Raw genomic sequence first — 461,373 nt, forward strand, 5'->3', positions numbered from 1 at the left:
GTTCTGCTTTATGTGCGCCGTGTCTTAAAAGAGCCAGAGGACGACGTAATTGGGTTGGTGCGTGAGATGGACGCAGGTGAGTCGGCAAAATTTTTCAAAGCCTACTCTGGACTGACCACTGATCCGCGGAGGCTCGAAGATCTTCGACGGATCACGTCTGACACTACGCTGGCTCGATTTCGCAGCCCATTTTTCTACGGCCTAATCACTTTTGAACGGGATTATGTAGGACTGGAGCGTTATGTGGAGGAGCATTTGCGCAACTTGCGCGAGAAGCCCCGCACGCTGCTGAAATATCTTGCCATCTGCACCATTTACTCAAACAGCGGCATACCTGAGGCGGTATGCAAGCTCCTTCGAAATTATCCCGCAGACGCGAAACTTGCACTCGAAGAACTTTTGGGTGAGGGCCCTGCCCGATTAGTGACGGCGCGCGCAGGTCAATGGCGTTTGCAACATCAAGTAATTGCCGAGGAGGTTCTCTCGCGCATAACCGGGGGGGGGTATTGGCGCGTCGATCTTGTGGACATGGCGACTGACTTCATTCGAGAGCTCCGCGCTTGCACGGATGCTCAGTCCGAGCAAGTGAACGAGCTCCTGCGAGAGGTCTTTACGGATCGTCAAGGTGGAGGTTCGACCGATGCAGATGATCGTGGAGACTTCGCTCCCCTAGTTGTTGAGGTAATAGATAGCTACGGCAGCCCAGAGCCTGGAAAGGTCATCCTCAAAATGTTGACGGACGAGTATCCGCACAATCCACATTTCTGGAATCACTTGGGACGCTTCCAAGTCTACAAAGTCGGAAGTCATTTCGACTTCGCTGAGTCCTGCTTGCAAACGGCGGTTGGTCTTTCTCCGCATGATCGCATTCACCATAATACCCTTGGGGTAGTGCGTCGTGCTCGTGCTCGGGAGGTTATCGATCGCATGAAGTCTGCTCAACCGAGCGAGTTGCTCGAAGCCGTGCGTCCACATTATGAAGGTGCGGCAGACGCATTTGCCGAAGCACGTAAGCTAGGCCCCGAAGACCCTTACGGCTACATCTGCCATCTACAAATGATCGTCCGCGTTGCGCATGCGGTAAAACGTGCGCTTGGAATTGACAATGTGGCGCAGATCGGTGGCGAACATGTAAAGATCGCCGATTGGTTGGCCGAGCAACTCTCTCTTGCCGAGAATCTCCTCAACGATGCGCGCCGACTTTACGGAGTGCTTGACCGCAATCGCGATTTCCTGAACGAGTGCGCTGCTGACTTGAGCAAACTTTACGGCGATCTCGATTCCGTCATTCTGATTTGGGAAGTGTCAGAAAGTAGCGGACGGAGCAGTAATCGCAGCCGACGCGCGTTGGCCAATGCCTTTTTTGCACGTGGCAAGCGCCAATGGCGTCAGCTTTCGCAAGCCGAGATCCGTCGAATCTCCACGCTTATGCGTGTGAACCTGCGTGAAAGCTCGCGGCTTGAGGAAGATTACCGCCTTTGGTTTGAAGCCTCGATACAACTACCGGAGTTCGATTTTGACTGGGCCATAACGAATCTCAGCGCATGGTCGCATCGCTACAGTTCGTGGCGTCCGCACTACTATCTTTACATTCTGTTTTTTCAGCGCTGGTTTGCAGCAAAATCGAACTCGCTCACTGAGATGGAAAGCGCCCTTGATCAGTGCAAAAATCTCGTCATTGGCCGCAAAACCAATTCCGAGCAATGGATGGCCGTCACTCCTATAGGCTGTCCATTGATTTCCAGCCTGGACCTGGGCGGGTGGGATCGAACGCGAGACTTCTGGCCGCACGAACAATACCTGCGCAGAGTTAACGGCATCATCACAAGGATCGATGGCCCACAGGCGGGAAAGATTCAAATTGACGGTGAGGTCGATGTCTTCTTCGTGCCGGGTGCAAAGCGCAAGGATGCTGATGGCAAGTCATCAAGCGGGGGGCGATACGTATTCGAGCGCAACCAAGACGAGGAAACCATGGTAAATTTTTATCTTGGCTTCTCTCCGAGCGGGCTGCGAGGTTGGATGGTGCAGCCCGGCCATATCAGCGAAGGAGGTCGCGCCGGCGGTTTTGTCGATGCCGAGATATATCGCTCTATTCAACTGGCTGAGGAAGCGGTGCCAGCGGCGATTGCAAAAAGTCGGTTGGAACACCTCCAGCTACAGACGGTCATGCGGTTTACCGATGATCTTATTAAAGCCCGCGCGGACCTTGGTGTTGATCTTACGTTAACGGAGCTTCAAGACAGAATCGAGGCCGCATTTGGGATCGACGGGCTCTTTGGACAAAAGCGGGCGGATCTATCCGACTTTGCCAACGTTCTACTGAATACGGGCGAGTATGAATTGATAGAATCCGGTGAGGAAACCATTGTGCGGCCTAAGGGGGACAGTGAATCGGCATCCGATGCGCCCCCCCCATTCTATTTGTCGGGCGTGAGGCAGCTAGGCATTGTAACCAGATATACGCGCAGCAAACGCGCTGGATCAATTCGGAGCGCCGCAGGCGTGGTTTACTCCTTTACGGCGAAGAATGTGGAAGGTCCCAGCCGACCCATTTTGCAGTTCCAAGATCCCGAACGACGTGTAGTGGAATTTTCTGAGGGATCAACGACCCTGGATGCCGTTGCTGTGCGCTTTTTGGCTCCGGAACTGACTTTGTACAGTGGTAAGTCAATAGACCCCACAGAACTACGTCCCCTTGTAGAAGAAACAATTTCACGTCTAGTGCGGAAAGCTGCCGACAAATCCGAACCGATTCGATTGCGCGACCTGCAGAGCGATCTAGAGCGAGAATTCCCTGGCTCAATATGGCTCTTTAAGCGTCTCGGGCACGAAAGCTTCAGCGCTCTCCTCAAGACTTTGCCTGACATACGGATTAACAAGCAATCCCCTGAGTGGGTCGTCGTCCTTGCTAAGGAGCCTGTCTTTGGACGCTTACCTTCCTCGGTCTCCCCACCACTGTCGACTGCTCAACCGAAGCTCAACGTGTCGGCATCTGGAGGGGGGCTCGGAAATGACATGGCTACTAACAACCAGCGACCCCGAGTTCGAATTGACTCACCGCAGCCCTCAAAACCGCAGCCGATAAAAGCTGTTCTAGATGCAAATTCATCGCCATCTTCACCAGCCGACCGAATAGCAACGCCTACTAAGAATTCGACCCCATCACGCCCCGCTGTAGTCAAAGTTTCAGTTTCCGAAGCCCAGAGTATCATTCGCCAGACTGCTGCGGAATTCGCTAGGCAAGGCAAACAGACCGTCTCTATCTTCGAATTTGGTGACTTATGTTCTCGGTTGCTTAGACACAAAACGGCACTACCTAAAAAATTGAAAATTATTCTAAAAGATATGCCTGAATTCGTTGTTAGTGGAGACTCGGCAAATTTATTAATTCAGATCCCTCGGTTGCCGCAGTGACTATTTCGGCTCACGCAAAACAAAAGTGAGATCTAATGGAATCTATTTTTGGAGGGGAACGTCTTTCGTTCGCCTCATTCATGAGGCACGAACCCCTTAGAGCGCGAGGTAGCCAGCAACGCCCTCGATTCCGTATCCACCTGCCGGATTGCTTGGCCCGTCGAGGGCAGAGGTGCATCACTACGCCACCACTCACCTCCGACTAAACAGCCCATACTTCGGACTGAACACATACGCCGCCACAAAGAACACCCCCAGCACCACGATGATCGTCGCGCTCACGCTCCACCCCAGCGGGTACGACAGAAAGAACGCCGCCACCGACCCCACCGCGCCGATCACCCCGCCGCCCCAGAACAGCGCACGGGCATTGTTCGTCAGCAGATAAACCGTCGCCGCCGGGGCCACCATCAGCCCCACGCTCAGAATGCAGCCCACCGCCTGCAGCGATGAGATTAAGACCAGGATCGTCACCGCAAACGTCGCATAATTCAGGAGCCTCACCGGCACCCCCAGGCTCGCCGCAATGTTCGGCTCAAACAGATAGATGAGCAGCGGCCGTTGCAGCGCCGTCAGCGTGATCACCGCAATCGCGCTGATCCCAAACGCGATCCACAAGTCCGAGTCCGCCATGCCCACGATGCTCCCAAATAGCCACTCATCCAGCTTCTGCCGCATGTCCAGGTTCTTCAAAATCAGCACCCCGCCTGCAAACGCCGTCGTGTACAGCACCCCCATCGCCGTGTCCTGATCCAGCCGCGACGTCCGCGAAAGAAAGATCGACCCCAGCCCCACAATCAGCGCCGCAAAGATCGCCCCCGCCAGCGCGCTCCACTGCGACAGCCCGATGATCAGCACCGCCAGCGCAATCCCCGGCAGCAGCGAGTGCGACAGCGTCCCAATCTTCAGCGCATCCTTCCGCAGCACCACAAACGCACTCACAAACCCGTTCGCAAACCCAATCATCAAGCACGCCATCAGCGTCCGCTTGGCAATCGGTTCAGCAAGGAAATCAGCAAAGGTGGACATGGAGAAAAGGCTCTTCAGCTCTCAGGTTTTATCTTTCAGCTTTCAGTTTTGATCTTTCCGTTCGCCGCCTCCCCGCTCTCATACGCGCTCGCAATATTCCCCGGCGTAAACACCTCCTTCACCGGCCCAAACGCCACCTGCTGCCGTTTGATGATCAGCACATCATCAAAGATGTTCGCCACCGTCTGCAGATCATGATGGCTCGCGATTAAGAGCCGACCCTCCGCCGTCAGCTCCTTGAACAACCGGCTCAGATTATCCTGCGCCGGTTTATCAAGGCCCGTGAACGGCTCATCCAGCAGCAGCACATGCGCCTCCTGCGCCAGCGCCCGGGCGATGAACGCCCGCTGCTGCTGCCCGCCTGAAAGCGCGCTGATCTGCCGGTCCTGCAAATCGCACAGGTCCATGCTCACCAGCGCCCGCTCCACAATCTCTGAATCATGCTTCGAATACTGCCTCCACCATCCCAGGTTCGGGTAGCGCCCCATCTCCACCAGCCCGCGCACCGTGATCGGAAAATTCCAGTCCACATCACCACGCTGCGGCAGATACGCGATCTCATGGCTGCTCCGCGTCAGCGGCTTCCCACGCCACAGGATCTTGCCCTTGTCCGCGCGGATCAGCCCCGCCAGCGACTTCAAGAGCGTGCTCTTCCCCGCGCCATTCGGACCAATGAGCGCCATGCTCCGCCCGCACTCCGTCGCAAACTGGATCTTCTCCAGCGCCCGCACCTCCTGATACTGCACACTCAGGTCCACCACCTCCAGCCGATGGTGCTGCGTATGCGCGCACCCTCCACCCCAGCAGACGTGCTCCTTGGTGTGAGTAGGGGAATGGGAAACAGCCGCGCTCATGTCATTTCCATTCAAACGTGATCACCTCATCCAAACTCGCCGCAGACGACCACCGCGTCTCGCTCCGCGTCGCCAGTCCATCCGGCTCCAACTCCACCGTCACCGCCGTATCCGGTGTCCCCTCCGGCCACGTCGCCTTCACAAACACATCCACCCCATCCTTCGTCGAGGGCAGGGGAGCATCCACCTCCATCGGCGACTCCTCCACACTCGAGATCACCTCCTTCTCACCGATCTTCACACTCAGCGTCACCGGCCGGTGCGCATACCGCACCCTCACCAGCCCCTTCACACTTTTCTCTTCCACCATCTTCTTCAGCTCCGCAGCCTTCACAGGCGTCGTCGTCCCCGTCAGAATGCTCAGCGGAATCGCCAGCACCACAAACGCGAGCACGAGTAGGAAAATCTGAATAGGCGGAAAACCTCTCATGACATCAAGAACGGTTAAAAACGCCCCCGGCTGCTGCGCAGAATCTCTTTAACCACAGAGGATGCAGAGAGGCACAGAGATCCGAATCTCAAATTCTGAACCTCTGTGCCTCTCTGTGTCCTCTGTGGTGAATTCATGACTGAGTGCAGACTTGTTTCAAAGAATCGCGACACAACTCACTTCGCAGGAGCAGCAGCCGGTGCCAGCGCCGCCACAATCGACCTCACATTGTGCGCCAGCATCGTCTCAAACGTGTGAGCCACTTTCGCCGTGCCATCCGCGATCAGCGGCTCCCCAATCTTCACCCCCGTGCTCCGCGCGATCTCCGCCAGCACCTTCGGGTTCGCCTGATCCTCCGGAAAGATCGCCTTGATCCCATGCTCACGGATCTCCTCGATCGTCTCCGCCACATGCTTCGATGACGCATCATCACTCCGCCCGATGCCCAGCAGCGAGATCGGCTCAAAGCCATACTCCTTGCAGAAATACCCAAACGCCCCATGCGCCGTCACCAGCAGCCGGTCCTTCTTCCCAATCTTCGCGATCTCCTTCTGCGCCCAAGATTTGAGCTCTCCAAACCTCTTGCTCGCTGCCTTCGCCCCCGCCGCATACGCACTCGCATTCGCCGGATCAATCGCGCTCAGCTCATCCGCCACCACACGCGCCGCCCGCTTCATGTTCTCAGCACTATGCCACCAGTGCGGATCCTCTGCCCCATGGTGATGATGATCATGCTCGTCCCCATCCTTCTCCGCATGCTCATGATGATGCTCCTCAAACGGGATCGAAGGAATCTTCGCTCCCACCTCCACCAGCTTCACATCCGCCCCCAGGCTGTCACGCAGCTTGTCCAGAAAGCTCTCCAGTCCCTTGCCTGAAGCCAGCAGCAGCTTCGTCCCACGCATCTCCGCCAGATCCTTCGGAGCCGGCTCAAAATGGTGAATGTCCGCCCCGGGCTTCAAGATCTCCACCACTTCCACATTTGCCCCGCCCACCTGCCGCGCCAGATCCGCCAGGATGGGGTGCAGCGTCGCCACTTTGGTGGCGGCCAGGCCCGGCAGTGCTGCGGCGAGAAACCCAAAAGTCAAAAAGAGCTGCTTCATGAAAAGAAGCTAGGTCACAAAAATCAAAAATACAAATGATTTGCAATTGCAATCAACTTGCATATAAAGCCTTCATTCATGCAATCCATTTGCACTATGCCAACTCGCATCCGCCTCCCACTGCTTCTGGCCCTCATTCCCGGTGCCCTTTTTGCTGAATCCGACACAAGAATCCAGCAGGCCAAAACCGCCGAAAGCCACATCGAGGACATCCCTCTCGATGAAATGGTCATCACAGCCCCCCTGGACCGCCCCCTCTTCCAGCAGGCCCAGGCAGCCTCCATCCTCAATGGCCAAAACCTGACCCTCGCCCTCGAACCCACCCTGGGCCAGACCCTCGCCCGCATGCCCGGCGTCAGCAGCTCCTACTTCGGCCCTGCCTCCAGCCGCCCCATCATCCGCGGCCTCGATGGCGATCGCGTTCGCATCCTCCAAAACGGCCTCAACACCATCGACGCCTCCGCCACCAGCGTCGATCACGCCGTCAGCTTCGACACCTCCAACCTCAAGTCCGTCGAAGTCGTGCGCGGTCCCGCCACACTGATGTATGGCTCCAATGCCATCGGTGGTGTCGTCAACTCCATCGACGGCCGCATCGTCGATGAAAAGCTCGATGGCACCATCCGTGGTGCGCTCAATGAACGCTTCACTTCGGTGGACAACGGCTATCTCTCCAGCGCGATGATCGAAGGCGGCTACAAAGGCCTCGCCTTCCACGTCGAGGCCTTCACCCGTGCTGCTGAGGACTTTCGCATTCCCGGCAATGCTCGCACCACCGCAGAACAGACCACAAATCCGCTTCCACCTGGAGAGACGGAAACGCGCAAGATCATCCCTAACAGCAACCTTCGCTCCGAAGGCATCACCAGCGGCCTCAGCTATGTGTGGGACAAAGGCTTCTTCGGCTTCGCATGGACGGAGTTTCACACCAATTATGGCTCTCCTGCCGAAGAGCATGTCGTCATCGACATGCACCAGCAGCGCCTTGATGTGCGCGGTGCTTTCTACAAGCCGTTCAAGCTGATCAAGGAGATCAATTACAAGATTGCCACCTCAAGATACCAGCACACCGAGTTCGACAGCGGCACGCCTTCCACCCTCTTCAAGAACAACGGCTACGACGCCCGTGTGGAGGTGAAGCATGAAAAGATCGCCGGGATGGAAGGCGTGGTCGGCTATCAGTCAGATCGCAGCGAGTTCAGCACCTCAGGCGATGAAGCCTTTCTGCCACCCACCATCACACAGGCGGATGCCGTCTTTCTATACGAGGACATCAAACGCGGCCCAGTAAGCTTCCAGTTTGGCGGGCGCTATGATCACATCTCAGTGGAGTCGCTCAACAGCGCCGCCTTTGGTCCGGCGCTGGCACGGACGTTTGACAATCTCAGCAGCTCGGTGGGCATCGTCTTCACTCCGAATGATGAATACGCCGTGGCATTCACCATCAATCGTGCGGAGCGTGCACCGACCTACCAGGAGCTGTTTGCCAACGGCACTCATGCCGCCACAGGGGCGTTTGAAATCGGCGATCCCAACTTGCAGCAGGAAAAGTCCCTCGGGTTTGACCTCAATCTCAGGAAACGTGTTGGCTGGGTGACCGGCAGTGTCGGCGGGTATTACAATCGATACACCAACTTCATCGGCCAGTTTCCGACCGGCGTCGTGCATGTGGTTGGCGGGGAGAGTTACAATGAGCTGGTCTATCAGGCCACGAACGCCGAGTTCATCGGCTCCGAACTGGAGGCCACCTTCCACCTGCTGCATCCCATCACGTCGGATCCTGCGGCAAACCAAAACAACCTTCATCTGCAGTTGCGTGCGGATGTGGTGCGTGCACGAGACACCAAAACGGGACAGTCCCTGCCACGCATCCCGCCCTTTCATCTGTCCAGCACGCTGATGATGGAGCACGGTCCATTCGGAGCCCGACTCGAAGGCATCTATGCGGCGCCGCAGAGTCAGCTGGCGATGAATGAATCCAGAACAGACAGCTACTTTCTGGTCAATCTGACGCTGACCTACCGGATTGTGCAGGGGCCTGCCACGATGGATTTTTATGTCAAAGGGATGAACCTGACGAATGAAGACGCGCGTGAGCATACATCAGTCCTCAAGAACCGGGTACCACTGCCAGGACGTGGCATCGTGGCTGGTCTTAAGCTGACGTTTTGAGGGGGATAGGTGTATCAGAGGCTTTCATCTTCAAAGTCTGGTTATCAAAAATGACACTCCAAATGGAGTTTTTTTCCAAATGTAAGATAATTTTCATAATAATCGGTTGCTGCTAAAGCTATATTGAGTATAATTTAGGTATTCAGTACACTTTGAAGCGATGGAAGCAGCCAACTCGAATTCCAAGATCTTAAGCTCTGGTGCCATGTTCCATGCACTTGAAGCGAGGCGTGCGTGGCGGGAGAATGAGCAGCTATCTCCTCACTTTTGGGTGCTCGTGAGCATTTTGGGAGACTTGGTGATGGCTGTTTTGGCGGCTTATGCGGCGTTCTGGCTGCGCTTTCACACGATCATCCGTGAGTTCGGCAACTTCGATGTCATGTCGTTTCGCCAGTATGGAGGCCATATGGCCTTGGGAAGTTTGTCACTGGTCCTGGCGCTGGGCTGGCAGGGGATTTACCACAAAAACGTGCTTCTGCGCAGCCGCTGGGTGTCATCCAAGATCGCCAAGGGGGTGCTGCTCTGGACGGCCGGGTTCCTGGCCATTACGCTCGCCTTGAAGCTGGAGCCCAGCATCTCTCGTGTGTATGTGATGCTTAATGGAGCCACCGCCCTGCTGCTGCTGCTGGGCTGGCGCGCGGTTTTCATCTCATTCCTGCAGGCACCGGGCCGCATTGAAGCTTTGCAGCAGCGCACTTTGTTTGTGGGCTGGAATGCCGAGGCTGTGGCCCTGTGGAAGACCATGAAAAGAGACCAGACAGGCTCGTTTGACATCATGGGCTGGGTGAGAACTGGAAGCGCTGAGGACGGAAGCCCGGTGGACGAGGTTGTGCCTTGCCTGGGAGATCTTCATGAGGTGGAGCATCTGGTCACCACACATGCGGTGGACATGATCGTCGTCGCGGATCTGCATGGCCCGCGCGAGCAGATGATCTCCCTGGCCAATTTGTGTGAGCGTGAAATGATTCAGTTCAAGGTGATCCCCTCCTATTTCCGGGTTTTTGTTTCGGGGCTCACTCTCGAAACAATCGCCGGCACCCCGGTGCTGGGGGTCACACGTCTGCCTCTGGACGACACGTTGAATGTCATGACCAAGCGCATGGTGGATGTCATAGGAGCCACGGTCGGGCTTGTACTGAGCGCTCCGATCATCGCGCTGTTCAGCGCTCTGGTCTGGCTGGAATCACGAGGTTCCGTGTTTTACCACCAGCGTCGCTGGGGTTTCAACGGAGTGCCCTTCAACATCATCAAGATCCGTTCCATGAAGCTGAATGCAGAGGCTGCCAAGGGGGCGCAGTGGTGTGTCAAAGACGATCCGCGCCGTCTCAAGGTGGGAACCTTCATGCGCAAGTGGAACATCGATGAGCTGCCTCAGTTTTGGAATGTGCTCAAGGGGGAGATGAGCCTGGTCGGTCCACGTCCTGAGCGCCCTGAGCTCATCGCCGGCTTCAAACACCAAATCCCGCATTACAACGCGCGTCACCACTCCAAACCTGGAATGACCGGCTGGGCGCAGGTCAATGGACTGCGTGGGGATACCGATCTGGGAGAGCGCATTCAGTGCGATCTCTGGTACCTGGAAAACTGGAGCCTGTGGCTGGATTTCCAGATCATGATGCTGACCTTCTTCAAGAGAGACAACGCCTACTGAGGAGTCAGCGGGGATTGGGAGAAAGTGTGCGGAATCGGGTTTCGGCTTGTCCTCATCTTCCACTGTCTTTAGGCTCCGTTGAGTCATCTTCACATGCCGCTGTTCACGGTTTTTACCCCTACCTTCAATCGCGCGCACACGCTGCAGCGTGTGTTTGACAGCCTGCAGGCGCAGACCTGCCGTGATTTCGAGTGGCTGGTGATCGACGACGGTTCCACGGACAACACCCCCGAGCTGATAGAACGTTATCAAAACGAGGCCGACTTTCCTGTGCATTACCTGTGGCTGCCTCACCGTGGAGCGCACCATTTGCACAATCTGGCACTGCAGCAAGCCCAGGGCCAGCTCTCCATCAAGCTGGACTCCGACGATGGCTGCGTTCCGGAGGCGCTGGCGCGCCTGAAGCATCACTGGGAGAGTATTCCTGAAAACATGCGTGACAGGTTTTCGGGAGTCACAGGTCTTTGCCGTGATCAGAACGGGCGTCTCGTTGGCTCACTCTTTCCCTCAGATCCGTTGGACTGTTCGGCTGCGGAGCTTGAGTACCGTCACAAGGTGAGAGGGGAAAAGTGGGGTTTTTTGCGGTTGGATGTGCTCCGCCAGTTTCCCTATCCCGAGGACGTCCCTGGCAACTTTATTCCCGAGTCCTACATCTGGTGCCAGGTGTCGCGGCACTACCTGACGCGACATGTTAACGAGGAACTGCGCATCTACTGGACCGATGCCCCCTCGCTGGTGCACGGGCCTTCCAATCCGCGCACGAATGCCGAAGGTCACCGGCTCATGTTCAAGATGGTGCTCGACTTGGAAAGCGGCTGGTTCTTCACCGCGCCGCTGCGTCTGCTGCGGGCGGCGGTGCAGTACAGCCGGTTTTCGTTTCTGAGCGGTGCTGGCGTTTTTGCCCAGTTTCGTGCCTTGAGATCTTTGGGCGGGCGGCTGCTCTGGCTGGCAGCGGTGCCAGCGGGGGCGCTCCTCTGGTGGCGCGACTGCGCGCGGTTTCCGCAGAAGTGAGGCGTTTCAGTGCCGGGTGAAGGTGCATGGACCAGGCTTGCACCCGGCGTCGATCAAATGCTCAACACTCTGCCGCTGCTGGCTGATCGAGCACTTTTTGGAGCAGCGCACCCGGCACAAAAAATGGCGGGGTGCCTCGGAACGAGCCAGTTAATGGAGGTGGTAAGACTAACGCCGCACCAGAGCCGGTTCGGGATATTCAAACGTTTTGCCTTCGTAGTTGCGAATGACGACGCGTTGCTCGTCGCGGACCAGAACGTAGTCGGGATTGAGGGGGACTTTGCCGCCGCCGCCGGGGGCGTCGATGACGAACTGGGGAATGGCGTAGCCGGTGGTGTGGCCGCGCAGCTGTTCGATGATGTCGATGCCGTCCGCGACGCTGGTGCGCAGGTGGGAGCTGCCCTGGATCAGATCGCACTGATACAGGTAGTACGGGCGCACGCGGCACATGAGGAGCTTGTGCACGAGGGATTTCATCACCTCGGCGTTGTCGTTGACGCCGCGGAGGAGGACGCTTTGGTTGCCGAGGGGGACGCCGTGGTTGGCCAGCATGGCCAGGCCGTCGCGCACTTCGGTGGTGAGCTCGCGGGGATGGTTGGTGTGGATGCTCAGCCACAGGGGGTGATGCTTTTGCAGCATCTTGCAGAGCTCCGGGGTGATGCGCTGCGGCACGAAGATGGGGACGCGGCTGCCGATGCGGACGAATTCGATGTGCTTGATGGAGCGCAGGCGGGTGAGCAGGGCATCGAGCTTGGCGTCAGAGAAGAGCAGGGGGTCGCCGCCGGAGAGCAGGACATCCCGCACTTCCGTGTGGCGTTCGAGGTAGCGGAAGGCGGCCTCAAATTCGGTGTGCAGTTCCTGCTCACCCACACCGGAGACGACACGGCTGCGGGTGCAGTAGCGGCAGTAGCTGGCGCAGCGGTCGGTGACGAGAAAGAGCACGCGGTCCGGGTAGCGGTGGACGAGTCCGGGGACGGGCATGTGGCTGTCTTCGCCGCAGGGGTCGCTCATTTCATCCGGGTCTTCCCAGGTTTCCTCGATGCGCGGAATCACCTGGCGGCGGATCGGGCAGCCGGGATCTTCGGCGTCGATGAGGTTGAAATAATGCGGCGTGATGGCCATGGCCAGCTTGTTGCCGGAGAGCAGCACGCCTGCGCGCTCCTCTTCTGTGAGCGTCAGGTGCTCTTCAAGCTGTTTGAGCGTGGTGATCCGATTCTTGAGCTGCCAGGTGGCGCTGTTCCAGTCGGTGGTGGAGACGTTCTTGGCGGACCAAAAACCTGGAGCCGAGGAGCGAAACTCCTTCTCAGGCAGCGGGGGGGTGTCGTGCATGTACTGCGGGATCTATGGGCGCGGAGGTTAGGCGCGGATGGGTTGGAATGTCAAACGTCCCCTGAGACAGTTTGGGTGCATTCCTTGCCGCTGGCCTGGCCCGGCCCCAAACCCCGACCGAGGGGGCGCAGCTATTTATCGCGGGAATCCACGTTCTGGGCCTGGCGGCTCAGCCGAGGTGCGAAGCCACGATGTAGATGCACAGAATCAGGGCTGTGAACAGGAACAGATGACTGGGGTGTAATTTCATGGGTGACCGGTTTTCCTTAAGCAGCGTGTGTGCCATGGTGAGGAGACCTGCTGCTTTCCACGATGCGCGGGGCGACCGGGACGGGGACGGACAAAGGCTGGCAACGCCTGCTGCAAAGGTGTTTGCCGCGAGCCGACAACTCGGCCACACTTGGCGTGATGCCCGACATCGTACTTGCCACGCTGAATGCCAAATATATCCACAGCTCTTTTGGGCTGCGCTACCTGATGGCAAACCTGGGTGATTTGCGTGGGCGGGCCTGCATTGCCGAATTCCAGATCAACCAGGCGCCGCTGGAAATCGTGGAGGCGGTGCTGGCTCTGGAACCGCGGATTGTGGGCTTCGGGGTGTACATCTGGAACGTCGTGGAAACCACGGAGGTGCTGGAAATGCTGCGGCTGCTGAGGCCGGATATCCGTGTCGTGCTTGGCGGCCCAGAGGTGTCGTATGAATGGGAGGGGCAACCCATCGTGGCGCTGGCGGACCATGTGATCACCGGCGAGGCGGATCTGAAATTTGCCGAGGTCTGCGGTGTGCTGCTGGGGGAGGATGTGGCGGCGCAGAAGGCGCTGCCGAAAGTGATGCCTGCCGGACTGCCGGTGCTGGAGCGTGTGGTTCTGCCGTATGATTTCTACACGGAGCCGGATCTGGCGAACCGCATTCTCTACGTGGAGGCTTCCCGCGGGTGCCCTTTTACCTGTGAGTTCTGCCTGTCGTCGCTGGATGTGCCGGTGAGGGCGTTTGCGCTGGAGGCGTTTCTGGGGGCCATGCAGGGGCTGCTGGACCGTGGCGCTTTGACGTTCAAGTTTGTGGACCGGACCTTCAACCTGCACCTGCCAACGAGCATGGCGATCCTGCGCTTCTTTCTGGACCGCTGGCGCGAGGGGATGTTTCTGCACTTTGAGATGGTGCCGGACCGCCTGCCTGAGCAGCTGCGGGATATCATCCGTGAGTTTCCTGCGGGCGCGGTGCAGTTTGAGGTGGGCATTCAAACCTTTGATGAGGCGACCTCCAAGAACATCAGCCGGCGGCAGAACCTGACACGGCTGGAGGACAACCTGCGGTTTCTGCGGGAACAGACCGGCATCCATGTGCATGCGGATCTCATCGTCGGTCTGCCGGGGGAGGATGTGGCGAGTTTTGGGCGCGGGTTTGACCGGCTGGTGAAAATGGGGCCGCAGGAGATCCAGGTGGGCATTCTGAAGCGGCTGCGCGGCACGCCGATCGTGAGGCATGACGAGGAGTTTCAGATGAAGTACTCGCCGGTGCCTCCCTATGAGATGCTGGAGAACCGGGACATTCCTTTTCTGGAGATGCAGCGAATGCGGCGCTTTGCCCGCTACTGGGACCTGGTGGCGAACAGCGGCAACTTTAGCGCCACGCTGGCGCTGCTGTGGCAGCAAGGCGCTTCACCTTTTCAAGAGTTCATGGCCTTTGCAGACAGCCTGTATGCCAGGCTGCGACGCACGCACCAGATCGCGCTGCCGGTGCTGGCTCAGGCGCTGTTTGACTACCTGACAGGCACCTGCGGCGTGCCGGCCGACACAGCGGCGGCCACGATGATGAAGGACTGGAACCGTGTGCCTGGCCGCGAGGGCCTGCGGCTGAGCGGGGCCCAGACGGCGGAGCGTGAAGCGCCGAAGCGCAGCACAGCGGGGAGCCGGCAGGCGCGGCATGTGGTGGCATGACTGGGGGGCAAACGATGAGCCAAGCCTCCACCATGTGCGTACTGCCGCAGGACTACCCGCGCATCCGGGTGGTGGGAAGCTTTGAAGAACTGGTCATGACGCCGATGAGTGATGGCGTCAACGCCCTGTGCTGGCCGCGTGAGCTGCGGGGAAATTTTGGCGAGATCGTGGAGAAGCTGGCGGTGGAGAGGGGGATCACGAGCATCGATGAAGCGCGGCTGCGGGCGCTGGACCTCAGCGGGGCGGGGCAGGTGGCGCGGGAGGTGCTGCTGCAGGACCAGGAGCTGCTGCGTGAGCGGGGGCTGCAACCCAGCCTGGACTGCATCAACGGCTACGTGAACGAGATCGAGTCTGACCTGCTGCGCACGGATGTGCAGTCCTGGCATGCGGACAGCGCGACAGTGGAGGCGGACACGTTCCTGTGCACTTATTTCGGGGCTGCCTCCGAGGGGCTGCCGAATGAGGAGGTGGTGCGGCGGGTGGATGTGCCGGAGTTTCGTGCAGAGCTGCTTAGACTCTACGGAGGCAGAGATGATGAGGGGTTCTGCGAGTTTCTGAACGAGCACTACCTGGACTTGCATTATGCGACGAAGCCCCATGCCAGGCCGTTTTCGTTCGGCCTGGGGCATCTCTGGCGAATAGCCATCGAATATCCCGGATGTCCGGTGCCGCCGTGCGTTCACCGGGCGCCAGCGACGCTGCCAAGGCAGCCGCCGCGCCTTTTGCTGATCAGCTGAAGGTCGGAGAGGGTATTGCACCGAGCGGACAGTGGAGCTAGTCTGGCAGCTGACTGACCATGCTAAACCTGCTCCGAGAAATGCTGCACTCGCCAGTGCTGGACATCGTCCAGCGGCTGAAGCATTCCACCGGCATGACGGTGACGGAGCTGTGTACGGCGATGAAAATGAGCTACATGGGGGTGAAGCAGCACTGTGTGGAGCTTGAAAAGGCCGGGTTTTTGGACACGTGGCGGCGGCCCAAGGCTGCCGGCAGGCCTGAAAAATTGTACCGGCTCACGCCCAAGGCGGATGCTCTTTTTGCCGGCGGCGTGCCGGATCTGACGATGGATGTGCTCACGACGGCGGAGCGGGTCTATGGGGAAAGCGCACCGCCGAAGCTGCTGTACACCTATTTCCAGTCCAAGGGGGAGGCCTGGGCTGCCAAACTGGCCAAAGCGACGACACTGGAGGAACGTGCCCGCCTGCTGGCGCGTCTGAGGAGCGGAGATGGCTGCATGAGCGCCGTCGAGACGGATGCGCATGGGCGTCTGGTACTGGTGGAGCACCACCGGCCGCTGCGTGAACTGGCGGCGCGTTACGCCATCGTGGATGAGCTGGAGTGCGAACTGATCGAGCGTCTCATAGGCTGCGAGGTGCGTCGTTCGGTGGAAGAAGTGTCGGGTCTGGTGCGTGTTACTTTTCTAATCAAGACAACAGCGCATACAGAATGACTTCAGGGAACGCAGGCAGGACAATGGCATGGATCAAGGCAGTGGCGGCAGCAGGCACCGGGCTGCTGGCATCTTGTGGAAGCAGCATCGCTCCGCTGAGGCCGGCCTGGCAGCAGGATCCCAACCTTTTTCACCAGGGCTTTCCAGCCTACCAGGCCCAGACAGCGACGACACCGCACATGGTGGCACGAGTGGTTTACGCGGAGCCTGAGCATGTGCGGCACATGGTGGAACGCCAGGACGATGTGCCGGAGACACAGCGCGGACTTGCGCGCATGGGGGATGGAACGGTGGACCTCGGCGTGCAGGACGCGGCCTCCGGCAAGTGGCTGGTGTCCCACCTCTGCGGTGGCATCCTTTTTGTGGAGGGGCTGCCCAGCCAGGCCTACCGCATCGTGCTGAAAAACCGGACGCCAATGCCGCTGGAGCTGGGTGCGGGAGTCGATGGCAAGGATGTGAAGACGGGGAAGGCGGCAACTCTCGGGCGTGGAGGCCTGCGGGTGGAGCCGCGTGGCACGATCGTCCTGGACCATGCAGCCCATGGGCCGCTGCTGTTCAAAAAGGTGGAGGGAGATGCGGCGCTGTTTGACACCAGCGCGCAAGGGATGCCGGGTGTGATCCAGCTGGCGGTGTTTCTCGCCTCTGATGCGCCGAGCATCGGGCCTGAAAAACTACGGGCCAGCCAGATAGCCCCCTTTGGCTTGTTCCCTGTGGGCAGGCCGGAGCAGTACCGCTAGGACCGGGTTTGTTTTGCCTCCCTTGCGGGCATTGTTCCCATGCGAGCTGTGCGCTGATGAGGACTCCCTGCTTGTGAGTTTGGGCGCCTTGGGTAGTTTGGCGGGTTCATGCTTCGTTTTCTGCGCAGTCTCATGCTCTTCCTTGCCGCCAGTTTCCTGCTGGCGGGGGGAGTGTATTTGAACACGGCGGCTTTTCATGAGAGCTGGCATGGCTTTGTCACCCGAGAACTGGCGCAGCATGGGGTGCATCTGAATTTCCAGCGCCTGACGGTGAATCCGTTTGGCGGGCTGGTGGCGCGTGGGGTGAAGGTGTTCAATGACGCGAGCAAGCAGCACATCGTGGCTTCAGTGGACCGTTTGAATCTGGATGTTGATTTTGGAAGCCTGATCGAGGGAAGGGTCAAGATCGACGGAATGGAGCTGCTGCATGCCAGCATGGCGCTGCCGGTGGACCCGGAAAGGCCCGAACTGACGGTGATCGAGCTCAAGGACCTGAGCGCACGTGCCCTGCTGGAAGAGAGGCAGCTGGACATCCGGCATGCGGAGGGGCTGCTGTCTGACGGACTGCGCATCATGATCAGCGGTGTGCTGGACCTGCCGGAGCCCAAGTCCGACCAGCCGGGCGCCAGTGCCCAGGACCGGCTGATCGCGATACGCGAGCACCGGGTGCAGATTCAGCATGGTCTGGACTGGCTGGCGCGATTTCATGCGCCGCATGTGCCGATGCTGAGTGTGAAGGTCTCCGGTGCGCTGGACCGGCCACAAGAGCTGAAGGCAGAGCTGCTGTTTCAAGCGGATGGACTGGCGTTTGAGGATTATGTCTGGAAGGAGCTGGTGGCGGAGGCGGAGTATGATGGCGGGTTTATTGATCTGAAGAGGCTGCACCTGGTGGACCACCTGGGTGCGCTGGAAGCCACGGCGACCTGGCGCATCGGTGCGGAGCATCTGCGCTTCCGGCTGACGTCCAGCGCCGACCTGCCAGGGCTGGCGAGGGCGTTTTTCAACAATGAGCAGATGCGCGAGGTGGTGTTTTACGAGGCGCCACAGCTGGCGCTGGAGGGCAGCATCTTCCTGAACAAGCCCGGGGAGGGTGACTTCCTGCCCGCCGAAGTGACGGGCAGGCTGGACTGCGGGCGGTTTGGCAGCCGGGGGGAAGTTTTCAATTCACTCAGCCTGTCTTTGGGGGCGACACGTGATGGCATCTTTGTGCGTGATGCGCTGCTGAAGCACAAGACGGGCTCCCTGGCTCTGGATGTGATGCAGCACCGCACCCTGGGCTTTAAGTACAACCTGGCGCTGCGCATGGACCCGAATGCGTTTCTGCCGTTTGTGCTGCTGCCGAAGACGCGGGAGATCATCCAGCGCTTTGTCTTTGACGAGTCTTCACACATCGACGTGCAGGTGTCGTGCGCCGGGCCTTCGGTGAACCGCATTCGCGAGTGCCCGACTTCAGGTCATGGGGTGCTGCGGCATTTTCGCTACAAGGATGTGCCTTTTGAGTCTGCGGAGATGGACCTGGCCTTTTTGGGGGACTTTCAGAACTATGCCAATGTGCAGGTGCAGCGCCCTGACGGGCCGGCGGAGGCGGAGCTGGTGTTTGTGAACGATGATGACGACGAGAAGTGGCTGAGGCTCGTCAATGTGCGTGCGACTGCGGATGCAGCGGGCATCGTGAGGGCGTTTGCTCCGAAGGTGGCGGATCAGATCGCGCTCTACCGCTTCTCCCCGGGCACGGATGTGACGGCCAATGGCACGATCGGCTACAAGGGCAACCCGCAGCTTAACAACTACAAGGTGAACTTCAAAAACCCTGTGGGAGGGGCGCATTACGTGCTGTGGAACGAGGATTACCCGATCAACGCGCCCGCCGGCGAAGTGCACATCGTGGGAAGCATGCTGAACTTCGATTTTGGCGGGCGGCTGTTTGGCGATACGCTGCATGCCAAAGGAGCGGTGAATCTGGCGCCGGGAGTGAAGGGGTATGATGTGGAGGTGCGGGCCGGACGCTTTCCGTACGATGTGTTTGGCCGCAAGCTGCCCTTTGAGGAGGTGCGTGCAGATGTGCGCAACCGGGAGGGGATCTCCAGGATCAACATCGCGGCGGACGTGCTCGGCGGCGGCATGACATTGAAGGGCAGCCTGAACGACAACCGCGAGCCGAACACCTATGAGGGAGAGCTGCGGATGAACGCCCTGAGCTTTCAGCGGTTTGCACAGGTGTACTCCCCGGGAAATGAAAGCGTGGGAGACATCAGCGGGCATTTCAAATTCACGGGACGGATGAACGACTGGAAGGCGCTGAAGGGGGGCGGTGCGCTGATCATCGTCAATGGAAACCTGCTGGCCCTGCCGGTGCTCGGGCCGCTGACGCCGATCATCGGGGCGTTCCTGCCTTCGCCCATCAAAGGGTACAATGTGGCCAAAAAAGCGGACTGCACCTTTGAGGTGGCGGATGGCTTCATTGTGACGGAGAACATTGAAGCGGAGTCCAGCGCCTTCCGGATCGTGAGCCGTGGGAATGTGGACTTCATCCGGGACGACATCGATTTCAATGCGGAGGTGCGGATGCGGGGTCTGGGCATCCTGCTGTTTCCCGTGACTCAGCTGCTGGCCTACAAGGGCTCTGGCACACTGCAGGACACCCACTGGTCACCGCGGATCTTTGGCGGCGGGAACAAGGACGAGCGCAAGCCGCCGACAGAGAAAGAGCTGAAGGAGGCGCAGCGGATAGGCGGGAGCCCGGCCAGGCCGAAGGCTGCCACGCAGCCGCCGAAACAGCGGGCGCTGTTTGGAAATTGAGTGCGCCTCAGGATGGCCTGTGGCAGTAAAGCGTATGAAAGTGGAACGACTCAAATACGTCATCTGGGCGGCGGACATGAACCGCGCGGTGAATTTTTATGCCAGCGTCTTTGGAGGCACGGTCCTCAAGCAGAACGACATCATCAGCGAGGTGGAGATCTGCGGCGGCGTCATCGGCATCCATGGTGGCGGGGAAGGGGCGCGGACCTGGACCGGGCTGAGCTTTCAGGTGCCGGATGTGATCGAGGGCGCGCGGGAGATCGTGGCCGCTGGAGGTGTGCTCACACGGGAACCCGAGCCCGAAAACGGTGAGCCGCCGCACCTGGCCATGTGCGTGGACACGGAGGGGAATGAGATCATGCTGACGCGGAAGCGCGTGCGGTGAGGCTGGCAAAAGATCAATGCCCCCACGGGTCAGCCTAGGGCTGAAGCGATGGGTGCATGGACGGAGAAATGAACGCGTTTGGGGCCTGGTGAAATGATTCTGGCCTGGATTTGGCCTTTGATGACTTTTATTTGCTGAGAACGGGGGTGGAGATACGGGGCTGGGGCTTGCCCAGGCGTCCAAACGCGTTGCATTTGGCTGCTTTTTGGGCCATCCATCTCCCCCCGCCCATGACCCCCAAGATCGACCCTGCCCTGCACCGTGACAAGAAACCGGACTGGATTCGTGTAACGCTGCCGCGTGACCCGAAGTTTTGGAGCACGAAGGGGCTGATCACGGATCTGAAGCTGCACACCGTGTGCGAAGAGGCGCAGTGCCCGAACCGCTGGGAGTGCTGGAGTCAGGGCTCGGCGACGTTTATGATCGCCGGAGACCGTTGCACGCGTGCCTGTGGTTTTTGCGCGGTGAAGACGGCCAAGCCTTTTGCGCTGGAAGCAGACGAGCCGCAGAGAGTGGCGGAAGCGACGAAGCGGATGGGGCTGAACCACATCGTGATCACCGCTGTGGCGCGTGATGATATGAAAGATGGCGGGGCGGATCACTTTGCCCGGACGATTGAAGCGGTGCGCGAAGCGGTGCCGACGATCACGATCGAGATTTTGGTGCCGGACTTCAACGGCAAGGATGATGCGCTGGAAGTGGTGATGAAAGCGAAGCCGCATATTTTCAACCACAACCTGGAAACGGTGGAGCGCCTGACGCCGCTGGTGCGCAGCCGTGCGATGTATCACCGCAGCCTTCACGTGCTGAAGCGCGCCAAGGCGATGGCGGCCGAGCTGGGCTCCAAATGCGCTACCAAGAGCGGCCTCATGCTGGGCCTGGGCGAGACTGAAACCGAGCTTTTCCAGGCGATGGATGATCTGCTGGAGCACGACGTCACGGTGCTGACCCTGGGCCAGTACCTGCGCCCTTCCGCGCAGCACCTGCCGGTGATCGAGTACATCCACCCGGACACGTTTGAGAACTACAAGCAGATCGCGCTGAAAAAGGGCTTCCGCCATGTGGCGAGCGCGCCGCTGGTGCGCAGCTCGTACCATGCGTCGGATTTCAAGCCTGAGCTGGATCTGGAGTAGGCTTACTTGCGGAAGCCGCCAGCCATGCGGTTCCAGAAATTGGCGAGTGAGACGACGAAGCCCAGCGCTACGATCTCCTCATCTGAGAACAGGGTGGTGAGGCACGCGTATTCTTGAGCATCATCATGCACGGTGGCCTTGTAGGTCAGGGCTTCGGCCCAGGCGAGTGCGGCCTGTTCTCGAGGTGTGAACAACGCTGATGACCGCCACTCCGCGAGCTGTTCGATGCGTGCCTGAGCCTCCCCGAGCTTTTGAGCCTCGCCTTGGTGCAGCTGGATGCAGTAGGTGCAGCCGTTGATCTGTGAGACTCGGAGCTCGACCAGTGCCCGCAGGCTGTGATCGATGGCGGTGTGCGCCAGGTCACGGGTCAGCTGCCGAAAGCGTGATGTGAGCTCCGGCTCGATCTTGGCGTAATCAATTCTCATGAGGGATGGTGTGCGGGGATGGTTTAAAGAGTGCCTGTTTCCAGCTGCTCCAAGTAAATAAATTCGGGGGCTTGGACGCCTGCTTCAGCTCGAATTTGAACAAGCTTGGGAGATTCGAAGAACTGTTTGGCGTCGGCGATGGAGGTCCAGGCGGAGAAGTGAACGATTTTGTTTGGGCTGTACTGATAGCGAAGGACCTGATAGGCGCGCTCGCCCGCTGCTCTGCGAATGCCTGCAGCACGGTCGAAGATGTTTTTCCAAGCCGGATAGTCGGCGACTTCATGAATGATGAGGACGTGGTGCATGTGAGGTGGGCGTGGAGTGAGGGGTAGGGGAGGTTTGAGTCTTGTGGAAATGCTATCAATGCATCAGATTGATGTTCTAAGCGCATGAATAGACCCTCCCTTTACGAGTTGGAATGCTTTGTCGCAGTTGCCGAGAATCTGAGTTTTTCCAAGGCTGCGAGGAGGCTGAATTTATCCCAGCCTGCCCTGTCCAGGCAGATCCAGGCTTTGGAGTCGAAGCTCAGCGGCCGACTGCTGGAGCGCAATACGCGGAGGGTTGCCCTGACACAGGCAGGCAAGCTGTGCGTGGAAGAGGCGAAAAAAGTGCTGACACAGCTCGACCAGGCCACGGAGAGCATCCGCCGTGTGGGCGCAGGAGAACCCATGCGGCTGCGGCTAGCCTTTGTGGGGGCTCTGCTGGATGATGGTCTGGCGAGGCTGCTGCAGATGTTTCGCGTCAGCCGGCCCGACTGCCAGATACAGCTGATGGACATGGCTCCGGCAGAGCAGCTGGTCGCCTTGGAGCGCGGGGAGATTGATGGCGCATTCATCGGTGCGGCACCGGCCAGGGTTTCCCGGCACATCAAGACCGTGATCTGGAAACAAGAGCGGCTGCAGGTGGTTTTGCCGGAGCAGCATGCCCTGGTCAGAAAGCTGATGCTGAAGCTGGCCCAGTTGGAGAACGAGAGCTGGGTGATGGTCTCCGCGAGAGCCGCCCCAGGGTTCAGGGAGCATGTGAGCGCGCTATGTCAGCGTGCCAGAATTCAGGCCAAAGTGGTGCAGGAGTCGGACCGGGTCGCGGCCGTGCTCACGATGGTCGCCGCCGGGCAGGGGATCAGCATGCTGCCTGCGTCCTTGTCCCGCTGGCTGAGCTGCGGAGTCGTGTTCAGGGACATTGACGAGACGAAAGCAGTGCTGGCTCATGCCTTTGCATTCAGGAGCGGAGACCGGGGGCGCGAACTGCTGGAGTTTGTGCAAATGCTTGGCTCACAAAGCGCTGAAACGGGGCAAATCATGCGGTGAGCTTTCATTAGTCCGCACCTAATGAAACGTGTGAGATGCGAAAGCGGGTTGCGTGCGCGGCATTCCGCGTTCTGTTCGCTCAACCCCAACCTACCACCATGTCCATTCGCCCCCCTGCCGAAGCCTACGAAAAAGTTCCGACTGTCATTTTCCCAGACTCCGCCAAGGCGGCCAAAACGCTGGCACAGGAAGTGAAGCAGCTGATCGAAACGAAGAACAAGGCAGGCAAACCGGCGGTGCTGGGGATGGCAACAGGGTCAACGCCAGTGCCGTTTTACCGTGAACTGATCCGTCTGCACAAAGAGGAAGGGCTGAGCTTTAAAAACGTCATCACCTTCAACCTCGATGAGTATTACGGGCTCAGCTCCGACCATCCTGAAAGTTACTCCATGTTCATGGCGGAGCAGCTGTTTGACCACATCGACATCCCGAAGGCGAACATCAATCTGCCCAGCGGCACGGTGCCGGGAGACCAGGTCTTCAACCACTGCCGCCAATATGAGGAGAAGATCGAGGCGAGCGGAGGCATTGACCTGCAGATTCTTGGCATCGGCCGGACAGGGCACATTGGATTCAACGAGCCCGGCTCCAGCCGCGACTCGTTGACCCGCCGGATCACGCTGGACCGTGTGACGCGGCAGGATGCGGCGAGCGACTTCCGCGGGGAGCAGAATGTGCCGCACTTTGCGATCACCATGGGTGTGGGCACAATTTTGAGGGCCAAGAAGCTGGTTCTGATGGCGTGGGGGGAAAACAAGGCTGTCATGGTGGCCAAAGCTGTCGAAGGGCCGATGACGGAAGTTATTTCGGCCTCCTTCCTGCAGGATCACCCCGATGCACGATTTTTCATCGACCACGGGGCCTCGCGCGAACTGACCCGCGTCAAGCTGCCTTGGCTCGTCGGTCCGGCGTCCTGGACCCCGCGCGAGACCCGGCGTGCGATGGTCTGGCAGGCATTCAAGATCAAGCGGCCGATCCTGAAGCTAGTGGACGAGCACTACAATGAGAACGGTCTTTCAGACCTGCTCTCCGAACAGGGGCCAGCCTACCAGCTCAACATTCGCATCTTTAACCAGCTGCAGCACACGATCACCGGCTGGCCCGGCGGCAAGCCTGATGAGGACGACACCTACCGGCCTGAGCGTGCGCGGCCCTACCCGAAGCGCTGCCTGGTGTTCAGCCCAGAGCCGCAGGACGCCATCACTGGCATGGGTGGCACGATCGACCGACTGGTGGAACAGGGTCACGATGTGCGGCTGATTGCACTGACTTCCGGCAGTCTGCGTGTGCCAGACAGTGAGGCGGATAAATTTGCGGAGACACTGCTGGAACTGGCCTCCAATGCAACGAACCCCACCACGTGGGAGCCTCAGGTGGCCTATGCCAGGGAGGCACTGGGACTGCTGGAGGCCAAGGGCGAGTTTGGCGAAGATCCGCCGCTGCTGAGGCAGCTCAAGGGGCTGATTTTGCGCGGTGAACTGCGTGACGCCGCCCACACCGTGGGGCTGGCGAATGACCGCGTGACCTTTGTGGACCTGCCTTTCTATGAAAATGGCCGCTACCGCCGCTTCAAGAGCACCGAGGAGGACCACAAGGTGCTGGTGCGTCTGCTGCAGGAGCACAAGCCGCATCAAATTTATATCACCGGCGACGCTGCCGACCCTTCCAGTGTGGCGGGCATCTGCTTCCGCCTGCTTGTGGCTGCCCTGCAGTCGTGCGGAGGCGAGGACTTTGCGGGTTCCTGCAGTGTGTGGCTGTACCGTGGCAAGGAGCGCCCGCTGGAGCCGCATGAGATCGACATGGCGATTCCGATGAGCCCCCTGCAGATTGAGCGCAAGGCCAATGCTCTGTCACGCTACGGAGCCCTGTCTTCCCTGGAAAAGGAGGCTCCGGAGACCAACCGTGAAAATGCGCGGCTGTATGATGCCCTGGGCCTGGCAGAGTATGAGGCCATTGAGACCTTCCAGCGCTGGCGCCGGGTCTAGGACCGGGTGTCAGTCAGCTACCGCGTGCCTGGCATCGCGGTAGCTGCATTTTCCCAGGCGGCGAAGCTCATCGCAGTGAGCTTCAATGCGCATGCTCTTCATGCTGGGCTGGAAGCCCAGCCGACGGGTGATGCAGTCATGGAGGAGAGCGGTGTGGTCGTCCTCAAATTCCACCACCCGATCGCAGTCGAGGCAGATCAGGTGATTGTGCTGGGGCTTGTCGAGAAAATTGGGGTCGTAGTAAGTCTGGTCACGTCCCAGATCTACTTCACGAAGCAGCCCGCACTCGACCAGCAGGGTGAGAGTACGATAGACGGTGGCACGGGATACGGTGCTGTCGAGCTTGCGTGCTTTTTCCAGCAGTTCCTCTGCTTTGAAGTGTTCGTCGGTGGCGAAGGCTGCCTCGACGATGACATCCCGCTGCTTGGTACGGCGCAACCCCTGGCTGGCCAGATGGGTTTCCAAGCGTTTAGTGATACGTTCATCCATGTCAGGGAGAGGGTAGCCATGGCGAAGGATCGTGCAAGGCAGCGCTTTTTCTGAATACGGTGGTTGAGATTGGTTAATTTAGAAGGCGGGAGTGATAAAATATCGTATAAAGTGAATGAGTGGAAATTGTTAACTTGTTGTTTTACAATGAGTTAAATTGCAAAAAAGAGGGGGTGAGCAGGGCTAAAAGCAGACCCAAAAGAGATAGGGATATGGCGGTAGCGTTCAAATTAATTTAAAATAATTATGGATTTTATTGTTAATATTGATAAAATTCATCGGACTGCCTGATTCCAAGCATGCCTTTACCATTTTCATTCTCCACCCAACGCCAAAGCTCCGAGGTCGCAAGGCCCGCAGAGCCCATCGCCGTGGCCATTGCGGAGAAGCTGATGAGCTTTGCCCCGGGTTTTGTCAGCACTGAGCCTATGCCAGTCGGCACGGGAAGCCCGTTTGCGCTGCCGGAGCAGGGGGCCATGGTCTGGGCAGCCCAGATGCAGCCAAGTTTATCTCCTTCAAATGTGGCGCATGCGCCCTACGCACCGGGGATGGAGGCCAGTAGGTCGGCAGAGCTGTTTGCGACAAAGGCTGTACCTGCGCCTGCACCTCTGCAGCCTGCCGCGCCAGCGGGCGCTGTGGCGCATGATCTGCCGGCCCAGATCGAGCAGCTTCGCAACGACATCTTCGGCATCGCCATGAATACAAGCGCCTTGAATGACCGGCTTGACCGAATGGAGCAACGTCTTCCCCAGACAGGGCAGCAGGCGCAGGCCAGCCTCGTTGCACTGCGTGGTGAGATTGAGGCGTGGCTGGAAAACCACCTCAGCGCGGCCGTCGAGCACTGCATGCAACAGATCCTCAGCCGCATGCAATCTGCTCCCAATCGTGCTGTTAATTGACCGTTATTGCCCTATTATTCGTTCTCACCTTCTATGAATTCCCTGAGACTCCGCATCCTGTTTCCCCTCTGGCTGTTCGGCTTCCTGCCGGCCATGGGGGCCACTCGCATCATGGGACAGCCGCTCGAGTGGTTCTTCGGGATCAACGGGGTGCTCCTTGGCGGTGGCGTCTTTCTGGCCGCCTATCTGGTGGCCGGCTGGCTGCTGAAGCCGACAACGGCTGTCATGAAGGGCACCACGGCGGTGCTGCGCGGGGTGCCCCCAGATGCGCAGTCCGCAGAATGGCTGCCGGCTGATTTCTGGAAGCTGCGCTGTGACATCAACATGATCTTTGCCAAGCAGCGTCAGGCGCTGAACGCGGCCGAACAGCATGCCTGCCAGACGGCACAGAGACTGCTTAATGCGGAGCGTCTGCTGCGTGAGGCATTCACGGCTCTGCAGGGCCTGTTTGCCGCGAGTGACGAGGGTGTGCTGGTGGTGGACGCCCAGGGGGCGATCATCGCATCGAACTCGAAGCTGGATGATTTTCTCGGGAAGCCTGTGGAGGAGATCGCCGGACGTGACTCAAAGCGCATTCTCAGCGCCTTGATCGACCGATTTGAAGAGAAGGCTGTGATCACGGCCTGGATCGAAAAGACCTCAGCGAGTCTCGAAGGCCAGGCTGAAACGCCGCCGCTGGTCTCCCATGACAACCGTGTTTTCTCCCTGCGCTCCAGCCCGATGCGGACGGATGCCGGCGAGGTGATCGGACGTATCTGGATCGTCAAAGACCGCTCTGAGATGCGCGTGCTGGAGAACCAGCTGCGCGAATCGCAGAAAATGGGAACGATCGGGCAGCTTGCCGGCGGCATCGCCCATGACTTCAACAATCTGCTCACGGCCATTCGTGGCAACCTGACGCTGGCAGAGCTGACGCCTGCCTCCAACCAGGCCGGAGTGCGTGACAAGCTGCAAAACGCCAACCACGCGACCACGCGGGCGGCCGAGCTCGTCAAATCCCTTCTTGGCTATTCGCGCCGCAGCACCGGTGCGGCGGTGCGCAAGGCCATGAATCTGAAGCGCCTTCTGGCGGATGTGCAGAACCTGCTGAAGCACAGCATCGATCCGCGTGTGACCATTCAGATGCGTGGAGGCATGGACGCCTCGTATGCCACCGGTGACGCCACGCAGATCGAGCAGGTGATGCTCAATCTCTGCCTCAACGCACGGGATGCGCTGCCTGCGGACAAGGGGGTGATCGAAATCGCTGTCGAGAACGTGACCCACCGCAAGCCGTCGAAAGCGGCGGAAAACAACGAGACGGCCGAATTTGTGATGCTCGTGGTGCGTGACAACGGCCACGGGATTTCCGAAGAGCACCGCCAGCGCATCTTTGAGCCCTTCTTTACGACAAAGTCAGGAAGCAAGGGAACAGGGCTGGGACTTTCCACCGCCCAGGACATTGTGCGTGAGCACGGGGGATGGATCGAATTTGACAGCGAGCTGGGACGGGGCAGCGAATTCCGAGTGTTCCTTCCAAGGCTGCTCAATCCTGAACAGGTCGAGGAGGAGTCGCCGATCGACAACGGTCCTGCCATCAATGCCCCGGTGGGCAGCCAGACCACCATCCTGGTGGTGGACGATGAGGCTCCGGTGCGCTCCATCGCGATGAACATGCTGGGTTTCCTTGGCTATCGAGTCCTGGAGGCCAGCGACGGCCAGCAGGCGCTGGACATCCTTCTACGCACCCAGGAGAAGGTGGACGCCGTCCTGCTGGACATCTACATGCCCAAGCTTTCCGGCCGTGACACGTTTAAAGAGCTGCGCGCCGTGGGCAATGATGTGCCTGTCGTGGTGTGCAGTGGTTTTGTCATTGATCCTGATGAGTTTACCATCCTCAGCCAGGGCCGGACGCCGCCTGTGGACATCATGCTCAAGCCTTACTCTCTGGACGGACTGAGCAAGGCGCTGGCGAAAGCGGTGCAGAAGCCGCAGACGGATGCCCGGGCGTTTGAGCTGAGCGACAACCGTGCGCCGCAGCAGCCAACGATGCTTGTTTCCTGAGACCCAATCTGGTGAAAACCGTCTTCCGGCGGTCATCTTTCCCCTTTTCGATTGCCGCAAAGGCGCTACCATCCGCGCCCCATGATCAAAGTCGGCCTCGTCTCCCTCGGTTGCGCGAAAAATCTTATCGACTCGGAAATCATGATCGGCCACCTCCAGCAGGCGGGCATGGTCATGACGCCTGAGCCGGACCTCGCGGATGTGCTCATCGTAAACACCTGCTCGTTCATCGACATGGCCAAGAAGGAGAGCGTGGGCGCGGTGCATGATGCGGTGGACCAGCGTGCAGGCTCGAAGAAGCGGGCGCGGCAGAAGATCATTGTGGCCGGCTGCCTTTCGCAGCGCTTTTCGCAGGAGCTTCCCGGCCTGATGCCGGAGGTGGATGCCTTCATTGGCCTCGATCAAATCACCGAGGTGGCCCCCATCATTCAGAAGCTTGTGGGGACCAAGGAGCACGAGCAGGAAAACTTGGTGACCCGTCAGCCGCAGTACATCCCAGATTATGACACGCCGCGCTTCCGGCTGACGCCGCAGCACATGGCGTACATCAAGATTGCCGAAGGCTGCAATCATCCCTGCTCATTCTGCATCATTCCGCGCATCCGTGGCCGCCACCGCAGCCGCACACAGGAAAGCATTGTGAAGGAGGCGAGACAGCTCATCGCCAGCGGTGTGAAGGAGATCAACCTTATCTCCCAGGACACGACCTATTTCGGCATGGACAAGTGGACGGAAGAGCGCCCGAAGCCACGCAGCGGGGTGGACTCCACCAAGGGCGAGTCCCTTTCCTCTCTCATCCGCGAGCTGAACCAGATCGAAGGTGATTTTTGGATCCGCCTGCTCTACACGCATCCCGCGCACTGGAGTGACGATCTCATTCAGGCCATCGCCGAGAGCCCCAAGGTGGCGCGATACATCGACATGCCGCTGCAGCACATCAGCGACCGCATGCTGAGCCTCATGAAACGCGAGACGGACGGCGCCTACATCCGCGACCTGATCAAGCGCATCCGTGCTGGCATTCCGGGCATCGCCATCCGCACCACGTTCATTGTCGGCTTTCCGGGTGAGACGGAGGCAGACTTCAACGAGCTGCTGAAGTTCATCGAGGACACCAAGTTTGAGCGTGCCGGGGTCTTCAACTACTCCCGTGAGGAGGATACGCGTGCAGCGAAGATGGAGGACCAGATCCACCACATGACCCGCAAGGCCCGCTGGAACGAGGCGATGCGTGCCATTCAGCGCAGCATCGAGGGCTTTAACACGACGCAGGTCGGCCGCAAAATGCGCGTGCTTGTGGAGGAGCCCGGAGTGGCGCGCAGCGAAATGGACGCCCCCGACATCGACACCACGGTGTTTGTGAACAAGAAGCTGCCGGTGGGCAGCTTTGCGGATGTCACGGTGAAGGAGTGGCGCGGGTATGATCTGGTGGCGGCGTGAGTGACGGCCAAGTCACTCTGCGGCCTTGGGCCGGAAACGTTCGGCGACGCGGTCCACACCACCGCGTGGCCCTTGAACGGGCTTAAACCCGGCTGAGGCGTCCCATCTGGTTTTTTCCGGGTAGGGATAGAGCGGCATGTCGATTTCAGTTCTGCCGTCGTTGACCCGTTGTGCACTGAGAGCGTGAGGTGCTTCGCCTTTTTCGCGCCAGTGCATGACCAGGCCGAGCATGTCGGGCAGTTTGTTGATTCCAGGGCCGGGGCCATGGCTCATGCCGGGGACGATGTAGAGTTTGCAAAATGACGCGGTTTTTTCAAGGGAGCCGAAGTGCTCGATGACGCGCTCGTAGTAGTCGAGCGTGGCGTGGTAAGGGACGCAGGAGTCGGAGGAGCCGGAGATCATGATGAGCTTTCCACCGCGTTTTTCGAAGGGGCTCAGGTCTGCATTTTCAGCGTTGAGATAGGGGCCGAGTGCTGCGGTGTAGGTGTCGATGTCCTTGCCGAAGTCGAGGCTGTAGAGGTCTTTGTCCTTGCCGAAGACCCATTGGAAAAGATAGAGGTGCCCGTGGGCGATTTTGAAGGAACTGCCGAGGGGGATGCCGTCGAAGATGCGCTCGCCGGTGATCGTGTGTTTGGGGCCGCCGAAGAGTTTCCGCAGCGCTTCGGCGTGCTTCTCCGTCAGCGTCGGGTCCTTCTTCTGGGCAATGGCGATGACGGCTTCGATGTCGTAATCGTTGCAGCGAGGATCGGAGACCATTTTGCCTGCGGTCTGGGGGATCTCGCGGGAAGCCATGTATTTATTGCCTGCGGCTATGATGTTCTCCTCCTGCGCGGGGGTGAATGGGCAGTCATGGAAAATCTGCTCGTTCCAGAGGAAGTAAGCATGCAGAGGGGTGCGGCAGTGGGCGGGGACGTTGGCCACGATGCCGTCATAATCTTCGGGATAGCGCTGGGCCTCCTGGAGTGCCTGCTGGCCGCCGGTCGAGCCGCCGGTCGAGCCGCCGCTGAAGTAGGAGTACTCGGGGGCGCGGCCATAGTAAGACTGGATGACCTCCTTGGCCAGCGTGGTCATGAGATGGGTGGCGCGATAGCCGAAGTCCTTCCACACATCCGGTTTGCCGATGCCGGAATCAGAATTTGGGGCGGTGCCCATGTCTGTGGTGGCCACTGCGAAGCCGCGAGCCATCGGCCCTGCGAGGCTTCCTGAATTGATGCGCCCTGCTGCGCCGCCGTTTCCCAGGCCGATGAAGCGGCGGTTCCACTGTGCTGCTTCAGGGAGCCAGATTTCCACATGGATGCTGGAGTCTGAAGCAGGTGTAAGGTTGGCTTTCACCACGACATGCGGCGGCACTCGTGTGCCTGTGCTGGCGCTGCTTTCTTCTACGAGAGTGATTTTTCCGGCTTTGATCGGAAGCTTTTCAAGCGCTGCGAGCTTTTCGGCCGGGGCTGCCGTTGCTGTGATGACGGCGAATGCCCTGAGGAAACCAAGGGTGCAAAGCAGGCTGAAGGTCCTGGAGGTGTGGTGTTTCATGGCGCAGGGCATTGAGTGCGGCCGCTGGCTGCACAGGCATGCGCTGGAGGGTGATGAAACACCCCGTGTCTTGCAACCGATGAATGGTGTTTTCGTGCGAACGAAGCTGCTGGCTTATCTCCTTCTGGAGGTGCGTTTGCGTGCTTTGGCCTGGGAACGGAGGGTCTCGTTGATTTCTTCCTGAGTCATAACAATGGCATGACGCACGGTGACTCCGTCCAGCTCTGCGACTGCTGACGCGGGGGCTGGTGGTGCTGGGACTTGCTGGGCAGAAGGGGGGGGCTGCCCGGTGGCTGACACCCTGGCGGCGGGCGCGGGCGCTTCTGCGGTGACTGGCGGCGCGGGGGGGATGATGGTGGCGGCCACTTCTTTTGGGGGCGAGCTTGGCTGAGCAGGCGTGGCATTCCCGGAGGTGGTAAGTATGGCACGACGTATGACGGGTGCATCCTCGGGTGGGGGAGCCATGCGCGGTGCAACTTCTGGCGCAGCGAGCTGAGGCTCCGGAGCGCTGGCAACCATCGTCCTCGGGGTGGCGGCTGCTTCTGGTGTGGCTGGCGCAGGGGGAGGGGGCGACTCTTTCGGGAGGGCTGGCGCTGAAACGTTTGCTGCCAAGGCCTGGGGGGGCTGGGGCGGAGCAGGGGCGGGCTCAAGGGCCAGCACAGGGGTTTTGTGAATGACGGGCTGTGGCTGGGAGGGCGGATGGGCCGGAGGCTTGGAGAGAGCGGGGGCCATTTCTTCGGAAATGGGGGCCGGTGTTTGAGCGGGAGGCTGTGAAGAACTCACAAACAGCCCTGAGGTGGACTCTGTGAAATCTCCAAAGATCATCCATGCCAGCGCTCCCAGGAGGACTGCCGTGGCCGCCAATGCGAGCCAAGGGAATCTGAACCGAGGCGGGGAAGGGCGATGGAAATCGAGCGATTGAAGGTCGTGGCTGACCGGGGCCAGAAGAAGAGTCTTTCTGGGGTGATCCACCGGAGCCTCTTCTGAGGGCCTGTCTTCTTCAAAATCAGAGACAAAACCTCCGCTTTCCGTTTCCTGCTGGGCGAGCGGGGGCTGTGCGGCCAGGGGATCTTCCAGGCGGTCCATCTCGGCACTGGCTGTGGTCAGAAGATGGGAGAGCTTTTCGGTAAAGTCAGGAGGAGAGGGAACGGGGCTGCTGCTCAGCGCCCGCTGCAGGGAGTCGAGCACGAATCCGGCTGCCGTCTCGGGCATGCTGCTGGGGAGTTTGGCTATCTCCCGCATCTGCCCTTCACCTGTGAGAAGATAGGCGGCCAGGCAGATGAAGGCACGATGACGCTCCTCGCGAGCGGCGATGACAGTGAGTTCCTCGCCGATGGGAGTGGCCCACGGGCCAAGATCGATGAGTCGGGGCTTGCACAAACTGCGCATGGTCTTGTGCAGGCGAAGCTTCACCACAAATTTGGGCCAGGCGTCCAGCCGCTTGAGGTGCAGGCGCTCGAGGTCGCGAGGCAGGACGGGACCGTCATAGCCGACGCAGAGCTGGATGTTGGAAGGATCCAAGTCAACCCGATGAACCCCGGTTTCCAAAGCCTGCTCCAGCCCGGAATGGATCTGCCTGAGCAGCGTGACGACTTCTCCGGGGTTGAGCGTGCCGCGTTTGGCCATCAAGGCGCTGAGAGACATGCCCGGCTCGCGGACCTCTGAGAGAAATGCCCAGTCGGGGCCCTTCCAGAGGTTGAGCATGTGCAGAAGGTTGATCTGCTTTGAGGGGTCCTGCCGCCAGACCTGGGGCGGCAGGGCCATGAAGTCAGGCTGATTGACGATCCTTTCTGGCGGAAGCAAGTGCAGGGTGACTGACTGGTCAGCAGACACGTTGACCGCCGGAAGAGTGAAGGCATGGCGGCCTGAGAGCTCGGGATTTTGGATCCGGAAACTTTCTCCGAACAGGTTTTTGAGGGGGATGTCTCCAAGGAGCAAAGTCTGGAGGTGGGAGATGGGCAGGGTGGAGATATCTGCCACCAGCAGCATCTTGGGATTTCGGGCCTGCACCAAGGTGGCGTAGGAACACATGGCCTCGCGGATCTCATCGCGCAGACTCTTGAGGGTGATTGACACGTCCGCTGGCCGGGTGGTCAGGACCGATTTGATGACAAAACGCAGGTTGGCCGGGAGTTCGGCGATCGTGCTGAAATCTTCCGGATTTCCACTGGAGTAGGGCTGCCCGGTGAGCAGCAGGAAGAGCAACCGGCAAGTCTCACCTACAAGCCTGGAAACGCCCAGGGCGGAGGCAGGGGGCGCTGGTTGAGAGAGCCCGTAGTCAAACAGGCGGAGCTGCAAGTATTCCTCCTCCTGTGAGGTGACGAGCACCCGCTCCACGCAAAGGGTGGAGTGCAGGTGCAGGCTTGCATCGATTTTGACGAGGTCCTGGAGGAGATGCTTGACCAAGGCGAGGGAGGTCACGACCGGCAAAGCACCACGCCTGCGGACATACTCCTGGACAAATTCACCGTCATTGAGGCCGGTGACATAGTAGGCCAGTCCGTCATCCATGCCGACGTCGAGAATCCGCATGAAGGACTGGCCGCGCAGGCCTGAGGCTGCGCGAAGATTTTCGCATGTGCGGGACTGCTGGTCTGCATCGACGATTTCGGGCTTTGCCGCCGCATGATCGATGTTTGTTTGGGTCTCGTGGAAACGGTGGAGAGCACTGACGAGGGTGCGCCTGCGTGGCCGCTGCCGCTTTGAGCTTTGCCTGTCAGATTTGAAGCGGCGCCCGCCAAGACGAGAGCTGCTCCAGCCTGGGGGGAACTGCCAGCGCGGGGGCTTGACCAAGCGTCTGATGGTGGCGGTCTGGCTAGGGGGGGCGGCTTGAGCAGTCTGGCCGGTGAAGATGTGGAGTTCCACCAAGCGGCAGTTTCGCTGATCAAAGGCCAGCATGACGACTTCATCCTGAGCACGCGGCAACTTGATCGGCGAGCCATTGCGGTGGCTTGCCAATGAGAGGGAACCAAAAAGTTGAGGCCCTTCATTCATAGCTCTGACGTGTCCGTATGGAAAATGCAGTGGGTATTTATTTCGCGCGAGGCGTATTATCGAATATGATCTTTGCGACTCAACGATGCAATGGAAAATATAAATTATTATTCTGGGTTTAGAAAAATGTATTTAGTTTAGTTAATCTTGGTTAAGAATAAGTCTGAAAAAGGTGGGGCTGACTTGCTTGCTTGCTCTCGCGGGCTCTCGTGGCCATGCTGCAGGCATGACACGCAGCATTCTCGCCATCGGCGCCCATTATGATGACTGTCCTTTCGGCATCCCTGGCACTCTGCTGAGGGCTGTGCAAAAGCATCAGCGAGTGGTCATTCTCAGTTTGATTGGTGATTACACCAACTGGCCGCCGGTCAGAGGGCGGGAGCAGGGACTGATGGAGCTTTCGAAGCAACTGGCTGCTGAGAGAGGCATGGAGATGCGCTTTCTGCCCTACAAGAGCCTTGGCTTCGAGCCGACACTCGAGACAAAGCGTGCCGTGGCTGAAGTGGTGGCTGACGTGAAACCTGACACGGCCTTCATGCTGTGGCCGCGAGACCGGCACCCGGACCATGAGGCTGCCAGCGCGATCTGCCATGCGGCCTTGTACCAGCCGGCGAGGCTGCTCGGGCGGGATGAGGTGAAATCGCCTTCACGGGTGTACTGGTATGACAACGGTCCGGGGCACACGATCGGCTTTGAGCCGGACACCTATGTGGACGTCTCCACGGAGTGGCCTGTTGCGAGCGAATGGCTTGGCAGGCTGATGGCGTACGTGCGCAATGAGGCGTATGATCCGACGAAAACGGACGCCGCCATGGAGACGAAGAGTGTGCTGGCCCGCTATCGGGGGCTGGCCTGCGGAGCCAAGTATGCGGAAGCCTTTAAGAGTGTGCGCCCTGTGGTGAATGCTGAATTTTGAAACTCAGCTTACCATCTCATGGGTGGTACCCCCGGTAGGATTCGAACCTACGACAAATTGATTAAGAGTCAACTGCTCTACCAACTGAGCTACGGAGGCATGTTTGAAACCAAACAGCGTTGGAGGGAGGAGAGTCTTAATCATGTCCGGGCTTCGCGCAAGTGAGTTTTTGCCTCAACAGACACTTTCGGGCCGGCAAGTGATTCAATGCAGGGGAGAGATGCGGATTTTGTGGAACTCGGTTTTGCCTTTGGAGGACCAGTCGCCAGCTCGAAACTGGAGCACATTGAGGTCGCTCTCGATCTTTGGCCCGTCGCAGAAATGGCTGCCGTCGATTAGGAGTTCGGTTTTGTCCGTCGTGGCTTTGAGGGTGATGTGATAGAGTTTGCTGTGTTCGTAGTCGAACAGCTTTTCCCCCTTGGGCTGAGGGTACAGGCCGAAGGTTGGCTTGCCGGCTTCATTGGCAAACTTGACCTTGCCCATGAGCAGCCGCGGGCGGTTGCCGTTGAGCACATTGATGTCGAAGTCGATCTGGAAGGGCGGCTTGCGGCTGAGCTCATAAAGCATGGTGCTGTCGCCGCTGCCTGTGAGCACATCGGCGGTGCGAGTCCATTCGCCGGCCTGTGGCAGCCATTTGAACGCATTGCCGGGGGCCAGGAGCTCTTCAGTCTGGGGGGCAGGATTGGGCTCCAACTCCGCGAGGATGAACGCTTCCACCTGGCTCTGCTCGGCAGAGCCCAGCAGTTTGAGTGCCTTGGCCTTCCACTTATTCTGGGTCGTGAGCAGACGAGCAGCCTGACTCGCATGGTAACCGCGCAGGAGCGCGGACAGTGCGACCTCGTCTGCGGCTGGGACTGGCATGTCAGCCGCCTGCACCCGGGTGTCCTGCTTCAGTAGCCCTGCGAAAGCCATGATCTTGCCGGCTTCAGCGGTCTTGCGTTCCCGGCGCAGCTCGTCGGCCAGTTGCCCGGCCTCCAGAAGGCTGGCTGCATTGAGGTCCCTGAGTGAATCGCGGCAATCTTTGGCAAAGCCTGAGCGCAGTGCCTCCAGGCTGCCAGCATTGATCTCTTTTTCCGTGGCAGCTGGCGGATCGAGCTTCCGAATGGCAAGATGGCGGATGTGAGTTTCGGAATTGTCCCGGAACATCTGGGAGCAGAAACCGATGACCGAGTCTTCCCGCATTTCAAATGCATTGCCTGCCTCGTCAGTGACTCTACGATCCACCGCGATGTCCCGGTGGTCCAGACGGTAGGTGATGGCACCTGCGTGGCAAATGATGTGGAAACGGTGAACTTGACCGTTTGCAGGGAGCCTGATCTGAGGAGCATCCGACAGGTAGGCCCGCCGTAGCAGGGTGGCCGCATCTTCACTGCTGGAGTGCCCCCACTGGTTGCAGCCCACCCAGTCTTCATGGTTGAACGTGCTGTGGTAGCCGATCATGATGCTGAGCCCTTGAGTGCCAGGAGCATTCTTGATCTGGTACAAGCCAGAAAGTTCGAAACTGGAGCCAACCCGCCCGTTGTGCAGCAGGTAGGCGGCACCGTCATGTCCGGTGTTGACGAGGGTGCCTGTTGGCAGGCCTTTCCAGAAACCGCTGCGGTGATACCAGCCGCTGAGATCTGGCGTGGCAGGCAGGGGCACCCACTGGCCGGAGGCAAAGGCTTTTTCAAATTTGCAGGCGGCGATGCGCTGCAGCAGCAGAGCCGGAGGCTCGCCCTGGAAGCGGGAGGCGATGTCCTGAAAACTTTGCAGTGCCTCGTCAAGTTTTCCGAGTTGGTAGTTTTCTTCGGCTACCTCCCATTCAGCGTTCAAACCGAAGGCGAAGACTGCAGACTGGCCGCGCACGTCGGTTTCATTTGCCTGCAGGCTCAACCACCGCCGGGTCTGCCTGGGAAATGGGACGGGCACCTGCTGAAAGGTTTCATAGGCCGTTTCATAATCCGAGGCCTTCCATGCCATGAGCCCCAGATCGGCCAGGCGCCATGGATGCTCCCAAAGGCGATAGACCTGCTGAGATGTGGCAAGGCTGCGGAGGGAGGCTGTCATGACCTCGCGAAGCGGCGACCTTGACAGCAGACTTCGTGAGTCCTGGGAGTCTTCTTCGAGATATTCGAGGGTCTTGCGCAACGCCTTTGCGACTCCGGTGTCATGGCGTTCTGTGAGTGCACAGGCGCAGTAGAAGGCCTTCATCTTCTCCAGGCTGCCACCCCAGCGTGGGCGCAAGGCCCACAGATAGTTTTCATAAGCGGAATAGTCGTCGAACTCAGCGGAGGTCGCGCGGTCAAACCAGAGCCTGAGGGAATCCTCAGGCCTGCCGTGACCGCATTTCACAATGTCAATCATGCTGGCAGCGGCGGGAGCGCGATCTGGGTGCAGCTCCCAGGCCATGAGAAAGTGTGCGCGTGCCTTGATCTGGTGTTCTTCAAACTTTCTGCCGTTTTCCTCGCTCACTGTGCTGACGTAACCGCCGCCGCGGTAATCCCAGGCGATGTGATTCTGAATCCGGCCATGGAGCATTTCGCGAAGCCATGGGGTGAAATGGGAAGTGGTGCAGAGCTGCGCCAGCTCGGCAGAGCAGTCTTTGGACTGAACGCCACCCATGGCGTGACCAAGATCATCATACAGCAGTTCATCATCCTGCGGGCCATACACCGCCTGGTCAGGCGCGCTTTTCATGAGCTCCTTGAAAAGCGCCAGATTGATTCTGGAGATGGTCTCCTGGGAACTGTAGCGCTGGATGGCGATGTCCCTGAGCTCTGCCTGGATGTATGATGGAAGCACAGAAGGGTAGTCCCGGATCATCCTGTGACGGGAGGCTTTGGAGAGGTGATCCCGCGCCTCATGGGTGCCTTCACGAAATTCCCAGACGGCCGCAGCGGTGAGCCATAGTATCAGCGGATCGTCCACATGATTCCTGATGAGCGCCGTCCCCTCTTGGGCCAGCACCTCCCAAGGACGGCTGTGATCGACGTCAGGATGACCGGCTTTGATCATCAGCGCCTGTTTGGCAAAACTGCGTGCGGCGTCAGCGTACTGCGGCCATTTCTCCAGATGCTTTTCAAAGGCAGGCATGAGAACGCGCTGCATCCAGGCAAAGCGTGGGCGTGCCCGGTCTGTTTCAAAGCGTGTGCCGGGCTTGATTTCGATGGGGGCGAAATCCTGTCCAGCCATGAACTCACGCGCAGCCTTGCGCCAGTCGGTTTCTGCGGCGGTGGCGTGTGACAGGAGCAGCAGCGGCCAGAGCAGCGCATGAATCATCTTCATGGCTGAAATGACACCAAGAATCCTGATGTGTGTCCAGTGTGATTTTTTTTCAGCAGGACTTAAGCGGCAGGCTTATAAGTGGGCATGCGCTGTTTAGCATTCATGTTTTTGTTTTCATGGGCGTCTGGCCTTCTGGCGGATCTGCCTGTGCATGTTTCCCTGGCTGGCGGGCAGGGACCGTACACGATCAAGCAATGGAAGAGCGACTGGCCGGGGTGTGAGTTTGAGGGCGGCATTGCCCAGGGGCGGGTGGCGGTGGTCGAAAGCGATGCCTTGAAATGGCTGCGTGTGAACTTTGCCGTGGGGAAGATCGGGCCTGAACAAGGTGGGGCCGGATGGCGCATGCCCCTGGGAAAACATGAGGCAGCAGAGCTGAGCTACACGATGCGCTTCAGCAAGGGCTTTGACTTTGTGAAAGGTGGCAAGCTGCCGGGATTGTGCGGTGGGCCGGACAATGTGAGCGGCGGTCGCCGGGCAACAGGGGTGAATGGATTTTCGGCAAGGCTGATGTGGCGCAAAGAGGGACGAGGCGAAGCCTACGTGTACCACAAAAATCAAAAGGGTGACTATGGCGACAGCTTCGCCTTTCCTGCGGACTTTCGTTTTCCCACGGAGGTGCCTGTCAAAGTGAGGATCGCAGTGACTATGAACGCGGTGGGAAAGCGCGACGGTGTGCTAAGGGTGTGGATTGATGGCAGGCCTGTGGTGGAACGCACTGACATGGAATGGCGCACGGTGGACAGCTTTGGGGTGGATGGGCTGTACTTTGAAACCTTTCACGGCGGTGGCGACTCCACATGGGCACCAACACACGACTGCTGGGCGGAGTTCACGGAGATGAAGGTGACGCGGTGAGATGGGGCGCGTGAGTCCGCTCTGGCTCAGCGGTCATTTCACCGGGAGCAGCTGCACTGCATCGGCTCCGACAATGCCGTCGGTGTCCTTGTTGCTGATGGTGATGACGGCAAGCTGGTCTGCGCTGAATGTGAAGGTGCCGAGGCTGACAAAGAGACCGTCGATGGCGGGGGCTTTGCGTTGATTCACGATCACGGTATCCGTACCGCCAGCATGCTCGATGCGCACGGGGACGTTGCTGGCGCGATTGGTGGCTGAGGCGTAGGACATGCGCACTTCGTATCTTCCGCTGGTCGGAATCTTGAGCCGGTAGGTCAGGCTTTTTTCTCCTTTGTCGCTGTTGGCATCGTGCAGGCTGGAACCATCAACGGGGCTGCCGAAGGTGCTGCCGGTCCAGTGTCCGGTCTGCTCGGCCTCCTGCTCGCTCATGACGATGCCCGGCAGCTTGGCGGAGCGGATCATTTTGGCCATGGTGGCGAGTTCGAGCACGGCCTTCTGCTCCAGCAGCTTCTTCTGCAAGGCGGGCACGTCGATCTTCTGCACGGGGGTGTTTGCTTTGAGCGCCATCACAGCGGCGAGACCTGAGGCATGGCCCAGGGCCATGTACACGGGCTCCATGCGCAGTGAGCAGCAGGCGATGTGGCTGGCGGAGAGGCAGACGGGGACGAGCAGGTTTTCGCACTCGGCGATCTTGGGCGTCAGGCTGCGGTAGGGGATCTGATAGGGCAGGGCTGGTGTGTCTTGAAAGCTGCCTTCATCACGCACGGTGCCATCCTCGGCGAGGATGCGCTGCACGATGTGGCAGTCGATGAGGAAGGAGCCCATGCCGATGGAGTCATTTTTGAAAATATCGGTCTGCAGATCTTTCTGAGTCATGACGTAGTCGCCGATCATGCGGCGGCCTTCACGGACATAGAGGGCGTAGGGCCAGTGGGCGTTGTCGGTGAACTCATCTTTGCAAAGCCCCCAGGTGTTGGCTTGGTCGCGGAGGCTCTGCGGCACGCGCTCATCGTGGCAGAGGAACCAGAGCATGCCCTGGATGAAATCGGTGTGGTCCTGCCAGATGCGTGCGCGGGTGGCGGCATCGCCATCAGGGTAATCGAAGTTTGCGCCCGGATAGTCGGTGGAAAAGAGCCCCTGGGCATTGAGGTCGTATTTGCCGTTGGCGGTTTTGCCGAGATGGAACAGGCGGCCAAAGCGGATGCCGGGGAATGCCTTGATCAGGCGCAGGAGCAGTTCGTACTTGGTGGCATCGTAGCTGGCGGGCTTGGGGAAGGGGATCTTGATGTCCTCCCGCTGAGTGACGCAGATGCGGAAGTTGTAGCTCTGCGTGCGGTTGTCAGCACTGCCGGGGGCGAGCTTGGGATCTGGGAAGACGCCGTAGATGGGCTTTCTCTGTGCATCCAGGCCGGAGATGCTCACGGGGGTGCCGTGGATGTAGCTCGGGCCTTTGCCGCCGATGCTGGGGCAGTCGCTCTCCATCACCTCAACGGTCCGCGGGCGGATGGGCATGGGGTGGTAGCCTGCGAGTGGCTCGCCGTATTGTGCGGTGCTTTCGCGGCCGACGATGTAGCTCACTTTGGCTGCTGCCATGAGATCGCCCTCATAGCTGGCGTCGATGAACTCCTTGCCATGGTAGGTGGCGCCGTCGCTGGTGGTCAGGCTGGTGATGCGTGCGCCGTCTTTGGAGACCGACTTGAGCGCCTGGGCTGTGACAACCTTGACGCCTGCTTCTTTGAGCATGGCCTGGAAGGCGGCCATGTTGGCGCCCGGTTCCGCATACCACATGGGTGTGTCGGGTTTCAGGGCGGCGGCCCGGGCGAAGTATTCACGGGGAAAGCCGCCGATGGTTTCCTGCTTGCCCACGTCCGTGCTTGTCAGGCCACCGGTGACCATGCCGCCGATCCATTGGGTGGGCTCGATCACCACCACGGATGCGCCCTCTCGTGCTGCGGTGATTCCCGCGCCCAGTCCTGACGGCGTGCCGCCGTAGATCACGAGATCAAAATCTGCTGCGCAGATGGAGGAAGTGAGGCCGAGAAGAAGTAACAGACGGTGAAAAAGCATGAGGCGAAAAAAGAGCAGGCGGCAGCGCCATGCATCTCTTTTCGCCTCGTCTTGTCAACCGGCTCCCTTATTTCTTGGCGAAGGCTTCATAAGCCTCGGCGACCTTGCCTTCCTTCTCATCGCCCTTGTGGAAGTAGAAGAGGTGGTGCAGCAGGGTGTATTCACCTTTTTTCAGCTCATAGGCGCCATCGGGGGCGTTTTTGTCCAGGGCTTTGGTGCCGAAGGGATTGGCGGTGAAGAGGCCGTAGTCACGCACGTGCCAAGGGGTGGGGAAGCGGAAGCTGGAGGGATGGTTGAACATGGCGACGCCGAGCTTCTCTCCGCCCACGGTGCCGTAGTAGTCGCACCACTTGGCGCGCTTGCCCCAGGCCTCCACGTCGGTGATGCCTTCGCTGTTGATGATGTGGCCGCTGCCCTTTTTGTTTTTCTCGATATTGACCGCCATTTCGGTGGGCACGCGGATGCTGAGACCGGCGTCCTTTTTGTCCTCAAAATTCACCGGGCCCTCGGTGGCCAGAAGAACCTGCTTGAGCTCGATGCTCCGGGTGCCTTCGCCGGCGGTGAAGATCATGGTGCGCTCTTCTTCCAGGTACTTTTTGCCGCTAGGGTCGAGGTAGTCGATGATGGAGACGAGCACGGCGGAGTCGGGCTTGGCTTCCAGTGTCTTGAATTCGCGGTGTTTCTCGCTGCCCAGTGATTTGACGCGCTCGGCGGTCTTGGCGGAGTCGCCAAAGGTGGCGCGCTCGGCCCAGGACTCGATGCCATTGATGCCTTCATGGCCAAAGCAAATGCCGCGATGGTGCGGGTGATCGTGCTGCTCGCCCTCGATCGTTATCATCGGATAGTTGCGGGTCATCTGCTTGCCGGTGGGGCCAAAGACCGGGGCGAGGTAGGGCTTGTTGGCCTGGTCCACGACGTATTCGGCAAAGACCTGTCCGTCCACCTTCACGATGGCACCGCCTGTGGCGGTCTTTTCGACAGAGAACTGGGCGGCGCTGGCGAGCGACGTGAGAAGGAAGGAGGCGAGGAGGAGTTTCATGGTGGTGGGAATGAACGTGGGGGAGATTGGAATGCTTTCGGCGGAGATCAATCCCAGCCGCGGAAGAATTCCAAGGCGGTGCGGGTGGTGTCTGCCGCCACTGTTTCGACGGACTCTCCGCGCAGGCCTGCGACAGCGCGGGCGGTGTCTGCCACGTAGGCGGGCTCGCAGCGTTTGCCGCGGTGAGGCATGGGCGCGAGGTAGGGGGCGTCGGTTTCGAGCATGTATTGCCCGGAGGGAACGGCGCGTGCGGTGTCGGCCATGAAGCCGGGGTTTTTAAAGCTGACGATGCCGGTGAAGGAGATGAGGTGGCCGCGATCGAGCAGCGGCTGCGCCTGCTCAAAGGTGCCGGTGAAGCAGTGGAAGACTCCGCGCAGCCGATCGCTAAACGGCAGCACGAGTGCGGTGAGGTCCTCCCAGCTTTCGCGGTTGTGCAGGATTACATTCAGCCGCAGTTCCGCTGCGAGTTCGAGCTGGGCTGTGAGCACACGGGCCTGGTGGGCTTTCCAGTCTGCGAGGGCAAAGCCCTCGGGCGGGGCGTGGAAGTAGTCGAGACCGATCTCGCCGATGGCGCAGACTTTGGGATGTTGGGCCAGAGTTCTGAGCTCTTCGACCCAGGCATCTCCGCTGACCGTGTCTGCATCGCAGGGATGGATGCCGACAGCCACACGCACGTCGGGTTCGTTTTCGGCCAGGGCGAGCAGCTTGCCGGCGTTTTTGAGATCCGTGGCGGGAGCCACCATGCGCGAGACGCTGGCGGCGCGTGCGCGCTCCAGAACAGCGGGAAGGTCGCCGTCGAACTGTCTGCTGCCAAGGTGGGTGTGCGTGTCGAAAAACATGGTCAGCGCCTTCGCATTTTGGGGGCGGGTGTCAAGCCTCGTGAATTACTCCTTTCCCTAGCGGCTTTGTTCGTGATACACCACGCCCATGCTCCTCCGCCGACTGCACCTGGTTTTGCTTTGTCTGCCAGCTTTTCTCCGTGCCGCGCCGGAGGATTATTTTGGCATCCGCGTCGTCGATGAACATACCGGGCGCGGGGTGCCGCTGGTCACATTGGAGACGACGAACCACATCGCGCTGACGACGGACAGCGCAGGGTGGATCGCCTTCAATGAGCCCGGGCTGATGAACCGGGCGGTGTATTTCAGTGTGCGGGGACCAGGATACACGATGCCCAAAGATGGCTTTGGCTTCACGGGCGTGCGATTGAAGCCTGTGGCTGGAAAGTCTGAGGAAGTGAAGGTGCTGAGAACCAACATCGCCGAGCGCCTGTGCCGACTGACGGGGCAGGGCATCTACCGGGACAGTGTGCTGCTGGGGCATGAGCCGCCGCTGCCCAGCCCCAATCTCTCCGCAGACGTCATGGGCCTGGACTCTGTGCAGGTGGTGCCATGGAAGGGACGCTACTTCTGGATCTTTGGCGACACGCTGCGGCCCAACTACCCGCTGGGAAATTACCACTCCACGGCTGCGTGGAGCGATGCGCCGGACAAGGGCGGGCTGGAGCCCGAGCAAGGCATCCGCTTTGAATACATCACCGATGGAAACGGGGCGGTGGCGAAGATGCTGCCAGTGGAGGAGCCGGGGGCCGTGTGGATCTTTGGCATGCACAGCGTGATGGACACGCAGGGCAAGGAGCATCTCATGGCCCACTACTCGCGCTGGAAAGACCTGGGCAAAAGGCTGGAGCACGGGCTGGCAGAGATGAATGAGGCGAGCGGGCGCTTCCGGTGTATCGCGGCGCTGGGGGATGAGTTTGAGTGGCAGCATCCGCAGAGCAATGCCGTGAGGGTGAAGGGGGAAGAAGGAGAATGGATTTACTTCTCCACACCTTTCTGCCGCACACGGGTGAAGGCGGACTATGATTCCGTGCAGAACACCTCAGCGTATGAGGCGCTGGCTTGGTCCGCTGAGCAGGGTGATTATGTCTGGCAGAAGGCGCTGGCACCCACGACGCAGAAAGACGAGGAGAAACTCATCGCAGAAAAGAAGATGCCTGCAGAAAAGGCACGCATGCAGGTGGTGGATGCACAGACGGGAAAACCGGTGCGGCTGCATGCGGGCAGCGTGCAATGGAACAAGCACCGGGAGCGCTGGGTCATGATCGCCGTGCAGCAGGAGGGCGGAGACTCCTATCTCGGCGAAGTGTGGTATGCGGAGGCCAGGCAGATCGACGGCCCCTGGCGCAAGGCGGTGAAAATAGCGACACACCCGAAGTACAGCTTCTACAATCCGAGCCATCATGCGTTCTTTGATCAGCAGGATGGCCGCTTCATTTATTTCCAGGGTACCTATGCGGAGACGTTCTCAGGCAATCCTGTGGCGACGCCGCGGTACGACTACAATCAGATTCTATACCGGCTTGATCTGGACGATGCGCGGCTCAAGGCGGCGTGGGTGGAGTAGCAGGAGTGGCGCAGGCTTGCGGAATTCGCGTTATCAAGGAATGCGCTCGCCGTGGATTTTTACTCCGGGTGAGCCTCGTGTGCACACTCCATCGAAGGTGTTGTCATCGGTCAGTCTGATCTCCCAGTCCCAGGTGTGGGTGAGAAGGTATTTTCCGGCCTTGTAGCTGAAGGTGCCCGTGTCTTTCCAGTAGTTATAGGTGTAGTCCTTGTTGAAGGTCATTTCCATCTTGAGGTCGTTGCTCTGAGTGGTGTTCCATTTGCCCACGATCTTGAGAGGCCCGTTTGGAAGCGGCTTGAGCCGGTCCTGCCTGGCTTTGACGACTTGGGCATCTTCAATTCTGCCTTCCTTGGTCAACTTAGCGATCAGCGGATCTAGCACCCTGGAGTAGGCATCTTTCAGTGGCTGCAGCCTGCGCTCTTTTTCCTGAGACAGCTTGCTCACTGCGGCGCGGTAGCTGCTGCGCAGCTTCTTCAGGCTATCCTGAGTGCCGGCGTCATCCGTTGCTGGCACGGACTTCGTTGCGGTGACTGACTCGACCTCTGCCTTGTAGGCGAGCGCTTCATCCAGCTTGCCTGACTTCTGTGCAGACGCGCGCGTGTTTTCGATGGTGGCCAGATACTTCGCCCTCAGGTCAGCCACCGCATTTTCATAGGGCTGGATCACTTGCGCATTTGATTTGGCGTCATAGTCAGCCTGCAGAGGGGCCAGTTCCGGCACCATCTTTTCCTGTGCTTGGGTGCTGATGAACGCAGCCGCAGATGACAGAAACAGGATGAGTGCACGAATTGATTTCATGTGGAAGTGACTTGTGGAAGTGAGCGGCTTACTTTGCGGTATAGTCTTATTGATTGCGAGATTTTTTAAGGGGGCGGCGGTTGGATCGGATCAAACGTTTGAAAAACAGGCTTTTCCTCTAGCGCCTCATTTTGATGCTTGTCGTAGCGTGACGAAATCGGCACCACGTGCGGGCTTCAAGTGGCGTGCGTCTTCGCCATGCATGGCGGCATGGATTTTCCACGGAGCATGGAGTGGCTGGCGCATGTCGGCAGATTTGGCCTGGGCATGCTGACATGGCTGGGGCAGCTGACAGCGCTGATGGGAGAGCTGGGCGTCGGGCTGCGCAGCGGTGTGTGGAGGCTCAGGCTGGTGGCACAGCAGATCGTTGCCATTGGCTATGGCTCGCAGCTGGTGGTGGTGGTCACGGGAGCTTTCACAGGCGCGGTGTTTGCCTTCCAGTCGTATGCGAAGTTCAAGGAGTTTGGCATCGAGACGACCGTGGGTGCCATTGTCTCTGTGGCGCTCTGCCGCGAGCTGGGGCCGGTGCTGGCAGGATTGATGGTGGCCGGGCGTGTGGGGGCTGCGATGGCGGCGGACATCGGCACGATGAAAGTGACCGAGCAGATCGACGCGCTGCGCGTGATGGGAGTGCACCCTGTGGACTACCTGGTGCTGCCACGCTTTCTGGCCATGTGCATCTCCATGCCGCTGCTGGTGGCGGAGAGCATCTCTTTCGGGCTCATGGCCTCCTATGGGCTCATTGTGTATGGCTTTGATGTGCCGGGCAGCTGGTTCTGGCGGCATGTGGTGGAACATACCGAGGTCATGGATGTGGGCATCGGCATGATCAAAGGCCTGGTCTTTGGCGTCATCATCACGCTGATCAGCTGTCACCAAGGACTGGGGGCGGAAAATGGCGCGGTGGGTGTCGGTCTGGGGACCACACGGGCGGTGGTTTATTCATCCTTGGCGATTCTGATCTCGAATTTCTTTCTGACCATCGCGCTGAATTACGTTTCGCCCATGGGGTCAGGGACTTGAGGATTGGACCGGGAGCCTGCTCAAGGCTTCGAGTCCGCAGCTTCCTGCGTTTTGATCCACTGGATGCCTTGTGGAATGCCTGCATTCAGCATGGAGTCGTAGTGATCGCCTGTGGGCACTTCGACATGTTTGACTGTCTTGCCTGTCTTTTGCAGTCGTTCAACATAGGCATTGATGCTGGCAGGTGGGATCTTGGAATCATCCAGCGCATTGAAGAGCAGGACCGGGCAGTGAATTTGCTCCGCATTCCGAAAGGGTGAGTTTTCTTCCACAAATTTGCGAAATCCGGGGACGCCGGTGTCGAGTTGAGAGATCACTTTGTCACCGTAGCGTTGCTCCAGATCGGTGGCTGGTGCATAGGCGATGCAGCCGCGTATGGAAGGTAGTTTTTGAGCGAGATTCAATGCCACGACACCGGCGGAGCTGTGACCGACGGCATAGACTGGAGAGCCGCTGAGAAAGGGATGTTTTTCTTTGGCCAGTTGCAGCGCCGCAGAGGCGTCTTTGAGGCCGCCCTGACTTTGAATGAAAGAGGTGATTGATTTGACGACACCTGCATCGGTCACTGGATCATCAGGCCATGGGCCACTCAGACTGTAGGCCACGACGGCAAACCCAGCCTTCACATAGGGCAGATGCTCGGGTACATCGCCATCTCCCAGATCCATGCCATGAAACATGCGCGTGCCGGCCGCTGCGATCAGGATACAGGGAATGGGGGCTTCCTTTACGGTGGAGGAATGATAGACCCACACCTGATTGCCGTTTTCTGTGATCTTATACTCCTTCCGAATGATGTCCGCAGGAATAATAGACCCGGTTTCAGATGCCGATATTAATGATGTAAGGAGAAAAGCGGACAGTCCGGACAAAATAAGTTTCATGCCATCTGAGGCTAATTGGCTGGCAGAGAGGATACAATGTCAAAAATGGGGAAGATGCTTCTGCCTTGCTCTTTTCAGCCCGTCCCGATAGCCTCGCCCGGAAATTCAACCAACCAACCCAACCATCCCATGTCTGCTAATCTCGCTGAACTGCTCGGTACGATGATATTGGTGCTCCTCGGCGACGGCGTCGTCGCCAATGTGGTGCTCAAGCAAACTAAAGGTAATAATGCCGGCTGGATTGTGATTACTGCAGGTTGGGCATTTGCCGTGGCGATAGCGGTTTACTGCGTGAACTCCATCAGCGGCGCACATTTGAATCCCGCCGTGACTCTTGGGCTGGCGGCAATCGGCAAATTTAGCTGGGCACTGGTCCCTGGTTATATCTTTGCGCAGATGGTGGGTGGCTTCCTGGGCGGCATTCTCGTCTGGCTGGCCTACCTGCCGCACTGGCCAGCCACCCAGTCCCAGGGGGACAAGCTGGCGGTCTTCAGCACCGGCCCTGCGATCCGTCATACGGTTGGAAATGTGATCTGCGAAGTGATTGGCACCGCCATGCTGATGCTCGGCATCCTGGCCATCCTTTCCCCAGCCAATCTGGTGCCGAATTCCGGCTTCGACAAAGGCCTGGCTCCTGCGCTTGTCGGCCTGCTGGTGGGCTCCATCGGCCTCTCGCTGGGTGGCCCTACGGGATACTCTCTCAATCCCGCACGCGACCTCGGCCCGCGGATCGCCCACTTTGTGCTGCCTATTCCCGGCAAAGGCGGCTCCGACTGGGGCTATGCTTGGATTCCCGTGGTAGGGCCGATCATTGGTGGGGTGGTGGGTGCCTTGGTTTACAAGGCGCTGTGGGCGGCTGCGTGACGGCCTGCAAGGAGTTTGAGACGAAATCGAAGCTTTCAGCCCCAGGCTGAAAGCAAAGAAACCCTCAGCATCTTCGAGATGCTTTGCTGGGTTCTGGGCGTTTTTATTTCAGAATGCCTGCGCATTAATAAATCACTTCGGCGTGTGCGGCACGAGAACGTCGGGTGACTCATTTGCCTGGCGTGTGCGCTTGGCCGTTTCACGAGCAAATTGCTCCTGGGAGCGGCGTGCCTTGGCGGCGGTGATGTTGGGCAGGTGCCATGTGCCGTCGGCTTTAAGAACTCGTCCGCGGGCGGTGTCGGCAAAGTGCACCTCCAGGATGTGCTGCAGGCGTTTGCGAGCTTCCTTGTCTTCGACAGGGGTGAGGAGCTCGACGCGCTTGGAGAGGTTCCGGTTCATGAAGTCCGCGCTGGCGATGAAGACGGCGGGCTTGCCCCCCTGGCGGAACCAGAAGATGCGGGCGTGTTCGAGATAGCGGTCGATGATGCTGACGACGCTGATGTTTTCACTGATGCCCTTGATGCCGGGGCGCAGGCAGCAGATGCCGCGCACATTGAGGCGGATCTTCACGCCAGCCTGGGAGGCTTCGTAGAGCGCCGTGATCATCTGGCGGTCTTCGAGGGCGTTCATCTTGAGCATGATCTCTGCGGCTTCGCCCTGGCGGGCACGCTCAGTCTCGCTGCGGATCATGGAGAGCAGTCTCTCGCGCAGGCCGTAGGGAGCCATGCTGAGCTTGCTGAAATGAACGAAGCGCGAGCGACCGGTGACGGTGTTGAAGAATGCGGAGGCGTCCGCGCCGTAATCGGCACGGCATGTGAGCAGGCTTATGTCGGTGTAGAGCTTTGAGGTGGCCTCGTTGTAGTTGCCGGTGCCGAAGTGCATGTAGCGGGTCATGTGGCCGGATTCGCGGCGCATGACGAGGCAGACCTTGGCGTGTGTCTTCAGGCCCGCGACACCGTAGATGATCTGTGCGCCTGCATTGATGAGTTCGGCGGCACGCTCGAGGTTGCGGGCTTCATCGAAGCGGGCCTTGAGTTCGACGAGCACGGTGACATGCTTGCCTGCCTGAGCGGCGCGGATGAGCGCGGAGATGATGCGGCTGTTCTTGGCGGTGCGGTAGAGGATCTGCTTGATGGCGATGACGTTTGGATCGGCGGCGGCCTCTTCCACGAGAGCCAGGACGGGGTCGAAGCTCTCATAGGGATGATGCAGCAGGATGTCTCCGCGTTTGATCGCGTCGAAGATGCTTTCGCCCGGGGTGATGGCGGTGGTGGGGAGGCTGTCCCAAGGGTCGACCTTGAGCTCTTCAAAACCGGAGATGCCGGCGATCTGAAAGTAGGCGCGGAGATCGAGCTCTCCGGGAATGTCGTAAATCTGCGCTGAGCGTGCACCGCAGAGATCGCGGATGATGCGGGTGTGCTCACGCGAGGCGCCGGTTTCGATTTCGATGCGGATGGCGGGGCTTTTGAGGCGTTTTTCGAGCACCTGCTCCATTTCGCTGGCGAGGTCGAAGGCGCTCTCGTCGTCGACGGTGATGTCCGTGTTGCGGCTGACGCGGAAGCGTGCAGGTGAGGAGACTTTTTCCGCCGGGAAAAACTCGCCAATGAACAGGGTGACGACATCCTCAAGGTTCACGTAGAGGTGCTGGCCGCCCTCAGGATCAGGGACGATGACATGCCTTGGCAGATTGGCTGGCAGAGGCAGGAGCACATGGCGCTTCTCCGACTGCCCGTTGTCTCCGCCGGTGACGGTGCAAAGAAGAACGATGCTGAGTGCGGGGATGGCTGCGCGTGCGCCGGAGTCATCCACGACCACCGGGGACAGCACAGGGAAGATGTGCTCGTCAAAATACTCGCGCAGCAGGGTGCGCTGGGCGGGGGAGAGATCGGTGTTCAGGAGGCGACGGATGCCTTTTTCCTTCATCAGCGGCACAAGCTGCTGCTGCAGGATGTCATACTGGCGCGCCACGAAGGCGGCAGCCTGCTGGTGCACCTGCTCCCATTGCTGGGTGGGGGTGAGGCCGGCATTGTCTCGCATGCGCAGTCCCTGCTCGCGCAAAAACTGCAGGCCGCCGATGCGGACCATGAAAAACTCATCGAGGTTTGAGGCGGTGATGGCAAGAAACTTGACCCGTTCAAGCACGGGCAGGTCCGTGCGCGCGACCTCGTCGAGGACGCGGGAATTGAATGAGAGCCAGCTTAGCTCACGGTTGATGAAATGTTCCTCGGTCAGTCGCAGCTGCGGCAGTGCGGGTGGGGTCTCAGGATTTGGCGAGGATGATGTCATAACCGTAAATTTCGCGGAAGAGGTCGCATTTCATGTCGATGGCGATCTGCTCGACCGTGGTGTCATCCGCCCCCTGGGTCAGCACGTTCAGCCGTGTGCCTTCGGGGCGGAGCTGGATGGATTTGATGCGCTGCGCATGGCTGCGGTCCAGGGCGTCTGCGAGGCGAAGCAGCGCAGCGAGCTTGAGGACGATCATGCGCTCTTCGCGTGAGAGATCGGAGAAGTGGGGGTGATTGGGCTCGGGATTGTAGCGGCGATGATAGCGTGCGAGCAGTGCGACCATGACGCGGTCATGCGAACTGAGACCGAAAATCTCGGTGTGCATGAGAATGTAGAGGCTGTGCTTGTGATGCTCGCGCGGGCTGATGAACATGCCGACCTCGTGGAGCGTGGCGGCGATGCGGAGGACAAGCTCGTACTTGGCGTCTAGTCCATGCAGGTGCTGCAGCTCACGGAAGAGCTGGCGGCAAAAGCCGGCGACGTGGTCGGCGTGCTTGCGGTCGGTTTTGTAGCGCATTCCGATCTCGCAGGCGGCCTGCATGACCTCCTCCTGGAAAATGGCGGTGCGGGAGCCGGAGGTCATGAGGTCGAGCATGAGCTCGAGCTGGAAGTCGCCTTCAGGCACCCAGAGAGAGTCGTCGCCGAAACGGCGTGCGAGCGCCAGATTGGTCTGCAGGGCGGGGATGATGCCTTCGCCGCCCGTGTAGTGGACGTGCAGCTCGCGAACGAGCTCGTCAGGACTCAGGCGGGCCAGCTTGTCGGTGAGGCGTGCGAGATCATCCTCCAGCACGCGATGGGCGCCGTGGCGTGCTTTGCCGAGGCGAGGGGCCACGCTTTGGATTTCTGCGCCAATGGCGACATGATGGTCGATTTTTGCATCGGAATAATCCTGAGCCAGGTGATCCACGACACCGCGGATGTGCTCCTCCAGATGGACCATCTGCTGGCGTGCCTCGTCATCCGGTGTGGAGACAGCCTCGCGTGCGCGGAAGATGCCGAGGCGGTAGTTGCTGTAGGCGGCGAGGCGACCCTGCTGGAAATAGATGGCGCGGGTGTTTCCCGGGCCGATGTGCGAGACGAAGGTGTTTCCCCGGGCAAGAAGAGGGTTCTTCAGGAGCATGCGCTGCGCGATCTGATAGACGAGGCGAGTCATGTTGCCGTCGTCGATGAGGCTTGGGGCCACCCCGCTGTGAACCTGCAGACGGTTCAGGAAAATCTCGTGATTGACGGCCTCCGCGAGGATGTTGGAAGTGAAGAGCCGCAGCTGCGAAGACGGGATGCCGTATTCGCGCATGGTCTGGAGGTAATCGCGGAGAATGGCCGCAGCCTGGTCGACAGTGTTACGTGAGATGCTGCGGGCGCGGAAAATGTCGCGCGCGACGGGCAGCGGCCGGTCCAGGCTTTCGATGCGGGTGAACTGGCCGTTGTCATCCTTCCTGCCGATGACGAGCGAGACGGAAGCTGCGCCAACGTAAATAACGGCATGCTCTGGCGGCGGTTTGAGCGAGGCAGGTTGAGTCACGTCACTCATGAAATGGATCTGTGATGAAGCATGCAGTCATGGTTATTTTGCGGTGCTTCGCATCCAGGCCACCGCACCGACGGTCACGGCCTGGCCGCCGAGCTTGGCAAGCGAGTATTTGACGCCACGGGCAAGCTCCGGGATGGCGTAGTGCTCGACCTCCTCCTTGAGCAGGTTCATGTAGAGGTCCGGCAGTTCCTCGACGAGGCCGCCACCGAGGGTGATGCGATCTGGAGCGAGGAGATTGACAACGGTGGCAACGCCCATCCCAAGGTAGCGGATGGAGTTGCGGAACATGATCATGGCGGCATCTTCACCGCTGCGGAAGGCGTTTGCGAGCGCTTTGCTGCGGATGTTGCGGAGGGAGCCCTCGGTCTTTTTGTCGAGGTCGGGAAGCTGGCCGCGATAACAGGCCAGGCCGGCCTGTGAAGCAAGGGCGAGACGGCTGGTGAGGTCTTCGAGCGTGACGGTGCCAAACACCGGGCTGCCGATGTGTGTGCCGGGCAGCAGCAGATTGCCGAGCTCCATGGCGGATATGGAGCGGCCCATGACAATCTGGCCGTTGTAGACGAATCCCGCACCCACGCCGGTGCCTGGAAAGACGCCCAGCAGGGAGCGGGCGCCTTTGCCTGCGCCAAGCACATACTCGCCGTAGGTTCCGGCATCGACATCGTTGAGCACGGCAATCGGGCATTTGAACTGGTTCTGCAGCAGCTTGCGCAGCGCCATGTTCGTCCAGCCCAGGTTGGGGGCAAAAATGAGAATGCCCTTGTCAGGATTGACCAGGCCAGGGCAGCCAATGCCGATGCCCTGCAGGCCTTTGGGGTCCACGCCGGCTTCTGCGATGGCCTCATGGATGGCCTTGATGATCTTGTTGCGTCCTTTGGCCGCGCCGTCGGAGCCGTTGGTGGATTTGCGAGCGGAGCCGAGAACGTTGTAATTCGCATCGAGCACGGAGGCCATCATCTTTGTGCCGCCGAGATCAAAGCCGATCCAGAAGGGCACATTGCGCAATTGTTTGGACGGCTTCTTGGGCGCAGATTTGGTTTTCGCTTTGTTTGCGGGCATGGCGTGGGAAGGACTCCGTCAAGACACACGGGCTTCCGCGTACGGGCAAGTGACAATGTGTGCCGCCAGCCTGTTACTTTGCCCAATGTCTTGAAGCAAATTTCAGGTACTGCGTCCAGTCATAGTCGGTGACGTCGTGCTTGCCGGTGCGGTTGTGGTAGCCGATGAAATCGCCCACAGGGGTGTCGATGGCGGGTTGTGCGTCCACGACGACCCCTTGTTTGCCAAAGAGGGCGTAAACCGGGCTGGCATGCCTGCCGGAGAGGAACTCGCCCTTTTGGTCCGCCCAGTGGTCTTCGGCAGCGCTGGCGATGTAAATGGGACGTGGTGCGGCCAGGGCTATGAGCATGTGCATATCCACTGGGCATGAGGCGGCATTGCCGGCATAGCGCGCGTAGTTTGGGGTGAACCAGTGCGGGAAGGCCTTGGTGATGATGGCGGTGGTTTCGCCATAGTCGCGTCGCATGAGGGCTGCACCGCCTTCGCCGGAGTCGTTGGAGATGACGATGCCGAACCGCTCATCCTGCGCACCTGCCCAGAGGGAGGTCTTGCCCAGGCGTGAATGGCCGATGACGGCGAGATGCTTGCCGTCGATCTGTGGGTCGGTCTGCAGATAGTCGGCGATGCGGCTGAGGCCCCAGGACCACGCGCCAATGGCACCCCATTCACCTTCTTTCCAGACGGTGTCAGCACCGTCCTTGCTCGCGGCTGCACGCAGCCCCTCTTTCCAGCCATCTGCGTGGTCAGGTTCAATATCGCCGTAGTAGGCGGTGGCGACTGCAAAGCCCTGCTTGAGGATCATCTGGAGAGGCCAGCGGCTGCTTTCCGTGCCTCGGGTGGCTTCCGTGGCGCGATGATCGACGATGTGCTTCTCCTTGCTTTCGCGCATCCAGCGGGTGCTGAGCGGTACATCGGGTTCGGTGCTCACGGCATGATTGCCGCCAAAGCTGAGGCCGACGAAGCAGGGTGCAGATTTGACCGCATTCGGCGTGTAGAGCATCACATCCATGCCGGGCCATGCAGGGCGGGAGGGCAGCGAGATGTGGATAAATTTGCGTGTCGCGAGGCCGCCCAGCGCGTCTGCTTTGGTCGCGGTGACTTCAAATTTGGGGGAGCCAACATCGGAGGGTGTTTTGCCATAGACGTGGTCTTCAAAAAGCTGGAGAATCTCGGCGCGGCGCTTGCCTTTCCAGTCGTCGGCGGTGGTCAGTTTCAAGTCGGGCAGAGGGGCGTTGCCGACTTTGGCTTCGTCATAGTTGACGCCTGGGCGGGGAGTCTGTGCCAGGGCTGAGGCAGCGAGCAGAAGAAAGAGTGGGGTGCGCATGATTGGGTGACAATGAACGTGTCGAGGCGACCGAATTGTGCGTGCCTTTGCCGTTCGGGAGCTGTTTGATTGCGGGAATTTATGAATTCCTACCCTGAGCCTCCACCACAGCCTGGATCGAAGCCTGAGCCCACCGTGAGCCACCCGAAGCCGGGGGCGGTGCTGGCTTTGTGTGCGATCATCGCATGCGTGGTGTTTGTGGTGCGCATGCAGTCTGCCCACAGGGCTGGGGGCGGAGAAGAGGTGCGCCCGAACCGCGTTCTGGAGCTGATGGCACGCTATGCGGTGGGCGTGAAAGAACTGCTGCAACTCTCCGGGAATGGCGGGAGATCTGCCGGGGCGGGGGCTTCTGCCGGGGCATCGCAGGCCATGCTTGTTGAAGTGAAAAAGCTCTGCCGCTCGTCTGAGGATGAGCTGCGACGGGTTATTTTGGAAGGCTGGCTTGGAGATGCCTGGCCTGACGAAGCCGCTCTGGATGCGCTGGCTGCCAGGAACGAGGGGTTGCGGGAGGATGTGAGGACGCTGCGCCAGCTCAGGGCGCTGCGCGGAAAGGTGGCGGACGAGGCGTGGGAAAAACTGCATGGAAGGCATGGCTGGCTGGCTGATCTGGCGCGCGCGCAGGCAGCAGGAGACGGCGTGGCCATGAAAAACGTGGCGCAGGCAGGGCTGAAGACGGCTGTGTTTCTGATGTGTGCCAGCTTTGTCGGGCTTGTGGCGGTGGTGGGAGGAATGGGGGTGCTGCTGCTGGCTTTTGTGCGCTGGCGTGACGGCAAACTCAGTGTGACGCTGGCCATGCGCAGCCAGGCGGAGGGCGGTGTCCTGCTGGAGGGGTTTGCGATTTTTTTGGCGCTGTTTTTGTTTCCTGCGTGGCTGCTGCGCCGGTTTTCGATGCCGCTGCCAGGCTGGGCGGCTTACGGGCCTGCAGTGGTCGCCCTGGCCGTGGGCATGATGTGGCCGCTTTGGCGTGGCATGCAGCGCTCTCAGTGGCGTGAAGCGCTGGGGCTGCACCGCGGACATGGGCTGTGGCGGGAGATGGGCGCGGGAGTGCTGGGCTGGCTGGCTTCGCTGCCCATGCTGGTCCTGGGAATGGTCGCTGCCTCGTGGATCATGAAACTCACGGGGGAGTTTCCCACTCACCCGATTGTGGATGCCTTTGCCGGCAGCGGGTGGATGAGGCTAGGCGCTATTTTGCTGGCTGTGGTGTGGGCTCCGGTCTCAGAGGAAATCATGTTCCGGGGGCTGCTGTTTCCCGCGTTGTCCGCATGGCTGCGCTGGCTGATGGGGGTAGTGCTGAGTGCCTTTGTCTTTGCTGTGATCCATCCGCAGGGCTGGGCAGGGGTGCCGGCAATCATGATGCTGGCGGGCTCCTTTTCTCTGCTGCGCCTGTGGCGGCGGAGCCTGATAGCGCCCATGACGGCACACGCGTTGAACAATGGCGTGATGTGTGTGGCGATGCTGCTGCTATGGTGAGAAAAAGCCGGGGGTGGCGAGGCAAGGCAGGACTGCGCAGGCACAAAAAAACCGGGCTGATTTCTCAGCCCGGTTTTGGAGTTAACAGGGGTTTTACCAGCCTGCTGAATTAGTGCTCGTAGCCAGACTCACCGTGTTCGGCGAGGTCAAGGCCCAGGCTTTCCACTTCAGGCTCAGGACGAAGACCGACAACGATCTTGACGATGATGGTGATGACCAGCGTGGCGGCGATGCTCCAGGCGATCGTCAGGCCAGCGGCTTTCAGCTGGTTCATCAGGAGGCCGTCCTTGAGGCCGGCGACAACGGAGTTGGCTTTCTCATCAGCAAACACACCCGTGAGGATGGCACCCATCGTTCCGCCAACGCCATGCACACCGAAGGTGTCCAGAGCGTCGTCGTAACCGAGAAGGTTCTTCAGGTAGGCGACAGCAAGGAAGGGGACGATGCCAGCAGCCACACCCATGATCATGGCGGAGTTGGCTGTGACGAAGCCTGCGGCAGGGGTGATCACCACCAAGCCAGCCACGATGCCGGAGCAGAAGCCGAGGACGGAAGGCTTGCCTTTGAGGATCCACTCAGTGACGGCCCAGACAAAGCCAGCGGTGGCGGCGGCGAGTGTGGTGGTCATGAACGCGTTTGAAGCGATGCCATCAGCACCCAGGGCGGAACCCGCATTGAAGCCATACCAGCCGACCCAGAGCATGCCGGTGCCGACTGCGCAAAGAACCATGCTGTGCGGAGCCATCGGCTCCTTGCCAAAACCTTTGCGTCTGCCAAGCAGAAGGCAGAGCACCAAGGCGCTCCAGCCAGAGGTCATGTGAACGACCGTGCCGCCTGCGAAGTCGATGGCCTTGATCGTTGCGCCCGGGTTAAGCGGGCCGCACATGAAACCAGTCGTGCTCCACACCATGTGGGCGAAGGGGAAGTAAACGGCGAACATCCAGAGGGTCACGAAAACCAGCACTGCGATGAACTTCATGCGCTCGGCGATGGCGCCGATGATGAGAGCGGGGGTGATGATGGCGAAGCTCAGCTGGAACATGGCCCACATGGCGTCAGAGATCCACCAGTAGCCTGCACCGGAGGCGTAGGGAGACACGCCTTCGAGCATTTTCATGGAGAAGTCACCGATGAAGGCATTGCCAGCACCGAAGGAGAGGCTGTAACCACAGGCCCACCAGAGAATGGTGACCAGACCGGCGATGCCCATGCACTGGGCAATGACGGAGAGGACGTTCTTTTTGCGGACCAGGCCGCCGTAGAACAGGAAGAGGCCGGGGAGGGTCATGAAAATGACCAGTGCGGTGCTGGTCATCTGCCAGGCATTGTGGCCGGGGCCAGGGCCTGCGATATTGGACTTCCACGTTGTGTCACCATCTTTGCCAGCCTGCCCGTTGGTCACGTACTTTTCGAGGTCGAAAACACGTTGCTCAAGGGTGGGGGCGGCAGGCTCAGCAGCAGCTGCGGGAGCCGGAGCCGCTGCTGGAGCGGCGGCCGGGGCTGGGGCGGCAGCAGGTGCCGGTTCAGCAGTCTGACCTCGGGCTTCGCCGGGGTTGAATGCGAGTGTGGTGAGGGCAACTACCGCAGCAATTGCCATGCTGCGCCAGGTTCGAGTGTGGTTGAGTTTCAGCATAAGTCAGGATGTGGAATTTAGCTCCAATCCCATCTCAAGCATGGCCCGTGCCAACTCCGTTTTGTTTTCCTGGCAAAGCTATTTCAAATCTGCCCGGTGCGTAGCTCCAGGCCGGTCTCGAAAATAAAAAAAGCGGGTGGAGAACCACCCGCTCTGAAGGAGAACGCTGACTGCAACCGGCCGGTTTACTTGGCGAAGGGGCTGAGGACGATCTTTTTGAAGTCTTCAGCCAGCTTGGAGATGGCATCCTTGGGGCCCGTGAGCTTCACAAAGATGTTGGACTCCCCGGCGGGAACAATGGCGGCGATGAGCGTGTAGTTCTCACGCGGGGTCTTCGCACCCATGGGAGGCCCGTCGTTGTAAGTGCCGGTGGCGGTCACCAGGGTGATCTTTTTGTCTCCGGCGGCAAGCTCTTCACGCTTTGATTCAGGAGTGCCCTGAAACTGGCCCAGCCAGCGTTTCACATTGGCTTCAATGTCGCCACCGCCACCAGGGCCGGGAAAGCTGTAAAACACAGCTTCAACGGGCTTTTCGGCACCTTCGACTTTGGCCGAGAGCGTCCCTGCGCGGAACATGCCGGTGCTCTGGATTTCAGCCCATGGGGTGGCAAACTTGAAGGCAAGGCCGTTGACTTCGAGCTTGCCCTCTTCGCCACGGACGGCGGAAGTGAGCGAAAGCAAGGCGATGAGCGCGGGGATGAGGAGGTGCTTCATGAGGTGGTGGGGTGGAGAGATTGCATACTACTTGGTGACGTGCATCACGCCACGCATGAGGAGCCAGTGGCCAGGGAAGGTGCACATGTAGGGGTAGTCACCCGGCTCTGCTGGCGCGGTGAATTCGATCGTCTCGCTCTGGTTCGGCTGGACGAGCTTGGTGTTGATGACGATGTCTGCCTTGGCTGCCTCAGGGATGTAGCTTTTGGCCATGCCCTGGGGGTCTGCCAGCATGGCGTTGGCAAGCTGGCCAACGGCGTCGAGCTTGCCGGGCTTGAGCAGAAGAAAGTTGTGCGGCTGGGGGGCGATGCTGCCAGTGTTGTTGAGCGTGAGCTTCACCTTCTGTCCTGCAGTGACGCTGAGTTCGGTCTTGTCGTACCCCAGCGGATTTTTGGCGTCCGGCTTGAGCTCGATGGTGGCGACGCCGGCATCCTGGGCGAGGCTGGAGAGTCCGAAGGTGGCGATGGAGAGGAGAAGGAGATGATGGATCTTCATTTTTTTGTAGGGGGATATTTTGCGGGGGGGAAGCTTAATCGGGCCTTGGCGTTCCGCAATTTCAACTAATTTTCTTGGCGTGCCAAAGTCCGGAAGGTGCAGTCTGGCACGAAAGTTTCTTGCCCTGGCTGGCGTAGTCACAATGTATATCCCCTCAATATCATGAACGAGTTCCGTGAAACCTCCCTCGCCGCCCACTCGCTCAGCCGCCGCCAGATTTTGCGGGGGCTGGGAACGATGATCTCGCTGCCGTTTCTGGAATCGTTTGGAGCACGCGCCTTTGCTGCGACGAAGCCAGCGGCCAAGCCAATTCGTGCCGCATGGATGTACATTCCCAACGGGGTGAACGTGGAGCAGTGGATGCCGACGGGGGAAGGGACCAGCTATGAACTCTCGCCTTCTTTGAAGCAGATCGAGAAGCATCGCGATGACTTTATGGTGGTCTCCGGCCTGATGCAGGACTTTGCCCGCAGCCATGGCAATGGCGGCGGTGATCACGCGCGGGCGACGGCGACTTTCCTCACCGGCTGCATGCCCAAAAAGACGGCAGGCGCAGACATTCATCTGGGCATTTCTGTGGATCAGATCGCAGCACAAAAGATCGGCCATCTTACCCGGCTGCCCTCTCTGGAACTGAGCACGGATGGGCAGCGCAGCTCGGGCAAGTGTGACTCCGGCTACTCCTGCGCCTACCAGTTTAACCTGGCATGGAAGAATGAGACCATGCCGATGGCTCCTGAAATGGACCCCCGGCTTGTGTTTGAGCGCATGTTTGGCCTGGGTGCCACGGCTGGCAAAGGGCCGGAGGCCGCGCGGGCCAAGCGGATGCAGAAAAGCATTCTCGACACGGTTTTGGACGAAGCCAAGAGCCTGCAGGGCAAGGTGAACGCCGGCGACCGGCGCAAGCTCGACGAATACTTCTCTTCGGTGCGCGACATTGAACTGCGCATTGAGCGCGCAGAGAAGTTCTCTTCGCAGATGCCGGATGTGAAAATCCCTGAAGGTATTCCGGATTCCTACGAAGAGCACATCCACATCATGTTTGACCTGATGGTGCTGGCCTTCCAGACCGACACGACGCGGCTTTCGACCTTCATGCTCGCGCATGATGGCAGCAACCGCAGCTTTCCCGAGCTCGGTGTGCCGGACGCGCATCATTCGCTTTCGCATCACCAGAGCGACCCGCAAAAACTGGCCAAGATCGCCAAGATCGACCAGTTCTACCTGCGGCAGTTCGGCTACTTCCTCGACAAGATGAAATCGATCAAGGAGGGGGACAGCACGCTTTTGGACAACTCGATGATCGTGTTTGGCGGCGGCATTGGTGACGGCAACCGTCATAATCACGACAACCTGCCGATCCTGCTGGCCGGGCGTGCGGGAGGAACCCTGACGCCGGGCAAGCGTGTGCTGCTGCCAGGCGAGACACCGATGACGAACCTGTACCTCTCCATGCTGGACCGCCTGGGTGTGCCTGCTGAAAAGGTGGGAGACAGCACGGGCAAGCTGGAAGTCAGCTAAGGGCTCCGATCTCTTGCTCCGGAAGTCATCTTTCAGCGGCCCCCGGGAATGACGGGACGCTTGATCGTGTCAGGCAGATCTGGCGAAGATTTGCGGATGCCAGGAGGTGGCATGTTGTTGTTTGAAGAAGGGGCACCTGATCTACCGCGGCTTCCGTTTTTGGAAATGCCCGGTGGGAATTCTTCTGCCTGTGCCGTTTTTGGGGCAGGCGCGCTGGCTTTGGGCGCCATGGGCAGCGAATACCAGTGCATCTGAGGCACGGCGCTGAGTTCCACCCACTGCTGTGAGCCCAGCTTTTTCCATTCCAGCTCCACCACCGCCCATACGTGGGTTTCCCAGGGCAGCCGGGTGCGCAGTTCCTCGGCAAGCGCAGAATCCTTGTCAATAAACACGGATGCCTCGAAGGAGTTGGGAGGGGCGGGCATGACGCGGAAGGCATCTTTGCGGTCCAGGTTGGGCACGCCGTCCTCAAAGAAATGACGGCGGATGATGCCGACGTGGAAGCATGCTTTGCCTGGCATGTAGGCCTGGAAGAATTTTTCCAGCATGCGGTCTTTGAATTCCACAAAGGCGACCCAGTCCACTTTGAACCCGTCTTCTTTCTCTTCGAGCATGACAGGGACGGAAAACTCCCATGTTTTGTTTTCCAGGCTGAAGATGCAGTGCTTGCCGGAACCCAGCTCGGGGTTGGGGTCCATACGGACAAACTGAATGCGGTCCACCAGGATGGGGCCGTCTGGCGCATGTGCGTAGTAGCGCTCCATGTGGGGCTTCATCAGATCAGCACCCAAGGTGTGCTTGAGCCGTTCTTCGAGTGATTTAGAGAGGAGGAATTTTTTAAGCGCCTCGGCTGCCGGGCGTGACTCGGCAGTGATGCCCTCCTCCTCGATGGTGTGAGACTGTGACAGGCTGGATGGGGACGCTGCCGGAGCCCCTGCCGTCCCACCATTCATGACTGGCTTTGCAGGCACTTCCAACAGCGGGCCTGCCGCAGGGGCTGTGGGGGGCATGGGAGCGGTGCTCGTTGCCGTGGGCGGTGTGGCTGGCTGAGGGACTGCAACCTGCTGGGCAGGGGTGGCCGACTCCACTTTGGAGGGGGCCGGTTCCTGAGGATCAAATCCGACAGTGATGGGGGCCGTCTTGTCCCGGGCTTCTGGTGCTGCTGGAGAGGGGGCCGAAGGCTTTTCAGGTGCTGCGTTGCCGCCTGCAAGCTTGGCAGGGCTGCTCGGATTGGAGCTGATGAAGGGCCTGTCAGAAATGCCAGAATCGTCCTTGGAGGCTTCTTCGGCCGCATCATGGCTGATGAGGCCTGGGATCAAATCCGGCAGGTAATCCTTCAAAAGAAAGCCGACAAGTCCAAGGAACCCGAGGAGAAAGATGGCTGCGAAGGCAAGCCTGATGAAATTGGTCCCACGTGGCGCCCTCAGGCTGGAGATGCTGCGTCCAGGCGGCACCGCTGCCACGTGCGCAGCAGGTGAGGCGTCGTTTCCAGGGGGGACGCCCAGATTGAGCGGTGGCAACCCTACAGGATGCAGAGGCTGTGTGACTGGAGAAGATGGGGCAGGGGACACATCTCTGCCTAGGAGAGAGGTTCCTTGCAGGCTGTTTAGCGCTCCGGGCATGGAGCCCGAGCCACCCATGTTTGGCAGAGCTGGCGAGCCGGGAATGAAGCGCGACTGATTGGGGAGGCCCGTCCCTTGAAGTCCCGATGCGCCATCCGGAGAAGACATGGGTGCTGCTCCTTGCGGAGACGACCAAGGCATCTGGCTGGCAGGAGCGCCGAGCGTGCTGCTGAGAGGGGGCTGACCTGGGGCGCGCTTGGGCGGCAGACCGGTATTCAGACCCGGCTGGGGCATTCCCATGCCCTGCATCTCTCCCATGATTGGAGATTGGGGAGCTGGAGGCCAGGCTGGTGCAGGGGCTGGAGGTGGTGACCACTGTTGCACCGGAACTTCAGCGACCGCCGGTGCGGGTGATGTGATTGTCTGACCGCAGCTTGGACACGGACCAGTGACGCCTGCCATTTGCGCAGGGACAGTCAGGTTCGTGCGGCAGAAACCGCATTGGAACTGGATCGTGTCCTGATTCATCACATCACTTTATTATGGTCAATTTCACTAATTATCATTCAAGGATTGGTTTTGACAAATTGAAGTTGGAAAACTCTCTGAGTTCTTGGAACTTGGGCGGCGCTGAAATTTAGGAGTAGCGTATCATTCCGCCTCCGCCGCCTGTAAACGCGCCACCCAGTCGAGGGACTGTTTCAGGTTCTGCGAGCATCCAGACGCGGCGCTGTCTCTTGAGATGCAGACGGTGAAGAATCTGGCGTTTGGTGAAGATGCCGAGTCCTAAGAGCAGCAATCCTGCCGAGAGCCATAGCATGACGGTGGCGATGCTAACAGGAGCGGGGGCTGCCGGCTCTTTTGACTGAGGGCTGAACTCGGCCAGTGCCGGCCCGGTGCCCGGCTTGTCTGCAGCTTCAGTGCCCAGAGCTTTCTGCAGCCAGAACAGCCGGGTCGAAAGATGAATGGTGTAACGTCTCAACTGGTCGTGCTCATCACTCGTCTGCAGCGCCTCTTGCAGACATGCCTGGATTGTTTCGGTGAGAAACTCACTGGAGATCTGATTGTGTATGGACCTGCTGACAAACAAACGGGTCCGCCAAGGTTCCCCCAGGGGATAGATTACCAGGCAGGCATCTGAATTGAGCAAGCTTCCAGAAGCGAATTTGTCCACTTCGGCCCCCTCCGGTAGCTTCTGGTCACGCCCTGTGATCACAACGTGCAGCTTGATGCGTGCATCCTGGGCATGGAATCCGAGCAGGCGCATCATGTCATGGTTCTGGATTTCAGGGATGAGCTGATCCGGATCAATGAGGTACTCCTTGGGCAGGCTCTTTTCGCATGCAGAAAGAAACTCGGGGGTGACATCCTTGAGCGAAGCCAAGGGAGTGGGCAGCTGCCCCCGGCTGGGCTGGCTCTGCCGCTGCTGGCTGAGGATCGCCTCGGGCAGGAAAAGCCGCATGTCTTCCACCTGGAGGCGGGGGGAGATGCCGCTTTCTTTTTTGCTAAAGAAGTGATCGAGCCGCGGGCCGCTGGCCAGAGGCGTGTTGATAAGGTCGTTGATGTCTGAGACGGCTTCACCGCTTTGGGGGGGAGCCCCTGGGCTGCCAACGCCTGGAAGATTGCTGCGGAATTTCCTTAGGTCTTGCTCACTCCAGCGTGGTAGCGGCAAGATCTTTTCCTCATTCTGTTCTCCGGTCTGTGAAACCTCTGCAGATGCATCGCCTGAGCCTAAGGCGCATAGAAACAGCAAGATGAGAATAGGCCTTGAGCCTAGCAAAAGCGCGCCCGCCGTTGATTTTGAGGTGGGCGTGATCATGCTTTAGAATTGGGGAATTCACCTATCGGCCGAGTGGCTGACCGGTGCCCGCTACGCAGGGGCTGGAGGCCGATGTCGGCTATGGTGTCAGCCGAAACCGTGGCATCGGGCTGCCACTGCATGTAACGGGCGTGCTTGCGGAGCACTTCGCCTATGCGGCTGCAGGAGGCTTCAATGGCCAGGCTGAAAGCGCCTTTGCGCAGATGGTCGCCGATGGTTTGCATCATGCGACCGATGATTTTGGTGCTGAAAAACTGCTCGATAGCATATCCGAGGGTGATGCTTGCAGTCTGAGCTGAGGGATCCACCACAAGCACGGTGCCAAAATCGTTGCGACGGCTGACCGAGTGAGTGTTAAAAGCTCCTTGGTTCAGCAGCCAGAAGCCGAGTTCTGCCACGTTCAAGTTGCTGGGCAAAGAGCCTAAGTAAATGGCAAAAAACGCTTGTGGAAAACTGCGTTCGAAATCATCCAAAATGATTTCGAGATGCCGGGTGTCCTCAAGTCGAAGGCAGTGGGCCGCATCGGTGATGCGCTCTAGCCTAACCCATTGATTTCCAAGGTAACTATGCAGCAATGTCGCGGAAAAACCGCAGGCCGAACAGGAGTTCTGCTCGGCGCGAACGCTAGCTTGGCAGCGCGGACATTTCATTGTTATAGAATATATGGAATATACAACTAATCAAGCTCTATTTCATCGCTCCTGACACAGAAAAAATGTTTACACCGGGTGGCCTTTGTGGTGTAACTGTGAGTTGACTCAATAATTAAAGAACGAACGCTGATTTTCTATGGCTTTAAATCCTCGGAATCGACGTTCAATTTTCCATCCTCTGATCATGAAGCTCGCCCCCACCATCGTCATTCTCGGCAGTCTGCTGGCTGCCGGTTCTATCCAGGCCAAATGGTCGCGAATTCCCATCATCAAAGAAAAGCCTGTTAACACGATCAGCGGTCCTGCCAGCAACGCCTCTCTCGACAGTTCGTCGGGCTTTGGTCACGTCGATTCGATTCTTTCCAGTGACATCACATCGTCTTCCACGGTTTCAGCCGGGAAAAGCTTTGTGCTCGTCAATCTGGGCAAGCCGGTGCTGATTTCCTCATCCTCCTTCGTGAATGATGGCATCGAAGGCCGTGCGGTTCTTTCTGCTAGCGCAGACAAGAACGGCTGGGCTGTTCTTGAGGAGAAAGTCTTTTCGGCCGCCGACCGCACGGTGGAGTTCAAATTTGCCGGGATGCAGGCGAAATACGTCAAGCTTGAGCTGGCGCTCTCCAAAGGCGGGATGATCCGCTTCCTGCAGTTCTTTGGCGCAGCCACAGACAAAGGGTATGCCGTGAAGCAGTCCGCTGATGGCAAGGGTGGCAAGCCGGCGGACCTTATCAACGGCCTGGGCGGTGCGCGTGTCGTTTATGCCGCGCCCAAGCCGGCCAACGGTCTCGACACCGCCATCACCTACAACAAGTTTGCCTTCCCTGAGTCTGATGAAAAATACCGCACCATCATCTATGACTTCGGTCAGCTGCGTATTTTGAATGAGTTTGCCTCGGTCCACTCTCCCCGTCCGGTGCGCTTTGAAGTGTTTGCCTTCGACAACCTTCCGGAAAAAGAAGACTGGCGTGGACGCATGGCCTTTGACCCGAGCGATTTTGGCAACATTTCACCCGTGGCTGTGGCCGAAGACACCCGGGGCACAGGCTCGCTGAAAGCCAAACCCGCCAAAGCTGTCAAAACCCGCTACCTTGCGCTGCGCTGGGAGCCTGAGTTCAACCCGCCGGACTTCCAGTGCACAGGATCGGCTGAAGGTAACATCATCAACATTGTCACCACGAACACGGTGGTTGTGACCAACGCTGACGGCACCAAAACGGTCGTGACTGTGACTGTGGGAGACGCTCACGGAGCCGGTGCTGCCACCAGCGACGTAACACCTGAAAATGCCGGCCAGATGGTGGCACAGGGCAGCGCACAGAGCGGAGACACCACTGTGGTCACAACGGCGACCTACCCTCCAGGCGTGGATCCCCTCAATCCTGGAAACGTCCAGCCGATAAGCTCTTCCACAACAACTGGCACCTCGACCGTGACGGTGACAACGCAGTCTGATGGCACCGTGGTGACCACCAGTTCCTCCAAAACGACTGATGGTAACGGAAACACGACGACCACGACGATCACTGAGACCAAGGACTCCAGCGGCAATACAACGACCACGGTGAACCAGTCCACGCAAGACTCCAACGGCAATACCACCACCAATGTTGACGCAACCAACACTGGTTCAGGAGGCAACAACAGCCAGACCAGCACGCAGGGCACCAGCGGAGATGGCAATCTGGCAGGTGGCAGCTCTCCTTCACCTGGTGGTAACGGGTCGATCACCTCCAACGTGACCAACACCATTTCTACAGCGGCTACGTCGCCTTAAACAGGGCGGTAACTCATCTTTAACCCGCGCTGGCTTGCTGCTGGCGCGGGTTTTTTTATTTCTGCAGGTGGCTCGCTGGAAAAGAGCCTTTGTCCTGCTGAGGGAATGTGTCAGGCCTTCGCAGCACACTGCGGGCACAGGCCGTAGAACTCCAGCTCGTGATAGAGCTTCTGGAAGCCGGATTCCTTTTCAATCTGCTTTTCCAAGGCTTCCACCGGGCAGGCGATGTCCAGACGCTGAATGCGGCCGCATTGGGTGCAGATGAGGTAGTCGTCATGCCGCCCCGGCTGCAGGAGGGTGTAATACGCGCTGCGGTCATGCAGCCCCAGCCGACGTATGAGGCTGAGTTCCTCGAGTTTGACCAGTACACGGTAAACCGTTGCCTTGTCGGCCCCGCTGGTGAGATCGGGGGACTCTGCGATGTCCGCAAGGGACAGGGGCTGATGCGAGTGGACAAGGATGGAGAGAACGTTCTCCAAAGCTTTGGTTCGTCGCAGCCCGGCTTCACGTGCGCGCTCCATCATTTTGGCGGCCAGTTCGCGCGCTGAGTCTGCATCATGATGCTGGCAGGTGGCGGAGTGGTGGTGGTGGAGCATCGTGTTTCAGAGAAAGAAATTCTAGGGGGGAGACATCGTCTGCTTTTTCTGCTGAAACAACCATTCATGCAGATCCGCACGTGGATAGACGATGCCTGTGATGCCGTGCCCTGCTCCCGCGAGTTCGGTGTATTTCATTCGTTCGCCGCCCGCCTGCCTGACAGCCTCCACTATGGCGCGCGAGCGTTCGACGGGGACCATGTCGTCCTTGTCGCCATGGAACACCCAAAAGGGTATGGGCTTGAGGATTTCGGCGTTTTTGACATCGCCACCGCCACAAAGCGGCACGCAGGCGGCAAAGACCTGCGGGTATTTCGCCGCAATGCCAAAAGTGCCAAAGCCGCCCATGGAAGAGCCTGTGAGATAGAGGCGGTCTGAGTCAATGGGGAGGTGATCAGTGAGATCGGCAATGAGGGCGAGCAGATTGTCCGCCACCTGATTCTTCCAGCCGATTTCGGCAGAAGGGCATTGCGGAGCCAGCAGAAAGCAGGGCTGCTTGGACTGGTTCTCCTCGTTGGTCCAGATCTTTGGTGCGCCTCCGAGCTGAGACTCGTTGTCGCTGCCGCTCTGGCCGGAGCCATGCAGCCAGATGACGAGCGGGTAACGCTGGGTGCCGTCCAGCTTGGGGGTGCCCCAGATCTGGTAGTTCAGCCCCTGCTTGGAAACGCCTTTCACAAACTGCCCGGTGATCTTCTCTGCATAGGCTCCTTCCTTCAGCCCGGCATCCCGGCGTTTCTCGCGAAGCAGGCCACGGATGTAGTCCTGATCTTCCTTGGAGAGCTTGTCCAGCGCCAGCCGGTACTGGTTGAAGTCGGTGCTGCGGCGTATTTTGACCTCCTTGTCGGAAAATTCGACGAGGTTGCCCATGAACTTCGATTTCCCGTCGCTAGAGGTCCACTGCCGCGGAGGATCCGCGGCCTGTGCTGAGGAGAGCAACAGGCCGACGGCGAGAGATCGGAGGAGCATGTTCATGCCGGATGCTAAGCCGCACGGGTCTGCGACGGCAAGCACTTTGCATGAGGCTGGGATCAGGGGGTGATGCGCGCGCCGGCTTTTTTCATTTCCTCGACAAGCTTCTTTGAGGCTTCGTCGATGGCATTTCCCTCGATGAATATCTGGCAGTACGGCGCCCACTCACGCGGGCCGTCGTTGTCTTTTTTCCACATGCGCTGCAGCGGCGAGAGGTCGGTGATCTGGTTGTTTTCGAGAAAGAGGAACTGCAGTTCCGTCAGCGGTTCCAGGGGGGAGATGTCCTTCACCCCGTTTCCTTTCAGGGAAAGCATGGAAAGCCACTTCATGCCACCGATGCCGGCGATGCTCGTCAGCTGGTTGCCTTCGAGATAGAGAGTCCACACCTTGGGCAGCTTGAAGAGCGGCGTGGCGTCCTTGATCTGGTTGTTGGCGAGGTAAAGGGAGGTGAGCGACTGAATGCCGCCGAGCGCGGAGACGTCCGTCACCTTGTTGCCGGTCAGCTCGATGTATTGCAGCGCGTTGCAGGCCGCGAGCGGCGTGATGTCGCTGATCTGGTTGTTGGAGACATCCAGGAACTGCAGGCGCTCCAGACCTTTGAGCGGCGCGAGATTTGAGATCTGATTCTCCGGCAGTGTGAGGGATGCCAGGGATTTGCACTTTTCGAGGCCAGTCAGGTCCTTGATGCCTGCCTTTTTGCCTTCGATGATCGAGACCGTCGCCACATCTTCCGCAGTGATCACTTCCTGATTGTCGCGCTTGGCAAACACTTGCTTCCGCACGGCAGCCTCCAGGGCCTTGTCTGGGAAAATGGCCACCGGCTTCGGTGGTGTGGGCTTGGCTGCGGCGGCCGGGGCTGCAGGTGGGGTAGGTTTGGCGGGAGGAGCGGCCGGTTTGGCTGGTGCAGGCGCGGGCTTTTCAGGAGCCGCTGCTGGCTTGGCCGGAGCGGGGGTAGGGGGCGTGGGTTTGGCTGGTGCTGCGGCGGGCTTTGCCGCGGGCGTCGCAGGTGCTGGCTTGGCAGGAGCAGCGGCTGGTGCAGGCGTGGCTTCGGTCTTGGATGGCGTTGCTGCTGCTGCAGGAGCCGGAGCGGCGGCGGGTTTGGCATCTTGGGCTTGAAGACTCAGGGCAACAAAAAGCGCAGGGAGGACGAGTCGAAGTTTCATGGCGTGGGAAAGGTTAAGGGCATGATACGTAGAACGCAGGTTGCATGTTCAGCAAAAATCGCCTCTCTCTTGCTGTCATGGTCAACGTTATTGTCATCCTTGAGATCGATCCGCTGAAGATCGATGAATTTCTTGAAGTCATCCTCGAAAACGCCGCCGCTTCGCGCTTGGAGCCTGGCTGCATCCGTTTTGAGGTCAGCCGGGACAATGAACAGTCCAATCTCTTTGCCCTGAGCGAGAGCTACGTGGATCAGGCTGCTTTTGACCAGCACTACACCACGCCGCATGTGGCCAAGTGGCGCGCCAAGGGACCTGGGTTTGTGCTCAAGCGCTGGGCGGTCAAAGGTCCGGTCTATTGAGCTGAAAGCACCGGTTGTTTGCATCGGGCTTTGCTGCTGCATATTTGGCGTCACAGATGCCATGTGTGAGGCTAGCACTGCGCGATGAAACGCCTTGTTATCCTTTGTTGCCTAAGCCTGGCAGGTCTCGCCGCCTATGCTCACAAGACCGATCTGGAGCACCCTTATGAAGCTGTGGCGGGTTACGGGTACTTCATGCAGTACGTCAAACCCGTGCTGGAAACCCACTGTCTGGCGTGCCATCGCGGCAGTCATCCTCCTGCGGGACTGTCACTGGTGCAGCGCAGCGGGGTTTATGCGCCGCGCAGGCATGGGAGAGCTTTTGTGGTCCCGGGAAACCCCAATGCCAGCAGGCTGCTGACTGCGGTGGCAGAGGGCGGCAGTCACCCAGGGGCCAGCCCCATGCTCTCTGCAGCAGAGGTGGATATTCTCTACGAGTGGATCGAGGACGGCGCTTACTGGCCGGACAATCCGTCAGGCTTTTTGCAGCCGTGGGAGTTTGTACCACCGCGCAAAAAGGGGCTGCTGGCGACTGAGAAAGCTGCGGCACTTTACTTGATGCCGATGACCATCGAGTCCGGGCCCACGAGGTGCTCCACGCGGCAGTTGGTGAAACCGGCCTCCTGCATCCAGCTGATGCAGTCTGCTCCGGTGTAGTCAAAGCCGCCTGGGGTTTCGATGAGCATGTTCAGGCTCATGAGCAGGCCGAAGGCGTTCTCCTTGCGGGCGTCGTCGATGATGGAGTCATACACCACCACAGCTCCGCCCACGGGCAGTGCGGCGTAGGCTTTGTTCAGCAGCATGAGCTTGGTGTCCAGATTCCAGTCGTGCAGGATGTGGCCAAAGAGCAGCACATCCGCCTGCGGCAGTTCATCGGTGAAGAAGCTGCCTCCGGCAAACTTCACTCGCTCAGCCAGACCATTGGCGGCGATGTAGTCTTCAAAGATGGGTGCGACTTCAGGAAGATCAAAGCCGATGCCCTGAAGGTGAGGATTTGCCAGAGTGATCTGCGTGACGAGGTCTCCCTGCGCGGTGCCGATGTCTGCGCAGCTCTGGTATTTCGCCCAGGGGAACTTCTGTGCGATGGCCATGTTGGCACCGCGGCTCACGCCAGACATGGCGCGCAGGAATTCCTTCAGCTTTGCCGGGTCTGCGTAGAGGGTGGCAAAGGGGTCGTGCCCGCCTTTGGATTCGTTTTGAGATTCACCGGTGCGCACTGCCTCAGTCAGGCTGCCCCAGAAGGGATAGAGGCGGTGGTTTGCCATCTCCAAAATGCCGCCAATGTAGGAGGGCTTGGCCTTGTCCAGAAAGAGGTCGGTTTCCGGAGTGTTGCGGTAGATGCCATCATCGCCACGTTGCAGAAACTTCAGCGCCACCAGCGCATCGAGGAAATCGCGAGCACCACGCGGGTGCAGCCCCATGCGGCCCTGCAGCGTGCCGAGATCGCCGGGGTGCTTGGCCAGTTCGGTGAAGATCTCCATCTCCACGGCGCTGAGAAGAGTCTTGGAGGCCCAGAAGGCGAGGCCGGTCTGCAGGATGTGGTCAGGGGTCAGGCTCATGGGCGGGAGTTTGTCGCAGTCACGAATGGCTGCAACTGATACACTGCTTCATTCTTGCCTGCTGCCGAACTTACTGCCCCACAGCGCGCTTGAGTGCATGCTGGGCCTTGTTGTACTCAGTCACGGCCAGCACGCGGCTCTGGCGTGCACGGGTCAGCTCCTCGCGCGCGAGCAGGTATTCCAGCACCACGCCCACCTGGCTGGCCTGGCGCTCCTTGGCCAGCTTGGTCATCTCTTCGGCGGCGTCCACGGCTTCGTCATTGATCTTGATCTGATCGTTGGAGGACTGCACGCGGGTGGCGGCTTCGACGACTTCACGGCCGATCGCTGCCTTGACCTGGCTCGTCTGCAGTGCGGCGCTTTCCTCGCGTGCGTCTGCCAGCTTCTGCCGCTGGCGGTCAAACAAGCCACCGGGGCCGATCTTCCAGCCGAGGCCAAGGTAGTAGTCCTGCTGGCTGCCGAAGTTGCCCCACTGGTTGCCCACATTGGGGCCGCCACCGAGTCCGCCTGCAGTGTAGCCCGCCTGCACGGTGGGGATGAGTGGCGCCACACGAGCGCGGTCTTTCTCCGCATCCATGGAGCTGTGAATGGCAGATGCAGCCTGCACCTCCGGGCGCTTCTGCTGTGCCTGCGAGATCATGGAGGCCACGCCTTTACCGGCCATCATTTTGACGGGCACGAGATCGGACTTGGCCGGACGCAACGTGGCATCGGGAGTGAGACGGAGGATTTCGGCGAGCTTGGCCATGGCGAGATCCCGCTGCTCCTGGCCCTGGCGGATGGCCAGCTTGGCACGGCTGACCTGGGACTTCACGCGCAGCAAGTCGGCGCGGAAGGCGGTGCCTGCGGTGACGGCTCCTTCGAGCTGCTTGCCGTAGTCTTCGGTGATCACCAGATCCTCGGCGATGATGGTCAGCATGGCCTCAGTGGCCAGCAGGTCGTAGTAGCGTTCCACCGACTGCGTCACGATGTCGATCCGTGCCTTCTCAGCGAGATGTTGCGCGGCCAGAGCACGCTGCTTGGCGGCGAGTGCGGAGTAGTAGATGTCTCCCGGCGACCAATCGATCACCACGCCCGTGCCCACATTGTAGGACTGCTTGTTCACGTTGTACACATTGCCCAGAATGTCCTGCAGTCGGCCCTCATGTTCACGATATCCGGCACCAATGCTGAGAGCTGGCCAGAAGCGCTGCCAGGCCTGCTTTGACTCTGCCAAGGCCTCATCGTGCTTAGCACGCGCGAGCTGGATCTCGTCGTTGTTGGCACCTGCGAGACGCATGACGGTGCGGAGATCGACGAATGCGGGAGCGGGTTCGGCGGCGTGAAGTGTGGAGGCCGCAAAAAAGGCCAGGGCCAGATGACGAACAATTGAAAACATGGCGTGGGAGGAATGAAGTTTGAGTTTCGTCATTTCACCGTGACCGGCTGCTTGTCCGTCACCAGCGTGGTGCCGGGCAGGAGGATCACGTCGTCAGCTTTGAGGTCGGGGATTTCCACATTCGTGCCGTCGTTGAAGCCTGGCTTTACGGCGGTCTTGATGGCTTTGCCGTCGATGTGTTTGAAGACGAAGGCATTGGTCTTTTCCATCACCAGTCCGGCCACGGGGATGAGGGTGGCCTTGTCGTGTTTCTCCACGGCGATCTTGGCCATGGCGTACATGCCGGGGCGGAGTTTGAGATCGGCGTTTTTCAGGTCGGCCTCGGCTAGCATGGTGCGGGTGGCGGGATCGAGTGCGTAGGCGATGCGGGAGATGCTGGCCTCCACGGGCGTGGGGCCGCTGGCGTCGATCTGGGCTTTGACGGGCTTGCCCACAGCCACGAGCGAGGTCTCCATTTCGGTGACGGGGATCTGCAGACGCAGCGTGCTGGCATCGACGATCTCCACGATCTTGCTGGTGTTTGCGGTGACGAGTGCTCCTGCGTCCACATGACGTGCGGTGACGATGCCATCAAAGGGTGCTTTGATCTCGGCAAAGGCGAGCAGTGTGGTGATGCGCTCCATGCCTGCCTTGGCGATGGCCAGCTTGGCCTCCAGTTCATCGACTGTTTGCGGCAGCACCAGATCGGGCGATTTGGCGCGGGCCTCGTGCATGCGCTTTACCTCGATGCTGGCGGCGTTGACTTCAGCCTTGGATTTGGCGAGATCGGCCTGGAGTTCTGGCACCTCGATCCGTGCAATGACCTGGCCGGATTTGACGGCATCGCCTTTGTCCACGCTGATGGCGGAGATGTAGCCTGTGACCTTGGCGTGAAGCATCACCTGCTGCCAAGGCGCAAGCGTGGCGGGCAGGGAAACCCAGCGGTGGATGGTGCCGGTGGAAGGCTTCGCGGCAGGAAGGTCGAGGCCGGATGCGGCGGAAGCGAGGAGTATGAGGAAGATCAGGAGACGCATGGGGGATTGGATGGTGGGGCGCAAGATGGGTGATGGCTGGGCACAAAGAGTAGAGGGGTTGTCGTCACTCCACCGAGCGGCGAATGGATCAGGGGCGGGAGAGGTCTGGAGCGCCGTCGCCGTTTAGTTGGCGGGAGTGGCGGATGAAGCGGAGGGATTTGGAGGGAAGAATAATGTGGATGTCCTTCAGCCGGTACTGGTGGTGGATGTAGCTGATCTCGTTCTTGGTGGAGATGACGAGGGTGTTACCAAAGCGGCTGGCGGCGAAGTCCATGCCCCAAGCTGCGGCGGGTGTCTCGCGCCAGTGCGGATCTGCGGGGTGGTAGCCAGCGGCACCGCCGGCGGGACGGGCAGAAATTTTGATTACTGGGGTGGCGGTTGTGACTTCGCTGACCGTGGCTGTGGCCTCGGCGGCTTCGCCAGCACGGAGTATAACACGTTTGATGCCTTGGGCGTCAAATTCGACGATACCTCGCGTTGGGTGGCGGGCTTCGACGGGCTGTGGCTGAGTGCATGCGCCAAGAAAGAGCGGGAGCAGCGGCAAGCTGAGGAGGATATGGCGGACAGGATGGCTGCTCATGGTAGGTTATGAGATGCGGTTGGCTGGCTGGAGCTTGATGTGGTGATTCAAGATTCGAGAGGTTCCAGTGAGGCGGGTTTGGCAGTCTTGGATGCGAGCAGTGCGTAAACGGCAGGCAGCACCAGCAGCGTGGCCACGGTGGCGAGGGCGAGGCCGCCGATGGTGGCGACGGCGAGCGGGCTGGTCTGGGAGCGCGCGAGAGCCATTGGGATCATGCCCGCGATCATAGCGAGAGTGGTCATGAGGATGGGGCGCAGGCGTGAGGTGGCGCCCTCCAGCGCGGCGTCGCGCTTGCTCATGCCGCCAAGCTGCGCGCGGTGCGCGAAGGTGACGAGCAGGATGGCATTCGCCACAGCCACACCCACGGACATGATGGCTCCCATGAAGCTCTGCAGATTGAGCGTGGTGCCGGTGAACATGAGGGCGAGCACCACCCCGAGCAGAGCGGCTGGAATGGTGGTGAGCACGATGAAGGCGAGGCGCACGCTTTGGAAGCTGGCCACGAGCAGCAGGAGGATGGTGATGATGGCCATGAGGAGGCCGGTTTGCAGGCCGCTCTGCAGCTCCTTCAGCGGCTGCACCTGACCGCGCAGCACCACGCTGACTCCGGCGGGTGCAGGATTGGCGACGATGATTTTTTCCACCTCTTTCGCGATGCTGCCGAGAGGGCGGCCCTGAAGATTGGCGGTGATGGAAATAGATCGCGCCATGTTGTAGCGGTCATACTGGCCGATGACGCTGCCTTCGGTGACTTTGGCGATGTTTCGCAGCGGCACCGGAGGACGGTTCTGCGCGGTCACGGGCACATTGCGCAGGTCTTCGAGGCTTTTCATCAGCGGCTGCGGCACCTGCACCTGCAGGGAGTAGCTGACGCCGGTCTTGGTATCTGCCCAGAAGTTCGGCACTGTGAAGCGGCTGCTGGTGGTGGCGGCCACGAGGCTGCGGGTGGCATCGCTCATTTTCACACCGAGCAGTCCGGCGCGCTCGCGGTCGATGTGTACATCGACACTGGGGTAGTCGAGCGTCTGGCTGAACTGCACGTCCCGCAGGTCCTTGAGTTCGGCGAGCTTGGTCTTGAGCAGCTCGGCATGCGCACGGCTGGCGGCGAAATCCTTGCCGCTCACCGCCACTTCGATGGGGGTGGGAGAGCCGAGTGCCATCACACGGGAGACGATGTCAGCAGGCTCAAAGGAGAACTGCACCTGCGGGAACTCGGCGGCGAGGCGGGCGCGCAGTTTCTCGCGCAGCGGCGCCACGGCCACGCCACTGCCTTCCTTGAGCTGGATTTGCAGGATGGCTTCCTCGGGGCCGCTGTTCCACTGATGGATGAGATTCACAGGATAGTTCGGCGCATGCACACCCACGAGGCCCATGCTGATGGCGACTTTGTCGGGGCCAGTTTCTTCACCGACGATGGCGAGCGTGCGCAGGGCGATCTGTTCGGTGGTTTCGAGGCGCGTGGCCGTGGGCGCACGCAGGCGGAGCTGGAGCTGCCCGGCATCGATCTGCGGAAAGATCTCCGTGCCGAGGAACGGCAGCAGGATGCTGATGGCAAACACCACGCCGACGAGATAAGCGGGCACGAGGATGTGGCGAAGGGCGATGGAGGGCTTGAAAAGCAGCGCGATCTTCCGGCTTGCGGCAGCCAGAGCCACCGGGACGGTTTCGCTGCGGCTCGTTGCCTCACGATGCCACCAGATGTTCAGCACGGGCACCAGCGTGCTGGAGAGCAGGTAGGAGGCGATCATGCTGAAGCCCACGGCGAGGGACAGAGGCAGGAAGAGCGCCTTGGCCGCGCCGGTCATGAAGAAGCTGGGCACAAACACCGCCAGCACGCAAAGCATGGAAAGCGAGCGCGGGCCGATGGTTTCCTCCGAGGCGTCCAAGACCAGCCGCGCCAGCGAGCGACCACCGCCCATTTTGAGATGGCGGTGGATGTTTTCGATTTCCACCGTGGCCTCATCAACCAAGATGCCGACGGCAAGTGCGAGGCCGCCGAGGGTCATGAGATTGATGGTGTAGCCGCCGATCCACAGCGCGAGCATGGCAGCGGCGATGGCGATGGGGATGTTCAGCACCACGATGAAGGCGCTGCGCAGATCCCGCAGGAAGATGAGAACCATGAGGCCGGTGAGGGCTGCGCCGAGGATGCCTTCTTTGACCAGGTCGCGGATGGCACGGATGATCCAGGGGCTCTGATCAAACTCGAAGGTCACGTTGATGTCCTCGGGGCAGGCGGCTTTGAATTTGGGCAGATTCTGCTTCACCAGCTCCACGACGCTGAGGGTGGAGGCATCGCTGCGCTTGGTCACGGGCATGTACACAGTGCGCTTACCGTTCACGATGGCGATGCTGTAAAGCATGTCGCTGCCGTCGCTGACTTCGCCGAGGTCGCGCACATACACCGCGCCCTGATCAGTGACCTTGACCGGCACGGCGGCGAGATCCTGGATGTTCTTCACCACCGCGTTTGTGGGCACGATGGGGAAGCTGTTGGGCAGGGAGAGATTGCCGCTGGGGCTGATGGTGTTGGCCGCCGTCATGGCTGCGACCACATCATCGGGAGACAGACCGTATGCGCGCAGGCGGTCGGGCTTCACATTGATGAGGATGGTGCGCGCGCTGCCGCCGAAGGGTGGCGGGGCGGAGACGCCGGGCAGCGTGGCAAAGAGCGGACGCACCATGTTCAGCGCGGCGTCCTGCATCTGGCCCACGGTGCGCGCGGGGTTCTCGGTGGAGAAGACGAGATTGCCCACCGGGACGCTGCCTGCATCAAAGCGTGTGACGAAGGCGCCCGGAGTGCCCGGCGGCATGAAGGAGCGCGCGCGGTTCACATAGGCGATGGTTTCCGAGAGCGCGGCGGACATGTCCGTGCCGGGATGAAACTGCAGCTTCATGATCGAAGCACCTTGGATGTTCTTGGACTCCACGTGCTCGATCCCCGCGATGTAGAGGAAGTGGTACTCGTAGTAGTAGGTCAGGTAGCCCTCCATCTGCAGCGGGTCCATGCCGCCATAGGGCTGCGCCACGTAGATGGTGGGGATGCCCAGCGTGGGGAAGACATCTCGCGCCATCTTTTCCTTGGCCTGCCAGGCGCCAAGAAGGATCGCCACGACGGCGACGATGACGGTCCACGGATGGCGGAGTGCTAGTCGGGGAAGGGACATGCGGGAAAATGACGAAAGGCTGAAGGGGGGGCTGGAAACTGGCCGGGAGGGCAGGTTCTATCAGGCAACAGAACTGTCAAACTAGCCGGTTATTGCACTCGGAGGCAATCCCATAGGTTGGTTTTATCAGGAGCATATCCGATACGATCTGTCTTGCGGGGGCAGCATGAACGCAGGAAGTTCAGGGCATGGGTCACTCTGAAAATCATCGGGCGCATCGCATCGGCTGGCTGCGAGCCGCAGTTCTCGGGGCCAATGACGGCATTGTTTCCACGGCGAGTTTGATCGTGGGTGTTGCGGCGGCTGAGTCGAGCCAGAGCAATGTGCTGGTCGCTGGCATCGCTGGACTGGTCGCCGGGGCGATGTCGATGGCGGCGGGTGAGTACGTGTCTGTCAGCTCCCAGTCAGATACAGAGCAGGCCGACATCGTGCGCGAGCGCCAGGAACTGGCCGAAGATGACGAGAAAGAGCACTCCGAGCTGGCGGAGATCTATGTGAGCCGTGGTCTTGAGCCGGAACTGGCCAAACAGGTGGCGGTCCAGTTGATGAAGAAGGATGCACTCGGCGCGCATGCCCGCGATGAACTGGGTATTTCTGACACGCTGATCGCACGGCCGGTGCAGGCGGCGCTCGCCTCGGCGGCGTCCTTTGCCGTGGGCGCCGCGCTGCCGTTGCTCCTGGTCGTGCTGGTGCCTGCATCCGTGCTTTTATGGACGGTGTCGTTGAGTTCGCTGCTGTTCCTGGCCTTGCTGGGGGCGCTGGCGGCTCGTGCGGGTGGTTCGCCAGTATTGAAGTCCGCCTGGCGTGTCACATTCTGGGGAGCTTTAGCGATGGGGCTGACGGCGGGCGTGGGGAAATTGTTTGGGGCGGTTGTTTGATCAGCGATTCTACCGTCAGGCGAAAGCGACTTGTTTGGCGAGGCCCAAGAGCGCACAGGCACCGATGACGGGCATAAGCCCGGCTTTGAAGCGCTGCATGGCGATGAAGGCCGCGATGGCAAGAACTGCAGTGAAGGTGTCAAAACCGCCGCTCGCTGGCCATAGCGCGTGGGTGGTGAATTTGACGCCGAGATTGAGAATGACTCCGACCACGGCCGCCGTGATGGCGGTGAGCGCGGCGCTGAGGCGGGGCTGCTCGCCGAGTTTCTCAATGTGCGGCGCCCCAAGGAAGATGAAGAGGAAGCATGGCAGGAAAGTGACCCAGGTGGTGATGAGCGCGCCGACCGTGGCGCCCGCGAGGGGTGTCAGTGCGCCAGGGTGCTGCCAGCCGCCGACAAAGCCCACAAACTGCAGGACCATGATCAGCGGTCCGGGCGTGGTCTCGGCGAGCGCGAGACCGCTCATCATCTGCGGGTGTGAAAGCCAGCCATGGATTTCCACCGTTTGCTGGGCCACATAAGGCAGCACGGCATACGCGCCGCCAAAGGTCACGAGGGCTGCCTTGCTGAAGAACAGTCCCTGCTGTGCCTGCGTGCTGCCCCAACCGAGCCATGCTGCGATGGCAAAGACCGGCAACCACCACAGCGAGAGGCACAGCACGGTGATGGTCAAGGTGCGCGCCCAGGTGGCCCTGGGGGCAGGCGGCAGTGCGAGCGCTGGTGCGTGCCCTTTTGCCGCCCCGTGGCCTTTGCCGGCAGGGAACTGCTTTGGCAAAAGCCGGTTTCCCACATAACCGAGCCATCCCGCGCCGAGAATGATGAGGACAAAGGAAATCTGGAAGAAATAGATGGCGACAAAACTCAGCGTGGCCAAGCCCCAGAGAACAGGGCTTTTGAGCGCCTTTTTGCCGATGCGCAGCACGGCCTCTGCCACCACGGCGATGACAGCTCCGAGCAGGCCGTGGAAAATAGCTGCGAGCCACGGAAGATGCCCGCCCGCCATGTAGAGCCAGCTCAGGCCAAAGAGGATGAAGACGGACGGCAGCACAAACAGCGCTCCTGCGGCGATGCCTCCCTTTGCGCCATGCAAGCGCCAGCCGAGATAGGTGGCGAGCTGCTGTGCCTCCGGACCGGGCAGCAGCATGCAGAAATTCAGCGCATGCAGGAAATGGGAGTCACCGATCCAGCGGCGCTTTTCGACCAGCTCCTTGTGCATGATGGCGATCTGACCGGCCGGACCGCCGAAGCTGATGCAGCCGAGCTTGAGCCAGTAGCGAAGGGCCGTGGCAAAGCTGGGCATGGTGGGCGGCGTTTCGTCGTGACTCATTGGAGCCTCAATGCCAGAGGGCGCAGCGTTGATCAATGGGGATAAGACTCAGCGCGGCGGCCCCTTGGAGTCAGAGAAGCACGTTGTTTTCGGGCTGCAGCTTGGGAGGCAGATTTTCCTCGCCCAGTATCTCGCGGACATCGATTTCGATGTTGCGGCAGATGGTGGAGATGGGGGTGTCATTGATGGCGTTGTCGAACGGGTTTTCGCTGAACTCGCCGGTCTGCTCCATGGTGTAAAAGACCCAGGAAATAAGGATCGAGAAGGGAATGGTGAGCCAGACACCGGGCCCGCCCATAATGGCACTAAGATCCTTCAGCAGGCCAAAGGGAAGCAGCAGGATGAAGATGTGCACAAAGATGCGGCTGAAGATGTTGTACTGACGGAAGAGCGGGGTCGTCTTGATGCGTTCGCAGCCGCCCTGGAGATTGTGAAATTCGGTGACGAGGCGCATGAGCTCGATGTGCTCAAAGGGATCGAGCGCCCCCTCGCGCTTCATCCGGGCCAGGTGCTCGGCATGGACCTTGAGCAGCATGCAGGCGGGATTGTTGAGGCTCTTGAGGCGGTCAAAGTAGATCATTTTGTCGTGCTCCCCGAGCACGCGCTTGAGCCCTTTTTCAAATTCCTCCAGTTCGTGGCGCTCGCCGGCGAAGGTCTTGTGCAGGTTCTCCTTGCTGGTGGCCCACGGGATGGTGCGGCGCAGCTGAAGACGGAGGATGTTGATGAAGGCGAGGTGGCGGTAGGCGGCCTCACGCACCTCATCGGAGTCGGCGGGAAGGCTGGCCTTCAGGTGGGCGACAAAGCTGCGTGAGGCATTGGTGATGCCACCCCACAGGCGGCGGGCCTCCCACAGGCGGTCAAAGGCCTGGTTGTTTTTGAAGCCGACGAAGAATGCCACGGCGGTGCCGATGGTGCCGATGGGCAGGAAGGGAATGGCGATCCAGCGCAGTCCGGCGAAGCGGTAGAGCACAACCGCGATGGTGCTGATGAGCAAAGACTCGATGAAATTCCGACGTGCGAAGTGCCAGAGATGGATCAAACGAAAGTCTTTGCCGACGTACATGGTGCGCTGTTGCGGTTGGGGAGATGAGGATTTGGGAGGCCGAAGAAAAGCATGCTGCATGCCAGCCCGGACTTCGGCGAACGAGGCTGTCTATATGGGCCAAACGTGCCCTGCGCGATCCATTTTTTCCGCCTGTGGCGGGGAGGAAGCCGACGTCGGGCATGGACGGCAGCCCTTCATTTTGCCAGAGGCTCCTGAGCATCGGGCCAGAGCATGCATGCGCCTGCGTCCAGCCTTGTCCCCGGAGTAAAAGACGGCTGGCGCAAACTACCTCAAATAGATGAACTCATTGCTCATCATCAGGGCTTGGCAGAGGAGCGTCCAGGCTTCCAGTTCGCGTTTGGTGGAGTCCTGCTGGGTGGAGTTTAGGGAGGCGTCGGCGGCGGTGAGGTAGTTTTCGGCGCGGCGGAGGTCTTCGGCGGTGGCTTCGCGGGCAAAGGCAAGGCGGTAGGCGGCGCGCAGGCGGGCCTCCTTTTCGGGGGAGACCTTGAATACACGCGCGGCGAAGTCGCGTGCGGCATCGGTGACGAGGTCGCTGTTCATCAGGAGCAGTGCCTGAGGCGAGACGACGGAGCTGTGGCGCAGGCCGGTGCTGGTGGCTGGATCCGGATAGTCAAACTGCTGGAAGAGATCGTAGAGATTGTTGCGGATGATGGGCATGTACAGCGCACGGCGCGTGCTGCCGTAGGTGGTCAGATCCTTGGAGGTGTGGTTGAAGACAAACTCGCGATTGCGGCGCGGGATGGTCTTGCCGCCCATGGTGGTGTCCAGACTGCCGGCCACCTGCAGCAGGGCATCGCGGATTTCCTCGGCCTCCAGACGGCGCACGGGGAAATGGTGCAGCAGCAGGTTTTCAGGATCGGCCGCATCTCCCTGTGCGGTGGAGAGCGAGCTCTGCTGGTAGGTCTGAGAGCTCATGATGAGACGGTGCATGTCTTTCATGCTCCAGCCGCTGGTGGTGAACCAGCGGGCCAGCCAGTCGAGCAGGGCAGGGTGTGTGGGTTGCTGGCCGAGCAGGCCAAAGTTGTCTGTGGTCGGCACGATGCCCTGGCGGAAGTGCCAGGACCAGATGCGGTTGGCGATGACACGGGAGGTCAGCGGATGATCTGGGCGGGCCAGCCAGCGTGCCAGCTCCAGCCGGCCGCTTTGATTCGTGGGAAACTGCGGCGTGGTCTTGAGCGCCGTCTGCACCACCTGAATGACGCCGCGCTGCACGGGCTTGCCCAGCGCGAGGTGGTTGCCACGGATGTGGATGGGCAGCTCCTTGAGGATCTTGGGGGCTTCAGACACCGCGATGGCGGTGGGCAGGTCGGGGAGATTGCTCTCCGTGGTCATCATGGTGTCCTTCAGGGAGCGGACCTTTTCGGCCACGTCTTTGGGGAAGAGGATCATGGGCTCCGGTGGCAGCGCGAGGAAACCGGCGGGTGCATCCAGCGCAGCGCGTGCCTGATGCAGCAGGGAGTCCGCATAGGTGTCTGCGGTTTCCGCTTTTCCTTTTGCCTTGGCAGGCGCGGCGGGTGTGACTTTTTCTGCTGCTGTGAAGATGGCGCTGTAGTAGCCGCGCAGTGTCTCCACGCTGCCGGACTTCAGCGCGTCCTGCCAGGGCTTGAAAAAGGGGAGGTTCTCATTCGCGGCGAGATACACGCGGCAGTTTAGCAGGATGTGCGGGCGCAGGCCGTTGGCCTTGGCCACGGGCTCCACCTGGCTCATGACGGGAGTTTCGGGCAGCTTCGCGGCCGCCATGAGGTAATCGACCGCACGTGCTCGCACCTCCTTGCGCAGAGCGGCGATGGCATCTCCCTCGGCCTTGGAAACGGCGGCGCGCTGGTTTTTGAGGATGCGCTCGGTGGATTTTACCTCGGCAAAATCTTCCAGCGATCCCATCGGTGCCTCGTAGGCCGTGCTCAGCGCGCCGATGCGGTCCACGCTGAAGCTCTGCGTGCTCTTGAAAATGGCGGCCAGTGCGTAGTAGTCGGACTGGGGGATGGGGTCAAACTTGTGGTCGTGGCAGCGCACGCACCCGAGAGTGAGGCCCATGAAGGCGCGGCCCATGACGTCGATCTGCTCGTCCACCACGTCCATGGTCAGCTTTTCCTTGTCCGGCTCTGCCAGCACCTTGGCACCCAGGTTCAGGAAGGCGGTGGCTGTGACGTGTTCCTTGCGCGCGGCGAGGTCCTTGGCCTCCAGCAGATCTCCGGCGATCTGCTCGGTCAGGAATTGGTCGAAGGGCTTGTCCGCATTGATGGACTGCACCACGTAGTCGCGGTACCGCCAGGCGGTGCCGAGGGCGATGTTTTCGTCGAGCCCGTTCGAGTCGGAGTAGCGGGCTACATCCAGCCAGTGGCGGCCCCATTTTTCACCATACTGCGGCGAGCGCAGCAGGCGGTCTACCACCTTGGCAAAGGCGTCAGGGGATTTGTCTGCAAGAAAGGCGTCCACTTCCTGCGGCGTGGGCGGCAGGCCGGTGAGGTCAAAGGTGGCACGGCGGATGAGCGTGCGCTTGTCGGCCTGCGGGGCCAGCTTGAGTCCTTTTTCCGCGAGTTTTTCGCCGATAAAAGCGTCGATAGGATTGGCGGCTCCCGTCTTGGGAATGGCTGGGGTGGCGATGGGGCGGAAGGCCCAGTGCTTGGAGCCTTCCTTGAGATCGATGACACGGGGTGCGCTCTGTTTTCCGGAGATAACGGCATTGCGCGGATCTGGCGCGCCCATTTTCACCCACTCCTCCAGCGCCTTGACCTCCGCCGCAGGCATGGCCCCCTTGGGAGGCATCTGCAGATCCTGGTTTTTGTAGCGGATGGACTCGATGATGTGGCTCTTGTCGGGATCGCCTGCCACGATGGCCGGACCGCTGTCGCCGCCTTTGAGAATGGCGTCTCGTGAGTCGATCAGGAGGCCACCCTTGCTCTTGCCCGCCTCGACAGAGTGACATTCGTAGCAGCGCTGGACGAGGATGGGACGGATGGTCTTTTCAAAGAACGCGATTTTGGCATCCTCCGCGGGCGCGGCAGCTGCGGCGCTGGCTGCATGCAGCGTCGTGACTAGGGCGATGGAAAAAGCGGCCTTCATAAGACAGCAAAACTACGGCCATAAAGCAGGGCTTCTTGCTGCGGAGGTGAGTTTGACTAGGCTGTAGGAATGTCCCCCGTCCTCCAGACCCTCTCCGAACTCGTCCGCATCAACAGCATCAACAGCTCCTACGAGGGCGGCCCCGGCGAGGCGGAGGCGGCGACGTATGTGCGGCGCTTCTTTGAGCAGCGCGGCATCGAGGTGTGGGAGCAGGAGGTGTTTCCAGGCAGAAACAATGTCATCGCCCGCATCCCCGGCCGTGACTCCACGCGGCGCATCGTCTTTGAGGCGCACATGGACACCGTCTCCATCAAGGGCATGACGATTGATCCTTTTGATCCCGTGGTGCGTGATGGCAAGATGCATGGCCGTGGCTCCGTGGACGACAAAGCCGGGCTGGCCGCCATGATGCATGCCGTGGCGGACATTCACGCCAGCGGCGAGCTGCCGCCCTGCGAGGTGTGGATGGCTGCCGTGGTGGATGAGGAGTATTCTTTTCGTGGGGTGGTGAAGCTCTGCGAGGGCCTGCAGGCCGCTGCCGCCGTGGTGGCGGAGCCGACGGAATTCCGCTGCGTGATCGCGAGCAAGGGGGTGCTGCGCTGGCGCATCAAGACGAAGGGAAAGGCTGCGCACAGCTCCAAGCCGCATCTGGGTGTCAATGCCATCACGGCGATGGCGCGTGTGGTGCTGGCGCTGAATGAGGATCATGCGCGCATGCAGCCTGCGGCGCATCCGCTGCTGGGGCCTGGAACCTGCAATGTGGGCGTGATCCACGGCGGCGTGCAGGTGAACTTTGTGCCGGATGAAGCCGTGATCGAGATCGACCGCCGCCTGCTGCCTGGTGAAGAAGTGCCGCAGGTGCTGGCGCACTACCAGGTGCTGCTGGATGCTCTTATGAAGCAGCATCCGGACGTCGTGGCGGAGATGGAGGCTCCGATGCTGCAGGACTGGGCCTTTCAGACGGATGCAGGCGAGCCGCTGGTGCAGCTGGCGCGCACGCTGCTGGGAGAGATGCAGCGGAATGACGAGGTCTGCGGCGTGCCCTTTGGCAGCGATGCCAGCAAGTTTTCACGCATGGGCATCCCGACGATTTTGTTTGGACCGGGCAGCATTGATCAGGCGCATGCGGCGGTGGAGTACGTGGAGTGCGCCGAGGTGGAGAAGGCGCTGGCGTTTTACACGGAGATCGCGCGGCGGTTTGTGTGAGGGAGGGCGGGATATGGAGATATTCATTGCGGTTCTCCGGGTAAATGTGGTTTGCTATTGGAGTGCAAGTTGTGAGGAAAATGCCTCTCTCCGTTCAACTCGTGCTTAGTGATCCAAACCAGTAGAATCATGAAAGTTGCGCTAATCATTTTAATCGTGCTGGTCTTCACGATGAATTCGTGGGCTGCAGACAGATCGAAGGATCTGGCCTCAGAGCTTTCGGCTGCCTGGGAGTCCGTGACTGTCTCCATGATGATTGATCAGGGATGCGTGGCTCCGGAGTGGCGCGGAGTGCGCGTTCGGTCGGACAAAGGTGTATTGACTGTCTCGACATGGAAAGATGCTGGCAAAGGCGGAGCCAATGACAAGACCGAGGGGCCCGTGCGGCCTGTGGCGTCTTTCACGAGAGAGAAGCTCTGTGCAGCCATTTTGAGGCATTATCAGACTGCGGTTGCGTCTGAAGATACTCAAGAGTACCTGGCGTCTCTTTCCACGCAGGAGGAGCGGGAAAAGGAGATGTCCCGAATTTTTAAGACGACGGGGCATCCCATCGGTGGTTTTGGCGCCATAGGTATCGACATCCGTATTGTCCGGGATGGGCGTGTGATTCATTTCTCGGACAGCTATGGGGAGATCGGTGCAGACGCTTTTGGAAGGTGGCTCGAGGAAATCATCTCTCAGGCAAAGTAAGGCTCGCGAGCCGCGTATTAGTCGAAGTGTTGCCCTGCTAATGGTTTGCGCCCTCCGGAGCTAAGTCGTAAACCGCTCTCACTGAGCTACGGGGTTTTCTCAGACTATTAGGCAGCCGGGGGTTGGCGTGAGCGTTGATCGACGGACAAGAGTGTCCATCGTACTCCAGGCTTCACGAAAATGACTTCCGCAGATGACTCGGCAGGATTCCCAGCGCTTCGCGGTACTTGGCCACGGTGCGGCGAGCGACTTTGATGCCCTGGCCGTCGAGGAGTTTGGCGAGCTTGTCGTCGCTGAGGGGCTTGTGCTTGGGCTCGTTTTTGATGAGATCGGCGATGGCGTTTTTGACACTGGTGTTGCTGAGGTCGTCGCCGGATTCGGTCTTCACTCCGTGGGAGAAGAAGAACTTCATGTCGAACACGCCATGGGGCGTGGCGATGTATTTGCCGGCGATGGCGCGGCTCACAGTCGTCTCATGCACGCCCACTTCATCGGCCACGGTGGCCATGTTGAGAGGGCGGAGGAAATTGGTGCCCTTTTCCAGGAACTCGCGCTGGTATTTGAGGATCTGCGTGGCGATGCGGTGGATCGTCTGCTGGCGCTGATGGATGGAGCGGATGAGGAACTTGCCGCTGCGGATCTTGTCGCGCACGTAGTTGCGCACTTCGCCGTTGTTGCTGGGCTGGGAGAGGAGGTCTTTGTACGTGTTGCTGATGCGCAGGTGCGGCAGGTCGTCGTTGGTCATCACGGCGACCCATTCGCCACCCTGGCGCTCCACGACGACGTCGGGGGTGACGTAGTTGTTGGACGAAACCGAGAAGCGCTGCGCAGGGCGCGGGTCGAGCGTGCTGATAAAATCTGCCGCGCGGGAGATTTGCTCGAGCGGCACGCCCAGCTTGCGGGCCAGGATGGGGTAGCGCTTGTTGGCGAGGTCGTCGATGTACTGGTCCACCAGACGCCAGGCGAGGCTCTGTTTTTTGCCGAGACGCTCGAGTTGGACGAGCAGGCACTCGCGCAGGTCCTCGGAGCCTACGCCCACGGGGTCAAAGCTCTGCAGCAGCTTCTTGGCGGCTTGCAGGGAGTCGATGGGTATGGCGTGCTGGAGGCTGAGGTCGTCGATGCGGGTGTTGAGAAAACCGCGGTCGTCGAGATTGCCGATGAGGAACTCCACCTGCTCTGCCACGGCGGGCTTGGCGTCGGAGGTGTGGAGCTGGGAGAGCAAGTGCTCCTGCAGCGTGGTCTGCGCCACGATGGAGTCCATGAGGAACTGCCAGCGTTCCTGGTCGTCGCTGCGGCGGGTGGCGGTCTGCTGGCGGCTCTGCTGCCAGTACTCGCGCCATTCGTCGTCCATCTGCGTCAGCGCGTCGATGTCGCTGTCGTCCACACTGCGGTCATCGGGATCGTCAGGGATGGCGTCCTGGATGGAGGTTTCAGGCGCTTCGAGCTCCAGCACAGGGTTGATCTCGATCTCCTGCTGAATGATCTGCCGGAGCTCCAGAGTGGGAGCCTGCAGGATCTGCAGGCTCTGTTGCATCTGAGGCCCGATGGCGAGCTTTTGTGTCTGTAACTGCTGGAGTCCGTGGTCGGCCATGAATGGTTGGAAGACAGCCAAGCGCCATCCAAGAGGATTAGCAAGCAAACATCAGGCCATCACGTTATTTATTTTCAAATTTGGCAAAAGAGCTGCCGCTGGCATAAAAACAGAAATCCCGGTGGTTACCGGGATTTCTTAGTGTGATCTGGAAATAATCTGAAAGCCTCAAGGTACCTCAAAGACCTTTTGAGTGGTGGGGTCAAGGGCGAGCGAGCCGCTCTCGAGTCCTGTGATGTCGAGTTCTTTATATGGCGGGTAGGGGCTGATCACGCGGCCAGGCTTGGTGGTTTTTTTGCCCTTGAGGAATGAGCCTGAGGAGCTTGCGCCGGAGTTGGAGGTGGTGGTGGGGAATTCTTTGGGCGCGGACTCGGAGCGGCGCGTGGTAGGCGCGGGGGCTTCGGGTTTGGTCTCCTTTTTCGGAGTGGCTGTCACGGGGGAGGTGGGCGTTTTGGTCGCAGGCGGAGAGTCGCTCACCCTGGGCGGGGTGTATTTGGGGGGCTGGGCAGAGGGCGACTTGCCCTGCGGACTTGGCGCAGGCGTTTTGCTTTTGCTGCCGGAAGTGGGCGCTGTTTGCTGCTGCTGCGGAGGGTAGCTGTAGTTTGGCTGGGCTGGCTGTTGCTGCTGCCTTTGCTGCTGCCTTTGCTGGGGGGGGTATTGGTAATTTGGCTGCTGAGGGGCGTAACCCGCGCCCGGCATCGGGTAGCCCTGTGGGGACTGCTGCGGGTAAACCGGGGCCGATTGCGGGCGTGGGGTGGAGTCCAGGCTGTAGCTGCCGCCGTTCTGGCCATAGCCCGGGGCGGGATAATCGTAGCCGGTGGGGTCCTGCCCGTAAAAGAGGCGACGCGCCATCTCGCTCATGCGGCGGCCAAACTTGGGCAGGAATTGCAGGGGGCTCTCATACTGCGGCTGTGCCTGCTGCGGGTAGCCATAGCCTGGAGGCTGCTGCTGGTAACCCTGGGGCGCCTGCTGATAGCCGGAAGGTGGTGCGTACTGCTGTGGATATCCACCCTGAGGCTGAGGATAGCCCTGCGGCTGCGGATAATAGCGCTGCTGCTGTGCCATGGCCGTCGATGCAAAGACGATGGCGGCGCACCAACCCAGTCCGAATGGGCTGAAAAGCCTACCGCGAGTGGTTTGAGAATTCATAATGATTAATAGTTCTTAACTTTCTGAGAACTTCAAGCCGCAATTTCCAGCCATCTGCCTCAGCAACAGGGTTACTGAGTAGATAGACGAATGCGGCTGAAGTTTGTTCAGCTGCATTGCCATTGTTTTCAAATTTGCCGGGACTTCACCCAAGGGACACGAAATCAGATTTTCGCGCTACGCCATGGGTGCAGCGCTTTACTCCGCCAGACGGGCGTCGATGTCCTTGTCCAGCCAGGCCCACATGGAGGCGAGACCGGCGGACACTTTGGCCTTGGCGGCGGCGAGCTCCTCGGCGCTGAGGCTCTGGCCTGCGGCGGGCACGCTGCGGCCAAACATGTAGTACTTGATCTTCGGCTCGGTGCCGGAGGGGCGCACGGCAAAGCTGCGACCGTCGGCCAGGTCCACAAAGAGCATCTTCTCCTTGAGCACCACATCGCCTTCTTCGTCCTTGATCTCGTCCTTGCGGAAGTCGCGCACGTTGACGACTGCGGAGCCATCCACCTCCTTGGGCGGATTGCTGCCGTAGCTGTCCGCCAGCTTGGCGATCTGCGCGGCGCCGGTGGCACCTTCAAAGACCTTGCTCTCATTGCGCTCCAGGAAGTAGCCCACCTCGGAGTACACCTGGTCCAGCAGGCCTGCTACGGTGAGGCCCAGGCTGGCGGCGTAGGCGGCCAGCTCGGCAAACATGACCACGGCACCGTTGCCGTCCTTGTCGCGGCTGAAGTCATCGCCCATGTAGCCGTAGCTTTCCTCGCCGCCGAAGATGAGGAACTTGCTGTGCTGCAGACGTGCGGCGCGGCTTTCCACGTTGTTCAGATCGCGGTAGCGAGCCTGGATGTCCGCCGGCAGGGCAGCCTCGTACTTGGCCAGCTTGGAGCTGATCCACTTGAAACCGGTGAGGGTGTTCACGCAGCCCACGCCAAACTTCGCCGCGATGGCGTCTTGCAGCGGACTGGTGACAAAGGTCTTGAGCAGCACGGCGCGGCCCTTGTTGGCCGGGGTGAGAATGCCCAGCTCAAACATCGTCTTGGTGCGGTACCAGGCCATGAGAGAGCCCACCTGGTTTCCGGTGAGGAGGACCATCTCGCCCTTGGAGTCACGCACGCCCACGCCCATGCGGTCGCAGTCAGGGTCGGTGCCGATGATGATGTCCGCGCCCTCTTTGTTGGCCAGATCCACGGCCATCTTCAAGGCGGAGGCATTCTCCGGATTCGGAGACTTCACGGTGGGGAAGCGGCCGTCGCGCACGTCCTGCTCCGGTACGGTGAGGAAATTGAAACCGAGTTTTTTCAACAGCACGGGCACCAGCACGCCGCCGGTGCCATGCAGCGCGGTGAAGACGATCTTGAGCTTCTTGGCCTCCTCCTTTTTCAGCAGCTCGGGCTGCAGCATCATCGTTTCCACACGGGCGAGGTACTGCTGGTCCATCTCGTCTCCCAGCAGGATCAGCCTGCCCTGTTCGGCAGCTGGCAGGGCGGTGTAGCCTTCGTCTTTGATGGCGTTCACCTCTTTGATGATGCCGGTGGCGTGAGGCTCCACGATGCCGGCGCCGTCGTTGAAGTTCACCTTGTAGCCGTTGTCGTGCGGCGGGTTGTGGGAGGCGGTCAGCATCACGCCCGCATCTGCACGGAGCTGGCGCACGGCGAATGACATCTCCGGCGTGGCACGGCAGCTGTCGAAAAGATAGACGTCAGCGCCTGTGTCCGTGGCGATCTTGGCGCAAAACTTGGCAAACTCTGCGGAGAAGTGGCGCGTGTCGTGCGCGAAGACGATGCTGGGCCTTCCGCCCAGCTTGGCATTGGCGCGGTAGTTTTTGATGTATGTCACCAGCCCGCGGGTGGCGCGGCTGACGTTGTAAAAATTCATGGCGTTCGTGCCCACGCAGGGATGGTCCGGACGCTGGTCTGCAGGGGCGGCTCCGAGCTCGGCCTTGGTGACGATCTTGCCGATCGTGCGCCCGCGCAGGCCGCCGGTGCCAAACTTCAGCGCCTGGAAGAAGCGGTCGTTCAACTCCGCCCACTGGCCGGCCGAGGCGAGCTCCTCAATGCTGGAACGATAGACCGGATTGTCGCTGGCAGCGAGCAAAGCATTGATGTTGTCGAGGCTGGCAGGCAGGAGTTGCCCGGAAGTGACGGCGGCTTGGAGTTGATCGGCAAGGGACATAGGTGAAAAGTCAATCTGTAGCGGACCTTTAAGGAATCAAACGGCAAAGCGCTCAGCGGGAGATGAGGAATGGCTTATCGTTTCCGGGCTGTGGGGGCGCCTGTCCGGCATGGGCGGGCTTTACAAAAGCTGTGACGGATTTGCACTCGCCAAATCAAACGACGCTCATTAATATCGGCACTGTTCCGAGCCAACGCACAACACAACCCTCCTACCTTCTTACGATCATGGGCCTGATGGATTACCTCAAAGGACAGTTTTTGGAAATCATCCAGTGGAATGATGATTCACGTGACACGCTCTCCTGGCGCTTTCCTGACGAGGACAAGGAAATCAAGCGTGGTGCGCAGCTCATCGTGCGCGAGTCGCAGGTGGCGCAGTTTGTTTATCTTGGCGAGTTCGGCGACACCTTCGGCCCCGGAAAGCACACGCTGAGCACGGAGAACATCCCCATCCTCTCCACACTCAAGGGCTGGAAGTACGGTTTTGAGTCTCCCTTCAAGGCGGACATTTATTACGTCACCACACGTCTCTTCACGGGGAACAAGTGGGGCACCAGTAACCCTATCATGATGCGGGATGCGGATTTCGGCATCGTGCGTGTGCGCGCCTTTGGCACCTTTGACTTCAAGATTACCGACCCCAAGCTCTTCCTCAAAGAGGTGGCCGGTACGGACAATCAGTTCCGTCTGGATGAGTTTGCCGACACGATGCGCAGCCGCATCGTCAGTGTGTTTACGGACGCGCTGGCCAGCGCCAAGGTGCCGGTGCTGGACCTTGCCACCCGCTACTCGGAGCTGGGAGAAGCGCTGCTTCCCATCATCAATCCCAACACGCAGGGCAAGTATGGCATCGAGATCACCAGCTTCATCCTCGAAAACGCCAGCGTGCCGCCGGAAGTGGAGGCCGCCATCGACAAGCGCAGCAGCATGGGTGCCATCGGCAACCTGAATGACTACGTGAAATTTCAGATGGCCGAAGGAATGGCCAAAGGCGGTGGCGGCCCTGCCGGATCCGCCGCCGAGATCGCGATGGGTTTTGGCATGGCCAACCAGATGATGGCCCAGGGAGCCTTCAACATGGCCTCCGGCGCCGCAGCACCGGCTGGCACTGCTGCTCCAGCACCCGCCGCCGCGCCTGCCGCCGACATCCTCACCCCCGCGCAGGTGGCGCAGACCCTCGGTGTGACCGAGGCGGACGTGATCTCCAGCATCGAGTCCGGCGACATCAAGGCGAAGAAGATCGGCACGCAGTACCGCATCACCAAGGCGGCGCTGGACGAGTTTCTGGCGCATTGAGCAGTTCTGCCCGCATCGCTTGGTTTGCACGAACCCTCTCCCATGAAAACATGGTTGCTTTCAGTTTGTGCTTTCCTGCTCACCGCAGTTCCTGTGCTTTTTGCCCAGCATCGGCTGGCGTACGATGGATTCGACTCCATCGAGAGCATGCAGCGCAGAGTGCGGGACGTTATTGAGGTGGATCGCATGCCTCTCTTTGACAACGCGCCATTTCTAAAACTGCGAAAGGGGGACAAGCTGGTCAAAGCCAAGGAAGAGGTCCATCAGTACGACAAACCGCGTCCGGACCCTGACAGGATTAATTATTACCTGTTCTCGGGTGGCAGTTATTACCAGCTTTGGACGGAGGAGAAGGATGGAAAGGTGCTCTTGTCCGCGCCCTTTTATGCCGCTGACAGCTGTCTGCTTTTCGATTGGGAACTGACCATGGCCAATGCCAAGGCGCTGCGGCAACTGCTGCCCCGCAGCTATGCCAGATCACTCTCAATTGCCGACTTCGACGCGGTGGCGGCTGTTGTCCGAGGGCGGTTTCCCGAGGTTATGGAAAAAACAGATGGCGGAGTACGTCCCGAATTGCATGAAGACCGGATTCGCAGCATTCCCGGGCATGCGTTTGCCGAGTTTCATGGACTGGCCTTCGATGGTTTCTCCAACTGCTTTTATCAGTATTCGGTGAAGATCGGCCCGGAGGTGTGCTCCATCGATGAGAGGACGCTGTTGCAAGGTCCCGGGCACATTGAGAGGCATGAATTTGAACGCGTCATGATTGATGGGCCAAACGGGAACCCTGGAGCGGATGTCGATCCTGCAGTCGCTAAAATCAAGAAAGCCGAGTACGACAAGATGCTTCAGTTTCGGAAGCTTGTGGAGGATACCCTGAGTGCAAGATCTTCGTTACGATAAAGCGTCCAGCCTCTAGAGACTGTCCTGGGAGAAACGAGGCTGTTGGGAAAAAGAGTGTGGCAACCGGCTGTGGGGGATTGTGCAGCCGAAGCGAGTGCTTGCAAACTTTGGGTGACAGCTTCTGGTATCTTTGGCAGCCGGGGTGTCTTCACACTCTCTCAGAGAAAGGCGGGTTTTCGCCACATCCGTCCTGCTGGGCTAGTGCTCACCACGGGCCGTACTGCTGTAACTGCAGCGGGGCGGTGCGGATGAGGAAGTAGCCGTGGAAGGGCTGGATGGTGGCGGCGGGGGCGGGGGTGGTCTGCGGGGTCCAGGCGGGCGGGGTGGTGGTGCCGTCGAGGTAGTAGCCGGTGTAGTCGGTGGCGCCGGGGGTGGGGTCGCCGTCCCAGAGGCGGAGGCGGTCGGCGGTGTCGGGGCTGAGGCCGGAGGAGAGGCCGCTGACGGGGGCAGGGGTGGCCACGGGCCAGCCAGGGGCGATGAGCTGGGTGCCGGCAACAAGCGGTATGGCGAGGCTGGTCTGGCGGACTTCGCCGGTAAACATGAGGACATTGCCTGAGCCACGGATCTGCACCATGGCGGCCTCGTGGGCGGAGAAGGGGCGGGCGTTCATGCTGAGGACGTCGCTGAGCCAGTAACCGTTGCTGTTGGTGAGAGTGGTGTAGTTTCCGGCGGCGGGGTCAAAGAAGAGGACACGGTCTTCGCTGCTGAATGCGCCAGATGGGAGCAATTCGCCGAGGGTGTGATGCTGGCGGATGCTGATGCGCGCCCCGGCGAGGCCGCCGAGGTTCTGACCGCCCTGCAGGGCGACTGTGTTGCCGGAGCTGCTGGTGGCGTCGATCTCGAAGCGCTGTCCGGCCAGCGGGCCGTCGATGGCTTCAAGGTAGAACGAGCCGGCGGGCAGGGTGATGATGGCTGGCAGCATGACCTCGCCGCCACTAACGGAGACGGCGCGGCCGTTGAAGAAGGCAGCATTGAGCAGCGGCATGCTGAAGGTGCGTGAGCCAGTGGCGAAGTTCTGGCGGCTCCAGCCCTGGATGGCGGAGGTGACGGTGGCTTCGGAGATGCCATCACGGTTGGCGTCGAGATCGATACGGAGACGGACGTAGCCAGCGTCGATGCCTTTGAAAACGAGGAGTTTTTCGAGGTTTGAGTAGGAGCGGGTGAGGGTGCCGTCTGCGTTGATGGTGGTGGTGGCCGCCATGGAGAGCTTCTTCCAGGCGGAGGCATCGGCGGCTTTGCTCAGGTCTGTCAGCGTTTCGAGGCTGATGATGAGGTCGTCATGGGTGGCGGTGGGCACCGTCAGCTGGGCCACGAGGCTGCCGGTGGCGGCGTCGTGAGTGAGGGCGAAGCGGTTGGGCTGGAGCGGGCTGGCGGGATCTGTGCCAAGGGCGTACTCCATGAGGTTGGCGCTGCCGTCTTCGTCAGGGTCTGCGGTAGCACCGCCGATGTCGCTGCCCTGGCTCCAGGTGGCGAAGGTGCTGGCTCCGGGGAGCACGCTGGCGGTGAAGCCGCCGGTGACAATGTAGCGGCGGATGGCCGTGCTGGCGGCAAAGCCGGTGCCGGCAGGGGCGACGATGCCGAGGTCGCGGGTGAGGTCGACCCGGGCGTCCATGTCGTCATCGGTGGAGCCTTCAGCGCCGGATTCGGCCGCTCCCACAGGGCAGAAGCCGGGGCGGAGGGTGAAGATGGCTGTGCGGGCGCCATTGACGGCGGGGCTGCTGTTGAAAATGAGATCCTGGCCGACGTCGTCATCTCCGGCGACCACGGAAGACATGGGCAGGAGTCCTTCCAAGGGGGAGCCTGTGGTGAACTGAGAGGCGGGGATGTAAAGGAAGTAGGTTCCGGGGTTGAGTCCTTCGAGGTAGTAGCGGCCTTTGCAACTGCAGCCCGAGGTGCCGACGCTGACGGGGTCATCCACCCCGGGAGTGGCACCCTGGGCGTAGAGTTCGACATAGATGTTGCCGAGGCTTTCACCTTCGTTGCGGCGGCCGTCACCGTTGATGTCGAGGAAGATGAAGTTGCCGACGGCGACGCTGGACCAGAGGCCAAAGTCCACGGTGAGGTTGGTGTCTGCATCGCTGTCTCCATCCGTGGTGGATTCTGCGCCACCTGCGAGATTGATGACCGGGCTGAAGAGAGGTGTGCCGGAGCCGCCGGGCTGAGCGCCGTCGTTGTTGTTATCCACGTTGTCGTCAGAGGTGGAGGCGGTGCCGCCAGTGAAGAGGTAATCCGCAGGTGGCGTGACCTTGACGTAGTAATTGCCTGCGGGCAGGGAACTGAAGAGGTAGGCGCCGGTGGAGGTGGTGACGAAGTCGCTGCCGACTTGCGTGTCCGCCGCGGTGCCGCTGCCACCGATGGCGTTGTCATCTCCGGTGGAGAAGAGCTGGACGGTGGCTCCTGCCACGCCGGGCTCGCTGCTTTCCTTGAGGCCGTTGTTGTTGGAGTCCTCGTAAACAAGATTTCCGACAGAGAGTGTGCGCACCTGCAGGGTGAGGCTGAAGGACTGTGAACAGGCGTTGGCGTCAGTGACGCGGATCGTGACGGGGAAGGAGCCTTTGGCGGTAGGCGTGCCGCTGAGGGTGCCGGAGGGGGAGATGAGGACGCCGCCTGGCAGGTCACCGCTCTGGAGCGCGTAAGTGTAGGGGGCGGTGCCGCCGGAGGCGGTGAGAGCTTGTGTGTAAGAGGCACCAAGATAGGCGACGGGGAGTGCGGCGCTGGACGGGGCGAGGGCCAGGGTGGGGCACACGGGGGAGAGTGTGTAGGCGGCGGTGCCGGAGCAGCCGTCTGCAGCAGTCACCTTGACGGTGAAGGTGGCGGAAGCGGTGCCGGTGGTTGTGCCACTGATCGTGCCGCTGCTGCTGAGCGTGAGGCCGGTGGGCAGGGAACCGCTGGCGAGGGTGAAGGTGTAGGGGGAAACGCCGCCTGCGGGCGTGATGCTCTGAGAGTAGGCGGTGCCGACGACAGGAGCCGCCAGCGAGGAAGGAGACTGGGTGATGACCGGGCAGATCTTGATGGCGATGACCGAGCTGCCCTGGCAGCCGTTGGCATCCGTGGTGCGAATGGTGACGTTAACGCCTGCGCCATTGGAGGTGGCTGGCGTGCCGCTGATGACACCGCTGGTGGAGTTCAGGGTGAGGCCAGCAGGCAGGCTGCCGCCGGTGACCGTCCAAGAGGTGTAAGGAGCGATGCCGCCAGCGCCGGAGAGCGTCTGCGAGTAGGCCGTGCCGGCCGTGCCACTGGCGAGGGTTGCCGGGGTGATGGTGACAACGGGGCAGGCCGGTGTGACGGTGTATGTGGTGCTGCCTGTGCAGGCATTGGAGTCCGTGGCGCGCACGGTGAAAGTAGAGGCGGAAGTGCTGGTGGGTGTGCCGGAGATGACGCCCGTGGCGGGGTTCAAGCTCAGGCCCGCAGGCAGGCTGCCGCTGCTGATGGACCAGGTGATGGTGCCGATGCCGCCGCTGGAGGCGAGGGGCTGCGAGTAGGCGGTGTTGACGGTGCCGTTTGGCAGAGTGGCCGGAGTGACGGTGATGACGGGGCAGGCTGGAGCCATCGTGTAGCTGCGCGTGCCGGTGCAACCATTGGCGTCTGTGGCTGTGATCGTGAAGGTGGCAGAAGCCGTGGTGGTGGGGGTGCCTGTGAGCGCACCAGCGGAGCTGAGCGTGAGCCCTGCGGGCAGTGTGCCGGCGGAGACCGCAAAGGCATAGGGGGCAACGCCGCCAGAGCCGCTGATGGTCTGCGTGTAGCTGGTGCCAGCGGTGCTGGTGGGAAGGGTGGCCGGGCTGAGAGCGACGACCGGGCAGACCTTGAGCGAAATGACTGCGGAGACCTGGCAGCCACGTGCGTCCGTGGTGCGCACGGTCACGCTGACGGCAGGTCCGGTGGAGGCGGTTGGAGTGCCGGAGATGATGCCGGTGCTGGCATTGAGGGAGAGACCTGCTGGCAGCGTGCCGCTGGTGACCGTCCAGCTGCTGTAAGGTGCGGTGCCGCCGCTGCCGGCGAGCGTCTGGGAGTAGATGGAGCCCACCGTGCCGGTGACGGCTGTGGTGGGGGAAATGGCCATGGCCGGGCAGACTGGGGTGAGTGTGCAGCTCTGCGTGCCGGAGCAGCCGTTGGCGTCTGTGGCTTTGACTGTGAAGGTGGCGCTGTTAGGGCTGTCTGGCGTGCCACTCAGCACCCCGGCGCTGCTCAGGCTGGCCCAGGAGGGCAGCGCACCGCTGGCGATGGAGAAGGTGTAGGAGCCTGCGCCACCGGAGGCCGTGAAGGTCTGAGAGTAGGCGGTGCTCACGGTCGGTGTGGCTGGTGTGGCGGGGGCCAGCGTGATGACGGGGCAGACCTGAAGTGTGATGGCCTGTGTGCCCTGGCAGCCATTGGCATCTGTGGTGCGGATGGAGACGCTGACGCCAGTGCCGTTGGCAGCGGTGGGTGTGCCGGAGATGATGCCTGTGCCAGGATTGAGGGATAGGCCTGCGGGCAGTGTGCCGCTGGTGACTGTCCAACTGCCGTAAGGTGCGGTGCCGCCGGTGGCGGTGAGCGTCTGTGAGTAGGGGCTGCCCACCGTGCTCTGCGGAGGTGTGGCTGGCGCGATGGCAATGGCCGGGCAGTTCGGGGCGAGCGTGTAGCTTGCGGTGCCGGAGCAGCCGTTGGCATCCGTGGCGCGCACGGCGAATGTGGCGGGTGTGCCGCTGGTGGGGGTGCCTGTGATCACGCCGGCGGTGCTCAGCGTGGCCCAGGCGGGCAGGGAGCCGCTGGCGAGAGTGAAGCTGTAAGGCGAGGCTCCGCTGGAGGCGCTGAGGGACTGGGAATACGCGACGCCGATGACCGGTGTGGTCAGCGTGGCGGGAGAAAGCGTGATGGCCGGGCAGATTTGCAGCGTGACGGAGCGCGTGCCCTGGCAGCCATAGGTGTCATTCACACGCACCGTGATCGTGGTGGCAGGGCTGGCGGTGGCGGTGGGCGTACCGGAGATGACGCCGGTGGCGGAGTCGAGGGAAAGGCCTGCGGGAAGTGTGCCGCTGGTGACCGTCCAGCTGCTGTATGGCGCGGTGCCGCCGGCGGCGGTTAGCGTCTGCGAGTATGCGGTGCCCACTGTGCCCTGGGCAAGTGCCGACGGCGTGATGGTGACTGCCGGGCAGGCGGGGGTGAGCGTGTAGCTCAGCGTGCCTGTGCAGCCGTTTGCGTCTGTGGCACGCACGGAGAATGTGGCGGAAGCGGTGCTGGTGGGCGTGCCGCTGAGAACTCCTGAGGAACTCAGCGTGGCCCATGAAGGAAGCGTGCCGCTGGCAAGCGAGAAGGTGTATGGTGTTGCGCCGCCGGAGCCTGCCAGCGTCTGCGAGTAAGCTGTGCCCACCACTGGAGCCGGAAGCGTGGCCGGAGTGAGTGTGATGACGGGGCAGACCGTCATGGTGACAGTGCGGGTGGCCGTGCAACCGTTGGCGTCAGTGGCGCGGAAGGTGACGCTGACGCCGGCGCCGTTGCCAGTGGTCGGTGTGCCGGAGATCAGACCGGCGCTGATGCCGCTGGTGGTGTTGAGCGTCAGCCCTGCCGGCAGTGTGCCACTGGCGACGGTGAAGGTGTAGGGGGCTGTGCCGCCGCTGGCACTGAGCGTCTGCGAGTAGGCCGTGCCGACAGTGCCGCTGGGCAGGGTGACCGGATTGACGGTGATGGCCGGACACACTGGCGTGACGGTGTAGCTGCGCGTGCCTGTGCAGCCATAGGAGTCTGTGGCGACGATGCTGAAGGTGACGGCACTGCTGCTGGTAGGCGTGCCGGAGAGAACACCCCCACTGCTGAGGGCAAGCCCTGCGGGAAGCGTGCCGGTGCCGACGCTGTAAGTGTAAGGGGCCAGGCCACCCGTGGCGGTGACCGTCTGCGATGTCGCGGTGCCGACCGTCGGTGTGGTGAGCGTGGTGGGTGAAACTGAGATGGGAAGGCAGGTGATGGTGACGAGGCTGTCCTCCACTTCACCGGTGCCGCTGGCGCCGACGGAGGTGGGGCTCTGGGTGCTGGTGAGGCGGAAGCGTGCACCGCGCTGCCCAGGCACTGCGCCGACGGGCACGATGAAGTTCACAGCCTGCGCTGCGCCGTTGGTGCCGGTGGCGATGACTGTGTTCGTGGCGATCTGCTCACCTGCGTCGGCGAAGGAACCGTTGTTGTTGAAGTCGATCCAGGCGTTGAGGTAGCCGGGGGCTCCAGTGTTGTTGGTCACGACCACGGTGGCGCTGCCTGCGGTGCCGGGAGTCTGGCTGGGCAGGGTGACGCCGTCTTCGTCATCGCTTCCGGTGATGTCGTCACCTGTGGCGCTGGCGTTGAGCGTGGAGACGTATTCCGTGTCTGCAAGCGCGCCCATGCGGAGGTTGGAGCTGGCGAGGCTTGAGGCATCCGCAGCGCCGCTCCAGTCGCCGAAGTCGGTGGTCGGCACAGCGATGGAGGTGACGTAGTCTTCGACTTCGCCGCTGCCAGCGGTGCCGGTGATGCCGGGGGATGAGACGCTGGTGAGACGTACGCGCACGCCCAAGTTGGAGCCTGTCACGGCGCCTGCCGGGACGGTGATATTGAGATTCTGCGTGCTGTTGGTGATGCCTGAGGGGATGCTGACATCCGTGGCGATCTGCTCGCCTGCATCGCTGAGCACGCCGTTGTTGTTGAAGTCGATCCAGACGTTGAGATAGGCGGCGGAGCCAGAGGTGTTTGTGACAATGACCGGGATGGTGGCGGGAGCACCGGCGGTGAGGCTGGGCAGGGTGACGCCGTCTTCGTCATCGCTGCCTGTCGTATCGTCGCCTGTGGCGGACGCATTGAGGGTGGAGACGTATTCAGTGTCCACCAGGGCTCCGAGCCGAAGCGTGCTGTCGGCCGTTGAGGCTGCATCGCCAATGCCGCTCCAGTCCCCGTAGTCAAGCGGCGGGCTGATGATGGACACGACGTAATCTTCCACCTCGCCGGTGCCGGCTGCGCCGGTGGAGCCGGGGGATGAGACGCTGGTGAGACGCACGCGCACGCCCAAGTTGGAGCCTGTCACGGCACCTGCCGGGACGGTGATGTTGAGATTCTGCGTGCTGTTGGTCAGGCCGCTGGCGATGCTGACATCCGTGGCGATCTGCTCGCCTGCGTCTGTGAGCACGCCGTTGTTGTTGTAGTCGATCCAGACGTTGAGATAGGCGGCGGAGCCAGAGGTGTTTGTGACAACGACCGGGATGGTGGCGGGAGCACCGGCGGTGAGGCTGGGCAGGGTGACGCCATCTTCATCATCGCTGCCGGTGAGGTCGTCACCTGTGGCTGTGGTGTCTGTGGTGGCGCTGAATTCGGTGTCCACGAGGGCGCCGAGGCGCAGCTTGGCATTCGCCGTGCTCGAAGCCCCGGCAAAGCGGCTGAAGTCCCCGAAGTCGGTCGTCGGCACGGCAATGTTCACGACATAGTCTTCGACCTCACCATTGCCGCCGCCCGTGCCGGTAGAGCCTGGCGTGCTGGTGGCGGTGAGGCGGAAACGTGCGCCGAGATTGGTTCCAGTGACCGCGCTGGCAGGCACGATGACACTTTGATTGAGAGTCGCATTCGTCTGCCCGCTGGTGATGCTCACGTTGCTGGCGACCTGCTCGCCTGCGTCGGCAAAGGAGCCGTTGTTGTTGAAGTCAAACCAGGCGTTCAGGTAGGCTGTCGAGCCGCTGGTGTTGGTCACGGTGACCGGAACCTGATAGGTGCCGCCTGCCGTCATGGCTGGCAGAGCCACACCGTCTTCGTCTGCGAGATTGGTGGTGTCGTCTCCGGTGGCGGTGGCGTTTTTCGTGGAGCTGAACTCGGCATCTGTGAGCGCGCCAAGGCGGAGGCTGGAGACGACGGTGTTGGAGGCGTCGGCGATGCCGCTCCAGTCACCGTAGTCGGTGGTGGGGCCGACGATGCTGACGACATAATCCTCCACTTCACCCGAACCCGATGAAGTGCCGGTGGAGCCTGGGGAGGAGACTGATGTCAGGCGCACGCGCACTCCGACGGGTGTGCCGGCCACGGCATTGAGAGGCACGTTGATGTTAAGTTTTCTGGTGGCGTTGGAGGTGCCTGTGGCGATGGCGGTGTTGGTGGCGATCTGCTCGCCGGAGTCTGTCAGCAGACCGTTGTTGTTGTAGTCGATCCACGCATTGAGGTAGGCGGATGAGCCGGTGGTGTTGGAGACGACCACAGGGATGGTGGCAGAGGAGCCGGCGGTGAGGGTGGGAATGGTCACGCCATCCTCGTCATCGCTGCCGGTGATGTCATCACCCGTGGCGGTGGCGTTATTGTTGGCGGCGAATTCAGCATCGACCAGAGCACCGATCCTCAGCTTGCTGTTTGCGGTGCTGGCAGCGTTGCCAATGCCGCTGTTGTCACCAAAGTCGAGCGTGGGTGCCGCGATGCTGACCACATAGTCTTCGATTTCACCGATGGCGGCGTTGGCCCCGGTGGGACCAGGCGATGTCGGGGCGGAGAGGCGGAAGCGGGCACCGACATTCGTGCCTGTCACTGCGGCCAGAGGCACGGTGAAGGTGATGTTGAAGGAGGTGTCGCTGCTGCCATCCGGTATGTTGAGATTGGTGGCGATCTGCTCGCCGGCGGCCAGAGTGCCGTTGTTGTCGAAGTCGATCCAGGCGTTGAGGTAGCCCATGGCTCCGCTGGAGTTGGTGGCTACGACTGGGACGGTCAGTGTCTGGCCTGCGGTCATGGAGGGCAGGGTGACACCATCTTCGTCGTTGATGCCGGTGATGTCGTCACCGGTGGCGGTCGAGTTGCGTGTGGAGGTGTACTCGGCATCGACGCTGGCGCCCATGCGCAGGCTGGGGCTCACGCCCTGGGAGGCGTCTGCAAAGCTGCTGAAGTCGCCAAAGTCGGTGGTGGGAGCGGTGATGGTGACCACATAGTCTTCGATTTCGCCGGTGCCGACATTGCCGCTGGTGGCCGGCGAAGAGGTGGAGGTGAGCAGCACACGGACCCCGAGCGGTACACCCGTGAGCGTGGTGGCGGGGATGGTGGTGCTGAGGTTGACCGTGCTGTTGCTGGTGCCCGTGGTGATGGCGGTGTTGGTGGCGATCTGCTCCCCGGTATCTGCGAGCGAGCCGTTGCCGTTGTAATCGATCCAGGCGTTCAGATAGGCCGAGGAGCCTGTCGTGTTGGTGACGATGATCGGGATGGTGGCCGGAGCACCGGCGATCATGGAGGGAAGGGTGACTCCGTCTTCATCGTCCGCACCGGTGATGTCGTCGCCGGTGGCGGTGGCATTGGTGGTGGCGCTGTATTCCGTGTCTGTCAGAGCTCCCAGGCGCAGCCTGCTGTTGGTGGTGCCGCTGATGACGCTGAAGAGGGAGTAGTCGCCAAAGTCGGTGGTCGGCTGGGCGATGCTGACCACGTAGTCTTCCACTTCGCCGACGCCGCCGGAGCCGGTGGAACCTGGAGAGATGTCATTGGAGATACGCACGCGGACCCCGAGACTGGTGCCGGTGACAGCGGCAGCGGGGACGTTTGTGATGATGTTGTAGGTGCTGTTTGTGGCCCCGTTTACCACCGCGGTGTTGGTGGCGATCTGCTCGCCAGAATCGGTGAAGACGCCGTTGTTGTTGAAGTCGATCCAGGCGTTCAGGTAGGCGGGGGAGCCGGTGCTGTTGGTGGCGACAACGGAGACGGTGGCCGGAGCGCCGGCCGTCATGGAAGGCAGGGTGACTCCGTCTTCGTCATCCACTCCGTTCAGGTCGTCACCCGTGGCGGTGGCGTCGGTGGTGGCGGCGTACTCGGTGTCAACGAGGGCGCCAAGGCGGAGGTTGGTGCTGGCGGTATTGGAGACGCTGGGGGCGCCGCTGAAGTCACCGAAATCCGTGAGAGGAGCGAGAATGACGACGGTGTGGTCCTCCACTTCGCCGATGCCGACGCCGCCGGTGGAGCCCGGTGTCTGGACGTTGGTGAGGCGGAAGCGTGCGCCGATGAGAGCTGCGGCGGTGACGGCATTGGTCGGTACGTTGAAGTTCAGAGTGACCGTGCCGCCGCTGGTGCCGGTGATGACGTTGACATTGGTGGCGATCTGCTCGCCCGCGTCTGTGAGGACACCGTTGTTGTTGAAGTCGATCCAGGCGTTCAGATAGGCCGTGGAGCCGGTCAGATTGGTCACGGTGACCGGCAGGGACATGGGCTGCCCGGCGGTCATGGAGGGGAAGGTCACGCTGTCTTCGTCGTCGGTGCCTGTGGTGTCATCTCCCTGCGCGCTGGAGTCCTTGGTGGCGCTGCCTTCCAGATCCTGCAGGGCGCCGAGCCTTAGGCTGGAACTGCCCGTGCTGTAGGCGTCGGCAAAAAGAGAGAAGTCGCCATAGTCGGTGGTGGGTGCGACGATGGTGGTCACATAGTCCTCCACTTCACCGTTGCCGCTGGCGCCGGTCGGGCCGGGAGAGGAGGTGGAGGTGAGGCGCACGCGCACGCCAGCACTGCCGAGAGCTGCGCTGGCCGGAGCGGTGAAGGAAACGGTGCGGTTGGAATTGGAGGTGCCGGTGACGATGAGCGTGTTGGTGGCGATCTGCTCGCCAGCGTCTGAGAGCGAGCCGTTTTGATTGAAGTCGATCCAGGCATTGAGGAAGACTGTCGCGCCGCTGGTGTTGGTGACATTGACCGTGATCGAACTGGCTCCGCCCTGGGTGATGGTGGCAGGCAGGGTGACGCCGTCTTCGTCATCGCTGCCGGTGTTGTCATCGCCTGTGGCGGCGGTGTTGGTGGTGGCGGAGGCTTCCACATCGGTGAGCGCACCGATGCGCAGGGTGGAGTTCATCCGGCTGCTGGCATTGGCAAAAAGGCTGTAGTCACCGTAGTCGGAGTCTGGCGCAGGAGTGACGGTGTAGGAAAGCGAGCCGGTGCAGCCATTGGCATCCGTGGCGGTGACGGTGAAAGTGGAGGCAGTGGTGCTGGTCGGCGTGCCTGAGAGCACTCCGCCGGAGCTGAGCGTCAGTCCTGCGGGCAGAGAGCCGCTGCCCAGAGTGTAGGTGTAGGGGCTGGCGCCGCCGGAGGTGGTGATGGTCTGTGAATACGAGGTGTTGATCGTGCCGTTTGGCAGGCTGGCTGGGGTGAGCGTCAGCACGGGGCAGACCTGCAGGGTGACGGCCTGGGAGCCGGTGCAGCCATTCGCATCTGTGACGCGGATGGTGACGCTGGTGCCTGCGCCATTGGAGGTCGTGGGAGTGCCGGAGATGACGCCGGTGCTGGCATTGAGAGAGAGGCCTGCTGGCAGCGTGCCGCTGGTGACTGTCCACGAACCGTAAGGGGACAGGCCGCCGCTGGCGCTCATGGCCTGTGAGTAGGCCGTGCCCATGGTGGCACGTGCAGGGGTGACAGGGGCAACTGAGATGAGCGGGCAGGAGGGGGCAAGGGTGTAGGAGCGAGATCCCTGGCAGCCGTTTGCGTCTGTGGCGGTGATGGTGAACGTGCTGCTGCTGGTGGTGGTAGGCGTGCCGCTGAGAATGCCCGCGCTGCTCAGACTCAGGCCGGCGGGCAGCGTGCCGGTGCTGACGGTGAAGGTGTAGGCCGCCGCGCCGCCAGAAGCGGTGAGGGTCTGTGTGTAGGCACTGTTCACCGTGGGTGCGGTGAGTGTGGTGGGACTGACGGTGACCACCGGGCAGATCTTCAGCGTGACGGCCTGCGAGCCCTGGCAGCCGTTGGCGTCTGTGGTGCGCACGGTGAAGGATGCGCCGGCCCCATTGCTGGTGGTGGGAGTGCCGGAGATGACACCAGTGCTGGCATTGAGAGCGAGGCCGGCAGGCAGCGAGCCGCTGATGACCGTCCAAGAGCCATAGGGGGAGGAACCACCGCCGGCGCTCAGAGTCTGGGAGTAGGAGATGCCGACGGTGCCTGCGGTGAGCGCTGCCGGTGTGATGGTGAGAGAAGGGCAGGTCATCACCACGGAGTAGGTCTTGGACCCGGCGCAGCCGTTGGCGTCCGTGGCGCTGAGAGTGAAGCTGAAGGTGCCGGCCACATTGGGCGTGCCGCTGAGGACACCGGTGGTGGCATTCAGCGTGACACCTGAGGGCAGCGTGCCCGAGCTGAGCGCGTAGGTGTAAGGTGCGGTGCCGCCGGAGGCCGAGATGGTCTGCGAATACGCACTGCTGAGCGTGCCGCCGGGCAGTGTTGCCGGTGTGATGGAGACCGTCGGGCAGGTGGTGGTGGTGAGGTAATCTTCGACTTCACCATTGGTCGCAACGCCAAAGGCTCCGAGAGAGCCTGCGGTGCTGAGGCGCACGCGCAGGCCGACCTGCGCGAGGGCCGCATTGCCCGGCACGGTGCCGGTGACATTGACGCTCTGCTGTGAAGCGCCGGAGCTGACGGAAACGGAGCTGAGGGCTTCGGAGGGGTCCAGGAAGTCGCCGTCATTGTTCCAGTCGATGAAGGCAAAGACATTGGCGCTGGTTCCGGTGTTGTTGAACACAGAGACGGGGATGCTGAAGCTCTGGCCGCGAGCGAAGGCCGGCAGCGTGGTGATGGCGTCTTCGTCATCGGTGCCGCTGAGATCGTCGCCCGTGGCTGAGGAGTCGGGCTGGCCGTCGGATTCGATGTCAAGTGTGGCGCCGAGCCGCAGGTTGCTGTTGCGGTAATGGGATGGGCCGCTGTCGCTGTTGGTCGTCTGATAGTTGGCTGTGCCGGTGCCGATGCCTGTGTCTGGAAGATCACCCCAGTCACGGTTTCCTGAAATGACAAAGGTGAACTGCCTGGTGGCGGTGGCGGTGGCTGCGACGGTGGGAATGAACTGCACATCGTCGATGGCCATGCCGTCCAGGCCGTATGAGAAAACCATGCTGGAGGTCTGGGGCACGAAAGGCACGTCCAGCGTGGCCCAGTTGTCGAAGTTGGCGGCGTTGGCTGCGGGGAAGTTTACGTTTGCAGGGCCAAACAGGCTTGCGGCCGAGGCATTGTAGCCGGCGACCCACAGCGCATTGCTGTAGAATGGCGGCTGGGCTTCTGCCGTGGCCGGATTGGCAAAGGCACCGCGCATGGCATAGCGGACGCGCAGGGTGTAGGGGCGGCCCACAGTGAAGCCACTGACCGTGTGTGAGGCCCAGGAGTCCACAAACGGAGAGGCAAGGTACTGCAAGCCCGCCGGGGTCTGGCCCAGCAGCGAGTTGCTGGCATTGCTGTCATTGACGCCGTAGAGCTGCACTGCGGTGGTGGTGCCGGAGAGGGCGCTGTTGCCCAGTGTCCAGCCGGTAACGCTGGTGCGTGGCGTGAAGGTGATGGCGCTCCAGGCGTCCGTCTCTACGGAGCCGTTGGTCACGCTGACACTGGCGGGAGTGACGAGGGCGTCATCCACCGCGATGGTGACGACGTAGGTGCCGGGGGATGAGGGGGTGCCGGAGAGCACGCCGGTGCTGCTGTTGAGCGTCATGCCCGTGGGGAGCACGCCGGTGCTGACACGCCAGTTTTGATAGGGGCTGCTGCCGCCGGTAGCGGCAAGTGTGGTGGAGGTGTAGGCCGTGCCTTCCGTGCCGTTGGGCAGCGATGAGGTGGTGATACTCATGGCGGTGGTGACGCTGAGCTGGATGGTGGTGAAGCCCTGGCAGCCGCGGGCGTCCGTGGCGCGCACGGTGATGGCGCTGGTGCCCGTGGTGGAGGTGGTGCCGGAGATGACGCCCGCACTGCTCATGCTGAGGCCGGAGGGCAGGGTGCCCTGGGTGATGGCATAGGTGTAAGGCGCGGTGCCGCCGGTGGCGCTCAAGGTGGTGCTGTAGGCCACGCCGGAACTCACTGCGGGGACGGTAAGCGGGGTGATGCCGATGGCGGGGCAGGGGCGCAGGCCGAAGTCGATGGTGTATTCATCGCTGCCGAGATTGGAGGTGCCGGGCTCGGTGGCGGTGGCAAGTGTGAAGGGCATGCTGAAGACGGCAGCACCGACTCCGGCGAGCACAGCGTCCGAACTGCTGGTGAAGGAGCCGGCGGTCTGGACGCCGTTGCTGTCGTTATCGATGCCGTTGTCGATGAGCACGAAGCTGGTGCTGGCGAGCGGGAAGTCGAGATTGAGGCTGTAGGTGGTCGTGCCGGTGCCGTACTTGCTGGCGAAGACGGATTTGTTTGGCGGCGTGATCTTGAGGTAATAGACCCCTGTGGGAAGTTCGGTGAACTGATAGGCGCCAGTCCAGTCTGTGCGCGCTGTCAGGGTGGAGAAGCCGGATGCAATGGTGCCGTAGGTGCCGCTGGTGAGCATGCCACCGGAGCTGAGCACGGAGGCGTTGCCGCTGGTCACGGGTTGGTCATCGGCCGAGTTGACGCGGCCGTCCGCGCCTGCGCTCCAGATTTCCACCGGCACATTGGGGATGCCGCGTTCACCGGAATCCTTGAGCCCGTTGTTGTTCTCATCGAGGAAGACGAGATTGCCCACGCTCATGCCGCCAGAGCCGACACTGATGGTGTAGCTTTGAGTGGCGGTGCAGCCGTTGGCATCTGTAGCTCTGGCGGTGAAGACATACGCACCGCTGGCGCTGGCCACAGTGCCGCTGATGCCACCTGAGCTGCTCAAGGTCAGCCCTCCTGGCAGGGCGCCGCTGGAGACAGTCCATGTGTATGGAGCGGTGCCGTTGCTCGCGCTCAAGGTCTGACTGTAGGCGGAGTACTGGTTCGTGGCCGGCAGAGTCGCCGGAGTGATGGTCAGCGTGGGGCAGGCCCCTGTGGCCATGTAATCCTCCACTTCACCGTTGCTGGTGGTGCCGGTGGAGGCCAGGGTGGTGGCGGTGGCAAGACGGAAGCGTGCGCCGAAGGTGCCGATCACCGCCGTGCCGGGTGTGGTTCCGGTGATGTTGACGGTCTGCTGACTGGCTGATGAGCTGACTGCGACGGCGGTGAGGGCTTCTCCTGCGTCGGCGAAGTCACCGTCGTTGTTCCAGTCCATGAAGCCGAAGATGCGAGCGGTGCTGCCGGTGTTGTTAAAGACGGAGACAGGAATTGTGTATGGCTGGCCGCGGTTGAAAACCGGCATGCTGCTGATGCCGTCTTCATCTGCGCCGTCACCTGTTGCTGTGGCATTGGGCTGGCCGTCGGCCTCTGCATCCACGGTGGCGCCCAGGCGCAGCGTGGCGGAGGTGGCGGTATGGGAGGGGCCGCTGTCGCTGGTGAGGGTCTGGTAGTTGCCCGTGCCGGTGCCAGTGCCCGTGTCTGGCAGGTCACCATAGTCAAGCGTGTAGGCATTGACTGTGATGGCATAGTCCTCGACTTCGCCCTGAAGCGCCGAGCTGCCGCTGAAGGAGGGAGCCGTGCTGCCTTCGTTGACGATGATGCGCAGGTATTTGGTGCCGCCGGTGATGCCTGCGGGCGGGCTGAGCGTGGCGGTGATGGTGTTCGTCCCGGTGACAAGGCTGGAGGTGCTCAGCGAGACGGCTTCATTGGTGTCGAGGACATCATTGTCCCCATTCCAGTCCGCGAAGACGGCGATCCTGCCAGACGTCACCGGGCTGGTGAGTGTGACCGGGATTGTCAGCGTGCTGCTGGTGCCGATTTGCAGCGTGGGCATGGTCAGGTCTTCGTCATCGGTGCCGGTGGTGTCATCTGCCGTCGCGTTGCCAGAGGCTGGATTGCTGGTTTCCACGTCGGTGGCATTGGTGCCGATCTTGATCGATGTGCTGGCCACGCGAGAGGCTGAGGCAAAGCTGGGGTAGTCCCCGAAGTCCGCCGTGGATGCGTTCACAGTGACGAGGTAGTCCTCAACCTCACCCGTGCCGACGATGCCGTTGGAGGCGGGGATCGTCGTGCTGGCAAGGCGGACGCGGAGGCCGAGACTGGCCCCGAGCACTGCGGAGCTGGGAACGGTAAAGCTGAAGCTGAAGCTGCCATTGCTGGTGCCGTTGGGCACGCTGATCTCAGGGCCGAGCTCCTCATTGGCGGTCAGGTTGCCGTCGTTGTTCCAGTCTATCCAAGCCTTGAGGAAGCCGGCTGAGCCGAAGGCGTTTGTGGCGCTGATGGTGAGCGTTGCTGGCAGGTTCTGTGTGAGCGTGGGCAGCGTGGCCACCCCGTCCTCGTCGGCGCCGTCTCCGGTGGCGGTGCTGTTGGGCTGGCCGTTGCCTTCGGCATCGACGGTGGCACCGAGGCGCAACGAGCTGTTGGCGATGTGAGCAGGGCCGTTGTCGTTGGTGAGCGTCTGGTAGTTGCTGGCGGAAGTGCCGATTACGGAGTCGGGCAGATCTCCGTAATCCATGGTCGGCGAGGTAACGGTGATGGCATAGTCTTCGACTTCGCCCTTGAGACTGGAAGAGCCGTTGAAGGCTGGCGCAGCAGTGCCTTCGACGACAATAATGCGGATGAATTTGGTGCCGGTGCTGGTGCCGATGGGCGGGCTGAAAGTGGCGATGACGGTGTTGCTGCCGCCGATGAGGCCGGAACTGTTAAGAGCGACAGTCTCGTTGGCGTCCAGAGCATCTCCGTCTCCATTCCAGTCCGCCCAGACGCCGATGCGGCCAAGCATGACACTGCCGCTGAGAGTTATCGGGATGCTCATCGTCTGGTCGCCGCCGGAAACCACGGAAGGGATGACGAGATCTTCGTCATCGGTGCCGGTGGTGTCGTCTGCGTTGGCCGTGCCGGTGGTGGGATTGAGCGCTTCCGCATCGGTGGCGGCGGTGCCGACGAAGATCTCCGTACTCGCGATCTGGGAGGCGGCGGCGAAGGCGGGGTTGTCTCCAAAATCCGTCACTGCAGGAAGAATGTTGACGAGGTGATCCTCCACTTCTCCGTTGCCCGCATTTCCCGTGGAGCCCGGGGTGCTGACGGAGGTCAGGCGGACGCGGAGGCCGACCGTTCCGAGGACGGCAGTCGCGGGAGTGGTGAAGTTGATGTTGCGGCTGGTGCCGTTGGTGCCATTGGCGATGAGAATGTTGCTTGCGATCTGCTCCCCAGGGTCGGTGAGAACGCCGTTGCCATTGAAGTCCACCCAAGCGTGAAGGAAGGCGGAGCCACCGCTCAGGTTGGTGACAGTCACGGTCAGGGTGCTGGATGATCCCTGGTAAGCAGCGGGCACCTGGACTCCATCTTCGTCGTCCAAGCCTGTGAGGTCGTCTCCGGTCGCGTTTGCATTGGTGTTGGCGGAGTATTCCGAGTCTGTCAGGGGTCCGATGAAAAGATTGGAAACCAGGGCGCTGCCGGCAGAAGCAAAGGAGGCGTAGTCGCCGTAGTCCATGGCTGTCAGGAGTCCGAAGTCGATGGTGTTCTCCGTGTTGCCACCGCCTGAGGACATGCTGCCAGGCTCGGTGTTTTGGGCCAGCGTCACCACAGGGCTGTACACCGTCGTGCCCCGGCCTCCTGGCTGGGAGCCGTTGTTGTCACCGTCGTTTCCGTCATCACCTGCGACCGTGCTGCTGACCACGGAGTAGAGCGTGGAAGGGGTGACAGTGACAAAGTATTTCCCGGCTGCGAGTCCGGTGAAGCTGTAGGCTCCTGTGCCATCGGTGGTGGTGGTGGCAAGCAGGGTGTCCGCTGCGGTGCCCGAACCGCCAATGGCATTGTCCGAACCGGGAGCCCAAAGCCGAGCCGTAACGCCACCGATGCCGCTTTCGCCTGCATCCTGGGTGCCGCTGTTGTTGGAGTCATTCCAGACGAGGTCGCCAATGGAGAGAGTCTGGGAGATGCCAAAAGTGGCGTTGACGATGCCCGAGCTGCCGACGGTGACTGAGAGCCTGCCATCGACCGTGCCGTCACTCCCAGCCCCTGAACCGAGAAACTCACCCGCATTGAGCCAGCCCGTGGGCATGGCTGCGGCGGGTGCAGTAGAGCCCAGGCTGCCGTAGGAGGTGCTGAGCACGACGCGGTAGGAGGTGTTGGCCGAGGCACCGCCGAGGATGAACGTGCCGTCGCTTTTGACAGGGAAAGAGTCCACGAGATTGCCAGAGGTGTCGACCAGCATGGCGTAAAGGGTGCCGCTGGCATTGGTCCCGGTGCCGCTGATGATGCCGTCGGAAAGACCGTTGGGATCGTTGTACACAATGCCTTTAACCCCCAGGGATGTCACGGAGGAGGAAATGCCTTCGGACAAGTCAGTGTAGGAGGCGGTGGGCAGCGGACCCACTTTGACCGCCTTGGGCGAAGTGGTGTCATAACTGTCGATGCGATAAATGTTTGTGCCGGCGGAGCCAAGCGCATAGAGGCGTGAAACTCCACCCACGCCAGCGATCTGCACCGAGCTGTTGCTGGAGTAGGGGATCTGTGAGTCAACGCTTGCAGTCTTGGCTGCCGGTCCCGACGCGTTCATGCCATCGTCGATGAACTGGTTGAACAGTGTGTTGGCGTTGCTGATCACCGTGGAGGTGACGAGCAGGCCGTCCTGCGGGCGGATGACGAAGTCGCCACCATTGAAGGTCTGGGAAAGGTGGAAAAAGTTGGTGTAGTCGTTGAAAGCAGGGGAGGTGAGCCCCAGGCCGGTCGAGTTCAGATGCCAGACTGCCACGTTGTTGCTGAGCTGGCCGCCAGCATAGTATTCACCGTTATAGAACGCAGCGCGGGGGAAGGCGCCGGAGCTTGCCGAGCCTGAGACGGGGCTGCCGGTGTTGAGGGGGACGTTTGTCCGCGCTGAGTTTGTGACGAGCTGGTAGCTCCAGGTTTTGCTCACGTTGTCATAGGCGGCCGTGTACAAGCTGAAATTGTAGCCGCTGGAGCCGGTGGAGGTTGCGGCCCAGTAGAAGCGCCGGTTCAGCCAGTCGAGCGCCAGTCCGTTCATCATCGCGTCTGTTGCTCCGGTGTTGAAACCCGGAGAGGCTGCATTGAGGTCGAGAATGCCCGGATTGACTGAGACCGTGGGGGTGGAGGAGTTGGGGTTGTAAACCGAGATTTCGTCCAGGTAGAAGCGGGTGCCCACGGCACGGATCGTATAAAAGTAGTCACGGAAGTTGGAGGACGGGACCACGATGGTGGTGGTGTAGTCCTCCACTTCACCGTAACCGGAGGCGCCTGTGGGTCCCGGTGAGGCCGCGGAGGTCAGCCTAAAGCGTGCCCCCACGGTGCCGGTGGTGGCGTTGCTCGGGACATCAAAGTAGTAGGTCTGGTAGCCACTGGTGGTGCCGTCATCGACCACGGCGTCTGCGATGACCTGCTCTCCGGAATCTGCGACCGAGCCATTGTTGTTGAAGTCCACCCAGCCGTTGAGGTAGGCAGGTGCGCCCGTGGTGTTGTTGAGTTTGACGGTCACCGCGACGCCTGCCTGCCCTTGGACGAGGATGGCCTGGAGTGTCACTCCGTCTTCGTCATTGATGTTGGTGATGTCGTCACCCGTGGCCGCTAGATTGGTCACCGGCGTGTATTCGGTGTCCTCCAGGTCTCCCATGGTCAGGTCGCTGGAGTTGTAGCTGCTGGCATCTGCAAAGCGTGAATAGTCGCCATGGTCGGAGGCGGGCAGGACGGTGATCGCGTAGTCCTCCACCTCGCCTGTGCCGGAGATTCCGGAGCTGCCCGGGGTGGCGGTGGAGGTCAGCCTGAAGCGGGCGCCGATCACACCCGTGGAGGCGGAGCTTGGCACGGTGAAGGTGTAGGTGCGGCTGCCGCCGCTCGTTCCGGTGCTGACCAAATCATTGAGCACGATCTGCTCACCGCTGTCGGTGAGGATGCCATTGTTGTTAAAGTCGATCCAGCCGTTGAGATAGGCGTCCGCTCCGGTGGTGTTGGTGACGTTGACTGTCACGGTCACGCCTGGCTGCCCCTGGATAACGGAGGCTGGCAGGGTCACGCCGTCTTCGTCGTCGCTGCCATTGGTGTCGTCTCCCGTGGCTGCCGCATTGGCGAGATTGGAGTTTTCACCGTCCACCAGCGCTCCCATACGTAGGGAGGTTGAAAGGGTGCTGCCTGCGATGTCAAAGGCGGAGTCGTCGCCGAAGTCGGTGGGGGGGAGGATGTTGACTGCGTAGTCTTCGACTTCACCGTTGCCGCTGGCTCCGGTGGCGCCGGGGCTGCTGGTGGAGGTCAGACGCACACGCACTCCTGTGATGCCTGCCGTGGCGCCGGCCGGAACGGTGAAGCTCACCGTACGGTTGGAGTTGGAGGTGCCGGTGGCGATGATTGTGTTGGTGGCGATCTGCTCGCCGCTGTCTGTCAGCACTCCGTTGTTGTTGTAGTCGATCCAGGCGTTCAGGTAAGCCGTGGCCCCTGTCGTGTTGGTGAGGTTCACCGTGATTGAATTCGACGTGCCCTGCGCCAAATAAGCCGGCAGTGTGACGCCGTCTTCATCAGCGAGGTCGGTGATGTTGTCACCGGTGGCGGTGGCATTCGTGGTGGGTGCGGATTCGGCGTCTGTCAGCGCGCCGAGCCTGAGAGTGGAAACCAAGGCGCTGCTGGCGCTTCCGAATCCTGCATAGTCACCGAAATCCGTGGGCGAGGCCGGAGTTAGAGTGTAGGCGCGCGAAGCGGAGCAGCCATTGATGTCCGTCACTGCAATGGTGAAGGATGCCGCAGCGGTCGAGGTGGCACGCCCTGAAATGACACCCGCAGCGGTGTCCAGCGAGAGCCCGGCCGGCAGTGAGCCACTGTTGATGGAGTATGCATAAGGCGCTGTGCCGCCCGTGATGCTGAAGGTCTGGCTGTAGGCGGAGTACGCCATGCAGGAGGAGAGTGTGGGCGGGCTCAAGGTGACGGCTGAACAGGCCAGCAGGCTGTAGGACTGGGTGTTGCTGTAGCCATAATTGTCCGTGGCGCGAAGGGTGAAGTTAGAATTTGAGGCGCTGGTGGGCGTGCCGCTGATCAATCCGGTGCTGGCATTCAGTGTGAGGCCCGCGGGCAGGGAGCCTGAGGCAAGGCTCCAGGTATAGGTGGGGGATGAGCGCACGACGCTGAGTCCGTCAGGGGCCCCGATGAGCTTGAAGGCGGAGCTGAAAGTGCTCAGCGTGCCGGGGGCAGCGAAGAGCTCGATGGCTTCGCCGCCTGCAAGTTCGAAAAACACAAGCTCTATGACGTGGGTTCCTGCCGTCAGTGTCACGGTGCCGAATTTGTCGGTGGTCGCGTGCTGTGTGTCGTCATTGATGACAGTCGTGCCGTCGATTTTGACGCGCGCACCATCGTCAGAGTTTGTGGCAAAGGTCCATGCGCCGGCGGTCGGAATCGTGATGATGCCCGTGGCTTTCAGGGCGAAATTGTCGCCCGGTCCAGCGGGAAAGTCGGTGTCTGTGTAGTGGCCGCCGCCGGCGCCGCTGCTGTTGTAGGAGATCGTGGATGCCGAGCCGGTCCAGTTGCTAGTACGGTTGGTGCCTGCGAGCACGGCGTCCGCAGCGGCGAGAGTGCCGACTGAAGAGGAGGAGAAAGCCTGCTGGACGTCAAAGCCAGACTCCTGCGCCGTGACCACCTGAGAGTAGGGGGTGCCGACGGTCGGCGGAAGGAGCGTTGTGGGGGTGATGAAAATGCCGTTCACAATCTGCAGCAGCAGCGTTGCAGAGCCCTGGCAGCCTGCGCCGTCTGTGGCGGTGAATGTGAGGTTGACCCCGTCGGCATTGCCGGTGGTAGGCGTGCCTGAAATCTCCCCTGTTGAAGTGTTCAAAGAGAGGCCTGCCGGCATGGTGCCGGAGGTCAGCGCCCAGCTGTAGCTACCGGTGCCACCCGTGGCGGCCAAAGTCTGAGAATAGGGCCTGCCCACCGCGCCGCCAGACAGTGAGGAGGTGCTGAGAGTGATGGTCGGGCAGACAATGGTGGTGATGTAGTCTTCGACCTCACCGTTGCCCTTCAGGCCGATAGGGCCTGGAGAGCTGGTGGATGTCAGGCGCACGCGGACACCCGCCGTGCCCATGGAGGCCGTGGCGGGAACCGTGAAGGTCACGGTTCTGTTGGAATTGGATGTGCCGGTGGCGATCGTTGTGTTGGTGGCGATCTGCTCACCAGCGTCGGTGAGCACGCCGTTGCGGTTGTAGTCGATCCAGGCGTTGAGGTACACCGTGGCTCCGCTGCTGTTGGTGACGTTGACGGTGATGCTACCGGAAGTGCCTGTCACCAAGCTGGCGGGCACCGTCACGCCATCTTCATCGTCGCTGCCGGTGACGTCGTCACCGGTGGCGGTGGTGTTTGCGGTGATGGCCGTTTCACTGTCTGTGGTGGGGCCGATCCTGATGCTGCTGACGGTGGTGCTGCTGGCACTGCCGAAAAGGGAGTAGTCGCTGAAGTCGGTCGCGGCATTGGCCGCCGTGAAAGCGGCAAACAAAACACCCCACATTGAAACGAAGAAACGTGCCGGCGAAAAGCGGCCCGTTGGTTCGAATAATCGTGATGCGTTTTCCCTCATGGGGTGTCTTCAGATCAGAGCAGGGGGGCGGGTCAGGCGCGGCGTGTGCGACGTGTCAGATGTGCGGCTGCTGCCGCCAGCAACAGGAGGGCAGAGCCCGGTTCTGGAACCACGGCGGTCTGCAGGCTGAATACACCCGGTGTCGTGGAGTAGGTCCCGGGGCCCTGGACCCCATTGGCACCGCCAATGATGGCGGAGTTGGCGTCGGTCAGCTGCCAGACGAAGGAACCGCTGGTGTTTGATGGGTCTGGAATGATCCAGTCATCAGCCTGATCGCCAACAGGTGAGCCGTCGGTTACCAGCGCCCATTCACTGCTGGGCACGATGCTTTTTGAATTGTAAGCCCAGAGGTAAACCGTGTCTCCCATGGTGAAGGTGTCTCCAGGGTTTGCGTCGCTGGAGCTCGATGTGCCGTCAGGGTTGAGATCGACGGTGGCGACGAAAAACTGCCCGTCCGGGATGGGCAGAGGATTCCAGCCGTTGCTGTCCGGAGCAAAGACGCGGTCAATGACATGCCAGTTGGCCTCCCACTGGTCAACGTTCTGGTAGGTGGGGGTGAAGCCGCCAGTAAACGTCCCAATTTCAAAGGAATAAGTCTCATCCAGGATGTCGCCGGCGCTATTGAAGAGATTGTCGTTGAAATTGCTGCCCCAGAAGACCGTGCTGGCCTGAGCACCTTGGATCCACGCCAGTGCCAGAGAGAGGCAGAGGAGTCTGGGTAGTGAAGAGGTCTTTTTCATCGGGGGCTTTTGGCTGTTGGCGGCGGGAAAAAAATCGGAGGAACGAGTGCGGTGGGAGGCTTCCGGACAGGGATGTAATTGAGTTTTAAGTCCTTATATATCACATGTATTATAATTATAATAACAACAATGCCAGTAAACAAGTCTGAATTCAAATTTATTTGGAAAGCTTGACTTTTTACCCTTTTATTAGTCATGCTCTTCCACGGTGCGGGGTATCTGCTGGCAGGCCACGATCCCAGCCTGGGCGCTTTGGGGCCGAATGACCGGCGGCCCTGTCCTGCGGTCCCAAGCCTGTTCTGTCCTTAAGTGCAGAATCTCATGGCGTTGGTCCATGTCGCGGCTAATGGAGCCGATGAAGTTGGAACAAGGTCAGATTTGGAAGCAGGGAGAGAATTACATCCGCATTGTGGAATGGGCGCGTCTGTCCATCGAGTACAAGGTCATGAAGGACCCCATCTCCAAGGTGGGAACGATGCACAAAGCCACCAAGAAGGAATTTTGCCGCCTCCTCAAAGGTGCCGTGCTGCTGAAGCCGGAGGATCTGCCTTCCGCAGAGGCACCAGCCGAGGAGGAGGAAGAATTCTCCGCCGAGCTTGAAAAGGCCATCAGCCAGAGCATTGCAGCGGACCTCCGCTGCATCCTCGATGAAGCCAATGACGGTGATAGCGATTTGGTGCTGGAAGCTCACGCCCGCCTCAAGGACGTTGTCAGCACCACCGATCTCCCACTGCTGTTGGATGCGCTGAAGTCGCCTGACAATAATTTCTGGTCCCGGGAACTCATCGGCGAACTGGTGGCGAAAACGGGCGGCTCAGACTGTCTGGCAGATCTGCTCGAAGCTCTTGCCGCAGGAGTTGCCGAAGGCCATGACAACGATGGCCTGCAGAGCAGCCTCATTATGCTGGCCAAGGGCGAGCCGGTAGAATGCCGTCGGAAGCTGAGCGAAATGCTGGCCGGGCCAAATTTTAAAAATCAAGAGGCTGCAGAGTGGCTCCTGACATTCATCCCATAACCTTCACACCGTCTCAAAGAACATCGTCAACTCGTGCCGGTTGTACGTCAGGTGCGTCTGCGCAAAGAGGCGCAGACCGGCAGAAATGGACATGCCGACGATGAGGCGGAAGAGCTCGTTGGGCTCCTCCAGGGAATCCACGCGAGGCAATTTGAGCGTGAAAACGACGAGGCCTCCCTTCTTTAGAAACCGGGAAAGGCGGATGACCTGCTCGATGGATTCCTCCGGCGGTCCGTTCATATCACACAGCAGCGCGTCATAAGTGGTGCCTGCGCGTGGCTGAAAGGTGGCTACGTCCTCGAGGAAAAACCTCAGGCCGGGGCGGCCGTCGAGACGTTTGTCGAGCGGGGCACGATCAATCGCCGTCACGCGCTGATTGCGGGCGAGCAGTTCCGACGTCATGCCGCCGGGGCAGGCCCCCAGCTCGATCCAGTGAGATCCCTCCTGCATCGGTGGGCGGTAAAGGAGCAGGAAATGCAGAGCCTCCGCGATTTTGGCGCCCGCGCGGCTGATGGTGTCCGGTGAATCCTGGTCGATGTATTTGCTGCCACCGGCATAGAGGCCGTTTGAGGCGCGAGGGCTCTGCATACCGCAAAACAGTCCCTCTTTGCCGACGAGACAAAACAGGGTCTCCGCCTCCGGGGACTGCTCCTCCACGGTCGCGGCGGGCAGCTTGGGGAACAGCTGGAGGACCCGTCCGCGGAGGTTGGACGCCAGTCCTTTGTAATATTTGTCCGGAGAGGTGGGCTGCAGCGTACCGATGAAGATTCCCTGGGGATTGCGGCTGCCGAATTTTTTGAGCAGTGTCTGCGCGGCCTTTTCGATGAAACCGTCCATCTTTTGAGGATTGCAGGGCCAGGTATGCTCCATGGGCAGATTCCAGCGCGCAAACTTCGCTGCTTCAGACTGACGGACAGCCGCCGGATTTGCTGTCTTGATCAGATAATAGTCGAGCCCCAGCCGGGTGCTGGAGAGTGCCCCCATCTGGCGCAGAATGGGAGATGAAATCCCTGAGAAAATTTCAGGGATGCGCACCAGCCACGGGTGCTGGTCCTGGGAGGCGGTGTTCGTTGCGCGGTCGGTCATGCATGAGTGCACTCGTCCTGCATTGAGCTGTCTGCAAGCGGAGGCGTGCTGCCAGGGGGCGGCCGTGGGCTCAGCCAATGCCGCTGGTGCGGCGTGTGACCCATTCGACGGCGGCACGGACGAGTTCGGGTGCGGTGCTGATGCCAAGCTTGGTTTTGATGTGGGAACGATGGGCCTCGATGGTTTTGACGCTCAGGCGCAGATCATGGGCGATCATGCTGGTGCCCCGTCCCTGGCCGAGGAGCTCGAAGATCTCCAGCTCGCGGTCGCTGAGCTTTTCCACGGAGCTTTTGCCGCTGTTGTCCCGCCCAGCCACAAAGCTGTTGAGCATGAGAAGGTTTGCCGCGGTACTGAGGTAGAGCTCTCCGCGGAGCACCTGCCTGATGGCGGTCACCACCTGATCTGGTGGTGCCTGTTTCATCAAATAGCCGCGCGCTCCGGCGCGGAGGGCACGCTCTGCATAAAGGGATTCATCGTGCATGGAGAGCACAAGCACCGGCAGGTGAGGCCTGAGGGCTTTGAGTGATTTTACCAGCTCGATGCCGTTGATGTCCTTCAGAGAGATGTCGGCGATGACAAGCTCAAACTCATGACGCTCCACCAGGCCCATGGCCTGCGCGGCGGTCTCTGCCTCGCCGCAGATCACGATGTCCTTTTCATGCTCGAGGAGCATCGCGATGCCTTTGCGAAAAATGGGGTGGTCATCCACGATGAGGATGCGCTGCTGGCCGGGAGTGCTTTTCATCGCTCGTTCTGAGGGTGGAGATTCGGAAGGAATGACAACTGAGAATGGGATGCAGCAGGCATGCGCAGGAGGCAGGTCATCCTGGTGCCGTGTGTTTTACGTTTCCCGATGGCGAAATCTGCGCCGATCACATCCGCGCGGTATTTCATCAGCCGCAGGCCCATGCCGTCGCCCGCGTGAATGACCTCTGGCAGACCGCAGCCGTCATCGGCCACGCTGAGAGAGAGCAGGCCCTGCCGTAGCCTGAGGCTAAGTGTGATGGAGCGTGCCCCCGAGTGCTTCAGTGCATTTGTCACCGCCTCCTGGGCGATGCGGTAGAGGTGCAGAGCCACGTCATTGTCCGTGATGGGCACCATCTGCTCGCAGCGCAGGCGGCAGGAGATGCTGCCGCTGCTGCGTGCCGCGAGCTCATGCAGGGCGGAAACGAGGCCCTCTGCATCCATGACCACAGGGTGCAGCCCTTTGGCGATGTTGCGGGACTGCTCGACGGACTGGTGGATGAGATCTGCCAGCCGGGCGGCCTCGGCAGCGGGGCCGGCGAGTGCCTGCGCCTCCAGGGTTTTCGTCAGTGACCGCGCCATGAAAGCCAGCCCCGAAAGAGACTGGCAGAGTCCGTCGTGCAGATCCTGGCCGAGGCGGCGCTGCTCCTGCTCGGAGATGTCCAGCAGTGCGTTTTCGAGCCTGTTTCTCTCATCCATCTGAGCCCTGAGCTCCGCGGTGCGTTCCGCCACCCGCCTTTCCAGCTCTTTCTGCGTCTGACGCTGCTCGGTGATGTCCGTCGCCACGCCGAGCACCTTGTCACAGATGCCAGCGTCATTGAACAAGGGGACCTTTCCGGTGCTGAACCAGCGCACCTGCCCGTCTGCCTGGGTGATCTCCTCCTCAGGAATCCGGAGCGTGGTGCCGCTGGACATGACCTCTTGGTCGATCTGTTTGAAATGGGCGATCTGGTCCGATGTGCGGTGAAAGTCTGCGTCCGTCCTGCCAACGAGCTTTTCCACGGTGGTGCTGCAGCTGTGCGCGAGTGCGGCGTTGCCCAGCAGGAACCTCCCCTGGCTGTCCTTCACGAAGATCATGCTCGGGGTGGCGTCTATGACCTGGCGTAGAAAAACACGCTCACGATGCAGCTCGTCCTCAATCTGGCGGCGGTCAGTGATGTCGTTGATGGAAGCAAGCCAGCCTGTTGTCTGGCCGAGTATGTTGGTGTCTGGCACATAGATCACGTGGACTGTGCGGCGGCCAGAGCGCGGGTAGGGCATCACCTCTTCATACTCGACGCGGCGGCCACTCAGCACGCGGGTGATTTTGGGGCGGATGATACGAAAAGCCTTTTTTCCAAGGACGTCGATGATCGGTCTGCCGATGATTTCCTCAGGCTCCAGCCCGAGCATGTCTGCATAGGCGCGATTGACGAAGGTGTACCGCAGGTCGCGGCTGCACTGGATCAGCATCACCGGAGTGTTGTCAGTGATCATCCGGAGCTGCATTTCCTTGGCTCGTACGGCGGCCTCGGCAGCTTTGCGGTCGGTGATGTCCACGCAGCTGCCGATGTAGCCGATGAACTGCCGGCCGGGATCTTGCAGAGGGACGCCTTTGTCGAGCAGCCAGCGGTACTCCCCGTCGTGACGACGGAGGCGGTAGGTCATTTCAAAAGGCATGCGCTCGTCAAAAGAAGCCGCGCAGATGGCGAGACAGCGTTCAAGATCCTCAGGATGGACACCCTCCTCCCAGCCGTCGCCGATCTCCTGCTGGGCGGTTCTTCCTGTGAAGTCCAGCCAGGGCCGGTTGAACCAAGTGCGTTTTTTGCGGGGATCACTCACCCATACGAGCACCGGGGCATGGTCCATGAGCATGCGGAAGCGCAGATCGGTGGTGGTGAGAGCGCCTTCTTTGGCTTTGTGACTGCGCTTGTCCTTGGCGGGCAATGTCCCGGAAACGGGCTTGCGACCACGGCCTGCAATGCCATTCCGTTTTTTTACCCGGGTGGAGCCTGCCGAATCAGACGGCCTGGAGGTGGGGCGCGGCATGAAGCAACCTACTGACTCAGGATTCCGGCTTCAATCTGAATCGTCCGTGGCCGGGGCAGCCTGCCGGATGCATGGGAGAGGCGGGGCAGGTGTGCCTTGAGCACTTGCTCCAAGCGCTCAGTCTCGGGGTTGTCCTCCATCAGCATCGTCCAGTGGCGTTCAAAGCCGCACCAGCGGCAGCAGATTTGCAGGCGCACTCCCGGCCTGGCATGGGAGCTGATCCTGACACCGTGCTGAAACGACCAGTGCCGTATTTGCTCCGCGTGCAATGTGCCCAGGCCGGAAATGCGCAGTCTGCCCTGCGCATAGCAGATGCTGCGAGGCGCCGCCAGGCAGGTGAACAGCGCCAGCCTGGCCATGGAGATGATAAACCAACCGGACAGCAGGCCGCAGAGCCAGCGCTCTGGCGATACGTACTCACCGCCTGCGGCGCGCGCGACCAAGACCAGCAAGAGCATGCAGGTGAGCAGAGCCGAGGTCTGGTTGAACTTTCCGTGCAGGTGGCGTGTCAGGTGCTCATACCGTGCACGGTGAAAACGCAGGGGCTCTTCGATCCAGAGACTTGCCGTGTCTGCGCCGGTCCGGCATGCCCGTCTGCGCCGTGCCAGGTGGGTTACTGCCGTTTGTTTAGACAGGCCATGCCCGGCCCTGCCGGAGCGGAGGACTCCGGCCTGCGGGCTGCTGTCACGTGAGATTTTGTTCATGGAGGCCTCCAGTCAACCTTGCCCCTGGCTCATTCGTTGATGCCGCAGTGATGCCAGTGATGGGCAGATCGGGAGGCCAGGCGCACGCTGCCGGTGAGCTTCATGACTTTCTTTGCTATCTCCTCACTCGAAAGCCGGCCTCCATACGGCGGCTGCTGAGCATGGGAAGTGTCAGCGGAGTGCACACCCAAAGAGATGTGAAGACTGGCCGGAGTGACGTCCATTTTTTGGATGGTGCAGGAATCATTCATGACCAGCCTTTCATTGCGAGTGTGTTTTCGCTTTCCATGACACAGCAGGAGAGGGTTTCCATCTCCTGCTCCCAAAACTCCTCGAGCCGGTCAGATTCGGCGGGCACGAATGCCTGCCCCTGGGCGGCGTAGATGGCCAGCAGCTCTTTTTCTGCCCGGAGCCAGTGCTCCGGGCGCAGGTGCGAACAGCCTTCCGTCTTCCATTTTTTGAAAGCGAGCAGGGCTATTTCTTTGTCGGAAGGGTGCGAACCTGGACTGCAGGTCTCACCGGGGGGGGTATATACAGCAGCATTCATGGTGTGGAGATTGAAGGTGTGATGAAATGCAGTGTGGCACGTCGGTTTCACTCTGAACGGTCAAGTTTTCCCCGCAATTGGCACCGCCCTGCTCGTGATATCAGGGAAACCCTGACGGATTTGTCGTGGTGCTGTGGGCTGCTTTTTCAAAGCTTCCGAACGCGCAAACTTCAATTGGAGAATGGTTTAATCCTTTGCCAAATGCATTCCCTTTCTACTCTCCGCGCCCCGCATGTCCGTCAAACTCCGCCTCAATACCGCCACCGCCACCAAAGTCGTCCTCGCCAAGATCGGCAATCCCCTGCGTGAGGAGCCGCTGCAAACCTCCCGCGAGGTGTTTCAAGTCGCCGAAGGAGATCAGGAAGCGCTCACAGCGCTCTTCCTGAAGCCTTTCAAGGCCTGCATCGCCCACCGCTTCACCCACCATGCCTCATTGCAGCAGCACGAGGTGAACAACTGCGCCAAGGCCATCTTTGAAGATGAGGAAAAGCTGCTCGCCAAGGGGGTTGAGATCGCGCAGCGCCTGTATGCCAAGTCCAACCACCCGAACATCAAAGCAGGGGACCTCTGCATCAGCCTGCTCAAGGAGGTCCACATCGAGGGAGAGCTCGTCAGCGGTCTCTGCATCCTGAAAAGCGACAGCGTGGTGCCCTTCCTGACCATCACGCCGCGCAATGGAGACCTGCAGCTGAGCACCGAGCACGGCATCAATCCCGATAAGATCGACAAAGGCTGCCTCATCCTGAACTACTGGGCGGAAAAAGGCTATTACGTGCTGACCTTTGACCGCAGCGGCGGAGACACCCGCTTCTGGGTGCGCGAATTTCTTGGCGTGGAAGCTGTGCCTGACGCGGCCTTCCTCACCAACGCCTACGCCAAGATGGCTGTCTCCTTCCTGGAGGAGCAGCAGCCTGCCGATGATGACAGCCCGCCCTGGGAAACCGCCACCGCCGCCAAGGACGCGCTCGACTACTTTGAAGATCGCGAGAAGTTTGATCTGGAGGAGTTCGGCCAGACTGTGCTGAAGTCTCCTGAAGTCATCGCCAAGTTTGACGAGCACCGGGCTCGTATTGAGGAGGAGCAGGGGCAGCCGCTGGAGAAGACTTTTGAGATCTCCAAGAAAGACCTCACGAAGGCCAAGAAGCGAATCGCCGCCGTCCTCAAGCTGGACACCGGGGTGGAAATCCACATCAAGCCTGCCGCCAGCGAAACCGATCCGCAGCTGGAGCGTGGTTTTGATGACAACAAGGGCATGAAGTACGTGAAGGTGTACTACAACAGGGACCTGAGCGCATCCTGAGCCGTTTTGCAGATGAATCCACAGCCTGATCCTTCATCCCCACAGCGTCTCTGGAAGATGGGCCGGGTCGTGCTCCAGCGAGAAACGGCTCATCGAGGCGGGAAGACAGTCATCGTCATCAAGGACTTTGCCACGCACCTGCCGGTGTCGGTGATTGAGACCATCGCCAAGCGTGTGCGCTCTGCCTGCGGCTGCGGTGGAACTGTGCGTGACAAGCGCATCGAAATCCAGGGGGATCAGGCGGCCAAGGTGCGTGCAGTGCTGGAGGCTGAAGGGTTTGAGGTGCGGGGGGTGAAGTAGCCGGGTCATTTTTGCAGCGCCCCATGCAAGACGGAGAGCAGGGAACTCTCGCCTGGGGCATCCGAGTTCAGCGACCAGATCATCACACCGCCGAGGCCCTGGTCCAGCACCAGCCTGGCTTTGGCTTGCATGGTGGGGATGCCGTTGTGCCAAATCGTGTCGCCGACCTGATCATCGGTGACGGCCTTGGGGTATTGCCTGATGAGATCTGCATAGCGGTACTCCTGCTGGCGGAAGGCTTTGCCAAAGCCCCAGCCGTAGAAAGGGACGCCGAGCACGAGCTTGGCCTTTGGCAGGCCACGCCGGAGCCAGTAGTCCACGCTGCCCTGTGCAAACTCCAGCGATGAATGCGGGCCGGGCCTGTCCGGCTGCCAGGGGCCGGTGGCGTCATAGGCCATGACATTGATGAAATCGAAGCACGCCAGCGCAGCGTCGGGCACGTCTTTGCCGCCGTAGCCTTTCGAGAGCGCGGCGGTGAGAAACTTGCCCTTTGGCTTCAAAGCCGCAGAGAGCTCCTGAATGAAGGGGGCGTAGTCGCGATTGATAGCGGGCCCTTCGAGATCGACATCAAGGCCGTCGAGATCATGCGTGCTGACGTAGGCTGCGAGCTGGGCGATGAAGCCTTTGCGCTTCGTGGTGCTGATCAGGTCAAACCAAGCCTTGCGCCGGGATGCGTCCTCCGAAGCGGAGCCTCCGCCAAGGGAGACGAGGACTTTCACGCCGTGTGCGTGAGCCTGGCGGATGAGAGATTCGTTGTCAGGCTGGAAGGAAAGCGCCCCGTCCGCATCGGCTGGGTTTTCGAAGGCAATGTTGATGTGCGTGAGCTTCGCGAAGTCGATCTGCGGCACGAAGGTTTTGAGGCCGATCCAGTTGGGCGCATAAGCCACGATGCGGGGCTGCGCCTGCAAGGAGACTGCGGCCAGCAGCATGGTGGCGATGAGGCGGAGGATTTTCATGCTCTTACAATCGGCTGCTTTTTCGTTGGGGAGCTGAGGAGGAGCTCCGTGTCAGGCTGCGCAGTTCCTCCATGAGCACCCTGACCGCCCTGCTTTGAAAGCGGCCGGCATTCCACAGCATGGCGACGGTGCGTGCGGGCTTCTCCCCGGCAAAAGACCGGTACACGCGCCTGTCGCTGGTGTCGATTTTTCGCGCCATTTCGGGCACGATCGAAATGCCGTGGTCCAGTGCCACGAGCTCCTGCACGGTGGCCAGCTGGCTGGTGCGCTCCACCGTCACCGGCTGCACGGACTTTCTGCGGCAGAAGGAGGAGATGTTTTCCGCGAGGCAGTGCGCCTCGTTCAACGTGACAAAGGGGAAGCTCTCCAGGGCCTCGATCTTCACACTTTTGGCAGTGGCCAGAGGATGCGCTACAGGTGCCACCAGCAGCAGCTCTTCCTCAAACAGCGGCTCCACCTCCAGATGCCGCGCGATCACCGGCTGGGCCAGTATGGCGAGGTCGATCTCTCCGTGGCTGCAGCGCCGGATGAGATTGTCAGTGGTGTCTTCCTGCACGATCACCAGGATGTCGGGATGCCTGCGGGCAAAGTGGCTCAGAAGGCCGGGAAGGAAGTAAGGGGCGATGGTGGGGATGGCCCCCAGCCGGATGCGCCCGCGACGGCCCGCCTCTGAAAGCTCCGAGATGGTGTCCTCCATGAGCTGGAGAATCTTTCTGGCACGCTCCAGCAGCAGTTCGCCAAGGTCCGTCAGCACGACCTCGCGCGGCTTGCGTTCAAAGAGGGGGGCGCCGAGCTGATCCTCCAGTTTTTGGATGGCGCGGCTCAGCGCGGACTGTGAAAGGTGCAGCTCATCGGCAGCGCGGGTGAAGTTTTTGGTGCGAGCGAGAGCCACGAATTGTTCCAGCAGGTGGAGGTTCAGATCGCTTCTCATGGGCCAGCCTAGCTATGTGTGTGGTGCATCGCAAGCATTCAGATAATGCATTGGATGCATTTGAGGCGGGCATCCATCATTTGGGCGTTACGACTTCTCAACGTTCGAAACCTTGAACCTGAACCCAACCACCAAGCCATGAAAACACTGCAACACAAGGCCCTGGCGGCTGCGCTGATGCTGACGCCAGTCATGCCGACCACGGCCCAGGAAAAAACAACCCAACCCACCCCAGATATGAACCAATGCCCCGTCATGGGTGCCGCCGCAGGCCCCAACCGCACCACCGCCGCAGGAGCCATGTCCAACGGAGACTGGTGGCCGAACCAGCTCAATCTCAAAATGCTGCACCAGAACTCGCCCCGGGGAAATCCCATGGGCGCGGGCTTCAGCTATGCGGAGGAGTTCAAGAAGCTTGATCTGGCTGCCTTGAAGAAGGAACTCAAGGAGGTGATCACCACCTCGCAGAAGCGGTGGCCGGCGGACTACGGCACCTACGGTCCGCTCTTCATCCGCATGGCCTGGCACAGCGCGGGCACCTACCGCGTGAGCGACGGCCGGGGTGGCGCAGGCTATGGCACGCAGCGCTTTGCGCCACTCAACAGCTGGCCGGACAACGCCAACCTGGACAAGGCGCGCCGCCTTCTCTGGCCCATCAAGCAGAAGTATGGCGAGAAAATCTCCTGGGCCGATCTGATGGTGCTCGCGGGCAATGTCTCGCTCGAATCGATGGGATTCAAGACGATGGGATTCGCCGGCGGACGTGAAGATGTGTGGGAACCGCAGGAAGACATCTACTGGGGGCCTGAAAGCAAGTGGCTGGGAGACGCACGCTACAAGGGCGAGCGCGAACTGGAAAAGCCCCTGGCTGCTGTCCAGATGGGCCTGATCTACGTCAATCCCGAAGGCCCCAACGGGAAGCCTGATCCTATCGCTGCAGCGAAAGACATTCGCGAGACCTTTGCGCGCATGGCCATGAATGACGAGGAAACCGTGGCCTTGATTGCGGGAGGTCACACTTTTGGCAAAGCACACGGTGCCGCGAGTGCTGACAATGTGGGTCCGGAGCCAGAGGGCGCACCTCTCGAAGAGCAGGGCCTCGGCTGGAAGAACAAACACGGCAAAGGCAACGCCGGAGACACCATCACCAGCGGTCTGGAGGGCGCCTGGACCTCCACGCCCATGGCGTGGTCCCATGGTTACTTCACCAACCTCTTTGCCTACGAGTGGGAGCTGACGAAGAGCCCGGCGGGAGCGCAGCAGTGGAAGCCTAAAAAAGGCGCGGGTGCCGGCACGGTGCCGGATGCGCACGACGCCGCCAAACGCCACGCGCCGATGATGTTCACCACTGACATCGCGCTGCGGGAAGACCCGGCGTATGAGAAAATCTCCAGGCGCTTTCTGGAGCATCCGGATGAGTTTGCCGCCGCTTTTGCCAAAGCCTGGTATAAGCTGACTCATCGCGACATGGGCCCTGTGTCCCGTCTGCTGGGCTCCGAGGTGGCGCCACCGCAGCTGTGGCAGGACCCCGTGCCCAAAGTGGACCATGAACTCATCGGTGCGCAGGACATCGTCCGTCTCAAGGCAGACATCCTGGGCTCAGGCCTGACCACCGGCCAGCTTGTCTCCACGGCGTGGGCTTCCGCAGCCACCTTCCGTGGCAGTGACAAGCGTGGTGGTGCCAATGGGGCGCGCATCCGCCTGGCTCCGCAGAAAGACTGGGCTGTGAACCAGCCGGAGCAGCTGCAGAAGGTGCTGGCTGTGCTGGAAAAGATCCAGAAGGACTTCAATGCGGAGCAGAAAGGTGGCAAAAAAGTGTCTCTTGCAGACCTCATCGTGCTCGGCGGATGTGCGGCTGTGGAAGATGCGGCGAAGAAAAGCGGTCATGAGGTGCAGGTGCCCTTCACCCCTGGCCGCACCGACGCCACCCAGGAGATGACGGACGCTGCGTCCTTTGCCGTGCTGGAGCCCAGGCAGGACGGCTTCCGCAACTACCTCGGCCACGAGCTTGACCGTCCCGCACCGGAGACGCTGCTGGACCGTGCGCAGCTTCTCACGCTTTCGGCTCCTGAGATGACGGTGCTGGTGGGTGGCATGCGCGTGCTCGGGACCAATGTCGGGTTTCCTGACCTCGGTGTCTTCACCCAACGGCGTGGAGAGCTCACCAACGACTTCTTTGTGAACCTGCTGAGCATGGGCACGGAGTGGAGCAAGTCGAAGATGTGCGAGCACTTTTACGAAGGCCGTGACCGCGAGAGCGGCGAGGTGAAATGGACGGCCACGTCGGTGGATCTTGTCTTTGGCTCCAACTCCCAGCTTCGCGCCATCGCAGAGGTGTATGCGGGCGCTGATGCCGGAGAGAAGTTCGTCAAAGACTTCGTCGCCGCATGGACCAAGGTCATGGAGCTGGACCGCTTTGATCTCCATCGCTGAACAGCAGCTGATTCCCCACCCCAAAACCGCACCCGCTTCGGCTCATCGCAGCCGGGGCGGGTTTTTTGTTTGAAACATGCGGTCAGTCTGCATGACCCGAGGCAGGAAGCAGGTCTGCGTGCGGTGCCTGCGAGTTCAGCGCCCCAGATGCACGCGGGTGTCGTATTCGAAACAGACCTGCCCTGCCACCTGGTGTGCGTCGTAGATGCGGCGCAACTCGGCCAGCATCTCCGCATGGTGCGGCTGGTGCGGTCCAGGTGCGTAGGAGCTGGAGAGCAGGCGGCCTTTGAGCCCTTCAAAGTCGAAGCGCTGTCCATTGGCAAAAGTATGCGTGACGTATGGGCCGCTGAAGAAAGCAGCGAGTGCTGCGGCGTTCACGTTCTCATGGCGGATGGTGGTGTAGTCCGTGCCAAAGGTGAGAAGCAGCTGCTCAAAAGCTTGGAGGAAAGGGGTGGAGCCGAGTTTGCGCTCGTTCCAGATGAGGGCGATGTGGCCAGCTGGTTTGAGGATGCGCGTGAACTCCGCGCGTGTCTCAGATGAGTTGAACCAATGAAAAGCCTGTGCGGCCACGATGAGATCGATGCTGTGGTCCGGCAATGTGGTGGCCTGGGCACTGGCATTCACGCTGTGAAAGCGGGGGGCATGTGACAGCAGCCGCTCTGCTGCGGCGCGCATGTCCCCATTGGGCTCCACCGCATGCACGCTGAATCCGGCTTTCAGGAAAAGCCCGGCGGAAATGCCAGTGCCGGAACCGATGTCGGCGATGACAGACTGAGGTGAGAGCCCGGCCTCGCGCTGCAGCAGCGGGATGATCTCCTGCGGGTAGCCGGGGCGGTAGCGCACGTAGTTTTCCACACGGTCGGAAAAGCGCTGCTCAGGAGCGGGTGACGGGGCTGGCATGCGGCCAAGGTGGCAGAGACCGGGTGGGAAAACAAGTTGCCAGCCCCCCTGTGGCTGCTAACGCTCAGCGCACTAACTACTATGATCGTCGCACCCAAAATCCGTGGATTCATCTGCACCACCGCCCACCCCACCGGCTGTGCCAAACATGTCGCTGAACAGATCGCCGTCGTGAAATCGCGCGGCCCCATCGCCAACGGGCCCAAGAAGGTGCTCGTGGTGGGTTCATCGACCGGCTACGGCCTGTCCTCCCGCATCGCGGCGGCCTTTGGCTCCGGTGCCGCCACCATGGGTGTGTTCTTTGAAAAGCCCGGCGAGGCCGAGCGCTGCGGCACCGCAGGCTGGTACAACTCCGCCGCTTTTGAGACCGAAGCCAAGGCTGCCGGCCTCTATGCCCGCTCCTTCAACGGCGACGCCTTCTCCGATGCCATGAAGGACACCGTCATCGAGGCCATCAAGGCAGATCTCGGCCAGGTGGACTGCGTCATTTACAGCCTCGCGTCTCCGCGCCGAACGCACCCGAAGACTGGCGAGGTCTTCAAGTCCGTGCTCAAGCCCATCGGCTCCGCTTCCTACACCAACAAGAACCTCAACACCGGCAACGGCGTGGTCAATGAAGTGACCATCGAGCCCGCGAACGAAGACGAGATCGCGCAAACCGTGGCCGTCATGGGCGGTGAAGACTGGGAGATGTGGATCGACGCGCTTCAGAGCGCCGGTGTTCTCGCCGAAGGCGTGCAGACTGTGGCCTACAGCTACATCGGGCCGGAAGTGACCTGGCCCATCTACAAGAACGGCACCATCGGCCGTGCCAAGGAGGACCTCGAGCGCGTGCAGCGCGTGCTGGACGGCAAGCTTGCCTCCCTGAAGGGCAAGGCCTGGGTCTCCGTGAACAAGGCGCTGGTCACCCAGGCCAGCTCCGCGATCCCTGTGGTGCCTCTGTACATCTCCCTGCTCTACAAGGCGATGAAGGCCGAAGGCACACATGAGGACTGCATCGAGCAGATGGACCGCCTTTTCCGCGAGCGCCTCTACAACGGCAATCCGCAGCCGGACGAAGCCGGACGCATCCGCGTGGACGACTGGGAAATGAAGCCTGCGCTACAGGAGCTCGTGGGCAAACGCTGGGCCGAGGTGAACACGGAAAATCTGGCGCAGCTGGGCGACTTTGAAGGCTACCAGACCAGCTTCCTGCGTCTCTTTGGCTTTGGCCTGGAAGGCGTGGACTACAACGCCGAGGTGGACGTCAGCATTGGAGTGCCATCACTGGCGTAAGCGGCGTCGATGCAGAACCAAGTCAGAGGAGGGATCAACGGTGATCCCTCCGTGACTTTTTAACTAAGCGAGAATCCAGATGATCCTCGTCGGAGTGGTCACTGGCCTTTCGCCAGATCCAGAAACACAATGCTCGAAGGATTGCCGACGGCTGCGTAGTGGCCGGTAAAGGCAAGGACGCCGGTTTTCCGGTTCACACGGAAGATCGCCACATTATCGCCACGTTGGTTGAGGCTGTAGAAGAATTCGCCGGTGGGGTCGAAGTTGAAGCTGCGCGGGTAGTTGCCGCGCGTCCACTCTTCGCCAACCAAGGTCAGCGTGCCGTCTTTCCCGATGGCAAAAATGCCGATGCTGTCGTGCAGGCGGTTTCCGACGTAAACGAAGCGGCCGTCGGGGGAAACAAGGATCTCCGAGCAGAAATTGCTGCCTGCAAATCCGGGCGGCAGGCTGGAGATGGTCTGGCGGGAGGAGAGGCGGCCTTTCTCAGTGTCATAGTCAAACAGCACCACGGTGGAGCCCTCTTCCTGCAGCGAGTAGAGCCAGCGGCTGTTGGGATGAAACGCGAAGTGACGCGGCCCGTCGCCCGGAGGCAGGGTGACATGGGGAGGATCGTTCGGTGTGAGCGTGCCTTTTTGGTCGTCAAACTTCCATACCAAGATCTGGTCCAGCCCGAGATCCACGGACAGAACGTAACGGCCCGAGGCATCGGCCTGGATCATGTGGGAGTGTGTGCCATCATGCCCGCTGAAGGCAAAGCTGCCCGGAGGCGCGTTGGTGGCTTTCTTTGGGCCGATGGTGCCAGAGTCCTGCTTGAAATCGGTGGCTTCGCCCAGGCTGCCATCGGGTTTGACGGGCAACACCGCGCATGAGCCGCCGAAGTAATTTGCCACCAGCAGAAAGCGGCCTGAGGGATGCAGGCTGATGTAGGTCGGGCCCTTGCCGCCGGAGCTGACGGTGTTCATCAACGTGAGCTGTCCGTCCTTGGGATTGATGGCAAAGGCGCTGACAGAGCCTGCCTCGTGACTGCCGTTTGCGTCGGTTTCGTTGGTGGAATACAGCACCGTCCGGGCGGCGTTGAAGGTCAGGCAGTTCGGGCTGCTGCCTGACTTGTACAGGCCGCATGGGGTCATGGCGCCTGTGCTGCGGTTAACTTCAAAGAGGTGGATGCCCTGGCCGTTTCCCGGCGGAAGGTCCACCTGCGTGGCCTTCATGTTTTGCAGCGGCGAGGTGAAGGTGCCCACGTAGGCGATCAGGGGTGCCTGGTCTTTGGCCTGCACTGAAAGGGCCGCACCTGCGGCGAGGGCGGTGCTGAGAAAGGAGCGACGTGAAAGGGAGGAAGCGGGTGTTTGCATGAAGATGGGGAAGGGGAGGGATCAGGGCAGCATGGGCAGGATGACTTTGGAGGCATGATTGGAGTCATGCCAGATGGTATTGATGGCAGACACACCGGGCTCAGTGATAAAATGGCTGATGGGTGCGCCGGTCTGCGGATTGGGTTCATAGTAGGGCGCGCCGGTGCTGGCAATGGTAACGCGGATGCGGTGCCCTTTGTTGAAGATGATGCTGACCCAGCCGATGTCCCATGAGAGCTTGGTCACCTCTCCTGGAACGAGCAGCTTCTGGTGGTCAAAGCCTTCGTGATAGCGGGCACGCAGCGGGTAATCCACCAGCAGGATGGAGCGGCCGTCGGGATACAAATCCGTCACGCGCAGGAAGAAGTCGGTATCTTTGGCGGTGGAGGAAACGAAGACCTCACCTTTGATGCGGCCGGTGACCTCCAGCGGCTGGCTCAGCACCTCGGTCGTCCAGGTGCGCACCTCGGCCTGCTCTTCAAAGCCGCGCGCATCTTTGGCCCCGGGAAATCCGGCATAGGGCAGGCTCATGGGATGAACGGGATCGCTTAGATACGAGGTGCTGGCCTTGGCGGCAGAGGGCCTGGCGGGGGCCAGCTTGCCATCGGGCTGCAGGAACCAGTCAGCGGCTTTGCTGGCGGGTGGGAAGTCTTTGGCCTCGCGCCACACATTGCCGGGGGCGCCTTCTTCACCGGTCGCGCCCATCACGTAGTATTTCACGGGCGTGTCCTTCTCGATGCCGTTGTTTTCGCCTTTGAGATAGTGATTGAACCACTTGGTCATGTGCGCATACACATCAAAGAAGGCGTTCTCCGGAAACACCAGCTCGCCGATCTTGTTCGACTTCGGGTAGCCACCGTGCAGCCAGGGGCCGATGATGAGCTGCTGCTGGCCGCGCGAATTCGGGCCGCCGTGCTGATTGCGCCCGATGAAGCTGGCCACGCTGCCCTGGCACATGAAGTCAAACCAGCTGCCAATGGTGAAGCAGGGGTAGTTCATTTTGTCGAAATGCAGCGAGGCATCCTCGTCCTTCCAGAAATCGTCATAGTCCGGGTGCTGGTCCCATTCGCGCAGCATGGCTTCGTTGTCCTTGATGTCGCGTGCCACGGAGCCTCCTTTGATGAAACGCTGTGGCTTGGTGGCACCGCCAATGCGGTAGCCCTCCTGGTAGAGGCTCAGGCCGGTGTCTGTCATGTACTGCGCCACAAGATGCGGTGGCTGAGTCACTGCCAGATAGTTTTGCGCGTAGCCCGCCTGGGAGCCGCCATAGGTGCCGATCTTGCCTGTGCACCAGGGCTGAGCCGCCAGCCACTCGCACACGTCATAGCCGTCGCGCAGCGGTCCCCATTGCAGGCCGCGGTAGCCACGATAGACGCCCTCGCTCTCATGCGTGCCGCGGTAGTTCACCAGGGCGATGACAAAGCCGCCCTCGGCAAACTTGGCCGCTGCCTTGCGCGATCCGGCGCTGGAGATGTCCGCGTAACGCTGCTCGAAGATGGCGGGGAACTTGCCTTCTCCGGGCGGGAAGAACACATAAGCGGAGAGCTTCTTGCCGTCGCGCATGGGTATCATGATGTGCTCTTCACGGACGGGGCCGAAGTCGAGCTTGGTGGGGGAGGCTGCGTGCAGGGAGGCGCAGGCGGTCAGGAGAACAAATAGAGCGTGGCGCATCAAGTCACTACGGGCTCTGTGCACAGCACGTTTCAACCGGCTTCAAAGTGGTGGAAGCTCGGTGCATGCCGCCAAGTATGCCAGACAACATAGGACACGAGCCTATGGTGAAAGACATGAAATGGGCAGGACACCCCATTGCATGCTGGCACATGGGCTGCATGTTTGGCTGAAGACAAGGAACAAAGAACACGATGACCACGCTGAGCTTGGACCTTCAACCGACAACGGACGCTGATCCGACGTCTGCAAACCTGGGCGTGGTCGTCGCGGTGAGGGGCAGTGTGGTGGATGTGCGTTTTGATCGTCATCTGCCGTCCATTCACACCATGCTGCAGGCAGGAGCCGCGGGTGAGATAGTCATCGAGGTGCTGGCGCAGCGTGATGCACGGCATGTGCGCGGCATCGCATTGACGCCCACACAGGGGCTCGCACGCGGCATGCGGGTGGAGGACACCGGCGGCCCATTGAAAGCTCCGGTGGGCAGAGCCCTGCTTTCGCGCATGTTTGATGTGTTTGGCAATGTGATCGACCGGCAGGGACCGCTGACAGGTGCGAAGTGGCGCTCAGTGCACCGTGCGCCGCCTGCTTTGGTGAGGCGCTCCACAAAATCCGAGATCTTCGAGACGGGCATCAAGGTGATCGATGTTCTGGTGCCTCTGGAGCGCGGTGGCAAGGCGGGGCTCTTTGGCGGTGCCGGTGTGGGCAAGACGGTGCTGCTCACTGAAATGATCCACAACATGGTCGGTCATCAGGACGGGGTGAGCATCTTCTGCGGCATCGGCGAGCGCTGCCGTGAAGGCGAGGAGCTGTACCGCGACATGAAAGATGCCGGCGTGCTGCCCAACATGGTGATGGTCTTTGGCCAGATGAACGAGCCGCCGGGCAGCCGCTTCCGGGTGGGACATGCGGCGCTGACGATGGCCGAGTATTTCCGGGATGACGAGCGGCGGGACGTGCTGCTGCTGATGGACAATGTTTTCCGTTTCATCCAGGCGGGCATGGAAGTTTCAGGCCTGATGGGGCAGATGCCTGCGCGTCTTGGCTACCAGCCCACCATGGGCACGGAGCTGTCAGGGCTCGAGGAGCGCATTGCCAACACGGACACGGGGGCCATTACCTCGATCCAGGCAGTGTATGTCCCTGCGGATGATTTCACCGATCCGGCGGCGGTTCACACTTTTTCACATCTTTCTGCTTCGGTCGTGCTCTCCCGAAAGCGGGCCAGCGAAGGGTTGTTTCCGGCCATCGATCCGCTGCAGTCGAGCTCCAAGATGGCAACGCCAGGCATCGTGGGGGAGCGGCACTACCATCTCGCTCAGGAGATCCGGCGCACGCTCGCCCAATACGCGGACCTCAAAGACATCATCGCCATGCTGGGCCTGGAGCAGCTCTCGCCTGAGGACCGCAATGTGGTGGCGCGTGCGCGTCGGCTGGAGCGCTTTCTCACGCAGCCGTTTTTCACCACCGAGCAGTTCACCGGCCATGCGGGCAAGCTGGTCAGCCTTGCGGACGCGCTGGACGGCTGCGAGCGCATCTTGAACGACGAATTCAAAGACTGTCCCGAGAGCGCGCTCTACATGATCGGGACGATCGACGAGGCGAAGGAGAAATGGAAAACTCAACAGGAGGCGAAGCCCGGCAACGAGGTATGAACCTGAAGGTCCTGCTGCCGTTCCAGATTTTCGCCGTCAGAAGCGGTGTGAAGCGCATCGTGGCTGAGACGCGGGAGGGGTCATTTGGGCTGCTGCCACAGCGGCAGGACTGTGTGACAGCCCTGTGCCCCGGCATCCTGGTCTATGAGACAGAGGCGGAGGGGGAGGTTTACATGGCGGTGGATGAGGGAGTGCTGGTGAAGACCGGGCCTGATGTGCTCGTGTCCGTGCATCGTGCCATGGCAGGAAGCAGCCTGGCGAAGCTGCGCGAATCAGTGGAGCAGGAGTTTCTGGAACTGGATGAGGAAGAGCGCAGCGCCCGCTCCGTGATGGCGAAATTAGAAACCGGATTTCTGCGGCGATTTGCCAATTTCAAGCATGCGTAAGCTGCCGCCATCCCCTGAAGCGAAAGGCGAATCCACCCTGGCCGAGCAGGTCGGGGCGAAGGCGACGCGCAAGCTCAGGGCGCGACGCCACTCTGTCTCGCCCGTATGGTTTGGGCTTGGCATGATGGGGCTGGTGGGCTGGTCTGTCGTGGTGCCCACACTGCTCGGAGCTGCTCTGGGCCTCTGGCTGGACAAGCACCACCCTGGAGAGCATTCCTGGACGCTTGCGCTGCTGGTTGCCGGGCTGGTGCTGGGCTGTGCGAATGCCTGGCACTGGATCGACAAAGAGGACAAGGCGATGGGCGAGGAACAAAAAAACAAGGAGGAAAAACATGATGAGTAACCCGCTGCCCCTGGCGCTCTGCGTTGCGGCAGGGGTGCTGCTAGGTTTGATCTTTTACGGAGGCCTCTGGTGGACCGTCCGTCGAGGGCTCAGCTCACCCAGGCCAGCGCGGCTGTTTCTGTGCAGCGCCTTGCTGCGCATGGGGCTTGTGATGGCGGGGTTCTACTTTGTCTCAAACGGCCAGTCGCAGCGCCTGGTGGCCTGTCTGGCGGGTTTCATCATAGCACGTCTGGCCGTGACCTGGCTGACACGCGGAAAACAAAAGGAGGATCATCATGCGCCTGAGTCCTGATGAAATGATTTTCTGGCAGCATGGCTGGTTCAAGCTGAACGGGACCATTGTCTTCACCTGGGGCATCATGCTGCTGCTGGCCGTGGGGGCGCGGCTCATCACACGCCGTCTCACCACGGAGCATGAGCGCTCACGCTGGCAGAACCTGCTGGAGATTGTCGTCACGGCGATGCAGCAGCAGATCAAGGACGTGGGGTTGCCGCAGCCGGAGAAATTCATCGGCTTTCTTGGCACCTTGTTCCTGTTTGTAGCCACGGCTGCGCTTTGCACGGTCATTCCAGGGTATGAACCGCCAACGGGGTCGCTCTCCACCACGGCTGCACTGGCGGTGTGCGTGCTTATTGCGGTGCCGCTGTATGGCATCTCAGACCAAGGGCTGAGAGGCTATTTCAAATCCTACATGGAGCCGACGGTGGTCATGCTGCCGTTCAACATCATCAGCGAGGTGTCGCGTACCCTGGCGCTCGCTGTGCGCCTGTTTGGCAACATGATGAGCGGTGCGATGATCCTGGCCATTTTGCTGACGATCACCCCCTTTCTGTTTCCCATTTTGATGATCCTGCTTGGGCTGCTCACGGGCATGGTGCAGGCCTACATCTTCAGCATTCTCGCCGCCGTGTACATTGCGGCGGCCATCAGCACTCATGAATTGAAAGCATCTGCCAAAACTTAACCTCCGAACCTACCATGGATGACACCACCCTCATAGCCGTAGCCTCCATCATCACCGCAGGGCTCACCACCAGCTTTGGCTGCATGGGGCCGGCCTTTGCCGAAGGCAGGTCCGTTGCCACGGCGCTGACCTCGCTCGCACAGCAGCCGGACGCCTCTGCGACCATCACGCGCACCTTGTTTGTCGGCCTCGCCATGATCGAGTCCACGGCCATCTACTGCTTTGTGGTCTCGATGATCCTGATCTTCGCCAATCCGTTCTGGAATCATTTCATCACGCAAACCGTCGCCAAGTAACATCATGCTCATAGACTGGTTCACCGTCGGTGCGCAGACACTGAACTTCCTCATCCTGGTGTGGCTGATGAAGCGCTACCTTTACCAGCCTGTGCTCCAAGCCATTGATGCGCGGGAGAAGCGCATCGCCGCGCAGATCGCGGATGCGGCCGCGAAGGAGGCTGCGGCAAACCAGGAGAAGGAGGAGTTTCAGCGCAAGAATGCGGAGTTTGAGCTGCGGCGTGCGGACATGATGGGCAGGGCGGCTTATGACGCTAAGGCGGAGCACCGGCGGTTGCTCGAGGAAGCACGCCGCGCTGCAGATGCCCTCAGCGTCCGTCAGGGCGAACTGCTGCGTAGTGAGGCTAAAACGCTGCATGAATCCATAGCCCGAAGAACTCAGGAGGAGGTGTTTGCCATTGCCAGAAAGACACTGACGGATCTTGCCGGAGTGAGCCTCGAGGAGCGGATGACGGCGGTGCTGTCCGAGCGTCTGCTGGCGATGGATGATGCGGAGCGGCGCAGGCTGGCAGAAGCCATGGAAAAAACCGAGGAGCCTGCGCTCATCCGCAGCGCATTCGAGCTTCCTTCAGAGCAGCGCCGTATCCTGCAACAGGCCGTCAATGCGGCCTTCCCTGCCTGCAAGTCTCTGCGGTTTGAAGCCGCGCCGGAGATTGTCAGCGGCATTGAGCTCAGTGCAGGCGGGCAGAAAGTCGCATGGAGCATTGCCGACTATCTGGCCAGCCTGGAGAAAGGTGTGGATGAAATTCTGGCGAAGGCTGCAGTGTCCGCCAAAGACTCTGAGAAGACCCCTGTATGAATGCGGTGCCTGAAAATTTGAGCGGTGTTTTTGACCACGTGTTCACGTGCATGTGCCGGGCGCGTGAATCTCTGGCTCCGCGGCTTTCGCTGCACGAGGTGGGCACCATCACGAATGTCTCCACCGGCATCGCCAAAGTTTCAGGACTGCCCGGCGTTGGCTTTGATGAGTTGCTCGAATTTTCCGGCGGTGTCTCGGGCATTGCCTTCAATCTGGATGAGGACGAAGTCGGCGTGGTCCTGCTCGGTGATTACGCGGATCTTCGCGCGGGTGATGAAGTGCGGAGGACCGGACGTGTCATGGACGTGGCCGTTGGCGAAGGGTTGCTCGGCCGTGTCATTGATCCACTCGGGAAGCCACTGGATGGTCTGGGCACAGTGGCTGGCAGCGCACGTCTTCCCGTGGAACGCCCGGCCGTTCCCATCATGGAGCGTGCGCCAGTCACTGTTCCGCTGCAGACGGGACTCAAGGTGGTCGATGCTCTGATTCCCATCGGCCGCGGGCAGCGTGAGCTTATTGTGGGAGACCGCCAGACTGGGAAGACGGCCATCGCTCTGGACACCATCCTGAACCAGCGAGGCAAGGATGTGCTGTGCGTTTACTGTGCTATCGGACAGCGTGCTTCCGCCGTGGCGAAAGGCATCGCAGTTCTGCGTGAGCACGGGGCCATGGAGTACACCGTTGTCGTGGTGGCCGAGGGCAGTGATCCTTCGGGGCTTGCCTTCGTCGCTCCCTATGCTGCCACGAGCATCGCCGAGCACTTCATGGAGCAGGGAAGGGACGTGCTGATCGTCTATGACGACCTCACGCAGCATGCGCGTGCTTACCGTGAGCTTTCGCTGCTGCTGCGCAGGCCGCCAGGACGTGAGGCCTTTCCTGGGGACATCTTTTACATTCATTCGCGCCTGCTGGAGCGCGCCACCCATTTGTGTGAAGAACGCGGTGGTGGCTCGCTCACTGCGCTGCCCATCATCGAGACCGAGGCTCAGAACATCTCTGCGTACATTCCGACCAATCTGATCTCCATCACAGATGGACAGATTTACCTCTCCCCCTCGTTGTTCGAGCTGGGTGTGCTGCCGGCGGTGGATGTGGGCAAATCTGTGTCACGTGTCGGTGGCAAGGCCCAGCGTGCCACCTACCGAGCCGTGGCCGGAGATCTGAAGCTGGCCTACGCACAGTTTGAAGAGCTTGAGACCTTCGCGCGGTTTGGTGCGCGACTGGATGCAGCCACACGCAAGACGATCGAGCACGGACGGCGCATCCGTGCTTGTTTGAAGCAGGCTGAAAGCGCGCCGGTGCCGGTGCCCGCGCAAATCGTCGTGCTTCTGGCCCTGACGGCGGGTTTGTTTGACGAAGTGGCTTTGGAGAAAATGACGGAGGCCCAGCTCGCGGTGCAGGCCGCGGCTGAAGGTATTCCTGCCCAGATCGCTGCCCTGTTCGAAAGCGACCGCAAGCTTCTCGATGCAGAGCGCGAAATAATCATCGGCATTGCCCGTGAGGCGCTGAAGCCCTTCCTGCCAGAACAAAAGAACCAACCCGTCAGCCAGGCATGAGTGACACGACTGCCAGCCTGCAGCGCCAGATCAGCAGTGCGCGTGAGCTGCAGTCCGTCGTGCGCACCATGAAGGCGCTGGCTGCGTCGAGCATCGGCCAGTATGAGCAGTCGGTGAAAGCGCTGGCAGACTACTGGCGCACGGTTGAGCTGGGACTCAGCGTCTGCCTGCGTCAGGGAGAGCGCTCTCCTGAGAGCCGGCGTTCAAACCAGGGCGGCGCTATCGGCGCCATCGTGTTCGGTTCAGATCAGGGGCTGGTGGGGCAGTTCAATGACATCATTGCCGACTATGCCATCCGGACGCTTGCTTCGCTGCCAGGCAGGCCGCAGGTCTGGGCGGTGGGAGAGAGAGTTCACGCCAGACTCTCTGACGCAGGGCTCGCCATGGCAGGCCGTTTTGCCGTGCCCAACTCCGTCCAAGCTATCACACCTCTCATTGCGCAGATTCAGATCCAAAGCGAGGCACGAATGACCTTTGGCGGGAATGAGCAGGTGTATCTTTTTCACAACCATCCGCAGTCTGGCGCGCTGTACGAACCCGTGAGCCAGCGCCTGCTGCCGCTGGATGAAGTCTGGCAGAAGGAACTGACGAAGGTGCCATGGCCCACGCAGATCCTGCCGGAAGTGCTCAACGAGCTGCCTGCGACGCTGCGCTCACTCATTCGCGAGTACCTTTTCATCTCACTTTTTCGGGCCTGTGCCGAATCTCTGGCCAGTGAAAATGCGAGCCGTCTGGCCGCGATGCAGCGAGCAGAAAAGAACATCGACGAACTGCTGGAGCACCTCCATGGCAGCTACCACCGTCTGCGCCAGAGCTCGATCGACGAGGAGCTGTTTGACGTCGTCTCGGGTTATGAAGCCCTGGGGAAAAAGCGGTAGAAGCGTGCGAACTCAGCTGGCGCCGATGCCGCGAATCACAGCGGGCAGAGTCTGCGCGAGGATTTGCAGATCAAGCCAGAAGGACCAGTTGTCGATGTACTTCAGATCCAGAGCCACCCACTCCTCGAAGTTTTTGATGCCGTTGCGGCCCGTCACCTGCCAGAGGCATGTCAGGCCAGGTTTCACGCTGAGGCGGCGGCGCTGCGCATGCTTCTCGATGCGCTGGATTTCATACACGGGCAGCGGGCGCGGACCCACGAGGCTCATCTCCCCGCGCAGCACATTGATGAGCTGCGGAAGTTCATCGATGCTGGTGCGGCGCAGCCAGCGGCCAAAGGCGAAGATGCGCGGGTCATTGGTGATCTTGAAGACGGGGCCGTCCATCTCATTGTGCGCCTCCAGTTCCTGGCGTTTTGCCTCTGCACCCTGGTGCATGGTGCGGAATTTCCACATGATGAAGGGTTTGCCATAGAGGCCTGCGCGCTCCTGCCTGAAGAAGACCGGCCCGCGGGAATTGAAGCGAATGCCGAGAACAGCCACCAGCCACAGCGGCAATGATAAAAGGAGCAGAATGAGCGCCCCGACACGGTCCACGATGGCCTTGAACAGCAGCTCCCACGAGGCCTGTGGCGTGGAGTGAAAGACCAGCATGAGGCGCCCTCCGAGCACGTCAAAGGTCGGACGTGCGATGGCTGTCTGGAAAAAGTCCGCCGCGATCCAGGCCTCCACGCCTTCCGTTTCGCAGGCCTGCACCGCTTCTTCTATCTTGCTGAAGTGCACATGCTGAGCGGCAAAAAGCACACGGCTGATGGAGTGCGCATGCAGGGCTGCGACAAGATCGGAAATCGGGCTCTGCATGATGTCAATCTGTCCGACGACCTCGATCTCGGCACGTTGCTCGGAGGTCATGTTGGCCAGAAAGGCCGCCAGATCTGCCTGCGCGCCAGCGATGATGACGCGCTCGCGGCCTTTGCCTGAAGCCATCTGCCTGCGCAGGATTTCACGCTGCCAGGCCTCGCGCAGCAGCAGTGAGAGGGCTCCGAGCGCCACAGAAAAAACGACCACAGCACGGCTCTCGACGGACCACTTGAAGAAGACGATGCAGAAGGCAATGAACATGCCGATGATGACCAGGGCCTCAGCCAGCTGGCGTATAGAGCGCCCGGGTGTTTTGTTGTAGATGTTGGAATAAAACCCGCGTGCCTCCAGAACGATGGGCGTGAAAGGGGCTACGACCGCAACGACCCAGTAAAACTTCTCCATGGGCGGAATCTGCACGGCATCGGGAAAGAAGACTGGCACCAAGTCTGCACGCAAAAAATGACCGAACCACAGGCAGAACGCCAGCAGTGCGCTGTCCAGCAGTTCAGTCAGCTGCAAATTGATTTCTTGCTTCCGGCCCAGCATAATGAGGAGTAAGATGCTAAATCTTGTTCACATTTATTAAAATTATATTCCGCCTAGCCAATGGCTCAACTTGTTTCCTCTAAAAACCTGCTTTTCTCCTCCCGGCCACTTGCGGTTGGAGTTGTGTCCGATTCAGCAGCTTTCACGCACTTCACCTCGATCGACAACGCTGCGCGGGCGAATTTGTGTGATGTGGCGGAACTCCGTCTGGACCAGCTGCAAATGCCTGCGGAGGAACTGCGAGCTGCACTGGCAGGCAACAGCCTGCCGCTGCTGCTCACGGCGCGGCATCCGGCGGAGGGCGGACAGGCACCGGAGGATGCGGCGGCGCGGGCGGCAATGCTCGAGCCTTTGCTGGATATCGCAACGCTGATCGACCTCGAGCTTCGCAGTGCTACGCAGATGCAGGGTACGATCCAAAAAGCGCGGGCGGCAGGTGTGCCGGTGGTCGGCTCATTCCATGACTTTCAGGCTACGCCGGCGGATGAAGTGCTGAACGGGGCGGTGAATTTTGCGCAGCAGGCGGGGTTGGATGCGGTGAAGATCGCCACGTATCTGAACACGCAGGAGGATCTGATCCGTCTCATGAAGCTGGCGGGGCAGACCCACCGGCTGCGGGTTTCTGTGATGGGCATGGGGCCGTGGGGGCGTGTTTCACGGCTGGTGCTGGCTAAATGTGGCAGCCTGTTGAATTACGGCTTTATTGGTGCTTCGAATGCTCCAGGACAGTGGCCAGTCGCCCGCCTGAAAGAACTCCTCGCTGAACTCTGAAATGATCTCCCCCCGCCAGTCCCGCCCTCTCCGCCATGCCGTCCTGTCCGGTCTCCTCTGCCTTTCCATTTCGGGCTGCGGAGACCCCAAGCGTGAGCAGCAGCTGCAATGGCGTGAGGAGGAGGTGGAGGCGAAGGCCGCTGCGATTGCGAAACGGGAGCATGAATTTGCCGCCGAGAAGCAGATGATCGCGCAGGCGAAGGCGGATGTCGCCGCGCGGGAGGCTGCGGTCGCGCAGCTGAAGCATCGGCTGGAAACTCAGCTTGCCGAGGAGATTGAGAGAACGAAGAAAGTCCGCCGTGAGATCGAGATCAAAAATCTCCGGGGCTCCATTCCGCAGATCACCGCCGGGCGCTGCATCGTCATCGATCCTGAAAACGATGATGTGCTGTTTGAAAAGAGCCCGGATCTGCGTGGCGCCATCGCCAGCACGACGAAAATCATGACCGGCCTGCTCATTGTGGAGGCGGGAGATCTGGACAAAGTCGTCACCATTGAGCTGGCGGACACGCAGTGCGCCCCGGTGCGCATCGGCCTCAAGGTGGGGGAGACGTACACCCGCCGTCAGCTTTTGACAGCGATGCTGGTGAAGAGCTCCAACGATATCGCGCAAGCGCTCGCGCGGGACAATGCAGGCAGCGTGGCCGCCTTTGCCAAAAAAATGGACGCCCGTGCACAGGCGCTTGGCCTGAAGAACACGCATTTTGTCAATCCCCACGGGCTGCCATCACTCACCGACGAGGATCCTTACTCCACGGCGCGTGATCTGGCGATGATCGCCAAGGCGGCTGACAAGCTGCCTGATATCCGGGCGATTGTGAAGCTGCAGAGCTTTAAATTCACCAAGCCCGACGGCAAATCCATTGATCTGGCCAACACCAACCGCGTGCTGCGCTCCGCCAGCTACTGCGACGGCATGAAAACGGGCTACACCGAAGCTGCAGGCTACTGCCTGGTGGCCACCGGGGAGCGCAACGGCCGCCGCCGCATTGTGGTGATACTCAACGACAGCCACGAAGGTGTCTGGCGTGATGCCCAGGCACTGCTCGACTGGGCGCTAAAGGCGTGAAATAACATTCGCGGCTTGCGAGTTTCATGGCTTCCCGGCATCATCGCCGCCACTGACCATGAAACTCCGCACCCTCTTGCTCGCCTCCCTCTGTGTCGCCGCCACCAGCTTTGCTGAAACGGCCAAGAATCTTGCCATCGACCCCAAGCCACGTGAGGGCGGATGGATGAAGCGCCATGAAAGCTTCAACGCCATTTCCAAAAAGGGAGAGGCGCAGCTGGTGTTTCTGGGCGACTCGATCACACAGGGCTGGGAAAAAAATGGCAAGGAGGTCTGGGAGAAAACCTGGGCACCGCTGAAAGCGGCGAATTTTGGCATTGGCGGCGACCGCACCGAGCATGTGATCTGGCGGCTGCAGAACGGGAACTTTGACGGCATCAAGCCCCGGCTTGTGGTGCTCATGATCGGCACCAACAACACCGGGCATCAGGGCCGCCCTGCCGCCGAACATGGCGGTGTGGTCTATGCCAGCAGCGCCGAGCAGACCGCCGAGGGCGTGAAGATGATCCTCGACATTCTGGGCAAAAAACTGCCGGAGACAAAGGTGCTGGTGCTGGGCATCTTTCCACGCGGAGCCACCAAGGAAGATGCGATGAGAAAACAGAACGTCGCCACGAACAACCTCATCTCCGGCTTCGCCGACGGTAAACGTGTCTTCTACATGGACATCGGCAACACCTTCCTGCAGCCCGACGGCACGCTGCCCAAGGAGATCATGCCCGACCTGCTCCACCTCAGCGCCCAGGGCTACCAGATGTGGGCCGACGCCATCGAAGGCAAGGTCAAGGAACTCATGAAGTAGTTCGGAGCAAGGCTGCCAGTTTCATCATTATCCAACCATGAAAATCATTCTCCTTCCTCTTCTGCTCTGCGCGACGGCGTCGTTCGCTCAGCTGGCGGATCAAGCAACACCGGCCGACAAGGTCAAGATCGCCAAAGGATTCAAAGTGGAGCTGCTCTACTCCGTGCCGAAGGAGCAGGAAGGCTCCTGGGTGTCCATGACTCAGGATGACAAAGGTCGCCTGATTTGCAGCGACCAGTATGGCGCGCTGTATCGCATCACGCCTCCTGCGCTCAGGGGCAGCCCGGGTGAGACGAAGGTGGAAAAGCTCAGCGTGGACTTCGGGCACTGCCAGGGGCTGCTGTATCATGCAGGGGCGCTGTATGGTGTGGTGAACGATGAGGCCTACCAAGGGCGAGGCCTGTACCGCTGCAAGGACACGAATGGCGATGACCAGTTCGACAAGGTGGAGATGCTGCGCTCCTTCCCCGGCAAGGCGGGTGAGCACGGACCGCATGGCGTCATTGCCTCGCCGGATGGTCAAAGCCTGTACGTGATGTGCGGCAATCAGACGCCCGAGCCGAGCTGCGAGACCAGCCGCGTGCCGCGCCACTGGTCGGAAGACCAGCTCTACCCCATGCTGCTGGGGCGTGGCTTCATGCGTGATGTGCTGGCTCCCGGTGGTTGGATGGCGAAGACCGACCTTGATGGCAAGAAGTGGGAGCTGGTGAACACCGGCACCCGCAACACCTACGACATCGCCATGAACCGCAGTGGAGACATCTTCGGCTTTGACGCGGACATGGAGTGGGACACCGGCATGCCATGGTACCGCCCCACCCGTGTGTGCTTCATGCAGAGCGGTGGTGAGTTTGGCTGGCGCACTTGCAGCAAGAAATGGCCTGTGCGCTGGGAGGACAGCCTGCCGCCGGTGGTGGACATCGGCCCAGGTTCGCCCACGGGTGTGGCCTTTGGCTATGGAGCTAAGTTTCCTGCCAAGTATCAGGAGGCGCTTTACATTTGCGACTGGAGCTATGGCAAAATGTATGCCGTGCATCTTTCGCCGAACGGCGGAGGTTATACGGGCGTGACTGAGGAGTTCATGAGTGCTTCGCCGCTGCCGCTGACAGACATTGAAGTCTCGAAAAAAGACGGGGCGATGTATGTGAGCGTTGGCGGGCGCAAGGTGCAGTCGGGACTTTATCGGGTGACTTATGTGGGTGGAGACAGCGGAAAGAATGATGCCGCTGCTGAAAGTGACAATGCAACGGCGAAGGCACGTCAGGAGTTGGAAAGCTATCATGCCAGACAGGATGCCAAAGCTGTGGAGGCCGCCTGGCCGCACCTTGGCTCTCCGGACCGCAATCTGCGCTTTGCCGCCCGTATTGCGCTGGAGCACCAGCCCATCGCCTCATGGAAGGACAAGGCGCTGAACGAATCCAATCCACGTGCCGCACTGACGGCGCTCATGGCACTGGCCCGCAGCAGCGGTGGAGACAAGGCGCTGCAGCCGCAAATCATTGCCGCACTGAACAAGATTGACTTCAAGGCGCTTAAAGGCCTGGATCGTGTGACGCTGATCCGTGACTACATGCTGGCCTTCACGCGCATGGGAGAGCCGGATGCAGCGGGCAAGGAAGAGCTGATCAAGCATCTTGCGCCGCTGTTCCCCACGAATGATCCAGCCCTGAACCGTGATCTGTGCGAGGTGCTGGTCTATCTGGGAGACTCAGGCATCGTGGCCAAGGCTGAGCCGCTGGTGAATGGCTCGCCCACCCAGGAGGAGCAGATCGACTACGCCCGCATTCTTCGATTTGCCAAGTCTGGCTGGACGAAGGAGCTGCGCGCAGATTACTTCCGCTGGTTCCTGCGGGCTGCGAACTACAAAGGCGGGGCGTCGTTTGACCTCTTCATCGGTGAGATCAAGCAGAACGCGTTGTCCACGATGACGGAGGAGGAAAAGCTGGCCATCAAGGACGTGCTGGATGCGAAGCCGGAGGCCAAGGCGCCGAGCTTCTCGGTAAAGCCGATGCAGTTTGTCAAAGCCTGGACTTTGGATGAGCTTAGCAAGTCGCTGGGGGTTGGCCTGGAGGGCAACCGTAACTTTGCCAATGGGCGCAACATGTTTGGTGCGGCGACCTGCTTTGCCTGCCACCGTTTTAACAACGAGGGCGGTGCTGTGGGACCTGACCTGACCAGTGTGGCCGGCAAGTACAGCCCGAGAGACCTGCTGGAGCATATCCTGGAGCCCAGCAAGGAGATCAGCGACCAGTATGGCAGCACTGTTTTCACCATGCAGGATGGCAGCAAGGTGATCGGACGCATCGCCAACATGAAGGAGAACAACATGATGGTCTGCACCAACATGATGGACCCCAACAACTTCACCAATGTGGATGCCCGTAAAGTTGTGAAAACGGAAGAGAGCAAAATCAGCATGATGCCACCGGGACTGCTGTTCATGCTCAAGGAGGATGATATCCTTGACCTTATGGCCTATCTGCTGAGCAAGGGGAATCCAGAGGACCCGATGTTTACGAAATAACTTCCGGCTCCGCTAACTTCAGCCAATAAACAGGCCCCAGTTCTTGCGAACTGGGGCCTTTGTTTTGAGAGAGTTAAGCTGGAATTACTTGGCTTTCTTTTCTGCCGGAGGGCCTTCGCCCTTCTGCTTGGCCCAGCGCTTGCGCTGAGCGTCAGCGATCTTCTTGCGCGCTGCGGCGGACATCACCCGCTTCTTTTTGCCGGGCTTGCCTGCCGCCGAAGGGGACTCGGTGGAGGGACTTGCCAGCAGCTCCGCCAGCTCCTGCTGCATGGTTTCAATTTTTTCCTGGAGGACAGCGGCGCGGCGAAGTTGAGAAGATGACAGAATCATTTGTTTTATTTATCGGGGTACAAATACGTGTTTATGAAAAACTTAGTTTAAAGTCAAGTTTAGAAGTTAGCGTTATATACCCTTATATGACCTAGAGAGCCTTGTCGTAAATGCTTTGAAATACCTCGGTGGAATTTGGGTCTATGATAGTTATACCTTTCTGATCAAACCGTGCGGTGACCGTGGCACCTTTGCCTTCCTGCATGTATTTCCAGTTGAGATCCCGAACTCGGGCGGCGGCGTCCACAATAGCGCAGGTGATGCGGGCTTCTTCAGCCGTTGGGTAGAGAGCCGCCACGGCATCCCGTGACTCATTGGCAAACTTGACCCGGCAGATAGCCACAAGACCAACTGTCAGACTATCGACTCCATAACCGATGTAACCTTTGCTGCCATCTGGGCGAGATACTTCACGGGTGAAGTGATTATTGCTCGTGCGTGAGCCGCCTCCTTGGTTCCACCAGCGGAAACCGCGATATTGCTGGTCACTTTCGACTTTGCCGTCCGCGCCGACTATTTCGTGACCTTGGTTTACCGGACCTTCGAAGTCGGCAGGGGTAACCCAATTATTGTGGAAGTTAATCGACATACCGTTGTCGAAATCAACGCGGACCTGGACTGCGTCGAAAGCATTGATGCCATCGCGAACCAGACGTTTTTTCTGGCCCACGGCAGTTAGTGAAACCGGCTTGCTGTGGTAATAGCTCCAGATCAGGTCTGTCCAATGGGGGCCGACGTAGCTGAAGGGGTCGCTGCTTTCCACCCACTTGAAGGTGCTGGTGCTGACTTCGAGCGGTTCCTCAAGATAGGCGGTGCCATAGAGCGGTGCGCCGATGCGGTTCTGAATGTCATCGCGTATGCGCAGGTGATCGGGGTCGTAGCGCTTGTGCATGTCCACGGCGACAATGAGATTCCTGGCTTTGGCCGCGGCAATGATTTCATCTGATTCCTGGATCGACAGGCACATGGGCTTCTCGGTCAGGACATGCACCCCTTTGGCCAGCGCAGCGAGAATCGGCTGCGTATGAAGATGATCCGGGGTGGCGACGGCCATCACATCGAGGTCTGGAAAGGCCGCCAGGATGTCATCCCACGGGGCATCGCCATGGAAGGCGCGAGGTTCGTGGCCGGTGAGCTCCTTGAAGGCCGCCGCAGCTTTGAGTGCTGACTTTTCGCTGCGGGTGGCGACGGCGACGAGATCAAATTTCACTCCGGCGAGTTCGCGCGAATATTTGTCGAGGCCGACACGTGCCAGCTGGCCTGCGATGCCGAAGCGCTGCAGGTCCGCATATGCGCGTGCGTGAACATCTCCGCCGAACATGCCGGCGCCAACGAGAGCGATTTTGATAGTGGATTCCATGGTGGGGCTCATGGAACGCGAAGTCAGGCGGCATGCAACACGGCATGCTGGTACATGAGTGCCGGTTTCCCATGCTTTGGTGAGCGAGCCAAAAGCAGCCGTCGGACAGACGGCGCGGACATAAAAAAGCGCGGGAGTCTTGCGACTCCCGCGCGGGATGATTCCTTGGTCAAAGGGCCTGCTTATTCAGCAGCGGCTTCTTTCTTCTTTGGAGCGGCCTTCTTTTTTGCCGGGGCTTTTTTCTTCGGAGCAGCGGCTTCTTCAGTGGCCACGGGTTCGGCGGCAGCTTCTGGCGCGGGTGCGGCAGCAGCCTTGGGCACGTAGGCGTCCACCCACTCGATGTAGGCCATCGGAGCGGAGTCGCTACGGCGCTGGCCGAGCTTGGTGATGCGGGTGTAGCCACCGACGCGGTCCTTGGAGGCCACGGCGATCTCTTCGAAGAGCTTCTTCACCATGTCTTTGTGACGAAGGGAGGAGAGAGCGGTGCGGCGTGCGTGGAGGGTGCCGCGCTTGCCGAGGGTGACGAGCTTCTCAGCGTAGGGGCGGAGAGCCTTGGCCTTGGCGAGTGTGGTGCGAATCCGGCGGTGCTCGATGAGGGAGCAGGTGAGATTCATGAGCAGCGCGTCGCGGTGATCCTGTTTGCGCTGAAGTTTGACGATTTTTCTTCCGTGTTTCATGTCCTAAATGCTAACTAAATGTGTCTTCTGTTTACCTTTGATTGATTACTCGTCTTCGTCGTCGGCGTCTGGCAGATGGCTGTCCACCAGCTTGCTGAAGTCGAGGGAGTCGGCTTCTTCATCGTCGTCGCCGATCATGCTGCTGCGGGCAAGGAGGGAGACACCGCCGGGGGTGGCCTCAAGCAGCGCTGGATCGAACTTCATGCCGAGAGAGAGACCAAGCTCTGCGAGCTTTTCCTTGATCTCGGTGAGGGACTTCTTGCCGAAGTTGCGGTAACGAAGCATTTCGCCTTCGGTCTTCATGGCCAGCTGGCCGACGCTGGTGATGTTGGCGTTGTTGAGGCAGTTGGCGGCGCGGACGGAGAGCTCGATTTCGTTGACGCTCATGTTCAGGAGCTTGCGCAGCTCGCTGTTTTCCTCGCTCTGGGCTTCCGGTGCGGCTTCGAACTCGATGGCCTTGTCGTCGTAGTTGACGAAGACATCGAGGTGGTGGCGAAGGATGGCGGCGGACTGGAGGAGGGCGTCCTGCGGGGTGATGCGGCCGTCTGTCCAGATGTCGAGCACCAGCTTGTCGTAGTCCGTGTTCTGGCCGACGCGGGTGTTTTCCACGGCGTACTTCACGCGGGTGACGGGGCTGTAGATGGAGTCGATCGGGATGACGCCGATGGGGGTGTCAACGCGCTTGTTTTCCTCCCAGGTGGAGAAGCCACGGCCGACGCGCACTTCGAATTCGCATTCGAACTTGGTCTTGCGGTCCAGCGTGCAGATGACGAGGTCCTTGTTGATGACTTCGTAGTGGTTGTCTTCCTTGATGTCGCCAGCGGTGACGGCACCTTCCTTGTCGGCAATGATCGAAAGAAGGCGGGGCTCCTTGGCGTCGCTGTGATGCTTGAAGCGTACCTTCTTCAGGTTCAGAATGATCTGAACGACGTCTTCGAGCACACCCGGGAGGGTGGTAAACTCGTGCTCAGCACCGCGGATTTTCACGGAAGTGATGGAGGCTCCTTCAAGGGAGGAGAGGAGGACACGGCGGAGGGAGTTCCCGATCGTATGACCATAACCTTTGTCGAAAGGTTCGGCAGTGAACTGGGCGTAGGTTTCGGTGGCCGTGGCCTCGTTTTTCACAAGGCGGCTGGGCATCTCGAATCGAGCAAGACGTACTGACATAGGATTTGTGTTAACACTAACGGCCGGGTTACCTCCGGGCGAGAACCCTGCACATCTCGAAGAGAGGCAGGCGCGGAGACCAACGGCGAATAAATGACGACTCGCAGGGGGCGTGGAGTATGGAAGCCGGTCTTTGGAATGCAACCGGGAATTTCAGGGGGGGCGTGAGCGTGAGATGGCCCTGAAACTCAAGGGATCTTAACTATTGTTGAGGCAGTTTGAACTCCAGCCGTTCCTGCCCCCGGAGCACGACGGCGGGGATTTTTTCCCCCGGGAGGTGGTGCTGCAGCAGGTGGCCGATGAGGGCGCTTTCGGTGAGGCGCTGCTTCTGGTCCCCGACCTGGATGATGATGTCGTCCTTCTTGAAGCCTTCCTTTTTGGCGGCAGAATGGGGGCCGTACTCGCCCACATGGAAGACGCGCATGGCCATCTGGGATTTGTCCAGGCCCAGGGTGGTGCGTTCCTCATCGGGAACGTCATCCATTTTCATGCCGCCAAAGGCCATGGCCCGCATGGGCCAGGTGCCGACGCGCTTGCCGATGTCTGACTTCAAACGCCAGCCTGCGGGCAGATCGAGGGTGACGGCGGTTTCCTTTCCGCTCCGCACGATGGTGGCTGGGAGGGAACCCGAGTCGGGGGAGCGATGGAGCGCCCAGCTGACGTCGGCGATGGAGACGAGGGGCTGGCCGGCGAGGTGGGTGAAGATGTCGCCGGCCTGGATTCCGGCAGCATTGGCGGCGGAGCCGTCTGCCACGGCCTCGACTTTGGCAATTTCATCTGTGGCGAGGGTGATGCCGAGTGTCTCGATGGATGGCTGCGGGTAGATCCATTCGACGGGCACCGGCTGGTTTTGACTGCGGTGGTAGGCCCGGAAGGCGTCGCCGATCATGTGGCAGTGGACGCAGCTGGCCACGACCTTGCCGCTCCAGTCGAGCTTGCTCTGGTATTTGCCCGCGAGTGCGGGAAACTCGATGGGCGTCTGGTAGGGTGTGGGGCCGCCCTGCTTGCCGCTGAGGACGGCCCGGTTGGCGGGATAGCCCTTGTGGATGGCCAGCCCGGCCTCGAGCGCCTTGCTGAAGCTGGCGGTGGTTTTGTTCAGCGGGTCCTTTTGATGTGTCCAGGAGCCAAAGCGGCCGTAGATGGTGCCGTCGCCGTTGAAGAGGATGGCCGAAAAGGAGAGGTCGTAGTCAAACTGGAAACGGGAGAGGTCGAGTGCGTTGGCGTTGATGATGCGGACGCAGACGAACTGATCGAGCAGGGGAGCGAGCTCCCGCTCCTCGAGAACGCTGGCGTCTATGCCGGCGCAGGACATGCAGGGGAGGCAGCGGAGCACTACGAGCAGCGGTTTGCCGGTGGCCTTGGCCAGGCGGAAGCCGCTGTCGATGTCGTTCCAGTTCCAGCGGGGATCGTTTTCCAGGCGGGCTTTGTCCCCACGCACCGCACCTTCGCGGTCTTTGACAGTGGCAGCTGGGGCCCAGACGGCAAGGGCTGCAAGCAGGGTGGCGATGAGCGGGAGGGGCTGCATGGAGGCATTCTGCCAAGAGGGCAGGGGCAATGACAAGCCGGGAATTATTTTCGCGCGGTTTTTGGAATGGACAGGCTTCGGTTTCCTCCGGTAAATCGAGCCTGCTTCCACCCACGCGTTCTTCCCATGCCTGAAGTCACCGCCATTTCCAAGTTTGCCTGTCCTGCCTGTGGTGCCGAGGCAGTCTGGACGCCAGCCAAGCATGCGCTGGTCTGCCCGTACTGCGGCACAGTCTCTCCGGCGGAGCTGAACAACGATGGCTCGCTGGTGGAGGAGAATGACCTTGTGGCCATGCTCCGTGCCATTCCTGACGACCAGCGGGGCTGGGCGGCAGTGCGCAAGACGGTGAAGTGCCAGAGCTGCCAGGCCATCTCTGTTTTTGATGAAAAGAGGGTGGCTCAGAACTGTGACTTCTGCGGATCTCCGGCGATCATCTCCATGGATGACGTCGGCGCCCCGATCCGGCCCGGCAGCCAGCTGCCGTTCAAGATTTCCGAGAGCCAGGTGCGTGAAGACATACGCCGCTGGTATGGCAGCCACTTCTGGGCGCCGAATGCGCTAGGTCAGAAGGCCATGACTGACACGCTGCATGGCATGTACCTGCCCTACTGGACGTTTGATGCCCATGCCGAGTGTCCCTGGGAGGCGGAGGCTGGCTACTACTACTACACCACTGACAGCAAAGGCAACCGCACGAGGCACACACGCTGGGAGTATGCCTCCGGCCATGTCAGCAGCGACTTTGACGATGTGCTGGTGCCGGCCTCCAAAGGCGTGCATGCGGCATTGCTCGAAAAGCTGCAGCCGTTTCCCACCACCACGAATCTGCTGCCGTATGATCCGGGCTATCTTTCCGGCTGGGTGGTGGAGCAGTACCAGATCGATCTCGTCCAGGCGGCGCAGGATTCGAGAGGGCGGATGGACAGCATGCTGCGCAGCCAGTGCACGGCGCAGATTCCGGGGGACACAAGCCGCAATCTGCGGATCTCTCCGGACTACAGCGGGCAGACATTCAAGCATGTGCTGCTGCCGGTATGGCTGCTGACCTACACCTATGGCACCAGGACTTACCAGGTCGCCGTCAACGGTGCCACGGGCAAGATTGGGGGCGAGTATCCGCTGAGCTGGGTGAAGATCACGATTGCGGTCGTGATCGCCTTGATCATTCTCGCCATCTTTATGTCATCTCAGAACTGACGCTGTGTGACTCTTCGCTTTCGAGAACTGCCCATCGCCATCGCGCTGCTCGCGATTTGTGCGTTTTTTGCCATCAAGGATCCGGCGTTTCTGGGCGCACGAAATTTGTCGATGCTCGTCACGGAGCTGTCCATCACGGCGACGCTGGCGATGGGCATGCTGCTCATTCTGCTGCCCGGGCACATTGATCTCTCGGCGGGGAGCGGTGTGGGGCTGCTGGGCGGTGTCGCAAGCGTGCTGGTGTTTCATTGCCACCTGCCGGCGCCAGCGGCTTTGGGAGTGGGATTTTTATGCGGTGTTTTGATCTGGATGGCGATGGGGGCCTTTATTGTGTGTGAGCGCATGCCCTCCTTTATCGTCACGCTGGGAGCGCTGCTGATTTTCAAAGGCCTGTTTTGGCGAGTCATCGACAACGCCACTGTCCCGGTGGCCCCGGGAGGGCAGAGCAATCTGTACTCTCAGCTGACGACCTTTTACCTGCCGCAGGGACTGGGCTGGGGACTGGCTGCGGGGCTTGTGCTGGCGCTGGTCTTGACCACGCTGAGTGCGCGCAAACGCCGTCTGGCGCATGGTTTTTCCGCGGACAGCCGGGAGATGGTGTTTCTGCGCCTGTTCACCGCCGCGCAGGCCATTGTGCTGTTTGTGCTCGTCACAGGCCAGTTTCGTGGCATCCCGCTCCCTTCGCTCATCCTCGGCGCCGTCACGCTGGTGGTGTATGGCGTGACGCAGCACACGGCGCTGGGCAGGCACCTTTATGCCATCGGCGGCAGCAGCGAGGCGGCGATGGTCTCCGGAGTGCCGATGAAGCGCAGCGTGATCGCCGCCTACAGCGGAATGGGGGCCATCGTGGCGATTGTGGGTTTCATGCAGACCTCGTATGTTGGCTCATCGACGACGACCACGGGGGATCTGATGGAGCTGGACGCCGTGGCTGCCTGTGTGATCGGCGGGGTCAGCCTGCGAGGTGGCCGGGGCAATGTGCTGGGGGTGCTGCTGGGGGCCCTCATCATTGCCTGCCTGCTGAACGGCATGGTGCTGACTTCGGTGCAAAATCACAACAAGTACATCGCGCGCGGGGTGGTGCTGATCCTGGCTGTCTGGATGGATATGAGGCTGAGCCGGAGGCAGTGACGGAAGCATTCGACATTCTGGTTTCGTCATTCATTTTCTCCCATGTCCACCGCCAAAAGCCTCCTCAAGCAGCACCTGCAGCAGCGCCAGCTGCAGGGGAAGACGCACATCGCGCTGCGTCCGGGGACGATGGACCGGCTGACCGGGGCCGTCCGTGAGCCTGCGCTGAGAGAGGTGCAAAAGCCTGAGCCGATGAAACCGCTGGCCGCAGCGCCTGCGGCGGCGCCTCTCGCACGCATCCTGAGCGAGCCGCCGCCGGCAGAAACGAAGAAGGCGGGGCTGCTGGAAGTGGGGGGCTCCACCATTGAGGAAAAGCTCGCCGCACTGCGTGCCATGGCCGAGACATGGGAGCCCGCGCTCTCCATGGCCAGCCTGCGCAAGACCATGGTCTTTGCCGTGGGCAATCCGCAGGCCTCCCTGATGTTTGTAGGCGAAGCGCCCGGAGCCGAAGAGGAAAAGCTGCGCGAGCCTTTTGTGGGCCCGGCCGGGCAGAAGCTCACAGCCATCATCAAGGCCATGGGGCTGGACCGTCCGCAGGTGTACATCAGCAACATCTGCAAATTCCGCCCGGCCATGGACAACCAAGGCAGCGGCAACCGCAAACCCACGCCTGAGGAGATGCGTGCGTGCCTGCCCTTCGTTCTGACAGAGATCAGTCTTATCGCGCCCAAAGTCATTGTGGCCCTGGGGGCCACGGCTGCGGAAGGTCTGGGAATCCCTGGCAGCGTCGGTGGCCTGCGCGGGAAGTTTCACAGCACCCAGGGCATACCCACCATGGTCACCTACCATCCCTCCTACCTGCTGCGTGAAGAGAAGATGGGGGATGGCATCCGTGCCAAGCGCCAGGTGTGGGAGGACATGCTCAAGGTCATGGAAAAGCTGGAACTGCCCATCAGCGCCAAGCAGCGCGGGTACTTTCAGGCGAAATAATCCGCCTTACATCCTATGAACAAAAACCTAGTGCTGCTGCTGCTGGCCTCGGGGATGTTCTTTGCGCTGGTGTGGCTGAACTGGCAGCCTGCCAGACCCAAGCCCTCCGTGGTGGCTGAAAAGCCGGCTCCCGTAAAGCCTGCTGCTCCTCCTGAGGCGAGTACGGAAACGGTTTCCAAGGAGGGAGAGCCGCAGCCCAAGCATTACCGACCAAGACAGGTGTCTGAAGCCGTGCGGCGCAAGGTGGACGACTTCATCCGCCGCTACAAGGACGCTTCTCCCGAGGAACTGAACAAGAGCATGGAGCTGGCACCGCTGATGAAGCGCTTTGAGCAGGTGATGAACACGCCCGAATTTCTGAATGAGATGGAAAAGCGCATCGAGGCGATCAAAGCCGCGAGAGGTCAGGAGCACGGCATGCTGACCATCGGCACTGGCAAAAAACTCGATGAACCGGAAAGCCGAGCCATGCTGGAGGCGATGTTTTCTGACGATGCAGACCTGCTGCAGGAATACCTCCTCAACAAGCTCGATGGTGCTATCTTTGAATTTGCCTTTGATCCCACCCTGGAAAACGCAGGCAACGGCGTAAAGGTGCAAGGCGCACCGCCGCCAGCGCCCCCGGCCGGCAAGCTGCCGGATTGAGGGCTTGTCTTTCGCCGACGGTCTGGGTTTAAATCCGGCACATGAAGGCTAGAGCACTCTCCCGCCGTGATTTGTTCAAGCTCGGTACTGCAGGCGCTGCAGTGCTGACACATGCCGAGGCGCAGGCCGCGGGCAAGAAGGCGGGGCCGGTGTGCGAGGAGGGCGGCTGCTGCATCACTCCCTCAGGGGATTTTTACAATGTGGAACGCGGCAATCCGCTGCCATACAAGCTGCCCATCGAGAAGCAGCGGGAAATCGGCATGGTGCGTGAGACCTGGCGGCTTGAGGTCATCGCGGATGCAGCTAGCAATGCGAAGATCGAACGGCCCATGCTGCGCAGCGACGGCACGGCGCTGACATTTGAAAGATTGATGGAGATCGCGAAGACAAAGGCGGTCAGTTATTTGAAAGTGATCACCTGCAACAACCTCGCCGATCCTCTTGGGCATGGCCTGTGGGAGGGAGTGCCGCTGCGGGACGTGCTGTGGGAGTGCGGACCGGTGGAGAACCTGCGTCATGTCTGGTACCACGGCCACCACAACGAGGACCCGAAGCAGATCTTCAAATGCTACCTGCCGATGAACCGCGTGTTTGAAGATCCGCCGGGAGAGCTGCCGGTGATGCTCTGCTACAAGCTCAATGGCGAATTTCTCACCGGCGAGCGCGGCGGTCCGGTGCGGATGATTGTGCCGGAGGCCTACGGCTTCAAATCGGTGAAATGGCTGCAGCGCATTGGTTTTACCAACGCGCACCAGTCTGACGACACGTATGCGAACGGCAACAATGACATCAACTCGTGGCTTAAGACTTTCGCGCGTTTTGGCGACCTGCCAAACAAGCTAAGCGTGAAGGATGAACTAACGCTGCATGGCAATGCGCAGGTGGGCATCTCAGGACTCAGGCAAGTGCAGTACTGGCTGCGGAATGTGAATGAGCCGCTGCCTGCGAACGATCCGCTCTTCACCCGGGCGCCGTGGCAGGAGGCGCAGATCGTGCCCTTTGATGGCAGCGGCATTGCGGGTTTCAAAGGCGCCCCCTTGCATCCGGTCCAGTTTGATTCCGCCACAAGGCTGCCGCGCCAGTGGCCGCTGCGGCACACGCTGTGCCGCTGGACGACGAAGCTGGCGAAGCTTGCGCCTGGCAAGTATGAGCTGCGCTGCCGGACGATCGATGAAAACGGCCATGCGCAGCCGATGCCGCGTCCGTTTCCGAAGTCCGGGAAAAACAACATCCAAAAGGCCCTGCTGGAAGTGGTGGCGTGACGCCGCATGATTTTAAGTGTGACAACAATGAAGGTGGTTCCCGGCCCGGATGATGCTTTACTAGGCTGCCATGAGCTCATCCGCTGTTCCCTGGAAAGTCCTGTCGTCCCATGTCGGTGTCGGAATCCTCACTCCGGGCTGGACGCTTGATGTGGTGTACCCGGACTTTGCGGAGCCGAGGGAGTTTGTTCTGGATGTCGTGTTCGACTCATCGTTTTCGAGCATCCCCGTCGTCCATCTGGGGCTTACTGGATTCGACATGGACCGGCGGGAGAGCTCGAGGCTGACGCTGAAGGCGCAAAACATCACGGAATCTGGCTTTCAGGCGGTCATCTCCACCTGGGATGCGTCGCGTGTATTTTCCGTGGAGTTCAACTGGCTGGCCATCGGGGCCTGATCACGGCTTGCGAAAGCACCAGGAGCGGTAGGAGAGCTCGCCTGACTTCAGCGCTTCATAGACGCGTGCCCCGGGCACTCCGGCAAAGTCACGCCCGAGCGAGTGCAGCGGTGCAGGGAGGCAGCGGGAGACGAGCGCGGCGCTGTGGGCGGCGTTGTGCTCCATGCCGCGCAGCACCTCATGGCTGATGTCGCGGGTTTGCACGATCTCGAGCGGTGCCTGTGAGAGGGCCTGCTCCCAGTCTGCCCATTGATCGCGGAAGCGGAAGTCGGCGTAGAGGAAATGACCGTGTGTTTTCAGCACGCGGGCGACACTGGCCAAAAAGCCTGGGAAATCGGGGTAACAGTGCGAGGCCTCGACATTGATCACCGCATCAAACGTCTGAGGCGGGTAGGGCAATGATTGAGCATCTCCTTGCACAAAGCGGAGCCCGCTGACCTGATGGCGCTTTTTGCAGAAGGCGATGCCGGTGGGATTGAGATCCAGCCCCGTGTAGCTGGCGGGATGCAGTGTGCGCGTGAGCCAGGAGGCGCCGCCTCCGTGGCCGCAGCTCACCTCCAGCACGTCTTTGCCCTGCAGATCCACCTGCGTAGCCACGTGGTGGTAGAGCTGGATGCAGGCGCGGTTGGGTTCGTCAGCGGGGTCAAGCTGCAGGCCCACAGGCGGGTCGGCCTCGAAGGCGTAATTCAAAAACAGCACGTCCTCATTGCGCAGCCGACGGGTGAGAAAGGGGTACCACAGCTGCCAGATGGCTTTGCGGACGGGGCCGATGGAGAAGAGACGTTCGAGCAGGGACATGGAAGTGCGGAGCGTGGGGGGTGATGATGGCAGATGCAACTTGCCAGTTGGCATTCGTTGTGCGGGAATAAAGTCGCCGCCGCCGCCTCACATTGGCACTGCATGTCCTGCCCGTCATGAAAGACAGCCCTCAAATTTCATCCAGCGAGGTCACGCCTGAGGAGACCTTTCTGAACCGGCGCTTCTTCATGAAGTCCGCCATCTGGGCGGGTTCCACGTTGGCCACAGCAGGTCTGTATCGCGCCTTCAGCCCACGGCCCGAGGTGGCGAACACGGGCTCCGCCATCGCCACGGTGGCAGAGCCTGCTTTGCAGACGGCTCTGGCGGCAGATGAGAAGGTGAACTCCTTCACCGATATTGCGGGCTACAACAACTACTACGAGTTTTCGACTGACAAATCCGCCGTGGCTGCGAAGGCCAAAGACTTCGTGACTGATCCGTGGAGCGTGCAGGTGGGCGGGCTGGTGCAGAAGCCGCGCACCTTTGATCTGGCGGACCTGCTGAAGTTTGAATCTGTGGAGCGCATCTACCGCTTCCGATGTGTGGAGGGCTGGTCGATGGTCATACCCTGGGTGGGGTTTCCGCTGTCCAAGCTGCTGAACCAGGTGGGGCCGCTGAGCGCTGCGACGCATGTGGCGTTTGAGACTTACTATGACATCAAGCAGATGCCGGACTCGCGCCATGCAGGCATTGATCTGCCCTATGTGGAGGGTCTGAGACTGGACGAGGCGATGCACCCGCTGACGCTGCTGGCCACAGGGCTGTATGGCAAGACGCTGCCGAATCAGAACGGCGCGCCGGTGCGGCTGGTGGTGCCGTGGAAGTATGGATTCAAGAGCATCAAGTCGGTGGTGAAGATCACGCTGATGGACCGCGAGCCGCCCACCACCTGGAGTCTCGCGAATCCGGGGGAGTACGGCTTCTACTCGAATGTGAACCCGAAGGTGGACCATCCGCGCTGGTCGCAGGCGCATGAGCGGCGCATCGGCGAAATGGGATCGAGGCCCACGCTGATGTTCAACGGCTATGCGGAGCAGGTGGCGCATATGTATGCGGGCATGGACCTCAGCGTGGATTTCTAGACCCGTCATGAATTTCAGCGCAGACACCCGTTTTCACCGGCAGCTTTTCTTTTTCAACGGGCTGCTGCCTGCGCTGCTCATCCTGATCGATGGCTGGCGCGGCAGGCTTGGGGTGAATCCTGCGGAATTCATCACCAGAACCACGGGGGTGCTAACGCTGGTCTTTCTAATGCTGACGCTGCTGGTGACTCCGCTGCGCAAAATTTGCGGCTGGAGCTGGCTGCTGAAACAGCGCCGCCTGCTGGGCCTGTATGCCTTCTTTTATGGCCTCGCGCATCTGCTGACCTACCTGGCCTATGACCGGGACTGGCAGCTGCAAACCGTGGTGGGAGATGTGTACAAGCGGCCCTTCATTGCGCTGGGCATGTTCAGCTTTCTGCTGATGGTGCCGCTCGCGGTGACTTCAACCAATGCCATGATCAAGCGGCTGGGCGGGCAGCGCTGGGCTCAGCTCCACCGCCTGACCTATTACATCACCATCGGCGGCGTGCTGCACTACTGGGCCATTGTGAAGTCGGATGTGACTTATCCGCTCTTCTTCGCTGCGGTGCTTGCGCTGCTGCTGGGGTATCGCGTGGTAGAGGGCATGAAAAAAGCGCGGGGTGCCTCAGCACCGCGCGCTTCGTAAAATTCGCAGGAACAGCCTGATTACTTTTTCTTGGCAGGGGCAGCGTTCCAGACCTTGATGTCATCAAACCAGCCGCTCTGGCCGGCGACGCCGAGCTCGATCTTGGACTTCGTTTCATGGCCGATGCCGGGGGACTTGAGGAAGGCCACGGCCTTGCCGTCGATGCTGACACGCATTTCATCGCCGACGGTTTCCACCACCACGGTGTATTCCTTGTTCTGCTCCAGCTTCACGGGGAAGGTGGCACTCTTGCCGGCCATGAGCTTGTTCACTTCGTCCTTCTTGGCGGGGTCTTTGCGGAGCTCCTTGATGATCAGGTTCTGGCTGCCTTCGCGCTCATCCATGATGGTCACCTTGTCGAGGCGGATCTGGGCACGGCAGAGGTGGCCGTAATGGGCGGCGGTGTATTTGCGGTCGTCGAACTCCACATCCATCATGGTGCAGCCGTCGAAGCGCATCTTCACCTCGATCACGGTGTCCTTGGTGGGGACTTCCAGGCCGTAGACGGCGGCATGCGCGGTGATGATGGACTTGCCATCCTTGGAGGGTTCGTCCTTCACCCGGGTCTGCGTGCCTTTGAGCGCGTTGTTTTCAAAGACGAAAGTGTCCACCACGCGGTGCCAGCGCTTGTCGTGCTCGGTGCCGTTCATGTCATCGGAGAAGAGCAGTTCCTGCTTTTCAGCGATGGGCTTGGCGGGGATCTTGGGAAGGTCAGCGGCAAAGGTGGCTGCACTGATGAAGAGGAAAGGGGCAAGCAGGGTGCGGATGTTCATGGGCGCAAGGAAACGAGTCTATCTGGCGAGTTCATGCGCTGAAATTGCTGAACTTGAGTCAGCGCTTGAGTTTCTTGGCTGCGAAGTGTCTTGTCGTTTCCTATGAGCCAACCTGCCTGCCCGATGTGCGAGATGAATGATGTCCTGGACCATGCCGACCGCTTTGAGTGCATGACCTGCGGACACGAGTGGCCGAAGGAGGCGGCTGCCGATGAGCCGGAGGCCGAGCGCGTGGTGAAAGACGCCTATGGCAATGTGCTCGCGGACGGAGACATCGTGGCCATGATCAAGGATCTGAAGCTCAAGGGCTCCAGCGAAGTGCTCAAAGTCGGCACCAAGTCCAAACCCATCCGTCTGGTGGACGGCGACCACGAAATCTCCTGCAAAATGGACGGCATGGCGATCGGGCTGAAGGCCTGCTTTGTGAAAAAGATCGTCAGCTAGGAGGCTGGTGCGGCAGCAGCATTGAGCTTGGGATTGATCACATGGCGCCACCATGGGGGCAGCAGCACCATGGCGATGGCCCAGAAGTAACCCACCGGAAGTTTGGGGGCTGTGGGCTCGGGGTCCAGCAGGTAGTAGGGCTTCACCGCGATGTGGTGGTAGGAGTGGTGCCCGACGCGGAAGGTGATGTAGCTGGAGAAAAAGTGGTAGGTGTCCCAGGAGTGCTCAGCGCCTGTTTTTTCATACTCGCCGTCCGTTTTGCGGCGCATGAGGCCGTAGTGCTGGATGTAGTTGACCGACTCCAGAACGATGTGCGCGCCCAGGATGTGCGCCAGGTAGAACAGCAGACCGTTGAGCCCTGACAGCAGAAACAGACCGGCCAGCAGCGCCATCTGGCCCAGGGCGTAAATGAGCATTTTGTTTTTCAGCAGGCCTTCGCCGTTGCACCGACGGGCCTCCATTTTCCAGCAGCGGATCATGCTGCCGGGAATCGTGCGGAAGATGTAGGAATAGATGCCTTCGTTGAGCCAGGCGGTGTTTTCATCCTGATCTGTCCCGGCGTGAACGTGATGGCTGCGGATGTGAATGAGCTTGTAGTGGGGGTAGAACAGGAAGGTGGTGAGCAGTCTCTGCATGATCTGATCGAGCTCATCCTTGCCATGCAGCAGCTCATGCGCAGCGCCGAAGCCAATGCCGCCCAATAGGCTCGCAGAGGCGATCAGGATGCCGATTTCCATGGCATTGAAGCGATCGAGGGACATCGCCAGCCAGACCACCGAGACCATGTAGAACAAGGCATAGAGGCGTGTGTTCCAGTGCAGCACCGCCAGCTGACCTGCGGAAAAGTCTGCCTTTTCATAATGACCGTCATCCTGCCAGCCGGTAAGCCAGTCCAGCAGGGGAAGCGCAACCTGCAGAAAGATGATCGGCAGGAGCAGCCACCAGCCGCCGCCCCAGACTCCCAGGGCCAGCATGACAAAGAGCGCATGCGGCAGAAGGCAGAACATGACATGACGGCTGAGGGGCGGCTTGGTCTGGCTTTCAGCGGGGGGGGATTCCATGATGGCAGTGTTCGAGTCCGTTTTCCTAACGATGCGGCGGCGCATCATTCAGAGCCACTAAATCTTTATTTAGCTGGCGGTTTTCCTGTGCTGCAGAACCATGGATGTGATGGTGATCATGCGTCACATTGAGTTCCATTTTTCATTATGTCCGAACCACACACAGCCCCCTCTCCGCAGCTCTTCTTTGAAACGATCAATGCTTTTCAGAAATCCGCAGCGCTGAAAGCTGCGGTGGATCTGGGCCTTTTTGCTGCCATTGGCGAGCCGCCAGCCACGGCGACTGCCGCCGAGATCGCGGAGCGCTGCCAGTGCCCGCTGCGCGGCATCCGCATCCTCGCGGACAATCTCGCGATCATGGGCTTCATCACCAAAGAGGGTGGGAGCTATGCGCTCACTCCGTCGTCGGCCGTCTTTCTGCTGCCGCAGTCTCCAGCTTACATGGGCGGAGCGGTGAATTTCCTTCTCGCGCCCGGTCTCACCGAGGCTTTCACCGATCTGGCCTCCACCATCCGGCTGGGACGCCTGCACACCACGGAGCACGGCACCACTGCGCCGGATCATCCGGCATGGGTGGAGTTTGCCCGGGCCATGGGGCCGATGATGATGCCCACCTCCCAGGGAGCGGCGGCGCTGGCGCCGCTGGATGCGTCCCGCGACACGCGCGTGCTGGACATCTCCTCCAGCCACGGGGCCTACGGCATTGCGGTGGCGCTGAAAAATCCGCGCGCGCACCTCGTGGCGCTGGACTGGGAGGCGGTGCTGGCCGTCACGGAGGAAAATGCCTGGGCTGCGGGCATCGCGGATCGTTTCAGCAAGATCGTGGGAGACGCCTTCACCGTGGATCTCGGCAGCGGCTATGACGTGGTGCTGGTGCCTAATTTCCTGCATCACTTCAATGTGGAGGACTGCACCCGCTTCCTTAAGCGCGTGCATGCGGCGCTGCGTCCGGGTGGCAAGGTGCTGATTGTGGAATTTGTGCCGAATGAAGACCGCATCACTCCGCCGCCAGCGGCAGGCTTCAGTCTTGTGATGCTGGGCACCACGCCGGAGGGGGACGCCTACACCTTTGCGGAGTATGAGAAGATGCTCGCTGAGGCAGGATTCCACGCTGCCGAGCTGCACCCGCTGCCACCCACGGCACAGAGTGCAGTGCTCGCGGTGGCGTGATGCGGGCTGGTTACTTCGCTCCCGGGGTCAGCCTGCCTTCGTCGATCTCGATGAACTCAAACATCGTCTGCACGGTGCCGGGGGGCAGGCCGATCTCCTCCAGGCGCTCGTTCAGACGTTGTGTGCCGGCATCGCGCCAGCCGCGCTTGGTCATGAAGGCGTTCCACACCTCGATCTCCTGCTCGGTGGGCTGGCGACCATTGGCATAGGCCCAGGCGAGCAGGCTTTCATCGCTGCCCCCTTTGAGCGCTTCAGCTTCGAGTGCGGCGTAGTCGATCTGCAGAAACTCGCAGCAGCGCCAGTCAAAGCTGCCCTTCACCGCTCCACGCATGGGCTGCCAGTCCTTGGGCAGGTTGCCGGCGGCCATGAGGCGGATCTTGTCCAGCATGCGGCCGAAATAGACGAGGCCGTTCACCTGGTCGTAGGGGCTGCGGAGTCCGGGAATGAGGGTGGGGTAGGGGTGTGCCATGATGGAGTGAGCATCGACAGCACAAGCCTTCGGTTCAAGCAACACCTGAGGGTGAAGCAGCCTTTGCAAAGCGCGCATTTTTAAATATAACGGGACGGCATGCGCAGTCAGAAAATCAACAACCGTAGTCCCCGACCTTTCAAGACGAAAACGGACCGCTGGTCAGGCGGGCAGGGATTCATTCCCTTTTCAGGCCCCAAGCCGGCGGTGCGTCCGGCCAAGCAACTGCCCGAGGCCAGGCCAGAAGCGGAAAAGCCCGGGGACAAAGCCAAGGAATAGGAGACTGCACCTCATGGCAAACCCGGACAATGTGCAGATGGCGGCGAACTTCGGAGCCTTCATGCTTGCTGCAGGCGGTCTGGGTTTGCTGAGCGGCACCACGCTGGGGCGGAGCGGCCTGATTCGCCGTGCTGAACAGCCGGCGGCATTTTATGTCACCTGCTGCAGCCATCTGGCCGTGGGTGCTTTCTGCTGCCTGGGCCAGTATTTTGCGCCCACCGCCTGACCCGTATGGTGCGTGTTTTCATTTTATGGCTGGCCGTGAGCCTTGGCGCATTTGCACAAAGCTCCGCTGTGCGCCGTGTGATCTTGTTTGGGGATTCCATCACCGCAGGCGGTGCGCTGCCCAAGGAGGAGCGTGGCATGCTCTGGGTCACCCAGGTGCAGGAGCAGTCTGAGCGGGCCCTCATTCTGGTCAATGAAGGCAAAGGCGGCAGGCCCACGAACTCGCTGCCCGAGTTTGATGAGATGCTGGCGCGGCATGCAAAGGCGGACGCACTGGTGATCGCCCTGGGCATGAATGATTCACGCGACATCACACCGCAGTGTGTGCCCAAGGCGGTGGCGAATGTGCGGGCGATGATCGGGAAAGCGCGCGCGGTTTACGGAGCCAGGCTGCCTGTGCTGCTCGTGGGGCCCAGCAACATCAACAAGGCCGCGCTGGGGCCGACGAAGCCCATCGCCAATGAACGCGAGGCCAAGCTGCGCGAGCTCGGTGCCGCGTTTGAGATGCTCGCGGTGGAAACGAAGAGCGAGTTTGTCAGCCTCTTCGGAGCCGTGCCGGATGCTGCACTGCTCAAAGACGGCGTGCATCCCGATGGTGCCGGGAATGACGCTATCGCGAAGGTGATGGGGAAGAAGCTGAAGGCGTTGGGATGGTAGCGGCACATGCTCCAATCATCTGGCCCGGGCGATGCCGGACTTCACGTTGGAGATGGCCTTGGTGATCTTTTCCTGCATCTTCGCCTTGTCGCCTGTGGTGGCAAAGGCGATGGCCTCATCCACGTAGCCGATGGCATGCTTGCGCTGCCCTTCTTTGTTTGGCCTGGCATGCACCAGAGCCTTTCTGGCGGCACGCAGGCTGGTGAGCGGCGCCTTGGCCGTGTGGGCGGCTTCCAGATGCCCGAGGGCCGTGCGCATGTGCGGCTGGTCATCGGCTTCGTTGGCGGAAAGCGGTGTGAGGGCCGGGATCAAAACCATGGCCAGCATCAGACGGATGGCGGTTCGGCGGTTCATGACGTGCTTGGTTGAGTTGGCGGAATTATAGCCAGCCGCCTGAAACCACGTCAATGCCCTGATTTACCGCAGCATCATCCACAGCGTGCTGGAGCCGTGGCCGGGCGGGAAGTCCACAGGGGGGGGCAGCTTGACGTAGTCGGCCGTGCGGCGCTTGCCCTTTGCGCACCAGCGGGCGCTACGCTCCAGCCTGGCAGGGTCAAGTTTGGTGCAGTTCGTGGAAAGCAGGATGGCGCATTTCGGCGCTGCCACTTCCAGCGCGGCGCTGAGCAGGTCTTCAAAGTGGTCCTCCACCTGCCAGCGGCGGCCGTTCTTGCTGCGGGAAAAGGTGGGCGGATCGAGGATGATGGCGTCAAAGCGCTCGCCACGCACAGCGAGCTGTGGCAGAAGTTCGGCGGCATCCTCCGCCACAAAGCGGTGCTTCGTTTCCGCGACGCCATTGAGCGCGAGATTGTGCCTGCCGCGATCCAGCGACTTGCGGGACAAATCCACGCTCAGCGTCTCCGCACCTGCCAGCGCGGCCACCAGCGAGAAACTGCAGGTGTAGGCAAAGGTGTTCAGCACGCGCCTGGGCTTCAAAGCGTGCAGCTTGGCGCGGTTCAGGCGCTGGTCCAGGAACAGCCCGTGACTGTAGCTGGCGCCGATGTCGAGGCCGTAGCGAATGCCGGCCTCCGTGACCACCGTGGTGAGCGGCAGGGAGGCATCGCCGCTGTGCAGCACCGGTGAGACGCGGTCGGCGTTCTTGATGGGCATGAACCGGTGGAAGACGCGCACGGGCTGCCAGCCGGAATCTGTGCACCACTTGGTGAGTCCAGCAGAGAGTTCATCGCGTGCGGCATCGCTTTTGTAGGAAAGGATCACGTCATCACCCAGCCGCTCCACCCAGCCGCCGGGGCCTGAGGCGAGGCGATGCGCATTGGTGCCTGCAGCTTCAATCGTTTTGCACTGGGCGGGAGTCATCCAGATCACGGATGGAGGAGCAGGACGGGGGGCGGGGGGAATAATCACTGCCTCACTCCTGCCGCAAGAAGAGCGGCGAGGCAATGGAGGTGTTTGGCTTCAGCGGTCGAAGCACGCAGCCCGCCTTACCTGCGGTGCTAAAACACAATGCCAGCTAATACTGGATAGCCGGCAGGAGAACCCTCAAAATCCCTTCATCCTTCACCCGTCCAGTATGGCGAGGCAGTTATTTGTAGCCAAAAACCTTCAGGTCATCCCTGCAGGCGAAATCTTGGACGTAGCACTTGCTCACGCTGACCTTTCTTAAATGAGGAAGCTTTATAAGTGATAACAGTGCATCGCGGTCTATTTTGATGCCGACACCACTGAAAACCTCCAGGCTGTTCATTGAATCAAAAAAGCACCCTTTTAAACCGAACTGGCAATGACTAACATTTAATAAAACAAGTGAGAGGCATTGCATAATGACGCTGGCTTCTGGTATTTTGCCGCAACGTTCTAATTCCAGCCGCTGCAAATGCTCCAACGATGAAAGTGCCTGGAGTTCAAGGAAGGAAGAACGTCCCAAATCTAAATCAATAATCTGAGGGCATTGATCGAGTCCGTCTGTGTGCGGAATTTTGCAATCCCAAAGACGCAGTTGCTTCAATTTGCGCATTCCGGCGACGAAGGAACAATTGGCCGCTTTTACTCCCCTCAGCTCAATCCATTCCAAAGCTTCACAAGCCTTGAGATCGTTCAATGAAAATGTTTTTGGCCCGGACCGGAATTTTTTAAGGTTCGGAATATGCTTCAAGAGAGAACAATCAAACCAGCAGTAATCTCCTGTGGTGATCTCTTTGAGTGATGGAATGGCCAGAAGCGCCGAGCAGTCGGCAGACTTGGGAAGATGATTGATGTGTAGACTTTGGAGAGCAACAAGCCCTTCTAGAAAGCCAAGGCTCTTCAGTTCGCTGATCGGTTGCATTAATACAATGCGTTTGAGGTTTGGAACTGCCGCCAGTTGATCCGCCAATGCCGCTACATCCAGAGGGTCATTTTTGATGGTGGCCTGCAGCCCATCCTCATAATCCTCGAATTTAATTTGATTGGAACTGTTTACGGTCGTCATATCTTTATCTCCATGCAAAACTGCATGCTGATAGTGCTCTGATCAAGCCTCACTCCTTCGGCGGCCACACAGCGCCTGCGAGCTCCTTGGGCAGTTGTGTTGGATCAGTCGGGTAGATGAGCTTCATGTCGGGCTTGTTGGTGGCACCTGGAAGCAACTCTGTCTCCTCCGGCGCACCGATGATGAGCCAGAGCACTTCTTCGGCGGTGTCGTTAAACACCTGGCGCAGTTGATCCGGCCCTACGTGGACACCGCCATGTTTCGGCACGGTGAGTGTTTCATCGCCCACGCGCATGCGGCCCGTGCCCTCGAGGACAAAGTAGAACTCCTCGGCGCGGATGTGTTTGTGAAGCGTGTTCGCGCTCATGGGCGGCATGCGCCAGAGGCGTGCGCCCATGTTTTCGCTGCCGGTGCGCTCCAGAAAATCTGCGTTCGGGATGCGCATGAGATTCGACAGGCGCCAGGTGAGATCATCCGGCGTGATGAGATGGAAGCCTTGCACGGGGTTCATGGTGTGGCGCATGATTGCGCCGCCTCGCGCTTCCGCAACTGCCCGCAGGCGGCATCGATGTCCGGCCCACGTGCGCGGCGCAGGTGGGCCACGGTGCCGTGGGCGCGGAGTTCGGCGAGGAAGGCCTCCGTTTGCTCCAGGCTGCTCGGCGCATAGGTGCGGCCACGCAGGCTGAGGCCGGTGGCATTGTAGCGCAGCAGATTCACATGCATGCGCCGTCCTTTCAGCAGACGCGACAGATCGCGCGCCTGCGAGAGGGAATCGTTCACGCCATCGAGCAGGCAGTACTGGATGGTGGTGATGCGGCCGCTGCTTGCCTGATAACGATCCACGGCGGCGAGCACGTCCTGCACATCAAAGCGTTTGCCCATGGGCAGCAAGTCAGTACGCGTTGCATCATCTGGTGCGTGCAAAGACAGCGCGAGATGCACGCCTAGATTCGCCGCGCGCAGTTCATCGATTCCGGGCACGATGCCCACGGTGGAGACGGTGATCTGCCGCCAGCCAAAGGCGCCGAGTGCGGGATCGGCGATGCGCCGCACCGCAGCCAGCACGTTTTTGAGATTCAGCATCGGCTCGCCCATGCCCATGAAGACGATGGTGCGCAGCGTGCGGCCGGCAGCGTGTGCCTCGCGACGCAGGTGGATGAACTGCTCCACGATCTCGCCGGAGGTGAGATTTCTCTCAAAGCCGGTCTGCGTGGTGGCGCAGAAGTCACAGCCCATGGCGCAGCCCACCTGGCTGGAAATGCAGCCCGCTGCGCGGTCCGGGTGGTAGTCTGGCATGAGCACGGACTCCACCGTGCGGCCATCATGCAGGCGCAGCAGCAGCTTGGTGGTGCCGTCTTCGGAGACCTGACGCATGGCGAGGCTGGCAGCAGCCGTGGGAAAGGCGGCCTGGAGCTGTTCTTCGAGCTTTCCAGGAAGAAGGAAGCCTGCGCGGCTCTTTGGCGGCTCCGCAGCCAGCAGGCCACGGATCACACGCGGCGTGTGCGCATTGTTGAAGCCCTGGCTTTGCATCCATGCACCCAGCTCCTCGGCGGAGAGGTCGGTCAGAGGGCGTGCGGTGGTGCAATCTGCGAGCGATTTATCGTAAGCCATGACGGCTCAGCTATGCGGACGCTGGAAGCTTTTGCGAGCTTTTTCCGCCTTGGCGCGGATGAAGCAGCCGTTTGCGTGGTCATTGATGAGACCCATCGCCTGCATGAAGGCATACACCGTCGTCGGGCCGACGAATTTCCAGCCGCGCCTTTTCAGCTCCTTGGAAAGCGCAACGGATGCTGCCGAGGTGGAGGCGGTCAGCGGTTTCCCGAGTGTCCGGGGATCGGGCTCATAGCGCCAGACAAAGGCGGCCAGGGAGCCCTCCTGCTTCACCATCTCGCGTGCACGCTGCGCGTTGTTGATGACGGCCTCGATCTTGCCGCGATGGCGGATGATGCCTGCGTCTTCAATCAGGCGCGCCACGTCTTTCTCCTTGAAGCGCGCCACGCGGTCGAAGTCAAAGCCGTGGAAGGCACGGCGGAAGTTTTCACGTTTTGCGAGGATGGTGCGCCAGCTCAGGCCGGACTGAAACCCCTCCAGGCTGAGCTTTTCAAACAAGCGGTGATCGTCCGCCACAGGGAAGCCCCACTCCGTATCGTGGTAGGCGGGGAATTCCGGTGCGGAGGCGCACCAGTGGCAGCGCTCTTTGCCATCATCGGAGGTGTGGGGCAGGCTCATGGTGGTTCAGGAAACGAGGAATTGAAGACGCTCATCGGCCATGCCGGGGGCGAATTCGTGGAGCTCCGCGGTCACGATGCCTTCGGCGACGAAGGGATCTTCAGCGATACGCTGCTGCAGGTCAGCGAGCGAGGTGTGGTGGGCAAGAATGCCGCCGCCTAGGCCGGGCTCCAGGCTGCCCGCCAGCAGAAAAACGCTTTCGGCAAAGCCGCGTTTGATCCAGGCCTTGTGGCCGTCCATGAACTGGCCGGCCTGACTTTTCTTTTCGGTGAAACGGAGAAAGATGATGAACATGAGGTGAGGTGTGTACGAGGTGAAAAGATCAGCGCCGAGCGCGGCGGGCGGGCTTGGGGCTCAGTCCGGCGAGCCACTCCTGCACACGCTGTACCTCGGCGCGGATGAAGGACTCATCGTGGAAAGCCTGCGCCAGTGTGGCGGTGCCCTGGCTCCAGGCCAGCAGGTGCATGGCGTGGGCCTTGGATTCGTCTCCGCAGCCGAGCTGCTCAAACTGGCGCTTCAGCCAGTCGCGGAAGAGGGTGAAGATCTTGTTTGCCTGTGCGAGCGCGGCGTGCTCCAGCTTGGCCAGCTCCGTGCAGAGGGTGCCCACCGGACAGCCGTGGAGGAGGATTTTCGCACGGTTCATGATGAGAATGTTGATGAAGCAGCGGATGCGATCCGCCGCCGTGCAGCCGTCAGCCTCCCATTGCTCCAGCATGCTGCGTGTGCGCCGCAGCCGCAGGTCGATCACGGCCTCCAGGATGTCGTCCCGGGTCCTGAAGTGGAAGGTGAGATTTCCGCGCGTGATCTGCACCGCCGCCGCGACGTCTGCGACGGATGTGTATTCGAAGCCCTTCTGATAAAACAGACGGTCTGCGGTCTCGATGATCCGGTCTCGTGTGCTAGGGGCGTTCATACTGGCCTGATGATGCGATTTAGGACAAGTGTCCTATAGTGTCAAGGGCGTGATGTGAGTGATATTTCCGCAGCCGTTCAGCGTTTCAGCGCATCATGCCCACGCCTCTTCGTCTTGCTGCCCTCCTCGCTCTTTCATTCATCCCGCATTCCGTGCCTGCGGCGGAGGCGGAGTACAAGCCGGAGCTGTTTCAGACGCTGAAGCCGGTGTATGCAGACACCTTTGATGCAGGCCCGCTGAACACGGAGTTCTGGGAGGTGCGGCAGAGCACCACGTGGGCGGTGAAGGACGGCGTGCTCACCGGCAGTCCTTCGTCCAAGGAGTTTCAGGAGAGGAAGAAGGCCAGCGACGATCCCTCCCACGCGGGGCTCAAGCCCGTCATATGGCTCAAGAAGGTGCCGGAAAATTTCGTCTGCGCCATGCGCGTGCGCTATGATGCCACAGCCTACCAGAAAGGCTTTCCGCTGTTTGACCTGGGCCACCACACTCACACGCTGAGCTTCGGGGAAAAGGCCACCACGCTCACCATCAAGAAGAACGTGCAGAGCGCGCCCGTGGAGCAGCCGCTGTTTGCGCTGAACCAGTGGCACGAAGTGGTGATTGAGCTCAAAAAAGGGAAGCTGCTCCTCAGCATTGATGGGAAGAAGCACCTCTTTGAGAGCAGCAACATCGACATGACCGGTCAGGCGCAGATCGACTTCAAGGCAGTCGATTTTGGCACCTGCCAGATCGACTCCATCAGACTGTGGGAGGGGCTGTGAAAGCTGGCTGGCTTTGGTCCTAGAGGGCCAGGTCCTGGCTCAGAGCGCGCCGTGCACCTGAAGCAGCTGCACCTGGAAAATGAGGTCGCTGTTGGCGGGGATGGCGCCCATGGACTGCGGCCCGTAGCCAAGGTTGGAGGGGATGTAGAGGAGGAAGACATCGCCCGGCTTCATGAGCTGCAGCGCCTCCGTCCAGCCGGGGATGACCTGGTTCACACCAAAGGTGGCGGGCTGGCCGCGGTCGTAGGAGCTGTCAAAGACGGTGCCGTTTGTCAGCGTGCCGCGATAGTGCACGGTCACGGAATCGTTGAGTGCAGGCGACTTGCCGCCTGCGGGGCCTGCGGTGAGCACTTTGTAGCGCAGGCCGCTTGCCGTGGTCACCATGCCGTCTGCAGACAGAGCCCCGCCAGCAGGCACCGTGGCGGCGGCTTTCTGAGCCGGTTCAGATTTTTTGCTGCTTTCACAGCCGGGCATCAGGAGCAGCAGCGCAGCGGACAGGGACGAGCATATCAAGGGGCGGTTCATGGCGGCAGTGTGGTCTGGGGGGTGGTGCTGGTGTCATAGTGGCGGACCCCGGCTGGCGGAAGATGTGGGTGGGAAAGAGGTGTCGTGCAACCGAGATACGAAAGGAAGGGAGGCCGGAAAAAGGGACGCTGAGGTGGTTGCTGCCTCACCGCAGCCATTCGCACGGGTCCAGGCTGTAGTATTTCATCAGCTCTGCATAGAGCTCCGGCCGCTCTTCGGAGAGCTGCCGGGGCTTTTCGAAAAAGGTCTCCGTGGCGACCGCGAAAAATTCGGCAGGATTGGTCGCGCCGTAGGCGTCCAGCGTCTTCTCGGTGCCTTCCTCCGTTTTCTGCAAAAAGTCGGCATAGTTGTCATGAAACACGCGCGACCACCTGCGGTAGGCCGCACCGCTGGCCAGGGCGGGGGCACCGTCCGTGGGGCCGTCTTCGCGATCTAGCTGATGGGCAAACTCATGGAAGGTCACATTGTCGCCGTCATCCGGGTAGTGCGCCCCCTGAGCCACAGAGTCCCAGGCCAGCACCACGGTGCCCCAGCGGGAAGACTCCCCCAGCCGACGCACCGCCCCCTCTGTGACGATGCCGTGGGCGTCCATGCGCGTGCTCACGGAGCTGAAAGTGGCCGGGTAGACATACACCGCGCTCAGCTTTGGGTAGGGGCGGCCTTCGCGCTGCAGCACCAGCAGGCAGGCCTGCGCGGCTATCGTGAGGATCATGGACTCCGTGAGCTCCAGACCGCCGCAACCTTCAAAACGGACGCTCGAGATGAACTGCGTGATCCGCTGGTGCAGCCGCAGCCGCAATTCCTCCGGAAGCCGTGTATAAAGGGGCATGTTTTGTTGCAGCAGCCCGATCCATTCCGGGCGGAAAACTTCTGCCATCGTGGCCCCGCCGCCAAACAACTCCTTGAGCTTCTGCCAGATCATGAGCGTCACGATACTGGGGCTGGACGATGCTGCCAGATCATTTGTGGGGAGTCTGGGCCTAGGGGGCCTCACCTGCGCGCAGAGTGCTTCGTCAATGAGTGCCCTCGGCGCCTGTCTTCTGGGACTCCAGGTTCATGACGTTGCTGAAATGCTTGGTGACGCATTTCGGGCAGATGCCATGGGTGAACCGGGCTGCGGAGTGGGAGGCGACGTATTCTTCAATCTGCTGCCATTCTCCGCTCTCGTCCCGGATGTCCTTGCAGTAGGAGCACGTCGGCAGGAGGCCCTCCAGCGTGCGCACGCGGGCGCGCAGGGCCTGGGTTTGCTCAGAGAGTTTGCCGCACAGGAAGGTGATGAAGAACAGGATGGCGAGCCGGATGAGGGCATTGATGATGGCCACGGGCAGCGTGTAAGGGATGCCCCAGGCACACTGGATGCTGAACCGGATGATGCACAGGATGGCCCCCAGCCAGAGGGCGGTGCGGAGGCCGCAGTTCCACGCCATGAGCGCGACGGGGATCACAAACAGGAAAGGGAAGAATATGATGGGGCCCGCCAGGAAGTCGCTGCAGGCCATCAGCAGGGCAATGCAAAACAGCACGTGCCTGTTGTTCCAGGGATACCGTTCGAAGAAGTATTCAGACGGGGGTGGAGGCTGAGGTCCATTCATGGCGATGAGGCTTAAGAAGCATGGAATGGACGCTGCACAAGTGCTGAGTCACGCAGGTGACTATGAATCAGTGACCTAAGGGCGGAATAAATTCCGCCATATCCTGCATGCGCCGGAATGGGGGCGGGCTGGAGTAAGGCTCTGCGCCATGGCCGGTAGGCCCTGCGCGTGCTGTATTTGGAATGACGGGGAGCGTTGCCCGTGGAGGGTCACTTTTCTGCAAACACCGGCTCGAACAGTGGACTGAGGAGTGCCGCGCCTTCGCGGGTGAGGTGGTGGCTGTCGTAGTAGAGGATCTGGTCGTTTTTCAGGACTCCATAGATGCCGTGAGGATTGAGAAAGAGATCGGCGGGATCGATGACGGTGGCTCCCATGCGGGTGAGTTCCGCAAAGGTGGGTTCCAGGGCGGCATGTGCCTGCTGGTGCTTTTCTTTGCTGAGGCCGAGGGAGTGGATGTCTCCGCCGCGCAGGGTGGTCAGGGCTGCAATGCGGGGGACGTCAAAGCCAGGTGCTGGCACGTCTCTGAGCAGGAGCACTTGCGAGCCGGCAGACATGAGCGCACGGACGGTGGCGATGAGATCCGCCCGAAACTCGGCTGAGGCGGCAAAGGCGTCCCATTTGGCTGTCATGATGACATGGGGAATGTGCTCCCTGGCGGCAAAGGCCACCACGCTTGCGGCCACTTTGGGCGCGAGCTGGCCGAGGCCGAACTCGCGCGGAGTAATGTAGTCTAGGACGGGTGGTGTGGAGTGAAAGCCGGCCAGAACGCCGCGCCGCTGATGCTCGCGGCAGAGTTTGTCGATGGCCGGGGTGATGGCCATGGCGTGGCTGTCGCCCCAGACGAGGACGTGGATGGGCTGTGCGCGCCCGGCAGAGCCGAGTTCGGTGAAGTTTCCAGCCAGCGCGTTGTCCGTGCTGATGACCTCGCGGAAGCCATGGCTGTTCCGGCTGGCGGCGTAGGCCAGCGCGCTGGCAGGGTAGCGCGAGGGGATGCCTTTCAGCGCAGAGACCATGAGCGCGGAGGCGATGAACACGCAGGTGACGGCTCCGCCAAAGGTGAAGATCTGCCGCCTCTCGCTGAGCCAGCGCCGCTGGCGGAATGGGGTCTCGATGCATTTCCATGAAATCACGGCCAGGACGAAGCTGGCCAGCAGAAGGCCGACGCGTGCGACGGTGGTGAGCTCGTAGACCGAGAGATACTTCGCAAAAACCAGCAGCGGCCAATGCCAGAGGTACAGCGGGTAGGACACCAGGCCGATGAAGACAAAGGGCCGCCACGAAAGCAGCCGCCCCGCCAGCGAAAGCCGGGCATCGCTGGAGGCAATGACGAGACCTGCCCCGAGGCAGGGGACCAGTGCGGCTACCCCGGGGAAGCGTGTGGTTTCATCATACCCCAGCACCGCCAGGCCGATGAGCGCCAGGCCGAGCACGCCGGCTGTCTCCCGCACCAGCCTGCCTGCCGGGAAACGACCGCGATAAACGGCCAGCAGCACGCCGAGGAGCAGTTCCCATGCACGAGCCGGCAGCAGGTAGAAGGCCGCGCGCTGATTGTGCGAGGAGTAGCTGAGGGCGACGCAGAGCACCACGGAACCGAGTGTGATGCCCCCAAGCCAGCGCTGCCAGGAGCCCGGGCGGGCGCGCACCAGATAGGTGAGCAGCAGCGGAAAGAGCAGGTAAAACTGCTCCTCCACCGCAAGGGACCAGGTGTGGAGCAGGGGCTTGGTGTCTGCGCCGAGATCGAAGTAATTGCCGTCTTTCCAGAAGTAGAAGTTCGCTCCCATCAGCGCCTGGGCCAGCACGGATTTGCCGATGCGCAGAAAGTCCTCTGGCAGGGAAAAGAGCCACGCAGCCACAAGCACCGCCACCACCATGAACGTGAGCGCGGGCATGATGCGCCGGATGCGCCGCTCCCAAAACTGCAGCATGCTGAAGCTGCCCGCAGAGATCTCCCGCAGGATGAGGGAGGAGATGACATACCCGGAGATGACAAAGAAGACATCCACCCCCACAAAGCCGCCCCTGCAGCCCAGCCCCGCGTGAAACAGCAGCACTGGCAGCACCGCCAGCGCCCGCAGCCCGTCCACGTCCGGGCGGTAGCTGAAGGATGGGGCGGGGGAGGAGTCTGTCTGCGCTGTCATGGGCGAGGCATCGGGCGGGAGCACTGGATCGGAGAATATACCTCCCCTATGGCTTATGGTTGATAGGCTTCAAGGTTATCTTTGGTAGGTGCGCTGTGCAGGTACATTTTCCGCCTGCAGCCGAAATGGACTCGGCCATATTGAGGTTTTGGCTGGAAAAGGGATGCCCGGCCGCTGGCGAGCCGCCACGGCATGAACGATGGCAGCGCTCTGGGCTGGTGTGTGTGCCCAGTTGCTTTCAGAGGCGCGTTTGATCGCCAGGATGTGTGAGCAGGGCCTGAGGGGGGCATCAGGTGTACCGTGTGCGCTGCTCCCAAAGGGGGCTCCTCGTGGGACAGCAGGCGCTACGGCCGATGCGCGGAGCCCGCCGTGGTGTAGCACCCGCCGGCTTTCTGGCCTTGCTGTCCGTGGAAAGGAACGGGGGGATCTTTGGCGCGTGAACTGTGGCGGCGCAGGGCAGGGAGGTAACCACCTTGACCGAGCTGCGCTGTCCTTCACACGCTGATTAAACCGGAAGACCAATCAGATGCAGGGTCTCGATTTTCTGGCCCGAGGAGCGCCGCTGCATCGCGGCGCATGCCCGGGGAAAGCTTGTGCTGGCCTGAGCTCAGATCCCGCCACGTCCGTGCATGGCGGAGATCCGAGATGCAGGCCGTGGTCATTCAGTGCATGCCCTTGGTCGATGACATCACCATACCTGCCCGTCTCACCTCATAGGGATGGGAGGTGGGAGCGGCATTCTCGGCGGCCTGCCAGGTCAAAGGCCCCATGTGAACTGAGCCTTTTCTCGCGGAGTGCCGCAGGGCCTGGGCTTGGTAGAAGCTGTTGTCGGCCATGCTGCGATGGTCGTACTGGAACGGTGTGTAGAGCTTCGGGCTGTACTGCTGCAAAGCCACGCCATTGATCATGTAGAGCGGGCCGGTGACGCCGGGTGAGGACTGGAGCACCGTTCCGGTGTGAACCCACTGGATGCGCGGAGGATGGGCACAGGAGGACAGGCTGGCGAAGAGACCGGTCACGGACAGTAGCAAGAGTGCGCGTTTCATGGTTGTTGTTTTGGGTTGGGGGTTGAGTGAATGCTTTGACACTCGCTTCCAATAAGTGGCTCAAAAATGATCGTGCTAAAAAACGGCGGTGAAAAGCGCTGCTCGATTCTTTAAAAAGATGTGGATGCCAGCGCTAATGAAGCCTGGGCCGACGTGCCAAGCTGGGGCATCGACCTATTGTTTGCCTGCGTGTGCTGCCACGTGCGAAACCCATGGCCCGATGCTTCGTTCCGCATAGGCAGCCGAGCCTTGAGATCTTATGGGCTCGTCGGTTCAGAGTCTTCAAACGCGAATGTGTGCGAATGATCGCGAATCCAGAAATCATCATTCCTGCCCATTCGCGTTGTGAACGTTCACATCATCGCACCGCCTCCGCGTTCCAGATCTTCAGATTATCCAAGCACCCGCCCTTGCCCATGCAGCCGAACTCGACCTTGGACTTCGTCGGGTGGGCGATGCCGGGGGACTGCAAAAACGCCACGGGCTTGCCGTCGATGGAGGCGCGCATTGTGTCGCCCACGGTTTCGAGCATGAAGCTGTGCCAGGCCTCAGGATCGAGGCTGAGCGGGAAAGAGACGTTTTTGCGGCCCTTAGGCGTCGGCGGCTCTCCGGTAGCGCCTTCGGGGCGGGCCACGGCCAGGCCCTTCTGATCCACGAGGATGATCTTGTCCGCCGCGATGCGCGCCATGCACAGGTGCCCGTAGTGCGAGCCGTTGAAATTCCGGTCGTCAAACTCCGCCGTCACCGACTGCGCCCCGCCGAGCCGGAAGCGGAACTCGATCACGCTGTTCTTCGTCGGGATGTCATTGCCGATCACCGCCTGATGCCCTTTCACCGCCGCCTTCCCATCCTTTGCTGGCGCATCAAAGCGCATCTGTGTGCCCTTCAGCTCGCCGTTCTCCACGGAAAACTTCGGCACCACGATGGCCCAGCCCTTGTCCTTGCCCAGCTCCGCCCGCTCGAAGTCATCGGAGAAAAGCAGCTCTTTCTTCTTCGCCGTCGGCTCTGCGGGGATCGGAGGCAGCTTCGGCGCATCCGCAGCGAAGGTGGAGGCGGTGATGAGCAGGAGGGGCGCGAGAAGGCGGAATTTCATGGGGGGATGAAACGCCGCTCTCTCGATCATTTGTCAGAATGTTGCCCCCTGATCCCGTTCCTTTACTGCATGAGGATGGTGGCGAGCTGAACCCAGGCATCTGTCTTCGCGATGAGCGCTGACGACACACAAATGACCGCGTGAGCTCCCAAGGCACCGGCAAACCAGCGGTCGATGCGGCCTTCCAGCGCGCATTTGATGCCGAACATGGCCGCCCCCAGCAGCAGGGTGGTGAGGAAGGCGCTGAAGCATGCTTCCATCCACGTTCCCGCGTACCAGCCGTTGAGTGCGGGCATGCGCCCCAATGCTGCGGAAACAATGGCCAGGGACGCCATGAACATCATCGGACGATGCACCTCGGGACGCCGGCGATACCTGATGCCGACCACCACGAAGGCGCCAAAAGCGACGATGCTGCTCAGAGGCACGGTCAGAAACTCCTTGGGCGTGAGGCCAAAAATCTTCAGGTCGGGGGGATTGACCCGCGCGGCATTCACGGCGACGAGACAGCCGGTGACGACGATGGCTGCGGCCAGGGCCGTGCCGAACAGGCCGAGTGTCATGTGCACGCGCTTGCGGCCGGAGACAACGAGCAGCGGCTGCACCACGGACAGCAGCATCCAGGCGGTCATCAATGTGCCATGCACGATAAGCAGCGTGCGGATGGGCGGCGTCAACGGACGCCCGGGGAATGCCTGCATGTTCAGGTAAAACAGACGGAAGCCGACAAAGGTCAGCACCAGCAGGGCGAGGGAAGCCGCCGAGTAAAACAGACGGCTATGATGGGGCTTGGTGAATGACAAGGTATTCATGGAAAGGGAAGGTGATGAGACGAGGGATGCATGGGAAAGTTAACAAGCGCAGCAGGCAGCCTGCTCTGCCAGAGCCTCAAGCTCTGCGATCGCGTCGACGCTTTCCGCTTCCACAGCGATGGCCGTGCCCAGACGACGGGCGGCTTCGGTGAATGCAGGCTCGGTGATCAAGCGGCTCAAGGCGCTGCGGATTTCCTCGATGCTGCTGCTGGCGCTCATTCGCAGTCCCGCGCCGTGCTCCACGACGCGCACGGCATTTTCATCCTGATCGCGACCGTGCGGAATGACCAGCATGGGGCGATGATGGCTCAGGGCTCGCATCACCGTGCCGTGACCGCCGTGGGTGACGACCACCGCCGCCTGCTGCATGACGGCATTGTGCGGTGCACTCGCTACGACCACGGTGTTTTCCGCCGGACGCACGGACTCGGGTGCCACTTGCCCGAGCGTCACCAGCACGCGCACCGGAAGCTCCGCCGCGGCATCGATCACTTTTTGCAGCACGCCTTCGTGGGCCTGATAGGTCGTGCTGAAACATGCGGCGATGAGGGGACGGGGATCGTTCTCCGGCCATGGCGAGCGCCATGGCTTTGCCCAGGCGGGCTCATCGAGCTGCGGGCCGATGTAGCGAATCTGTTGGGGCAGTTCTTCGACGGGAAAATCGAACGACCGGCTCGAAGCAATGAGATAGCGCGTCGCGACTTCCAACTGCTCCAGCACGGTTTCAATCGGCATGAGTCCGAGTGCGACACGGGTGTCATTCAGGGCGCCCAGGTGGGCATCCAGCATCGCGAGCGTGCCCTGGCGAATCTGTGCGTGCAGGGCCTCTTCTTCAGCCGTGCGTGGGGGCGGCAGTCCCGGACCGAAGGTGGGCATTCCTTCCAAGGGATACAGGCACAGATTGGCGGAGAGGATGGCCACCGGCTGCTCCCGGCTCTCGCACGCGGCGAGGATGCCAGGCAGCATGTCGCTGGTCACGACCAGATCAGCCGGTTCGTGGTCCAGCGCGGCGGCGAGGTCACGGGCGTAATCGAGCGACGGGCCAAACAGGATCTTGCTCAACGCGAGGCCGATGCCCTCCTGCGGACTGGCGGCTTCCCAGTCGCGCAGCGGGCAGCTCGCCGGTGTCTTGTCAGCCCGGTTCGGCGCGGTCTGCCACGCGTGAAAGGTTATCCCTGCCGCCGCAGCGTCTTCGCGGCTGGCCTCGTCGCTCATCAGGCGGACGCGGTGACCGCGTGCGCGCAGTTTGCGGGCGAGGGTGATGACGGGCGGCACATTCCCGCCGCCCTCCCAGGTGGTGAACAGGATGTTTTTGGGTTCGGTGCTCATGCGATGGATGGTGTTGCAGGTTTGAATGGACGGGGCTTACCGCGGCTCGAGGGCGGCGAGAATCATCTGCCGGACGACCTGCTTGTAGGCGGGGATGGAGCGCCCCATGTCGAGGCGTATCAGCTTCCAGACGTAGATGTCCGCAGCGACGACGAGAGCATCCAGCGTGGCCTCGCGGCGTGCGGGCGTCAGGGGCTTCAGCCGTTCGGCAAAAGTCTCCTGCAGCCAGTCGCGGTGTCCCCGCCGGCCCACATCCAGCGTGGGCTTGAGGACCGGGTGCATCTGCTCCTGATCCAGCAGCCGCAGGACCAGCGGACCCACATCTTCATAGTCCCGCGTCAGGGCATCGATGGCGCTGTCCAAATCGCCGGGCACCACCACGCGGCGCACGGCGACCGACTCGCCCATGTGTTTGTGCGCCACTTCCAACAGGCCCATCTTGCTGCCAAACTTGCGTACCACGGTCTGCACGGTCACGCCTGCATCGGCAGCAATGTCATCGAGCTTGATCTTGTCGAACCACTCCGTTTCGGCGCGCTTGAGGAAGGCCTCAATAATTCGCCGGGTGCTGGCCTCCGCCGCCTCGGCACGGGCCGTCTGCTGGTAGTCACGCGGGGGTTTGGCGGCGGTTTTCTTTTTCATGTTAAGTTGGGTAACATGAAATAAAACGGCGTCAAATATTTATTTTAGTGCGATTAACATGAAAAGAAGCGCTTGTGTTTCGGTTCCCATCAGGCTGTGGGAGAGGCATCGCCATGGCCGTGGCTTCGGAGCCAGGGAAGGCTTGCCGCCTGCTTGTCAGCGCATGACTGAAAAGGACGGGCCGGACGTTGCCGGGCTCCGCTGCGCGCGACCTGCGCAGATGAAGACCCAGGGTCACAGGGTCAAACCGGGGTCAAAACGGATTTTGACCCTCAGGGTCACAGGTTCACGACCTATATATAAGTCGTGACCCTGTGAACCTGAACCTGACCCATGGTGAACCTGAACCTGACCCATGGTGAACCTGAAATGAACCTGAGTCCTACTTCGCTGGTGGGGATTAACACAGGGTGAGCGAAGCGAGTCAGCTCCTCGCACCGGGGTTTAGGTTCACGGATTCAAAACGGATTTTGAACCCATGAACCCAGCCTCCAACGAGGAGACGCAACGCGGTGGTTTCGCAGCTTATTGAGCCTTGCGGGTCGTCTTCTTCCCAGCTTTGCCATCACTCAAAGTGAGACGCTGCCGGGCGCGGACGACGGCTTGGTGGAGCTTTCGTTCGAGCTGTTTCTTCGGCAGCAGTTGGGTCCAGTAAGTCGCCACGTGGATGCCGCTGCTGGCGAGTTCGAGCAGCTCGACGTGCTCATCGTTCTTGCCCGCGCAGAGGATCATGCCCAGCGGCGCTTCTTCGCCCGGCTCGACGGCGTGGCGTTTCAGCCAGCCGAGATACAGCTCCATCTGTCCTTTGTCCGCCGCTTCGAAGTCGCCGAGCTTCAGATCAATCGCCACGAGCCGCTTGAGTTTCCGATGGTAGAACAGCAGATCGAGGTAGTAGTCCTTGGCATCAATCTGCATCCGCTTCTGCCGCTCCAGGAAGGCAAAGCCGATGCCGAGTTCGAGGATGAAGCTCTCCACTTCGCGCAAGATCGCCGCCTCCACATCCTTCTCGGCATAGGTGTCCTTCAGCCCGAGGAAGTCGAGGATGTAGGGATCGCGAAAGACGAGATCGGGCGTGAGTTTGTCCTCGCTGCGCAGGGCGGCGAGTTCCTGCTTGATGAGCTTGTCCGGCTTCTTCGAGATCGCCGTGCGCTCGTAGAGCATGCTCTTGATCTTCTGCTCCAGCGTGCGCGTGCTCCAGTTTTCCATGCGGCACATCTCGGCGTAGAAGTCGCGTTGGAGCGGGTCGTCGAGGCGAACGATGTGAAGGAAATGCGTCCAGCCCAATTTTGACATCAGTGATGTCAAAATCTGCCGGTCCGGGAATGCCTCGGCAAAACGGACCATCCGCGCCAGGTTCCGCTCGCCAAACCCACGGCCAAACTCCGCTTCCAATTTTGCACTCAGTGCGGACAAAATCTGCTCGCCATACTCGGCTCGCTTTTCTTGGAGAATGTCCCGGCGAATGCGGGTGCCGATCTCCCAATAGAGGAGCGTCAGACCTGCGTTGACGGTCCGGGCAACGGCTTCGCGGGCCGTGAGGATGAGTTCGCGCAGATCCGCAAGCAGCGGCGCGGCAGGGGCGGCGGGTTTGGGAGCGAGCGTGCGAGGCTTGGGCTTGGCGGGCATGGCTCCGTCAGAGTAGCGCGGTCAGGCGGCTTCGGGAAAGGTGAATTGTCTCCGCCGTGCGGAGAGAGTCCTCGTGCCATTCTCCACCGAAAACGTCGGCACCCCAATGGCCCAGCCCTCGTCCTTCCCCAGCTCCGCCCGCTCAAAGTCATCGGAAAAGAGCAGCTCCTTCTTCTTTGCCGTCGGCTCTGCGGGAATGGAAGGCAGCTTCGGCGCATCAGCAGCGAAGGTGGAGGCGGTGAGAAGGCTGGCCAGGGTGAGGAAGCGGAGGTTCATGGGGGAGAGGGAACGCGGGGCCGTTTGTCAGCGCATTGGCTAAAATGTCTGGCATTTTTTGTCCTGTGTTCAATATTGCTTATTAGGTAAAAAGCTTCTAAATTTCAGATTGCGGTTTTGTAAATCAATTTGTTATGGCCGAAATCAATAGCTCAAACGTCCACTTTCCCGAAGCAGTCTTACTGCGGCTGTTTGGTCAGGTTTCGCTATGGACGACGATAAAGGCAATCCGCTCAGCTGCGAAAGTCCTAAGCCAATCTGGGGAGGCTCAACGAGGCGCACTCGTTTTAACGTTTGATAACAATGATAAAACTCAAATGTTCCTGACGAAGATATTGGAATACTTTATTAAAACATATCAGTGTCCACGAGAACAGTTGTGCCTTGCGAAACAAATTGATCCTAACATAACCCCAGAGGTTGCAGAAAAAATTGCCGAAATGCGGTTTAAACCAGATGTGTCTGTTGGAGGGGCAGATTATGTTGCTATAGCAATACCTTGGGTGCCTCAGAAGAATGTCCGAGCCCTAGTGATACACGATCATCCGGCAATGATTGAGTTGATCTATGAGCCCATCCAGATGTTGCACAATGCGGCGCTCGGATCCTGGGAGCAAGCATCTCGATATTATGATTTATTGGGTGACAGAAGAGATAGTGAAACAAACGAGTTACAAGATTTTCATCGTCATTATGGAGATGGTGCTTTCCGCGCTACGTTAGATGCTCTTGCTTATTATTGCTTTGGCTTCAGAATTGGACTTCGATTGAGCGAAGGGCGAGCAGATTTGGACATGGCATTCCGCGCAGTGAATATTATAGGGACACCTCCGTTCCCAAAACCTTTGATTAAAATCGGCAAAGAGCTTTATGATAAATTGTCGGCAGAATTGACGAACAAATGAATTTTCCGATTCCGCACATTGATAATGTCGATCCTGTGCAAAACAGGGTTTCAGTGTTTGCATGTCATGAATACTTCGATCCCACTAAGGATGCCGAGAATTATTTCGATCCCTTTTATGGTCGGATGTGGACTTGCCAAGTTAAAGAAGGTGCCGCCGTGTATGGACAAACTGAGAGCTTTACAAAGGGACCTTTGGATCACTTGGGAACTGGGAAATTCCTCAGGGTTCCTTATCGCAGGATTCCCATTATTGCCATGGATTCATATGAGCATCTCCTCTCTTTTGCTAAGAGTTCATATTCAATGGATTCTTCCATTAAGGGTATGTGGAGGGGGCAGAATCAATTGTATACCCTGGACTCTTCCCGGACTAAATCTGACAGGCTTAAACTTTACGGCTCTGATGTCGTGATGGAGCCCTCACTACTACCTTCGGCACTCCGGTTAAAATTAAATGTTGATGATTACGCGAGTGCTTTATTTGGCCTTCTTGACATTCACATTGAACGGAGGCACTTACAATTGAGTGAAATTTACGGCCTTGATTCGGTTCAAAAGCTCGAACAGGCGTTTTCCGATTTTCGACGTACTTACTTATTCCGATCGTGGGCATTCGGAATTGCCCAGCATTATGGCTTTCCAAGTACAGGTTTAGACCTTACACCGGACATCGAGATAGCAGTATTTTTTGCGTTGCACAGATTTAACGTCTGCACGAATGGGTTCACAACTATTACGCGCCTTGATGCTACCGAGCGCCCCGTTGTATTTTTGATGGGAGTGTTTGAATATGACCTGATTGTTGACAAGGAAATAGCCCCTCAGCATCTACACACTCCTCGTGCGGCGGCGCAAAAGGCTCATTTTTTTGCCACTGCTTGGGGGCAGTCACCCAATCGTGCTGCTGAAAGAATTGTGGCGGCGTTCGAACTTCGGAATCATTCAAGATGGTCTTTGCCGGATCTGAGCGAAACTCTCTTTCCAACCTTGGACGAGGACCACTATTCTGCGTTTTTCAAGCGTTCGCAGGCCGAGTTTGGTTGGCTAAACGGTACGATTCCTCTCTCGAAGTTCTATTTCCGTTAGAATGAAATTGCTTTTTTGGGCAGCCAGTATGATCTAATTCAAGGGGCATGTCCCGATGCATTAAGTGCTTACCTTGCAATGCCAGTGTTCTAGTAAGTCAAAAAAAATGAACGCTCTTGTGGACATTAAACCGGACAACGATCATCCGACATTCTCTGGAGCGTTCCGTTGATTTTCCACATTAAATTTTAGAAGTCTTATTTGTGAGGCTGCTAAGTCTTTTGCGAAGTTTCTCCTTTAAATCCCTCAGATTTTCATATTCGGGGCAGTTGTAGCCTGCTAAATCGAAGTGCAACTTCGTTTCACGTTTCCGAAAGAGGATGACTCGTTTGCCCAAAGCGTGAGCGTATCCAACTTCATAATAAACGTTTGGGCGAGTGCCAGTCAGATCTGCAAACAGAAACTCTGATGTGCGGATTTCTTCAAGAACTCGCTGTGAAATTACTCCGTCGTGCTCAATGTCGTCTGCTCTAACCGCTCGAATATCGAACTCACCGAAGGTTTCCTGCACTGCATCTCTAACATCTTCCAGCGAGGATTCGGTTTTATCCATCCACATCATTATAAAAGCCGTATTGGGCTTGTATCTGCTGGCTTCTTGTTGTTGAAGCTTCTGAGTTCCTTCGTCGTTTCTTGCTGTATCGCATAGCTGCAAAATGCGAATTAATTGTGCATTCGACTTAGAGAATCGTGACCAGGCATCCTGCGGTCTAAGGGCAGTGAGTTCTTCTTGAGAGCCAGCGCGAAATCCAAGAACGACGCCTTCATCATGAATCGCATCCGGCTCCGAGTAGCGGTAATCGCGAAGATGTAAGGCCGCGCGCATGGTTTTAACGCTAGCTAGCAAGTCTTTCAGATCAGCGTCTGTAGCCAGTAAAGACGCCTTGCATAGGCGAGCAAGAGGTTTCGATAACGACAAAAAAACCTCGGTAAGCTGTTCCGCTTCGATTTTCAAAAGTTCGGGCAGCTTGTCCCAATAGTAATCAGGACTGGTCGGATACCATCCTTCATCAGGAACTCCTCCGAGAACTACTCCACATCGTTCCATATACGATTCCACCTTTTTGGTGAGATCGCTTATTTGAGTATGAAAACTGTGCATATCGTAGTTCATCAGGGTGGCTCGTTTCAGTGCATGGTCTTAAGTTTACTTGAAAAGCTTCGCCCTTTTTAGGGCACCATTCTGGGAGAGGATTTCAGAATAGGTCGAATAGGACCTATTACGCCGTGGTGTAAACCTCAGCGCCGCTCTCCACGAACTCCTTGCTCTTCTCCGCCATCCCCTTGGCGAGCGCTTCCTCTTCGGAAATCGCCTGCTCCGCCGCGTACTTGCGGACGTCTTCGGTGATCTTCATGGAGCAGAAATGCGGGCCGCACATGCTGCAGAAGTGGGCGGACTTGGCGCCGTCCTGGGGGAGGGTTTCGTCGTGGAAGGAGCGGGCGGTGACGGGGTCGAGGCTGAGATTGAACTGGTCTTCCCAGCGGAACTCGAAGCGGGCTTTGCTGAGGGCGTTGTCGCGATACTGGGCGCCGGGGTGGCCTTTGGCGAGGTCGGCGGCGTGGGCGGCGAGCTTGTACGTGATGACGCCGACTTTGACGTCTTCCTTGTTGGGCAGGCCGAGGTGTTCCTTAGGGGTGACGTAGCAGAGCATGGCGCAGCCGTACCAGCCGATCATGGCGGCGCCGATGCCGCTGGTGATGTGGTCGTAGCCGGGGGCGATGTCGGTGGTGAGGGGCCCGAGGGTGTAGAAGGGGGCCTCGTGGCACCACTCGAGCTGCTTGGCCATGTTTTCCTCGATCATGTGCATGGGCACGTGGCCGGGGCCTTCGTTCATGACCTGCACGCCCTTGGCCCAGGCGCGCTTGGTCAGCTCGCCCTGCACTTCGAGTTCGCCAAACTGCGCCTTGTCATTCGCATCGGCGATGGAGCCGGGGCGGAGGCCGTCGCCGATGGAGAAGCTCACATCGTAGGCGGCCATTATGTCGCAGATGTCGTCCCAGTGGGTGTAGAGGAAGTTTTCCTTGTGGTGGGCCAGGCACCACTTGGCCATGATGCTGCCGCCACGGGAGACGATGCCCGTCATGCGGGAGGCCGTCATGGGCACAAAGCGCAGCAGCACGCCGGCGTGGATGGTGAAGTAATCGACGCCCTGCTCCGCCTGCTCGATGAGCGTGTCGCGGAAGAGCTCCCAGGTGAGGTCCTCGGCCTTGCCGTTCACTTTTTCCAGGGCCTGATAGATGGGCACGGTGCCGATGGGCACGGGGCTGTTGCGCAGGATCCACTCGCGTGTGGCGTGGATGTTCTTGCCGGTGGAAAGGTCCATCACGGTGTCGCCGCCCCATTTGGTGGCCCAGCGCATTTTTTCCACCTCTTCCTCGATGCTGGAGGCCACGGCGCTGTTGCCGATGTTGGCATTGATCTTCACCAGGAAATTGCGGCCGATGATCATCGGCTCCAGCTCGGGGTGGTTGATGTTGGCAGGAATGATGGCGCGTCCGGCGGCGACTTCGCTGCGCACAAACTCGGGCGTGATCTCATTCGGGATGCGCTGGGGGAAGCGGCGGAAGATGCCGGGGGTGTAGTCCGTCTGCGCCTGGGCGCTGCCCACGTGCTGCTTGTCGAGGTCGTTGCGGACGATGTCGGTGGTGAAGTCGGCGATTTTGGCGCGCTTCATGTTTTCGCGGATGGCGATGAACTCCATCTCCGGGGTGATGATGCCGGCGCGGGCGTAGGCGAGCTGAGTGACCACCTTGCCGGGCTTGGCCTTCAAGGGCTGGCGCTGGGCATTGATGGGGGCCTTCAGGGGGCTGAGGATGCCTTCGCGCTTGGCGGCGGCGTATTCGGCGTGGTTGGCGGTGAGGTAGCCGTTGTCACGCGGCTCGATGGCGCGGCCTTCGTAGGCTTCCACGTCATTGCGGGCGAGGATCCAGTTTTTGCGCAGGGCAGGGAGGCCTTCTTCCACGGTGCCTTTGTAAGCGGGGTCGCCCCAGGGGCCGGAGGTGTCATAGACGCGCACGGGTTCATTCTGGATGATGCGCCCATTGAAGTCCTTGGTGGGGGAGAGGGCGATCTCGCGCATGGGCACCTGCACATCCGGGTGGATCTGGCCCTGCACGTAGACGCGGGTGGAGGCGGGGAGCTGGTCGGAGGAATGGGGCTCGAAGGAGTCGGTGGAGGCGATCATGGGGGGAAAGTTAGGCGGTTCTCGGTTCAGGGTTCTCTGTTGGGGGACGCGCTGTGCGCGCATGGACTGAGATGAACCTCCGAGCGAACTCCCTTCGGCGGCATGACCCGCATCAGGTTCGGAGGGTTCGGGCCGAGGAAGGCCCGTCTCAGTCCCTGCGGCGGGACGCCCCTGTCGTGATGTGGGGATTGTCGGGGTGGCGCGCCGAAGGTCAAGGGGAAGTGGGGAGGGAGTTGACTGTGGTTTGCGGTTATTGGGGGATGGGGGAGGGCGGGGGGCTGTGCGTGGCCCCCTCTAGCGCCCCCGCGTTGCTGCCGCGTGGCGGCCACCAGCTTGCCTTGCGGTCTGCCCGGCTGCGACGCGCTGCAGCTGCAATTTTTGCCTTTGATCCTCAATCCCATAGCCTCACGCACATGCAGGCGGGGTGGGCGGGGATGGGAAAGGCTAAAAAGGCGTTGTGAAATTATAAAAATTATAGTAAACTTAGATGTTCTATTAGCCGATGTTGCGTTTTCGCCCCCCAGTTTCCAGCGCGATAGCAGCCCTGGGACTGCTTTTGATGGCGGTCCCGGCGGTGCGTGGGGACATTGTGTCTGACTGGAATGCTTTGGCGCTGAGTCAGATGACAGGGGTGGAGTCGCCGCAGATAGCGCATGATCTGGCGATCCTGCAGGCGTCCATCTTCAACGCGAATCAAAGCCTCGAAGGCACCTACTACACCTACGGCTACGGGGCCTATCCCGCCCCGGGGGCGGGACCGGCGGGCGCCGACTCGCAGGCGGCGATGATCGCGGCGGCGAACACCGTGATGCAGTACCTCTACTCGGGGGGCAGCACGGATTTCACGTCGCTTTACAACTCCCAGCTCAGCGGGATTGCCAACAGTCAGGCCAAGACCGACGGCATCGCGTGGGGAGTCACCATCGCCAACAACCTGCTGAGCGCACGCTCGGCAGACGGCGCAGGCGACGCCTCCACCACGCCGTACACGCCTGTGGGCACCATCGGATACTGGCAGCAGACTTCCACCGCCGGGGCGCTGCTGCCGGGCTGGGGCAGTGTGGGGACCTTTGCGATCCCTGGCACTGGCGCATATATGACCACGCTGCCGGGAGGCTCCATCACCTCTTATTTGCAGTCCAGCCAGTATGTGGCGGACTACAATCAGGTGAAGGACCTCGGCGCTGCTTTCAGCGCGACGCGCACCCTGGACCAGACCAGCCAGGCATACTTTTGGGCAGCCGGAGACGGCACGGTGAAGATGACGGGCATGTGGAATCAGATCGCCCAAACTGCGGCCACCGCGGCCGGGCTGAGCACCGCCGATACAGCACGCCTGCTGGCCACGCTGAACGTGGCGATGGCGGATGCGAGCACCGTCGCGATGGCCACGATCTATGACCAGCAGTTCTGGCGGCCTGAAACGGCCATCGCCAACGGTGACATCGACGGCAATGCGAGCACGGATGTCGATTCATTCTGGGCGCCGCTGATTTCCTCGCCATCGCTGCCGGAGTATGTCTCGCTGGGGGCCACGATCAGCGAAGCCGCAGCCGTGGTGCTGGCGTCTTACCTGGGGGACAATGTCGCGTTCAGCCTGGGCAGCGACATCAACGGGGACGGCAGCATCGACCTGACGCGCAACTTCACCAGCTTCAGCCAGGCTGCGAACGAGGCCGGAATGGCGGGCGTCTATGGAGGCACGCAGTTCATGACATCCGTGACCGACGGAAAGACCATCGGGTCCAATGTGGCGAACTACGTGCTGGCGAATGATTTCGCGCTCGTACCCGAACCGGCAGGCGCTGCGCTGGTGCTGCTGGGTGGCGCGTGGCTGCTGGGGGGGCGCAGGAGAAGGCCGGGCAGCCGCAGGGCTGCGTGAGGTGCGCTTTTCAAATCGTGGGTAGATGTGGCGGAGCAGGCGCGTTGTTTGGCGATGCACCGACTCCTTTGCACTGCGCTCTCTTCCTTCCTCTTGTTTCCTGCTCTCCTGCCTGCGCTGGATGAGGCCAGGCTGGCGGCCATCCATCCTGCGATGGAGGCGGCGGTCAAGGCGAAGCAGGCGGCGGGCATCGTGACCCTGGTGATGGAGAAGGGCAGGGTGGTGCACCACGATGCCGCTGGCATGGCCGATGTGGCCAAGGGGCGCGCGATGGAAAAGGATGCGCTGTTCTGGATCGCGTCGATGACCAAATCCATCAACGGCACGGCGGTGATGGTGCTGGTGGATGAGGGCAAGCTCTCGCTGGACGAGCCTGCGTCGAAGTGGCTGCCGGAGCTGGGCAAGGTGAAGCTGGCCGATGGCAGCGCGCCGGAAAAGCCCATCACGCTGCGCATGCTGCTGAGCCACACGGCGGGCATTGCCTTTCCACGTCGTGCGCCTTCAGACGGAGCCATCTCACTGAAGGCGTATGTGGCCTCGCTGCTGAAGACGCCGCTGGCCTTTCAGCCAGGCAGTGCGTACGAGTACGGGTTTGGGCCCACGGTGGCCGGGCGGATCATCGAAGTCGTTTCAGGCATGAAGTATGATGCGTTTTTGCAGGCGAAAATCTTCACGCCCCTGGGCATGAAGGACACGATGTTCAATCCGGATGACGTGCACCGCGCCCGAATCGCCCGCACGTACAAGATGGATGACGAGACGCATGAGCTGGTGCCGGGGTACAACCCCTTTGTGACCAGCGACGCGAGCGTGACGCACATGGTGGAGCCCTCCGGGGGCCTGTTTTCCACCGCGGCGGACATGGGGCGCTTTTACTCCATGATCGGCAACGGTGGCGAACTGGACGGGGTGCGCATCATCAGTGAGAAATCCGTGAAGGACATGACCACACCGGTGAGCGCCGGTGGCAGGCAGCTGAACTACGCCTGCGGCTGGCAGGTGAACACCGAGACGCAGCGTGTGAACTCGCAGATGCCCGTGGGCAGCCACGGCCATGGCGGTGCCTTTGCCACCAATGGCTGCATCGATCCTCAAAGCGGCATCGTCACCGTGTACATGGTGCAGAACGTTCTGGTGCCAGACAGCGGCAAGCCGAAGGACGCCTTTCAGCGGCTCGTGATGGAGGCGGCGGGAATCAAGGTGACGCCACCGCCGGCCGTGAAGAAGGACAAACCGTGAACGCCTGCACGCGACGGGGCGTGATTCTTGCTTGCCTGCCAAGGTGGGATTGAAGTATTTCTTTAATCCGACATGAGAAAATCAGCGTTAACGCGTCGGGCTTTTGTTTCGACCGGCTTTGCAGCCGTGACCGGGGCATTTTTTGCCGCCGAGGAGGAGGTGATCGCCCCGCTGGGAGTGCCGCTCAAGCTGGAGCCGCTGGCGTTTGATTTTGATGCGCTGGAGCCGCATCTCGATGCAACGACCCTGAAGCTGCACCACGGCCGACATCACTCCGAAATTCTCGACAAGCTGACCGCAACATTGCAGCCGCTGAATCTGAGCGTGGGCAACGTGAGCACCCTGATGCCCAACATCCGCCGTCTGGTGCTGCCAGTGAATCCAAGGCGCAACGTGGTGAGGATGGGAGGGCCTCCGGAAACGCTCTCTGCCGAGAATCAGAAGGATCTGAGAATGTATGGCGGGGCGCACATCAACCACACCGCCTTCTGGCGCTTTCTCGCGCCTGCCGGCTCCGGGCCCGCAGGCCCGGAAGGCAAGGTGGCCGAGGCGATCGTGCGTGAGTTTGGCGGCATCGGCGAATTCAAAAAGGCCTTCACGGAGGCTGCGATGAAGCACTTTGGCTCCGGCTGGGCCTTTCTGGTGTACCGCCCGGATGGCAGGCTGGTCATCTCCATGACGAGGAACGAAGACAATCCGCTGATGAGCGATTTCGTGAGGCCTGAGGAGCAGGGGAGGTTCATTTTATGCCTCGACCTGTGGGAGCACTCCTACTACCTGAAGTACCGGAACGACCGCAGGAAATACATCGAGGCGTGGTGGAATGTGGTGAACTGGAACTTTGTCTCGCGCTCCTACGCCGTGGTGACCTCCAAGGCGCGGGTGTGAGGCGGGTCAGCGGGCGGGGTAGAGATGCGGCATGAGCAGGGGGCGCAGCACCATGGGGGTGAGCTCCCAGGGAAGGGGCTTCCAGGGGTGGCTTTTGTCATTCTTCAGCAGGCCCCACCACAAGCGGCCGCCATGGCGCCAGGGGTCGATGACGAGGCCATCCTCAAAACGCTGGCCTTTGGCGGTGACGACGATGCCGTGATGCTCCTGCCAGGTGTCACGCTTGGAGGCGCTGAGATGCAGGTCCAAGGTTTTCAGCTTCAGGTGGAAGAGATGGGGGAAGAGATCATCCCGCCACTGGTAGCACAGGCCACGCTTGCGCAGGCCCACGTTGACGAGGCCGTTGTTCATCCATGGGTGGATGAAAGGTTTGAAATCCGCTGCGAGCTTGGCGGATTCCTCGATGGCGGTGGTCGCCAGCCGGTCTGCCTCGCGTGCATCCACCGAGGGAGAGAGCTGCTGGAGATCGTGGCTGAGACGGCGGGCTTTTTCCTGATGCTCGGCCAGGGTGCCCGTGGAGACGCAGGAGGCGAGGGCCAGGGAGACAAGCAGGGAGCAGAGACGCGTGACTTTGGACATGCGGCGGGGGGGAAATATCAAGGCAGGGGGCCATGGGCGGCTTCATGCAGGGCGCGGGCCTGCTCCTGCCACTGCTCGCGCGTGGCGCGATTTTTGAAGGCCAGCAGCTCGCTGAATGCGCGCCGCTCATTCTCGTCCCACAGAGCGATCTGCCGCCAGGTGCGGATGCCGTGGGCACGGAGCTGGTCGCTGATGATTTTTTTGATGCCCTTGATCTGAGTCAGGTCGTCGTCAGACACATCGGCTAGCGCGGTGCTGGTTTCCTGCACGTGCTGGAGCACACGTGTTTGGTTTTGGAGCTGGCCCAGCTTCGCAGTGGCGGCTGCCAGGCGCTTCTGAGTGTCGGCAAGACTGCGGCGGGCCAGGCCAAGACCTGCGGGATCGGACTGGGGTCCGGCTTCGAGCTGGCTGATGCGCTGCTGCCAGCCGTCGCGTTCCTGGGTCAAAGCGGCGAGGTCTGACTGCTGTGCGAGGAGCTGGCTTTCGAGGGAGGCGATTTTTTCGTGGAGCGTGACGGCGGGGTGCTGGGCCTTCGCCGTGGTACTGCGTTTGCGTTTGGGTTTGGCGGGGGCAGCCTCCGGTTGTTCTGCAGCAGCCGGGGTGCTCTGCAGGAGGGAGAGCTCTGCCTGGACTGAGGCGTGCGCGGCGCGCAGCTGCTCCAGCTCTGCGAGCAGCCGGTGCATCTCCTTTTCCAAAGCCAGCGTGGCTTCGTGCGCTTTGGCGGCCTCTTCCTGGCGGAGGTGCGCTTCGTCACGGGCGCATTTCAAATCTGCCCGCAGGGCCTGGAGCTCTGCCGCTGCCCTGCCATCCTGCGGAGGGGGCGGCTGGACTGTGGCGGCTTTTTCGAGCACGGCGGCATGTGCACTTTCAGCTTCGCGCAGGGCTGCCTCTGCGGTGCTGACCTGTGTGGCCAGCGCGTCGATGCGCTTCTGCATGTCAGTGCCACGCCAATGCCAGCCGAGCCATGCGAAAAGGGCGGCGGTGAGGCCGAGCAGAGGGGCAAGATAGAGCAGCAGCCAGAGGAGGGAGGACATCAGGGGAATGCAGGAGTTTGCAGGTGCTGGCGAAGCTGCTCGATGGCTTCGGCCGAAAGATCTTCAACGGCGGCGGCGGGCAGGCCCGCAGGGAGCAGGCCTGACCTGGCCAGGCCGCCTGCCTCGACAAGGTCGTGCGTCACCGGGATGCGGGTCCAGGTGCTGCCCGGTCTGGCAATGGCCAGAACGGCAGCGGTGTTTTGGGCAGGCGGTGTGGGCAGGCTTTTGAGAGTGTGCTGGATGCCGCCTGAAGGCGCGCAGTCTGCCTGAACGTGGAGATGGTCGCTGATGACCAGGAACTTCGAGCCATAGGCCTGACGCACTGCGGCGATGAGCTGGGCGCGCACCGCCTCCTCCGCCACCTGCCCGCAGAGGATCGCGCGGCTGCCGAAGAGGGTGAGGGAGATGAACGCGGGGGCGGTGGGTTGAGATGAGGCTGGGGAAAGCGTGTCATCCCCGTGCAGCCAGCTGCTGAGCAGGGCGCTGTCATTTTGCAGCAGCCTGGCGTCGAGGCCTGCTGGCAGGCTGTCCTTCCATGACTGCTCACGGGGGGCTACCTGCCAGTCCACGGGCTTCCAGGCATCTCCGCTGATGCTGAGAAAGCAGGATTTGCCTCCAGACCTGCCTTTTTCCGGAAGCAGCGCGGTGGTGATGGGGCCGAAATCGCCGCTGGGACGTCGCGTGGGGCTGACACGGATCTCGTCATGCAGGCGGCGCGGGGCGAAGGCTTTGAGCGCCTCTTCCAGAACCGCCTGCTTCATGGCGGGTGTGCCCACTTCGCCGCAGAGGATGATCTGCTGGTCACGCACGGCTATGAAGAGGTGGCCCGGGGGCAGGCCTGCCAGGCGTGCGCGCTCGCGCTCGGTGCTCTGCTGCCGCTCCTGGGCGGCACGAAGAACGCGCAGGGCGGGCAGAACCTGATCCTGCCATTCGGCCTCGCTGACGCCCTGGGCGTGCGCTTCCGCAAAGAGCGCGGTGTCAGACTGGTGCAGTGCCAGCTCACGCCAGGACTGGCCGATACGTGCCAGATAAGCCTGGGCGCTGGACTGGGGGGAGGGGAGCGTGCGCAGCGTTGTGGCCACGCTGGCGGCTTCGTCGTGGTGTTCAGGGTCGGTGCCGGGAAGGCCTTCGCTCACGCCGCCGCGGGTGCTCCAAGTCTCCTGAATGCTGTGCGAGAGGTCGCGCGCCTCGTAGGCATTGGCTGCGGTGCCCAGCAGGCGTGCGCGCGCCCCGTCTGCAGCCAGCAGAACCCAGCCCGGCTGGCTGGGGATGACTTCGATTTCGCTATGCACGGAGCTGACGGGATTGAGCTGACGGCCGAGCCCGGCTGAAAAGGGGGCTGGCAGGCGCACCTGCTCGCGCAACGTGCTTTCGATCAGGCTTCGGTCCTGCTGCGTGCGGACGCTGCCAGCGAGACGCGCCTGCTGGCCCGCAAACTCCAGGTGGAGTCCGTCCAGCCGCCTGTGCAGGGCGGGCTGCCGGGAGAGCGCATCCAGCGCGGCCGTTTCGAGATCGCGCTGCAAAAGGGGCAGGCACACCAGGGCACCGATGAGCCAGAGCGCGAAGAGAGCAGCAGCAGAAAGAAGCCAGCGCGCACGATTCATGGCGGGGGAGGTCACGCTTTTTCGGTGAGCATGCGCACTTCGTCGAAGCTGTAGCGGCGGGTTTCCCCGCGCTGATTGGTCTGCAGCACGGTTTCCGTGCTTGTGTCGATCGAGGTGAGCCAGCCCTCCCCGTAGGCCCAGGTGTCGATGCAGATGCGGCTGGGGAGGATGAGGGGGAGGCCGCTCTTTTGGGCGGTATGGCCGCACACCAGGGTTTTGCCGGAAAAATGCGGGTGGGAGTCGTCAAAGCGCCGCCAGAAGAGCCAGTCGTCGCTCTGGTCTGGCATGGGCAGCATGGCGTTCACATTCGCATGGGCAAAGATGTGGGTCTCGTTCATGTGCCAGCGCTGCAGACGCTGGCTGAGGAAATCCCAGTGCTCCTGCGGGATGGCGCTCCAGTCCGGCACATCCATGCTGCCGTAGGACTGCATGGTCTGCCTGCCGCCGACGCCATACCAGGAGCCGGGGTCCAGCATGCTGCTGCGCGCATCCAGCATGAGGATTTCATGGTTCCCGACCAGTGGCACGAGCTGCACCTGCTTTTCCAGCTCCAGCAGGAGATGCAGCACACCGCGTGTGTCCGGGCCGCGGTCCACATAGTCTCCCAGTGTGACGACCACGTCATTGCTCTGAGGTGCCAGCTCCTGAAGCATGAGGTCGAGCGCTGTGGAGCAGCCATGGATGTCTCCAATGACCAGGGTGCGCCCGCAGCTGCGTTCACGTGTGGGGAGTTGTACCCTTGACGTGTGTATGTCTGGGGTTTCGTCGCTGACCAAAATGGGCATCGGTCAATCTTGCGCGATGAGCGCAGGACGCAACCACCGATCATCGTGTTGGCAGAATCGCTTTGTCCATGCAAGGTAGCAGGAATGCACCCCGCCGCCCAGCAGACCAGCCCCAGCCCAGCCAGCCCACTGCCCATCTTTGCAGCCCGGGGGCTGCGCAAAGTTTACCATACGGGAGACCTCGATGTGGTGGCGCTGCAGGGGGTGGACCTGGACTTTCACACCGGGGAGCTGGCCGTGCTGCTGGGGGCCTCCGGCAGCGGCAAGTCCACGCTGCTCAACATTCTCGGCGGGCTGGATATCCCCACTTCCGGCAGCCTGCGCTACAAGGGCTGGGACCTCTCCGGCGGCGGGGAGCGCACGCTGACGCAGTTCCGCCGCAACTGCGTGGGCTTTGTGTTTCAATTTTACAACCTGATTCCCAGCCTCACCGCCCGTGAAAACGTGGCTCTGATCACCGACATCGCGCCGGACCCCATGAAGCCGGAAGACGCGCTGGACCGCGTGGGCCTGAGCCACCGGCTGGACCACTTCCCCTCCCAGCTCAGCGGCGGCGAGCAGCAGCGCGTGGCGATCGCCCGCGCCATCGCCAAAAAGCCCGAGGTGTTGCTCTGTGACGAACCCACTGGCGCGTTGGATGTGACCACCGGCATCACCGTGCTGGAGGCCATCGAGCGCATCAACCGCGAACTCGGCACGCTGACCATCGTCATCACCCACAATGCGGCGATGGCTTCCATGGCCGACCGCGTGCTGCACCTCTCCGACGGCCACATTGTCAAAGAGAGCCGGAATGCGGAGCGCGCGGAGGTCTCCAGTCTGCAGTGGTGATGAGGGTTAGGTAAACAGAATATGCGTGCCTGCGCCCGCTGACTCCTCGTAGAACTGGCCGACGGTCAGCACGCCGTCCACGCGGTCCATGAGGTCTTCCTTTTTGAGCTTGAACATGTCCATGGCCAGTTTGCAGGCGAAGATCTTGCCGCCGGAGTCGGAGATGAGCTCCAGGAATTCGCGCACGGGCGGGATGTCCAGCTTCTCCATCTCCTTGTTCATGAGGTGGGTGGCAAAGGCGGACACGCCGGGGATAGCGCCCATGACGGTGGGGAAGGGCATGGTCATCGGCAGGCCGAGCATGGGCATGGCCATGTTCAGTGCGGCATTGCCCACGGTGGAGACCTTCAGGTGGTCCAGCGTCTTGTTGGCCAGCCCGTTGAGGCCGAAGAAGGTGAAGAACAGGGAGGCCTCGATGCCCTCCATGCGCGCGCCATTGGCCATGATCAGCGCCGGGTAGATGCCATCCAGCGAGCCCTTGCTCACAATGATGCAGATCTTCTTCACGGGTTGCTTGTCGTCAGGGGTGCTCATAATCGGGTATGGGGAATGGGTTAAATACAGCCGACGGGCTTGGGGATGCCGGCGATCTTGGAGGCCTTTTTCAGCGGGCCGCCGGGAAAGAGATCGTAGAGCTCCTTGGTGGTGACCACGCCGCTCTTTCCCATGCTGCGGATGGTGAGCGCAGCGCCTTTGGCCTGCTGCTCGCGCAGGTAACGCACCACTTTCATATGGGCGTCAGTGAGCGTGCCGACACCTTCCTCCGCTGCGATGGCGGCGGCGATGGCTTCGTTCCATTGGGACATGTCGGTGAGGTAGCCCTCTTCGTTCACGTCCACTTCAGTTCCTGCGATGTTCTTTTTCATGATCGTTGTACGGGATGATTTTCAAGATTCGACGGGTTTCTTTTTCTGCCGGCTGATGCCCGGCAGTGGCCAGGCGCGCAGCAGCACGTTCCAGTAGATGTGGCGGAAGGCCAGCTTGCCCCAGTGGTTGATGCGGCTTTCCTCCAGCAGGCGCATGGGGCCAAAGGAGAAGGGGAAACCGCCCTCGTGCGGCTCATAGTCATAGTTGAAGTCGATCAGCAGCGCCTTGCCGTTGCCGGACTCGATGAAGCAGTTCGAGTGGCCGTCAAACTCCTCCTTGAGAGGATCTCCGGCGATGTGGCGCAGGATGTTGTCCGCCAGCGTTTCGCTTTCAAAGTGGGCCACCGAGCCCGCCTTGGAAGCCGGGAGGTTGGTGGCATCTCCGATGACGAAGACGTCCTTGTACTCGATGGACTGCAGCGTGTGCTTGTTCGTGGCGATGAAGTCGAGGTCGTCTCCCAGCGCGGAGCGGCGCACGGCTTGGTCTCCCATGTTGGTGGGCGTGGTGACGAGGAGATCGTAGGGCACCTCGCGGCCGTCAAAGCAGACGAGCTTGTTGTTTTCCTGATCGACCTTTTCCGCCACGAATTCGGTGACCAGCTCGATGCCCTTGTCTCCCAGCAGGTGGCCCAGCTTCTTGGAGGCCTTGGGCTTGGTGAAGGCTCCAGACAGCGGTGTCACGTAGGTGAGCGTGACCTTGTCGCGGATGCCGCGCTCGCGGAAAAAGGTGTCTGCCAAGAAGGTGAACTCCAGCGGGGCCACGGGGCATTTGATGGGCATCTCGTTGATGTGCACCACCACTCGCCCGCCGGGGAAAGTCTTGAGCTTCTCACGCAGCGCCCGTGAGCCGTCCAGCGTGTAGAAGTCGTGCACGTTCACGCGCCACTTCGGGCCCAGCATGCCGGCGGTTTCTTCCGGTGCGGTGCGGCAGCCGGTGGCGATGATGAGCAGGTCATACTTCAGAGTGCGCCCGTCCTTGACCGTCACGGCATGATCTTCGGGAAGGATTTGATCCACCTCCGCCTGCATGAATTCCACCCCCTGCGGGATGAAATCGCGGGTGCTGCGGATGATGTCGCTCTCCTCATACTGGCCGAAGGGCAGAAAGAGCAGGCCTGGCTGGTAGAGGTGCCGGTCCGAACGGTCCACCACCGTGATGCTCCAGTCAGATGCGGGCAGCCGCCTGCGCAGGCTGTTCGCCATGATGGTGCCGGCGGTGCCTCCGCCGAGAATGAGAAGATGTCGGCTCATGATCTTGTGCAAGGTTGTTGTGTTGCATGACCGCTATATGCGTGTATGCGTATATGCAATATCAAACACCAACTCGATTTTGTCATTTATGAGCACCCATTTCTCAGCCGACGAGCGCGGCGTCATTCTGCCCTGTCCCGCCTGCGGCACCGCCAACCGCATCGCCTACGCCAAAGCTGCCCAGCAGGGCCGCTGCGGCTCGTGCAAGGCGGATCTGCCCCACATCTCAGTGCCGGTGGAGATCGACAGCCCGGCCAGCTTTGCCGCGCTGGTGTCTGGCAGCACGCTGCCGGTCGTCATCGACTTCTGGGCTCCCTGGTGCGGTCCCTGCCAGATGATGGCTCCGGAGTTTGCCAAAGCCGCTGCCCTGGCCGCAGGCACGGCGATTCTGGTCAAGGTGAACACCGACGAGCAGCAGGACATCGCCCGTCAGTTCCGCATTCAGGGCATTCCCGCATTTGCGCTGATCAAGAGTGGAAAGCTGGTCTCACAGACCTCCGGCTTCCAGCCTGCGGAGCGGCTGCTGGCGTGGGCGCGGCAGGGCTGATGCCTCACTTCTTCTTGAACCGCACGAAGTAGTTCTCTTTCAGCACGTCTGTTGTTTCGGCTACCTTTTCGAATCCGGCGGCGGTGACTTCCGCCTCAAAGACCTCTTGTCCAGCGCGGACGTGGCCCATGACGAAGTCGCTGCTCACGCCGGGGATGCGCTTGAAGTCGATGAGCACGAACTGGCCGCCGGGTTTCAGCGCCTTGTGCAGGCTGGCGAGGCTGTCCTGCGGGTACTCAAAGTGATGATAAACGTCGCAGATGAAGGCAAGATCGATGCTGGCCTCCGGCAGTTCCACACTGCGCGGTGTGCATTGCACGGTGCTGACGTTGGCCGCCTGGGCCTTTACGGCCCGCGCCTGGATGTGGGAGAGGAAGTTTTTGGCGATGTCCACGGCATAGACATGACCTTTGGGGCCGACCGCCTGCGCAAAAGGCAGGGTAAAGAGCCCCGTGCCTGCGCCGATGTCCGCCATGGACATGCCGGGCTTCAGGCCCACGGCGGCCACGATCTTCTCGCGCTGGTGGAAGATCTCGCGGCTTTCGGTTTCAAACTTCTGCGTCCATTCGTCCGCCTTGAGGTTGGGGTCGAGAAACTTGTCATTGATGCCCGGCTTCACGCTCGCGTCCTGGGCGAAGGCGAGTGTGGCGATCAGCGGGATGAGGAGGAGGCGTTTCATGAATGGAGAGATGCGTTGTTACTCAAACTTGATGTAGGCAAAGCCTTGCAGCTGCAGGTCGATGAGCCGCGGAAAGGCGCCCACCACGAGCTTCACTCCGGGCATCAGCTCGGTGGGTTTCACGCCCTTCTGCTGCATGGTGTTCTCGCATAGCTCGATCTGCACACCGCGCCGGATCAGCTCCGCGAGGATGTCTGCGTTGGGATTGGGGGCGTCCACGCCGAGGCGTTTGCGGGCGGTGTCATTCACCACGGCGGCGATGCCGGTGCCGTGATAGACGAGGTGCAGATGCACCTGGTCGGCGGCGATGCCCTGCTTGTCGTAGGTGTTGATGAGCTTGCGGGCATAAAAGAGGCCCTTGTTCACGCCGTCGTGCGCCACGTCGTCGGTGACCTGATAGACGATGCGCAGGTTTTCACGCAGCTGGATGGGAATGACCTCCGGTTCGGCGGCGCAGGCTGCGGAGGCTGTGAGGAGAAGGATGGGCAGGATAAGATGTTTCATGGCTGGGCGTCAGGTTTCCACGACATGTAGCCGCGGTGGATGTGCTGAATGTTGCGGAAGCCGAGTTCTTTGAGCACGGCCACGGCCTTGCGGCTGCGGTAGCCGCCCGCGCAGTAAACGAGCACGGGCTTGTTTTTATCCATTGCACCGGCCTTGGTCTCAAAGGCGGGATCGCCGATGGAGATGTTCACGGCTGCGGGCAGCGCTCCATCAGCGTATTCACCCGGGGAGCGAACGTCCAGCACCTGAGTCTCAGGATGCGCGCGCAGCCAGGCATTGGCCTGTCCGGCGTTGAGGTTGGCACAGGTGCAGCCTGGGGCGGCGGAGAAGAGCCGGCGGTCCCAGCTCCCCTCATACCAGAACCACAGGGCTGCGACGACAGCGAGGGTGATGAGTGTCCACATCAGGGTGCGCAGAATCATGGGTTGATGTTCGAGGCAGCCGTCTCAGGCTCCGCCCAGCTTCTTCATCTGCTGGGAGAGGCGCTTGAGCAGGTTGGTGCAGACGTTGTCACAGAGCTCGGTGATGCTGGGATCTGCAATGAAGCAGATGGCGGTCAGCCCCTCACGGCGACGGCCCACCATGCCAGCCTCCACCAGAGACTGCACATGGCGCGAGACGTTGGCCTGGGTCAGGCCTGTGGCTTCGACGAGTTCGGTGATGTTCTTTTCGCCTTCCTCCAGGGCGCGGAGGATTTTAAGACGGCTGGGTTCGGCCAGGGTTCGGAACCAGGAGGCGATCAATACGAGAGCCTCCTCCGAAACCGGCGGCAGGTTTTTTTTGCGTGCGGCGGGCATGAGTTGAAAAAGGGTTTGCAGACATCTGCTATATGCGTATAGACTCATATAGTTGAGAATGGATTATTCACTGAGCCCCATCTGAAGTCAAACCCGAATCAAAGCATCCTTATGAAACTTGAAAACGCCATCCGCGCCCTTGCCGGCACCATGATCCTCGTCAGCCTGGCCCTGAGCCACTATGTGAATCCGAACTGGATCTGGCTGACCGCCTTTGTGGGGGCCAATCTCCTGCAGTCTGCCTTCACCGGCTTCTGCCCCGCTGAAACCATCCTGAAAAAGCTGGGTGTAGGCGGTTCCTGCTGTGGAAAACACTAAAGAAGAGAAGCATCGCCTCGTCTGCCGCCGTAAGTGTGGCGCAACGGGCTCCATCCGACTTATGATCACCATGAAATCTTTGATGCTACTCTCCGCACTCCCGCTCCTGGCCTCCTGTGGCGGGCAAGAAGCCGCCACCCGTGAGGCGGCGGCGCTGCCAGCTGTCGCCGTCAAGGTGCAGGTGGCCCGTCTGCAGCCGCACACCGCCGCCGAGGAGGTGGTGGGCACGGTGCGCTCCAAGCTGCGCGCCATGGTGGAGGCCAAGATCAGCGGCCGTCTCTTGGAGTACACTGCCATTCCCGGCACCAAGGTGAAGAAGGGCGACCTGCTGGCACGCCTGGAAAATCAGGAGATCCAGGCCAAGGTGGACCAGGCCAAGGCCATGCTGGAGCAGGCGCAGAGCGACTTCTCCCGTCAGAAGCAGCTCATCGAGAGCAAGGCCACCACAAGGCAGGACTTTGACGCCGCCGATGCTCGCGTGAAGGTGGCCACCGCTGGTGTGAGCGAGGCCGAGACCATGGCCGGTTACGCCCGCGTGACGGCACCGTTTGATGGTGTCATCACCCGCAAGCTGGCAGACGTGGGCGACCTGGCCATGCCGGGCAAGCCTCTGCTGGAGATCGAGGCCCCCACCTCACTGCGCTTTGAAGCGGATCTGCCCGAGGCCATGCTGGACCGCGTGAGCATGGGGGCCAAGATGCAGGTGCGCATCGCCACGCTGCCTCAGCCGCTTGAGGCCGTGGTGAGCGAGATCGCCCCGGTGGCCGATCCAGTGAGCCGAACGTTTCTGGTCAAGCTGGACCTGCCTGCCGCAGACGGCCTGCGCACCGGCCAGTTTGGCCGCGTGGCCGTGCCAGTGGCAGAAACAAAGCTGCTGGTGGTGCCCGCTGCCAGTGTGCTCCGGCGCGGGCAGATGGAGCTGCTCTTTGTAGCCAAGGACGGCCATGCGCTGTTGCGTTTGGTCAAGACGGGCAAGGTGCTCTCCGATGGCATCGAGATCCTCTCCGGTCTTGAGGAAGGTGAGCAGGTAGTGATCAACGACATCGCCAAACTCATCGACGGTCAACCTGTAACGATCCAGCCATGAGCACTCCCGCCGAAAACTCCCCCCACCTCGGCATCGCGGGCCGCATCGCCGCCGCGTTTGTGGACTCCAAGCTGACGCCGCTGGTCGTCATCGCCTCCGTCATTCTCGGTGCTGCCGCCGTGGTGCTGCTTCCGCGCGAAGAGGAGCCGCAGATCAAGGTGCCCATGGTGGATGTGCTGGTGTCCATGCCCGGCTCCTCGGCCAATGAGATCGAGGAGCGCGCCACGCGCCCGATGGAAAAGCTGCTCTGGGAGGTGCCTGGGGTGGAGTATCTCTACAGCACCTCGCGCGACAGCGAGAGCCTCGTCATCGTGCGCTTCAAGGTGGGCGAAGACCCCGAGCGCAGCTTGGTGAAGATCACGGAAAAGCTGCGCTCCAACTTTGACCGCATCCCGATGGGGGTCACCCCGCCGCTCATCAAGCCCAAGAGTATCGACGACGTGCCGATCCTGGCTCTCACTTTCCACAGTGCGCGCTATGATCACCTCACGCTCCGCCGTCTGGCCGCACAGGTGGAGGAGTCGGTGAAGCAGGTGCCGCTGGTTGCGGAGACCACGCTGCTGGGCGGCTCCCGCCGTGCCGTGCGTGTGATGCTGGACCCTGTGAAGCTGGCCTCGCGCAATCTCAGCCCTGCCGGCCTCGTGCCCATGCTGCAGCAGGCCAACCGCCAGTTCCGCGCAGGCGGTCTGACCACGGGAAACAACGAGGTGCTGGTGGAGACGGGCGCCTTCCTGCGCACCGCGCACGAGGTGGGAGATGTGGTCATCGGCGTCTTCAGCGGACGCCCCGTGTATCTGCGCGAGGTGGCCGAAATCATCGACGGTGGCGAGGAGCCCACGCAGTATGTCTTTCACGGCAGCAAAAGCGCCGATGAGCCCGCCGTGACGCTCAGCATCGCCAAGCGCCCTGGGGCGAATGCCATCAGCGTGGCCGATGAGGTGCTGCACAAGGTGGACCTGCTCAAAGGCACGATCATTCCCGCCGATGTGCAGGTCAGTGTGACGCGCAACTACGGCGAGACCGCCGCTGAGAAATCCAACGAACTGCTGCTGCACATGGGCATCGCGGTATTCAGCGTGGCCATCCTCATCTGGCTCACGCTGGGCTGGCGGGAGAGCGGCATCGTGGCGGTGGCCATCCCGGCCACGCTGGCGCTCACACTGCTCATCTTCTACCTCTACGGCTTCACGCTGAACCGCATCACGCTCTTTGCACTGATCTTCAGCATCGGCATCCTGGTGGACGACGCCATCGTGGTGGTGGAAAACATCGTGCGTCATTTCCACCTGCCGCAAAACAAGGGGCGGAGCTGGTCTGCCATCGCTGTGGAGGCTGTGGGAGAGGTGGGAAATCCCACCATCCTGGCCACTTTTGCGGTGATCGCCGCCGTGCTCCCCATGGCCTTTGTGGGCGGGCTCATGGGGCCCTACATGCGGCCCATTCCCATCGGCGCCAGCGCGGCCATGTTCTGGTCGCTGCTCATCGCCTTCATCGTCACGCCCTGGGCCTCCATCCGCATCCTGCGCTGGGGCGGCAAGTACTCCAAGCTGACTGAGGGCAATGCCGTGGACGACGGCCACAAGCACCTGGCTTCCGAGCATGAGGAGGATTTTTTCACCAAGCTCTATCGCCGCATGATGGGCCCGCTGATTCACCACACCGGCGCGCGCTGGATGTTTCTCATCGGCATCACCGTGCTGCTGCTCGGTGCCATGGCCACGGTGGGGCTTGGCTGGGTGAAGGTGAAGATGCTGCCCTTTGACAACAAGAGCGAGTTTCAGGTGATTCTGAACATGCCCGAGGGGGCCTCCCTGGAGCAGACCGCCGCCGTGGCGCGCGAGATGGCCGCCGTGATCCGCACGGAACCGGAGGTGACGGATTACCAGATCTACTCCGGCGTGGCCTCGCCCTACAATTTCAACGGCCTCGTGCGCCACTACTTCCTGCGCCGTGGAGCCAATGTGGCGGACATCCAGGTGAACCTGGTGGGCAAGCACGAGCGCAAGGCGCAGAGCCACGACATTGCCAAACGTGTGCGCCCTGCCGTGGCGGAGATCGCCGCGCGCTACGACGCACGAGTGGCCATCGCTGAAGTGCCGCCCGGCCCGCCCGTGCTGCAGACGCTCGTCGCGGAAATCTACGGCCCGGATGAAGAGAGCCGCCTCAAAATGGCGCGCGCGGTGAAGGACATTTTCAAGGCCACGCCCGGTGTGGTGGACGTGGACTGGTATGTGGAGGCCGACCAGCAGAAGGCTCGCTTCATCATCGACAAGGAAAAGGCCGCACTCCACGGCATCAGCGCCGCCACCATCTCACAGACCCTCAAGATCGCCGTGGATGGCGAGTCCGTGGACCTGCTGCACCAGCCGCAGGAGAAGGAGGACGTCAATATTCGCCTGGAGCTGCCACGCTTCGCCAAGACCACAGCGGAGGATCTGCTGGCGCTGCGTGTGCGCTCCGGCGATGCCAATGCGCTGCCCGAGCCCGGAGCCAGCGGCGCGCCCCTGGTGCCGCTGCGCGAGCTGGTGAAAGTGGAGCACGTGCCGGTGGAGAAGAGCCGCTACCACAAGAACCTCATGCCCGTGACCTACGTCATCGGCGACGTGGCCGGCGTGGTGGAGAGCCCCGTGTACGCCATCTTCCAGATGAACGAGGCACTGAAGAAACTCGACACCCGCGCCTTTGGCGGCAGCGGAGCAGAGCTCAAAATTCTCAATGCCAGCATGCCCTTCAGCGATGCCGAGCCTGCCATGAAATGGGACGGCGAGTGGCACATCACCATTGAGGTCTTTCGTGATCTCGGCGCGGCCTTCGGTGCCTGCCTGATCCTCATCTACGTGCTCATGGTGGGCTGGTTCCGCAGCTTCATCACACCCGCCATCGTCATGGTGGCCATCCCGTTCTCGCTGGTGGGCATCCTGCCGGCGCATGGGCTCATGGATGCCTTCTTCACCGCCACGAGCATGATCGGCTTCATGGCAGGAGGTGGTATCGTGGTGCGCAATTCCATCATCCTCGTCGATTTCATCGAGCTGCGCATCCAGGAGGGCATGCCTTTGAGCGAGGCAGTGATCGACGCCGGTGCCGTGCGTTTCCGCCCCATGCTGCTCACGGCCATGGCGGTGGTGGTGGGGGCGGCCGTTATTCTTGCAGACCCCATTTTCCAGGGCCTCGCCATCGCACTCATGGCCGGGGAGATCGCCAGCCTCTTCATCAGCCGCATGGCTGTGCCGGTGCTCTACTTCATGGCCAACAGGCATTCACACCCTGAACCCAAACCCTAAACCCATATGAAACCGAACATTGGAATCGTGGATCGCGCTCTGCGTGTCATCATCGGCCTGGGCCTCGTCGCCTACGGCATCGTCAATCACAGCTGGATCGGCGCCATTGGTGTCGTGCCGCTGCTCACTGCCTTCATGCGTTTCTGTCCGCTATATTGCCCGCTTGGCATCAATACCATCGGTAAAGGAGGCGATGACAAAGGTGGTGGCTGCTGCGGTGGCGGCGGGTGCTGCGGATAAAGAATGTGGCTTGAAACGAAAAACGGCATCCCGTTGCCGGGATGCCGCTGAAAATGGCTTCTATGCCAGGGGCTAATTAGTAGCGACCACCGCCGCCACCACCGTAGCCGCCACGGCCGCCGCCTTTGCCGCCGTAACCACCACGGCCACCGCCGCCGCCGCCGCCATAGCCACCGGAAGGACGTTCTTCCTTCGGACGGGCTTCGTTGATGGTCAGGTTGCGACCGCCGTAGTCTTTTTCATTGAGGGCGCGAATGGCTTCGTTCATGGCCGTGGGGGAGTCCATGGTCACGAAAGCAAAGCCACGTGGACGGCCGGAGTCGCGGTCCATCGGAAGGTGAATGTCAGTCACGGTGCCGTAGTCGGAAAAGAGAGCGCGGACGTCGTCTTCTGTGGCATTGAAGGGCAGATTGCCCACATACATTTTGGTATTCATATCGATTTCTTGAGTTCAGCCAGCCTCAATGAGGGCTGAGTAAGCTCCGAGATCGGATTTAAGAACACCAAAGAAACAACCTGATGAACGACTTAGCTTAGCCTTTATCAGGTTAACTTGCACAAGGACACTCGTCCTCTTATTGGGAATAGCAAACGTTAGTTTGGAATTCGGCTGACGAGGCTGGCAGCCCTCTCATCAGTGCATCTCCACATCGCACTGGCCGAGGCCGCCGCGGTAGTAGTTGAACTGCACGTTCGGGTGGTCTGCCAGCAGAGACATGGGGACTGAGGCATCCGCTAGGCGCTTGGAGATCATGAGCGCCGTGAGGCGCTGCCCCAGGGGATTGTCGTGCAGGCCTGCATGCCAGATGCTGACTTTTTCAGCCATCCAGGTTTCCTTGGGGCCCACGGTGACGGCCTTCTGGGGTACCAGGGTGAGGTTTCCGCCGCCCGAGGTGCGGGCGTTTTGCATGAGGGTGACGGGATGCAGATCGACGACACGGGTGGTCAGCTTGCGAAACTCCGCAGGGGGCGGCGGCTCGTTCTTGCACTTGCCGGTGCGCTTGGGCGGATCGTTGAATGCCCAGTTTTTGATGTCGCCCTGACCGCCCTGCATCACCGCGCAGCGCACGCCGCTCTGCCAGCTTTTGATGTAGGCTGCGGTGTCCGCCTTGGGGAAGTGGAGCTGGGTGTCCGGCATGCAGAGCTTCTTTTGCATGCGGTCAAAGCAGAGCTCGCGGCTGGCTCTTTCAAAAGAAAGGGGGTGCTCCATGGTGACCTCCTTTTTGGTGTGCTCGTCATACCATTCGTCCATGCCCCAGAAGTGGCCGTCCTTGATGGAGATGCCGAGGTCATTGATCAGCCGCGCCACGAGCGGGAGCTGCTGTGTGGGGCCCACAGGGCCGCAGATGCCTGCCGGGTTGTCCGGTGTGGCCTGCTTCCAGGCGTGGATGTACTCCAGCGCCTCGGCCAGATAAAAATCCTCCAGCGTGTCAAACATCACCACTTTGAAGCCGGGGCGGGTGAGCTGGCGCAGATCCCTTTCCGTGAGCCGTGCGGCGTCGTTGATGAGTTCGTCTTCCAACGTGGTGTAATCCCACCACTCCGGTGCAATGTGGCTGATTTTACGCGGCATGGCTTGTTTAGGTTGTTAATGACGATTGTCATGGAGAACGCAGGTTTTGCCAAGCTCTCATCATGGAGAGCGGAAAAAAATGTCATCCGGCCGCGGGAACCTGCGGGCGGTGAGAGCGGCGAGGCAGGACGGTCTTGACCATCCCGGCACGCGGCACTACCTGCCAGAATGGACGAAATGCTCAACCATCCCGACCCCATGACCCGCCTGCGCTATGTCGTGCACCGCCTGCGTGCGCCCGGCGGCTGCCCCTGGGACATGGAGCAGACCCATGCCTCCCTCATTCCGCATGTCATTGAGGAGGCCTATGAGGTGGCGGATGCCATTCGCGGCGGAGACCCCGCGCAGATCTGCGATGAACTCGGCGACATCCTGCTGCAGCCCGTTCTGCATGCGGAGATCGCCAGCGAGACCGGCGCCTTTGATCTCGACAAGATGGTGCACGGCCTCACGGAAAAGCTCATCCGCCGCCACCCGCATGTCTTTGGAGACACCAGCGCCGCCACTTCCGATGCGGTGCTGAAGCAGTGGGATGCCATCAAGCGTACCGAAAAAGGCACGGAGCACGAAGGCCTGCTGCACGGCACCGGCAACGGCCTGCCGGCTCTCATGCGTGCGCAGAAGCTGCAGAAGAAAGCCGCCCGGGTGGGCTTTGACTGGCCGGACGCCACGCCCGTTTTTGCCAAGATACGCGAAGAGGCTGCCGAACTCGAGGAGGCCATCGCCAAAGGGGACAAAGCCCACATGGAGGAGGAGCTTGGCGATCTGCTCTTCAGCGTGGTGAACCTGGCGCGCAAACTCGGCATTGAATCCGAGCCTGCGCTGGCGGCCGCCAATGAAAAATTTACCCGCCGCTTTCATGCCATGGAAACGCATCTGCGCGAGCAGGGGCATGAGCTCGGCAAGCTCTCGCTGGAGCAGATGGATGCCGCGTGGGATGTGGTGAAGCACAGTGTTTAAGGCTTGCGGCACATTTGAAGAGCATGCTCGTTGAAGATTTTCCTTTTCCCAAGCTCTGGTCGCAGGTGCGTTCGAAGTCATGGCTGTGGCTGTTCCGGCGGCAGCAGATCGAGGAGGGCGGGCGTCTGCTCAAGCACGGGGACATCGGCCTCGCGGGGGTGCATGTGTGCGCGGAAAATGAGGTGGAGATCATTGCCGGCATTGGCACGGCGCTGTTCAACTCCGCCTCCGTCACGGCGCACCTGCGGCTGCGGGAAGACGGCAGCATGGCGATGACCTCCCATTGCACCTGCGCGGTGGGAACTCTGTGCCAGCATGCGGCGGCGCTGATGCTGATGCTGGATCTTGAAGAAGGGCGCAGGCGCATCGTGGCCATGGCGCGGGTGCGTGAAAAGACCTCCGTGGCGGCGGAGACCGAGGCTGCCGAGCAGCCGGAGTCTGCAGAGGTGGAGCTGCCGCCCTCGGAGCCGAAGCCCATCCTGCTGGTGCGGCGCATGCTCGTGGACATGCCGCAGATCACCGCAAAGCGAAACATCGGCGGCTGGGCGCAGCGCAGCATCGCCTTCATCCAGCCCTGCGCCGAATACGACGGCTGCCCGCTGCGCTTTGAGATGCTGGTGCGCAGCCCGGCGCATCAATGGAAAGATGAGAGCGGGGAGCGGTTCACGCTGGTGCGCAATCTGCGTTCAGAGCGCCTGCTGCTGACGGACCTGTCCACGCTGGGTTTCAAGTCGTTCGCTGAGGCGCTGCCCGGGGCGAAGGCTCCCGAGTCCACCCTGGGCTTTATGGCTGTGGCCGGGGATCAGGCGCTGTTCTGGTCGCAGTTTCTCAAAGACCAGGTGCCCCGGCTGCGCGAGGGCGGCTGGCGCGTGGAGGTGCCTGAGGATATTGGCTTCCAAATTCATGAGGCCTCCGAAGACGGGTGGTTCACCGATCTCGCTGGAGATCAGGACGGGCGTGAGTGGTTCTCGCTTGATCTCGGTGTCGAAATCGAAGGGCGTCGCATTTCCATGGTGCCGCTGCTGGTCGATTGCATTGACCAGGGGCTCACCGCTGCCGTGCTGGAAAAGAACCTGGACCAGCGGTTTCTGCTCTCGCTCGGTGGTGACCGTGGCGACGTGCTCTCCGTGCCTGCACAGCGGCTGGTGGTGCTGCTGCGTTTCTTTGATGAGCTGCTTTCCACCCGGCCTGTGCGCAAGGATGGCAAACTGCAGCTCGACAAGCTGCGCGCCGCCCAGCTTGCCACATTGGACGGCCTGCCGATCCGTGCGCCTGCAGAGCTCGCTGTGCTCAGCCAGCAGCTCGGCAGCTTCCGTGAGATTGGTCTCATCACGCCCCCGGCGGGATTGAAGGCCAGCCTGCGTGACTACCAGCGCGAGGGCGCCTCTTGGATGCAGTTTTTGCGCGAGTTCGGCCTGCACGGCATTTTGGCCGATGACATGGGCCTGGGCAAGACGCTGCAGACGCTCACACACATCCTCATCGAAAAGGAGAGCGGGCGCATGAAGCATCCGTGTCTCATCGTGGCGCCGACGAGCGTGCTGCGGAACTGGATCAATGAATCGATCAAGTTCACGCCCTCGCTGAGCTTGCTGCTCATGCATGGCCAGTCGCGCAAAAGCGACTTCAAGCACCTCAAGCAGTACGATCTCGTCGTCACCAGCTACCCGCTTCTCGTGCGCGATGCGGATGTGATGCAGGCGCAGGAATGGCACATCGTCGCTCTGGATGAGGCGCAAAACATCAAGAACCCCAAAAGCCTCGCGGCGCAGACGTGCAGCGGCCTGAAGGTGAAGCACCGCCTCTGCCTGACCGGCACGCCGATGGAAAACCACCTCGGCGAGCTGTGGAGCCTTTTTAATTTCCTCATGCCCGGCCTGCTGAGCGATGCCGACACCTTCCGCCAGCACTACCGCAACCCGATCGAGCGTGATGCGGATGCGGAGCGGCAGAAGCAGCTCAGCGCACGCATTCAGCCGCTGCTGCTGCGCCGTACCAAGGATGCCGTGGCCAAGGAGCTGCCGCCCAAGACGGAGATCCTGCACAGCATCGAGCTGGGCAAGGCGCAGACAGACCTGTATGAAACGATCCGCGCGGCCATGGACAAGCGCGTGAGAGAGGCCATCGCCGCGAACGGCCTGGACCGCTCCCAGATCGTCGTGCTGGACGCGCTGCTCAAGCTCCGGCAGGTCTGCTGCCACCCGCAGCTGTTGAAGCAGGAAACGGCTCAGAGTGTGTCGGATTCGGCAAAAACGGCCTTCCTGATGGACGAGCTGCTGCCAGAGTTGATTGATGAAGGACGGCGCATCCTCATCTTCTCCCAATTTACGGAAATGCTGGCCATCATCGAGGCGAGGCTGAAAAAAGACGGCACGCGGTATGTGAAGCTCACCGGCAGCACACGGGACCGCGAGACGCCCATTCAGGAGTTTCAGGCGGGCAAAGTGCCGGTGTTCCTCATCAGTCTCAAGGCGGGCGGTGCGGGCATCAATCTCACCACGGCGGATACGGTCATTCACTATGATCCGTGGTGGAATCCTGCCGCTGAGGCGCAGGCGAGCGACCGCGCCTACCGCATCGGCCAGAAGAACCCCGTCTTTGTGCACAAGCTCATCTGCGAAAACACCATTGAGGAGCGCATCCTCAAAATGCAGCAGCAGAAGGCCGCGCTGGTGGAGGGATTGCTGGCAGGGCGCACGGACAAGCTGCAGCTCACTCAGGCGGACATCCAGGCCCTGTTCATGTCGGAGTGACCGCGCTGCATGCGAGGAACCCCGCCTCATCTAATTTCACTCCGGCAAGGCTGATGCTGCGGGCATCCTCCGGCAGCAGGCCGCTGATGCGGACCCCTTCGGCGGTGGATGCAATCGCAAGACCTGGCAGCAGGCGGCCGAGGGTGCCGATTTTCCGGCCGAGCTGCTCGTCCTTGTCATTGGCTGGCATGGGCGGGTTGGGAACTTCGGTGCTGATGAGGATGCCGGTGTCTGCGTCAAAGTAACCGCGCAGGGCGGTGGTCTGGGGCAGGGGAGAAAGACCGCTGTCGAGGCAGAAGACGAGCCGCTCCTGGCCGGTGAGCCTGCTGAGCGTGCTCCGGGTGCAGAAGGCGACGATGTGGGCAGGGTGGGCCTCCGGCCCGCGATCAATGAACTTGGTGCCGGGCATCACCTGAGTGAGCGCTTTCACCGTGCGGTGAATGATGCTGCCCTCTGGCTCAAGGCTGAGGAAGACATCTCCGGCGTGGTGCCATTCGGTCTCGGCAAGCCGCAGTGCATTGGCGAAGGCGACGAGATCTTCCCCGGCGTGGGCCCAGCTTTTGCGCTTGAGGAAGGCCTCGCTGCTCAGGGAGAGCATGGCATGGCGCATGGCCCCGGCGCTGGCATCTCGTGGGCTTTGGGGTTCGCCAAACATCACCTCCACAGGGTAGCGCAGGTGTTTGGGCCGCTTGGTGAAGAACTTGCCGCCCTGGAAAGAGAAGATGCTGCCGTAGAGGCCGTCGAGGTAAACGGGCACCACCTGGGCATCGCCCTGGCGTGCCATGAGTTCAAAGCCTTTGAGCAGCTCATTGACCATGCCGTGGCGGGTGATCTGCCCTTCGGGGAAGAGGCAGACGATCTCCCCCTCCTTCAGCGCAGCCGCCACGGCGCGGATGGCATCCTTGGCCCGGGTGGCGGAGATGGGCACCGTACCGACAAGGCGCATAAGCCACTTGAGCCACCACAGGTTGTAGAGCGCGTCCCACATCACAAAGCGCACCGGGCGGCGGCTGGCGGAGCCGACGATGAGGGCGTCCACGTAGCTCACATGGTTTGGCAGCAGCAGCACTCCTCCCGTGGCTGGAATGCGCTCCATGTGAACGGGCTTCACCTTGTAGGTGAATCTTACGGCGGCGAGCATGAGGAAACGCACCAGATCCTGCGGGAGCAGGCGCATGATGTACACGGCTGCGGCAAAAGTGGGGATGGCCAGCAGCAGGAACTGCGTGGAGGAGTGCAGTTCGAGCCATTTCATCAGGCCCACAATGGCCACCGCCACCAGCGTGCCGAGGCAGTCCATCAGGTTCATCCCGGCATGGATGCGCGCCTTTTCGTGCTTTTCCGCCTTGTCCTGCGCGTAGGCGTAGAGGGGCACCATGAAGCACCCGCCTGCCGCCCCGGTGAAGATGATGCCGGCATACATCCAGCTGCTGCCCAGCGGAGCGAGGCCGGACCACAGCAGACCGGCCACGAGGCCGAAACCGCCCAGGGGGATCAGGCCAAGCTCGATCCGGTTGCGGCTGACGTGGGAGGCGAAGAAGCTGCCGCTGATGACGCCTATGCCGAGGATGCCGGCGACTTTCGCGAGCTCCATGGGCCCGTCTCCATGGCCGGTGTCAGGGTGCAGTTCCTTGGTGAGCGTGACGAGGATGAAGCTCAGTGCATTGGAGATGAACCAGAAGTAGGTCACGCCCAGCGCAGCAAGGCGGATGGAGCGGCGGCGGAAGACGATTTTGAGGCTTTCGAAATGTTCCAGCGCCATGCCTTTGCGCCAGTGGACCTCCGTATGCGCTGGCGTGCTCTGAATGCAGATGGAAGCGATCAGCTCCACAATGCCCAGGATGCTGATGATGATCAGAGGCCAGAGTGCGGACATCCACGCGTCGTGCGTCTTTTCATACTCGGTGCCGTACCAGACGCCGCCAGCCCACATGCCGCCGAGGATGCCTGCGAGCATCGTCACCTGCAGCCAGCCTGAAACCTGGCCCAGGCGCCGGGAGCCCGCCAGCTCCTTCATGATGCCCATTTTGGCCGGGCTGAGCACCGCCGCCTGGACGGCCAGCACAAAGAAACCCACCAGGCAGATTTCGAGCGAGCCGGGCACGCGCTGCATCCACAGCGCCAGCGAGAGCCACACAAAGCAGATGATCTGCATGACCTGCATCCACACGATGACCTTGCGCTTGGAAAAGCGGTCTGACCAATACCCGGCCAGCGGGGCAAAGATCATGTACGGCAGGGAAAAGATGGCGCCCAGCCACAGCTCCATGTGGCGGCCCACCCAGGAGTCTTTGGCGATGATGATCGAAAGCGCGATCAGCAGCATCTTCACGAAGTTGTCGCTGAAGGAATTCATCGCCTGCACAAACAGTACGAGAACGATGGACGCCCAGTTCCGGCGCGGGAGGTGAGGTGCGTTGTCGAGATCGGCGGTGTCGGGCATGGGTGTCGTTCAATCGACGAATCGCTGCGCCAGCAGAATATCTGCGGGGAAGGTGATCTTGGGGTTTAGTTCAAAGTTTTCGACGACTCGCACAGGAGCGCCGATGTGTTGTACGGCAGAGACCTCGTCTGTCACGAGCGCTCCGTCTCGGATCACCGCATCATAGGCCCGTGAGAGCAGCGCGCGCTGAAACACCTGAGGCGTTTCCATGATCCACGCGTTGGCGCGGTCGATGGAGCCGATGATGAGGCCTGTCTCGTCGCAGCGCTTGAGGGTTTCGGTCATGGGACGCGCGCAGGCCACGGCGCCGTGTGTGCGTGCGGCCTCGATGCAGCGCGTGATCTGCGCCACCGAGATGAGTGGGCGTGCGCCGTCATGTACGGCGACGATTTCACACGCCGGGTCCAGCGCCTGCAGACCTGCATGCACTGAAAGGTGCCGCTCTGCCCCGCCTGCGATGACCTGGGTGATTTTGCCGAGGCTGCCGGAGCGCCAGGCCTCGATCTCCGGGCGCAGGGCATCGCCCGTCACCACAATGATCTCCGCTATGGCCTCGCAGGCTTGGAACGCCTCCAGGGTGCGCATGAGCACAGGCTTGCCGGCCAGAGGGGCCAGGAGCTTGTTGAACCCCATGCGCCGGCTGCTGCCTGCGGCGACGATGATGGCGGAGGTCATTCGATTCGCTGTTTTCAGTTCTCGGTGCGTTGTTGCCGAAGTTCAGCGGCGAACCGCGAACTGGGAGCCGTCTGTCAGGCGAGGCGTTTGGCGACTTCGGTGGAGATGGATTTGCTGTCCGCACGGCCCGCCACGCGCTCCTGCAGCGCTTTCATCACCCCGCCCATGTCTTTCTTGGAGGTGGCGCCGAGTTCGGCGATCACGGCTTCGACGAGCTTGCCGAGCTCTTCAGGGCTCATGGCAGCTGGGAGGTATTTGGCCAGGACGGCGATCTCGGCCTTGGCGGCCTCCACGGCCTCCGGGCGGCCGGCTTTCTCGGCCCCGTCCACAGCATCCTGCAGTTTTTTGATCTCCTTGCGCACCACTGCCAGAGCATCGGTGTCGCCTAGCTCACCCTCCGCACCGAGTTTTTCGATGGCGGCGTATTTGAGGGCGGATTTGAGGTTGCGGATGACGTTGAGCGCCACCGTGTCCTTGGCACGCATGGCGTTTTTGAGGTCCTCGGAAATTTGGGAAATGAAGCTCATGGGAAAGGGGGGCTGGATTGGATGTGCGAGCGGCGGATCATGGCGTGGCACGTGGCTTTGTCCAGACGATAGGCTGGGGGATGGGAGTGGGGAAACCAGATTGAGAAAGGACGAATGAATGACAAAAAAGCATCACAATGAGGAGGGGGATGGCGGAGACGCAGATCTCCTGCCGCCGGGCATGAGCAGCGCGCCGGGGCTGCCGTTTTTGGAGGGCGGATGTTTCATCGGGCCATTGTGCATGGACTAATGCGGGCGGCCGAAGGGGTGGAATGCACTTTGCACTTCAGGAGTTGCGGTGCATGGTCGCCTTCCTGTGCAATTTCGACATCCCAAACACGATCTTTATATTCCTGACGAAACTGAACCGTGGACCGCGCTGCGCCGCGTGACGCACCTGGGCATTGTTTCGCATCAGGACGACCTGGAAATCGCCGCCTACCACGGCATCACCGAATGCTTTCACCACAAGGAGCAGTGGTTCGGCGGTGTGGTGGTCACCGATGGCGCCGGCAGTCCGCGCAAGGGCCCCTATGAGTCCTACACAGACGAAGAGATGCAGAAGGTGCGCCTGATCGAGCAGCGCAAGGCTGCCTACGTGGGGGAGTACAGCATCATGGTGCAGCTGGGCTATCCGAGCGATGAGATCAAAAAGCCCCGTCATGCCCCCGCTGTGGCGGATTTGAAATTCATCCTGGAGCATGCCCAGCCGAAGATTCTCTATCTCCACAACCCCTGTGACCGGCATGACACGCACGTGGCGACCTTTCTGCGCTGCCTGGAAGCCATCCGCGAACTGCCGCCGGAAATGCGTCCTGAAAAGGTCTATGGCTGCGAAGTCTGGCGCAAGCTCGACTGGCTGCTCGCTGAGGACAAGGAGATGCTCTGGGTGGACAAGCATCCGCACATGCTGCGCCCGCTGCTCGGGGTGTTTGATTCCCAGATCAGCGGCGGCAAGCGCTATGATCTGGCCGAAGAGGGCCTGCGTCATGCCAACGCGACCTACTTTGACTCCCACACCACGGACAAGACGAGCCTGCTGACCTTTGCGATGGATCTGACGCCGCTGACGAAGGATGACAAGATGTGCCCGGTAGAGTACTCCACGAACTACGTGAAGCGCCTCGAAACCGATGTGCGTGATCGTGTGAAGAAGTTCATGTGAGCCAAAAGAAAAATGCCAGCCGGTTTCCCGGCTGGCATTGGAATCTGAAAGGCGAAGCCGTGGCGGAGATTATTCCGCGAGCTTTGCGCTCTTGATGACGATCGGCTCCACAGGCACATCACTGTGCTGGCCTTTGCGGCCGGTGGCCACGGCAGCCATGGCATCGACGACTTCCTGGCCCTTGGTCACCTTGCCAAACACGCAGTAGCCCCAGCCGTCCTGCCCTGGGTAGTCGAGGAAGCTGTTGTCCTTGAGGTTGATGAAGAACTGTGAGCTGGCGCTGTGGGGGTTGGGCGTGCGGGCCATGGCGATGGAGCCCTTGACGTTTTTGAGGCCGTTCTTGGCTTCGTTTTCGATCTGGGCGTCCGGCTCCTTCTGCTGCATGTCCGGGGTGAAGCCGCCACCCTGCACCATGAAGTCAGGGATCACGCGGTGAAAGATGAGGCCGTCGTAAAAGCCCTTCTTCACATAGCTGACAAAATTGGCGACTGAAATCGGGGCCTTGGCGGCGTCGAGTTCGAGTTCGATGGTACCTTTGCTGGTTTCCATCACGACTTTTACGGGTTTGGCGTCACTCACGGTTTGGGCTTGGGTTGTTCCGGTCAGACCGGCAAACGTCATGACGAGAGCGGCAAGAGTCGGTGCGATTGATTTCATAGTGGGTTGGTAAGGACTATCAATGAGCCACGGGCCTCCTTGATTTGCAATGATCAAAATCAAACAGGCGGAGGCGGATTTTGCAAAAAAAGACCGAGGTAACCCAAGCGGAATGCAACGGGCCCCGCGCCTGCTGCTCCTTTGTTGTGTTCATGCCGTGGATTTGGCCGGGAAAAACGACCATCAGCGGTGCATGCCGATGATTTTTTTGACCAGGGGCTCCCAAAGCAAAGACTTTAATTTTTTGTCAAAAAGCCAGTCCAATGCGGCAGTTGAAAGCAGGATGAGGATGAAAAACACAGAGGCGTCACGCACTCCCAATTTCATGTAGCACAGGATGAGCAACGGTGCATGAAACAGGTAAAAGGGATATGAAATCTCGCCCAGATAGTTGAATGCCGTTTGCACGGGCCGGGGCAGGTGGACATGCGAAGCCGTGAGCACTGCCGCCGCAGTTGCCGCAAAGGTCACGCATCCCCAGGTCTGATTCTGAGAGAAATAAATCAGCACGCATCCCAATGCGCAAAGGCACGCGGTCCAGGTCTTGCTTTTGTTCTTTGCCAGCAGAAAACCGGCAAGCCAGGGCCAGGCATATTTCAGTGCGCCATACCCTAAGAGGAAGTTTTGCGGAAAACAAAAGAGCACCATTGAACACGCAACGGAACACAGAATGACAGAGGAATGAACACGAAAAAGAAGCGGGGTCAGCAGGTAATAAAATGCCTCAAGGCTCAGGCTCCAAAGCGGCAGATTGTATGTGACTGACGTGGCGGCAAACCCTTGGAGCATCAGCATGTTGGCCACTGCGGTTTTCCAGCCAGTGGCGGGGATCTCCCAATTGGCCAGGACCGCCTGGCTGCCGACGAGCAGCACCAGCGACTGAGCAAACACCACGGCAACAATGTAGAGCGGGTAAATCCGGAGAAACCTTCTCGCATAGTAGCCGGTCGGGCGTTTCTCGTAGGAGTGTGCGACGGACACTCCTGAGATTAGAAAAAAGCCAAACACCGCTGACTGCCCGTGGAGCTCGTTTATTTGCAAAAAAGGAAACCTTAGATCGGTGGCCCACTGCAAGTGGGTCGAGAAAACGATCAGGGCGAGCAGAAACCGCATCAGCCCGAGCAAAGCCCATGACGACCCAGAAAAATGGATGGATGTAAAGGAAGGCACGCGGGAATCACAAAACAGCTTTGAATGGCAAACGAAAGCCATAAAGCAAGGGGCTTTCCTGCGGCAAGCCTGCTGAGTGATGAGTGCCGGGCAGCAAAGGGGAGGGCAAGCTTTTCCGCATCTTGCGGCCGCCTTAAAACAACTTGGCCCGGGAGAACCCAACCAAAATTCTCCCGGGCCTTTAGGTGACCAAGGAGTCCCAACCATGAAGCGACTCCCCAGCTCGTTGTGTGTTTCCTCAGGCGAACCCGAGAAATGTTTGAGAGGCTTGCGCCCCATCTGCGTCCTTGATAGAGCAGCCACCGGGCCAAGAAGGTTTGGAAAAATGCTGTCTAAGCGTGAATTTTTCGAGACCGGGGGGCCACATGAAGGCAGGAGGGGTGGAATGCCGGTGTCTGAAAACAACTCGGCCCGGAAGGACCCAACCAAAATCCTTCCGGGCCTTTAGGTGACCAAGGAGTCCCAACCATGAAGCGACTCCCCAGCTCGTTGTGTGTTTCCTCAGGCGAACCTGAGAAATGTTTGTGAAGCTTGCGCCCCAACCGAGTGATTGATAAAGCAGGCGCTGGGCCAAGTGTGGGTAGGAAATTTGGAAAATCGACGTGCGCGGCGATTTTTTTATCAGCCGGCACTACATGCCGCCGCCGGAGAGATTTTGGATTACGGCGCCGAGGGGCTCAAAGAGTGTGGCGATGACGAGATGGCCGGTCATGAGGAGGAACACTGACAGCAGCACGGTGGTGATCCACACCGTGCGTGCGCGGGAGGCACGGAAGATCAGAACGATGGCAAGGACGGCCAGCAGCCAAACGGCTGCGAGCAAGCCGTGAGACCATGAGACGACAAAGCGTGTCATACTGGGCAGCTTGTCCTGTGAGCCGAGCATGTCTTCAAAGATGCTTTTGAACGCGGGCGCGGCCAGCAGGCCCCGGGTGCAGTAATAAAGAGGCAGCAAGTTGAACGCTGCGAACACGCAGCGGATGCCGAAGGTCCATTGCCTGATTTCGGAGCGCAGGGCGTTGAGTTCTGCCTGGGTGTTTTCTGAGGAGGAGGAAGGAATCATGGGGACGGCTTGGCGAGTGTGCAGGCTGACTGCCACGAGAAATCCGTGGTTCGGATGTGGTGAGGCAGGCTGGGACGCTGAGCCGAAACGGGCGGAGGACGGGGGGTGAAGGAGTCCCCCGCTCCTTGGGGCTACTTCGGCAGGACGCGGACGATGAAGGCCTTCTTCTCTCCGAAGTACTTGGCGGCCACGCGCTGGATCTCCTTGGAGCTGATGTCTGTCATGATGCCCGGGAGCTTCTGGAAGTGATCCCAGCCAAGGCCGTTGATCTCATTCCAGGCGCACACGTCGGCCATGCTGCCATTGCCCTGCTGCGCGCGCAGCCAGGAGGAGCGCCACGTCACGCGTGCGCGGTCGATTTCATCGGTATGGAGGCCGTTGGCTGCGAGATCGTTGATCTGGGCCATGAGCTCCTTCTCCGCGAGCTTGACCTTTTTGGGGTCGGTGCCGACGTAGAAGTAGAAGGCTCCCGCGCCCATGGCGGCGAAGTTTTGTGCGCCCACATAATAAGCCAGGCCCAGTTCTTCGCGGATGCGGTTGAACAGGCGGCTGCCCATGTCGCTGCAGGCTTCATCGATGAGATTGAGGGCGTGGACGTCGCGGTCTTCCAGCCCGACGGTGCGGAAGCCCACGACGATGACAGCCTGCTCTTTGTCGAGATGCTCTGTCCATGCGGCGGGCCTGGCGCTGGCGTGGTATTCACGGCCCAGCGCGATCTGGCGGTTGCCGCGCGGGAGTTTGGCAAAGGCTTTCTCCACCTGCTTTTTCACCTCGGCGGCCTTCACGTCTCCAAAGACGGAGATGACGCCGTTGCCGGTCGCAAAGCTGGCATGCAGCATGGCGCGGCAGTCTGCCAGTTTCAGGGCGGTCACGCTCTCTTCGGTGCCCAGGGCGGTGCGATGGAAAGGCTGCCCGGCAAAGATCTCCCGCCGTGCCTTGCGCATGGCGACGGTGAGCGGGTCTTCTTTTTCTTCGAGGATGTGGGCGATCTGGCGCTTTTTCACCTCTGCCAGCTGAGCCTGGGGCAGCGTGGGATTGAGGATGAGATCAGCAACGAGGTCGAGCGCGTCGGTCTCGTCTCCACGCATGACATCGGCGCCGATCATGTAGCGGTGCGCGTCCGCAGAGCACATGAGGCTGCCGCCACGGTTTTCCAGCTCGGAGGCGATCTCCGCAGCAGCGCGCTTTTTGGTGCCCTTGAGCAGCATCTGGGCGGAGATCTGCGTGACGCCTGCGGAGAGATCTGTCTCTGCAAGAACGCCGGCGAGGAAATTCGTGCGTACACTGACGAGAGGAAGGCGCGGATTTTCCCCCACGAGGAGGATGAGGCCGTTTTTGAGCTTGAAGCGCTGCACCTCTGGCCGTGCGGAGTCGGCGGTGGCTTTGGTCTTCGGGGCAGTCTCGACGTCCTCTCCCACGACGACGGTGCTCATCGCCTCGGGCTTGAGGTAGCGGCGTGCGGCGTCGCGGATGACATCTGGCGTGAGGGCGGAGATGGCCTTGAGGAACTGGCGCTGGTAGTCCAGGGAGCCGGTGAGCAGCCAGCCGTTGCCGAGGCTGCCAGCCTGGCCTTTGACGCTGCTGAGCGTGCGCAGCTGGCTGCTAAGCGTGGCGCGCACGGCTTTCTCCAGCTCGGCGCGGCCGGGGCCTGTTTTTTGCATGGCAGCGACGACTTCGATCATGCCCTTTTTGAGCTTGTCGGCATCGGCGGGATTGCACTCGGCCTCAATGTTGAAGAGGCCCACCTCCGGTGCGCACCAGGCACCGGCCCAGATGTAGTGTGCGAGGCTGCGCTTTTCCCGCAGCTCCTGGTAAAGGCGGGAGCTGCGGCCGGAGCCCAGCAGGAAGGCCAGCACATCCAGCGCGGGCTTGTCCGCATGATTCTCCCCGGGGATCTGCCAGCCTAGTGCGATGCGGGTGAGCTCAGTGGCGAAGTTCTTGGCGGCGGCACGGCTGCCGTGCTGCGGCGGCTCCGAGGGCAGTTGTACGGGGTCAAAGGCGCGGCGCTGCCAGTCGCCGAAGTGGCTGCGCACGGTTTCGAGAATGGCGGAGGTCTCGACGTCTCCGGCGATGACGATAAAGGCGTTGTTCGGCACGTAGTGCCGCTGCACAAAGCCGTACACATCTGCGCGGGAGATCTGGTCAAACACCTCGCGGTGGCCGATGATGGGGTGGCGCAGCGGGTGCTGGCGGAAGGCGGTGGCCTGCATCAGGTGCTGGATGGCGCTGCCGGGGTCGTCATTGTCCATGGCCATCTCACGGCGGATGACCTCCTTTTCACGCATGAGCTCGTCCGCGTCGAATTTCGAATGCCGGATCATGTCTGCGAGGATGTCGAGGTAGCCCTTGGCGTGCTCGGCCAGCCCGTCGATCCAGTACACGGTGCGGTTGAAGGAGGTGTAGGCGTTGACGTAGCCGCCCAGCGCCTGGATGCCCTGGGAGATCTGCGCCGGGTCGCGCTTTTCGGTGCCTTTGAAAAGCATGTGCTCCACGCAGTGGGCGATGCCCGCCCCGGTGTGCTGCTCCTCATGCATGCTGCCGGCCTTGATCCACACCTGCACGCTGACGAGCGGGTGGGCGTGGTCTTCACGTACGATGACTTCGAGGCCGTTGGGCAGGGTGGTGACGCTGGCATCCAGGGTGGGGACTTCAAGTGCGCCTGGCTTGGCGGGCGCAGCACGGGACAAAACTTTTTTCATGAGGATTTTTTCTCGCGCTCTTCACGCAGAGAGGCTGGGAGGAAAGGGGTGGTGAAGGCGAGCTCGAAGTCGTAGCCGCCGGCGAAGTCTTCGATGCTGTCTCCGTCGTTTTTGCCGAAGTAGCCGCAGTCGATCAGGTTGTAGACGATGTTGCCCACGTCCTCGCCGCGCCGAAGGCCCCACTGGTCCAGAATGATCATGGACATGGGGCCGTACTCGGAAAGCACGTGGTCGAGGAAGCCAGCGAGCAGCTCCTGGCCGCTGACGTGCTGGTCCTCCGCGTTTTCGTCGCGGAACTTTTTGGCCGCTATGTGCAGGGCGTCACGCACCAGCTCATAGGCGGCTGGCTGGTAGCGGGGGTCTTTTTGAAACGAGCGCCGGACGGCCTCGCCAAAGCTGATGGAAGTCATGGGCGGGCGGATAATGGACGGGAGATGCGCAGGGTCAATGCAGGGCTTGCTCCGGGGCGGCGGCTTCCTGCAGGATGGCTTCAAAACGCTCCGCCATGCGGGTGGCGCTGAATTCCTGGCGGACTTTGTTGATGCCGTTTCTGGAGAATTTTTCGCGCAGTTCGCCGTCGTTGAGCAGGGCTTCGAGGGCGTCTGCCAGCGCTTTGGCGTCGTCCGGCTTGCAGAGCATGCCGCCCTCCGTGGCGGCGATGAGCTCGGGGAAGGCTCCATGGTCCGGCTGCACCACCGGCACGCCGCTGGAGACGGCCTCGATCACGTAGAGGCCGAAGGCTTCGCCGTAGGTGGCGGGCACGCTGAAGACGGTGAGGTCGTGGAAGAAATGCACCTTGTCCTTGAAGCTGACGTTTGGCAGCCACTCCACGCGTTTTTCCAGCCCTGCGGCCTTGATCTTGCGCTGCAGTTCCGCGACGTATTTCTCGTCGATGGGCGTCTTCGCACCGCCGATGCGCAGCTTCACCCGCGGCACGCTGCCACGTTTTGCCAGATCGATGTAGGCATCCACCAAGGTGGTGAGGCCCTTGCCATGGATCATGCGGGCAAAGTAGCCGATGGTGGGCCAGTTCGGGTCCGGGGAAGAGGTGGTGAAGGCGGTGGTGTCGATGCCGTTCGGCATCACTTTGATCTGTCCTTCGGCGGCATTCAGGCGCTCGCGCATGTGGCTGGCGTAGAACTGGCTGGGGGCGATGAAGCGGCGGATGCTTCGTGCGTTGCGCTGCATGGCCTCCCAGCATTGGGTACGGTAGGGCTCCGGCAGGGTGTCCAGAAAGCTGTCCTCCCCCTGCAGGGAGCAGACGACAGGCAGGCCCAGCTCTTTTTCAATCGCGGGCGCCAGGCCGGTGAGCAGGCTGTTGGAGAGGGAGACGACGTCAAACTTCCCGTGGTTGCGGATCCAGTCGAGCAGCTTGTGCCACTCGCCCCACTGGCGGCCTTCGGTGCCGAGCAGGGCTCCCAGCGCCATTTCGCCCAGAACCCGGGGGCTCGTCATGCCCATGCGCCTGGAGGCCAAGCGCAGGCGGTCCGGCTTGTTGATCCAGGTGTGGACGAACTTTGGCAGCTTGTGAAACCAGGTGAACTTCTGCTGCAAAAAGAGCGAGATGCCGCCGATCTGCACCGGCAGCTCCTGCGCGCCAAATTCGCGGTCCGTGACCAGCGGCAGGTATAGCGGCGCCATCAGCGCGTCATGGCCGCGCACTCGCAAGGCCTTGATCAGCGCGTGGTCGCGCAGGCAGGAGCCGCAGTGGAAGTTCCCGGTGCCGGGGGTCAGGTGGAGGATGCGCATCGGGGGATGTTAAGGTTGGCGATTGGGGGGCTTTGTCTATAAAGCAAAGACTACGTATCCGCACCTGACATCATCGAGATTTATCAATCGTGCCCGGCAACAGTGGCAAAGGGGGGGCGGCAGGAAGACTGGGCGTATAAAATATTGACCGAAGGTTATTGAAATCATACACCTAGGAAAATAAGGGCTGAAAATTTCTCACCGAAATGAAATCCAAATTTTTAATCACAGCTCTCTGCATTGCTGTCTTCGCTCTCATGGGGCACCATTTTCAATGGGGCGGGCAAGCGCCTCTTCAAAAACAAAAGAGTTCCCAGACCATTGGATCAGCCGAACAATTGCCTGCGGAGATTCAACTTAAAGAGGTGACTGACGATATTGATGTCCGGCTTGAACAAGCTCGCAAGAAAGCTGCCGCAAAGGCAAATAAGAATTTTTCCCGATCAGTTTATGAGGGCGCTTTTAACAGCAGAAAGCCTCAATATGTTCGCTTGTTCGACAAATGGCAGATCGACGATCGGACTGCATCTAGTGCATTGGAAATCATCAGGCAACGCTTTCTCGCAGAAGCCGATGCGAGCGTGGCTTTTTTCAAAGATTACGAAAACAAAAACAGACATGCCGAGGCAAAGATGAATCAAATCGTCGAAAATGAACTGGCCGGCCAGCAGCTCACCCAATTGCTTGGTCCAAACCGTTACAGTGAGCTTGCTGATATGGAGGCAAAAATGGAGCGGGAAGCGAAGATGAAAATGCGACATAACTTGGCTGACTAGGCGTCCCTTTTTCCAGATCGTTTTCTCTCTGCAACAAGATGAAACTACGCCCGCAGCAAATCTATGCGGGTGGCGGGCCTTGACGCGACGCCGCTTTTGGACCGGCGGAGATGAACGCCTGCGTCTCTGTCACCGCACTCCACAAGTGCTGGCGCTTTTTCCCGCCCGCATCCACGAAAAAGCCCGAACGCCTTTCGGACATTCGGGCTTCGTCATTCCCGCGCAGCGGATCAGGTCTCGGTCAGGCCGCGGGCCATGACAACCTTGCCGGTGCGCACGGTTTCCACGATCTCAAACTTGTTCAGCAGGCGCAGCGCGGCGTCCAGCTTGTCGGTGTTGCCGCTGATGAGGGCGATGAGGCTGTCTTCCTGGAGGTCCACAGTCTTGCCATTGTAGTGCTCGATGATCTGCAGGATCTCGGTGCGCTCGGTGGCGCTGGCGGCCACCTTGATGAGCACCAGCTCCTTGGAAACGGCGTCGCGGTCCGTGTGCTCCACGCAGTGGATGACGTCGATGAGCTTGTTCACCTGCAGGATGATCTGGGTGAGGCCTTCGGGATGACCGCTGACGCCGATGGTCATGCGGCTGAAGCGCGGGTCGCGTGTCTGGGAGACGACGAGGGACTCGATGTTGAAGCCGCGGCGGCTGAAGACGGCGCAGATGCGGCCGAGGACGCCGGGCTGGTTGTTCACCATGACGCTCAGCGTGTGGATGTTGATGATGTCAGCCTGCGGCGCAGGCTTCTTGTCGGTGGTGGCGGGGATGCGGTCGCTCATGGGATTGATGATTTACGATTTTTGATTGATGATTTGGAAGAGGGCGCTGTGATGCTGAGGAGGCGCTTCCTGGCGATCTTGATGTAGCTGGAATCTTTTTCGATGCCGAGCCACTTGCGCTTCAGTTTCTTTGCGGCGGCGGCGGTGGTGCCGGAGCCGAGGAAGGGATCGAGGACAAGGTCTCCGGCGTCCGTGGAGCAGGCGATGAGTTTTTCGATAAGGGCGAGCGGCTTCTGCGAGGGATGGCCGCACTTCTCCTTGGAGATGCCCTTCAGGCTGGGCACGCGGAGGATGTTGGTGGCATACTTGCCTTTCTCCAGGTGCTTGCGACGGGCTTCCTTGTCCTTGTAGCGGTTGTCCTTCATGTAAGCCTCGATGGTGGTGGCGTCGTAGGGGATGCGTACGGTGTCCTTGTTGAACTTCACGCTGTCTCCTTTGCGCAGAACGAGGACCATCTCGTACTGCGGGGTGAAGCTGTCCCGACGCTCGTCATAGCCCACGGCACGATCCCAGATGATGAGATCGTGAAACTGGTGCTGCTGACTGAGACGGGACATGAGGTGGAGGAAGGTGTGCTCGCGCTTGCCTAGCTGGCCGAAGATGAAGGCCAGGCCGTCATCGCGCAGGACGCGCATGGACTCGGCCACCCACCCATCGCACCAGGCGAGGTAGTCGGCGGCTGTTTTCCATTGCGTGTCCCAGGCTTCATCTTCGAGGACGTTGAAATAAGGTGGATCGGCGATGATGGCCTGAACGACGCCTGCGGGGAGCTTTTGGAGTTCCGTGAGGGCATCGCCGTGGATGACGCGGTTGGTTTTCATCGACCAGATGAGAGGCGGACAGGAGTGTCCGCGCTCCCTTCATTACGTGGACCCGGTGGGCTTCTCCATCTTCTGCTTGGGCGCTTCGATGAGCATGTCTTCGAGGGCGGCACCGGCGGGGATCATCGGGAAGACGTTTTCGGTCTTGATGCACTCGGCTTCGATGATGCAGGGGCCGTCGTTGTAGTCGAGGGCCTGCTGCAAGACGCGCTCCACATCAGCGGGGCGGCGGATGTGCCAGCCTTTGATGCCGTAGGCTTCACCGAGCTTCACGAAGTCGGGGTTGCCGATGAGATCGACGCCGCTCTCGCGGTTTTCAAAGAAGAGCTCCTGCCACTGGCGGACCATGCCGAGGTAGCTGTTGTTCAGGATGAGGATCTTGATGGGAAGCTTGTGGATGGCGGCGGTGGCCAGCTCAAACAGGGTCATCTGGAAGCCGCCGTCTCCGGAGATGGAGACGACCGTCTTGTCCGGGCAGGCGAGCTGCGCGCCGATGGCGGCCGGGAAGCCGAAGCCCATGGTGCCGGCACCGCCGGAGCTCAGCCAGTGGTAGCTGCTGTCGTTCTTGTAGAACTGCGCGGCCCACATCTGGTGCTGGCCCACGTCCGTTGAGACGATGGCCTTGCCCTTGGTGAGGTTGTAGAGCTCGTCGATGACCTGCTGCATGCGCAGGCCGCCCTGCTTCTTGTAGCCGAGGGGGTACTTCTTTTTGTAGCCGTCCAGATGGGCCAGCCAGTCTTCGGTGGGCAGTTTTTCCACAAGGGGCAGCAGGTCGCTCAGCGCGGCCTTGGCATCTCCCTTGATGGCGACGTCCACCTTGATCATCTTGTGGTGCTCGGCGGCGTCGATGTCGATGTGGATGAGCTTGGCGTTGCGGCCAAACATGGCGGCCTTGCCGATGATGCGGTCGTCAAAGCGGGAGCCGACATTGAAGATGAGGTCGGCCTCGATCATGGCCTTGTTCGCATAGGCGGTGCCGTGCATGCCGAGCATGCCGAGGGAGAGCGGGTGCGTCTCGGGGAAGACGCCCTTGCCCAGCAGCGTGGTGGTCACCGGGCAGCCGAGGGTCTCGGCCAGCATGAGCAGCTCCTTGTCCGCACGGGCGATCATGGCACCCTGGCCGGCCAGGATGACGGGGCGCTTGGCAGCGGCGATCAGGCTCGCGGCTTCCTTGATGCCGGCCTGGTCGATCTTGAAGTTCTCCTCGGGGTGGTAGCCGGGCAGGTCCATCGGCTCGTCAAAGGTGCCGGTGAAGGCGCCCTGGGAGATGTCCTTGGGGATGTCGATGAGGACCGGACCGGGGCGGCCTGTGGTGGCGATGTGGTAGGCCTCACGGGCGATGCGGGGCAGCGCGTTCGTGTTCTTGACCAGGTAGTTGTGCTTAACGACCGGGCAGGTGATGTTGAAGATGTCCGCCTCCTGGAAGGCGTCCTTGCCCAGCATCCAGCTGACGGTCTGGCCGCAGAGGACGATCATCGGGACGCTGTCCATCTGCGCGGTCATGAGGCCGGTGATGGTGTTGCCAGCGCCGGGGCCTGAGGTGACGAGAACGACGGCTGGCTTGCCGGTGGCGCGGGCGTAACCGTCGGCCATGTGAACGGCACCCTGCTCGTGGCGGACCAAGACGAACTTCATGTCCGTCTTCACGGTCTGCAGGGCGTCAAAGATCGGGATGGCGGCACCGCCGGAATAACCGAAGACATACTCGATGCCGAGATCGGCGAGGGTTTTAATCAGCGCCTGTGCGCCGTCCATTTTTTGCTGGCTCATAAAGGGTTTGGGTAAAAATTGCGATTTCGAGGGGTAAAATGGGCTTAAAAAGGAAAATCACAATCGAAAAGTGTGATTTTTGGATCGAATGTGATGTTTTTGATGGATTGGCGGTTTGAAAATTGATGTTTTTGGGTCGAATTCAGCATTGTTCTGAGCTTCTGGTGTGAAAAAGTGTCTTTTTGTGCTGAGGCGGGCTGATTTGTCAGCCGGATGCTGGGACCTGGCGAGCAAAGAGAAAAAAGGGGGCGCGGCCTCTGCTGGCAGGTTTCCAGATTTTGCTAACGCCTTTTGCTAGCTCCGGAAGAGAGCACCAGCGACTGCCAGCAAAAGCAGGATGAGGATGCCAATGACCGTGTAGCGGCGGGATTCGCGGTCAAAGCGGGACTCGCCGAGCATGGACTTTTCGGTGTTCCACGCACTCAAGAGGTACTTGAGCAGCAGCTTGAAGATCACAGGCATGGCGGTCAGTTGGGGGGGGCGTCTTGTTAAAAGACGGTGCTCCACCCCAGAGCTGCCGCGCAAGCCAGGAGGAGCAGGCTGAGCCAGAACCAGCGGCTGTCGAGACGGTCCCACCATCGGCGCGACTCAGTTTCCAACGGTGACTCTCCTACGAGCGAGTTTTCCCTCAGCGTCTGCGCCCCTGCCTGCGTCAGCCCAAGCAGTCCCACAATGCCGTCCCCAATGCGCACCGCCTGGACGATGAGGTTTGCGATGAGTTCTTCAAGCATGGGGCGCGCGGAGGTTGGTTGCCGGGGAGTCTGCCCACTGCGGTGCAGGCTTCCATTACAATGAGGGGGCGGTTATCCATGAGCCACGGTGCTCTCAGGCCAGCTCGACACCAAAGAAGTCCTGCAGCACCTGGCGGTAAACGCGGCGTTTGAACTTGGGTACCCAGTCCATCTGAAACTCCGACGGCTTGATCCATTTGAAGGTGGCAAACTCGCGGTGTGTGGCGTCCAGGTTGAAATCGGCGTCCGTGCCGGTAAAGCGGCACAGGAAGTAGGCCTGCTCCTGGCCGCCATAAAATCCGTATTTGAGGCGTCCTTTTGCAAATGCATAACGGTAACCGTCCCGCCGCTGCAAAATCTGCAACTGTTCACGCTTCACGCCAATCTCTTCCTCCAACTCGCGAAAGAGGGCGGTCTCGGCGTCCTCACCTTCATCGATGCCTCCTTGGGGAAACTGCCAGGCATTTTTGATGTTGATGCGCTCCGCCACAAAAATGCAGCCGTCCTCGCGCTGCAAGATGGCGGCGACGTTCGGGCGGTAAACGATGGCTTCGGCAGGGATCATAGGCCTGAGGGGTGGCGCATGGTATAGCCTTTGGTGGGGCGGGAACGGCTGCTCCAGCGCGGGCCGTCGCTGTCCGCATCGCTGTAGCCTGTGTCCAGCCGCAGGCCGGCCACCTCCAGGAAGACGTGCCCTTTGCGTGCATAGACGGTGATCCACCTGCCGTGGCCGCTGCTGCCGTAGCTGCGGAAGGCTCCGGAAACCGTAGGCGCACTCAGCTTGCCAGCTGCATGCAGCACGTAGGAGGTGGTGCCGGAGCAGTCATAGGCGCTGTCTTCAAAGCGGGCATGTCCGCCGCCTCGGCGGTAGGGCTTGGTGCAGATGCGGTTTCCGGCGGAGATGGCGCGCAGCACTTCCGGAGGGGCATTGGCAGGCGGCACGGCCCTGCCGCCGATGATGACGGCTGTCTTGCCCGGGGCAAACTTATACTCCCAGCGGGCTCCCGCGCTGGAGCCGCACTGGCAGAGCAGCACGCAAAATGAAAGGGACATGAAAAGTGAAAGAAAGCGCATCATCCGTGCCATCGTATTCGGCCCGGCTGAAATGACAAGGCACGCAACACCGCCTTGCCTTGTTTTCAAAAACCCGCCACAATCCGCCCCTCATGATCAAAAAACTTGCCGCCCCTCTGATGCTGGCCTCCGCCGCCTGCGTCGTGGCCTTTTCTGCGCCTGCCCCCAAGCACAAGATTCTCTTTTTCACCAAGTCCAGCGGCTTTGAGCACAGTGTCATCTCCTGGAAAAACGGCCAGCCAAGCCATGCCGAAAAGGTGCTGCTGGAGCTGGGTGAAAAAAACGGCTGGGAGTTCGAGTTTTCCAAGGACGGCTCCAAGTTCAGCAGGGACTATCTGGCGCAGTTTGACGCTGTGTTTTTCTACACCACCGGCGATCTTTGCAGCGAAGGCACCGACAAGCAGCCGCCCATGACGATGGAGGGCAAGCAGGCGCTCTTTGATTATGTCAAAAGCGGCAAGGGCTTCATCGGCACGCATTCCGCCAGCGACACCTTCCACACGGACAACGAATCGCAGAAAGGCCCCGAGCGCTACCTGAACCATGGCGACAAGGCGGACGCCTACGTGCGCTTCCTCGGCGCCGAGTTCATCAAGCACGGCAAGCAGCAGGACGCCAAGAACACCGTCACGGACCCCAAGTTCCCCGGCTTTGAAAAAGTGGGCGCCACCTACGGCTTCATGGAGGAGTGGTATTCGCTCAAGGACTTCACGCCAGACATCCACGTGCTCAGCGTGATCGACGCACCCGCCATGGAGGGCAAGGAATACGAGCGCCCTGCCTACCCCAGCACCTGGGCGCGCAAGGAAGGCAACGGCCGCGTGTGGTACACCGCCATGGGCCACCGTGAAGACGTCTGGACCAACCCCACCTTCCAGGAAATCCTCATCGGCGGCGTCAAGTGGGCGCTCGGCGATGTCCAGGCCGATGTGTATCCCAACCTCGCCGAAACCGCCCCTGGTGCGATGACCAATCCGCCCTACGTCGCTCCGCCCCCGCCCAAGCCTGCGAAGACTGAGGCTGCTCCTGCCAAGTAGTCCAGTTGCGCCGCAACTGGAGCCTCGTTGAGTTCGTTTAGTCCCTCCCTTCCACTGTTAATTTCCTGTCCAAATCCAGTTGCGGCGCAACTGGACTACTTTCACCACCACCATGCCCAAGCCTCTTCAAGTCCTCATCTGGATCGCCATCTCCCTCCTCGGAGCCGGTGCTGTCGCCTTCTCCGCACTGCACAAAGGTGAAACCATCAATGCCCTGTGGCTCGTGGTGGCGGGCTTGTGCTCCTTCGCGGTCGCCTATCGCTTTTACAGCAAGTGGCTCATCACCAAGGTGCTAGTGCTCGATGCCCACCGCGCCCCGCCCTCGGTGACTCACAAGGACGGCAAGGATTTCGTACCGACGAACAAGTGGGTCGTTTTCGGCCACCACTTCGCCGCCATTGCCGGTCCAGGACCGCTCGTGGGCCCCGTGCTTGCAGCGCAGTTTGGCTACCTGCCAGGCATGCTGTGGATCTTGATCGGTGCCACCCTCGGCGGCGGCGTGCATGATGCGATTGTGATGTTTGCCTCCATCCGCCGCGGCGGCAAATCCGTGGGCCAGATGCTCAAGGAAGAGGTCAATCCTGTGGTCGGCCTCGTCGCCATGATCTCCGTCCTTGCCATCATGACCATCCTGCTCGCCGTGCTCGGCCTCGTGGTGGTCAAGGCCCTCGCCGAGAGCCCCTGGGGCCTGTTCACCATCGTTATGACCATTCCGCTGGCCTTCATCATGGGCTTTGGTCACACGATCTTTGGCGTCAGCGTGCGCGGCGTCACCATCTTTGGCATCGTCGGCCTGCTCGTCAGCGTCTGGGCGGGCAGCAATCTCAAAGCCTGGGGCATTGAGCACTTCTTTGACTACAAGGGCGAGACCATCGCGTGGTCCATCATGATCTACGGCTTCGCCGCCTCCGTGCTGCCGGTGTGGATGCTCCTCGCCCCGCGCGACTATCTGAGCACCTTCATGAAGATCGGCACCGTGGCCGTCCTCGCTGTCGTGGTCATCTGGGTCGCGCCCGATTTGCAGATGCCCAAACTCACGAAGTTCGTCGATGGCACCGGCCTCGTCTTCCTCGGCAGCGTCTTCCCCTTCGTCTTCATCACCATCGCCTGCGGAGCCATCTCCGGCTTCCACGCCCTCATCTCCTCTGGCACCACCCCCAAGCTGCTCGACAACGAGGCTGACATCCGCAGCGTGGCCTACGGCGCGATGATCACCGAGATGCTCGTCGCCCTCATGGCTCTCGTTGCCGCGTGTGCACTCCAGCCCGGCGAATACTTCGCCATCAATGCCGGCATCAACAAGACCATGGCTCCCACGGAAGTTGTCGGCGTCATCTCCAATGCCGGATTCCCCGTCACCGTCGCAGGCATGGACAAACTGGCCGCCGACATTGGCGAAAAAACCATGTTTGGCCGCGTCGGTGGAGCCCCCACCTTTGCCGTCGGCATGGCGCAGATGTTTGCCCGCGCCTTTGGCCCTGCGTGGATGTCCTTCTGGTATCACTTCGCCATCATGTTTGAGGCGCTGTTCATCCTCACCACCATCGATGCCGGCACACGCGTGGGCCGCTTCATCCTGCAGGACTTCCTGGGCGGCATCTGGAAGCCGCTGGGCAACACCCGCAGCCTCCCCGCCAACGTCTTCGCCAGCGCCATGCTCGTCGCCGCCTGGGGTTACTTCCTCTATCAGGGCGTCGTCGATCCCCTCGGCGGCATCAACACCCTCTGGCCTCTGTTCGGCATCGCGAATCAGCTCCTCGCTGTCATCGCCTTCTGCCTCGGCACCACCATCCTCATCAAGATGGGCAAGGCCCGCTACCTCCTCGTCACCGTCATCCCGCTCATCTTCCTCATGAGCGCCACCTTCGCCGCCGGCTACATCAAGCTCTTCGACAAAGATCCGCGCATGGGCTTCATCGCCGGTGCCAAAATGTACGGTGAAAAGCTCGCCAAAGGCGGCACCCCTGTGGAGATGAAAACCTGGGCCGCGCAGCAGTTCAACTTCAACGTGGACACCGCCGTCACCGCCTTCTTCCTCCTCGCCGTCGCCATCATCTTCATCGGCTGCCTCCTCGAATGGATCAAGCTCCTCAGCGGCTCCAAGAAAGTCGTGCTCAATGAGGAGCCCTACGTGGCGCTGCCGGAGGGGGCGTAATTAGGCGCGCCAGCCTCGTGAAGGGCGGTGGCATTGAGGCAAGGTGCAAGCCTGCTTCGACGACACCGTTTTCGCGAGGTGTCGAACGCCCGTCGTCCTCACCTTGCCGTGCAGCCTGCGAAAGCGGTGTTGCGCCCAAGCTTGCCGCCGCACTCCACGACGCTCCGCGCTCGCGTGAGCGCTGAAGCATCTGCCATGATTGCAGAGAGTGTTCGCTTCGTCAGGTGGTCACATCTTTTAGTTCTGACCCTCTTCAAGAATCTTCATCTTCAGCGCCGACATGAGCCTGCGTTGAATGGAAAGCGCCGACTTTGTCATAGGGATGTCTTCCGTGACGTACAAGCCTGACGGCAGATGCGTCACGACAAGCCGTCCTCCTTTTCCCGGACCAAGATAAAGGTGATCAATTCTGACGTCTGTGGCAGATAATTTCATTGTGCCATTCTGCACGTTCTTATTGCCCCGTGTCGAACGACATCAGGCAGCGGCGATGATGCGTTGGATGTTAGAGCGATCCTCCGGGATGAAGCGCCCTGCGGCCGCCACATCGAGCCGCGTCTGGATGTGCGGCGGTGTATCACTCGCCTCATTCATCCAGCGCAGAAACGCCTGACGCGTGACTTCGTCCGCGTCTTTGTAACCTTGCGCCACTTGACGCTGAATGAAGGCTTCAATGGGGTCGGTGAGTGTGACTTCCATGGCGTTACTGTTTAGGACCATCCGTTCGATGTCAAACTTCGCCGAAATCTCAAACCGCGCGTTTTTTGATCGTCAGGCGCTTCTGCCTTCGTATGAAGCGCCACATGATTTCCAAAAACGCTCTTCTCTCCGCCGCTGGTCTTGCGCTGGCTGTCACTTCATCCGCCGCTCCAACCGCCCCCACGGCTCAAAACTGGCCCGAATTCCGCGGAGCGGGCGCTCAGGGGCACTCCGCCGCCACCCATCTCCCGCTTACCTGGAGCCCCACCTCCAATATTGTGTGGAAAGCACCCGTCGCAGGTATTGGCTGGTCATCACCCGTGGTGATTGGCGATCGCATCTTTCTCACCTCCGCCCTGCCCGTCGGCGGTGTCGAGGACCCCAAGGCGAACCGTTCTTTGCACGCCATGGCACTCGATGCCACCACTGGCAAAACCGTCTGGGACGTGGAGCTCTTTACCGCCACCGCCCCGCGCGCCCACCGCAAAAACAGCCACGCCAGCCCCACGCCCGTTTTTGAGGACGGCAAGCTCTACGTCCACTTCGGCCACCTCGGCACCGCCTGTCTGGACGCCGCCAACGGCAAGACCGTGTGGGCCACGCAGGAGTACGCCTACTCCCCCGTGCATGGCAATGGCAGCAGCCCCGTGCTGTTTGAGGACCTTCTCATCTTCAATGCCGACGCCGAAACCGAGCCCAAGGTCATCGCGCTCGACAAAGCCACCGGCAAAGCCCGTTGGACCTTTGCCCGCCAGTCCGAGGCCAAAAAGAAATTCTCCTTCTGCACCCCGCTCCTCATCGACGTGGCCGGGCAGAAGCAACTCATCACCCCCGGCAGCGGCGTGGTGAACGCGCTCGATCCCAAGACCGGCACCGAAATCTGGCACTTCAACTACGACCAGGGCTACTCCGTCGTGCCACGCCCCATCTACGCCCACGGCATGATCTACCTCTCCAGCGGCTACGACAAACCCGTGCTCTACGCCATCAAGGTGGACGCCTCCTCCAAAGGCGATGTCACCGCAAGCCACCTCGCCTGGACCATCGACAAAGCCGCTCCTCACAATCCCAGCATGGCGGTCGTGGGCGATGAGCTCTACTTCGTCGCAGACAACGGAATCCTCACCTGCGCCGACGCCAAAACCGGTAGTGTCCACTACTCCGAACGCTGCACCGGCCCCATCTCCGCCTCCATCCTCGCCGCCGATGGCAAGCTCTACCTTCAGGACGAAAAAGGACTCGGTGTCGTCGTCAAGCCCGGCAAGACCTTCAGCGTCCTCGCTCAAAACGACCTCGGTGAGCGCAGCCTCGCCTCCTATGCAGTCATCGGCTCAGATTTGCTCATCCGTACGGAGGGCAATCTCTACCGGGTGAAAAAGTAACGGCATGCAGATGTCACGCGTTTGATGCCTTCAGCTGCGGCTGTCGTTTCGTGATCAAACGCCACCGAAGCGCCCTGGGTGCAGAACCCAGGGCGTATTTTTTTGGCCTCTGCTGACCCCGGCAGGCATGCGAGCCCATCGTGTTTCAGTTGAGACCAAAGCGCTGGAGGCCCTGGAGCGGCGGTGCAAACCAGCACATCGTGGAGCGCACCTGGGGAGGGATGTCGTCCGCTGCCTGCAACACGAGCAGGGAGATCTTGAAGCCGATGGAGCCGTCCGCCCGCCGCTGGGGAGTGCTGGCCACCACAAGGCCTTTGAGCATGACCCACTTTGAATTCGTGGTGGTCATGGCGAGCATCGAAGGCGTCAGCGCGGTGCGTTGGATGCGCACCTGAACTTCCGCCCCCAGGTCGAAACGCTGGCGCGACCAGAAGACGAGGCCGCAGGTGGTGATTTCACAAAGCTCGACAACAGACTGCCTGCCACCGCAGACCGAAGGCTCTTCGTTTGCGGAGGTATCCTGCTTTTGCTGGCTGTGCTTAGCCATACGGTTCGCGGAATGACCGCGAAAAGAGGCGCACGGCGCGGGAAAAGTCAAACGGCGAAGGTGGGGCAGGGGAGGCGGGGCGGGCCATGCACGCCCCGCGCTCAGGCAGGCTTATTCTTCGTCACCGGAGGCGGCGGAGGACTTGCTGGAGCCCTTGGGGCTGCCCGCTTCCTCGTTTTTCTCGGCCTGCTTGGCCTTCACGGCGGCCTCGATCTCGGCATAGACGGTGGCGTCGCTGCGCAGGACTTCCTTGGCGGCGTCGCGTCCCTGGGCGAGCTGGGTGCCTTTGTAGCTGATCCAGGAGCCGCGTTTTTGCAGGATCTCGAAGTCCATCGCGAGGTCGAGCAGCGATCCCACATTGGAGATGCCCTCATTGTACATGATGTCGAACTCGGCCTCGGTGTAGGGCGGGGCCAGCTTGTTCTTCACCACTTTGACCTTGGTGCGGTTGCCGGTGACGGTGCCGTCGGTGGTCTTGATGGCGCCGATGCGGCGGATGTCCACGCGCACGCTGGCGTAGAACTTGAGGGCCTTGCCGCCAGGGGTGGTTTCGGGGTTGCCAAACATGACGCCGATCTTTTCACGGATCTGGTTGGTGAAGATGCAGCAGGTGCGGGCCTTGGAGATGATGGCGGTGAGCTTTCTCAGCGCGGCGCTCATCAGACGGGCCTGGGCGCCCACGGTGGAGTCGCCGATGTCGCCTTCGAGTTCCTGACGGGTGACGAGGGCGGCCACGGAGTCGATGACGATGACGTCGAGCGCATTGGAGCGCACCAGCGTTTCGCAGATGCGCAGGGCTTCTTCACCGGAGCTGGGCTGGGAGACAAGCAGTTCGTCCATCTTCACGCCAAGGCGGCGGGCATAGGCGGGATCGAGGGCGTGCTCCACGTCGATGAAGGCTGCCAAGCCACCGGCCTTCTGCGCCTGGGCGATGACGGTGAGCGTGAGGGTGGTTTTACCGGAGGATTCCGGGCCGTACACTTCCACGATACGGCCGCGGGGGAAGCCGCCGGTGCCGAGCGCCTGATCGATGAGCAGATTGCCAGTAGGAATGACGCTGATGTCAGATTTCACGCCTTCGCCGCCCATGCGGAGGATGGCGCCCTCTCCATAGTCTTTCTGAATCTGCTGGATGGCCAGGTCGAGATTGCGGCCGCGTGCCTCGGCAAGCTTGTCGGTCTTGGGGGCGGATGCTTCGGCGGATTCTTTGGGTGCGCGGGCCATAATCAGAGGTAGTGTGTGGTTATAAAAAGATGTTCGGGTGAACAGAAACCGCATTTCGGGCGGCCTGTAAAGCACTTTCCGTCCTTAAGAGGCGAATACTTGCTCCCAGAAGCTTCTCGCTGCTGCGGTTTGCCTCAGAAGCCGTCCATCTGCCTGGCCATGCCGCCGTAAAAGCCCGACATCATGCCGATGATGCGGTACACCACATACACGACGACGACTCCATAGGCGATCTTGGGCAGCCATTGTGCGGCACGCTGCACAGCGTCTCCGGCTTCGATGGACTCTGCTGCGGCCCAGCGGTTCATTTCGTGGTCCAGGGTGCCAGCCTCTTCCGCTGTGGCAATGCCATGCACAAACACCACGGGGAAGCCGTGCACGTCTGCCATGGCTCCCGAGATGGTTTCTCCTGCGGCGATGCGCTGGGCGGCATCCCGTGCTGCATGGCGCAGCAGGCCGCTGTGGGAGGCGCTGCCCGCCAGCTGCATGGTCTCTGTTATCCGCATGGAGGCCAGCAGGCAGGCATGAAACACCTGCGAAAAGCGTGCCAGCGCCCAGTGCCGGCGCACACTCCCGATCAGTGGCAGGCGGCCGAGCCAGAGATCCACCGCCGCAGACTGCGCCCCCAGCCGTGAGAGCCAGCGCCAGAGTAGAAAGAGGGAGAGCAGCACCAGCCATAGGGTGGCCAGAGGGGTGAAAATTCCCGCCAGGGAGTAGGGCTTGCCATCCATGCTCGAGGTCACGATGGTGGGCAGCTCTGGCAGCACGATGCCCAGATGGGCCAGCACCAGAGGGTAAACCATCGCCCCGAGCGCCTGCTTCACCGCCACGTGCCAGGCCTCAAAGTAGCGGGAGAGATGGCTGAAGGCATCCCCCAGGCGGCCGCTGCGCTCCCCGGCGTCGATCAGCGCAAACTCCAGCGCGTCTGAGAACGCCCCGCAGTGTGCGGCGATGGAGGCGGCCACGCCTTTGCCCTCCTTCAGGCCTAGCTGCAGGCCCTGCAGCCAGGTGCGGCGCGCATGGCTGGGCTGCTGCTTCAGCAGCAGCTCCAGCGAGCGGTCCAGATGAAAATTGGCCCCCACAAGCTTGGCCAGTTCACGATACAGCAGGGCTTTTTCGGAAAGTTTCATCGGCGTTTTGAAACTAACGCCAGCGGGTCCGACTCAGCGAGCACAAAAAACTCCGAGCTGCAGGACCATCGCCATTGTGTGACACTCTTATTGCTTCTCAGGCCCGTTTCACCGCTTATCATGCGGGCTCCGCATGCCGCCTCCCATCGCCCACAAAGAAACCCCCGACCAGCACTGGATGCACCTCGCGCTCGACCAAGCCCAGCTTGGCGTCGGTCTCACCAGTCCCAATCCGCCCGTGGGGGCGGTCATCGTCGCCCAGGAAAAGGTCATCGGCCGCGGCTACCACCACAAGGCGGGAGAGCCGCACGCCGAGGTGGAGGCCATTCGCGATGCGCAGAAAAACCATCCCAAGCTGCTGCGCGGCGCCACGATCTACGTCACGCTGGAGCCCTGCTGCACGCACGGCCGCACGCCGCCCTGCACGGAGGCGATCAAGTCTGCCGGCATCAAGCGCGTGGTCATCGGTGCGCATGATCCCAATCCCAGCCATCGCGAGCAGGCCCGCAGCATTCTGATGCTCGCCGGCATCGAAGTCACCGCCGGAGTGCTCGATGAAGAGTGCCGCGCCATCATCCGCCCCTTTGCCAAATGGATCACCACCGGCATTCCGTATGTCATCGCCAAGGCCGGGCAGAGTCTGGACGGCCGCATCACGCGCCCGGCGGGGGAGAGCTCACTGATCACCAATGACGCCGCCCGCGCCCATGGCCGCAGGCTGCGCATGCGGGTGGACGCCATCCTGGTGGGTGCCGAGACCGTCCGCAAAGACAACCCCCAGCTCACCCTGCGGGATGGCAGCGCCGGCAGCGGCAAGCAGCAGCCCTGGCGTGTGGTGCTCACCCGCAGGGGAGAGATTCCGCCGGAGTCACAAATCTTCACGGATGAGTTCAAGGACCGTACTGTGATCATGCATGGCAAGGACCTGCCTGAAGCCCTGGCCATTCTGGGCAAGCAGGGCGTGCTTTCCGTGCTCATCGAGGGCGGTGGCATCGTGCTAGGCCAGGCGTTTCGTGAGAAGCTCGTCGATGAGGTCTATTGGTACATCGCTCCACGCCTTTGCGGCGGAGGCCGCCCCTCCATTGACGGTCCGGCGCTGCCGGACTCCATCGAACTCAAAGACGTCACCGTCCGCCCCATGGGGGACAACGTGTGCTTCCACGGTTTCCCGGTGTGGCCGGAGAAGGTGAAGGAGTGAGAGAGCACTGCCCGTGGCTGCAAAGATCAGTTTTCATCCCGGCGCGGCACCGCTATCCGTGCGCATTCATGCCCTCTGTCCCACCTCTTCGTCCTGCCGTTTTTTTTGACCGCGATGGTGTTGTCAATGTCTCCCCCGGAGACGGCTACGTGCTGCGCTGGGAGGATTTCCACTTTGCACCCGGTATCATCGAGGCGCTGGCGCTGTGCCGTGCGCGTGGGTATGCGACGATCCTGGTCACCAGCCAGCAGGGCGTGGGCAAGGGGCTCATGACGCAGGCGGCGCTCGACGACCTGCACACGCGCATGCAGGCCGAGCTGGCCCAGCATGGCGCGGCGCTGGATGGCATTTACGCCTGCACACATCTGGCGGGCAACTGCACCTGCCGCAAGCCGAGTGCGGAGATGATCTTCCGCGGGCGTGATGAACACGGGCTCGATCTGACGCGGAGCTGGCTGGTGGGGGACCATGACCGCGACATCCAGATGGCCATCAATGCCGGCGTGCCACGCACGGTCCGCATTTTGAGCCACCACGAGCCGAAGGTGACGGCGGATTTTACGCTGGCGGAGACGGCGGGGCTGGCAGCGCTGCTGCGGGAGATGTTGCCGGTGGTGTGAGCGGGGGATCGCCCATATCCGGAGGGTATGCTTTGACACGCAACGCCTCGACTTTTCATCAATCGTTAATCATGCACGCCCACGATGGGTTTCGGGCCGGAGGATTGACGATTGTCGAGCAATCGATTTTTGATTTTTGAAGTGGGTAACCGAGCGGGCTGGCAGCTGGTTCACGTTCTTATGGCTCACCGCTTGGCCATCGCAGACTCGAGCGCCTTGCGGTAGTTCAGCACGGCATCGCCGATGGCGTTGGAGACCTGCTGGCGGTAGGTTTCGGAGGCGACGAGCTGGCATTCGGCACCGTTGGTGACGAAGCCGCCTTCAAACAGGATGCCGGGGCGCTTGCAGCCGGTGAGCACGCTCCACTGGGCACGCTTGATGCCACGGTCCACAAACTTGAAGCGGCTGATGACGCTGGCATGCACGGCAGTGGCGAGGGCGATGTTGGCGGAGTCCTGCTTGTTGCCGGTCACACCGTTGAGGTTGTAACCGCCGCCGCGGCTGATGGTGGCTGCGGCGCTCTGGGGAGTCAGCGCCCAGGTTTCGATGCCCGTGGCGGCAGCGCCGCCGGAGTTGAAATGGAAGCTGAGAAAGATGCTTTTCGGCGTCTGGTTGGCGATGGCCACACGTCCGCCCAGAGTGATGAAAGTGTCCGTCGAGCGGGTGAGGATGACCTTGAAGCCGCGCTGCATCAGCGCCGTGCGTACGGCCATGGCCATCTTCAGGGCGAAGTCTTTCTCGTAGCCGTAGATGCCGCGTGCGCCGGCATCATGGCCGCCGTGGCCCGCGTCGACGACGACGGTGTCGAAGTACTCGGCGTTTTGGATGTGGCTGGGGTAGAGGACGGGGTCGATCAGCTTGCAAAGGTCCAGCCGGGAGAAGAGCACCTTGCCGTTGTACTCCTGCACGGGGAAGCTGAGGATGAACTTGATGTTGTTGATCAGCATCTCCTGGGAGCCGATCTGCGCCTTCAGGATGAGCTTGGAGGAGCCGAGCCAGAAGTGCGTGCCCTGCGTGCGGAAGGTGGTGAAGCCATACACAGGGTTGTAAAAGTTGCGGATGCTTTCCGCCGTCACGTAGTCTCGTCCGCCGATTTTGACGATCTCCCAGCCGCCATTGGCTGGAAGGACTTCGACGGTTTTGGACTTATCTGAGCTGGAGGGCTTGTCGTCATCGTCGTCCTCTTTGAACTCGCCCTTCATCGGGGCTTCGTTGTCCTTGGCAGAGGATGATTTTGTGACGTCCTTGATGGGCTCCTCCTTGGGCTTGGGTGCCGTCTTGGGAGACTCTGTTTTAGCGACGGTCTTGGAAGGGGCGGATTTTTTGCCGATCTCCACTTTCTTGCCACCGGTCGTGGTGATGATGACGCGGGGCGGCTTGCCGCTGGAGGATTTTTTGGCGGCCGTCTTTTCAGGCTCTGGCTTGGGCTTGACGGCCGGTTTTTTTTCAGGCTCGGGTGCGGGCTCAGGAGCAGGGGTGTCGCTCTTGCTGCTCCCGCCGCCAAAGATCTTTTTGAAGAAGCCCGGCTTCTCGTCATCAGCACGTGCCACACCGAACGACGCTGCGGCCAGTGCGAAAGCGAGAGTGGCGAGGAGGGCCTTGGGAAGTGTGGGATTCAGTCCGGGGGTCATGGTGAGAATGACGTCAATATCGGAGAAAGGCGGCTCTTTATACCCTGAGACGGGCCGGAGCGCAAACGATCTGAAAAGCAGGGTAGGGGATGGGCAGGATTTGCCAGGAATCAGCCAGGGGGGCAAAATGTGCGGCCAGCCTCCCCGGCCGGTGCAGCCTTGACCCCGAGCTTGACGGAGCCGCCGCTCTGACCCATTGACGCCATAGCCTATGACCAAAAAACCTGTTGTTCTGATTATCCGTGACGGCTGGGGCATCAACCCCGGCGGCAAAGCCCAGGCTGAAGCCAATGGAGACGCCACCCTGCTGGCCCGCACCCCTTTCCACGACCACCTTTACGCCACCTACCCCATGGGCACCGTCAGCGCCAGCGGCGAGGATGTGGGCCTGCCGGACGGCCAGATGGGCAACAGCGAAGTGGGCCACCTGAACCTCGGCGCCGGCCGTGTGGTGTACCAGGACCTGACCCGCATCAACAAGTGCATCCGCGACGGCGAGCTGGCCAAGATGCCGGTGCTGGTGGAGGCCTTTGAGCAGGCCAAGGGCAAGCGCCTTCATTTCCTGGGCCTCATCAGCGACGGCGGTGTACATTCCCACCAGGACCACCTAGCTGCGCTCTGCGATGCCGCCAAGGCCGCAGGCGTGAGCGACCTGATGGTCCATGCCATCACCGACGGCCGTGACACCTCCCCCACCGGCGGTGCCGCTTACATGGCCAAGCTGGAAAAGGACCTGGCCCCGAGCGGCGCGAAGATCGCTACGGTCATCGGCCGCTACTACGCCATGGACCGTGACAAGCGCTGGGAGCGCAACAAGCTGGCGTGGGACGCCATCGTGCTCGGCCGCGGTGAAGTGCGCAGCGATCTGCCCAGCGAGGCCGTGAAGGCCGCGTATCCGAAAGACCCGCGGGGTGATGAGTTCATGCAGCCCATGATCTTTTCCAGCGCCAACGAGCAGCGCATCCGCGATGGCGATGTGATCCTGTGGTTCAATTTCCGCGCTGACCGTGCCCGCCAGCTGAGCGATGCCTTCCTGAAGTCCGGCTTTGACGGCTTTGACCGTGAGGTGACTCCGAAGACCGGCTACTACACGCTGACCGAGTACGACGCCAACTACACCGCGCTGGGTGCCAAGGTGATCTTTGGCACCGAGAGCCTGAACAACAACCTGGGCCAGGTGGTGGCTGCCGCAGGCCTGAAGCAGCTGCGTGCTGCTGAGACGGAGAAGTACCCGCACGTGACCTTCTTCTTCAACAGCGGCGTGGAGGAGCCGAATCCGGGAGAAGACCGCTATCTGGCGATCAGCCCGAAGGAAGTGCCCACCTACGACAAGAAGCCGCAGATGAGCGCGCCGGACCTCACCTTTGAAGTGCTGCGCCGTCTGGAGAAGTACGACCTCGTGATCATGAACTACGCCAACCCCGACATGGTGGGCCACACGGGCATTGTCGAGGCAGGCATCCACGCCTGCGAAACCATCGACCTCGGCGTGCGCCTGATCGTGGAAAAGGTGCTGGAACTCGGCGGCAAGCTCTTCATCACCGCCGACCACGGCAACTGTGAGCTCATGCGCAATCCGGATGGCAGCCCCAACACCGCACACACCACGAATCTCGTCCACGGCATCTACGTCGCCGCCGATGCGAACAGCTACACCGTCGCCAACGGCAAGCTAGCCGACATCGCCCCGACCCTGCTCGACATGCTGGGCGTGAAGCCCTCGGCTGAGATGACCGGGAAGAGCCTGCTGGTGAAGAAGTGAGGAGTTCCCATGACCAATTCCTTCGAGTCTCTGACGAAGGCTGATTTGCATCTAATGGCAGATCAGCTTTTGAAGGGGGACGCGACAGGCATTGAGTCATGTGTGTGCTATTTCGAGGCGACAACCCAAGGTCTCTGGCACAATCGTGCGAGAGCCATGATGGCGCGTCGCTTCAAGCATTGCGATCTAACTGTTGCCCAGCAGCAGCGTCTTGCATCATGCATCCTGGACAGGCTGGCAAAAGGAGCGGCCGGCGAGCAGTTTCGTGACCAATTGAAACTCGGTCTGCACCTCGATGCCCTGCGTTTCTTCGGCGCGGCCACGGTGCTGTCGAAGGATCCAAGAAGTTATGTTCGCAAACTCGCCGAATGGATTTTGAATCACGAGACGGAAAAACGTTGATGCGCCTGCTCTTCCTCTGCTCCCGCAACCAATGGCGCAGCCCGACTGCGGAGAGGGTGTATCAAAACGATCCGCGCGTGGAGGTGCGCAGTGCCGGCACCAGTGCTTCTGCGCGTTGCAGGGTTTCGGAGAAGCTGCTGCTGTGGGCGGACCTGGTGCTGGTGATGGAGCATGAGCACAAGCAGAGGCTGCGGGAGATGTTTCCGGAGACCGTGCGGGATCTGCGCATCGAGGTGCTGGACATCCCGGATGATTATCCCTTCATGGACGAGGAACTGATGAGGCTGGTCCGTGAGCGGGTGGAGCCGCTGCTGTAACGGTCGCGAAAAATTCATCCAGGAGCGCGGAATTTATTCCGCAGCACTCCGCAAGCATCCACCCTTCCGCACTCATCCTCCAACAGTCGCCGTTCCAACTCGCGTGTCGCACCTTGCATGCCGCAGGCAAGGTGATCCTCGGCTTGAAGGGAATGATGTGTGGTTAAGAGCCTGCCGCTTCGGCGGAGTGCTGCGGAATAAATTCCGCGCTCCTGCCGAGCTTTTGAATCCGGTCGCACAATGGATGGTTATCACGCCGCTTTCTTCTGCGGCAGCAGCTGCCACAGGCCCACTACGTGCTCCCAGCGGCGGATGCCGGTGTCGATGAGGAAGACTAGCAGCAGGAGCAGGAGCAGGTCTGGCCAGAGCTCCTCATACTGCACGGCCTTGGTGGTTTCCAGATTGGGCAGGCTTTGGGCATCGGCGAGGTAGTCGCCGCCGGTGATGCGTGCGGCCTCCTTTAGCAGCTCTTCGTTGATGGTGCCCAGGCTGGCTTCGGTGGAGGGATTGTGAATGAGGCCGGTGGTGATCATCTCGGCGCCGTATTGCGCGCGGATGAGATACACGCCTGCCTGAGCGGGCTTGAAGTCCGCCACATAGGCGCCGGGGGCATCCTGCCGCAGCGTGAGCTTTTGCACGGCTTTCATCGGCGCGCCCAGGGCATCCGCCGCCACGTGGAAGACCTCTGCGGAGATGGAGGCGTTGTTGGCGCGGGTGCCGGCGTCGGCGAGCAGATCGACGCTGATGCGGGCATCATCCCCCAGCATGCGGGCGGAGAGGTCCATCAGGCGGCCCTGCGGTGCGCGGGCTGTCTCGCGCAGCACCTGGGACCAGAAGCGGCCATAGCCGGGCCAGCGGGCGATCCAGAGCGAGGCCCAGCGGCTTTTGGCATCGGAAGTAAATGCCGTGGCCTTGCCAAGGCCGAAGCGCCAGTGCGCCAGCAGGGGATCGCCTGTCTCGGTGACCAGCGGCACCTGCGCGGAGGTGCGGCGTGTGGTTTTCACGTAGCCGAGCAGATCAGGGGAGTCCCATTTTTCAAAGCCCGCAAGGATCGGGGCTTTCTCCTTCAGCACCGGGGCGAAGGGCTCTTCGCGAATCATGCGCCCGGTGTGCATGAGGGTGTCCTGGGTGAAGATGCGTGTGATGCTGCCGGCATCCATCGTGGAGTAAGACTGCCCGCCTCCGCTGGATGCCACGGCCTGCAGCATGCCCACATGCGAACCTTCGCCGATGGCGACCGTGGAAATCGTCAGCCCCTCATTGCGGCACTGCGCGGCCAGCTGCTCGTAGCCCAGACCTGCGGTCTGGCCGTCGGTCAGGATGATCATGTGCTTTACGCGCGCCTTGGCGCGCAGCAGGGCCTCGCGTGCGAGCTGGAAGGCGGGCTGCAAATTGGTGCCACCACCGGAGGCGATGGCGGCGATCTGCCCTGCGACTGCGTTGGTAGAGGTCAGCCGCGTCATCGGCGCGACGACGTGCGCCTCCGAGTCAAAGGCCCAGACCCCGAGAGAATCATTATGCCCAAGAACCTCCGCCGTGGCGATGGCGGCGCTTTTGGCCATTTCGAGCTTTTCACCAGCCATGGAGCCTGAGCGGTCCAGCACGATGGCGACGGCGGCGCTCTGCTTTTCCTCCTCGTCCGGAGCCTTGAGCCGCACGGGCAGCACCTCCTCGATGGGGGTGCGATAGTAGCCACCGACACCGAAGGAACCCGGGCCGCCGAGCATGATCAAACCGCCGCCGAGCTTGTCCACGTAGTCGCGCAGCGCATTCATGAGGGGCTCGCCGAGCTGGTGCGCTGGCACGTCGGAGAGAATCACTCCGTCATAGCCGCCGAGCATTTCAAAGGTGATGGCGAGATTGCCGGGCTGGCGCATGTCCAGCTCGATGCCCTCCTTTTCCATGGCCTGCATGAGGTAGCGGCCTTCTGAGGCGTCTGACTCGACGTAGAGCAGGCGTAGCCGTCCGCGCACATCCACGATGGCCAGCGCGCTGTCATTGCCAGGCAAGGTATCGCCCTGGAAGCCTTCGAGCACGGCGCGGTACTGGAAGGTGTTGCGCGTAGACGGGGTGCGATTGAAGACGATCTCCTGCGTGGTGCCGGGCTTGAGCGTGACGGGGCGCTTTTCCACCTCGATGCCGTTTTCGTACAGCTTCAGGGTGCCGGTGCCTTCGATGGTGCTCTCAAAGACCGCCCTGAGGCTCAGGCTGGCGCCTTCAAAGAGGCGCGTGCGGTTCGGGGTGAGGGAAAGCATGCGCGCGTCTGGCCGCCGCGGCCCGGCCACGGGCAGGGCGTGCAGCTTGATGCCGGACACGGCAGCCTCGCGCGCCGCATCCAGCAGGCTGCCGCGCGTTTCATGGCCGTCGCCGATGATGAGGATGTTGCGGCTGGCGCCGGGGGGGAAGAGAGCCTCCGCGTATTCCACGGCGGCGGCGTAGTGGCTGTCGCCACCGTTTTCTTTTTGCCATGCGGCCTGCATGGCGGGTGTGCTGCCTTCAGGCAGGAGCTCGGGCTGGGAGCCGAGCTGGACGACAAAGGAATCAATCCCGCTGCCGAGCCCCGCACGCACGCGGGCGGCTTCATCGAGGGATTTTTTCAAGCCTTCCTGGCCCATGCTCTGGCTGGCATCGACGATGATGCCGAGCGCCTTGCGTCCTGTCTGCGTCACACGGGCCGGTCCGGCGAGCGCGGCGATGGCGAGCATGACGCCGAGAGCGCGTGTGACCAGCAGCAGGCGCTTCCGCAGCCCGGACATGGGGTGCGATGAGCGCGACTCGATCCACAGCAGCAGAGCGACTGCGGGCAGGATGAGCAGAAGGAGTTTTGGCGATTCCCAGTCCAAGGTCTCGGAGGATAGGCTTGCGGCGGGGCAGGGCAAGAGGTGTCCCGAAAAAAGGCACCCAGTAGCGAGGGCAATTTTGCCCGCTGCTGAACGCCTTCTTCACGGGCAGGATTGCCCGTGCTACTTCAGGGCGCTGCGCAGCGTGGCCAGGAGCTTCTCGATGTCCTCGGCGGTGGTGTAGCCATGCACGGCAATGCGAATGCGCCCCACCTGATGCATGACGTGGATGTTTTGCGCCAGCAGGGCGTCATTGATGGCGGCGGTGTTTTCGTGCTTGAAGGCGACGATGCCGCTGGAGCAGCCGGGCTGCGCGGCGCTGAGCGCGGTGAGGCCCAGCTCCTTCAATCCCGCATGCACGCGGGCGACGAGCGGATCTGCATGTGCGATGATCTTGTCCATGCCGACTGCCTCAAGATAGCGCAGCGAGGCATTCAAGGCATACAGCGCGGCAAAGCTGGGCATGCCGACGGAGAAGCTGAGCGCGCCGGGCTTGATGCGGGCGCTTTCAAAGCGATCGGCATCAAAGGCGTTGGCGATGTGGTACCACCCGCCCGCGCTGGTGGTGAGGCGTGCGGCGGATTTTTTCGGGATGCCGATGACGCCGCCGCCATGGATGCCGAGGGTCCATTTGTGCGTGCTGGAAATCATGATGTCGGCGTCCTGGCAGTCGAGTGCGACACGGCCCAGCGCCTGAGTCACATCGACGGCGATGACCGCCTGCGGCGCGAGCTTGCGGATCATGTCGCGCAGCGGAGCGAAGGGGATGCGGTGGCCGTTGTAGAAGCTGACGAGGCTCACCTGCACGAGCGCGGTGTGGTCATTGAGCAGCGCGGCGAGATCGGTGAGGTCCAAGGCACCTTCACGATTTTTCCAAAGGCGTGTGACGGGGCGTGAAGCCTCCGGCGCGGTGAGCCAGGGCGTGGCTCCCGCCGGAAAATCGAGATCCGTGACGATGACTTCGTCCTTCGGCGTCAGCTGCAGCGCGTTGGCGAGGAGGTTGTAGGCTTCGGAACTGCAGGAGCAGAAGGAGACTTCATCCGTGCTGAGGCCGAGGTGCCGGGCGGTGATCTCGCGGCAGTCCTCCACACGCGGGAAATGGAAATCGCGCCCGCGCATGCCGAGCGACTTGTGGTGCATGTACTCCGCCACGGCCTCATTCACGCAGAGCGGCGGGATGCTCTCGGCGGCGGTGTTCAGGTAATGGATGCCTTTGAGGCTGGGGAAATCGGCGGCGCGGGAAGATTCAGTAAGCATGCGTGGAAGAAACGCTGCTCGCGCGGTTTTTTTAATCAGTTCTCGTGCTTCAATGAGGGCGCGTTTTCTGGCAGTTTGATCGTGGGCTCTCCACCCAGGTAGCCGAGGGAGGTGAGGAATTCGTCCATCTTCTTCGCCGTCACCTGAATCCACGGCTCCTTGTTGAAAAAGCCGTGCGGCATGTCCGCTGCCGTCCACATCTCGGCGCGCAGGCCCAGTGCGGCGGCTTTCTTCACATACTCATCGCCGCCTTCCTTGAGCTTGTCCGCCGTGCCAAAGAAGAGGATGGCGGGCGGGGTCTCCTTGCTGACAAAGCTGTTGGGCGTGATGGCCTCCGCCATTTCCAACGTCATCGGGCCTTCGCCCGTGGTGCGCTGCTTGAAGAGGGTGGCGATGTTCATGGCCGGATTGAACAGCACCATGGCGTTCGGCTTGGCGGAGATGCTTTTGTCGTCGGACTCCGCATCGTAGGCTAAGGCCAGCGCCGTGCAGGCTGCGAGGTGCCCGCCAGCGGAGCCGCCGCCCGCGATGATCTTGGCGGGATCGATGCCCAGCTCCGTGGCATGGCCGCGTACCCAGCGGATGGCGCTTTTGGCATCTTCCACCGCCTTGTCGGGAGTCGTCTTGTGGACATTGAGAATGCGGTAATCCGCGCTGATGGCCACGATGCCACGGCTGGCCAGGTATTCCGCCTGCGGGACAAATTGCAGATACGAGCCGCTCTTCCAGCCGCCGCCGAAGAAAAACACCGCGCAGGGCCGCAGCACTGCTGCCTGCACCTCGCCTTTGGGGGAGAAGACATGCAGCTTCAGCTCGCCCTGCGGCGTGGTTTTATAGACGATGTCCTTGGTCGTGACTTCGGCATCGGTCAGCTTGATGAGAGGCTTGTTTTTGCCCGCCTTCTGGGCGTGCAGCGGCAGGGCGATGGCGAGGAGGAGTGGAAGGAGCAGGCGCATGGTTGCGGCTGAAACGGCGGGGGAGGGAAGAAGTTTCAGGGCTTTGAAGTACGACAGATTGGCTACGCCTGTCTCGCCAAGCCTCGGCTCTCCTGTCTGTCGGCCAGCGGCACCGCAAACACACCAATGCTCACGCGCCTCCCCAGGCTGGTGTGAGGGTGAGTGCATCCGCACACCCGTCGCTGCGGGGTTGTGCCGGTTTGTGGTCCTGACCTGCTGGCGGAGCCTTGAGGGAGTGGAGACGATGATTTTCGATTCGGTGACTGCAGAGCCTGCGTGAGCGCTGATCGACAGGCAGGAGTGCCTGTCGTGCCTACTTCAGCGTCTGCAGCCACGCCACGAGATCAGCGAGCCCCTGGGGGCCGATGGCTCCGGCGAGGCCGGGCGGCATGAGGGAGAGTTTCAGTTCCTCCTTTTTGGTGATGCTGGTCTTCTTGACCGGCGTGGCAGCTCCGCCCGCGATGCGCAGGGTCAGCTCTGCATCTGTCTCGCTGATGGGATAGCCGGTGACGGTCTGGCCTTCCTTGGTGGTGATCTGCTGACCGACGAAGCTGTGCTCGATGGCGGCGCTGGGATACAGGATGGCGGTGAAGAGGCCTTCGGCGGAGAGCTTGGCACCGATCTGCGAGAGGTCGGGGCCGAAGTCGATGTACTGGCCTTTGACGCGGTGGCAGGCGATGCACCCGGCCTGCATGAACATCTGCGGGCCCTTGGCGGCATCGCCTTTGAGCTTAACGAGTTCGGGCAGCTTGGGGAAGTTTTCCAAACCCTGTGCGGCAGGGAGTGGCAGAGCTGTGGCGGCCTCGCTGCGCAGCCCGGCATCGGTGCTGCGGCTGAGCGCCAGCGCGGCCTGGTCTTTGAATTCGGCAGGCAGTTTGCCCTCGCTGTGCCAGCGCAGGATGTTGCGTCCGCCTTCGCCGCTGAGCGCAAGGGAGTCGATGATGGCATGGCGTACGCTCAGGTCTTTCTCCTGCCAGAAGGCCTGGTTCAAAACGGCCACCGAGGCGCGGTCGCTCACGCGTCCCAGGGCGGTGACGAGTGTCTTGGCCGCAGCAGGATCGGCGGTCTTGAGGAAACGCAGCGCGCCATCCCGGTTCATCGCGATGAGCCGCGCCGCATTCACCGACTCCGGCGCATTCGGATTGGCGACGATGTAATCCAGCAGCTCCTTCTCGAAGCCGGTGAGGTTGAGGCGCTCCACCAGGGAGATGAATTCCGGCTTGCCGATGACGGGCTTCAGCAGGGAGTCGAGACGGGCTTTGGCCTCGGGATTGGAGGCGATGGTGTTGCGGTCGAGCAGCGCGGTGGAGGCGAGGGCGGTGTCTGCATCGGCCTTGAGGAAGATGGTGAGGGCGGCGGCGGAGACTTCTTTGGGGTGCTGGTGGGAGAGGAGCTGGAGGGAGCGGAGCCCGCTCAGTTTGTCTTTGGACATGCCGTTGTGGAAACCCGCTGATAGAGCCAGACCAGGATTGTGCAGGGCACCGCGCCAGTTCTCCAAGTCAGTGATTTTGACATCGGGGTTATTTTTGAGAGCCGCCCAGCGCTGAACGGAATAAAGATCTTGAGCGATGCCCCAAGCTTCCAAGCCCCAGCGGTCTTTATCGTCTGTTGTGCGGGCGAGATCTTTCCAGAGAGCATTCGCCTGATCTGAACCATCAAAACGCATGGCAAGCGCTGCCTCACGGCGCACCGCAGCGTCTTTGTCTGCAACGATCTTCGCGACGACATCATCGCGCAATCTCTCCGGCTGCTTCTGCTGCCAGAGCATGCGGGCGGCGCGGATGGCGGTGATGCGGAGATTGGGATCGGTGTCGGTGAGGGCGGATTGAAGGTAGGCTGGAAGGGCGAATTTGAGGTCGCTGGGTGGTTCGGCAGCGGCCTCGACTTCGGAAAAGCGAGCCAGAGCCCACAGGGCTCGTGCGCGGTGCTGCGGCTCCGCCTTGGTGTCAGCCAGAAGTTTGTTGAGGGCGGGGATGGCCTTGGAGTCGAATTTGTTGAGTGTCAGCCAGGCCAGATACCGCTGATCTTCATTCGATGACTTCAATGCAGCCACGGCACCCTCGACTGTATCAAGCTTGAAGCTCGGAGTCTGATACTTCTCAGCCGCCTTCGTCGTCACGCGAAACAACCTCCCGCGCGTCGTGTCTCCCATCCCATGTCCACCCACGCCGGGATCGTACCAATCGGCAACGATCAAGGAGCCATCGGGGGCGATGGCGACGTCGCTGGGACGGAACCAGCGGTCCTTGGTGCCTTCGAGGATGTTGACGATCTCGGCCTTGTAGCCTGCGCCGTCGGGCTGGGTGATGTAGGCACGCACGACGTTGGGTCCGGCATCGCAATGGATGGGCTGGCCGTGGAAGATGCTGGGGAGGAGATCGCCTTCATACACCTGCATGCCGGTGGGGCTGCCGGCACCGGTTTGCAGCATGTTGGGGATGACGCCCGGATCGTTTTGATGCCAGTGGCGCAGGGGGATTTCGCTTTCCCAGCCGATGCGCGGGGTCTGCCAGCCAGCGCCGGTCATTTCGTCGGAGTAGCCGTAGTTGCCGAACTCCATGACGTAGTTGATGCGCACGCCCTTGTTGCCGTCGTCGTCGTTGTCGGACTGCCACATCGTGCCGTAGCTATCGACGGCGACTTCCCAGTTGTTGCGGAAGTTCCAGGCGAGGACTTCGACATTGCTGCCGTCAAGTTCGCAGCGGAAGACCATGCCCTGCTGGTAGGGGCGGTTGTTCTGGTTGGTGCATTTGATGCCGTGGATGTCGGTGATGAGATTGCCGTCTTTGTCGCAGAGCTGCTTGCCGGCGTTGCCAAAGTTGAAGTAGAGGCGGCCATCGGGACCGAAGTGGAAGGCGTGGATGCCGTGGTCATGCTGCGCGCCGCCGATCTTGGTGAACATGAGTTCCTTGCGGTCGGCTTTACCATCGTCGTTGTCGTCGATGAGCCAGAAGACGTCGTCGCCACAGGAGATGAGGGCTTTGTTGCCGAGCACGCAGATGCCGTGGGCGCTGTCCACATCATGGCCTTGGTGGAAGACGGTGGACTTGTCGGCCTTGGCGTCGCCGTCGGTGTCTTCGAGGATGAGGATGCGGTCGCCCTCGGCGCGCTCGCCGAGGTGCTTGCGGTAGTTCACCACCTCGCAGACCCACACGCGGCCGCGTGCGTCGATGTCGATGCTGGAGGGGCTGGCCATCATGGGCTCGCTGGCAAAGAGCTGCACCTTGAGCTCGGGATGCACATCGAGGGAATCGACGGCGGTTTCAGGATCGTGAGAAGCGTTGTCGCTGGCGACGATCGGGCCGGGGTTTTCGGTGTACACGCGGAACTCCACGCTGTCTCCGCCCTGCTTGGTGCCGCCTTCATCCAGCGCGCCGCGTGCCTTGAAGCGTTTGGCTCCGGCGGGCAGGTTGAAAGCGATGACGCTGTTCGCATGTGTGCCGATGCCGTAGTCGATGGCCTTGCCCGCGCTGCGCAGCTCGCTGCCGCCAGCACTGGCATTCACGCGCACATTGCCCCAGCCGCTCTGCGCGGCTTTCCATTCCACCTCGGTGAGTTTCTTCTCGCTGCCATCGGCGAGAATGAGGCGTGGCTCGGCCCAGTCCGCCCAGTCGGCGGCGAAACCGTTGCCGCCATCGGTGACGACGAGATACATCTCCTTGGCCCCTTCCAGCGAGACATCAATGTCCACGCTGTGATTCGGCGTGGCATTGGAGATGAGCTTGGACTGGAAGAGCGGCTTCGGCGCGGCGAGGAGAAGCGCTGGCGTGAAAAGGGCGAGCAGGAAGAGTTTCATGCGGTGGGACGGAGAATACGCCCGAGGCAGGGGGGAACTTCAAGAAGCAAAAAACGATGGCTCGGCCGTCGTCAATGGCTCACAGGCCGGAGGATTGATGATTGTCGAGCCATCGATTTTTGATTTTAGAAGTGTGAAGTTCAGATGGCGGAGCTCTTGTTGCGCTCGGCGGTCTGAATGCTTTTGACGAAGATGCTGATGAGTTCGTCGCATTCGGCAAGGATAGGAGCCAGGCGTGCTTTGGAGCAGAGGGGCTTGCGCTGGATGATCTTGAGCCAGATGAGGGTTTCGCGAAGTTCCTTGAGGCAGACTTTCATCTTGTGGAGGAAGTCAGCGCGTGATTCTGCGCTTTGGGCTTCGCCGTAGTTGGGGGCGGGTGAGGTGCCGGAACGTATTAACTGTCCTGCAATGTGTTTCCCAGCCTTTGTGTCGGGCAGTGCCTCCACGACGGTGATGATGCGAACGGCAAAGTCCACAAGGCGTTCTTCGATGACATTGGCTTGTGCTCTCATAGAGGTGGATGATTGGCGAAAGGCAGGGAGTTGACTCAGAGCCTGCACTTGCACACGAGAGCCTCTGAAATCAGAAATCAAAAATCGATTGTTCGACAATCGTCAATCTTCCGGCTCAGGGTGTCCTGGGCGTGCGTGATTGACGATTGATGAGCAATCGATTGCTGATTTGAGAAGTGACTGAGGCGCTTACTCCACGTCTTCCCCCAAATACGCCGCGAGGTGCTTTCGCAGCTCCGTGCGTGCGCGGAAGAGGAGGCTCTTCACCGCAGGCAGAGACATCTTCAGCACACTGCAAATGTCCTCATACGGCAGGTCCTGGTGGCGGCGCATGATGACGGCGATGCGCTGCTTCTCCGGCAGCGCGGCGATGGCCTTGTCCAGCGCCTGCTCCAGCTCCGTCTGCTGGGTGATGTGGTCGGCGCCGGGCGTGCTGTGGTCGGCAAAGTATTTGGGCGGATCGTCCTCGTTTTCCTGCTCGATGCTCACCTCCTTGCGGCGGGAGCGGCGGCGGGTTTCGTTGAAGACGAGGTTGCGGGTGATGGTGAAGAGCCAGGTGGTGAACTTGGCGGTGACCTCGTAGCGCGGGGCGCTGCGCCAGACGCGGAGAAAGACCTGCTGGGCGATGTCGTGCGCGTCGTCGATGTTGTTGAGCATGCGGGCGCAGGTGCCCACGACGGCGTTCTGGTGCAGCTCCACGAGGCGCTCAAAGGCTTTCACGTCCCCCTCCTTCACGCGGAGCATGAGGCGTACGCTTTCCTGGTCGGACGACTCCTCCGCACCGTCGGCGGCTGCCTGCGGCGGGTGGTGGGGAGCGTTCCGTTCCGGTTCGGGCATGAGGTAGGCTGGCAGTGTGATCGCCATGCTAGCGAGGGTCATGCGTGCTGTAAACCACCGGAGGGGCGGAATGGTTGCGCGAATATTTTTGACGCTCTAAGCGTCGTCGTTATCCGTAGAGGATCATTATGAACGATCTGACCTGGGACACGACTTTTCGCGAACTCTTCGAACGCTGCGCCAAACTGCACCGGGGTGGCGACACCCGGGCGGTGAACTGGTTCACGGAGGCCGACAAGGCGTTTCTGGATGGCATCGGCCACACGACGCAGGAGTTTTTTGACTTTGTGGACGACCACTGCCGCTACGGAGCGGAGGGGCCGTCCTTGGAAACGAGCCTGCTGGTGGCGGCGGTGCGCAGGGATTACTTCCGCGTGGTGCAGAAGAGCCAGCGCACCGGCAAGACCGTGCCTCCTGGCGACCTGCCGCCCAAGCCTGCGGCGGTGGATGGCATCCCCTGGCTGCCGCGCCTGCTGGTGAAGGCCCGGGCCAAGCTGAAAGGGGAGATGGACCCGGACACCATGTATGGCTGCGGTGGCGACCGTGCCTTCTTTGAGCAGCACAAGCTGCACCCGGCTGATTTCCTGCGCGTGACCTGGGCCGCCGGGGACGATGACCGCAAGATCATTGAGTATGTGAAGACGGGGAAGATGTGAGGCTGCCGGAAGTACGACAGGCACTCCTGCCTGTCGATGTGCGCTCACGCAAGCTCTGCCTCCTCCAGCCCGCCTCAGGCGCGACGGGCTGCGTTAGACTCGGCTGGCGGAGCGTGGGGGCTTGGTGGTGATCGAGGAGAGGCGGAGCGCTGACCGACAGACAGGAACCGAAGCGCAGCGAAGGTAGCCAGCCGCAGGCTGCCCGTAGGGCGAGCAAAGCGAGGCAATGCCTGTCGTACTTACTTCTTCTCCACGCCGCCTTCCTTGGCCACTTCGCCTTTTTTCTCCTGCACGGCGGCGGAGTTCACTTCGAGGAGCTTGGGGGCTTCGCCGCCTTTGGGGACGAATTTCAGGGCGATGCCGTTGATGCAGAAGCGGCGGTCGGTGGGGGTTTTGAAGCCTTCGCCTTCAAAGACGTGGCCGAGGTGGGCGTCGCAGCGTTTGCAGACGGTTTCGACGCGGTGCATGCCGTGGCTGTTGTCCACCTTTTCGAGCACGCCCTTGGCCTTGGAGGTGTCGTAAAAGGAGGGCCAGCCGCAGCCGGAGTGAAATTTTTCCTTGGAGGTGAAGAGCTCGGCGCCGCAGCAGACGCAGTAGTAGGTGCCCTCTCCCTGCGCCTCAAACTCGTGGTAGATGGCGCCATTGGGGCGCTCGGTGCCGCGCATGCGGGTCACCTGAAACTGCTCGGGTGTGAGCATTTTTTTCCAGTCGTCTTCAGACTTCACGATTTCGGGCTTGGGCATGGTCTTGGAATCGGCGGCGGGTTTGTCCTCGGCCTGGGCGATGAAGAAGGCGGCAGCGAGGAGGGGGACGAGAGCGATACGAAGTTTCATGGGCGTTGGGTTGCTGCTGATACGTGAGAGGACGGCCAAAGATTGCGTATTCCCGCAAAAGTTGCGGCATCAGTCTTCATCCTCACGGGCCATCTGGCCGATGTTCCAGAGCAGGAGGCGGAAGCCTGCATCTGGGTAACGGTCTGCGGCCGTGGCGTGGCGGCGGTAGGAGGCCAGGAGCTCCTGGCGCTCTGCCGTGGTGTAGGCACCACCGCGCAGCACGCCCTGGTCGGGCATGGCGTTCCAGGAGTCGGAGACCCATTCCCAGAGATTGCCGGAGAGGTCATGCAGGCCGCGGCCGTCTGCGCGGAAGGAGCCCACCGGGGCGGGGCCGGCAAAGCCGTCTTCGTATTTGGGGATGGCCTGCTTGCCGGTTTTGTCCGCGCTTTTGTCGAGGAAGTTGCCGGACTTGGCGGGCGGCGGCCAGATGAAGCCCCAGGGGTAGATGCCTTCGATGCGCAGGCTGCGCTCGGCCGGGGTGCTGCCGATCTCACGGGAAAGGTAGGCGGCCATGCTCCACTCGTCATCGCTGGGCAGGCGGTACTCCTGGTCCGGCTCCAGCAGGCCCTGGGCGCGTTCGCGGTCGGTCAGCCAGCGGCAGAACTGCTCGGCTTCGGAGCGGTTCACCATGCTGACGGGCAGGTCGGGGTCTGCATTCAGCACGCGGCCGTCCACCGGAGGCTGGTTGGTGGCCTTGGCAAATTCGTCGAAGTCTTTGCGGCGCGTCTCAATGGTGGCCAGCATGGCCTTGCCGAGGGGCACGAATTTGATGCCGAGGCTGTTTTGCCAGGCCTTGCCAAACACCACGGAGCCGGTGGCTTTGAGACGCAGGTTGAAGCTGATGCTCTGGCCCTGCTTGAGCTTGCCGGAGGCGGTTTCAGGCTTGTAACCGGGGAGGACGATCTCGTAGCTGAAGCTGTCTGCGCGCACCTTGGGCAGGGAGAGCGGGGTGCGGCCCATGAGGCGATCGCCGTCCAGGACCTCCGCGCCTGCGGGCGTGCTGGCGATGTTGAGGCTGCCGAACTTCACGCTGACGATTTCACAGCGTATGGCGCTGTGCCCGGGCTTGGGCTTGGAGGTGCTGAAGGTGGGGGGCAGGCTGATGGCGCGCCAGGCGTACTCGTGGTCAGGGTCCAGGCGGCCGGTGCGGCGGTCCTCGGCGGTCATCCAGGCGCAGAAGGCGTCTGCGTCCTCTGCGGCGATGAGGGCTGCGGGCAGCACGCTCTTGTCCGGGAGCAGGCTGGGGACCACCTCGTAGGCGGCGGCGCGGCTGTCTCCGAGGAATTTGCCAAAGAGGTCTCCGTCCAGCGGCAGGTCGGCCACGTGGCGGTCCTGCTTGTAGGTGAACCATTGCTTGCGCCAGTTTTGCCACGGCTTGCCGGGGGTGGGTGTCTGCGGGCGTGCGGGCAGCACGGGCAGGGGCTTCACCGGCGCGGGGATTTCGTAGCTCCACTCCAGCTGGTGCCTGCCCATGACCCAGCTGCCCGCCACGAGGAAGGAGGCCAGGGTGGTGAGGGTGGCCGCACGGCTGAAGCGGCGCACAAAGCTCTCGGGCCTGACGCCGCCGACCTGCTGCAGCGCCTCGGCAAAATCGGAGGCATTGGCAAAGCGCCGGGTCAGGTCGGCCTCGCAGGCCTGGCAGATCACGCGGTTGAGGTCCACCCAGAAAGGCCACTCCTCGTCGGAGAGGTTGTCGGGGACTTCGGGGAATTCCATGCGGTCTTTGCCGCTGCTCATCTCATAGAGCACCTTGCCCAGGCTGTAGATGTCTGCCTGCGGGGTGCCGGGGCCTTCCGGGGGCACAAAGCCCTCCGTGCCCACAAAGGTGCGCTCTCCAAACGCGGCCACGAGCCCGATGTCCGCCAGCTTGCAGACGCCGCCGACGAAGATGATGTTGGAGGGCTTGATGTCGCGGTGCGTGAGCCCGTGGTTGTGCATGTAGTGCAGCGCATCGGCCATGTACACGCCTGCGTCCCGGCAGAAGAAGGGGTCCAGCCTGCCGTGGCGCTTCATGTCCGTGGTGAGCGTGCGCGGCACGTAGGTCTTCACATCGCTGATGTGCGCGCCGTCCTCGGCGTCGTCCGCCAGCTCCATGACGCAGTAGTAAAAGCCGCGCGGCTCGTTCCAGCCCACGTGCAGGATGTGCACGAGGCAGGGGTGGCCGCGGGAGATGGGCTCAAACTGCTGGATGCCCTGAAACTCGCGGTGGAAGGTGCGGGTGAGCTCAAAGTCCTCACGCCAGACGATCTTGACCGCACGCAGCGCGCCGGTGACGCTCTGCGCCAGCCAGACTTCGCCATAGGCGCCGGAGCCGATGCGCTTGAGCAGCGTGTAGTCGGGGATGACGATGTCATCCCGGTGGGAGGGCGGGCCGTTTTTGTCACGGCTCTTGACCTTGTCGCGCGCGGTCGGCACGGCGATGGGCGGTGCGGGCAGCTCCAGCTCAAAGGAATCGGCTGAGAGTGCGGCTTCATCCTGCGCTGAGAGACCGTCTGCCGGATCGCCTTGGTAGAGGGGATGACGTTCGGCGTGCAGGGCGTCTGCCTCACGCGCACTCCCGTGTGGAGGCGTATGGTCGGCAGGCTGGGCGGCGGAGTCGCTCATGAAGCAGGTGTGGGAGGGCGGTGGCTGCCGGCACGCACGAGCCAGCGCGCGGAAGTCTCCCACTAAAGCATCGTATTCTCAAGCGCCTGCACTTCTTTCTTTACCAGGGCTCCGACGCGGTGCTTGGCCAGATAGACCTGTGCGGCGTTGATTCCGAGGGCCTCGGAGGTCTTCTTGACCCCCCAGCCCTTCATCACATAGCAGTCGAAAATCTGAAACTGCCGGGGGGAGACCTTGGCTTTCACACGTTCCAGAGCGGCGGCGGTGATGTTGTCCCGCCACTCGCGGTCCCAGATGTTTTCGAGCAGGTTGTCCTTGTCCTGGGAGAGGCGGTCGATGACCTGGCCGCTGGTGTCCTCGGTGTCGGCATTGCCCTGGTCGGCGAGGGAGGGCTGGCGCTTGCGGGCGCGGAAGACGTCGAGGATGCGCCAGCGCGTCATCTGCAGCAGCCAGGCCTTGAAGGAGCCGGCACGTGGGTCGTACTGGCCTTTCTGCACCTGGCGTGCGATGGCGATGACCGTTTCCTGCACCACGTCGAATGCCTCCTCACGGGTCAGGCCGGCCTTGGTGCCGACGCTGAAGATGAGGCGCCAGTAAGTCTGGTAAAACTCGTTCCAGGTCTTCTGATCCTCCCAGTTGTTGAGACGCTCGATGAGGCTTTTGCGGGTTTTCTCCCACAAGCCTTTGTCTTTTTTGACGTCCTCCGGAATCGGAATGTCTGGTTCTGGTGCCGGTTTGCTCATTGCCCTGTGACTGTCAGCGGTTGAGACGTGCTGTCAAACCTTTGAGGCTCAACATACGTAGAGAAAATTGGCGAAAGAGATGCCGTTTTTTAGCGGGGTACCCCCATATCCGGCACTTGGGCTGATTCATGGCATCCATGAAGTGATTTCATCCATTTGGGTGCCGGGCGGCGGCATCGTCAGTTGCCATCACAGGGGGGTGGGTTAGTCTGGCAGTCCTGCGCCGCGTTTGTGGCGTAGTCCATGCTTTAAAGCCATGCCCGAACTGGATAATCCCTTTCAAGAGACTCTGCTCTCCCGCCACCGTGCGGAACCCTGCTCCGTGGTCATCTTTGGTGCCACCGGCGATCTCACCCACCGCAAGCTGATCCCCGCCATCTACAACATCGCCGCTGCGGGCGACCTGCCGCCGCAGTTCAAGGTGGTGGGCTTTGCCCGGCGTGACAAGACGGACGAGGTCTTCCGCGCGGAGCTGGAGGAGGGGAACCGCAAGAACAGCCGCCAGGGGCACAATGACGAGCTGTGGAAGAGCTTTTCCCAGTGCATCCATTACCACCGCAGCGAGTTCGAAGACCTCGAAGGCTACAAGTCGCTGGCGAAACTGCTGGACCAGTTTGATGCGGAGCGCGGCACGCCTGCCAACCGCCTCTTCTATCTGGCCTCCGCGCCGGAGGCCTTCAAGCCCATCCTGGAAATGATCCGTGCCGCCGGGCTGAACCAGGGGGCAAAGGGCAAGTGGGCGCGTGTGGTGTGCGAGAAGCCCTTTGGCAAAGACCTCGCCACGGCGCAGGGCCTGAACTCGGTGGTCGCCGCCACCTTCGCGGAAAAGGACACCTACCGCATCGACCACTATCTGGGCAAGGAGACCGCGCAAAACATCATGGTGCTGCGCTTTGCCAACTCCATTTTTGAGCCGAACTGGAACAGCCGCTACATCGACCACGTGCAGATCACCTGCGCGGAAAACCTGGGCATGGAGGGCGGACGCGGCGGCTACTACGACACCGCCGGCGCGCTGCGCGACATGGTGCAGAACCACCTCTTCCAGCTCCTCACGCTGGTGGCCATGGAGCCGCCGACAGACCTCAGCGCGGACAGTGTGCGCGATGAAAAGGTGAAGGTGATCCGCGCGCTGCGCCCGCTGGTGGGGCCGGAGGCCGTGGGCAAAAACGTCATCCGTGCGCAATACACCGCTGGCAGCGTAGACGGTGTGCCACGCGTGGGCTACCGGCAGGAGGACCGGGTGAATCCTGAGTCCCAGACGGAGCCGTATGTGGCGCTGCGCCTCATGATCGACACCTGGCGCTGGCAGGGGGTGCCCTTTTACATTCGTGTGGGCAAGCAGCTGCCGAAGAAGGCCACGGAGATCAGCGTGCATTTCAAGAAGCCGCCGCAGGTGCCCTTTGCCACCTCCGCGATGCTGAAGAACAGCGAGAACACCCTCGTCATCCGCATTCAGCCGGACGAAGGCATCGCGCTGCGCATCCTCTGCAAGCAGCCGGGGCAGGCCATGAGCATCCAGCAGGTGAAGATGGACTTCCGTTACTCATCGAGCTTTGGCAAGGCCAGCCCGGAGGCCTACGAGCGCCTGCTGCTGGACGCCATGGCGGGAGACGCCACGCTCTTTGCCCGGCGTGACGAAGTGGAAAACGCCTGGAAGTTCATCGATGAAATCGAGAAAGCCTGGCACAAATCCGACACGCCGCCGCCCATGCACGAATACCCCGCCGGAAGCTGGGGGCCGAAGGAAGCGGACGACCTGCTGCGTGCGGACGGGCGCGAGTGGCGGCTGCTGTAAGAGGAAAGGAAACCAACCATGCCTGCAACCACTCTCAACGACTCTGACCTCGACCGCCTGGGGCTCGAAACGCCCATCGCGGGCATTGACCGCGCCTTGAAAAAACTGTGGGAAGGGGATGAGGCCAAGACGCGTGCGTCGCTCATCAATCTGGCGATCTACACCGAGGACAGCTGCCAGCTCATGGCGGACAACGAGCTGCTGGATGACGTGGCGGCGCAGCATGCCTGCCGCGCGCTGCTCATCCTGGCCCTGCCCGGTGCGCAGCCGCGTGCCCGGGCGTGGATCCAGGCGCTGTGCCGCCCCTACCAGGGAAAGCAGGTGGTGTGCAGCGAGCAGATCAGCTTTCTGCTGGAGGGCGGAGATGCCGCGCAGGTGCAGAACATCGTCTTTGCCCACCTGGACTCCGATCTGCCGCTCGTCGTCTGGTGGCAGGCGGAGCTGTCCAAGCATTTCGAAGAGCGGCTCTACAGCCGCATCGACACCCTCATCATCGACAGCTCGCGCTGGGCGGACCCCGGCCCGCAGTTTGACGTGCTGCTGGCGGCGCTGAATGCCGAGACGGGCGGCTTCAATGTGCGTGACCTGGCGTGGACGCGCTCCCACTTCATGCGCACGGCGCTGGCGGCCTGCTTTCAGGATGCGCCCACCTGCCAGAATCTCTCCAAGCTGGAGACCATCCGCATCACGCACCAGAAAGGCCAGCGCACCACGGCGCTGCTGCTCGCCGCATGGATCAACCAGCGGCTGAAGGCGGAGCTGAGCGTGCAGCTCACCGAGAAGGAAAGCGGCCCTGCGCTGCAGGAGCTGGTGCTGGAGGGCGGGGGGATACGCGGAGAGGTGCGGCGCGACTGCGAGTCCTGCTTTGTGCGTGTGAGCCTGACCTGCGGCGACCACAGCCGCGAAGACCTGCTGCCCGCAGACGTGGACACGGACGCCGATCTCGTGAGCGAGCTGCTCTCCCGCTTTCATGGCAGCACGCTGTACTCCTCCATGCTGCCGTTTGTGCGGAGCATGCTGAAGTAACGAAACGCACTCCGCACAGCCCGCCAGGCTTTCCGGTGATCTCGCAATCACGCGCAGGCCTCTTCGCCAAACCGCCCGACTGCGAGGGTGTTCGCACGCCGTTGCGTTTGCCGCACGCTGATGGACGGGCGGGCTGTCGCCACACCCATCCTGCGAACTGCGCAGGATGCTCTCACGAAGACAATCCTGCCACAAATTCGCTCTGTGAAATAACCGTTCGACACCGGCCTTGAGTGTCGGAAGACTGGAGGCATGCGCCCCTGGCTTCATCTCGCTCGTATTTCCAATCTCCCGACTGTCTGGACCAATGTCACTGCTGCATGGCTGCTGGCGCGCGGGGAGCTTACGGATCTGCGTTTGGTGTGGATGCTGGTGGCCGGTTCGCTGATCTACACGGGCGGCATGATTTTGAATGATGCGGCAGATGCCAAATTTGACGCGGAGCACAGGCCGGAGCGGCCCATCCCCAGCGGCAAGGTGAGCCTGCGCAGTGCGTGGGTGGTGAGCTGCGGCATGCTGTTTGCGGGAGGCGTCATCGCGCTGGGCTATGGGGCCAATCCGCAGCTTGTGGGGCTGCTGCTGGGGGCGGTGGTGTTTTATGATCTGTACCACAAGCGCTGGGCGGGCTCGGTCGTCGTCATGGGGGCATGCCGTCTGCTGCTCTACCTGGTCGCGGCGTCCACCGTGGCTCCGCTGCAGGTGGTGAGCCAGAAGGGGGCGGTCTCCTTTTTCGGAGCGCAGTGGCACTACGAGACCGGCTTCCTTTCCGCGGGGGCCATGCTGGCCATGCCCTTTGCCATCGCCCTGGGCTGCTACATCGTGGGCATCACCGTGGCGGCCAGGCTGGAGCACAAGGACGACGCCATGCCCGTGCCTGCGGCTCTGCTGGCCTTTGCGCTGCTCTACACACCGGCGGTCGTGTGTGCCATGCGGTTTTCTGCGGCGGGTGGCAGCCCGGTGCAGGTGGGTGTTCTGGGCGTGTTTGCCCTGCTGGTGGCGTATGCCACGCACACGATGCGCAAAGGCGGCCCCGCGATTGGCAAGGCCGTGGGCTGGCTGCTCGCGGGCATCGTCGTGGTGGACGCGCTGGCGATTGCAAACGTCTCGCCTCTGCTGGCGCTGGGCTTTGTGGTGCTCACGCCGCTGCTGCGCCTCTGGCAGCGCTGGGTGGCGGCGACGTGACGGGGGGCGTCTCTACTTCCTGATCCTGCGGGCAACGCATAGGATCGTAGGATGGGTGTGGCGACAGCCCGCCCGTCCATCAGCGTACGGCAAACGCAATGGCGTGCGAACGCCCTCGCAGTCGGGCGGTTTGGCGGAGGGGGCTTGAGTGCGGGAGAGGGCGCTGCATTCGCCAAACACACCCAACCTACGGCCGGAGCGGCTTGCGTTCGTGAATGAAAACGCAATTTTTGGCCATGCCATGGTCCATTCCCTCAGTGATTCCTTTGCCACGAGATTTCTCAGGCTTTGATCCCGGCAGTTCCATGCCGTGTGACGATTTTACGTCCTACGCGCGGCATCTCCCTCATTGGAGGCTGCCCGGTGCAGCCTATTTTGTCACCTTCCGACTCGCTGACTCAATCCCTCAGGTCATCCTCTCAGAAATGCAGCGTGAAGACGAAACGTGGCGGCAAAGAATAGCTGCGCATGCCAATTCTGTGCCGGCTTCCATTCAGGCAGATTGGCAGGAATTCCAACGCGCGCGGCTCCTCAAACTGGAGGTGCTCCTCGACGAAGGACACGGAGAATGCCTGCTGCGTGAAGCCTCTCATCGCCAGGTGGTGATTGACGCTCTGCATTACTTTGAAGGTCAGCGCTGCGAAATGCTGGCCTATGCTGTGATGCCCACTCATGTTCATGCTTTGTGTCGCATGCTTGGCGAGTATCGAATGGAGGATGTGTGTAGTTCCTGGAAATGGTTCACTGCCCTGCGCATTCAGCGCAGCCTTGGCAGGACGGGGCCGTTCTGGCAAAATGAAAGCTTTGATCGCATCATCCGTGATGCAGAGCATTACCAGACCACGGTGCGTTACATTGCTAAAAATCCGCTGAAAGCCAGACTGCAGGCGAACGAAGCATCCGTTTGGTTCTGCGAGTCCATTCGGGAAGCGAACAAGTTGTTGTAGGATGGGTGTGGCGACAGCCCGCCCGTCCATCAGCGTGCGGCAAACGCAATGGCGTGCGAACGCCCTCGCAGTCGGGCGGTTTGGCGGAGGGGGCTTGAGTGCGGGAGAGGGCGCTGCATTCGCCAAACACACCCAACCTACGGCCTGAGCGCCTGCTCCATTGCAGGAGGTATCACGGCACTGCCTCCCCCATCTTCTTCATCACCTGCCGGAGCTGCTTCTGCGTGTCGGCGTCGTCAGGCGCGAGTTTCAGCGCGGCTTCAAAGGCTTTTTTGGCGTCTTCGTTTCGGCCGAGTTCGACGTACAGCAGCCCCAGGTTGTAGAGGGCGTTGAGGCTGCCGGGGTCCAGCGCGAGGGCTTTGAGGTAGGACTTCAGCGCGTCGTCTTTTCGGCCCACCTGATCCTGCAGATTGCCGAGGTTGAGGTGCAGCATGGAGCTGTCCGGCTCCAGACTCAGGGCTTCTGTGAGAGCGGCTTCGGCTTCCTTCAGTTTCTTGGAGCCCGCGAGGTAGGAGGCGTAGCTGTTCAGCGTGTAGGTGCGCTCCCTGGCGTTCTCCTTTCCTTTTTGCAGGTGCAGCAGGAGCTGGAAATCCACGTCCTCCAGATCTTCCGGCGGCTTGCCTCCCCACTCGACGAGCATGCTCATGCGGTGCACGCGCGCCTTGAGCCGCTTCATCTCGATCTCGAGGCGTGTCTGTGTGGAGAGCTCAAACGCTTTCTCGTAGGCTTTCTCGGCCATGTCATAGCGCTCCTCATCCATGAAGTCGTCTCCGAGTGCGACGTACTGGCCGATCACCTTGCGCGACTGGTAGCGGTCCCACTGGTCCTGGATGGAGGGAATGAAAAACGCCAGGAGCATGACGGAGGCGCTGCTCAGTGTGGCGACGTAGGGCCAGGCTTTTTTGCTCAGGGAAACAGGGTGGTCTGACATGGGGTGAGCCTCCTTCAGTCTTTGGATTTTTCCTCCTCAGCTTCTTCTTCAACGTCCTCTTCGGCTTCTTCTTCCTCGCTTTCCTCCTCGTCAGATTCCTCTTCGCTCTCTTCGGCTTCTTCCTCCTCCTCCTCTTCCTCAGACTCTTCTTCTTCTTCTTCTTCTTCTTCTTCTTCCACGGCGTGGGCAAAGGCGGCAAACCAGCCGCCGGCTTCGGTCAGGGCCTGGGGCGTGCCCTGCTCCAGGATGCCGCCGCCGCCGAGCACGTACACGTGGTCCGCGTCATGCACCATGCTGAAGCGGTGGGCGATGATGATGATGGTGCAGGTGCTGCGCAGCTGGTGGATGGCGTGGCGCACCTCGGCCTCGGTGTTGTAGTCCAGGTTGGCGGTGGCTTCGTCGAGCACGAGGATTTTCGGGCGGCTGAGCAGCACGCGGGCGATCTGCACGCGCTGGCGCTCGCCCACGCTGAGGCCCATGCCGTTCTGGCCGATCTGCGTCTGCAGCCCCTTGGGCAGGCGCTCCACCAGGTTCTTCAGGCCGGTCTGCTCCACGGCCTTCATGATCTCGGCGTCGGTGACGTCCGGCTTTTTGTAGCGCAGGTTGTAGGCGAGCGTGCCGCGAAAGATGGCGCCGTCTGCCGCCACCATGCCGATGTGGCTGCGCAGGCTGGAGGGGTCCAGGGCGCTGAGAGGCTGGCCGTCGATGAGGATCTCCCCCTGCTGCGGCTCATACAGCTTGAGCAGCAGGTCCACCGCCGTGGTCTTGCCCGCGCCGCTGCCGCCCACGATGGCGGTGATCTTTCCGGGCTCAAAGGTCATGCAGAGCGACTGCAGCACCTGGTGGTCCTCCACGTAGGCAAAGCTCACGTCCTTGAACTCCACCCTGCCATTCTCAATGAGCAGCGGCTTGCCGGCCTTTTCGCCGGTCTTGTTTTCCAGCAGGCGGAAGGCGCGTGAGATGGAGGCGATGTGCTGCTGGGTGTTCACCCACAGGCTGCAAAGCTCGTCGATGGGCGAATACAGGCGGTCCAGGTAGGCGACGAACATGACCACATCTCCCGGCGTGAGCTTGTGGATGAGCGCGAGGTAGCCGCCGCAGCCGAGCACCATGGCCGTGGCCACATGGCTGAGCACGCCCTCCCAGAAACCAAACTTGTTGGAGAGCTTCGTGCGCTCCACGTAGTTGTCATACGCGCCGCTGGAGATGCGGCGGTACTCCTCCACCTCCCGTGCCTCCGCGCCGCTGAGCTTCACGGTCTTGATGCCTTCGAGCGCGGTGTTGATGCGGGCGCTCACATCCTCCCAGCGCTCGTAGTAGGTGTTGAGGCCGGTCTCGAGCTTCTGGGAGGAGCGCCAGGCGATGACGAGGTAAACGGGGATCAGCGACACCGAGATGAGGGCCAGCGTGGTGTTCTGATAAAACATGATGGCCATGATGCCGACGAGGCTGATGACCTCCGGCAGGATCTGCTGCGAAAACGCGCCCACGATGGCGCTCACCTCCTCGCTCTGGTCGATCTGCTTGGCGATGGCCGCCGGGGCACGCTTGCCGAAAAAGCCCAGCGGCAGCCGCAGCACATGGGCAAAGGCGCCCTGGATGAACTCCTGCTCGATGTCGCAGTCGAGCTGCGCCTTTTTGTTTTCGGCATACAGCCAGAGGATGTAGCTGAGCACATTCACACCCAGCATGAGCAGCACTGCGTAGAGCAGCGTGTGGATGGCCTCTCCCGGGGTGCGCTCCGCCACGTGCTCCTGGGTGTGGGGCTTTTTCTCGTGCGTCTTTTTGGTGGGGGGCGGCAGGTGGTGGGTGTCCGGGTGCTGCGCGGAGCGGATCTTCTGCCGCAGGAAATCCTCCACCGGGCTGTCGCTGGTCTCCAGCTCCTCGCCTGCGGCTGCCCTGGCCTTGTCATTGGCGTGTTTGACGAAGAGCCCGGCGATGTCGTTGATGGCCTCGCGGTAGATCAGGGGCTCCACCAGGGCGGCGCCGGTGCTCAGCAGGGTGATGAAGGCGACGACCAGAAGCCTGCCACGGTGAGGCGAGACGAGTCTCCAGAGGTGCTGCAGGACATCCTTCTTCATGGACACGGAGATACAATGAAGAGCGGCCCGTCTGCGCAACCAGTATTCCGCACCGGCAACTGAAAACACGGGCATGAAAATGCAGGATGGGCGTGGCGCAAGCCCGCCCGTCCCTCAGCGTGTGGCGACGCACAAAGGCATGCGAACGTCCCTCAGCGCACGGCAAACGCAATGGCCTGCGAACGTCCTCGCAGTCGGGCGGTTTGGCGGAGAGCGCGGTGGAGCATCGGAAAGTACCACTCGCCAAACACACCCAACCTACGGCCTGAGCGCCTGCCCCATCGTAGGATGGGTGTGGCGTAAGCCCGACCGTCCCACAGCGTGTGGCGACGCACAAAGGCATGCGAACGTCCCTCAGCGCACGGCAAACGCAATGGCCTGCGAACGCCCTCGCAGTCGGGCGGTTTGGCGGAGAGCGCGGTGGAGCATCGGAAAGTACCACTCGCCAAACACACCCAACCTACGGCCTGAGCGCCTGCCCCATCGTAGCATGGGTGTGGCGAAAGCCCGCCCGTCCCTCAGCATGTGGCGACGCACAAAGGCATGCGAACGTCCCTCAGCGCACGGCAAACGCAATGGCCTGCGAACGCCCTCGCAGTCGGGCGGTTTGGCGGAGGGGGCGGTGGAGCATCGGAAAGTACCACTCGCCAAACACACCCAACCTACGGCCTGAGCGCCTGCCCCATCGTAGCATGGGTGTGGCGAAAGCCCGCCCGTCCCTCAGCATGTGGCGACGCACAAAGGCATGCGAACGCCCATCAGCGCACGGCAAACGCAATGGCGTGCGAACGTCCTCGCAGTCGGGAGGTTTGGCGGAGGGGGCTTGAATGCGGGAGAGGGCGCTGCATTCGCCAAACACACCCAACCTACACCCGGCGCGCTGCCGGATGGGTGGCCTCACAGCGCTGCCGAGGCGGCCACCCAGTCCACGGGAGACCACCTGGTGCCTGCCGTGAGGCCGGGCCTCGGCTGGGGGTGAAAGCAGTGGCCGCCGGCCAGCACCTGGCGCACGGCGTCCAGCTTGGCGGCGGGGCTGCTGCTTTCCAGCACGCAGCCGTGGGCGCCCGCCCGCAGCACCTGGCCGGTTTCCAGCCCTGCGTCCTGGCTGGAGACGATGAGAAACTTCAGGCCCGCATGCAGCACCTGGAGGTCTTTCACCAGCTGCAGCACCCGGTGCCCCGGCATGCTCAGGCTGATGAGGACGAGGTCCGGCCTCTGGGCGGTGATGGCGGCAAAGGAGCAGGAGGCGCAGGTCACGGCTGCTGCCAGGGTCAGGTCTGGCTGGTCTGCCAGCTCAGCGCGCAGGTCCGCAGCGCTGGCCGGATTGCTGTCCACGATGACGATTCGGTCTGGTTTTTTCATTTCAGGCGGCGTTGGGGGTTGGGGGTGGCGCGCGTCTGAAGTCTCACGACTCTGCCATGGGCAGGCCATCAAAGAATTGGAACAAAACCTTCGCTTTGACAGGCGGGTGAAAGCAGTCCGCCGCTGGCTCCGGTGGCTGCGGCGTGCCGCGGAGCATCTCATCAAAGGGATTCGCCGTGTCCTCAAGGTGCAGGCGGAGATCCGAAAAACTCGCGTGGGCGGCGGTGCAGCCTGGAGCCCAGCTCTGGGGGGGGAAGTACGACGACGATTTCATGGTTGCTGAATGTGCCGGTTGGTTGGAGGGACAACACGCCCACCATGCGGGTGGCCAGACATCCGGCCATCGTCGCTGGCGCCGTTTGCGCTTAGGCCACGGGCCTAGCCCTGTAGCGCCGTCTGAGGCTGCCTGTGGCGCCGGGCGGGAGTGAAGCTCGCGGGGCACAGAGGGCTGGCGCACGCCGTGCCGCGTCCGTGAAAAAACTTCGGTATGGTATGGAGTAGCACTTTATGGCACGCAAATAAAACGCTGCGCGGCGCTCCGGCCGTAGGTTGGGTGTGTTTGGCGTCAGGGGCGTGTTCATCCTCCACCGCGCTCTCCGCCAAACCGCCCGACTGCGAGGGTGCCCTTATACCATGATGCGATGAAAACGGGTCTGAAGGTGGAGGCACGATCCGACGGAGGGGGATCATCTTGATCCCCCCACCTGCAGCGTGTTCGTGGATGTGCGAGGGCGCAGGGCGATGCGGGAACGTGTGGGATCGGGACGATCCCACTCCGCCGGAGGCTTCGCCGCAGCGACGGAGGGGGATCATCTTGATCCCCCCACCTGCAGCGTGTTCGTGGATCTGCGAGGGCGCAGGGGGGATGCGGGAGCGTGTGGGATCGGGACGATCCCACTCCGCCGGAGGCTTCGCCGCAGCGACGGAGGGGGATCATCTTGATCCCCCCACCTGCAGCGTGTTCGTGGATCTGCGAGGGCGCAGGGGGGATGCGGGAGCGTGTGGGATCGGGACGATCCCACTCCTCCGGAGCCTTCGCCGCAGCGACGGAGGGGGATCATCTTGATCCCCGCACCTGCAGCGTGTTCGTGGATCTGCGAGGGCGCTGGGCGATGCGGGAACGTGTGGGATCGGGACGATCCCACTCCTCCGGAGCGCTGGCTGGCCGCATGGAATGCTGGCTTTCACCCCTGAGCCCCGTTTTCAGCTGTGCGTGGTATTGCGCCCCACTGGCTGCGGCACGCCCTGGCGTCCTAGCTTCCTGGCTTCCTGCCCATGCGCTGTGCGGACGTTCGCAAACCATTGCGTTTGCCACACGCTGATGGACGGGCGGGCTTGCGCCACACCCATCCTACGGGCACGGCGCTCCGGCTCCCACTGCGCGGCATCTGCGCCGCTTCACTTCAGCACGTCCCGCTGCGTCTCCACCCAGCGCACGGCCTGGCGGATCATTTCCGCGCTCGTCACAAAGCCCATCTTCTCCTTGATGTGGTCGCGGTGCACGGAGACGGTCTTGGGGCTCAGGTGCAGCTGCGCGGCGATCTCCTTGGCCGTCTGCCCCTGGCCAAAGAGCTCAAACACCTGAAACTCGCGGTCGCTCAGCTTCGTCAGCGGAGACTCGCTGGAGCCGCGTGGCCGTGGCGTGGCAAAGGACGCAGCGAGGTGCGCGGCCAGGCGCTCGCTCACGTACACGCCGCCGTCCAGCACCTTGTGGATGGCGTCCAGCAGCGCATTGCCGGGGCTGTCCTTGCCCACGTAGCCGCTGGCTCCGGCACGCAGCGCGCGCGCGGCGCAGAGCATCTCATCATGCATGGAGCTGACGATGATCTTGAGCCCGGGATGCAGCGCCGCGAGGTCCTTGATCAGCTCCAGCCCGCCGCGCCCGGGCATGTTGAGGTCGGTGATGAGCACGTCCGGCTTCTCATTCGTGACGAGCGCGAGCGCCTCCGCCTCATTGGCCGCCGTGCCGCAGATCTCAAAGTGCGGGTAGGCCTGCAGCAGGAAACGGTAGCCATTGATCACGGCCGGGTGGTCGTCCACGAGCACGAGGCGGTAGGTTTGGGTGGGGGTGTCGGTGGTTGTCATGGGGTGTGGGGAATGTGTACTGCGATGCGCGTGCCGCCTGCGGGGGGAGTGCCGTGCTCCATCTTGCCGCCCATCATCTCCGTGCGGTGCTGCATGATGCGGAAGCCGATGCCGCCGCCTTCGGAGGGCGCTTCCGGGAGGCCGCAGCCGTCGTCGTCGATCTCCAGCACCAGGCAGCCCTCACGGCGCTCCAGGCCGATGCGGATCTCGGCGGAGTCGGCGTGCTTCAGCGCGTTGTTCACCGCCTCCTGCGCGATCCGGTAAAGATTGCACGCCACCGCCTCGCTGATCTCCGCGACGGGCTCCGGGCACTCAAACACACAGCGCACACCGGAGCTGCGCGTGGTCACGTCTGCCAGCGCCTGCAGCGCGTGCTCCAGCCCCTGCTCCCACAGCGGCACCGGCGCCAGCCCGTGGGAGAGCCCGCGCACCTCCGCCAGCGTCTCGCGCAGGCTCTGGCTGGCATGCTGGGCGTGCTCCGCCAGGGCAGGGGACTTGGCCTGCAGCTCCTCATGCAGGCCGTTCATCGCCATCATCACCGCCGTGAGCTGCTGGCCGATGCCGTCGTGCAGCTCGTGCCCGATCCTGCGGCGCTCGTTTTCGGCGGAGTCGATCACCGCGCGCTCCAGCTCCACCCGCTCGCGCTCGCGGTCTGCCAGGCGCTGGGTCATCTTGATGAAAGCCTGGGAGAGCTCATGCACCTCGTCCCCGCCATGCACGGGCTCGATGCTGATGCTGCGCCCCTCGCCAAACTCGCGCACAGAGCGCGCCAGCCGCTCCAGCCGCCGCGCCACCCCAAAGTGCAGCGTGGCCCAGAGGCAGAGGCACATGAGGGCGATGACGGAGGCGGACCACGCCATGCGCGTGCGCGCGTCCTCATGCGCATGCGCCACGGCATCGGCGCGGTCATACACCAGCAGCAGCCAGTGCTTGCCCCGGGTGGCGAGCTCGATGGGGAAGGCCGCCAGCACGATGAAGTCCCCGCCGTCCAGCGTGGCGGACTCCAGGGTCTTGCCCGCCTTTTCCCGGGCACGTTTCCAGGCGCTGGCGGCGGGCGTCTCCTCCGCAGACACGCCCTCCCACTGCGCCGTGGAGCTGGCCAGGATCTTGCCAGACTCGTCCACCACGGCAGCCACGCGCAGCCAGGGGTCGTGCTTCCAGTCAGAGAGGCTCTCGCTCAGCGCCTTGATCTCCCCCTGCTGGAGGTGCTGCTGCGCCACCGGCGTGAGGCGCGCGCCGGCCGCCTCCGCCTGGGAGGTCACGTCACTGAAATTGCGCGCCATGTCGTTGGCCAGGTCCAGCTCATAGTCCAGCAGGGCAGACACCAGCCCCAGCACCAGCAGCAGGGCGGGGATCAGAAAGCGCAGCGGCGGGGGGAAGGCCACGGCGGCGGTGGCGGTGGCGTGGGGCGTCCACGCATCTCGGGCGCCGGGCAGGCTGGGCGGCGGGGCGGCATCCATCACATGCAGCCACGTTGGGGGTTGTCCTGGCGCTGGCGCAGAGGCGGGGGCGGTGGGGGGGAGTTCATGGCCGCACGCATGTTGCCCCTCCGGGGGTGCCCTTCTCAATCACCCCAGCAGGCTATTTTCCGCTGGTGCCCGTACAGGGGGGCTGCACCCCGCCGGGGTTGGGCAAAAATGCGCCATTCTTGGCCGGAATGGGGGCTGCGGGGGAAGAAACCGCATTCCGCCGCCGTACTCCCCTTTCCCTTTGACCTCAACCCCGGTCGGAGGCAAAGAATACGCCCCCCGTCCCCCCGTTAATGCTGGAGAAAAAAATCAGGCTAGAGCACACGCATCGCATCTTGTTCACGAGAGAAGTCTTTGCGCCCCGGAACCACGCCATCCGCGATCTCCTCCGCCTCGATCCGCCGCACAAGCTGCCCCGCGTGCTCGTGTTTGTGGACGAAGCCGTCGCCACCGCGAACCGCGACCTCATCGACGACATCATGGCCTACGGCCACGTGTATGCGGACACCTTCACCCTGGTGGACGACCCCATCGTCATCCCCGGCGGCGAGCCCTGCAAAAACGACTTTCGCCTGGTGGAGTGCTGCTGGGACGCCATCAATGAAGCCGCGCTGGACCGCCACAGCTACGTCTTCGTCATCGGCGGCGGTGCCGCGCTGGACCTCGTGTGCTTTGCCGCCAGCACCGCGCACCGGGGCATCCGCCACGTGCGCTTTCCCACCACCACGCTCAGCCAGGGAGACGGCGGCGTGGGCGTGAAAAACGGCGTGAACTACTTTGGCAAAAAGAACTGGGTCGGCAGCTTTGCCGTGCCCTACGCCGTGGTGAACGACTTCGCCTTCCTGGAGTCCCTGCCCGCACGCGGCCGGCGCAACGGCATCATCGAAGCCATCAAGGTCGCGCTCATCCGTGATCGCGCCTTCTTCGAGCAGATCGAAGCCATGGCCCCAGACCTCGCCGCCCTCAAGCAGGAGGCGCTGGAGCAGGTCATCCAGCGCAGCGCCGAGCTGCACGTGGAGCACATCGCCACCGGCGGCGATCCCTTTGAGCTCGGCTCCGCCCGCCCGCTGGACTTTGGTCATTGGGCCGCGCACAAGCTCGAGCAGATCTCCAAATTCACCGTGGCCCATGGCGAAGCCGTCGCCATCGGCATGGCCGTGGACCTCGTGTACTCCCGCATGCAGGGCATCCTGGATGAAGCCACCTGCGAGCGCGTGCTCAGCCTCATCGAGCGCATCGGCTTCGCCACCACCTCCCCTTATTTGATGAACACCGGCCGCTCCGGCGAGCCCGCCATCCTCGAAGGCCTCGAAGAATTCCGCGAACACCTCGGCGGCGAACTCACCGTGACCCTCGTCCCCGAGATCGGCACCAAGCTGGAAGTCCACGAAATGAACCGCGTGAAGATCCTCAACGCCGTGGTGGAGCTGCAGAAGCGCGCTGCGTAAAGGTACGACAGGCATTGCCTCACTGCGTTCGCCCTGCGGGCAGCCTGCGGCTGGCTATTTGCCTTCGGCGGTCTTCGACCCGCTGCGCTCCGGTTCCTGCCTGTCGATCAGTGCCCACGCAACCTGCCCAAGCGTCCGCACTACGGCCAGCCATTCGCACGCGAAGTAGCACGGGCAATCCTGCCCGTGAAGAAGGCGCTCACTGCGGGCAGGATTGCCCGCGCTACCCCAGGCGTCCGTAGTAGAATGGGCGATGCCCGCGCTACTGCCAGCCTACAGCCTCGGCTTCTCCGGCTTGATCGTGGCGTCCGTAGAGCGTACGCCCTTCACCTGCGTCTTGCGTTTGAAGACCTTGTCGCCGTTGCAGGCGTAGAGCTCGTCGAAGTTCGCTCCGCCAAAGACCACGTTGGCCAGCCACTTGCGCTGCGGCTTGGCGATGATGCCGTTCACGCGCCCGGCCTGGTCGCAGAACTGGATGCCTGCGTGCGTGGCCACGTAGAGGCGGCCTTTGCTGTCCAGCGTCATGCCATCGGCGCCGCTTTCCATGACTCCATCGGGGATGCGCAGGTGGTGGTAGGGCTGCTTGGCGGAGAGCGTGCCATCGGCCTCGATGTGGTAGCTCCACACAAACTGCCCGCGCATGTCCGCCACCAGCAGCAGGCTCTGGTCGGGCGAAAGGCGGATGCCATTCGGGAAGGCGATGCCGCCTTTGTCATTCGTGTCCACCACGCTCTTCTCGCCGTTCGGTTTGATGAGCCACACCTGCTTGTGCGGCGGATCGGTCACGTAGAGATTGCCGTTCTGGCCGATGCACAGGTCGTTCGATTCGATGCCCTCGGCGATCACGCTCATCTTGCCGGCTTCATCGTAGGCCACGATCTGCTTGTTGCCATTCGCGCAGGCAAAGAGGCGGCCGTCCGGGCCGAACATGAGGCCGTTGGCCTTGCCGGTGTTTCCGGCAAAGACGCTCACCGTGCCGTCCAGCGCTACCTTGTGGATGCGGCTGTTTGGGATGTCGGTGAAGAAGACCTCGCCCTTCGCATTAGCCGCCGGGCCTTCGGTGAAGCCGTAGCCCTCTCCCACGAGCTGCCATTCGCTACCAGTTCCCAGCACTTCCATCACCGGAGCGCGTGAGCCTGTGCCCTTGGTCACGGCCTTGGGCCAGTCCTTCCACAGCCAGCGCATGGCATCGGGGAAAATGGCGGTGGCATGCTTGCCATTGTGGCCGCCGTCTCCCCACACGTGGTTCACTTCATAGCCTGCGAATTCAAAGGCGGAGAGCATCTCCTGGTTGGCCAGGAACCAGTTGCCGCCGGTGCCGTTGGCATCGTTGCTGCCGTCCTGCAGAAAGACGCGCAGGGCCTTGGGCTCGGCCTTGCGGATCATCACCGGGTAGTCGTTGCCGCCGCGCTGGTCCACGTAGGTGCCGATGCTGCTGAACACGCGGCTGAAGGCCTCGGGCCGCTCCCACGCGGCGGTGAAGGCGGCGATGGCCCCGCTGCTGCTGCCGCCGATGCTGCGGTCGTTGCCCTCGTGCGAGAGGCGGATGGGGCGGCCGTCCGGCAGCGTGATCTTTTCCACCTCGGGCAGCAGCTCCTCGAGGATGAAGCGCGCGTAGTTCTCGCCCAGGCCGTCGTATTCCACGCTGCGGTTGTAGCGGTCCAGCTGCGTTGCGGGATCTGCCGCCGGGACGCGGCCATGCATCACAAAGACGCCGATGATGATGGGGATCTCCTTTTTGGCGATGAGATTGTCAAACACCACAGGCGCGAGGTTTTGAATGCCGTCCTGGTTCACATGCACGCAGGCGGGTTTGTCGGGCGTGTATTGCTTGGGCACATACACCCAGTAGTCGCGCACGGTGCCGGGGAAGATCTTGCTGTTTTTGAATTCAAACTTCAGCACGTCGCCCTTTGGCACGCCTTCCTGCGGCTTGGAGTCGGGGCCGGGCTGGTAGTCGTCTGCGGCATGGGAGAGGACAGGGAGCAGGGACAGTGCGAGAGCGAGGAGGCAGGTTGGGCGCATGAGGCGGAGTGTGGGAAATCGGGGGACGGATGTCAAAGAAACATACCGTCTGAGGGAGGCCGGATTTTGCACCGCAGAGATGGGAAAGACGCAGAGATTTCCAGGCAGGTGCACCGGGGAGGCGCGGAGAATGAAGAGACTCTTCCGAAAAAAAACGCTGCGGCGTTCCGGCCTCTGCGGTGTTTCATTCCAGGACGTGGGTGAGATCAAAAACATCCTGGCTGCACCTGTGAAAATTTGCGGCATCATGAAGGGTGGATATTCACCAACCTCTCTTCAACGAACTCATCCTGCACCTCGACGCGCCGCCGCATGACGGCCCCTGGAACATGGCCGCCGATCAGGCCTGGCTGGAGCTGAGCGCGGTGCCGGTGCTGCGGGTGTATCGCTGGACGGAACCCACGGCGACCATCGGCTACGCGCAGAGTCTGACCAAGCTGGGCGATTCGCTGCCGCAGTGGCCCATCGTGCGGCGCTGGACGGGCGGTGGCGTGGTGCTGCATGACAACGACTACACCTATTCCGTCATCGTTCCCGCCGTGCATCCGTGGTCGCAGACCAACCCGCTCGAAAGCTACCGGCTCGTGCATGATTCCCTGGCGCGCGCGCTGGATGATGGCAGCCGCCTCGCGGGGATGGAGGACCTGATCGAAAACCCGTTCTGCTTTGTGGCGCCCGCTTTGCACGATGTGATTCGCGATAAAGTGAAAGTCTCCGGGGCAGGGCAGCGGCGCGGCAAGCTGGGGCTGCTGCACCAGGGCAGCGTGCAGCAGGTGACCCTGGGCGAAGACTTCTGGCCGCGCTGGGCCGCGCAACTGGCCGCCAACGTGCTCACCACTCACGAGATGCCGCCTGCCATGCTCAAGCGTGCGAATGAACTCACGCAAAAGCGCTACAGCCTCGCTTCGTGGTTGAACGAACGGGAGGACGCGCTGTGAGGACGCTGGTGTTTGTGTACGGCACGCTCAAACGTGGCGGCAGCAATCATGCGTGGATCGAGCAGCAGCAGTTTGTGGCGGAGGCGCGCACGGCTCCCGTTTACCGCATGTATGATCTGGGTGGGTATCCGGGCATGGTGCGGGATGAAAACGGCCTTTCCATCCATGGCGAGGTGTGGAGCGTGGACGAGGCAGGACTCATCAAGCTGGATGTGTTGGAAGACACCGACGGTGGTGAGTATGAGCGCGTGACGATGCAGCTCGAAGGCGAGTGGGCGACGAAGCGCGTGGAGGGGTACGTTTACCTGCGCAGTGTGGAGGGACGGCGGGACGTGGGCGAGAGGTGGTGAGGGGTAGCGCGGGCAATCTTGCCCGCAAAGAGGGCGCTCTACACGGGCAGGATTGCCCGTGCTACTGCTGGCTGCTTGGGGGCGTTGGCCGGCCTTTACGGGCAGGATTGCCCGTGCTACTTCAGATCCTCATGCTCTCCATCGGCCCGAAAGATTTTGTGCCTTTTGACTGGAATGCTGTCGCCCCGGGCTATCAGCGAAATCTGCCGCATATCACCCAGCCGGGCGTCATTTACTTCATCACATTCCGGCTCGCGGATGCCGTTCCAGCACCAGTGGCAGCGCGGTGGGGGCAGGAAAGAGATGCGTGGATGCAAAGCCATCCCAAACCCTGGGGAGAGCAGGAGGAAACCGAGTTCAGGCGATTGTTCACCCTCAGGATGGAGCGATGGATGGACGCCGGGCATGGCTCCTGCCTGCTGCGCCAGCCCATGCACCGCGAAGAGATGCAGCGCTGTCTGCTACATGGCGATGCCGTCCACTATGATCTCGGTGATTTCGTCATCATGCCAAATCACGTGCATCTGCTCTTGAAGCCGACGTGTCCCGGGCAGCTTCAAACGCTGCTCCGTCCCATCAAAGGCGTGAGCGCACGCAACATCAATCAAGCCTCGGGCTCTTCGGGCGCCTTGTGGCAGGGCGAATCTTTTGACCATATCATGCGCAGCTTGGACCAGTTGGAGCGTGTGCAGGAATACATTCGCCATAATCCAGTCAAAGCGGGGCTGAAACCGGATGAGTTTACTTATGTCCAGCGCTGGCAGGTCATGAAGTAGCGCGGGCAATCTTGCCCGCAAAGAGGGCGCACGACACGGGCAGGATTGCCCGTGCTACTATCACCCCGCGCCAAAGAAGCCGCCGAGCTTCCGGATGCGGGTCGGATGGCGCAGCTTGCGCAGCGCTTTCGCTTCGATCTGGCGGATGCGTTCGCGCGTCACCTGGAACTGCTTGCCCACTTCTTCCAGCGTGCGGCCGGCGCCGTCGCCGAGGCCGAAGCGCTGCTCCAGCACCTCGCGTTCGCGCGGGTTCAGGGTGTCCAGCACGTCGCGCAGCTTGTCGCGCAGCAGGTGCATGGCGGTGAGCTCCATGGGGTTGCTCGCCTCCTTGTCCTCGATGAAGTCGCCAAATTCGGTGTCGCCTTCGCTTTCGCCCACCTTGGCCTGCATGGACACGGGCTGCTGGGAGAGGCGCAGCACGGCGTTCACACGCTCGACGGGCAGGTGGATCTCCTCGGAGATTTCCTCCGGGGTCGGGTCGCGGCCCAGCTCCTGCAGCAGCTGCTTGTGCACGCGCATGAGCTTGTTGATCGTTTCGATCATGTGCACCGGGATGCGGATGGTGCGCGCCTGATCCGCGATGCTGCGGGTGATGGCCTGCCTGATCCACCAGGTGGCGTAGGTGCTGAACTTGTAGCCGCGCTGGTACTCAAACTTTTCCACCGCGCGCATGAGGCCCATGTTCCCCTCCTGAATGAGGTCGAGGAAGGACAGGCCGCGATTGGTGTACTTTTTGGCGATGGAGATGACCAGCCGCAGGTTGGCCTCGATCATCTCGGTCTTCGCACGGGTGGAGCCCGCCACATGCTTGAGCGTGTCAGTGATGAGCGTGCGGTAGTCCGCCGCTGTCATCCACGACTCCAGCTCAAAGGTGCTGATGGCCTCCTGGGCCTCCTCGTTGCCGGGCTGCTCCTTGAGGTTGCGCTCCAGGTTGCCGAGATCGGTCAGGCGCTGCTGCAGCAGGGTCACGAAGTCTTCCGTGATCTTGGACTTGAAGTAAAACTTCTCGCAGGTGCGGAAAAAGGCGGTGCGCAGGGTTTCAAACTCCTCCTGCGCGGCGGCTTTCTTGCGCGGGCCGGCCTGGACGAGGGCGGTGAAGGCCTTGCTGGTCTTTTCGTGCGTCTCACGCGCCTGGTCGAGCAGCGGCTTCAGTTTCTTGAAGTAAGCGTCGCGTTCGTCCGCCTTGCGGTCGCTCACGAGGCGGTCAAAGCGCTCCACGCCGTTGCACAGCGCTTCGGCAAACTGCAGGTAGGCCTGGCCGATGAAGCCGATGGTGTGCAGGCACTGACGCAGGCTGAGGTCCGCCTTTTCGATGCGCTTGGAGATGTTGATCTCCTGCTCGCGGGTGAGCAGGGGCACCTGGCCCATCTGGCGCAGGTACATGCGCACCGGGTCATCAAAGACATCCAGCCTGGCGGAGGCCGCGTCACGCTCCGCCGTGATGCGCTCACGAGCGGCCGATTTGGCGATGCCGTCCACATCGTCGGTGATTTTGATTTCCATCGCGCGCAGCCGCGTGATGAGGGCGTCCATCAGATCCGGGGTGACGAATCCTGGGGGCAGGGCCTCGTTGATGTCGTCCCAGGTCAGGTGGTCATGCTCACGCGCCGTGCGGATGAGGTCGCGCAGCCGCGCCTGCACATCCGGGGAGTGGATGTCGTCATGCGTGGTGTTCGCATAGTGGGTGATGCCCCCTGTGTGGCCGTTCTTGGGCGGGCGTCCCCTCCGGCGTTTGAGCGGCTGGCCATCCGGCCCCACCTGGGAGGCGGGCTGCTCTTTGGGCGGGTGGATGCGGGGCCTGCCACGGCCGCGCTTTTGAGGTGCCGCCGAGTCTTCGGCAGCAGCAGGCTCGCCTGCCTTTCCGGCTGCGTTGCGAGAATGGGATCCGTTCAGTGGTTTTTTGGAGACAGCCATACTTACCTCGGTGGGGGTGCCGGAGCCTGGGTCAGTCAGGGGGAGAAACTATTCGGGGCGGGTTTCGTACGGTCAAGGCATTCTTTGCGCCTTGCGATGAGTTCTATCACCCTCTCCTGCAACTCTGTGATCTCTGCCGCGGAGAGCCCTGGCTGCCGCTGTTTGGCCTGCAGGCCCAGGATGAGGTTGTGCAGCCGCGCGATCTCCAGGGCGTCCATCGCGTGCTTGGCCTCCTCCAGCCCGCCAGCCGGGCGCGGGCTCACCTGCAGCTGGGCAAAGGCTGCCTCCTGGTGCCGCTCCAGCCCGGCAAAGAAGGCGAGCTGGGAGGCCTCCTCCAGCGGGTCGTGGCGGCTGTGCACCAGCAGGGCCAGCAGCTCGGTGCCGGGCACCGCATTGAGCAGCTCCTCAAAGTCCGCCTCGCGCAGCCAGTACATCACCTCCGCATCCGTCAGGGCCATCTGGCACAGCAGCAGGGCGGTCTTGTGCTGGGAGGCGAGCAGCTTTTTGGCCTCATCCACCACATTGGCGCCCGAGGCCGCAGCCTGCGGGGCGCCCTGGCCGTTTTTGGCCTCCTTGGCAGCCCGGTTCACCATGGCGGTGAGCTGCTCCTCGGAGATTTCCAGCAGCTTGGCCACCTTGTTCACGGCGGTGATGCGCTGGGCCACACCTGAGAAGATGCTGATGGCCGCCGCGACCTGGTCTGCCATGCGCACGCGCTCCACCATGCTGTCAGATTTGGCGCTGGCCCGCAGGCGGCTTATCTGGTACTCCAGAAAGTCCGTAGCCCCCCCCAGCACCTCCTGCAGCGCCTCCGTGCCCTGCTTGCGCAGCAGCGAGTCGGGGTCCTCCCCCTGCGGCAGCGAGGCCACCTTCACCGTCAGCCCGATGGGGGAGAGGATCTGAAAGGCGCGCTCGGCCGCCTTGTAGCCCGCGTTGTCGGAGTCATAGCAGAGCACGACTTCATTGCAGACGCGCTTGAGCAGCTTGGCGTGCAGCTCCGTGAAGGCGGTGCCTTGCCCTGCCACCACGTTTTGGAAGCCCGCCTCATAGACCATGATCATGTCGATCTGCCCCTCGCACACGATGGCCTCGCCTGCCTTGGAGATGGCGCGCTTGGAGCGGTCAAAGCCAAAGAGCACCTTGCTCTTGCTGAAGAGCGCGGTCTCCGGGGAGTTCAGGTACTTGGCGGTCTTGGCCTCGGGGTCCAGCACACGCCCGCTGAAGGCGATCACGTCCCCATGATCATTGCGGATGGGGAACATCAGCCGGTCGCGGAAGCGCGGGTAGGCCCCCCGGCGGCCCGAGTCTTCGTCGCTCTGCACAAAGATGCCGGCCTCCACGAGGACGCTCTCGGGGATCCGCGCCTTCTGGGCCCATTCGCGGAAAAAGGCGCCGTGTGGCGGGGCGTAGCCCATCTGCCAGTTCTTGGCCACGGCGGCCGTGATGCCGCGTGACTTCAGGTAGTCGCGCGCCGGCGCGGCGATTTTGTGCTTCATCAGCAGCTGGTGGAACCATTCTGCGATCTCCCGGTGCGCCCGCAGCAGCAGGCTGCGGTGCTTGGCCTCCGCCTCCGCGTTCGCGTCCCACACCTCCTCCTCGATGCGGATGCCCGCGGCATCCGCCAGGCGCTTGACCGCCTCCACAAATGACAGGCCGTCGTGCTCCATCACAAACCGGATCGCGGTGCCGCCCGCACCACAGCCAAAGCAGTGGTAGGTGTTGCGCGAGGGGCTGACGTTGAAGGAAGGCGTGCGCTCATTGTGGAAAGGGCACAGGCCGAGGTAGTTCGTGCCCGCCTTGCGCAGCTTCACGGAACGCCCCACCAAGGCCACGATGTCCGTGGCGGCAATGACTTGCTGGATGGTTTCTTCCGGGATGCGAGACATGTCAGGTGCGGGACAGTGTTGAGGGGGGACGCACCCGCAACTGGTGATGCAGTGGCAGACGCCAAATATCCGCCCAACCAGCGCAGGCACCTTATGGGGGAGATGCCTTTATTTCTAATAAAGAAAAAACGAGGGGCGGTCTTCCTTCAAAATTTACCCATCAACAAGCCATTCCCCAATGGCTCTGAATCAGTGGGTTAGAACAAAGTAAGCAATAAGTTCAGAAAATAACGGCGGTCTCACACCCGCGCGTTAGGCCCAACCTTTTTGTCTCCCGCAGCCCTCAGATCATTCAACCATAAGATGAAGAAATCCAGCATCCTCTTGGACACCTTGCGTCGTCACTTCAGACGTCCGGTTATCACTCTCCTGGCTGTGTTCTTCCCATTCTGGGCTGTGCAGGTTCGAGGAGCCTCCTTGTACTACAACGGTTCTGACGGGCAGTGGGACACAACCACGACAAACTGGTCTTATGACAGCAGCCGCACCGACTTCGTAAACTGGTTCAACGATCTCATCGCTGTGTTTGGCGGGGATCCGGGCATCATCACCGTGAGCGGACCGATCAGCGCAGGCGGGCTCAGCTTTGGCATCGACGGGAATGTCATCACCGGGGACACCCTGACCCTGAATGCTGTGGACGGCATGCCTTCACCCATCATCAACGTCTCCGCCTTCATCGGTGCACGGATTGACTCCGTGCTCGCAGGCACCTCGGGTCTGACGAAAACCGGCAACGGCACCCTGAGGCTGGGCAGCGTCGCCAACACCTTCAGCGGAGATGTGGTCATCAACGGCGGCGCCCTCATCGTCACAGACCAGGCCCAGCTCGGCACCGGCAAGACGGTCATCTCCGTCAATGGCTTGGCAAACAGCGGCAATCCGGGCTTCAGCGGCGGCAGCCTGGTGCTCAGTGGCGCGTATGGCGGCATGACCTTCACCCGTGACATCAGCCTTTCCGGACGCGGCCCCGGTGCCAGCAACAACAGCGGCGCCCTCATCAGCGTGGGCAACAACACCATCGCCGGAAACCTGGTCGTCGGCGGCACGGCGTCGCAGGGCAACATCGTTTCTGTCTATGGCGTCACCACCATCACGGGAGACGTGCAGCTGGGCACCGGCAGCACGCAGACGTTCTTTGGCAACGGCAACTTCATCATCTCCGGCCAGGTGACCGGCTTTGACGTGGCCAATGACCGCTTTTCCAAATCTGGCAACAGCTACGCCACCACGCTCTGGCTGCAGAATGCGAACAACAACTTTGCCCAGTCCCTGCGCATTGACTCCGGCACGGTGCGCGTCTCCAGCAACGGCGCCCTGGGCAACAACCCCAGCACACAGTCCGTCGATCTCAACAACGGCATCCTGGAAGTCCGCACCGACACCCCCGGCGTGGGCAGTGCCGATTTTTCGACCCGGAAAATATTCAACCGTGACAACACCAACACGGGCATCTTCGTCAGCCGTGGCGTCGATGGCAGCGCCATCAACCAGACCGTGACCTTTGGGGAAACCCGCGCCACCGGCGCCAACACCAACTTCCGCATCACCGGCCGCGACGGCTTCAACGTCACCCTGCTGGGCTTGAACAACTCTGCGGCGGGAGTCATGGGCACCGGCGGCGGCAACAATGCCCTGATCGAAAACAACTCCAACGGCCTCCTCACCCTGGCCACCTCCAGCCTGTGGAACCAGGCGGACGCCACGGCGCGCACGCTCACCCTCCAGGGAAATGGCGACACCCTGCTCACCGGCAACCTCACCGCGACAGGCGCCGCCCACGTGGTGACCAAGTCCGGAAGCGGCACCCTGACCATCCTCGGGACTTCGAGCAACTTCCTCGGCAGCTTCAACGTCAATTCCGGCACCGTGGCGCTCAACACCTTTGGCGCGATCAACAGCGGGGCCAGCGGCGCGCTGCAGCTCAACAGCGGTGCGCTCAACTACCTCGGATCCGGCGAAGTGGTCACCAAGGCTGTCAATCTCACCGGCACCACAGGTTCCGGCATCCTTCTGGCCAATCAGACAGGCTCCGGAGCTTCCGCGCTGGTGATTGCAAACAACATCGCCGCCACCGGGGCGGGGATCAAAAACCTCTACCTCGGGGGTGAAAACACGCTGCAGAATCAGATCCTGGGCGTGATCCAGGACAACAGCGGCACCAACAAAACCTCCCTCGTCAAGATCGGCTCCGGCACCTGGCTCTATGCCCCCACAGCCTCCAATTATGTGACGGCGGGTGCCGCTGGCGTCACGACCACGGGCGGCGGTGCGGCGCAGTCCAACACCTTCACCGTTTCCAATGCTGCCAGCCTCGTCGTGGGCCAGACAGTCTCCGGCACCAACATCCCGGCGGGCTCCATCATCACCGCGATCAGCGGCAACACCGTCACGATCAACACCACCATCGGCACGGCGGTCGCCAACGGCACGGCGCTCACCTTTGGCACGGTGGGCACCTTCACCGGCAGCGTCACCGTCGCGGGCGGCACCCTGCAGATCCAGGCCACCGCAGGCAGTGGCAACGGGTCGGACGTGATCAACAACGCCTCCGCCCTCATTTTCAATGCGGACCCGCTGAACACGAACCAGGTCGCGGGCGGCACCTTTGAATACCTGGGCTACAGCGGCGGTGCGCTGACGGAAACTCTCGGCGCCCTGACCATGACGGCAGGTGCCGGCACCATCAAGATCACCGCTGGCGGCGGTGCCACGGGGCTCATCTTCACATCCCTCGTCACACCCGCCATCGGCACCGGGCTCAACGTTGTCGGCAACGGCACGGTGACGCTCAACGGCGTGGCCACCAGCACCGCCACCACGCTGGCCGGCAATGGGCACATCTACATCAACGGGGCGGATTTCGCCCGCTCCAGCAGCGGCCTGCTGGTGGCGCCCGTCTATGACACAGATGCAGGCTTTGTGACCGCAGGCGCTTCGCTCACGGCTGCCAGCCACAACTTGGTGACCAGCGACACATCCACCGATGTCCTCACCATCAGTTCGTTGAAAATTCTGGGCAGCCAGACCGTGGCCCAGACCGGGCTGCTCACGATCAACGTCGGGGCCAACACCTCGGGGGGCATTTTGCAGACAGGCGGTTCCGGCGTCATCAGCGGCGCTGGTGTGACCACAGGGGGAAATCAGGACCTCGTCGTTCGTGTGGATGGGCTCACCGACACCCTGCTGATTTCCGCCCCCATCACCGCCACGACCACGGGCGGCCTCACCAAGAACGGCCTCGGCACCCTGGTCCTGAGCGGCGCCAATGCCGAGACGGGTACCGTCACCGTCAACGAAGGCACCTTGCAGATGGCGGGCACCGGTGCGCTCGGCGGCGCCAACATCAATCTCACGATCCGTCAGGAAGCCACCTTTGACCTCAACGGCGTCAACCTCGGCACCGCAGCCTCGGGCACCAACTCCATCAACTCGCTCAATGGTGCCGGCATCATCACCAACAGCGCGGCCAGCGGCACCGCCACCCTGCGCTTTGGCAGTGCCAATGGCGGCGGCGTCTTCACCGGACTGATCCAGGACGGAGCCAGCGCAACGGTGTCTCTGGTCAAGACCGGGTCCGGCACGGTGGCCCTCACGGATGCCAACACCTTCACCGGGCCGGTGACCATTCTCGGTGGAAATCTGGACATCCCGAACATCGCCGACATCGGCGTGGCCAGCGGCATCGGCATGGGGGACGCCACCAGCGACGCCACCAATGCGGCCAGCCTCATTCTCAACGGCGGCGCGCTGCGCTATGTGGGGACCAACTCCGGCGGTGCAGTCACCGCCACGCAGACTCCCTCGGTCAGCATCAACCGTCTCTTCACGCTCGCAGGCAACGGCACCATCGCCTCCTTCGGCAGTTATGGAAACCTTTCAGCCTCACGAATCCTGAACAATGCGGCCCTGATCTTCAACAACACGGCGGATGTGGCCTTCAGCGGCAGCGGCAACCGCACCCTGACACTGGACGGCGACTCCCAGGGAGACAATGAGATCGCCATCCACCTGATCGACAATCCCAACGGCGGCACACTTTCTCTGACCAAGAACGGCGTCAGTCTCTGGATCTTGAACCCCGCCACGGCCAACACCTACAGTGGAACGACCTCCATCAACGGTGGCGCACTCCAGGCGGCGGACGGCATGGGCCTCTCCTCCAGCAGCAATCTCCTGCTCAACGGCGGCGTGTTCCAGAGTTCCGGCACCTTCAGCCGGGGATTGGGCACCGGGGCAGGGCAGTTCCGCTTCAATGCCTACGGCAACGGCGGCTTCTCCTCCGGCACCTCCAAGCTGACGGTGGACTTCAGCGGCCTCGGCACACCGGTCTGGGGAGTCACCCCCAACTTCATCGGCGCAGGGGCGCTGGTGCTCAACAACGCCACCTCCCTGGCAGACGTCGAGATCAAAGGAAATTTCGACCTCGCCCCTGGCGTCAGCAAGTCCATCATCGTGACGACCACAGCCGGAAGCTCCACGGTCAATCTGGTCAGCGGAACGACGGATGGAATGACCATCGGCCAGACATTCAGCGGCAACGCCAGCATTCCCGCCGGGCTCTACATCACCGCCATCAACAGCTCCACCCAGTTTGTGCTGAGCTCAGGCACCGGAGTCACGGCCGCCACTGGAGTGGCCACGACGGTGAACGGAGATGGCTGGCGTCAGATCCAGGTGGACGACAACGGCAGCACCAACCTTGATTTCGCCACCGTCTCCGGCTCGATCGGCGGCACCGGCGGGCTGAGCAAGATCGGCTCCGCAGGCCTCATTCTCGGAGATGCCAACACCTACAGCGGCAGGACCGTCATCCGCCAGGACGCAGTCTATGTGACCTCCATCGGTGCGGCTGGTGCCACCTCGTCCAGCTTTGGCACCAACGTCAACGGCGGCATTCTGGAGCTGGGAAATCCTGGCAGCAACACCACCGTCAGCCTGATGTATGTGGGTGCCGGTGAAACCACCACGCGCGAGATCAACCTCACCGGCACCACCGGCACCCGCCGCATCGACTCCAGCGGCACCGGGGCGCTCATCATCACCAACCTGCAAAACACCACCGCCACTTCGGTGAACACCGTCGGGGGAGACAAAACCCTGGAACTCCGCGGCACCAACACGGATGCCAACATGATCACCTCCGTGCTCGCAGACAACGCCCAGGGGCTGGGAACACCTGCCTTTGGCGGTGTGGGAGCCCTGCGCGTGCTCAAAAGCGACGGCGGTGTCTGGATCCTGAACGCCATCAACACCTACACGGGCGGCACCCGGGTGGACAGCGGCATGCTCGGCCTCGCCTCCGGCGCAGCTCTCGGCGCCGTCGGCCCCACCGGCCTGACTTCAGCCGCCGTGAACAACTCCTCCACCATCACACTGGCCAGCGGGACCACCGCAGGCCTCGTGGTGGGCATGAACATCAACGGCACCGGCATCGCCTATGGTGACACCATCACCGCCATCACCAGCGCCACGACGTTCACGATTTCCGCCGCCCGCACCATCCCGGTGAACGCGCAGCTCGTGTTTGGCGGGCTCATGATGTCAAACGCCGGCGTTTTCGCCACCGATCCCGGCGGGCTGACGATCTCGCAGCCGATCATCATGAACAACAACACGGCAGCCGTCTTCGCCGGTGCCAACGCCATCACCATCAATGGTGACGTGATCAAAAACTCCGGCGGCAACGACAACACCCTGAGCAACAATCTGGACGGCGGCGCCATGCTCACCGTCAACGGCAACTTCCTCAACTTCCAGAACGCCGCCAACGCCACGCGCCTGCTGAACATCCGCGGCTACGGCTCCACGGTGTGGAATGGTGACATCAGGGACAACGCCCTGGTCTCCACCTCCCTCACACGCCTGGACATTCGCATCGCCAACGACGCGTCCTTCACGCTCGGCAGCGCCACCTCGCTCACCGGCGGCATCGCCCTTGGCCAGGGGACGCTCATCATCGGCAATGTCAAAGCCCTCGGCACAGCCGCCAACGCGGTGATCCTCTACGGCGGTGTGCTGACCTCCGTGTTTGACCTGACGGGAGCCAACAAGCTGGTGAACGCGCTCACGCTCGCCGGCGACCCTGCCATCATCAACGGCTCCAGCAGCATCGACTTTGGAGGTGCCGTGACCAACAACGGTGCCAACCGCGTGCTGCAGAATGACCTCGGCGGCGGCGCTGAGCTCACCCTCTCTGGCGGGGTCAATCTGACTGAATCCGCCACCAACCGCACCATGGTCATCGCCGGTTCCGGGATCACCAACATCACCAGCGCGATCGTGAACGGCAGCACCTCCACCGCCTCGGCGCTGCAGTTCCAGGGCTATGCCCTGAACCTCACGGGCACCAACACCTTCGGCGGTGCACTGACGGTCAACCGCGGCACCGTCACCATCAGCGGCGCCAATGGCAGCATCGGTTCGGTTTCGGGCATCAACCTCACCGCCAGCGGCACCCTGGTGCTGGACAACACCGCCGGAAACAAGGCCGGCGGCCGTGTGGCCGGGCGTGCCTTCACCTTCAATGGCGGCGCTCTGAGCCTCATCGGAAACGGCACCACTGAAACCGTGGGCAACGCCACCGTGAACAACATCATGGGAACAATCAGCATGTCCGGCACCGGCAGCAACACGCTGACCTTTGCCACGGTCAACTTTGCCAACTCCGGCTCCTCCTGGGATCTGTCCGGGGTTGAGGGACTGGGAAGCACCAACAAGGTGAAGATCACCACCTACCAGCATGGCGGCACCACCTTCACCAACGCCATCCTGCCACGCATCTACATCTTGGATGACTTTGCCGCCTATGACGGCACCAACGGAGTGGTGCGGTTCACCGCGTACAACACCACCAACAATCTGGATGCGGCGGCCAACGGGGACACCATGAGCGTGAACTCGTCTGCCAACATGGCTTACTCGCGCACGCTCAATGCCCTGAAGATCAGCGGCAGCGGTCTTTCCATCACCAGCACGGGCAACCGCCTGCTCACACTCACCACCGGCTCCGTCATCAGCACGGGCGGCGACAACACGCTGGCCATCTCACAGATCACCATGAATGGCCAGTCCGGCTACTTCCAGGTGCAGGATGGCACGACGCTGCATGTGCAGTCCGCCCTTCTCAACGGCCAGCTGACCAAGGTGGGCGGCGGCATCCTCAGCCTGGAAAGCACGAGCTACTACAACAGCACCACCAACGTGATGGGCGGCACCCTGGTGCTCAATGCCGGGCTCAATGCCATCTTCCCTGCGGTCAACAGCCTCAACATCGGCATCGGCGCCACCGTCGATCTCAACGGCAGCACTCAATACCTCGGCAACCTGACTGGAAGCGGCAACATGCCCAACTCCGCCGGCACCCTGACCAACACGGCGCTGACCACCAGCACCTTCGTCACCAACGGTGGCGGCACCTTTGGCGGCATCATCTCAGGCGACATCAATCTGGGCCGCGTCGGTGGAAACACGCTGACGCTGGAGACCGCGCAGACCTACACCGGCACCACCTCGCTGCTGGGCGGCACCACGACCCTGGAAAACGACGCCACCCTGCTGACCACCTCCGCCATTGAGATCAACGCGGCCACCCTGATCGCCACCAGCAACACCAGCCTGCAGACGCAGAACAATGACCGCATTGGCGATGGCATCACCATCACGCTGCGGGGCGGCACCATCCAGGTCAACGGCAGGGTCAACACGGCGGCCACCGAACGGCTGGGGGACATCATCTCAGCCCAAGGGGCCAACACGATCCAGGCCGCGACTGGCGGCACCGGCACCGCCGGAGCCTTCACCTCCATGGATCTGACGATTGCCAGCCTGACACGTGCCGCTGGCACCACCGTGAACTTCCTCAACTCCACGGCGCTCGGCAGCATCGGCAACTTCCCCCGCATCGTGTTCACCTCCGCGCCCACCACGTATGGTGACGGCGTGCTGGGAGCCTGGGCCATTTCAAACTCCAACGACTACGCCGCCTACAACACCACCAACGGCGTGGGCACCGTGGGCAACGGCGGCTTTGCCGGCTATTCGGCCGTGTTTGGCAGCGGCAACATCACGGACCTCGGCACCTACTCCGTCACCCCTCTGACCACCACCCTCTCCGGTACCACGACCGCCAGCATGCTGAGGCTCAGCGGCAATTTCACCAACAACATCGCCTTCACCAGCAACAGCGATGTGCTGAACCTCGAACTCGGCGGCATCCTGCGCACCAACAATCCCTTCGACACCAGCTTTGGCACCGCCGCCATCCGCGGCGTGATCACCGCCGGCGGCACGGAAACCAGCGGAGTGCGTGAGCTGATCATCTACAACACCAACACCTCGAACCCTTCGTTTACAAATCCCAACACGGCAGGCGGCATCGTCGCAGGCTCTTCCGTGGTCATCATGAATTCCACCGTCGGCATCCAGCCCGGCATGACGCTGGTCAACGCCAATTTCCCGACAGGCACGACCGTGCTTTCTGTGGACAGCCTCACGCAGGTCACCCTGAGCAACCCGGCCATCAACAGCGCGCAAAACCAGACCTTCACCGCAGGTTCGTTCGTCAATGGCAGCACCACGCAGGGCTCGACCCAGATCACGATGAACTCGACCGCCGGCATCACGGCAGGGATGACCGTCGTCAACGCCACATTCGGCGGAGCCGCGACCACGAACGGCTCCAAAACGGTCACGCTGACCTCCACCGCAGGCATCCTCCCTGGCATGACGCTGACCAACGGCAACCTGCCTGCCGGCACGACCGTGGTGTCTGTGGACAGCCTCACGCAGATCACCGTCAGCCAGAATGCGACCGCATCCGCCACCGGCCAGACCCTGACCGGCGTCGGCATTCCTGCCGGCACCTATGTGGTGTCTGTGGACAGCCCCACCCAGGTGACCCTCAGCCAGGCCGCCAATGCCAGCGGCACCGCCAGTTCCTTTGCCGTCGGGGTCAGCAACATGATCATCAATTCGGTCATCGCGGACAATGGTTATGGCAACAAGGTGGCGATGGTGAAATCCGGCACCGGCATTCTGAATTTGTCCGCCAACAACACCTACACCGGCGGCACGGTTGTGAACCAGGGCACGCTGAACCTGATCGGCACCGGCGTGGTCCTGCCTGCCGGCGGCCTGACCATCAACAACGCGGCAGTCGTCATGCTTACGAACGTCGGGCAGATCGATGCCTCCAACGATGTCATCCTGGTGGGCAGCTCCTCCCTGACCCTGGCCGGCGGTCTGGGGCAGAACAACACGCTCAACAGCATCACGTTCAACAACAACGGCGGCTCGGGCACGCCCACCGTGACCAATCAGGCCAACAGCATCCTGACGCTCACCTCCTCCGCGCCGGTCACCGTCACCAGCAGCAATGCCTCCACCGTTCCCACCATTGCCGGCGGCTTCCTGGCTCTCAGCAGCGGAGCCAACACCTTCAGCATCCAGGGGCCGACGCTGAACGGCGTGCTCTACACGCAGATCGGCGCAGCCCTGAGCATCTCGTCGGTCATCACCGGCGCCGGAAGCAGCATCATCAAGACGGACAGCGGCCTGCTCCAGCTCAGCGGGCAGAACACCTTTGACGGCGGCATGGTGGTGCAGGGCGGGGGGATCATCCTTTCTGCCAGCAGCACCTCCACCGTGCCCAACTCGCTGGCCTCCGGGCCGCTGGGCATCGGCTCCGTGTCGTTTGCAGACGGCACCAGCCTGCTCGTGGACAATACCAGCCGCACGGTTGCCAACGCCATGAGCTTTGCCGGCAACCCGATCTTCAACAACACCAGCACCAGCCTGCCCACGCTCACCCTGAACGGCGCGCTCAGCTTTGCCACCCTGACCACCACGGGGCTGGTCGTCAATATTCCGACCCCCTACCTGAATGTGGTGCTCGGTGGCCCGATTGCGAACATCGGCTCGGTCACCTCCATCGGAGGCTCCACCGGGGCCAACACCATCACCAAATCCGGCCTGGGCAACATCACCGGCATCAATATCAACGGACTCAGCAGCACCGCCTCCATCAACATCGGCGGCATCAACAACAGCACCGCGTTCTCTCTGCTGGTCGATGGCGACAGCACCGGCTCCCTGCAGACGATCAGCATCGGGGACATCACCTGGGAGTCTTCGGTCACGGGCACAGCCCTGTCCCTCACCATCGGGCGCGCAGGCACGGCTGCTTACTTCCCGCTGGCGGTCAACAAGCTGGTCGCCCCCTCCAGCTTCAATTCGTCCCAGCTGGCCAACGGACTGTCTGTGACCAATAACAACAACTACGGCCTGCTGCTGTCAGACAACATCGCCTTCAACACCGTGTCCGCTAATCAGGGGCCCACCTTCACCGTGGCAAACGGCAGCACCTCCCTGCAGCTGGACGGGCTGATCCTCAGCGGACTGCTCACCGGCGGCCCGACCGGTGCTTCCGCCGTGGTTCTTACCAAGGCTGGAGCCGGTGTGCTCGCTTTGACCAATGCTGGCAACACCTTTGGCGGTGGCGGCTCCATCATCGACATCACTGCGGGTCTTATTTCCGCATCTTCTGACGCGATGCTGGGGGATGCTGGCAACGTCATCCGCCTCAGCGGCAACAACCTCGGCTACGGCTTCCGCGCCACAGGCACCTTTGCCACCTCCCGCACGTTCAACCTCAACTCCGCCGCAGGTGAAATCGAAGTGACCCAGGGCAACACCCTGACGCTGAACAACGCCTTCACCTTTGCCTCGGCCAACAACGCTCTCAGAAAGTATGACATCGGCACGCTCGTGCTCACCAGCCCTGAGACCGGCTGGAATGGCGTCATGTTTCTCCAGCAGGGCGTGCTGAGAGTTTCCAATGGCAACCAGCTTGGCAACGCCTCCTCCACCACCAGCGCCACGGCCACCACGGGAGCCTCCGGCCAGACGGTGCTCACACCCACGGGCGGCACCGCCAGCTACGGCGTCGGCCAGATGGTGTTTGGAACAGGCATCGCGGCGGACACTTTCATCACCGCCGTCACCGCCACCACCATCACTCTCAGCGCCAACACCACGGCCGCGAATCCGACCATCACCACCTCCGCAGGCGGCATCATCCTGGCAAACGTGGGCGCTGCTCTCGAACTGACCGGCGGCGTGACCGTGGCGGACGGGATTTTTGTCAATGCATCCAACAATGCCACCAGCGCGGGCATCAACGCTGGTGGTGCCATCCGGGCCACCGCAGGCGTCAACACCGTGTCGGGTCTGATCACCATCTCGACCTCCACAGCGGACAACCAGATGCGTGCCGTCACTCTCGCGGCGGATGCCGGTGCCACGCTCAACATCACCGGCGGCGTGCTGGGCCAGGTGGGCACCGCAGGTGCCAACCGTCATTCCTGGGTCGGACTGGGAGGAGACGGCACCATCAACATCACCACCACAGGTTTCACCAACACCGGCACCCTGGGCATCTACCAGCTGAACAAATACGGCACCGGAACCCTGAACCTCCAGGTGGCAAACGCCTTCTCCGGCCGTGACGTCATCGTCAAGCAGGGCACGCTGTCCTTGAATGGCGCAGGCACCTTGGGCACCCTCGGCTCCGGCCAGGGAACCACGCGCAACGTCATTGTGCATGATGTTGGCGCTCTGGTGCTCGACAACTCCGGCTCCAACGTCAGCAACCGCCTCGGCAATGCGGCGCTGATTTTCCAAGGCTCCGATTTCCGCATCATTGGCAGCAGCGGCGCCACCACGACGGAGACCACCACGGGTTCCATGACCATCAATGCCGGCGCGCTGGTCTTCACCCTGGACGCCGGGGCAGGGCAGCAGCTGAACTTCACCACGGCCGGAGTCACTCGCAACGCAGGCTCCACGCTTCTCATCCGTGCGGATGGTTTTGGCAGTGCGGCGGGTGCCAATGTGGCCACCATTCAGGGCAGCACCGCCACCTACACCTTCACCGGCCAGCTCGGTGCCACCGGCACGACCAACAAATCGATCCTTCCCTGGGCCATCGGAGACACCAGCCTGAGTGGCACGGGCATCGGATTTGTCACGGCAGACTCTGCTGCGGCCGGGGCAAATGCAGGCACCAACCGCCTCCGTCTGCTCAGCGGCTCCGAGCAGGTCACAACGCTCTCGACTGCAGGCACCAACGTGAACCTGACCTCCTCCGCCAATCTGGCCGCCTCTCTTTCCATCAACTCTCTGCAGCTCGGCAGCGGCGGCGGCATCACCCTCTCCGGCGGTGCGGTCCTGACTCTGGAAAGCGGTGGCCTCCTGGTGCAGGCTGGCAACTCCGGCATCTCCGGCTCCGGCACGCTCACCACCGCCAGCAATCGTGAGCTGATCATCTACAACGTTGGAGATCTCACTTTGGGAGTCGCCATCGCCGGGACCAGCGGAGGGCTCACCAAGTCGGGTGGCGGCACTCTGACCCTCGCCGCTGGCAACACCTTCACCGGTGCTGTCACGGTGAACCAGGGCACCCTGAAGCTCGATGGCACGGATTTCAGCCTGACAGCCAACCAGACCATGCAGCTCCTGGGCGGCAACCTTGACCTCAACGGCACCGTGCAGAACATCAACAACCTGCAGGCCCAGACCGGCACTCTGGCCGTGAACGACGCCTTCGCCGTCAACACGGCAGGCTACGTCATCAACACCTCGTTGGCTCAGGCCACCCTGGGGCTCACCACCGCCAATGTGTCTTTCCGCGGCGCCATCGGCAATGGCAATGCGGCGCAGAGCAACATCGCCGTCGTGCGCTCCCAGGCCGCAGGTCTCACCCAGGACTGGAATCTCTACGGGGACAACACCTACACCGGAGCCACCCTGCTCAACGGCGGTCGCACGCAGCTTATCGAAGGCGGCCGTCTGAGCGGGACGACTTCCATCGAAATCACAAACTCCACACTTCTTATCAGCGCCGGCAACATTTCCACGGAGCCGCTCAGCCTGACGGACCGCATCAATGACGCAGCATCGATCACCCTGAACGGTGCCATGTTCCAGTGGCGCAGCCGCGCCGCGCTCTACAGCACGGAGCAGCTCGGTGCCGTCTCCCTCGGCTACGGCAGCAGCATCATCGATATGGCGGAGCCCGGCACGAGCGTGAACCAGTCAGATGTCACCTTTGCCAGCTTTGCGCAGCTCGCCGGTCAGCACGGCACGGTGCGTTTCCTGAACATTGACGGCAACATTTCCGCCCTACAGCGCCTGTTCATCTCCAACCTCAACGGTGTCGCCACCACCAATATCGGGGACGGTCTCACCAACAACCTCATCGGCGGCTGGGCCACGTTTGAGCGTGAATTTGCCACCTACACCCCGTCTCAGGGCATTGGCGGTCTGACCAACAACGGCTACGCGGGCTACTCACCCAACACCATTTTCAGCGGCACTGCGGTTGATAACGTCCGCATTCTGCTGCCAGTCGCCGGCTCAACCACCACCCTCACGGCAGACACCACGCTCAACAGCCTGAACCTTCAGGCAAACACCGGTGCCACCGGCAGCAGCGTGCTGGATCTGGGCGGCAAAACCCTGACGCTTGCGAGCGGAGGCCTGATCGCATCGCCGATCTCCACCACGGCGTCGGCCAACAGCATCAACATCATCAACGGCTCGCTGACCGCCGGCACCACGTCCAGTCCTGCGGATCTCTACCTGCACGCGCTGAGCTGGCTCAACAACCAGGCTGACAACACCGGCAACGCGGACGTCACCGTCTCGGCAAACATTGTGGACAATGCCGCCGGCGGCTCCGTGGCCCTGGTCATCGACGGGAACCAGGGACGCGGAACGTTGAACAACACCAACGACGTGTTCATCACCGGCTCGAACACCTACACGGGCGGGACATGGGTGAATTCAGGTCGCATCGTGCTGAACAATGCTGCGGCAGATGGCGTCACCACCTTCGCTGTGCCTGGAAATCTGACCATCTCCGGCGGCTACAGCAGCAATCCTGCAAACTACACTGACCGCAACACCCAGGTGATTCTCGGGGCTGCCGATCAGATGGCTCACACCGGCATCCTGACCATCCTGGGCGGTGCCACCTTTGACACCAACAACTTCAACCAGACGGTTGGTGGCGTGGTGTTCAACAACAATGGCGGCAATTCTCCGGTGCTGAACGTCGGCACGGGGGCCTTCACGTTGAACGGCAACCTGACCGCCACATCACAGAACCTTGGGGCGGTCTCGCAGCTCGGCGTCGTCATGACTGCAGCCACCACCAGCGGCAACGCCACGGTGACGGTTACCAGCACGGCAGGACTGGTGGTTGGCACGCCGGTCATCGGCGCTGGTGTTCCGGCCGGTGCAACCATCGCCTCCATTGTCAGCCCGACGCAGTTCACGCTCTCAGTGAATGCAAACGCCACCGCCACCACCAATCAGCTGGTCTTCTTCGGCCTCGGCGCGGTCGATCTGAACGGCGCGGTGCGCACGTTTGACATCAGCCCGGTGCAGTGGAATGGCGAGATCCTCTCGCCCACATTGTCCACTCTGGACATCAGCTCTCCGCTGACCGGCACTGGCGCATCCGGCATCAACAAGACCGGGACTGGCAACCTCACCTTCAAGGTGGCCAACACCTACTCCGGAGCCACCACGATCACGAATGGCAGGATCACCTACGGAGTCACCAATGCGCTGCCCACGCTGACGGCGCTCTCCGTGCTGGCCAACGGCACGCTGGACATGAACGGTTTCAACGGCGCGGTGGGCTCTCTCGCCAGCGAAGGTGCAGGAGCGGGCGGCGTGGTCACCAACACGGCCTCTGGCACAAATGTCACGCTCACGGCAGGTGCGGACAATTCCAGCACCATCTTTGGCGGCACGATCACCAACAATGCCAACTCCATCCTGAACTTCAGCAAGGCTGGAACCGGCACCCTGACTCTGACGGGTGACAGCACCTACACGGGCCGCACGTGGATCCAAAACGGCGCGCTGAGTGTCAGCACCATCAGCAACGTGTCCGGCGGCGGTTCCAGCAGCAATCTGGGTGCGCCTGTCACCGTGGCCAACGGCACCTTGTATTTCGGTTTGGGTGCAGACACCGGCACGCTCATCTACACCGGGCTGGGCCAGACCATCGACCGTGTCCTCAACCTCGCCGGCACCACGGGTGGCGGTGTCATTGCCAATAATGGCAGTGGCGATCTGACATTCATCGGGAACACCACCTCCACCACCCTGGGGGCCAAGTCGCTGACCTTCACCGGCTCCTACACGGGGGTCTTCAACTACATCGGCACCATCGGCGACACCGATGGTTTCGTCCAGCGCGGACCAGTGTCCGTGGTCAAGGACGGAGCCTCTTCCACGCTGTTCCTGTCAGGCGGAAACGCCTACACCGGCAGCACCATCATCAATACTGGCATCATCCAGCTCGCCGGCGCCAGCCCGGTCTCCATCATTCCGGACCGCTCCGGTGTGGTGCTGGCAAACGCAGCCGGAGTCGCGCTGGATCTGAGCGGAAACAGCGAAACGCTGGGCTCCCTCTCAGGCGGTGGCAGCACGGGCGGGAATGTGCTGCTGACGGGCACAAGCTCCCTCACCCTTGGGCTGGACAATGCAGACGTGGTCTTCGCCGGAGGCATCATCGGCGGCAGCACAGGCGGTCTGACCAAGCTCGGCAGCGGCACACAAACGCTCGCCGGCACCATCGACTTCACCGGAGATGTGGCCATCAGCAACTACGGCGGCCAGTCTGGTGGCGGGTTGATTCTCGCAGGTGGAGCTGTGCTTGCCAGCACGGCCAAGGTCCGCAACACCGGCTGGAACACCGTTTTCGGCATCAACAGAAACGAAACCATCACCACGCTGACAAGCACGCGTAACACCGTGCTTGCCCTGGGGGCCGGAGCCACGCTGACGACCACCTACACCAATGGAACCCCCACCACCGTCAGCGCTCTGGCGGACTCTGACAACACCATCCGCGTCATCAAGCTGGACTCCAGCACCGCAGGGCTCACTCCGGGCATGCTGATCTCCGGCAGCACCGGAGTTACCAATGCCACAGGCATCATTCTGCAGATCATTGATGGCAACAGTGTGCTCATCAACCAGCTCCCCGGCGCCACAGTCACAAACATCCCCACCCTCACCATCACACCCACCGGTGTGCTGAGCAGCGCCATCACAGGTGCTGGCGGGTTCACCAAAAATGGTGCTGGCGATCTCTTCCTCACCGGGCTCAGCACCTACTCCGGTGCCACCACCATCAATGCCGGAACAGTCTGGGTCGGTGGCGGCATCTGGGACGGGGCCAGGTATGCCATTCAGGATGTCCTGAGCGACAGCTCGCAGATTGTCTTTGCCAATACAGGCTCCCAGGTTCTGAATTTTGCCGTCAACGCCACCAACCTCGTGCCATTTGAGCGTGTGGGCTCGATCAGCGGGGGCAACGGAACCAGCACCACCATCAACCTCAGCGCGCTCACCACCGGAGGCTTTGGTGCAGGAACAGCCACAGCGAGCATCGGTGCGCTCGCCATCGGCGGGGACAACAGCAGCTCCACCTACAACGGCCAGATCTTTGGGGGTGGCGGCACCTGGCTCATCAAGGAAGGCTCCGGAACCTTCACCTGGAACAATGCGATCTCCGACGGGGCTACTTTTGACGGCACCGTCCTGCTGGACAAAGGCGGTTTCACCACCACCGGGGCTTTCGGGCTCGACGGTGCGCAGACGTTGTTCATTCAGAATAACGGCGGTGTCTTTACCTCGGGCGTTTCAGTCAACGACACCGTCGCCATCCTCCAAGGCGGCGGCAAAGGTGCCTACCGTGTGCTGCCCAGCGGCAACGTGGGCGGTCTCTATGCCAACTACATCAACGGCGCGGATGGCTCGGTCGTGCTGAGCACGGCGGGCATCAGGCTCATCGTCAGCAGCGGCACCAGCTCCATCTTCGGTGGCATCATCTCCGGCGTGGGTGACCTGCAGAAGGACAACGCGTCTTCCACTCTCGAACTTCGCGGTGCCAACACCTACACGGGTCAGACCATCTTCAATGGCGGCTTTTTGCGCCTGGGCGTCTATGGCGCTGGCGCAGGTGTGGGCGCGCTCGGCACTGGTGGCAACGGCACCCTGGCTCTGGGCAGCAGCCTGCGTGGCGTCGCCGGCATCTTGGACCTGAACGGCACGGCCCAGACCGTCTCCCGCTTTGCCGCAGCATCCACCGCTGGCACCATCCAGCTGGTGAACGGCTCGCTTACTTTGGTGGATCAAAACACCCAGACAGTTGGCACGGCCCTTACCGGCAACCTGAACAGCGTGCTCAACATCAGCTCCACCGTTGCCGCCCAGACCCTGACACTGACAGGCAATAACGTGGGCTTTGGCGGCACCATCAATGTGAACGCCAACGTCGCACTGACGCTGAATCGTGCTGGCGGCGCCATCAACAGCACAGGAATCCCCGCCGCCCGCATCAATCTCAACGGCACAGGCACTCAGCTCACTGTCACTCTGGCGGACACCATCGGCTCACTGGCTGGCGCGGGCAATGTCGTGCTCACCCAGACGCTGACTTTGCGCGAAGCCCGCAGCGGTGCGGTCTCCGCCCTTGGATTCTCTGGTGCCACCAGCGGTGCAGGCGCTCTGGTGCTTGGCAACTTTGGCGGGCTGACACTGTCAGGAACTCTCGCACACACCGGCGGCATCACGCTGTCTTCCAATTCGACGATCATTCTCAACTACGGTGCCGGCAACGACATCCTGCCGTCCACCGGCGCGCTGACACTCAATGGCGGAACCATCCGCATCATCAGCACGGGCAGTGGCATCCTGGAGTCTGTCGCCTCCACCGCGCTCAATGCCGGTGCTTCATCCATCGAATCCTGGATCAGCTTTAATGCTGACGATGAGTCTTACCAGCTGCCCGGATTTGCCGGCATCAATCTCGGTACCATCACGCGGGCGGCTGGCGCGACCATGAATTTTGGCGGGGGCGCTGCGGCGACCACCACAGCCAATGGCACCAGCGGCATCCTGGGTGGCTGGGCTACATTTGGCGGGGACACCTGGGCCGTTGCCAACGGGGCAGGCTCAGCCATCACCGGGCTTGCCACTTACTCGGCCAATGCCTTTGGCACGGATCTCAACACTGACATCACGGCAGCCGGAGCTGTGGCAGGGGCAGACACCGCGACCATCCGCTTCAGCGGTGCCAATGACGCCGATGTCACCGGGGCTGTGACTCTGGCCACTGGGGGCGTGCTCGTCAGCAGCAGCGTGGGTGCTCATACATCCACCATTTCCGCCAGCCTCGCGTCAGGCGCAGGCGGTGAACTGATCCTCAATCAGTACAATGTCTTTGGAGATTTGGTGCTCTCCAATGTGGGCGGCACCAACACCATTATCACCACCGCAGGCGGTGGCCGCACTTTGATCACGAACAACATGGGTGGCACCGGCGGCGTCAACATCGGCTATGGCTACCTTCAGCTTGGAGACGCCTCCATTGGCGGCAGTTCCGCCGGCATGGTGGGCAGCGGAGCCATCCTGAACAACGGCACCCTCGGCTTTAACCGCAGCAACTCAGTGACCATCGCCGCCGTTATCTCCGGCCTTGGCAATCTTGAGCAGCTTGGCTCCGGCACGACCATTGTCACCGGAACGAACACCTTCCAAGGCCGCGTCACCGTGCGTGCCGGCACCCTGGAAATCCAGAACACCTCCGGATTGGGCGCCGCGTCCAGCTCAGTGACCAACCGCTGGGCCAATCTCACCTCGGTGAATACCGGCGGTACGCTCAACATCAACGTTGCCGGTGGTGGCACGACGACTGAATTCCTCAATCTCGATGGTGGTACACTCACCCTCAGCGGCACAGCGGCGCAGACGCTTGCCGGCCCGGTGATGCTGACCAGCGGCAGCACCATCAATCTCAACTCGGCCTTCGGCCACGTTGTCAGTGGTCAGATCATGTCCGCCACGGGTGTTGGACTCACGGTCAACAGCACCGTCGCAGGAGGCACCCTCATCCTGACCAATGCGGCCAATCAGATCAACGGAACGCTCACCATCGGCACAAACGCTACTGTCCAGTTCGGCAACAACAGCGCCGGCGGTCTCGGCACCCGGTCTGAGATCGTCAACAACGGCACCGTCATCACAAACACCAACAACGGCCACCTGGTGCTGGGCAGCAAGATCTCCGGATCCGGCAACTTCGTGCAGACTCGCAACACGGTTTACTTCACCGCAGACAACACCTACACAGGCACGACCACGCTGGGGCTCCAGTCCGTGAATGCCGCGACCTCCCTGCGGATCGGCAATGACACCTACACAGGCTCACTTGGCACAGGCGATGTCATTCTTCAGTCCACCACGGGTGGATCAACCGACCTTCGCTGGCACCTGATCGGTGACACCGTCGTTGCCAACAACATCACGCTCAATCCCAACACCGACGGCTCTACGGCGCGCAATGCCACCTTGCTCCGCCAGGGGCTGGGCAACATCACTCTCACTGGCAACCTGACCATCGGCTCCACCACGGGTGCGCCCAACACCCAGGTGGCGGTTCTTCAGTCTGAGGGCGGCGGTGTTTTGTTCATGAACGGCACTCTGGTGAACGCCGACTCGACTCATCTGCTGAACGTGGTCAACAACGGTGTCATCGTGTTCGGCGGCAGCGCCAGCAACACCTACAACGGCGTCCTTTCCGGCAACAATGTCTGGGTCTTCCAGAACTCGGGTGTCACCACGCTGGCTGGCGTTAACACCTTCAACACCGGCCATACTTACATTGAAAAAGGGACGGTCGTGCTCACCGGCGGTGCGGCCATTCAGGATGACAACGACACCCATGTGCTCAATGGCGGCACCCTCAGTGTTGCCATGACAGAAACCATTGGCCAGCTCTACATGCAGCGCGGGGCCATCACCACCATTGCTGCCGGTCAGACTTTGACTGTGGATGACAGCGGTGCGCAGCTCATCGCTGGCTCTTTCCAAGGCTTGGGCAATCTGACCCTGGGCGGCGGGAATTTCATGGCCATGTATGGCACCAACACCATCACGGGGGCGCTTCAGCTGGGCAGGCTCTCGGACAACAGCAACGGGGCCATCCAGTCTGCCAATTTCGCCAACGCCCTGGGAAGTTTCAGCTCGATCACCCTCGGCGCAGGCACGGGCGTGGGTGGGCTTGAGTATGTGGGCTCTGGTGAGACGTTTGCCAAAAACATCATCCTGGCAGGTACGAACACGACGGGCAACTACATCGCCGCCAACGGCAGCGGCGCTCTCGTTCTCAGTGGAAATCTCACAGCCACCGCCACGAACACCCTCCGTCTCATTGGTCAGACCGGCGGCTATTTCAACCCCATCAAAAACACGGTCTCAGGCATCATCAGCGAAGGCGCCTTTGTGCTTTCTCTCGCCATCCCGGCCTCTTCCAATGACGATCGCTTTGGCCTGACCAATCTCTGGGCTCTCACCAATGCGGCCAACGACTTCTCAGGAAAGATCACGGTTGGCATCGGCATGCTGGAGTTTGGCGGTGCGCTGGGCGCAGGCGGCTCTGTGAGCACCAGCCAGATGGGCGATCTCACCGTTGCGCGCACGATTGATCTGGGCACCAACAACTTCGACGGTCGCCGCTACGACCAGTATGGCAACACCGACCAGATTGGAGCTGCAGGCGTGTCGCAGGGGACGAATACCATCACGCCGAATTCGGGTTCCGTAGGCACCATCATCTTCAACAGCACAGACACCACCACCTTTGTGGTGCCGACGGCGATCACCTGGACGCAGTCCTACAGCAGCACCACAAATCCTGGCGCAGGCCAGATCATCAACAACGGAGCCGGTGCCGTGGTGCTCCAGGGCAGCTTCACGTCTGGAGCCAGCGGGAACCGTGCATGGATCCTGGACGGCTCCAACACGGGAACAAACACGATTTCAGGGGTCATCTCGAATGGCACCAGCAATGTGGTTTCCGTGACCAAGGAAGGTGCGGGCACCTGGCGGCTCAGCGGTGCGAACACCTTTACGGGCACCATCACCATCAACGACGGGATTTTGGAACTCGCGGGCGGTGCCGCCCTCGCAGACAGCGCCGGAGTCGCCCTCAATGCTGATGGCGGAGACGGCTTCTTCTCAGGCACTGCGAAGCTGAGGATCATCAACTCAGAGACGGTGGCCACGGTCACCGGGGATGTGCTGACCGAGGCGGAAATCCTTGCCGGCCAGACCCTCAGCATCACCGGCGGCAGCAGCACCATGAACGGTCTCTTCACCGGCGGCGGCGGTCTCACAAGAACGGTGTCCTCCTCCACTGGAGCCACACTGACCACCACCGGCAGCAACACTTATCTTGGTGTGACCACCATCGGTGCCACCGGCGGTGCCACCGCCAGCGCTGGCATGACTGTTTACTATCTTGCCGATGGCGGCTTTGCCAGCGGCATCGGTGCTTCAGGAAGCGCGGCAGGAAATCTCGTTTTTGTGAGCAACACCGCGGCAAATCAAGGCGGCATACTCACCTGGCAGGGGCTGACAAACCAGAGCACAGACCGTCTTTTCACCATGGGCCTTGGCGCTCTTGCGGCACGCATCAATGCCTCCGGCACCGTCGTAGGCACCAATACGCCGACTCTCACATTCAGCAATACGGGCGCCATCGCTTTCACTGGCAGCGGAGCCCGCACCCTGACTTTGGGTGGTTCCACGATCTCAGACAACACCTTCAGCCTCAAGATCACGGATCAGGGTGGTGCCACTTCTCTCTCGAAAGTGGACGGTGGCATGTGGGTTCTCGCACCTAGCGCAGGAAACACCTACACGGGTGGCACCACGATCACTGCAGGCACGCTGGCCATCCTTGCCGGCAATGCGCTGGGCACCGGCCTCGTCACGATCAATGGAGCGTCTGGCAACGGCCTGGAAATCCGCAGCGGCATCACCCTGGCCAACAACATCACCAACTCCACGACAGACGGCGGCATTGGCGTCACCGGCGGCTCCAGTGTTCTGACCGGTCTGCTCACGATCAGCAACCAGCTACGCTTGTCCGTCGACGCCGGAGCTTCCGTGGAGTTCAACAACGCCACCTCCTCAGTCACAGGCAGCGGCACCTTGCTCATCTTTGGCAAGGGCACAGTGATCCTGTCCGGTGTCAACGGCTCCGGTTGGACCGGTCAGACAGTGGTGCGCGACGGCAGGCTGGTTCTTGATTACGGCACCAACAACAACAGCAAGCTGGCAGATGGCGCGGCCCTGACACTGGGCACCATCACCGCGCTGACGACTGTGGGTGTCGATGCAAACGTGCCTGGCCAGAGCAAGATCATCGGCACGTCCGGGGGCTTGATCGAATTGAAAGGCGGGAGCCACACCGAAGTGGTGAGCGCCACCACCATCGCTCCAGGCTCCAGCGCGGTCATCCGCACCAGCGGGACCTCGGTGCTCAGGATGAATGCCATCACCCGCAACACCGGGGGCACCATCGACTTTGGGGCTGCGAATATCGCGCAGGTGGACACCACCAACACGAATGGCATTCTTGGCATCGGTTACGCCACTGTGGGCAAGACCGACTGGGCCGTGAACTCGACCAATGGCGGCGACGGTGCAGTGACCGCCTACACGGCCTACAGTGTGAACACCTACGGTGCCACAAACAACGTGGACGTGACCAATTACTCCATCACGGGCACCGCAGCCAACACGCTGCGTTTCAACACCGCCGCTGGCGGCACCCTTGATCTGGGCGGCGGCATTCTGGCCATGACCGGCGGCGGCCTGCTTGTGACCCCGAATGTGACTTCGGGAGACGTCATCATCAGCAATGGCTTCCTGCAGAATGCGGCGACGACGGCCGGTCTGGAGGCTCTCATCATCCTGCAGAACAGCACCCGGGCGCTTCAGATCGATGCAGTCATTCAGAACAACTCGGGAGCACAGGCTCTGACCAAGTCCGGCACCGGGATCGTTTACCTCAATGCCCTGAACACCTTCAGCGGAGCGATCAATTTGAATGAGGGCGAAATCCAGGTGGGCGGCACCGCTGCTGCGCCCTCTGTTGCCACCAATGCCTTCCTCGGCGGGTATGGCCTCTCACCGCAGGGCAACGTCATCAACATGGGGGCAGGCTCCACTCTCCGCTTCCTCACCACCAACACCGCCGTTTACAACACCGGCATCATCACCGGTGACGGCACGATCATTCTCGATGTCGGAAACCTCGGCGTCTTGCTGTTCGATGACGACAACGGCAACTTCTACGGCGACATCATCGTCAACAGCGGCACGATCCAGGTCGGTTTGAACAACAATGCGCTCGGCAACGTGCGTGGCATCACCACCATCGGTGGCACCGGCATTCTACAGTTCAATGACAGTCGAAACATCGGTGAATTCATCACCTACAACGACGGTGCCACCGTCACCACGCTGGCTGCTGCTGCGGGCACGCTGAGCGGCAAGCAGAGCATGAACAACACCACTGCTGCGGGGCTCACCTTCAACATTGTTGCGCCAGTCACCTCCACCAGCGTCGGCCTGAACATCTCCGGCATTGTCTATGCGCAGAACGGCTTCACCAAGACCGGCGCCGGCATCCTGCAGATCAGCGCCAATAATTTCTCCGACGTCTATGATGGCTACACAGGCATCAACAAGACGCCGACCTTGTACGGCCAGATCATGGTCAACGAGGGCATCCTCTATGTCGGGGGCACTCGTGCGCTGGGGGCATTCGGCGTCGGCAACGAAACAGTCGTCGCAGACGGTGCCTCGGTCGATCTTCGCGGCCAGGCTCTCAACCTTGGAGATGACAGCGATCCTTTCCGTGAAATCTTCAAGATCACTGGCGCAGGATTCAACGGCACCGGGGCTCTGCGCAACTCCACAGGCACAGGTCAGATTTCCTTCCTGACTCTCGATGGTGATGCAACGATCAACAGCGGCGGCACGGCCAACGGCTCTGCATTTGTCATCGGCACCTATGATACCAACCTGAGCAACGCCAACGGCCTGAATGGGGCGCTGACCCGGAACCGCCCTGTCATCGCAGGCAACAACAGAACCCTCACCATCATCGGCGGACGCAACGCCAGTGACAACATGGTCTTTGCAGACGTCAGCTTCTCCAGCGCGCTCGACAAGCTGCTGATCCGCGGCAGCAGCGTCCGCTTCCGCCATGAAGTGTCCGCTTCAATCGCGGACAACGGCATCCAGAGCACCGACATCATCAACGGCATTGAAATCGGCTACGGTGGTCAGACCCAGGCTGATGTGACCAACCCTGGGCTGGGGCTCGGAGCCAACACGGGCGCGCGCCTGCTCTTTGAAAACCAGTTCAACACTCACAATACGGTGAACATCGCGATGAACGGCGTGATCGCGGCAGCCAACAATGGCTACAACTACCTGCAGGTCGATTTCTTCACCATTCAGGACGGTTCCACCTTCCTCGATGGCAACCTCACACTCTCCGGCACTGCCGACCGCAACATCATCATCTCCGACTCCATCGGAAACTATTCTGTGGTAGAGCAGGGGAACACCACTGAGTCACCCGCAGCCAAGCTGGTGATTGGCGGTGTGATTCAAGGCAACGGCGGCTTCACCAAGATCGGCTTCAGCGAGCTTCGGCTGACGGCCAACAACACCTTCACCGGAGACCTGAACGTGCTGCGTTATGGCTACGCCGCCCTGCCTTGGGAAAGCCACGCTTACACCATCAATGGTGTGACGTACACCACTCAGGGGCAGGCTGAAGGATGGGCCGAGTGGGGCCTGACGCTCAATGGTGCCAACGGCGTGCTTTCGGGGGTGACGAACATCAACCTCCAGCGCCGTGGCATGATCACCCTGGACAACACCAATCGTCTTGATGCGACCTCCGGTGTCACCGGCGGCAACAACAACAACCGCATCAATGACAATGCCATCACCAGCATGAGCAACGGCTGGCTGCGCCTCAGCGGAGGCACCGTCAACAACACGGAAACTCTTGGGACCGTCAACATCTTGACCGGAACGAACATCATTGATTTCTACCCGACCGATGGTGCTGGCGCCAACATGACACTCACCATCAACACCCTGAACCGCTCAGCTGGCGGAGTCGTGCGGTTTGTGGATTTGGACGCCACATCAACCTTCAGCACATCTGCTGTGGGAGACAGCGTGCGTGTGGCCGTCGGAACGCTCGGCACCGACTTGGTTGGCAACAACACCATGGCCACCGACAAGCAGATCGCCATCGGCATTCTGGGGGGCATCATTCCGCTGGGGCTGGACACCGATCTGCGCATCCTCGGCTTCAACAATGGCAACATCAGCGACCTTTGGAACCAGCAGCGCAACCTTCAGTATCTGGGCGGCAGCAATTTCATGACCTATGACGGCGGCTACCTGCGCCCGCTGGATGACTCCGAATACTTCACGGCCTCCGGCGGGCTTCTGGGCAACAGCACCGCCCTGGGGCTGAACCAGAATGTCAGCCTCAATGATCTGGCAACCGTGATGAAGGAGAGCACGACGATCAACGCCCTGCGTTTCGGACCTGTCTTTGACAGCAACGGCTCAGGCGGCAGCGTGAACAGCACCACGGCCCTGACCTCCTACACCAACCATCATGCAGTGCTGCTTTATGTTGACGGGACACTGAGCATTTCGTCAGGCATGATCAGCAGCGCCACCTTCACGGTGGGCAATACTGCGGATGCGGCGACGTACATCCTGGGTGGGAACCTGGACTTCGGCAGCCGTGAAGCGATCTTGAACTCTCAAAACGGCTTCTATGCCACCACAACGGGCGCCATTGGCAGCGGCACACTGCACATCCGCTCGAACATCATCGGCACCGGCGGGCTGCTCAAAACGGGCTGGGCCCAGGTGGTTTTGGCGGGCAACAACACCTATACGGGCATCACCACGATCAGCGATGGCGACCTGCAGGTGGCCAATGGCCGCTCCGGCCTCGGAGCCGGCGGTGCAGGCAATGGTGTCGTCATCACCGGAAACGGCAATCTTAGTGCCAATTCCGGTGTGCAGATCGGCAGCAAGACGGCGCGCGAAGACATCTACGTGGGTGTGCTCTCGGGCGACCAGCAGATCCTTCGCAACTTCAGCCGCACGCTGAATTACTTTGGCAACATCACCATCGACAACGTGGACCTGGCCGGCCAGGCTCTGTTCACGCCTCGCATCCGTCTGGATGGCAACAGCAACACCATCATCAATGGCAACATTGCCGGTGGCAACACCGCCATCTCCAATGACATCACCCAGATCGACTCCCGCATCGTGCAGTTTGACACATCGGGTGAACTGACCCAGCTCTTCATCTTCCGTGGAACCTTTGGGGACAAGCTGGACGCAAACGGCAACGCCATCCCGATTGCCGACACGATCTCCACTCTACCAACACTCGCAGGTGTGCGGACAAACGAGAATGAGGTGCTGCGTGTCAATCTTGCCCCAGGAAATGATCAAACGGCCTTCATCTTCGAGCAGCAGTACAATGCTGTCGGCCGTCTTACTCTGATCCGTGGCAACATGATGATCACCTATGATCCGAACGCTGTGGGCAATGACGGCACCGGTTTCTGGACCAACACCGCCATCAGCCGGATTCCGAACGCCGACTCCAACACCACCTCCTTTGCCATCAACGGTGGCACAAGCATGCAGGGCTTTGTCATGGGAAATACCGGGAATGCCTTCAGTTCGCTTTTCCTGACCCGTGATGGCCAGTTCTTTAACATGGCTGCCTGGTCCATGGTGGGCACCGGAGCCAAGTACGTGGGCGGCTTGAATGAAGAGGGAACCGTCACCTTTGGCACCGGCACCGGCTCGCTGGTGACGGGCAGCATCGTGGCAAACCTCCAGGCCCAGAGCGGCGGCACCGTGGTGTTCAACCAGGTGATCACCGGCAACACCGGCAGCACCACGGCTCCGAATTTTGGCTTCCTCAAGCAGGGCCGCGGCACCGTCATCCTGCAAAACACCGGTCTTGCATCCGCTTCCGACTCCAATTTCGTCCTTGCTGGCGGCACATTGGTGCTCAATCACACCGGCACCACAGTGCAGGCATTGGTGGGCAACCAGAATGTCCGCTTTGATGGCGGCACGGTTATCGCCCTGGCCAGCGCTGACGCCAATACCAGCACCGCCTTTGCCACCAACAATGCGGCCATCCGGGTGGTGGACTTCACGCTGGGCGGCAATGAAATCATGGCGCGCACGACCAACACAGGCACGGCTCGCAACATGACCATCAACATGGGCAATGCGAACGCCAATAACACCACCAGCAACTTCACCCGTGCGCTCGGGTCCACGGCCAACCTGGTCGAAGACAGCGCTGCTGGCGGCATCGCCCAGATCACTCTGGACTTTAATGCCACCTCCAATGCGGCGCTCAAGGATGCCGTCATTGCATGGATGACTTATGGCACCCAGCTGCGCACCGCCACGGACTTTGCCATGGTGGTCAGCGCCAGTGGCAATGACGTCGCCTCTTTTGGCACCATCCGTGTCGCCAGCGACTACAACAACGATGTGAGCAGCTGGACGCTGAACGGTAACATCTCCGAAAATGGCGGTGCGGGCTTCAGCGGGACTCGTGGCGCGGCGCTGAGCATCAGCACCCTGAGGTTTGACGCCAACGCGGAAAGCGTGGTCGATCTCGGCAGCAGCGTGCTGACAGTCGCCGGCACTGGCATTGCTTCCTCGGGCGGCGCTATCTTGGTGAGCAGCAATGTCGGCGCAGCCAACAAGACCATCATTGGCAGCGCGGGGGCAGCTCTGACGACCACGGGCGGGCTTTCCGAGCTTGTTTTCCATCAGTTTAGCACCGGCAACCTGAATGTGAACGTGCCGATCACCGGCGCGATCAATGTGACCATCGCCGGCCCAAGTTCGGTGGATGCCGCCACCATTGGCACCACGGGCGTTGTGGTCTTCAATGGTGCCAACAGCTACACGGGCAAGACATTCCTTGATGGTGCCATCCTCTCCATCAGCGATGTGTCCCAGCTCGGGGTCAATCCCGGGGCGGCCGTCGTGGATCAGATCACCTTCGGCGGCGGCACATTGCGTTTCACCGGCACCGGTTATGCAGACCTTGGCAACCGCGGTGTGATGGTGACAGGCGGCAGCGGCGTCATTGACGTGGTCGATGGAGCGGCTGAGCTGCGTGTCAGAACACTCGCCTCCACCGCCTTGTATCGCGGTGACCTTGTCAAGGTTGGCGCGGGTACGCTGACTCTGGAAGGCACGCTGAATACCGGAAACAACGCCAGCTTCCAAGGCCTGCTCGACATCCGTCAGGGAACCCTGCGCTTGAATGGTGACAACACAACCGCCACGGCCACGCAGGTTTCCACCATCCTCGGCACCAACAATTCCTTCGCGGATGGCACCATCTTCCGCACCGGAACGAACCTGGCCATCCAGATGGGGGCCATGAATGCGGCCGTGGACTGGACCATTGAAGAATGGATCACCTTTGAAGGCGGCAACTATGTCACTGTCGGCTCGCTCAATCCGAATGTCACCACACCGTCAGGTTTTGCCAACCCGGCCCTCCGCACGGTGAATCTGAACGGCGTCATCACACTTGAAGGCACCACCACCTTTGATGTAGTCAGCGGTCAGGTCGTTCGTTTCAGCAACGGTGCGGGCTTCCTCACCGGAAACGGCGACATCATCAAGGATGGCCTGGGCCAGATGGAGTTCCGCTCGAACAATCCTGACTGGACCGGAAACCTGACCATTCTGCAGGGCACCGTCTATGGCACTGTCCAGGCGGATGTCTTTGGCACTGGCTACCTGACGGGCAAGACGATCACCCTGGGTGCTGACAACCGTCAGGGAACGGCACGACTGGTGATCCAGAACCAGGATCAGGTTCAGAACTACACCGTCGAGATCAACCACAACATCAATGTGGTTTACAATCCCACGCAGACCAAGCAGCTCTCCGTTGAAACGGTCGCCAATGGCAACCTGATCAACATCAACGGCGACATCACGCTGAACGACAGCCTCCTCGTTTACATGAATGACGCTGCTGAGAACGGCGGCAGTCAGAACTACGTCAACTTCAACGGCAGGCTCATCGACGGCGCAGTCACCAGCGGCAACATCACCTTCTTTGGTGACGACACAGGGGGTGCTAACGACAACACCAGTGGCCGCACCTACAACTACGCTGTGCTCAAGGCTGACAACAGCGGCTGGACGGGGGATGTTCGCATCAGTGCCAACACGGGCTACGACCAGGACCAGACCACCATCGTTCGTCTCGAAAACGACAAGGCGCTCTCGGCTGCGAATGATGTGGACATGGGCTACAACTCCATCCTGCAGATCGGTGGCGGCAGCCGTGTCATTGGTTCTCTGAGCACCAACGGAGGAGTCGGCCCCTTCACCGGAGACACCGGCACGATGAGCGCCAGCACCAATGGCAGCACAGAAATCATCGAAAACGCCGCAGCCACACAGGGCACGCTCACGATCACCCAAAGCACACCCGGCACGACAGAAGTGCTCTGGGACGCCAAATTCCGTGACGGCACTCTGAACAGCCAGTTCTTCGCTCCGGGTGCCAGCCCGACGGCTTCCGCAGCGCTCAATGTGGTGAAAGCTGGCAACGGCTGGGCCACGATGACCCTGGACAATGACTACACTGGCACGACGACAGTCTCTGCCGGCATCCTGCAGGTGGGACGCAACGGGGTGGGGGACACCGGTGCCGCCAATGCAGCCGGTTTCACATCCGCCGTCGGCACCACGGTGGCTGGTACCGGCCAGATTCAGGGCACCTCGCTCATTCTTGGCAATCTGAGGCCCGGGGATGAGGCAGGCACCACCATGGGTACGCTGACCTTTGCCTCAAACACAACGTTCGGCGCCACCTCGGACATTTCACTCCAGGCCCAGCGCTCCAGCTACACTGCGATGAATGCCGTCGGATATGACAGTGCAGGGTATGGCAGCTGGGTGAGTGCGCTCGCCACAGATCCGACGTACAGCCACATGCTCAATGACCCTGTCACCACCGCACAGCACGATCAGATCGTTGTCGGCGGAACTCTGACCATCATCACGGGTTCCAAAATCACCCTCGTCAACAATGGCTACAATGCCACAGCTGGAGACGTGTTTAAGCTCCTCGACTGGACGGGTGCTGATCTGACATACAATGTCGGCGGTGTCGCCTACAACGGCGGTCTGCTGCGCACTGGTGCAGAGACGGGCACGGATCTTGATCTCTTTGAACTTGGATCAGGCTTCCGGTGGGATGTGAGCCTCTTTGACAGTCAGGGCATCATCGTCGTGGTTGTCCCAGAACCCGGACGACTGCTGCTGCTGCTGCTTGGTCTCATGGGCCTGGTCATCCGCCGTCGCCGCCGTTCGGTCATTTGATGCGCGCCCAGGCTCGCGCGCTCACGCGGTTTGCGGGCCGCAGGCAGGTGCCTGACCTGCCTGCTAAGGCGGGAGGTCAGGAGGTGCCCGCCTCTGCCGGGTGTCTCTGAATGCTTGGCGGAAAGTGCCGCCGCCGCATGCTCACCATCCGTGGCTTTTGGAAGGCGCGACGAGTTCTTTAAATGAGGGCTGGCCTTTGTTTGAATGCGAACATCCAAGACTCGCTGCTTCTTGCTCTTTGGAAATTATCCAGATGCCTGAGGTGATTTCAGTGCGCTGGCGTTGCAGAGCAGCATTCTTCCGCTGCTGTTTTCGCATAAAGCCGGTCAAGATCTCAAGCCAGCGGCCCTTCTTCGGTTGAGGAGCGGGTCCGTCAGCAACGGCCTGCGGTATCAGTTGGTCTTCTGGCCTTCTGCCCAGCGTATGGCGAAGTAGGCCAGCTCGCCGGTCTCGTTCATGCCCAGCTTGGCGCGAATGTTCATCTTGTGCACATCCACAGTTTTGGTGCTGATGCGCAGGGCTTCGGCGATCTGGCCAGTGTTTTTGCCCTGGCCGATGAGCACGAAGACTTCGAACTCACGGTCGCTCAGTTCGGAGATGGAGTCCTTGGACTCCGTGGCATTGCCGGAGGAGAAGGCCTTCAAAATTTCTTCGGACATTTCCTCGCTGACGGCAATGCCACCCGAAGCCACGCGGTGCAGGGCTTGCTCCAGCACCTTCTGTGGGGCGCTTTTCATGACATAGCCGCGGGCGCCCGCCTTAAGCGCGCGTTGTGCGTAAAGCTTTTCATCGTGCATGGAGATCGCAATCATCGGCAGCTTGGGGCGCAAGAGGCGAAGATCCTTGATGAGTTCGAGCCCGGAGCGGTCCGGCAGCGAAATGTCCACCACCAGTACATCAGGGGTGTCTTCGTCCACTTTACGCACGGCTTCTGAGGCATCTCCGGCCATCCACGCAAAGGCCAGATCCTCGGCGTTTTCAATGAAAAGTCTCCAGCCTTCGCGCATCATGGTGTGGTCATCCACGATGGCAATTCGGATGGGTGCTTGTGGGGTGTTGGTTTTCATTGGTGCGCGGTTCAATGGGGGAAATGCTTTTTTATATCATGGATTCTTTAGCGGAATCCGCACAATGGCAATCGAGAAATCCCGTTCACCGCTTTCCACAGTTCTCTCCAGCGTGGCGGAGAGTGTGCGCAGCCTCTGGCTCATGAGAATGAGCCCCATGCCGCGCCCCTGTGTCTCAGCAGACTCAGCGAAAGGCGTCCCGTCATGGATGACGCTGAGCACAGCGCAGGAGTCCTCCATTCTGACGGTGATGTTGATGACATCTGGCTTGGAATGCTTGCAGGCATTGACCACCAGCTCCTGGGCAATGCGGAACAGCAGCTCCTGCGAGCTTCCGGTCAGTGCGGGGCTCAAATCAGAATAGTCGAGCGAGCACTTCACCATGTACGATTTCTCGGCAAATCGAAGCACATTCTCCAGCGCATCCTTCAATCCATGATTTTCGATTCCCACCGGCGCGAGCCCCCATGCCATGCTGCGGGCGATCACCGTGGACTCCGAGAGATCCTCCGCCATCTGCCCTACCAGGGCGGCGATTTTGCCGTCCTTTTCCGGGAGCATGCCCTGCACGACGCCAGCTTTCATCTTGATCGCTGAAAGTCTTTGGCACAGGTCATCATGCAGATCTTTGCCGATCTTTCTGCGCTCCTGCTCGGCAGCTTCCAGCACCATGTTTTCCGCCCGGCGCAGCTTGGTCACAGCTCCGGTAAATTCTTCGGATATCATGGAAAGTTCGTCATTCCCCTCCAAGGTCATGAGGATGCCGTCCTTGGAGCTCGCGGAGCGCAGGATCTCCACCACCCTGCGCACACGGCGGGTGATGAATTCGTACAGCGCATACCAGAGCAGCAGGCACAGGGACAGCAGCACACCGGCCTGGCGCAGAGACTCCTGCCAGGCCTCCTCGCGCACATCCTCGATCGCCAGCGTCGCATCATAGCGTATCAGCACCGCCGCACGGCTGGTGGACTCATAGGTTTCAAAGAATGGCACCATCGCCACCAGGGAGGTCTTTTCTGCGTTCCATGCAAAGACGGGCACCATGGTCTGAAGCACTGAGGCATGCCGCCGCCACTCGTCTGCCAGGGGCGTCTTCAGGACGTCCATCTGCTGCCATTGCATGTGTGTGGCGCACGTGACGACACCTTCCTTGTTGCAGACAAGTCCCAGGTCGACGTCCGGAGAAAGTGACACATAGGCCATCTCGAGTTCGGCGGCACGCTGCTGCTGCTTGCGGGAAAGATGCTGCAGCAGACCGGCCAGGCGGCTGCCGGTTTCGGTGGCCTCCTGTTCCAGGCGTGCCAGACGGCGATCCACCAGCCAGTCCTGATTTCTCCAGTTGTTGAACAGGATCATCAGCAGCCCGAACGACAGCACTGTCAGGGTGATGCGGCTTTGGATGGAGTGAAACAATTTCATGGAAGAGCCTCCTTGATAAAGCTGGTGTCGATCCATTCGCCACCAGACGGCTTGGCCACGATGATGCCATGGCGGAGCATGAGATCTTCGGTCTGTCCTGCCAGCTCAGGGAGCAGGCGCAGCATTTTTTCATTTTCTGCACGGTCCAGCGTGTGCAGCCGTCCAAGGCATTCTGCCAGCTCCTCTGCGCTCAGGTTCTCACGTCTGAGGACAGCATCCATCCCTGGAAACGGCCGCCCGGACCATATGCTGTCTGCCATTTCACTTTGGACTTTGATCAGTGACAGCAGGTTTTCACGGGAGGATGTGCAGGCCCGTTCGGAAGCGACAAGCAGATAGATGATGGGAACTTTGAGCTGGCTGGAGTCATACAGGCGGTGGATGCTGCCGCGCGACAGCTTCGTAAGCCAGGGCTCGGTGATAACGACCGCATCCACCTGCCGCACTTGCAACGCCTGCTCCATCTCAGACTGAAACATGGGGATGAGCTCGATGTCTGCCATGGTCATGCCGACGCTTTCGAGGGCGCTGGCCATCAGGTAGGAGCCTGCGCTGCGCTCCACGCCCACTCGTTTCCCTTTGAGATCCTGCAGCCGGAGAATGTCGCCGTGTGAAATGACTGCATCGGCACCTGCAGATCTGCAGAGCACCTTGAGCACCTTGAGTTTCTGGCCCGCCTCCCGCATGCGCACGGCAGAGTCCAGCGTTACCACAGCCACATCAGCAGCGCCGCTGCCAAACGCCCGCACCACTGCTGACGACCAGGGAATCTCGATCACCTGAAAATGATTGGCGGGCAGTTTCTGCAGATCTCCCGCCACTAGCAGGGACTCCGCCGCTGTGCCCAGCCCGGGCACGACTCTCAGCCGGTTTTTCTTCTCTTGGTAAGGGAAAAAAGAGACTGTCAGCAGCAGTGCTGCGAACAGCAGGGGCAGGAAGCGTTGCAGCAGTGCCTTCGGGTCTTTCATCCGGCCATCATGCAGCAAAGCGGCGCAGCATGTCCACTTTTGCTTGTGCTGGAGTTCGTCATTTCTTTTTCTGGCCACGGCGGGAGCCTCCGCTAAGTTAATCCCCATGGCCCCAGACACATCCGCCGTCACCCGTCGTCATTTTCTGACCGTCAGCGCCGCCGCTCTCGGTTTTCCCACCATCATTCCCGCCACGGCTCTCGGCAAAGGCGGGCGTCCGGCGCCTTCGGAGCGGATCACCGTCGGTGCCATCGGCTGGGGCACCATCGCCACGGACTGGACACCGACCTTCCTTAACAATGACAAATGCCAGGTCATTGCCGTGGCAGACCCCATGAAGGAGTACGGCCACTATGGTTATGATGGCAAGAAGACGGGTGGCCGTGAGGCGGGTAAAAAGACCATCGACGCTCACTATTCGCAGTCGGCAAACAAGCCGGTGAAGGCCTGCGCTGCTTATGCGGACTTTCGTGAGATGATGGAGAAGGAAGACCTGGACGCCGTGCAGGTGTCCACGCCGGACCACTGGCATGCTTATATGGCCATCTATGCCGCGCGCAAAGGCAAGCACATCTACGGGCAGAAACCGCTGGCCCTCAACGTCGCCGAGGGGCGCCGCATGAGCGATGAAGTGGCCAAGGCCGGCGTGACCTGGCAGACGGGCAGCCAGCAGCGCAGCGACCAGTACTTCCGCATGGCCTGCGAGATGACGCAGAATGGCCGCATCGGCAAACTCAAGCGGGTGCGCGTGGGCCTGCCCGGCGGGCACAGCAACTGGAACGGCATGGCGGACCAGATCAACCCGGCGCCACTGCCGCCAGATTTTGACTATGAGATGTGGCTCGGCCCGGCCGAACAGATGGACTACCGCCCCGCCTTGCTGCCGCTCAACTGGCGCCACAACTTCAACTTCTCCGGTGGCATGATCACGGACTTCGGTGCTCATCACATCGACATCGCCCAGTGGGGCATGGGCACCCAGCTCAGCGGCCCCGTCGAACTGCGCAATGTTTCCGGGACGATGGACAGGGCCGCGCTCTACAACACGGCTTCCGAATTCTCCTTTGAGTGCGTCTATGAAAACGGCCTCGTCATGCATGTGGCCAGCCCGACACACAAGCTCATGCCCGAGGTGGAGGCAGCGCTGGCCACGCCAAATGCCAAGAAGCCCTTTGATCACGTCGGCGTGATGTTTGAAGGAGATGAGGGCAAATGGATCTACGTCAATCGCGGCAAGATCACAGCCAGCAGCCCTGAGATTCTCCGGGAGAAAACTCGTCCGGAAGAGATCCACCTCTACGAGAGCAAAGACCATACGGACAACTTCCTCTCCTGCATTTATGACGGCAAACCGACAGCCACACCCATCGAGGTTTCCCACCGCAGCATCACCATTGCTCACCTGGCAAACATCGCCCTGCGCAGTGGCAGCACAGGGCTGAAGTGGGATCCGAAGTCGGAGACCATCGCAGACAATGCCGCCGCATCGGCGCTGCTTTCCAAGGAATGGCGCAAGCCGTGGGTGCTTTGATTCGGTGTCTTTCCCACTTCGCCGCATGTCAAAACGTCCCCTGTCATCGCTCTGGAGCCGCTTCATCTCGGCCGTCATCCTAGTTGTCAGCGCTGGCACAGCCTTTGACATGCGGGCGCAGGACACCATCAGAATAGGCCCGCTCAAGCCTCTGGAGACACTGCCTTCACTGGCTCCCGCCAGCCCGGCAGTGCCCCAGACGGCGCCTGTGCCCGCGCAGATGCCGCCGCCCCCAGCAGCCAAGCCTGAGCCGAAGCCTGAGTCCCCACCGCCAGCGGCGCCGCCGCCCCTGCCTACGGCCAGTTCTTTCACCATCACTGGCCCTGTGGCGCAGGCTTATCTGTACATCGAAACCTATCAGACACGCGTTGAGGTGCTCTTTGATGCGGCCACCGTGCTCAAATGGCTGTCTCCTGAAGCCAGCCTGCCGGAATCTCTCCCGGCAGATCAGCAAAAGCAGGTGGTCGATACCATGGCGTCTCGGGCCGCAGACTGGTGTGCGCTGAGCGTGGGCGACCAGGCGCTGCCCGTGCCGCTGCCGCTGGTGGCAGTGGTCAAAGGCCTGCCCGGCAACACGCTGCCGCTGAAGGAGGGGGAGCCGGTGGCTGTGAACCAGATGCTCGTTGGTTTCATCTGGGAGTTTGCCACGCCGCCAGGGCCGGAGGAGATGAATGTCACCTGGAAAGGCTGGATGAATGGCCTGACCAATCTGCCGATACGCGTTTTCTTTGGGCCGATGAGTGAGACCAGGCTCAGCGAATCTGGGGAAATCCATTCTTCGATTAAAACTTTCCGCTGGCGCAATCAGGGGCGCATGCCCCGCCCGGCACCGCTGGCCGTGGTGCCGAAGATTCCCCAGCCCAAGCCGCTGCGCCTGCCGCTGGGCGGCATTTTGTGGGTGGTCACCGGCCTGTGCTTTTACATCTACCTCAAAGTCAAAGAGCACCGGCTCCCAGGCGGGAGTCTGCCCTATTTTTTTGTCTGGCTTCTCGGTGCCGTGCTCATGAGCCAGCTTCTGGTGGTGCCGGTATACACGGAGCCCGACGCTCCGGCCGTCACTCAGGTCGAAGAGGCGCAGGAGATCGTGTCTCCGCTCCTTCGCAATGTGTACCGTGCTTTTGACCACCACGCAGAGTCAGACGTGTATGATGTGCTGGCACGCAGCGTGGACGGCGAGCTGCTGCGCAAACTGTACCTCGAAACCATCCAGGCTCTCACGCTTGATGGTCGCGAAGGAACACGCGTCACGATCGCCGAATTCTCCGCCACTGTGGACAAGGTGGAGGCCGCGCCCACGGGCGAGGGGTTTGTCGCAGATTGCAACTGGATGGCCCGGGGCATTGTCGGCCACTGGGGGCACAGCCATCCCCGCGTCAATATTTACAACGCCCGCATCACCATCACCCCGGTCAAAGAGGAATGGAAGCTCACCGGGCTGGAGGTGCAGGAAGTGAGGAGATTGTAGGGCAGGATTTTGGATTTAGGCCGGCTGTCTGCAATGAGACGCGGGGGGCGCTACGTATGACTCCCACCATGCGACGTCTCCTTCTCCTTGCAGCCATCCCCGCCTTCGCCGCCGACCTCCCTCCCGACAAAGGGCTCACCATTCCTGAAAGCGGAAAGCGGCCCGGCGTTGTGACAGGCAAGGCATCTCCCGCGCTGCCCAAGCACGATCTCCCCGAAGGCTACCAGCTCCAAGTCGTGGCTGCGGCGCCGCTCGTCACCCACCCCATCATGGGCTGCTTGGACGACAGGGGGCGTCTCTTTGTGGGAGATGCCGTCGGCGTGAACTGGAACAAGGCTCAGCTTGAGGCCAGTCCGCCCAACCGAGTGCTTCTTCTCGAGGACACAGACAAAGATGGCACCTTCGACAAAAGCACTGTCTTTGCCGACAAGATGACCTTTCCCCAGGGCGCCTGCTGGTTGAACGGCAGCCTCTACGTCGGCTCGCCACCCGGCATCTGGAAACTCACCGATACTGACAACGACGGCGTGGCCGACCAGCGCGAAATGATCGTGGGCGGTTTCGACTACACAGGCAACGCTGCAGACATCCACGGTCCCTTCCTGCATCCCAATGGACGCCTTTACTGGTGCCATGGCCGCAAAGGGCACAAGGTCACGCAGAAGGATGGCACTCTCGTGGATGAATCCCTCGCCTGCGGCATCTGGAGCTGCAAGCCTGACGGCACCGACGTCGCCTGGCACTCCCTCGGCTGCGGCGACAACCCGGTCGAAGTCGATTTCACCCGTGACGGCGACATCATCGGCGTGCAGAACCTCTACTACAGCCAGCCGCGCGGGGACACCATCATCCACTGGCTCTACGGCGGCGTCTATGAGCGCAGCGACCAGCTCAAAGCCATCGCGCACCTGCCACGCACACTGGAAACCATGCCCGTGATGTACAACTTCGGTCACGTTGCTGTCAGCGGCTGCTGCTTCTGGAAAAGCTATCCGACGAAGAACACGAGCGCACAGCAGTTCATGGTCACCCACTTCAACACCCAGCGTCTTGTACGCATGGAGCTCACACCCAGCGGCAGCACCTACAAGGCCGTCGAAAACGAATTTCTCAAACTCTACAACCCCGACATTCATCTCACCGATGTGATGGAAGACCCGCGCGACGGCTCGCTGCTCCTGCTCGACACTGGCGGCTGGTTCCGCATCGGCTGTCCCTCCAGCCTTATGGCAAAATCCGATCTGCTCGGCGCGGTATATCGCATCAAGCCGAAGAATCCGCAGCTCGCCGTTCAGACCACGAATGACTCCGTCCGCAAAGACGATCTCCAATCCCAAATCGCAGCACTGAAGTCGAATGATGATCACACACGGCGTCTTGCGCTGGAATGGGTTGCAAAAAATCTGCCGCAGGAAGGTGAGGTGATGAGCGTGCTGGGACAGTTGATGGAGCAGGAGCTCGATCCTTCATCTGAGCACCTTTTAATTTATGCGCTTCGTCAAATGAAGCCCCCTTTTCACAGTGGCCCTGCCTCAGACCGATACATGAGCCGCTGGCTGTTGGTCGAACTAGCCCGTCATGGTTCCGAAAAAAGCTTTGCCAATGAAATCGAGGGTTCCCTTCGTCGTCTCGATCCCGAAACGTCCCCCTCTCTGGCGGATGCCATTCGGAGATCGTTTGAAGTGATGCCAGATGGCGACCAAATAGCATCAGCGGCCTTCACTGGATGGCTCAAAGCATCCGACATCACTCAAGGAAGAGTGTCATTTATCAAACAGGTCATTTCCGGACACCTTGCGAAGCCATCCGCGCAGTCGCTCATGACTGCCATGCTCGGCCATGGCTTGGTGGACGTCCGCATGGCGGCTTTGAGCATCCTCGCCGCCCAAACCTCGGGCATTACCAACGATGCCTGGTTCCCGGCACTGGACAAGCTTCTCGCCGAATCACCCACACCGCTCGTCTTCGACGCCATCAAGAAACTCAAGACGCCGCACTTTGACGCCGCGCTCCAAACCATGGCCAATGATACCAAGCGTCCGCTGGCCATTCGCCTCAAGGCGCTGGATGCCGCCAAGTCGGTCAAGCTCGCCGGTGAAACCTTCACGATGGTCAAGGGCGTGCTCGCTGATGCCGCCTCCTCTTCGGCAGCGAAGATTCAGGCAGCAGGCATGATCGCCAGCGCACCTTTGGCAAAGCCACAGCTCCTCGAAATCGCACCGCTCTTTGCCACCCTGGGCCCCGTTGAGCTCAAATCGCTGCTCGGCATCGTGCGCAAATCAAAGGAGCCTGAAGTCGCTCGCGCATTCGCCTCTGAGATCGCAAAAAATCCCGTCATCGCCAGCCAGCAGGAAAGCGCCTACCGCACCGCATTCAGCGATTTGCCGCCCGACATTTTCGAAACCATTGTCCTGCCCGCATACAATGCTGCCATTGCAGCTTCCGAGTCCAAGAAACGTCTTCTCGGTCCGCTCGCAGACAAAGTCATCGCCAGCGGCAACGCATCGAATGGAAAGAAGAACTTCGAAATGGGGAAGGGGACTTGCATCGCCTGCCACAAGATCGGTTCCGCAGGTCGTCCCATCGGCCCGGATCTCTCCCACATCGGAGCCATCCGCACCGAGCGCGACCTTCTTGAAAGCATTCTCTTCCCCAGCAACACGCTCGCCCGTGATTATGAGGCCCATGTCATCGAAACCAGCGATGGTCAGCAGACGCTAGGTGTGATCAAATCCCACACCGCTGAGGGGCTGCTCGTGGTGGACATCGCCGGTCAGGAAAAGACCATCGCTCATCAAACCATTGCTGGTGACACGACCTTGACGACCAGCCTCATGCCTCAGGGATTGGATCAAACAATGCCCGAAACCGATCTGCTCGATCTCGTGGCCTGGCTGCGGAGTCTGAAATAGCCGCACGGGGAGTGGCGCTCTGTTAACCTGAGAGCGCCACTATTCTGACTCGAGCATTCGTTTCGCCGCCTGCAGGTGTTTCTGCTGCTCCGGCGGCAGCTCAGGGTATTTGAGCTTCATGCTCTGCATCTCATTCAGGATCGCGGCGCTGACGATGAGGCGCATGTTTTTCTTGTCGTCCGCCGGGATGACATACCACGGGCATTCCTCGGTGGCGGTGACGCGGATGGCATCCTCATAGGCCTCCATGTACTCCTTCCAGTAGCCGCGCTCTCCAACGTCTCCTTCTTCAAACTTCCAGTTCTTGCTCGGCGTGTTGATGCGGTCCAGAAAACGCTTTTTCTGCTCGCCCTTGGAGACATTCAGGAAAAACTTGAGGATCAGGATGCCGTTGCGGTGGCAGTAGGCCTCGAAGTTGGCAATGTCTTTGAGGCGGTCGGCGAAAAGCTTGTTGATGTTCTTCGTCGTATGTGCGGGCAGGCGTTGGACCTTGGTCACGATCTCGGGGTGAACTCGGCAGACGAGCACCTCCTCATAGTAGCTGCGGTTGAAGATCCCGATGCGGCCGCGCGGTGGCATCACGCGCGTGGTGCGCCACATGAAGTCATGGTCCAGTTCCGCAGAGGTGGGGCGCTTGAAGGCATGCACCTCCACGCCCTGGGTGTTCACGCCGCTCATCACATGCTTGATGGTGCTGTCCTTGCCGGCGGCATCCATGGCCTGAAACACCAGCAGCAGCGCCTGCCGGTCCTGCGCGTACATTTTCTGCTGCAGGTCGTCGATCTCCGTGCGGAACTCGGCGATCAGCGACTCATAGTGGGCATCGTCCTTGTAGAGGTCCCTGATCTTGGTCTTTGCTTTCTTGATACGGAATGCTTTGCCATCCGGCACGCGGAAATCATCGAGGTCGAGCTTGAGCTTCATGGAGTGAAAGGGACTGAAGAACTAAACAGCATTGCGCCCCGATTGACAGAAGGAACTGCGGGCGCATAGCCAGCCGGGCCGGTGCGTCTGGCAAGCTTGCTCACCCCAGCCGGGCCCAGGGGTGGCGTGAGGGCACAAAAAAGGGCGGGGTTTGAGCCCGCCCTTCAAAGTTTTTCCCTGTGCCTGATTAAGCAGCGGTGACCGGTGCTTCCGCAGCGCCGGGGGCCTTTGGCAGGGTGAAGCGATAGCGGATCTTGCCACGCTTGGCTGCGGCACGGGCTTTGCGCTTGGTGCGTTCTTTCGGGGTCTCGTGCGCGCGGAGGCGGCGCACTTCTTCAAGAATGCCGTCCATTTCAAGGCGGGTCTTGAGGCGTTTCAGAGCGCGGTCAACGGGCTCGCCTTTACGGATCTGGATTTCGGTCATAAACGGGTCTGGGTGGTTTGGGAAAAGGGGCGTGAAAATAGGGGAATGAGAGCGGGCGTCAAATGGAATAATGACCTCATGCGATGAGAGTCTGCTCCCGGTCAGGGCCGACTCCCACCAGACTGATGCGTGCTCCGGTCAGCTCTTCGAGGCGTTTGAGGTAGGCTTTGGCCAGTGGCGGCAGGTCGTCAAACTTCTTGATGCCGCTCAGATCCTGCTTCCAGCCCTGGTGGGTTTCATAGACGGGAACGCAGGCGGCCAGGTCGGCGGCGGTGCTCGGCGGGTAGTTGAGCGTCTTGCCCCGCAGCGTGTAGGCGGTGCAAATCTGCACCGTGTCCAGGCCGTCCAGCCCGTCGAGGTTGGTGATGGCGAGCTCATCCGCACCATTGAGCATGACAGCATAGCGCACCAGCACGGCGTCCAGCCAGCCACAGCGGCGTGCACGGCCGGTGGTGGCTCCAAATTCGCGGCCCATGTTGTGCAGCATGTCGCCGATGGCGTCATTCTCGGTGACAAACGGTCCGCTGCCCACGCGGGTGGTGTAGGCTTTGCCCACGGCGACGACTTTGTCGATCATGCGCGGAGGCACACCGGAACCGGTGCAGGCGCCGCCGGAGGTGGTGTTGGACGAGGTGACAAACGGGTAGGTTCCGTGGTCGATGTCGAGGTAGGTGCCCTGAGCGCCTTCAAAAAGCAGGTTTTTTCCGGCCTTGATCGCCTCGTGCAGATACACGGTGGTGTTGGTGATGTGCGGGGCCAGCGCTTTGGCTGCTTCGAGCATTTCCTTCACGGTTTCCTCCACGGGGACCAGTTCGACGCCCAGCTCGGCAAAGGTGGCGTTGTGGCGTGCAAGGCGGTCGCGCAGCTCTTCCTCAAAGATCTCAGGCTGCGTCATCAGGATGGTGCGCAGGCCGTCGCGTTCCACTTTGTCTGCGTAGGCTGGGCCGATGCCGCGACCGGTGGTGCCGATCTTCTTGTCGCCACGCTTGGCCTCACGTACCTTGTCCAGGCCGCGGTGGTAGGGCATCACCAGGTGGGCAGTCTCGCTGATCAGCAGGTTTTCGGGGGTGATCTCCACGCCTTGGCCACGCAGTTTGGCCATTTCTGCCAGCAGGCCCACGGGGTCCATCACGACGCCATTGCCGATGACGCAGACCTTGTTCTTCCACAGGATGCCCGAGGGGATCAAGTGCAGGATGTATTTGGTGCCGTTGCTGATGACGGTGTGGCCGGCATTGTTGCCACCGGCAGCACGTACCACGAGGTCTGCGCCTTCAGTGAGGTAATCGACGATTTTACCTTTTCCTTCATCGCCCCACTGGGCTCCGACAATGATTGTGTTAGACATGGATTCTTTTCTTGGGGTGGCGGCATGGGGAAGCCGCAAGGGGTTGTTTTTTAAGATGCGCAAGCCGTGCCATGGCAGCCTGAAGGGCCGCTAAAGTGCTCCAGATCCGGAGCCAAGTTCGCGAGCGCGTGCTGTGTGTGACGGTCTCAGGCTCCCATTTGCTTGGCGAAATAAATGGCGGCGGCGCAGGCCAGAATGCCGGCGACTCCGAGCAGGATGGTCAAGGCTGCGCCAGGATTTTTTTGCTTCACCTTGGGGCCGAAACCCGCACGCATGCGACCGTTGTATGGCATGCTGCCGTAGCCGGTGGAAGGAGTGGTGGCTGTGGTGGTCTGGGCGGAATACGCTTCTTCACCGTCGCCGACGAAAACACAGTTCACATGGCCGAGCTGGAACGCAGCTCCGGGGGTGAGGCTGGCATTTTCCACACGGGAGCCTCCGATTTTGGTTCCATTGGTGGAGCCAAGGTCGGTGAGAGTCCAGCTGCTGCCGTCAAAACTAAACTCACCATGGTGACTGGACACGGAGTCGTCAGCGATGATGAGCTGGTTGTCATCAGCACGCCCTACGGACATGCGTTCGGCGTCGAGTTCGAGGGTGCCAGTGGCACCGTCAGGAGTGGTGAATTGAATTCGCGGCATAACGGCGCAGTTGTAGCAGGCCGGGGCAGGGGAGGCAAGAGGGATTCACAGGAGGTCGTTGCGGGCTTGCGCGGGCGGGCGTTCTTGCTAGGAAAGCTCTCAACCATCCCCGCCACCCTCGTGACCCAAATTTTTGAAATCCTCGGTAAATTCGACACTGAAAGCGACTGTCACAAGCTGCTGTACGCCCCCCACCCGCTGCCGTTGAAATACCGCGAGGGACGTGTGTACAAGATCGAATTCGAGGGGGATGAGGCGGCGCTCAAGGCCTTCGTGGAAAAAGTGTTGATCGATCCGATCAGCCAGGAGGCCCGCATCGGCGGACAGCCCGCCTTTGAAAAGGCCGCCTTTGTGCTCGAATACGGTATGAAAGGCGCGGCCTTGGATCTGGAGAAAGAAATGATCCTCAACTATTACCGCAGCATTCATACTCCGGGCTTTGAGATCAAGAAGCTCACCCTGCGCACACGGATCTATGTGTTCGGCGCCGGAGCCGAGCCTGCACAGTTCGTGCGAGATATTGTGAATCCCGCCATTCACACGCACGAAGTGCTCAAGGCGGCCTGATCAGTTCCTTCACTGCTTTCGATAGCAGGCCGGTGCGAGCGGCGTTTGTGGTTGCTCCATGAACCCGACCACTTCCAACCCACGTCTTCTGTCCCTCGATGCCTTTCGGGGGTTCATCATGCTGCTGATGGCCTCTTCGGGCTTTGGCATCGTGCAGATGGCAGCGGCCCACCCCGGCTCCGTCTGGGAGTTCATCAAACCCCAGTTCGCCCATCAGGACTGGCAGGGCTGCTCCCTGTGGGATCTCATTCAGCCGAGCTTCATGTTCATGGTGGGCATGGCGGTGCCTTTTTCGTATGCAAAGCGTCGCGAGCACGGGCAGTCGTTTTTTGGCATGGCCTGGCATGCGCTCTCACGCTCCATCCTTCTGGTGGCCCTGGGCGTGATGCTTGCCACCCGTGCGGCGGACAAGCATACGGTGTTCCTGTTCACCAATGTGCTGGCGCAGATCGGGCTCGGCTACTTCGTGCTGTTCCTTCTGTCCCGCATGGGTTGGGAATACATCCTGTCCGGGGTCATACTGATCCTCGTCGGCTACACCTGGTTCTTCATCAATCATCCGCTGCCGACGGCGGACGAGCTTTCCGCCATCGCCGGCATGAAGGGCACTGAGCATGCCATCCTGCCGGGGTTTGCCGGGCATTGGAACATCCACACCAACGCTGCTGCTGCCTTTGACCGCACCTGGCTGAACAAGCTGCCGCAGGCGCAGCCGTTTCTGTACAATCCTGGCGGTTATCAAACCCTCAACTTCATTCCCGCTCTTGCCACCATGCTCATGGGGGCTCTCGCCGGCATGTTCCTGATGTCCAGCCGGAAAACGGACAAGGGCAAATGCGGCGCGCTTTTGCTCGTGGGGCTTGTTTTGGTGGTGGTGGGCACGGCCTTGGACGTCAAGATTCTGCCCGTGATCGGCGCTCAGTTTGACCAATACACGCTGCTGCCTGTCGTGAAGCGCATCTGGACCCCGTCCTGGGCCATCCTCAGCGGTGGCTGGGTTCTCATCATGCTTTCAGTGTTTTACTGGCTGGTGGAGATCGGCGGCATGCGGCGCCTAGTTTACCCCTTGGTGGTCGTGGGCGCGAACAGCATCGTGATTTACCTGCTGCACAGCCTCTGCGCGGGCTGGATCTCTGAAAATCTTCACAAGCATCTGCCCGAGGCGGCCTTTCCGGCGTATTGGTTGCCTGTCATTGAGCGCTGCGGGGTGCTTTTCGTGCTGTGGCTGATCTGCTGGTGGCTGTACAAACAAAAGGCTTTTATCAAATTGTGATCCTCCGACTCTTGCTCCTCTCCGCCATCGCTTGTCTTGCTGCCTGCCAGCACAAGCAGGACTCTGCCACACCGGCCAGTCATTCAAAAGAGGAGGAGCGGTATCACAAGGCCGGGCTCGTCACGCTGCCAGATCTGCAGCATGCCAGCGCCTGGGAAAAGCTCATTCACGTGGACATGGGGGTTCCGGCAAGCAAGATCGAGGTGCAGGCGGGGCCGGGCTTCACGACGGTGACCATACGAGATCTCGCCAACCGGGCCGACGCCGAAAGTGTCGCCCAGGAACTGCGCACCATCGCTGGCAAGAATCCGGGGAAGTTTGGCACCACGAAGGTGGAGGTGAGGCTCAACAACGCTGCAGCCACGATCAATCCTTTTGTGCTTCCCACTGAGTCCGCGCCGGCCGCGCCTAATCCGGGCTCGGTTCTCCCAACGCTCTCATTACCGCCTCTCCGCATCGACGGCCGCTGAGAAGCGCCCCGTTGATCGAGATATTCTCGCACCAGTCTCCACAGCGGTAGAGGCCCGGCTGGATCACGCTCGCAAGCGGGCCTTCACCCAGCCGCAGCTGCCTGCTTTCCGGCTGCGCATGGCGGATTTGATAGGTGCGCAGCTGGCGCCATTTGGAAACGGCATCCGCTCCGAACCACTGGCTCATCTGCTCACGCACGACCTGCTCAAGTTCCGTGCTGGATGGCGCGCCGATGATGGAGGCGGAGAGGAGGTGCTGTCCCGGCGGCGCGTAATGGGGCGAGACGCGCGAGAGCGCGAGGACGCTGTTGACCGGGCCCCGGCCATCTCCATCCAGATAGAGGATAGGATCTCCCGGCGGCAGGCTGTCGGTGGCAAAATACATGCACGTGGTTGACCGGCTGGGAAGCAAAGGGGTGTTGTCGGTTGCTGGCAGCAGCCTGTGCGCCACTTCCTCGCTGACTGCGACGATGACATGGTCGGCGTGAAAAACCTCGCCTGTATCCAGGGTCACCTCACCGGCGCGCACTGCGGCCACTGGCGCATTCAGCCGCAGGCTGCCTGGCGGCAGCGCCTGGGCAAGCTGCTCCGGGATCGCCTGCATACCGCGTGCGGGGAGCGCGCTGCCCGCACGGTCAAACATGGCAAACAGAAACAGCATCATGCGTGCGCTGGTTCGCAGGTCTTTTTCGAGAAACACCCCTCCGAAGAACGGGCGGAAGAAGCGGTCGATCATTTTCTCGGAGAAGCCAAAGTCGCGCAGGTAGTCCTCCGTCTCCATTTCCTGGATGTCGACCGGAGGGGCGCGAAGGCCGAAAACCTCCTTGCGCAGCAGCAGGGTGGTCCATTTGTCACGCAGGCTTGCGATCACGTCATTGAAGTTGCTCAGTGCCGCGAGCGGATGTGCCAGGGGGTCGGCCATTCGGTGGAAGCGGTTTTTCACGAACACATCCGCCCCCCTGTAGATGGAACGCAGGTCGAGCGCCTCATAGTCAAGCACCCGCCTGGCCTCCGGGTAACCCGGCAGGAAAATTTGGAAACCGCGATCCAGCAGGAAGCCATCTACCTCGTCCGTTCGCACCCGGCCGCCTACGGCATTGGACGCCTCCAGAATGGTGAAGGGGCGGCCTGCTGCCGCCAGTACGCGGGCACATGCCAGCCCCGCAAGGCCGGCTCCTACAATAACAATCTTGGGCTGTGCTTCACTCATTCATCCTTAATCAGTCGCGCACCTACCTTGGAGATGCCTTTTGGCTTTGCAAGTGCGGGAGGTGTGGCAAGCATGCGGCATGCCATCACCGCGCATCCTCATTCTTGGTGCCACAGGAGGCCTGGGCTGCGCTCTCAGGCGCCACTTTGCCCCTGAATACGAAGTGACATCATGGTCCCGTGCCGAGCTGGACTTCGGGCGGCCGGACACCGTGGCGGCCACGTTGGCGGCACATGATTTTGATGTGCTGCTCAATGCCGCAGGCATGACCAGCCCGGATGCCTGCGAGGTGCAGCCTGAGCTGGCTTTTCTGGCCAATGCCGTGGTACCACAGATTCTGGCGGAATGCTGTCATGAGCGTGGCGTACGCATGATCCATTTCAGCACGGATTACGTTTTCAGCGGCACCGGGCGTGACCTGTGGTTTGAGTCGGACGAAACGGCTCCCATCAACGTCTATGGCCGCACCAAGCTGGCCGGAGAGCAGGCCGTGCTCAGGGCTGCCCCCGGTGCTCTCGTGGCACGTGTCTCGTGGCTGTTTGGGCCAGACAAACCGAGCCATCCTGACAGCATGATCCAGAAAGCCCTTCAGACTGGCGACCTCAGCGCTGTGGCAGACAAGATCTCAGTGCCGACCAGCCACGCAGACATCTGCGGCTGGATCGAACAACTCATTGTCCGGCATCCGACAATCTCTGGCGTGCTGCATCTCTGCAACAGCGGGGTCGCATCCTGGCATTCATGGGCGGAGGCTGCGCTCACGATTGCCGCCCGGCTGGAGGTGCCGGTCAAAACCTCCCGCGTGCAGCCGGTGGAGCTGGCCAGCCTCACCCAGCTCAGGGCACCACGCCCGCTGCTGACGGTGATGAGCAATTCGAAATTACAAAACCTGCTCGGCGGAGAGATCCGCCACTGGCATGATGCGCTGGAAGAGTACCTGGTGCAGAAGTATCAGCCCCAATGACTCCTGCCTCCGCCATGACCCGCTGCGACATCCTGCATGAGGACCGCTTCCTCATTGTCGTGAACAAACCGCACGGGGTGCTCTCTCACCCGAACCCCAAGGCTGGAAAGCCGCAGGCCGCCGCGTTTGAGGGCAGCTATGACCAGGACCGGCGCTGCTTCAAAACGGCGGCTGGAATCGTGTGGCTGATGCACCGCCTGGATCAGGACACTTCGGGCGTGTTGCTCGGGGCCAAGGATGAAAAAACAGCCGCTGCATGCCGTGCAGCCTTTGAGGCCGAGCTCGTGCGGAAAAAATACCTCGCGCTCTGCAGCGGCGGAGGTGCGCTCAAGCCTGAAGGCGTCTGGCTGGACCACCTGGTCACCGCGCATGCCGGGCATCAGGTGCGCACCACCGTGCGTCATGGCGTGCGGCCCAATGCAGAGGCGAAATATCGCGTGATGGAGGTGAATGCTCTCAATCGAGTGGTCCTGATCGAGGTCGAGCTGATCACCGGCAAGACACACCAGATCCGTGTGCAGGCGGCTTCACGCCAGATCCCACTGGTGGGGGATGATGTTTACGGCTCCTTTGAGCTGAACCGCAAGCTGCGCAAATCCATCCTGGCCAAGCGGCTCTTTCTCCACGCGCATGAGCTCAGCCTGAAGCACCCGGCATCTGGTCAGCAGCTCACGGTCAAAGCACCGCTGCCGCCAGACCTGAGCGCGGTGCTGGAGGCAGCGGGGATGAAGGCTGTCGGCTGCTAAGCCGCCCTCTTGAGCAGGAAGTATTCGATGCCATCGACCAGCGCCTTCCAGCTGGCGTCGATGATGTTGCAGCTCACGCCGACGGTGCCCCAGGTGGCGTTGCCGTCGGTGCTGGTGATGAGCACGCGGGTCTTGGCCGCAGTGCCCGTGCCGCCGTCGATGATGCGCACCTTGTAGTCTGCCAGGCGCATGTCCTTGAGCGCCGGGAAGAAGGGCAGCAGGGCTTTGCGCAGCGCGTTGTCCAGCGCATTCACGGGGCCGTCTCCTTCATCCACGGTGTAAACGCGGCTGCCATCCACTTCGAGCTTGATCGTGGCTTCGCAGGTTTCAAAGCCATGCTCACCGCCGTGGAAGCGGTGCGTGGAGTGGTACTCGATCAGGTCAAAGACCGGCTTGTGCTGTCCCAGCTGCTTGCGGATGAGCATCTCAAAGGAGGCCTCTGCCGCTTCGAATTCATAGCCTTCGCTCTCGAGGCGCTTCACTTCGGAGAGAATGGTCTGCACACGGGCGTCGCCTTTGGCGAATTTAAAGCCCATGCCTTCGGCCTTCATCATCACATTGGACTGGCCGGACATGTCCGAGATGGTGATGACGCGCTGGTTGCCGACGAGCGCTGGGTCCACATGCTCATAGGTGCGGGCAAGCTTCTGCACCGCATGCACATGCAGGCCGCCTTTGTGCGTGAATGCAGCCACACCCACATAGGGAGCGCGGATGTCATGCGGCACGTTGGCGAGTTCATCGACGAAATTGGCGAGTTCGCGCAGGCGGGTAAGGTCGAGGCCGAGGTCGATGCCCATCTTGATCTGCAGATTCGGCATGATGGTGGTGAGGTTGCAGTTCCCCACGCGCTCGCCGTAGCCGTTGATCGTCCCCTGCACCTGGCAGGCACCGGCGCGCACTGCTGCCAAAGCATTGGCCACGCCGACTCCGCCGTCGTTGTGCGTGTGGATGCCGACCGGACGTCCCAGATGGGCGATGACCTTGCGCGTGGTTTCTTCTACAAACTCCGGAAGAGCTCCGCCGTTGGTCTCACAGAGCACGATAAGGTCGGCTCCGGCATCCTGCGCGGCCTTGATGGTCTTGAGGGAGTATTCCGGGTTCTCCTTGAAGCTGTCGAAGAAATGCTCCGCATCATAGAGCACCTCGCGGCCGTGCTTTTTCAGGTAGGCCACCGTGTCTGAGATCATGGCCAGATTCTCCTCCAGGCTGACCTGGAAGACCTCGGTGACGTGCAGCGCCCAGGTCTTGCCCACCACGGTCACGGCAGGGGTCTTGGCGTCCAGCAGCATTTTGACCTGCGGGTCGTCCTCGACCTTCATCTTGCCACGGCGGGTCATGCCAAAGGCGGTGATCTTCGCAGTCTTCCAGGAGCGCTTGGAGGCCTCCTCAAAGAAGGCGGCGTCTTTGGGGTTGGAGCCGGGCCAGCCGCCTTCGATGTAGTGCACGCCGAATTCGTCGAGCTTTTCCGCCACGCGGATTTTATCGAGGGTGCTGTAGGAGATGCCGGTGCCTTGCGTGCCGTCACGCAGGGTGGTGTCATAGATGGTAACTGGAGACATGAGGGAGGGGAAATGAAGAGATGAAGGGGGGATGCAATGGAAAACAAACCGGAGTGGCGGGTGCCATAAGTTCCGTGACGCCGGCAGCCAGGGGCGCTTTTCGCGCAGGCATGCATGAAAAAACGGACTCTTCCGGCGGCGTCAGGCGCGGATGAGTCCGAAACTAATTCGGATGGTCGGGCAGATGTCAGGGCGGTTTCCCATGAGCAGCGTTAGGATTACGCCGGGGGTGCCCTGCTGGCAAAGGGAAGTTTTAGCCTGCCTGTGTGCCGCTGGCTGGTTCACAGCCCGGCTGGCTGGTGGGGCGCTACTTGCCCAGCATGCCTTCCTGCCCTGCCTGAATGGCGGGGATGGCGTTTTTCAGCGAGGGCTGCTGCCAGCCGTCCACGGGCAGCAAATTTCCTTCGAGAGAGGGGCGCACTTCCAGGTGCTTGCGCATCAGCATGTCGGCCACAGCGGCGTCATCATGCTGAGACATGCGTGCAAGGGAGAGATCACTCAGATCGAGCTTGGGCACAAAAGGCTTCTCCTGGTTGGCGGAAAGTGCTGCGGTGGGGCTCTCTGCGGGATGGGACATCAGCCACAGACTCATGGCGCATACGGACACAGCTGCGGCCACCATGCCCCATTTGGGCACCAAAAGATTGCTCCACCACGTGGCGACACGCTCCCAAAAAAGTTCCAAGGAGGACTGCTGCAGCATCTCTGCCCGCTGCCTCTGATGAAACTGGCGCAAAAAGCTGTCGGTGAAATCTTCCTCAGGCTGCTCAAAGCGCTTCAATCGAATCAACCGCTGGATGTCTTCAAACTCACTCATGGCGTGCTGTGGATCGTGTTTCTTCTTAAAGTGTAATGGCACAGTTTATTTCACGAAATCTTCAAGATAAGTCTGGAGCAGGCGATGTGCGTAAAACAGTCGTGATCTGACAGTCCCTTCCGAGACTCCTAGTATCTTGCTGATTTCGGCATGCTGGAGACCCTGGACATCGTACAAGGTCACCACCGTGCGGTGATCTTCCGACAGCTTCATCATGGCTGCGTTCAACCTTTTTTGAAGTTCATGGATGGTCACTTCGCGCAAGGTGCCCGTGTTGGCCGTCGTGACGCGGATAAACTCAGGGTCGTTCTCAATGCCTGTATCTACATCGTCAAGACTCACCTTGTGGTGCCTTCCCCGCTTCTTGAGAAAGTTCAAAGTCATGTTCACCGCGATGGAGTAGATCCAGGTGTAGAACGATGACTTGCCCATGAAGCGCTTGATGGAGCGGTAGGCTTTGGCAAACACATCCTGCAGCAGGTCCGCCGTGTCCTCGCGGTTCGAGGTCATGTTATAGATCAAGCCGTAAAGCTTGGGCGTGTACTTGCGCACGAGGTCATCAAATGCATGCGTGTCTCCGGCCTGGGCTTTGTCCACCAGAATGCGGTCCTCGGCAGAGCTGCTGCTCTGCGCGGGCTGGTTCAGCGATGCGATGGGGGTCGCTGCGGCGCTGAGTGATGATTCTTCCATTAAAGTAAGAGAAACACCCGTTGCCTAAACAAACAAGCGTTTCTTATGGAGGCGTAAATTTCAATTATTTTTGAACGCTCCAGAGGTGATCGACGCAGATCTGTGACCAGGTTTCAAGCTGCTCGCGCATGGCATGCAGCTCCGCCAGCGTGTGAAAGCGCAGGTCCTGAATGGCATCTTCATTCGACTTCACATCGTCGCTGCTGAGGTCAAAGAAATGCACCACGCCAAGGTGCACGCTGCCGACTTCCGTCGCGTCATCATTGATCAGTCCGATGACCTTCTGCGTGTGCGTGCCGCCGATGATGAGCTCTTCCGCCATCTCGCGCTCCACGCCGTTGTAGTACATGGTTTCACCCAGCCCGTCCTGGCCGGCATCCACGGGATTGATGTGGCCGCCGATGCCGATGGAGCGCTTGGCAACGAGGCGCTTCTCGCCGGAGCTGCCGCCGCGCGTGTAGCTCAGAAACCGGCCTTCATGATGAAAAACGGCATAGGGGATGAGCTGCTTGTGGGAGGGGTCCTTTTCAGCGGACGGGCGCTCCATGAAGTGGTTGGCTCCCGGGGCCAGCATCGCGTGCAGATACCGTGTGGCGTCGGCTTGGAAGCCTTGAAAACTGCCGAGTTGATCGAAGAGCTGGCGGGTGATGACGAGAACGTGTTCCATGGGATGGCGGGCAGAATGGATGGCCGTGCGGAGTGCGCAACCAATCAATCCAGCAACCACACTTTGGCGGCGTCTCCCGCCTGCAGGTGCTGCCCTGCCTCCAGCCGCAGCAGCGCATCAGCACGGCTCAGGGAGAGCAGCGCGTGGCTCTGCTGCAGGCCCAGCGGCATGAACTGGCCCTGACTGAGCGTGCCGCGCAGATAGTGGGGCCGGTCGCCTGGGTTTGAGAGCGCGGCTCCGCAGGTGGCCGGGAGCAGGCGTGGCCTGAGCCGGTCCTCCGCTGCTCCCATCATTTTGAGCAGGGCAGGACGCACAAAGAGCAGGAATGTGACGAAGGATGACACCGGGTTGCCCGGCAGGCCGAAGACATACGCAGAGGAGCCTTGTGCAAACAGGAATGGCTTGCCCGGCTTCACCTTCACACGCCACACGTCAGGCTCAATGCCGAGCCCTTTCAGCGCGGGTTTGATCTGATCGTGATCTCCGACGGACACACCACCGCTGATCAGCACGACCTCGTGCTTTTTCAGCAGGTCCTGCAGAGTTTCAGCGGTGCTGCTCAAGTCATCCCGGCAATGGGCCAGAGTGCTGGTGGGTATGCCCAGCTGCGCCAGCATGCCGTGCAGCATGAGGCCGTTGGTATTGTAAATCTGCCCGGGCTGCAGCGGGCCCGCGCCAGGGGGGACCAGTTCGTCCCCGGTGCTAAGCACCGCCACGCGTGGCATCGCATGCACGGAGATGCGATCAAGGCCCTGAGAGGCCAGCAAAGCCATGCGTCCGGGCGTGACCGGCTCTCCCTTGCGCAGCACAAACTGGCCCTGGCAAAGATCCTCCCCGGCACGCCGGATGTTTTCTCCTGCGGTGACAGGATCGGTGCAGACGATGAAGTCGCCCTCGCGCCGCACATCCTCCTGCATGATGACGGCATCGGCTCCTGTGGGAACCGGTGCCCCGGTGAAAATGCGTATGGCGCAGCCTTTTTTCAGGTGCAGTCCGGCATTCAGCCCGGCGGCCTGCTCACCCGTCACACGCAGGGGCTGCAACTCCGAGCTCTCAGACGCGACCACGGCATAGCCGTCCATCGCAGACTGATCAAAGGCAGGGATCGGCACCGTGGCGGTCGCCTCCTGGGCGGCATAGCGATTCAGCGCGCCCTGGAGGGGCTGCGTCTCAGCCGGAAGCGGCTTCACTGCTGCCAGCACACGTGCGAGCGCTTCGTCTTCAGAGATCATCGGATCACAGGCGGCAGTTTGCTCAGGTCCGCCGCAGGTTCTTCTGCCTGGGGTGGGGCGGTGGGCTGCGGCACCATGGGCTGCGGCTGCCGCAGCGGAGGCTGCACAGGCGTGGGGGCCGCCTTGATCGGGGCCATGGGCTGAAAAGGTGTGTCCAGCGGTGGAATCACGTCCGCCTGCATGACGGGCGTCATGGGAACGACGGCTCCTCCTGCAGTCGCGACTGGGGGCGGCGGAGGCGCGTCGCGTTTGATCTGATAGATCACCAGATCGCGCAGCTGAGGCGTGCCCTGGGTGATGTCTGCTGTGATGTAGTTGCCTTTGCGCTCCGGGGTTACTTTGAGCTTTGCATCGGTGCCATTGAGGCCTTGGGAGATGATCTCGGTCCCTGCCGGGATGTCCACCCGGTGCTCACAATTGATGAGCACGTAGTTCTGCTCCGGGTTCACCAGCTCGATCACCCCGATCACCTTGGCCTCGCCGACGCGCTTGTCCTCGGGATCATCGGACCCGGACGAAAAGCCGCCAAACTTCTTTTCGAGGTAGGTGCAACTGGACAGCCCCAGCAGCAATGGAAGGCACAGATGACGCAGAAATTTCATGCACTACTGATGCGCATTCGCAGCTGCATGTCCAGCCTGCAGCGAGGCTGGTCATTTAGACTGGCGCCCAAAGCCTGTGTGCTGGTAAAAGATGTCGCATGCCCGATTCCATCGACTTTCACCGCCTGTGGCTGGCCGTGGCCCAGGTGCCGCACCACCGAGATCCCTATTCAGCACACGGGCCCGACCACTGGCGGCGGGTGGAGCGCAACGGCTGCATCCTTGCCGCGAAGACGGGGGCCAAGATCCATGTGGTGCGCTTGTTTGCGCTGTTTCACGACAGCCGTCGCGAGAACGAGGGCTGGGACCCCGGCCACGGGAAACGCGGGGCGGATTTTGCGGACACCTTTCGCGACCGCTTTTTTGATCTGCCTGATGAGGACTACGAGCTCTTTCGTCAGGCATGCATCTGGCACACGGAAGGTGTGCACCATGAGGATCCCACCATCGGCACCTGCTGGGATGCCGACCGGCTGGACCTCGGGCGTGTGGGCATGATCCCGAGTGCGCGTTTCATGAGCACGGTCTTTGGCAAGGAGATCGCCGACCATGGCGTGATCCATCCGTGGCTGCACTTGGCCGAGCCGTATCTGGCAGATACGGACTGATGGCTGCCCCCATAGTGGTCCGCACAGTCCTCTGTGCAGCACGCTAGCTCCATAATTCACAAGCCAAGAAGCCCTGTGCAGAATCCAGTGCTCCACTCTAGCGCATGCCTTACGGCTTGAGCTGGCAGGGCAAGCGGAGGTTTGAGTGGAGGCTTGAGCTGGCAGGGCAAGCGGAGGTTTGAGTGGAAGCGAATGCTGGGTAGCACGAACCACACAGAAGACTGTGCGGACCCCCATGCAGAGGCTGCCGTCGTAAAGCCTTATCCGATGATCCCCAGCTTCTTCAGCGTGGCGGTCAGCTCGGCGACTTTCTCCTTCTCCATGCCCACGAGCGGCAGGCGCAGCTCGTCGGTGCAGTGGCCGGCGAGGGCCATGGCGGTCTTGATCGGGATGGGGTTGGTGGCCAGCTTCAGGAAGGCGGCAAAGAGCGGGTAGTACTTGGTGTGAATCTTCAGCGCGCTGGCGTAGTCGCCCTTGAGCGCCAGTTGCACCATCTCGCTGATGGGCTTTGGAATCAGATTGGAGGCCACGCTGACGATGCCCACGCCGCCCACAGACATGAAGGGCAGGGTCAGGCCGTCGTCGCCGGACATGATTTCAAAGTCGGCAGGCAGGAGCTGCTTCATCTGGCTCACGCGCTCGGGGTTGCCACCGGCTTCCTTGATGGACCGGATGTTAGGGCAGTTTTCTGCCAGACGCACGAGCACATCCAGACCGATCTCGATGCCGCAGCGGCCGGGGATGCTGTAAAGCATGAGCGGCAGCTTGGTGTTGTCGGCGATGGCCTTGAAATGCTGATACAGGCCCTCAGGGGTGGGCTTGTTGTAATAAGGCGCGACCTGCAGGGAGGCGGTGGCACCTGCGGCCTCGGCCTCCTGCGTCAGCTCGATGGCCTCGCGGGTGGAATTGGAGCCCGTGCCTGCCATGACCACGCCGCGGCCCTTGGCAAACTCGACCGTCAGCTTCACCACGCGGGAGTGCTCTTCGTGGTCCAGTGTGGGGGACTCGCCCGTGGTGCCGCAGGGCACGACGCCCGTGACACCATTGTCGAACTGGAAGTCGATCAGCGATTTGAGCGCGGCTTCGTCAATCTGGCCGTTGCGAAAAGGGGTGACGATGGCGGTGTGGGTTCCTGCGAACATGGGAGCGGTAAGGGGAAAGGGCGGATACCTTAGAGTTGAACTGTGCCTTGGAAAACGAAATCTGCGGGTCCAAAGAGCGTCACATTGGTGTATTCGCTCTTGTTGGGCTCTTCGAAGCCCACCTTGAGGGTGTCGCCCCCTTTGACGAGGACGCTGATGGGGCCGGGCTCGCCGGTCAGCTCGTGATAGATCAGAGCGCAGGCCACCATGCCGGTGCCGCAGGCCAGGGTCTCATCCTCCACACCGCGCTCATACGTGCGGATGGCGATGCTGCCTGGGGCCACGACTTTGGAGAAGTTGGCGTTTGTTCCCTTGGGCTTGAAGGCTTCATGGTAGCGCAGGGCGGCGCCCCACTCGCGCACGGGCACGGTTTCCAGGTCGTCCACCATCACCACGGCATGCGGCACGCCGGTGTTGACGCTGTGCACGGTCAGTCCGGCGCCGGCCACTTCCAGGTGCTGGGACAGCTTGAGATTGTGCGGGGCGCTCATGTTGATGCGCACCTGGCTGCCCTCAAACTCGGCGGATATGATGCCGGCCAGGGTCTCAAAACGGATCTTGGTCAGCTTGTCGCCATGCAGGTGATTCACGAAGCGGCCAAAGCAGCGCGCGCCGTTGCCGCACATCTCGGCTTCGCCGCCGTCGGCATTGTAGTAGCGCATCTTGAAGTCGCCGTCCGCCGTGGCGGGCTCCACGCAGAGCAGGCCGTCCGCACCGATGCCGCGATGGCGGTCACAGAGCTTTTCGATCTGCTCCTTGGTCAGCTTGAGGCTCAGGTCGCGATTGTCCAGCATGACGAAGTCATTGCCGGCGCCGTTCATTTTGGTGAAGGTGAGAGTCATGGTCGGGAGGCGATTGGGAATGGGGAATACGGAATGGAAAAGCGGCGGATCAGAGCGCGTGGACGGCGTCCACCAGAGGTTTGACGAAGGCTTCCACCTTCGCGGCGCAGTCGGCGCTGGCGCCGTTTTGCTCAATGAGTTTTACGATGGCGCTGCCCACCACGACGCCATCGGCTTTGCTGGCGATCTCGGCTGCCTGGGCGGGATTTGACACGCCAAAGCCCACGCACACCGGCACATCCGTTGCGGCTTTGATCATCGCCACCTGCTCGGCGATGCCTGTGGCGATCTCCGCCTGCGCGCCGGTGACGCCGAGGCGGCTGACGTAATAAACAAACCCTTCCGCCGATTTTGCGATGCTGGCGATGCGGTCCGCGGGGGAGGTGGGGGCGATGAGCTGGATGTGCCGCAGGTCCGGCGTGGGCTTCAGCTCGGCATTCTGCGCGGCCTCATCCGGCGGCAGGTCCAGCACCAGCACGCCGTCCGCTCCTGCTGCAGCGGCATCGATGTGGAAGCGCTCGTAGCCATAGGCATAGACGGGGTTCAGGTAGGTGAAAAGCACCAGGGGGATCTGCGACTTGGTGCGCAGCTGGCGGATCATCTCCAGCACCTTGGGCGTGGATGCCCCGGCCTTCAGCGCGCGGTCCGCCGCCATCTGGTTCACGATACCGTCCGCCAGCGGATCGGAGAAGGGCACGCCCAGCTCCACCACGTCCACCCCGGCACGCTCCAGCCCCAGCACGATGTCGATGGTGGCCTCCAGCGTGGGATCCCCCGCACAGACATAGGCGACGAAGGCCTTCTTCTTCTGGGCACGAAGCTGGGCAAAACGGGCGTCAAGACGGTTGGTGGTGGCAGACATGGGGAGGGGTGTTTAGCATGCAAACTAGCTGTTGTCGAATATTGGAGTGAGTCGGAGAGAGGGCCGGATGGCACAGTCGCTCTTGCCCCTCAGACAGTGGTGGCTGAGCTTGGGCTCGGTCAGTTTCTCAAATAAACATCCAAAATGCCCGGAATCTACATCGCCGCCATTCTGACCAACCTGATCGCCATCGCGGTTTTTGGCGTGCTCATTCATAAGCTGCCCAAGCCTGCCAATGGCTGGCTGCTGCTGGCGGCGGTGTTGATCTGTCTGCCGCTGCAGCCGCTGGCTTTCTACTGTGTGCGCCTGCCGCTGGATCACTGGCTGGCCGGATGGCTGACGCGGAAGTCCATGGCGTATCAATGGCTGGTGACGCTGTACGCGCCGCTGACGGAGGAGCCTGCGAAGCTGCTGGTGCTGCTGATTCCAGCGATCCTGCGGGATGTGCGGCCTGAGAATTTCACCCGCTACGCCCTCGCCATCGGACTCGGTTTTGCGCTGGGGGAGATGTGGTTCATCGCCGAGCGTGTGTCCCACCAGCCCGCTCTGGCCAAGCTGCCGTTCTATCAGTTTGGCGGCTACGTGAATGAGCGGCTGATGACCTGCGTGTTTCACAGCGCTTTCGCGGCCATCACGCTTTCCCAATTGCGCCGCAGCCTATGGCTCGGGCTGGGCGGAGCCATGGTCGCGCATTGGGCGGCGAACTTTCCGATCAGCCTCATGGCGTGGAATGTGGGCGGCCTGGGCCGGACGACCTGGGGGGGGATCGTGGGATTGTGGCTGGTGGTGCTCTTGGTGGGAGCGCTGGCCTTGCTCGCCCGCTATACCACGGGCCGCTCGTTTCCCTGGCGTCTCCTCTATGGCATCCGCCACTGCCCAGAGTGTGGCACCGACTTCGAGCCTTCACCGATGGCCGTCAACTTCGGAGATAAGCGCTATGAAAAATGTCCGCATTGCCGCAAGTGGGTGTGGACCCAAAAGAGTGCGGCCAGACAAGGTGCGCCACGCCACTTACCAAGTTGACCCATGCTGGAAAAACTGAAACAGATCTACACGAGACCGGACGAGCGCCAAGCTGTGGAATGGCTTTGCGATCCCTCCGGCTATCCGTCCCTTCAGCCGCAGGATGCACGGAACTTTATTCTTCAGCTTTACGTCATGCCCTCGTTTCGCCCGATGATGAGCTGGACTCTTTTCCAGCAGCCGGACGCGGCCTTCATGGTGAGGCGGGTGCGTTGGGATTTCATTGCGGACTATCAGGCGAAGTCATGTGGATTGACTATTAAGCTGCCAACGACTTACGGAGCAGATGCGCTATGTCCGCCCGGTTTGGTCTCATCCGCCTTGGAGGAATTGTCTTCGCTTTCGGTGCCGGCATTTGATGCTGCATCCTGCTTCGGTATCGACGGAGTTACTTACGGCTTTCGAAGGCAGAGTTTTAGCCAGACGTTTGAGTTCAGCTGGTGGTGTGAGTCACCGAAAGGCTGTGAGGCTGTTGCTGCTTGGTATCATCGTTTTACCGAGCAGTTGGAGGACATTCTTCCCGCTCATGCCGACCAGTTTCGGCTTTCAGCCATCAGGCCATGAAGGAATTCGACTGCCCTCAAGTGTGTTCATGGTGTATGATGGCCTCCTCACATTCTATCCCTGATTTCGGAGCCTGTGCCATGCACACTGAGCCTGAACGTCAGCCATCAAGTTAATCTACCACATGAACAAGATGTCCGAGGACGAGGTAAGTCTAATTATGAAGATGTGTGACGATGCATTCGGCGAGTTTAAGCGAGATGGCAGAGTCACGACCATTTGTTGTCACGTCTGCGGTGGTTTGCTTGAGATAAGGGCGCTCGGTCCAGAAGTTTGGCAGACGAATTGTCGCTGCGGTAAGTACAACAGCACATGGAAGGGACTTTGAGAGTGTGACGGTGAAGCAGGTGCTCCGCCATGCCTCGAAACGAATCCAAGCATCGCGCTCTGGTTGCTTTCTCACGACTCGTGTTTCGGATCGCTTTGCTTGGGTCGTAAGTCGTTGAGTCACTTCACCCTGCCCCCACCTCATCCCCCAATCGCTTATCCGGCACCAGATACCCCTGCACGTAATCCCGCACCGCTTCGGCCAGCGGCGTGATTTCCGTCTGGAACCCTGACCCGCGGAGTTTGGCGATGTCGGCGCAGGTGTAGTACTGGTACTTCGACTGCAGGTGCTCGGGCATGTCGATGAACTCGATGTTGGGCTCCTTGCCGAGGGCGGTGAAGATGGCGGTGGCGAGTTCGATCCAGGTGTGAGCTTGGCCGGAGCCGAGGTTGAAGAGGCCGCCGGCGCTCGGGGTTTCGGCCAGGTGGAGGGTCATGCGGATGGCGTCCTTCACGTAAAGGAAGTCGCGCATCTGCTCGCCGTGCTTGTAGTCGGGGCGGTGGGATTTAAAGAGCTGCACCTTTCCGGTGGCGAGGATCTGGCCGCAGGCCTTGTGCACGAGGCTGCGCATGTCGGCCTTGTGGTCTTCGTTGGGGCCATAGACGTTGAAGTACTTGAGGCCTACGATATGCGGCAGCCAGCCTTCGCGCTTGGCGTGCAGGTCAAAGAGGTGCTTGGAGTACCCGTACATGTTCAGCGGGCGCAGGGCGTGGATGTCGGGCATCTGGTCGTCCATGCCGTGGGCTCCGTCCCCGTAGGTGGCGGCGGAGGAGGCATAGACAAAGCGGGCTTGGGTGGCGAGCGACCACTGGCAGAGCTGCTTGGTGAACTCGTAGTTGTTCCGCATGAGGTAGTCGGCGTCCCGCTCGGTGGTGGCGGAGCAGGCCCCGAGGTGCAGGATGTGGTCAAAGCGGCCCAGCTTGGCGGGGCTGTTTACCACGGCGTGCAGGAGGTCGTTGCCGTCGATGTAGTCGGCAAATTTCAGCGGGACGAGGTTTTTCCACTTCTCGTCGGTGCTGAGGCGGTCGCATACCACGATGTTTTCGCAGCCCCGGCGGTTGAGCTCCCAGACGAGGGCGCTGCCGATGAATCCGGCTCCGCCGGTGATGAGGATGCGACTTTCCGTGTTTTTCATGAGCCCGTCTGGTAACGGGGAAAACAGCGGGATTCAAGCCGGAGCTTGAGATAGCTGCCTGCCATCGCTACGCCGCCATGGCCTCGGGCTGCTGCGGGGTATGGAACACAGGGAGCTGCTCGCGCCAGAGGGCGGGGTGCAGGAAGGTGCTGCGGGGATCGCGGTCCCACTGGCCCTGCCAGCCGATCACGGTTTCCATGATGATGGGGTTGGGGCACTGGATGGCCGGGTAGAGCCACTGCTGGTCTGCCACGATGAGCTTGGGAATCAAGGCGCTGCCGTGATATTCGATCTCCCATCCGAGGAGGAGGGGTTCTTCATCGGTGAACCCTGCAAGACCTTTGGGATGCTCCACCCAGCCGACAAGACCGCTGCCGTTCAGGGCGTCCCAGACTTCACGCATTTCCAGGTCCACCCGCACGGCGAAGCCCTTGGTCCTGGCGGCCTGGCCGCCGTTGACTGGATCGCGGCTGACAAGGCCAAAAAGAATGCTCGTGGGGCAGTTGTCGGGAACGATGTCCACCTGAAACCCAAAGCGGATGGGATGGTCCGGCAGCAGCAGGCTTCCGTAGCTTTGCAGCTGGAAGCCTGAGAAAGCGGGATCAGCAGCAGCAGTGGCGTTGAGCGATTCCATGGTTTTCTAAAAATTTAGGATATGTTTATCAAAAATGCACTCAATTATTATAATTTCAAATATTTTATTCAAATTGTCCTGCATTTGTCACTTAAAATCTTAAAAAGTCATTTAGAGGCATAGCGGGACGAGTGCCATGTGCGCTGAAATTTCTGCCAGACTAGCGGATTACTTGCCGCCGCGCTATTGACGAAACTGTTGCCGTAGATACCAAGTATACCTCGTGGCACTCGCTTCATCGATCAACTGCGCTGAAATCGACCTGACGGCCGATTTTCGCGATCAATTTCTACTTACCTTCCAGCACATGCTGCTCGCCAGAGTGCTGGAGGAGAAGCTTGGTTCGCTTTACCGGGCAGGTGGGCGCATCGTAGGAGGGGTATATCTGGGAAAAGGGCAGGAGGCCTTCAGTGCGGCGCTGGGCATCCAGCTGCGCAAAGGCCGGGACATCTATGGCCCGCTCATTCGTGACCAGGCCGGACGCATCGCCTTTGGTGAGCCCATCATCGATACCGTACGTACTTACCTGGGGGCGGTCACCGGCCCCATGCGTGGCCGGGATGGCAACATTCACCGCGGCAGGCCGAAAGAAGGGCACATGGCCATGATCAGCCACCTGGGCAGTCTGCTTTCAGTGGTGGCCGGGGGGCTTTTCGCCCGTCGGCTGGCCGGCACTCTGGCAGACAGCATCGGTGCCACCAGCATTGGCGATGGCGGCACCTCCACGGGTGCCTTTCACGAAGGCCTGAACATGGCGGCGGTGGAAAAGCTGCCCATCATCGTGAGCATCGCGAACAACCAGTATGCCTACTCCACGCCCAACACCCGCCAGTATGCGTGTGAAAACCTGGTGGATCGTGCGGCAGGGTATGGGGTCGAGGGCGTGACGGTGGACGCCACGGATCTCGCCTCCTGTCTCAAGGCCTTCCGGGCGGCTGCTGCCAGGGCGCGCGCCGGAGGCGGCCCGCAGATGATCGTGGGTACGCTGCTGCGCCTTTCGGGGCACGGGGAGCACGATGACGCCTCCTACATTCCTGACACCAAGCGTCAGGCAGCTGCGGCGCGTGACTGCCTGCAGGTGGCGGAAAACTTCGCCCGTGACCATGGCTGGATGTCCTCCTCAGACCTGCGTGAGCTGCATGAGGAAGTGCGTCGTAACGTCGATCAAACCGTTTCCAAAGTGTCCAAAGAACCCGCACCTGACCCCTTTAAAGAAAACTGGCAGGCACTGTCTTGCGCTGAGCTGGTGGAGGGACAGCACGAGGCATGAGCATCACTTATCTCGAAGCCATTCGTGAGGCCCAGTATGAGGCTCTGCGTGACGACCCCTCCGTCTTCCTCTACGGCCAGGACATCGCCACCTTCGGCGGCGCATTCAAGGCCACGAAGAACCTCAGCAAGGAGTTTCCCAATCGTGTGTTTGACGCCCCCATCAGCGAGGACGCGATGGTGGGCATGGCGGTAGGCGCAGCCGTGGAGGGCGCACGGCCCATCATTGAGATGCAGTTTGCCGATTTCTCCTCCATCGGCTTCAATCAGATCGTCAACCAGGCTGCCACTCTCTACTGGCGCACCAACGTGCCGTGCCCCATCACCATCCGCATGCCCTCCGGTGGCACGGCCGGCAGCGGCCCGTTTCACAGCCAGTCCATGGAGGCCCTCTACGCGCATTACCCCGGGCTGGTCATCGTGACTCCGGCCACCGTGGAAGACGCCTACTGGATGCTGCTGGACAGCGTGAAGCTGGACGACCCGGTCATTTTTTGCGAGCACAAGTTCCTCTACTACCACCTCAAGGCTGAGCGCATCGGGGATCGCGAGCTGCCCATCGGCAAGGCGCGCATCGCCCGCCCCGGGCGGCATGCCACCATCGTGACCTACAGCGCCATGGTGCATGAGGCGCTGCGTGCCGCCGAGGAACTCCAGCTGGACGGCTATCAGATCGAAGTCGTCGATCTCCGTTCGGTGAAGCCCATGGACACGGACACGATCCTCGCCTCCGTCGCGCGGACCGGGCGTCTGCTGGCCTTGGGCGAGGCCTTCCCCTGGGGCGGAGTCACGGCGGAAATCATCGCCCGCGTCACCACGGACGGTTTCCATCTGCTCGACGCACCGCCCATGCGGCTGAACTCCAAGGACACTCCGATTCCATACCATCCGAATCTCTGGAAGTCGCATCGACCCACCACCTCCACCATTGCCGCGGCGCTCCGCCGTCTGCTGCGCAATTAACTTCCTGCTTTCCGTTTTCAGCATCCTGTCATGCGTACCATCCCCATTTTGATGCCTCAGCTTGGCGAGTCCATCGCCGAAGCCACCATCATTCGCATCTTGGTCGAGCCTGGCCGGGTGGTCGAGGCCGGCTGCGATCTCTTTGAAGTCGAGACCAACAAGGCCACCATGGCCGTGACGGCCCCGTGTGCCGGCAAGGTGGGCCAGATCGTGGCCACGCCAAAGACCAGCTATGCCGTTGGCTCGACGCTGGCGGCCTTTGAGATCAGCGCCGAGGACGCCCAGCTGCTGGGCCTCAGCGACGAGCCGTCTGCCAAGGCCGAAGCCCCCAGCCACGACCGCTCAGGCGGAGGCTCCGATGAGGTGGAAAACCTTCACTTCAAGATCAGCGACAACGACGTCATCTCCACCCGCCAGCCCACCGTGGAGCCGGTGGTGGGCGGCCTGCCGGTGCCTGCGGGTGCCGCCGGAGCCTCCTACATTTCGCCGCGCATGCGGGCCCGCATGGCTGAGCTGGGGCTTAACTCGTCCGACCTCGCCGGCGTGCCCGGCACGGGAGCTGGCGGCCGTGTGACGGTGGAGGACTTTGAGTCCTTCCTGCGCGGGCTGGAGCAGCACCGCATGACGCCTGCCTCCCCCATGCGCATCGCTGTGGCGGACTCCATGCGCCGCAGTTGGACGCGCCCGCTCGCCACCGTGGGCAGCCCCATCATGCTGGACGCCATGCTGGCACACCGCAGAAAAGCCGACCCCAAGCCCGGCCCCGCGCTTTATGTCATCCGCGCGCTGGCCATCGCCCTCTCTGAAAACACCGCGTTTGCCGGGCGTCTGGTGGGCAACCGCATCGTGCACCCGCTGGCCATCGACATCGGCTTCGCTGTGGAGGTGGAAGACGGTGTGATGGTGCCAACGCTGCGCGAGGTGGAGAAGACCCCGCTCATCAAGCTGGTGCCCACCTACAACAAGCTGGTGGAGCAGGCACGCGCCCGCCGCCTGCCCAATGACGTGAAACGCCCCGGCATCGCCACGGTGACCAACTTCGGCACCTTTGGCATCGTGTGGGCCACCCCTATCCCGCTGCCGGAGCAGAACCTCGTGCTGGGCCTCGGTGCTGGCAGCAAGGTGCCGCACTGGAGCGAGGAGGTGAACCAGTTCATCCCCGTGACCGAAGCCGAGCTGACGCTGAGCTTTGACCACCGCGTGCTGGATGGCGGCGGTGCCGGGCGCCTGCTCAAGCGCGTGGCCGAGCTGCTGCAGAAGCCCGAGCTTCTTTAAGGTGCGACAGACACTCCTGTCTGTCGATCAGCGCTCCCGCGAGCCACAGCGCATCCATTTACCCCAGCCATGCAAGACAAAGCCATGCTGCGCCAGACCCTGCGCGAACGCCTGCGGGCGCTGGACGAGGAGATGCGTGACGCCGCGAGTGCGAAGATCGCCGCACACATCCTCACACACTGCGGGAGCGGTGCCGCAGCGCAGACCTGGGCGCTCTTTGGCGGGCTGCGCAATGAGCCTGACCTCGTGACGCATCTGCTGCCCCGTTTGCTGGAGCGCGGCGTGCGCGTGTGCTTCTTCCATATCGAGAAACACGAGCTGCAGCCTCGTGTGGTGCACTCGGTCGATGATCTGAAACGTGGCACGATGAATGTGTGGGAGCCGCAGGTGCACTGCGCTCCGGTGCCGGTGGCGGAGCTGGATGTCATTCTGGTGCCCGGTCTGGCCTTCACGCGCACGGGCGCGCGTCTGGGGCGTGGCGGCGGTTATTACGACCGTCTGCTGGCGCAGTCGCAGTGCCGTGCGAGACGTCTCGCCGTGGCGTTTGAGGCGCAGATCATCGAAGACATCCCGTGTGAGGCCCATGACCAGCGGGTGCCGCAAATCATCACGGAATCCGGCTTGATCGAGGCCGTGGCGTCTTGATTAGTGCGCAGCGCGGCGGCCTGTGCCGTTTGTGCCAGCGCATCCGTTCCACACCCTCTCCATGAAGCTCATCCTCGAAATCGTCCAGTCCGGCACCGCCTACCTGGAGAAGCGCAAGATCGAGGAGGCCCGGCTGAACATGGAGCACCTGCTGGCGCATGTCCTGGGATGCCGCCGGCTCGACCTTTATCTGCGCTTTGGCGAGTCTGTGCCTGAGACCGAACTGGTCAAGCTGCGCGATCTCCTGCGCCGTCGCGGGGAAGGGGAGCCGCTGCAGCATCTGCTCGGCACGGTGGAGTTTTGCGGCCATGAATTTGTCAGCGACCACCGCGCCCTGATCCCGCGCCCCGAGACGGAGACGCTGGTGGAACTCATCCTCAAAAAATGCCCCGCCGCGCCCGCGCGTGTGCTGGACATGGCCACCGGCTCAGGCTGCATCGGCCTCAGCCTCGCCAAAGCCTGGCCGCTGAGCGAGGTGGTGCTGGCAGACATCAGCGAAGACGCGCTGGACCTCGCCCGGCTCAATGCCTCGCGCCTGGGCTGCAACGTGAAGTTTCTGCGCAGCGATCTCTTTGAAAAGATCACCGGCAGTTTTGATCTCGTCGCCGCCAATCTGCCCTACATCCCCACCGCCGAGATCCCCACGCTCAGTGCCGAGGTGCAGCGAGATCCCATCCTCGCACTTGATGGCGGCCCCGATGGCCTTCGCATCGTGGAGCGTTTTCTCAATGAGGCTCTGCCGCATCTGAATGCCGGTGCGCTCATCGCTCTGGAAGTGGGGCATGATCAAGGCGCGCCGGTGGCGGCGAGATGCACGGAGCTGGGCTATCTGAATGCCAGCACGGCGGCGGATCTGGCGGGGATACACCGCTTTGTGTTTGCTGTGGCACCCGCAAGCCAGGCTGCTGAGGCATAGCGGCCGGGGCCATTCTGCCCGCAACACGTGGCTGTGACGCACGGTTGCGACAAACCTAACATCCGGCTGCAGCAAATGAATCAAGATTCATCACATGGGGGTGGGTATAGTGGGTTATCGTATAAGCAATGCTGAATATTCAAAGGCTTGACCAGGAGTTGCTGCAACATCCCAATTATCCCAGAAGGGGCTGGATAGGTGTGGACCTGGACGGCACGCTGGCCAGGTCTGACCCCGCCGCACCCTCTCATCACATCGGCGTTCCCGTTTCGCCTATGCTCAAGCGGGTGAAGTATTGGATCAAAACAGGCCGGACGGTCAAAATATTCACAGCGCGTGCTGGCAACCTTCAGGATGAGGACAGGATTCATCAGTGGTGCATCCGGCATGGACTGCCGCAGCTTGAAATCACCAACCGCAAAGACCACAAGATGCTCGCCTTGTGGGATGACCGTGCTGTGGGCGTCGTGAAAAATGCCGGCATTCCCATTCTGCCGGTGCCGGTGAGCTTGTGGCAGACTGTGCGTCTGCGTCTGCTTCAGTTGCTGGGGCGCGGCTGCCATATGGAGGCGGACCGCCGCCACCTGAAGGACTATTTTGCTGCAGCGGAGGAAGCCAGTCCGGATTTTCTTGAGCTGGAAAGTGAGCCAGGATAGCGCGTCTGAGCACAGGCAGGATTGAGTGCCGGCCATTGCTGAAGCAAGTTTGCAGACAGGCCGGTGCTTCTGCCTCCAGACTTACAACTCGCCCATACCGCCGCGTTTGATCCAGGTGTTGAGCGGTTCGAACGGGGACACATCCAAGGCGATGCCGCAGCCGAAGGGGGCTGAGTTGACGGTGGAAACATCGAGCCTGCCGTTCTCGATCTGGAGCGTGGGAAAGCCTGCGGGATGGCGGCGGTAGAGGCCGGCGTGGGTGGCGAGCACGGCCTCCTGCGTGGCGGCGGAGTGCATGCTGAGGCCGCGGAAGTAGTGGTGGCCGTTGCGCTCCACGTGCGTCACTCCGAGCAGGGCCATGACGCTGAGATCCTGCAGCAGGGCCACGGGGCCGACGTTGGCGAGGTCTTCGCCGCTGAGGATGGGGCCGCCACGAATGGCGGGGCTGCGCTTTTTGAGCAGCGCGGCATTGGCCAGGCCTTTGACGACGCCTTTGCAGTTTTTGTGGCTGGTGCCGCGATAGCCGAGATCCAGCGCACGAGGCAGATCGGCCAGGGAGGCGTCGCTTTCATCAATGATCATCCCCGGGCCTTCGGTCCAGGTGCTGAGCGTGGCGGCGACATCTTCGTTTAGCGCCTGGGAGCGGTGCAGCGGCTGCTCGATGAGGATGAGGTTCTGAAACAGCGGCGCCAGTGCGGCATCTGCCCGCAGCGTGGCGTAGAAGTCGCGGAAGGAGGCCAGATCGTAGAACTGCTCGTTGCCATCCAGCGTGGCGTGGAAGCCGGAGGGGCAGTTGGCAGTGATGACGCGGGTGATCTCGCGCAAGCGTGGCAGGTCCTGGTCGGGTTTGCCGCAGACCTTGATCTTGAAATAGCGCAGGCCGTACGCGCGGATGTTTTCCTCCAGCGTGTAGGGCAGGCCATCATCCAGCGCGCCATCGGCGGCGCTGAGGGGGTCTCCAAGGCCCACGGTGTGGCGTGCGCTGACGTGAGACAGGGGCGCGGGGGCCATGGCATCGGCCACACGCATGCCGCACAGCTCTTCGCGCACGGCTCCGAGATCAATGCCAAGCACATCGGAGCGCAGCACGGCATGCAGGGGCTGACCCAGTGCTTTGCACAGACCGTCGAGCACGGAGCGCTCGATGAGGCTCACGCCCAGATTGGCCAGCAGCGCGGGCTGTTCCCTGACCTTTGCCCACTGGCTCTGCTCTGCGTACAGGTTCTGCCACCAGCCAAAGAAGCCCGTGGGCTTTTCCGCGGCCAGGCGTGCGATGCGCGAGGCGTTTTGGATGACGGCGATCATCTCGGCCAGATCCAGCTCGAAGGGAGTGTCCGGATTCTTGGTGAACCACTTCGGCGGCAGGCCTTCGCTGGCGAGCCCGCTCACCGCCTTGCCATCCACCACCAGGTTCACCGTCACGAAAAGATGAGGCAGCGCATTCATGCTGGCGATGCCGTACTTGAACGGGAACCGCGTGTGCATGGGCAGCACGTGAAAGTGGAAGGACTCGATGGCAAAGGTCATGTGGGAGAAAAGACCTTTCAATGATGCTGCGGTCAAGGAGTCAGGAGATGAAGACAGCGACGAATGCGCCGCGCTCCTGCTTCAGCTCCGGGCATGCCTTTCGTGCCGGGCGCAGCCGTGCCCGGCCACGCTTTCAGCGTTACTCCACCAGATAGAGAATGCGTCCGCAGCTCTCGCACTGAGTCAGCTTTTCGGACTGCTTCAGGGACTGGATGACTCCGACGACGGCCTTCATGTGGCAGCCGCCGCACATGGAGTTCTCCATGGGCACGATGGCGGCGTCTCCCTTTTTGTTGAAGATGCGTGTGTAGAGGTCCAGCGCGTCAGGATCGATGGGAGCGGCCATGGTGGCGCGTTCGGCGTTGAGATCGTCGAGGCGCTTTTTCACGCCCACGCCGCGTTCATCGAGCGCCTTGAGCTCCTCGTTCACGCGGGTCTGTGTGCCGGCCAGCTTGGCCTGGGCATCCTTCAGCTTTGACTTGGCGGCTTCCAGCGCCTCCATCTGCTCCAGCTCGCCATCTTCCAGCTTGGTCACATCGTCCTGGTAGCGTTTGATTTCATGACCCAGGGCGGCGAATTCGTCGTTCTTGCGCGTTTCGAACTGCTGGTCCTGCATGCGCTTGATGCTGTTCTGGCGCGTCTGGACATCGAGCTGGATGTTTTTGATCTTCACCTCGACCTCCTTCACGGCCTGATTCGCGGCATCCACGGCGGCCTGGTCTCCAGCCAGCTGCATTTTGGCACGTGCTTGCAGCGTCGGGATGTCCTTGAGGTCTTTTTGCAGGGCACGAATGCGCTGGTCACGTTCCTGAAGCTGAATAAGTTTCGTGATGTCTTGAAGCATGTGTTTTTGTGGATGTAAGCCGAAACGGCGGAAGAGCACAAGTGCTCTGTTGGGAGGTTCGGCGCGTGTCTTGAGCTCAGCACTTCGTCTTGACCTGACAGCCGCCCGACGAAAAGATGCGCGCCCTCACTCCATTTCCACATTCATTTGATGAAACCCACACTCCTCATCCTTGCTGCCGGCATGGGCAGCCGTTACGGCGGCCTCAAACAACTCGACGCCATGGGGCCATCCGGGGAGGTGGTGCTGGACTACTCCGTGTTTGATGCGATCCGCGCCGGATTTGGCAAGGTGGTCTTTGTCATCCGCCGCGACTTTGAGGAGCTTTTCCGCACGCAGATCGGTTCCAAGTACGCCGGCCGCATCGAGGTGGAGTACGCGTTTCAGGACATCAACGACCTGCCTTCCGGGTTCACCGTGCCCGAGGGCCGCACCAAGCCCTGGGGCACCGCCCACGCGCTGCTCTCCGCGGAGAAAGTGGTGAACGAGCCCTTCCTCATGATCAATGCGGACGACTTCTACGGCCAGGATGCGTACAAAAAGATCGCCGCAGATCTGGTGCAGCCGCGCCCGCAGGATGGCAAGAGCCACTGGTCCATGGTGGGCTTCTATTTGAAAAACACGCTTTCCGACCACGGCAGTGTCTCCCGCGGCGTGTGCACCTGCGATTCCCACGGCATGCTGAGCACGGTGCTGGAGATGACCAAGATTTTCAAATGCGACACCGGCGCGGAAAACCGCGAGGTGGAGGGCGCCTATGTGCCGCTGACGGGAGAGGAAGTGGTTTCCATGAACTTCTTCGGCTTCACGCCGGACATCTTTGCGCATCTGCGCGCGGCCTTCACCGCCTTCCTGAAGGAGCGCGGCCACGAGCAGAAATCCGAGTGCTACGTGCCTGCGCAGGTGGATGCCCTGATCGCGGCTGGCAAGGCGGACGTGCGTGTGCTGGAGACGACGGGCAAGTGGTTCGGCGTCACCTATCCTGAAGACAAGGCGGAGGTGGTGGCCAGCATCCGTGCGCTGGTGGATGCAGGCGAGTACCCGCAGTCTCTGTGGGGCTGAGAAAGCAGCGATGAGCTTTGGCTCGTTCGGGGAGGTCTGATCGCTCCCAAAACGGGCTGAAGCTCCGGATTACTTTCCGAGCAGCCGCTCCACGCTGCGCATCGTCGCGCCTTCGTGGGTTCTGAGGGCGTCGTGGCCTGCCTTGGCCATGAGGGCGGCTTTGTCTGCTTTTTGCAGCAGGGTGCGGCAGGCAGACTCCAGCTCAGCGAAGTCAGCCACCTGCTGCGCGCCGCCGTGCTTAAGCAGCAGGTCCACCAGCGGCGTGAAGTTCTCCATGTGCGGCCCAAAAAGCACGGGCTTCTGCGCCAGCGCGGCCTCGGCGGGGTTTTGGCCGCCTTCCGCGAGGAAGCTTTTGCCCACGACCACCAGCGTCGCCAGATGCTGCCACGCGGCGAGTTCGCCCGTGGTGTCGATCAGCAAGACAGGCGCACTGGCATCCACGCGCGAGTTGGGCACGCTGCGCAGGGCAGGGGAGATGCCGATGCCTTGCAGCTCCGCGCAGATCTCGGTACGGCGCTCCACATGCCGTGGCACGATGAGGAGTGCGAGCTGGGGAATGTGGGCGCGCAGGCGCAGGAAGACGCGGGCGAGTTCGACTTCTTCACCCGCATGGGTGCTGGCGGCCAGCAGCGTGGGCTGTGCTTCGGCAATGCCGGCGAGAGCGCGCACCGAATGCAGTTCCTCGATTTTGATGGCAGGAACGACCGAGCCTTCGGGGTCATACTTGATGCTGCCGGTGAGGTGGATGTGGCCTGCCCCGACTCCAAAGCCCTGCCAGCGTGCCACATCTTCCGGCTCCTGCACCAGCACCTGCTTCAGCATGCCAAAGACGGGGCCGATGAGTGCGCGAAACTTCTGGTAACGGCGTGCGCTGCGCGGGGAGAGGCGCGCATTGACGAGGGAAACGGGAATGCCCAGGCGGGTGGCGCTGGCGGTCAGGTTGGGCCACACCTCGGCCTCCACGAGCACGAGCTGCGTGGGCTGGATGCTCTCCAGCATGAGCCTGCCGACACCGGGCAGGTCGATGGGGCTGTAGATGGCCACCATGCGCCCGGCGTGCTGCGCCGCCAGCTCTGCGGCCAGCGCGTAGCCGGTCGGGGTGGTGGTGCTGAGGACGATTCCAAGATGTGCGTCCGTTTTGAGCAGGCGGCTGATGAGCTTTTTGGCCACGCCCACCTCTCCCACGCTCACGGCATGCACCCAGAAGCGCTCGCGCTGGGGCAGGGCATCGATGGCGGTCCTGACCTCGCGCGGCAGGAAGCCGAGGCGCTGGGCAAGGTCCTGCCAGCGGCCGTTGCGGCGGCGCATCTTGATGATGGCGCCGGGAAGCATCAGCACGAGCCCCAGCGGCAGCAGTAGATTGTACAGGGTGAGGCTAAGCGCTTTCGATGCCATGCGGGATTTTGCGCAGCCAGACGATGCGGGTGGAGCCGTAGTGGCGGTCCGTCAGCACCTCCCATCCGGGCCAGTGTTTGGTTTCGCGGTTGAAGTGGTGACTTTCCAGAATGAGGTGGCTGTCTGCATGCAGCAGCGCAGGCAGCGCCTCTTCGGCCAGGAGTTTGGCGATGAAGTCGGTGTCCTCGTCGCTGTGCGTGTAGGGCGGGTCCGCAAAGATCAGGTCAAACTGCTTCCCATCCTTTTGCAGCAGGGGCAGCAGCCGGAAGACATCGCTGTGGCGCACGGTGGCACCGGTGAGGCGGGTTTTGGCGATGTTTCTGCGGATGACTTCGCAGGCGCCTTTGTTTTCGTCCACCAGCATGGCGGAGGCCGCGCCCCGGCTCAGGCATTCGAGGCCCAGAGCTCCTGTGCCGGCAAACAAATCCAGCACATGGGCACCGGGCACGAGCTCCCCGAGCATCGAAAACACAGCCTGCCTCACACGGTCCTGCGTGGGCCGTGTGACGGTTTTGGGGACTTCGAGAGCGAGCCCTCCCGCGCTGCCAGAAATGATACGCACCCAGTTCCTTTAGCGGTGGGTTGCGGGGATGCAAGGAGGGGCTGCAACTGGAGGACCGCACAAGTCATGCGCGGGGCAGGGGGCAAAGCGGCGTGCTCTGGCGGTGCCTAGGGCATGCTTTAACGCGAATAAAGATATAGCCCATTGGGTGTGTCAGAATTTCGCTACACAAGTTTTCTCGACAATAGGCAATTTGGCTATTGATTATAAAGACAGAAAATATGGAAAATGCATTCAAATCCCCCCTCGGATTCATTGACAGCAACTCCGCCAGCTCTGCCGCCCGCCGACTGTCCAGCGACTCGGCGCGCATCCAGACGGGCTCGATTTTGAATCAAGATCTCCAGCCTTCGCCCATCAACCCCGACTGGATTCTGGAGGGAAACCCCATCGCCCGGGCCACCACGCTGGCGATCGCGCCTGACCAGACGCTTTCATGCGCAGTCTGGGAATGCAGCGCGGGCAAGTTCAAGTGGGTGTTTGGGCTGGACGAGATTATACAGATCCTGGAGGGGGAGGTGGTGATCGAGGAGCAGACTCCGGAGCGCAAGGTCCACACGCTGCGCGTCGGCGACACGGCGCTTTTCCCGGACGGACTGACCACGCACTGGACGGTGACCAACTATGTGAGGAAGTTTGCCATTCACCGCACCATCCGCCGCTCCTTTTTCTGGCGCCTGAAGCGCAAAATGCGTCACCTCCTCGGGCTGGGGGCAAAGGCGGGCCTGGGCTGCTACGGGGCCATGGTCCACATGGAGACGGCCGTGGAGGCGCTGAGCTTTGCGTGACCTTGATGGAAACGCGCTTGGAACAAGGGAGTTTCAAGCACTGTTGTTTCCTACTTGTGGCAGTAAGTCAGGGCTGTCGCGGTAGATCCTCACCTCTGAAGGATTGATAAAGACGTCATAGTCAAAGTTGTCCGAACGAAAGTAGATCTCCCATGCAGGGGCACGCTCAGATACAAGCTTTTGCAAGCCGTGCAAAAAATCCATTGTCACGATAGCTGAGTTGGCGACTTCAAATCCCATGCCACGTGAGCGCATGACGTTTGGTTCAAGATAGTAGTCGCCTTGTCCATAGGCATCGTTCTTTCCATGAGCAGCGAGGAACCCCTCGAGAGTGTCGAAGAGTCGATAATACTCCTCCTCAAACTCTTGGTCGCTGACGGAAGACTCAGGAGGATCGAATGGAGTATCGAGACGTATTGAGCACTCTTCGAGAGACAGCTTTAAGATGGTCATGATGGTTCCCAATCTCACTTCCCATTCTTAAACACGTAGAGCACCCCGTCATCCGCGCCAAAGAGGACGTGGTTTCCGGCTACGGCGGCCGAGGTCTTCACGGGCGCGCCGATCTCGTTGTGCCAGACTTCCTTGCCGGTCTTGAGGTCGAGGGCGTAGAGGTAGCCGTCGTCGCTGCCGAAGAGAGCCACCTTGCCGGCGCAGATGACGGCGCTGCTGTCGATGCGGTCGCGCGCACGGAATTCCCAGAGCTGCGCCCCGGTGACGCGGTCGATGGCGTGGAAGCGCTTGTCCCGCCCGCCGACATAGACGCCCTTTTCCCAGATGGCGGGCGCTGCGTAGTATTCAAATTCGCGCTCGCCGTACTCCCAGACCTTCATGCCGTCGGCGACGCGGTAGGCACCGACTCGGTTGCCATAATGGCTGACATAGATGACGCCGTCTGCGATGGCGACGTTGTTGCCGATGTAGGCCCCCACCTCGATCTGCCGCTCCTCCTTGCCGGTCTTCACATCATGCACGTGGAGCACGCTGTCGCAGCCGCCAAAGACGACCTTGCCGTCGCCGATGGCGCAGCCGCCGTTGATGTAATAGCCGGTTTCAGCGGCCCAGTCCTTGGCGCCGGTCTTGGCGTCGAGGCAGTAAACGGAGTAGTCGTAGCTGCCGATGATGATTTTTTGCGCCTTGGTGGCGGGGTCTGTCCAGACATTGGCGGCGGCGTGGATTTCGGCCTGGGTTTCAAATTTCCAGGCCTCCTTGCCGGTGTCGGCGTTCCAGGCATAGACAAAGCCATCCTGGCAGCCCACGACGACGAGATCGCCCGCAAAGGCGGCGGCGCCGTCAAAGGCCCCCTTGGCCTCGGCCTTCCAGACTTCCTTGCCGGTGGCGAGGTCGAGGCAGAAAAATTTGCCGTCCTTGCTGCCCAGATAGACCTTGCCGCTGCGGACGATGGCGCTGGAGACGAGCATCTCCGCCTGCCCCTTGGGCTTGTCCATGAGCTTGAACTGCCAGGCGAGCTCCAGCGGGAACTTCAGTTCGACGGGGGAGACGCCCGTCATGGCCGCGTTGCCGCGGGAGTCCGGCCATTCCGCAGGCTGGGCATGCAGGGCGGCGGAGAGGAGGAGGCTGAGGAAAAGCGTTGCGCGCATGGGTTTGGACTGTGAAACTGGCATGGTGTGCGCTTTGTTGCAAACAAGCCGATGTCTGATCACGATCTCCAACAGCCGCCGCCGATCCCGCCCGACCTGCGGTGCGAGTATGAAGAGCGCCCTTTCCAGAACTGCACGCGCTGCGGCGAGTCGCTGCCGGACTTTCCCGGCGGCTTTCAGATCTCGAAGGCCTACAAGCGCGGCGAATGCGTGATGGAGTATGCGCTGTGCGACCACTGCCGCACGCAGATGATGGAGGAGTTTTCCCAGGAGTCGAAGAACCGGCTGTCGCAGTTTCAGAACGAGCAGGTGACGCTGGAGCGCGGCCTGGACTCGTGTGCTGTCTGTGATGCCCGGCGGGATGCGCCTGGCATGGATGATTTTGTCATCACGGGCGTGTGCGAGGGGCTCTCCCTCCTGCACAGCGTGATGATCTGCGGCAAGTGCGGTGACACGGTGCAGGGCTTCATCTCAGCCAAAACGCGCGACACCTGGCGGCGCTTTGTGGACGACAACTTCCCCGGCCCGCCGCCCATGGACTCGCTGCCGGAGCCTGTGGAGTCGGGCCGCACACCGCTGCCGGTGATCGCGAAGATGTGAGTGTGGAAGAAGTGAAAAGGGGGAGGGGCTTCTCCGCCCTTTTTACTTTTCACTTTCCCATCAATGCCCGCAGTTTGTGCCTTCGGGGTCGGTGTCCTCGATCTTCGCGGTGGCTTTGAGCTCTTCGAGGAAGGCGTTGAACTTTTTGTCGCGGTATTCTTCGATGAAGCGGTTTTTCACGTCGGCCTTCACCTCCTCAAAGGGGCGTGCCACGGACGGGCGGCGGCCGGTGACGGTGCAGACGTGGAAGCCGAGCTGGGTGGTGAAGACGGGGCTGATCTCCCCCTCTCCCATGGAGAAGGCGATGGTCTCAAACTCCTCCATGAACTCGCCGCGCTTGAACCAGCCGAGGTCGATCTGCTGCTGCTCGGCGGTGCGATGCTCTTCGGCCAGCTTGTTGAAGTCGGCCCCGGCGAGGAGCTGCTGGCGGACGTCGCGCATGGTGTGGTAGATTTCCTGGCGGCTGCTGGCGCCTGAGAGGCTCTTGGTGATGTGGGAGGCCTGGATCTCCTCGTCGGTCATGTAGTGCTTGAGGTTGGCCTCGTAGCAGGCGCGCAGGTCGGCCTCGGTGGGCTCGGGCTCGGGGGCGTAGATTTCCTGCAGGGTTTTGTCCAGCCGTACACCGCCTGCCACGTTGTCGCGGATGAGGGCCTCGTTTTTGACGGGCATGCCGATGTTCATGTAGAACTGATCTTCGCCGCCAGCCTCTTCGATGAGCTTTTGCAGGCGTGCGGTGACCTCGGCCTCGGAGACTTCGGGGTGGCGGCGGCGGCTTTCCTGGCCGAGGAGGGCACGAGAGATGAGGTTGTCCTTGGCGATGCCGCGAAATTCGGGGTCGCGCTCGCAGCAGGCCACCTGGAGGGTGCGCTCGTAGTGACCTTTGATGTGGCGGAACTCCGCCTCGATGTTTTCGTCGTCAATCTGTTCGCCGTTGATGATAAGTGCCATATGGGCGGAACATGGAGCGCGCGGCGGAGGGCGCAAGGTTTGACAACAAACGCGGGGTGGCCTAGATGCGGCACGCCATGGCCGCCCTGCCCGGCATGAAAACTGCAGGCGGATGTGGCGTTCCTTCACGATGATGAGACTGACCCAACTTTTGATGATTGGAGCTGCAGCCGCGCTGCTGGCGAGCTGTGCCGGCCAGGGGGTGGTGCGTGCCATCCCGGTCGCGCCAAACACCCAGCACATGTATGCCCAGGGGGATGATGCGCTGGTCATGCCGGTGCTGCTGCCGGAGCGCCCCATGCTGGTGGCCACCTCCGGCCCTGCCATCCGCGCCGCCTCCTACCTGCTGCTGGATGCGCGCACCGGGCAGCATCTGGCGGGACGCAATTTTGAAACCGCGCGCGGCGTGGCCAGCACCCAGAAGCTGGTGACGGCCCTGGTGGTGCTGGACGCAGGCAACCTGGACAAGATGGTGCGCGTGCAGGCCTCTGACGTGGCGGTGGAGCCCACGCGGCTCGGCATCAAGCCGGGGGAGGTGTACTCGCGCCGGGAGCTGCTCTACGCCTTTCTCATCAAGAGCGCGAACGATGTGGCCAACGTGCTGGCGCGTGACAACGCGGGCAGCATCAGCGCCTTTGCCGCCAAAATGAACGCCAAGGCCCGCGCGCTGGGCTGTGCAAACTCCCATTTCAAAAACCCGCACGGGCTCACCGTGGGCGGGCAGTACTCCACCGCGCGTGACATGGCGCGTGTGGCGATGGCTGCGTACCGCAACGGCGTGATCCGCGATGTGGTGCGCCGCAAGCATTTCGGCTTCCGGTTTGCGAGCGGGCGCTACATCTCGCTCACCAACACCAACGAGCTGCTGGGCGTGATGCCCGAGTGCAACGGCATGAAGACCGGCTACACCGTGGCCAGCGGACGCTGCCTGATCTCCAGCGCCGCCAGCGGCAGCCGGGAGGTGATCCTGGTGCAGCTGGGCACCAAGACGAAGTACATCTGGGAGGATGCCCGCATCATGATGAGCTGGGGCCTGCTGCGCCTGCGCGGCAGCGGCGGCATGACGGCGGATGTGTGGACGGGAAATTGAACAACCACAGGTTGCGGCAGTTCATTCCAGCAGCCACATTGACCACCCTTTCATCAACGACCAGCCCAGAATGCCGGCCACCACCCTCGTCTGCCCCCATTGCGAAAAGACTGTCGAAATCCAGGTTTCTTCAGTGACGCGCTCACGCCCGTGCCCTGAGTGCGGGCAGATGGTGATGCTGCAGATGGCGGAAAAGACCACCAAGACCAAGCGCCGCGCGCTGCTGATGACGCAGAACGAGCCCACCGGCGCAGCCGAGCCGAGCGCCGCAGCCGCCGCAGACCAGGAGCCGCAGCCGCTGCCCGGAGATGCCTTTGACCGCATGCGCATGGACCCGGAGATCCAGCAGTTCCGCAAGCGCCTGCTCATCGGCGCCGGAGTGGTGGGCTTCATAGTGCTTGTGCTCGTGGTCTGGAGCCTGCTGCCCTCGGAGCCGAAGAAGGAGGAGACGCTGGCCTCCAAGCTGGCCAAGGCTGCGGAGACCCAGCAGGAGGACAAGCCCGCTGCTGTGCTGCCGCCAGGCACTGCGCTCATGCAGCCTGAGGAGCCGACGCCACAGATGGTGAGCCCGGGAAATCTGGTGTTTCGCCCCCCGGGCAGTGAAGAGCTGAAAACGGCCAGCGCCATGTCCAAGGTCGAGGGCGGAGATCTGGCAAAGCTGGCTGCGGCGGAGGAGGTGCTGGGCAAGTTTCTCGCGACGGCCACCTGGAAGGAGCGCGTGCTGCTGGTGCGCGACCGCCTGCGCGTGGCCCCGCTGATGAGCACCTACTATTCCAAAAATCCGGACGGGGCCATCTCGTTTGACTCCATCGTCGAGGCGACGGAGCTTTCCCCCAAGTTCAGCCAGCATGTGGTGGTGCTGGAAGGCGGGGGCAGGCGCGTGGCCACGGTGGAGCACACGCCGGCCGGGCCGCGGGTGGACTGGGAGTCATTCGTGGGCGCTGGCGAGATGGCGTGGTCGGATTTTCTGGAGCAGAGGCAGGCCATTCCCACGCTCTTCCGGGTGTATGTGTCTCCGGCAGGGCATTTTGAAAACCAGTTTGGTGACCCCTCCAGGCTGCAGTGCTACAGCCTGCGCAACATTTCCGAACCCGGCGCCAAGGTGGTGTATGGCTACGCCGAGAAGGGCGGCCCGATCTCCAAGGTGCTGGACTACCAGCTGCAGCTCAGCGAGGACGCCACGGTGCCGATGATGCTGAATTTGAAATTTCCGCCGGATGCTCCGGTGGATTTCCAGGTGTGGATCCACAAGATCATCCAGCCTGGCTGGGTGACGCCCTGAGGCGGGTGGCGCACGATTTGCGGCATTTTTAGCAAGATATGCAAGATCGCCGGGGCACTCCCGTAATTCATCTCGATTCCAGCAACAACACCCCTCCCTCCTTATGAAAATGCATTCTCTCTGCCAAGGCAATCACCTTGATCTGCGCTCCGGTGTCAGCCGTCGTGATTTCCTCTACGTTGGCATGCTCGGCGGTCTCGGCCTGACTCTGCCTGAGATGATGCGCCTTCAGGCGGCGCAGGTCATGCCTGAAGTGGAAAGCTTCAAGCCCGTCGCTGACTCGATCATTCACATCTACCTCCCCGGTGGCATGGCTCAGCACGAGTCCTGGGACCCGAAGCCCTTTGCTTCGCCTGACTACCGCGGCCCGTTCACCCCGATCAAGACCTCCATCCCCGGGGAATACGTGGGTGAGAAGTTTGCGAACATCGCCAAGATCATGAACAAGCTCACCGTCATCCGCTCGATGACCCACGGTGAAGCCGCCCATGAGCGTGGCACGCACAACATGTTCACCGGCTACCGTCCGAGCCCGGCGATCAAGTTCCCAAGCTTCGGCTCCGTGATCTCCCATGAGCAGGGCAGCCGCAACAACCTGCCTCCTTATGTGGTGGTGCCAAACATGGTCGCTCCAGACCAGGGCACCGGCTACATGAGCAGCGCCTTCGGCCCCTTTGCCCTCGGCAGCGATCCTGCGGACAAAGGCTTCACCGTGCGTGACCTCCTGACTCCGAAGGACGTGGATGAGAAGCGCTTTGACCGCCGCCGCAACCTTCTGGGCACGGTGGACGAGCACTTCAAAGCCGTGGAAAAAGCCGACTCCATCAGCGCCATGGACAGCTTCTACCAGGCCGCCTACGGCCTGATCAGCAGCAAGCAGGCCCGCGAAGCCTTCGACCTGACCAAGGAGTCTGACAAGCTGCGCGACGAATACGGCCGCAACACCGCCGGCCAGCGCTTCCTGCTGGCCCGCCGCCTCGTCGAGGCCGGTGTGCGCATGGTTTCCGTGAACTACGGCGGCTGGGACCACCACTCCAACATCAAGGATGCCTTCACCGGTCAGGCTCCGAACTTCGATCAGGCCTTTGCACGCCTCATCACCGACCTCGCCGACCGCGGCATGCTCAAGCGCACGCTCGTCATGGTCAGCTCAGAATTCGGCCGCACGCCGAAGGTGAACGGCACCAACGGCCGTGACCACTGGCCGCGCGTGTTCTCCGTCGCCCTCGCCGGCGGTGGTGTCAAAGAAGGCTACATCCACGGCGCCTCCGACGCGCTGGGCGGTGAGCCTGACCGTGACGCCGTGGGGCCGGAAGACCTTGCCAAGACCATGTACCGCCTCCTCGGCATCAACAGCGAGAAGCGCATCATGGCCGACGGCGGACGCCCCATCGACATCGTCAACGGTGGCCGCATCCTCAGCGAAGTCATCGCGTAACACGACGCCTTCCAGAACTCTTCAGAAAACCCGGGCAGCGATGTCCGGGTTTTTTGTGTCCTGGTGTGTCGAATCTGGCGGAGGGGGATCATCCTGATCCCCTGGTTTGGATAGTGTGAGATGGGCGGTGCGGAAGCGTGAGGGATCGGGACGATCCCTCTCCTTTCCAAGCTTCTATGCCAGATGCCCCAGCGCGAGCATCCCGTAATACGTGTACTCGCAGTCGAGCATGTCGTCGGTCCAGTTGCCATGGAAGCCGCCGGTGGCATCCCAGAGGGAATCGACAAAGTCGAGGCAGGGCTCTTTGAGGCGTGAGTAATCTGCCTGCACGGCATCCAGTGCATGCAGGGCCACGGCGGTGGAGAGCAGATCGGGAATGGGGGCGGCGGGGAGGGCCAGGAACCCGCCTGCGGGCAGGCACTGGCGCATCAGCCAGTCCACGGCCTCAGCGGGCGGTGCCATGTCCATGTGGCGGTGCAGGGCCACCATGGCTGCGGTGGCGGTGGTGGAGCCCACGGGGATGCCGGGCTCATTGGACCAGGCACCATCGGGCGTGCGCAGGCCGCCCATGCACTCCGCCAGCCGCCAGGGCTCGGGAGGCATGCCGCCGAGGTCCTGGTAGGCACCCCAGGCCAGCAGGCAGCCGTAGGCGCTGCCTTTGGCCCGGCCGGGGGCCTGATGGTAGCCGCCGTCCGGGCAGCGAAAGGCCTCGATGCGTGCCGCCAGCGCTTCACGTGAGGCCGCTGAAAAGTCCGCCATGCCCGCATTGGCCCAGCAGCGTGCCAGACAGCAGAGGTGTACGAAATCCTGCCGCTCGCCGTCGCCAAAGGGCTTCAGCCAGGGGCGCACATCGGGAAGGGTGGCGGCATCGACGGAAAGAGCCTGCAGGCCCTCCAGGCCAAACACGGTGTAGTAGAGGTCCGGCTTGTCGTTGCGGTCCAGGAAACCACCCTCGGGGGAGAGGCGGGAGCGCAGAAAAGCCTCCACCAGCTCCGCCGATTCTCCGAGGAGTTTGGGCGCCAGGCGCGCCACCTGCAGCATTTCAAGACGAAAGGACATGCCCATGCGACTAAACCCGGGCCAGCCCTGCGGCTAGAAGAAAGTCATTTTCTCGCTTGAGTATTTTCCAGCTTGGTCAAAACTCCCGTCCCCGGTCAACCCGACTCCTTTGCTCACGTGGCGGAATTGGTAGACGCGCTAGATTCAGGTTCTAGTGAGTAACATCGTGGAGGTTCGAGTCCTCTCGTGAGCACCATCCAGCGGCAACAGTGCCGCCCGGGTGACCGGTTACACAGAAAGCCACATGCAAGACGCAGGATTTGTGAGGCAGGCATTTGCGGGAATCGCATCGCGTTATGTGCTGGCAAATCACGTCCTCAGCCTCGGCATCGACTGCCTCTGGCGCCGCACCACGGCCCGGCGCATTGCAGAGCTGAATCCGCAGCGTGTGCTCGATCTCGCCACCGGCAGCGGAGATCTCGCCCAGGCCATCCAGGCTGCCTGTCCGCAGGCCAAAGTTTTGGGCGCGGATTTCTCGGTGCCGATGATGCGTGAGGCGCAGAAGCGCCAGCTCCGCGCCCTGGTGGCTGCAGACGGCCTGGCGCTGCCTTTTCAGGACAATTCCTTTGATGTGCTCACGGTTGCCTTTGGCCTGCGCAACATGGCCTCCTGGCCCGCCGCCCTGCAGGAGATGAGCCGCGTGCTGCGGCCCGGCGGGCGCTTGTTTGTGCTCGATTTTTCCATCCCGCGCATCCCGGGCATCCGGCAGTTGTACCTGTTTTATCTCAAGGAGGTCATGACCCGCGTGGCTGGGTGGATCACCGGCAAGCGCGAGGCTTATGTCTATCTCTGCGGGTCCATCGAGCGCTTCCCCTCCGGCCGTGAGATGGAGTCTTTGATCTGTGCGAATGGCTTCAGCAGCGCGGGCTCACGCCAGCTCACGCTGGGGATTGCGTCGCTGTATGAGGCGGTGAAGTAGCGGGGCGCGCAAAGCTGGAACAGCGCCGGGGCATGCGTGCGGCAGACGAAGGTGCTGGCCTCGCAGTTGCAGAGCTTGTGATCGGATTTATCCCTGTGCATGCACTGGCAGAAAGCTCGCAGGATTCTCGCCGGACTCGCCTTGCTGGCGAGTGTGTGGCTGATGTGCGCAGCGCTGAGGATGGACTGGCTTTCTGCGGCCTTTCTGGTGATCGGCAGCATGCTGCTGCTCGTGGCTGCGGTGCTGCTGCTGGCGCCGGACACGGCTGTAAAGCTGGCCGAGTGGATTGCGCAGCCGTTTGCAGAGCTGTTTTACCCTTCGGAGGAGTTTGAGAAGCCGCCGCTGTCCTACGTGCTGGCACGCAAGTACAGCCAGGAGCGCAAGGTGGAGGCGGCAGTGCAGGAGTATGAGAAGATCCTGTTTTACTACCCGGAGGAACGGAGCGCATACCTGGAGCTCATCGAACTGGCGCAGCGTGTGGGGGACGAGGAACTGCGGGAGAGGTTTGAGGGGATGATGAGGCGAGCACTCGCGCCAAGCCCTGGAAGCTCCCAGCCACCCAGTACCGTATTGTAGTACCGGCTTTATACCACGTACAGCTGAAAACGGGTCTCATGGGTGAAAGCCAGCATTCCATGCGGCCAGCCTGCGCTCTGGAGGAGTGGGATCGTCCCGATCCCACACGCTCACGCGTCGCCCAGCGCCCTCGAACATCCACGAACACGCTGCAGGTGGGGGGATCAAGATGATCCCCCTCCGTCGGATCGTGCCTCCACCTTCAGAGTCGTTTTCAACGCATCATGGTATTAAGAAAGCAAGGAGCCTGGAATCCAGCGTGTGGAGTCCAGAATCCGAAGCCGCCTGAAGGCGGAACTACAATACATGCGCTGCGGACCAAGGACGTGGCACGCGCTTTTCGGGAGCGTTAGAATCGAGGACAGCCTAGCGAAGCGAGACAGACGACCTTATGGAGTCCGAAGGGCAGCGCAGCGAATCAACCAGGACCTTGCTCCGGTGTGTTTACACCAGCGCCGCAGGTGTCTGCTCCTCCTGCTCCTCGATGGCGGTCAGGCGGGCCTGCTCCTCATCGAGGTCTTCGTTGACGGGGGTGGACTCGGAGGCCTCGGCGCTCGCTGCGTCTGCGGCTTCGTCGGCGTCTTCACCTTCAGCGGCATTGGCGTCGTCAGACTTCTTCCGGCGCTTCTGCTGGTTCGGGGCTTCGAGGGCCAGCTCCTGGGCGGACTTGGCCAGGGTGCGGGTGTCCTCCGTGGTCATGCGGACGCCCACAGGCTTGCTGACGCCGAACTCCTGCATGGTCACGCCGTAGATCACATCCGCGCGGCTCATGGTGCGCTTGTTGTGCGTGACGATGATGAACTGGGAGTTGTCGATGAAGGCGTCCAGCATCTTGAGGAAGCGGCCGATGTTCGTTTCATCGAGAGGTGCATCAAGCTCGTCCAGCACGCAGAAGGGGCTGGGCTTCACCTGGTAGATGGAGAAGAGCAGGGCCACGGCGGTCATGCTGCGCTCGCCACCGGAGAGGAGGCTGATGGTCTGCAGCTTTTTGCCCGGGGGCTTGGCGATGATTTCGATGCCGGACTCCAGCGGATCGTTTTCATCCACCAGCATGAGGTCGGCCTTGGCGGCGGGGCCGAAGAGCTCGCGGAAATTGTTGTTAAAGAAGCCGCGCACCTGCTCAAAGGTCTCCACAAACATGGTCTTTGTGGTGTCGTTGATCTTGGCGATGACCTGCAGCAGCTCGTCCTTGGATTTGACGAGGTCGTTGTGCTGGGTGTCGAGGAAGTTGTGGCGCTCTTCGAGCTCTTCGAACTCCTGGATGGCGTCGAGGTTCACCGGGCCGATGCCCTCGAGCTTCTGGCGCAGCTCATAGACCACCTCCATGACGAAGGCCCAGTCGGGCTCGGCCTCCTGGCCGGGGATGACGACCTCGTCGATGTCCACGGCATCGTCGTCACGGTTGGAGACGGCGCGCACCTGCGGGGCTTCTTCGGCCTCGGGCTCTTCAGGGGCTTCGGCGGTGGCGTCGGCGCTGTCGTCGGCAGAGCTGCTTTCGGCGGTGCTGGCGGCGCCTTTTTTTCCACGGCTGCGGTTCTTCTTCTGCTCCTCGATGGTCATCATGAGCACGTGGTAGTCGGGCTCAAAGGCTTCAATGTGGAAGCTGTAGCGCTCCTGCACCTGGTTGATGAGGTTTTCGAGGCGCAGGTCCACGCGGGTGAGCGTGACTTCGGCGCGGTTGCGGGATTCGTTGAGGCCGTTGAAGCTCTGGCGCAGCTGCGTGAGCTGGGACTCGAGCTGGCTGACCTGCTCAAACAATCCGGCGCGCTCCTCGGTCTTGGACTGCAGGTGTTCTTCAATCGCTCCGATGGTGTCGCGCTGGGACTCGATCTGCTCCTGGAAGCGGGCGTTTTCCGCCTCGCTCTGCTGGATGCGCATGCGCCAGGTGTTCATCTCCTCGGAGAAGCGGTTGATGCCGGCCTGCAGCTCCTGCAGACGCACGCCGAGCGGGGCTTTCTGGCGCTCGATGGACTGCAGGGCGCTCTGCTCCAGAGCCAGCGCGGTGCGCAGCTCGTTGAGGCGCTCGCTGGACTCCAGCTCGCGGCGGAGGAAGGACTCCATTTCCAGCTCCAGCTCGGCCTCGCGGATGCGGGAGGTTTCGAGCTGCTCCTGGGCGATGGCCACGGCCTCGCGGAGCTGGGTGATCTGGCTTTCGGAGCCGCTGATGCGCTCCTGGATCTGGTTCTGGTCCCACTCGACGCTTTCGAGCTTGGTGGTGGCCTGCTGCAGGGCGCGCTGCACGACGCTCATCTTGCCCTGGAACTGGGAGAAGCCCTCGCGGGCGCGCTGGGACTGCTCGCGCAGGGAGACTTCCTCGCGCTGCATTTCCTCGAGCTGGGCGGTGACGCTGTTCACGGCGTCCTCCTTTTCCATGTACTGGTACTCCAGCGCCTCCACCTCGGCGCGGAGCTGGCGCACCTCGGCCTCGCGGCGCAGGGTGGAGGAGCCCTCCTCCTTGCTGGCGCCGCCGGTGATGATACCATCATGTGTGATGAACTCTCCGCGCATGGTGGCGATGGCGAGGTGGGGCATCTCGCGCTTCATGCGCAGGGCGGTGTGGAGGTCGTCCACGACCACCACATTGTGCAGCAGGTGGTCGATGAGGCCCTGCACGCCGGTCTTCACGCGCACCTTGTCCGTGGCCCAGGCGAGTGCGCCGGCGGGCAGCAGCTCGCGGTCGGCGGCGTTGCGCAGGTTGCAGAAATCATGCGGCACCAGCGCGGCGCGGCCCATCTTGTGGTCCGTGAGGCGGTCGATGATCTGCGCGGCGAGCTCGCTCTCGGTGAGAAGGACGGCCTGCAGGTGGTCTTTGAGCGCGGCTTCGATGGGGGTGATGTACTCGGGCTCCACCTCGATGCTGGAGGCCAGCAGGCCGCGCACACCGACGCCATAGACTTCGGGATTGTCGAGGCCGCTGATGACCTTCTGCGTGCCGGCGGAGAGGCCTTCGCCTTTCTGGAGGAGCTGCTCGATGATCTCGAGGCGTGACTTGCGCTGCGTCAGGTTGCGCTGCAGGTCGTTGAGCTCGTTGTTCATCGCGTCGCGCTGGCGGCGGCGTTCGATCATCTCGCGGGCGCAGTCCTTGGCCTTTTCTTCGAGCTGGTTGCGCGTGTCCTCCAGCTCCTGGATGTTGCGCTGCAGCTCGTCGAATTCGATCTGGCTGGCCTCGCGCGCCTGCTGCGCCGTCATGCGGTCATGCGCCAGGGATTCAAAGCGCTGGCGGTCGCCGGAGATCTGATTGCCGAGGGACTGCGCGCGCGCCTCGCTGGCGGCGATCTGGCCTTCAAACTGGCGGATGGACTCGCGGATGGCGCGGCGGTCGCTTTCCAGACGGTTGCGCTCCGGCATGATGTTCTGGTGCTGGCTGGCGTGCTCGTTCACCGCCATCTGGCGCGTCTGGATGTTGTCCGCGATGGCGAGCAGCTGTTCGTCGGCGCTGGCGAGGTCACGGCGTGCCTGGTCCAGCAGCTCTTCGTTGGCGGCGATCTGCTCCTCGTTCTGGCGCAGGCGGCCTTCCAGCTCCTCGGTGCGCTCACGGTTGAAGCCGATGCGGCTCTGCGCGCTCTGCATCTGCGAGCGCAGTTCCTGCGCCTGCTGGCGTGCCTGGCTGATCTGGGATTCCAGCGCGTGGTAGGCCTCGCGCGTCTGCGCGGCCTCGGTCTCGGCCACTTGCAGGCGGTGCTGCAGCTCCTCGATCTGGTTCGCCATCATGCGCACCTGGTTTTCAGCCTCGGACTTCTCCCCGCTGAATTCGGTGTACTGCTTGTGCGCGAGGTGGGTGTCCAGCAGGCGGGTGTCCTCCAGCAGGGCCTGGTAGCGGCGTGCCTTGGCGGCCTGGCGCTGCAGCGTGCCCATCTGTCGCTTCACTTCGGCGACGATGTCGGCGACGCGCAGCAGATTGGCCTCGGTGTATTCCAGCTTGCGCAGGGCTTCACGCTTCTGCGATTTGAATTTGGTGATGCCTGCGGCTTCTTCGAAAACGGTACGGCGGTCTTCCGGCTTGGAGCTCAGGAGCATGTCGATCTGGCCCTGCGCCATGATGGAGTAGGCCGCGCGTCCGATGCCGGTGCCCGCGATGAGATCGTGGATGTCCTTGAGACGGCAGATGGTGTTATTGAGGCGGTACTCGCTGCGGCCGTCACGGAAGACGCGGCGGGTGAGTGCGACTTCGTTGAAGTCCACGTTCAGCGACTGCTCGCAGTCCGCCATGGTCAGCGTCACTTCCGCGAGGCCCACGGGCTTGCGCTTGTCGGTGCCGTTGAAAATGACGTCCGCCATTTCATCGCCGCGCAGCGCTTTGGCGGAGGTTTCGCCCAGCACCCAGCGGATGGCATCGACCACGTTGGACTTGCCGCAGCCGTTGGGGCCCACGATGCCGGTGACGCCTTTGTGGAATTCGAAATGGGTCTTGTCCGCAAAGGACTTGAAGCCGTGAAGGGTGAGGCTCTTGAGATACATGACGATGAAGGGGCGGAGATGAAAAGACGGGTGAAGAAATCCGAAGGACGAATGACTTCGCGGTGAGTACTGAGATGGACTGAACCATTCCGCGCCAGATGCCCGCAAGAGTGAACCCAAAATTCCACGCTATCTTGGGGGTCATTAAGACATCTTAAACAAGATGTGGGATTTTTCAGGGCGTTTTTCCTGTGAATAATCGTAACGGCTGTGAACAAGTTTTCAAGGGCGGGGTTTGGGGGGCGGACCCGCATGTGCTCTGTGGCGTGGCAGTCTGTCATGCAAAGGGCTCCCGGAGGGTGCACGGAAATTAGCCGGTGGTGAAGCGAGGCTTGGCGAGCGGGAACCACCGGATCGAGTCGCCCTATCGCATCTTCAAGCGATGCGCCCTGAAAGGGCGCGAGAAGGGTTCGAATGCCGCCCGGCAAATGTGGATGCATGACCCAGGATTGATTCTCGCGCCTTTCAAGGGCGCTACCGTGATTCGGGTGCGGTGGATGGCGCGATTCCGGTGGTTCTCGCTGCACCGCTTCGCGGTTTCGCTTCACCACCGGCTAATATCTCTCGTGCCTCCGGCACGCCAGAAATCGATGATTGCGAACTAGCGCATGTGGCGGAAAACGTTTCCCATGCCCTCGACGCATCTATCGTTGCACTATCATGTCGTGTTCAGCACTAAGAACCGTGAACCCCGGCTGGCCCCGACCGCACGCAAACGTGTCCATGAATACATCGGCGGCATCATCCGCAGCATGAATGGTACCGCGCATGCGGTGGGCGGAACAGGCGACCATATCCACATCGCTGCGGGTTTACGGGCCACGCATTGCCTGGCTGATGTGATGCGCGAGATCAAAAGCGAGTCATCACGCTGGATTCATGAGGAATTGCGGCAGGCAGGGTTCACTTGGCAGGAGGGCTATGGTGCGTTCACGTTTGCCGCACCCGATTTGGAGTCGGTGCGCTCGTACGTGCTGAACCAGGAGGAGCATCATCGGGTGAAGACCTTTCAAGAGGAATACAAGGCAATGCTGCAGCGCGGGATGGTGGAATACGACGAACGGTATTTGTGGTGAAAGGGAATGCAGGGTGGTTTGAACGCTTCTCGCGCCCTTCCAGGGCGCGGCCCAATATAAACGATGGATAATGCGTAAATCCGGCGGTTCCCGGTCGCTACGCTCCCTTCACCACCGGCTAATTTCCATGCTCCCTCCGGGAGTGGGCGGAGAGCTTTCGCCAGCAAAGTAGCCTTCTTGCTGTGCAACAAGGAATATCACTGGATCGCCCAAGTTTTACGGTGCTTCCCACCGCAGGTGTTTGCGGCGCTTTCCCCTGTTCCGCAGGAACAGGGCTACTTTAATACACCGCCTTGCGGTGAAACAGAAAGCTCTCCAGCAGCAGCAGCGTGAGTGCGAGCCAGATGAGGCGCTGCGGCCAGGTGCTGAAGGCGCTGGCGGTGATGAGCGGGGCGGCGGGCTGTGTGGAGTGCGCGGCATCAGCAGCGAGGGCGGGCAGGTCCGTCTCGGCGGCGGAGATCAGGGCGCAGGCGCCGCTGCGGTCGCCGGTTTCCCACGCGCCGATGCGGCTGAGGGCGAGGAGGCCGTGCGCGGGATCGTCCGCCACTTCGATGAAGGAGCTGCCATTCCACGCATGCCATTGCACCAGGCTGCCGGTGTGCAGCAGTTCGCCGGTGTGCAGGGTGCGGGTGTCGGTGAGGGCTTCGCTGTTTTCGGCGCACCAGTAGAGGGCATTGCCGAGGATGAGGGGAAAGGAGGGCAGCAGCGCGAGCTGCTCTGACTGCGCGGGCGAGAAGGCGGTGCAGACGAGGCGCTGGCCCTCGTACTCCCCGGCGGCCAGCACGGGCTCGCTGCCGGCAAACCACAGCGGCTCGATGGAGGTGGGCAGGGTCAGCAGGGTGGTCTGGGTCAGGGCGATGCGGCTGCTGCTGGCACGAAAAAGCACGGGGTGGTCTGGCTGCACGCTGCGCACACCATCATACGGCACGCTGCTGCTGCGGCGCGTCTGCACCGGGCCGGAGCTGCCCTGCGGGGTGAGGGCGATCACGGGGCGCCCTGCGGGCCATTCCTTGGGCAGCCAGTGCTCAAAGATGTACACGTCCGGCTGCTCTTTGGGCGGCCAGGCCGCTGGGTCGCCTTTGCGCATTTCGATGCGCCCGTTTTCGATGAGCGCGGAGAGCGCCAGCTCGGTGAAGGGGTCGGGCTTCTCGGCAAAGTAGGCCACGCTGAGCGGCTTGGTCTTGGGCAGCGGCGCGGCGAGGGCGTCGTCCCAGCCAAAGCAGTCGCCGGCGGTCTTGAGGCGGATCTCCATCTGCTGCCCGCGCACGCCTTCCAGCGGCAGGATGAGCGCGCTGGATTCTCCAGGGGCGAGCTCCAGCTCCCGCAGCTGGGCGATGCGGCCGGAGATGGTGACCTCCAGCGTGGTGGTGGCCTTGGCGGCGTTGCCGGCGGAGGCGCTGACTTTGACAAAGGCCTCGTAGCGGTCACGCGCCAGCGGGCTGTGGCGGATCTGAAAGCCGGTGAGGCCCACATTGAGCGGCTCCCTGAGGGCCACGGGAATCCAGTCGACCGCTGTGCTGGCGGGCGGCTGCAGATCGCTGGCCACCCAGATGCTGGAGCGGGACTCGAGGTCTGCGAGGCGCTGCGCCACGGTGAGGGCGGCCTCGGGTTTGCCCTCGATGGGCGCGGGCGTGAGCTCCTCCAGCAGGCGCAGGCATTCGCGGTGGTTGCGGCTGCGGGAGAGCAGCACGCGGGGGCGTGCGTCAAAGGCGATGAGCGAGACCACGGCCTGGTCTGGCAGGGTGCGGAGGCGCTCCTTCACGCGCTGCCTGGCGGCGTCCAGCCGGGTCTGGCCCTGCACGTCCTGCGCGGCCATGGAGGCGGAGCAGTCCACCACCACCACGGCGGCGCTGACGGCGTCTGCGGAAAGCGTGCCGCTGGGCCGCGCCAGCGCCAGGATGGCAAAGAGCAGCACCAGCAGCGTGAGGATGAGCGAGAGCCATTTTTTGATGCGGCGCAGCCACGCGGACTCCTGATGCTCACGCGCGAGCGATTTGAAAAACAGCAGCGTGGACACCGGCACCCGCCGCGCCTGCCGCCGGAAGAGCCACAGCACCAGCGGGATCAGCGCGAGCCAGAGGAGGTGCAGGTAGCTGGGGGTGAGGAAGCGCATCGGATGGGATCAGAATGACGAATGAGTAAATCCGAATGACGAAACAATGTCCAAGCCTGAATGACGAATGTGGCATGGCATTTATTTCGTCCTCCTACTCGCCCTCGAGCATTGAGCGTCGAATGCGGGATGGAAGAAGCAAAGACCCGGGAGTGTCCTAAGCCGGTGGCTGGAAATGAGTCATTCGGATTTACTCATTCGTCATTTGCGCAGCTCCTCCAGCGCCTGCTTCAGGTGCCCTTCGAGGACGTCCTTGCTCACGTAGGCGTCGCCGATCTTGCGCAGGAGGACGAAGCGGATCTTGCCGTTTTCAAATTTCTTGTCGGTGCGGGTGATGCGCATGAGCTCCTCGGTGTCGAGGTCGTCGGGCAGGCGCAGGGGGAGGTCGTAGAGCTTGAGCAGGGCGAGGATGCGCTCGTACTCAGCGCTGGTGAGATCGCCCACCTGCGTGGAGAGCCAGGCGGCGGCGCGCAGGCCGAGGCTGATGGCCTCCCCGTGCAGCAGCCTGCCGTAGCCTGCGGCGGCCTCGATGGCGTGGCCGAGGGTGTGGCCAAAATTCAGCAGCGCACGGATGCCGAGGGTCTCGTGCTCGTCGGCCTCCACGACGGCGGCTTTGATGGCGATGTTGCGCCGGATGAGGTCGACGATGTCGCCCTTGCCGGCGGCGACGTCTTCGATGGCCTGGAGCATGGAGGCATCGCGGATGCAGGCATGCTTGATGATTTCCGCAAAGCCTTCGTTCCATTCGCGGGCGGGGAGGGAGCCGAGGGTGTCCAGGTCTGCGATGACGTGGACGGGCTGGTGAAAGCAGCCGACCATGTTCTTGGCATTCGGCAGGTTCACGCCGGTCTTGCCGCCCACGGAGCTGTCCACCTGGGAGAGCACGGTGGTGGGCACCTGCACGTAAGGGATGCCGCGCTGGTAAACGGCGGCGCAGAAGCCCGCGAGATCGCCAATGACGCCACCGCCGAGGGCGACGACGAAGCTTTTGCGGTCCAGTCCGGCGGTGACCATCTCGCTGAGCACCCATTCGCTCTTGGCGAGGGATTTGGAGGCCTCCCCGGCAGGCACGGTGATGAGGTGGGGCTTTTTCCCGGCCTCACGCAGGCTTTGCAGCACGGTCTCGGCGTAGAGCGGGCCCACGGTGGAGTCGGTGATCACGGCGCAGCTCGTGCGGTCCGGCAGCTTTGAGTTCACCTCTTCACCCAGCGTTTTGAGCAGGCCGCGCCCCACCTGCACGAGGTAGCTGCGGGGGCCTAGATTGACGAAGACGGGGCTGGCGGGCTGGTCGGGCGGAGGCATGGAAAAAGTTCGAGGAGATGGGGGAGCGCGTACTGTGCCGCCGGAAGGGAATCGAGGCAAATCGTTTGGAAGCAGCGCTCGCGCCGAAACCAGGTGATCTGGCGCTTGGCGTAGTGCCGCGTGGCCTGCTGGATGGCGGCGACGGTGTCCTCCAGCGTGGCCTGCCCGGCCAGGTGGGCGCGCACTTCGCGCAGGCCGATGGCCTTTTCCGCCGTGGGCGAGAGCGGGCCCAGGGCGCGGACTTCCCCGATGAGCCCGGCGGCAAACATGTCCAGCGTGCGCTGATTGATGCGGCGGTACAGCGTCTCGCGGTCCCAGGTGAGGATGACGCCGCTCACCTGCGGCTCGGCCTGCTCAAAGGAGCGGCGCAGGCCGGACTGCGGGCGGCCGGAGAGCAGGCAGATCTCCAGCGCGCGCTCCACGTAGCGGGGATTGCGCAGGTTCACGGTGGTGGCGGCCTCGGGGTCGCGCTGCAGCAGCCACACGATTTTTTCGCCGGGGCTCAGGTGCTGAAACTGCGCCCGCAGCTGCGGCGAGGCGGCGGGCAGGGGAGAGAGCCCGTGGGTGAGCGCCTTGATGTAAAGCCCGGAGCCCCCCACCACGATGGGCACGCGGCCCCGCGCAGCGATGCCCTGAATGACGGGAAGTGCCAGCGCGTGGTAGCTGGCAGCATCGCAGGCCTCCGTGAGGGGGATCACCCCGTAGAGGTGGTGCGGCACCTGCGCCAGCTCCGCCGGGGAGGGCTTGGCCGTGAGGATGTCCATCCCCGCGTAGAGCTGAAAGGCATCCGCATTCACGATCTCCCCGCCCACGTGCTGCGCCAGGGCGATGGCCAAGGCGGACTTGCCCGAGGCCGTGGGCCCGGTGATGAAGAAGGTGCTGGCGGGGAGCATGGCCGTGCCCGGCTGAGCGGGCATCAGAAGGTGTGCTCGATCTTGCGACCGACCTTGGAAATGCCCTGGCCGGTCTTTTCAAAGGCGTGGTCCACGCCGCGCCCTGCGCGGGTCATGGGGCCGCCGCTGCCACGGCAGGAGGCGAGGGAGAAAACAGCGACAATGAGGAAAGAGGCGATGATTTTCATGACGGTGCAAACTAGTGCAGGGGGCGGAAAGGCTCAAGCGGGGAGTGAGGGTGGAATGGTGCGTCCTCGTTCACTCCTCTTCATCCGGCCACGGCAGATTCTGCACACGCAGTGCCCAGTCTTCGTGCAAAGAAGAGCCAAAGGGGGCATGGGGCAGGGCTGCGCCGCCTGCTTCCAGGCGCACGTCCTGCTCCTCCAGGTAGGCCAGCGCATCGTGCGTGGCAGCCTCCGCAGTGGAGATCATGATGGAGCGAATGGCATCGCGGATGTCTTCCGGCAGCGCGCTGAGCTTTTCGGCATGCTCGCGCGGCCACTCCCCGGCACTGAAGGCCTGGAGCCGGTAATCCAGAGTTCCTCGGCGGGAGATCAGGCCGTCGATGAAGGCTTTGTACACGGTCAGTTCGGAGGGAGTGGTCATGCTGGGGAGAGAGTTTTCAAAACATCAGGCCGTAGCCACCATGCCAAGCTTTTTCGGTCCTGCCGAAAAGCAGCTTCCTCAAATTCCACATTTTCAACGGGGGCAGGTACGACCCTGTCTGTGCCTGGTGGCGCGTGGAAGGCTCCGAAGCATGAGTGGAAACCCTGGCAACTCAGAGACCCTCCCGAGTTGCCATCATTGGAGTGCTTTTGGACCTGAGCGCTTTCATCAGCCTGCATCGCATTGCCACCGCTTTCCAACGTTTGTATCCTGCTGCGGTTTCCTGCACGGCGTCAGCGCGATCACCCTCCCGAAGTTGCCGAGTTTCCAGTGCTAAGCACGGCAACTCGGCAACTCGCGTCGGGGAGGCTCCGCCTGCCGATGGGAGACTTCCACTGTTTCCACAGTTTCAACGGGGGAGTGTGTGAGTTGGTCATGGCACCGTGTTCTGGAGTTTCGAAAAGCCCCGGGTCGGATCGCTTCAGATATGGACTGCGGTCGCGCAGTGAGGGACGAACGCAGCTACCGCTTTCGACGTGCTGGCAGGTCCGAAGGCGGGAGCCGGTGGAGTGACGCAGGCCGGTCAGCACACGCCTGCCGCGAGACGCTCGAAAGCGGCAGCTCCACCCCTTCAGGGTTGCGCAGCCGCACTCCAAAAACGCTGCAGCCTTTCAGGCGCTGGGTTTGAAAAGCTGAACTGTGATGTGTGTGTCAGGGGATGAATGCATCCCGTCCAAGAGCGCTGTTTACTCCTGGCTGCCGCTGTGTCTTTTGATCTCAGCGAAGGCGTGAGCCAGGGCTTTGTTGGCGAGGGCTTCGGCTTCGTCTGGGAGGACGGGTTCGGTGTAGGGGCTGCGGAACTGCTCTGTATTATCGAAGGTTGGAATGTAACGATACTCACCGAATTGAAGTTTAAATGAGGCCTGTAAGTTAAATGGATGGGCTGTCCCATAACCAAGGAATTCATGCGTTACCGAGAATTGAGAAGGCTGGTTGGAGAGTTGAATGAGCCATTCCAAGATAGCCAAGGGTTTGGACTCACTGGTTATACCCCCCACCCATTGCTCCGGGGCTTACTCTCACTTTATGGTCAGTAAAAAGAGGCCCTAGTTTATTGAGCTTTGCTTCAAACTTCTCGATGAACTCACGAAGTCCCAGATCAAGCAGTTCGCGCACTGCCTCCGCTGATCTCTTTTTTTCACTCTTTGGACCCTGCTGATCCCTCACAAAGATAGCCGCTTCCTTTTCCAGATCTCTGGCTCTTCAATGCTTTCTTCTGCGGCCTTGGGTCGGATACACACACCAGCCCCCGTTGAAACTGTGGAAGTCTGCGCGCCTGCTGCCGGAGGAGAGGGATCATCCTGATGCCTCCACGCGCCGCGTGCATCCAACGCTCAGCTTTATCCAGGGCGCTGCATCGCGTCGCGCTGCCGAAAGGGGGCCAGGATGGTCCCCCTCCTTCAAGCCATCCAGAGCCTCTGGCAGGAGAGGGATCATCCTGATCCCTCCATGCGCCGTCTTGCCCACGGCTCTTAAAATGGAGGGTCTTGGGCGCTTCTGTTCGTGCGGAGTTTTGGGCTGAAAGCGGAGCGCTGAGGGATCGGGACGATCCCTCTCCGCCGGGCTGGATACGCAGCCTCCGCGCCCGGAAATCATGGCAACTCGCCGGGGCTGGAAAGTTGCCGTCAGTGGGTGGCTGTTTCAGCTATGAAATACCATGAGTGGTCATGCAATGACATTGGGATGCCTTTCCTTGCACAGCTTTGCCATCTCTGAAAATGCGAGTTGCCGAGTTGCCGTGCTTAGGTGTGGAAACTGGGCAACTCGGAGGAGGGAAGCGGGTGCTTCTGGAAGCATAAGGCAATCGTCACGGCATGCGAACATGCTGACAGTCGGGCGGTTTGGCGGAAGGGGCGTTGGAGCTTTGGAATGCCTTCGACGCCAAACACACCCAGCCTACGGCCGGAGCTGTGAGCGCTCACGGCGGCACGGTAAACGTGCCTTCGCAGGCCTCCGCGATCTGCCTGAGCAGGGAGGGCTCGGCGCTGCCGGGCGGGGTTTCCTCCCCGATGCTGATGCAGTGGATGCGGACCCGGTACTCGGCATGGATGCGCTGCGCGAGATCCAGCACCATGGCGGGGGTGCCGTCGCTGGGCTGGCCGTCGCTGAGGAAGTAGATGGAGTCGATGCCGCCCTCCGGGAGGATGCGGGTGAGGGCGTGGGTGAAGGCCTCGCACATAGGCGTGCCGCCGCGCGCTTCGAGGCGGTCCACAAAGCTCACGGCCTGCCGGTGGTTTTTCTCGTCATTGAGCGCCATGCCGCGCCCGGAGAAGCAGGGGGTGACGTCTTCGCCAAAGGTGAGGATGCCGTAGCGCAGCCGGGACGGTTTGTTTTGCAGGGCGGTGAGGAGGTTGCTCATCTGCCCCCGGAGCTTGCCGATGCGGCCGTCGGCGTTCATGCTGCCGCTCACGTCCAGGATGAAAAGCGCGCCTTTGCCGCGAAACTCCACGCCGTAAAAGCTGGCCATGGCTGCCATGGCGGCGGGGTCGTCCTCCAGGGGCTTGAGGAGCTTTTGCAGCTTGAGGTATTCGGCGTAGTCGCTGCGGGGCAGCATCTTCCACGGCAGGCTCCGGCCCTGCTCTGCCAGCCAGGCTTTCCACTTCTCCGCATCGTCTGCAAAGTCCTGCCCGGTGAGCTGGAAGAGCGAGGCATGCACGCTCTGGCCGATGGCGTCGTCATTCAGCCAGGGCAGCAGGGCCTGCAGCGCCACGGGGCTGCGCATGCCGCCCAGCGCCTCCGCCGCGCAGGCGCGCATGACGTGCGGGCACGCGGCGTCCAGCAGTGCGGCCACGCGGGCCACCACGGGGTCCGGATGGTCCGGAAAGGCGCCCAGCGCCCGTGCCGCCAGCGCGAGGCGCACCGGCTCCTTGGCCGTGGCCAGCGGGCCCTTGGGCTGCGAGAGGAGGCCCCAGAAAAAGCTGCGCGTCTCCGGCAGGTGCGCACTGGCGAAAAACAGCAGCGCATCGCCATCGCACCCCGGGTGCCTGGCCAGCCAGTCCGCCAGCGTCCGGCGCCCTTCGCCCGCAGGCCATGCGGCCACGATCTCGGCGAGCCGCAGCTTGATGCCCAGGCCCGTGCGCCTGTCATTGACGAGGGAGAGCACGGCCTCGCCGGCCAGGCGCTGGGCGTGCAGCTCCTGCAGCGGGGCCAGCGCCTCCTGGCGGCCGGCGCGCACGTTTTTGACGAGGTCTTTCAGCACTGCCGCCGCATCATCCGCCGCATTCAGGCCCGCAGGCAGCAGGAGGGCGAGGCTGGCGAGAGCGTAGCGCATGGTGGCGGTGCGTGGGGAAGGGGAGGGCTGGCATTCGCTGCCAATGGCCGCCTTGGGGGGAGGTGATTCACGGCGAAATATTCGCCATTCTTTCTCAAACAAATGAAATAGTCTTTGACAGTGACCTCAGCCGTCCTAGTATCGCGCCACTTTTTCGGAAAAAAGCCGGGGTGTACTGTCTCCTGACGCCAGTTATGGAGGTGTTCATATCCCGGTTTTCTTGTCGAAAGAGGAGGAGGTCTCTCATCAGGCCGCCGCCGGTTACGCTGTTATAGCTCAGTGGTAGAGCACGTCCTTGGTAAGGACGAGGTCGAGGGTTCAAGTCCCTCTAACAGCTCCAGTGGCTGTCCGTGGGGATCTTCGAAACACGACAAACGAACCAGTCCCAAGCGCACCCCCTCAACTAACTCCACCATGGCTAAAGAAGCATTCCAACGCAACAAGCCGCACGTCAACATCGGCACCATCGGCCACGTTGACCACGGCAAGACCACCCTGACCGCCGCCATCACGACCGTCCTTTCCAAGAAAGGCTTCGCCCAGGCACGTGCATATGACCAGATCGACGCAGCACCTGAAGAAAAGGAACGCGGCATCACGATCAACACCGCCCACGTGGAGTATGAGACCGACAAGCGCCACTACGCACACGTGGACTGCCCCGGACACGCTGACTATGTGAAGAACATGATCACCGGCGCCGCCCAGATGGACGGAGCGATCCTCGTGGTCTCCGCCGCCGACGGCCCGATGCCCCAGACCCGTGAGCACATCCTGCTCGCCCGTCAGGTCGGCGTGCCCGCCCTCGTGGTGTTCATGAACAAGGTGGACATGGTGGACGATCCTGAGCTCCTCGACCTCGTGGAGATGGAAGTCCGTGACCTCCTTTCCAAGTATGACTTCCCAGGTGACGACATCCCGATCGTGAAGGGCTCCGCCCTGAAGGCTCTGGAAGGTGACGCCGAGCATGAAGGCAACATCCTCAAGCTCATGGAAGCTGTGGACAGCTACATCCCGCTGCCAGAGCGTCCGATCGACAAGGACTTCCTCATGCCCGTGGAAGACGTGTTCGCGATCGAAGGTCGTGGTACCGTCTGCACCGGCCGTGTCGAGCGTGGCATCATCAAGAAGATGTCCGAAGTGGAAATCGTCGGCATCCGTCCGACCGCCAAGACCACCGTCACCGACATCGAAATGTTCCGCAAGCTGCTCGACGAAGGTCGTGCAGGCGACAACGTGGGCCTTCTGCTTCGCGGCACCAAGAAGACCGACATCGAGCGCGGTCAGGTCATCGCCAAGCCCGGCTCCGTGACCCCGCACAAGAAGTTCACCGCTGAAGTGTACGTCCTTTCCAAGGACGAAGGCGGCCGTCACACCCCCTTCTTCAACAACTACCGCCCGCAGTTCTACTTCCGCACCACGGACGTGACCGGCAGCGTGAAGCTTCCTGAAGGCGTGGAAATGGTGATGCCTGGTGACAACGTCTCGATCGAAGTCGAGCTGATCACCCCGATCGCCATGGAAAAGACCATCCGCTTCGCCATCCGTGAAGGTGGCAAGACCGTGGGTGCCGGCCGCGTGGCCAACATCCTCGACTAGTTCGCGCAGTTCGTTTGTCTCGAATCCCGCCGGGTCTGTGCGCCAGACCCGGCGGTGATTTCGTCTCCCAGCCGGGAGCGAAAAGAGGCTGCGGACTTGCATTCTGTCATTCCATCCGTTATCCATTCCGGGAAGCATTTCTCGCTCATACAGGTCAGTAGCTCAATTGGTAGAGTAGCGGTCTCCAAAACCGTCGGTTGGGGGTTCGAGTCCCTCCTGGCCTGCCAGCGAAAATCCCGGAATCATCCGCAGAAAACGAAACGCTTCACATGAGTCGCATCCGCAAATACATCGGCGAAGTCATCCTCGAGCTCAAGAAGGCCACGTGGCCCTGGGACCCCAAGGAAAAGGGCTTTGCCAAATACCGCGAGCTGAATGAATCCACAGTGGTGGTCTTCGTCGCGATGATCCTTCTCGGAGGATTCGTGGCAGCGTTTGACATCAGCTTCAAGTGGGCCTTCGAGGCCGCTCAGAAGCTGGGCATGTAATTTCCGTTTCCCCCAACCCCCTTTTTTTCCGAATCCTTATGGGAGCCATCCCCTCACCCCGCGACCAGTGGTTCGTGATCCACGTCCGCTCCGGCCTTGAACAGAAGGTCCGTGACAGCATGCTCCGCCGCATTGAAAAAGAGGAGATGGGTGATTATGTCTTCCAGGTCCTCGTTCCGATGGAGCGCGTGGCCGAAGTCAAGAAGGGCAAGCGCTCGGAAAGCAACCGCAAGTTCTTCCCAGGCTACGTCATCGCCAACTGCCACCTGCTCGACGAGCACAACCGCCTGGTGGACAAGACCTGGTACTTCGTCAAGGAGACCGACGGCGTCCTCAACTTTGCCGGCACCAAGGACCACCCCATCCCGATGCGTCAGAAGGAAGTGGACGCCATGCTGGCCCAGGTGCGTGACAAGGACGACGGCGCCGTGCCCAAGATCGCCTTCAGCCTCGGCGACACCGTCCGTGTGGCAGACGGCCCCTTCGAAAGCCAGAACGGCATCGTGGAAGAAATCGATCCCGAGCGCGGCGTGCTGCGCGTCTCCGTCAACATCTTCGGGCGCTCCACACCGGTCGATCTCGAATACTGGCAGGTCGAGAAGGCATAAGCCGCCCCGCCGCCCCCTGAATCTCAACTCAAGCAAGCAAGGAACACAAAGACATGGCCAAGGAAATCATCAAACTCATCAAGCTCCAGATCAAGGCTGGTGCCGCCAACCCCGCACCGCCCATCGGCCCTGCTCTCGGTCAGGCCGGTGTGAACATCATGGCCTTCTGCAAGGAGTTCAACGCCGCCACCTCCAAGGCCGGTGGTGACGTCCTTCCGACCGTGATCACGGTGTACAAGGACAAGAGCTTCACCTTCATCACCAAGCAGCCCCCGGCTTCCAACATCCTCAAGAAGGTCGCCAACATCGCCAGCGGCTCCAAGGAAGCCAACAAGGTGAAGGTCGCCAAGATCACCAAGGCCCAGCTCCTGGAAGCCACCAAGCTCAAGATCGCCGACCTCAACACCTCCAATCTCGAGCAGGCCTCCCGCATCATGGCAGGCACCGCACGCCAGATGGGCATCGACATCATCGACTAATCCCCCCAACCGAAGCAGGAGAACGTCACAGTTCGCCACCACTGCACACCTACCATGCAAAAGAGAAGCAAACGTTACAAGAAAGCAGCCGAGATGGTCCCGGCAGGCAAGGCATTCACGCTCGAAGAAGCGGCCGAACTCCTGCGCAAACTCCCTGGCACCAAGTTCAACCAGACCGTCACCCTGTCCTTCCGCATGGGTGTGGACCCCAAGAAGAGCGACCAGATGGTGCGCGGCACCTGCCCGCTGCCCCACGGCTCCGGCAAGACTGTGCGCGTCGCCGTCTTTGCCCAGGGCGCCGCTGCTGAAGCCGCCAAGGCCGCCGGTGCAGACATCGTCGGAAACGAAGACCTCATCGCCAAGGTGAAGGACGGCTTCACCGACTTCGACGTCGCCATCGCCACCCCGGCTGCGATGAATGAAGTCCGCAAGCTCGGTAAGCAGCTCGGACCTCGCGGCCTGATGCCCAACCCCCGTACCGGCACCGTCACAGACGACACCGCCGCTGCTGTCAAGGCCGTCAAGGCCGGCCGCGCCGACTTCAAGCTCGACAAGAACGGCAACATCGCCTCCTCCGTCGGCAAGGCTTCCTTCGAAGTGGCCCAGCTCGCTGAAAACGCCACCTCCCTCATTGAGGCCGTCGTCCGCGCCAAGCCCGCCTCCGCCCGTGGCCGCTACGTCGAGACCATCACCCTCGCCGCCACCATGTCGCCTGCTCTCCGCATCGACGTGTCGAAGTACGTCAAACTCTAATTTATAGAAGCACTGTATCATGAAAGAACTCAAAACATTGCTCATTGATGACCTTCTGAAGCGGGTCAATGCCTCTCCCTTCCTGTTCGTCGTCGATTACACCGGTCTGAAGGTGGACAAATTTGCCGAGCTGCGCAAGCGCCTCAGCGCCGTGGGATCTGAGATCCACGTTTACAAGAACAACCTGGTGAAGAAGGCCGCTGAAAAGGCCGGCTACCCAGGTGACCTGGGCAACCACCTCACCGGCCAGAGCGCCTTCGTGACGGGTGCCAAGGACGTCTTCGGCGCGGCCAAAATTCTCAAGAATTTCCAGGCTGAGTTTGAAAAGCCGGTGATGAAGGTCGGCGTGCTTGACGGCAACCTGCTCGACACCGCCGCCATCAAAGTCCTGGCCGATCTGCCTTCCCGCGAAGTGCTGCTCGCCCAGCTCCTCGGTGTGCTCCAGGCTCCGGCCTCCGCCCTCGCCCGCGTCCTCAAGGCCAAGGCCGACAAGGAAGGTGGCGCCCCTGCAGAGGAAGCTGCCCCCGCAGCAGCCGCTGAAGAAGCTGCTGCTCCTGCCGAACAACCCGCTGCGTAACCCCCATTTGACCAGATGGCCCGTCAAACGGCCTGAATACCCCAACACCCAATGGTTCCTCGCCGGAGCAAAAGCTTTTGCTCTTAAATGATCCGCAGCTGCGGAAAGCGGCGATACCGACAAAATACTATGGCTGACCTGAACAAAATCGTTGAAGAACTGAGTGGCTTGACCGTCCTGCAAGTCGCTGAACTCGTGAAATCCCTCGAAGAGAAGTGGGGCGTGAGCGCCGCTGCTCCTGTCGCTGCCGCCGCCGCTGGTGGTGCCGCCCCTGCCGCTGCAGTGGAAGAGAAGACCGAGTTCGACGTCATCCTGACCGACGCTGGCTCCAACAAGATTGGCGTCATCAAGGAAGTCCGCGGCGTCGTTGCCGGCCTTGGCCTTGCAGAAGCGAAGAAGCTTGTCGAAAGCGCTCCGCAGACCCTCAAGGAAGGCTGCAAAAAGGAAGAAGCCGAAGAGATCAAGAAGAAATTGGAAGCCGCTGGCGCCAAGATCACGATCAAGTAATCTCTCGTCCCTCCTGCTCTTTGCCGCGTGGCGTTTGCCCTCAATCCGCAGCGCCACGCGGTCAGGAGTGTCCAGTCAGTGTCAGTCCCAATCCCCCGTCCGCTTCGTTACATCGCATGCCCGCAACCGCCCGTGATTCCCGCCTGAACCTCCGCAGCAAGTGCTACGGTTCCGGGACACCACGCGATGCGAGGCCTGCTTCAGACAATTTTCATGGCCTGAATCCGGGTTTGTACCTGGATTCCGGCTGCTTCGTTTTCGCGACAATCGTCAACAATGCCGGGCTGGCTGCCTGACATTGTTCTTTTGTTGCTTCGCGGAATTCACCGTTCCGCATCCCGTGCCACCGCCCATCGCCCCCTAACCGCCTCATCACTGCCTTATGTCCCAGCGCACCAACTTTGGCAAAATCCACGAAGTCGCCGAGCCCCCGAATCTCATCGAGATCCAGCTCCGCTCATACGAGGAGTTTCTCCAGAAAAACATCCTGCCCTCGAAGCGCAAGGACCTTGGCCTCCAGGCCGTGTTCCGGGAAGTCTTCCCGATCACCAGCTATGATGAGAAGATGACCCTCGATTTCGTCATGTACGAAATCGGCGAGCCCAAGCTCTCCTCCCTCGAAGCCATCCATGAGGCCGAGACCTACAGCGCCCCTCTTTACGTGACCTATGAGCTCAAGGACGAGCAGGGCGCCAAGCAGGAGCGTGTGTACATGGGTGAAATCCCCCTCATGACGGTGCGCGGCACCTTCGTCATCAACGGTGCGGAGCGCGTCGTCGTCTCCCAGCTCCACCGCTCCCCCGGCATCTGCTTTGAAACCAGCCAGCACCTCAACGGCCGCTGGCTGCACGGCTTCCGCATCATCCCTGACCGCGGCACCTGGCTGGAAGTGCAGTTCGACACGAACGACCTCCTCTACGTCTATCTCGACCGCCGCCGCCGCCGCCGCAAGTTCCTGGCCACCACGCTCCTGCGCGTCATCGGTTTCCCGGGCGATGAGGACATCCTCAAGCTCTTCTACGAAATCCAGGACCTCAAGCTCAAGGACAGCCTCTCCGAAGAGGAAGTGGCCACCAAGATCCTCTTCAAGGACATCCTCGACGGCGAGCTCATCGTCGCCCGTGCCTATGAGCCCCTGACCTCCGGCGTCATCCGCCAGCTCATCCAGCTCGGCCACAAGTCCGTCAAGGTCGTCACCGCCTCCCCGGACGACCTCCTTATCACCTCCCTGCGCAAGGACACCGCCAAGGACGAAGACGAGGCCCTCAAGGAAATCTACCGCCGCCTGCGTCCGGGAGATCCGCCCACCACGCCAAACGCCCGTGCCCTCGTCAAGCGCCTGTTCTTCGATCCGAAGCGCTACGACCTCACCCGCGTCGGCCGTTACAAGATCAACCAGAAGCTCGGTCTCAAGATCGACACCGAAATGCGCATCCTCACCGCTGAGGACGTCATTTCCGCCCTGCGCTACCTTTTCCATCTGCGCGAAGGTCAGGGCATCCTCGACGATATCGACCATCTTGGAAGCCGCCGCGTGCGCGCCGTGGGCGAACTCCTCGCCAACCAGTGCCGTGTGGGCCTTTCCCGCACCGAGCGTCTGGTGAAGGAGCGCATGACCCTGTTCGACGTGAACATGGACACCATGACGCCCGCCAAGCTCGTCAACCCGAAGGCGCTCTCCGCCGTCGTGCGCGACTTCTTTGGCCGCAGCCAGCTCTCCCAGTTCATGGACCAGATCAATCCTCTGGCCGAGCTGACCCACAAGCGCCGTCTCTCCGCACTCGGGCCTGGTGGTCTGAACCGTGACCGTGCAGGCTTCGAAGTGCGTGACGTTCATCCGTCCCACTACGGCCGTATCTGCCCGATTGAGACCCCGGAAGGTCCGAACATCGGTCTGATCAACTCCCTCGGCTCCTACGCCCGGATCAATGAGTTCGGCTTCATCGAGACCCCCTACCGCCCCGTGAAGGATGGTGTGGTGGCGGACAAGATCGACTACCTCACCGCCGACCAGGAAGAGAAGCACTACATCGCCCAGTCGAACAACCCGATCGACGAAAACGGACGCTTCAAAGGCGCCAAGGTGACCGTCCGCTACCGCGGCGAGTTCATCGAAGTGGAGCCTTCGCTCGTCACTCTGATGGACGTGTCTCCCAAGCAGCTCGTCTCCGTGGCTGCCGCGCTCATCCCGTTCCTTGAGCACGATGACGCCAACCGCGCTCTGATGGGCTCCAACATGCAGCGCCAGGGCGTGCCTCTCCTCGAAGGTGAGTCCCCCCTCGTCGGCACCGGCATGGAAGGCAAGGCTGCCCGCGACTCACGCTCCGTGATCGTCGCAGACGCCAACGGCACCGTCGCCGCTGCGACTGCTGACGTGATCATCGTCACCAAGGACGGCAACCTGCCCGTCAAGGACGAGAAATTCCTCGAAAACCCGCTCAAGTCGGTGCAGACCGACGAAGAGAAGGGCACCCACGTCTATCCGCTGCGCAAGTTTGGCCGCTCCAACGCCGGCACCTGCATCAACCAGAAGCCTCTGGTGAAGCGCGGTCAGAAGATCAAGAAGGGTGACGTCATCGCCGACGGTCCTTGCACCGACCAGGGTGAGCTTGCCATCGGCAAGAACATGCTCGTCGCGTTCATGCCATGGAACGGCTACAACTTCGAAGACGCCATCACCATCAGCCGCCGCGTGGTCAAGGAGGACATCTACACCTCCATCCACATCGAGGACTTTGAAGTCATCGCCCGTGACACCAAGCTGGGGCCTGAAGAAATCACGCGCGACATCCCGAACGTGGGTGACGAAGCGCTGAAGAATCTCGATGCCCAGGGCGTCGTGCGCATCGGTGCGGAAGTGAAGCCCGGGGACATCCTCGTCGGCAAGATCACGCCGAAGTCCGAGACCGAGCTGGCTCCTGAAGAGCGCCTCCTGCGCGCCATCTTCGGTGAAAAGGCCGCAGACGTGAAGGACACCTCCCTCCGCGTGCCCTCCGGCTGCACCGGCATCATCATGGACGTGCGCATCGCCCAGCGCGGCGCCAACGGCGACTCCGAGAAGGAGAAGCTCTCCCCGGCCGAGTACAAGAAGCAGATCAAGCAGATCGAGGAAGACTACCGCGCCAAGAAGGAAGACCTCACCGAGCAGCTCACCGAGCGCCTCTCTGACATCCTTCTCAACGAGAAGATCCCTCTCGACATCGTCAACGGCCAGACCGGCGAGCCCCTCGTCGGCGCGAACAAGAAGATCACCAAGACGATGCTGCGTCACGTGGCCGAAAGCTACGACACCATCGAAATCGACCCGAGCCCGATCCGTAACAAGATCTTCGACATCATCCAGACCTTCGAGCAGAAGTTCTCCGATGCCGACATGGAACGTGAGCGCAACCTCGACAAGATCGAGTCCAGCGAAGACACCGCCGACAGCGGCGTGGTCAAGCAGGTGCGCGTCTTCCTCGCCTCCAAGCGCAAGCTCTCCGTGGGTGACAAGATGGCCGGCCGCCACGGCAACAAGGGCATCGTCGCCAACATCGTCCCTGAAGAGGACATGCCGTTCCTCGAAAACGGCTGCCCGGTGGACATCGTGCTCAACCCCCTCGGCGTGCCTTCCCGAATGAACGTCGGTCAGGTGCTTGAGACCCACCTCGGCCTCGCGGCCAAGGCCCTGGGCATGAAGATCGCCACCCCGGTGTTCGACGGTATTCCAGAGACCAAGATCATGGAGTACATCAAGGACGCCAAGAAGGTGCCGGGCTACGAATGGATGGGCCTCAACGGCAAGTCGAAGCTCTTCGACGGCCGCACAGGAGACGCCTTCAGCCTCGATGTCGTCGTCGGCTACATCTACATGCTGAAGCTGAACCACCTTGTGGCAGACAAGATCCACGCACGTGCCGTCGGACCTTACTCCCTCGTCACGCAGCAGCCTCTGGGCGGCAAGGCCCAATACGGCGGCCAGCGCTTCGGGGAAATGGAAGTGTGGGCGCTCGAAGCCTACGGCGCCGCATTCACCCTGCAGGAGCTCCTCACCGTCAAGTCTGACGACGTGCAGGGCCGCACGCGCATCTATGAGCAGATCGTCAAAGGCGACCACGCTCTGGAGGCCGGCACGCCTGAGTCCTTCAACGTGCTCATCAAGGAAATGCAGTCCCTCGGTCTCGACGTCAAGGTGCACAAGCGCGCCAACGCCAATGCTGATGCGGAAGCTCTCGACGGCTTCGTCACCACGGCGGGTGCCTAACCCGCCATTCCCCAGAAACCCAGCGCATAAACCTGCCACCCATCTCCACACATCATGAATGCTGACGCGAGCTTGAAAGAAATCTTCGGGGAACCCCAGCACGGCGAGGAGTTCGACTATGTGTCGATCTGCATCGCCTCGGCGGACCGCACCCGCTCCTGGTCCTCCGGCGAGGTCAAGAACCCAGAAACCATCAACTACCGTACGTTCAAGCCAGAAAAGGGCGGCCTTTTCTGCGAGCGTATCTTCGGACCCACCCGTGACTGGGAGTGCGCCTGCGGCAAGTACAAGCGCATCAAGCACAAGGGCGTCGTCTGCGACCGCTGCGGCGTCGAAGTGACCCTCTCCCGCGTCCGTCGCGAGCGCATGGGCCACATCGAGCTCGCCGTGCCGGTGACGCACATCTGGTTCTACAAGTGCATGCCTTCCCGCATCGGCCTCATGCTCGACATGACCGCCCGCTCGCTGGAGCGCGTGATCTACTATGAAGACTACATGGTCATCGATCCGGGCAGCACCCCGCTTCAGCGCGGCCAGCTCCTGACCGAAGTCGACCTTCGTGAAGCCGAAGAGCAGTACGGTGCAGACGCCTTCCGCGTCGGCATGGGTGCCCAGGCCATCCGCGACATCTTCGCCCAGCTCAACCTGGCCGAAGTGACCAAGGAACTCGAAGAGGCGATGACCAAGACGCGCTCCAAGCAGATCCGCAAGAAGCTCGCCAAGCGCCTCAAGCTCTGCCAGGGCTTTGCCGAAAGCCACAGCCGTCCTGAGTGGATGATCCTGGAAGTGCTTCCAGTCATCCCGCCAGACCTTCGTCCTCTCGTCCCCCTCGAAGGCGGCCGCTTTGCCACCTCCGACTTGAACGACCTCTACCGTCGCGTCATCAACCGCAACAACCGTCTCAAGAACCTCCTCCAGCTCCGCACGCCGGATGTCATCATCCGCAACGAAAAGCGCATGCTGCAGGAAGCCGTGGACGCCCTGTTCGACAACGGCCGCCATGGCCGCCCGGTGACCGGCGCAGGCAACCGCCCGCTGAAGTCCATGTCCGACATGCTCAAGGGCAAGTCCGGCCGCTTCCGTCAGAACCTTCTCGGCAAGCGCGTCGACTACTCCGGCCGTTCCGTCATCGTTATCGGTCCTGACCTCAACCTGAACCAGTGCGGTCTTCCCAAGAAGATGGCCCTCGTTCTGTTCGAGCCCTTCATCATCCGCCGTCTCAAGGAGATGGGCCTGGTGCACACCGTGCGCTCTGCGAAGAAGATGATCGAGCGCCGCACCCCGGAAGTGTGGGACATCCTGGACGAAGTGACCAAAGGCCACCCCGTCCTCCTCAACCGCGCTCCGACGCTCCACCGTCTCTCGATCCAGGCCTTCGAGCCGAAGCTCATCGAAGGTGAGGCCATCCGCGTGCATCCCCTCGTTTGTACGGCCTACAACGCCGACTTCGACGGTGACCAGATGGCCGTGCACGTCCCGCTTTCCATCGAAGCTCAGATGGAGGCCCGCCTGCTCATGCTCGCGCCGAACAACCTGTTCAGCCCTGCCAGCGGCAAGCCCGTGATGAACCCCTCCCAGGACATTCCTCTGGGCTGCTACTTCCTCACCTATCTGCGTGAGTTCCCGAACCATGACGCCAAAGGCAAGAAGGGCGATGTGGAAGGCCGCGTGCCGGTCTTCAACGACGCCTCCGAAGTCGAGTTCGCCATCTCCGAAGGCGGCCTGGCCGTGAACGACAAGGTGCGCTTCCGCAACCCCGACCACGGCCTGCCAAAGCGCCCCTATGGCGACCCGAGCAAGGCTGTGATCGAAACCACCGCCGGCCGCGTGCTCTTCAATGAAATCTGGCCTGAAGGGCTGGGCTTCATCAACACCACCGTCGGCAAGAAGCAGGTGTCTGACATCATCTGGCGCTGCTTCCAGACCTTCGGCCAGAAGGAGACCGTCTTTGCGCTCGACCGCCTCAAGCAGCTCGGCTTCCGCGAAGCGACCCGCTCCGGTTGCTCCATCGGTATCACCGACATGGTCATCCCGACCGCCAAGGCCGGTGGCCTTGAGAACGCCTACAAGCAGATCGAGGAAATCGAGAAGCAGTATCGCCGTGGTATTATCACCAACGGTGAGCGCTATCAGAAGATCATCGACATCTGGACGCAGGTGGGTGAAATCGTCGCCGACGAGCTCTTCCGCACCCTGGAATACAACGAGGGCAAGAAGCACCACAACCCGCTCTACGTCATGGTGAACTCGGGCGCCCGAGGCAACCGTACGCAGATCAAACAGCTCGCCGGCATGCGCGGTCTGATGGCCAAGCCCTCCGGTGAAATTATCGAACGTCCGATCACCTCGAACTTCCGCGAAGGTCTGAGCGTGCTTGAGTACTTCATCTCCACTCACGGTGCTCGTAAAGGTCTGGCAGACACCGCCCTTAAGACCGCTGACTCCGGTTACATGACCCGTAAGCTGGTCGATGTGTCCCAGGACGTCATCGTCACCGAGGAGGACTGCGGCACCGTCAACGGCATCACGCTCTCTTCCATCTATCAGGGCGATGAAGAAATCGTCGACCTCAAGACCCGCGTCTATGGCCGCGTCTCATGCGAGACCATCCATGACCCCGTGGACAAGAGCGTCATCGTCAAAGCCGGTCAGCTCGTTTCCGAGAAGGAAGCCGCCCACCTGGCCAAGATCGGTGTCGAAAAGCTCAAGATCCGCTCCGTGCTCACCTGCGAAAGCAAGCGCGGCTGCTGCTCCAAGTGCTACGGCCTCCACCTCGCCACGCACCGCATGGCGCGCATCGGCGAAGCCGTCGGCATCGTGGCCGCCCAGTCCATCGGCGAGCCCGGAACGCAGCTCACCATGCGTACCTTCCACGTCGGTGGTGCCGCCACCAGCTCCTTCAAGCAGCCCTTCATCAACGTCAAAAACTCCGGTACCGTCAAGTACACGGACATGCGTTCGGTGCAGACCATCGAAGGCACCTGGATCGCCCTCACCAAGAACGGCGTCCTCTCCATCCATGACGATGACGGTCGCGAACTCGAAAGCCACAAGCTGGTCACGGGTGCCGTTATCGCCGTCGAAGACGGTGGCAAGGTCAAGAAGGGCCAGCAGGTCGTCACCTGGGATCCGTATAACGTGCCGATCATCACGGAGAAGGCCGGTAAGCTGGAGTTCCGCGACATGATCTCGGGCATCACCATCACCAAGGAAGTCAACCAGAGCACCGGCAACGAAGAAACCGTCGTCATCGAGCACAAGGAAGACCTCCACCCGCAGGTGGTCGTGGTGAATCCGAAGACTCACGAAGTCCTCGCCAGCTACACCATTCCTGCCGGCGCTCACTTGAGCGTGAAGAACAACGAGAAGGTCGAGGCTGGTACTACCATCGCCAAGACGCCTCGTAAAGCTTCCAAGACGAAGGACATCACCGGTGGTCTTCCCCGTGTGGCCGAGCTTTTCGAAGCCCGCAAGCCCAAGGACGCCTGCGAAATCGCCCGTATCGACGGCACCGTGGAAATCGGCGGACTCGTGCGTGGCAAGCGCCGCGTGATCGTGACCGACAACAAGACCGGCCAGCAGGAGGAGCACCTCATCCCCCGCAGCAAGCACATCTTGCTCTTCAACGGCGACCACGTCAGCAAGGGCGACCAGATCACCGACGGTCCTGTCGTTCCGCATGACCTCCTCGAAATTCTTGGCCCGCAGGCGCTCCGCGAGCACCTCGTCAACGAAGTGCAGGAAGTGTACCGCGCCCAGGGTGTGGAAATCAACGACAAGCACGTTGAGATCATCATCCGCCAGATGCTGCGCAAGGTGAAGATCACCGACACCGGCGACACCGAGTTCCTCTGGGGCGACCAGGTGGACCGCGGCGAGTTCGAGAAGGAAAACGCCCGTGTGTCCGAAGAAGGCGGCAAGCCTGCGGAAGCAGAGCCCGTCCTCCTCGGCATCACCAAGGCCTCCATCGAGACCGAGTCCTTCATCTCGGCTGCTTCCTTCCAGGACACCACCCGCGTGCTCACGGAGGCTGCCACCCTTGCCAAGTCCGACCTCCTGCGCGGCTTCAAGGAAAACGTCATCATGGGTCACCTCATCCCGGCCGGCACCGGCTTCATCAGCAACCGCAATTTCGAACTCCACGAGACCGAGCGCCCAGCTCTGCCTGCCGGAGTGGACGAAGACGCGGCCTGATCCGCCCCGCCAGTCATACATCAGTAATCCTCACCCGCCTCCCTCGGTACAAGCCGTCGGAGGCGGTTTTGCGTACTCGGGCGGCGGCGGCCGTTGTTGCACCTTAAATGGTGCATCGTTAAGCTTGCGATCACCTGTGCCGCCTTTCCCCATGAAACACCTCCTCACCACCATCCTCTTCTTTCTGCTGGCAACAGTCTCAGAGGCGGCCAAGCCGAAGCCTTTCATCTTTGTGCCCAAAGATGCCGCCGGGACTCTGCCGGTGGCGGTGTGGCTGCATGGGTATCGCGGCTATTCGCCTCTGGGCCCCATGCCGGGAGAGAGTGAGGAGTCCATCCAGAAACTGGCCGATGCCCTCGGCGCTGTGATCCTCGGGTTTCCCGCCACCACAGACCTGGGCGATGACACGCAGCAGTGGTCCGAAGAGCCAGTGGCCGACCACGCCTACATTCAGGAGAGGCTGAAAACACTCACCACGGGTCTGCAGGTGGATCTGACCCGGGTCGGACTGTTCGGCTTCTCCCAAGGCGCGATGGTGGCCGCGGATCTTGCCACTCAGTATCCAGAGTCCTATCGGGGGGCCATTTTGATGTCACCCGGGGGCATTGGGGGGCCAAAAGCTGCTGAGAAACGGCTGCCGCAGCATGCCACCCAGCATTACTTTTGCTTTTGCGGTGCCGAGGAGCATGAGGGCAACGTCGGCCTCACAAAAGCGTATGCGGAGCATCTGGAAAAAGCCCTCGGAGCCCACGTCACGCTGAAGCTCTACGAAGGTGTCTCCAAGCACACACGGCCTCCGGATTTCATGACCCAGTTCACCGCATGGATGGGGGCCATCCTCAAGCCGGTGGAGGCACGCTGACTCGCCCCTCACCTCGGCACGATGCCGAGGTAATTCCTCACCGTGCTCCATCCGGGGTGCACGTGCTCGCGGCCGTCCACCGTGCGGTAGTAGAAGGCGCTGGAGTGGCCGCCGTCCAGATTGAGCGCACGCTGCACGGTGAAGGCGGGCATGAGTCCGGGCGTGGAGAGGAGTTCGGCCAGATCGCTCAGGCTGATCTCCTCCGCCGTGCCGATGAGCCACTGAGTGCCGCCATCATGGGCGATGAAGGTGCGTGCGCTGCGTTTGCGGGTGTCCAGCCCGGGCACCGCCTTGCCGTCATCCACCAGCCGCGGGCCGGCCTGCACCAGCTCATGGGCTTCATCCGCTTTCACCTCGCTGTTCCACAGCAGCTGCAGGTGTGAGCTGACAACGACCGCGCCCGTGAGCAGCGGCCCCGTCTGCCACGTGCCCACACGGCGTCCGTCAGAGACCATGAGCCCCATGGGCTTGAATTCCCGTGTGAAGAATCCGCCGTTCACCCCGGCGACGGCCGCAGCCCCCTGCATAGCTTCCTTGATGCGGCCTCCGCCCGCCCAGTCTTCGGGCTGGTCGATCACCTTGAGGTCAAACTGACGGCTGTCGAACACCACCACCCGGATCTGGTAGGACTGACTTTTGTGACCGATCTGGTACTCGATCAGCGAGGCATTGCCATGGAGCGGCTGGCCGTTGAAGCGGGAGATGGCGCTCCACTCAGCGGCCTTGGAGGGCGGCGGCTGGGGCTGTGCAGCGGCCTCTTCCGGCGTCGGGTAGCCCGGCACGGAGACGCCGGGCTCTGACCCCGTGGCGGGTGGTGCAGGTTTCGGCGGAGGTGTTGTGGCACAACCTGCCAGCGCCAGAGCGAGGATGAAAATCTGCAAGCGCATGAGCTCAGGAGAATGAGGCGAGCTGTTCCTTCATGGCCGCCAGCGCACGCGCACGATGGCTGAGCTGGTTCTTGGTCTCGGCAGGCAGGACGCCAAAGGTCTCCGTGAAGCCTTCGGGAATGAACAGCGCATCGTAGCCGAAGCCGCCCGCGCCCACCTCCTCCGTGAGGAGGCGGCCCTCCACGCAGCCGTGGGTGACGTGCAGCACCTGGCCATCCCGTGCCAGCACCATGCAGCAGTGAAAGCGCCCGCTGAAGGGGGCATCCTGCGGCAGCTTGAGCAGTTCGGTTTTCAGCTTGGCGCGGTTGTCGGCGGCATTGGCGGTCTCTCCCGCGTAGCGGGCGCTGCGCACGCCGGGGGCGCCGCCCAGCACGTCCACTTCCAGGCCGGAATCATCCGCCAGCACCAGCAGCCCTGGGGTGCCACGGCTGCCGCTCACGGCCTTGATGATGGCATTGGCCTCAAAGGTGTCTCCGGTCTCCTCGTCCAGCGTCACGCCCGGATGTGCCCGCAGATCCTCCACCTGCCAGCCCTCACCGAGGATGGCGGCGACTTCTTCTGTTTTGTGAGCGTTCGATGTGGCGAAGACGAGTCGGAGGGTGGAGACCATTTATGATTTATGATTTACGATTTATGATTTGGGAAGTCCGATTTCACGAGACGCCTGTCCTTCCGTGAAATCATAAATCAAAAATCGTAAATCATAAATCCGTCCCTCTAGCGCATCAGCGGCTCCAGCAGGCGCTCCTCCGTGACCAGGCCCACGGGCTGCTGCTTTTCGTCCACCACGATGGCGAGGCGGCGGCCGGATTTGCGCATGCGCTGCAGGCTGTGCAGCGCGGGCAGGCTGCCGGGAATGGTGTCCAGCGTGCGCATATAGTGGCGCACCAGGCGGTCAGACGGCAGGCTGGCAGGGAGGTCGGTGGTGTCCAGCAGTCCGATGAAGCTGCCGCTTTCCCCCAGCACGGGCAGCAGGGTGCAGTTTTGCTCGCGCGCGGCGATCAAGGCGGTGCTCAGCGGGATCTCCGCCGCCAGCGCCATGCTGCGCGTCAGCGGCTGCATGATGTCGGCGGTGCGCAGCTTTTTGTAGTCGAGCACGCGCTCGATGAGGTGCGTGGCATTGGCGGAAAGCTGATGCTGCGAGGCGAGCTCCTGCGCCAGCGCCTTGAGGTCGTCACGCCCGCGCGTCTGGCGTGCCTCGCTGGGCGTTTCCCCGGCATCGGTGGCCTGTTTGCCCGCCATGGCGCGGAACAGCGGCCGCGCCAGACCGACGAGATGCACCAGCGGCGAGACGCTGCGCATGGAGCGGAAAGGGTAGCTGCGGAAGAGCTTCTTCGGCATCACCTCCAGGCCGATGAGGAAAACCGGCAGCGCCAGGGCAAAGGCGAGCACGTAGCCCCACAAAGTCGCATGATGGATGACGGGAAAGGCGATCAGCAGAAAGGCGGCGAGGTTGGTCAGATGATTGGCCACCGTGATGCAGCCGATCAGGGCATCGCGGTCCTCCAGCAGCGGCAGCAGGCCGCGTGCACGGCGGTCTCCGGCGCTGGCGGCGTGGCGCACACGCACGCGGCTGACGGCCATCACCGCGCTCTCCAGGCCGGAGAGCATGAAGGAAAGGGCAAGGCAGAGAAAAAGCAGGAGCCAGGTCATGCAGTCGGGGGTGGTGGGGCTCAGCCGGCGCTGGCGGCTTCGGCAGGTTTGGGTTTGAGGCGCAGCTCCACCTCCTGGATGCGGGCGCGCACGATGCGGCGCACCTTGATGTCTGCGGCGTCGCTGCTGATGCGTTCCCCCTGCTTGGGCACATGCCCGAGCTGGTTGAAGACCAGGCCGCCGATGGTGTCGATGCCATCTTCCTGCAGACTGACGCCCAGCTCCTGGTACAGGTGGTCCAGCCGCGTGCCGCCATCCAGCAGGTAGCGGCCGTTGCCCAGGTCGCGGATCTCCGAGGTCTCTCCATGCCAGGGCGCGGCCTCATAGAGCAGCCAGTCGGCGATCTCCCGGCGGGTGATCATGCCCTCCAGCCCGCCGTATTCATCCGCGATGAGCACCGGCTGCCCGTCCTGGTGCAGGTGGTGCTGCAGAGCTTCGAGCACCGGCATGGTTTCCGGCACAAAGGCCGGCGTGCGCAGCAGCGTGCGCCACTCAGGGCGGTTTGCCAGCTTCCACGCGCTGGTGTCGATCACGCCCTCCACCGAGTCCGGGGTCTCGCCATAAACGATGACAAAACGGCCGGAGGACTTTTCCAGGATGGCGGCGGTCTTCTGCGGCGGGTCCTCGCTGCTCATGAGCGGGAGGTCCACGCGCGGGATCATGCAGTCGCGCACGGTCAGCGCCTCGATGTCGAGCGCTTCATGGATCATGGCGCTCTCATCGCTGTCCAGCAGGCCCTGCTCCTGGCGCATTTCCACCAGGGTTTCAAATTCATCCCGCGTCACGGGCATGCGCACCTTGATGTGACGGGTGACAAATTTTTGCAGCAGCACGTCCGTGGTGCGGTCAACGAGCAGCGCCAGCGGGTCGAGCACGTTGCGCAGCGGATGCAGCAAACGCAGGCTGCCGAGCAGAACCACGGAGGGATTGCGGGCGGCAAAAAATTTAGGAGCCATGTCTCCTAGCAGGACCGTTGCCAAAAATATCACGGATGATGAAAGCCACACATTCCAGCCGCAGTCACGCAGCGGCCCCGTCACCATCCACAGCCCGAGCGCCGCGAGCGCCAGATTCAGCGCCGCAGAGAGCAGCAGGGTGCGGTGCAGCTGCGCAAAAGGATTGGCGGTGATGGCGCGCAGCCTCTGCGCCACGGCGCCCTCGCCGGCGGCGAGCAGCTGCGCCTCGATGTCGCGCGCGCTGTGGATGGCAGTTTCCGCAGCGGAAACGACCGCGAGCAGCAGCAGCAGCGCGAAGTAGATGAAACAGGAGGCGATCAGGGGCATCGAGGGACACCTCAGTGTGGGTGGTGTCTGCACCGGGGGTCAAGATGAATTACGGGGTGCTCCAGATGTTCGTTCTTGCCAAAATTGTGAGGGGCTGATAGCAACGGCACCACCATGCGCACCATCCTTTGCACCCTTCTCCTTGGCGCCGCCGCCTGCGCGCACGCTGCAGACAAGCTCAAAGTCCTCATCGTGGACGGCCAGAACAACCACAAGTGGGAGATCACCACGCCCGTGCTGAAGAACGCGCTGGAGAGCAGCGGAGCCTTTGCTGTGGAGGTGAGCACCACGCCGCCTAAAGGCTCGCCCAAAGAGGCCTGGCATGCCTGGAAGCCCATGTTCAGCGACTACGCGGCCGTGGTGAGCAACTACAACGGCGAGCCCTGGCCGCAGAATGTGCGTGATGTCTTCACCAAGTACGTGGCGGACGGCGGCGGCTTTGTCTCCATCCATGCCGCCAACAATTCCTTCCCCGAGTGGAAGGAATACAATGACATGATCGGGGTCGGCGGCTGGGGCGGTCGCAATGAAAAGTCCGGCCCCTGGCTCTATGTGAAAGATGGAAAGCTCTTCCGCGACACCGTGGCGGGCAACGGCGGTGCGCACGGTCCGCAGCACGAGTTCATCGTCGAAATTCAGAATCCCGACCACCCGATCACGCGCGGTCTGCCGAAGCGCTGGCTGCACGCCAAGGACGAGCTCTACAGCAAGCTGCGCGGCCCAGCGGAAAATGTGGATGTGCTGACCACGGCCGTCTCCGACCTCACGGCGGTGAGCGAGCCCAACAACATGGTGCTCGGCTACCACAAGGGGCGGGTATTTCATACCACACTCGGCCATGCGGACTACTCCATGCTGGACCGCGGCTTTTACACCCTCCTGCAGCGCGGCACCGAATGGGCCGCCACCGGCAGCGTGGAGCGCACCGCCGCCGTGCCTGCGGATTTTCCCACGGAAACAGCCGTCAGCGTGGTGAAGCTGGAAGGCCATCCCAAGCAGGAAGCGCCGAAGCCGAAAACAAAGTAGTCCGGCAAGTTGTCCAGTTGCGGCGCAACTGGTCTACTTTGCCGCCGCAATGTCCCGCGCGATCTGCGCCTTCAGCTCATCCAGCCCGGCAAACTTCATCTCGCTGCGCAGGTGGCGCTTGAAGCGCACCTCCAGGTCCTTGCCATAAAGGTCGCCGCGCCAGTCGAGCAGGTGCACTTCCAGGGAGGGCTCGGCGTCTGCGGCCACGGTGGGGCGGCGGCCCAGATTGGCCACGCCTGGCAGCCACTCCGTGCCGACGAGCGCCTCCACGGCATACACTCCCAGCGGCGGGAGCTGCTCGTTTTCCACATCCACATTCGCCGTGGGGAAGCCGAGCTGGCGGCCCAGCTTTTGGCCTTCGATGACGGTGCCAAACACGGCGTAGTCGCGGCCCAGCAGTGTGGCGGCCTTGTGCAGGTCACCCCGGGACACCGCTTCACGGATCAGGGTGCTGCTGACCACCTGGGAGTCGATTTTCAAAGGCGGCACGCCATACACGGCAAAGTCGTGCTCCTGCCCCATCTCCATGAGGAGGTGGATGTTGCCTTCGCGCCCATGGCCAAAACTCCAGGTGTAGCCCACCGAGATGCAGCCCAGCGGGCGTGCTGCCTGCACCAGCTGCCGGATGAAGTCGCGCGCGGGCGTCTTGGCCGTCTCGGCGGTGAAGGGGCAGGCCAGCAGGCAGGCGATGCCCGCCTGGGAGAGAAGGTGCTGCTGGTGGCGCGGGCCGCAGAGCAGCCGCGGGGCGGAGCCGGGGCGCAGCACCTGCGTCGGGTGCGGGTCAAAGGTCACGACCACGGCTGTGCCGTGGTGCTGCGTGGCGTGCTCCTGGGCCGCGCGGATGACCTCCTGGTGCCCGAGGTGGATCCCATCAAAAACACCCACGGCCAGCGCGAGGGGGCCGGGGAGGGTGGAAAGGGCATCGATGGAGCGGAGGACCTGCATGCGTGGTGGGTGGAGAAACAGCCAATACCAGCGGCCATGCAGAGCGCAAGGTGAAGGGTGCGCCAGCCCCGGGGTTGCCTGGCTTAGCGGATGTTGCTGAGAGCGCTCCAGAAGCTCTGCAGCACGCTCTTTTTGCCGAGGTTGGCGCTGCTCTTCACGTCGGTGTGAGCGGTGCCGATCAGGTGGGGCATCACTTCGCCGTAAGCAGGCATCGAGTTCCAGCCGAGGGTGATTTCCTTGTTGGAGGCGGTGGAGGAAGAGGAGGCGGTGGTGGCGATGGTCTTCATATGATTCGTAGATTTGAGATTTTTGGGATTATTCAGGTGATGAGATTCAGATTTGAGTGAAGCTTTGTTTATGGGTGTGAGAATCGAGTCACAAAAATGAGAATTAAAAGCCAACAGGATGGCGAGGGGTGAAGCCAGCATAGTTGCGGCCCTGGGTGCGCCAGCGGGGACCTTCGCCAGCAACCTGGCCGGAAGTGTCCATGCGAAGACCGCAGATGGTGATGAAAACGTGATCGCCAGGCTTCACCCAGATGGTGATGAAGCGGCCCTGCCCAGGCTCGCCATAGTTGGCGAACTCCTTGCTGGACAGGCAGCGGTTCAGCAATCCTGCCTTCATGAGGACATAAGAAGTGCTGCTGCTGCAGTCATAGGCGCTGTCCTCAATGTTGCGATGGCCGGCACCCAGCACGTAGGGCTTGTTCTGGAGGGTGTTGGCAGCGTAAACGGCGAACTGAAGGGCCTGAGGGGCGGTCTGGCCCACGGAGGCGAAGCGGCCGTCAAAGCGGATCTGGGAATTGCCCACAGTGGCGCGGGGGGCGGCGGCACGCTGAGCTGCTGCCTGGCGGGCGGCGGCCTGGTCGGCATAGTAGCGTGCCCAGCCGGCCGCATTGGCCTGCTGCTGGGCATTGTAGGCGGCCCAAGCCTGGGCGTTGGCCTGTTCCTGAGCGTAAGCAGCCTGCGCCTGAGGGCCTGCATAGTAACCGGCGGCAGAGTAACCATTCTGAGCGTTCGCGGCGGTAGCGACTGTGAGGAGGCTGACGGTGAGTGCGAGGCGGATGAGTGTTTTCATGGCTGCGTGTGTGGCTCTTGTTTCTGCTAGTATTTATAACAGAAATTATAGAGCGTGCAACAGCCATATCAGAAATTAATCAAATATTTGTAAAAATGATAAATAAGACTGTATAGAAATTATACAATCGGTTCATTTTCAATAGGTTATACGAGGTGATTGAAGCTCGCAAAGTTGCGAGCGTGTCGAAAATCGGCCTTGGAAAACACGGAAATGAAATAATTTTCGGCCTCTCTGGGGTAATTATTCGAAAAATACGATCATTATAGAGAAGGCCGAAAATCGCTTTTTCTAATTCTTGCGCAGATTGCGTCTCCTTTGAGAGTGGGCCTCCATGCAAACACACCTGCAGTCACTCCAGGGTTCGGTTCTGGCACTTCTTCTCGCAGCGGTCTGCGTGCATGGCGCCGAGCCTCTGACCACGGCCTGCTACTATGATGAGGAGGGCATGCGCTACCTGACGCTGCGCCAGACCTCCGCCACGGGTGTGGAGGTGACCACACGCTGGGCCTCAGAGCCGGGCTCTACCGGTGTGTGGACGGGGCAGGGGAACCGCAAAGACAATGTGATCACCTTTGCCGCCGTGGTGGATGAGGGGCAGGACCGTGGTTCCTACTTCATCGCCAAGGGCGGCGAATCGAAAATGGAGGTCCTCTTCAAGCCTGGGCAGAAGATGCCGCAGGACCCGGGCATCCTGGGCAGCTACCGCCGCGTGAGCGAGGAGAAGCGCTTGCAGCTGGCCCGCAAGGAGGCCCAGGCTGCTGAGGAGCGGCTGAGCACAGCCCTGAAGGAGGCTGCCCACAACTGGCCGGGGGTGGATAAAACGGTGCCTGCGGACTGGAAGGCACGCTGGCCGGCACTGCTGGGACGCTGGATGAAGATCGCCTACCAGACCCCGGAACCTGCCAAGGCCAGGCCGGCGCAGCCATTCCCCTCAGGCAAGGAGACACCCGCAGCGGAAAAGGACTCGCAATACTGGCTCAAGCTGGCGCAGGCCACGGCGGCGGCGTACGGCTTCCTCCAGCAGGAGGCGGTGCTGAAGAGCTCCTCCTGGGATGGCGAGTATGACGACGGCTTCGGCGGGCATGTGAGCATCCGGCAGGCGAAGGATGGCAAACTGCGCGTGAACCTCTCCTGCACGCGCGTCATCGAAGGCCAGGGCGCAGATCTGGCCGGGCAGGTGCCTGCCGAGGCGGTGAAGAAGAGCGGGGAGGAAAGCACCGCACAGGCCGTCTTCTCGGAGGCGGATGTGCCGGACAATGCCAAGGACGTGAATGTCACCCTCCGCCGCAAAGGCGGATTTCTGTGGGTGGAGATCCGCCGCAAAGCGAGCCCTCCCGGCAGCTTGTCATGGTTTGATGGCATCTACCGCTGGTCTGCGGTGCCGGTGGATGGGTGAAGTTTTGGAGATGCGGTCGCGCAGCGAGGAACAAGCGCAGCCACCGCTTTCTGCAGGCTTTGCCATGGATTGCCTGCCATGGGGAGACCTCCGCCAATGGCTCCATGGCATGCGTAGGCTGCTTCACCTTGCGCAACTCAGGAGACGTTCGAAAGCGGCAGCCGCACTCCAAATGTGCGTACTGCGCAAGGATGGCCAGGCGTAGAACGGGCAATCCTGCCCGTGAAGAGAGCGCCCGCTACGGGCAGGAACCGTAGCGTAGCGAAGATAGCCAGCCGCTGGCTGCCCGAAGGGCGGGCATAGCGAGGCATCGCCCGCGCTACCTCAGGCCTTCTTCGCTTGCGTCGGCGGAGTCTCCACAAACGAAGCCAGCGCTAGAAGGATGGCGGCGCACACGACGCATGAGTCCGCCACATTGAAGGAGGGCCAGGGGTGGAAGGGCCAGAAGCCGAAGTCGAAGCGCAGGAAGTCCACGACGTAGCCGTCGAAGAAGGTGCCGTCAAAAAGCTTGCCGCCGTCGTGGTTGCGGAAGAGGCGGTCGGTGAGGTTGCCAAAGATGCCGGAGACCAGCAGGGCTACTGCGGTGCGGCTCAGCCTGCCGGGAAACAGGCCTTTGCCATGCATCACATAGATGAAGACCAGCGCAGCGAGCGAGACGGTGGCAAAGGCGTAGTTGGCATACTGCGTGCCGTTGAACATGCCAAAGGCCACGCCCGTGTTGGACGCATGGTGCAGCCAGAAGATGCCAGGAATGACCTCCTTGTCCGTTTCGTAGAGTTTGAAATTCTGCACGATCCAGCTCTTGCTGAGCTGGTCGAGGATGTACAAAGGCAGGGAAAGGAGCAGGAAGAGGCGGATCATGGCAGACGAGGTGGAAAATCACGCGGGCAGCAGCACGACCTTGAGCAGGCCCTCCTTGTTGTCATAGAGGCGCTTGAACCAGCCGGCGCCTTCCGCCAGCGGGGCCACGGCGCTGAGCAGGGGCTCCACCTGGATGCTGCCGTCCTGAATGCGGCGGATCGCCTCGGGGTACTCACCTGCGCAGGAGCAGGAGCCCTTGATGGTGAGCTGGCGGGTGACGACTTCCTGAAGGGGGAAGGGGGTGTTGGGCTGCAGATTGCCGATGAGCACGATCTGGCCGCCTTTGCGCACGCAGCGGATGGCGAGGTCGAGAGGCGCGCCTGCGCCCACCACTTCAAAGCTGGCGTCCGCGCCGTCGCCACCGCAGATCTTGCGGATGTGCATGGCCAGGCCTTCCTGCTTGGCGTTGAAGGTTTCTTCCGCGCCCAGCTTGCGGGCGAGTTCCAGACGGCTGTCGTCCAGATCCACGGCGATGACTTTTTCCCAGCCGCGTGCCTTGAGCGCCTGGACAACGAGCAGGCCGATCAGTCCTGCGCCCACCACCACGGCGGTGCCGCCCTTGGCTTCCTCTTCACTGTCGCAGCCGCAGTCATGGCCGCATTCCTTGGCTTCGCACGACTCTTCCTCGCCGTCCTGAGTGAAGGCTTCGCCCACTTCGATGCCATCGGCCAGATTCACCGCGTGCAGGGCGATGGACACGGGCTCGGCAAAGGCGGCCTTCTCATAGGAAAGCTCGTCCGGGATGCGGTAGAGGATGCGTGTGGGCAGCGCGATCTTTTCGGCAAAGCAGCCGTGGCGGCGGTATTCACCGGGGGAGACGCCCAGCACTTTGCGGTTGGGGCAGAGATTGACGAATCCGGCTTTGCACTCCTCGCACTCGCCGCAGTACTCGGTGGAGTCAAAGGTCACACGTTCGCCCAGCTTCCAGCCTTCCACACCTTCGCCCAGGGCGATGATTTCACCGGCGGCTTCATGGCCCATGACGATGGGCATCTGGCGGCGGCCGCTGCGGCCGTCCATACCGTGGATGTCGCTGCCGCAGATGCCGCAGGCCGCCACCTTCACCAGCACCTCGCCAGCGGCGGGCGTGGGGTCGGGGAAACTGGTGTCGTAGTTGAACTCAGAGGGGGCTGTAAGGACAAGCGCTTTCATGGGTGGGGAGCGCGGACCATGCCTCGCGCAGGGCGGGAGGCAAGAGGGATCAGAATGCCGAATGAGTAAATCCGAGCCGAGCGCAGCGAGACAGACAGCCATAGGCTGCCCGAAGGGGTGAGCGACAGCGAATCAATACCGAATGAATGCCGAATACCAAAATCCTAAGGTGGGCCACCTGCCAAGGGTAGCTACCTTCGACAGGTGGAAGTGCCGCAAATACTCCAGGAGCGAAATTCGTCATTCGTGCTTACTCATTCGTCCTTTACCGCGCTCATTGCACCCAGGCCTCCCTTAGCCATCCCTCACTCCTCCCCGCTCACCCGCCCACGTCCTTCCTTGATCCCGGCACGGTGTCTCTTTCCTGCCACGAACCGGCGCTTGAGGCCCCGGGGGCGGGCACGGGTTTGGCGACGCAGTTTTTCGCGGTCGTTCTGGATTTCCATCTGCGCGTTTTTAAACACGGCCTCCAGCCGGTCGCACAGCTCCTGCCGGGCGATGAGTCGGTTCTGCGACTGCGAGCGCTCGCGCTGGCAGCGCACCTCGATGCCGCTGGGCACATGGCGCAGCACCACGGTGGAGCTGGTCTTGTTGATCTTCTGTCCGCCCGCCCCGCCACCACGAATAAAATCCTCCTCCAGATCCTCCTCACGGATGCGGAGTCTCTGCATGCGTGTGCGTAGCGCAGGATCATCAGGCAGGTCGGCCATGGGGATAGCATCGGAGGAAAGAGGCTGCTGCGCAACTTGAGGATGGCCGCAAAGAGGCGCAAAAAGACGCAAAAGTGGAGTGGTGAAGTAAGGCTGTGGTGGTCCGCTCATGCCTCCGGCTTTTTGTTTTTTTTGTGTCTCTTTGCGGCCACCCCTCCGGCATTCCTCATTCCCGCAATTGCATCCCCCGCGCAGCCCGCTATGGCTTGCCGATGGAAGAATACCACCGCCTGCTGCGCAAAGTACTCGAACACGGAAGCTACCGTGAGGACCGCACTGGCACGGGCGCATACTCCGTCTTTGGCGAGCAGAGCCGCTACGACCTCAGCACCACCTTTCCGCTCGTCACCACCAAGAAGCTGCACCTGCGCTCCATCATCCATGAGCTGCTGTGGTTTCTCAAAGGCGACACCAACGTCAAATACCTGCAGGACAACAAAGTCACCATCTGGGACGAATGGGCGGATGAAAACGGCGATCTCGGACCCGTTTACGGCGCGCAGTGGCGCCGCTGGCAGGGCGCGCCGGAGGCGGAGACGCATGACCAGATCGCCCGCCTGATCCATGGCATCAAAACGAACCCCTACAGCCGCAGGCACATCGTCAGCGCGTGGAACGTGCCGCACATCGAGAAGATGGCGCTGCCGCCCTGCCACTGCTTGTTTCAGTTCTTTGTGGATCGCGGCCGTGTGAGCTGCCAGCTCTACCAGCGCAGCGCGGATCTCTTCCTTGGCGTGCCGTTTAACATCGCCAGCTACGCCCTCCTGACCATGATGGTGGCCCAGGTCTGCGACCTCCAGCCCGGCGAATTCGTCCACACCTTTGGCGACCTGCACCTCTACAAAAACCACCTGGAGCAGGCCAAACTCCAGCTCTCCCGTGACTGCCGCCCGCTGCCCGTGATGAAGCTGAATCCGGCGGTTAAGGAAATCGACGCCTTCAAATTCGAGGACTTCACCCTGGAAGGCTATGACCCGCATCCGAGCATCAAGGCAGAGATCGCGGTGTAGAGGACGCTGCGGAGCGCGGTAGTCATTCCGCGCACTCCGCAAGCACGCATGGTTCCGCATTTCAGCTGCGGGGTGTTGAAGCACGCGGACACGGCGGCGTCTTTGCTGGAGAAACTGAAGGCAAAGCAAGGCGGCAAAAAAAATGCCGCAGCGCGGTGGCTGCGGCATCATTTTTTTGATCCTGCTTGGATGAGGCGGCTTCTTATCTTCCCGTCTCCACCATGCGGGCAAACTCCGAGAAGAAGTACTTCGCATCGTGCGGGCCGGGGGCGGCTTCGGGGTGGTATTGGACGCTGAGCACGGGGGCCTCGCGGTGGCGCATGCCTTCCACGGTGCCGTCGTTGAGGTTGATGTGCGTCACCTCGACGTTGCTGGGCAGGGAGGAGGGGTCGATGGCAAAGCCGTGGTTCTGGCTGGTGATGGACACCTTGCCGTTGCGCAGGTCTTTCACGGGCTGGTTGCCGCCGCGATGGCCGAACTTGAGCTTGAAGGTCTTGCCGCCGTAGGCGTGGCCGAGGATCTGGTGTCCCAGGCAGATGGCAAAGATGGGCTTCTTGCCGATGAGCTCCTTCACTTCCTTGTGGATGTAGTCGAGCGCAGCGGGGTCGCCAGGGCCGTTGGAGAGGAAGATGCCGTCCGGATTCTTGGCCAGCACGTCCTTGGCGCTGGTGGTGGCGGGCACCACGTCCACGCGGAAGCCCTGCTGGCGCAGGCGGCGGAGGATGTTGCGCTTCACGCCGAAGTCATAGGCCACGATGTGGTGCTTGGCCTCGGGAAGGGGGTGGCGCACCACGCCATCGGCGCCGGGCTCGCGGTTCTGGGAGGGGCTGGGGATGTCCCAGTCGCCGCTCTCGGTGCTCTCGGGGTCCCAGAGGTAGGGGGCCTTGGTGGTCACCTCCTTGACGAAGTCGCTGCCTTCCATGGTGGGGCTGCTGGCGGCCTGCTTCACGGCCTCCTCCGCCGTGGCGGTGGTTGTGATGACGGCGCGCATGGCCCCGCGGGAGCGCAGGTGGCTGGTGAGGGCGCGGGTGTCCACGCCCTGGATGCCGGGGATGCCCCACTGCTTGAGATAGGCGTCCAGGCTCTGAGTGCTGCGCCAGTTGCTGGGCACGTCGCAGAGCTCCTCGATGACAAAGCCACGCACGTGGGGCTGGTCGCTCTCCATGTCGAGCGGGTTCACGCCGTAGTTCCCGATCATGGGGTAGGTCATGGTCACGATCTGACCACGGTAGGAAGGATCGGTGAGAACCTCCTGATAACCGCTCATGGAGGTGTTAAAGCAGATTTCGCCGGTGTGGGTGGCATCGGCGCCGAACGCCGTGCCTTCAAACACCCGGCCGTCTTCGAGGGCGAGGAGGGCTTTCTTCATCAAGGTTGCTGCTGTGGTCATAGCCAGAAGGGCGGGGGGCGCAAGGGGGAAGACTGGGGACGGAAGGGAATGCGAAGAGGATGGCCGCAAAGGGGCGCAAAAAGGTGCGAAAAAGTGGGGGCGGCAGGCTGGGGCGTCCTCGTGCGTCTTTACGGCTCCAACCAAAGCTGATCGCAGGTGAGGATGAGCAGCTGCAGGGTGTCCTCCTGCTCGAACTCGGGTTTGCCCGTGGGTTTCCACAGGCCCGCCAAACGAGCTGCGCCGCTGGGAATGAGGGTGCCGGTGGTGAGGTGGACGACCTGGTAATCCGTGAGCGGCAGCTCCAGGCTGCGGCCCTGCGAGTCGAGGATATGCTCCCGATGCTCCAGTGGCTCGGTGGGGTGGAATTCCAGCTTGAGGGCGGACTCAATCACGCGGCCATCGGCTCTGCCAGCAGGCTCGATGGAGAGAGTGAGGCCGACTTGGCGCGTGTCCTGAACGATCTTGGTTTCGCCTTTGTCATTCACCTTCACCTCGCTGAGATTCGTGTGCGTGTGCGCCTCGGTGGTGGTGGCCTGTGTGCCAAACTTGGTTTCGATGCGTGCGGTGCTGAGCGGCTGCACCGTGCCCGCTTTCACGGCGGCGAGGAGGGTATCGAGCTCGGCGCGGTGGCCGCACTTGCCAGCGGCCTGCGCCGTGAGCTGGCGCAGCAGCGGGCCGGGGCCCTGAAACACCTGGGCGGTGTAGGCGATGGAGCTGGGCGTTCGGATGCAGAAGTCGCATGCATAAGCCTCCACCAAGTCCAGATTTCTCCGGGTGTTACGGATGATCAAAATGGAACGCTTGGGGTCATAAATGGCGCTGGCACCCTGGGGAAAAGGAATGCCGGCAGATTCGAGCACGGAGCGTGCGGTGCGCGGCTCTTTGCTGCTTTTGTCCTCTGAGGGCGAGGAATCAAACGAGCCTGCGGAAGACAGGAAATCAGGCGGGACTTTGAATGTCTGGGTGTGCCATGAGCTGGGATCGGGCGGGGCGATGGGGGCAGCCGGGTGGAGGCTGCCCTGCGGCGGGCGCACCTGCGGCACCACATCGCATTTCAAAAAGGTGGCCCACAGCAGGCCTTCGGCAGCGCGTCCGGTGGGCTGGTAGAGGCTGATCAGGCGCGTGCCGCCCTTGGTCATGATGAGGCCGGTGACCGTGTGGTTGGAGTGGAAATCTGCGACGGGCAGGTCAAAACGCAGCCCGGAGGCGGGATCGCGAAACGCCTCGCGGCGCATGGCAGGCTGGGCGGGGTGCAGCTCATAGGAGAACTCAATATTCACCGTGCGGCCGTCGTAGTTCAGCGTGGGCTCGACCTCGAAAGTGGAGCCGACATTGCGGTAGGCGATGCCCGGGATGGCGCGGCCTTTGGCATCCAGGCCAAACTCTTCCACATGCAGGCATTCGCTGGCGCTCACCTGCTTGGCACGCGCCTCGGGCTGGGTCTCCACGTAAAGGGAGTCGATGAAGCGGCCTTCCCCCCGTGCCACGGCGGCCTCCACCTGAGCCCAGAGTGCGGCATGGTCGCTGGTGACAGCTGAGGCTTGGGCGAGCCCGCGCAGAAAGGCGGCGGGGGCCTGCACGGTGTGCAGCATGCAGGAGATGGTCTTGGGGGCTTTTTCCAGCTCTGTGTCAGCCAGCGCAGCGATGCGCTCGATGTTGGCCGGCGTGTTGATGATGTGCAGCACGCCGTTTTGCTGCACCGCGCTGGCACCTTTGGAGGCGGGGACGCCCTGGGACTCCAGCCATTCCTGCAGCGGCCGTGCGGGCCAGCTCCAGTGATTCGTGAACAAGCCGTCCGGCACAGGCAGGTCGGTGGCCTGCATTCCTGCGGGCGCTGCGGTGGGTGGTGGCGGTGGCGCTTCCGGGGCCTGCACAGGCTCCTGCACATGAATCGTGCCGGTGAGAAAGGCGGCACACAGACGGTCCTCCCGCGCACCGCCCTTTCCCAGAGGCGCGGCGATGCCGATCAGCTTGGTGCTGCCACTGAGGCTGGTGATGGCCGTGGCAAACTCCGCATGAAAGAAGTCGGTCGTGGCATACTCGGCCGCTTTGCCGGTGCCAGGATCGGTGATGCTGACAGGCTGGAGCTGCGGGGCGGCCAGATTCAGCCGCAGAAGCACGGACGTGCTGAGCGTGATGCCGTCGGCACCGATGACAGGTTCCAGCTCGAGCTCCAAGCCCAGGGGCTGCATTTCCCGTTTCAGGGTGGCGTGGCCCTGCGCGTCAAAGGTCAGCCCGGTGGTGTGGATGCGCTCCTGCGCGGCTTCGGCGGTGGCGCGGGTGCCGGACTTGGCGGGCACGCAGGCATCGCTGACGATGCGCACCTTGGATGCGGGTTGTTGCGCCTGATCCAGCAGCTTGCGGAATTCTGCGCTGGCATCCGCCGTGCGTGCGGCGGCGGCATTTGCCTGGCGGATGATTTCTCCCGGACCTTCGACGACGGTGAGCGTGTAAACGATGTCGCGCGGAAAGCCTTCGCCGGTGGAGTCAAAGAACGCCTCGATGAGCTGCAGCATCTCAGGGGTGTTGTGCACGCGCAGGATGTTGGTGCGGCTGTCATAGAACGACGTGGAGCCTTCGGGAAAGCTGATGCCCATCTGCGTCAAAACATCTTTCGAAGTCGGGATTGGCGGCGGTTTGGCGGGCCGAAAGAGTTTGCGCTTCGGGCCAGAGGGATCCGTGCCTGCGGCGGGGGCTGCTGGCGGTCCAAAGGGATCGCCCCCTGCAGCCGGATCTGGCTGTTCTGGGGCCTTCAAGCTGCGGCCCATCTCACGCAAATCGAAATCGACTTTGAACTCGCGCGTCTTCATCGCCGCCGGCTGTGCATACAGGCCGGAGGCGAATGCGAGGGGTATGAGGAGACTACGTACGAGAAACATCCCGCGAGATTACGGGATGCGGCGTGGCGATGTCGAGCGCGGAGTGCGGCGACAGCCCGGCCGTCTGCGAGCGTGCTGCAAGCATCCCGGCGTACGAACGTCCTCGCAGTCGGGCGGTTTGGCGGAGGGGCGTTTGGGCGATGAAGAAAGTATCCCGCGCCAAACACACCCAACCTACGGCCGGAGTGCTCTCTTACTTCTTCTCCTCCGCAATCTCCAGCCTCGGGAACAGCGGCACAGGGGTGCCGAGCTGGTGGCCGCTGGGCAGCAGGCCCCACTTGAGGTCGCTGACCTTGAAGCCTTCCGGCATCTGCCAGCCGATCTGCGCGCGGGCGGTGGCCATGGCGGTGGGCATGATGGGATTGAGCAGGACGGTGACGTGCGTGAAGGCCTCCGCCAGGTGGTAGAGCACGCTGTCCAGGCGGGCTGCCTGCGCGGGATCTTTCGCTAGGCCGAAGGGCTTGGTGCTGTCCACATACGCATTGGCATGGGTGACGATCTTCCACGCGGCGGCGATGCCTTCGTGGATGTCCCAGCCGTTCATCTTTTCGAGATAAAGCGGCACGGCCTCCGCCACAGTCTGGCGCAGGGCTTGATTGATCTCGTCATCGTAGTCGCCGGGGTTAAGCACGCCATTGCGGTACTTCTGCGCCATGTTGATGGAGCGGTTGAGCAGGTTGCCCAGGCCGCCGGCCAGCTCCTTGTTGTAAGACATCTCGATGCGCTCGCCGCTGAAATCGGCGTCGTAGCCGGTGGCGATGTCGCGCATGAGGTAGTAGCGCAGGCCATCGGGCGTGAAAGTGTCTGAGAGCACGTTCGGATCGATCACGTTGCCCAGGCTCTTGCTCATCTTGGCACCCTTCACATTCCACCAGCCATGCACGACGAGCTTGGGGATCTGCTCGTCCGGGAAGCCGAGCGCATGCAGCATGATGGGCCAGTAAACGGCATGAGCGGGGACGAGGATGTCCTTGCCGATGATCTCGGCATCTGCAGGCCAGATTTTCTCAAACTGTGGCAGGCCCTCGTTGCCCACTTCATCGGCCAGATAGCCGGCAAAGCTGATGTAATTCGTCAATGCGTCGAACCACACGTAGTTGACGAATTTTTCATCAAACGGCAGCGGGATGCCCCAGCTCAGGCGCTCCACCGGGCGGGAGATGCAGAGGTCCTGCGCGTTTCCTTCCAGCGAGTTGAGCACATCGTTGGCGCGGTGCGGCGGGTAGATGAAATCGGGATTGCCACGGATGTAGTTTTTGAGCCACTCGACGTGGTCGCTGAGGCGGAAGTACCAGTTTTCCTCCTGGATCTCGACGACTTCGCCCCACTCCTCGCCGTAGCTGCCATCCGGGCCGCGTTCCTTGTCGGTGAGGAACTGCTCCTGGCGTACGGAGTAGAATCCGGCGTAGCTCTTTTTGTAAAGCTGGCCGGCGTCGTGCAGCTTTTGCAGCATGGCCTGCACCACGAGCTTGTGCTTGGTGTCGGTGGTGGCGGCCCAGCCGTCGTAACGCACGTTCAGCTTGTCCCACAGTGCGGTGAAGTGCCGCGTCACGCCATCGACGAATTCCTGCGGGGAGAGCCCGGCCTTGTCGGCGCTCTTCTGCACCTTCTGGCCGTGCTGGTCCACGCCGGTGAGGAAGTACACCTCACGCCCGTTGAGCCGCTGGAAGCGGGCCATGACGTCTGCCAGCACCTTCTCATAAGCGTGGCCGATGTGCGGCGGCGCGTTGGTGTAGTCGATGGCGGTGGTGATGTAGTAGGGCTTCATGGTTGGGCGCGTTGTCTCCATGCCTCCCTTCCTCCTGCAATTCAAGTGTTCCTGCGTGGGAATGCGCCGGGGGAGGGGATCAGCGAACGAAGCTGACCAGAGCGCTTCCGACGGTTGCGACAAGCACGATGGCCAGGTAAATGATCAGGATCGTGGCGGTGAACTTCCAGACACGGCGCTGCTCCGTGAGTGCTGAGGTCAAATCGGTGAACGACTGAGATTTCTCGAGGCTGGCAATGTTTGCCGCATACTTGCTCAGTTTCCTGGCGGGATAGTAAGTCAGCGAGCCAAAGATTCCGTACATGACAAACAGGATGATCAACTCAGGGCCGCCCACTGGGCCGATGCCCGGTTTGGACATGAGTCCGATCAGTCCTGCGCCGCCCATGACAAGGCAGCCCAGAGTCAGCAACGAGAAACTGATCCACAGCAGGACGGCAATGGTACGCACCCAAGACCGGGTGTTCGTGAGTTCCTCGATCACAGCGAAAGGCACGGTGCCCTTGGTGTCGCCTGCCGCCGCTAGGACGGTGGAGGATGGGGCCGCGTAGGGATTCAGGCTGTCAGTCGGCTTTGAGGCCGGGGATCTCCTGACCAAGGCGCTGAGGGAAGATAAGGGTGCTTTGGTCTGCGTGGCCGGAGAGCTGCCGAAAATTTCAGCCAGTCCCTTCCAGCCGGACATGCCTGCCTGCCAGCCCCAGTCGCTGGGCAGAAACTGGCCGTTTTGCAGACCTTCCTGAATTTGCTCGGCTTCAAAGGATCCAAGATTCTGACCTTCGCGGGTGACCTGATAGGCGCTCATGAGTGCACGGCCTGTAGCAGCGACATGTCCCGGATGTCTAGATGTTTTATTGAGGCATGGGCAAAAAAAGGCTGTTTGTAGCTGGGTGTGCGCACCCGGCGACGGCGTCTTGGAGTGCGTGTGGCAGAGATGCATGGCGCAAGCCTGCAAGTGCGACACAGCTTTTCGTCAGCCGGACGGCGCACTGGGGCAGCGCACCTCCGGCACATCTTCGAAAGCGGTACCGCTCCGAGTCTTGTCACACCATTGATTGATTCGCTGCGCTCACCCTTCGGGCAGCCTGAGGCTGTCTTGCCTCCGCTGCTTTTCGGTTCCAAGGCGCTGCCGTGCCTGCGTGAGCGCTGGCGCTTTCGACGCCGCGCAAGAACGATTCACGGTCTGCCAATCATACGTGCCTTGAGATCACTTCGGCAGCATGGTGAGATACTGGTCGTTCATCTGCTTCACCTTGGTGCGCATCGGCTCAAGTTGCGGCTGTAGCTTGGCAAGTTCGGCGGTGGCTTCGGCGATGATCTTGTCCTTTTCAGGGATCTCCTTGGTGGCGGCGGCGATGGAGGCCTCGGCGTCGGTCTTCTTCTTTTTCGCGCCTTCAAAGTCGGTGTTTGCCTTCGCAACTTCAGCCTTCTTGGCGTCCAGCACCTTCTGCTCGGCGTCCAGCTTGCCATGGGCGGCGGCGTAGGCCTGCTCCAGCGGTGGCAGCGCGGCCTTGGCGGCGGCGATGGCGGCGTTCAGCGGGGCAATCTTTTCAGCGAGGGCTTTTTCCAGGGCGGCAGGGGCGGCCTGCTTTTCAGCGAGGGCCTTGCCCTGGGCTTCGATTTCCTTCTGGATGGCCTCGCGCTGGGCGCGCAGCGGGGCAGCCTGCTTCTCGGCGGTGGCGAGTTCGGTTTTGGCCTGGGCGAGCTGCTGCTCGGCAGATTTCACCGCAGCCAGGGCTTTGGCTTCCTGGCCTGGGTTGTTGGCGGCGTGGGCGGTGTTTTTGGCGCTGCTGGCATCGCTTTTGGCCTTCTTCTTGGCGCTGAGGTCACCCTCGGCAGCCTTGAGGGCGTTTGCCACGTCTGCGGCGGCTTTTTCAGCCTCGGCCACCTTGGCGGTGAGAGTGGCGTCTCCGGCCTTGGCGGCCAGTTCCTTCCTGGCGGCGGCCACGGCGTCGGCAGCGGTCTTCTGGCGGGCACGGGCGTCCTGGAGCGCCTTGTCTGCTGCGCCTTCGGCAGCGGTGGCGGCGGTCAGGGCGGCTTCTGCTTCCTTGTCGGCCTTGGCCTTGGCGGCGAGATCTGCGGTGGCCTCTGCGTGGGCTTTCCTGGCGGCGGCGACTGCGGCTTCCTTGGCGGCGGTGGCATCCTGTCTGGTCTTCACGGTTTTCTCGGGGCCGGCGAGCTTGGCATTCACTTCGGCGAGGCTCTTCTTCCTGCCGTCGATGAGCTTGGCGATGCCTTCCGCCGCCTTCTTGGCTGCGGCGATGCCTTCGTCCTTGGTCTTGGTGGCTGCGGCGATTTCGGCCTCCTTGGTGGTGATGATGGCCTTCTGCTCGTTCACTTTGGCAGCGGCGGCGGCGTCAGCCTCGCGTGTGGGCTTGATGGCGGTTTCCAGTCCGGCCTGCTCTCCCTGCACCTTCTTCAGCGCGGCTTCGAGCCCGGGCTGGGCGGCGGTGGATTCGGCGATGGCTTTCTTGGCGGCCTCAATGCGGGCGGCGGCAGAGACCTTGGCGGCTTCCGCATCCTTCTTGGCTTCCGTGAAGTCGTTAAAGTCCGCTTCGAGCTTGGCGAGCTTTTCCTTTTCGGCGAGCACGCCGGTGTTGAACTGCGCGGCCTTGAGGGCGGTGGGCACCTTTTGCAAAATGCCGATCTCAGTGCTGGCAGATTTCACCGCATTTTGAGCGGCGGCGAGGTTGTTTTTGCCTGTGGCGGCATTGGATTCGGCATTCTTGATGCGCTCCGGCCCGGCTTTCACGAGGGCAGGCAGCTTGGGCAGCTCGGCCTTCTTGGCGGCGATGCCTTCGGCTGTGGCCTTGATCTTGGCATCGGTCTCCGCGATGAGCTTGTCGAGGTCTGCGGGGGCGGCAGGAGCGGCACCCAGTTCGGCCTTTGCCTTGGCGAGTGCGGCAGCGAGCTGGTCCGCCTTGGCTTTGACGGGGGCAAGTTTCTGCTGCTCGGCCTTGGCGGTGGCGAGTTTGCTTTCAGCGTCTTTGACCTTTGCGGTCAGGGCTGCGTCACCAGCTTTGGCGGCCAGTTCCTTCCGGGCGGCTTCCAGCGCGGCGTTTCCGTCTGCCACGGCCTTGTCCGCAGCGGCCAGCTTGGCGGCCTCGGCGGCCACAGGAGCCAGCTCCTTTTCCTTTGCGGCGATCTGGGCGGACTTTTCCGCATGCGCCTTGATGGCGGCGGTGCGTGCGGTCTTGTCCTGCTCGGCCTTGGTGCGGGCGGCTTTCAGTGCGGCGAGGGCCTTTTCATCGTTGGCGATCTCTCCGGGGAGATTTTTGCTGCGTGCTTCGTTTGCGGCCACTTCGGTACGGACTTTGGCCAGGGCTTCGTCGCGTGCCTTGGCGTCGGCCTCGGCGGTTTTGATGGCGGCCTGCAGGGCTGGGAGCTTGGTGGTGAGCTCGGCGAGACGCTGCTCGGTCTGCACGATGCGCTGGGCGATCTGCGAAGGATTGCTGGTGAGTTGGCCTGTTTCGGCAAGCTTTGGCGTGGCGATGTCCCACAGCTTGATCTCGCCGCGCCAGTTGGCGGAGATGGCGGACTTGGAGTCAAAGAGCGCGACGACCTTGGTCACGAGATCGCCCTGGCTGGGGGCCTCGCCGAGCTTGTTGCCGTTGATGTCCCAGACGCGGACGAGGCCGTCGTTGCCGGAGGAGACGATCTTGCCGTCCGGCGTGAAGGAGACGGACTGTACGCCGCCGCCATGGGCCGCCCAGTTTTTCACCTGCTTGCCCTCGTTCATCTCCCAGGTGGTGATGGTGCCGTCCATGGAACAGGAGGCGAGGATGTTGGAATCTGCGCGCCATGCCAGATCCACGCAGGAGGCCTTGTGCTGGCCGAGGATGTAGAACTCGCCGCCATTCGCAGCTTCCCAGACGTTGACATTGCCGTTGCGGTCGCTGGTGGCCAGCAGCACCCCATCGGGGCTGAAGGCCGTGCTCATGACCCACTCGGTGTGCTTGCTGATGACGTACAGCTCTTCGCCGGTGGCCGTGTCGTAGGTTTTCACCTTCTTGGACGGGCTGCCGATGACGATCTTGGTGTGGTCAGGGCTGATGTCGGCGGACATGACCTGGTCGAATTCCTTGCCGACTTCGGTGATGCGCTTGCCGGTTTTGACATCCCAGACGATGGCGTGGCCGTTTTTGCCGCCACGGCCGCCGCCCATGATGAGCAGGGAGCCATTGCGGCTGAAGCGCAGGCTGCGTGCGTAGCCCTCCGTGTAGGGGAAGATGCCCACGAGCTGCCGGGTGTCTGTGTCGTAGAGCAGGATCTGCTTGGGCGCGGCCAGCGCCATCAGCGAGGTCCAGGGACTCGCGGCCATGGCGGTGATGGCGGTGGTGTGCTGGGTGACGATGACGGGCTCCAGCAGCACGTGCTCGGGCTTGGCGATGGGGCCTTCCGGCTTGCCGCCGGTGACGGTGACGGCCATGTCCACCTTGGGCTTGGAGGATTTCTTGGCGATGCTCGACTTGGTTTCAAGAATGCCGCCCTTGATCCAGGCTGCGAGGAGATCGAGATCCTTCGGCCCCAGCGGTGCACCTTCCGGTGGCATGAAGGGCTCCTCCTTCTTGGCGCAGGTGGTCCAGAGGCGGCTGCTGTCGGCATTGCCGGCGTCCACGACGGAGCCGCCGCCGCCGCCGTTCATGAGTGCGCCAAAGCTGGTCAGGTCCAGGTCCCCCTTCTTTTTGTCCGGATTGTGGCAGGAGAAGCATTTGTTCTCCAGCAGCGGGCGGACGTGGTCTTGGTAGGTGATTTTTTCGGCGGAATCCTGGGCGTGAAGAGACACAGCGGCAAAAGCCGCGCAGGTCAGCGAAAGGGTGTTTTTGGGCATCATAGGGGGACTATGTGTGAATTACGCAGCATAGGCGCAAAGCCTTTCGCATCTTCCCTTGGTGTGGATGTGCGGAAATTGCGCCGGACTGGGGGCTTTTGCGGGAAATATGGGCGGTGCGCATCTTTTTCAGCGGGCTGTTTCCAAGTCGCGGGCAAGTGCTTCAGTTTCAGGATGATTCAAAACAAAAGGCCGTGCGTCTGCTTCCTCCGTCCGCTGCTCCATGGGGCGGCGGCAGTGCTGGCAGGGGTGCTGCTGCCTTTTGTATGGCTGCGGGAGCAGCCTGAGTTCTGGACCTACGCCGGCGGTTATCCCCTCTGGCTGCGTCAGGCGGTGCTGCTGGGGTTTTACCCCCTGCTGCTGGCGCAGGTGGGACTGATCATCTGTCTGAGCTGCTTGCTGGTGCGCAGCCCCTCACGCCTCGCCAGGCTGGTTTATGCAGAGGCCGTGGTGCTGCTGCTGCATTGGGCGGTTCTGGCGCTGGTCGTCCTCATGATGCTCGCCAATAACGTGGCCAACCTCCTGGACGGGCGCCCGCTGCATGATCATCAGCGCAGTGTGACCACCAGCGGAGCGAACTTCAAAGCTCGCTCCTGAGAGGCGGCGCTGTGTCCCGGCGGGTTAGTCGCTGAGGGGGGCTTTACTTGCCCAGCTTGTAGATGGCGCCGTTCCAGTCGAGCACGAGCATTTCTCCGGCGGCATTGGCGCAGAAGGCGGTCGGTTTGACCAGCACGGTGGGCTTCTTCTTGGGGTCGGTGGGCGGAGTCTGGGGGCTGGTGTAGAGCAGCTCATTGCTCTGCTCCTTGCCGCTGTCATCGGTCTTGAGAGCCCAGACCTTGCCGAGCACGAAGTCGCCATAAACGTATTTGCCCCGAAGCTCTGGCAGCGTTTTTCCGGTATAGACGATGCCGCCGGTGATGCTGAGGCCGTCTGCGTGGGTGTAGGAATGGATGGGCTCGATGAATTTGGCGTCGGCGGGCGGAGTGTCGGTCATGAGCGGGAAGGCGGCGGGACCTTCACGGAAGTTCCAGCCGTAGTTGCCGCCGTTGGTGATCCAGTTGATCTCCTCATAGATGTCCTGGCCCACGTCGGCGCACCAGAGGTGGCCCTTGGCGTCAAAGCTCAGACCCCAGGGGTTGCGGATGCCGTTGGCATAGATCTGCGGCAGGGCGTTCACGCCGCTGGCGTAGGGGTTGTCGGCAGGAATTCCGTAAGCTTTGGCGTATTCGCGGCTGTTGACGTCGATGCGGAGGATCTTGCCGTAGAGCGTGGCGTTGAGCTGGGACATCTTGAGCTCGCCGTTGCGCTTGGAGTTGTCCCCCACGCCGATGTAGAGGAAGCCATCCGGGCCGAAGACGATGTTGCCGCCGTGGTGGTTCCAGTTCACCAGCGGGATCTCAAGAAGCGAGCGCTCGGTGCTTTCATCGGCCTTGTCGCCATTGGCCTTCATCTCGGTGATCACGAGACGCTTGGGCTTCTGCAGCGTGTAGCAGAGGTAGAAAAGGCCGTTGTCCTTGAACTTCGGGTGGAAGGCCAGGCCGTTGAGCCCTTCTTCAAACAGGCCGTCCTTGGCCTCCATGCCACGCGGGGAGAGGTTGAGGAAGGTCTTGGCCTCGCTGCCAGCTTCGTCTTTCGGCAGGATCAAAATCTGTCCGCGCTGCAGCGCCAGAAACTCACGGCCGCTGCCATCCTCCGGAATCGCCACGGCGATGGGCCGCTCCGTTTTGAGCTTTTCATAAACACGGGTCAGCTTGTGCGTGTCGGCAGCAAAAGCGGCAGAGGAGAGCAGGGCGAGGCAGAGAAGGGAGCGCATAAGAACGAGATAGTCAGTCTATCCGGGCCAAGTCTTGCAGGGCAATGATGATTTTTTTGCGTGAAGCGGGGGCTCCGGACCATTCCACCATTCTGACCCATTCTATCATTCTCAATTCTTGCATGCGCTGCATCCAAACCATGGAGGAATGGAAAATGGTGGAACTAAGAATGGCGGAAATGGCATGGCCCTGTGAAGACCCACCGTTTTTTACCGCCCGCGAACTTCGCGCTGACCCTTGCACTCTGCGTCCCGCTCCATACTCTTTCGACCCCAAATCCCATGAGCAACGCCACCGCCATCACCCCCACACGTGCCCAAGACTTTCCCGAATGGTACCAGCAGGTCGTTCGTGCCGCCGACATGGCGGAGAACTCCGAGGTGCGCGGCTGCATGGTCATCAAGCCCTGGGGCTACGGCCTGTGGGAGAGCATCCAGCGCCAGCTGGACGCCAAGTTCAAGGCCACCGGCCATGTGAACGCCTACTTCCCGCTCCTCATTCCCCTGAGCTACCTGGAAAAGGAGGCTCAGCATGCCGAGGGCTTTGCCACGGAGTGCGCCGTCGTCACGCATCACCGCCTGGAGGCGCAGAAGCAGCCGGACGGCACCACCAAGATGATCCCCACCGGCGAGCTGGCCGAGCCCTTCGTCATCCGCCCCACTTCCGAGACCATCATCGGTGCGGCCTTTGCCCGCTGGGTGGAAAGCTACCGCGACCTGCCGCTGCTCATCAACCAGTGGTGCAACGTCATGCGCTGGGAGATGCGCCCGCGCCTTTTCCTGCGCACTGCCGAGTTCCTCTGGCAGGAAGGACACACCGCGCACGAGACGGAAGAAGAAGCCATCGTGGAAACCCGCACCATGCACAAGGTGTATGAGGAATTCCTGCGCGACCATCTGGCCATCCCGGTGATCCCTGGCGAAAAGACGGAGCGCGAGCGCTTCCCCGGCGCGGTGCAGACCTTCACCGTCGAAGCCATGGTGCAGGACCGTAAGGCCATCCAGGCCGGCACCTCCCACTACCTGGGGCAGAATTTCTCCAAGGCTGCGAACATCCAGTTCCTCGGCCGCGACAACACCCGCCAGCTGGCCTACACCACGAGCTGGGGCGTGAGCACGCGCATGATCGGCACGCTGATCATGGCGCATGGCGACGACGACGGCGTGATCATCCCGCCGCGCGTGGCCCCCACTCAAATTGTCATCCTGCCGGTGACTCCAAAACCCGACACGCGTCAGGAAGTCATCGACGCCTGCGAGGCGCTGGCGCAGACGCTGCGCACGCAGACCTTTGCCGGCGAACCGCTGCGCGTGCACGTGGACAAGCGCGACCTGCAGGGCGGAGCCAAGAACTGGGAGTGGATCAAGAAGGGCGTGCCGATGCGACTCGAAATGGGACCGCGCGACATCACCAGCCGCAGCGTGGCCGTGTGCCGCCGCGACCAGGGACCGAAGGCGAAGGAATTTGTGCCGAAGGAAGATTTCATCCAGTCCGTGACCGAGCGCCTGCAGGAGATTCAGGACGCCTTGCTGGCCCGTGCAACGGCGCTGCGCGATGCCAACATGAAGAAGCTGGAGACGCTGGAGGAATTCAAAGCCTTCTTTGCCGAAGGCTCCGAAGGCGGCTTTGCCCTCATGCACTGGGCTGGCAGCAGCGAGGAGGAGGAAACTCTCAGCAAGGACATGAAGGTCACCATCCGCTGCATCCCGCACGGCGATCAGTTTGCCGAAGAAGGAAAGTGTTTCCTTACTGGCAAGCCGAGCACCCGCCGCGTGGTGTTTGCGCGGAGTTATTGAGGCAGGCCGGAGTAGTGCGGGCAATCCTGCCCGCAAAGAGAACGTTCTTCACGGGCAGGATTGCCCGTGCTACTTCCTCGCTGCTGCCCTGGTCACGATGAGCGCTTGCCTCAGCGCAAAATCTCCCCCTTCGTCACATCTCCGGGCACATCCAGCAGCATGATCTGATTGATGGTCTTGAACTGCGCGTGGTCGGCCACGTCCCAGACGATCTTCTTGTCCCGCGTGACTTCGATGACCTGGGCCTGCTCGCCGATGTGGCCGTGGCCGAGATAGACGCAAAAGACGGTGTTGCCATTCGGCAGGCGCTGGCAGCCTGCCATGAGGCGCAGGGTATAGCCGGGGATGTCGTTTTCTCCGAGCTCCCACACGATGTTCTCTTTCGCATCCAGCTCGCGCACCTGATGGCCGTCGCCGCAGGTGATGAGCAGATGCCCCTCGGGCAGCGGCACGACTTCATGCGGATCTCCGGGGACCTTGATCTGGCGCAGCACTTTGCCCTCGCCATCCAGCTCGACGATTTTGCCCTCGCCTTTGAAGGCCACGAGGTAGTGGCCGTTGGCCAGCTTGCGCGTGCCTCGGAATTGATTGTGCAGCTTGATCTCCGGCGCGGCGGCCAGCTTGATCTCCTTGGCGATCTTGCCTGCGCGATCCACCTCGATGATGCGGCTCGTTCCGCATTCCACGAGCATCACATTGCCATCTGGCAGCGGCTGGCAGGCGTGCACCTCCACTTTCACATCGGTGGGGGCCTTGTATTCCCAGACGACCTTCTTGTCAGGCGTCACCTCCAGCGCGCCGCTGACAAAGCAGAAGAGGTAGTTCCCATTTGGCAGCTTCCAGCAGTCCTGCGGGGCCTTGCAGTCCCACTGCCACTCGATCTTGCCCTCGGCAGACACCACACACACTTTGCCCCCGCCGTAGTCGCAGCAGAGAAACGGATGCGCCGCAGCAGCGGACGAGACAAGGGCGAGGAGGACGGCGAGAAGTCGGAGCGTGGGCATGATAAAAAGGCTGGCCCACATCAACGTACACCGCAGGGCGTTTGATTCACGCCATTCTCAGCGCGCATCCCCCGCTGAAAATCAGCGGATGAAGTAGCTCAGGTTTTCCAGCTCCACGGCCAGATCCACGCTGTTCACGACCACGTTTTCGGGCACGTCGAGCACGGTGGGGGAGAAGTTCAGAATGGCCTGGATGCCGTGCTGCACCATCTCATTGACCACGGACTGGGCGCTGCTGGCTGGCACGGAGAGAATGGCCATCTTCACATTCTGGCGGCGGATGAAGTCGGGCATGTCCGTCATGGCCAGCACGGGGACGTTGACTCCTGGCACCTTGCGCGGAGCGAGGTCAAAGGCGGCGGCAATTTCAAAGCCCTCCTTGCGGAAGCCGCCATAGCGCATGAGCGCGGAGCCCAGATTACCCACACCCACGAGGATCACCGGCTGCAGCTTGTTCTGTCCCAGCACGTCGCCGATGGTGCCGCTGAGGGCATCCACATTGTAGCCCAGGCCGCGTGTGCCCAGCTGCCCAAAGTAGGCCAGGTCCTTGCGCAACTGCGTGGACTTCACCCCGGCGGCCTTTGCGAGCGCGGCAGAAGAAACCGTGTCCACCTGGTTCTCACGCAGACGCTGCAGGCAGCGCTGGTAGATCGACAGGCGGTAGATCGACTTGCGGGGTATATCTACTTTGGCGGGCATTTGGGGGGAACAATGTGAAAATTCACCCAAACGTAACGAATGTCAAACGGTGCTAGGCAGCAGGCCTACTGTCTCAAAGGGCCGGACTGAGGATCGGGCGTGGTTCTGACGGGGCCCGCATCCGGAATGCGCTGAGCTGCTGGAATGTGGAGGTTTTGCTCCAGCATTTTGAGGAACTCGATCAGTCCTGGGGTGGACTTTTTTTCGTCGTAGAGCTTTTTCAGAATCGCATACCCTTTGGCCCAGGAGTCCGGGTCATTGGACTGTGCGTAGGCGTAGCCGGCGAAGCGTTCGGTGAAGTTCAGGCCGCCGTGCTGAAAGGCGCTCAGGTAGGCGTCGCCTGAGGCTTTGAAATCCTTGCTGCGGTTCCAGTGCAGGTCTCCCAGTTTCTGCCAGAGGCGCGCGTTGTCGGGCATGAGGCTGAGGCCCTCCTTGAGGAGGTCGATGCCGCGCTGCACATAGTCGCGGTACAGGGTGCCGCGCAGCCCTGCTTTCAGCTCCTTGTTGTAGAGGTAGTAGGAGGCTGCGTTGTAGGCCATGTGCCAGGAGGCCTCCTCCCAGTAGCGGGCGACGCGGGGCTGGAGCTGTGTCACAAAGCCGTAGTATTTGTCCACCTGCGCCCAGTTCACCCGTGTGAACTCCACGTGGGCACGCAGCTGGAAGATGGTGGCGATGAGTCCGCGCAAGCCGCCAAAGGCTGCTGCGAGGCCCATCTGGCCCATGTTTCCTTTCACACCCAGGTGCAGCGGGGCATCCACCAGGCGCATCGTGCGCAGGTCATGCGTCACCTTCTGCTCCAGCGGCAGCTTCAGCACACCAAAGATCAGCAGCAGCGCGGCGGCCTGGAGTTTGCGTTTCATAGCTCCTTTTCCACAAAGACCAGGTGGGTGACGAAGAGGTAAACCGTGATGTAGAGGGCTGTGATGCCGGTCATTTCATACACTGCCGCCCATGGCACGATCTCGCCGTTGGCCACGCTGTCCACGACGTCAAACTGCGCCAGGTCCGGGCAGATCGCGGCCAGCAGAAAGGTGGCGACGCGCGTGGAGGTGCTTCCCAGATTGGGCTGGAGCACGAACTCGCGAATCATCGCATGACCGTGACCGATGATGGTGATGCAAAAGGCGATCACGATGGTAAACAGGGTCGAGCTGGCGATGCAGGACAGCAGCAGGGCCACGGTCGTCACCACGGCGGCTTTCAGGAAGATGGCCCAGACCGCCCAGTGCAGATTCCAGGTGAGCCCCTGCCGGGCCACGATCTCGCGCATTTGGGCGATGACTTCGGGAGTGTCCTGCCTTTCTGTGCGCAGCTGGGCCACGGCCGCGTTGAAGAGCATGGACTGCTGCAGCCACAAAATGAGGCTCAGCACCGCATCAATGATGACCAGGCCGGAGGCGATGAGCATCAGCACGCCGAGCAGCTTGCCCAGCAGGTAGTCAAAACGCGGCACCGGCTTGGAGAGGATGGTGTAGAGCGTGCGGTCCTCCAGATCCTTTGGCAGCAGCAGGGCGGTGGCGACAATGCCAAACACGATGCTGAAAATCTGCAGCACGCCCAGGGACATGGTCTTGAACTGGCTGAGCTGCTGCTCGGGATTGATCGTGGAGAATCCCACCCCCATGGCGGCCACCAGAGCGCAAAACAGCAGCAGGAAGGGCAGGATCTTCATCCGCATGAGCTGCGTCATCGTCGCATAGGCGAGCGTCCATACGCGCCCGGGCGAGAAGCGCACCGGGGCCACGGAGATGGCGGTGGTACTGGGGGGGGCTTCGCTCATGGTTTTTTGGGTTCGTTCGTGGCTTCGATGAACAGGCGCTCCAGCGTGGTGCGCGGGTGGCCGCTGCGCAGCAGGCGTGTGCCGCCGCCTTCGGCCTTCACCAGGGCGTCGATCTTGGCCAGCAGGTCTGGGGTGGCGTTTTCAAATACGAGCTCGGTTTGATTTTCCACGGCGATCAGCTCATTGAGCCTGCCTTCGCGCACCATGCGCCCGTGGGCCATGATGCCTACGCGGTCGCAAACTTCCTGCATCTGCTCCAGCAGGTGGGACGTCACCAGCACCGTGATGCCGCGTGCGCGGAACTCGATGATGAGATCCCGTATGATGCGTGAGCCGGAGGGGTCCACGCCGGCGGTGGGCTCGTCCAGCACGAGCAGGCGCGGCTCGTGGATCAGCGCCTGCGCCAGTCCCAGGCGCTGCAGCATGCCTTTGGAATAGCCGCCCACACGCCGTGTCGCCGCATCTTCGAGGCCGGTCAGCGCCAGCATCTCCTCGGCGCGCGATTTCAAAAGATCACCGCTCATGCCGCAGAGCCTGCCATAAAAGTGCAGGGTCTCGCGCCCGGTCAGGTGCTTGTAGAAATACGGATTTTCCGGCAGGAAGCCCACGCTGCGGCGGCTGGCCACCTCCGTGCTCGGGATGCCAAAGATGCGGGTCTCGCCCTCGGTCGCATTGAGCAGGCCCAGAATGGCCTTCATCGTGGTGGATTTGCCAGATCCATTGGGGCCGATGAGGCCATAGACCTCTCCTGCCTCCACGGTGAATGACACATCGTGCACCGCGCGAAAGGCACCTTTGCCCAGGTGGCCTTTGAAGACCTTGGTCAGATGGTTCACGGAAACGGCGGGCGTGGCGCTCATAGGGGTAGGGGACGGGTTAATCACGCAGAATGCTGAATCCACGCAAGTTTGGCTGCGCGGCAACGGCATTGACCTCACGTTCCTTGATGTGGGAGCCCAGGCTGCTCTGCTGGATGTCCTCCAGAAAGGCGTCCAGCTCGTCGGCCTCAAAGGACTGGGCCAGCATTTCGACGCGGCCGTCTGGCAGGTTTTTGACCCAGCCGGTGACATCAAAGCCCGAGGCGATGCGCTTCGTGCTGTAGCGAAAGCCCACGCCCTGGACGCGGCCGGAATAGAAAACATTTTTTGCAGTCATCATTTCATCAAAAGTTTCAATGCAGCCCTGGCTTCATCGCTGGCCGCTTCAATCAGCACCACACCGGCGTCGCCGCGGTTGCGCAGCAGGCACACAAACCGGCCCTGCGCGCTGAATTCGTTTTCGCCCTGGGTGGCGTAGCGCTGCTTCAGGCAGCTGAGCATGGCTTTGTAAAAGGCGTCTGCGGAGGATTTGTCCATGAACAGGGTCTGCCATGCGGCGTGGTCGCGTTTGGCGCCGCCGTCCGCCGCCCAGACGAGCAGCCGGTCTGCCACCAGACCGCGCGCACCCAGTGCGGCGTCTTCATCCTCATTGTAGGTCCGCAGGACTGTCACGCAGGCGAACTTGCCGAGGCAGTCGTCCCAGTAGGGCAGCACGCCTTTGAGCTTTACCTCATCCAGCTTGATCTCCACGGGGGCAGGGCGCTCCGGATCGAGATAGACCTCCGGCTCAATGACCTCTGCGGTGCTGATGGGCGGGCGACTGTAGGCGGCGTTGAGCTGCGCAAAGTTGCCGGCGCTGTGCAGCGTCTGGGCAAAGTCAAAGCCGCGGCTGAAGGGGAACAGCGCCAGCTCACGCAGAAAGGCGGGCATGGGTACCTGGTTCAGTGGATGGTCCGGGTCCTCCGCAGGCAGGTCGTCTTTCAGTGCGGAGGCCGGGTTTTGCAGCGAGTGGAGGAAGCGTGTGAGCGCTGCATCGCCCGCAATCAATGAGTCACGCGCGAGCCGCATGTCCGTTTTCACAGCGCCGTGCTGTGGCTGATACAGGATGTCGCCATACTCGCGCAGCAGCTGGCCGAAGGCGATCCCGAGAGGCTCGTTGGAAGTTACTGCCGGGCCGGAGGCGGTTGCGGGGTCGATCGTGTACATCGTCTCCGACTCATCATCATACCAGCCGCCCAGCTGCCGGGCCAGCAATGCGGCACGCAGTGGCAGCGGATCGATGGCCTCAGGAATCCAGCCCAAAGCTGCGAGTCCACGCGCAAATTTCTTTGCCTCCTCGTTCGGTTGCTGGCGTTTCAACCAGGCGAGGATGACGATTTCCACCTCCTCCTGGCTCACGGCTGTCGTTACCAGGGGCAGCGCCTGCAGTTTGCGCATTTTCATCATCTCCAGGCCCATGCCCACAAAGTCCGGCGGCTCTTCATCCGCCTTCTGAGCCATCTTGGGCGCGTCCTTCATGCCCAGCATGCCGAGCTTCTGAATCAACTGCGCATTCTCGTCTTTAAGCGCGTCATTCTGCCCCTGCAAATACTCGACCTGGCCCTCCAGCAGAACGATCTGCTTTTTGAGGTCTTCCAATGGGCTGCCGGAGGCGCTGACCGGCGCTGCTTCCTGCTTTGCCACAGCCACCTGCGTCCGCTGGCCGTCTGCTGGCGGCGGCTCTGTGCCGGCCCCCACCAGAAGCAAAGCCGCGGCCCCTCCTAGCGCTAGGAGTATGATCAGCAGGGTGGCCGGGTTGAGCTTCATCGCCAAATCATGCAGCGGGAAAACGGCGCGGGCAATTCATCCTTCGCTAAAGCTTCGGAGAAGAGGTGCCCCGGCGCTTTTTTTCAGTGCACTTTTCCGCTTGGCGCAAGGCCGTTCCAACCCAACATAACCGGAACCGGGCACAGCCGCCCGCACCACCCATGCACCGCTGGCGATTCGGCAACCACGATCTCGATCTCACCCACCGCGGGCTCATCATGGGCATCGTCAACGTCACGCCCGACAGCTTTTCGGATGGCGGGCGCTTCAACGATCCCGGTCGCGCCGTGGAGCACGCCTTCATGCTGCTGGCGCAAGGTGCGGACATCCTGGACATCGGGGGAGAGTCCACTCGCCCTGGTGCCGAGCCGGTCAGTGAAACGGAAGAGCTGCACCGCGTGCTGCCCGTGATCCGTGCGGTGCGCTCGCAGACCCAAGCTCTCATCTCCATCGACACCATGAAGGCCGCCGTGGCCCGCGCCGCGCTGGATGCCGGGGCCGACATCATCAATGATGTGACCGGCCTGCGTGGAGACGCCGCCATGCCGCGCGTGGCGGCAGATTCCAAAGCGGGCCTCGTCGTCATGCACATGACCGGCACGCCGCAGACCATGCAGAACCAGCCGCAGTATGAGGATGTGGTGGCCGAGGTCGGCAGCTACTTTGACAACCGCCTGCGCGTGCTGGAGGGCGAGGGTATCGACCCCGAGCGCATCGTGTTGGACCCCGGCTTTGGCTTTGGCAAAACGCTGGAGCACAATCTCGCGCTCATGCGCGCCCTGCCGCAGCTCAGCACCCGGCGCCCGCTGTTGGTGGGTGTGTCGCGCAAATCCATGATCGCCCGCGTCATGCACTCCGATGCCATGGAAGACCGCTTCTGGCCAACGATTGCGCTGAGTGCCTACGCCCGCGAGCATGGTGCGAGGATCATCCGCGTGCATGATGTGAAGCCGAACTGCGATGCGCTGCGGATGATGGAGGCGATTTTGGAGACTGGTCAGTAACACATTGCACGGCCATGAACGATGACTCTGGCAACCCTCGGCAGACCTCCAATTCGTCGACCATTGCTTTGGTCGTGTTGCTGGTGCCGTTGCTTTATGCGCCTATGTTCTGGCTGTATGATCATACTTCGCTAAAGCAGCCATTAGACAGCTATATGGCGTGGTGGGAGCGGTTGGGCTCGAGGAAGATGTGAGAAGCGTCCCTTTTGGCAGAATGACCTGCGATGAATGACGCTACCACCAGCAAAAGTTCCAAGAGCGGAGCATTCGCTGCGATGCTAGTGGCACTGCCTCTGCTGTATGTCTTGAGTGTCGGGCCAGTATTCTGTCTTCTTGAGGATTCGGCATGGTGCCTAAAACATCCGCGTCTTATAAATGCCGTGCTGAACATTTACAGTCCGCTGAAGCCACTCTTTGCGCACGAATCCCTGGGCCCACCATTCCAGCGGTATGTCGATTGGTGGGTTGGTTTGGCCAAGGAGCCGTTACTGGGCCCAGGGCCCTTTTTCCCCGCTGACCAATACTCCGAAGATCCCTTCGCCCTGCCTGAAAACACTTCCGCTGATCAAGATCCAAAATAGGGAATGCCCAGCTTCTGCGCCACGCGCTTGGGCCGGCGCATCGCTTCGGCCATTCTTGCTGCTTCATCGGCACCGCGCAGGTCTTTGCAATCGGGGTGGGCTTCGGGGGAGTCGATGAGGCCGAGCTGGTGCAGCACATGGGCGGTGCTGTGCTTGTAGGGGGAGGCGCTCATGCGGTCGTCGAGGCGGAAGACCATGTCTTCAAAGGACTGGAAGGCCTCGAAGAGCTTATAGACGCGCGTGTCAAAGCGGCCGGTGCCGGTCTTGAACTTCTTGTCGGCCACGCTGTCCAGCAGCCACATGTCGCGGGCGGCGCAGATGAGCGGGCAGGCGCTGACGCCCGCGCCGATGAGCAGCGGCAGGCCCAGCTTGATGGCGGTGGCGATCCCGTAGTCGTCTCCGCTGTGCGGGGAGAAGGGCAGGTTCAGCCCTTTGCACATGGTGGCCCAGTAGTGGAAGTGCGGCTCGTCCAGCGTGCTGACCTTGCCACCCACATACGCCGGATGCAGCGCGATCTCATGGAACAGCCACGGATCAAACGGTGTGGCCCAGGGCACAAAGGAAGGCTCCAGCGCATGCGCGATGCCTGGGCGGATCAAGTGTTCGGCGATCTGAAAATAGGCATCGCGTCGCGGCTCATTCTCCAGCGTGTTGAGCAGCTTGCTGGTCATGATCATCATCTCGCAGTTGTCGTGCTCCTGCGCGATGTCGAGCAGCGGCCAGTAGCGCTCGGCTTTGAAGGCGGTGTCGTTTTCCGCGCCGCGTGCGGTCACGCCGGCGATGAAGCGCTGCGTGGGAAACTCCGCGCGGAAGCGCCTCAGCACCTCGGCATACAGGTCATTGCTAAGGTCAAAGATGTAGCCGGTGTCTGCATTGAGCACGAAGACCATCTCCACGCCGTAGTGCTCGCCACACTGCTGCATCCAGCGCACGCTTTTGGTGAAGCCGTCCCAGTCGGGCTTCTTGTCCTTGAAAGGCAGCAGCGTGGCCACGCAGAGACGTGCCTTGGTGGTGTGGTCCACCAGCTCCTCCTCGCTGGTGTAGGCCCAGACGGTTTCATTCCAGGCGGTGGAAGGCTGCAAGTCTGCGGGATTCGAAATGAGGGCGCGGTGGTCTGCCATGGGTGCAGTAGAGCACGCACCGTCCTGAGCACCAAGACGAATTGCGAATGCGCAGGATCGGAAATTGTGATTACCGAATGATCTTCAGCGTGCCGGCTTTCCCCGCAGGCCAGGCCGCGCCTTCTTTCACCCATTTGTTGATGATGGCGTATTCATCCTTGGTCAGGCGCTCGCCCACGGCGGGCATGACGCTGACGTTTTGATGCACAGTCTTTACATTGGCCACGAGCAGGCTGGTCTCCGGATGACCTGGGACGATGTAGGTGCCGAGGGCCTTGGTGCGCAGGGCTTCCTTGTGGCTGGCCAGGCTCATATGGCCGGGCAGGGCCTGGCGGTTGTGGCACATCACACACTTGGCCTCCAGCACCGGCTTCACATGCGCCACGAAATCGACGGGGCCATGCTTGGCGGCGTGGATGGCGTCCTTGCCCAGCACGTTCTCGCCCAGCGGCTTGGTTTCCGAATCAGGAGGCGTGGCGCAGGAGGCGAGTGCTAGGACGCAGAGCAGGGCGGGGAGTCGGCGGATGTTCATGAGGAAACAGAGCTTTGGAAGACAAGCATGCAACGGGAAGAAATGCTCATTTCTTGAACGCCTTCTCCGCCTTGACTCCTTTGCCTTCGCTTTTGAGTTTCTCCGACCACGCGGCGCGGTTGTCCAAATTGTTGAGATCGAGCTTGCCACGCACGTTGAGGAGGTAAGCCTCTTTGCCCTCGGGCTTCGGCGCGGTGCCTCTTCTGATCTCCCGGTTGGCCATGCTGGATACGGCAGGCTCATTGGGCCGTGGACTCTGCACAGGCATTGGGAGTGGCATCAGATTTCCGCTGCTGCGGTGAATGGCGTAGCGGGCATCCCCCAGCTTGGCGACCACCACTGCCTGCCCATGAATGCCGGAGGCCTGGAAGGCACCCCGGGGGTCGGTGCGGCCTTTCTGCGGGCTGGCGGTGGCGCTGGTGTCGTAGGCGGTGATGTCGGCGTCAGCCACATAGGCATTGCGCAGGGTGTCGCGAACCTGCACGCGAATGGAGCCGTTTTGCGCGTCCTCGTGCGACTCCATCTCCAGGGTGGTGAGCAGCACGAGGCCGCTGGTCATCTGCGAATCTCCACGACAGATCACGAGGTAGGCGCCTTCGTCTTTCAATGGCAGCTCGAGGTCGCGTTTCTTCCAGGCGTAGTCCGCACCGTCTCCGAGCGGCACCTTCATCTCTGCCTGCGGGGTGATGCCGGAGAGGTTGACGCTGCCGATGCTGCTGAGGTCCTTCTGTCGCTCCTGCAGCTTCATCAAATCCACCCGGTAGATGAGCAGGGCTGCCTCCTTCACATTGCGGTGTTCCAGCACCAGCTTCACAGCCTGGCCGGGCTTTGACAGCGTGGCAAAGGGCAGCTTCACGGCCTTCTCCTGCAGCACCGCGATGGATTCCCTGGCATCTTCGAATTCGTCCTTCACTTTTTCATACCAGCGCACGGCCTCGGCGTATTTGCCCTGGGCGTGATGGATCTGTGCGGTGATGTAGCGCGCATTGGGTGCGTCGTCGCTGCTGCCGGCGGCAACAGGAGATGCTGCGGCGAGCGCCTCGGGAAACTGATACTGCCAGAAGCGGCCCAGTGCCGTCATGTAGTGAAAGTTGTTCAGGAAGGGGCTTTTCGTGAACGTGGAGGCGGCATTTCCCGCCGTCTGCACCACGCTGGCATAGTCCTTGAGGTCAAAGAACACGTTCGCAAGGGTGAAGGCGGCATCGTCTGCGAGGTCATTCCTGGCCTGGAGGGTCAGCAGGCGGCGCAGCAGGTCGCGGCTGCGCTCCAGCAGCTGGCTCCTGGTCCACTTTGCAGCGCCTGGGCGCAGGGGGACCGAGGCGGGATCTGCGGCCAGCTCCTGATAGCGCTGGCCCAGGCTGAAGAAGGCCAGCAGGCTGTCCGCGCCGTCCGGGTATTCCATCCACAGGCTGAGCTGGTGCTCTGCGCTGCCGGGGAAATCTCCCGCCGTTTCCATGGCGGCGCTCACGCCTGCATCGCTGACAAAGCTGCTCTCCATCGTGGCGCGATAGACCAGCCACGCGCGCTCAAACTCACCCATCTGCCGGTAGGCTGCGGCCACCTTGAGGATTTTATCGAAGGGGATGACGATGTCCGGGTGGCGCTCGCTCAGCGCCTCAAAAAGCTCCACCACCTGTCTGGCATCCATGGCTTCACGGGAGGTGTGAATCCAAAGCAGCATGCGGGCGATGTCGCGTTCGTGGTATTTCATGGCCTCAGCGTCATTGCGCAGAAGTTCGAGGTGGGTGCGGGCTTCCTCCAGCGCGCCTTCATCAAAGAGCAGCTCCGCCAGCTCCAGGCGTTCGAAGCCGTTCATGACATACGGGTCCGTCGATGGCTGGCCGGGAGGAAGAATGGTCAGCCTGCCTTCGGGGCCGGTATTGAAGAGCTCATGACGGCAGGCATCACGCACGCGCGTGGGTGCGATGCGATAGCTGCCCGGGTGCAAGGCCATGAGTTCATAGCTGATCTTTGCATCCTCGGTGAAGGTGCCGGGGATGAACCACAGCCGCAGCATGCCTGGAAGCTGCTCCATGCGTGCCTGCTCCGCTGAAAGTGAGCCGGGCACAAACATGCAGCCGGCAGGCAACGGCTCATCGATGATGACATAGCCGTTCTGCGCCTGCCCGGGGGCTTTCAACTCCAGCCGCACGCGCAGCCGCTGGCCGTGGGCTGCGACAGTCACCGGCGAACTGCTTTCCGCTTCCAAGGGTTTGTCGTGATGCCGCAGGCCCTCATGCAGCCAGGAGCGTTTGGTCACCGTTGGCAGCGAGGCCACCGTGGCGGCTTTCGGATCGATGGCGGTCTCATTGACAAAAGTCGCGATGATGACGGGCGTGGCCATGTTGTTTTTGTAGCCCACGTTGATCTTGAATTTGCCGTCGGCTCCGGCCTTGGGAGCTGGGAAGCGAATGACTCCGCCATTGCCGATGGACCGCTGCTCGCCATTCAGGGTCAGTGTCATCTCTTCAGCCAGCGGTGTCCGGTGCATGCCGCTGCTGATGAAATGCTCCGCCAGTGCCGCCGTCCAAAGCCCCTGCAAGGCTGTGTCAGATCCCCGTGATACGCCAAGCTGTTGCAGCAGAGCGTTCGCCGCGTTGTTTGCCAGCGCAGTGCCGGGCACGGTCTTCGCTGCGGCATAGAGGATGATGGCCGTCGTGTCGTAGTCACTGCCGAGACGGGAGGTGGTTTTGCTGCCGGTCCAGCTGGGTTTGGCTTCGAGCGCCTTGAGCAGTTCCTTGGCCTCGTCGCTCCGGTTCATGCGCTGAAAGGCGGCAGCCAGCCAGGCCAGAGACGGGTCATTCAGCTTGGCGCGGTCTCGATACATGCGGTTGGCCACGGAGAAGTCCGCCTCATTCACGCAGGCCAGCGCGTGCAGGATGACGGCCGCCTTGTCCGGCTCATCCGGCGGGATGATGGCCAGCGCCTTTTTCAAATAAGCCATCGCTGACTTGATTGCCGTGTCTTCGACATCAAAGCCCAGCGATCTCGCCTCCACCAGCGCCCACAGGCCGAGGCTGGTCACGACGCTGTCACGCTGCCATTTGACATCCTGCCAGGTCCAGCCGCCGTCCTTCTGGGCGATCTGGAGCTCCGCTATGAGCAGGCGGAGCTGGCTTTCATCCGCAGGTTTGCCGGCACGTGCTGCCGCCACACGGCTCAGCAGTCTGCTGGCAGCGGTTTGTGATGAGTGGCTCATGGATTGCAGGAGCGCCAGAGGTGAGGAGAAGGCGGAGATCCAAAGCTGCTGGGAGGGAATGACCGTGAAGGCGGCTTCTCCAGGAGCAGGAACGACCTTCAGTGCATGTCGGGTGCTGGATTCACCCAGGGGCAGCACCATGAAGTTTGAGGCCAGACCCTGGGTTTTTGTGGCCGTCTTGATGGACGTCGAGGCGATGCTCAGGCCCGGCGTGTCGGAGGCTCTGACGGGGTCAAACACCACTTCGACGGTGCCTTGGGGGTTGAGCTTGACGGAGCGCGTCTGCACTTTCGTCACACCTGCGGTTTCAAAAGTGGCCTGAACGGTCGTCTCGTTTTCTGGAGCGCCATGCAGCAGCACGCGCGGAGTAAAGCTGTCTCCTGGGAGCATAGCAGCAGGCATTCGCATTTCAGCCATGAACTCCGACTTCGTCGTCATCTCCTTCTCAGCTTCGCCCACCTGTGTCGTTACCGTGCAGCCTCGGCTCGACAAACGCCATGCACCAGCCGTGCCCGGGGCCGTGAGTGTCACCTTCACCTTGCCGGAGGCATCTGTGACGAGCGGGCAGTGCCACTGTGCATCCGGCGCGAAGGGCTGGCCTCCTGCATTTGGGAAGAGTCTGCCGATGACGGGAACGCCAGCGAAAGCGGTAGCGCCAGTGAAGGGGTAGGCTCCGGAGATGTTGCCTGTGAGGGTCAGGGGACCGCCAGTTTGCAGGAGCCCGTCGATGGAAGCGCTGCTAATGGCGAACCCCCCAGATCGGTTTCCGGCGGTTATCGGTCCAGCGCCGTAGGGGAAGGGCGGGCCGGAGCTGTTGACGGAAAGGAGGTTGTCGATGGGGCCATTCGCGAGTAGGCCGCCTGAGCTGATGTCCAGGTTGTTGCTTGCAATGCGGCTGCCGAAATTCACATGCATGCCGCCTCCCACGGTCAACGTTTGACCTTGCTGTGCGGGGAGGAGTCCGGACGCATCGCCGATTTGTGAGCGGTCGCTCCGCTGTCGCAGCTCTGCCTGCTGATACCACACGCTGTTTTCCTGCTGTGCCATATTGCGCAGCTGATCGATGTGGGACTGCGCGTTGCTGGCGATGTCGATGACATTGCCCGCTTCATCCCGGGTGAGAAACTGGGAGGCGGCGCGGTATTGAAAGCCCGCATTGCTGCCGGTGCGCAGGCTGCTGTGCTGGCGCAGGCTGCCGTGGAAAAAGTTGTCGATGTCTTCAGTCTGGTCGGAGTGCTGTGCAAAAAGTGCGGCGCTGGCAAGTGCGAGGCTGAGCTCTGCGGCAACGGGGTTGCCATTCGCGTCGGTGGCGGTGAGAGTGATCTCGGCGGCTTCTCCCGGCTTCACTGGCTGGGCAGGCGTCTGGATCTCGATCTTGAGCGGGCGCTTCACCTCAAAGCCACGCCGGGCGCTGTGCAGCTTGTCTCCGTCGAGGCAGGCGACGCTGACATCAAACTGCGGCCAGTGCGCCGCAGCGACGGAAATGGGCAGCGCATTGTGGCCGGGTTCCAGCCTGATGATGCGATGCTCGATCATGTTCTCTCCGGAGAGAGTGATGAGCGCCAGCGGAGCGGTGATGCGGCTGTGCGCATCGACTTTAAGCGTGCTGCCTTCATTGACATCACTCTCATCGCTGAAGAGACGCAGCTTGGTGGTGTCATCAGGACCGGAGGCCTGGATGAAGGTGGTGCTCTCCACGGCGTTGCCACGCGTGTCTGTGGTCTGGGCGACAAGCTGGTGCATAACCGCGGACTGCAGCACCATGGTGGAACTGCCGAGTCCTGTGGCGGCATCTGTCTGGACGGTGAACTCAGCGATGCGTGCCGGTGAGCTTGCATTGGGAATGTACACCAGACCGGGGAGGGCGGAGAGCACGGGATTGGCCGGCTGATTGTCCAGTCGCGAGAGCGTGACCTTCACAGCCGCCGCAGCGGGTTTGCCACGATGGTCGAGCGCCTTCACACGAATGAGCGAAGGCTCGCCGGTGAGTGCTGGGTTTGGCAGCCGGTCCCACACAAGCTGCAGGCCGGTGCGGAGCAGGCTCACGGCATGATGCACATTGCGCTGGCGGGCGGGCAGCTCAGCAAAAAAACGAATGTAACCACCCGCAGTGAAAGTGGTGGTCTCCTGTGTGAAGGTGTAGTTGCCCGCCGCGTCGGTTTTGCCTTCCAGCAGGCGGCCATCAGGCATGCGCAGGCGCACCGGTTCGTCTGCTAGGGGGGCTCCCCAGGAGTAGCCGACTTTCAGCGTCCCTTCGATACGGTCCCCCCGGAACACCGCCTCGGGTTTCGTCTCGATCTCCACTGTGATCTCTTCGATCTCAAACTCCTTCACGTTGAACCACGCCTCATGGGTTTCATCTCCCTCCAAGGCCTTTGCCGTGATGCGGAAGCTGCCAGGAGGTGTGGATGCGGGCAGGGGAACACTGTGGGTGAAGGTGCCGAAGTCGCTGAGCTTTGACTTCATCCGGCTCAGAGTGCGGCCTTCGCCATCGGTGATGTGGATGTCATACTCACGGCCGGCGGGCACGCTGTAGGCACCATCCTGCACATCTCGAATGATGCCGCGGAAGTGCACCACGTCACCAGCGCGGTAGGCGGACTTGTCCGTGTAGATGAAGCCGTGCCGCGACAGCGCGACGTCCGAGCGGTCGGTGCTGCCTCCGGTGATCTCCTGCGTCATGCCGCGCAGGTTCAGGCGCTGGATGGCCACACCCGAATCCGTGCTCACATAGGCGCAAAGATCTGCGGTGGCGCGGATCATTTCGCCGCGCAGGCGAAACACGCCATCCTTGCCGGTCCGGCCCTGGCCGATGATTTCCTTGCCATTGCTCAGCAGGACCTCCGCATCTGCCACCACGGTGCCTTTGAGGCGGTCCTGCACAAACACGAGCGCCTCCGTCCAGGCGGACTGCACGATGAGGTCGATGTCGCTGCGGATCACAATGGTGCTGGCCTGCCAGTCCTCCCCTTCGACCCGGACGAGGCACACTCCCGGTCTGGTGCCTTCAAACGGGACGTCGATGGTTTGCTCGATGGGCTTGAGGCGGGAGTAGCCTGTGACGGGCACCTCCCATGTTTTGTCCGGCTGGATCAAGTCGATGTCGAGGGAGCCGATGCCTGATTCACCATCCAGGCGATGGCGGCTGCGGTAGAAGTCTTCGAGATTCAGCGTGTAGCGCGAGACCCTGAGCTTTTCCAGATTTCGCACGTTCACGCGCACCTGGGCGGTTTCATTCGTGCGGTAAATGCGCGGTGTTTGCAGTCCCAGCGAGCGCTGTGGCATCATGGCGGCGCGTTCGGCGGCCAGCTGCTGCCAGCCGCCCCAGGTGAGGCGCTGAAAGGTGTTCAGCGCCTCTTCATGCCGGTCCAGATGATCTGCCTGAATGATGCCGGTCCGGTACAGAGCGAGAGAGGCCTCCTCGCTCGTGGGATGTTTGATGATGAGGCGGGCCCATTCGGAGACGGCGCTTTCAAAGAGTGAGGTGAGCTCTGGAGAGCGCGGCTTGCCAGCCTCCTTTTTGGCAAGCTCCTGCGCCGCGGTGAAATGCCACTGGCCGTTTAAAAAGAGGAGCTGTGGACAGCGTGCGTCCAATGGATGGGCTGTGATGAAGGCGTCAAAACGCCGCGTGGCCTCGGCACGGTCTCCCGCCGCCACAGCATCAAGGCAGAGCTGAAACTCTGCGTCCATGATGCTCGCCTGCGCCCGCTGCCACAGGCTGCCGTCCGGATGTTTGGCGATGTAGGCACGCCATTGCTCGATGGCCTGCGGATACTTCCGGGCGGCGAAGTGCAGTGCACCGATCTGGAAAAATGCCGTCTGCCGCCACGCTTCGAGGCGCTCGGCCGGGGTGCGTTTGTCGGCTTCATCCGCCGCAGGTGCCGGCCAGTCGGCGCGGTCATACAAAGTTTTGCAGGCCTCCATGGCCTCATCGCTTTTGTTTTGCGCAGCCAGAGTCTGGATCAAAGTGAAGGCTGCCTCCGCCGAACGCGGATGTGACGGATAGGTCTTCAGAAAGCTCCGCAGGCTTACGGTCTGCTGAGCGGGGTCAGCAGGAATGATGGTGACTTGCTCATTGGGGGATGGGGTGGGAGCGTTGGCGAACTGTTGTCTGTCGTCTTGGACGATGAGCGCGGCATAGCTGCGACAGATCTGCCATTCGATGTCTCCACGGTCAGGCTGCGTTCCTGCTGCCGGCGCCTTTGTCTTCCAGAGGGTCATTATATCCTCCGCATAGCGGCGCGCGGCATCGGCGTTGCCTGTTTGGAGCATGCTTTCGATGAGTGTCTGGCGCACCTCCCAGCGCTGCGCTCCTGCTGTCTTCGCGGCGGATGCAGCTAGCGGGTTTCCAATGAGTCCACGCCAGTCAGGATCAAATTCCAGCAGATAGGCGGCGCATGCCTGGGACAGCTCATTGTTTTGTTTCAGGTCGCGCACGCTTGCGACAATCTGAAACAGAAGCTGCTCGCGCATGGCAGGGCCTGTTTCGAGTTCCAGCGCCTTGCGATACAGAGCCAGCGCCTTGAGCTGAGCGTTCTTGTTCATGCTCTGGCCAGGGACGGCCGGTTTGGTAATGTCCTTTGCCAGAGCCACCAGCGCCTCCGCCAGCTTTTCTTTGCGTGTCGTGGCAAACAGGCGCGTGGCCTCCGCGCTGTAAATCACCTCCGCTTCCTGATGGCGCTTCAGCTCACCCAGGCACCGGGCTTTGAGAAACAGGGCCTTGCGTGTCCATGCGTGGGTGGCGGGGACGGCATCACAATCCTTGATGGCTTCGGCGTGCTGCCTTGACTCCGCGCGGGCGACGGCACGCAGGTAGTGCGCATAGCCCGGATCGGTTGCAGCAGAGATGACGGCCTCGGTCAATGCGGAAGCGGCTTCAGTGTAGCGCTGCCTCTGCAGCAGGATCTCTGCTTCATCAACCGGGGAGGCTGTCAAAGTTCGAGCAAGGACAAGGAACAAGATGGTGCGGTGGTACATGGTGGCCTCCATTTGATGATTTCTTATTATGCGCAGCCAGAAATGCCGATGGCAAGATGCATGAATGAGTGGCAGTCAATTTACGTTCCGTTTACAGACAAACCGCATCGTCTGACAATCACCCATGAACCGCCGCCACTTCATCCGCTCTGCCGCCGCCCTGCCATTCATCTCGGCCATCGCTGCCGAAAAACCCAGACGGCTTATCCTGAGATCTTCGTGGCAGACGGTGAACATTGGCGACATCGGCCACACGCCGGGCGTGCTGGCGCTGCTGGAGAAACATCTGCCAGAGGTGGAGATGCGGCTGTGGCCGAGCAAGCTGGACAATGGCGTGGCCGAAATGCTGGCTGCACGCTTTCCTAAGGTGCAGGTGATCCAGGGGGAGGCGGTGAAGAAGGCCTTTGAGGAGTGCGATTTCCTGCTGCACGGCTCCGGACCCTCGCTGGTGGCGCAGGCGGATGTGGTGAAGTGGAGCCAGGCCACGGGCAAGCCCTACGGTGTGTACGGCATCACCTTCTCCGGCCAGCAGAGCTCGAAGAGCGTGAAAACGGTGGATGTGCTCAGCGGCGCGAAGTTTGTGTATTTCCGCGATTCCGTTTCACTGGAGCTGGCAAAGAAGATGGGCTGCACCTGCCCACGCATGGAGTACGGGCCGGACGGAGCCTTCGCCGTCGATCTGAAGGATGATGCGAAGGCCGAGGCCTTCCTGAAGGAGCACGGACTGGAGCAGGGGAAATTCCTTTGCTGCATCCCGCGCCTGCGCAACACACCTTACTGGACGCTGCCGGAGAAGAAGGCGGCCATTGATGAAAAGAAGGACGCTCGTAACAAGGCCATGATGGACCATGACGGCAAGCCGCTGCTGGATGCCATCGTGAGCGTGATCAATAACACCGACCTCAATATCCTGCTCTGCCCGGAGGACAAGACGCAGATGAAGGTGGGCAAGGAGATGCTCTACGACAAGCTGCCGGAAGAAGTGAAGGCGCGCGTGGTATGGCGGGAGAGCTACTGGCTCACGGACGAGGCCATCAGCACCTACCGCCGCAGCGCCGGGCTCTTTGGGCATGAGATGCACAGCCCCATCATGTGTATCGGCAGTGGCATCCCCGCCATCGTGTGCCGCTGGGCCGAGCAGACCAGCAAGGGCTACATGTGGCGCGACATCGGCCTGGGCGAGTGGCTTTTCGATCTCGACAAGGAGGACGAAGTGCAAAAGGTGGCCGCCGCCGTGCTGGCAATGGCTAAAGACCCCGCTGGCTCAAAGGCGAAGGCCGAAAAGGCACGCGAGTTTGTGATGGCCAAGTTTGCCGCCAGCATGGACGTGGTGAAGAGCCATCTCCCGGCGTGACAAAGCCGGTGCTTTTGCGGTACAGTCACTGATTAATCCTGAAATGGCTGTCCCAGACCATGAAGCCCGCCTTGTGTCTTGTCCTCTTTTGCTGCTGCGCGGGTGCCGCGCTGCCAGAAGACGCCGCTTTTTTTGAGGCCAAAATCCGTCCGGTGCTGGTGAGGCACTGCTACGAATGTCACTCGCTGAAGTCAGGCAAAGCGAAGGGCGGGCTGATGCTGGACACCAGGCAGGGCATCCGCGTGGGGGGTGACACCGGGCCGGCGGTGGTGCCTGGCGAATCAGCAAAGAGCCTGCTGCTCTCAGCGATCAAACACAGCGATCCTGATCTCGAAATGCCGCCGAAAAAGCCCAGGCTGCCAGAGCTGGTCATTGCTGACTTTGAAGCCTGGATCAAAGCAGGCGCGGCTGATCCGCGTGAGTCGGCCATCAATGCTGCGGAGCGTCCGCCTGTCGATTTGGAGTCAGGCGGAAACTTCTGGAGCTATCAAAAGCCGAGGGCAGCCGGCGGCACCATTGATGGCTTCATCCAGGCAAAGCTGAAAGAGAACGGGCTGGAGCCAGCGCCAGTTGCAGAGCCGGTGATCATCCTGCGCAGGCTGTATTTCGATCTGATTGGCCTGCCGCCTACACCGGAACAGGCCGCGGCGTTTTCCATGGATCAACTGGAAGCCACGGTGGACGGGCTGCTGAACAGCCCGCGCTTTGGCGAGCGGTGGGGCCGCCACTGGCTGGACGTGGCACGCTACGCCGAATCCAATGGCCGCGAGTCCAATCTGACCTTTCCTCACGCCTGGCGTTATCGGGATTATGTGATCGACGCGGTGAATGCAGACGTACCCTTTGATCGCTTCATCATCGAGCAGATCGCGGGGGATCTGCTTCCCGCACAGGGAGATGCAGAGCGTGCCCGGCTGCTCATTGCCACAGGGTTTCTCGCTCTTGGTCCGAAAGGGCTCAACGAGATGAACAAGGCGCAATTCGCCGCAGATGTGGCTGACGAACAGATCGATGCCGTGACGCGCGCAGTGCTGGCCAGCTCCATCGCTTGCGCCCGCTGCCACGATCATAAAACCGAGCCCTTCAGCATGGAGGATTACTACGCGCTTGCTGGAATTTTTAAAAGCACGCAGACTTTCTACGGCAACTGGATCGACTCAGAGAACAACAACCACGGCCATCTCATACGCCTGCCCGGGCTGCCGGGGCAGGTGATTCCGAACCGGCCGCTGAGCGCGGATCGCGTGAGGCAGCTCAAAGAGGATCTTGTCAGGCTGCAAGCCGAGGAAAAGGCCCAAAATGAGTATGTCGCAAAGGCGAAAGCCGACGGGCGTGACATCAGCGGCGAGTATCACCGGATACTCGCCACAGCCATTCGCATCCTGTGGAATCGTGGTGGCATTGAGGGGCAGCTTGAAACTGTGGATGAGCAGGGGCATGCGCTGCCTTTGTGCATGGGCGTTCAAGACGCAAAAAGCATCCAGGATTCGCAGCTCTACGACCGTGGAGAGATCGCGCGTCCGGTGAAATCTGTGCCGCGTGGCTTTCCCAAAGTCATGGGCAGCGGCGCAGCCATGCCAGAGGAGCACAGCGGTCGGCTGGAGCTGGCGCGGTGGCTCGTCAGCCGTGAAAACCCTCTCGCCGCCCGGGTGATGGCGAATCGCGTGTGGCGGCATCTTTTGGGTGCTGGCATCGTTCGGACGGTTGATAATTTTGGCTTCAGCGGGGAGCGTCCAAGCCACCCTGAGCTGCTCGATTACCTGGCGCTGCGGTTTATGGACGGTGGCTGGTCGGTGAAAAAACTGATCAAGGAGATGGTGATGTCTGAAGCCTACAGGCAGGCATCCACGTACCGCAGCGAGTCCTTTGAAAAAGACCCGGACAACCGGCTGCTGTGGCGTGCGAACAAGCGCCGGCTCGATGCTGAGGTGATACGTGATTCCATGCTTGCTGTGGCGGGTGTGCTCGATACCTCGCGCAGGCCCGGATCGCTCGTGGCGGAGCTGGACGGGCAGTCGGTCTCGCTCATCGGCTTCAATGCCAAACTGCCTTCTGACCTCGATGGATCGAAGCGTCGCTCGGTCTATCTGCCTGTCCTGCGGGATCATCTGCCCGATGTGCTGGAGCAGTTTGATGTGGCCAATCCCAATCTCGTCACGGGCAATCGTGATGTGACAAACGTGCCGTTGCAGGCGCTTTACCTTCTTAACGGCCCCTTTGTCCAGGAGCAGGCGGAGGCGCTGGCAAAGCGAATCCAATCTTCGCCCGAACGTGTGCAGGCCGCATTTCAGTTCTGCTTCAACCGCCAGCCAGACGCAGGCGAACTCGCGCTGTCCGAAAAATTTCTCCACACCGGCGCCCAGGACGGTTTCAAACTGCTGCAGGCATTCTGCCAGTCACTGTTTGCCAGCGCCGAGTTTCGCTTTGCCGATTAAATGCCATGAAGATGATCCAGACACGACGTGAGATGCTGACGACGCTGTCGTCGGGCATTGGCTGGCTGGCTTTTTCAGCCATGGCTCAGGCCAAAAGCGGCCTTGCAGCAAAGCTCCCGCATTTTCCCGCGCGTGCGAAACGTGTGATCTTCCTCACCATGCGTGGAGGACCTTCGCATGTGGACTTGTTTGACTACAAGCCGGAGCTGATCAAACGAAACGGCCAGACCGCGAGCCTTGGCCGTGATGCTGCGGGCGCGAAGCTGTTTGGTCCCGTGCATCCGTTGAAGCAGTTTGGCAACTCGGGGCAGTGGATGACGACGCTGTATCCCAGACTCGCGAAACATGCGGATGACCTGTGCATCATCAACTCCATGCACACCGACCTGCCAAATCATGCACAGGCTTTTGGCCAGATGCACACCGGGAGCTTTCAGTTCGTAAGACCTTCCATCGGTGCATGGACGTTGTACGGGCTGGGTTCTGAGAATGAAAATCTGCCGGGCTTCGTCACGCTGAATCCTCCGGCGGACAATGGTGGCGCACAGAATTACGGCAGCGCCTTTCTGCCTGCGATCTGCCAGGGGACGCGCATTGGCGGGTCGCAGCTTCCAGAGCTCTATGCGGCACTGCTAAACAAGGATGCTGCACCTGGGCCGCCGATGAAGAACATCACAAATGCTCTCGTTCCCCGCGATATCCAGCGGGCGCAGATCGACCTCATTCGCGGCCTGGATGGACGCAAACTGGAGCGCGATGGTTTCCATCCCGAGATTGAGGGCGCCATCGAGTCGTTTGAACTCGCCTTTCGCATGCAGAGCGAGGTTCCCGAGGTGCTCGATCTGCGTAGCGAGCCTGGGCACATTCTGAAGCTCTATGGCATCGGGCGGGGCAAGGATCAGTTTGCTCGGCAGTGCCTGCTGGCGCGCCGCATGGCTGAAGCTGGGGTGCGGTTCATTGAAGTTTCCTCCCCTGGAAACTGGGATCATCACAACCGCTTGCGTGAGCAGCTGGCCACAAACTGTGTCTCCACCGACGAGCCGATTGCCGCGCTGCTGACGGATTTGAAGGCACGCGGCATGCTCAAGGACACACTGGTGGTGTGGGCCGGTGAATTTGGCCGCACCCCCTACGCACAGAGCGGTGATGGTCGCGATCACAATCACAAAGGCTACTCCATCTGGATGGCAGGCGGTGGAGTGAAGGGGGGGCTCACCTATGGAGCCACGGATGAAGTGGGGCACAAGGCCGTGCTGAATCCGATGCACATTCATGACTGGCATGCGACGATCCTTCACCTTCTCGGACTTGATCACACTAGGCTGACCTATTCCTATGGCGGTCGGAATTTCCGGCTGACAAATGTGAGCGGTGAAGTGGTAATGGGGATTATTGCCTAAGATTGGGATTGCGTATGCGCTAGACTGGGCGGTAATATCGAACCAATTCCATACAGGCTGGTCTGTATGCTGCAGGCGGACTCCTTCCCCTAAAAATGCCATGCGAGACGGTTCCTCTGATGATCATTCATCCTCTGTCAGGCCATCTTCTGGATGGGGCAGGCTGTTCATAGGTCTCTTGATGGGCGGAGCGATCGGTGCCGGAGCCTTGTATGTTACCAAGGTGAATCCATCGCTACTGGCGAAAGTGGCACCGCAGCCAGCAGCTGCCAGCGGCGAAGAAATGGAGGTGCTGGTGAAGCATGAGGGACTTCCGCGAACGCCTTTTGAAAAAGGTTCCCTGTCTCCGGATGAGCCGGTGGAGTCGATCAAGATCACGCTGGGAGCCGGGACGGATGGGGCGGCTCTAAGCGAGCCGGTGGATGTGCATCTGGGGCTTGGCTTTCCACTGAGGCTCTATCCCCTGGGCGGAGTGAGGCGGGAGCCCTCCTTTGCGGCGTTTCCGCACAAGTCATCACTCGAAGGCATGGCGGCTGCCATCCAGCCGGGCCAGATGGCCACGTTTGAATTTTCGGCGAAGGATGATGACGCCGGACTGGATGCTCTGCGCACTTCGCAGCAACTGCTCAGCGGTGTGAAGTGCGGGGATTTGCAGCGAATCGGCTTTGCCTCGCAGGGACGCAGCGACTGGGTGCTGGCGGGCTATCGCATCGAGGTGAATGGAAAGCTCTTCGCCGCGAATGGTCTCGTGGACGCCCGTGCGCAGGAGAAGCTGGCCTCCAGCCGTGCGAGCCTCATGAAACTGCTCCCTGATTATGAGGCGAAGACGAATGCCAAAAAACTGAGCGATGTCGAGAAGGCGGAGCACAAGACTGAATACGCGCTGGTCCGTGCGCTCAGCGGCCGCATCGTGGGTGCGGTTCCATGGTTTGAGGAGAGCAATGAGGAGCTGAATCCCGCACCACCAGCTGCGGCCAAGGTGGAGAGCGTGCGCATCACGCTCACCGGCGGCAAAGGACCGCAGCAGGGCACGCGCAATCCGCTCTATCTTGTGGCGGGAGCGCGGAAGTTTCTGCTTTCCTCGGAGATGGACCCGCTGCGCGATGCCAATGAACCGCAGCTTTTTGATCTCGCGGCGTTTGAGCTGTCGATGAATCCGCTGACGAAGGAGGTGTTGAGCACACCTGGGGTGGGTGTCATCGGCAGCGGTGTGCCGGAAGGCAAAGTGCCAGATCGTGCGCAGCTTCAGAGTGTGAAAATCGAGGCTGACGGGCAGGTGGTCTATGACAGTGACAAGCAGTCCGACGACCAGAAAACACTGCCCGCGCTGTGGCTTACGCCCGCTGCATATTTTAACGAAGCGGGCGATCTCATGCGGCCCACCCCCACCGCGGTGGAAACACCGGTCTGGAAATCTGGCATGACACTGCCGGGTGCGCCGCCATCAGCTCCGCTCCCGCCGGAGCCTCCGCCACTGGTCGTCGTACCGCCGGTGCCTCCGCTGCCGCCACCACCGCTGCTGCCCCCGATACGCACCATTCTGCCCGGCGGCCTGCCTCCGCCTGGCGGTGGGCTGCTGCCGCTGCTCAATGCGCTGGCGCAGCTTCTGATTCCTTTGCCCCCGCCTGCGGCCCCCTTGATCAGCGGTGTGCGCATAGCTCCCGCCACACCTATTGTCTGTGATGGGGATGCTGTGACGGTGAACTGGAGCGTGGGTGGCAACACATCGGGCATCACCTCCTGGCGCGTCGATTTGTTTGCCGTGCTCCCGCACAAGCCTGTGCCGGTGCTTGTCACACCCATGGCTACCAAGTCCGGTGTTTTTGCCGGTGCTACGAGTGTGGTGATGCCTCCGATCAACCGTGCCGCCATTGCCGCTCTCCTGGCTCCAGCCTCCGCCGAGGCACTTTATCTGTATGTGCAGCCCCGCGTCACCGCCCTGGGGCCGTGGGGAAATGTGATAACCGCGGCCAATGGCTCGCTGCTGCCTTTGTTCCCTGCGGGCACCACCGCCGCCGCCGTGGGCCTGAAGCGAGGCGGCATCCTGCCGCCCTTCGGTCCTGGCAATGCGCCCGCTCCGAGCTTTCAGGTCACGCCAGCAGTCACTCCACCGTTTTTGAAATGGCAGGGCATGACGCTGGCGGACCCGCTGGCCGTGCGCAATGCCTGGAGCCTGAATGCCGAGCACGGCAGTCATTTTGGGCTGCTCTTTGCCAGCCATGAAAGCATTCCCCCGCCGCTCACGCTGCCGGCCTGGAGCACGGCGGCGCGCCCCACCGGCGATGGCAGCGAGCTGATCACGCTGAGGTTTGAGGGAGTGGTGCCAATGCCGGCGGCTGCCAATGGTCTGCGCGCCGTGGCCTGCATCGCGTTCGTGGGCGGCGCTTCTCCCGCAAGCAAGGCGCAGGTGCTTGCCCGTGCGGAGCTGAGCAGCGGCCCCATCCGGCGCAACCTCGCCGGAAACATCATGCCTCTGCCGTTCAGTGCGCAGCCCTTCTTCACGCTGCAAACCACCGCCCCCGTCCCGGCGGTGCCGCTGGCGAAAAATCAGCCGCTGCTGCTGGTGGACATGCCTCTGCGATTTGATCGCATGGCGGCCAACAACTTTGCAGGTTATCCGCTCGATCCTGTGAACGGCGCCAGTTACTCTTTTGCCGGTCCGCCTGCTTTTAATTTCCCAGCCTACACCGCACAGGCTGGCACGGGCACGATGTACGTGACGCTCACCTACATGGTCTCGCTCAACACCGCGGATGCGACGGATGCCGTGGGAGTACTGGGTGTGCGTCTGGTTCCTGACAACACGCCATGAAAACGCTCCTGCTTGTTTTCCTGCTGCTGGCTATGCCGCTGCTGCATGCCGTGGATGGCTCCATGCACGGGCGCGTCTATGGCCAGGACGAAAAAGGCGGCAACCTCGGCCCTGTGGCCAAAGCGAAGATCGAGCTGAAGGGCGAGCCTGGCGCGGCGGGCGCGACGGTGACCACGGATGCCAGCGGCTACTATCAGATTCCCGTGCTGGCGGCAGGCTCCTACCACTACAAGATCACAGCCGCCGGATTTCGCGATGAGGATGCCATGCGCGGCTTCACCATGCCGCAGGACACGCGGGAATTTGTGCATGATTTCCTCCTTTCGCGCGAGCCGCGGCCCGGTGCGGCGCCAGCTCAGTCAAACCTTGTGCAGCCAGCCGTGCATGGCCGGGTGTATGGTCAGACGGAGAAAGGCGAGAATCTCGGCCCCCAGCCCGGCGCCAAAGTGGAGCTGCTCTCCGGTCCTGGCGGAAAGGTGGTGGCCACAGCGACGGCCAGCTCGCCTGGCGGCTATTACGAAATCAAAAACCTGCCACCTGCAGACTACGCCTATCGCGTGACCGCAGCAGGCTTTGCAGCGGAGGATGACGGTCGCGGCTTTGCCGTGCCGCAGGGCACCCTGGAGTATGTGCATGATTTTTTTATCTCCCGAACACCGCCCAAGCGGGAGAGGTGCGATCTGGCCGTGCTCGTGATCAAACGCATCAGCAGCGGCAATGACCGCGCCAATGACGCGCGCCTGCCGGTGGCAAACGCGCGGGTGGTGCTGCAGCCTTCGGGAAACCTGCCAACGCCTCTGAACCAGCCCTTTGTCACCGATGCCAAAGGTGAATGCACCGTCAAAGATCTCGCGGAAGGGGATTATGCAGTCGCCATCGACGCACCAGAGTGCAATCCCTTCACGGGCAAGCTTGCGGTGAAATGCGACAAGGACGGGGACGTCGTGTTTGAACTCACCCCATGCAATGAACTGCTGCATGGCTATGTGCGCGCGATGCTCAATGAAGGCTGGGGCACTTCCGCGCAGGCCAGAGCGGCGGCGGATCGGGCCTTTCAGCGCGCCGTGAAAGCGGATGCCGCAGACTGCAGCGTGGACTACGCCAGCGCGCTCGCGCAGCTCAGCGCCGGAGACCTGGATGCGGCCCGGCGAAGTCTCACGGTGGCGATTGGCAAAAAGAGTGACAGCACCTGGTGGGATCGCGCCTGTGAAGCACGCGTGTGGCTGATCCTCTGCCAGCATCAGGTGCCAGATGCCGTGCGTGAGATCCGCTCGCTGGCGCAGAGTCATGATGCCAGCCGTCCATCCACTCCGGCGGCGAAGGGCACGGCGTATGTCTGCGGCATCGGCCTGGGGCTGGTCAAAGGGCCGTGGCATGATATGGTAGGCGCTGGTGACGATGTCCTGCTGGAAAGGGATCTCCTGGCGGCCTTCAAGGGAGAGCTTCAGACTGAGTGCATGAGGGGCCGTGACCATGTGGCCGGGGAATACGGCAAGCTCAAAACGGCGGAGGATGCCGCGCGCGAAAAGCTGCTGGCAGACGTCACAGAGAAACGTGGGGCCGGGCTCGCCCGAATCGCGGAGCGTCAGGCGGTGCTGAGCAAAGAGGCGGCCGTGCTCGATCCTGAAATCCAGGCGCTGCAGGCCACGGTGGGTGAGGCCCAGCAGCAGTATCGCATTCAGGCCACCGGCTTCATGCAGCAACAGCAGGCAAACGCCGTGCAGTTGCAGGCGCTGAACGCGCGCATGCAGCAGATCGCCGCATGCATGGCGCAGGACCAGGTGAAAATGCAGGCCACCCAGCAGCCGCAGCCTCCCACCACGATGCGGCCGGGCGTACGGCCGATGATTCCGGGTGCGCCCCAGCAGGGCATGGGTGCCCAGGCCATCATGGTGGAGATCCAGCAGCATCAGGCGGAAATTCAGCAGATCCGCCAGCAGATGCAGGTCATCCAAAATCAGGATGTGCAGATGGGAGCCAGCATCGCGAATCTGCAGACGCAGTTCAACCGCACCGCCGGGACTGCCCAGGCGGACCTAAACACCAAACTTCAACGCCGGGATGTGCTCGCCCGTGAAATGGAAACCCTCGAGCGCCAGCGCACGGCCCCGTTTGATCCTGCAGCCTTCAGCACGCCGGAGATCGATGATCTGGTCCGCCGCCGCCGCTCTCTGAAAACCTACAGCGATCTGCCTTTGGAAGCGCGGCGCGAGGAGATTCTGGCGCAGTTTGACTGCGGCGCGGACAAGGAGCCAAAGCGTCCCGCCATCAACGCGCAGGCTGCTGAGATCAAGGAGCCGGCGTTTGTCAGTGCTCGAAAGCCTTTGCCCAATGTTCCGCAGCCTGCAGCACCCCAGGTCATGCGGGCAGAACCGACTCCTGAAAGCTCGGGCCTGCCATCTCCGAAGCCGCAGCCCGCAGCCGCCATCAAACCTCCGGCCAATGCAGGCGATCCGTCAGACGTCGTCATCACCAACAATCATGCAGGTGCGGTCCGTGTCTTTGGTCTTTCTCCGGGGGCGGACAACGAGTTGTTTGTCCGCTCTTTGGAGGCCGGGGAGGAGGCCATGATCCCCGCCCGCATCGGTCAGACACTGATCATCAAGACCTCGAGCGGCGCTCGTGAACTGGAGCGCCACAAGGTGGTCAAGAAGCTGGAGGTGCTGAAAGTCGGCGCTGCTCCGCAGTAGAGCAGCCCTGCCGATAACTCTAAGCGTGGCGTCCTTTGAAGGTGAGCTCCGCGATGCCGGACTTGTCCAGCCCTCCTAGGCCGAGGGAGACCATCTTTTCATACTGCGCCTTGGTAGCGTCGTTGAGAGGCAGGCTGAGGCCTACGGTTTTGGCCACGTCAGCGGCGATGCCGCTGTCTTTGGCGGCGTGCTCGGCGGAGAACCAGCAGTCGTGCTCGCGGGCCACCATGTCGGCGCTGTCGGTTTCCAGCACGCGGGAGTTGGCACCCGTCTGGCTGAAGACCTCACGGATCATGTTCAGGTCGTGTCCCAGTGCGGCGGCAAGGCCCAGGCCTTCGGCCAGACCGGCGGTGTTGATGTTCATGACCATGTTCACGAGCGCCTTCACCTCGGCCGCGCGTCCTGGCCCACCGATGAAGCGGCGGTTCACGCTCATCTGCTCGATCATGGGCAGCACCTGCTTGTACACAGCCTCATCTCCTGCGAGCATGAGGTAGAGCTTGCCCTCGCGTGCGTGGCTGATGGAGGAGGCCATGCAGGCCTCCAGGCTGTGCGCGCCCGCCTTTTCAGCAGCCGCATGCACTTCGCGGTGGATGGCAGGGGAAAGGGTGGCGCAGTTGATGAAAATCTTGCCCTTGGCGTTGGTGAGCAGGTTGTCGCCGCTGCCGAGGAAGATGGTACGCATGGCGGCGTCGTTCGTCACCACGGTGAAGATGACATCTGCGGCGGTGGTGACTTCGGCGAGGCTGGTGCAGGCCTTGCAACCGAGCTCGGTGGCCAGTTCGGCGGCGGCCTGGGTGTTCACATCGAGGACGGCGGTGACGCTGCAGCCACAATCTTTGAGGCGGCGGGCCATGTTGGCCCCCATTTTACCGACTCCGACAAATGCAACGGTCTGGGACATAATGAGAAAATGAGGTTGGCTTGGACTGGTTGGATTTACTTGAACTCGGGATAAAACGGATTGTGCGCCTTTTCCTCTCCGACGGTTGTCAGAGGGCCGTGGCCTGGGCAGATGACAGTGTTGTCGGGCAGGGTGAAAATTTCCTTCCGGTTGGTGGCCAGAGCATCGGCATAGGAAACCATGCCGCCACCCATGCTGGAGGCAAAGAGCGCGTCTCCCACGACCGCCACCGGGCGCTCCAGGCCGCTGACCACATAGGTGATGCCGCCTTTGGAATGACCCCAGGTGCTGCGTGGCTCCACGCGGAGTCCGCCGGACTCCCAGGCTTCGGCGTCGCCGAGCTTGAAGGTCTTGGCACCCGCGCAGGATTCTTTCTCATGCACAAAAACCGTCACCGTTCCGTCGGCGGAGAGTTTGGCCAGGTCCGCGATATGATCACCGTGAGTGTGCGTGACAAAGATCAGGCTCAAATTGAGGCCTCTCTTTTGAATGAAGTCGATCATGGGGGCGGCATCCGCTCCTGTGTCAAAAGCGATGGCGTTCTTCGTCTCTGCGTCCCACACCAGGTAGGCGTTTACCGTCATGTCGTGGTAGGGGGTGTTAAACTGCTCCAAACCAGGCACCATGACCGGGTGCGGCCGCCATTCATTGTGAGCCATGGCCACCAGGGATGCGGCGTGCAGGTTCAGATGCGGGGCAATCTGGCGAAGCACGGCATCATTGGCGGTGCCATTTTTGACGGCGGCAATGTCTTCGACGCTCGCGCCGGAGCGGGAGGCCAGCTCGGTCTCACTGAGGCCCAGGCCGCGCATGGACTTGGCGATCACGTCATTGAAAAGGTCTTCAAGGGGGAGTTGCATGGGCCGATTCAAGGCGTTCTCACGGCGAAGGCAAGGCCTATGTGCCGCCGGTTCGTTACAAAGCGTGAACTGCCTGCGGGAATCCTTGCCACGAGCGGACTCGCTAGTAACATCGGCGCGCCATGACCGACCTCGATATTCGTGAAATCCACTTTCTGCGCGGACCCAACATCTGGACCAATGACCGTGTGCTGGAAGCCTGGGTGGATCTGGGCGGCCTCAAAGACACTTCGTCTGATATCGTTCCCGGGTTTGCAGATCAGCTCAAACGGTGGTTTCCAGGGATGATCGAGCACCGCTGCAGCATTGGCGAGCGTGGCGGCTTTTTTCAGCGGCTCGACACAGGCACCTGGCCGGGGCACATTCTGGAACATGTGACCCTGGAACTGCAGACGCTGGCCGGGCACACGGTGGGTTTTGGCAAAGCGCGTGAGACGTGCGTGGAGGGCTTGTACAAAGTGGTCATCGAATACCTCGATGAAGTGGTGGCAGAGGCCTGCATGCGTGAAGCGCGTGAGATCCTGCTGGCCGGGTACGCCGGCAAGGATTATGACATCGAAGACGCTGTGGCGCGGATGAAGCGTGTGGTGGACCGCAATGCTCTGGGGCCGAGCACGAATGCCATCATCGCCGCAGCTGAAAAGCGTGGCATCCCATGGCGGCGGCTCCGGGAGGGGCGCAGCCTGGTGCAGCTGGGCCAGGGGGCAAACCAGCGCCGCATCTGGACGGCTGAAACCGACCGGACAGGGGCGATCGCGGAGCACATTGTACAGGACAAGGACCTGACGCGCACCCTTCTGAGAAAAGCGGGCGTGCCTGTGCCTGAAGGACGTGTCGTGGCCAATCCGGACGATGCCTGGGAGGCTGCTGAAGACATCGGGACTCCCGTCGTGGTGAAACCGCAGGATGCGAATCACGGGCGCGGAGTCTTCATCAACCTCACCACACGTGAGCAGGTGGAGAGTGCATTTCAAACTGCGGCGACTGAAGGTGAAGGGGTGATGGTGGAACGCTTTATTCCTGGCAATGACCACCGGCTGCTCGTCGTCGGAGGGGAGCTGATTGCCGCCAGCCGTGGTGACCACGCAGTGGTCATGGGCAACGGTGCCGACACGATCAGCGTGCTGGTGGACACCCAGCTCAACACCAACCCTCTGCGTGGCGTGAGCGACTTCTGCCCATGGTCCAAAATTGACACGGAAGAATGGGACCCGGCCATCCTCCAGGAACTGGAGAAACAGGATTATCAGCCAGATTCCATCCCCAATGACGGCGAACGCGTGCTGATCTCTCGTTTTGCCAACTGGTCCACAGAGGTCACCGGTCTGGTGCATCCGCGCAACCGTGAACATGTCACCATCGCCGCCCAGGTGGCAGGGCTGGACATCTGCGGTGTCGATGTGGTTTGTACGGATATTGCCAAACCGCTCGAAGAACAGGGCGGGGCGGTCGTGGAACTGAATGCGAGCCCGGGGCTCATCATGCACCTGCGACCTGCGACGGGCGAGGTGCGGCCTGTGGGGGAAGCCATCATCGACATGATGTTTCCCGCCGAAAAAAATGGCCGCATTCCTGTGATCGGCGTCACCGGCACCCATGGGAAGACCACCACCGTCAAGCTGCTGGCTCACCTGATGAAGGCCACAGGAAAGTATCTCGGTGTATGCCACAGCGGCGGTCTTCAGTTTGGAGATCGCTTCTCATGCACCAAGACGGGAGATCGTACCAGCGGCACGCACGGAGTGCTGCTGCACCCCTGGACAGAAGTTGCCATCTGCGAAAGCAGCGCGGAGTCCATTCTGCTCGAAGGTCTTGGTTATGACCGTTGCCAGATCGGCGTGGTGCTCAATGTTGGTCCCGAGCATCTGGGGCTGGGCTATATCGACTCCCTGGAGCAGATGACCAAGGTGAAACGCTGCGTGGTGGACGTGGTGCTGCCTGAGGGAACGGCCGTGCTCAATGCCGACGATGTTTACGTGGCTGGCATGGCAGAGTCTGAGCACTGCCTGTGCAGCGTACTGTTCATCTCGCATGTTGCGGACAATCCTGTGGTCATTGCCCATCTGGCCAAAGGTGGGCGTGCTGTTTTTGTCCGGGAAGACATGGTGCTTATGGCTGAAGGCGACAAGGAACGCCGCCTTTGCGGTCTGAGCGAGGTGGCCCTGCCTGTCACCGGTCATTTCAGCTTCAATGTCCATAATGTCCTCGCCGCCGTGGGAGCCGCCTGGGCTTACGGATTGGCCGACGAGGTGATCATTAAGGGGTTGAGCACTTACGAATAAATTCGTAATCCAAGAAGGAACCGGGTTCGAAGATGCGTGTTCTACCGGCAGCACTGCTGCTGACAGCAACATGACTTCGAACATGCCACCCATACAGCCCAAGACCGCAGGTCATGCCAGGCCATCTTTTTCCATGGCTCACGAACCCGAGCTTGGCTGATCATGGACTCAGGCATTTGCATCAGGTTTCCCGCCGCTTCCGACTCCGCAGTCGGCCGGGCACTTTTGTGCACGGAATGGGAGCGCCTGGGAATTGAATCCGAAGTCGTGTGCCGCGAGCAGGGGTTGCCAGGCGCTGTGTGCCTGCGGCTGCATCTTGCAGCCCAAGGGGTGCTTGAGCGGATGCCCGGGCATGACACACTGGGCCTGGCCGAGAGTCTGAAGCTGGATGTGCGCCGCAACGAGGATGATCTGCTGCGTGAGATCTGGCTCACTTTGCTGAACTCTCCTGTGCTGCTGGAGTTTCCGAGCGCAGAGGAATTGCTCGCTGCCGTCAGCATGCGCAGGCGCATCGTGAAAAACGCCTCCCGTACCCGGCTGAATTTTGACCTGGAGGCGATCGAAAGGCCGAAGGATTGCTGGCGTTACTCGAAGGAGACGGGCTTTGTTCTCATTCCGGGCAGTCCTTTGATCAGCTCGCTCAAAAAAGCCTGTCAGCCGGAGGAGGGCGGGCAGTGGTACTCATTCTCCTGCTACCGGGCGACCGAGTATGTGGTGTTGCTGTCGGTCGCCGAGGAGGCGCAGATGAGCCACCCGGAGCTGCTGAACGAACTGCAGTGCCAATGGGAGAGGAAAGCCCTCACCGCCGATCCCTTCCAGGATGTGTTCCTGCACGAGCAAGGCAATCTGGAAGAGCCTTTTCCCATGCACTATTATGTGCCGGGAGACAGGGTTTGGTTCCGCAATCCAGACTCCCATTCCTCGGATGTGCCTGGCTTTGAAGGCTCCTGGGTGTTCTACCTGGGTGGCGGAATGTTTGCCAATTTCTGGAAAAGTGACCGCCCTTTCAGCCTGCTGACCAAATGTCTGGAGGTCTATCACTGGCGCGACGGTGTGTTCAAAAATGAGCGTGGCGTGCTGCAGATGGATGAGGCCAGGGTGGAGGAGCTGGTGTCTCAAACTCTGGCCGAGCCGGCAGTCTGCGCTAGAATCTATGAGCGCATGCACCGCTTGCGCGATGCCCGTGGCATTTATGCCGAGGGCGGCTGCATGGATGCCTCACGTGAGTGGCCCAGATTCATCCTGCCGCCTCACTCGGACATGATTCGCATTCTGCGGGCATCACAGCCGCACGAAGATCTTCCGCCGGTACATCCATAGCACCACCAGCCATAAGATCACAAACGTGCATGTCCCCAGGGTGACGGGCCTGAGTTCTGCGCCAAAAACATCAAAAACACGGGTGCCGAAATGCTTTTGCAGTGTTTCAAAAAACCAGATGTCCAGAGTGTGGCGCATCACATAGAAGACCAGCGAGTTCATGCCCAGGACAACAAAGGGGAATGACCAGCCCCGCCACTGCCGGACGTCAATGATCTGGTACAAGGCTGCCAGAGTCAGATAGCAGGCGCCTCCGCTGAAAAACACCCAGGCGGGTGTCCACAAGCGCTTCACGATGGGGCAGATGCCGCCAAAGTGCAGCACGAAACTAAAGGCAAGGCAGGCCACACTCGCAGTCATGAGACGTCTGGCTGGCTGGTCATCCTTTCTGAGCCAGGTTCCTGCCATCAGCCCGAGGATCATGGTGGCGATGGTGGGGATGAAGTTCAGTGTTGTGTAACCTCCGAGATAGCCGACGTAGGGCCGCTCGCGCGGGAATTCATTCAGCAGCCAGCGGTCAAAGCTCCAGCCCACGTTGCGGTTATGGTTCCAGTGGGCGAAAAAGCCTGTGAAATCATGCTGCCATCCTTCTGGAGTGTTGAAGTCGATGGGATTGGCATGCGGCGGCATCACCGGATAAAGCGCGTAGAGCAGCCAGTGGGAGATGAGTATGATGGCAAACCAGATCCAGCGCGCACGAGTGCCACAGTGCGCCAGAGCAAACACAGCCATGTAGCCGAGGCCTGTCTGGGTCAGCGTTTCGTCGAAGGTCCAGTGTGTTGCATCGCGGTCCACGCTCCGCAGGAAAATCCCAAGAAAGATCAGCGCCACCGACCGCCAGAGGGCGTGCAGGGTCATGTGCCATTGAGACTGTCCTTTGCGCTCGCGGGCTGATACGGAAAAAACCAGCGAAGCCCCGGTCAGAAAGGCAAACGACGGGTGAATCAGATCATTCAGCGAGCAGCCCACCCAAGGAATATGCGAGGAATGATGGCCTAAAAACTGCCAGATGGCGCTGTCGGGAAAGTGTTCGGAAACCTCGTCCAGCTCCAGCAGGCGCAGTCCGAGAAGAAACATCACAATGCCACGATACACATCGAGCGAACCGATACGCGAAGGCGAGGTGTTGGCGGGGTTCACGTTCAGTAGTAGTGTTCCAGCTTGCGTTTGCTGACCCGGTCCAAGCTGGCGATGTCTGGGATAAGATAGCGGGTGTTGCGGCGGTCCATAATGACAAGCCGGCCGTGGCCGAGGGGCTGGATGCTTTCATCCGTCTCGACTTCAAAGCTGGTGTCGCCACGATCTGTGGTGACATGCCACTCATGGCCGTCTGCGAGACGCACGATGCGGTGAATGACCTGGATGACGGGGACGAAGTCTCGTCTGGCAAGCGCTTCCAACAGCAGACTGCGTGAAGGCTCAGGCAGGCTCTGAGGATCCTCGATGCACAGAATTTCTCGCGCGCCCTGGGACTGGATTGAAATCCAGTGGTCCTTCTCTGTCAGGGGAAAGAGTTTGGCTGGGTGCACATTTACATGCCGCACTCCTTCCGCGTCCACCAGCACCAGGCGGCCCTGGGCGTCCCTGGAAAACTCGATGTTCTGTGGCTGCGGCGTGCTCATGCGTGGTTCACCTCCAGCATGGCCTGGTGCAGGCGCGCGTAGGTTCCGCTGCTCTGCATCAGCTGCTCATGCGATCCGATTTCCTTGATGCGGCCTTCCTCGATCACGACCAGCCGGCTTGCCTTGCGCAAGGTGCCCAGGCGGTGGGCAATGGCGATCGTGGTGCGTCCTTTGACGAGATGATCCAGCGCGGCCTGGATTTCACGCTCCGTCTCGGTGTCCACGGAGGAGGTGGCTTCATCCAGGATCAAAATGGCTGGATCGACAAGCAGGGCGCGAGCGATGCTGATGCGCTGCCGTTCACCACCGGAAAGCTGCTGGCCGCGCTCTCCCACCAGCGAGTCGTAGGCGTCCGGCAGCCGCATGATGAAGTCATGTGCACGCGCTGCACGTGCAGATGCGACGATTTCCGCCCGCGATGCCTCCGGTTTCCCATAGGCGATATTTTCCGCAATCGTCCCGTAAAAGAGGTAGGGCTCCTGCAAAACGAGCCCGAGATTTCTACGGTACCCAACGACATCGACCTCTCCAAGATTGAAGCCGTCCACGAGCACGGCTCCTTCGCTTACCTCAAAAAAGCGGCAGGCCAGGTTTACCAGCGTGGTCTTGCCTGCGCCGCTCGGACCCACAAACCCAACCATCTCACCCGGCGCGATTTTCAGGCTGATGCCACGAATGATTTCACGGGATCCATAACGAAACTTTACATCACGAAACTCAATTTCGCCGCGCAGGCGGCCGACCTTGATCGGATTGGACTGCGCGGGCACGTCAGGTTTGACATCGAGCACGTCAAAGATGCGGTGTGCACTGGCAGCCGCCCGCTGCATGGACGCAGTGAAGCGGCTCATGGAGTCCATGCGTTCATAAAAACTGCTGATATAAAGCACAAAGCCTGTCAGCACACCCACGGTGATGCTGTCATGTGCCACACTCCACGCACCCACAGCCCAGACGATGAGCAGGCCGATGTCAGTCAGCAGCTTGATCATCGGCGTGAAGAAGGACCAGGTCCTGTTGACGCGGTCGTTGGTGTCAAAGATGTGCTTGTCCGCTGCACGGAAGCGTTCGATCTCGCGCTGCTCCTGGGCAAACGCCTTGACCACGCGTACGCCAGGAATCGTGTCTGCCAGCACGCTGGTGAGCTGGCTGCCTGCACGGCTGGCGGCGGCAAAGCCACCCCGAAGATGCTCGCGCACTCGCTGCACCAGCCAGGCTACGACGGGCACCGGGCCAAGCGCGGCCACGGCGAGCAGGGGGTTGATGCTGAAGAGGATGACCGCGGTGAAAATGAACTGCAGCACATCGCAGAAAAAATCGATGAAGTTCACCGAGATAAAGAGGGAGAGGTGCTCTGTGTCCGAGCCTATGCGTGAGATAAGGTCTCCTGTGCGCTTGCGGTTGAAATAGGTGAGCGAAAGCCGCTGCAGATGCTCGAAGGTCTCCCGGCGCATGCGGCTGGTCACCAGCTCGGCGATCCGCGCCACCACAAAAGTCTTTCCCCAGTTCAGCGCCCAGGTCAGCAGGGCTGCGAGCGCCAGTTCTGTGATGAAAACATAGACCAGATGCACATGCACCCGCTCCGTCTGGCTTTGCATCGGTATGAGAACATCATCGACCAGTGACATGGTGAGCCAGGGGGCGATCATCTGGGCCCCGGTGCTTGCCATGGTGAGCGCCAGGCCTAGAAAAAGCAGCCGGTACCAAGGACGGCAGAAGCTAAGCAGACGAAGCAGCGGCTTGCCTGGCGGTATGTAGCCTTCAGCATCTTCGGCGGCAAAGATTTCCTCCTCATCCTCCTCGTTTTCACCACCGATTTTGTCTCCGCCGCCTGCCTCTCCGCAAAGGAGGCTGCGCTGCTCCCGGAACCGGGCCAAAAATGCCTCCACCTGCCTCAGGGAGCCGGATGTCACCCGCCACTGGCCGATGAGAGTGCCGTTTCCCATGAGGTGCAGAGCTATCGTCGCACCCATTTCCTCCAGGTTAAACTCCTGCAGGTCTGCCAGCTTCCAGGCGATGAAGCTTGGCTGGCCGGAGCCTTTGTCCTCAAAATGCAGCAGGCGTGTGTTTGTCAGCACAATCAGGCCATGCCGGAAATGCAGGCCGGCATCCAAATCCGTCATCAAACGGGCGACCATGCGCTCGCCTGATGCCAGTTTGGATTCGGCATGCTGAAGCAGGAGGTCGGGAAGGTCTTGGATGAGAGGACGCGGCAAAGTAGGGGCGGGTCTGGAAACCCGCCGATAGTCGAATGTTCCCACAGCTTGTCAAACCGGGGCGGTTATTTCCCCAAATCCGGATCATGTCATTTCCTGCATTGGGAAGAGGTTTCCCTTGACCTCCTGCCGGTCTGTGGACAATTCCGCGCGTTTTACTCCCCGCTTGCCTAACACAGCTCCATCCTGCGAACTCCGCTCCACCGTTGTTCGCAAAATCCTTGCGTTGCGAGGCCCGAATCTCTGGGCCCGCGAGACCGTTCTGGAATGCAAAGTGGAATTTCCCGAACTGACAGACTACGTCGCCAACTGGCGCTCCTGGCTTTTTTCCTGGCTGCCGGCGTTGGAGCCTCAGCTTAGCGAAACTTCCGTCGTACCTCAGGCTGATTCTCTCGCGGCTCTGCTGCAAGTCATAACGCTGCATCTGCAAAGCCGCTCGGATCTTCAGGTGAGCTTTGGCAAGGTGATGCCCACTGGGCAGCCTCTGACCTACCGCATCATCACCCAGTTTGACGAAGAGGTGGTGGCCCGGGCCGCCTTCGAACTCGCACGGCGCCTGATTGATGCCGCGCTGTTTGGCCAGACCATGGACGTCAATGCCGCCCTGACTGAACTGTGTGAGCTTGCCCAGGAAGTCTGCCTCGGCCCAAGCACCCGTGCCATGGTGGATGCCGCGCGCCTGCGGGGGATTCCGGTGCACCGGCTTACTGAAGGCAGCCTCGTTCAGCTGGGCTGGGGGGCGAAACAGAAGAAAATCCTTGCCGCCGCCACCAGCCAGACGAGCGCGATCGCCGAAGACATTGTCCAAGATAAGGATTTTACCCGGCGGATGCTGAATGAAATCGGCCTGCCTGTGCCGCAGGGACGTCCCGTCAAGAATGCAGAGGACGCCTGGGCAGCCGCCAACGAAATCGGCCTGCCTGTCGTCGTCAAACCCTTGGATGGCAACCAGGGGCGGGGGGTCGCTCTCAATTTGTATACACGCGAGCAGATCAGCACCGCCTACGCCGCCGCCCGGGAGGAAAGCCGCTCGGTCATCGTGGAGCAGTTTGCCGAAGGGGAAGACTATCGCGTACTCGTGATTGGTCGTGAGCTTATCGCCGCTTCACGGCGCTATCCTGCGCATGTGATCGGGGATGGCGAGCACACCATCCAGGAGCTCGTTGCTGAAAAAAACCGTGACCCGCGCCGTGCTGCCGACCATGCAGCCGCACTCAGTCGCATCCGCATTGACGCCGTGGCTCTCGCTGTGCTGGCGGAGCAGGGGGTCACGCCGGAGTCGGTCCCTGAGAAGGACCGCATGATCCTCATCCGCCGAAATGCCAATCTCAGCACCGGGGGCACCGCTGTGGACTGCACCGCCGAGGTGCATCCCACAATCTGCGCCGCAGCTGTGGAGGCTGCGCAGATGGTCGGGCTGGACATCTGCGGCATTGACATGATCGCGCCGGACATCACCCAGCCGCTAAGCCCGCGCAATGGGGTTATCATCGAGCTGAACGCGCGTCCCGGCCTGCGCATGCACCTTTACCCTTCAGAGGGAGAGGCGCGTCCGGTAGGCAAGGCGGTGATCGACACCATGTTTGCCCCGGACTGCCGCGGCCGCATCCCCATCGTTGCCGTGACCGGAGTGAACGGCAAGACCACCACCACGCGCTTCATTGCGCACTTGCTGAGTCAGAATCAGTGGTGCGTGGGCATGACGAGCACGGACGGGGTTTTCGTCGGCTCCCGCATGATCGACACCGGAGACTGCAGCGGCCCGAAGAGTGCACGCAGCATTTTATCCTACCCTCTTTGCGAAGCTGCCGTGCTGGAAACCGCCCGTGGCGGCATCCTGCGTGAGGGGCTGGCCTTTGACCATTGTGACGTGGCCGTGGTGACCAACATCGGTGCCGGGGACCATCTGGGGATCAATGACATCAATACCCCTGAGCAGCTGGCCGAGGTAAAGCAGTGCATCGTGGCCGCTGTGTCAGCGGAGGGCAGCGCCGTCCTCAACGCAGCCGACCCGCTGGTCGTCAAAATGGCGGAGACCTATCCCCGCAAGACCATTTTCTTTGCCTTGGATGGTGAAAACACGGTCATCGTCCTGCACCGGATCAAAGGGGAGCGCGCAATTTTTGTGAGAGATGGCAGCATCGTCCGTGCCACTGGTCCTAGCGAGGACATCTTCATGCCGCTAAGCGAGGTGCCACTCACCCACGGAGGGCGTATCGGCTTCCAGGTGGAGAACACTCTGGCCGCCGTGGCCGCTGCCTGGGCGCTGGGCATTGACGACGAGCTCATCCGCCAGGGGGCGCGCAGCTTTGTGCCCAGCCTGGATCAGAACGCCGGACGCTTCAATGTGCTGGATCTGAAGGGTATCACCGTCATTGTGGACTACGGTCACAATGTGGACGCGCTCCGTGCTTTGCTGGACGGTCTTCGCCAGTTTGAAAACAAGCGACGCATTGTGGTTTACAGCTCTGCAGGCGACCGCCGGGACAGCGACATCATCGAGCAGGGGCGCATGATTAGCGCTGAGTTTGACGACGCCTGGCTCTACGAAGGCGACTATGTGCGCGGTCGTGAATCTGGCGAAATCATGAGTCTGCTCGCCCAGGGGCTGGAAAACGCCGTGCGCACGCGGCGTGTAGAGTCAATCCTAGGCCATCTGAAGGCGGTGGATCTGGCGCTGGAGTCCGCGCAGCCGGGAGATCTGGTGATGATCCAGGCAGATACGGCGGATGAAACCGTGCAGTATTTGAAGGAAAAATACGGCGCCCAGTAGCTTGCGTGGTTTCGGTTCGATGAATCGCTTGCCACAGCACGCAGGATTCGGCTACTAGGAGGCGTTGATCCACCCATGACTACGACAACCGCCATCATCCTTAGCATTGCCTCCGGCTACCTCTGCGGCTCGGTGCCGTTTGGCTACCTCGCAGGGCGGCTCAAGGGAATCGACATCCGCCAGCATGGCAGCGGCAACATTGGTGCCACCAACGCCATCCGCGTGCTGGGGAAGGGGATCGGCATCCCGGTCTTCATTCTGGACATGGTCAAAGGCTGGCTGCCAGTGTGGCTGGCGGCGGGCTGGATCGCACAAACAGGCGCGGTGCCTGAGATGGTCTCCATCGGCAAGGTGCTGGCGGGTTTTGCCGCTGTGCTGGGGCACATGTTTACCTTCTGGCTTGGCTTCAAGGGCGGCAAGGGCATCGCCACCACTGGCGGTGTGCTGTTTGGCATCTCCAAGGCAGGCATGCTCGGTGGCTGGATCGGTTTCCTGACCTTCCTCTTTGCCTTCCGCTATGTCTCGCTCGGCTCTCTGGCTGCGGCGGTGGGGGTGCCCACGGCCATGGCCATCCAGATGTACCGTGAGGGGCACTGGGATTTTGTGCTGCTGGGCTTTGGCATCGTGGTCATGATCCTCGCCTTTGTCCGCCACCGCTCCAACATCCAGCGCCTGCTGGCCGGCACGGAGAACAAGGCCTTCACCAAAAAGAAGCCGCAGCCATGATCCAGAGCGCCACCGTCATTGGTGCCGGTAGCTGGGGCACCGCACTCGCTGCTTTGCTGTCCTGGCGTGGTTTGGACGTGCAGTTTTGGGGCCGCGATGCGGAGCTGATGGCTCAGCTCCAAGACACCCGCCGCAGTGCCCGCTACCTTCCGGACCTGGAATTGCCGCCGCAGGTGCGGGTGACGTCTGATTTTCATGCGCTGCAGCCTGCGGACATGCTCGTTTTTGTAGTACCGTCCAAGGCCATGCTCAGCACGGCGCAGCTCGTGGCACAGAGTGGAGCCGCTTCTCGTGCGCGGGTGCTGGTGTCATGCTCCAAGGGCATTGAGCTGGAAACCGGCCGCCGTATGACGGAACTGATCGGCTCAGCCATCCCCGGCGTGCCGCTGGCGGTGCTCACCGGCCCGAACCATGCGGAAGAGGTGGCGCGCCAGATGGCCACTGCCGCCGTGGTGGCCTGTGCGGATGATGACATCGCCAAGGCGGTGCAGGCCTGCTTCACGCTGCCGTTTTTCCGCACCTACACCACCGACGACATCGTGGGCGCTGAATGGGCCGGAGCGATGAAGAACCCCTATGCCATCGCGGCGGGGATCGCCCACGGACTGAAGATGGGAGACAACACTCTCGCCGCGCTCGTCACCCGCGCACTGGCTGAAATGGTGCGGCTGGGCATGGCTGAAGGTGGCAAAGTGGAGACTTTTTACGGGCTTAGCGGAGTGGGGGATCTCATGGGCACTTGCTACTCCGAGCACAGCCGCAACCACCGTGTGGGCATGATGCTGGGGCAGGGACGGCCGCTGGATGAGATCATCTCCAGCACACGTATGGTGGCCGAGGGCGTGCTGAACACCGCCAGCCTCCACCGCGCCGCCCAGGCACGCGGCGTGCGCATGCCGCTGCTGGGCGAGATCTATGCCGTGCTTCACCAGGGCAAATCGCCCAAGGAAGGTATGCGCGATCTTTTTTCACGTGATCCCCGTCCGGAGGCGGACTGATTTTTCCATGGCTGACACAAACGGTTACGAACTCCTCGACAGCGGCTCTTTCCAAAAGCTGGAGCGCTTTGGCAATGTGGTGCTCTCCAGGCCCTGCGCGCAGGCGGTCTGGCGGCAGACGCTGCCCAAGGCGGACTGGCAGCAGGTGACCGCCACCTTTTTCCGCGACGGCGGCAACCAGTGGCGCGGCCGCGACAAACTGCCGGAGACCTGGGCTATCGAGGTGGATGGCACCAAGTTTCAGCTCAGCTCCACGGACTTTGGCCACCTGGGCATCTTTCCCGAGCAGCGCGACCAGTGGCGGCGCATCCGCACGGTGTGTGCGGAATATGCTCAAAAGCACAACCGCCCGGCGCGTGTGCTCAATCTCTTTGCCTACTCCGGCGGCAGCACGCTGGCCGCCGCGCATGCCGGCGCTGAGGTGTGCCATGTGGACGCCTCCAAAGGCATGGTGGACTGGGCGCGCAAGAATGCCGCGCTCAATGGCCTGGAGGCAAAGCCGGTGCGTTGGATCGTGGATGACGTGACCAAATTTCTGGAGCGCGAGCTGCGGCGTGACCGCCAGTATGACCTGCTCATTCTCGATCCGCCGAGCTACGGGCGCGGGGCCAAGGGCGAAGTCTTTAAGATCGAAAACGACCTGCCTCCGCTGCTCACGCTGCTGGGCAGGCTCATCTCCCCCGAGCCGCTGGGAGTGCTGCTCTCCTGCCACACGCCGGAGCTGACGCCCATCTCTCTGCATCATCTGCTGCTGCAGCAGTTTGGCCGCAGCGGCGGCAAGGTGGAGCAGGGTGAGATGCAGCTCCGCGGCGGTGCCAGCGTGCTGCCTGTGCCCAGCGGCAGCTATGCCTGGTGGCTGGCCGACTGATTGAGCATTCGACATTCCGCCTCCGTCATCCGACATTTCCGCGATGCTTGCCTTTCTCCTCCGCCGCGTCTTCAGCAGCGTGATCGTGATCTTTTGCGTGATCTCGATCACCTTTGTGCTGGCGCGGATCACACCGGGCGGCCCATTCGACAAGGAGAAGGAGCCCCCGAAGCATGTGAAGGAGGCGCTGGAGAAAAAGTACAAACTCAGTGGCACCCTGTGGCAGCAGTACACCTCCTATGTCTCATCCCTCGCGCATTTTGATCTCGGGCTGTCCACCAAGTACCGCGACTGGAGCGTGGCCGAGCTGCTGAAGCAGAAGATGCCCAACTCCTTTGCACTGGGCTCGCTGGCCTTTGTGATCGCGAGCTGCGCAGGCGTCACGCTTGGCAGCCTTGCGGCGATGAAGCGGGACACCTGGATCGACCGCTCGGCCATGTTCGGCGCGCTGCTGGCCATCTCCATTCCGTCCTTCATCAGCGGGCCGTTTTTGATCGCCCTCTTCGCGCTGGGGCTGGGCTGGCTGCCGGTGGGCGGCTGGGGTACCGTGCAGCAGATGGTCCTGCCGGGGATCTGCCTGGCCGCGCCTTACATCGCCTACGTGGCGCGGCTCATGCGCAACAGTCTGCTGGATGTGCTGAAAAGCGACTTTCTGCGCACCGCGCGCGCCAAGGGGCTGAGCGAGACACAGGCCGTGGTGCGGCATGCAGTGAAGGTGGCCATCCTGCCCGTGGTCACCTTTCTCGGACCGCTCGCTGCTCATCTGCTCACGGGCTCGATGATCGTGGAAAGCGTCTTCAACATCTCCGGGGCGGGGATGATCTTTGTGAACTCGATCCAGAACCGCGATGTCTTCCTGCTCGGCGGTGCGGTGATCGTGTACTGTGCGCTGCTCGTGCTCTTCAATCTGCTGGTGGACGTGATCTACACGCTGCTGGACAAACGCATCAAACTCTATGCCTGAAGGCGCCGCTCCAGCATCCATCGCGAGGCCGGACGGCTGGCAGATCCTGAAGCGCAACCGCGCAGCGCTCATCGCGCTCGGGTTTCTCGCATGCCTTTCCCTCCTAGCCATCGTGGTGCCCATGCTGCTGCCGGCTGAGCTGAAGGGCACAAGCAGCGCCTCCTTCGTGCCGCCGCTGCAGCATGCCGTCGAATCCCGAACGCTGCATGTCTTTGGCACCGATGTGAACGGGCAGGACATGCTCTACCGCCTGCTCTCGGGCGCACGTGTCTCCCTCGGTGTGGGGCTGGTGGGCGCGCTGATCAGCCTCGGTATCGGCACGCTCTACGGCATGATCAGCGGCTATGCTGGCGGGCGCATTGATGGTGTGATGATGCGCACCATCGAGGTGCTGCAGTCCGTGCC

355 protein-coding genes, 4 tRNA genes and 1 riboswitch (2 of these 360 only partly in view) are annotated in these 461,373 nt (G+C 61.4%); of the genes, 156 read left to right on the forward strand and 203 right to left on the reverse strand.

Annotated elements, in window-relative coordinates; genetic code table 11:
• Positions 1–3,417 carry the 3' portion of an aminoglycoside phosphotransferase family protein gene (locus ACFQDI_RS01715; protein WP_377162748.1) on the forward strand. It extends 2,358 nt beyond the left edge of the window, so 3,417 of the gene's 5,775 nt are visible here — the last part of the coding sequence; the start codon falls outside the window, past its left edge; the stop codon is at positions 3,415–3,417.
• Between the two features lie 192 nt (positions 3,418–3,609).
• Here ACFQDI_RS01715 and ACFQDI_RS01720 read toward each other — a convergent pair whose 3' ends face one another.
• The 4 genes from ACFQDI_RS01720 to ACFQDI_RS01735 form a co-directional block, all read right to left on the reverse strand.
• Positions 3,610–4,446, reverse strand: a complete 837-nt coding sequence (locus ACFQDI_RS01720) for a metal ABC transporter permease (protein ID WP_377162750.1) — start codon at positions 4,444–4,446, stop codon at positions 3,610–3,612.
• Between the two features lie 35 nt (positions 4,447–4,481).
• Complete coding sequence (locus tag ACFQDI_RS01725; protein ID WP_377162752.1) at positions 4,482–5,300, reverse strand: metal ABC transporter ATP-binding protein; 819 nt, start codon at positions 5,298–5,300, stop codon at positions 4,482–4,484.
• Between the two features lies 1 nt (position 5,301).
• Complete coding sequence (locus ACFQDI_RS01730) at positions 5,302–5,730, reverse strand: hypothetical protein (RefSeq protein ID WP_377162754.1); 429 nt, start codon at positions 5,728–5,730, stop codon at positions 5,302–5,304.
• A gap of 176 nt (positions 5,731–5,906) precedes the next feature.
• Positions 5,907–6,833: a metal ABC transporter substrate-binding protein gene (locus ACFQDI_RS01735; RefSeq protein WP_377162756.1), complete on the reverse strand. Its 927-nt coding sequence runs from the start codon at positions 6,831–6,833 to the stop codon at positions 5,907–5,909.
• 96 nt (positions 6,834–6,929) lie between these two features.
• Here ACFQDI_RS01735 and ACFQDI_RS01740 point away from each other — a divergent pair, with 96 nt between their 5' ends.
• The 3 genes from ACFQDI_RS01740 to ACFQDI_RS01750 all read left to right on the forward strand — a co-directional run bounded on the left by ACFQDI_RS01740 (position 6,930) and on the right by ACFQDI_RS01750 (position 11,667).
• The gene (locus ACFQDI_RS01740; RefSeq protein ID WP_377162758.1) at positions 6,930–9,005 is read left to right on the forward strand and encodes a TonB-dependent receptor; all 2,076 of its coding nucleotides are present in this window, start codon (positions 6,930–6,932) and stop codon (positions 9,003–9,005) included.
• Between the two features lie 205 nt (positions 9,006–9,210).
• Positions 9,211–10,656, forward strand: a complete 1,446-nt coding sequence (locus tag ACFQDI_RS01745) for an exopolysaccharide biosynthesis polyprenyl glycosylphosphotransferase (protein WP_377162760.1) — start codon at positions 9,211–9,213, stop codon at positions 10,654–10,656.
• 93 nt (positions 10,657–10,749) lie between these two features.
• Entirely contained in the window at positions 10,750–11,667 is a 918-nt protein-coding gene (locus tag ACFQDI_RS01750) for a glycosyltransferase family 2 protein (protein WP_377162762.1), read from the forward strand.
• A gap of 168 nt (positions 11,668–11,835) precedes the next feature.
• On the opposite strand, the gene ACFQDI_RS01755 is transcribed toward ACFQDI_RS01750, so the two are convergent.
• Positions 11,836–12,996 carry a KamA family radical SAM protein gene (locus tag ACFQDI_RS01755; protein WP_377162764.1) on the reverse strand — a complete coding sequence of 387 codons (1,161 nt, stop codon included), beginning with the start codon at positions 12,994–12,996 and terminating at the stop codon, positions 11,836–11,838.
• A gap of 408 nt (positions 12,997–13,404) precedes the next feature.
• On the opposite strand from ACFQDI_RS01755, the gene ACFQDI_RS01760 reads away from it, so the two are divergent.
• The 7 genes from ACFQDI_RS01760 (at position 13,405) to lipA (ending at position 21,438) form a co-directional block, all read left to right on the forward strand.
• Positions 13,405–14,934 carry a B12-binding domain-containing radical SAM protein gene (locus ACFQDI_RS01760; RefSeq protein ID WP_377162766.1) on the forward strand — a complete coding sequence of 510 codons (1,530 nt, stop codon included), beginning with the start codon at positions 13,405–13,407 and terminating at the stop codon, positions 14,932–14,934.
• 14 nt (positions 14,935–14,948) lie between these two features.
• Positions 14,949–15,671: a hypothetical protein gene (locus ACFQDI_RS01765; RefSeq protein WP_377162768.1), complete on the forward strand. Its 723-nt coding sequence runs from the start codon at positions 14,949–14,951 to the stop codon at positions 15,669–15,671.
• 59 nt (positions 15,672–15,730) lie between these two features.
• Positions 15,731–16,384: a helix-turn-helix transcriptional regulator gene (locus ACFQDI_RS01770; RefSeq protein WP_377162770.1), complete on the forward strand. Its 654-nt coding sequence runs from the start codon at positions 15,731–15,733 to the stop codon at positions 16,382–16,384.
• Entirely contained in the window at positions 16,381–17,121 is a 741-nt protein-coding gene (locus ACFQDI_RS01775; protein WP_377162772.1) for a hypothetical protein, read from the forward strand. Before ACFQDI_RS01770 ends, ACFQDI_RS01775 begins: the two co-directional genes overlap by 4 nt.
• A 108-nt stretch (positions 17,122–17,229) precedes the next feature.
• Entirely contained in the window at positions 17,230–19,920 is a 2,691-nt protein-coding gene (locus ACFQDI_RS01780; protein WP_377162774.1) for an AsmA family protein, read from the forward strand.
• A 34-nt stretch (positions 19,921–19,954) separates the two neighbouring features.
• On the forward strand, positions 19,955–20,305 hold the full coding sequence (locus ACFQDI_RS01785) for a VOC family protein (protein ID WP_377162776.1): 351 nt from the start codon (positions 19,955–19,957) through the stop codon (positions 20,303–20,305).
• Between the two features lie 230 nt (positions 20,306–20,535).
• Positions 20,536–21,438, forward strand: a complete 903-nt coding sequence (gene lipA, locus ACFQDI_RS01790; protein WP_377162778.1) for a lipoyl synthase — start codon at positions 20,536–20,538, stop codon at positions 21,436–21,438.
• 2 nt (positions 21,439–21,440) lie between these two features.
• Here lipA and ACFQDI_RS01795 read toward each other — a convergent pair whose 3' ends face one another.
• On the reverse strand, positions 21,441–21,863 hold the full coding sequence (locus tag ACFQDI_RS01795) for a carboxymuconolactone decarboxylase family protein (protein WP_377162779.1): 423 nt from the start codon (positions 21,861–21,863) through the stop codon (positions 21,441–21,443).
• 23 nt (positions 21,864–21,886) lie between these two features.
• Positions 21,887–22,168 (reverse strand): antibiotic biosynthesis monooxygenase, encoded by a 282-nt coding sequence (locus ACFQDI_RS01800; RefSeq protein WP_377162781.1) that lies wholly within the window; start codon positions 22,166–22,168, stop codon positions 21,887–21,889.
• 84 nt (positions 22,169–22,252) lie between these two features.
• Here ACFQDI_RS01800 and ACFQDI_RS01805 point away from each other — a divergent pair, with 84 nt between their 5' ends.
• The gene (locus ACFQDI_RS01805; protein ID WP_377162783.1) at positions 22,253–23,170 is read left to right on the forward strand and encodes a LysR substrate-binding domain-containing protein; all 918 of its coding nucleotides are present in this window, start codon (positions 22,253–22,255) and stop codon (positions 23,168–23,170) included.
• 98 nt (positions 23,171–23,268) lie between these two features.
• Positions 23,269–25,155 carry a glucosamine-6-phosphate deaminase gene (gene nagB, locus ACFQDI_RS01810; RefSeq protein WP_377162785.1) on the forward strand — a complete coding sequence of 629 codons (1,887 nt, stop codon included), beginning with the start codon at positions 23,269–23,271 and terminating at the stop codon, positions 25,153–25,155.
• Positions 25,156–25,164: 9 nt separating this feature from the next.
• Here nagB and ACFQDI_RS01815 read toward each other — a convergent pair whose 3' ends face one another.
• Positions 25,165–25,644 (reverse strand): Fur family transcriptional regulator, encoded by a 480-nt coding sequence (locus tag ACFQDI_RS01815; RefSeq protein ID WP_377162787.1) that lies wholly within the window; start codon positions 25,642–25,644, stop codon positions 25,165–25,167.
• A 299-nt stretch (positions 25,645–25,943) separates the two neighbouring features.
• Between ACFQDI_RS01815 and ACFQDI_RS01820 the strand changes: the two genes are divergently transcribed.
• From ACFQDI_RS01820 to rimO, 3 genes are all read left to right on the forward strand, one after another.
• Positions 25,944–26,543: a hypothetical protein gene (locus ACFQDI_RS01820; RefSeq protein ID WP_377162789.1), complete on the forward strand. Its 600-nt coding sequence runs from the start codon at positions 25,944–25,946 to the stop codon at positions 26,541–26,543.
• Between the two features lie 33 nt (positions 26,544–26,576).
• Complete coding sequence (locus tag ACFQDI_RS01825) at positions 26,577–28,586, forward strand: hybrid sensor histidine kinase/response regulator (protein ID WP_377162791.1); 2,010 nt, start codon at positions 26,577–26,579, stop codon at positions 28,584–28,586.
• 81 nt (positions 28,587–28,667) lie between these two features.
• Complete coding sequence (gene rimO, locus ACFQDI_RS01830; RefSeq protein WP_377162793.1) at positions 28,668–30,026, forward strand: 30S ribosomal protein S12 methylthiotransferase RimO; 1,359 nt, start codon at positions 28,668–28,670, stop codon at positions 30,024–30,026.
• A 12-nt stretch (positions 30,027–30,038) separates the two neighbouring features.
• Here rimO and ACFQDI_RS01835 read toward each other — a convergent pair whose 3' ends face one another.
• Both ACFQDI_RS01835 and ACFQDI_RS01840 read right to left on the reverse strand, forming a co-directional pair.
• Positions 30,039–31,556, reverse strand: coding sequence for a tannase/feruloyl esterase family alpha/beta hydrolase (locus ACFQDI_RS01835; protein WP_377162795.1), 1,518 nt, complete (start codon positions 31,554–31,556; stop codon positions 30,039–30,041).
• A gap of 114 nt (positions 31,557–31,670) precedes the next feature.
• Positions 31,671–34,514, reverse strand: a complete 2,844-nt coding sequence (locus ACFQDI_RS01840) for a protein kinase family protein (RefSeq protein WP_377162797.1) — start codon at positions 34,512–34,514, stop codon at positions 31,671–31,673.
• A gap of 262 nt (positions 34,515–34,776) precedes the next feature.
• Between ACFQDI_RS01840 and ACFQDI_RS01845 the strand changes: the two genes are divergently transcribed.
• On the forward strand, positions 34,777–35,466 hold the full coding sequence (locus tag ACFQDI_RS01845; RefSeq protein WP_377162799.1) for a PIG-L deacetylase family protein: 690 nt from the start codon (positions 34,777–34,779) through the stop codon (positions 35,464–35,466).
• Positions 35,467–35,489: 23 nt separating this feature from the next.
• On the opposite strand, the gene ACFQDI_RS01850 is transcribed toward ACFQDI_RS01845, so the two are convergent.
• Positions 35,490–35,565, reverse strand: a tRNA-Lys gene (locus ACFQDI_RS01850).
• Between the two features lie 105 nt (positions 35,566–35,670).
• Entirely contained in the window at positions 35,671–38,730 is a 3,060-nt protein-coding gene (locus tag ACFQDI_RS01855; RefSeq protein WP_377162801.1) for a hypothetical protein, read from the reverse strand.
• A 102-nt stretch (positions 38,731–38,832) separates the two neighbouring features.
• Here ACFQDI_RS01855 and ACFQDI_RS01860 point away from each other — a divergent pair, with 102 nt between their 5' ends.
• Positions 38,833–39,585, forward strand: a complete 753-nt coding sequence (locus ACFQDI_RS01860) for a polysaccharide lyase (RefSeq protein WP_377162803.1) — start codon at positions 38,833–38,835, stop codon at positions 39,583–39,585.
• Positions 39,586–39,618: 33 nt separating this feature from the next.
• Here the strand turns inward: ACFQDI_RS01860 and ACFQDI_RS01865 are convergent, their stop codons facing one another.
• From ACFQDI_RS01865 to ACFQDI_RS01875, 3 genes are all read right to left on the reverse strand, one after another.
• On the reverse strand, positions 39,619–41,652 hold the full coding sequence (locus ACFQDI_RS01865; protein WP_377162805.1) for an FAD-dependent oxidoreductase: 2,034 nt from the start codon (positions 41,650–41,652) through the stop codon (positions 39,619–39,621).
• 67 nt (positions 41,653–41,719) lie between these two features.
• Complete coding sequence (locus ACFQDI_RS01870; protein ID WP_377162807.1) at positions 41,720–42,691, reverse strand: DUF6807 domain-containing protein; 972 nt, start codon at positions 42,689–42,691, stop codon at positions 41,720–41,722.
• Between the two features lie 47 nt (positions 42,692–42,738).
• Positions 42,739–43,530: a TatD family hydrolase gene (locus ACFQDI_RS01875; RefSeq protein ID WP_377162809.1), complete on the reverse strand. Its 792-nt coding sequence runs from the start codon at positions 43,528–43,530 to the stop codon at positions 42,739–42,741.
• A gap of 88 nt (positions 43,531–43,618) precedes the next feature.
• Here ACFQDI_RS01875 and ACFQDI_RS01880 point away from each other — a divergent pair, with 88 nt between their 5' ends.
• Positions 43,619–45,097 (forward strand): hypothetical protein, encoded by a 1,479-nt coding sequence (locus tag ACFQDI_RS01880; RefSeq protein ID WP_377162811.1) that lies wholly within the window; start codon positions 43,619–43,621, stop codon positions 45,095–45,097.
• Positions 45,098–45,130: 33 nt separating this feature from the next.
• Here the strand turns inward: ACFQDI_RS01880 and ACFQDI_RS01885 are convergent, their stop codons facing one another.
• Entirely contained in the window at positions 45,131–45,895 is a 765-nt protein-coding gene (locus ACFQDI_RS01885; RefSeq protein WP_377162813.1) for a hypothetical protein, read from the reverse strand.
• A 210-nt stretch (positions 45,896–46,105) separates the two neighbouring features.
• Here ACFQDI_RS01885 and ACFQDI_RS01890 point away from each other — a divergent pair, with 210 nt between their 5' ends.
• A complete protein-coding gene (locus tag ACFQDI_RS01890; RefSeq protein WP_377162815.1) occupies positions 46,106–46,918 on the forward strand; it encodes an MlaE family ABC transporter permease in 813 nt (270 codons plus the stop codon).
• A gap of 20 nt (positions 46,919–46,938) precedes the next feature.
• Here ACFQDI_RS01890 and ACFQDI_RS01895 read toward each other — a convergent pair whose 3' ends face one another.
• The gene (locus ACFQDI_RS01895) at positions 46,939–47,802 is read right to left on the reverse strand and encodes an alpha/beta hydrolase family protein (RefSeq protein ID WP_377162817.1); all 864 of its coding nucleotides are present in this window, start codon (positions 47,800–47,802) and stop codon (positions 46,939–46,941) included.
• Between the two features lie 129 nt (positions 47,803–47,931).
• Between ACFQDI_RS01895 and ACFQDI_RS01900 the strand changes: the two genes are divergently transcribed.
• Positions 47,932–48,666, forward strand: coding sequence for an MIP/aquaporin family protein (locus ACFQDI_RS01900; protein ID WP_377162819.1), 735 nt, complete (start codon positions 47,932–47,934; stop codon positions 48,664–48,666).
• 132 nt (positions 48,667–48,798) lie between these two features.
• Here the strand turns inward: ACFQDI_RS01900 and ppk1 are convergent, their stop codons facing one another.
• The 4 genes from ppk1 to ACFQDI_RS01920 all read right to left on the reverse strand — a co-directional run bounded on the left by ppk1 (position 48,799) and on the right by ACFQDI_RS01920 (position 54,866).
• On the reverse strand, positions 48,799–50,952 hold the full coding sequence (ppk1, locus tag ACFQDI_RS01905) for a polyphosphate kinase 1 (protein WP_377162821.1): 2,154 nt from the start codon (positions 50,950–50,952) through the stop codon (positions 48,799–48,801).
• Positions 50,927–52,483 (reverse strand): hypothetical protein, encoded by a 1,557-nt coding sequence (locus tag ACFQDI_RS01910; protein ID WP_377162823.1) that lies wholly within the window; start codon positions 52,481–52,483, stop codon positions 50,927–50,929. Before ACFQDI_RS01910 ends, ppk1 begins: the two co-directional genes overlap by 26 nt.
• 33 nt (positions 52,484–52,516) lie before the next feature.
• Entirely contained in the window at positions 52,517–53,542 is a 1,026-nt protein-coding gene (locus ACFQDI_RS01915; RefSeq protein ID WP_377162825.1) for an ROK family protein, read from the reverse strand.
• Positions 53,543–53,615: 73 nt separating this feature from the next.
• Complete coding sequence (locus ACFQDI_RS01920; RefSeq protein ID WP_377162827.1) at positions 53,616–54,866, reverse strand: glucuronyl esterase domain-containing protein; 1,251 nt, start codon at positions 54,864–54,866, stop codon at positions 53,616–53,618.
• 81 nt (positions 54,867–54,947) lie between these two features.
• Here ACFQDI_RS01920 and ACFQDI_RS01925 point away from each other — a divergent pair, with 81 nt between their 5' ends.
• Positions 54,948–56,336, forward strand: coding sequence for a CPBP family intramembrane glutamic endopeptidase (locus ACFQDI_RS01925; RefSeq protein ID WP_377162829.1), 1,389 nt, complete (start codon positions 54,948–54,950; stop codon positions 56,334–56,336).
• Between the two features lie 109 nt (positions 56,337–56,445).
• On the opposite strand, the gene ACFQDI_RS01930 is transcribed toward ACFQDI_RS01925, so the two are convergent.
• From ACFQDI_RS01930 to ACFQDI_RS01940, 3 genes are all read right to left on the reverse strand, one after another.
• A complete protein-coding gene (locus ACFQDI_RS01930) occupies positions 56,446–57,969 on the reverse strand; it encodes an ammonium transporter (protein ID WP_377162831.1) in 1,524 nt (507 codons plus the stop codon).
• A gap of 185 nt (positions 57,970–58,154) precedes the next feature.
• Positions 58,155–58,682, reverse strand: coding sequence for a hypothetical protein (locus ACFQDI_RS01935; RefSeq protein WP_377162833.1), 528 nt, complete (start codon positions 58,680–58,682; stop codon positions 58,155–58,157).
• Positions 58,683–58,709: 27 nt separating this feature from the next.
• Positions 58,710–59,177 (reverse strand): plastocyanin/azurin family copper-binding protein, encoded by a 468-nt coding sequence (locus ACFQDI_RS01940; RefSeq protein WP_377162835.1) that lies wholly within the window; start codon positions 59,175–59,177, stop codon positions 58,710–58,712.
• Between the two features lie 162 nt (positions 59,178–59,339).
• Between ACFQDI_RS01940 and ACFQDI_RS01945 the strand changes: the two genes are divergently transcribed.
• The gene (locus ACFQDI_RS01945) at positions 59,340–60,698 is read left to right on the forward strand and encodes a DUF1552 domain-containing protein (protein WP_377162837.1); all 1,359 of its coding nucleotides are present in this window, start codon (positions 59,340–59,342) and stop codon (positions 60,696–60,698) included.
• Positions 60,699–60,730: 32 nt separating this feature from the next.
• Here the strand turns inward: ACFQDI_RS01945 and ACFQDI_RS01950 are convergent, their stop codons facing one another.
• From ACFQDI_RS01950 to ACFQDI_RS01960, 3 genes are all read right to left on the reverse strand, one after another.
• Positions 60,731–62,218 (reverse strand): hypothetical protein, encoded by a 1,488-nt coding sequence (locus ACFQDI_RS01950; protein WP_377162839.1) that lies wholly within the window; start codon positions 62,216–62,218, stop codon positions 60,731–60,733.
• A gap of 679 nt (positions 62,219–62,897) precedes the next feature.
• Complete coding sequence (locus ACFQDI_RS01955; protein ID WP_377162841.1) at positions 62,898–63,644, reverse strand: hypothetical protein; 747 nt, start codon at positions 63,642–63,644, stop codon at positions 62,898–62,900.
• A gap of 431 nt (positions 63,645–64,075) precedes the next feature.
• Positions 64,076–64,729, reverse strand: a complete 654-nt coding sequence (locus ACFQDI_RS01960; RefSeq protein WP_377162843.1) for a TPM domain-containing protein — start codon at positions 64,727–64,729, stop codon at positions 64,076–64,078.
• Positions 64,730–64,916: 187 nt separating this feature from the next.
• On the opposite strand from ACFQDI_RS01960, the gene ACFQDI_RS01965 reads away from it, so the two are divergent.
• On the forward strand, positions 64,917–66,503 hold the full coding sequence (locus ACFQDI_RS01965; protein ID WP_377162845.1) for a hypothetical protein: 1,587 nt from the start codon (positions 64,917–64,919) through the stop codon (positions 66,501–66,503).
• 110 nt (positions 66,504–66,613) lie between these two features.
• On the opposite strand, the gene ACFQDI_RS01970 is transcribed toward ACFQDI_RS01965, so the two are convergent.
• The 3 genes from ACFQDI_RS01970 to ACFQDI_RS01980 form a co-directional block, all read right to left on the reverse strand.
• The gene (locus tag ACFQDI_RS01970; protein ID WP_377162847.1) at positions 66,614–67,099 is read right to left on the reverse strand and encodes a Fur family transcriptional regulator; all 486 of its coding nucleotides are present in this window, start codon (positions 67,097–67,099) and stop codon (positions 66,614–66,616) included.
• 21 nt (positions 67,100–67,120) lie between these two features.
• Complete coding sequence (locus tag ACFQDI_RS01975; protein WP_377162849.1) at positions 67,121–68,065, reverse strand: carboxylesterase family protein; 945 nt, start codon at positions 68,063–68,065, stop codon at positions 67,121–67,123.
• Between the two features lie 62 nt (positions 68,066–68,127).
• Positions 68,128–69,231, reverse strand: a complete 1,104-nt coding sequence (locus ACFQDI_RS01980) for a leucine-rich repeat domain-containing protein (protein WP_377162851.1) — start codon at positions 69,229–69,231, stop codon at positions 68,128–68,130.
• 77 nt (positions 69,232–69,308) lie between these two features.
• On the opposite strand from ACFQDI_RS01980, the gene ACFQDI_RS01985 reads away from it, so the two are divergent.
• Entirely contained in the window at positions 69,309–69,590 is a 282-nt protein-coding gene (locus ACFQDI_RS01985; protein ID WP_377162853.1) for a putative quinol monooxygenase, read from the forward strand.
• Between the two features lie 84 nt (positions 69,591–69,674).
• Complete coding sequence (locus ACFQDI_RS01990; protein WP_377162855.1) at positions 69,675–70,247, forward strand: c-type cytochrome domain-containing protein; 573 nt, start codon at positions 69,675–69,677, stop codon at positions 70,245–70,247.
• Here ACFQDI_RS01990 and ACFQDI_RS01995 read toward each other — a convergent pair.
• From ACFQDI_RS01995 to ACFQDI_RS02015, 5 genes are all read right to left on the reverse strand, one after another.
• On the reverse strand, positions 70,142–71,149 hold the full coding sequence (locus tag ACFQDI_RS01995; RefSeq protein WP_377162857.1) for a methyltransferase: 1,008 nt from the start codon (positions 71,147–71,149) through the stop codon (positions 70,142–70,144). The genes ACFQDI_RS01990 and ACFQDI_RS01995 overlap by 106 nt on opposite strands.
• 70 nt (positions 71,150–71,219) lie before the next feature.
• Positions 71,220–72,527: a TolC family protein gene (locus ACFQDI_RS02000; RefSeq protein WP_377162859.1), complete on the reverse strand. Its 1,308-nt coding sequence runs from the start codon at positions 72,525–72,527 to the stop codon at positions 71,220–71,222.
• A 29-nt stretch (positions 72,528–72,556) separates the two neighbouring features.
• Positions 72,557–73,540, reverse strand: a complete 984-nt coding sequence (locus tag ACFQDI_RS02005) for an efflux RND transporter periplasmic adaptor subunit (RefSeq protein WP_377162861.1) — start codon at positions 73,538–73,540, stop codon at positions 72,557–72,559.
• Between the two features lie 88 nt (positions 73,541–73,628).
• Complete coding sequence (locus ACFQDI_RS02010; RefSeq protein ID WP_377162863.1) at positions 73,629–74,120, reverse strand: hypothetical protein; 492 nt, start codon at positions 74,118–74,120, stop codon at positions 73,629–73,631.
• Positions 74,121–74,167: 47 nt separating this feature from the next.
• Complete coding sequence (locus ACFQDI_RS02015; protein WP_377162865.1) at positions 74,168–77,287, reverse strand: efflux RND transporter permease subunit; 3,120 nt, start codon at positions 77,285–77,287, stop codon at positions 74,168–74,170.
• A 188-nt stretch (positions 77,288–77,475) separates the two neighbouring features.
• Between ACFQDI_RS02015 and ACFQDI_RS02020 the strand changes: the two genes are divergently transcribed.
• Positions 77,476–78,165 carry a VIT1/CCC1 transporter family protein gene (locus ACFQDI_RS02020; protein ID WP_377162867.1) on the forward strand — a complete coding sequence of 230 codons (690 nt, stop codon included), beginning with the start codon at positions 77,476–77,478 and terminating at the stop codon, positions 78,163–78,165.
• 15 nt (positions 78,166–78,180) lie between these two features.
• Here the strand turns inward: ACFQDI_RS02020 and chrA are convergent, their stop codons facing one another.
• The 3 genes from chrA to ACFQDI_RS02035 all read right to left on the reverse strand — a co-directional run bounded on the left by chrA (position 78,181) and on the right by ACFQDI_RS02035 (position 83,620).
• The gene (chrA, locus tag ACFQDI_RS02025; RefSeq protein WP_377162869.1) at positions 78,181–79,491 is read right to left on the reverse strand and encodes a chromate efflux transporter; all 1,311 of its coding nucleotides are present in this window, start codon (positions 79,489–79,491) and stop codon (positions 78,181–78,183) included.
• A gap of 70 nt (positions 79,492–79,561) precedes the next feature.
• Positions 79,562–80,554, reverse strand: a complete 993-nt coding sequence (locus ACFQDI_RS02030; protein WP_377162871.1) for a bestrophin family protein — start codon at positions 80,552–80,554, stop codon at positions 79,562–79,564.
• A 267-nt stretch (positions 80,555–80,821) separates the two neighbouring features.
• Complete coding sequence (locus ACFQDI_RS02035; protein WP_377162872.1) at positions 80,822–83,620, reverse strand: PSD1 and planctomycete cytochrome C domain-containing protein; 2,799 nt, start codon at positions 83,618–83,620, stop codon at positions 80,822–80,824.
• Positions 83,621–83,689: 69 nt separating this feature from the next.
• Here ACFQDI_RS02035 and ACFQDI_RS02040 point away from each other — a divergent pair, with 69 nt between their 5' ends.
• Together ACFQDI_RS02040 and ACFQDI_RS02045 are read left to right on the forward strand one after the other, a co-directional pair.
• Positions 83,690–84,826 carry a M20 family metallopeptidase gene (locus ACFQDI_RS02040; protein ID WP_377162874.1) on the forward strand — a complete coding sequence of 379 codons (1,137 nt, stop codon included), beginning with the start codon at positions 83,690–83,692 and terminating at the stop codon, positions 84,824–84,826.
• A 129-nt stretch (positions 84,827–84,955) separates the two neighbouring features.
• The gene (locus tag ACFQDI_RS02045) at positions 84,956–85,516 is read left to right on the forward strand and encodes a hypothetical protein (RefSeq protein ID WP_377162876.1); all 561 of its coding nucleotides are present in this window, start codon (positions 84,956–84,958) and stop codon (positions 85,514–85,516) included.
• A gap of 172 nt (positions 85,517–85,688) precedes the next feature.
• Here the strand turns inward: ACFQDI_RS02045 and rpoN are convergent, their stop codons facing one another.
• The 3 genes from rpoN to ACFQDI_RS02060 all read right to left on the reverse strand — a co-directional run bounded on the left by rpoN (position 85,689) and on the right by ACFQDI_RS02060 (position 90,422).
• Positions 85,689–87,107 (reverse strand): RNA polymerase factor sigma-54, encoded by a 1,419-nt coding sequence (gene rpoN, locus ACFQDI_RS02050; protein WP_377162878.1) that lies wholly within the window; start codon positions 87,105–87,107, stop codon positions 85,689–85,691.
• Between the two features lie 168 nt (positions 87,108–87,275).
• Positions 87,276–88,256: a chromosomal replication initiator protein DnaA gene (locus ACFQDI_RS02055; protein WP_377162880.1), complete on the reverse strand. Its 981-nt coding sequence runs from the start codon at positions 88,254–88,256 to the stop codon at positions 87,276–87,278.
• A gap of 198 nt (positions 88,257–88,454) precedes the next feature.
• Positions 88,455–90,422: a phospho-sugar mutase gene (locus tag ACFQDI_RS02060; RefSeq protein ID WP_377162882.1), complete on the reverse strand. Its 1,968-nt coding sequence runs from the start codon at positions 90,420–90,422 to the stop codon at positions 88,455–88,457.
• 227 nt (positions 90,423–90,649) lie between these two features.
• On the opposite strand from ACFQDI_RS02060, the gene ACFQDI_RS02065 reads away from it, so the two are divergent.
• Both ACFQDI_RS02065 and ACFQDI_RS02070 read left to right on the forward strand, forming a co-directional pair.
• Positions 90,650–91,720, forward strand: coding sequence for an SPFH domain-containing protein (locus ACFQDI_RS02065; protein WP_377162884.1), 1,071 nt, complete (start codon positions 90,650–90,652; stop codon positions 91,718–91,720).
• A 42-nt stretch (positions 91,721–91,762) separates the two neighbouring features.
• Positions 91,763–92,623 carry a hypothetical protein gene (locus ACFQDI_RS02070; protein ID WP_377162886.1) on the forward strand — a complete coding sequence of 287 codons (861 nt, stop codon included), beginning with the start codon at positions 91,763–91,765 and terminating at the stop codon, positions 92,621–92,623.
• A 205-nt stretch (positions 92,624–92,828) separates the two neighbouring features.
• On the opposite strand, the gene ACFQDI_RS02075 is transcribed toward ACFQDI_RS02070, so the two are convergent.
• Both ACFQDI_RS02075 and ACFQDI_RS02080 read right to left on the reverse strand, forming a co-directional pair.
• Positions 92,829–114,758, reverse strand: coding sequence for a putative Ig domain-containing protein (locus tag ACFQDI_RS02075; protein WP_377162888.1), 21,930 nt, complete (start codon positions 114,756–114,758; stop codon positions 92,829–92,831).
• A 113-nt stretch (positions 114,759–114,871) separates the two neighbouring features.
• Entirely contained in the window at positions 114,872–115,579 is a 708-nt protein-coding gene (locus tag ACFQDI_RS02080; RefSeq protein ID WP_377162890.1) for a PEP-CTERM sorting domain-containing protein, read from the reverse strand.
• A gap of 355 nt (positions 115,580–115,934) precedes the next feature.
• On the opposite strand from ACFQDI_RS02080, the gene ACFQDI_RS02085 reads away from it, so the two are divergent.
• Positions 115,935–116,594 carry a hypothetical protein gene (locus ACFQDI_RS02085; protein WP_377162892.1) on the forward strand — a complete coding sequence of 220 codons (660 nt, stop codon included), beginning with the start codon at positions 115,935–115,937 and terminating at the stop codon, positions 116,592–116,594.
• 3 nt (positions 116,595–116,597) lie between these two features.
• Here the strand turns inward: ACFQDI_RS02085 and ACFQDI_RS02090 are convergent, their stop codons facing one another.
• The 6 genes from ACFQDI_RS02090 to ACFQDI_RS02115 all read right to left on the reverse strand — a co-directional run bounded on the left by ACFQDI_RS02090 (position 116,598) and on the right by ACFQDI_RS02115 (position 121,703).
• Positions 116,598–117,680, reverse strand: a complete 1,083-nt coding sequence (locus ACFQDI_RS02090) for an SAM-dependent methyltransferase (RefSeq protein ID WP_377162894.1) — start codon at positions 117,678–117,680, stop codon at positions 116,598–116,600.
• Between the two features lie 70 nt (positions 117,681–117,750).
• Positions 117,751–118,425 carry a response regulator transcription factor gene (locus ACFQDI_RS02095; RefSeq protein ID WP_377162896.1) on the reverse strand — a complete coding sequence of 225 codons (675 nt, stop codon included), beginning with the start codon at positions 118,423–118,425 and terminating at the stop codon, positions 117,751–117,753.
• Positions 118,422–120,452 carry a PAS domain-containing sensor histidine kinase gene (locus tag ACFQDI_RS02100; protein WP_377162898.1) on the reverse strand — a complete coding sequence of 677 codons (2,031 nt, stop codon included), beginning with the start codon at positions 120,450–120,452 and terminating at the stop codon, positions 118,422–118,424. The genes ACFQDI_RS02095 and ACFQDI_RS02100 overlap by 4 nt, the downstream gene beginning before the upstream one ends.
• A gap of 8 nt (positions 120,453–120,460) precedes the next feature.
• Entirely contained in the window at positions 120,461–121,156 is a 696-nt protein-coding gene (locus ACFQDI_RS02105) for a hypothetical protein (protein WP_377162900.1), read from the reverse strand.
• A gap of 29 nt (positions 121,157–121,185) precedes the next feature.
• Positions 121,186–121,407, reverse strand: a complete 222-nt coding sequence (locus tag ACFQDI_RS02110) for a hypothetical protein (RefSeq protein ID WP_377162902.1) — start codon at positions 121,405–121,407, stop codon at positions 121,186–121,188.
• Positions 121,404–121,703: a DUF2934 domain-containing protein gene (locus tag ACFQDI_RS02115; protein WP_377162904.1), complete on the reverse strand. Its 300-nt coding sequence runs from the start codon at positions 121,701–121,703 to the stop codon at positions 121,404–121,406. Before ACFQDI_RS02115 ends, ACFQDI_RS02110 begins: the two co-directional genes overlap by 4 nt.
• Positions 121,704–121,935: 232 nt before the next feature.
• Here ACFQDI_RS02115 and ACFQDI_RS02120 point away from each other — a divergent pair, with 232 nt between their 5' ends.
• Together ACFQDI_RS02120 and ACFQDI_RS02125 are read left to right on the forward strand one after the other, a co-directional pair.
• Entirely contained in the window at positions 121,936–123,003 is a 1,068-nt protein-coding gene (locus tag ACFQDI_RS02120) for a nucleoid-associated protein (RefSeq protein ID WP_377162906.1), read from the forward strand.
• A gap of 12 nt (positions 123,004–123,015) precedes the next feature.
• Positions 123,016–123,303 (forward strand): translation initiation factor, encoded by a 288-nt coding sequence (locus tag ACFQDI_RS02125; RefSeq protein WP_377162908.1) that lies wholly within the window; start codon positions 123,016–123,018, stop codon positions 123,301–123,303.
• A 5-nt stretch (positions 123,304–123,308) separates the two neighbouring features.
• Here ACFQDI_RS02125 and ACFQDI_RS02130 read toward each other — a convergent pair whose 3' ends face one another.
• Positions 123,309–124,259 carry a glycosyl hydrolase family 18 protein gene (locus ACFQDI_RS02130; protein ID WP_377162910.1) on the reverse strand — a complete coding sequence of 317 codons (951 nt, stop codon included), beginning with the start codon at positions 124,257–124,259 and terminating at the stop codon, positions 123,309–123,311.
• A 4-nt stretch (positions 124,260–124,263) separates the two neighbouring features.
• A complete protein-coding gene (locus ACFQDI_RS02135) occupies positions 124,264–125,178 on the reverse strand; it encodes a LysR family transcriptional regulator (protein ID WP_377164134.1) in 915 nt (304 codons plus the stop codon).
• A 204-nt stretch (positions 125,179–125,382) separates the two neighbouring features.
• Between ACFQDI_RS02135 and katG the strand changes: the two genes are divergently transcribed.
• Positions 125,383–127,623 carry a catalase/peroxidase HPI gene (katG, locus tag ACFQDI_RS02140; RefSeq protein WP_377164136.1) on the forward strand — a complete coding sequence of 747 codons (2,241 nt, stop codon included), beginning with the start codon at positions 125,383–125,385 and terminating at the stop codon, positions 127,621–127,623.
• A 135-nt stretch (positions 127,624–127,758) separates the two neighbouring features.
• Here katG and ACFQDI_RS02145 read toward each other — a convergent pair whose 3' ends face one another.
• A complete protein-coding gene (locus ACFQDI_RS02145) occupies positions 127,759–128,523 on the reverse strand; it encodes a class I SAM-dependent methyltransferase (RefSeq protein ID WP_377162912.1) in 765 nt (254 codons plus the stop codon).
• Positions 128,524–128,604: 81 nt separating this feature from the next.
• On the opposite strand from ACFQDI_RS02145, the gene fabV reads away from it, so the two are divergent.
• Complete coding sequence (gene fabV, locus ACFQDI_RS02150; RefSeq protein WP_377162914.1) at positions 128,605–129,798, forward strand: enoyl-ACP reductase FabV; 1,194 nt, start codon at positions 128,605–128,607, stop codon at positions 129,796–129,798.
• A 98-nt stretch (positions 129,799–129,896) separates the two neighbouring features.
• Here the strand turns inward: fabV and ACFQDI_RS02155 are convergent, their stop codons facing one another.
• Positions 129,897–131,150 (reverse strand): lactonase family protein, encoded by a 1,254-nt coding sequence (locus tag ACFQDI_RS02155; RefSeq protein WP_377162916.1) that lies wholly within the window; start codon positions 131,148–131,150, stop codon positions 129,897–129,899.
• A gap of 21 nt (positions 131,151–131,171) precedes the next feature.
• Positions 131,172–132,821, reverse strand: a complete 1,650-nt coding sequence (locus ACFQDI_RS02160) for a CocE/NonD family hydrolase (RefSeq protein ID WP_377162918.1) — start codon at positions 132,819–132,821, stop codon at positions 131,172–131,174.
• Between the two features lie 194 nt (positions 132,822–133,015).
• Between ACFQDI_RS02160 and atpD the strand changes: the two genes are divergently transcribed.
• Genes atpD through ACFQDI_RS02205 form a run of 9 tightly spaced genes read left to right on the forward strand, consistent with a single transcriptional unit; the run spans position 133,016 to position 139,699 of the window.
• A complete protein-coding gene (gene atpD, locus ACFQDI_RS02165) occupies positions 133,016–134,476 on the forward strand; it encodes a F0F1 ATP synthase subunit beta (protein WP_377162920.1) in 1,461 nt (486 codons plus the stop codon).
• Positions 134,473–134,862, forward strand: coding sequence for a F0F1 ATP synthase subunit epsilon (locus tag ACFQDI_RS02170; RefSeq protein ID WP_377162922.1), 390 nt, complete (start codon positions 134,473–134,475; stop codon positions 134,860–134,862). The genes atpD and ACFQDI_RS02170 overlap by 4 nt, the downstream gene beginning before the upstream one ends.
• Entirely contained in the window at positions 134,855–135,205 is a 351-nt protein-coding gene (locus tag ACFQDI_RS02175) for an AtpZ/AtpI family protein (protein ID WP_377162924.1), read from the forward strand. The genes ACFQDI_RS02170 and ACFQDI_RS02175 overlap by 8 nt, the downstream gene beginning before the upstream one ends.
• A complete protein-coding gene (locus tag ACFQDI_RS02180; protein ID WP_377162926.1) occupies positions 135,195–135,497 on the forward strand; it encodes an N-ATPase subunit AtpR in 303 nt (100 codons plus the stop codon). Before ACFQDI_RS02175 ends, ACFQDI_RS02180 begins: the two co-directional genes overlap by 11 nt.
• Complete coding sequence (locus tag ACFQDI_RS02185) at positions 135,481–136,170, forward strand: F0F1 ATP synthase subunit A (RefSeq protein WP_377162928.1); 690 nt, start codon at positions 135,481–135,483, stop codon at positions 136,168–136,170. Before ACFQDI_RS02180 ends, ACFQDI_RS02185 begins: the two co-directional genes overlap by 17 nt.
• A 14-nt stretch (positions 136,171–136,184) precedes the next feature.
• Complete coding sequence (locus ACFQDI_RS02190) at positions 136,185–136,466, forward strand: F0F1 ATP synthase subunit C (protein ID WP_377162930.1); 282 nt, start codon at positions 136,185–136,187, stop codon at positions 136,464–136,466.
• Positions 136,467–136,470: 4 nt separating this feature from the next.
• Positions 136,471–137,265: a F0F1 ATP synthase subunit B family protein gene (locus tag ACFQDI_RS02195; protein WP_377162932.1), complete on the forward strand. Its 795-nt coding sequence runs from the start codon at positions 136,471–136,473 to the stop codon at positions 137,263–137,265.
• Positions 137,262–138,821, forward strand: coding sequence for an alternate F1F0 ATPase, F1 subunit alpha (locus ACFQDI_RS02200; protein ID WP_377162934.1), 1,560 nt, complete (start codon positions 137,262–137,264; stop codon positions 138,819–138,821). Before ACFQDI_RS02195 ends, ACFQDI_RS02200 begins: the two co-directional genes overlap by 4 nt.
• A complete protein-coding gene (locus ACFQDI_RS02205) occupies positions 138,818–139,699 on the forward strand; it encodes a F0F1 ATP synthase subunit gamma (protein ID WP_377162936.1) in 882 nt (293 codons plus the stop codon). Before ACFQDI_RS02200 ends, ACFQDI_RS02205 begins: the two co-directional genes overlap by 4 nt.
• Positions 139,700–139,711: 12 nt before the next feature.
• Here the strand turns inward: ACFQDI_RS02205 and ACFQDI_RS02210 are convergent, their stop codons facing one another.
• On the reverse strand, positions 139,712–141,079 hold the full coding sequence (locus tag ACFQDI_RS02210; RefSeq protein ID WP_377162938.1) for a sugar transferase: 1,368 nt from the start codon (positions 141,077–141,079) through the stop codon (positions 139,712–139,714).
• 150 nt (positions 141,080–141,229) lie between these two features.
• Here ACFQDI_RS02210 and ACFQDI_RS02215 point away from each other — a divergent pair, with 150 nt between their 5' ends.
• From ACFQDI_RS02215 to ACFQDI_RS02230, 4 genes are read left to right on the forward strand one after another with little or no spacing between them, the layout of a single operon-like run.
• Entirely contained in the window at positions 141,230–141,877 is a 648-nt protein-coding gene (locus ACFQDI_RS02215; protein ID WP_377162940.1) for a type I 3-dehydroquinate dehydratase, read from the forward strand.
• Between the two features lies 1 nt (position 141,878).
• Complete coding sequence (locus ACFQDI_RS02220; RefSeq protein WP_377162942.1) at positions 141,879–142,946, forward strand: D-alanyl-D-alanine carboxypeptidase family protein; 1,068 nt, start codon at positions 141,879–141,881, stop codon at positions 142,944–142,946.
• 58 nt (positions 142,947–143,004) lie between these two features.
• Positions 143,005–143,748 (forward strand): platelet-activating factor acetylhydrolase IB subunit, encoded by a 744-nt coding sequence (locus ACFQDI_RS02225; RefSeq protein WP_377162944.1) that lies wholly within the window; start codon positions 143,005–143,007, stop codon positions 143,746–143,748.
• A 37-nt stretch (positions 143,749–143,785) separates the two neighbouring features.
• On the forward strand, positions 143,786–146,272 hold the full coding sequence (locus tag ACFQDI_RS02230; RefSeq protein WP_377162946.1) for a c-type cytochrome: 2,487 nt from the start codon (positions 143,786–143,788) through the stop codon (positions 146,270–146,272).
• 84 nt (positions 146,273–146,356) lie between these two features.
• On the opposite strand, the gene ACFQDI_RS02235 is transcribed toward ACFQDI_RS02230, so the two are convergent.
• The 5 genes from ACFQDI_RS02235 to ACFQDI_RS02255 all read right to left on the reverse strand — a co-directional run bounded on the left by ACFQDI_RS02235 (position 146,357) and on the right by ACFQDI_RS02255 (position 151,331).
• Positions 146,357–146,602 carry a hypothetical protein gene (locus tag ACFQDI_RS02235; RefSeq protein ID WP_377162948.1) on the reverse strand — a complete coding sequence of 82 codons (246 nt, stop codon included), beginning with the start codon at positions 146,600–146,602 and terminating at the stop codon, positions 146,357–146,359.
• A gap of 91 nt (positions 146,603–146,693) precedes the next feature.
• Positions 146,694–147,962 (reverse strand): Gfo/Idh/MocA family protein, encoded by a 1,269-nt coding sequence (locus tag ACFQDI_RS02240; RefSeq protein ID WP_377162950.1) that lies wholly within the window; start codon positions 147,960–147,962, stop codon positions 146,694–146,696.
• 182 nt (positions 147,963–148,144) lie between these two features.
• Positions 148,145–148,639, reverse strand: a complete 495-nt coding sequence (gene rplQ / locus ACFQDI_RS02245) for a 50S ribosomal protein L17 (protein ID WP_377162952.1) — start codon at positions 148,637–148,639, stop codon at positions 148,145–148,147.
• Positions 148,640–148,684: 45 nt separating this feature from the next.
• Positions 148,685–149,806 (reverse strand): DNA-directed RNA polymerase subunit alpha, encoded by a 1,122-nt coding sequence (locus ACFQDI_RS02250; protein WP_377162954.1) that lies wholly within the window; start codon positions 149,804–149,806, stop codon positions 148,685–148,687.
• A gap of 202 nt (positions 149,807–150,008) precedes the next feature.
• Entirely contained in the window at positions 150,009–151,331 is a 1,323-nt protein-coding gene (locus ACFQDI_RS02255) for a Trx7/PDZ domain-containing (seleno)protein (RefSeq protein ID WP_377162956.1), read from the reverse strand.
• A gap of 126 nt (positions 151,332–151,457) precedes the next feature.
• Here ACFQDI_RS02255 and ACFQDI_RS02260 point away from each other — a divergent pair, with 126 nt between their 5' ends.
• The 6 genes from ACFQDI_RS02260 (at position 151,458) to ACFQDI_RS02285 (ending at position 156,893) form a co-directional block, all read left to right on the forward strand.
• Positions 151,458–152,528 (forward strand): TFIIB-type zinc ribbon-containing protein, encoded by a 1,071-nt coding sequence (locus tag ACFQDI_RS02260; RefSeq protein ID WP_377162958.1) that lies wholly within the window; start codon positions 151,458–151,460, stop codon positions 152,526–152,528.
• 6 nt (positions 152,529–152,534) lie between these two features.
• Positions 152,535–153,659 (forward strand): sugar ABC transporter permease, encoded by a 1,125-nt coding sequence (locus tag ACFQDI_RS02265; RefSeq protein ID WP_377162960.1) that lies wholly within the window; start codon positions 152,535–152,537, stop codon positions 153,657–153,659.
• Between the two features lie 42 nt (positions 153,660–153,701).
• On the forward strand, positions 153,702–154,589 hold the full coding sequence (locus ACFQDI_RS02270; RefSeq protein WP_377162962.1) for a uracil-DNA glycosylase: 888 nt from the start codon (positions 153,702–153,704) through the stop codon (positions 154,587–154,589).
• Between the two features lie 15 nt (positions 154,590–154,604).
• Positions 154,605–155,234, forward strand: a complete 630-nt coding sequence (locus ACFQDI_RS02275) for a hypothetical protein (RefSeq protein ID WP_377162964.1) — start codon at positions 154,605–154,607, stop codon at positions 155,232–155,234.
• A gap of 41 nt (positions 155,235–155,275) precedes the next feature.
• Complete coding sequence (locus tag ACFQDI_RS02280) at positions 155,276–156,496, forward strand: molybdopterin-dependent oxidoreductase (protein ID WP_377162966.1); 1,221 nt, start codon at positions 155,276–155,278, stop codon at positions 156,494–156,496.
• A gap of 70 nt (positions 156,497–156,566) precedes the next feature.
• The gene (locus ACFQDI_RS02285; RefSeq protein WP_377162968.1) at positions 156,567–156,893 is read left to right on the forward strand and encodes an H-type lectin domain-containing protein; all 327 of its coding nucleotides are present in this window, start codon (positions 156,567–156,569) and stop codon (positions 156,891–156,893) included.
• Here the strand turns inward: ACFQDI_RS02285 and ACFQDI_RS02290 are convergent, their stop codons facing one another.
• Entirely contained in the window at positions 156,894–157,691 is a 798-nt protein-coding gene (locus ACFQDI_RS02290) for a phthiotriol/phenolphthiotriol dimycocerosates methyltransferase (protein ID WP_377162970.1), read from the reverse strand. It lies immediately after the preceding gene.
• A gap of 116 nt (positions 157,692–157,807) precedes the next feature.
• Here ACFQDI_RS02290 and msrP point away from each other — a divergent pair, with 116 nt between their 5' ends.
• Together msrP and ACFQDI_RS02300 are read left to right on the forward strand one after the other, a co-directional pair.
• Positions 157,808–158,773 (forward strand): protein-methionine-sulfoxide reductase catalytic subunit MsrP, encoded by a 966-nt coding sequence (gene msrP, locus ACFQDI_RS02295; protein ID WP_377162972.1) that lies wholly within the window; start codon positions 157,808–157,810, stop codon positions 158,771–158,773.
• Between the two features lie 7 nt (positions 158,774–158,780).
• Positions 158,781–159,401 (forward strand): protein-methionine-sulfoxide reductase heme-binding subunit MsrQ, encoded by a 621-nt coding sequence (locus ACFQDI_RS02300; RefSeq protein ID WP_377162974.1) that lies wholly within the window; start codon positions 158,781–158,783, stop codon positions 159,399–159,401.
• A gap of 20 nt (positions 159,402–159,421) precedes the next feature.
• Here the strand turns inward: ACFQDI_RS02300 and ACFQDI_RS02305 are convergent, their stop codons facing one another.
• Positions 159,422–160,174, reverse strand: a complete 753-nt coding sequence (locus ACFQDI_RS02305; RefSeq protein WP_377162979.1) for a hypothetical protein — start codon at positions 160,172–160,174, stop codon at positions 159,422–159,424.
• A gap of 102 nt (positions 160,175–160,276) precedes the next feature.
• Between ACFQDI_RS02305 and ACFQDI_RS02310 the strand changes: the two genes are divergently transcribed.
• Positions 160,277–160,618 carry a zinc ribbon domain-containing protein YjdM gene (locus ACFQDI_RS02310; RefSeq protein WP_377162981.1) on the forward strand — a complete coding sequence of 114 codons (342 nt, stop codon included), beginning with the start codon at positions 160,277–160,279 and terminating at the stop codon, positions 160,616–160,618.
• Here the strand turns inward: ACFQDI_RS02310 and ACFQDI_RS02315 are convergent.
• On the reverse strand, positions 160,615–161,679 hold the full coding sequence (locus tag ACFQDI_RS02315; RefSeq protein WP_377162983.1) for a fatty acid desaturase: 1,065 nt from the start codon (positions 161,677–161,679) through the stop codon (positions 160,615–160,617). The genes ACFQDI_RS02310 and ACFQDI_RS02315 overlap by 4 nt on opposite strands.
• Positions 161,680–161,826: 147 nt before the next feature.
• On the opposite strand from ACFQDI_RS02315, the gene ACFQDI_RS02320 reads away from it, so the two are divergent.
• A complete protein-coding gene (locus tag ACFQDI_RS02320; RefSeq protein WP_377162985.1) occupies positions 161,827–162,849 on the forward strand; it encodes a methyltransferase in 1,023 nt (340 codons plus the stop codon).
• Between the two features lie 10 nt (positions 162,850–162,859).
• Here the strand turns inward: ACFQDI_RS02320 and ACFQDI_RS02325 are convergent, their stop codons facing one another.
• Positions 162,860–163,318 (reverse strand): DUF5069 domain-containing protein, encoded by a 459-nt coding sequence (locus tag ACFQDI_RS02325; RefSeq protein WP_377162987.1) that lies wholly within the window; start codon positions 163,316–163,318, stop codon positions 162,860–162,862.
• A 99-nt stretch (positions 163,319–163,417) separates the two neighbouring features.
• On the opposite strand from ACFQDI_RS02325, the gene ACFQDI_RS02330 reads away from it, so the two are divergent.
• The 3 genes from ACFQDI_RS02330 to ACFQDI_RS02340 are packed head-to-tail and all read left to right on the forward strand — an operon-like array spanning position 163,418 to position 164,479.
• Positions 163,418–163,597, forward strand: a complete 180-nt coding sequence (locus ACFQDI_RS02330; protein ID WP_377162989.1) for a hypothetical protein — start codon at positions 163,418–163,420, stop codon at positions 163,595–163,597.
• Between the two features lie 13 nt (positions 163,598–163,610).
• Positions 163,611–163,823, forward strand: coding sequence for a hypothetical protein (locus ACFQDI_RS02335; protein WP_377162991.1), 213 nt, complete (start codon positions 163,611–163,613; stop codon positions 163,821–163,823).
• A 5-nt stretch (positions 163,824–163,828) separates the two neighbouring features.
• Positions 163,829–164,479: an SGNH/GDSL hydrolase family protein gene (locus ACFQDI_RS02340; protein WP_377162993.1), complete on the forward strand. Its 651-nt coding sequence runs from the start codon at positions 163,829–163,831 to the stop codon at positions 164,477–164,479.
• Between the two features lie 15 nt (positions 164,480–164,494).
• Here the strand turns inward: ACFQDI_RS02340 and ACFQDI_RS02345 are convergent, their stop codons facing one another.
• The 8 genes from ACFQDI_RS02345 to ACFQDI_RS02380 all read right to left on the reverse strand — a co-directional run bounded on the left by ACFQDI_RS02345 (position 164,495) and on the right by ACFQDI_RS02380 (position 170,046).
• Positions 164,495–164,833 carry a hypothetical protein gene (locus ACFQDI_RS02345; protein ID WP_377162995.1) on the reverse strand — a complete coding sequence of 113 codons (339 nt, stop codon included), beginning with the start codon at positions 164,831–164,833 and terminating at the stop codon, positions 164,495–164,497.
• A 63-nt stretch (positions 164,834–164,896) separates the two neighbouring features.
• Positions 164,897–165,793, reverse strand: a complete 897-nt coding sequence (locus tag ACFQDI_RS02350; protein WP_377162997.1) for a class I SAM-dependent methyltransferase — start codon at positions 165,791–165,793, stop codon at positions 164,897–164,899.
• Positions 165,794–166,019: 226 nt separating this feature from the next.
• On the reverse strand, positions 166,020–166,904 hold the full coding sequence (locus tag ACFQDI_RS02355) for a leucine-rich repeat domain-containing protein (RefSeq protein WP_377162999.1): 885 nt from the start codon (positions 166,902–166,904) through the stop codon (positions 166,020–166,022).
• A 49-nt stretch (positions 166,905–166,953) separates the two neighbouring features.
• Positions 166,954–167,415: a cupin domain-containing protein gene (locus ACFQDI_RS02360; RefSeq protein ID WP_377163001.1), complete on the reverse strand. Its 462-nt coding sequence runs from the start codon at positions 167,413–167,415 to the stop codon at positions 166,954–166,956.
• Positions 167,412–168,515, reverse strand: coding sequence for a dual-specificity RNA methyltransferase RlmN (rlmN, locus tag ACFQDI_RS02365; RefSeq protein ID WP_377163003.1), 1,104 nt, complete (start codon positions 168,513–168,515; stop codon positions 167,412–167,414). The genes ACFQDI_RS02360 and rlmN overlap by 4 nt, the downstream gene beginning before the upstream one ends.
• A gap of 6 nt (positions 168,516–168,521) precedes the next feature.
• Positions 168,522–169,133, reverse strand: a complete 612-nt coding sequence (locus ACFQDI_RS02370) for a DNA-3-methyladenine glycosylase I (RefSeq protein ID WP_377163005.1) — start codon at positions 169,131–169,133, stop codon at positions 168,522–168,524.
• Between the two features lie 6 nt (positions 169,134–169,139).
• A complete protein-coding gene (locus tag ACFQDI_RS02375; RefSeq protein WP_377163007.1) occupies positions 169,140–169,427 on the reverse strand; it encodes a YciI family protein in 288 nt (95 codons plus the stop codon).
• Between the two features lie 28 nt (positions 169,428–169,455).
• A complete protein-coding gene (locus ACFQDI_RS02380) occupies positions 169,456–170,046 on the reverse strand; it encodes a TetR/AcrR family transcriptional regulator (RefSeq protein ID WP_377163009.1) in 591 nt (196 codons plus the stop codon).
• Between the two features lie 95 nt (positions 170,047–170,141).
• On the opposite strand from ACFQDI_RS02380, the gene ACFQDI_RS02385 reads away from it, so the two are divergent.
• Positions 170,142–170,807 carry a LamG domain-containing protein gene (locus ACFQDI_RS02385; RefSeq protein WP_377163011.1) on the forward strand — a complete coding sequence of 222 codons (666 nt, stop codon included), beginning with the start codon at positions 170,142–170,144 and terminating at the stop codon, positions 170,805–170,807.
• 39 nt (positions 170,808–170,846) lie between these two features.
• Here ACFQDI_RS02385 and ACFQDI_RS02390 read toward each other — a convergent pair whose 3' ends face one another.
• The 11 genes from ACFQDI_RS02390 to ACFQDI_RS02440 form a co-directional block, all read right to left on the reverse strand.
• Complete coding sequence (locus tag ACFQDI_RS02390; RefSeq protein ID WP_377163013.1) at positions 170,847–171,332, reverse strand: FKBP-type peptidyl-prolyl cis-trans isomerase; 486 nt, start codon at positions 171,330–171,332, stop codon at positions 170,847–170,849.
• A 145-nt stretch (positions 171,333–171,477) separates the two neighbouring features.
• Positions 171,478–172,254 carry a M90 family metallopeptidase gene (locus ACFQDI_RS02395; protein ID WP_377163015.1) on the reverse strand — a complete coding sequence of 259 codons (777 nt, stop codon included), beginning with the start codon at positions 172,252–172,254 and terminating at the stop codon, positions 171,478–171,480.
• Between the two features lie 91 nt (positions 172,255–172,345).
• Complete coding sequence (locus tag ACFQDI_RS02400) at positions 172,346–172,924, reverse strand: hypothetical protein (RefSeq protein WP_377163017.1); 579 nt, start codon at positions 172,922–172,924, stop codon at positions 172,346–172,348.
• A gap of 209 nt (positions 172,925–173,133) precedes the next feature.
• Entirely contained in the window at positions 173,134–175,062 is a 1,929-nt protein-coding gene (locus ACFQDI_RS02405) for an acyltransferase family protein (protein ID WP_377163019.1), read from the reverse strand.
• Positions 175,063–175,724: 662 nt separating this feature from the next.
• Entirely contained in the window at positions 175,725–176,108 is a 384-nt protein-coding gene (locus tag ACFQDI_RS02410) for a hypothetical protein (RefSeq protein WP_377163021.1), read from the reverse strand.
• Between the two features lie 358 nt (positions 176,109–176,466).
• Positions 176,467–177,201 (reverse strand): hypothetical protein, encoded by a 735-nt coding sequence (locus tag ACFQDI_RS02415; RefSeq protein WP_377163023.1) that lies wholly within the window; start codon positions 177,199–177,201, stop codon positions 176,467–176,469.
• A gap of 62 nt (positions 177,202–177,263) precedes the next feature.
• Positions 177,264–178,013, reverse strand: coding sequence for a hypothetical protein (locus ACFQDI_RS02420; RefSeq protein WP_377163025.1), 750 nt, complete (start codon positions 178,011–178,013; stop codon positions 177,264–177,266).
• A gap of 39 nt (positions 178,014–178,052) precedes the next feature.
• Positions 178,053–179,342 (reverse strand): glycosyltransferase, encoded by a 1,290-nt coding sequence (locus ACFQDI_RS02425; RefSeq protein WP_377163026.1) that lies wholly within the window; start codon positions 179,340–179,342, stop codon positions 178,053–178,055.
• A 36-nt stretch (positions 179,343–179,378) separates the two neighbouring features.
• Positions 179,379–179,984, reverse strand: a complete 606-nt coding sequence (locus ACFQDI_RS02430) for a TetR/AcrR family transcriptional regulator (RefSeq protein ID WP_377163029.1) — start codon at positions 179,982–179,984, stop codon at positions 179,379–179,381.
• 525 nt (positions 179,985–180,509) lie between these two features.
• Positions 180,510–181,610, reverse strand: coding sequence for a PDDEXK nuclease domain-containing protein (locus ACFQDI_RS02435; RefSeq protein ID WP_377163031.1), 1,101 nt, complete (start codon positions 181,608–181,610; stop codon positions 180,510–180,512).
• A gap of 21 nt (positions 181,611–181,631) precedes the next feature.
• Entirely contained in the window at positions 181,632–181,886 is a 255-nt protein-coding gene (locus ACFQDI_RS02440) for a hypothetical protein (protein ID WP_377163033.1), read from the reverse strand.
• 134 nt (positions 181,887–182,020) lie between these two features.
• Between ACFQDI_RS02440 and ACFQDI_RS02445 the strand changes: the two genes are divergently transcribed.
• Positions 182,021–182,791 carry a hypothetical protein gene (locus tag ACFQDI_RS02445; RefSeq protein WP_377163035.1) on the forward strand — a complete coding sequence of 257 codons (771 nt, stop codon included), beginning with the start codon at positions 182,021–182,023 and terminating at the stop codon, positions 182,789–182,791.
• Positions 182,788–183,879: a hypothetical protein gene (locus ACFQDI_RS02450; RefSeq protein WP_377163037.1), complete on the forward strand. Its 1,092-nt coding sequence runs from the start codon at positions 182,788–182,790 to the stop codon at positions 183,877–183,879. Before ACFQDI_RS02445 ends, ACFQDI_RS02450 begins: the two co-directional genes overlap by 4 nt.
• A 181-nt stretch (positions 183,880–184,060) precedes the next feature.
• Here the strand turns inward: ACFQDI_RS02450 and ACFQDI_RS02455 are convergent, their stop codons facing one another.
• Both ACFQDI_RS02455 and thiC read right to left on the reverse strand, forming a co-directional pair.
• The gene (locus ACFQDI_RS02455) at positions 184,061–184,993 is read right to left on the reverse strand and encodes a hypothetical protein (RefSeq protein WP_377163039.1); all 933 of its coding nucleotides are present in this window, start codon (positions 184,991–184,993) and stop codon (positions 184,061–184,063) included.
• A 106-nt stretch (positions 184,994–185,099) separates the two neighbouring features.
• A complete protein-coding gene (thiC, locus tag ACFQDI_RS02460; RefSeq protein ID WP_377163041.1) occupies positions 185,100–187,064 on the reverse strand; it encodes a phosphomethylpyrimidine synthase ThiC in 1,965 nt (654 codons plus the stop codon).
• Between the two features lie 71 nt (positions 187,065–187,135).
• Positions 187,136–187,247: riboswitch (TPP riboswitch) on the reverse strand.
• A 319-nt stretch (positions 187,248–187,566) separates the two neighbouring features.
• Here thiC and ACFQDI_RS02465 point away from each other — a divergent pair.
• The 3 genes from ACFQDI_RS02465 to ACFQDI_RS02475 all read left to right on the forward strand — a co-directional run bounded on the left by ACFQDI_RS02465 (position 187,567) and on the right by ACFQDI_RS02475 (position 191,073).
• Positions 187,567–188,946 carry a vanadium-dependent haloperoxidase gene (locus ACFQDI_RS02465; protein WP_377163043.1) on the forward strand — a complete coding sequence of 460 codons (1,380 nt, stop codon included), beginning with the start codon at positions 187,567–187,569 and terminating at the stop codon, positions 188,944–188,946.
• A gap of 93 nt (positions 188,947–189,039) precedes the next feature.
• Positions 189,040–190,185: a serine hydrolase domain-containing protein gene (locus ACFQDI_RS02470; RefSeq protein WP_377163045.1), complete on the forward strand. Its 1,146-nt coding sequence runs from the start codon at positions 189,040–189,042 to the stop codon at positions 190,183–190,185.
• 126 nt (positions 190,186–190,311) lie between these two features.
• Positions 190,312–191,073, forward strand: coding sequence for a superoxide dismutase (locus ACFQDI_RS02475; protein WP_377163048.1), 762 nt, complete (start codon positions 190,312–190,314; stop codon positions 191,071–191,073).
• Between the two features lie 6 nt (positions 191,074–191,079).
• Here ACFQDI_RS02475 and ACFQDI_RS02480 read toward each other — a convergent pair whose 3' ends face one another.
• The 4 genes from ACFQDI_RS02480 to ACFQDI_RS02495 are packed head-to-tail and all read right to left on the reverse strand — an operon-like array spanning position 191,080 to position 195,075.
• A complete protein-coding gene (locus ACFQDI_RS02480) occupies positions 191,080–191,652 on the reverse strand; it encodes a hypothetical protein (RefSeq protein WP_377163050.1) in 573 nt (190 codons plus the stop codon).
• 17 nt (positions 191,653–191,669) lie between these two features.
• Positions 191,670–192,686, reverse strand: coding sequence for a hypothetical protein (locus ACFQDI_RS02485; protein ID WP_377163052.1), 1,017 nt, complete (start codon positions 192,684–192,686; stop codon positions 191,670–191,672).
• On the reverse strand, positions 192,686–194,290 hold the full coding sequence (locus ACFQDI_RS02490; protein WP_377163054.1) for a hypothetical protein: 1,605 nt from the start codon (positions 194,288–194,290) through the stop codon (positions 192,686–192,688). Before ACFQDI_RS02490 ends, ACFQDI_RS02485 begins: the two co-directional genes overlap by 1 nt.
• An 11-nt stretch (positions 194,291–194,301) precedes the next feature.
• Positions 194,302–195,075 (reverse strand): metallophosphoesterase family protein, encoded by a 774-nt coding sequence (locus ACFQDI_RS02495; protein ID WP_377163056.1) that lies wholly within the window; start codon positions 195,073–195,075, stop codon positions 194,302–194,304.
• Between the two features lie 84 nt (positions 195,076–195,159).
• Here ACFQDI_RS02495 and ACFQDI_RS02500 point away from each other — a divergent pair, with 84 nt between their 5' ends.
• Positions 195,160–195,906 carry an ABC transporter ATP-binding protein gene (locus tag ACFQDI_RS02500; protein WP_377163058.1) on the forward strand — a complete coding sequence of 249 codons (747 nt, stop codon included), beginning with the start codon at positions 195,160–195,162 and terminating at the stop codon, positions 195,904–195,906.
• A 6-nt stretch (positions 195,907–195,912) separates the two neighbouring features.
• Here ACFQDI_RS02500 and ACFQDI_RS02505 read toward each other — a convergent pair whose 3' ends face one another.
• From ACFQDI_RS02505 to sqr, 3 genes are read right to left on the reverse strand one after another with little or no spacing between them, the layout of a single operon-like run.
• Positions 195,913–196,440 carry a DsrE/DsrF/DrsH-like family protein gene (locus tag ACFQDI_RS02505; RefSeq protein WP_377163060.1) on the reverse strand — a complete coding sequence of 176 codons (528 nt, stop codon included), beginning with the start codon at positions 196,438–196,440 and terminating at the stop codon, positions 195,913–195,915.
• Positions 196,441–196,460: 20 nt separating this feature from the next.
• A complete protein-coding gene (locus ACFQDI_RS02510) occupies positions 196,461–196,772 on the reverse strand; it encodes a TusE/DsrC/DsvC family sulfur relay protein (RefSeq protein WP_377163061.1) in 312 nt (103 codons plus the stop codon).
• A gap of 21 nt (positions 196,773–196,793) precedes the next feature.
• The gene (sqr, locus tag ACFQDI_RS02515; RefSeq protein WP_377163063.1) at positions 196,794–198,023 is read right to left on the reverse strand and encodes a type III sulfide quinone reductase, selenoprotein subtype; all 1,230 of its coding nucleotides are present in this window, start codon (positions 198,021–198,023) and stop codon (positions 196,794–196,796) included.
• Positions 198,024–198,111: 88 nt separating this feature from the next.
• Here sqr and trxA point away from each other — a divergent pair, with 88 nt between their 5' ends.
• Positions 198,112–198,570: a thioredoxin gene (trxA, locus tag ACFQDI_RS02520; protein WP_377163065.1), complete on the forward strand. Its 459-nt coding sequence runs from the start codon at positions 198,112–198,114 to the stop codon at positions 198,568–198,570.
• Between the two features lie 4 nt (positions 198,571–198,574).
• Here the strand turns inward: trxA and ACFQDI_RS02525 are convergent, their stop codons facing one another.
• From ACFQDI_RS02525 to ACFQDI_RS02540, 4 genes are read right to left on the reverse strand one after another with little or no spacing between them, the layout of a single operon-like run.
• Positions 198,575–199,249 (reverse strand): class I SAM-dependent methyltransferase, encoded by a 675-nt coding sequence (locus ACFQDI_RS02525; protein WP_377163067.1) that lies wholly within the window; start codon positions 199,247–199,249, stop codon positions 198,575–198,577.
• Positions 199,250–199,267: 18 nt separating this feature from the next.
• On the reverse strand, positions 199,268–199,753 hold the full coding sequence (locus ACFQDI_RS02530) for a DsrE family protein (protein WP_377163069.1): 486 nt from the start codon (positions 199,751–199,753) through the stop codon (positions 199,268–199,270).
• The gene (locus ACFQDI_RS02535) at positions 199,750–200,175 is read right to left on the reverse strand and encodes a rhodanese-like domain-containing protein (RefSeq protein WP_377163071.1); all 426 of its coding nucleotides are present in this window, start codon (positions 200,173–200,175) and stop codon (positions 199,750–199,752) included. Before ACFQDI_RS02535 ends, ACFQDI_RS02530 begins: the two co-directional genes overlap by 4 nt.
• Positions 200,176–200,199: 24 nt before the next feature.
• Entirely contained in the window at positions 200,200–200,550 is a 351-nt protein-coding gene (locus ACFQDI_RS02540) for an ArsR/SmtB family transcription factor (protein ID WP_377163073.1), read from the reverse strand.
• A 111-nt stretch (positions 200,551–200,661) separates the two neighbouring features.
• On the opposite strand from ACFQDI_RS02540, the gene ACFQDI_RS02545 reads away from it, so the two are divergent.
• The 4 genes from ACFQDI_RS02545 (at position 200,662) to ACFQDI_RS02560 (ending at position 205,479) form a co-directional block, all read left to right on the forward strand.
• Positions 200,662–200,868: a YgaP family membrane protein gene (locus ACFQDI_RS02545; RefSeq protein WP_377163075.1), complete on the forward strand. Its 207-nt coding sequence runs from the start codon at positions 200,662–200,664 to the stop codon at positions 200,866–200,868.
• A gap of 70 nt (positions 200,869–200,938) precedes the next feature.
• Complete coding sequence (locus ACFQDI_RS02550) at positions 200,939–201,955, forward strand: efflux RND transporter periplasmic adaptor subunit (RefSeq protein ID WP_377163077.1); 1,017 nt, start codon at positions 200,939–200,941, stop codon at positions 201,953–201,955.
• Entirely contained in the window at positions 201,952–205,239 is a 3,288-nt protein-coding gene (locus ACFQDI_RS02555; protein ID WP_377163079.1) for an efflux RND transporter permease subunit, read from the forward strand. The genes ACFQDI_RS02550 and ACFQDI_RS02555 overlap by 4 nt, the downstream gene beginning before the upstream one ends.
• A gap of 6 nt (positions 205,240–205,245) precedes the next feature.
• Entirely contained in the window at positions 205,246–205,479 is a 234-nt protein-coding gene (locus ACFQDI_RS02560; RefSeq protein WP_377163082.1) for a YgaP family membrane protein, read from the forward strand.
• A 76-nt stretch (positions 205,480–205,555) separates the two neighbouring features.
• On the opposite strand, the gene ACFQDI_RS02565 is transcribed toward ACFQDI_RS02560, so the two are convergent.
• Together ACFQDI_RS02565 and ACFQDI_RS02570 are read right to left on the reverse strand one after the other, a co-directional pair.
• Positions 205,556–205,915 (reverse strand): RNA recognition motif domain-containing protein, encoded by a 360-nt coding sequence (locus tag ACFQDI_RS02565; protein ID WP_377163085.1) that lies wholly within the window; start codon positions 205,913–205,915, stop codon positions 205,556–205,558.
• Positions 205,916–206,113: 198 nt separating this feature from the next.
• Positions 206,114–207,052 (reverse strand): sugar phosphate isomerase family, encoded by a 939-nt coding sequence (locus tag ACFQDI_RS02570; protein WP_377163087.1) that lies wholly within the window; start codon positions 207,050–207,052, stop codon positions 206,114–206,116.
• 198 nt (positions 207,053–207,250) lie between these two features.
• On the opposite strand from ACFQDI_RS02570, the gene mazG reads away from it, so the two are divergent.
• Complete coding sequence (mazG, locus tag ACFQDI_RS02575) at positions 207,251–208,012, forward strand: nucleoside triphosphate pyrophosphohydrolase (protein ID WP_377163089.1); 762 nt, start codon at positions 207,251–207,253, stop codon at positions 208,010–208,012.
• 23 nt (positions 208,013–208,035) lie between these two features.
• Positions 208,036–210,765: a DEAD/DEAH box helicase gene (locus ACFQDI_RS02580; protein ID WP_377163091.1), complete on the forward strand. Its 2,730-nt coding sequence runs from the start codon at positions 208,036–208,038 to the stop codon at positions 210,763–210,765.
• Here the strand turns inward: ACFQDI_RS02580 and ACFQDI_RS02585 are convergent.
• The 3 genes from ACFQDI_RS02585 to ACFQDI_RS02595 form a co-directional block, all read right to left on the reverse strand.
• The gene (locus ACFQDI_RS02585; RefSeq protein WP_377163093.1) at positions 210,752–213,208 is read right to left on the reverse strand and encodes an MFS transporter; all 2,457 of its coding nucleotides are present in this window, start codon (positions 213,206–213,208) and stop codon (positions 210,752–210,754) included. The genes ACFQDI_RS02580 and ACFQDI_RS02585 overlap by 14 nt on opposite strands.
• Positions 213,209–213,217: 9 nt before the next feature.
• A complete protein-coding gene (gene ispD, locus ACFQDI_RS02590) occupies positions 213,218–213,883 on the reverse strand; it encodes a 2-C-methyl-D-erythritol 4-phosphate cytidylyltransferase (protein WP_377163095.1) in 666 nt (221 codons plus the stop codon).
• 74 nt (positions 213,884–213,957) lie between these two features.
• Positions 213,958–214,410, reverse strand: a complete 453-nt coding sequence (locus ACFQDI_RS02595) for a GatB/YqeY domain-containing protein (RefSeq protein WP_377163098.1) — start codon at positions 214,408–214,410, stop codon at positions 213,958–213,960.
• Positions 214,411–214,726: 316 nt separating this feature from the next.
• Between ACFQDI_RS02595 and ACFQDI_RS02600 the strand changes: the two genes are divergently transcribed.
• The gene (locus ACFQDI_RS02600) at positions 214,727–215,575 is read left to right on the forward strand and encodes a PIG-L deacetylase family protein (RefSeq protein WP_377163100.1); all 849 of its coding nucleotides are present in this window, start codon (positions 214,727–214,729) and stop codon (positions 215,573–215,575) included.
• A gap of 69 nt (positions 215,576–215,644) precedes the next feature.
• Here ACFQDI_RS02600 and ACFQDI_RS02605 read toward each other — a convergent pair whose 3' ends face one another.
• The 6 genes from ACFQDI_RS02605 to ACFQDI_RS02630 all read right to left on the reverse strand — a co-directional run bounded on the left by ACFQDI_RS02605 (position 215,645) and on the right by ACFQDI_RS02630 (position 222,913).
• On the reverse strand, positions 215,645–216,232 hold the full coding sequence (locus ACFQDI_RS02605; RefSeq protein ID WP_377163102.1) for a peptidylprolyl isomerase: 588 nt from the start codon (positions 216,230–216,232) through the stop codon (positions 215,645–215,647).
• 183 nt (positions 216,233–216,415) lie between these two features.
• A complete protein-coding gene (locus ACFQDI_RS02610; RefSeq protein ID WP_377163104.1) occupies positions 216,416–217,402 on the reverse strand; it encodes an acyltransferase family protein in 987 nt (328 codons plus the stop codon).
• A gap of 631 nt (positions 217,403–218,033) precedes the next feature.
• Positions 218,034–218,465 (reverse strand): hypothetical protein, encoded by a 432-nt coding sequence (locus tag ACFQDI_RS02615; protein WP_377163106.1) that lies wholly within the window; start codon positions 218,463–218,465, stop codon positions 218,034–218,036.
• Positions 218,466–218,596: 131 nt separating this feature from the next.
• A complete protein-coding gene (locus ACFQDI_RS02620) occupies positions 218,597–221,164 on the reverse strand; it encodes a M16 family metallopeptidase (protein ID WP_377163108.1) in 2,568 nt (855 codons plus the stop codon).
• Positions 221,161–221,574, reverse strand: coding sequence for a Minf_1886 family protein (locus tag ACFQDI_RS02625; RefSeq protein ID WP_377163110.1), 414 nt, complete (start codon positions 221,572–221,574; stop codon positions 221,161–221,163). The genes ACFQDI_RS02620 and ACFQDI_RS02625 overlap by 4 nt, the downstream gene beginning before the upstream one ends.
• A gap of 34 nt (positions 221,575–221,608) precedes the next feature.
• Complete coding sequence (locus ACFQDI_RS02630) at positions 221,609–222,913, reverse strand: glycosyltransferase family 4 protein (RefSeq protein ID WP_377163112.1); 1,305 nt, start codon at positions 222,911–222,913, stop codon at positions 221,609–221,611.
• Positions 222,914–223,119: 206 nt separating this feature from the next.
• Between ACFQDI_RS02630 and ACFQDI_RS02635 the strand changes: the two genes are divergently transcribed.
• Positions 223,120–223,689 carry a hypothetical protein gene (locus tag ACFQDI_RS02635; RefSeq protein WP_377163114.1) on the forward strand — a complete coding sequence of 190 codons (570 nt, stop codon included), beginning with the start codon at positions 223,120–223,122 and terminating at the stop codon, positions 223,687–223,689.
• A gap of 230 nt (positions 223,690–223,919) precedes the next feature.
• On the opposite strand, the gene ilvN is transcribed toward ACFQDI_RS02635, so the two are convergent.
• The 7 genes from ilvN to ACFQDI_RS02670 all read right to left on the reverse strand — a co-directional run bounded on the left by ilvN (position 223,920) and on the right by ACFQDI_RS02670 (position 228,840).
• On the reverse strand, positions 223,920–224,465 hold the full coding sequence (gene ilvN, locus ACFQDI_RS02640) for an acetolactate synthase small subunit (RefSeq protein WP_377163116.1): 546 nt from the start codon (positions 224,463–224,465) through the stop codon (positions 223,920–223,922).
• Positions 224,462–225,286, reverse strand: a complete 825-nt coding sequence (locus tag ACFQDI_RS02645; RefSeq protein ID WP_377163118.1) for a DNA-methyltransferase — start codon at positions 225,284–225,286, stop codon at positions 224,462–224,464. Before ACFQDI_RS02645 ends, ilvN begins: the two co-directional genes overlap by 4 nt.
• Positions 225,287–225,328: 42 nt before the next feature.
• Positions 225,329–227,056, reverse strand: a complete 1,728-nt coding sequence (gene ilvB / locus ACFQDI_RS02650; RefSeq protein ID WP_377163120.1) for a biosynthetic-type acetolactate synthase large subunit — start codon at positions 227,054–227,056, stop codon at positions 225,329–225,331.
• A gap of 294 nt (positions 227,057–227,350) precedes the next feature.
• Positions 227,351–227,518, reverse strand: a complete 168-nt coding sequence (locus tag ACFQDI_RS02655; protein WP_377163122.1) for a hypothetical protein — start codon at positions 227,516–227,518, stop codon at positions 227,351–227,353.
• A 26-nt stretch (positions 227,519–227,544) separates the two neighbouring features.
• Positions 227,545–227,787: a hypothetical protein gene (locus ACFQDI_RS02660; protein ID WP_377163124.1), complete on the reverse strand. Its 243-nt coding sequence runs from the start codon at positions 227,785–227,787 to the stop codon at positions 227,545–227,547.
• Positions 227,788–227,881: 94 nt separating this feature from the next.
• Entirely contained in the window at positions 227,882–228,352 is a 471-nt protein-coding gene (locus tag ACFQDI_RS02665) for an RNA pyrophosphohydrolase (RefSeq protein ID WP_377163126.1), read from the reverse strand.
• Complete coding sequence (locus tag ACFQDI_RS02670) at positions 228,349–228,840, reverse strand: peptidoglycan endopeptidase (RefSeq protein WP_377163128.1); 492 nt, start codon at positions 228,838–228,840, stop codon at positions 228,349–228,351. Before ACFQDI_RS02670 ends, ACFQDI_RS02665 begins: the two co-directional genes overlap by 4 nt.
• A gap of 113 nt (positions 228,841–228,953) precedes the next feature.
• Between ACFQDI_RS02670 and ACFQDI_RS02675 the strand changes: the two genes are divergently transcribed.
• Both ACFQDI_RS02675 and ACFQDI_RS02680 read left to right on the forward strand, forming a co-directional pair.
• Positions 228,954–229,898, forward strand: a complete 945-nt coding sequence (locus ACFQDI_RS02675) for a ThuA domain-containing protein (RefSeq protein WP_377163130.1) — start codon at positions 228,954–228,956, stop codon at positions 229,896–229,898.
• A 112-nt stretch (positions 229,899–230,010) separates the two neighbouring features.
• A complete protein-coding gene (locus ACFQDI_RS02680; protein WP_377163132.1) occupies positions 230,011–232,053 on the forward strand; it encodes a carbon starvation CstA family protein in 2,043 nt (680 codons plus the stop codon).
• Positions 232,054–232,530: 477 nt separating this feature from the next.
• On the opposite strand, the gene ACFQDI_RS02685 is transcribed toward ACFQDI_RS02680, so the two are convergent.
• Complete coding sequence (locus ACFQDI_RS02685; RefSeq protein WP_377163134.1) at positions 232,531–232,752, reverse strand: hypothetical protein; 222 nt, start codon at positions 232,750–232,752, stop codon at positions 232,531–232,533.
• 104 nt (positions 232,753–232,856) lie between these two features.
• Here ACFQDI_RS02685 and ACFQDI_RS02690 point away from each other — a divergent pair, with 104 nt between their 5' ends.
• Positions 232,857–234,134 carry a PQQ-binding-like beta-propeller repeat protein gene (locus tag ACFQDI_RS02690; protein WP_377163135.1) on the forward strand — a complete coding sequence of 426 codons (1,278 nt, stop codon included), beginning with the start codon at positions 232,857–232,859 and terminating at the stop codon, positions 234,132–234,134.
• A 145-nt stretch (positions 234,135–234,279) separates the two neighbouring features.
• Here the strand turns inward: ACFQDI_RS02690 and ACFQDI_RS02695 are convergent, their stop codons facing one another.
• From ACFQDI_RS02695 to ACFQDI_RS02705, 3 genes are all read right to left on the reverse strand, one after another.
• Positions 234,280–234,681, reverse strand: coding sequence for a hypothetical protein (locus ACFQDI_RS02695; protein ID WP_377163137.1), 402 nt, complete (start codon positions 234,679–234,681; stop codon positions 234,280–234,282).
• A 111-nt stretch (positions 234,682–234,792) separates the two neighbouring features.
• Positions 234,793–235,905, reverse strand: a complete 1,113-nt coding sequence (gene recA / locus ACFQDI_RS02700) for a recombinase RecA (RefSeq protein WP_377163139.1) — start codon at positions 235,903–235,905, stop codon at positions 234,793–234,795.
• A gap of 134 nt (positions 235,906–236,039) precedes the next feature.
• Entirely contained in the window at positions 236,040–237,035 is a 996-nt protein-coding gene (locus ACFQDI_RS02705) for a type II secretion system F family protein (protein ID WP_377163141.1), read from the reverse strand.
• 133 nt (positions 237,036–237,168) lie between these two features.
• On the opposite strand from ACFQDI_RS02705, the gene ribD reads away from it, so the two are divergent.
• Both ribD and ACFQDI_RS02715 read left to right on the forward strand, forming a co-directional pair.
• Positions 237,169–238,233, forward strand: a complete 1,065-nt coding sequence (gene ribD, locus ACFQDI_RS02710; protein ID WP_377163143.1) for a bifunctional diaminohydroxyphosphoribosylaminopyrimidine deaminase/5-amino-6-(5-phosphoribosylamino)uracil reductase RibD — start codon at positions 237,169–237,171, stop codon at positions 238,231–238,233.
• Positions 238,234–238,301: 68 nt separating this feature from the next.
• On the forward strand, positions 238,302–238,853 hold the full coding sequence (locus ACFQDI_RS02715) for a D-glycero-alpha-D-manno-heptose-1,7-bisphosphate 7-phosphatase (protein WP_377163145.1): 552 nt from the start codon (positions 238,302–238,304) through the stop codon (positions 238,851–238,853).
• A 185-nt stretch (positions 238,854–239,038) separates the two neighbouring features.
• Here ACFQDI_RS02715 and ACFQDI_RS02720 read toward each other — a convergent pair whose 3' ends face one another.
• Positions 239,039–240,484 (reverse strand): N-acetylmuramoyl-L-alanine amidase, encoded by a 1,446-nt coding sequence (locus tag ACFQDI_RS02720; protein ID WP_377163147.1) that lies wholly within the window; start codon positions 240,482–240,484, stop codon positions 239,039–239,041.
• Positions 240,485–240,695: 211 nt separating this feature from the next.
• Here ACFQDI_RS02720 and gpmI point away from each other — a divergent pair, with 211 nt between their 5' ends.
• From gpmI to ACFQDI_RS02735, 3 genes are read left to right on the forward strand one after another with little or no spacing between them, the layout of a single operon-like run.
• Positions 240,696–242,246 (forward strand): 2,3-bisphosphoglycerate-independent phosphoglycerate mutase, encoded by a 1,551-nt coding sequence (gpmI, locus tag ACFQDI_RS02725; RefSeq protein WP_377163149.1) that lies wholly within the window; start codon positions 240,696–240,698, stop codon positions 242,244–242,246.
• A gap of 9 nt (positions 242,247–242,255) precedes the next feature.
• The gene (locus ACFQDI_RS02730; RefSeq protein WP_377163151.1) at positions 242,256–242,648 is read left to right on the forward strand and encodes a hypothetical protein; all 393 of its coding nucleotides are present in this window, start codon (positions 242,256–242,258) and stop codon (positions 242,646–242,648) included.
• Positions 242,648–242,965, forward strand: a complete 318-nt coding sequence (locus ACFQDI_RS02735) for a low molecular weight protein tyrosine phosphatase family protein (RefSeq protein ID WP_377163153.1) — start codon at positions 242,648–242,650, stop codon at positions 242,963–242,965. The genes ACFQDI_RS02730 and ACFQDI_RS02735 overlap by 1 nt, the downstream gene beginning before the upstream one ends.
• Positions 242,966–243,216: 251 nt before the next feature.
• On the opposite strand, the gene ACFQDI_RS02740 is transcribed toward ACFQDI_RS02735, so the two are convergent.
• From ACFQDI_RS02740 to ACFQDI_RS02765, 6 genes are all read right to left on the reverse strand, one after another.
• A complete protein-coding gene (locus ACFQDI_RS02740; RefSeq protein WP_377163155.1) occupies positions 243,217–245,808 on the reverse strand; it encodes a VWA domain-containing protein in 2,592 nt (863 codons plus the stop codon).
• Between the two features lie 120 nt (positions 245,809–245,928).
• A complete protein-coding gene (locus tag ACFQDI_RS02745; protein ID WP_377163157.1) occupies positions 245,929–247,062 on the reverse strand; it encodes an aminotransferase class V-fold PLP-dependent enzyme in 1,134 nt (377 codons plus the stop codon).
• Positions 247,063–247,097: 35 nt separating this feature from the next.
• Positions 247,098–248,018: an alpha/beta hydrolase gene (locus ACFQDI_RS02750; RefSeq protein WP_377163159.1), complete on the reverse strand. Its 921-nt coding sequence runs from the start codon at positions 248,016–248,018 to the stop codon at positions 247,098–247,100.
• A 313-nt stretch (positions 248,019–248,331) separates the two neighbouring features.
• Positions 248,332–251,814, reverse strand: coding sequence for a PVC-type heme-binding CxxCH protein (locus tag ACFQDI_RS02755; RefSeq protein ID WP_377163161.1), 3,483 nt, complete (start codon positions 251,812–251,814; stop codon positions 248,332–248,334).
• A gap of 140 nt (positions 251,815–251,954) precedes the next feature.
• Entirely contained in the window at positions 251,955–252,326 is a 372-nt protein-coding gene (locus ACFQDI_RS02760) for a four helix bundle protein (RefSeq protein WP_377163163.1), read from the reverse strand.
• 189 nt (positions 252,327–252,515) lie between these two features.
• Positions 252,516–253,205, reverse strand: a complete 690-nt coding sequence (locus tag ACFQDI_RS02765) for an RNA polymerase sigma factor (protein WP_377163165.1) — start codon at positions 253,203–253,205, stop codon at positions 252,516–252,518.
• Positions 253,206–253,291: 86 nt separating this feature from the next.
• Here ACFQDI_RS02765 and ACFQDI_RS02770 point away from each other — a divergent pair, with 86 nt between their 5' ends.
• Positions 253,292–253,819: a hypothetical protein gene (locus ACFQDI_RS02770; RefSeq protein ID WP_377163167.1), complete on the forward strand. Its 528-nt coding sequence runs from the start codon at positions 253,292–253,294 to the stop codon at positions 253,817–253,819.
• 239 nt (positions 253,820–254,058) lie between these two features.
• On the opposite strand, the gene msrB is transcribed toward ACFQDI_RS02770, so the two are convergent.
• From msrB to ACFQDI_RS02785, 3 genes are all read right to left on the reverse strand, one after another.
• Entirely contained in the window at positions 254,059–254,652 is a 594-nt protein-coding gene (gene msrB / locus ACFQDI_RS02775; protein WP_377163169.1) for a peptide-methionine (R)-S-oxide reductase MsrB, read from the reverse strand.
• 69 nt (positions 254,653–254,721) lie between these two features.
• A complete protein-coding gene (locus ACFQDI_RS02780; RefSeq protein ID WP_377163171.1) occupies positions 254,722–257,256 on the reverse strand; it encodes a protein kinase domain-containing protein in 2,535 nt (844 codons plus the stop codon).
• A gap of 62 nt (positions 257,257–257,318) precedes the next feature.
• The gene (locus tag ACFQDI_RS02785) at positions 257,319–257,999 is read right to left on the reverse strand and encodes an RNA polymerase sigma factor (protein ID WP_184340005.1); all 681 of its coding nucleotides are present in this window, start codon (positions 257,997–257,999) and stop codon (positions 257,319–257,321) included.
• Between the two features lie 256 nt (positions 258,000–258,255).
• On the opposite strand from ACFQDI_RS02785, the gene zwf reads away from it, so the two are divergent.
• The 4 genes from zwf to ACFQDI_RS02805 all read left to right on the forward strand — a co-directional run bounded on the left by zwf (position 258,256) and on the right by ACFQDI_RS02805 (position 262,952).
• Positions 258,256–259,797: a glucose-6-phosphate dehydrogenase gene (gene zwf / locus ACFQDI_RS02790; protein WP_377163174.1), complete on the forward strand. Its 1,542-nt coding sequence runs from the start codon at positions 258,256–258,258 to the stop codon at positions 259,795–259,797.
• Between the two features lie 18 nt (positions 259,798–259,815).
• The gene (locus tag ACFQDI_RS02795) at positions 259,816–260,823 is read left to right on the forward strand and encodes a glucose-6-phosphate dehydrogenase assembly protein OpcA (RefSeq protein WP_377163176.1); all 1,008 of its coding nucleotides are present in this window, start codon (positions 259,816–259,818) and stop codon (positions 260,821–260,823) included.
• A gap of 252 nt (positions 260,824–261,075) precedes the next feature.
• Positions 261,076–262,005, forward strand: a complete 930-nt coding sequence (locus tag ACFQDI_RS02800; protein ID WP_377163178.1) for a UbiA family prenyltransferase — start codon at positions 261,076–261,078, stop codon at positions 262,003–262,005.
• A 215-nt stretch (positions 262,006–262,220) separates the two neighbouring features.
• Positions 262,221–262,952, forward strand: coding sequence for a transposase (locus tag ACFQDI_RS02805; protein ID WP_377163180.1), 732 nt, complete (start codon positions 262,221–262,223; stop codon positions 262,950–262,952).
• A gap of 172 nt (positions 262,953–263,124) precedes the next feature.
• Here ACFQDI_RS02805 and ACFQDI_RS02810 read toward each other — a convergent pair whose 3' ends face one another.
• From ACFQDI_RS02810 to ACFQDI_RS02835, 6 genes are all read right to left on the reverse strand, one after another.
• Positions 263,125–263,883, reverse strand: a complete 759-nt coding sequence (locus tag ACFQDI_RS02810; RefSeq protein WP_377163182.1) for a tetratricopeptide repeat protein — start codon at positions 263,881–263,883, stop codon at positions 263,125–263,127.
• A 14-nt stretch (positions 263,884–263,897) separates the two neighbouring features.
• The gene (locus tag ACFQDI_RS02815; RefSeq protein WP_377163184.1) at positions 263,898–265,964 is read right to left on the reverse strand and encodes an ABC transporter ATP-binding protein; all 2,067 of its coding nucleotides are present in this window, start codon (positions 265,962–265,964) and stop codon (positions 263,898–263,900) included.
• 897 nt (positions 265,965–266,861) lie between these two features.
• Positions 266,862–267,326, reverse strand: a complete 465-nt coding sequence (locus ACFQDI_RS02820) for a response regulator (RefSeq protein WP_377163186.1) — start codon at positions 267,324–267,326, stop codon at positions 266,862–266,864.
• A gap of 43 nt (positions 267,327–267,369) precedes the next feature.
• Positions 267,370–267,600 (reverse strand): hypothetical protein, encoded by a 231-nt coding sequence (locus ACFQDI_RS02825; RefSeq protein ID WP_377163188.1) that lies wholly within the window; start codon positions 267,598–267,600, stop codon positions 267,370–267,372.
• Positions 267,601–268,724: 1,124 nt separating this feature from the next.
• Positions 268,725–269,411: a response regulator gene (locus ACFQDI_RS02830; RefSeq protein WP_377163190.1), complete on the reverse strand. Its 687-nt coding sequence runs from the start codon at positions 269,409–269,411 to the stop codon at positions 268,725–268,727.
• The gene (locus ACFQDI_RS02835) at positions 269,408–270,871 is read right to left on the reverse strand and encodes a sensor histidine kinase (RefSeq protein ID WP_377163192.1); all 1,464 of its coding nucleotides are present in this window, start codon (positions 270,869–270,871) and stop codon (positions 269,408–269,410) included. The genes ACFQDI_RS02830 and ACFQDI_RS02835 overlap by 4 nt, the downstream gene beginning before the upstream one ends.
• A 302-nt stretch (positions 270,872–271,173) precedes the next feature.
• Here ACFQDI_RS02835 and ACFQDI_RS02840 point away from each other — a divergent pair, with 302 nt between their 5' ends.
• On the forward strand, positions 271,174–272,328 hold the full coding sequence (locus tag ACFQDI_RS02840; protein WP_377163194.1) for a 3-dehydroquinate synthase: 1,155 nt from the start codon (positions 271,174–271,176) through the stop codon (positions 272,326–272,328).
• 273 nt (positions 272,329–272,601) lie between these two features.
• Here the strand turns inward: ACFQDI_RS02840 and ACFQDI_RS02845 are convergent, their stop codons facing one another.
• Positions 272,602–274,353, reverse strand: a complete 1,752-nt coding sequence (locus ACFQDI_RS02845) for an SMP-30/gluconolactonase/LRE family protein (protein WP_377163196.1) — start codon at positions 274,351–274,353, stop codon at positions 272,602–272,604.
• Between the two features lie 254 nt (positions 274,354–274,607).
• Between ACFQDI_RS02845 and ACFQDI_RS02850 the strand changes: the two genes are divergently transcribed.
• From ACFQDI_RS02850 to ACFQDI_RS02860, 3 genes are all read left to right on the forward strand, one after another.
• Positions 274,608–275,291 carry a lipoate--protein ligase family protein gene (locus ACFQDI_RS02850; RefSeq protein ID WP_377163198.1) on the forward strand — a complete coding sequence of 228 codons (684 nt, stop codon included), beginning with the start codon at positions 274,608–274,610 and terminating at the stop codon, positions 275,289–275,291.
• Positions 275,261–275,641, forward strand: coding sequence for a gamma-glutamylcyclotransferase family protein (locus tag ACFQDI_RS02855; RefSeq protein WP_377163200.1), 381 nt, complete (start codon positions 275,261–275,263; stop codon positions 275,639–275,641). Before ACFQDI_RS02850 ends, ACFQDI_RS02855 begins: the two co-directional genes overlap by 31 nt.
• A 131-nt stretch (positions 275,642–275,772) precedes the next feature.
• Positions 275,773–276,417 carry a transposase gene (locus ACFQDI_RS02860; RefSeq protein WP_377163202.1) on the forward strand — a complete coding sequence of 215 codons (645 nt, stop codon included), beginning with the start codon at positions 275,773–275,775 and terminating at the stop codon, positions 276,415–276,417.
• 60 nt (positions 276,418–276,477) lie between these two features.
• Here ACFQDI_RS02860 and rpoD read toward each other — a convergent pair whose 3' ends face one another.
• Together rpoD and dnaG are read right to left on the reverse strand one after the other, a co-directional pair.
• Positions 276,478–278,331 carry an RNA polymerase sigma factor RpoD gene (gene rpoD / locus ACFQDI_RS02865; protein ID WP_377163204.1) on the reverse strand — a complete coding sequence of 618 codons (1,854 nt, stop codon included), beginning with the start codon at positions 278,329–278,331 and terminating at the stop codon, positions 276,478–276,480.
• A gap of 35 nt (positions 278,332–278,366) precedes the next feature.
• On the reverse strand, positions 278,367–280,217 hold the full coding sequence (dnaG, locus tag ACFQDI_RS02870; RefSeq protein ID WP_377163206.1) for a DNA primase: 1,851 nt from the start codon (positions 280,215–280,217) through the stop codon (positions 278,367–278,369).
• Between the two features lie 303 nt (positions 280,218–280,520).
• Between dnaG and ACFQDI_RS02875 the strand changes: the two genes are divergently transcribed.
• The gene (locus ACFQDI_RS02875; RefSeq protein WP_377163208.1) at positions 280,521–310,604 is read left to right on the forward strand and encodes an autotransporter-associated beta strand repeat-containing protein; all 30,084 of its coding nucleotides are present in this window, start codon (positions 280,521–280,523) and stop codon (positions 310,602–310,604) included.
• Positions 310,605–310,996: 392 nt separating this feature from the next.
• Here ACFQDI_RS02875 and ACFQDI_RS02880 read toward each other — a convergent pair whose 3' ends face one another.
• The 3 genes from ACFQDI_RS02880 to ACFQDI_RS02890 are packed head-to-tail and all read right to left on the reverse strand — an operon-like array spanning position 310,997 to position 314,058.
• Positions 310,997–311,671 (reverse strand): response regulator transcription factor, encoded by a 675-nt coding sequence (locus tag ACFQDI_RS02880; RefSeq protein ID WP_377163210.1) that lies wholly within the window; start codon positions 311,669–311,671, stop codon positions 310,997–310,999.
• A gap of 36 nt (positions 311,672–311,707) precedes the next feature.
• Positions 311,708–313,090: a sensor histidine kinase gene (locus ACFQDI_RS02885; RefSeq protein ID WP_377163212.1), complete on the reverse strand. Its 1,383-nt coding sequence runs from the start codon at positions 313,088–313,090 to the stop codon at positions 311,708–311,710.
• A complete protein-coding gene (locus ACFQDI_RS02890) occupies positions 313,087–314,058 on the reverse strand; it encodes an ABC transporter substrate-binding protein (RefSeq protein WP_377163214.1) in 972 nt (323 codons plus the stop codon). The genes ACFQDI_RS02885 and ACFQDI_RS02890 overlap by 4 nt, the downstream gene beginning before the upstream one ends.
• Positions 314,059–314,164: 106 nt before the next feature.
• Here ACFQDI_RS02890 and ACFQDI_RS02895 point away from each other — a divergent pair, with 106 nt between their 5' ends.
• The 3 genes from ACFQDI_RS02895 (at position 314,165) to ACFQDI_RS02905 (ending at position 319,966) form a co-directional block, all read left to right on the forward strand.
• Entirely contained in the window at positions 314,165–315,589 is a 1,425-nt protein-coding gene (locus tag ACFQDI_RS02895) for a Gfo/Idh/MocA family protein (protein ID WP_377163216.1), read from the forward strand.
• 25 nt (positions 315,590–315,614) lie between these two features.
• On the forward strand, positions 315,615–317,054 hold the full coding sequence (locus tag ACFQDI_RS02900; RefSeq protein ID WP_377163218.1) for a hypothetical protein: 1,440 nt from the start codon (positions 315,615–315,617) through the stop codon (positions 317,052–317,054).
• Positions 317,055–317,122: 68 nt separating this feature from the next.
• The gene (locus ACFQDI_RS02905) at positions 317,123–319,966 is read left to right on the forward strand and encodes a PVC-type heme-binding CxxCH protein (RefSeq protein ID WP_377163220.1); all 2,844 of its coding nucleotides are present in this window, start codon (positions 317,123–317,125) and stop codon (positions 319,964–319,966) included.
• Between the two features lie 39 nt (positions 319,967–320,005).
• On the opposite strand, the gene ACFQDI_RS02910 is transcribed toward ACFQDI_RS02905, so the two are convergent.
• The 4 genes from ACFQDI_RS02910 to ACFQDI_RS02925 form a co-directional block, all read right to left on the reverse strand.
• On the reverse strand, positions 320,006–320,890 hold the full coding sequence (locus tag ACFQDI_RS02910) for a polyphosphate kinase 2 family protein (protein WP_377163222.1): 885 nt from the start codon (positions 320,888–320,890) through the stop codon (positions 320,006–320,008).
• Positions 320,891–321,077: 187 nt separating this feature from the next.
• Entirely contained in the window at positions 321,078–321,314 is a 237-nt protein-coding gene (gene rpsU, locus ACFQDI_RS02915) for a 30S ribosomal protein S21 (protein WP_377163224.1), read from the reverse strand.
• Positions 321,315–321,390: 76 nt separating this feature from the next.
• Positions 321,391–322,662 carry an adenylosuccinate synthase gene (locus tag ACFQDI_RS02920; RefSeq protein ID WP_377163226.1) on the reverse strand — a complete coding sequence of 424 codons (1,272 nt, stop codon included), beginning with the start codon at positions 322,660–322,662 and terminating at the stop codon, positions 321,391–321,393.
• Positions 322,663–322,808: 146 nt separating this feature from the next.
• Entirely contained in the window at positions 322,809–323,303 is a 495-nt protein-coding gene (locus ACFQDI_RS02925; protein ID WP_377163228.1) for an FHA domain-containing protein, read from the reverse strand.
• Positions 323,304–323,423: 120 nt separating this feature from the next.
• Between ACFQDI_RS02925 and ACFQDI_RS02930 the strand changes: the two genes are divergently transcribed.
• The 3 genes from ACFQDI_RS02930 to ACFQDI_RS02940 are packed head-to-tail and all read left to right on the forward strand — an operon-like array spanning position 323,424 to position 325,613.
• Entirely contained in the window at positions 323,424–323,870 is a 447-nt protein-coding gene (locus ACFQDI_RS02930; RefSeq protein WP_377163230.1) for a hypothetical protein, read from the forward strand.
• Between the two features lie 58 nt (positions 323,871–323,928).
• Positions 323,929–325,143: an acyltransferase family protein gene (locus tag ACFQDI_RS02935; protein ID WP_377163232.1), complete on the forward strand. Its 1,215-nt coding sequence runs from the start codon at positions 323,929–323,931 to the stop codon at positions 325,141–325,143.
• Positions 325,140–325,613, forward strand: a complete 474-nt coding sequence (locus tag ACFQDI_RS02940) for a hypothetical protein (RefSeq protein WP_377163234.1) — start codon at positions 325,140–325,142, stop codon at positions 325,611–325,613. The genes ACFQDI_RS02935 and ACFQDI_RS02940 overlap by 4 nt, the downstream gene beginning before the upstream one ends.
• Here ACFQDI_RS02940 and ACFQDI_RS02945 read toward each other — a convergent pair.
• The gene (locus tag ACFQDI_RS02945; RefSeq protein ID WP_377163236.1) at positions 325,552–326,823 is read right to left on the reverse strand and encodes an NAD(P)/FAD-dependent oxidoreductase; all 1,272 of its coding nucleotides are present in this window, start codon (positions 326,821–326,823) and stop codon (positions 325,552–325,554) included. The genes ACFQDI_RS02940 and ACFQDI_RS02945 overlap by 62 nt on opposite strands.
• Positions 326,824–326,902: 79 nt before the next feature.
• On the opposite strand from ACFQDI_RS02945, the gene rfbD reads away from it, so the two are divergent.
• Both rfbD and ACFQDI_RS02955 read left to right on the forward strand, forming a co-directional pair.
• Positions 326,903–327,787: a dTDP-4-dehydrorhamnose reductase gene (gene rfbD / locus ACFQDI_RS02950; RefSeq protein WP_377163238.1), complete on the forward strand. Its 885-nt coding sequence runs from the start codon at positions 326,903–326,905 to the stop codon at positions 327,785–327,787.
• A gap of 14 nt (positions 327,788–327,801) precedes the next feature.
• Positions 327,802–328,533, forward strand: coding sequence for an RluA family pseudouridine synthase (locus tag ACFQDI_RS02955; RefSeq protein WP_377163240.1), 732 nt, complete (start codon positions 327,802–327,804; stop codon positions 328,531–328,533).
• Here ACFQDI_RS02955 and cimA read toward each other — a convergent pair.
• The 6 genes from cimA to ACFQDI_RS02985 all read right to left on the reverse strand — a co-directional run bounded on the left by cimA (position 328,530) and on the right by ACFQDI_RS02985 (position 334,103).
• Positions 328,530–330,095, reverse strand: a complete 1,566-nt coding sequence (gene cimA, locus ACFQDI_RS02960; protein WP_377163242.1) for a citramalate synthase — start codon at positions 330,093–330,095, stop codon at positions 328,530–328,532. The genes ACFQDI_RS02955 and cimA overlap by 4 nt on opposite strands.
• Before the next feature lie 307 nt (positions 330,096–330,402).
• Complete coding sequence (locus ACFQDI_RS02965; protein WP_377163244.1) at positions 330,403–330,912, reverse strand: hypothetical protein; 510 nt, start codon at positions 330,910–330,912, stop codon at positions 330,403–330,405.
• A 45-nt stretch (positions 330,913–330,957) separates the two neighbouring features.
• Positions 330,958–331,602, reverse strand: a complete 645-nt coding sequence (locus tag ACFQDI_RS02970) for a sigma-70 family RNA polymerase sigma factor (RefSeq protein WP_377163246.1) — start codon at positions 331,600–331,602, stop codon at positions 330,958–330,960.
• Between the two features lie 64 nt (positions 331,603–331,666).
• Positions 331,667–332,269: a hypothetical protein gene (locus tag ACFQDI_RS02975; protein ID WP_377163248.1), complete on the reverse strand. Its 603-nt coding sequence runs from the start codon at positions 332,267–332,269 to the stop codon at positions 331,667–331,669.
• A 44-nt stretch (positions 332,270–332,313) separates the two neighbouring features.
• Positions 332,314–333,501: a molybdopterin molybdotransferase MoeA gene (locus ACFQDI_RS02980; RefSeq protein ID WP_377163250.1), complete on the reverse strand. Its 1,188-nt coding sequence runs from the start codon at positions 333,499–333,501 to the stop codon at positions 332,314–332,316.
• A complete protein-coding gene (locus ACFQDI_RS02985) occupies positions 333,498–334,103 on the reverse strand; it encodes a hypothetical protein (protein ID WP_377163252.1) in 606 nt (201 codons plus the stop codon). Before ACFQDI_RS02985 ends, ACFQDI_RS02980 begins: the two co-directional genes overlap by 4 nt.
• 98 nt (positions 334,104–334,201) lie before the next feature.
• Between ACFQDI_RS02985 and ACFQDI_RS02990 the strand changes: the two genes are divergently transcribed.
• Positions 334,202–334,711 (forward strand): HD domain-containing protein, encoded by a 510-nt coding sequence (locus ACFQDI_RS02990; RefSeq protein ID WP_377163254.1) that lies wholly within the window; start codon positions 334,202–334,204, stop codon positions 334,709–334,711.
• A 260-nt stretch (positions 334,712–334,971) separates the two neighbouring features.
• Here ACFQDI_RS02990 and dapA read toward each other — a convergent pair whose 3' ends face one another.
• Genes dapA through trpA form a run of 3 tightly spaced genes read right to left on the reverse strand, consistent with a single transcriptional unit; the run spans position 334,972 to position 337,557 of the window.
• Entirely contained in the window at positions 334,972–335,853 is an 882-nt protein-coding gene (gene dapA, locus ACFQDI_RS02995; protein ID WP_377163256.1) for a 4-hydroxy-tetrahydrodipicolinate synthase, read from the reverse strand.
• Positions 335,854–335,882: 29 nt separating this feature from the next.
• Positions 335,883–336,695, reverse strand: a complete 813-nt coding sequence (gene dapF, locus ACFQDI_RS03000) for a diaminopimelate epimerase (protein WP_377163258.1) — start codon at positions 336,693–336,695, stop codon at positions 335,883–335,885.
• Positions 336,696–336,744: 49 nt separating this feature from the next.
• Complete coding sequence (gene trpA, locus ACFQDI_RS03005) at positions 336,745–337,557, reverse strand: tryptophan synthase subunit alpha (RefSeq protein WP_377163260.1); 813 nt, start codon at positions 337,555–337,557, stop codon at positions 336,745–336,747.
• A 144-nt stretch (positions 337,558–337,701) separates the two neighbouring features.
• Between trpA and ACFQDI_RS03010 the strand changes: the two genes are divergently transcribed.
• Together ACFQDI_RS03010 and ACFQDI_RS03015 are read left to right on the forward strand one after the other, a co-directional pair.
• Positions 337,702–338,580, forward strand: coding sequence for a hypothetical protein (locus tag ACFQDI_RS03010; protein WP_377163262.1), 879 nt, complete (start codon positions 337,702–337,704; stop codon positions 338,578–338,580).
• Between the two features lie 3 nt (positions 338,581–338,583).
• On the forward strand, positions 338,584–339,144 hold the full coding sequence (locus ACFQDI_RS03015) for a hypothetical protein (RefSeq protein ID WP_377163264.1): 561 nt from the start codon (positions 338,584–338,586) through the stop codon (positions 339,142–339,144).
• 452 nt (positions 339,145–339,596) lie between these two features.
• On the opposite strand, the gene rfaD is transcribed toward ACFQDI_RS03015, so the two are convergent.
• Together rfaD and ACFQDI_RS03025 are read right to left on the reverse strand one after the other, a co-directional pair.
• On the reverse strand, positions 339,597–340,607 hold the full coding sequence (rfaD, locus tag ACFQDI_RS03020) for an ADP-glyceromanno-heptose 6-epimerase (RefSeq protein WP_377163266.1): 1,011 nt from the start codon (positions 340,605–340,607) through the stop codon (positions 339,597–339,599).
• A gap of 67 nt (positions 340,608–340,674) precedes the next feature.
• Entirely contained in the window at positions 340,675–341,241 is a 567-nt protein-coding gene (locus ACFQDI_RS03025) for a hypothetical protein (protein ID WP_377163268.1), read from the reverse strand.
• Between the two features lie 223 nt (positions 341,242–341,464).
• Here ACFQDI_RS03025 and ACFQDI_RS03030 point away from each other — a divergent pair, with 223 nt between their 5' ends.
• The 6 genes from ACFQDI_RS03030 (at position 341,465) to ACFQDI_RS03055 (ending at position 346,965) form a co-directional block, all read left to right on the forward strand.
• The gene (locus tag ACFQDI_RS03030) at positions 341,465–342,511 is read left to right on the forward strand and encodes a thiamine pyrophosphate-dependent dehydrogenase E1 component subunit alpha (protein ID WP_377163270.1); all 1,047 of its coding nucleotides are present in this window, start codon (positions 341,465–341,467) and stop codon (positions 342,509–342,511) included.
• Positions 342,508–343,473 (forward strand): alpha-ketoacid dehydrogenase subunit beta, encoded by a 966-nt coding sequence (locus ACFQDI_RS03035; RefSeq protein WP_377163272.1) that lies wholly within the window; start codon positions 342,508–342,510, stop codon positions 343,471–343,473. The genes ACFQDI_RS03030 and ACFQDI_RS03035 overlap by 4 nt, the downstream gene beginning before the upstream one ends.
• Before the next feature lie 30 nt (positions 343,474–343,503).
• Positions 343,504–344,748, forward strand: coding sequence for a 2-oxo acid dehydrogenase subunit E2 (locus ACFQDI_RS03040; protein ID WP_377163274.1), 1,245 nt, complete (start codon positions 343,504–343,506; stop codon positions 344,746–344,748).
• A gap of 69 nt (positions 344,749–344,817) precedes the next feature.
• Positions 344,818–345,393 (forward strand): 5-formyltetrahydrofolate cyclo-ligase, encoded by a 576-nt coding sequence (locus ACFQDI_RS03045; protein WP_377163276.1) that lies wholly within the window; start codon positions 344,818–344,820, stop codon positions 345,391–345,393.
• 61 nt (positions 345,394–345,454) lie between these two features.
• Positions 345,455–346,309: a peptide chain release factor N(5)-glutamine methyltransferase gene (gene prmC, locus ACFQDI_RS03050; RefSeq protein WP_377163278.1), complete on the forward strand. Its 855-nt coding sequence runs from the start codon at positions 345,455–345,457 to the stop codon at positions 346,307–346,309.
• A 128-nt stretch (positions 346,310–346,437) separates the two neighbouring features.
• The gene (locus tag ACFQDI_RS03055) at positions 346,438–346,965 is read left to right on the forward strand and encodes a hypothetical protein (protein ID WP_377163280.1); all 528 of its coding nucleotides are present in this window, start codon (positions 346,438–346,440) and stop codon (positions 346,963–346,965) included.
• A gap of 81 nt (positions 346,966–347,046) precedes the next feature.
• Here ACFQDI_RS03055 and ACFQDI_RS03060 read toward each other — a convergent pair whose 3' ends face one another.
• Together ACFQDI_RS03060 and ACFQDI_RS03065 are read right to left on the reverse strand one after the other, a co-directional pair.
• A complete protein-coding gene (locus ACFQDI_RS03060; RefSeq protein WP_377163282.1) occupies positions 347,047–348,528 on the reverse strand; it encodes a hypothetical protein in 1,482 nt (493 codons plus the stop codon).
• A gap of 103 nt (positions 348,529–348,631) precedes the next feature.
• Positions 348,632–349,336, reverse strand: a complete 705-nt coding sequence (locus ACFQDI_RS03065; protein ID WP_377163284.1) for a zinc ribbon domain-containing protein — start codon at positions 349,334–349,336, stop codon at positions 348,632–348,634.
• 150 nt (positions 349,337–349,486) lie between these two features.
• Here ACFQDI_RS03065 and ACFQDI_RS03070 point away from each other — a divergent pair, with 150 nt between their 5' ends.
• Complete coding sequence (locus ACFQDI_RS03070) at positions 349,487–350,398, forward strand: nucleotidyltransferase family protein (protein WP_377163286.1); 912 nt, start codon at positions 349,487–349,489, stop codon at positions 350,396–350,398.
• 69 nt (positions 350,399–350,467) lie between these two features.
• Here ACFQDI_RS03070 and ACFQDI_RS03075 read toward each other — a convergent pair whose 3' ends face one another.
• A complete protein-coding gene (locus ACFQDI_RS03075) occupies positions 350,468–351,793 on the reverse strand; it encodes a 3-deoxy-D-manno-octulosonic acid transferase (protein ID WP_377163288.1) in 1,326 nt (441 codons plus the stop codon).
• Positions 351,774–352,355 carry a 16S rRNA (guanine(966)-N(2))-methyltransferase RsmD gene (gene rsmD, locus ACFQDI_RS03080; protein ID WP_377163290.1) on the reverse strand — a complete coding sequence of 194 codons (582 nt, stop codon included), beginning with the start codon at positions 352,353–352,355 and terminating at the stop codon, positions 351,774–351,776. The genes ACFQDI_RS03075 and rsmD overlap by 20 nt, the downstream gene beginning before the upstream one ends.
• A gap of 221 nt (positions 352,356–352,576) precedes the next feature.
• Here rsmD and ACFQDI_RS03085 point away from each other — a divergent pair, with 221 nt between their 5' ends.
• Positions 352,577–353,143 (forward strand): cupin domain-containing protein, encoded by a 567-nt coding sequence (locus ACFQDI_RS03085; RefSeq protein WP_377163292.1) that lies wholly within the window; start codon positions 352,577–352,579, stop codon positions 353,141–353,143.
• A 33-nt stretch (positions 353,144–353,176) separates the two neighbouring features.
• Here ACFQDI_RS03085 and ACFQDI_RS03090 read toward each other — a convergent pair whose 3' ends face one another.
• Positions 353,177–353,596 carry a hypothetical protein gene (locus ACFQDI_RS03090; RefSeq protein WP_377163294.1) on the reverse strand — a complete coding sequence of 140 codons (420 nt, stop codon included), beginning with the start codon at positions 353,594–353,596 and terminating at the stop codon, positions 353,177–353,179.
• A 14-nt stretch (positions 353,597–353,610) separates the two neighbouring features.
• Positions 353,611–354,744: an outer membrane protein assembly factor BamB family protein gene (locus ACFQDI_RS03095; protein ID WP_377163296.1), complete on the reverse strand. Its 1,134-nt coding sequence runs from the start codon at positions 354,742–354,744 to the stop codon at positions 353,611–353,613.
• A 51-nt stretch (positions 354,745–354,795) separates the two neighbouring features.
• Here ACFQDI_RS03095 and ACFQDI_RS03100 point away from each other — a divergent pair, with 51 nt between their 5' ends.
• Complete coding sequence (locus tag ACFQDI_RS03100) at positions 354,796–355,344, forward strand: hypothetical protein (RefSeq protein WP_377163298.1); 549 nt, start codon at positions 354,796–354,798, stop codon at positions 355,342–355,344.
• 60 nt (positions 355,345–355,404) lie between these two features.
• On the opposite strand, the gene ACFQDI_RS03105 is transcribed toward ACFQDI_RS03100, so the two are convergent.
• Complete coding sequence (locus tag ACFQDI_RS03105) at positions 355,405–356,292, reverse strand: peptidylprolyl isomerase (RefSeq protein ID WP_377163300.1); 888 nt, start codon at positions 356,290–356,292, stop codon at positions 355,405–355,407.
• Between the two features lie 133 nt (positions 356,293–356,425).
• On the opposite strand from ACFQDI_RS03105, the gene ACFQDI_RS03110 reads away from it, so the two are divergent.
• The 3 genes from ACFQDI_RS03110 (at position 356,426) to ACFQDI_RS03120 (ending at position 360,102) form a co-directional block, all read left to right on the forward strand.
• Positions 356,426–357,382: a D-alanyl-D-alanine carboxypeptidase family protein gene (locus ACFQDI_RS03110; protein ID WP_377163302.1), complete on the forward strand. Its 957-nt coding sequence runs from the start codon at positions 356,426–356,428 to the stop codon at positions 357,380–357,382.
• Positions 357,383–357,452: 70 nt separating this feature from the next.
• On the forward strand, positions 357,453–358,664 hold the full coding sequence (locus tag ACFQDI_RS03115; RefSeq protein ID WP_377163304.1) for a hypothetical protein: 1,212 nt from the start codon (positions 357,453–357,455) through the stop codon (positions 358,662–358,664).
• A gap of 103 nt (positions 358,665–358,767) precedes the next feature.
• Positions 358,768–360,102 carry a DUF1501 domain-containing protein gene (locus tag ACFQDI_RS03120; RefSeq protein ID WP_377163306.1) on the forward strand — a complete coding sequence of 445 codons (1,335 nt, stop codon included), beginning with the start codon at positions 358,768–358,770 and terminating at the stop codon, positions 360,100–360,102.
• A gap of 174 nt (positions 360,103–360,276) precedes the next feature.
• Here ACFQDI_RS03120 and ACFQDI_RS03125 read toward each other — a convergent pair whose 3' ends face one another.
• The gene (locus ACFQDI_RS03125) at positions 360,277–361,161 is read right to left on the reverse strand and encodes a prenyltransferase/squalene oxidase repeat-containing protein (RefSeq protein ID WP_377163308.1); all 885 of its coding nucleotides are present in this window, start codon (positions 361,159–361,161) and stop codon (positions 360,277–360,279) included.
• A gap of 111 nt (positions 361,162–361,272) precedes the next feature.
• Between ACFQDI_RS03125 and ACFQDI_RS03130 the strand changes: the two genes are divergently transcribed.
• From ACFQDI_RS03130 to ACFQDI_RS03140, 3 genes are all read left to right on the forward strand, one after another.
• A tRNA-Leu gene (locus ACFQDI_RS03130) sits at positions 361,273–361,357 on the forward strand.
• A 48-nt stretch (positions 361,358–361,405) separates the two neighbouring features.
• Complete coding sequence (locus ACFQDI_RS03135; RefSeq protein ID WP_377163310.1) at positions 361,406–362,080, forward strand: ubiquinone/menaquinone biosynthesis methyltransferase; 675 nt, start codon at positions 361,406–361,408, stop codon at positions 362,078–362,080.
• Between the two features lie 99 nt (positions 362,081–362,179).
• Positions 362,180–362,656, forward strand: coding sequence for a hypothetical protein (locus ACFQDI_RS03140; protein WP_377163312.1), 477 nt, complete (start codon positions 362,180–362,182; stop codon positions 362,654–362,656).
• Between the two features lie 444 nt (positions 362,657–363,100).
• On the opposite strand, the gene smc is transcribed toward ACFQDI_RS03140, so the two are convergent.
• Positions 363,101–367,114 (reverse strand): chromosome segregation protein SMC, encoded by a 4,014-nt coding sequence (smc, locus tag ACFQDI_RS03145; RefSeq protein ID WP_377163314.1) that lies wholly within the window; start codon positions 367,112–367,114, stop codon positions 363,101–363,103.
• 629 nt (positions 367,115–367,743) lie between these two features.
• Between smc and tnpA the strand changes: the two genes are divergently transcribed.
• The gene (gene tnpA, locus ACFQDI_RS03150; RefSeq protein WP_377163316.1) at positions 367,744–368,190 is read left to right on the forward strand and encodes an IS200/IS605 family transposase; all 447 of its coding nucleotides are present in this window, start codon (positions 367,744–367,746) and stop codon (positions 368,188–368,190) included.
• Between the two features lie 280 nt (positions 368,191–368,470).
• Here tnpA and ACFQDI_RS03155 read toward each other — a convergent pair whose 3' ends face one another.
• The 7 genes from ACFQDI_RS03155 to ACFQDI_RS03185 all read right to left on the reverse strand — a co-directional run bounded on the left by ACFQDI_RS03155 (position 368,471) and on the right by ACFQDI_RS03185 (position 376,435).
• Positions 368,471–370,303, reverse strand: coding sequence for a vWA domain-containing protein (locus ACFQDI_RS03155; protein ID WP_377163317.1), 1,833 nt, complete (start codon positions 370,301–370,303; stop codon positions 368,471–368,473).
• Positions 370,304–370,504: 201 nt separating this feature from the next.
• Positions 370,505–371,605 (reverse strand): 3-dehydroquinate synthase, encoded by a 1,101-nt coding sequence (gene aroB / locus ACFQDI_RS03160; RefSeq protein WP_377163319.1) that lies wholly within the window; start codon positions 371,603–371,605, stop codon positions 370,505–370,507.
• Positions 371,560–372,522 carry a tRNA (adenosine(37)-N6)-dimethylallyltransferase MiaA gene (gene miaA, locus ACFQDI_RS03165; protein WP_377163321.1) on the reverse strand — a complete coding sequence of 321 codons (963 nt, stop codon included), beginning with the start codon at positions 372,520–372,522 and terminating at the stop codon, positions 371,560–371,562. The genes aroB and miaA overlap by 46 nt, the downstream gene beginning before the upstream one ends.
• Positions 372,522–372,686: a hypothetical protein gene (locus ACFQDI_RS03170; protein ID WP_377163323.1), complete on the reverse strand. Its 165-nt coding sequence runs from the start codon at positions 372,684–372,686 to the stop codon at positions 372,522–372,524. Before ACFQDI_RS03170 ends, miaA begins: the two co-directional genes overlap by 1 nt.
• 70 nt (positions 372,687–372,756) lie before the next feature.
• The gene (locus ACFQDI_RS03175) at positions 372,757–373,104 is read right to left on the reverse strand and encodes a DUF6547 family protein (protein ID WP_377163325.1); all 348 of its coding nucleotides are present in this window, start codon (positions 373,102–373,104) and stop codon (positions 372,757–372,759) included.
• Positions 373,105–373,850: 746 nt separating this feature from the next.
• Positions 373,851–374,123: a hypothetical protein gene (locus tag ACFQDI_RS03180; RefSeq protein WP_377163327.1), complete on the reverse strand. Its 273-nt coding sequence runs from the start codon at positions 374,121–374,123 to the stop codon at positions 373,851–373,853.
• A 959-nt stretch (positions 374,124–375,082) separates the two neighbouring features.
• Positions 375,083–376,435: a VWA domain-containing protein gene (locus ACFQDI_RS03185; protein WP_377163329.1), complete on the reverse strand. Its 1,353-nt coding sequence runs from the start codon at positions 376,433–376,435 to the stop codon at positions 375,083–375,085.
• 265 nt (positions 376,436–376,700) lie between these two features.
• Between ACFQDI_RS03185 and ACFQDI_RS03190 the strand changes: the two genes are divergently transcribed.
• From ACFQDI_RS03190 to ACFQDI_RS03250, 13 genes are all read left to right on the forward strand, one after another.
• A tRNA-Thr gene (locus ACFQDI_RS03190) sits at positions 376,701–376,775 on the forward strand.
• Between the two features lie 74 nt (positions 376,776–376,849).
• Positions 376,850–378,034 carry an elongation factor Tu gene (gene tuf, locus ACFQDI_RS03195; protein WP_377163331.1) on the forward strand — a complete coding sequence of 395 codons (1,185 nt, stop codon included), beginning with the start codon at positions 376,850–376,852 and terminating at the stop codon, positions 378,032–378,034.
• A 151-nt stretch (positions 378,035–378,185) separates the two neighbouring features.
• Positions 378,186–378,261 (forward strand) — tRNA-Trp (locus tag ACFQDI_RS03200).
• 42 nt (positions 378,262–378,303) lie between these two features.
• Complete coding sequence (locus ACFQDI_RS03205; protein WP_377163333.1) at positions 378,304–378,522, forward strand: preprotein translocase subunit SecE; 219 nt, start codon at positions 378,304–378,306, stop codon at positions 378,520–378,522.
• Positions 378,523–378,560: 38 nt separating this feature from the next.
• The gene (nusG, locus tag ACFQDI_RS03210) at positions 378,561–379,130 is read left to right on the forward strand and encodes a transcription termination/antitermination protein NusG (RefSeq protein ID WP_377163335.1); all 570 of its coding nucleotides are present in this window, start codon (positions 378,561–378,563) and stop codon (positions 379,128–379,130) included.
• Positions 379,131–379,183: 53 nt separating this feature from the next.
• Positions 379,184–379,609, forward strand: a complete 426-nt coding sequence (rplK, locus tag ACFQDI_RS03215; RefSeq protein WP_377163337.1) for a 50S ribosomal protein L11 — start codon at positions 379,184–379,186, stop codon at positions 379,607–379,609.
• Positions 379,610–379,663: 54 nt separating this feature from the next.
• A complete protein-coding gene (rplA, locus tag ACFQDI_RS03220) occupies positions 379,664–380,362 on the forward strand; it encodes a 50S ribosomal protein L1 (RefSeq protein WP_377163339.1) in 699 nt (232 codons plus the stop codon).
• A gap of 19 nt (positions 380,363–380,381) precedes the next feature.
• Positions 380,382–380,939 carry a 50S ribosomal protein L10 gene (rplJ, locus tag ACFQDI_RS03225; RefSeq protein WP_377163341.1) on the forward strand — a complete coding sequence of 186 codons (558 nt, stop codon included), beginning with the start codon at positions 380,382–380,384 and terminating at the stop codon, positions 380,937–380,939.
• Between the two features lie 129 nt (positions 380,940–381,068).
• A complete protein-coding gene (gene rplL / locus ACFQDI_RS03230; RefSeq protein WP_377163343.1) occupies positions 381,069–381,446 on the forward strand; it encodes a 50S ribosomal protein L7/L12 in 378 nt (125 codons plus the stop codon).
• A 116-nt stretch (positions 381,447–381,562) separates the two neighbouring features.
• Positions 381,563–381,742, forward strand: a complete 180-nt coding sequence (locus tag ACFQDI_RS03235) for a hypothetical protein (protein ID WP_377163345.1) — start codon at positions 381,563–381,565, stop codon at positions 381,740–381,742.
• 86 nt (positions 381,743–381,828) lie between these two features.
• Positions 381,829–385,689 carry a DNA-directed RNA polymerase subunit beta gene (gene rpoB, locus ACFQDI_RS03240; RefSeq protein ID WP_377163347.1) on the forward strand — a complete coding sequence of 1,287 codons (3,861 nt, stop codon included), beginning with the start codon at positions 381,829–381,831 and terminating at the stop codon, positions 385,687–385,689.
• Between the two features lie 54 nt (positions 385,690–385,743).
• On the forward strand, positions 385,744–389,883 hold the full coding sequence (gene rpoC, locus ACFQDI_RS03245) for a DNA-directed RNA polymerase subunit beta' (RefSeq protein WP_377163349.1): 4,140 nt from the start codon (positions 385,744–385,746) through the stop codon (positions 389,881–389,883).
• A gap of 151 nt (positions 389,884–390,034) precedes the next feature.
• Positions 390,035–390,745 carry an alpha/beta hydrolase gene (locus tag ACFQDI_RS03250; protein ID WP_377163351.1) on the forward strand — a complete coding sequence of 237 codons (711 nt, stop codon included), beginning with the start codon at positions 390,035–390,037 and terminating at the stop codon, positions 390,743–390,745.
• 8 nt (positions 390,746–390,753) lie between these two features.
• Here the strand turns inward: ACFQDI_RS03250 and ACFQDI_RS03255 are convergent, their stop codons facing one another.
• The 4 genes from ACFQDI_RS03255 to ACFQDI_RS03270 form a co-directional block, all read right to left on the reverse strand.
• Positions 390,754–391,632 (reverse strand): phosphodiester glycosidase family protein, encoded by an 879-nt coding sequence (locus ACFQDI_RS03255; RefSeq protein WP_377163353.1) that lies wholly within the window; start codon positions 391,630–391,632, stop codon positions 390,754–390,756.
• 4 nt (positions 391,633–391,636) lie between these two features.
• Positions 391,637–392,242, reverse strand: coding sequence for a non-canonical purine NTP pyrophosphatase (locus ACFQDI_RS03260; RefSeq protein WP_377163355.1), 606 nt, complete (start codon positions 392,240–392,242; stop codon positions 391,637–391,639).
• A gap of 107 nt (positions 392,243–392,349) precedes the next feature.
• Positions 392,350–393,285 (reverse strand): CNNM domain-containing protein, encoded by a 936-nt coding sequence (locus tag ACFQDI_RS03265; RefSeq protein WP_377163357.1) that lies wholly within the window; start codon positions 393,283–393,285, stop codon positions 392,350–392,352.
• A gap of 20 nt (positions 393,286–393,305) precedes the next feature.
• Positions 393,306–394,568 carry a CNNM domain-containing protein gene (locus tag ACFQDI_RS03270; RefSeq protein ID WP_377163360.1) on the reverse strand — a complete coding sequence of 421 codons (1,263 nt, stop codon included), beginning with the start codon at positions 394,566–394,568 and terminating at the stop codon, positions 393,306–393,308.
• 114 nt (positions 394,569–394,682) lie between these two features.
• Between ACFQDI_RS03270 and ACFQDI_RS03275 the strand changes: the two genes are divergently transcribed.
• A complete protein-coding gene (locus tag ACFQDI_RS03275) occupies positions 394,683–395,594 on the forward strand; it encodes a ThuA domain-containing protein (protein WP_377163362.1) in 912 nt (303 codons plus the stop codon).
• A 33-nt stretch (positions 395,595–395,627) separates the two neighbouring features.
• Here the strand turns inward: ACFQDI_RS03275 and ACFQDI_RS03280 are convergent, their stop codons facing one another.
• The 3 genes from ACFQDI_RS03280 to ACFQDI_RS03290 form a co-directional block, all read right to left on the reverse strand.
• Positions 395,628–396,539: a bifunctional riboflavin kinase/FAD synthetase gene (locus ACFQDI_RS03280; protein ID WP_377163364.1), complete on the reverse strand. Its 912-nt coding sequence runs from the start codon at positions 396,537–396,539 to the stop codon at positions 395,628–395,630.
• An 83-nt stretch (positions 396,540–396,622) separates the two neighbouring features.
• Positions 396,623–396,826, reverse strand: a complete 204-nt coding sequence (locus ACFQDI_RS03285; protein ID WP_377163366.1) for a hypothetical protein — start codon at positions 396,824–396,826, stop codon at positions 396,623–396,625.
• Positions 396,827–396,929: 103 nt separating this feature from the next.
• Positions 396,930–397,616 (reverse strand): hypothetical protein, encoded by a 687-nt coding sequence (locus ACFQDI_RS03290; RefSeq protein ID WP_377163368.1) that lies wholly within the window; start codon positions 397,614–397,616, stop codon positions 396,930–396,932.
• A 334-nt stretch (positions 397,617–397,950) separates the two neighbouring features.
• Between ACFQDI_RS03290 and ACFQDI_RS03295 the strand changes: the two genes are divergently transcribed.
• Positions 397,951–399,015, forward strand: a complete 1,065-nt coding sequence (locus ACFQDI_RS03295; protein ID WP_377163370.1) for a hypothetical protein — start codon at positions 397,951–397,953, stop codon at positions 399,013–399,015.
• A 324-nt stretch (positions 399,016–399,339) separates the two neighbouring features.
• Here ACFQDI_RS03295 and lspA read toward each other — a convergent pair whose 3' ends face one another.
• The 3 genes from lspA to ACFQDI_RS03310 form a co-directional block, all read right to left on the reverse strand.
• Positions 399,340–399,876: a signal peptidase II gene (gene lspA / locus ACFQDI_RS03300; RefSeq protein ID WP_377163372.1), complete on the reverse strand. Its 537-nt coding sequence runs from the start codon at positions 399,874–399,876 to the stop codon at positions 399,340–399,342.
• A gap of 18 nt (positions 399,877–399,894) precedes the next feature.
• A complete protein-coding gene (locus tag ACFQDI_RS03305) occupies positions 399,895–401,028 on the reverse strand; it encodes a galactitol-1-phosphate 5-dehydrogenase (RefSeq protein WP_377163374.1) in 1,134 nt (377 codons plus the stop codon).
• Positions 401,029–401,333: 305 nt separating this feature from the next.
• Entirely contained in the window at positions 401,334–401,738 is a 405-nt protein-coding gene (locus ACFQDI_RS03310) for a peptide chain release factor family protein (RefSeq protein ID WP_377163376.1), read from the reverse strand.
• A 212-nt stretch (positions 401,739–401,950) separates the two neighbouring features.
• On the opposite strand from ACFQDI_RS03310, the gene ACFQDI_RS03315 reads away from it, so the two are divergent.
• Complete coding sequence (locus ACFQDI_RS03315) at positions 401,951–402,748, forward strand: thymidylate synthase (RefSeq protein WP_377163378.1); 798 nt, start codon at positions 401,951–401,953, stop codon at positions 402,746–402,748.
• 202 nt (positions 402,749–402,950) lie between these two features.
• On the opposite strand, the gene carA is transcribed toward ACFQDI_RS03315, so the two are convergent.
• The 5 genes from carA to ACFQDI_RS03340 form a co-directional block, all read right to left on the reverse strand.
• Positions 402,951–404,138: a glutamine-hydrolyzing carbamoyl-phosphate synthase small subunit gene (gene carA / locus ACFQDI_RS03320; protein ID WP_377163380.1), complete on the reverse strand. Its 1,188-nt coding sequence runs from the start codon at positions 404,136–404,138 to the stop codon at positions 402,951–402,953.
• Positions 404,139–404,266: 128 nt separating this feature from the next.
• Positions 404,267–407,017 (reverse strand): hypothetical protein, encoded by a 2,751-nt coding sequence (locus ACFQDI_RS03325; protein ID WP_377163382.1) that lies wholly within the window; start codon positions 407,015–407,017, stop codon positions 404,267–404,269.
• A gap of 193 nt (positions 407,018–407,210) precedes the next feature.
• Complete coding sequence (metG, locus tag ACFQDI_RS03330) at positions 407,211–408,785, reverse strand: methionine--tRNA ligase (RefSeq protein ID WP_377163384.1); 1,575 nt, start codon at positions 408,783–408,785, stop codon at positions 407,211–407,213.
• 79 nt (positions 408,786–408,864) lie between these two features.
• Positions 408,865–409,587: a hypothetical protein gene (locus ACFQDI_RS03335; RefSeq protein ID WP_377163386.1), complete on the reverse strand. Its 723-nt coding sequence runs from the start codon at positions 409,585–409,587 to the stop codon at positions 408,865–408,867.
• Positions 409,588–409,989: 402 nt separating this feature from the next.
• The gene (locus tag ACFQDI_RS03340; protein ID WP_377163388.1) at positions 409,990–413,616 is read right to left on the reverse strand and encodes a c-type cytochrome domain-containing protein; all 3,627 of its coding nucleotides are present in this window, start codon (positions 413,614–413,616) and stop codon (positions 409,990–409,992) included.
• Between the two features lie 171 nt (positions 413,617–413,787).
• Here ACFQDI_RS03340 and ACFQDI_RS03345 point away from each other — a divergent pair, with 171 nt between their 5' ends.
• Positions 413,788–414,210 (forward strand): hypothetical protein, encoded by a 423-nt coding sequence (locus ACFQDI_RS03345; protein ID WP_377163390.1) that lies wholly within the window; start codon positions 413,788–413,790, stop codon positions 414,208–414,210.
• Between the two features lie 43 nt (positions 414,211–414,253).
• Here ACFQDI_RS03345 and ACFQDI_RS03350 read toward each other — a convergent pair whose 3' ends face one another.
• Positions 414,254–415,426, reverse strand: a complete 1,173-nt coding sequence (locus tag ACFQDI_RS03350) for a PQQ-dependent sugar dehydrogenase (protein ID WP_377163392.1) — start codon at positions 415,424–415,426, stop codon at positions 414,254–414,256.
• A 282-nt stretch (positions 415,427–415,708) separates the two neighbouring features.
• On the opposite strand from ACFQDI_RS03350, the gene proS reads away from it, so the two are divergent.
• Entirely contained in the window at positions 415,709–417,223 is a 1,515-nt protein-coding gene (gene proS / locus ACFQDI_RS03355) for a proline--tRNA ligase (RefSeq protein ID WP_377163394.1), read from the forward strand.
• A gap of 110 nt (positions 417,224–417,333) precedes the next feature.
• Here proS and ACFQDI_RS03360 read toward each other — a convergent pair whose 3' ends face one another.
• The 7 genes from ACFQDI_RS03360 to ACFQDI_RS03390 all read right to left on the reverse strand — a co-directional run bounded on the left by ACFQDI_RS03360 (position 417,334) and on the right by ACFQDI_RS03390 (position 423,330).
• A complete protein-coding gene (locus ACFQDI_RS03360; protein WP_377163396.1) occupies positions 417,334–418,227 on the reverse strand; it encodes a beta-propeller domain-containing protein in 894 nt (297 codons plus the stop codon).
• Between the two features lie 81 nt (positions 418,228–418,308).
• On the reverse strand, positions 418,309–418,926 hold the full coding sequence (locus ACFQDI_RS03365; RefSeq protein ID WP_377163397.1) for a redox-sensing transcriptional repressor Rex: 618 nt from the start codon (positions 418,924–418,926) through the stop codon (positions 418,309–418,311).
• Between the two features lie 65 nt (positions 418,927–418,991).
• Positions 418,992–419,786, reverse strand: a complete 795-nt coding sequence (locus ACFQDI_RS03370) for a hypothetical protein (RefSeq protein ID WP_377163399.1) — start codon at positions 419,784–419,786, stop codon at positions 418,992–418,994.
• Positions 419,783–420,706 (reverse strand): ABC transporter permease, encoded by a 924-nt coding sequence (locus ACFQDI_RS03375; RefSeq protein WP_377163401.1) that lies wholly within the window; start codon positions 420,704–420,706, stop codon positions 419,783–419,785. The genes ACFQDI_RS03370 and ACFQDI_RS03375 overlap by 4 nt, the downstream gene beginning before the upstream one ends.
• Entirely contained in the window at positions 420,703–421,566 is an 864-nt protein-coding gene (locus ACFQDI_RS03380; protein WP_377163403.1) for an ABC transporter ATP-binding protein, read from the reverse strand. The genes ACFQDI_RS03375 and ACFQDI_RS03380 overlap by 4 nt, the downstream gene beginning before the upstream one ends.
• Positions 421,567–421,582: 16 nt before the next feature.
• Positions 421,583–421,864: an acylphosphatase gene (locus ACFQDI_RS03385; protein ID WP_377163405.1), complete on the reverse strand. Its 282-nt coding sequence runs from the start codon at positions 421,862–421,864 to the stop codon at positions 421,583–421,585.
• Positions 421,861–423,330: a hypothetical protein gene (locus tag ACFQDI_RS03390; protein WP_377163407.1), complete on the reverse strand. Its 1,470-nt coding sequence runs from the start codon at positions 423,328–423,330 to the stop codon at positions 421,861–421,863. The genes ACFQDI_RS03385 and ACFQDI_RS03390 overlap by 4 nt, the downstream gene beginning before the upstream one ends.
• A gap of 161 nt (positions 423,331–423,491) precedes the next feature.
• Here ACFQDI_RS03390 and folP point away from each other — a divergent pair, with 161 nt between their 5' ends.
• Together folP and ACFQDI_RS03400 are read left to right on the forward strand one after the other, a co-directional pair.
• On the forward strand, positions 423,492–424,334 hold the full coding sequence (gene folP / locus ACFQDI_RS03395) for a dihydropteroate synthase (protein WP_377163409.1): 843 nt from the start codon (positions 423,492–423,494) through the stop codon (positions 424,332–424,334).
• A gap of 14 nt (positions 424,335–424,348) precedes the next feature.
• Positions 424,349–424,528: a hypothetical protein gene (locus ACFQDI_RS03400; RefSeq protein WP_377163411.1), complete on the forward strand. Its 180-nt coding sequence runs from the start codon at positions 424,349–424,351 to the stop codon at positions 424,526–424,528.
• Positions 424,529–424,899: 371 nt separating this feature from the next.
• Here ACFQDI_RS03400 and ACFQDI_RS03405 read toward each other — a convergent pair whose 3' ends face one another.
• The 3 genes from ACFQDI_RS03405 to ACFQDI_RS03415 all read right to left on the reverse strand — a co-directional run bounded on the left by ACFQDI_RS03405 (position 424,900) and on the right by ACFQDI_RS03415 (position 434,744).
• Positions 424,900–426,036: a hypothetical protein gene (locus tag ACFQDI_RS03405; protein WP_377163413.1), complete on the reverse strand. Its 1,137-nt coding sequence runs from the start codon at positions 426,034–426,036 to the stop codon at positions 424,900–424,902.
• 70 nt (positions 426,037–426,106) lie between these two features.
• Positions 426,107–426,568, reverse strand: a complete 462-nt coding sequence (locus ACFQDI_RS03410) for a c-type cytochrome domain-containing protein (RefSeq protein WP_377163415.1) — start codon at positions 426,566–426,568, stop codon at positions 426,107–426,109.
• A 46-nt stretch (positions 426,569–426,614) separates the two neighbouring features.
• Complete coding sequence (locus tag ACFQDI_RS03415) at positions 426,615–434,744, reverse strand: MG2 domain-containing protein (RefSeq protein WP_377163417.1); 8,130 nt, start codon at positions 434,742–434,744, stop codon at positions 426,615–426,617.
• Positions 434,745–434,868: 124 nt separating this feature from the next.
• On the opposite strand from ACFQDI_RS03415, the gene ACFQDI_RS03420 reads away from it, so the two are divergent.
• The 5 genes from ACFQDI_RS03420 to ACFQDI_RS03440 all read left to right on the forward strand — a co-directional run bounded on the left by ACFQDI_RS03420 (position 434,869) and on the right by ACFQDI_RS03440 (position 445,435).
• Positions 434,869–436,098, forward strand: coding sequence for a polysaccharide pyruvyl transferase family protein (locus ACFQDI_RS03420; protein ID WP_377163419.1), 1,230 nt, complete (start codon positions 434,869–434,871; stop codon positions 436,096–436,098).
• Positions 436,099–436,157: 59 nt separating this feature from the next.
• Complete coding sequence (locus ACFQDI_RS03425) at positions 436,158–438,533, forward strand: PSD1 and planctomycete cytochrome C domain-containing protein (protein ID WP_377163421.1); 2,376 nt, start codon at positions 436,158–436,160, stop codon at positions 438,531–438,533.
• Between the two features lie 5 nt (positions 438,534–438,538).
• Positions 438,539–439,933 (forward strand): DUF1501 domain-containing protein, encoded by a 1,395-nt coding sequence (locus tag ACFQDI_RS03430; protein WP_377163423.1) that lies wholly within the window; start codon positions 438,539–438,541, stop codon positions 439,931–439,933.
• 223 nt (positions 439,934–440,156) lie between these two features.
• Positions 440,157–442,745 carry a hypothetical protein gene (locus ACFQDI_RS03435; protein WP_377163425.1) on the forward strand — a complete coding sequence of 863 codons (2,589 nt, stop codon included), beginning with the start codon at positions 440,157–440,159 and terminating at the stop codon, positions 442,743–442,745.
• Positions 442,742–445,435, forward strand: a complete 2,694-nt coding sequence (locus tag ACFQDI_RS03440) for a carboxypeptidase regulatory-like domain-containing protein (protein WP_377163427.1) — start codon at positions 442,742–442,744, stop codon at positions 445,433–445,435. Before ACFQDI_RS03435 ends, ACFQDI_RS03440 begins: the two co-directional genes overlap by 4 nt.
• A gap of 19 nt (positions 445,436–445,454) precedes the next feature.
• Here ACFQDI_RS03440 and ACFQDI_RS03445 read toward each other — a convergent pair whose 3' ends face one another.
• Both ACFQDI_RS03445 and ACFQDI_RS03450 read right to left on the reverse strand, forming a co-directional pair.
• Positions 445,455–446,339, reverse strand: a complete 885-nt coding sequence (locus ACFQDI_RS03445; protein ID WP_464694191.1) for an NAD(P)-dependent oxidoreductase — start codon at positions 446,337–446,339, stop codon at positions 445,455–445,457.
• A 35-nt stretch (positions 446,340–446,374) separates the two neighbouring features.
• Positions 446,375–447,199: an MBL fold metallo-hydrolase gene (locus ACFQDI_RS03450; protein ID WP_377163429.1), complete on the reverse strand. Its 825-nt coding sequence runs from the start codon at positions 447,197–447,199 to the stop codon at positions 446,375–446,377.
• A gap of 122 nt (positions 447,200–447,321) precedes the next feature.
• Between ACFQDI_RS03450 and ACFQDI_RS03455 the strand changes: the two genes are divergently transcribed.
• Together ACFQDI_RS03455 and ACFQDI_RS03460 are read left to right on the forward strand one after the other, a co-directional pair.
• Positions 447,322–449,481 (forward strand): cyanophycin synthetase, encoded by a 2,160-nt coding sequence (locus tag ACFQDI_RS03455; RefSeq protein ID WP_377163431.1) that lies wholly within the window; start codon positions 447,322–447,324, stop codon positions 449,479–449,481.
• Between the two features lie 162 nt (positions 449,482–449,643).
• Entirely contained in the window at positions 449,644–450,801 is a 1,158-nt protein-coding gene (locus tag ACFQDI_RS03460) for a hypothetical protein (protein ID WP_377163433.1), read from the forward strand.
• On the opposite strand, the gene ACFQDI_RS03465 is transcribed toward ACFQDI_RS03460, so the two are convergent.
• From ACFQDI_RS03465 to ACFQDI_RS03475, 3 genes are read right to left on the reverse strand one after another with little or no spacing between them, the layout of a single operon-like run.
• The gene (locus ACFQDI_RS03465) at positions 450,763–451,941 is read right to left on the reverse strand and encodes an acyltransferase family protein (RefSeq protein WP_377163435.1); all 1,179 of its coding nucleotides are present in this window, start codon (positions 451,939–451,941) and stop codon (positions 450,763–450,765) included. The genes ACFQDI_RS03460 and ACFQDI_RS03465 overlap by 39 nt on opposite strands.
• A 2-nt stretch (positions 451,942–451,943) precedes the next feature.
• A complete protein-coding gene (locus ACFQDI_RS03470) occupies positions 451,944–452,423 on the reverse strand; it encodes a DUF1854 domain-containing protein (RefSeq protein ID WP_377163437.1) in 480 nt (159 codons plus the stop codon).
• Positions 452,420–454,639: a cyanophycin metabolism-associated ABC transporter gene (locus ACFQDI_RS03475; RefSeq protein ID WP_377163439.1), complete on the reverse strand. Its 2,220-nt coding sequence runs from the start codon at positions 454,637–454,639 to the stop codon at positions 452,420–452,422. Before ACFQDI_RS03475 ends, ACFQDI_RS03470 begins: the two co-directional genes overlap by 4 nt.
• Before the next feature lie 166 nt (positions 454,640–454,805).
• Here ACFQDI_RS03475 and cphA point away from each other — a divergent pair, with 166 nt between their 5' ends.
• The 6 genes from cphA to ACFQDI_RS03505 all read left to right on the forward strand — a co-directional run.
• Positions 454,806–457,412, forward strand: a complete 2,607-nt coding sequence (gene cphA / locus ACFQDI_RS03480) for a cyanophycin synthetase (protein ID WP_417715078.1) — start codon at positions 454,806–454,808, stop codon at positions 457,410–457,412.
• 75 nt (positions 457,413–457,487) lie between these two features.
• Positions 457,488–458,138 (forward strand): glycerol-3-phosphate 1-O-acyltransferase PlsY, encoded by a 651-nt coding sequence (gene plsY / locus ACFQDI_RS03485; RefSeq protein ID WP_377163443.1) that lies wholly within the window; start codon positions 457,488–457,490, stop codon positions 458,136–458,138.
• On the forward strand, positions 458,135–459,136 hold the full coding sequence (locus tag ACFQDI_RS03490) for an NAD(P)H-dependent glycerol-3-phosphate dehydrogenase (protein WP_377163445.1): 1,002 nt from the start codon (positions 458,135–458,137) through the stop codon (positions 459,134–459,136). Before plsY ends, ACFQDI_RS03490 begins: the two co-directional genes overlap by 4 nt.
• A gap of 7 nt (positions 459,137–459,143) precedes the next feature.
• Positions 459,144–460,004, forward strand: coding sequence for a class I SAM-dependent methyltransferase (locus ACFQDI_RS03495; protein WP_377163447.1), 861 nt, complete (start codon positions 459,144–459,146; stop codon positions 460,002–460,004).
• A gap of 43 nt (positions 460,005–460,047) precedes the next feature.
• A complete protein-coding gene (locus ACFQDI_RS03500; RefSeq protein WP_377163449.1) occupies positions 460,048–460,968 on the forward strand; it encodes an ABC transporter permease in 921 nt (306 codons plus the stop codon).
• Positions 460,961–461,373 carry the beginning of an ABC transporter permease gene (locus tag ACFQDI_RS03505; protein WP_377163451.1) on the forward strand. Its footprint extends 574 nt past the window's final position, so only the first 413 of its 987 coding nucleotides appear in the window; the start codon lies at positions 460,961–460,963; the stop codon falls past the right edge of the window. The genes ACFQDI_RS03500 and ACFQDI_RS03505 overlap by 8 nt, the downstream gene beginning before the upstream one ends.

Origin of the sequence: Prosthecobacter fluviatilis (assembly GCF_042655725.1) — a bacterium.
Taxonomy (GTDB): domain Bacteria; phylum Verrucomicrobiota; class Verrucomicrobiia; order Verrucomicrobiales; family Verrucomicrobiaceae; genus Prosthecobacter; species Prosthecobacter fluviatilis.

Bases quoted from the DNA above. Each gene is read 5' to 3' on its own strand.
- ACFQDI_RS01720 (WP_377162750.1), bottom strand. From the start codon at position 4,446: ATGTCCACCTTTGCTGATTTCCTTGCTGAACCGATTGCCAAGCGGACG.
- ACFQDI_RS01725 (WP_377162752.1), bottom strand. From the start codon at position 5,300: ATGAGCGCGGCTGTTTCCCATTCCCCTACTCACACCAAGGAGCACGTC.
- ACFQDI_RS01730 (WP_377162754.1), bottom strand. From the start codon at position 5,730: ATGAGAGGTTTTCCGCCTATTCAGATTTTCCTACTCGTGCTCGCGTTT.
- ACFQDI_RS01735 (WP_377162756.1), bottom strand. From the start codon at position 6,833: ATGAAGCAGCTCTTTTTGACTTTTGGGTTTCTCGCCGCAGCACTGCCG.
- ACFQDI_RS01740 (WP_377162758.1), top strand. From the start codon at position 6,930: ATGCCAACTCGCATCCGCCTCCCACTGCTTCTGGCCCTCATTCCCGGT.
- ACFQDI_RS01745 (WP_377162760.1), top strand. From the start codon at position 9,211: ATGTTCCATGCACTTGAAGCGAGGCGTGCGTGGCGGGAGAATGAGCAG.
- ACFQDI_RS01750 (WP_377162762.1), top strand. From the start codon at position 10,750: ATGCCGCTGTTCACGGTTTTTACCCCTACCTTCAATCGCGCGCACACG.
- ACFQDI_RS01755 (WP_377162764.1), bottom strand. From the start codon at position 12,996: ATGCACGACACCCCCCCGCTGCCTGAGAAGGAGTTTCGCTCCTCGGCT.
- ACFQDI_RS01760 (WP_377162766.1), top strand. From the start codon at position 13,405: ATGCCCGACATCGTACTTGCCACGCTGAATGCCAAATATATCCACAGC.
- ACFQDI_RS01765 (WP_377162768.1), top strand. From the start codon at position 14,949: ATGAGCCAAGCCTCCACCATGTGCGTACTGCCGCAGGACTACCCGCGC.
- ACFQDI_RS01770 (WP_377162770.1), top strand. From the start codon at position 15,731: ATGCTAAACCTGCTCCGAGAAATGCTGCACTCGCCAGTGCTGGACATC.
- ACFQDI_RS01775 (WP_377162772.1), top strand. From the start codon at position 16,381: ATGACTTCAGGGAACGCAGGCAGGACAATGGCATGGATCAAGGCAGTG.
- ACFQDI_RS01780 (WP_377162774.1), top strand. From the start codon at position 17,230: ATGCTTCGTTTTCTGCGCAGTCTCATGCTCTTCCTTGCCGCCAGTTTC.
- ACFQDI_RS01785 (WP_377162776.1), top strand. From the start codon at position 19,955: ATGAAAGTGGAACGACTCAAATACGTCATCTGGGCGGCGGACATGAAC.
- lipA (WP_377162778.1), top strand. From the start codon at position 20,536: ATGACCCCCAAGATCGACCCTGCCCTGCACCGTGACAAGAAACCGGAC.
- ACFQDI_RS01795 (WP_377162779.1), bottom strand. From the start codon at position 21,863: ATGAGAATTGATTACGCCAAGATCGAGCCGGAGCTCACATCACGCTTT.
- ACFQDI_RS01800 (WP_377162781.1), bottom strand. From the start codon at position 22,168: ATGCACCACGTCCTCATCATTCATGAAGTCGCCGACTATCCGGCTTGG.
- ACFQDI_RS01805 (WP_377162783.1), top strand. From the start codon at position 22,253: ATGAATAGACCCTCCCTTTACGAGTTGGAATGCTTTGTCGCAGTTGCC.
- nagB (WP_377162785.1), top strand. From the start codon at position 23,269: ATGTCCATTCGCCCCCCTGCCGAAGCCTACGAAAAAGTTCCGACTGTC.
- ACFQDI_RS01815 (WP_377162787.1), bottom strand. From the start codon at position 25,644: ATGGATGAACGTATCACTAAACGCTTGGAAACCCATCTGGCCAGCCAG.
- ACFQDI_RS01820 (WP_377162789.1), top strand. From the start codon at position 25,944: ATGCCTTTACCATTTTCATTCTCCACCCAACGCCAAAGCTCCGAGGTC.
- ACFQDI_RS01825 (WP_377162791.1), top strand. From the start codon at position 26,577: ATGAATTCCCTGAGACTCCGCATCCTGTTTCCCCTCTGGCTGTTCGGC.
- rimO (WP_377162793.1), top strand. From the start codon at position 28,668: ATGATCAAAGTCGGCCTCGTCTCCCTCGGTTGCGCGAAAAATCTTATC.
- ACFQDI_RS01835 (WP_377162795.1), bottom strand. From the start codon at position 31,556: ATGAAACACCACACCTCCAGGACCTTCAGCCTGCTTTGCACCCTTGGT.
- ACFQDI_RS01845 (WP_377162799.1), top strand. From the start codon at position 34,777: ATGACACGCAGCATTCTCGCCATCGGCGCCCATTATGATGACTGTCCT.
- ACFQDI_RS01855 (WP_377162801.1), bottom strand. From the start codon at position 38,730: ATGAAGATGATTCATGCGCTGCTCTGGCCGCTGCTGCTCCTGTCACAC.
- ACFQDI_RS01860 (WP_377162803.1), top strand. From the start codon at position 38,833: ATGTTTTTGTTTTCATGGGCGTCTGGCCTTCTGGCGGATCTGCCTGTG.
- ACFQDI_RS01865 (WP_377162805.1), bottom strand. From the start codon at position 41,652: ATGCTTTTTCACCGTCTGTTACTTCTTCTCGGCCTCACTTCCTCCATC.
- ACFQDI_RS01870 (WP_377162807.1), bottom strand. From the start codon at position 42,691: ATGAAACTCCTCCTCGCCTCCTTCCTTCTCACGTCGCTCGCCAGCGCC.
- ACFQDI_RS01875 (WP_377162809.1), bottom strand. From the start codon at position 43,530: ATGTTTTTCGACACGCACACCCACCTTGGCAGCAGACAGTTCGACGGC.
- ACFQDI_RS01880 (WP_377162811.1), top strand. From the start codon at position 43,619: ATGCTCCTCCGCCGACTGCACCTGGTTTTGCTTTGTCTGCCAGCTTTT.
- ACFQDI_RS01885 (WP_377162813.1), bottom strand. From the start codon at position 45,895: ATGAAATCAATTCGTGCACTCATCCTGTTTCTGTCATCTGCGGCTGCG.
- ACFQDI_RS01890 (WP_377162815.1), top strand. From the start codon at position 46,106: ATGGATTTTCCACGGAGCATGGAGTGGCTGGCGCATGTCGGCAGATTT.
- ACFQDI_RS01895 (WP_377162817.1), bottom strand. From the start codon at position 47,802: ATGAAACTTATTTTGTCCGGACTGTCCGCTTTTCTCCTTACATCATTA.
- ACFQDI_RS01900 (WP_377162819.1), top strand. From the start codon at position 47,932: ATGTCTGCTAATCTCGCTGAACTGCTCGGTACGATGATATTGGTGCTC.
- ppk1 (WP_377162821.1), bottom strand. From the start codon at position 50,952: ATGACATCATCCTCGCCAAATCCTGAGACCCCACCCGCACTGCCGCAG.
- ACFQDI_RS01910 (WP_377162823.1), bottom strand. From the start codon at position 52,483: ATGAGTGACGTGACTCAACCTGCCTCGCTCAAACCGCCGCCAGAGCAT.
- ACFQDI_RS01915 (WP_377162825.1), bottom strand. From the start codon at position 53,542: ATGCCCGCAAACAAAGCGAAAACCAAATCTGCGCCCAAGAAGCCGTCC.
- ACFQDI_RS01920 (WP_377162827.1), bottom strand. From the start codon at position 54,866: ATGCGCACCCCACTCTTTCTTCTGCTCGCTGCCTCAGCCCTGGCACAG.
- ACFQDI_RS01925 (WP_377162829.1), top strand. From the start codon at position 54,948: ATGAATTCCTACCCTGAGCCTCCACCACAGCCTGGATCGAAGCCTGAG.
- ACFQDI_RS01930 (WP_377162831.1), bottom strand. From the start codon at position 57,969: ATGCTGAAACTCAACCACACTCGAACCTGGCGCAGCATGGCAATTGCT.
- ACFQDI_RS01935 (WP_377162833.1), bottom strand. From the start codon at position 58,682: ATGAAGCACCTCCTCATCCCCGCGCTCATCGCCTTGCTTTCGCTCACT.
- ACFQDI_RS01940 (WP_377162835.1), bottom strand. From the start codon at position 59,177: ATGAAGATCCATCATCTCCTTCTCCTCTCCATCGCCACCTTCGGACTC.
- ACFQDI_RS01945 (WP_377162837.1), top strand. From the start codon at position 59,340: ATGAACGAGTTCCGTGAAACCTCCCTCGCCGCCCACTCGCTCAGCCGC.
- ACFQDI_RS01960 (WP_377162843.1), bottom strand. From the start codon at position 64,729: ATGAAATGTCCGCGCTGCCAAGCTAGCGTTCGCGCCGAGCAGAACTCC.
- ACFQDI_RS01965 (WP_377162845.1), top strand. From the start codon at position 64,917: ATGAAGCTCGCCCCCACCATCGTCATTCTCGGCAGTCTGCTGGCTGCC.
- ACFQDI_RS01970 (WP_377162847.1), bottom strand. From the start codon at position 67,099: ATGCTCCACCACCACCACTCCGCCACCTGCCAGCATCATGATGCAGAC.
- ACFQDI_RS01975 (WP_377162849.1), bottom strand. From the start codon at position 68,065: ATGCTCCTCCGATCTCTCGCCGTCGGCCTGTTGCTCTCCTCAGCACAG.
- ACFQDI_RS01980 (WP_377162851.1), bottom strand. From the start codon at position 69,231: ATGAAACTTCGACTCGTCCTCCCTGCGCTTTTTGTTGCCCTGAGTCTT.
- ACFQDI_RS01985 (WP_377162853.1), top strand. From the start codon at position 69,309: ATGGTCAACGTTATTGTCATCCTTGAGATCGATCCGCTGAAGATCGAT.
- ACFQDI_RS01990 (WP_377162855.1), top strand. From the start codon at position 69,675: ATGAAACGCCTTGTTATCCTTTGTTGCCTAAGCCTGGCAGGTCTCGCC.
- ACFQDI_RS01995 (WP_377162857.1), bottom strand. From the start codon at position 71,149: ATGAGCCTGACCCCTGACCACATCCTGCAGACCGGCCTCGCCTTCTGG.
- ACFQDI_RS02000 (WP_377162859.1), bottom strand. From the start codon at position 72,527: ATGTTTTCAATTGTTCGTCATCTGGCCCTGGCCTTTTTTGCGGCCTCC.
- ACFQDI_RS02005 (WP_377162861.1), bottom strand. From the start codon at position 73,540: ATGCGTCTCCTGATCTTCCTCATACTCCTCGCTTCCGCCGCATCCGGC.
- ACFQDI_RS02010 (WP_377162863.1), bottom strand. From the start codon at position 74,120: ATGAGCAGCCATCCTGTCCGCCATATCCTCCTCAGCTTGCCGCTGCTC.
- ACFQDI_RS02015 (WP_377162865.1), bottom strand. From the start codon at position 77,287: ATGTCCCTTCCCCGACTAGCACTCCGCCATCCGTGGACCGTCATCGTC.
- ACFQDI_RS02020 (WP_377162867.1), top strand. From the start codon at position 77,476: ATGGGTCACTCTGAAAATCATCGGGCGCATCGCATCGGCTGGCTGCGA.
- chrA (WP_377162869.1), bottom strand. From the start codon at position 79,491: ATGAGTCACGACGAAACGCCGCCCACCATGCCCAGCTTTGCCACGGCC.
- ACFQDI_RS02030 (WP_377162871.1), bottom strand. From the start codon at position 80,554: ATGTACGTCGGCAAAGACTTTCGTTTGATCCATCTCTGGCACTTCGCA.
- ACFQDI_RS02035 (WP_377162872.1), bottom strand. From the start codon at position 83,620: ATGAAGGCCGCTTTTTCCATCGCCCTAGTCACGACGCTGCATGCAGCC.
- ACFQDI_RS02040 (WP_377162874.1), top strand. From the start codon at position 83,690: ATGTCCCCCGTCCTCCAGACCCTCTCCGAACTCGTCCGCATCAACAGC.
- ACFQDI_RS02045 (WP_377162876.1), top strand. From the start codon at position 84,956: ATGAAAGTTGCGCTAATCATTTTAATCGTGCTGGTCTTCACGATGAAT.
- rpoN (WP_377162878.1), bottom strand. From the start codon at position 87,107: ATGGCCGACCACGGACTCCAGCAGTTACAGACACAAAAGCTCGCCATC.
- ACFQDI_RS02055 (WP_377162880.1), bottom strand. From the start codon at position 88,256: ATGAATTCTCAAACCACTCGCGGTAGGCTTTTCAGCCCATTCGGACTG.
- ACFQDI_RS02060 (WP_377162882.1), bottom strand. From the start codon at position 90,422: ATGTCCCTTGCCGATCAACTCCAAGCCGCCGTCACTTCCGGGCAACTC.
- ACFQDI_RS02065 (WP_377162884.1), top strand. From the start codon at position 90,650: ATGGGCCTGATGGATTACCTCAAAGGACAGTTTTTGGAAATCATCCAG.
- ACFQDI_RS02070 (WP_377162886.1), top strand. From the start codon at position 91,763: ATGAAAACATGGTTGCTTTCAGTTTGTGCTTTCCTGCTCACCGCAGTT.
- ACFQDI_RS02080 (WP_377162890.1), bottom strand. From the start codon at position 115,579: ATGAAAAAGACCTCTTCACTACCCAGACTCCTCTGCCTCTCTCTGGCA.
- ACFQDI_RS02085 (WP_377162892.1), top strand. From the start codon at position 115,935: ATGAAGTTGGAACAAGGTCAGATTTGGAAGCAGGGAGAGAATTACATC.
- ACFQDI_RS02090 (WP_377162894.1), bottom strand. From the start codon at position 117,680: ATGACCGACCGCGCAACGAACACCGCCTCCCAGGACCAGCACCCGTGG.
- ACFQDI_RS02095 (WP_377162896.1), bottom strand. From the start codon at position 118,425: ATGAAAAGCACTCCCGGCCAGCAGCGCATCCTCATCGTGGATGACCAC.
- ACFQDI_RS02100 (WP_377162898.1), bottom strand. From the start codon at position 120,452: ATGCCGCGCCCCACCTCCAGGCCGTCTGATTCGGCAGGCTCCACCCGG.
- ACFQDI_RS02105 (WP_377162900.1), bottom strand. From the start codon at position 121,156: ATGAACAAAATCTCACGTGACAGCAGCCCGCAGGCCGGAGTCCTCCGC.
- ACFQDI_RS02110 (WP_377162902.1), bottom strand. From the start codon at position 121,407: ATGAATGATTCCTGCACCATCCAAAAAATGGACGTCACTCCGGCCAGT.
- ACFQDI_RS02115 (WP_377162904.1), bottom strand. From the start codon at position 121,703: ATGAATGCTGCTGTATATACCCCCCCCGGTGAGACCTGCAGTCCAGGT.
- ACFQDI_RS02120 (WP_377162906.1), top strand. From the start codon at position 121,936: ATGTCCGTCAAACTCCGCCTCAATACCGCCACCGCCACCAAAGTCGTC.
- ACFQDI_RS02125 (WP_377162908.1), top strand. From the start codon at position 123,016: ATGAATCCACAGCCTGATCCTTCATCCCCACAGCGTCTCTGGAAGATG.
- ACFQDI_RS02130 (WP_377162910.1), bottom strand. From the start codon at position 124,259: ATGAAAATCCTCCGCCTCATCGCCACCATGCTGCTGGCCGCAGTCTCC.
- katG (WP_377164136.1), top strand. From the start codon at position 125,383: ATGCCGACCACGGCCCAGGAAAAAACAACCCAACCCACCCCAGATATG.
- ACFQDI_RS02145 (WP_377162912.1), bottom strand. From the start codon at position 128,523: ATGCCAGCCCCGTCACCCGCTCCTGAGCAGCGCTTTTCCGACCGTGTG.
- fabV (WP_377162914.1), top strand. From the start codon at position 128,605: ATGATCGTCGCACCCAAAATCCGTGGATTCATCTGCACCACCGCCCAC.
- ACFQDI_RS02155 (WP_377162916.1), bottom strand. From the start codon at position 131,150: ATGCAAACACCCGCTTCCTCCCTTTCACGTCGCTCCTTTCTCAGCACC.
- ACFQDI_RS02160 (WP_377162918.1), bottom strand. From the start codon at position 132,821: ATGCGCCACGCTCTATTTGTTCTCCTGACCGCCTGCGCCTCCCTGCAC.
- atpD (WP_377162920.1), top strand. From the start codon at position 133,016: ATGACCACGCTGAGCTTGGACCTTCAACCGACAACGGACGCTGATCCG.
- ACFQDI_RS02170 (WP_377162922.1), top strand. From the start codon at position 134,473: ATGAACCTGAAGGTCCTGCTGCCGTTCCAGATTTTCGCCGTCAGAAGC.
- ACFQDI_RS02175 (WP_377162924.1), top strand. From the start codon at position 134,855: ATGCGTAAGCTGCCGCCATCCCCTGAAGCGAAAGGCGAATCCACCCTG.
- ACFQDI_RS02180 (WP_377162926.1), top strand. From the start codon at position 135,195: ATGATGAGTAACCCGCTGCCCCTGGCGCTCTGCGTTGCGGCAGGGGTG.
- ACFQDI_RS02185 (WP_377162928.1), top strand. From the start codon at position 135,481: ATGCGCCTGAGTCCTGATGAAATGATTTTCTGGCAGCATGGCTGGTTC.
- ACFQDI_RS02190 (WP_377162930.1), top strand. From the start codon at position 136,185: ATGGATGACACCACCCTCATAGCCGTAGCCTCCATCATCACCGCAGGG.
- ACFQDI_RS02195 (WP_377162932.1), top strand. From the start codon at position 136,471: ATGCTCATAGACTGGTTCACCGTCGGTGCGCAGACACTGAACTTCCTC.
- ACFQDI_RS02200 (WP_377162934.1), top strand. From the start codon at position 137,262: ATGAATGCGGTGCCTGAAAATTTGAGCGGTGTTTTTGACCACGTGTTC.
- ACFQDI_RS02205 (WP_377162936.1), top strand. From the start codon at position 138,818: ATGAGTGACACGACTGCCAGCCTGCAGCGCCAGATCAGCAGTGCGCGT.
- ACFQDI_RS02220 (WP_377162942.1), top strand. From the start codon at position 141,879: ATGATCTCCCCCCGCCAGTCCCGCCCTCTCCGCCATGCCGTCCTGTCC.
- ACFQDI_RS02225 (WP_377162944.1), top strand. From the start codon at position 143,005: ATGAAACTCCGCACCCTCTTGCTCGCCTCCCTCTGTGTCGCCGCCACC.
- ACFQDI_RS02230 (WP_377162946.1), top strand. From the start codon at position 143,786: ATGAAAATCATTCTCCTTCCTCTTCTGCTCTGCGCGACGGCGTCGTTC.
- ACFQDI_RS02235 (WP_377162948.1), bottom strand. From the start codon at position 146,602: ATGATTCTGTCATCTTCTCAACTTCGCCGCGCCGCTGTCCTCCAGGAA.
- ACFQDI_RS02240 (WP_377162950.1), bottom strand. From the start codon at position 147,962: ATGGAATCCACTATCAAAATCGCTCTCGTTGGCGCCGGCATGTTCGGC.
- rplQ (WP_377162952.1), bottom strand. From the start codon at position 148,639: ATGAAACACGGAAGAAAAATCGTCAAACTTCAGCGCAAACAGGATCAC.
- ACFQDI_RS02250 (WP_377162954.1), bottom strand. From the start codon at position 149,806: ATGTCAGTACGTCTTGCTCGATTCGAGATGCCCAGCCGCCTTGTGAAA.
- ACFQDI_RS02255 (WP_377162956.1), bottom strand. From the start codon at position 151,331: ATGCAGCCCCTCCCGCTCATCGCCACCCTGCTTGCAGCCCTTGCCGTC.
- ACFQDI_RS02260 (WP_377162958.1), top strand. From the start codon at position 151,458: ATGCCTGAAGTCACCGCCATTTCCAAGTTTGCCTGTCCTGCCTGTGGT.
- ACFQDI_RS02270 (WP_377162962.1), top strand. From the start codon at position 153,702: ATGTCCACCGCCAAAAGCCTCCTCAAGCAGCACCTGCAGCAGCGCCAG.
- ACFQDI_RS02275 (WP_377162964.1), top strand. From the start codon at position 154,605: ATGAACAAAAACCTAGTGCTGCTGCTGCTGGCCTCGGGGATGTTCTTT.
- ACFQDI_RS02280 (WP_377162966.1), top strand. From the start codon at position 155,276: ATGAAGGCTAGAGCACTCTCCCGCCGTGATTTGTTCAAGCTCGGTACT.
- ACFQDI_RS02285 (WP_377162968.1), top strand. From the start codon at position 156,567: ATGAGCTCATCCGCTGTTCCCTGGAAAGTCCTGTCGTCCCATGTCGGT.
- ACFQDI_RS02290 (WP_377162970.1), bottom strand. From the start codon at position 157,691: ATGTCCCTGCTCGAACGTCTCTTCTCCATCGGCCCCGTCCGCAAAGCC.
- msrP (WP_377162972.1), top strand. From the start codon at position 157,808: ATGAAAGACAGCCCTCAAATTTCATCCAGCGAGGTCACGCCTGAGGAG.
- ACFQDI_RS02300 (WP_377162974.1), top strand. From the start codon at position 158,781: ATGAATTTCAGCGCAGACACCCGTTTTCACCGGCAGCTTTTCTTTTTC.
- ACFQDI_RS02305 (WP_377162979.1), bottom strand. From the start codon at position 160,174: ATGAACATCCGCACCCTGCTTGCCCCTTTCCTCTTCATCAGTGCAGCC.
- ACFQDI_RS02310 (WP_377162981.1), top strand. From the start codon at position 160,277: ATGAGCCAACCTGCCTGCCCGATGTGCGAGATGAATGATGTCCTGGAC.
- ACFQDI_RS02315 (WP_377162983.1), bottom strand. From the start codon at position 161,679: ATGGAATCCCCCCCCGCTGAAAGCCAGACCAAGCCGCCCCTCAGCCGT.
- ACFQDI_RS02320 (WP_377162985.1), top strand. From the start codon at position 161,827: ATGTCCGAACCACACACAGCCCCCTCTCCGCAGCTCTTCTTTGAAACG.
- ACFQDI_RS02325 (WP_377162987.1), bottom strand. From the start codon at position 163,318: ATGGCACACCCCTACCCCACCCTCATTCCCGGACTCCGCAGCCCCTAC.
- ACFQDI_RS02330 (WP_377162989.1), top strand. From the start codon at position 163,418: ATGCGCAGTCAGAAAATCAACAACCGTAGTCCCCGACCTTTCAAGACG.
- ACFQDI_RS02335 (WP_377162991.1), top strand. From the start codon at position 163,611: ATGGCAAACCCGGACAATGTGCAGATGGCGGCGAACTTCGGAGCCTTC.
- ACFQDI_RS02340 (WP_377162993.1), top strand. From the start codon at position 163,829: ATGGTGCGTGTTTTCATTTTATGGCTGGCCGTGAGCCTTGGCGCATTT.
- ACFQDI_RS02345 (WP_377162995.1), bottom strand. From the start codon at position 164,833: ATGAACCGCCGAACCGCCATCCGTCTGATGCTGGCCATGGTTTTGATC.
- ACFQDI_RS02350 (WP_377162997.1), bottom strand. From the start codon at position 165,793: ATGACTCCCGCCCAGTGCAAAACGATTGAAGCTGCAGGCACCAATGCG.
- ACFQDI_RS02355 (WP_377162999.1), bottom strand. From the start codon at position 166,904: ATGACGACCGTAAACAGTTCCAATCAAATTAAATTCGAGGATTATGAG.
- ACFQDI_RS02360 (WP_377163001.1), bottom strand. From the start codon at position 167,415: ATGAACCCCGTGCAAGGCTTCCATCTCATCACGCCGGATGATCTCACC.
- rlmN (WP_377163003.1), bottom strand. From the start codon at position 168,515: ATGGCTTACGATAAATCGCTCGCAGATTGCACCACCGCACGCCCTCTG.
- ACFQDI_RS02370 (WP_377163005.1), bottom strand. From the start codon at position 169,133: ATGAGCCTGCCCCACACCTCCGATGATGGCAAAGAGCGCTGCCACTGG.
- ACFQDI_RS02375 (WP_377163007.1), bottom strand. From the start codon at position 169,427: ATGTTCATCATCTTTCTCCGTTTCACCGAAAAGAAAAGTCAGGCCGGC.
- ACFQDI_RS02380 (WP_377163009.1), bottom strand. From the start codon at position 170,046: ATGAACGCCCCTAGCACACGAGACCGGATCATCGAGACCGCAGACCGT.
- ACFQDI_RS02385 (WP_377163011.1), top strand. From the start codon at position 170,142: ATGCCCACGCCTCTTCGTCTTGCTGCCCTCCTCGCTCTTTCATTCATC.
- ACFQDI_RS02390 (WP_377163013.1), bottom strand. From the start codon at position 171,332: ATGAACCGCCCCTTGATATGCTCGTCCCTGTCCGCTGCGCTGCTGCTC.
- ACFQDI_RS02395 (WP_377163015.1), bottom strand. From the start codon at position 172,254: ATGATCTGGCAGAAGCTCAAGGAGTTGTTTGGCGGCGGGGCCACGATG.
- ACFQDI_RS02400 (WP_377163017.1), bottom strand. From the start codon at position 172,924: ATGAATGGACCTCAGCCTCCACCCCCGTCTGAATACTTCTTCGAACGG.
- ACFQDI_RS02405 (WP_377163019.1), bottom strand. From the start codon at position 175,062: ATGACAGCGCAGACAGACTCCTCCCCCGCCCCATCCTTCAGCTACCGC.
- ACFQDI_RS02410 (WP_377163021.1), bottom strand. From the start codon at position 176,108: ATGAAACGCGCACTCTTGCTACTGTCCGTGACCGGTCTCTTCGCCAGC.
- ACFQDI_RS02415 (WP_377163023.1), bottom strand. From the start codon at position 177,201: ATGAAATTCCGCCTTCTCGCGCCCCTCCTGCTCATCACCGCCTCCACC.
- ACFQDI_RS02420 (WP_377163025.1), bottom strand. From the start codon at position 178,013: ATGAATACCTTGTCATTCACCAAGCCCCATCATAGCCGTCTGTTTTAC.
- ACFQDI_RS02425 (WP_377163026.1), bottom strand. From the start codon at position 179,342: ATGAGCACCGAACCCAAAAACATCCTGTTCACCACCTGGGAGGGCGGC.
- ACFQDI_RS02430 (WP_377163029.1), bottom strand. From the start codon at position 179,984: ATGAAAAAGAAAACCGCCGCCAAACCCCCGCGTGACTACCAGCAGACG.
- ACFQDI_RS02435 (WP_377163031.1), bottom strand. From the start codon at position 181,610: ATGCCCGCCAAGCCCAAGCCTCGCACGCTCGCTCCCAAACCCGCCGCC.
- ACFQDI_RS02440 (WP_377163033.1), bottom strand. From the start codon at position 181,886: ATGAACCTCCGCTTCCTCACCCTGGCCAGCCTTCTCACCGCCTCCACC.
- ACFQDI_RS02445 (WP_377163035.1), top strand. From the start codon at position 182,021: ATGGCCGAAATCAATAGCTCAAACGTCCACTTTCCCGAAGCAGTCTTA.
- ACFQDI_RS02450 (WP_377163037.1), top strand. From the start codon at position 182,788: ATGAATTTTCCGATTCCGCACATTGATAATGTCGATCCTGTGCAAAAC.
- ACFQDI_RS02455 (WP_377163039.1), bottom strand. From the start codon at position 184,993: ATGAACTACGATATGCACAGTTTTCATACTCAAATAAGCGATCTCACC.
- thiC (WP_377163041.1), bottom strand. From the start codon at position 187,064: ATGATCGCCTCCACCGACTCCTTCGAGCCCCATTCCTCCGACCAGCTC.
- ACFQDI_RS02465 (WP_377163043.1), top strand. From the start codon at position 187,567: ATGTTGCGTTTTCGCCCCCCAGTTTCCAGCGCGATAGCAGCCCTGGGA.
- ACFQDI_RS02480 (WP_377163050.1), bottom strand. From the start codon at position 191,652: ATGTCCAAAGTCACGCGTCTCTGCTCCCTGCTTGTCTCCCTGGCCCTC.
- ACFQDI_RS02485 (WP_377163052.1), bottom strand. From the start codon at position 192,686: ATGTCCTCCCTCCTCTGGCTGCTGCTCTATCTTGCCCCTCTGCTCGGC.
- ACFQDI_RS02490 (WP_377163054.1), bottom strand. From the start codon at position 194,290: ATGAATCGTGCGCGCTGGCTTCTTTCTGCTGCTGCTCTCTTCGCGCTC.
- ACFQDI_RS02495 (WP_377163056.1), bottom strand. From the start codon at position 195,075: ATGCCCATTTTGGTCAGCGACGAAACCCCAGACATACACACGTCAAGG.
- ACFQDI_RS02500 (WP_377163058.1), top strand. From the start codon at position 195,160: ATGCACCCCGCCGCCCAGCAGACCAGCCCCAGCCCAGCCAGCCCACTG.
- ACFQDI_RS02505 (WP_377163060.1), bottom strand. From the start codon at position 196,440: ATGAGCACCCCTGACGACAAGCAACCCGTGAAGAAGATCTGCATCATT.
- ACFQDI_RS02510 (WP_377163061.1), bottom strand. From the start codon at position 196,772: ATGAAAAAGAACATCGCAGGAACTGAAGTGGACGTGAACGAAGAGGGC.
- sqr (WP_377163063.1), bottom strand. From the start codon at position 198,023: ATGAGCCGACATCTTCTCATTCTCGGCGGAGGCACCGCCGGCACCATC.
- trxA (WP_377163065.1), top strand. From the start codon at position 198,112: ATGAGCACCCATTTCTCAGCCGACGAGCGCGGCGTCATTCTGCCCTGT.
- ACFQDI_RS02525 (WP_377163067.1), bottom strand. From the start codon at position 199,249: ATGAAACGCCTCCTCCTCATCCCGCTGATCGCCACACTCGCCTTCGCC.
- ACFQDI_RS02530 (WP_377163069.1), bottom strand. From the start codon at position 199,753: ATGAAACATCTTATCCTGCCCATCCTTCTCCTCACAGCCTCCGCAGCC.
- ACFQDI_RS02535 (WP_377163071.1), bottom strand. From the start codon at position 200,175: ATGATTCTGCGCACCCTGATGTGGACACTCATCACCCTCGCTGTCGTC.
- ACFQDI_RS02540 (WP_377163073.1), bottom strand. From the start codon at position 200,550: ATGCCCGCCGCACGCAAAAAAAACCTGCCGCCGGTTTCGGAGGAGGCT.
- ACFQDI_RS02545 (WP_377163075.1), top strand. From the start codon at position 200,662: ATGAAACTTGAAAACGCCATCCGCGCCCTTGCCGGCACCATGATCCTC.
- ACFQDI_RS02550 (WP_377163077.1), top strand. From the start codon at position 200,939: ATGAAATCTTTGATGCTACTCTCCGCACTCCCGCTCCTGGCCTCCTGT.
- ACFQDI_RS02555 (WP_377163079.1), top strand. From the start codon at position 201,952: ATGAGCACTCCCGCCGAAAACTCCCCCCACCTCGGCATCGCGGGCCGC.
- ACFQDI_RS02560 (WP_377163082.1), top strand. From the start codon at position 205,246: ATGAAACCGAACATTGGAATCGTGGATCGCGCTCTGCGTGTCATCATC.
- ACFQDI_RS02565 (WP_377163085.1), bottom strand. From the start codon at position 205,915: ATGAATACCAAAATGTATGTGGGCAATCTGCCCTTCAATGCCACAGAA.
- ACFQDI_RS02570 (WP_377163087.1), bottom strand. From the start codon at position 207,052: ATGCCGCGTAAAATCAGCCACATTGCACCGGAGTGGTGGGATTACACC.
- mazG (WP_377163089.1), top strand. From the start codon at position 207,251: ATGACCCGCCTGCGCTATGTCGTGCACCGCCTGCGTGCGCCCGGCGGC.
- ACFQDI_RS02580 (WP_377163091.1), top strand. From the start codon at position 208,036: ATGCTCGTTGAAGATTTTCCTTTTCCCAAGCTCTGGTCGCAGGTGCGT.
- ACFQDI_RS02585 (WP_377163093.1), bottom strand. From the start codon at position 213,208: ATGCCCGACACCGCCGATCTCGACAACGCACCTCACCTCCCGCGCCGG.
- ispD (WP_377163095.1), bottom strand. From the start codon at position 213,883: ATGACCTCCGCCATCATCGTCGCCGCAGGCAGCAGCCGGCGCATGGGG.
- ACFQDI_RS02595 (WP_377163098.1), bottom strand. From the start codon at position 214,410: ATGAGCTTCATTTCCCAAATTTCCGAGGACCTCAAAAACGCCATGCGT.
- ACFQDI_RS02605 (WP_377163102.1), bottom strand. From the start codon at position 216,232: ATGAAATCAATCGCACCGACTCTTGCCGCTCTCGTCATGACGTTTGCC.
- ACFQDI_RS02615 (WP_377163106.1), bottom strand. From the start codon at position 218,465: ATGATTCCTTCCTCCTCCTCAGAAAACACCCAGGCAGAACTCAACGCC.
- ACFQDI_RS02620 (WP_377163108.1), bottom strand. From the start codon at position 221,164: ATGAAAAAAGTTTTGTCCCGTGCTGCGCCCGCCAAGCCAGGCGCACTT.
- ACFQDI_RS02625 (WP_377163110.1), bottom strand. From the start codon at position 221,574: ATGACTTCCATCAGCTTTGGCGAGGCCGTCCGGCGCTCGTTTCAAAAA.
- ACFQDI_RS02630 (WP_377163112.1), bottom strand. From the start codon at position 222,913: ATGCGCATCCTCCACCTGACCCCCGGCACCGGGAACTTCCACTGCGGC.
- ACFQDI_RS02635 (WP_377163114.1), top strand. From the start codon at position 223,120: ATGAAATCCAAATTTTTAATCACAGCTCTCTGCATTGCTGTCTTCGCT.
- ilvN (WP_377163116.1), bottom strand. From the start codon at position 224,465: ATGAGCGACCGCATCCCCGCCACCACCGACAAGAAGCCTGCGCCGCAG.
- ACFQDI_RS02645 (WP_377163118.1), bottom strand. From the start codon at position 225,286: ATGAAAACCAACCGCGTCATCCACGGCGATGCCCTCACGGAACTCCAA.
- ilvB (WP_377163120.1), bottom strand. From the start codon at position 227,056: ATGAGCCAGCAAAAAATGGACGGCGCACAGGCGCTGATTAAAACCCTC.
- ACFQDI_RS02655 (WP_377163122.1), bottom strand. From the start codon at position 227,518: ATGCCTGTGATCTTCAAGCTGCTGCTCAAGTACCTCTTGAGTGCGTGG.
- ACFQDI_RS02660 (WP_377163124.1), bottom strand. From the start codon at position 227,787: ATGCTTGAAGAACTCATCGCAAACCTCATCGTCCAGGCGGTGCGCATT.
- ACFQDI_RS02665 (WP_377163126.1), bottom strand. From the start codon at position 228,352: ATGATCCCTGCCGAAGCCATCGTTTACCGCCCGAACGTCGCCGCCATC.
- ACFQDI_RS02670 (WP_377163128.1), bottom strand. From the start codon at position 228,840: ATGTCCCTTTCATTTTGCGTGCTGCTCTGCCAGTGCGGCTCCAGCGCG.
- ACFQDI_RS02675 (WP_377163130.1), top strand. From the start codon at position 228,954: ATGATCAAAAAACTTGCCGCCCCTCTGATGCTGGCCTCCGCCGCCTGC.
- ACFQDI_RS02680 (WP_377163132.1), top strand. From the start codon at position 230,011: ATGCCCAAGCCTCTTCAAGTCCTCATCTGGATCGCCATCTCCCTCCTC.
- ACFQDI_RS02685 (WP_377163134.1), bottom strand. From the start codon at position 232,752: ATGGAAGTCACACTCACCGACCCCATTGAAGCCTTCATTCAGCGTCAA.
- ACFQDI_RS02690 (WP_377163135.1), top strand. From the start codon at position 232,857: ATGATTTCCAAAAACGCTCTTCTCTCCGCCGCTGGTCTTGCGCTGGCT.
- ACFQDI_RS02695 (WP_377163137.1), bottom strand. From the start codon at position 234,681: ATGGCTAAGCACAGCCAGCAAAAGCAGGATACCTCCGCAAACGAAGAG.
- recA (WP_377163139.1), bottom strand. From the start codon at position 235,905: ATGGCCCGCGCACCCAAAGAATCCGCCGAAGCATCCGCCCCCAAGACC.
- ACFQDI_RS02705 (WP_377163141.1), bottom strand. From the start codon at position 237,035: ATGAAACTTTCCGAAAAAGCCCTGCTGTATCGTGAACTGGCCAAGCTT.
- ribD (WP_377163143.1), top strand. From the start codon at position 237,169: ATGCCGCCTCCCATCGCCCACAAAGAAACCCCCGACCAGCACTGGATG.
- ACFQDI_RS02715 (WP_377163145.1), top strand. From the start codon at position 238,302: ATGCCCTCTGTCCCACCTCTTCGTCCTGCCGTTTTTTTTGACCGCGAT.
- ACFQDI_RS02720 (WP_377163147.1), bottom strand. From the start codon at position 240,484: ATGACCCCCGGACTGAATCCCACACTTCCCAAGGCCCTCCTCGCCACT.
- gpmI (WP_377163149.1), top strand. From the start codon at position 240,696: ATGACCAAAAAACCTGTTGTTCTGATTATCCGTGACGGCTGGGGCATC.
- ACFQDI_RS02730 (WP_377163151.1), top strand. From the start codon at position 242,256: ATGACCAATTCCTTCGAGTCTCTGACGAAGGCTGATTTGCATCTAATG.
- ACFQDI_RS02735 (WP_377163153.1), top strand. From the start codon at position 242,648: ATGCGCCTGCTCTTCCTCTGCTCCCGCAACCAATGGCGCAGCCCGACT.
- ACFQDI_RS02745 (WP_377163157.1), bottom strand. From the start codon at position 247,062: ATGCTTACTGAATCTTCCCGCGCCGCCGATTTCCCCAGCCTCAAAGGC.
- ACFQDI_RS02750 (WP_377163159.1), bottom strand. From the start codon at position 248,018: ATGCGCCTGCTCCTTCCACTCCTCCTCGCCATCGCCCTGCCGCTGCAC.
- ACFQDI_RS02755 (WP_377163161.1), bottom strand. From the start codon at position 251,814: ATGAAACTCTTCCTGCTCGCCCTTTTCACGCCAGCGCTTCTCCTCGCC.
- ACFQDI_RS02760 (WP_377163163.1), bottom strand. From the start codon at position 252,326: ATGAGAGCACAAGCCAATGTCATCGAAGAACGCCTTGTGGACTTTGCC.
- ACFQDI_RS02765 (WP_377163165.1), bottom strand. From the start codon at position 253,205: ATGACCCTCGCTAGCATGGCGATCACACTGCCAGCCTACCTCATGCCC.
- ACFQDI_RS02770 (WP_377163167.1), top strand. From the start codon at position 253,292: ATGAACGATCTGACCTGGGACACGACTTTTCGCGAACTCTTCGAACGC.
- msrB (WP_377163169.1), bottom strand. From the start codon at position 254,652: ATGAAACTTCGTATCGCTCTCGTCCCCCTCCTCGCTGCCGCCTTCTTC.
- ACFQDI_RS02780 (WP_377163171.1), bottom strand. From the start codon at position 257,256: ATGAGCGACTCCGCCGCCCAGCCTGCCGACCATACGCCTCCACACGGG.
- ACFQDI_RS02785 (WP_184340005.1), bottom strand. From the start codon at position 257,999: ATGAGCAAACCGGCACCAGAACCAGACATTCCGATTCCGGAGGACGTC.
- zwf (WP_377163174.1), top strand. From the start codon at position 258,256: ATGCCCGAACTGGATAATCCCTTTCAAGAGACTCTGCTCTCCCGCCAC.
- ACFQDI_RS02795 (WP_377163176.1), top strand. From the start codon at position 259,816: ATGCCTGCAACCACTCTCAACGACTCTGACCTCGACCGCCTGGGGCTC.
- ACFQDI_RS02800 (WP_377163178.1), top strand. From the start codon at position 261,076: ATGCGCCCCTGGCTTCATCTCGCTCGTATTTCCAATCTCCCGACTGTC.
- ACFQDI_RS02805 (WP_377163180.1), top strand. From the start codon at position 262,221: ATGAAAACGCAATTTTTGGCCATGCCATGGTCCATTCCCTCAGTGATT.
- ACFQDI_RS02810 (WP_377163182.1), bottom strand. From the start codon at position 263,883: ATGTCAGACCACCCTGTTTCCCTGAGCAAAAAAGCCTGGCCCTACGTC.
- ACFQDI_RS02815 (WP_377163184.1), bottom strand. From the start codon at position 265,964: ATGAAGAAGGATGTCCTGCAGCACCTCTGGAGACTCGTCTCGCCTCAC.
- ACFQDI_RS02820 (WP_377163186.1), bottom strand. From the start codon at position 267,326: ATGAAAAAACCAGACCGAATCGTCATCGTGGACAGCAATCCGGCCAGC.
- ACFQDI_RS02825 (WP_377163188.1), bottom strand. From the start codon at position 267,600: ATGAAATCGTCGTCGTACTTCCCCCCCCAGAGCTGGGCTCCAGGCTGC.
- ACFQDI_RS02830 (WP_377163190.1), bottom strand. From the start codon at position 269,411: ATGACAACCACCGACACCCCCACCCAAACCTACCGCCTCGTGCTCGTG.
- ACFQDI_RS02835 (WP_377163192.1), bottom strand. From the start codon at position 270,871: ATGGATGCCGCCCCGCCGCCCAGCCTGCCCGGCGCCCGAGATGCGTGG.
- ACFQDI_RS02840 (WP_377163194.1), top strand. From the start codon at position 271,174: ATGCTGGAGAAAAAAATCAGGCTAGAGCACACGCATCGCATCTTGTTC.
- ACFQDI_RS02845 (WP_377163196.1), bottom strand. From the start codon at position 274,353: ATGCGCCCAACCTGCCTCCTCGCTCTCGCACTGTCCCTGCTCCCTGTC.
- ACFQDI_RS02860 (WP_377163202.1), top strand. From the start codon at position 275,773: ATGCTCTCCATCGGCCCGAAAGATTTTGTGCCTTTTGACTGGAATGCT.
- rpoD (WP_377163204.1), bottom strand. From the start codon at position 278,331: ATGGCTGTCTCCAAAAAACCACTGAACGGATCCCATTCTCGCAACGCA.
- dnaG (WP_377163206.1), bottom strand. From the start codon at position 280,217: ATGTCTCGCATCCCGGAAGAAACCATCCAGCAAGTCATTGCCGCCACG.
- ACFQDI_RS02875 (WP_377163208.1), top strand. From the start codon at position 280,521: ATGAAGAAATCCAGCATCCTCTTGGACACCTTGCGTCGTCACTTCAGA.
- ACFQDI_RS02880 (WP_377163210.1), bottom strand. From the start codon at position 311,671: ATGAAAACCAACACCCCACAAGCACCCATCCGAATTGCCATCGTGGAT.
- ACFQDI_RS02885 (WP_377163212.1), bottom strand. From the start codon at position 313,090: ATGAAATTGTTTCACTCCATCCAAAGCCGCATCACCCTGACAGTGCTG.
- ACFQDI_RS02890 (WP_377163214.1), bottom strand. From the start codon at position 314,058: ATGAAAGACCCGAAGGCACTGCTGCAACGCTTCCTGCCCCTGCTGTTC.
- ACFQDI_RS02895 (WP_377163216.1), top strand. From the start codon at position 314,165: ATGGCCCCAGACACATCCGCCGTCACCCGTCGTCATTTTCTGACCGTC.
- ACFQDI_RS02900 (WP_377163218.1), top strand. From the start codon at position 315,615: ATGTCAAAACGTCCCCTGTCATCGCTCTGGAGCCGCTTCATCTCGGCC.
- ACFQDI_RS02905 (WP_377163220.1), top strand. From the start codon at position 317,123: ATGCGACGTCTCCTTCTCCTTGCAGCCATCCCCGCCTTCGCCGCCGAC.
- ACFQDI_RS02910 (WP_377163222.1), bottom strand. From the start codon at position 320,890: ATGAAGCTCAAGCTCGACCTCGATGATTTCCGCGTGCCGGATGGCAAA.
- rpsU (WP_377163224.1), bottom strand. From the start codon at position 321,314: ATGACCGAAATCCAGATCCGTAAAGGCGAGCCCGTTGACCGCGCTCTG.
- ACFQDI_RS02920 (WP_377163226.1), bottom strand. From the start codon at position 322,662: ATGTCTAACACAATCATTGTCGGAGCCCAGTGGGGCGATGAAGGAAAA.
- ACFQDI_RS02925 (WP_377163228.1), bottom strand. From the start codon at position 323,303: ATGCCGCGAATTCAATTCACCACTCCTGACGGTGCCACTGGCACCCTC.
- ACFQDI_RS02935 (WP_377163232.1), top strand. From the start codon at position 323,929: ATGAACCCGACCACTTCCAACCCACGTCTTCTGTCCCTCGATGCCTTT.
- ACFQDI_RS02945 (WP_377163236.1), bottom strand. From the start codon at position 326,823: ATGAGTGAAGCACAGCCCAAGATTGTTATTGTAGGAGCCGGCCTTGCG.
- rfbD (WP_377163238.1), top strand. From the start codon at position 326,903: ATGCCATCACCGCGCATCCTCATTCTTGGTGCCACAGGAGGCCTGGGC.
- ACFQDI_RS02955 (WP_377163240.1), top strand. From the start codon at position 327,802: ATGACCCGCTGCGACATCCTGCATGAGGACCGCTTCCTCATTGTCGTG.
- cimA (WP_377163242.1), bottom strand. From the start codon at position 330,095: ATGTCTCCAGTTACCATCTATGACACCACCCTGCGTGACGGCACGCAA.
- ACFQDI_RS02965 (WP_377163244.1), bottom strand. From the start codon at position 330,912: ATGAGTGAGTTTGAAGACATCCAGCGGTTGATTCGATTGAAGCGCTTT.
- ACFQDI_RS02970 (WP_377163246.1), bottom strand. From the start codon at position 331,602: ATGGAAGAATCATCACTCAGCGCCGCAGCGACCCCCATCGCATCGCTG.
- ACFQDI_RS02975 (WP_377163248.1), bottom strand. From the start codon at position 332,269: ATGGAACACGTTCTCGTCATCACCCGCCAGCTCTTCGATCAACTCGGC.
- ACFQDI_RS02980 (WP_377163250.1), bottom strand. From the start codon at position 333,501: ATGATCTCTGAAGACGAAGCGCTCGCACGTGTGCTGGCAGCAGTGAAG.
- ACFQDI_RS02985 (WP_377163252.1), bottom strand. From the start codon at position 334,103: ATGAAATTTCTGCGTCATCTGTGCCTTCCATTGCTGCTGGGGCTGTCC.
- ACFQDI_RS02990 (WP_377163254.1), top strand. From the start codon at position 334,202: ATGCCCGATTCCATCGACTTTCACCGCCTGTGGCTGGCCGTGGCCCAG.
- dapA (WP_377163256.1), bottom strand. From the start codon at position 335,853: ATGTTCGCAGGAACCCACACCGCCATCGTCACCCCTTTTCGCAACGGC.
- dapF (WP_377163258.1), bottom strand. From the start codon at position 336,695: ATGACTCTCACCTTCACCAAAATGAACGGCGCCGGCAATGACTTCGTC.
- trpA (WP_377163260.1), bottom strand. From the start codon at position 337,557: ATGTCTGCCACCACCAACCGTCTTGACGCCCGTTTTGCCCAGCTTCGT.
- ACFQDI_RS03010 (WP_377163262.1), top strand. From the start codon at position 337,702: ATGCCCGGAATCTACATCGCCGCCATTCTGACCAACCTGATCGCCATC.
- ACFQDI_RS03015 (WP_377163264.1), top strand. From the start codon at position 338,584: ATGCTGGAAAAACTGAAACAGATCTACACGAGACCGGACGAGCGCCAA.
- rfaD (WP_377163266.1), bottom strand. From the start codon at position 340,607: ATGAAAAACACGGAAAGTCGCATCCTCATCACCGGCGGAGCCGGATTC.
- ACFQDI_RS03025 (WP_377163268.1), bottom strand. From the start codon at position 341,241: ATGGAATCGCTCAACGCCACTGCTGCTGCTGATCCCGCTTTCTCAGGC.
- ACFQDI_RS03035 (WP_377163272.1), top strand. From the start codon at position 342,508: ATGAGCATCACTTATCTCGAAGCCATTCGTGAGGCCCAGTATGAGGCT.
- ACFQDI_RS03040 (WP_377163274.1), top strand. From the start codon at position 343,504: ATGCGTACCATCCCCATTTTGATGCCTCAGCTTGGCGAGTCCATCGCC.
- ACFQDI_RS03045 (WP_377163276.1), top strand. From the start codon at position 344,818: ATGCAAGACAAAGCCATGCTGCGCCAGACCCTGCGCGAACGCCTGCGG.
- prmC (WP_377163278.1), top strand. From the start codon at position 345,455: ATGAAGCTCATCCTCGAAATCGTCCAGTCCGGCACCGCCTACCTGGAG.
- ACFQDI_RS03055 (WP_377163280.1), top strand. From the start codon at position 346,438: ATGCTGAATATTCAAAGGCTTGACCAGGAGTTGCTGCAACATCCCAAT.
- ACFQDI_RS03065 (WP_377163284.1), bottom strand. From the start codon at position 349,336: ATGCTTCAAGACATCACGAAACTTATTCAGCTTCAGGAACGTGACCAG.
- ACFQDI_RS03070 (WP_377163286.1), top strand. From the start codon at position 349,487: ATGAAACCCACACTCCTCATCCTTGCTGCCGGCATGGGCAGCCGTTAC.
- ACFQDI_RS03075 (WP_377163288.1), bottom strand. From the start codon at position 351,793: ATGGCATCGAAAGCGCTTAGCCTCACCCTGTACAATCTACTGCTGCCG.
- ACFQDI_RS03085 (WP_377163292.1), top strand. From the start codon at position 352,577: ATGGAAAATGCATTCAAATCCCCCCTCGGATTCATTGACAGCAACTCC.
- ACFQDI_RS03090 (WP_377163294.1), bottom strand. From the start codon at position 353,596: ATGACCATCTTAAAGCTGTCTCTCGAAGAGTGCTCAATACGTCTCGAT.
- ACFQDI_RS03095 (WP_377163296.1), bottom strand. From the start codon at position 354,744: ATGCGCGCAACGCTTTTCCTCAGCCTCCTCCTCTCCGCCGCCCTGCAT.
- ACFQDI_RS03100 (WP_377163298.1), top strand. From the start codon at position 354,796: ATGTCTGATCACGATCTCCAACAGCCGCCGCCGATCCCGCCCGACCTG.
- ACFQDI_RS03105 (WP_377163300.1), bottom strand. From the start codon at position 356,292: ATGGCACTTATCATCAACGGCGAACAGATTGACGACGAAAACATCGAG.
- ACFQDI_RS03110 (WP_377163302.1), top strand. From the start codon at position 356,426: ATGAGACTGACCCAACTTTTGATGATTGGAGCTGCAGCCGCGCTGCTG.
- ACFQDI_RS03115 (WP_377163304.1), top strand. From the start codon at position 357,453: ATGCCGGCCACCACCCTCGTCTGCCCCCATTGCGAAAAGACTGTCGAA.
- ACFQDI_RS03120 (WP_377163306.1), top strand. From the start codon at position 358,768: ATGAAAATGCATTCTCTCTGCCAAGGCAATCACCTTGATCTGCGCTCC.
- ACFQDI_RS03125 (WP_377163308.1), bottom strand. From the start codon at position 361,161: ATGTCCTTTCGTCTTGAAATGCTGCAGGTGGCGCGCCTGGCGCCCAAA.
- ACFQDI_RS03135 (WP_377163310.1), top strand. From the start codon at position 361,406: ATGCAAGACGCAGGATTTGTGAGGCAGGCATTTGCGGGAATCGCATCG.
- ACFQDI_RS03140 (WP_377163312.1), top strand. From the start codon at position 362,180: ATGCACTGGCAGAAAGCTCGCAGGATTCTCGCCGGACTCGCCTTGCTG.
- smc (WP_377163314.1), bottom strand. From the start codon at position 367,114: ATGTATCTCAAGAGCCTCACCCTTCACGGCTTCAAGTCCTTTGCGGAC.
- tnpA (WP_377163316.1), top strand. From the start codon at position 367,744: ATGCCCTCGACGCATCTATCGTTGCACTATCATGTCGTGTTCAGCACT.
- ACFQDI_RS03155 (WP_377163317.1), bottom strand. From the start codon at position 370,303: ATGCGCTTCCTCACCCCCAGCTACCTGCACCTCCTCTGGCTCGCGCTG.
- aroB (WP_377163319.1), bottom strand. From the start codon at position 371,605: ATGCCTCCGCCCGACCAGCCCGCCAGCCCCGTCTTCGTCAATCTAGGC.
- miaA (WP_377163321.1), bottom strand. From the start codon at position 372,522: ATGCCCGCTCAGCCGGGCACGGCCATGCTCCCCGCCAGCACCTTCTTC.
- ACFQDI_RS03170 (WP_377163323.1), bottom strand. From the start codon at position 372,686: ATGAAAATCATCGCCTCTTTCCTCATTGTCGCTGTTTTCTCCCTCGCC.
- ACFQDI_RS03175 (WP_377163325.1), bottom strand. From the start codon at position 373,104: ATGACCACTCCCTCCGAACTGACCGTGTACAAAGCCTTCATCGACGGC.
- ACFQDI_RS03185 (WP_377163329.1), bottom strand. From the start codon at position 376,435: ATGCGCTACGCTCTCGCCAGCCTCGCCCTCCTGCTGCCTGCGGGCCTG.
- tuf (WP_377163331.1), top strand. From the start codon at position 376,850: ATGGCTAAAGAAGCATTCCAACGCAACAAGCCGCACGTCAACATCGGC.
- ACFQDI_RS03205 (WP_377163333.1), top strand. From the start codon at position 378,304: ATGAGTCGCATCCGCAAATACATCGGCGAAGTCATCCTCGAGCTCAAG.
- nusG (WP_377163335.1), top strand. From the start codon at position 378,561: ATGGGAGCCATCCCCTCACCCCGCGACCAGTGGTTCGTGATCCACGTC.
- rplK (WP_377163337.1), top strand. From the start codon at position 379,184: ATGGCCAAGGAAATCATCAAACTCATCAAGCTCCAGATCAAGGCTGGT.
- rplA (WP_377163339.1), top strand. From the start codon at position 379,664: ATGCAAAAGAGAAGCAAACGTTACAAGAAAGCAGCCGAGATGGTCCCG.
- rplJ (WP_377163341.1), top strand. From the start codon at position 380,382: ATGAAAGAACTCAAAACATTGCTCATTGATGACCTTCTGAAGCGGGTC.
- rplL (WP_377163343.1), top strand. From the start codon at position 381,069: ATGGCTGACCTGAACAAAATCGTTGAAGAACTGAGTGGCTTGACCGTC.
- ACFQDI_RS03235 (WP_377163345.1), top strand. From the start codon at position 381,563: ATGCCCGCAACCGCCCGTGATTCCCGCCTGAACCTCCGCAGCAAGTGC.
- rpoB (WP_377163347.1), top strand. From the start codon at position 381,829: ATGTCCCAGCGCACCAACTTTGGCAAAATCCACGAAGTCGCCGAGCCC.
- rpoC (WP_377163349.1), top strand. From the start codon at position 385,744: ATGAATGCTGACGCGAGCTTGAAAGAAATCTTCGGGGAACCCCAGCAC.
- ACFQDI_RS03250 (WP_377163351.1), top strand. From the start codon at position 390,035: ATGAAACACCTCCTCACCACCATCCTCTTCTTTCTGCTGGCAACAGTC.
- ACFQDI_RS03255 (WP_377163353.1), bottom strand. From the start codon at position 391,632: ATGCGCTTGCAGATTTTCATCCTCGCTCTGGCGCTGGCAGGTTGTGCC.
- ACFQDI_RS03260 (WP_377163355.1), bottom strand. From the start codon at position 392,242: ATGGTCTCCACCCTCCGACTCGTCTTCGCCACATCGAACGCTCACAAA.
- ACFQDI_RS03265 (WP_377163357.1), bottom strand. From the start codon at position 393,285: ATGACCTGGCTCCTGCTTTTTCTCTGCCTTGCCCTTTCCTTCATGCTC.
- ACFQDI_RS03270 (WP_377163360.1), bottom strand. From the start codon at position 394,568: ATGCCCCTGATCGCCTCCTGTTTCATCTACTTCGCGCTGCTGCTGCTG.
- ACFQDI_RS03275 (WP_377163362.1), top strand. From the start codon at position 394,683: ATGCGCACCATCCTTTGCACCCTTCTCCTTGGCGCCGCCGCCTGCGCG.
- ACFQDI_RS03280 (WP_377163364.1), bottom strand. From the start codon at position 396,539: ATGCAGGTCCTCCGCTCCATCGATGCCCTTTCCACCCTCCCCGGCCCC.
- ACFQDI_RS03285 (WP_377163366.1), bottom strand. From the start codon at position 396,826: ATGAAGACCATCGCCACCACCGCCTCCTCTTCCTCCACCGCCTCCAAC.
- ACFQDI_RS03290 (WP_377163368.1), bottom strand. From the start codon at position 397,616: ATGAAAACACTCATCCGCCTCGCACTCACCGTCAGCCTCCTCACAGTC.
- ACFQDI_RS03295 (WP_377163370.1), top strand. From the start codon at position 397,951: ATGCAAACACACCTGCAGTCACTCCAGGGTTCGGTTCTGGCACTTCTT.
- lspA (WP_377163372.1), bottom strand. From the start codon at position 399,876: ATGATCCGCCTCTTCCTGCTCCTTTCCCTGCCTTTGTACATCCTCGAC.
- ACFQDI_RS03305 (WP_377163374.1), bottom strand. From the start codon at position 401,028: ATGAAAGCGCTTGTCCTTACAGCCCCCTCTGAGTTCAACTACGACACC.
- ACFQDI_RS03310 (WP_377163376.1), bottom strand. From the start codon at position 401,738: ATGGCCGACCTGCCTGATGATCCTGCGCTACGCACACGCATGCAGAGA.
- ACFQDI_RS03315 (WP_377163378.1), top strand. From the start codon at position 401,951: ATGGAAGAATACCACCGCCTGCTGCGCAAAGTACTCGAACACGGAAGC.
- carA (WP_377163380.1), bottom strand. From the start codon at position 404,138: ATGACCACAGCAGCAACCTTGATGAAGAAAGCCCTCCTCGCCCTCGAA.
- ACFQDI_RS03325 (WP_377163382.1), bottom strand. From the start codon at position 407,017: ATGTTTCTCGTACGTAGTCTCCTCATACCCCTCGCATTCGCCTCCGGC.
- metG (WP_377163384.1), bottom strand. From the start codon at position 408,785: ATGAAGCCCTACTACATCACCACCGCCATCGACTACACCAACGCGCCG.
- ACFQDI_RS03335 (WP_377163386.1), bottom strand. From the start codon at position 409,587: ATGAGCGCCTATCAGGTCACCCGCGAAGGTCAGAATCTTGGATCCTTT.
- ACFQDI_RS03340 (WP_377163388.1), bottom strand. From the start codon at position 413,616: ATGATGCCCAAAAACACCCTTTCGCTGACCTGCGCGGCTTTTGCCGCT.
- ACFQDI_RS03345 (WP_377163390.1), top strand. From the start codon at position 413,788: ATGATTCAAAACAAAAGGCCGTGCGTCTGCTTCCTCCGTCCGCTGCTC.
- ACFQDI_RS03350 (WP_377163392.1), bottom strand. From the start codon at position 415,426: ATGCGCTCCCTTCTCTGCCTCGCCCTGCTCTCCTCTGCCGCTTTTGCT.
- proS (WP_377163394.1), top strand. From the start codon at position 415,709: ATGAGCAACGCCACCGCCATCACCCCCACACGTGCCCAAGACTTTCCC.
- ACFQDI_RS03360 (WP_377163396.1), bottom strand. From the start codon at position 418,227: ATGCCCACGCTCCGACTTCTCGCCGTCCTCCTCGCCCTTGTCTCGTCC.
- ACFQDI_RS03365 (WP_377163397.1), bottom strand. From the start codon at position 418,926: ATGCCCGCCAAAGTAGATATACCCCGCAAGTCGATCTACCGCCTGTCG.
- ACFQDI_RS03370 (WP_377163399.1), bottom strand. From the start codon at position 419,786: ATGAAACGCAAACTCCAGGCCGCCGCGCTGCTGCTGATCTTTGGTGTG.
- ACFQDI_RS03375 (WP_377163401.1), bottom strand. From the start codon at position 420,706: ATGAGCGAAGCCCCCCCCAGTACCACCGCCATCTCCGTGGCCCCGGTG.
- ACFQDI_RS03380 (WP_377163403.1), bottom strand. From the start codon at position 421,566: ATGAGCGCCACGCCCGCCGTTTCCGTGAACCATCTGACCAAGGTCTTC.
- ACFQDI_RS03385 (WP_377163405.1), bottom strand. From the start codon at position 421,864: ATGATGACTGCAAAAAATGTTTTCTATTCCGGCCGCGTCCAGGGCGTG.
- ACFQDI_RS03390 (WP_377163407.1), bottom strand. From the start codon at position 423,330: ATGAAGCTCAACCCGGCCACCCTGCTGATCATACTCCTAGCGCTAGGA.
- folP (WP_377163409.1), top strand. From the start codon at position 423,492: ATGCACCGCTGGCGATTCGGCAACCACGATCTCGATCTCACCCACCGC.
- ACFQDI_RS03400 (WP_377163411.1), top strand. From the start codon at position 424,349: ATGAACGATGACTCTGGCAACCCTCGGCAGACCTCCAATTCGTCGACC.
- ACFQDI_RS03405 (WP_377163413.1), bottom strand. From the start codon at position 426,036: ATGGCAGACCACCGCGCCCTCATTTCGAATCCCGCAGACTTGCAGCCT.
- ACFQDI_RS03410 (WP_377163415.1), bottom strand. From the start codon at position 426,568: ATGAACATCCGCCGACTCCCCGCCCTGCTCTGCGTCCTAGCACTCGCC.
- ACFQDI_RS03415 (WP_377163417.1), bottom strand. From the start codon at position 434,744: ATGTACCACCGCACCATCTTGTTCCTTGTCCTTGCTCGAACTTTGACA.
- ACFQDI_RS03420 (WP_377163419.1), top strand. From the start codon at position 434,869: ATGAACCGCCGCCACTTCATCCGCTCTGCCGCCGCCCTGCCATTCATC.
- ACFQDI_RS03425 (WP_377163421.1), top strand. From the start codon at position 436,158: ATGAAGCCCGCCTTGTGTCTTGTCCTCTTTTGCTGCTGCGCGGGTGCC.
- ACFQDI_RS03430 (WP_377163423.1), top strand. From the start codon at position 438,539: ATGAAGATGATCCAGACACGACGTGAGATGCTGACGACGCTGTCGTCG.
- ACFQDI_RS03440 (WP_377163427.1), top strand. From the start codon at position 442,742: ATGAAAACGCTCCTGCTTGTTTTCCTGCTGCTGGCTATGCCGCTGCTG.
- ACFQDI_RS03445 (WP_464694191.1), bottom strand. From the start codon at position 446,339: ATGTCCCAGACCGTTGCATTTGTCGGAGTCGGTAAAATGGGGGCCAAC.
- ACFQDI_RS03450 (WP_377163429.1), bottom strand. From the start codon at position 447,199: ATGCAACTCCCCCTTGAAGACCTTTTCAATGACGTGATCGCCAAGTCC.
- ACFQDI_RS03455 (WP_377163431.1), top strand. From the start codon at position 447,322: ATGACCGACCTCGATATTCGTGAAATCCACTTTCTGCGCGGACCCAAC.
- ACFQDI_RS03460 (WP_377163433.1), top strand. From the start codon at position 449,644: ATGGACTCAGGCATTTGCATCAGGTTTCCCGCCGCTTCCGACTCCGCA.
- ACFQDI_RS03470 (WP_377163437.1), bottom strand. From the start codon at position 452,423: ATGAGCACGCCGCAGCCACAGAACATCGAGTTTTCCAGGGACGCCCAG.
- plsY (WP_377163443.1), top strand. From the start codon at position 457,488: ATGACTACGACAACCGCCATCATCCTTAGCATTGCCTCCGGCTACCTC.
- ACFQDI_RS03490 (WP_377163445.1), top strand. From the start codon at position 458,135: ATGATCCAGAGCGCCACCGTCATTGGTGCCGGTAGCTGGGGCACCGCA.
- ACFQDI_RS03495 (WP_377163447.1), top strand. From the start codon at position 459,144: ATGGCTGACACAAACGGTTACGAACTCCTCGACAGCGGCTCTTTCCAA.
- ACFQDI_RS03500 (WP_377163449.1), top strand. From the start codon at position 460,048: ATGCTTGCCTTTCTCCTCCGCCGCGTCTTCAGCAGCGTGATCGTGATC.